325 protein-coding genes, 7 tRNA genes, 1 pseudogene and 1 riboswitch (1 of these 334 cut by a window edge) are annotated in these 329,315 nt (G+C 69.0%); of the genes and pseudogenes, 152 read left to right on the plus strand and 181 right to left on the minus strand.

The features are described from left to right. A protein-coding gene (locus tag FB475_RS31215) for a phosphoketolase family protein (RefSeq protein ID WP_141861035.1) crosses the window boundary here: on the minus strand, positions 1-1,583 show its 5' portion. The gene continues 760 nt to the left of window position 1, outside the view; 1,583 of the gene's 2,343 nt are visible here — the first part of the coding sequence; it begins with the start codon at positions 1,581-1,583; its stop codon lies off the left edge, out of view. Between the two features lies 1 nt (position 1,584). After that, positions 1,585-1,908, minus strand: a complete 324-nt coding sequence (locus FB475_RS31220) for a plasmid stabilization protein (RefSeq protein ID WP_141861037.1) — start codon at positions 1,906-1,908, stop codon at positions 1,585-1,587. Between the two features lie 225 nt (positions 1,909-2,133). Here FB475_RS31220 and FB475_RS31225 point away from each other — a divergent pair, with 225 nt between their 5' ends. Further along, complete coding sequence (locus FB475_RS31225; RefSeq protein WP_238332549.1) at positions 2,134-4,302, plus strand: DEAD/DEAH box helicase; 2,169 nt, start codon at positions 2,134-2,136, stop codon at positions 4,300-4,302. On the opposite strand, the gene FB475_RS31230 is transcribed toward FB475_RS31225, so the two are convergent. After that, positions 4,294-4,992 (minus strand): helix-turn-helix transcriptional regulator, encoded by a 699-nt coding sequence (locus tag FB475_RS31230; RefSeq protein WP_141861039.1) that lies wholly within the window; start codon positions 4,990-4,992, stop codon positions 4,294-4,296. The two genes, FB475_RS31225 and FB475_RS31230, sit on opposite strands and share 9 nt — an antisense overlap. Before the next feature lie 107 nt (positions 4,993-5,099). Between FB475_RS31230 and FB475_RS31235 the strand changes: the two genes are divergently transcribed. Both FB475_RS31235 and FB475_RS31240 read left to right on the plus strand, forming a co-directional pair. Then, positions 5,100-5,609, plus strand: a complete 510-nt coding sequence (locus FB475_RS31235) for a DUF2231 domain-containing protein (protein ID WP_141861041.1) — start codon at positions 5,100-5,102, stop codon at positions 5,607-5,609. 33 nt (positions 5,610-5,642) lie between these two features. Continuing rightward, positions 5,643-6,059 carry a hypothetical protein gene (locus FB475_RS31240; RefSeq protein WP_141861042.1) on the plus strand — a complete coding sequence of 139 codons (417 nt, stop codon included), beginning with the start codon at positions 5,643-5,645 and terminating at the stop codon, positions 6,057-6,059. On the opposite strand, the gene FB475_RS31245 is transcribed toward FB475_RS31240, so the two are convergent. Together FB475_RS31245 and FB475_RS31250 are read right to left on the minus strand one after the other, a co-directional pair. Continuing rightward, positions 6,039-6,659: a DUF1684 domain-containing protein gene (locus FB475_RS31245; RefSeq protein ID WP_202878617.1), complete on the minus strand. Its 621-nt coding sequence runs from the start codon at positions 6,657-6,659 to the stop codon at positions 6,039-6,041. The two genes, FB475_RS31240 and FB475_RS31245, sit on opposite strands and share 21 nt — an antisense overlap. A 20-nt stretch (positions 6,660-6,679) precedes the next feature. Beyond that, positions 6,680-7,324 carry a transglycosylase SLT domain-containing protein gene (locus FB475_RS31250; protein ID WP_202878618.1) on the minus strand — a complete coding sequence of 215 codons (645 nt, stop codon included), beginning with the start codon at positions 7,322-7,324 and terminating at the stop codon, positions 6,680-6,682. Between the two features lie 170 nt (positions 7,325-7,494). On the opposite strand from FB475_RS31250, the gene FB475_RS31255 reads away from it, so the two are divergent. Further along, positions 7,495-8,196: a GAF and ANTAR domain-containing protein gene (locus FB475_RS31255; protein ID WP_141861044.1), complete on the plus strand. Its 702-nt coding sequence runs from the start codon at positions 7,495-7,497 to the stop codon at positions 8,194-8,196. On the opposite strand, the gene FB475_RS31260 is transcribed toward FB475_RS31255, so the two are convergent. Further along, on the minus strand, positions 8,193-9,131 hold the full coding sequence (locus tag FB475_RS31260) for an AraC family transcriptional regulator (protein ID WP_141861046.1): 939 nt from the start codon (positions 9,129-9,131) through the stop codon (positions 8,193-8,195). The two genes, FB475_RS31255 and FB475_RS31260, sit on opposite strands and share 4 nt — an antisense overlap. Positions 9,132-9,215: 84 nt before the next feature. On the opposite strand from FB475_RS31260, the gene FB475_RS31265 reads away from it, so the two are divergent. Further along, entirely contained in the window at positions 9,216-9,845 is a 630-nt protein-coding gene (locus tag FB475_RS31265) for a VOC family protein (protein WP_141861047.1), read from the plus strand. On the opposite strand, the gene FB475_RS31270 is transcribed toward FB475_RS31265, so the two are convergent. Continuing rightward, positions 9,846-10,211, minus strand: coding sequence for a DUF2255 family protein (locus tag FB475_RS31270; protein WP_141861049.1), 366 nt, complete (start codon positions 10,209-10,211; stop codon positions 9,846-9,848). Between the two features lie 48 nt (positions 10,212-10,259). On the opposite strand from FB475_RS31270, the gene FB475_RS31275 reads away from it, so the two are divergent. The 3 genes from FB475_RS31275 to FB475_RS31285 all read left to right on the plus strand — a co-directional run bounded on the left by FB475_RS31275 (position 10,260) and on the right by FB475_RS31285 (position 12,218). Continuing rightward, on the plus strand, positions 10,260-10,970 hold the full coding sequence (locus FB475_RS31275) for a class I SAM-dependent methyltransferase (RefSeq protein ID WP_141861051.1): 711 nt from the start codon (positions 10,260-10,262) through the stop codon (positions 10,968-10,970). A gap of 85 nt (positions 10,971-11,055) precedes the next feature. Further along, positions 11,056-11,628 carry a dihydrofolate reductase family protein gene (locus FB475_RS31280; RefSeq protein ID WP_141861053.1) on the plus strand — a complete coding sequence of 191 codons (573 nt, stop codon included), beginning with the start codon at positions 11,056-11,058 and terminating at the stop codon, positions 11,626-11,628. A 20-nt stretch (positions 11,629-11,648) separates the two neighbouring features. Next, a complete protein-coding gene (locus tag FB475_RS31285) occupies positions 11,649-12,218 on the plus strand; it encodes a GNAT family N-acetyltransferase (protein ID WP_141861055.1) in 570 nt (189 codons plus the stop codon). On the opposite strand, the gene FB475_RS37010 is transcribed toward FB475_RS31285, so the two are convergent. Continuing rightward, positions 12,196-12,366 (minus strand): hypothetical protein, encoded by a 171-nt coding sequence (locus tag FB475_RS37010; protein ID WP_185759511.1) that lies wholly within the window; start codon positions 12,364-12,366, stop codon positions 12,196-12,198. The two genes, FB475_RS31285 and FB475_RS37010, sit on opposite strands and share 23 nt — an antisense overlap. Before the next feature lie 63 nt (positions 12,367-12,429). Then, the gene (locus tag FB475_RS31290) at positions 12,430-14,145 is read right to left on the minus strand and encodes a cation:proton antiporter (protein WP_141861057.1); all 1,716 of its coding nucleotides are present in this window, start codon (positions 14,143-14,145) and stop codon (positions 12,430-12,432) included. Positions 14,146-14,259: 114 nt separating this feature from the next. Between FB475_RS31290 and FB475_RS31295 the strand changes: the two genes are divergently transcribed. The 4 genes from FB475_RS31295 (at position 14,260) to FB475_RS31310 (ending at position 16,603) form a co-directional block, all read left to right on the plus strand. Beyond that, a complete protein-coding gene (locus FB475_RS31295; protein ID WP_141861059.1) occupies positions 14,260-14,883 on the plus strand; it encodes a VOC family protein in 624 nt (207 codons plus the stop codon). Between the two features lie 69 nt (positions 14,884-14,952). Next, complete coding sequence (locus tag FB475_RS31300; RefSeq protein WP_141861061.1) at positions 14,953-15,384, plus strand: VOC family protein; 432 nt, start codon at positions 14,953-14,955, stop codon at positions 15,382-15,384. Between the two features lie 30 nt (positions 15,385-15,414). Beyond that, positions 15,415-16,149 carry a helix-turn-helix transcriptional regulator gene (locus tag FB475_RS31305; protein WP_141861063.1) on the plus strand — a complete coding sequence of 245 codons (735 nt, stop codon included), beginning with the start codon at positions 15,415-15,417 and terminating at the stop codon, positions 16,147-16,149. Between the two features lie 64 nt (positions 16,150-16,213). Further along, positions 16,214-16,603: a VOC family protein gene (locus FB475_RS31310; protein WP_141861064.1), complete on the plus strand. Its 390-nt coding sequence runs from the start codon at positions 16,214-16,216 to the stop codon at positions 16,601-16,603. A gap of 95 nt (positions 16,604-16,698) precedes the next feature. On the opposite strand, the gene FB475_RS31315 is transcribed toward FB475_RS31310, so the two are convergent. Continuing rightward, complete coding sequence (locus FB475_RS31315) at positions 16,699-17,448, minus strand: SDR family NAD(P)-dependent oxidoreductase (RefSeq protein ID WP_141861066.1); 750 nt, start codon at positions 17,446-17,448, stop codon at positions 16,699-16,701. An 89-nt stretch (positions 17,449-17,537) separates the two neighbouring features. On the opposite strand from FB475_RS31315, the gene FB475_RS31320 reads away from it, so the two are divergent. The 6 genes from FB475_RS31320 to FB475_RS38225 all read left to right on the plus strand — a co-directional run bounded on the left by FB475_RS31320 (position 17,538) and on the right by FB475_RS38225 (position 29,276). Further along, positions 17,538-18,152, plus strand: coding sequence for a TetR/AcrR family transcriptional regulator (locus FB475_RS31320; protein WP_141861068.1), 615 nt, complete (start codon positions 17,538-17,540; stop codon positions 18,150-18,152). A gap of 10 nt (positions 18,153-18,162) precedes the next feature. Then, entirely contained in the window at positions 18,163-20,286 is a 2,124-nt protein-coding gene (pta, locus tag FB475_RS31325) for a phosphate acetyltransferase (protein ID WP_141861070.1), read from the plus strand. Then, positions 20,283-21,461 (plus strand): acetate/propionate family kinase, encoded by a 1,179-nt coding sequence (locus FB475_RS31330; RefSeq protein WP_141861072.1) that lies wholly within the window; start codon positions 20,283-20,285, stop codon positions 21,459-21,461. The genes pta and FB475_RS31330 overlap by 4 nt, the downstream gene beginning before the upstream one ends. Before the next feature lie 46 nt (positions 21,462-21,507). Further along, on the plus strand, positions 21,508-21,966 hold the full coding sequence (locus tag FB475_RS31335; RefSeq protein WP_141861074.1) for a GyrI-like domain-containing protein: 459 nt from the start codon (positions 21,508-21,510) through the stop codon (positions 21,964-21,966). Positions 21,967-22,047: 81 nt separating this feature from the next. After that, positions 22,048-23,613, plus strand: a complete 1,566-nt coding sequence (locus tag FB475_RS31340; RefSeq protein WP_141861076.1) for a N,N-dimethylformamidase beta subunit family domain-containing protein — start codon at positions 22,048-22,050, stop codon at positions 23,611-23,613. Between the two features lie 122 nt (positions 23,614-23,735). Further along, the gene (locus FB475_RS38225) at positions 23,736-29,276 is read left to right on the plus strand and encodes a PKD domain-containing protein (protein WP_141861077.1); all 5,541 of its coding nucleotides are present in this window, start codon (positions 23,736-23,738) and stop codon (positions 29,274-29,276) included. Between the two features lies 1 nt (position 29,277). Here FB475_RS38225 and FB475_RS31350 read toward each other — a convergent pair whose 3' ends face one another. The 8 genes from FB475_RS31350 to lhgO form a co-directional block, all read right to left on the minus strand. Continuing rightward, the gene (locus tag FB475_RS31350; protein WP_141861079.1) at positions 29,278-30,012 is read right to left on the minus strand and encodes a dienelactone hydrolase family protein; all 735 of its coding nucleotides are present in this window, start codon (positions 30,010-30,012) and stop codon (positions 29,278-29,280) included. 49 nt (positions 30,013-30,061) lie between these two features. Then, positions 30,062-30,586, minus strand: a complete 525-nt coding sequence (locus FB475_RS31355; RefSeq protein ID WP_141861081.1) for a dihydrofolate reductase family protein — start codon at positions 30,584-30,586, stop codon at positions 30,062-30,064. A 7-nt stretch (positions 30,587-30,593) separates the two neighbouring features. Continuing rightward, positions 30,594-30,980, minus strand: a complete 387-nt coding sequence (locus FB475_RS31360) for a hypothetical protein (RefSeq protein WP_238332550.1) — start codon at positions 30,978-30,980, stop codon at positions 30,594-30,596. Beyond that, the gene (locus tag FB475_RS31365) at positions 30,964-32,340 is read right to left on the minus strand and encodes a DUF4331 domain-containing protein (protein WP_141861083.1); all 1,377 of its coding nucleotides are present in this window, start codon (positions 32,338-32,340) and stop codon (positions 30,964-30,966) included. Before FB475_RS31365 ends, FB475_RS31360 begins: the two co-directional genes overlap by 17 nt. 2 nt (positions 32,341-32,342) lie before the next feature. Beyond that, the gene (locus FB475_RS31370) at positions 32,343-32,597 is read right to left on the minus strand and encodes a hypothetical protein (RefSeq protein WP_141861085.1); all 255 of its coding nucleotides are present in this window, start codon (positions 32,595-32,597) and stop codon (positions 32,343-32,345) included. Positions 32,598-32,757: 160 nt separating this feature from the next. Next, on the minus strand, positions 32,758-33,552 hold the full coding sequence (locus tag FB475_RS31375; RefSeq protein ID WP_141861087.1) for a MarR family transcriptional regulator: 795 nt from the start codon (positions 33,550-33,552) through the stop codon (positions 32,758-32,760). Between the two features lie 129 nt (positions 33,553-33,681). Continuing rightward, positions 33,682-34,491, minus strand: a complete 810-nt coding sequence (locus FB475_RS31380; RefSeq protein WP_185759513.1) for an ACT domain-containing protein — start codon at positions 34,489-34,491, stop codon at positions 33,682-33,684. 57 nt (positions 34,492-34,548) lie between these two features. After that, entirely contained in the window at positions 34,549-35,745 is a 1,197-nt protein-coding gene (lhgO, locus tag FB475_RS31385; protein WP_141861089.1) for an L-2-hydroxyglutarate oxidase, read from the minus strand. 193 nt (positions 35,746-35,938) lie between these two features. On the opposite strand from lhgO, the gene FB475_RS31390 reads away from it, so the two are divergent. The 4 genes from FB475_RS31390 to FB475_RS31405 all read left to right on the plus strand — a co-directional run bounded on the left by FB475_RS31390 (position 35,939) and on the right by FB475_RS31405 (position 40,243). Then, on the plus strand, positions 35,939-37,567 hold the full coding sequence (locus FB475_RS31390) for a purine-cytosine permease family protein (RefSeq protein ID WP_141861091.1): 1,629 nt from the start codon (positions 35,939-35,941) through the stop codon (positions 37,565-37,567). Further along, a complete protein-coding gene (locus FB475_RS31395; protein WP_141861093.1) occupies positions 37,564-37,866 on the plus strand; it encodes an urease subunit gamma in 303 nt (100 codons plus the stop codon). The genes FB475_RS31390 and FB475_RS31395 overlap by 4 nt, the downstream gene beginning before the upstream one ends. Before the next feature lie 81 nt (positions 37,867-37,947). After that, positions 37,948-38,547, plus strand: a complete 600-nt coding sequence (gene ureB, locus FB475_RS38530; protein ID WP_141861096.1) for an urease subunit beta — start codon at positions 37,948-37,950, stop codon at positions 38,545-38,547. Beyond that, positions 38,540-40,243 carry an urease subunit alpha gene (locus FB475_RS31405; RefSeq protein WP_141861097.1) on the plus strand — a complete coding sequence of 568 codons (1,704 nt, stop codon included), beginning with the start codon at positions 38,540-38,542 and terminating at the stop codon, positions 40,241-40,243. Before ureB ends, FB475_RS31405 begins: the two co-directional genes overlap by 8 nt. Here FB475_RS31405 and FB475_RS37925 read toward each other — a convergent pair. Continuing rightward, complete coding sequence (locus tag FB475_RS37925; RefSeq protein WP_238332588.1) at positions 40,228-40,449, minus strand: hypothetical protein; 222 nt, start codon at positions 40,447-40,449, stop codon at positions 40,228-40,230. The two genes, FB475_RS31405 and FB475_RS37925, sit on opposite strands and share 16 nt — an antisense overlap. On the opposite strand from FB475_RS37925, the gene FB475_RS31410 reads away from it, so the two are divergent. Genes FB475_RS31410 through FB475_RS31420 form a run of 3 tightly spaced genes read left to right on the plus strand, consistent with a single transcriptional unit; the run spans position 40,366 to position 42,302 of the window. Further along, positions 40,366-40,932 carry an urease accessory UreF family protein gene (locus FB475_RS31410; protein WP_238332583.1) on the plus strand — a complete coding sequence of 189 codons (567 nt, stop codon included), beginning with the start codon at positions 40,366-40,368 and terminating at the stop codon, positions 40,930-40,932. The two genes, FB475_RS37925 and FB475_RS31410, sit on opposite strands and share 84 nt — an antisense overlap. Continuing rightward, positions 40,925-41,626, plus strand: a complete 702-nt coding sequence (gene ureG / locus FB475_RS31415) for an urease accessory protein UreG (RefSeq protein WP_141861101.1) — start codon at positions 40,925-40,927, stop codon at positions 41,624-41,626. The genes FB475_RS31410 and ureG overlap by 8 nt, the downstream gene beginning before the upstream one ends. Continuing rightward, entirely contained in the window at positions 41,610-42,302 is a 693-nt protein-coding gene (locus FB475_RS31420; protein WP_185759514.1) for an urease accessory protein UreD, read from the plus strand. The genes ureG and FB475_RS31420 overlap by 17 nt, the downstream gene beginning before the upstream one ends. Here the strand turns inward: FB475_RS31420 and FB475_RS31425 are convergent. The 6 genes from FB475_RS31425 to FB475_RS31455 all read right to left on the minus strand — a co-directional run bounded on the left by FB475_RS31425 (position 42,250) and on the right by FB475_RS31455 (position 51,002). After that, the gene (locus tag FB475_RS31425) at positions 42,250-43,719 is read right to left on the minus strand and encodes a GntT/GntP/DsdX family permease (protein WP_141861739.1); all 1,470 of its coding nucleotides are present in this window, start codon (positions 43,717-43,719) and stop codon (positions 42,250-42,252) included. The two genes, FB475_RS31420 and FB475_RS31425, sit on opposite strands and share 53 nt — an antisense overlap. A 600-nt stretch (positions 43,720-44,319) precedes the next feature. Further along, on the minus strand, positions 44,320-46,278 hold the full coding sequence (locus FB475_RS31435; protein WP_337678228.1) for an amino acid permease: 1,959 nt from the start codon (positions 46,276-46,278) through the stop codon (positions 44,320-44,322). 72 nt (positions 46,279-46,350) lie between these two features. Further along, entirely contained in the window at positions 46,351-47,025 is a 675-nt protein-coding gene (locus FB475_RS31440) for a response regulator (protein WP_141861104.1), read from the minus strand. Then, complete coding sequence (locus FB475_RS31445) at positions 47,022-48,434, minus strand: sensor histidine kinase (RefSeq protein ID WP_185759515.1); 1,413 nt, start codon at positions 48,432-48,434, stop codon at positions 47,022-47,024. Before FB475_RS31445 ends, FB475_RS31440 begins: the two co-directional genes overlap by 4 nt. Before the next feature lie 25 nt (positions 48,435-48,459). After that, on the minus strand, positions 48,460-50,448 hold the full coding sequence (locus FB475_RS31450) for an APC family permease (RefSeq protein WP_141861107.1): 1,989 nt from the start codon (positions 50,446-50,448) through the stop codon (positions 48,460-48,462). 101 nt (positions 50,449-50,549) lie between these two features. Continuing rightward, positions 50,550-51,002: a DUF1990 family protein gene (locus FB475_RS31455; protein WP_141861109.1), complete on the minus strand. Its 453-nt coding sequence runs from the start codon at positions 51,000-51,002 to the stop codon at positions 50,550-50,552. A gap of 62 nt (positions 51,003-51,064) precedes the next feature. Here FB475_RS31455 and FB475_RS31460 point away from each other — a divergent pair, with 62 nt between their 5' ends. Next, positions 51,065-53,119, plus strand: coding sequence for a hypothetical protein (locus tag FB475_RS31460; protein ID WP_141861111.1), 2,055 nt, complete (start codon positions 51,065-51,067; stop codon positions 53,117-53,119). A 13-nt stretch (positions 53,120-53,132) separates the two neighbouring features. Beyond that, positions 53,133-53,867: a VOC family protein gene (locus FB475_RS37930; RefSeq protein ID WP_141861112.1), complete on the plus strand. Its 735-nt coding sequence runs from the start codon at positions 53,133-53,135 to the stop codon at positions 53,865-53,867. Positions 53,868-54,538: 671 nt separating this feature from the next. Here the strand turns inward: FB475_RS37930 and FB475_RS31470 are convergent. Both FB475_RS31470 and FB475_RS31475 read right to left on the minus strand, forming a co-directional pair. Next, positions 54,539-55,615, minus strand: a complete 1,077-nt coding sequence (locus tag FB475_RS31470) for a sensor histidine kinase (protein ID WP_141861114.1) — start codon at positions 55,613-55,615, stop codon at positions 54,539-54,541. Then, the gene (locus tag FB475_RS31475; protein WP_141861116.1) at positions 55,608-56,273 is read right to left on the minus strand and encodes a response regulator transcription factor; all 666 of its coding nucleotides are present in this window, start codon (positions 56,271-56,273) and stop codon (positions 55,608-55,610) included. The genes FB475_RS31470 and FB475_RS31475 overlap by 8 nt, the downstream gene beginning before the upstream one ends. Before the next feature lie 88 nt (positions 56,274-56,361). On the opposite strand from FB475_RS31475, the gene FB475_RS31480 reads away from it, so the two are divergent. The 7 genes from FB475_RS31480 (at position 56,362) to FB475_RS31510 (ending at position 61,849) form a co-directional block, all read left to right on the plus strand. After that, positions 56,362-56,952 carry a M15 family metallopeptidase gene (locus FB475_RS31480; protein ID WP_141861118.1) on the plus strand — a complete coding sequence of 197 codons (591 nt, stop codon included), beginning with the start codon at positions 56,362-56,364 and terminating at the stop codon, positions 56,950-56,952. Further along, the gene (locus FB475_RS31485; RefSeq protein WP_141861120.1) at positions 56,949-58,064 is read left to right on the plus strand and encodes a lipid II:glycine glycyltransferase FemX; all 1,116 of its coding nucleotides are present in this window, start codon (positions 56,949-56,951) and stop codon (positions 58,062-58,064) included. The genes FB475_RS31480 and FB475_RS31485 overlap by 4 nt, the downstream gene beginning before the upstream one ends. A gap of 90 nt (positions 58,065-58,154) precedes the next feature. Then, positions 58,155-58,712 carry a VanZ family protein gene (locus FB475_RS31490; protein WP_202878620.1) on the plus strand — a complete coding sequence of 186 codons (558 nt, stop codon included), beginning with the start codon at positions 58,155-58,157 and terminating at the stop codon, positions 58,710-58,712. Positions 58,713-58,721: 9 nt separating this feature from the next. Continuing rightward, positions 58,722-59,732 carry a D-isomer specific 2-hydroxyacid dehydrogenase family protein gene (locus tag FB475_RS31495; RefSeq protein ID WP_141861122.1) on the plus strand — a complete coding sequence of 337 codons (1,011 nt, stop codon included), beginning with the start codon at positions 58,722-58,724 and terminating at the stop codon, positions 59,730-59,732. After that, the gene (gene vanA / locus FB475_RS31500) at positions 59,725-60,786 is read left to right on the plus strand and encodes a D-alanine--(R)-lactate ligase (protein WP_141861124.1); all 1,062 of its coding nucleotides are present in this window, start codon (positions 59,725-59,727) and stop codon (positions 60,784-60,786) included. Before FB475_RS31495 ends, vanA begins: the two co-directional genes overlap by 8 nt. Beyond that, a complete protein-coding gene (gene vanX / locus FB475_RS31505) occupies positions 60,783-61,391 on the plus strand; it encodes a D-Ala-D-Ala dipeptidase VanX (RefSeq protein ID WP_141861126.1) in 609 nt (202 codons plus the stop codon). Before vanA ends, vanX begins: the two co-directional genes overlap by 4 nt. Continuing rightward, the gene (locus tag FB475_RS31510) at positions 61,388-61,849 is read left to right on the plus strand and encodes a GNAT family N-acetyltransferase (RefSeq protein ID WP_141861127.1); all 462 of its coding nucleotides are present in this window, start codon (positions 61,388-61,390) and stop codon (positions 61,847-61,849) included. The genes vanX and FB475_RS31510 overlap by 4 nt, the downstream gene beginning before the upstream one ends. Here FB475_RS31510 and FB475_RS37310 read toward each other — a convergent pair. Then, positions 61,822-62,919, minus strand: a complete 1,098-nt coding sequence (locus tag FB475_RS37310; protein ID WP_202878621.1) for a heavy-metal-associated domain-containing protein — start codon at positions 62,917-62,919, stop codon at positions 61,822-61,824. The genes FB475_RS31510 and FB475_RS37310 overlap by 28 nt on opposite strands. A gap of 66 nt (positions 62,920-62,985) precedes the next feature. Next, on the minus strand, positions 62,986-64,401 hold the full coding sequence (locus FB475_RS31520; protein ID WP_141861129.1) for a PepSY-associated TM helix domain-containing protein: 1,416 nt from the start codon (positions 64,399-64,401) through the stop codon (positions 62,986-62,988). Between the two features lie 135 nt (positions 64,402-64,536). On the opposite strand from FB475_RS31520, the gene FB475_RS31525 reads away from it, so the two are divergent. Both FB475_RS31525 and FB475_RS31530 read left to right on the plus strand, forming a co-directional pair. After that, on the plus strand, positions 64,537-65,085 hold the full coding sequence (locus FB475_RS31525) for a hypothetical protein (RefSeq protein WP_202878623.1): 549 nt from the start codon (positions 64,537-64,539) through the stop codon (positions 65,083-65,085). Positions 65,086-65,210: 125 nt separating this feature from the next. Beyond that, on the plus strand, positions 65,211-65,765 hold the full coding sequence (locus FB475_RS31530) for a sigma-70 family RNA polymerase sigma factor (RefSeq protein ID WP_141861131.1): 555 nt from the start codon (positions 65,211-65,213) through the stop codon (positions 65,763-65,765). Between the two features lie 29 nt (positions 65,766-65,794). Here the strand turns inward: FB475_RS31530 and nicT are convergent, their stop codons facing one another. After that, positions 65,795-66,853 carry a Nickel transporter NicT gene (gene nicT / locus FB475_RS31535; RefSeq protein WP_202878624.1) on the minus strand — a complete coding sequence of 353 codons (1,059 nt, stop codon included), beginning with the start codon at positions 66,851-66,853 and terminating at the stop codon, positions 65,795-65,797. Positions 66,854-66,961: 108 nt separating this feature from the next. Between nicT and FB475_RS31540 the strand changes: the two genes are divergently transcribed. Next, a complete protein-coding gene (locus FB475_RS31540) occupies positions 66,962-67,645 on the plus strand; it encodes a Type 1 glutamine amidotransferase-like domain-containing protein (protein WP_238332551.1) in 684 nt (227 codons plus the stop codon). A gap of 1 nt (position 67,646) precedes the next feature. Here FB475_RS31540 and FB475_RS31545 read toward each other — a convergent pair whose 3' ends face one another. Both FB475_RS31545 and FB475_RS31550 read right to left on the minus strand, forming a co-directional pair. Next, positions 67,647-68,831 (minus strand): MalY/PatB family protein, encoded by a 1,185-nt coding sequence (locus FB475_RS31545; protein WP_141861137.1) that lies wholly within the window; start codon positions 68,829-68,831, stop codon positions 67,647-67,649. A gap of 5 nt (positions 68,832-68,836) precedes the next feature. Next, positions 68,837-69,298: an RNHCP domain-containing protein gene (locus tag FB475_RS31550; RefSeq protein ID WP_141861139.1), complete on the minus strand. Its 462-nt coding sequence runs from the start codon at positions 69,296-69,298 to the stop codon at positions 68,837-68,839. Between the two features lie 12 nt (positions 69,299-69,310). Here FB475_RS31550 and FB475_RS31555 point away from each other — a divergent pair, with 12 nt between their 5' ends. Continuing rightward, the gene (locus FB475_RS31555; protein ID WP_141861141.1) at positions 69,311-69,541 is read left to right on the plus strand and encodes a hypothetical protein; all 231 of its coding nucleotides are present in this window, start codon (positions 69,311-69,313) and stop codon (positions 69,539-69,541) included. A 62-nt stretch (positions 69,542-69,603) separates the two neighbouring features. On the opposite strand, the gene FB475_RS31560 is transcribed toward FB475_RS31555, so the two are convergent. Genes FB475_RS31560 through FB475_RS31580 form a run of 5 tightly spaced genes read right to left on the minus strand, consistent with a single transcriptional unit; the run spans position 69,604 to position 74,090 of the window. Then, entirely contained in the window at positions 69,604-70,371 is a 768-nt protein-coding gene (locus tag FB475_RS31560; protein WP_141861143.1) for an ABC transporter ATP-binding protein, read from the minus strand. Beyond that, the gene (locus FB475_RS31565) at positions 70,368-71,375 is read right to left on the minus strand and encodes a FecCD family ABC transporter permease (RefSeq protein WP_238332552.1); all 1,008 of its coding nucleotides are present in this window, start codon (positions 71,373-71,375) and stop codon (positions 70,368-70,370) included. Before FB475_RS31565 ends, FB475_RS31560 begins: the two co-directional genes overlap by 4 nt. 1 nt (position 71,376) lies before the next feature. Further along, positions 71,377-72,438 carry an ABC transporter substrate-binding protein gene (locus FB475_RS31570; RefSeq protein ID WP_141861145.1) on the minus strand — a complete coding sequence of 354 codons (1,062 nt, stop codon included), beginning with the start codon at positions 72,436-72,438 and terminating at the stop codon, positions 71,377-71,379. Positions 72,439-72,495: 57 nt separating this feature from the next. Continuing rightward, complete coding sequence (locus FB475_RS31575) at positions 72,496-73,233, minus strand: polysaccharide deacetylase family protein (RefSeq protein WP_202878626.1); 738 nt, start codon at positions 73,231-73,233, stop codon at positions 72,496-72,498. After that, a complete protein-coding gene (locus FB475_RS31580; protein WP_141861147.1) occupies positions 73,230-74,090 on the minus strand; it encodes a glycosyltransferase family 2 protein in 861 nt (286 codons plus the stop codon). Before FB475_RS31580 ends, FB475_RS31575 begins: the two co-directional genes overlap by 4 nt. 151 nt (positions 74,091-74,241) lie before the next feature. Here FB475_RS31580 and FB475_RS31585 point away from each other — a divergent pair, with 151 nt between their 5' ends. After that, positions 74,242-77,493, plus strand: coding sequence for a hypothetical protein (locus FB475_RS31585; RefSeq protein ID WP_141861149.1), 3,252 nt, complete (start codon positions 74,242-74,244; stop codon positions 77,491-77,493). Here FB475_RS31585 and FB475_RS31590 read toward each other — a convergent pair. Continuing rightward, positions 77,465-78,097 carry a DUF2461 family protein gene (locus FB475_RS31590; RefSeq protein WP_238332553.1) on the minus strand — a complete coding sequence of 211 codons (633 nt, stop codon included), beginning with the start codon at positions 78,095-78,097 and terminating at the stop codon, positions 77,465-77,467. The genes FB475_RS31585 and FB475_RS31590 overlap by 29 nt on opposite strands. Positions 78,098-78,181: 84 nt before the next feature. Between FB475_RS31590 and FB475_RS31595 the strand changes: the two genes are divergently transcribed. Then, the gene (locus FB475_RS31595) at positions 78,182-79,912 is read left to right on the plus strand and encodes a SpoIIE family protein phosphatase (RefSeq protein ID WP_141861151.1); all 1,731 of its coding nucleotides are present in this window, start codon (positions 78,182-78,184) and stop codon (positions 79,910-79,912) included. On the opposite strand, the gene FB475_RS31600 is transcribed toward FB475_RS31595, so the two are convergent. Then, positions 79,868-80,572: an NUDIX hydrolase gene (locus FB475_RS31600; RefSeq protein WP_141861153.1), complete on the minus strand. Its 705-nt coding sequence runs from the start codon at positions 80,570-80,572 to the stop codon at positions 79,868-79,870. The two genes, FB475_RS31595 and FB475_RS31600, sit on opposite strands and share 45 nt — an antisense overlap. 68 nt (positions 80,573-80,640) lie before the next feature. Between FB475_RS31600 and nadC the strand changes: the two genes are divergently transcribed. Genes nadC through nadB form a run of 3 tightly spaced genes read left to right on the plus strand, consistent with a single transcriptional unit; the run spans position 80,641 to position 84,050 of the window. Then, positions 80,641-81,531, plus strand: a complete 891-nt coding sequence (nadC, locus tag FB475_RS31605; RefSeq protein ID WP_185759517.1) for a carboxylating nicotinate-nucleotide diphosphorylase — start codon at positions 80,641-80,643, stop codon at positions 81,529-81,531. A gap of 30 nt (positions 81,532-81,561) precedes the next feature. Continuing rightward, positions 81,562-82,542, plus strand: coding sequence for a quinolinate synthase NadA (gene nadA / locus FB475_RS31610; RefSeq protein ID WP_141861155.1), 981 nt, complete (start codon positions 81,562-81,564; stop codon positions 82,540-82,542). Then, entirely contained in the window at positions 82,539-84,050 is a 1,512-nt protein-coding gene (nadB, locus tag FB475_RS31615) for an L-aspartate oxidase (protein ID WP_141861157.1), read from the plus strand. The genes nadA and nadB overlap by 4 nt, the downstream gene beginning before the upstream one ends. A 20-nt stretch (positions 84,051-84,070) precedes the next feature. Here the strand turns inward: nadB and FB475_RS31620 are convergent, their stop codons facing one another. The 3 genes from FB475_RS31620 to FB475_RS31630 all read right to left on the minus strand — a co-directional run bounded on the left by FB475_RS31620 (position 84,071) and on the right by FB475_RS31630 (position 86,575). Beyond that, positions 84,071-84,493, minus strand: coding sequence for a dihydrofolate reductase family protein (locus tag FB475_RS31620; RefSeq protein WP_141861159.1), 423 nt, complete (start codon positions 84,491-84,493; stop codon positions 84,071-84,073). Between the two features lie 13 nt (positions 84,494-84,506). After that, the gene (locus FB475_RS31625) at positions 84,507-85,505 is read right to left on the minus strand and encodes a zinc-dependent alcohol dehydrogenase family protein (RefSeq protein WP_141861161.1); all 999 of its coding nucleotides are present in this window, start codon (positions 85,503-85,505) and stop codon (positions 84,507-84,509) included. A gap of 92 nt (positions 85,506-85,597) precedes the next feature. After that, a complete protein-coding gene (locus FB475_RS31630; protein ID WP_141861163.1) occupies positions 85,598-86,575 on the minus strand; it encodes an AraC family transcriptional regulator in 978 nt (325 codons plus the stop codon). A 145-nt stretch (positions 86,576-86,720) separates the two neighbouring features. On the opposite strand from FB475_RS31630, the gene FB475_RS31635 reads away from it, so the two are divergent. The 4 genes from FB475_RS31635 (at position 86,721) to FB475_RS31650 (ending at position 89,851) form a co-directional block, all read left to right on the plus strand. After that, positions 86,721-87,581, plus strand: a complete 861-nt coding sequence (locus FB475_RS31635; RefSeq protein WP_141861165.1) for a PhzF family phenazine biosynthesis protein — start codon at positions 86,721-86,723, stop codon at positions 87,579-87,581. A gap of 36 nt (positions 87,582-87,617) precedes the next feature. After that, a complete protein-coding gene (locus tag FB475_RS31640; protein ID WP_141861167.1) occupies positions 87,618-88,493 on the plus strand; it encodes a LysR family transcriptional regulator in 876 nt (291 codons plus the stop codon). An 83-nt stretch (positions 88,494-88,576) separates the two neighbouring features. Beyond that, positions 88,577-89,482 carry a zinc-binding dehydrogenase gene (locus FB475_RS31645; protein WP_141861168.1) on the plus strand — a complete coding sequence of 302 codons (906 nt, stop codon included), beginning with the start codon at positions 88,577-88,579 and terminating at the stop codon, positions 89,480-89,482. A 39-nt stretch (positions 89,483-89,521) separates the two neighbouring features. Beyond that, positions 89,522-89,851 (plus strand): DUF6401 family natural product biosynthesis protein, encoded by a 330-nt coding sequence (locus FB475_RS31650; protein WP_202878628.1) that lies wholly within the window; start codon positions 89,522-89,524, stop codon positions 89,849-89,851. Between the two features lie 119 nt (positions 89,852-89,970). Here FB475_RS31650 and FB475_RS31655 read toward each other — a convergent pair whose 3' ends face one another. Beyond that, positions 89,971-90,831, minus strand: coding sequence for a mechanosensitive ion channel family protein (locus FB475_RS31655; protein ID WP_141861170.1), 861 nt, complete (start codon positions 90,829-90,831; stop codon positions 89,971-89,973). Between the two features lie 159 nt (positions 90,832-90,990). Between FB475_RS31655 and FB475_RS31660 the strand changes: the two genes are divergently transcribed. Then, on the plus strand, positions 90,991-91,590 hold the full coding sequence (locus tag FB475_RS31660) for an acyltransferase (protein WP_141861172.1): 600 nt from the start codon (positions 90,991-90,993) through the stop codon (positions 91,588-91,590). Here the strand turns inward: FB475_RS31660 and FB475_RS31665 are convergent. Beyond that, positions 91,565-92,047: a MarR family winged helix-turn-helix transcriptional regulator gene (locus FB475_RS31665; protein WP_238332554.1), complete on the minus strand. Its 483-nt coding sequence runs from the start codon at positions 92,045-92,047 to the stop codon at positions 91,565-91,567. The two genes, FB475_RS31660 and FB475_RS31665, sit on opposite strands and share 26 nt — an antisense overlap. 159 nt (positions 92,048-92,206) lie before the next feature. Between FB475_RS31665 and FB475_RS31670 the strand changes: the two genes are divergently transcribed. Beyond that, positions 92,207-92,470: a hypothetical protein gene (locus FB475_RS31670; protein ID WP_141861174.1), complete on the plus strand. Its 264-nt coding sequence runs from the start codon at positions 92,207-92,209 to the stop codon at positions 92,468-92,470. A gap of 7 nt (positions 92,471-92,477) precedes the next feature. Here FB475_RS31670 and FB475_RS31675 read toward each other — a convergent pair whose 3' ends face one another. Further along, positions 92,478-93,110: a TetR/AcrR family transcriptional regulator gene (locus tag FB475_RS31675; protein WP_141861176.1), complete on the minus strand. Its 633-nt coding sequence runs from the start codon at positions 93,108-93,110 to the stop codon at positions 92,478-92,480. A gap of 135 nt (positions 93,111-93,245) precedes the next feature. Between FB475_RS31675 and FB475_RS31680 the strand changes: the two genes are divergently transcribed. Further along, entirely contained in the window at positions 93,246-94,112 is an 867-nt protein-coding gene (locus tag FB475_RS31680; protein ID WP_141861178.1) for an alpha/beta fold hydrolase, read from the plus strand. Positions 94,113-94,181: 69 nt separating this feature from the next. Here the strand turns inward: FB475_RS31680 and FB475_RS31685 are convergent, their stop codons facing one another. Beyond that, a complete protein-coding gene (locus FB475_RS31685) occupies positions 94,182-94,742 on the minus strand; it encodes a DJ-1/PfpI family protein (RefSeq protein ID WP_141861180.1) in 561 nt (186 codons plus the stop codon). 757 nt (positions 94,743-95,499) lie between these two features. Next, entirely contained in the window at positions 95,500-95,847 is a 348-nt protein-coding gene (locus FB475_RS31690; RefSeq protein WP_141861182.1) for a TraR/DksA family transcriptional regulator, read from the minus strand. 1,673 nt (positions 95,848-97,520) lie between these two features. Here FB475_RS31690 and FB475_RS31700 point away from each other — a divergent pair. From FB475_RS31700 to FB475_RS31710, 3 genes are all read left to right on the plus strand, one after another. Next, positions 97,521-98,261 carry a hypothetical protein gene (locus FB475_RS31700; protein ID WP_141861186.1) on the plus strand — a complete coding sequence of 247 codons (741 nt, stop codon included), beginning with the start codon at positions 97,521-97,523 and terminating at the stop codon, positions 98,259-98,261. Between the two features lie 9 nt (positions 98,262-98,270). Then, positions 98,271-98,906 (plus strand): hypothetical protein, encoded by a 636-nt coding sequence (locus tag FB475_RS31705; protein WP_141861188.1) that lies wholly within the window; start codon positions 98,271-98,273, stop codon positions 98,904-98,906. Positions 98,907-98,970: 64 nt separating this feature from the next. Continuing rightward, positions 98,971-100,362 (plus strand): FAD-binding oxidoreductase, encoded by a 1,392-nt coding sequence (locus tag FB475_RS31710; protein ID WP_141861190.1) that lies wholly within the window; start codon positions 98,971-98,973, stop codon positions 100,360-100,362. Positions 100,363-101,451: 1,089 nt separating this feature from the next. Here FB475_RS31710 and FB475_RS37015 read toward each other — a convergent pair. From FB475_RS37015 to FB475_RS31730, 6 genes and pseudogenes are all read right to left on the minus strand, one after another. Further along, positions 101,452-101,673, minus strand: a complete 222-nt coding sequence (locus FB475_RS37015) for a hypothetical protein (protein ID WP_238332555.1) — start codon at positions 101,671-101,673, stop codon at positions 101,452-101,454. 118 nt (positions 101,674-101,791) lie between these two features. Then, a complete protein-coding gene (locus FB475_RS31715; protein WP_238332556.1) occupies positions 101,792-102,469 on the minus strand; it encodes a DUF5753 domain-containing protein in 678 nt (225 codons plus the stop codon). Between the two features lie 9 nt (positions 102,470-102,478). Continuing rightward, positions 102,479-102,670, minus strand: a pseudogene (locus FB475_RS38485) (helix-turn-helix domain-containing protein); the annotation flags it as partial. Next, on the minus strand, positions 102,642-103,142 hold the full coding sequence (locus FB475_RS31720; protein WP_202878629.1) for a DUF6879 family protein: 501 nt from the start codon (positions 103,140-103,142) through the stop codon (positions 102,642-102,644). The gene FB475_RS31720 and the pseudogene FB475_RS38485, both read right to left, overlap by 29 nt. 23 nt (positions 103,143-103,165) lie before the next feature. After that, positions 103,166-103,408, minus strand: coding sequence for a hypothetical protein (locus FB475_RS31725; protein ID WP_141861196.1), 243 nt, complete (start codon positions 103,406-103,408; stop codon positions 103,166-103,168). A gap of 475 nt (positions 103,409-103,883) precedes the next feature. Further along, on the minus strand, positions 103,884-105,221 hold the full coding sequence (locus tag FB475_RS31730; protein WP_238332557.1) for an acyl-CoA dehydrogenase family protein: 1,338 nt from the start codon (positions 105,219-105,221) through the stop codon (positions 103,884-103,886). A gap of 84 nt (positions 105,222-105,305) precedes the next feature. On the opposite strand from FB475_RS31730, the gene FB475_RS31735 reads away from it, so the two are divergent. The 4 genes from FB475_RS31735 to FB475_RS31750 are packed head-to-tail and all read left to right on the plus strand — an operon-like array spanning position 105,306 to position 109,585. Then, positions 105,306-106,097 (plus strand): TetR/AcrR family transcriptional regulator, encoded by a 792-nt coding sequence (locus FB475_RS31735; protein WP_141861198.1) that lies wholly within the window; start codon positions 105,306-105,308, stop codon positions 106,095-106,097. Further along, positions 106,094-107,371: an acetyl-CoA C-acetyltransferase gene (locus FB475_RS31740; protein WP_141861200.1), complete on the plus strand. Its 1,278-nt coding sequence runs from the start codon at positions 106,094-106,096 to the stop codon at positions 107,369-107,371. Before FB475_RS31735 ends, FB475_RS31740 begins: the two co-directional genes overlap by 4 nt. An 8-nt stretch (positions 107,372-107,379) precedes the next feature. Next, the gene (locus FB475_RS31745) at positions 107,380-108,726 is read left to right on the plus strand and encodes a 3-oxoacyl-ACP reductase (RefSeq protein ID WP_141861202.1); all 1,347 of its coding nucleotides are present in this window, start codon (positions 107,380-107,382) and stop codon (positions 108,724-108,726) included. Between the two features lies 1 nt (position 108,727). Continuing rightward, positions 108,728-109,585, plus strand: a complete 858-nt coding sequence (locus tag FB475_RS31750) for a MaoC family dehydratase (protein WP_141861204.1) — start codon at positions 108,728-108,730, stop codon at positions 109,583-109,585. Here the strand turns inward: FB475_RS31750 and thrS (FB475_RS31755) are convergent. The 3 genes from thrS (FB475_RS31755) to FB475_RS31765 form a co-directional block, all read right to left on the minus strand. After that, on the minus strand, positions 109,551-110,828 hold the full coding sequence (gene thrS, locus FB475_RS31755) for a threonine--tRNA ligase (RefSeq protein ID WP_272952116.1): 1,278 nt from the start codon (positions 110,826-110,828) through the stop codon (positions 109,551-109,553). The two genes, FB475_RS31750 and thrS (FB475_RS31755), sit on opposite strands and share 35 nt — an antisense overlap. Positions 110,829-110,937: 109 nt before the next feature. Then, positions 110,938-111,783, minus strand: a complete 846-nt coding sequence (locus FB475_RS31760; protein ID WP_141861208.1) for an acyl-CoA thioesterase — start codon at positions 111,781-111,783, stop codon at positions 110,938-110,940. 65 nt (positions 111,784-111,848) lie between these two features. Next, entirely contained in the window at positions 111,849-112,763 is a 915-nt protein-coding gene (locus FB475_RS31765; RefSeq protein ID WP_141861210.1) for a proteasome assembly chaperone family protein, read from the minus strand. A gap of 147 nt (positions 112,764-112,910) precedes the next feature. Between FB475_RS31765 and FB475_RS31770 the strand changes: the two genes are divergently transcribed. From FB475_RS31770 to FB475_RS31780, 3 genes are read left to right on the plus strand one after another with little or no spacing between them, the layout of a single operon-like run. Beyond that, on the plus strand, positions 112,911-113,927 hold the full coding sequence (locus FB475_RS31770) for a hydroxyacid dehydrogenase (RefSeq protein ID WP_238332558.1): 1,017 nt from the start codon (positions 112,911-112,913) through the stop codon (positions 113,925-113,927). Continuing rightward, positions 113,924-115,825 (plus strand): DUF2264 domain-containing protein, encoded by a 1,902-nt coding sequence (locus tag FB475_RS31775; RefSeq protein ID WP_141861211.1) that lies wholly within the window; start codon positions 113,924-113,926, stop codon positions 115,823-115,825. Before FB475_RS31770 ends, FB475_RS31775 begins: the two co-directional genes overlap by 4 nt. A gap of 4 nt (positions 115,826-115,829) precedes the next feature. Further along, positions 115,830-116,357: a ferritin gene (locus FB475_RS31780; protein WP_141861213.1), complete on the plus strand. Its 528-nt coding sequence runs from the start codon at positions 115,830-115,832 to the stop codon at positions 116,355-116,357. A 54-nt stretch (positions 116,358-116,411) separates the two neighbouring features. Here FB475_RS31780 and FB475_RS31785 read toward each other — a convergent pair whose 3' ends face one another. Beyond that, on the minus strand, positions 116,412-118,292 hold the full coding sequence (locus tag FB475_RS31785; protein WP_141861215.1) for a DUF2207 domain-containing protein: 1,881 nt from the start codon (positions 118,290-118,292) through the stop codon (positions 116,412-116,414). Positions 118,293-118,412: 120 nt separating this feature from the next. Between FB475_RS31785 and FB475_RS31790 the strand changes: the two genes are divergently transcribed. Further along, the gene (locus FB475_RS31790; RefSeq protein ID WP_141861216.1) at positions 118,413-120,551 is read left to right on the plus strand and encodes an elongation factor G-like protein EF-G2; all 2,139 of its coding nucleotides are present in this window, start codon (positions 118,413-118,415) and stop codon (positions 120,549-120,551) included. Positions 120,552-120,554: 3 nt separating this feature from the next. On the opposite strand, the gene FB475_RS31795 is transcribed toward FB475_RS31790, so the two are convergent. The 3 genes from FB475_RS31795 to FB475_RS31805 are packed head-to-tail and all read right to left on the minus strand — an operon-like array spanning position 120,555 to position 123,123. After that, positions 120,555-121,805, minus strand: a complete 1,251-nt coding sequence (locus FB475_RS31795; RefSeq protein WP_141861218.1) for a tetratricopeptide repeat protein — start codon at positions 121,803-121,805, stop codon at positions 120,555-120,557. Beyond that, on the minus strand, positions 121,802-122,677 hold the full coding sequence (locus tag FB475_RS31800) for a tetratricopeptide repeat protein (RefSeq protein WP_141861220.1): 876 nt from the start codon (positions 122,675-122,677) through the stop codon (positions 121,802-121,804). The genes FB475_RS31795 and FB475_RS31800 overlap by 4 nt, the downstream gene beginning before the upstream one ends. Then, the gene (locus tag FB475_RS31805) at positions 122,674-123,123 is read right to left on the minus strand and encodes a hypothetical protein (protein ID WP_141861221.1); all 450 of its coding nucleotides are present in this window, start codon (positions 123,121-123,123) and stop codon (positions 122,674-122,676) included. The genes FB475_RS31800 and FB475_RS31805 overlap by 4 nt, the downstream gene beginning before the upstream one ends. Positions 123,124-123,176: 53 nt before the next feature. On the opposite strand from FB475_RS31805, the gene FB475_RS31810 reads away from it, so the two are divergent. Then, the gene (locus FB475_RS31810; RefSeq protein ID WP_141861223.1) at positions 123,177-123,584 is read left to right on the plus strand and encodes an HIT family protein; all 408 of its coding nucleotides are present in this window, start codon (positions 123,177-123,179) and stop codon (positions 123,582-123,584) included. On the opposite strand, the gene FB475_RS31815 is transcribed toward FB475_RS31810, so the two are convergent. The 3 genes from FB475_RS31815 to pgsA are packed head-to-tail and all read right to left on the minus strand — an operon-like array spanning position 123,577 to position 126,207. Then, positions 123,577-124,674, minus strand: a complete 1,098-nt coding sequence (locus FB475_RS31815; RefSeq protein ID WP_141861225.1) for a glycosyltransferase family 4 protein — start codon at positions 124,672-124,674, stop codon at positions 123,577-123,579. The two genes, FB475_RS31810 and FB475_RS31815, sit on opposite strands and share 8 nt — an antisense overlap. Before the next feature lie 10 nt (positions 124,675-124,684). Further along, entirely contained in the window at positions 124,685-125,551 is an 867-nt protein-coding gene (locus FB475_RS31820) for a phosphatidylinositol mannoside acyltransferase (protein ID WP_141861227.1), read from the minus strand. After that, positions 125,551-126,207 (minus strand): phosphatidylinositol phosphate synthase, encoded by a 657-nt coding sequence (gene pgsA, locus FB475_RS31825; RefSeq protein ID WP_337678229.1) that lies wholly within the window; start codon positions 126,205-126,207, stop codon positions 125,551-125,553. The genes FB475_RS31820 and pgsA overlap by 1 nt, the downstream gene beginning before the upstream one ends. Before the next feature lie 101 nt (positions 126,208-126,308). Here pgsA and FB475_RS31830 point away from each other — a divergent pair, with 101 nt between their 5' ends. Beyond that, positions 126,309-127,259 (plus strand): hypothetical protein, encoded by a 951-nt coding sequence (locus FB475_RS31830; protein WP_238332559.1) that lies wholly within the window; start codon positions 126,309-126,311, stop codon positions 127,257-127,259. A 1-nt stretch (position 127,260) separates the two neighbouring features. On the opposite strand, the gene FB475_RS31835 is transcribed toward FB475_RS31830, so the two are convergent. After that, positions 127,261-127,830 carry an HIT family protein gene (locus tag FB475_RS31835; RefSeq protein ID WP_141861229.1) on the minus strand — a complete coding sequence of 190 codons (570 nt, stop codon included), beginning with the start codon at positions 127,828-127,830 and terminating at the stop codon, positions 127,261-127,263. Next, positions 127,827-129,848, minus strand: coding sequence for a threonine--tRNA ligase (gene thrS, locus FB475_RS31840; protein ID WP_141861231.1), 2,022 nt, complete (start codon positions 129,846-129,848; stop codon positions 127,827-127,829). Before thrS (FB475_RS31840) ends, FB475_RS31835 begins: the two co-directional genes overlap by 4 nt. A 186-nt stretch (positions 129,849-130,034) precedes the next feature. Here thrS (FB475_RS31840) and FB475_RS31845 point away from each other — a divergent pair, with 186 nt between their 5' ends. Then, positions 130,035-130,709 (plus strand): DedA family protein, encoded by a 675-nt coding sequence (locus FB475_RS31845; protein WP_141861233.1) that lies wholly within the window; start codon positions 130,035-130,037, stop codon positions 130,707-130,709. On the opposite strand, the gene FB475_RS31850 is transcribed toward FB475_RS31845, so the two are convergent. From FB475_RS31850 to FB475_RS31865, 5 genes are all read right to left on the minus strand, one after another. Then, positions 130,681-132,180, minus strand: a complete 1,500-nt coding sequence (locus FB475_RS31850) for a MinD/ParA family ATP-binding protein (protein ID WP_141861235.1) — start codon at positions 132,178-132,180, stop codon at positions 130,681-130,683. The two genes, FB475_RS31845 and FB475_RS31850, sit on opposite strands and share 29 nt — an antisense overlap. A 132-nt stretch (positions 132,181-132,312) precedes the next feature. Further along, positions 132,313-132,975 carry a response regulator gene (locus FB475_RS31855; RefSeq protein ID WP_141861236.1) on the minus strand — a complete coding sequence of 221 codons (663 nt, stop codon included), beginning with the start codon at positions 132,973-132,975 and terminating at the stop codon, positions 132,313-132,315. Further along, entirely contained in the window at positions 132,972-134,258 is a 1,287-nt protein-coding gene (locus FB475_RS31860) for a sensor histidine kinase (RefSeq protein WP_238332560.1), read from the minus strand. The genes FB475_RS31855 and FB475_RS31860 overlap by 4 nt, the downstream gene beginning before the upstream one ends. Positions 134,259-134,288: 30 nt before the next feature. Continuing rightward, complete coding sequence (locus FB475_RS37935; RefSeq protein ID WP_238332561.1) at positions 134,289-134,507, minus strand: hypothetical protein; 219 nt, start codon at positions 134,505-134,507, stop codon at positions 134,289-134,291. Between the two features lie 47 nt (positions 134,508-134,554). Further along, positions 134,555-135,640, minus strand: coding sequence for a LacI family DNA-binding transcriptional regulator (locus tag FB475_RS31865; protein WP_141861238.1), 1,086 nt, complete (start codon positions 135,638-135,640; stop codon positions 134,555-134,557). Between the two features lie 118 nt (positions 135,641-135,758). Between FB475_RS31865 and FB475_RS31870 the strand changes: the two genes are divergently transcribed. Next, positions 135,759-136,475, plus strand: coding sequence for an SDR family NAD(P)-dependent oxidoreductase (locus tag FB475_RS31870; protein ID WP_141861240.1), 717 nt, complete (start codon positions 135,759-135,761; stop codon positions 136,473-136,475). A 32-nt stretch (positions 136,476-136,507) separates the two neighbouring features. Next, complete coding sequence (locus FB475_RS31875) at positions 136,508-137,965, plus strand: ArnT family glycosyltransferase (RefSeq protein WP_141861242.1); 1,458 nt, start codon at positions 136,508-136,510, stop codon at positions 137,963-137,965. Positions 137,966-138,438: 473 nt separating this feature from the next. Here the strand turns inward: FB475_RS31875 and FB475_RS31880 are convergent, their stop codons facing one another. The 4 genes from FB475_RS31880 to FB475_RS31895 form a co-directional block, all read right to left on the minus strand. Further along, complete coding sequence (locus FB475_RS31880) at positions 138,439-139,470, minus strand: zinc-binding dehydrogenase (RefSeq protein ID WP_420359239.1); 1,032 nt, start codon at positions 139,468-139,470, stop codon at positions 138,439-138,441. Positions 139,471-140,563: 1,093 nt separating this feature from the next. Next, positions 140,564-140,635, minus strand: a tRNA-Val gene (locus FB475_RS31885). A gap of 31 nt (positions 140,636-140,666) precedes the next feature. After that, positions 140,667-140,737, minus strand: a tRNA-Cys gene (locus FB475_RS31890). A 49-nt stretch (positions 140,738-140,786) separates the two neighbouring features. Continuing rightward, positions 140,787-140,859: transfer RNA gene (locus FB475_RS31895), tRNA-Gly, on the minus strand. A gap of 175 nt (positions 140,860-141,034) precedes the next feature. Here FB475_RS31895 and FB475_RS31900 point away from each other — a divergent pair. Beyond that, positions 141,035-141,853, plus strand: a complete 819-nt coding sequence (locus FB475_RS31900; protein WP_141861244.1) for an aminotransferase class IV — start codon at positions 141,035-141,037, stop codon at positions 141,851-141,853. A gap of 653 nt (positions 141,854-142,506) precedes the next feature. On the opposite strand, the gene FB475_RS31905 is transcribed toward FB475_RS31900, so the two are convergent. Beyond that, on the minus strand, positions 142,507-143,073 hold the full coding sequence (locus FB475_RS31905) for a CGNR zinc finger domain-containing protein (RefSeq protein WP_238332562.1): 567 nt from the start codon (positions 143,071-143,073) through the stop codon (positions 142,507-142,509). A gap of 121 nt (positions 143,074-143,194) precedes the next feature. Here FB475_RS31905 and FB475_RS31910 point away from each other — a divergent pair. After that, positions 143,195-143,266 (plus strand) — tRNA-Val (locus FB475_RS31910). Between the two features lie 376 nt (positions 143,267-143,642). After that, positions 143,643-145,016 carry a M20/M25/M40 family metallo-hydrolase gene (locus tag FB475_RS31915; RefSeq protein ID WP_202878630.1) on the plus strand — a complete coding sequence of 458 codons (1,374 nt, stop codon included), beginning with the start codon at positions 143,643-143,645 and terminating at the stop codon, positions 145,014-145,016. Here FB475_RS31915 and FB475_RS31920 read toward each other — a convergent pair. Together FB475_RS31920 and FB475_RS31925 are read right to left on the minus strand one after the other, a co-directional pair. Further along, complete coding sequence (locus FB475_RS31920) at positions 145,013-145,693, minus strand: response regulator (protein ID WP_141861248.1); 681 nt, start codon at positions 145,691-145,693, stop codon at positions 145,013-145,015. The genes FB475_RS31915 and FB475_RS31920 overlap by 4 nt on opposite strands. Further along, positions 145,693-146,886, minus strand: coding sequence for a sensor histidine kinase (locus FB475_RS31925; protein WP_141861250.1), 1,194 nt, complete (start codon positions 146,884-146,886; stop codon positions 145,693-145,695). Before FB475_RS31925 ends, FB475_RS31920 begins: the two co-directional genes overlap by 1 nt. Positions 146,887-146,936: 50 nt before the next feature. Here FB475_RS31925 and FB475_RS31930 point away from each other — a divergent pair, with 50 nt between their 5' ends. After that, positions 146,937-147,560, plus strand: coding sequence for a hypothetical protein (locus FB475_RS31930; protein WP_141861252.1), 624 nt, complete (start codon positions 146,937-146,939; stop codon positions 147,558-147,560). On the opposite strand, the gene FB475_RS31935 is transcribed toward FB475_RS31930, so the two are convergent. Both FB475_RS31935 and FB475_RS31940 read right to left on the minus strand, forming a co-directional pair. Further along, a complete protein-coding gene (locus FB475_RS31935) occupies positions 147,542-148,456 on the minus strand; it encodes an aldo/keto reductase (protein ID WP_238332563.1) in 915 nt (304 codons plus the stop codon). The genes FB475_RS31930 and FB475_RS31935 overlap by 19 nt on opposite strands. A gap of 94 nt (positions 148,457-148,550) precedes the next feature. After that, positions 148,551-148,991: a pyridoxamine 5'-phosphate oxidase family protein gene (locus FB475_RS31940; protein ID WP_141861256.1), complete on the minus strand. Its 441-nt coding sequence runs from the start codon at positions 148,989-148,991 to the stop codon at positions 148,551-148,553. Between the two features lie 73 nt (positions 148,992-149,064). Here FB475_RS31940 and FB475_RS31945 point away from each other — a divergent pair, with 73 nt between their 5' ends. The 4 genes from FB475_RS31945 to FB475_RS31960 all read left to right on the plus strand — a co-directional run bounded on the left by FB475_RS31945 (position 149,065) and on the right by FB475_RS31960 (position 150,368). Further along, positions 149,065-149,949: a sigma-70 family RNA polymerase sigma factor gene (locus FB475_RS31945; protein WP_337678230.1), complete on the plus strand. Its 885-nt coding sequence runs from the start codon at positions 149,065-149,067 to the stop codon at positions 149,947-149,949. Between the two features lie 147 nt (positions 149,950-150,096). Continuing rightward, a tRNA-Gly gene (locus FB475_RS31950) sits at positions 150,097-150,169 on the plus strand. A gap of 24 nt (positions 150,170-150,193) precedes the next feature. Next, a tRNA-Cys gene (locus tag FB475_RS31955) sits at positions 150,194-150,264 on the plus strand. A 32-nt stretch (positions 150,265-150,296) separates the two neighbouring features. After that, a tRNA-Val gene (locus FB475_RS31960) sits at positions 150,297-150,368 on the plus strand. Between the two features lie 187 nt (positions 150,369-150,555). On the opposite strand, the gene FB475_RS31965 is transcribed toward FB475_RS31960, so the two are convergent. The 4 genes from FB475_RS31965 to FB475_RS31980 form a co-directional block, all read right to left on the minus strand. Continuing rightward, positions 150,556-151,368, minus strand: a complete 813-nt coding sequence (locus tag FB475_RS31965) for an EamA family transporter (protein ID WP_141861258.1) — start codon at positions 151,366-151,368, stop codon at positions 150,556-150,558. Positions 151,369-151,543: 175 nt separating this feature from the next. Then, complete coding sequence (locus tag FB475_RS31970) at positions 151,544-152,287, minus strand: SDR family NAD(P)-dependent oxidoreductase (protein ID WP_141861260.1); 744 nt, start codon at positions 152,285-152,287, stop codon at positions 151,544-151,546. A gap of 39 nt (positions 152,288-152,326) precedes the next feature. Continuing rightward, positions 152,327-153,394 (minus strand): ribosome small subunit-dependent GTPase A, encoded by a 1,068-nt coding sequence (gene rsgA / locus FB475_RS31975; RefSeq protein WP_141861262.1) that lies wholly within the window; start codon positions 153,392-153,394, stop codon positions 152,327-152,329. A gap of 154 nt (positions 153,395-153,548) precedes the next feature. Beyond that, positions 153,549-154,793, minus strand: coding sequence for a YihY/virulence factor BrkB family protein (locus FB475_RS31980; RefSeq protein WP_141861264.1), 1,245 nt, complete (start codon positions 154,791-154,793; stop codon positions 153,549-153,551). Positions 154,794-154,811: 18 nt separating this feature from the next. Between FB475_RS31980 and FB475_RS31985 the strand changes: the two genes are divergently transcribed. Both FB475_RS31985 and FB475_RS31990 read left to right on the plus strand, forming a co-directional pair. Continuing rightward, entirely contained in the window at positions 154,812-156,446 is a 1,635-nt protein-coding gene (locus tag FB475_RS31985; protein ID WP_141861266.1) for an acyl-CoA dehydrogenase family protein, read from the plus strand. Beyond that, positions 156,445-156,527, plus strand: a riboswitch (ZMP/ZTP riboswitch). It overlaps the preceding gene by 2 nt. A gap of 28 nt (positions 156,528-156,555) precedes the next feature. Further along, entirely contained in the window at positions 156,556-158,004 is a 1,449-nt protein-coding gene (locus FB475_RS31990) for a glycine hydroxymethyltransferase (RefSeq protein WP_141861268.1), read from the plus strand. Between the two features lie 64 nt (positions 158,005-158,068). Here the strand turns inward: FB475_RS31990 and FB475_RS31995 are convergent, their stop codons facing one another. After that, on the minus strand, positions 158,069-159,616 hold the full coding sequence (locus tag FB475_RS31995) for a DHA2 family efflux MFS transporter permease subunit (protein WP_141861270.1): 1,548 nt from the start codon (positions 159,614-159,616) through the stop codon (positions 158,069-158,071). Positions 159,617-159,679: 63 nt separating this feature from the next. Between FB475_RS31995 and FB475_RS32000 the strand changes: the two genes are divergently transcribed. Beyond that, a complete protein-coding gene (locus FB475_RS32000; protein WP_141861272.1) occupies positions 159,680-160,150 on the plus strand; it encodes a GbsR/MarR family transcriptional regulator in 471 nt (156 codons plus the stop codon). Continuing rightward, a complete protein-coding gene (locus FB475_RS37020; protein ID WP_185759520.1) occupies positions 160,147-161,280 on the plus strand; it encodes a hypothetical protein in 1,134 nt (377 codons plus the stop codon). The genes FB475_RS32000 and FB475_RS37020 overlap by 4 nt, the downstream gene beginning before the upstream one ends. 14 nt (positions 161,281-161,294) lie before the next feature. Here FB475_RS37020 and FB475_RS32010 read toward each other — a convergent pair whose 3' ends face one another. Genes FB475_RS32010 through FB475_RS32020 form a run of 3 tightly spaced genes read right to left on the minus strand, consistent with a single transcriptional unit; the run spans position 161,295 to position 163,709 of the window. Beyond that, the gene (locus FB475_RS32010) at positions 161,295-161,897 is read right to left on the minus strand and encodes a hypothetical protein (RefSeq protein ID WP_141861274.1); all 603 of its coding nucleotides are present in this window, start codon (positions 161,895-161,897) and stop codon (positions 161,295-161,297) included. A gap of 37 nt (positions 161,898-161,934) precedes the next feature. Beyond that, positions 161,935-163,146: an MFS transporter gene (locus FB475_RS32015; RefSeq protein ID WP_141861276.1), complete on the minus strand. Its 1,212-nt coding sequence runs from the start codon at positions 163,144-163,146 to the stop codon at positions 161,935-161,937. Further along, positions 163,143-163,709, minus strand: coding sequence for a winged helix-turn-helix domain-containing protein (locus FB475_RS32020; RefSeq protein ID WP_141861277.1), 567 nt, complete (start codon positions 163,707-163,709; stop codon positions 163,143-163,145). The genes FB475_RS32015 and FB475_RS32020 overlap by 4 nt, the downstream gene beginning before the upstream one ends. Before the next feature lie 411 nt (positions 163,710-164,120). On the opposite strand from FB475_RS32020, the gene FB475_RS32025 reads away from it, so the two are divergent. The 6 genes from FB475_RS32025 to FB475_RS32045 are packed head-to-tail and all read left to right on the plus strand — an operon-like array spanning position 164,121 to position 169,614. Beyond that, entirely contained in the window at positions 164,121-165,812 is a 1,692-nt protein-coding gene (locus FB475_RS32025; protein WP_141861279.1) for a nitrite/sulfite reductase, read from the plus strand. Then, complete coding sequence (locus FB475_RS37025; RefSeq protein WP_185759521.1) at positions 165,809-165,958, plus strand: PDDEXK family nuclease; 150 nt, start codon at positions 165,809-165,811, stop codon at positions 165,956-165,958. The genes FB475_RS32025 and FB475_RS37025 overlap by 4 nt, the downstream gene beginning before the upstream one ends. Then, positions 165,955-166,641, plus strand: a complete 687-nt coding sequence (locus FB475_RS32030) for a phosphoadenylyl-sulfate reductase (RefSeq protein ID WP_141861281.1) — start codon at positions 165,955-165,957, stop codon at positions 166,639-166,641. The genes FB475_RS37025 and FB475_RS32030 overlap by 4 nt, the downstream gene beginning before the upstream one ends. After that, positions 166,638-167,537 carry a sulfate adenylyltransferase subunit CysD gene (gene cysD, locus FB475_RS32035; RefSeq protein ID WP_202878631.1) on the plus strand — a complete coding sequence of 300 codons (900 nt, stop codon included), beginning with the start codon at positions 166,638-166,640 and terminating at the stop codon, positions 167,535-167,537. The genes FB475_RS32030 and cysD overlap by 4 nt, the downstream gene beginning before the upstream one ends. After that, positions 167,537-168,823 carry a sulfate adenylyltransferase subunit 1 gene (locus FB475_RS32040; RefSeq protein ID WP_141861285.1) on the plus strand — a complete coding sequence of 429 codons (1,287 nt, stop codon included), beginning with the start codon at positions 167,537-167,539 and terminating at the stop codon, positions 168,821-168,823. Before cysD ends, FB475_RS32040 begins: the two co-directional genes overlap by 1 nt. After that, positions 168,820-169,614 (plus strand): sirohydrochlorin chelatase, encoded by a 795-nt coding sequence (locus FB475_RS32045; protein WP_141861287.1) that lies wholly within the window; start codon positions 168,820-168,822, stop codon positions 169,612-169,614. The genes FB475_RS32040 and FB475_RS32045 overlap by 4 nt, the downstream gene beginning before the upstream one ends. Before the next feature lie 107 nt (positions 169,615-169,721). Here the strand turns inward: FB475_RS32045 and solA are convergent, their stop codons facing one another. Together solA and FB475_RS32055 are read right to left on the minus strand one after the other, a co-directional pair. Next, positions 169,722-170,849, minus strand: a complete 1,128-nt coding sequence (gene solA / locus FB475_RS32050) for an N-methyl-L-tryptophan oxidase (RefSeq protein ID WP_141861289.1) — start codon at positions 170,847-170,849, stop codon at positions 169,722-169,724. A gap of 40 nt (positions 170,850-170,889) precedes the next feature. Next, entirely contained in the window at positions 170,890-171,876 is a 987-nt protein-coding gene (locus FB475_RS32055; RefSeq protein WP_141861291.1) for an aldo/keto reductase, read from the minus strand. 81 nt (positions 171,877-171,957) lie between these two features. Here FB475_RS32055 and FB475_RS32060 point away from each other — a divergent pair, with 81 nt between their 5' ends. Beyond that, complete coding sequence (locus tag FB475_RS32060) at positions 171,958-172,185, plus strand: ribbon-helix-helix protein, CopG family (RefSeq protein ID WP_141861293.1); 228 nt, start codon at positions 171,958-171,960, stop codon at positions 172,183-172,185. Continuing rightward, complete coding sequence (locus FB475_RS32065; RefSeq protein ID WP_141861295.1) at positions 172,185-173,249, plus strand: Clp protease N-terminal domain-containing protein; 1,065 nt, start codon at positions 172,185-172,187, stop codon at positions 173,247-173,249. The genes FB475_RS32060 and FB475_RS32065 overlap by 1 nt, the downstream gene beginning before the upstream one ends. Positions 173,250-173,264: 15 nt before the next feature. Here FB475_RS32065 and FB475_RS32070 read toward each other — a convergent pair whose 3' ends face one another. Next, the gene (locus FB475_RS32070; RefSeq protein WP_141861297.1) at positions 173,265-174,134 is read right to left on the minus strand and encodes a polyphosphate kinase 2 family protein; all 870 of its coding nucleotides are present in this window, start codon (positions 174,132-174,134) and stop codon (positions 173,265-173,267) included. A gap of 35 nt (positions 174,135-174,169) precedes the next feature. After that, positions 174,170-175,180 carry a cell division protein ZapE gene (zapE, locus tag FB475_RS32075; RefSeq protein WP_141861299.1) on the minus strand — a complete coding sequence of 337 codons (1,011 nt, stop codon included), beginning with the start codon at positions 175,178-175,180 and terminating at the stop codon, positions 174,170-174,172. 106 nt (positions 175,181-175,286) lie between these two features. Between zapE and FB475_RS32080 the strand changes: the two genes are divergently transcribed. The 6 genes from FB475_RS32080 to FB475_RS32105 are packed head-to-tail and all read left to right on the plus strand — an operon-like array spanning position 175,287 to position 181,442. Further along, positions 175,287-176,588, plus strand: coding sequence for an ABC transporter substrate-binding protein (locus FB475_RS32080; RefSeq protein ID WP_141861301.1), 1,302 nt, complete (start codon positions 175,287-175,289; stop codon positions 176,586-176,588). Between the two features lie 4 nt (positions 176,589-176,592). Next, entirely contained in the window at positions 176,593-177,552 is a 960-nt protein-coding gene (locus FB475_RS32085) for a carbohydrate ABC transporter permease (RefSeq protein WP_141861303.1), read from the plus strand. Next, positions 177,549-178,358, plus strand: a complete 810-nt coding sequence (locus FB475_RS32090; protein ID WP_141861305.1) for a carbohydrate ABC transporter permease — start codon at positions 177,549-177,551, stop codon at positions 178,356-178,358. Before FB475_RS32085 ends, FB475_RS32090 begins: the two co-directional genes overlap by 4 nt. 14 nt (positions 178,359-178,372) lie before the next feature. Beyond that, positions 178,373-179,149 carry a VOC family protein gene (locus FB475_RS32095; protein ID WP_141861307.1) on the plus strand — a complete coding sequence of 259 codons (777 nt, stop codon included), beginning with the start codon at positions 178,373-178,375 and terminating at the stop codon, positions 179,147-179,149. Continuing rightward, a complete protein-coding gene (locus FB475_RS32100) occupies positions 179,146-180,087 on the plus strand; it encodes an aldo/keto reductase (RefSeq protein WP_238332564.1) in 942 nt (313 codons plus the stop codon). The genes FB475_RS32095 and FB475_RS32100 overlap by 4 nt, the downstream gene beginning before the upstream one ends. Continuing rightward, positions 180,084-181,442 carry a GH1 family beta-glucosidase gene (locus FB475_RS32105; protein WP_141861309.1) on the plus strand — a complete coding sequence of 453 codons (1,359 nt, stop codon included), beginning with the start codon at positions 180,084-180,086 and terminating at the stop codon, positions 181,440-181,442. The genes FB475_RS32100 and FB475_RS32105 overlap by 4 nt, the downstream gene beginning before the upstream one ends. Here the strand turns inward: FB475_RS32105 and FB475_RS32110 are convergent. Then, on the minus strand, positions 181,439-182,653 hold the full coding sequence (locus FB475_RS32110; RefSeq protein ID WP_141861778.1) for an ROK family transcriptional regulator: 1,215 nt from the start codon (positions 182,651-182,653) through the stop codon (positions 181,439-181,441). The genes FB475_RS32105 and FB475_RS32110 overlap by 4 nt on opposite strands. 100 nt (positions 182,654-182,753) lie before the next feature. Here FB475_RS32110 and FB475_RS32115 point away from each other — a divergent pair, with 100 nt between their 5' ends. Further along, positions 182,754-183,728 carry a zinc-binding dehydrogenase gene (locus FB475_RS32115; RefSeq protein WP_141861311.1) on the plus strand — a complete coding sequence of 325 codons (975 nt, stop codon included), beginning with the start codon at positions 182,754-182,756 and terminating at the stop codon, positions 183,726-183,728. Positions 183,729-183,812: 84 nt separating this feature from the next. Here the strand turns inward: FB475_RS32115 and FB475_RS32120 are convergent, their stop codons facing one another. From FB475_RS32120 to FB475_RS32140, 5 genes are all read right to left on the minus strand, one after another. Then, the gene (locus FB475_RS32120; protein WP_141861313.1) at positions 183,813-184,013 is read right to left on the minus strand and encodes a hypothetical protein; all 201 of its coding nucleotides are present in this window, start codon (positions 184,011-184,013) and stop codon (positions 183,813-183,815) included. 139 nt (positions 184,014-184,152) lie between these two features. Next, positions 184,153-184,488 (minus strand): YnfA family protein, encoded by a 336-nt coding sequence (locus FB475_RS32125; protein ID WP_141861315.1) that lies wholly within the window; start codon positions 184,486-184,488, stop codon positions 184,153-184,155. Beyond that, positions 184,485-184,946, minus strand: a complete 462-nt coding sequence (locus tag FB475_RS32130; protein WP_141861317.1) for a MerR family transcriptional regulator — start codon at positions 184,944-184,946, stop codon at positions 184,485-184,487. The genes FB475_RS32125 and FB475_RS32130 overlap by 4 nt, the downstream gene beginning before the upstream one ends. Then, positions 184,943-185,239: a hypothetical protein gene (locus tag FB475_RS32135; protein WP_141861318.1), complete on the minus strand. Its 297-nt coding sequence runs from the start codon at positions 185,237-185,239 to the stop codon at positions 184,943-184,945. The genes FB475_RS32130 and FB475_RS32135 overlap by 4 nt, the downstream gene beginning before the upstream one ends. A gap of 41 nt (positions 185,240-185,280) precedes the next feature. After that, entirely contained in the window at positions 185,281-185,847 is a 567-nt protein-coding gene (locus FB475_RS32140; RefSeq protein WP_141861320.1) for a DUF1707 and FHA domain-containing protein, read from the minus strand. Between the two features lie 84 nt (positions 185,848-185,931). Between FB475_RS32140 and FB475_RS32145 the strand changes: the two genes are divergently transcribed. The 3 genes from FB475_RS32145 (at position 185,932) to FB475_RS32155 (ending at position 188,341) form a co-directional block, all read left to right on the plus strand. Further along, the gene (locus FB475_RS32145; RefSeq protein ID WP_141861322.1) at positions 185,932-187,008 is read left to right on the plus strand and encodes an ATP-dependent DNA ligase; all 1,077 of its coding nucleotides are present in this window, start codon (positions 185,932-185,934) and stop codon (positions 187,006-187,008) included. Beyond that, entirely contained in the window at positions 187,008-187,763 is a 756-nt protein-coding gene (uppS, locus tag FB475_RS32150) for a polyprenyl diphosphate synthase (RefSeq protein ID WP_141861324.1), read from the plus strand. The genes FB475_RS32145 and uppS overlap by 1 nt, the downstream gene beginning before the upstream one ends. Positions 187,764-187,825: 62 nt before the next feature. Further along, on the plus strand, positions 187,826-188,341 hold the full coding sequence (locus FB475_RS32155) for a hypothetical protein (RefSeq protein WP_141861325.1): 516 nt from the start codon (positions 187,826-187,828) through the stop codon (positions 188,339-188,341). Here the strand turns inward: FB475_RS32155 and FB475_RS37030 are convergent. Continuing rightward, complete coding sequence (locus tag FB475_RS37030) at positions 188,313-188,489, minus strand: hypothetical protein (protein ID WP_185759522.1); 177 nt, start codon at positions 188,487-188,489, stop codon at positions 188,313-188,315. The two genes, FB475_RS32155 and FB475_RS37030, sit on opposite strands and share 29 nt — an antisense overlap. Beyond that, a complete protein-coding gene (locus FB475_RS32160) occupies positions 188,489-190,363 on the minus strand; it encodes an ABC transporter ATP-binding protein (RefSeq protein WP_141861780.1) in 1,875 nt (624 codons plus the stop codon). The genes FB475_RS37030 and FB475_RS32160 overlap by 1 nt, the downstream gene beginning before the upstream one ends. Before the next feature lie 140 nt (positions 190,364-190,503). Between FB475_RS32160 and FB475_RS32165 the strand changes: the two genes are divergently transcribed. The 3 genes from FB475_RS32165 to FB475_RS32175 are packed head-to-tail and all read left to right on the plus strand — an operon-like array spanning position 190,504 to position 191,713. After that, the gene (locus tag FB475_RS32165) at positions 190,504-190,944 is read left to right on the plus strand and encodes an SRPBCC domain-containing protein (RefSeq protein ID WP_141861327.1); all 441 of its coding nucleotides are present in this window, start codon (positions 190,504-190,506) and stop codon (positions 190,942-190,944) included. After that, complete coding sequence (locus FB475_RS32170; RefSeq protein WP_238332565.1) at positions 190,941-191,276, plus strand: ArsR/SmtB family transcription factor; 336 nt, start codon at positions 190,941-190,943, stop codon at positions 191,274-191,276. The genes FB475_RS32165 and FB475_RS32170 overlap by 4 nt, the downstream gene beginning before the upstream one ends. Further along, a complete protein-coding gene (locus FB475_RS32175; protein ID WP_141861329.1) occupies positions 191,273-191,713 on the plus strand; it encodes an SRPBCC family protein in 441 nt (146 codons plus the stop codon). The genes FB475_RS32170 and FB475_RS32175 overlap by 4 nt, the downstream gene beginning before the upstream one ends. On the opposite strand, the gene FB475_RS32180 is transcribed toward FB475_RS32175, so the two are convergent. Next, entirely contained in the window at positions 191,714-192,478 is a 765-nt protein-coding gene (locus tag FB475_RS32180) for an enoyl-CoA hydratase/isomerase family protein (RefSeq protein ID WP_141861331.1), read from the minus strand. Between the two features lie 24 nt (positions 192,479-192,502). After that, positions 192,503-194,101, minus strand: coding sequence for an ABC-F family ATP-binding cassette domain-containing protein (locus FB475_RS32185; RefSeq protein ID WP_141861333.1), 1,599 nt, complete (start codon positions 194,099-194,101; stop codon positions 192,503-192,505). 64 nt (positions 194,102-194,165) lie between these two features. Between FB475_RS32185 and ypfJ the strand changes: the two genes are divergently transcribed. Beyond that, positions 194,166-195,068 (plus strand): KPN_02809 family neutral zinc metallopeptidase, encoded by a 903-nt coding sequence (ypfJ, locus tag FB475_RS32190; RefSeq protein ID WP_141861335.1) that lies wholly within the window; start codon positions 194,166-194,168, stop codon positions 195,066-195,068. 48 nt (positions 195,069-195,116) lie between these two features. On the opposite strand, the gene FB475_RS32195 is transcribed toward ypfJ, so the two are convergent. From FB475_RS32195 to FB475_RS32255, 13 genes are all read right to left on the minus strand, one after another. After that, positions 195,117-198,140: a hypothetical protein gene (locus FB475_RS32195; protein ID WP_141861337.1), complete on the minus strand. Its 3,024-nt coding sequence runs from the start codon at positions 198,138-198,140 to the stop codon at positions 195,117-195,119. A gap of 27 nt (positions 198,141-198,167) precedes the next feature. After that, positions 198,168-199,100 (minus strand): hypothetical protein, encoded by a 933-nt coding sequence (locus FB475_RS32200; protein WP_141861339.1) that lies wholly within the window; start codon positions 199,098-199,100, stop codon positions 198,168-198,170. A 108-nt stretch (positions 199,101-199,208) separates the two neighbouring features. Continuing rightward, complete coding sequence (locus tag FB475_RS32205; RefSeq protein ID WP_238332566.1) at positions 199,209-199,853, minus strand: hypothetical protein; 645 nt, start codon at positions 199,851-199,853, stop codon at positions 199,209-199,211. A 19-nt stretch (positions 199,854-199,872) separates the two neighbouring features. Continuing rightward, positions 199,873-200,607 (minus strand): TadE/TadG family type IV pilus assembly protein, encoded by a 735-nt coding sequence (locus FB475_RS32210; protein ID WP_185759523.1) that lies wholly within the window; start codon positions 200,605-200,607, stop codon positions 199,873-199,875. Beyond that, the gene (locus FB475_RS32215) at positions 200,597-201,043 is read right to left on the minus strand and encodes a TadE/TadG family type IV pilus assembly protein (protein WP_141861341.1); all 447 of its coding nucleotides are present in this window, start codon (positions 201,041-201,043) and stop codon (positions 200,597-200,599) included. The genes FB475_RS32210 and FB475_RS32215 overlap by 11 nt, the downstream gene beginning before the upstream one ends. A gap of 2 nt (positions 201,044-201,045) precedes the next feature. After that, complete coding sequence (locus FB475_RS32220; protein ID WP_141861343.1) at positions 201,046-201,477, minus strand: TadE family protein; 432 nt, start codon at positions 201,475-201,477, stop codon at positions 201,046-201,048. Positions 201,478-201,488: 11 nt separating this feature from the next. Continuing rightward, entirely contained in the window at positions 201,489-201,707 is a 219-nt protein-coding gene (locus FB475_RS32225; protein ID WP_141861345.1) for a hypothetical protein, read from the minus strand. A gap of 101 nt (positions 201,708-201,808) precedes the next feature. After that, positions 201,809-202,726: a type II secretion system F family protein gene (locus FB475_RS32230; RefSeq protein ID WP_141861347.1), complete on the minus strand. Its 918-nt coding sequence runs from the start codon at positions 202,724-202,726 to the stop codon at positions 201,809-201,811. Further along, entirely contained in the window at positions 202,723-203,628 is a 906-nt protein-coding gene (locus FB475_RS32235; protein WP_141861349.1) for a type II secretion system F family protein, read from the minus strand. The genes FB475_RS32230 and FB475_RS32235 overlap by 4 nt, the downstream gene beginning before the upstream one ends. Positions 203,629-203,632: 4 nt before the next feature. Then, on the minus strand, positions 203,633-204,943 hold the full coding sequence (locus FB475_RS32240) for a TadA family conjugal transfer-associated ATPase (protein WP_141861351.1): 1,311 nt from the start codon (positions 204,941-204,943) through the stop codon (positions 203,633-203,635). Continuing rightward, entirely contained in the window at positions 204,940-205,740 is an 801-nt protein-coding gene (locus FB475_RS32245) for a CpaE/TadZ family protein (RefSeq protein ID WP_141861353.1), read from the minus strand. The genes FB475_RS32240 and FB475_RS32245 overlap by 4 nt, the downstream gene beginning before the upstream one ends. Beyond that, complete coding sequence (locus FB475_RS32250) at positions 205,740-206,477, minus strand: hypothetical protein (protein ID WP_141861355.1); 738 nt, start codon at positions 206,475-206,477, stop codon at positions 205,740-205,742. The genes FB475_RS32245 and FB475_RS32250 overlap by 1 nt, the downstream gene beginning before the upstream one ends. Positions 206,478-206,540: 63 nt before the next feature. Next, a complete protein-coding gene (locus FB475_RS32255) occupies positions 206,541-207,038 on the minus strand; it encodes a hypothetical protein (protein ID WP_141861357.1) in 498 nt (165 codons plus the stop codon). Positions 207,039-207,186: 148 nt separating this feature from the next. Here FB475_RS32255 and FB475_RS32260 point away from each other — a divergent pair, with 148 nt between their 5' ends. From FB475_RS32260 to FB475_RS32280, 5 genes are all read left to right on the plus strand, one after another. Next, positions 207,187-214,278 carry a hypothetical protein gene (locus tag FB475_RS32260; protein WP_141861359.1) on the plus strand — a complete coding sequence of 2,364 codons (7,092 nt, stop codon included), beginning with the start codon at positions 207,187-207,189 and terminating at the stop codon, positions 214,276-214,278. Between the two features lie 32 nt (positions 214,279-214,310). Next, positions 214,311-214,853, plus strand: coding sequence for a hypothetical protein (locus FB475_RS32265; RefSeq protein WP_141861361.1), 543 nt, complete (start codon positions 214,311-214,313; stop codon positions 214,851-214,853). A 3-nt stretch (positions 214,854-214,856) separates the two neighbouring features. Further along, positions 214,857-215,447, plus strand: coding sequence for a hypothetical protein (locus FB475_RS32270; RefSeq protein ID WP_141861363.1), 591 nt, complete (start codon positions 214,857-214,859; stop codon positions 215,445-215,447). A 135-nt stretch (positions 215,448-215,582) separates the two neighbouring features. Next, the gene (locus FB475_RS32275) at positions 215,583-222,071 is read left to right on the plus strand and encodes a hypothetical protein (protein ID WP_141861365.1); all 6,489 of its coding nucleotides are present in this window, start codon (positions 215,583-215,585) and stop codon (positions 222,069-222,071) included. A 101-nt stretch (positions 222,072-222,172) separates the two neighbouring features. Beyond that, on the plus strand, positions 222,173-222,544 hold the full coding sequence (locus FB475_RS32280; RefSeq protein WP_238332567.1) for a hypothetical protein: 372 nt from the start codon (positions 222,173-222,175) through the stop codon (positions 222,542-222,544). On the opposite strand, the gene FB475_RS32285 is transcribed toward FB475_RS32280, so the two are convergent. From FB475_RS32285 to FB475_RS32335, 11 genes are read right to left on the minus strand one after another with little or no spacing between them, the layout of a single operon-like run. Next, the gene (locus FB475_RS32285; protein WP_238332568.1) at positions 222,532-223,149 is read right to left on the minus strand and encodes an acVLRF1 family peptidyl-tRNA hydrolase; all 618 of its coding nucleotides are present in this window, start codon (positions 223,147-223,149) and stop codon (positions 222,532-222,534) included. The two genes, FB475_RS32280 and FB475_RS32285, sit on opposite strands and share 13 nt — an antisense overlap. After that, positions 223,146-223,559 carry a type II toxin-antitoxin system VapC family toxin gene (locus tag FB475_RS32290; RefSeq protein WP_141861368.1) on the minus strand — a complete coding sequence of 138 codons (414 nt, stop codon included), beginning with the start codon at positions 223,557-223,559 and terminating at the stop codon, positions 223,146-223,148. The genes FB475_RS32285 and FB475_RS32290 overlap by 4 nt, the downstream gene beginning before the upstream one ends. Beyond that, entirely contained in the window at positions 223,556-223,783 is a 228-nt protein-coding gene (locus tag FB475_RS38490) for a FitA-like ribbon-helix-helix domain-containing protein (protein ID WP_420359234.1), read from the minus strand. Before FB475_RS38490 ends, FB475_RS32290 begins: the two co-directional genes overlap by 4 nt. A 53-nt stretch (positions 223,784-223,836) precedes the next feature. Beyond that, the gene (locus FB475_RS32300; protein WP_141861372.1) at positions 223,837-224,223 is read right to left on the minus strand and encodes a metal-sulfur cluster assembly factor; all 387 of its coding nucleotides are present in this window, start codon (positions 224,221-224,223) and stop codon (positions 223,837-223,839) included. Next, complete coding sequence (gene sufU / locus FB475_RS32305) at positions 224,216-224,674, minus strand: Fe-S cluster assembly sulfur transfer protein SufU (RefSeq protein ID WP_141861375.1); 459 nt, start codon at positions 224,672-224,674, stop codon at positions 224,216-224,218. The genes FB475_RS32300 and sufU overlap by 8 nt, the downstream gene beginning before the upstream one ends. 1 nt (position 224,675) lies before the next feature. Beyond that, positions 224,676-225,932, minus strand: a complete 1,257-nt coding sequence (locus FB475_RS32310) for a cysteine desulfurase (protein ID WP_141861378.1) — start codon at positions 225,930-225,932, stop codon at positions 224,676-224,678. Then, positions 225,929-226,693 (minus strand): Fe-S cluster assembly ATPase SufC, encoded by a 765-nt coding sequence (sufC, locus tag FB475_RS32315; protein WP_141861389.1) that lies wholly within the window; start codon positions 226,691-226,693, stop codon positions 225,929-225,931. Before sufC ends, FB475_RS32310 begins: the two co-directional genes overlap by 4 nt. A gap of 26 nt (positions 226,694-226,719) precedes the next feature. Further along, positions 226,720-227,058 carry a non-heme iron oxygenase ferredoxin subunit gene (locus FB475_RS32320; RefSeq protein WP_141861391.1) on the minus strand — a complete coding sequence of 113 codons (339 nt, stop codon included), beginning with the start codon at positions 227,056-227,058 and terminating at the stop codon, positions 226,720-226,722. Next, on the minus strand, positions 227,055-228,257 hold the full coding sequence (gene sufD / locus FB475_RS32325) for a Fe-S cluster assembly protein SufD (RefSeq protein WP_141861393.1): 1,203 nt from the start codon (positions 228,255-228,257) through the stop codon (positions 227,055-227,057). The genes FB475_RS32320 and sufD overlap by 4 nt, the downstream gene beginning before the upstream one ends. Beyond that, positions 228,257-229,669: a Fe-S cluster assembly protein SufB gene (gene sufB / locus FB475_RS32330; RefSeq protein WP_141861395.1), complete on the minus strand. Its 1,413-nt coding sequence runs from the start codon at positions 229,667-229,669 to the stop codon at positions 228,257-228,259. Before sufB ends, sufD begins: the two co-directional genes overlap by 1 nt. Then, a complete protein-coding gene (locus FB475_RS32335) occupies positions 229,666-230,391 on the minus strand; it encodes a helix-turn-helix transcriptional regulator (RefSeq protein ID WP_420359235.1) in 726 nt (241 codons plus the stop codon). The genes sufB and FB475_RS32335 overlap by 4 nt, the downstream gene beginning before the upstream one ends. A 116-nt stretch (positions 230,392-230,507) precedes the next feature. On the opposite strand from FB475_RS32335, the gene FB475_RS32340 reads away from it, so the two are divergent. The 3 genes from FB475_RS32340 to FB475_RS32350 are packed head-to-tail and all read left to right on the plus strand — an operon-like array spanning position 230,508 to position 232,946. Continuing rightward, on the plus strand, positions 230,508-231,227 hold the full coding sequence (locus FB475_RS32340) for an ABC transporter ATP-binding protein (RefSeq protein ID WP_238332569.1): 720 nt from the start codon (positions 230,508-230,510) through the stop codon (positions 231,225-231,227). Beyond that, a complete protein-coding gene (locus FB475_RS32345) occupies positions 231,224-232,000 on the plus strand; it encodes an ABC transporter permease (RefSeq protein WP_141861396.1) in 777 nt (258 codons plus the stop codon). Before FB475_RS32340 ends, FB475_RS32345 begins: the two co-directional genes overlap by 4 nt. A 19-nt stretch (positions 232,001-232,019) precedes the next feature. After that, positions 232,020-232,946 (plus strand): COX15/CtaA family protein, encoded by a 927-nt coding sequence (locus FB475_RS32350; RefSeq protein WP_141861792.1) that lies wholly within the window; start codon positions 232,020-232,022, stop codon positions 232,944-232,946. Positions 232,947-232,973: 27 nt separating this feature from the next. On the opposite strand, the gene FB475_RS32355 is transcribed toward FB475_RS32350, so the two are convergent. The 6 genes from FB475_RS32355 to FB475_RS32375 form a co-directional block, all read right to left on the minus strand. Beyond that, entirely contained in the window at positions 232,974-233,414 is a 441-nt protein-coding gene (locus tag FB475_RS32355; RefSeq protein WP_141861397.1) for an ester cyclase, read from the minus strand. Between the two features lie 123 nt (positions 233,415-233,537). Further along, entirely contained in the window at positions 233,538-237,413 is a 3,876-nt protein-coding gene (locus FB475_RS32360) for a carboxypeptidase regulatory-like domain-containing protein (RefSeq protein WP_141861398.1), read from the minus strand. Between the two features lie 176 nt (positions 237,414-237,589). Beyond that, entirely contained in the window at positions 237,590-238,186 is a 597-nt protein-coding gene (locus FB475_RS32365) for a helix-turn-helix transcriptional regulator (RefSeq protein WP_141861399.1), read from the minus strand. Positions 238,187-238,294: 108 nt separating this feature from the next. Continuing rightward, positions 238,295-238,459 carry a hypothetical protein gene (locus FB475_RS37035; RefSeq protein WP_185759525.1) on the minus strand — a complete coding sequence of 55 codons (165 nt, stop codon included), beginning with the start codon at positions 238,457-238,459 and terminating at the stop codon, positions 238,295-238,297. Between the two features lie 187 nt (positions 238,460-238,646). After that, positions 238,647-239,762 (minus strand): ScyD/ScyE family protein, encoded by a 1,116-nt coding sequence (locus FB475_RS32370; protein ID WP_141861400.1) that lies wholly within the window; start codon positions 239,760-239,762, stop codon positions 238,647-238,649. A 141-nt stretch (positions 239,763-239,903) separates the two neighbouring features. Beyond that, positions 239,904-240,878: a heme o synthase gene (locus tag FB475_RS32375; protein ID WP_420359236.1), complete on the minus strand. Its 975-nt coding sequence runs from the start codon at positions 240,876-240,878 to the stop codon at positions 239,904-239,906. A 253-nt stretch (positions 240,879-241,131) separates the two neighbouring features. Here FB475_RS32375 and tkt point away from each other — a divergent pair, with 253 nt between their 5' ends. The 8 genes from tkt (at position 241,132) to FB475_RS32415 (ending at position 250,978) form a co-directional block, all read left to right on the plus strand. Continuing rightward, positions 241,132-243,327 (plus strand): transketolase, encoded by a 2,196-nt coding sequence (tkt, locus tag FB475_RS32380; protein ID WP_141861402.1) that lies wholly within the window; start codon positions 241,132-241,134, stop codon positions 243,325-243,327. 44 nt (positions 243,328-243,371) lie between these two features. Next, positions 243,372-244,481 carry a transaldolase gene (gene tal / locus FB475_RS32385; protein ID WP_141861403.1) on the plus strand — a complete coding sequence of 370 codons (1,110 nt, stop codon included), beginning with the start codon at positions 243,372-243,374 and terminating at the stop codon, positions 244,479-244,481. Next, positions 244,478-246,058 (plus strand): glucose-6-phosphate isomerase, encoded by a 1,581-nt coding sequence (locus FB475_RS32390; RefSeq protein ID WP_141861404.1) that lies wholly within the window; start codon positions 244,478-244,480, stop codon positions 246,056-246,058. Before tal ends, FB475_RS32390 begins: the two co-directional genes overlap by 4 nt. 25 nt (positions 246,059-246,083) lie before the next feature. Beyond that, a complete protein-coding gene (gene zwf / locus FB475_RS32395) occupies positions 246,084-247,643 on the plus strand; it encodes a glucose-6-phosphate dehydrogenase (RefSeq protein ID WP_141861406.1) in 1,560 nt (519 codons plus the stop codon). Next, the gene (locus tag FB475_RS32400; protein WP_141861408.1) at positions 247,640-248,797 is read left to right on the plus strand and encodes a glucose-6-phosphate dehydrogenase assembly protein OpcA; all 1,158 of its coding nucleotides are present in this window, start codon (positions 247,640-247,642) and stop codon (positions 248,795-248,797) included. Before zwf ends, FB475_RS32400 begins: the two co-directional genes overlap by 4 nt. Continuing rightward, entirely contained in the window at positions 248,794-249,513 is a 720-nt protein-coding gene (gene pgl / locus FB475_RS32405) for a 6-phosphogluconolactonase (RefSeq protein ID WP_141861410.1), read from the plus strand. Before FB475_RS32400 ends, pgl begins: the two co-directional genes overlap by 4 nt. Before the next feature lie 69 nt (positions 249,514-249,582). Continuing rightward, a complete protein-coding gene (locus tag FB475_RS32410; protein WP_141861412.1) occupies positions 249,583-250,398 on the plus strand; it encodes an isocitrate lyase/PEP mutase family protein in 816 nt (271 codons plus the stop codon). Further along, the gene (locus tag FB475_RS32415) at positions 250,388-250,978 is read left to right on the plus strand and encodes a hypothetical protein (protein WP_141861414.1); all 591 of its coding nucleotides are present in this window, start codon (positions 250,388-250,390) and stop codon (positions 250,976-250,978) included. The genes FB475_RS32410 and FB475_RS32415 overlap by 11 nt, the downstream gene beginning before the upstream one ends. On the opposite strand, the gene FB475_RS32420 is transcribed toward FB475_RS32415, so the two are convergent. Further along, positions 250,943-251,587, minus strand: a complete 645-nt coding sequence (locus tag FB475_RS32420; protein WP_141861416.1) for an NADPH-dependent F420 reductase — start codon at positions 251,585-251,587, stop codon at positions 250,943-250,945. The genes FB475_RS32415 and FB475_RS32420 overlap by 36 nt on opposite strands. 66 nt (positions 251,588-251,653) lie before the next feature. Between FB475_RS32420 and FB475_RS32425 the strand changes: the two genes are divergently transcribed. Together FB475_RS32425 and FB475_RS32430 are read left to right on the plus strand one after the other, a co-directional pair. Beyond that, entirely contained in the window at positions 251,654-251,992 is a 339-nt protein-coding gene (locus FB475_RS32425; protein ID WP_141861418.1) for a winged helix-turn-helix transcriptional regulator, read from the plus strand. A 64-nt stretch (positions 251,993-252,056) separates the two neighbouring features. Beyond that, a complete protein-coding gene (locus FB475_RS32430) occupies positions 252,057-252,458 on the plus strand; it encodes an SRPBCC family protein (protein WP_141861420.1) in 402 nt (133 codons plus the stop codon). 138 nt (positions 252,459-252,596) lie between these two features. Here the strand turns inward: FB475_RS32430 and FB475_RS32435 are convergent, their stop codons facing one another. Then, positions 252,597-254,129, minus strand: a complete 1,533-nt coding sequence (locus tag FB475_RS32435; protein ID WP_185759526.1) for an AAA family ATPase — start codon at positions 254,127-254,129, stop codon at positions 252,597-252,599. Positions 254,130-254,201: 72 nt separating this feature from the next. Here FB475_RS32435 and FB475_RS32440 point away from each other — a divergent pair, with 72 nt between their 5' ends. Then, positions 254,202-255,017 (plus strand): LLM class F420-dependent oxidoreductase, encoded by an 816-nt coding sequence (locus FB475_RS32440; RefSeq protein WP_141861422.1) that lies wholly within the window; start codon positions 254,202-254,204, stop codon positions 255,015-255,017. 52 nt (positions 255,018-255,069) lie between these two features. Continuing rightward, a complete protein-coding gene (def, locus tag FB475_RS32445; protein WP_141861423.1) occupies positions 255,070-255,669 on the plus strand; it encodes a peptide deformylase in 600 nt (199 codons plus the stop codon). 4 nt (positions 255,670-255,673) lie between these two features. On the opposite strand, the gene FB475_RS32450 is transcribed toward def (FB475_RS32445), so the two are convergent. The 6 genes from FB475_RS32450 to cobT all read right to left on the minus strand — a co-directional run bounded on the left by FB475_RS32450 (position 255,674) and on the right by cobT (position 261,059). Further along, the gene (locus tag FB475_RS32450; RefSeq protein ID WP_141861425.1) at positions 255,674-256,219 is read right to left on the minus strand and encodes a phosphotransferase-like protein; all 546 of its coding nucleotides are present in this window, start codon (positions 256,217-256,219) and stop codon (positions 255,674-255,676) included. Between the two features lie 22 nt (positions 256,220-256,241). Next, positions 256,242-257,081, minus strand: coding sequence for an MBL fold metallo-hydrolase (locus tag FB475_RS32455; protein ID WP_202878634.1), 840 nt, complete (start codon positions 257,079-257,081; stop codon positions 256,242-256,244). 97 nt (positions 257,082-257,178) lie between these two features. Next, entirely contained in the window at positions 257,179-257,982 is an 804-nt protein-coding gene (locus tag FB475_RS32460) for a helix-turn-helix transcriptional regulator (protein ID WP_141861427.1), read from the minus strand. A 10-nt stretch (positions 257,983-257,992) separates the two neighbouring features. Beyond that, positions 257,993-258,799 carry a TrmH family RNA methyltransferase gene (locus FB475_RS32465; protein ID WP_141861429.1) on the minus strand — a complete coding sequence of 269 codons (807 nt, stop codon included), beginning with the start codon at positions 258,797-258,799 and terminating at the stop codon, positions 257,993-257,995. Continuing rightward, complete coding sequence (cobA, locus tag FB475_RS32470; RefSeq protein WP_141861431.1) at positions 258,796-260,001, minus strand: uroporphyrinogen-III C-methyltransferase; 1,206 nt, start codon at positions 259,999-260,001, stop codon at positions 258,796-258,798. Before cobA ends, FB475_RS32465 begins: the two co-directional genes overlap by 4 nt. Beyond that, on the minus strand, positions 259,998-261,059 hold the full coding sequence (gene cobT, locus FB475_RS32475) for a nicotinate-nucleotide--dimethylbenzimidazole phosphoribosyltransferase (RefSeq protein ID WP_238332570.1): 1,062 nt from the start codon (positions 261,057-261,059) through the stop codon (positions 259,998-260,000). Before cobT ends, cobA begins: the two co-directional genes overlap by 4 nt. Before the next feature lie 101 nt (positions 261,060-261,160). Between cobT and FB475_RS32480 the strand changes: the two genes are divergently transcribed. Beyond that, the gene (locus FB475_RS32480) at positions 261,161-261,691 is read left to right on the plus strand and encodes a YbhB/YbcL family Raf kinase inhibitor-like protein (protein ID WP_141861435.1); all 531 of its coding nucleotides are present in this window, start codon (positions 261,161-261,163) and stop codon (positions 261,689-261,691) included. 39 nt (positions 261,692-261,730) lie between these two features. On the opposite strand, the gene FB475_RS32485 is transcribed toward FB475_RS32480, so the two are convergent. Further along, positions 261,731-262,207, minus strand: coding sequence for a DUF7144 family membrane protein (locus FB475_RS32485; protein ID WP_141861437.1), 477 nt, complete (start codon positions 262,205-262,207; stop codon positions 261,731-261,733). A gap of 87 nt (positions 262,208-262,294) precedes the next feature. After that, positions 262,295-262,657 carry a YchJ family protein gene (locus FB475_RS37320; RefSeq protein WP_141861439.1) on the minus strand — a complete coding sequence of 121 codons (363 nt, stop codon included), beginning with the start codon at positions 262,655-262,657 and terminating at the stop codon, positions 262,295-262,297. A 100-nt stretch (positions 262,658-262,757) separates the two neighbouring features. Here FB475_RS37320 and FB475_RS32495 point away from each other — a divergent pair, with 100 nt between their 5' ends. Beyond that, entirely contained in the window at positions 262,758-263,627 is an 870-nt protein-coding gene (locus FB475_RS32495) for a GNAT family N-acetyltransferase (protein WP_141861441.1), read from the plus strand. On the opposite strand, the gene FB475_RS32500 is transcribed toward FB475_RS32495, so the two are convergent. Then, on the minus strand, positions 263,617-263,871 hold the full coding sequence (locus FB475_RS32500; protein WP_141861446.1) for a hypothetical protein: 255 nt from the start codon (positions 263,869-263,871) through the stop codon (positions 263,617-263,619). The genes FB475_RS32495 and FB475_RS32500 overlap by 11 nt on opposite strands. Before the next feature lie 472 nt (positions 263,872-264,343). Continuing rightward, positions 264,344-264,823, minus strand: coding sequence for a winged helix-turn-helix domain-containing protein (locus FB475_RS32505; protein WP_141861449.1), 480 nt, complete (start codon positions 264,821-264,823; stop codon positions 264,344-264,346). A gap of 55 nt (positions 264,824-264,878) precedes the next feature. Here FB475_RS32505 and def (FB475_RS32510) point away from each other — a divergent pair, with 55 nt between their 5' ends. Continuing rightward, the gene (gene def, locus FB475_RS32510) at positions 264,879-265,544 is read left to right on the plus strand and encodes a peptide deformylase (RefSeq protein ID WP_141861451.1); all 666 of its coding nucleotides are present in this window, start codon (positions 264,879-264,881) and stop codon (positions 265,542-265,544) included. Here def (FB475_RS32510) and FB475_RS32515 read toward each other — a convergent pair. Further along, entirely contained in the window at positions 265,503-265,856 is a 354-nt protein-coding gene (locus FB475_RS32515; protein WP_141861454.1) for a MerR family transcriptional regulator, read from the minus strand. The genes def (FB475_RS32510) and FB475_RS32515 overlap by 42 nt on opposite strands. A gap of 73 nt (positions 265,857-265,929) precedes the next feature. Between FB475_RS32515 and FB475_RS32520 the strand changes: the two genes are divergently transcribed. Further along, positions 265,930-266,244 carry a DMT family transporter gene (locus FB475_RS32520; protein ID WP_141861456.1) on the plus strand — a complete coding sequence of 105 codons (315 nt, stop codon included), beginning with the start codon at positions 265,930-265,932 and terminating at the stop codon, positions 266,242-266,244. Between the two features lie 12 nt (positions 266,245-266,256). Then, on the plus strand, positions 266,257-266,601 hold the full coding sequence (locus FB475_RS32525; protein WP_141861458.1) for a DMT family transporter: 345 nt from the start codon (positions 266,257-266,259) through the stop codon (positions 266,599-266,601). Between the two features lie 79 nt (positions 266,602-266,680). On the opposite strand, the gene FB475_RS32530 is transcribed toward FB475_RS32525, so the two are convergent. From FB475_RS32530 to FB475_RS32550, 5 genes are all read right to left on the minus strand, one after another. Next, the gene (locus FB475_RS32530) at positions 266,681-267,565 is read right to left on the minus strand and encodes a carbohydrate ABC transporter permease (protein ID WP_141861461.1); all 885 of its coding nucleotides are present in this window, start codon (positions 267,563-267,565) and stop codon (positions 266,681-266,683) included. Beyond that, the gene (locus FB475_RS32535) at positions 267,565-268,527 is read right to left on the minus strand and encodes a carbohydrate ABC transporter permease (protein ID WP_141861463.1); all 963 of its coding nucleotides are present in this window, start codon (positions 268,525-268,527) and stop codon (positions 267,565-267,567) included. The genes FB475_RS32530 and FB475_RS32535 overlap by 1 nt, the downstream gene beginning before the upstream one ends. Further along, on the minus strand, positions 268,524-269,807 hold the full coding sequence (locus tag FB475_RS32540; RefSeq protein ID WP_141861464.1) for an ABC transporter substrate-binding protein: 1,284 nt from the start codon (positions 269,805-269,807) through the stop codon (positions 268,524-268,526). Before FB475_RS32540 ends, FB475_RS32535 begins: the two co-directional genes overlap by 4 nt. Positions 269,808-269,998: 191 nt before the next feature. Further along, positions 269,999-272,161: a 3-hydroxyacyl-CoA dehydrogenase NAD-binding domain-containing protein gene (locus FB475_RS32545; RefSeq protein WP_238332571.1), complete on the minus strand. Its 2,163-nt coding sequence runs from the start codon at positions 272,159-272,161 to the stop codon at positions 269,999-270,001. After that, the gene (locus FB475_RS32550; RefSeq protein WP_141861466.1) at positions 272,158-273,375 is read right to left on the minus strand and encodes an acetyl-CoA C-acetyltransferase; all 1,218 of its coding nucleotides are present in this window, start codon (positions 273,373-273,375) and stop codon (positions 272,158-272,160) included. Before FB475_RS32550 ends, FB475_RS32545 begins: the two co-directional genes overlap by 4 nt. 61 nt (positions 273,376-273,436) lie before the next feature. On the opposite strand from FB475_RS32550, the gene FB475_RS32555 reads away from it, so the two are divergent. Continuing rightward, a complete protein-coding gene (locus tag FB475_RS32555) occupies positions 273,437-274,183 on the plus strand; it encodes a MerR family transcriptional regulator (RefSeq protein ID WP_238332572.1) in 747 nt (248 codons plus the stop codon). On the opposite strand, the gene FB475_RS32560 is transcribed toward FB475_RS32555, so the two are convergent. From FB475_RS32560 to FB475_RS32615, 12 genes are read right to left on the minus strand one after another with little or no spacing between them, the layout of a single operon-like run. Continuing rightward, positions 274,180-274,449 carry an acylphosphatase gene (locus FB475_RS32560; protein WP_141861470.1) on the minus strand — a complete coding sequence of 90 codons (270 nt, stop codon included), beginning with the start codon at positions 274,447-274,449 and terminating at the stop codon, positions 274,180-274,182. The genes FB475_RS32555 and FB475_RS32560 overlap by 4 nt on opposite strands. Next, a complete protein-coding gene (locus FB475_RS32565) occupies positions 274,446-274,703 on the minus strand; it encodes a DUF6510 family protein (RefSeq protein WP_141861472.1) in 258 nt (85 codons plus the stop codon). The genes FB475_RS32560 and FB475_RS32565 overlap by 4 nt, the downstream gene beginning before the upstream one ends. Beyond that, positions 274,700-275,398, minus strand: coding sequence for a ferredoxin reductase (locus tag FB475_RS32570; protein WP_238332573.1), 699 nt, complete (start codon positions 275,396-275,398; stop codon positions 274,700-274,702). The genes FB475_RS32565 and FB475_RS32570 overlap by 4 nt, the downstream gene beginning before the upstream one ends. Continuing rightward, positions 275,398-275,994 (minus strand): sulfite oxidase-like oxidoreductase, encoded by a 597-nt coding sequence (locus FB475_RS32575; protein ID WP_141861475.1) that lies wholly within the window; start codon positions 275,992-275,994, stop codon positions 275,398-275,400. The genes FB475_RS32570 and FB475_RS32575 overlap by 1 nt, the downstream gene beginning before the upstream one ends. 59 nt (positions 275,995-276,053) lie before the next feature. After that, positions 276,054-277,196 carry an acyl-CoA dehydrogenase family protein gene (locus FB475_RS32580; protein WP_141861477.1) on the minus strand — a complete coding sequence of 381 codons (1,143 nt, stop codon included), beginning with the start codon at positions 277,194-277,196 and terminating at the stop codon, positions 276,054-276,056. A gap of 18 nt (positions 277,197-277,214) precedes the next feature. Further along, positions 277,215-278,336, minus strand: a complete 1,122-nt coding sequence (locus tag FB475_RS32585; RefSeq protein WP_141861479.1) for a CaiB/BaiF CoA transferase family protein — start codon at positions 278,334-278,336, stop codon at positions 277,215-277,217. A gap of 34 nt (positions 278,337-278,370) precedes the next feature. After that, positions 278,371-278,760 carry a hypothetical protein gene (locus tag FB475_RS32590; RefSeq protein ID WP_141861481.1) on the minus strand — a complete coding sequence of 130 codons (390 nt, stop codon included), beginning with the start codon at positions 278,758-278,760 and terminating at the stop codon, positions 278,371-278,373. Next, positions 278,757-279,470, minus strand: a complete 714-nt coding sequence (locus FB475_RS32595; RefSeq protein ID WP_141861483.1) for an SDR family oxidoreductase — start codon at positions 279,468-279,470, stop codon at positions 278,757-278,759. The genes FB475_RS32590 and FB475_RS32595 overlap by 4 nt, the downstream gene beginning before the upstream one ends. 20 nt (positions 279,471-279,490) lie before the next feature. Further along, on the minus strand, positions 279,491-280,408 hold the full coding sequence (sigJ, locus tag FB475_RS32600; protein WP_141861485.1) for an RNA polymerase sigma factor SigJ: 918 nt from the start codon (positions 280,406-280,408) through the stop codon (positions 279,491-279,493). Continuing rightward, a complete protein-coding gene (locus tag FB475_RS32605) occupies positions 280,401-280,964 on the minus strand; it encodes a DinB family protein (protein WP_238332574.1) in 564 nt (187 codons plus the stop codon). The genes sigJ and FB475_RS32605 overlap by 8 nt, the downstream gene beginning before the upstream one ends. Further along, positions 280,961-282,412 (minus strand): cobyric acid synthase, encoded by a 1,452-nt coding sequence (locus FB475_RS32610; protein WP_141861488.1) that lies wholly within the window; start codon positions 282,410-282,412, stop codon positions 280,961-280,963. Before FB475_RS32610 ends, FB475_RS32605 begins: the two co-directional genes overlap by 4 nt. 16 nt (positions 282,413-282,428) lie before the next feature. Next, positions 282,429-283,925: an MFS transporter gene (locus FB475_RS32615; protein WP_141861490.1), complete on the minus strand. Its 1,497-nt coding sequence runs from the start codon at positions 283,923-283,925 to the stop codon at positions 282,429-282,431. Positions 283,926-284,013: 88 nt separating this feature from the next. Between FB475_RS32615 and FB475_RS32620 the strand changes: the two genes are divergently transcribed. The 4 genes from FB475_RS32620 to FB475_RS32635 all read left to right on the plus strand — a co-directional run bounded on the left by FB475_RS32620 (position 284,014) and on the right by FB475_RS32635 (position 286,840). Further along, entirely contained in the window at positions 284,014-284,313 is a 300-nt protein-coding gene (locus tag FB475_RS32620) for a GNAT family N-acetyltransferase (RefSeq protein WP_141861492.1), read from the plus strand. Then, on the plus strand, positions 284,310-284,840 hold the full coding sequence (locus FB475_RS32625; protein ID WP_141861494.1) for a YbaK/EbsC family protein: 531 nt from the start codon (positions 284,310-284,312) through the stop codon (positions 284,838-284,840). The genes FB475_RS32620 and FB475_RS32625 overlap by 4 nt, the downstream gene beginning before the upstream one ends. Positions 284,841-284,851: 11 nt before the next feature. Beyond that, positions 284,852-285,931, plus strand: coding sequence for a flavin-containing monooxygenase (locus FB475_RS32630; RefSeq protein WP_141861496.1), 1,080 nt, complete (start codon positions 284,852-284,854; stop codon positions 285,929-285,931). A gap of 87 nt (positions 285,932-286,018) precedes the next feature. Then, entirely contained in the window at positions 286,019-286,840 is an 822-nt protein-coding gene (locus FB475_RS32635) for a helix-turn-helix domain-containing protein (protein ID WP_141861800.1), read from the plus strand. Between the two features lies 1 nt (position 286,841). Here the strand turns inward: FB475_RS32635 and FB475_RS32640 are convergent, their stop codons facing one another. Together FB475_RS32640 and FB475_RS32645 are read right to left on the minus strand one after the other, a co-directional pair. Beyond that, the gene (locus FB475_RS32640; RefSeq protein WP_141861498.1) at positions 286,842-287,276 is read right to left on the minus strand and encodes an organic hydroperoxide resistance protein; all 435 of its coding nucleotides are present in this window, start codon (positions 287,274-287,276) and stop codon (positions 286,842-286,844) included. 25 nt (positions 287,277-287,301) lie between these two features. Further along, a complete protein-coding gene (locus FB475_RS32645; protein WP_141861500.1) occupies positions 287,302-288,255 on the minus strand; it encodes a quinone oxidoreductase family protein in 954 nt (317 codons plus the stop codon). Between the two features lie 52 nt (positions 288,256-288,307). Here FB475_RS32645 and FB475_RS32650 point away from each other — a divergent pair, with 52 nt between their 5' ends. After that, a complete protein-coding gene (locus FB475_RS32650; protein ID WP_141861502.1) occupies positions 288,308-288,952 on the plus strand; it encodes a TetR/AcrR family transcriptional regulator in 645 nt (214 codons plus the stop codon). Here FB475_RS32650 and FB475_RS32655 read toward each other — a convergent pair. The 4 genes from FB475_RS32655 to FB475_RS32670 all read right to left on the minus strand — a co-directional run bounded on the left by FB475_RS32655 (position 288,936) and on the right by FB475_RS32670 (position 292,426). Then, the gene (locus tag FB475_RS32655; protein WP_141861504.1) at positions 288,936-289,682 is read right to left on the minus strand and encodes a sulfite exporter TauE/SafE family protein; all 747 of its coding nucleotides are present in this window, start codon (positions 289,680-289,682) and stop codon (positions 288,936-288,938) included. The genes FB475_RS32650 and FB475_RS32655 overlap by 17 nt on opposite strands. A gap of 112 nt (positions 289,683-289,794) precedes the next feature. Further along, positions 289,795-290,985: an SPFH domain-containing protein gene (locus FB475_RS32660; protein WP_141861506.1), complete on the minus strand. Its 1,191-nt coding sequence runs from the start codon at positions 290,983-290,985 to the stop codon at positions 289,795-289,797. 81 nt (positions 290,986-291,066) lie between these two features. Then, on the minus strand, positions 291,067-291,573 hold the full coding sequence (locus FB475_RS32665; RefSeq protein WP_141861508.1) for an NfeD family protein: 507 nt from the start codon (positions 291,571-291,573) through the stop codon (positions 291,067-291,069). A 70-nt stretch (positions 291,574-291,643) separates the two neighbouring features. After that, positions 291,644-292,426: an ABC transporter ATP-binding protein gene (locus FB475_RS32670; protein WP_141861510.1), complete on the minus strand. Its 783-nt coding sequence runs from the start codon at positions 292,424-292,426 to the stop codon at positions 291,644-291,646. A 62-nt stretch (positions 292,427-292,488) separates the two neighbouring features. Here FB475_RS32670 and FB475_RS32675 point away from each other — a divergent pair, with 62 nt between their 5' ends. The 6 genes from FB475_RS32675 to cphA all read left to right on the plus strand — a co-directional run bounded on the left by FB475_RS32675 (position 292,489) and on the right by cphA (position 300,752). Then, positions 292,489-293,223: a hypothetical protein gene (locus FB475_RS32675; protein WP_238332575.1), complete on the plus strand. Its 735-nt coding sequence runs from the start codon at positions 292,489-292,491 to the stop codon at positions 293,221-293,223. A gap of 89 nt (positions 293,224-293,312) precedes the next feature. After that, positions 293,313-294,530 carry a phosphoserine phosphatase SerB gene (serB, locus tag FB475_RS32680; RefSeq protein ID WP_141861512.1) on the plus strand — a complete coding sequence of 406 codons (1,218 nt, stop codon included), beginning with the start codon at positions 293,313-293,315 and terminating at the stop codon, positions 294,528-294,530. A gap of 25 nt (positions 294,531-294,555) precedes the next feature. Continuing rightward, positions 294,556-295,434 carry a GNAT family N-acetyltransferase gene (locus tag FB475_RS32685; protein ID WP_238332576.1) on the plus strand — a complete coding sequence of 293 codons (879 nt, stop codon included), beginning with the start codon at positions 294,556-294,558 and terminating at the stop codon, positions 295,432-295,434. 66 nt (positions 295,435-295,500) lie between these two features. Continuing rightward, on the plus strand, positions 295,501-296,859 hold the full coding sequence (locus FB475_RS32690) for a glycoside hydrolase family 16 protein (protein WP_141861517.1): 1,359 nt from the start codon (positions 295,501-295,503) through the stop codon (positions 296,857-296,859). A gap of 26 nt (positions 296,860-296,885) precedes the next feature. Continuing rightward, the gene (locus FB475_RS32695) at positions 296,886-297,944 is read left to right on the plus strand and encodes a cyanophycinase (RefSeq protein ID WP_141861519.1); all 1,059 of its coding nucleotides are present in this window, start codon (positions 296,886-296,888) and stop codon (positions 297,942-297,944) included. 9 nt (positions 297,945-297,953) lie between these two features. Continuing rightward, positions 297,954-300,752 (plus strand): cyanophycin synthetase, encoded by a 2,799-nt coding sequence (gene cphA / locus FB475_RS32700; RefSeq protein WP_141861521.1) that lies wholly within the window; start codon positions 297,954-297,956, stop codon positions 300,750-300,752. A 51-nt stretch (positions 300,753-300,803) separates the two neighbouring features. On the opposite strand, the gene FB475_RS32705 is transcribed toward cphA, so the two are convergent. From FB475_RS32705 to FB475_RS32725, 5 genes are read right to left on the minus strand one after another with little or no spacing between them, the layout of a single operon-like run. Further along, positions 300,804-301,664 carry a hypothetical protein gene (locus FB475_RS32705; protein ID WP_141861523.1) on the minus strand — a complete coding sequence of 287 codons (861 nt, stop codon included), beginning with the start codon at positions 301,662-301,664 and terminating at the stop codon, positions 300,804-300,806. Positions 301,665-301,704: 40 nt separating this feature from the next. Continuing rightward, positions 301,705-303,390, minus strand: coding sequence for a Mur ligase family protein (locus FB475_RS32710; protein ID WP_141861525.1), 1,686 nt, complete (start codon positions 303,388-303,390; stop codon positions 301,705-301,707). 3 nt (positions 303,391-303,393) lie between these two features. Beyond that, positions 303,394-304,164 (minus strand): enoyl-ACP reductase FabI, encoded by a 771-nt coding sequence (gene fabI / locus FB475_RS32715; protein ID WP_185759530.1) that lies wholly within the window; start codon positions 304,162-304,164, stop codon positions 303,394-303,396. Further along, the gene (fabG, locus tag FB475_RS32720; protein WP_141861527.1) at positions 304,164-304,868 is read right to left on the minus strand and encodes a 3-oxoacyl-[acyl-carrier-protein] reductase; all 705 of its coding nucleotides are present in this window, start codon (positions 304,866-304,868) and stop codon (positions 304,164-304,166) included. Before fabG ends, fabI begins: the two co-directional genes overlap by 1 nt. Before the next feature lie 60 nt (positions 304,869-304,928). Further along, the gene (locus tag FB475_RS32725; RefSeq protein ID WP_141861529.1) at positions 304,929-305,141 is read right to left on the minus strand and encodes a dodecin; all 213 of its coding nucleotides are present in this window, start codon (positions 305,139-305,141) and stop codon (positions 304,929-304,931) included. A 73-nt stretch (positions 305,142-305,214) separates the two neighbouring features. On the opposite strand from FB475_RS32725, the gene FB475_RS32730 reads away from it, so the two are divergent. Next, the gene (locus tag FB475_RS32730; protein ID WP_141861531.1) at positions 305,215-305,598 is read left to right on the plus strand and encodes a DUF3099 domain-containing protein; all 384 of its coding nucleotides are present in this window, start codon (positions 305,215-305,217) and stop codon (positions 305,596-305,598) included. A gap of 178 nt (positions 305,599-305,776) precedes the next feature. Beyond that, positions 305,777-305,977, plus strand: a complete 201-nt coding sequence (locus FB475_RS32735) for a hypothetical protein (protein ID WP_141861533.1) — start codon at positions 305,777-305,779, stop codon at positions 305,975-305,977. 100 nt (positions 305,978-306,077) lie between these two features. Here FB475_RS32735 and moaA read toward each other — a convergent pair whose 3' ends face one another. Continuing rightward, a complete protein-coding gene (gene moaA, locus FB475_RS32740) occupies positions 306,078-307,097 on the minus strand; it encodes a GTP 3',8-cyclase MoaA (protein WP_141861535.1) in 1,020 nt (339 codons plus the stop codon). 68 nt (positions 307,098-307,165) lie between these two features. On the opposite strand from moaA, the gene FB475_RS32745 reads away from it, so the two are divergent. The 3 genes from FB475_RS32745 to FB475_RS32755 are packed head-to-tail and all read left to right on the plus strand — an operon-like array spanning position 307,166 to position 310,549. Continuing rightward, the gene (locus tag FB475_RS32745) at positions 307,166-307,957 is read left to right on the plus strand and encodes an SURF1 family cytochrome oxidase biogenesis protein (RefSeq protein ID WP_238332577.1); all 792 of its coding nucleotides are present in this window, start codon (positions 307,166-307,168) and stop codon (positions 307,955-307,957) included. Continuing rightward, positions 307,884-309,728 carry a glycoside hydrolase family 15 protein gene (locus FB475_RS32750; RefSeq protein WP_141861537.1) on the plus strand — a complete coding sequence of 615 codons (1,845 nt, stop codon included), beginning with the start codon at positions 307,884-307,886 and terminating at the stop codon, positions 309,726-309,728. Before FB475_RS32745 ends, FB475_RS32750 begins: the two co-directional genes overlap by 74 nt. A 47-nt stretch (positions 309,729-309,775) precedes the next feature. Then, the gene (locus FB475_RS32755; RefSeq protein WP_238332587.1) at positions 309,776-310,549 is read left to right on the plus strand and encodes an SDR family oxidoreductase; all 774 of its coding nucleotides are present in this window, start codon (positions 309,776-309,778) and stop codon (positions 310,547-310,549) included. Between the two features lie 164 nt (positions 310,550-310,713). Here the strand turns inward: FB475_RS32755 and FB475_RS32760 are convergent, their stop codons facing one another. Together FB475_RS32760 and FB475_RS32765 are read right to left on the minus strand one after the other, a co-directional pair. Beyond that, positions 310,714-311,187, minus strand: coding sequence for a carboxymuconolactone decarboxylase family protein (locus FB475_RS32760; protein WP_141861541.1), 474 nt, complete (start codon positions 311,185-311,187; stop codon positions 310,714-310,716). Positions 311,188-311,240: 53 nt separating this feature from the next. Then, positions 311,241-312,335, minus strand: a complete 1,095-nt coding sequence (locus FB475_RS32765) for a DNA polymerase domain-containing protein (protein ID WP_141861543.1) — start codon at positions 312,333-312,335, stop codon at positions 311,241-311,243. 170 nt (positions 312,336-312,505) lie between these two features. Here FB475_RS32765 and FB475_RS32770 point away from each other — a divergent pair, with 170 nt between their 5' ends. The 8 genes from FB475_RS32770 to FB475_RS32805 all read left to right on the plus strand — a co-directional run bounded on the left by FB475_RS32770 (position 312,506) and on the right by FB475_RS32805 (position 323,065). Beyond that, entirely contained in the window at positions 312,506-314,101 is a 1,596-nt protein-coding gene (locus FB475_RS32770; protein WP_141861545.1) for a M4 family metallopeptidase, read from the plus strand. A 111-nt stretch (positions 314,102-314,212) separates the two neighbouring features. After that, positions 314,213-315,937 carry an NAD(P)/FAD-dependent oxidoreductase gene (locus FB475_RS32775; RefSeq protein WP_141861547.1) on the plus strand — a complete coding sequence of 575 codons (1,725 nt, stop codon included), beginning with the start codon at positions 314,213-314,215 and terminating at the stop codon, positions 315,935-315,937. Further along, positions 315,930-317,288, plus strand: a complete 1,359-nt coding sequence (locus FB475_RS32780) for an adenylate/guanylate cyclase domain-containing protein (protein WP_141861549.1) — start codon at positions 315,930-315,932, stop codon at positions 317,286-317,288. The genes FB475_RS32775 and FB475_RS32780 overlap by 8 nt, the downstream gene beginning before the upstream one ends. Positions 317,289-317,409: 121 nt before the next feature. Beyond that, on the plus strand, positions 317,410-319,794 hold the full coding sequence (locus FB475_RS32785) for a lamin tail domain-containing protein (protein ID WP_141861551.1): 2,385 nt from the start codon (positions 317,410-317,412) through the stop codon (positions 319,792-319,794). A 73-nt stretch (positions 319,795-319,867) separates the two neighbouring features. Then, positions 319,868-320,284 (plus strand): peptide-methionine (R)-S-oxide reductase MsrB, encoded by a 417-nt coding sequence (gene msrB, locus FB475_RS32790; protein ID WP_141861554.1) that lies wholly within the window; start codon positions 319,868-319,870, stop codon positions 320,282-320,284. A 36-nt stretch (positions 320,285-320,320) separates the two neighbouring features. Next, on the plus strand, positions 320,321-322,366 hold the full coding sequence (locus FB475_RS32795; protein WP_141861556.1) for an AAA family ATPase: 2,046 nt from the start codon (positions 320,321-320,323) through the stop codon (positions 322,364-322,366). 46 nt (positions 322,367-322,412) lie between these two features. Continuing rightward, positions 322,413-322,745 carry an AbrB/MazE/SpoVT family DNA-binding domain-containing protein gene (locus FB475_RS32800; protein ID WP_141861558.1) on the plus strand — a complete coding sequence of 111 codons (333 nt, stop codon included), beginning with the start codon at positions 322,413-322,415 and terminating at the stop codon, positions 322,743-322,745. 11 nt (positions 322,746-322,756) lie between these two features. Beyond that, positions 322,757-323,065 carry a hypothetical protein gene (locus tag FB475_RS32805; protein ID WP_141861560.1) on the plus strand — a complete coding sequence of 103 codons (309 nt, stop codon included), beginning with the start codon at positions 322,757-322,759 and terminating at the stop codon, positions 323,063-323,065. Here the strand turns inward: FB475_RS32805 and FB475_RS32810 are convergent. The 5 genes from FB475_RS32810 to hemE are packed head-to-tail and all read right to left on the minus strand — an operon-like array spanning position 323,062 to position 327,069. Further along, entirely contained in the window at positions 323,062-323,436 is a 375-nt protein-coding gene (locus FB475_RS32810; protein WP_141861562.1) for a VOC family protein, read from the minus strand. The genes FB475_RS32805 and FB475_RS32810 overlap by 4 nt on opposite strands. Continuing rightward, a complete protein-coding gene (gene hemQ, locus FB475_RS32815) occupies positions 323,429-324,124 on the minus strand; it encodes a hydrogen peroxide-dependent heme synthase (protein WP_238332578.1) in 696 nt (231 codons plus the stop codon). Before hemQ ends, FB475_RS32810 begins: the two co-directional genes overlap by 8 nt. Further along, positions 324,121-325,536, minus strand: a complete 1,416-nt coding sequence (hemG, locus tag FB475_RS32820; protein ID WP_141861564.1) for a protoporphyrinogen oxidase — start codon at positions 325,534-325,536, stop codon at positions 324,121-324,123. Before hemG ends, hemQ begins: the two co-directional genes overlap by 4 nt. Then, the gene (locus tag FB475_RS32825) at positions 325,533-326,030 is read right to left on the minus strand and encodes a GNAT family N-acetyltransferase (RefSeq protein ID WP_141861566.1); all 498 of its coding nucleotides are present in this window, start codon (positions 326,028-326,030) and stop codon (positions 325,533-325,535) included. The genes hemG and FB475_RS32825 overlap by 4 nt, the downstream gene beginning before the upstream one ends. Next, positions 326,017-327,069 carry a uroporphyrinogen decarboxylase gene (gene hemE, locus FB475_RS32830; protein WP_141861568.1) on the minus strand — a complete coding sequence of 351 codons (1,053 nt, stop codon included), beginning with the start codon at positions 327,067-327,069 and terminating at the stop codon, positions 326,017-326,019. Before hemE ends, FB475_RS32825 begins: the two co-directional genes overlap by 14 nt. A 140-nt stretch (positions 327,070-327,209) precedes the next feature. Here hemE and FB475_RS32835 point away from each other — a divergent pair, with 140 nt between their 5' ends. Beyond that, positions 327,210-327,812 (plus strand): DUF3000 domain-containing protein, encoded by a 603-nt coding sequence (locus FB475_RS32835; protein ID WP_141861570.1) that lies wholly within the window; start codon positions 327,210-327,212, stop codon positions 327,810-327,812. Further along, on the plus strand, positions 327,809-329,083 hold the full coding sequence (locus tag FB475_RS32840) for a ribonuclease D (protein ID WP_141861572.1): 1,275 nt from the start codon (positions 327,809-327,811) through the stop codon (positions 329,081-329,083). The genes FB475_RS32835 and FB475_RS32840 overlap by 4 nt, the downstream gene beginning before the upstream one ends. 22 nt (positions 329,084-329,105) lie before the next feature. On the opposite strand, the gene FB475_RS37045 is transcribed toward FB475_RS32840, so the two are convergent. Next, positions 329,106-329,315 (minus strand): hypothetical protein (locus tag FB475_RS37045; RefSeq protein ID WP_202878635.1); only part of this gene is annotated, 210 nt, incomplete at its 5' end.

Raw genomic sequence — 329,315 nt, forward strand, 5'->3', positions numbered from 1 at the left:
TGCGAGAAGCCGTTGTGGTCCTGCCGCCAGACGTGCGAGGTGAGCAGGTAGTTCAGCGACGGGATCCGGCGCCGCCACTCCAGCCGGTTGATCGTCTTCAGCCATTTCGCGTGCTGGTTGACCATCGAGTCGACGATGTGCACGAACGCCTCGTACGACGAGAACAACCCGTGCCGTCCGGTGAGCAGGTACCCCTCCAACCAGCCCTGACAGGTGTGCTCGCTGAGAATCTCCAGCACCCGCCCGTCCGGCGACAGATTGCGATCGGTGTCGCGGCTTTCGGCGAACCACGCCTTGCCGGTCGCCTCGTAGACGGCGCCGAGCCGGTTCGACTCGGTCTCGTCAGGCCCGAACAGCCGCAGATTGTCCGGGTTCAGCCGGAACGCGTCCCGGAGGAACTCCCCGAACACCCTCGTCGGCTCCCCGTCCTCCGCACCCGGCGTCTTCACCGGGACGGCGTACTCCGCGACGTCAGGCAGCTCCAGGTCGCGGCTCAGGACACCACCGTTCGCGTGCGGGATCGACCCCATCCGACGCTCGGGAACCAGGTCGAGCAGGTCCGGGACCGGCCGGCCGTCGTCGTCGAACAGCTCCTCGGGGTGATAGCTGCGGAGCCAGTACTCCAGTTGGCGCAGGTGATCCTCGTTCGTCCGTACGCCGGACAGCGGGACCTGATGTGAGCGCCAGGTGCCCTCGACCAGCTCGCCGTCGACCGTGTGCGGCCCGGTCCAGCCCTTCGGCGTCCGGAACACGATCATCGGCCAGGCCGGGCGGACCGTCTCCTGCTTGATCTCGTCGATCCGGTCCAGGCATGCGTCGAGCGTCGCCGCCAGCGCCTGGTGGACCTCGGCCGGTTCGGACCCTTCGACGAGGTACGGCTCGTACCCGTAGCCGCGCATCAAGGCGGTCAGCTCCTCGTCGCCGATCCGGGCAAGCACCGCCGGGTTCGCGATCTTGTACCCGTTCAGGTGCAAGATCGGGAGCACCGCGCCGTCGCGGGCCGGGTTCACGAACTTGTTCGAGTGCCATGACGCCGCTAGTGGCCCCGTCTCCGCCTCGCCGTCGCCCACGACACACGTGACGAGCAGGTCGGGGTTGTCCGCCGCCGCGCCGTACGCGTGGCTGAGCGAGTACCCCAGTTCGCCGCCCTCGTTGATCGAGCCCGGGACGTCCGCTGCCACGTGGCTCGGGACTCCGCCCGGAAACGAGAACTGTTTGAACAGTCGTCCCATCCCGGCTTCGTCCTGGGTGGTGTTCGGGTACGCCGCGGTCCAGCTGCCCTCCAGCCAGGTGTGCGCGACCAGGGCCGGACCGCCGTGCCCGGGCCCGGTCACGAACAGTACGTCCCGGTCGCGCTGCCTGATCACCCGGTTCAGGTGGGCGTAGATCATGTTCAGCCCGGGCGTCGTGCCCCAGTGCCCGAGCAGCCGCGGCTTGATGTGCTCGACCCGGAGGGGTTCGCGGAGCAGCGGATTGGCGAGCAGGTAGATCTGCCCGACGGACAGATAGTTCGCCGCCCGCCAGTACGCGTCGATCCCGCGCAGCTCGTCGTCGGTCAGCGGCCTTCCGTCGATCCGCTGCACGCTAGCGCCCGACGGCCTTCGCGAGCTGGTCCTTGGTCATCTTCGAGCGGCCCTTGATGTTCTTCTCCTTGGCCTCGTTGTACAGCTGGTCCCGGGTACGCCCCTTGGACCCGCTGTGCGAGCGGAGCCCGCCACGCCGGCTCGACGAGATGTCGTCCGTCGACGTCCGGCTCTTCTGCTTCGACTCGCCGGCGCGGGCGCGTTCCTTGTTCACGGTGCGGGCCGCGATCTCCTCGGCCTTGTCTTCGCTACGACCGCGTTTCTTCAGCCCGGCCTTGATGTGCTCGTACTGGCGTTCACGCTTCGGGCTCGATCCTGCGGGCATGTCGGAGACCTCCTTCTCGTGGGACCACCCGGTACCCGGTGCCGGTCTCCAACAATCGGGCCGGGGCAGGTAGCATGGTTTCTCGATCGCGCACACAGGAGCGGTGATTCTGAGCCGTGTTCCTGGGGACCCTTTCCGGACGGCCCTCTGCACGACACCGGGTGGCGTCTCGTCGGCGGGTCGGTTCGCGCGCGGTCGGGCGTTCCGCCACGGCCTGGTCGTGGCATGACACAGGAGGAAATGTTGGCCCGACGAGGTCAGCGCCAGCCCGGCGCTACCCGTTCTGCTCCCCGTCGCCGGCGTCGTGTCCGCGAGGGCGAGTCCGACGGTCTGATCCAGGTCCTCGCACAGGCCGTGCGCGAGGTCGAGAACGCCGTCACTCGCGGTGCGATCAAGCCGTCGACGCGGACGAAGTTCCAGGTCGTCGCCCTGCTGGTCCGCGAGGAGCGGGCCCGGGTGAACGGCGACCCGGCCGCCACCGACGCGTACCGGACCGAGCAGCTGCGCCGGCTGGACGGGATCGCGACGATCCTGGCGAAGACCGCCGCGATGGAGCCGTCGCTGCTCGTCCTGCTGGCCGAGGACGCGGTGATCTCCGAGGCGGCCGCCGCGCTCAAGCGGCAGATGCTCGACGAGGCCGGCCTGGAGGTCCCGGAGGAGCCGGAACCGGCCGAACCGGTCACCGCGCCCGAGACTCCGACCCGGCGGGTGGTCCCGCAGGCCGTGGTGGCCCGGCAGCTGGCCAACCCGTTCCTCGCTCCGGACTTCTCCGCGGCCCCGTCCCGCCCGGCGGGTCCGAGCCGGCTCGGTGGCTGGGAGCTGATCGGGCCGCTGCTGCGTTCCTTCGAGCACGCCTCCGCCTCCGCGACCATGACGCTGCCGGACCCGACCTCGCTGCGGCTGGCCGGCGGCATCGAGGCGCTCCGGCTCCGCGGCCTGGAGCTGATGCCGCACCAGGCCCGGCTGATCGCGGCCGCCGCGGAGGGCCATCGGACGTTCCTGCTCGCCGACGAGCCCGGCCTCGGCAAGACCGCCCAGGCGCTGCTCGCCGCCCAAGCCGCCGAGGCGTACCCGCTGCTCGCCGTCGTACCGAACGTGGTCAAGACCAACTGGGCCCGTGAGGCCGCGCTCTGGACCCCGCGCAAGACGCCGACCGTGATCCACGGCGACGGCGACACCATCGACGGCTTCGCCGACATCGTCGTGGTCAACTACGAGGTGCTCGACCGGCACGTCGGCTGGCTCGGCGACCTCGGCTTCCGCGGCATGGTCGTGGACGAGGCGCACTTCATCAAGAACAAGAAGTCGCAGCGGTCCCGCAACGTGCTCGAGCTGTCCGAACGGATCCGGGCCCGGACCGCGCGGCCGCTGCTGATGGCCCTCACCGGTACGCCGCTGATCAACTCGATCGAGGACTTCACCGCGATCTGGGAGTTCCTCGGCTGGATCGACGAGAAGGCGCCCCGGGCCGAGCTGATGAGCAAGCTCGACGCCACCGACCTGACCCCCGCCGACCCCGGCTTCGCCGCCGCTGCCCGGGCCAGCGTGATCGACATGGGCATCGTCCGGCGCCGCAAGGTCGACGTGGCCGCGGACATCCCGGCCCGCCGGATCGCCGACCTGCCGGTCGAGCTGGACGGTGCCGTCGGGCGCTCGATCCGGGCCGCCGAGCGGGAACTCGCCGACCGGCTGGTCGAGCGGTACCGGACCGCGCTCGAGACCCGGCGTTCGGGTGTCGTGGTGGACGGGATCGACCACGAACTGGTCCGCCAGGTGGCCGGCTGGGAGCGGACCGAGATGGCCGCCAAGAAGACCGGCGACAACGTGTTCAGCCTGTTCCGCCAGATCGGACAGGCGAAGGCCGGGCTGGCCGCGGACTACGCCGCCCAGCTCGCGCAGAACGTCGGCAAGGTGGTGTTCTTCGCCCGGCACATCGAGGTGATGGACACCGCCGAGGAGCTGTTCGCCGAGCGCGGCATCCGGTACTCCTCGATCCGCGGCGACCAGACGTCGCGGACCCGGCAGAAGAACATCGATGCCTTCGTCAACGATCCCGAGGTCTCGATCGCGGTCTGCTCACTGCTCACCGCGGGCGTCGGCATCAACCTGCAGGTCTCGTCGAACGTCGTCCTCGCCGAGCTGTCCTGGACGAACGCCGAGCAGACCCAGGCGATCGACCGCGTGCACCGGATCGGCCAGGACGAGCCGGTCACGGCGTGGCGGATCATCGCCGCGCAGACCATCGACACTCGGGTCGCGGACCTGATCGACGCCAAGGCCGGCCTGGCCGCGATGGCCCTGGACGGCTCCGACGAAGAGGTCGGATCGTCCGCCGACTTCCAGCTCGAGGCACTGTCCGCGCTGCTGACCCGCGCCCTGGAGGCCTCAGCCTGACCGGTCCCCGGCGGCGGTGATCTCCACGCAGCACTCACCGCCGTCGGGATCGAGCACCGCCTCGACCGTGGTCGCTTCGAGGCCGGACAACAACCCACTCACGAAGGCGTGGTTGAGACCGCACACCGCCTCCGGCTGCGTCGCGGCGAGCGGATGGAACGGGCAGCTGTGCAACCGCACACACCCCGGCCGTGGCCGCACCGGTTCGAAGCCGGCCTCCGACAAAGTTGCCTCCGACAACGTCAGCGCGCGCTCCGCGCTGAGCCGCCCGGGCCGGGTCCGGACCCGGACCTCCTCCCCCGCCCGCTCGCCACGCCGGAACGCCGCCCGCCGCGAAGACTCCAGCGGGCTCTCCTGCTCGTCGCCGAGCACTCCGTCGAGCAGGATCGCGGCGAGCAGATCCGGCTGCCGCGGCGGGATCGACACCCGCACGTCGGCGTCGGTCGGCTCGTACAGCTTCGGTGCCCGGCCGACCTTGCGCAGCCGGCCGGCCTGCTCGAAGTGCGAGCGCAGCAAGCCGGCTTCGACGAGCCGCTCGAGATGGAACGCCGCCAGCTTCCGGGAGATCCCCACCTCGGCCGCCGCGTCGTCCCGGCTGATCGGCCGCCCGGCCCGCCGGGCGAACGCGAACATCCGCCGCCGCGACTCGTCCCCGAGCGCCGCCAGCGCCTGGATCGCGGCGTCGTCCATCCCCTCACGATAACGGACACGCCGATGGCCAAAAAGCCACCGCGGTCAAGGTCTTGACCGTGGTCGGCGAATAAGACCAAACTCAATTGGTGAAATAAGGAGGCCCGATGTCCGAACGGCAGACGGCAGCGAAGCACCCGGTGAGCGCGATGCTGACCGGACCGTACGGTCACCCGTTCCACCCGGTCCTGGTCACGATCCCGATCGGCGCCTGGGTGGCGAGCTTCGTCTTCGACATCGGGTCCCGGGCGGCGCCGGACGCGTCGTACCTGGTCCGGTCCTCGACCTGGCTGATCGTGATCGGCATCGCCGGCGCGTTGGTGGCCGCGAGCGTCGGACTGCTCGACTTCTTCACGCTGCCGAGCGGTACGCCGGCCTTCCGCACCGGCCTGATCCACCTGAGCCTGAACGTCGCGATCACCGTGGCGTACGCCGGGAACGTGCTGTGGCGCGGCGGCGAGGCCGACCAGGTCGGGATCGGGCCGATCCTCCTGTCGGGCGTCAGCTTGGTAGCCCTGCTCGTCTCGGGCTACCTCGGGGGCAAGCTGGCGTTCCGGTACGGCGTCCGGGTCGCCGAAGAGCACGACCAGGCCGAGGGTTTCGAACCGAGTAGCTGACATGAACCGACCTGGAGCTGACAGGGAGCTGACATGGACATCGCCGCACTGATCACCTGGGTGATCACCGCGCTCGGGGGCTTCTATCTGCTCTACACCTGGATCAGCCGCGGCGGGCCGCGCAAACCCAGCACGAGCCGCTTTCCGCCGGGGCTGATCTTCGGGCACTTCGCGCTCGCCGCGATCGGGCTGGTGCTCTGGATCATCTACGTGATCACCGACAGCGAGACGCTGGCCTGGATCGCCTTCGTGCTGCTCGTACCGGTGGCGTTGCTCGGGTTCACCATGCTCGCGCGCTGGCTGCCGACGTACCGCAATCGGGCCACGGCCGCTGCGGATCCCCCGGCCGAGCGGCACTTCCCGATCGCGGTCGTCGGCGGCCACGGCCTGTTCGCGGTGGTGACCGTCGTCCTGGTGCTGCTGACCGCGCTAGGCGTCGGCGGAAGCTGACGTCAGTTCGCCGACCGGCAGCTCGACGCCGAGGCTGTTGGTCGCCGGGGCGAGCGGGCAGGTCCACTCGGGGCTGTAGGCGCAGGACGGGTTGTAGGCGAAGTTCAGGTCGACGACGAACCAGCCGCCGGCCAGGTCGCTGCCCAGGTCGGCGCCTTTGACGGTGTCGATCAGGTAGCGGCCGCCGCCGTACGTCTGCCTGCTGGTGTCCTTGACGGGCACGAACAGGCCGCCGCCGTACGACTCGAGCCACCAGACGTCGAGGTCGCCGATCGGCAGGTGCAAGGTGCCTACGCGAGAGAAGGGAATCGTGCCGTCCGTCGCCGACTCGAACTCCCAGTTGTCCGGTTTCACGTCGGTATCGATGGTGGTTTCGAAGCGGTACTGCGGGTCGTAGGGGGCGACCGGCGCTCCAGGGTAGGTCTCGCGCTGCTCGTCCGGGACCGGAGAAGCTGGGTGGTTCATCAGCAAGTTGTTGCGGGCGGCTTGCCAATAGGCGTGGGCTTGCGCCGGGTCGGGCTCGGTGCGGATGGCGCGGTACAGCTCGAAGACCTGGCGGCGCCAGTCGGCCACGGCCAGGGCGGGGGCTGGAAAGGTCACGGTTCTCCTCGTCGGCTTGGTCAGTTCTGCAGGGCTTCGGCCGAGTCGGCCCAGTACTTGTGGATGCGGTCCAGGTAGGACTGCGCCTGCGGGCCGGCTTTGCGGCCGCGGGCGAAGATCCGCATGTTGCCGCCGCCCGCGTTGTAGCCGAGGGCAAGCAATTCGTCCTTGGTGTAGAGCCCGGCGCGCTTCGCGGGCAGCCGCTTCGCGAGGTCGTGCAGGTGCCAGGCGGCGGCCTCGATGGCGAGTGCCGGGTTGTCCGGCAGCTCCTCCCACTTCCGCTTCGCGAAGTCCCGGCCGCGTTTGGTGTCGTCGAACGCGGCCTTGTGCATGTTCGCGATCCCGAACGCCGGATCCGAGTCCACCTCGGCCCACTGCCGCTCGAACTTCGGGTCGTGCGGCTTGTACGACTCGGCGTACAAGATTGCCATCAGCAACTGTGGGTTGATCCCTGCCTGCTTGGCGTAGCGCCGTACGTCGGTCGCGAAGTGCGCCGGGTCGTAGTCGTCGTACCAGGGCTTCACGGCCGTCGTGGTGGCGCTGGGCTTCGTCACTGTGGGCGTTGAGCTGGTTACTGGTTTCCCGGCGGTGTTCTTGTCCGAACAGGCAGCCCAGAAACCGACGCACAGTACGCCGACCGCGACCCAACCCCAATGCTTCGCCACCTGCACTCCTCCAACTTAGCCGTACGACGAACCACGCCTGTCCGAAGAGCGAAAATTCTGCCGCCGACCCGGCCAATTGGAGCGGAACCGGGCCGCCACACCGCATGATGTATCCACGGCGGCCGGGGAGTCCGGAGGGGGCGCCGACGCCGGCACGCCAGGAGACCTGCATGTCGTTCATCGACCCGACCACCGATGGCACCGCGGACACGTTCGCGCGGCTCGCCATCGAGCTGCACGACGCCCCGGGCGTCGAGGAGACCGTCGACGCGGTGGTCGAGTTCGCGCTGCAGGCCCTCAACTGCACGTACGCCGGGGTCGCGTTCGCCGCGCGGGGCGCCCGCCTGGAGGTCGCCGCGGTCACCGATCCGGTGGTCGCGGACATCTACGAGCTGCAGATCAGCAACGAGGACGGTCCGCTGGTCACGGCGATGCGCGAGCAGACGCCGGTGCTGATCCGGGACACCGCCGCCGAGACCCGGTGGCCGGTGTGGGCCGGGAAGGTCGCGGCTCTCGGGGTCCGCAGCGTCCTCGACGTACCGCTCACCGCCGGGCCGGTCCCCCGGCGTACGGTCGGCGTGCTCGGTCTGTACAGCCCCGACGCCGACGCGTTCGGCCCCGACGACGAGGCGGTCGCGCACATTCTGGCCAGGCATGCGTCGGTCGCCCTCGCGTCGGCGCGGCACGAGGCCTCGCTGGCCCAGGCGGTCGACGCCCGGAAGCTGGTCGGTCAGGCGATGGGCATCCTGATGGAACGCTTCGGCATCGACGCCGACCGGGCGTTCGCCGTCCTGCGGAGGTACTCGCAGGACACCAACACCAAACTGCGGGACGTCGCGCAGCAGCTCATCGACACCCGGAAGCTGCCCTAGCTGTTCAGCGTCGTACTCGGTAGCTCGCCGTACAGATCTCGGTACGCGGCGGTCATCCGGCCGTGGTGGTGGAAGCCCCACCGGGCCGCGATCGCCGCGACGGTCGTCTCGGTCGGGTCGGCGGCCAGCAGCTCCGCACGTACCTCGGCCAGCCGGAGGCGGCGGAGGTGGTCCAACGGCGTGGAGTCGAGGTGCCGCCGGAACGCCGCCTGCAGCGCGCGTACGGTGACACCCGCCGCGGCCGCGATGTCGGCGACGCCGATCGGCTGGTCGAGGTGGGACTCCATGTACGCGAGGGCGCGCTGGACCGTTCCGGGATGCGCCGCACGACCCTCGGGCTCGGTCATCGTGGTGTTCGGGAAGGTCGCCAGCACACTCGCGGCGAGCAGGTGCGAGGCGGAGGCGAGCACCAGCGGCGACTCCTTCACCAACGGGTTGCGCAGCACCTGGTCGCCGAGATAGGCGATCGTCCGTGACAGGTGCTGGGCGGCGTGCCGCGACTGCGGCCGGTGCCCGAGCAGCCGGACCGGTGCATCCTGCTTCCGGCTGACGCCGGCGACCTTGGTCAGCAGCGCGGGGTCGAACATCGTGATCGTGTACGACGAGCGGCAGACCTTCCCGGAGTACGGCCGGTCCGGAGGCGCGAACGAGACCAGGTCGCCCGGCCGGAACGCGTCCTCCCAGCCGTCCGTGGCGTGGTCCTCGACGCTGCCGGTGTACACCTCACAGAGACAGAGCTTGCCGAGCGGATCGGCGTCGTAGCTCATCTCGAACCCGATCTCGAGCCGGTCCACACTGATCGAGCCGGCCGCAGCACGCGCGATCCGGGTCCGCACCGTCGAAGACCCGCCACCGATCTGCATCTTCGTATAGGCCCGGTTCAGGAACTCCTCGGTCTCCCCCAGGTCCCGGCTCTCGAACAGCATCGACTCCATGCGCCCAATAGTGCCCGGCAATCCCGCGACCGGAACATCAACGGCGCCCCGCGCACTCGGGAAAGCGCTTGCTAGGGTTGGCCCATGATCTACGAGCTGAACCACGTCGGCGGCCGGGTGCGCGATCTCGAGGCGAGCCTGGCGTTCTACAGTGCGCTCGGCGCGGAGGTCGTCGACCGGTTGTTCATGCCGGGCGCGCGGGTCAGCCGGGTGCACCTCCAGCTCGCGACCGGTCTCATCGAGTTGCTCCACCACGAAGACCCGCAGGCGACGTACGGGCTGAACCATGTCGGGTTCATGACCGACGACCTGGACGGTGACTGGGCACGGCTGATGGCGCTCGGGTACGGCGAGCTGTCGTCACCACGCGTGGCCGGCAGCGGGCAGGGGCGGCTCGCGTTCCTGTCCGACCCGAACGGCGTCCGCGTCGAGCTCCTGCAGCGGTCCGAAGAGTTCCGGGTCGCGCCGATCACGACCGGCCCGGTGCAGGCGCTCTCGTACGTCGGAGTCGCAGCAGCGAACCTCGACGCCGCGACCCAGTTCTACGGCACCCACCTCGGCATGGAACAGGTCGCCGACGACACGTTCCGACTGGGCGCGGACGCGGTCAAACTGTTGCCCGCAGCAGCTGACCCGATCGACCACCTCGGTCTCGCCGTCGCCCGCACCGGCACGGAGCAGGACCCGGACGGCAACCGGCTCAGGTTTGGCTGACTAGCGGGGCTCGACCCGGAGGGTGGTGGGCTTCGCCGTGGCGTTGGTGATCGCGCGGGTGGACGAGCCGTTGCCGTACTTGGTGAAGTACGCGGCGTCGATCTCGTCGTCGGCGGTGTCGTCCGGGACGAACGTCACGTCGCGGGTCTCGCCGTCCCACGAGATCGCGCCCTCATGGTGGCGCACGACTCCCTTGTACCAGCCGCCTTCCGCGCCGCGGACCGACCGCACGTACAGCCGTCCGTCGACAACGACGTGCCACACGATGGTCAAGGTCCGCAACGATCCGTCCTGCCGGCGCCCGGCAACCCGAATCTCGTCGATCCGGTCCAGCGTGCGGAGTTCGTCAGGTGTCCAGGTGGTCATACCTTCACGCTACGTGGCTGTGGCACGCGAAGGCCCTAGGCTGAGCCGATGTTCGACTACGAGGCCGAAATGCGGTTCTATCAGCCGCGGTTTCGTGCTGCCTGTGGGGTGCGGGCGGGCGATCGGGTGCTCGACATCGGGTGTGGGAGTGGGCAAACGACCCGGGATGCGGCGCTGGACGCGGCGCCCGGGGTTGTCCTGGGTGTGGACATCTCGGAGAACAGGCTCGCGCAGGCGCCGCGTCTCGCCAATGTCAGCTACCTGCTCGCCGACGCCGCGACGTACGAGTTCGAGCGGTTCGACGTAGGCATCAGCCGCTTCGGGGTGATGTTCTTCGCGGATCCGGTGGCGGCTTTCTCGAACCTGCGGCGGGCTTGCGGACGGATCGTGCTGATGGTGTGGCAGCCGCGGGTCGAGAACGAGTGGGCGCGGGTGATCCCGGCGGCACTCGGCGGGGCGTTCCGCGACGACTCGCCGTTCTCGCTGGGTGATCGCAGCCGGGCGCGAGGCATTCTCACGGCCGCGGGGTTCGCCGAGCCGACGTTCACGGAACTGCGGGAGCCGGTGTATTACGGCCCCGACGTACAGACGGCGTACGACAACGTCCTTCAGCTTCATGAGCCGCAGAAGCTCCTGGCCGAGCTCGACCCGGCGGCTGCCGACCGCGGGCAGGAGGCGTTGCGGGAGACCCTCGCAGCCCATGACACCGGCGATGGGATCCTGTTCGACTCCGCCGTCTGGATCATCGAGGCGATGTGACTGGGGTCACATTCTCGGGTTGTCTATTCCGCGACGGCCTGGTCGACGCACGGGCAAGAGCACACCTACGAAGGAGCAGCACGACATGCGTAAGTTGATCACCACCGCGTTCATCTCGCTCGACGGCGTCGTGGAGGGGCCGGGCGGCGAGCAGGAGTACCGGAACGCCGGCTGGACCTTCAAGGACATCCCGTTCGAGCCGGCGGCGTACGCGATGAAGGGCGAGGAGCAGGAGGAGGCCACCGCGCTACTGCTCGGCCGGGTCAGCTACGAGGCGTTCGCGCCGGTGTGGCCGACGATGCCTGAGTTCCCGGGCTACCTGGCGATGCCGAAGTACGTCGTCTCGACCACGCTCCAGGAGAGCGACCTGGTGACGAACTGGAACGAGATCCACATCCTCCGCTCCCTCGACGACGTCGCCGCCCTGAAGGAGACCGAAGGCGGCCCGATCATCGTCAACGGCAGCGCCACGCTGAACCGCAACCTGTCCGACGCCGGCCTGATCGACCAGTACAACCTCCTGGTCTTCCCGGTCCTCCTCGGCGCCGGCAAACGCCTCTTCAGCGAAGCCGACCGCGACAAGCAGCAACTCACCCTCACCTCCAGCGAGACCTACCCCAACGGCATCCAAAAACTCCAGTACAACGTCCAACACTGACCCTGTACTACGGTTCCGGCATGATCGAGGTGCGGGCGGCGGAGGTGTTCGAGGATGTTCGGCTCGTGATCGGGCCGAAATCGCCGACCTCGACGGTGTGTTTTTGTTTGAGTTATCGCGTTCCGTCGAAGGTGAACAATTCGTTGCGGGGGGCTGCTCGGGCGGAGTATGTGGCTGGGTTGTGTGCGGCGAAGCCGGCGCCTGGGGTGTTGGCGTACGACGGGGAGACGCCGGTGGGATGGGCGGCGGTGGCGCCGCGGGCCTCGACGACGTTTGCCCGGAACCGGAAGATTCCGCACCTCGACGAGCTGCCGGTGTGGTCGCTGTGGTGCATCCGGGTGCGGCCGGGGCATCGTGGGCAGGGGATCTCGCACGCGTTGATCGCGGGCGCCGTCGAGTTCGCGCGGGCGAACGGGGCGCCCGTGGTCGAGGCCTATCCGTTGGACAACGGTGACAGCAAGGTCGATCTGACGATGGCGTACGCCGGGATCCGGAAGAACTTCGAGAGCGCGGGTTTCCGTAAGGCGGCCGACACCACGTCGACGCTGGCCGGGCACCCGCGCATTCTCATGCGCCTGGACCTTCGCTGAGCCAGCGCGCCGCCGCGTTGTAGGTGTCGTCCGGCGTCCGGTTGAACGCGATCGCGGCGCCCGGCGCGTACCGGCGGATCAGGTTGATGATCATCTCGAACAACCCGGACTGCTCCTCGGACCGCCGGATCCCGCCACCGACGACCACAACCTCCGACGACCAGCACCCGCGGCTCGCTCACCATTTCAGGACAGTAGGCCCTCGAGCAGGTCAGGCGGTCATGAACCGTTGTTCGAGGGTGTCGAGGAAGGACTGGACCTGGCGGTAGGTGTCCGAGCTGTAGGCGCCCACGCTGCGTTCGGTGTTGAGGGCTTCGCGCATGGCCTCGAGGTAGCGGCGTTGGATGGTGGCCATCTGGTCTCGGGTGTCCGGCTTGGCGGGGCGGAGTTGCTGGCTGCCGGAGATCAGGCGCGGGACGATGCGGTCCTTCAACGAGTGCACCACCTCGGGGTCCAGGGGTTCGCCGTCGATCGTCTGGTCCTCGAGCGGCCCTAGCGCGTCGATCGCGGCGGAGCCGATCTGACGCATCAACTCCTGGACGGAGTCGCGTCTGTCCTCGGCGGTTTCCGCGGCGAAGTTCATCTTCGCGATCACCGCGGGCAACGAGATCCCGAACGCCACCAGCGTGAACAGCGCGACGACGAAGGCCGCGAGTACGACGGTTGCGCGGTGCGGCGTACCGGCTGGGATGGTCTGAGCCGCGGCGACCGTGACGACGCCGCGCATGCCGGCCCACGCGAGGACGAGCAGACCGCGGCCCGTGATCGGCTCCCGTTCCTCGAAGTCCGCGTCGGCACGGCTGCGGGCCAGCCGTTTGCGCGCCCACGCGACCCGGTTCTCCTCGCGTTGGCTCGACGGCTCCATCGCCTCCAGGCGCTCTTCGAACTCGTCCAGCTGGGCCTGTACCTGCTCGAGCCGATCAGCCGGACCGAAGTGACTCTGCAGCGCCGGCCACGCCAACCCGAGGAACCGCAGCCCGATCAGCAGCCCGACCACGAGCAGTACCAGTCCCGCCAGCTCGCCGAACGAGGTCTCCGTACGAGCGTCGTTCACGAGCTCGGGCAGCTCGTACCCCATCGCCAGGAAGACGCCGCTCTCGAGGATGAAGCTGATCGTCGTCCACGTGGTCGACTGCGTCTGCCGATCACGCGCGCTGAACCGCCGATTCCCGAGCGCCCCGGTCAGCAACCCGGCGATCACGACCGCGAGTACGCCGCACGCGTGCGCCTCCTCCGCCGGGAAGTACGCGAGGAACGGCACCGCGAACGAGATCGTCGTGTTCAGCACCGGGTCGTCGAGCCGCTGCCGCAGCAGTACGGTCAGGTACCCGACCACGCCACCGATGAGGATCGCGCCGACGACCGCCCAGACGAAGTCGAGCACGGTGTGCCCGAGGCTGAAGTGGGTGGTCACGGCCAGCGCAGCCAACGCGGTACGCAGTACGACGAGCGCCGACGCGTCGTTGACGAGACTTTCACCTTCGAGCACCGTCATCAGCCGCGGCGGTAACCCGACCCGATGCCCGATCGCCGTCGCCGCGACCGCGTCCGTCGGACTGACCACGGCGCCGAGTGCGACCGCCAGCGCGAACGAGATGCTCGGGAACACCGCGTGTACCAGCGCCCCGATCACCAGCGCGGACACGATCACCATCACCACGGACAGCCACGAGATCAGCCCGAAGTTCCGCCGTACGTCGATCACCGGCAACTTCACCGCGGACGTGTAGAGCAGCGGCGGCAGCACGCCCGCGAGGATGATGTCGGGCTCGATGTGGATGGCCGGCGTACTCGGCAGGTAACTGGCCCCGATCCCGAGCGCGACCAGCAGCAGCGGTGCGGCCACGCCGGTACGCCGGGCGAACACCGACGCCGCGATCATGATCGCAAGCCCGGCACCGGCTATCAGCACGAACTCGTGGTCCACGCGACCGCAGTCTACGGCTGGCCAGGGTGGGAACCAGGGATTCCCACTGGTGTCACGGGCGTGCATCAGCGGCAGATTGGGAGCAGCGAAACACACAGCTCCCTGGAGGAAGTCATGAGCACCGACCTGAAGTTCGAAGCCGTTGTCATCCCGGTGGCCGACGCCGACCGGTCGAAGGAGTTCTACACCGGCCTCGGCTGGCGCCTGGACGCGGACTTCGCGTTCGACAACGGTTTCCGGGTCGTCCAGTTCACCCCGCCGGGCTCCCCCGCTTCGGTCCAGTTCGGTACCAGCATCACCACCGCGGAGCCGGGTACGGCGCAGGGCCTCTACCTGGTCGTCGACGACGTCGAGGCCGCCCGTTCCGAGCTGCTCGAAGCCGGTGCGAAGGTCACCGACGTGTTCCACCCGAGCGCGCCGGGCGCCCAGTTCGAGGCCGGCGACACGAGCAGCCGGATCGCAGGGCCCGCGGACGACCGCTCCAGCTACGGCTCGTTCGCGACGTTCAGCGACCCCGACGGCAACACCTGGCTGCTGCAGGAGGTCACCAAGCGCCTCCCGGGCCGCGTCGACGACGCGACGTACGCCTCGGTCGACGACCTGGAAGCCGCCCTCCGCCGCGCCGCCACCGCCCACGGCGAACACGAGGCCCGCACCGGCCAGGCCGACGAGAACTGGCCGGCCTGGTACGCCGCCTACATGCTCGCCGAACGCACGGGTTCCGAACTACCGCAATAAGCGATGTAGAGAACGCCGTCGCGGCTCCGTCCTCCGGGCAACGAACCACTACCGGAGGAGAATCACACAATGGCGATCAAGCGGCTGGATCACATCGGCGTCGTGGTCGAGGACCTCGCGGCGGCGAAGGCGTTCTTCCTCGAGCTCGGGATGGAGCTCGTCGGTGAGACCACGGTCTCCGGGCCGTGGGTCGAGGGCGTGTCCGGGCTGCCCGGGGTGGTTGCGGACATCTCGTTCCTGCGCACCCCGGACGGACACGGGCAGCTCGAGCTCACGACGTACCGCAAGCCGCTCGCGACCACCGCCGAGCCGTCGGCGCCGCCGAACACGCTGGGGATCCGGAACCTGATGTTCGCCGTCGACGACGTCCGCGACACCGCCGAGCGGCTGAAGGCGCACGGCGGCGAACTGGTCGGGACGATCGAGGAGTACACGCCCTCGAAGTACTTCTGCTACCTGCGCGGCCCGCAGGGCATCATCATCGCGCTCGCCGAGGACTAATTGTCGGTGCCGGTGGCTAGCGTGCGAGGCATGAACCGGATCGATCGGTTGTATGCGCTCGCGGAGGAGTTGCGGGCGGCCGGACCCCGTGGGCGTACGGCGCGGCAGTTGGCGGCGCGTTTCGAGGTGAGCGTGCGGACCATCGAGCGGGACCTGAGCGCGCTCGGACAGGCCGGCGTACCGCTGGCGACCAAGCAGGGGCGCACCGGTGGTTACTCCGTGGACCGCGCGATGAGCCTCCCGCCGTTGAACTTCACGCCGCGGGAGGCGATGGCGGTCGCGGTGGCCCTCAGCCGCAGCGACCATGTGCTGTTCGCACGGGACTCGCGGACCGCGCTGCAGAAGATCGTCGCCGCGATGCCGCAACGGGACCTCGACGAGGCGCGGACCGCGGCCGCCAAGGTCCGGCTGCTCGTCCGGCCGGTGCCCGACCCGGACGGCGAGGTCGCCGAGCGGATCTGGCGTGCGGTCCGCGACAACCAGGTGCTGCGGATCCAGTACACCGATGTCGGCGGGATCGAGACGCTCCGCGAGATCGAGCCGCAGCACGTCGTCGTCGGCCCCAACGGCTCGTACCTGACCGCCTGGTGTCACCTCCGCGAGGAGGACCGGGTGTTCCGGATGGACCGGATCAGCAAGGCCGAGCCGACCGCGACGCTGCCGCAGCGCCCGCAGGCCACCGGCGACCTGAAGGTCGACGGGTACGAGACCAAGCTGCCGGCCGCGGCGCTGCGTCCCGAGGATCTTTTTCCAACTCCGACATAGGGCTGTCGCGAACCGCTGACAGCGTGGTTCGCACAAGCCCCGTTCGAGTTGAAGGAGAAGTTCCATGAGTACTCCCGCACCCGGCACGCTCGCCTGGTTCGAGGTCGCGACCGACAACCCCGACGCCGCCGAGAAGTTCTACGGCAGCCTGTTCGACTGGTCGTTCGAGTCGTCCGGAAGCCTGACGTCCGGCGGCCTCGACTACCGCAACATCACCGCGTCCGGCGCACCGCAGCCGATGGGCGGCCTGTTCGCCACTCACGGCGAGCTGCCGAACCACGCCGTCTTCTACATCCTGGTCGCCGACGTCGAGGCGACCTGCGCGGACGCCGAGCAGCTCGGCGGGACAGTGGTGAACAAGCGCATCGGCAACGGCGGCGGTACGCCGGACTTCGCCTACCTGCGCGACCCGTCCGGCAACCAGTTCGCCGTCTTCACGCCGCGCCCGGAGTGAAGTCACCCGTCCCCGCCGGTTTTCCGGCGGGGACGCCGCCCGGAGTGAGCTTGCCCGTCCCCGCCGGTTTCCGGCGGGGACGCGCCCGTGATCGTTCAGACCGCCAGCCGGCCGCCGTCGACCGGGAGGGTGGCGCCGTGCACCATCGACGCCGCGTCGGAGGCCAGGAAGACGATGCCGGCGGCAACTTCTTCCGGGGTGCTGACGCGCTGGAGTGGCGTCGTACCGGCGAGATTGTCCAGGTTGTCCCCCATCACCGCCGTACCCTCGGTCCGGGTCGGGCCGGGGCTGACCGCGTTCACCCGGACCCCGGACGGCCCGAACTCGGCGGCCCAGGCGCGGGTCAGCAGCTCCACGGCCGCCTTGCTCGAGCCGTACGCCGCCATGCCCGCCATCCCGAAGTACGCGACCATCGTCGTCACGTTCACGATCGCCCCCGCTCCCCGCGCCGCCATCAGCGGAGCGAGCTCGGCGACCAGGTAGAACGGTGCCCGCACGTTCACGGCGTACACGGCGTCGAAGTCGGTGTCGGCGAAGTCCGCCGTCGGCCCGAACGGGAAGATCCCGGCGTTGTTGACCAGTACGTCGACATGGCCGCCGCCCAGGTCGATTGCCTGCTTGGCCAGCGCGCGCACGCTCGTCAGGTCGGCCAGCTCGGCGGCCACGAAGTCCGCCGTACCGCCCGCTGATCGGATGCCCTCGACCACCTGCTTGCCGCGGTCGGCGTCCCGGCCGCTGATCACCACGTGCGCGCCGCGGGCCGCGAGCTGCTCGGCGACCGCGCGACCAATGCCGCTGTTGCCGCCGGTCACGAGTGCGGTCCGGCCGGCGAAGTCCTGCGTCATATCGGTTTCCATCCTCTGGTCGGAGTCAGTACTCCGATAGTTCGCCGACGAAATTGGAGTATCAACTCCAAAATCAGTACGGTGGCGGTATGACGAAGGCGCTGACGAAAAAGGGGCAGGCGACCCGGGACCGGATCGTGGCGGCCGCGGCACAGCTGATGCTCGAGCAGGGCGTCACGCGGACCACGATCGAGGACATCCAGGCCGCCGCCGGGGTCAGCCCGTCGCAGCTGTACCACTACTTCCCCGGCAAGGACGCGCTGGTGTCGGCCGTCATCGACCACCAGACGACGCGGACGCTCGACATCCATCAGGGGCCGCTGGATCGGCTCGACTCGATCGACGCGCTCGGCAACTGGCGCGATCTGATGATCGGGACGCTGACCGAGATGCGGTGCATCGGCGGGTGTCCGCTCGGATCGCTGGCGAGTGACCTGTCCGAGAGCGATCCGGTCGCGCGTGTTCAGCTCGCGGGGGCGTTCGCGCAGTGGCAGGAGCTGATCCGTGCCGGGCTGGCGGACATGCAGGCGCGCGGCGAGTTGGCTGCTGACGCCGATCCGGGCGAGCTCGCGGTCGCGATGCTGGCCGCCGTACAAGGTGGGCTGTTGCTGAGTCAGGTGAACCGTGATCCGGCCCCGCTGCGGATCGCCGTGGACACGATGATCGCGCACCTGCACGCTCTGACCCGGCCCGCGGTTCCGTAGGGTTCGGGGTATGGGTAGCAGTGTCTACGTTGCTTCTGTCGAGGGGACTACCGGGAAGTCGACGGTGGCTCTGGGGGTGCTCCAACAGCTGTCGCGGCGGGTCGGGCGGGTCGCGGTCTTCCGGCCGATCGTCCGGGCCGATACCGCCACGCACGGCGGGCGGGACTACGTCCTCGATCTGCTGATCTCGCAGGACGCCGTCGAGCAGTCGTACGCCGACGGGGTGGGCGTAACGTACGACGCCGTCCACGAGGACCCGGATGCGGCGCTGGACACGATCGTGCAGCGCTACCACGCGGTGGCGGAGAAGGCCGACGCGGTGGTGATCGTCGGGAGCGACTACACCGATGTCGGTACGCCGACCGAGTTCTCGTTCAACGCGAAGATCGCGGCGAATCTCGGCGCGCCGGTGCTGCTGGTGCTGAACGGGTTCAACAGGACTCCGCACGACGTCCGGGCGATCGCCGACATGGCGGCCGCCGAACTGGCCGCCAACCACGGTTCGTTGTTCGCGGTGATCGTGAACCGCGTCGGCTCCGACCCGACCGAGACCGGCGCGGTAGGCGGTGGCGGGGATCGGGCCGCGGGGGCGGCGCTGGTTGCGGCGCTCGAGGGGATCGGGGCGCCGGCGTTCGCGATTCCTGAGGAGCCGGTGCTGAATCAGCCGCTGGTCGCGGACCTCCTCGCGCCGATCGGCGGGCGTCTGCTGAGCGGTGATCCGCAGTTGCTGAACCGCGAGGTCACCGGCCTGATGATCGCCGGCATGACGATGCCGAACGTCCTCGACCGGCTCTTCGACGGCGCCGCGGTCGTCACCGCCGGCGACCGCCCCGAGGTCGTGCTGGGCGTCGTGATGGCCCACGCCTCCCGCACCTTCCCGCAGATCGCCGCGATCATCCTCAACGGCGGTTTCGAGCTCCCGAACCAGGTCCAGCGCCTGATCGAGGGCCTCGGTGTCACCCTCCCGCTGATCGAGACCGGCCTCGGCACCCAGGCCACCTCCACCAAACTCACAGCGGTCCGCGGCCGCCTCACCAAGGACGCTCCGCGCAAGATCGACACCGCGCTCGCGCTCTTCGACCAGTACGTCGACGGCCCGGCGCTCCTCGACCAGCTCGCGCTGGCGCGGAGCAGCGCGGTCACCCCGCTCATGTTCGAGCACCGGCTCGTCGACCGCGCCGTCTCGGACCGCCGCCACATCGTTCTGCCCGAAGGCGAGGAGGAGCGCATCCTCCGCGCCGCCGACGTCCTCCTGCGGCGCGGCGTCGCCGACCTGACCCTGCTCGGCGACCCGACCACGATCAGCCAGAAGGCCGCGACGCTCGGCGTCGACGTGAGCGCGGCAACCGTCGTAGATCCCGAGCACAGCGAGCTGGCCGAGCGGTTCGCCGCCGAGTACCACCGGCTGCGGCAGCACCGCGGCGTCGACCTCGACCGCGCCCGCGAGCTGGTCCGGGACGTCTCGTACTTCGGCACGATGATGGTCCAGCTCGGGCTCGCGGACGGGATGGTCTCCGGCTCCGTGCACACCACCGCGCACACGATCCGCCCGGCGCTCGAGGTGGTGAAGACCGTACCGGACGTGTCCGTGGTCTCGTCGGTGTTCTTCATGTGCCTGGAGAACCAGGTCCTGGTGTACGGCGACTGCGCGGTGAACCCCGACCCGAACGCGGAACAGCTCGCGGACATCGCGATCTCGTCCGCCGCGACCGCCGCCGCGTTCGGGGTCGAGCCACGGGTCGCGATGCTGTCGTACTCGACCGGCTCGTCCGGTACCGGTACCGACGTCGAAAAGGTGTCCAAGGCAACGACCATCGTCCGGGAACGCGCGCCGGAACTGCCGGTCGAAGGGCCGATCCAGTACGACGCCGCGATCGACGCGGCCGTGGCGCGGACGAAGCTGCCGGACTCCCCCGTGGCCGGAAAGGCGACGGTCTTCGTATTTCCGGACCTGAACACCGGCAACAACACCTACAAAGCCGTACAGCGCTCGGCGAACGCGGTCGCGGTCGGGCCGGTGCTGCAGGGCCTGCGGAAACCGGTGAACGACCTGTCCCGCGGAGCGACGGTCCGCGACATCATCAATACGGTCGCGATCACCGCGATCCAGGCACAGCAGGGTGAAACGCGATGACCGAACACGTGCTGGTGATCAACGCCGGGTCTTCATCGCTGAAGTACAGCCTGGTCGACGCGGCGACAGGCGAGGCGGCGGCGACCGGGCTGGTCGAGCGGATCGGCGAGGACCGGAGTCACCACGTGCACAACGGGCACGAGGACGATCAGCGCGTTCCCGATCACGAGGCGGCGCTCGAGGCCGCGGTCCAAGTCTTCGACAAGTACGGTCCTTCGCTGTCCGAGATCGAGATCGTGGCAGTCGGGCATCGCGTCGTCCATGGTGGTGACCGGTTCGCGGCGCCGGCGCTCGTGGACGACGACCTGATCGCCGCAGTGAAGGACCTGATCCCGCTCGCGCCGTTGCACAATCCGGCGAACCTCGAGGGGATCGAGGTGGCGCGCCGGCTGTTCCCGGACCTCCCGCACGTCGCGGTCTTCGACACCGCGTTCCACCAGACGCTGCCGCCGTACGCCTACACCTACGCCGTACCGTCGTCCTGGCTCGACGACTACGGCATCCGGCGCTACGGGTTCCACGGAACGTCGCACGCGTTCGTGTCGGAGCAGGCGGCGCGCGTACTCGGCCGCGATCCCGGCGACGTCAACATGATCGTGCTGCACCTCGGGAACGGTTGCTCCGCGGCCGCGGTGCGCGGCGGGCAGTCGGTCGACACGTCGATGGGGTTCACGCCGTTGGAGGGTCTCGTGATGGGGACCCGCTCGGGTGATGTCGATCCGGCGATCCACGGCCATCTCGCCCGGGTCGCGGGCCGGACCGCCGAGGAGACGGACCGCTCGCTGAACTCGGAGTCCGGGCTCAAGGGCCTGACCGGCGCGAACGACTTCCGTGAGGTACTGCGGTTGCGCGCGAACGGCGACGAGCGCGCGAAGCTGGCGTTCGACCTCTACTGCTACCGGCTGAAGAAGTACATCGGCGCGTACTACGCCGTCCTCGGGACCGTCGACGCGGTCGTGTTCACCGCGGGTGTCGGGCAGCACTCGGCCGAGGCGCGCGCCGCCGCGGTCGCCGGACTCGAGGGACTCGGCATCCACCTGGACCCGATCCGCAACGCCGACCCGTCCGGCCCGGTCGTCTCCACCGACGAGAGCCCGGTGAAGGTGTTGGTCATTCCCACGAACGAGGAATGGGAGATCGCCCGCCAGTCGGTGGCGGTGCTGGCCGCCCGCTGAAACAACGGCCCGGTTGGGCGTACATTGAATGCTGGTGACCCCAACCATGCCCCAGGTCAGATTCCACAGCGAAGAACCGACCGCCGTCCGCCGAACAGTGCTCGACCCTGAGCAGCTGGCGGACTGGGTCCCTTCGGCCTGTGCGACGGTCGCCGAGCACCTGCGGCTGCACGGCATCGCCCCCGCCGGGTACCCGTTCGCCCGCTACCACGCGCTACCGGACGGCGAGATCGAGGCCGAGGCCGGGTTCCCCGTCGCGGCGCCCGTCACCGACAGCGACCAGATCGAGCCGTCCAAACTCCCTGCCGGGCCGGTCCTCGCTGTCTGGCACACCGACCCGGACCAGCAGCTCGCCGAGACCTACCACACCGTCGACGACTGGCTGGACACCACGCACGCTGCGCCGACCGGCGACCGCTGGGAGGTCTACCACGATCTCCCGACCTGCGACCGCGTCGGCACCCGCATCGAGATCATCCAGCCGATCACCTTCGCCACGACCTGACCGCGACGCCCGTCGGGTGTCCCTCTCCGGGTACTCTCAGCCGCCGCTGCTAGCATGGGTCCGACCTGGGGAGGATGGTGCATGGGGGCTCTGAGGGCACTGGCAGCCGGTGTGCTGGTGCTGGCCTTGGCGAGTGGTTGCCACGACGCATCGAATTCGGCGAACAAGACCGCCGGCGACGGCAGCTCCACCTCGGCACCGCCCGGCGGAACGGCGAGCCGCCCGGGCGATGACGCCTGGCGGATTCCGGACCGGCTGGTCGCCCGTCCGAACGAGCTGGCCGGGTACGCGGACCACGTCAGCGTCCGCAGCGGCGAGCCGTTCCGGCTGTTCGTCACCTCGCCCGAACACGCCTTCACCGTCCGCGCCTTCCGGATCGGCTGGTACGGCGGCGCCGGCGCGAAGCTGATCTGGACCTCGCCGGAGATCCCCGGCCCGACCCAACCGCAGCCGATCCTGACCAAGGACCGGATGGTCACCGCGATCAACTGGTCGCCGACGACGACCGTCCAGACCAGGGACTGGCCGGCCGGCAGCTACCTGTTGTTGCTCCGGGCATCGAACGGCAAGGAGACCTACGTCCCGATCGTGATCCGCTCGGGCAGCGCCCGTGGCGCGGTGCTGATCGTCAGCGGCGTCAACACCGACCAGGCCTACAACGGATGGGGCGGATACGACCTGTACGTCGGCGCGCACAAGCACTCGCACGACCAGCGGTCGCTGATGGTCACGTTCGACCGCCCGTACGGCTACAACCCGGCTCGCGGCGTCCTGCACGACAATCTTCCGCTGGTCCAGCTGGCCGAACGCAGCGGCGTACCGCTCGCCTACGCGACCAGCGTCGACCTGCAGGCCGACCCCGGCCTGCTCAACGGCGCCCGTGCGATCGTCTTCGGCGGGCATGACGAGTACTGGTCGCTGCCCATGCGCCAAGCCGTCACCAGGGCGCGGGACGCCGGCACGAACCTCGCCTTCCTCGGCGCCAACTCGATCTACCGGCGAATCCGCTACGCCGCCGACCCGCACGGCCCGAACCGGATCATCGTCGACTACAAGGACGCCGGGCTGGACCCGATCCACAACGCGCCCGACACGACGGTGAACTGGCGGCAGAACCCGTACCCGAACCCGGAGAACAGCCTGGTCGGCATGCTCTACGAGTGCCACCCGGCCAAGGGTGCGTTCACCGTCCGCGACCCGAACTTCTTCCTCTTCGCGGGCACCGGCGCGAAGGCGGGGTCGGCGTACCCGGGGCTGGTAGGCAACGAGGCGGACCGGGCCTACCCGATCGCGGGCACACCGGCCGACCTGCAGGTGGTGGCGCACTCCCCCACAACCTGCGACAAGCGGCACACGTTCTCGGACGCGACGTACTACACGGCGAAGTCCGGCGCCGGGGTGTTCGCCACCGGGACGATCGAGTGGGTCCGCGCGCTGCAAGGGCCAGATCCGGAGTACGGCGTCGGCCCGGCGTCGGTGGCCTTCGCCCAGAAGGTCACCCTCAATCTGTTCACCGCGCTGGCCGCCGGGCCGATGGGCCGCACCCATCCCGCGATCGGCAACCTGGCCGCCGTGCACGACCTCGCCACCACCGCGACGGGCACCGGAGGCCCGATCGGACAGTCCCCCGGTCCCAGTAGCGACTGAGCGCACTCGGGTGGAAGAGGACTGTGAGTTCTCGTCCGTTCGGTGTGCTGCGGCTACGCGTTCTGGGTGATTCGCCGAGCCTGCCGGCAACTTACCGTGAGTCCATCGTGAGGGGGCTCACCATGGCCGGACGCTTGGAGCGGGGCCGGCGGCGCGTCGTGTCGCTGGTAATGGCTACGGTGCTGGGGGTATCCGTACTGTTGGGAGTTGCGGGGCGGAGTTTCGCCGCGCAGGCGGTCGACGAGGTGCATTACACGTTCACCTCGCCGACGTCGGTCGCGATCGACTGGCGTGGTGACGCCAACGACGTCCGGTGGGGCCCGACGTCGGCGTACGGCAACACCGCCCAGGGGGTCGCGTCGGCGTGGACGCCGTGGTCGTCACCCGGGCCGTTCTGGCAGTTGCAGCTGGACGGGCTCACCCGCGGTGCGACGTACCATTACTCGATCGGCGGCGGTCCGGACTACACGTTCCACACGCCACCGACCGGCAGCTTCCGGTTCGATGCGATCGGTGACGTCGGCGACACGGTCAGCTTCTCGAAGCTCGGCGCGACCCTGTCGGCGATCGCCAACGACGAGCCGTCGTTCGTGCTGATGGTGGGCGACCTGACCTATGCGAACGCGACCGGCGCGAGCATCAGCGTGGTCGACCAGCACTTCAACGACGCGATGAACTCGTTCGCGACGTCCGCGGCGTACATGCCTGCCTGGGGCAACCACGAGTACGACGTACCCGGATCGGACGACCTGCGCAACTACAAGGGCCGGCTGCTGATGCCGAACGCGCAGGCCTCTCCGGGATCGCCCGCGATCTCGTGCTGCGGCGACGACTGGGGCTGGTTCGATGCCGGCCCGGTGCGGTTCATCGAATACCCCGAGCCGTGGACCGGCGCGTGGGCGGACTGGCAGACCAAGGCCAACGTGCTGATGAGCCAGGCGCAGAACGACCCGTCGATCAAGTACATCATCACCGACGGGCACCGGCCCGCGTACTCCACCGGCTACCACCCGGGCGAGGCCCAGCTGGCGAGCATCCTGGACGGCTTCGGCAGCTCGTACAGCAAGTACGTGCTCAACATCAACGGTCACTCGCACGACTACGAGCGGTTCCAGCCGATCCAGGGCGTCACCCACATCACCGTCGGTGCTCCGAGCTCGCTCGAGCAACCGTGGTCCGGTACGGACCCGCGGACCGCGTTCCGCGCCATGCACCTGTCGCACCTGCGCGTCGACGTGTCCGACACCGGTCTGCGGATCCAGTCCGTGTGCGACCTGGCCACCAGCAAGGACGACATGACGTGCGCGCAGGGCAGTGTTCTCGACGAGTACACGATCGGCACGCCACCGTCGACTCCGCCGAAGACGCAGTACTACGTCGACAAGACGGTCCTCTGCTCCGACACCGGCCCCGGCACCGCGGACATGCCGTACTGCACGATCACCAAGGGCGTGGCACGGCTCCAGGCCGGTTACATCCTCTACATCGGCAACGGCACGTACGCCGAGAGCATCAAGCCGTCGGTGTCCGGGACTGCCGCGGCACCGATCACCATCACCGCCTGGCCTGGGCGAAGTCCTGTGGTCACTGGTGTGACCAACGGTGTGTACCTGTCACAGAAGAGCTATGTCACGGTGTCGAACCTGACCGTCACGGCAACTGTTGCCGACGGCATCTACGTCACGAAGAGCGACCACATCGTTGTCAGTGGCAACCGTGTGTCCGGCTCCGGGCACCCGGTCCAGGGGCAGACCGCACCCGGGATCAGCATCCGGACGACGAACTCGTCGCAGGTGCTGAGCAACACGGCCGACCACAACAACGGCACCGGCATCTACATCACCAGTACGAGCACCGGCACCTTGGTGGCCGACAACGAGGCGAGCTTCAACGCCGAGGGCTGGCAGCGCAACGCCAACGGGATCAACGTGACCAGCCCGGGAAACACCGTCCTGCGCAACGTCACCCACGACAACGAGGACTCCGGCATCCAGTTCTACACCGGCGCAGACAACAGCGTGGCCGCGTTGAACGTGACCTACAACAACGGCGACCACGGCATCGACGACCTGAACGTGACCGGCGGCCGGATCATCTCCAACACCGTCTACCGCAACTGCACCAGCGGGATCAACGTCGAGGGCACATCCACCAACTACGTCATCGAGAACAACGTTGCCGTCGACAACGCGGTGTACCCGGCGTACAACGGGATCGCCTGCTCCCGCCGGGCCGGCAACATCGGGATCTGGGACTCCGCGCCGCCGACCACGACGGTCGACCACAACCTGGTGTGGCTGACGAAGTCCGGAACGCTCTACGTGTTCAAGACGCCGTACACGTCGCTCGCAGCCATGCAGGCCGCCACCGGACAGGAAGCCGCCGGCGTGCAGAGCGACCCGCTGTTCTTCGACGCACCGACCTGGAACCTGCAACTGAAGGAAGGCTCCGCGGCCATCGACCGCGGCGACTCCGCCGTGTCCGGTGCGCAACCGGCCGACGTTCTGGGAAACGGCCGGATCCGCGACCCGAACGTGGACAACTCCAAGGCCTCGGGTCCGCGGCTGTACGACGACCTCGGCGCGTACGAGTTCCAGCCGGACGTCGCCCCGGCGCCGACACCGCCGACGGCACGGCTGAGCGTCTCCCCGACCAGTGGTACCGCACCGTTGGCTGTCACCGCGAACGCCGGTGGATCGACCGACCCGCAAGGCCAGGCGCTGACCTACGCGTTCGACTTCGGCGACGGCAGCACCAGCGGTCAGCAGTCGGCGAGCACCGCCACGCACACCTACACGACTGCGGGCACCTACACCGTGTCAGTACGAGCCACGGACACCAGCGGCCTGTACGACACCGCTACGCAGGTCGTGACCGTGAGCCCAGCGGCACCGACCGCGCCGACCGCTCACGTGGTGCTGACACCGGCGTCCGGACTGACGCCGTTGCACGTCACCGCCGACGCCAGCGGCTCGACTGATCCGCAGGGACAGGCCCTGAGCTACGCGTTCGACTTCGGTGACGGTACGACGACCGGCCCGCAGCCGAACGCTTCCGTGGCCCACACGTACACGACGGCCGGCAGCTACACGGTCTCGGTCACCGTCACCAACACCAGTGGCCTGTCCGACACCGCGACCGCGGGCGTCACGGCGACCGCGCCGGCCGCGCCGACCGCCGTACTGAACGTGACGCCGGCATCAGGGCTGCCGCCGATGCAGATCACTGCTGACGGCACCGCCTCGAGTGATCCGCAGGGCCAGCCGCTCAGCTACGCCTTCGACTTCGGTGACGGCATGACGTCCGGCCCGCAGGCCGCCCCGACCGCCACCCATGTCTACAACACGTCCGGGACGTACACCGTCAAGCTGACCGTGACGGATACGAGCGGCCTCAGTAACAGTACGACGCAACTCGTCACGGTCGCCGTACCGGCGTCGGCACCGACTGCGGCGCTGACCGTCTCGCCGAGATCCGGCGGCGTGCCGTTGCCGGTCACCGCGGATGCGAGCGGTTCGAGTGACCCGCAGAACCAGACGTTGAGCTACAGCTTCGACTTCGGTGACGGAAGCCCGATCACCGGACCGCAAGCCACGGCCACCGCCACGCACACGTACGCCGCGGCCGGGACGTACACCGTCCGGGTGACTGTGACGAACACCAGCGGCCTGTCCGACACGACCACCGCGACCGTTACTGCGGTAGCAGCACCGACCGCGCAGTTGACCGTCACTCCGGCCTCCGGCCTTGCCCCACTGCAAGTCGCGGCCAATGCCGGCGGCTCCAGCGACCCGCAGAACCAGACGCTGAGCTACGCCTTTGACTTCGGCGACGGTGTCAGCACCGGCTCGCAGGCCGCGGCGACTGCAAACCACACCTACACGACAACAGGCACCTACACCGTCGCGGTAACGGTCACCAACACCACCGGCCTGTCCGACACCAAGACCGCCACAGTCACCGTCAACCAGCCCGCCCCGCCGAGCGCCGCGCTCACGGTGACACCGAGCTCTGGCCTGACGCCGCTGCAGGTCACCGCTGATGCCGGCGGTTCCACCGATCCACAAGGCCAGGCCCTGACCTACGCCTTCGACTTCGGCGACGGCGCCACCACCGGCACACAGCCGACGTCGACCGCAACGCACACCTACACCACAGCCGGGACGTATACGGCGAAGGTGACCGTCACCAACACCAGCGGACTGTCGAACACCACAACCGCGACCGTCACGGTCAACCAGCCGGCCGCACCCACCGCCGCGCTCACGGTGACACCGAACTCCGGCCTGACGCCGCTGCAGGTCACCGCTGATGCCGGCGGCTCGACTGATCCACAAGGCCAGACCCTGAGCTACGCCTTCGACTTCGGCGACGGCGCGACCACCGGCCCGCAGGCCGCGTCCACGGCGACCCACACCTACACGACGGCCGGCGCCTACACGGTCAAGGTGACTGTCACCGACACCAGCGGATTGTCCGCGACGAAGACTGCCACCGTCACGACCACACAACCCGTCCCGCCGACTGCCGCGCTCACCGTGACGCCGAGCTCCGGCCTGACACCTCTGCAGGTCACCGCTGATGCCGGCGGCTCGACCGACCCACAAAACCAGACCCTGAGCTACACGTTCGACTTCGGCGACGGCGCGACCACCGGCCCGCAGGCCGCGTCCACGGCGACCCACACCTACACGACGGCCGGCGCCTACACGGTCAAGGTGACTGTCACCGACACCAGCGGACTGTCCGCGACGAAGACCGCGACCGTCACCACCACACAACCCGTCCCGCCGACCGCCGCGCTCACCGTGACACCGAGCACTGGGCTCATACCTCTGCAGGTCACCGCCGACGCCAGCGGTTCCACGGACCCGCAGGGCCAAACCCTCACCTACGCCTTCGACTTCGGCGACGGCGCTACCACCGGCCCACAGGCCGCAGCCACTGCAACCCACACCTACACGGTGGCGGGGAGCTACACGGTCAAGGTGACTGTGACCGATGCCAGCGGCCTCACGGCGACAAGTACGAAGGTGGTCACCGTGGCCACGGGTCCGACGTACGTCGGGCAGGTCGGCACGGGTTCGTCGAACAAGAACCAGACCTCCGCGACGATCACCACCTCGCGCGCGGTCAAGGCCGGCGATCTGGTCGTACTCGCGGTCCAGAGCACTGTCGGAACGGCGACCGTCACCGCGACCGACGACGTCGGCAACACCTACGCCTCGCTCACGACGAAGACCGATTCGACCGGGACCAAGCAGACGGTCCTGTTCGCGACAGCCACTCGGGCCCTGGCGCTCGGAGCGCACGTCACCGTGAAGTTCTCGGCAGCCACCGCGTCGCTGGTCGCCGCCGATGAACTGACCGGCGTCACGACCGCCGACCGCACCGCGGGAGCGACCGGCGCGACGGCGACGTTCTCCGCCGGACCGACCGCGACCCTGTCGAATGCGCATGAGCTCGTGATCAGCGTCGTCGGCCTCACCAGCGGCAAGAAGGCGCCGGTGTGGGCAACCGGTTGGACGACGGCCGGGAGCGCGAACACGGGCCTCAACTACCTGGCCCGTGCCTACCTCACCACCACGACAACAGCCGCCGTGACCGCCACAGGCACCGCAACCGGCACTTGGACGGCCCTGACGACAACCTTCAGCCCATGATTCATTGTCGAGCGAGCTTCTCATCGAAGAAGCTGAGGACGCGGTCGACGCCTTCCTGCTGGCGGTGCTCGGTCAAGGTGGCGTGTTTGCGGCCGGGGAATTCGACCGCGATGAAGTTCTCGCCGAGCTCGCGGCGGAGGGTGTCGAACCGGGTGCCGACCGCGGGATCGTCCTCGTACCGCAGGCCGAGTACCTGGCATCCCGCGGCGACCTTCGCCTTCACGGACTGAAGGTCGCTCGGGCTGAGGCCGAGATCGGCGCCGCGGGCCTTGCCCAGCGGCGCCGGTGAGGCCGGCTGGGCGAGGACGGGCGCAGCGACCGGCGCGTCGGCCAGCATCGCGAGCGCGAACCCTCCGGTCATGCACATGCCGACGGCACCGACGCCAGGTCCTCCGAGCTCCTGGTGCAGCGCACGCGCCAACGACTGCAGCCAACCGGCGACGGGTGTCGTTCGCCCCATGGCAAACATCGTGAACTCGCGGCTGACACAGATCCCGGCAATGCTCCGGACCGACTCCCGCACCGTGGCCGGCGCACCCGGACGGCCGAACAGCGACGGCATCACGACAGTGAAGCCACGCGCCACGACCTCTTCGGCGAAGTCGAGCACGCCCGGCGTGATCCCCGGGATCTCGTGGATCACGATCACCCCAGGCCCGCTGCCTTTGCGGTACGTCGGGTGCGTGACGCCGCCGGCCGCGTGGGCGCCGAGGACCCAGGAATCGAGCGAACTCATGACACCGGACACTAAGCCGCCGCTGTCGGCAGATCAATGACCACGTCGGTCAGCGTCGGACCGTGTAGTCCGACTGGACGAAGCCCGCCTTCAGCGTGCGAGTCGCGTTGTGGCTCAACGAGACCTCCGCGTCCAGCGCGCCGAACAGCGAGATACCGCCGCCGAGCAGGACCGGCGCCGTGGTGATGGTCAGCTCGTTGAGCAGACCCGCGCGCAGGAACGTCTGGATAGTGGTCGCGCCGTCGGCGTAGACACGCTTGGCACCACGGTCGTCGAGGGTCTCGACGAGGGCGTCGAGCGTGCGGTGGACGAGGACGCGCTCGTCGGCGCCGGGGTCGAGCGTGGTGCTCAGGACCTCGACCTGCTTACCTTCGTACGGCCAGTCATCGAAGGTGAGCGCCAGCTCGTACGTCTTCCGGCCGACTGCGACGGTGTCCACCGACGCCATGAACTGGTCGTACCCGGTGTCCCCGGCCTGTTCGGCGCGGCGGGTGAGCCAGTCGATGGACCCGTCCTTCCTCGCGATGTAGCCGTCGAGACTCGTGGCGATGAACGCAGCGACATGAAAACTCACACCACCATTATTCGGTCCGCCCAAAGCTCGAGTGCGCGGGGGGATCGGTGGAGTCGACGGCTCCCGGCCAAGCGGAGTAGCACACTTGGCCGCCGGTCACCGATGCCCGTAGGCGTTCCTCGCCGTCTGGTCGTAGGGAGAGCGCGTATCGGCCCGCGGGGAGGTCCGGGAACACCGCGGAGTGCAGCGTCCGGCCGGTGAATGTCCGGCCGAGTACAGCCACGTGGCGCAGGGGGCCGTCGTCCGGCCGGTGGTCGACCGGCCGGATCTCGACTTCCTTGCCCTCGAGCTCGGCGGGCATCGCCACCACGAGTGCGCCGATGTCCCCGCCGATGTCGAGCAGTACTGGTCCCTGTCCGGCGTACGGATTCTCCATCTCAGACGCCAGGGACACCGGGCGACGTCTGGTACCCGCCGGCCGGCGTACCCAGGTACGGGAACGACGGCAGGTACGGCGAGTTCGTGTTCGACGTACCGTCCTCGATCACCGACGTCGCCGCGTCCGGCTTGAACGACGGGTCCACCAGCGGAATCGTCAACCCGGCGATTGCCCGGAGTTCGATCGTCACGACGTCGTCGAAGACCCGGCGGCCGTTCGGGAAGCCCGCCGCGTCACCGGCGACCAGGCCGAGCGGCTTCGGTGCCGCTGACGGCGGTACGGCTACGTTCAGCCGCAGCAGGTCCGCGAGCGTCGGGCCGGTGAAGTTCTGGAACCCGGGCACGATGCCTTTCGGGATCCCGGTCAGGAGGATCGCGACCAGGTCCCGCCGCGGTTTGGCGTACGCCGCAAGGTGCGGGAACACCCCCGGGTAGAGCACCGGAAGGAGCCCGGCCAACTCGGGCTTCTCGACGTACTTCGCGAACTCGTCGTCCTCAGTCGGCGGCAGCGCGTTCCAGCGGTCCTTGTCGGCCATCGGCACGATCACCTCGTTGAACAAGGGATTCCCGAGCCGGGACACCTGCCGGAACCCGCCGTGGCCCTCGATCTCGCCGTCGTCGGTGAGGACGCGGACCCGCTGCCGGCTCGCGGTGGCCCAGACGCCGATCACCGCCCGTGGATCGAGCACGTCCGTCGGCCTGGTGCCGTTCCGGGTGAGGTCCCGGATCGGCACCTGGAGTGCGATCGTGTGGACGTTCAGGCCCTGCAAGCCGTTCACGCCGGCCGCGGCCGCCGACGGGATCAGATGCAGATTCTCGAACGGCCGCAGGGTGCCGAGGTCGAAGATGCTGCCGAGGTCGACGAAGAACCCGTCGGCCCGTTGACCTGCGAACACCCGTCGTCCGGCGCCGAGGTTGTGGACTGCCTGCGCAGTGAAGTGCGCATAGTTGGGCGTACTGCGCGGCCCGATGTTCACCGGCGGCACCGCCAGCCGCTCGGCCAGCAGTTGCCGTGCGTGGCCTCGGACGACCTTGGTCACAGAGTAGAACTGCGGCCGGTTCCAGTTCTTGTCCGTGATCGAGGAGATCGGACCGGTGTTGTAGAGGAACGTGTCCGGGTTGCGGATCTCGGTCCGGAAGCGGAACTGGTAGCTGATGTCGGCGTGCGCCGTACCGGAGTTCGAGATCTTGATCTCGTAGAGCACGTCATCGCCGAACTCGTAGAAGTTCGGTCCGCCGTCAGGTTTCTGCAGCGGGATGAAGTTGGCGATCAGCGTCACGGTGTCCGGGCGGTCCGGGCTCACGAACGCGTAGACGTCGGTGTTGTCGGCCACCGGATCCTTGGAGATCTCCGGCGCCTCGCGATGCGACGACATGACTACGACCTGCTGGCCTGCACGAGCCGGTTCACGAGGTCGCGATCGTGGACGACGACCTCGTGCTCACCTACCATCACCGCGATCTCGTGCCGCCGTACGTCGCGCACGTACGCGACCAACGGCCCAGCGGACCGCGCTCCCGATAGCTCACCGGACTGTTCGCCGGCAGCCGCCGGCGCGGCAGCGCCCACTCCTACTGCGGCCGCCCCCATTCCCGCCATTGCCAGGAATCCGCGACGAGTCGAGTCACCCATGGTCCCTCCCCGGACTGATTGTGACCGAACCCCCAGGCCATTCCCCAAGTCCTCAACCCACCATCTCTCCAAATGTCCCGCCAGTGAAGTAATCAGCCCCACTCAGTCTCGCCTCAGCATCCGCTTACCCCGTCGCCGTCATTCCGGCCGCCAGGCTTGATCAGAGATCGGATGCTGCCAGCATGGTCGAATACGGCTCGAGTCGCGTGATCAGCTCGTCGAGCTCGTCCGTGGTGAGGGCGTCGTACGCCGGTGCTGCCAGGTCGTCGGTCAGGGTTTCGATTCGGGTCTTGAGGTCGCGGCCGGCGTCGGTGAACCCACCTGTGGCGGTGACCAGGCCGCGGTCACGCAGTCCGTCGACGACGGCGGACAGCTGTGCCTTCGGCAGGTGATGGACCCGGCCGAACTCCTCCGCCCGCTGGCCGATGGCGAGCGCCGTCAGCACGTGCGCCTCGGTGCCACCGATGCCGTGGGCAACCAGTACGGCGTTGTGCCCGTCGCCGCGGTGCTCCCGCAGCATCGTTGTCGAGTGCCACAGCCGGGCCAACGGCTCCTCCGGTACGGCGAGCGCCCGCAGTCCGGCGTACAACGCCCGTCCTTCGGTCGGCGCGCTCACCGCGGCCTTCGTGGCGAGATCAGCGACCCGCGCCAGGCCGGGCGCATCGGCGAGCTCGCCGAGGACCTTCCGGAGCGCGGCCGTGCTGCCTTGCTCGCGGACGGCGAGCGCCTCCTCCGGGGTCGTCTTGCCCCATACCCACGGAATGTGCCGCGCCACCTCGCCGTCGGCGAAGTTGTAGAACACCGCGTGCACGACCTCGGCCGGCGCCTGTCCGAGCGGCGCCGCGCGGCCGGCGAAGTACCCGTCCCAGTAGTTGCGCATACCGATCGCCAGGAACGCCTCGGTCGGTATGTCGGAGAACGTCACGGTCGCGATCGGCTCGATCAGCTCGTGCATGCGGTGAACCTTGGCCTGGGGGTGGCGCATCGTCGTCAGCTCCTCGGTGGTGACACCGCCCTTCCTGGACGGCCTCTCACCAACGCGACGAACCAGCCCACCCGCATTCGACACCCCAGGCCGATTCGGTCAGCGGCTGAGGGTCTGGGCGGCCTCGGCCAGCTCGGCCAGACGGTGTGCCCGGGCCGACTCGGCCGGGGTGAACGGCTCCCCCGGCCTGGTGAACACGAACAGCCCGGTCCAGGGCGACGGCACCTTCAGCACATCGCCCGGAAGCTGACCCGCCAACGCCGCGCGATCCGTCACCAACTGCGCACCGAGCAACTCGGCGACCGCGTGCGGCAGCTCGGCCGGATCCGCGACCACCCGCGCCGACAAGCTCAACGCCTTGGTCTGACCGTCCACCAGCGCCAGCGCCGTGGTGGGCCAGACGTGTGCGTCGCGCCCACCACCCGCCTCGAGCGCATCCTCCAGGTCCGCTGCCGTCAGATCATCCGGCGTCGACACCACCAGCTCGTCCCGTACGCCGTCGTCGATCGGGTGCACGTGCAGCCCGAGGATGTTCGCGTCGAGGCCGGCGAGCCGCCGGGTCACGTTCTCCAGCGCACCGGCTCGGTCGTCCAGGGTGACGCGAATCCGCCACAGCGTGCCGATCCCCTGCCGCGGCCGCACCTTCGGGGCGTGCAGCCAGGTGGTCAACAAGCGCATCGTCGACGGTTCGACGATCCAGATCACGAGAATGGTCGCCGCGCTCGCGAGCAAGGCAACCGAGACCAGGTACGGCGGATGGGCGGCCAGCACGACCGCATGTAGGGCGAGCTCGACCGGGGCGATCGCCACCAGCTTCGCCAGCGTCAGGCGGAGGCGCCGTGGGTGCGGCAGCCGTCCACACACGTCACAGGCCGTCCCGCCGGTGAGCGTCGTACGCAACGAATCCATGCCACCAACGATCCCCGGCCCGGATTGCCCAGGTATTGCACGGCTGTGAAGTTCGAGTCAGCGCTGAACGTCCAGGCAGAGCTCCTCGGCGATGCGGTCGCCGATCACCAGGCAGGCGGTCGCGGCGGGCGACGGCGCGTTCAGGACGTGGAGCGCGCGGCCGTCGCGGAGGAACAGGAAGTCGTCGACAAGTTTGCCGTCGCGCGTCACGGCCTGGGCGCGGACACCGGCGCCTGATCGTCGTACGTCGGCCACTCGCAGCTCCGGCAGCATCCGGCGGGCCTCCTTCACCAGCGCGCGACCGGTGAGCGACCTCGCGATCTCCTTCGCCCCGGTGCGGGCGTAGCGGCGGGCGAGGCGCCACGAGCCGCGGTACGTCGCCGACTCCCACACGTCTCGCGGCACGATCTTGCCCCACGAGTACCCCTCGCGAGCCAGGGCCGGTACGGCGTTGGGCCCGATGTGGACGACGCCGTCGATACCGCGCGTGAGGTGTACGCCGAGGAACGGCAGATCCGGGTCGGGCACCGGGTAGACGAGCCCGTTCACCAGGTGCGCGCGCTCCGGGACCAGCTCGCTGAACTCGCCGCGGAACGGGAGGATGCGGACGCCCGGTTCGAGCCCGGACGCACGCGCGATCCGGTCGCTGTGCAGGCCCGCGCAGACCGCGACCCGGTCGGCCTCGATCACGTCGTCCGTCGTCCGGACGCGGACAGTGCTCGCGTTCTCGACCGCGGTGACGGCGACGCCGGTGCGGATCTCACCGCCCGCGGCGCGGACGTCGTCGGCGAGCGCGGCGGCGACGAGCTTGTAGTCGACCCGGCCGGTGGAGTCGACCGCGAGGGCGCCCCGCACGCGGAGGTGCGGTTCGCGTTCGGCGATCTCCGCGAGCGTCAGGTGCCGGACCGGTACGCCGTTCTGCCGGCCGATCCCGTACAGGCGGTCCAACTGCGCCATCTCCGCGTCGGTGGTCGCCACGACGAGCTTGCCCGGTACGTCGAGCGGGATGCCCTTCTCGGCGCAGTACTCACGCAGCGCGTTCCCGCCGGAGACCGCGAACTGAGCCTTGAGCGAGCCGGGGCGGTAGTACAGACCGGAGTGGACGACACCCGAGTTGTGGCCGGTCTGGTGGGCGCCCGCGGCCGGTTCCTTCTCGAGTACGACCACCGGCGTACCGGGGTCGCGCCACTGGAGGCTCCGCGCCACCGCGAGCCCCACGATCCCGCCGCCCACCACCACTGCAGTCCTCGTCACGTGTCAAAAGAGTGTCGAGGCGGGCCCAGAAATACAAGCGTCACGCAGTAAGGAAGCCGCGGAACGTAGCAGCTCGGCAACACAGCGGTAACACCGCGTTCCTAAGTTCCTTTCATTCGGGTGCATCCCCCGCCGGCAGCGTGGCCGGTCAGCCGGAGCACCGCTCGCCCGAAGGTGCCGCAGGAGTTCGCCCATGACTGCTTCACTTGATCAGCCGACAACGACAAGCACACCGACGACGGCGACCCGGGAGACGCTGGAGGACTACACCCTCCGGTTCGCGCCGCGCAGCTACCGGAAGTGGTCGACCGGCGTCGTCGCCGTCTCGGCCCTCGGCGGGATCGCGTACCTCGCCGACTTCGCGATCGGCGCGAACATCGGAATCTCGTACGGGACCACGAATGCGCTCTGGGGGATCGCGATCTTCGCCGTGGTGATCTTCGCGACCGGTCTGCCGCTCGCGTACTACGCGGCGCGGTACAACATCGACCTCGACCTGATCACCCGCGGCAGCGGCTTCGGGTACTACGGATCGGTCGTCACGAACGTGATCTTCGCGTCGTTCACGTTCATCTTCTTCGCGCTCGAAGGCTCGATCATGGCGCAGGGCCTGCGCCTCGGGCTGCACGTACCTGTCTGGCTCGGGTACGCCGTCTCTACGCTGGTGATCTTCCCGCTGGTGATCTACGGGATGAAAGTACTGTCCACCTTGCAGGTGTGGACGACGCCGCTCTGGCTGATCCTGATGGTGCTGCCGTTCGGCTACCTGCTGATCTCGCACCCGTCGTCGGTGTCGACGTTCTTCTCCTACGGTCCGGACGCCGACTTCGGCTCGATGCTGCTCGCCGCCGGGGTCTGCCTGTCGCTGATCGCGCAGATCGCCGAGCAGATCGACTACCTGCGGTTCATGCCGCCGAAGACGCCATCGAACTCCCGACGGTGGTGGACCGCGGTGCTCCTCGCCGGTCCGGGATGGGTGATCTTCGGCGCTGTCAAGCAGGTGATCGGGCTCTTCCTCGCGGTCTACATCATCGCTCAGGTCGACGGTGGTACGGCGATCGCGAACCAGCCCGTGCACCAGTTCCTGGAGATCTACCGGGGCTTCCTGCCCGGATGGCTGGCGATGACGCTGGCCGTCGTACTCGTCGTCATCTCGCAGGTGAAGATCAACGTCACCAACGCGTACTCCGGTTCGCTGGCCTGGACGAACTCGTACACCCGGCTCACCCGGCACTACCCCGGCCGGCTGGTGTTCCTCGGGTTCAACCTGGTGATCGCGCTGGTGCTGATGGAGGCGAACATGTTCGACTTCCTGAACACGATCCTCGGGTTCTACGCGAACTGCGGGATGGCGTGGATCGTGGTGGTCGCGTCGGACATCGTGTTCAACAAGTACCTGCTGCGGTTGTCGCCCATGGCTCCCGAGTTCCGGCGCGGGATGCTGTACGCGGTGAATCCGGTCGGGTTCGTGTCGATGGCGGTCGCGGCCGGGGTGTCGATCGTGGTCTTCTTCGGCGGGCTCGGGTCCGGGATCAAGCCGTACTCCCCACTCGTCGCGATCGGGCTGGCGCTCGTACTGCCGCCGGTGCTCGCGATCCTTACCCGCGGGAAGTACTACCTGCGGCGGTCGGACGACGGGTTGGAGCTGCCGATGTACGACTCGGATGGCAACCCGTCCGGGGAGGTGCTGACGTGTCACGTGTGCCGGCAGGAGTACGAACGCCCCGACATGGCCGCCTGCCAGACCCACAACGCCGCCATCTGTTCGCTCTGCCTCAGCACCGACAAACTCGCCGACCACGTTCTACCGTTGCAGTCATGAACTTCACCCCCGGCGACGTGGAGAAGTTGCTGCTGTCCGTGGCCGGCATGGTCGCCCGCGACCGGCTGGCCCGAGGCGTCCTGCTCAACCACCCCGAGGCGGTCGCCCTGCTCAGCACCTGGGTGATCGAACGCGCCCGCGAAGGCGCCCGAGTCGCCGACCTGATGGAGTCCGGCCGTACGGTCCTCACCCGCGACCAGGTGATGCCGGGCGTCGCCGAGCTCCTCCACGACGTCCAGGTAGAAGCAACCTTCCCGGACGGCCGCAAGCTCGTGACTATCCACAACCCGATCATTTGAGGAGTCCCATGCCCGCTCAGAACAGCAGCGCCGGTGCGGGCCACAGCGCTGTAAAGCCTCCACCCGCAGAGGTGAGGCGCCATGGTTGATGTCGCACGGACGCCGTCCGACGGTCTCGGGGACTCGGTCGGGCCCGGCGCCGTTCGGGTGCGGCCGGGGACGATTGTGTTGAACGCCGATCGGGCGGACGAGGAGCGGTTGCGGTTGGTGGTGGTGAATGCGGGTGACCGGCCGATCCAGATCGGGTCGCATCTGCATCTGCCGGACGCGAACTCGGCTCTGGAGTTCGACCGGGAAGCGGCGCGCGGGTTCCGGCTGGACATCCCGTCGGGTACGTCGCAGCGGTTCGAGCCGGGCGCCTCGCGGGAGGTCGCGCTGGTCGCGTTGCGCGGGAACCGGCGGGTGCCGGGCATCCAGGTGAAGACGACCGCCGACGCGGAACTCGGTCAGGTGCCGGGGATCCAGGTGCAGACGACGGCGGAGGGCCCGGGGATCCAGGTGGAGACGACGGCGGAAGGCCCGGGGATCCAGGTGGAGACGACGGCGGAAGGCCCGGGGATCCAGGTGGGGACGACGGCGGACGACCCGCGGATCCCGGTGCAGACGACGGCGGACGACCCGGGGATCTCGGTGAGGACGACGGCGGAGGGCGAACTCGGTCGGGTGCGGCGCGATGGTTGAGATCTCGCGGGACGCGTACGCCGCGCTGTACGGGCCGACGGTTGGCGATCAGGTACGGCTGGGCGACACCGACCTGTGGATCGAGGTGGAGCAGGACCTCACCGTGGGTGGTGAGGAGGTGGTGTTCGGCGGCGGGAAATCGATCCGCGAGTCAATGGCGCAGGGTACGGCGACCCGCGCGGAGGGCGCGCCCGACACCGTGATCACGAACGTGCTGGTGGTGGACTGGTGGGGCATCGTCCGGGCGGACGTCGGCATCCGCGACGGGCGGATCGTCGCGCTCGGGCGGGCCGGAAACCCCGACATCGCGGACGGCGTACACCCAGACCTCCGGATCGGCCCGTCCACCGACGTGATCGCGGGCGAAGGGCGGATCCTCACCGCCGGCGCGATCGACTCACACGTTCACCTACTCTCGCCGTCGCAGCTGCACGAGGCGCTCGCGACCGGGATCACCACGATCGTCGGCGGCGGTACCGGGCCGAGCGAGGGATCGAAGGCGACCACGGTTACCCCCGGCGCATGGCACCTGCAGCAGATGCATCGCGCGCTGGACGCCGTACCGCTCAACATCCTTCTGCTCGGCAAGGGCAACACCGTCAGCGCGGAGGCGCTCGCCGAGCAGGCGCTCGCGGGTGCGGCCGGGTACAAGGTCCACGAGGACTGGGGTTCGACACCGGCGGCGATCGACTCCGCGCTGCGGGCCGCCGACGAGTGGGGGCTGCAGGTCGCGTTGCACGCGGACAGCCTGAACGAGGCCGGGTACGTCGAATCGACACTGAACGCGATCGCCGGTCGGGGCATCCACGCGTTCCACGTCGAGGGCGCGGGCGGAGGGCATGCGCCGGATATCCTGTCGATCGCGTCGTACCCGAACGTCATCCCCGGCTCGACGAACCCGACGCTGCCGCACACCGTCAACACGGTCGCCGAGCACCTCGACATGCTGATGGTCTGCCACCACCTCAGCCCGGACGTACCCGAGGATCTCGCGTTCGCGGAGTCGCGCATCCGGGCGACCACAATCGCCGCCGAGGACATCCTGCACGACCTCGGCGCGCTGTCGATCACCTCGTCGGACGCGCAGGCGATGGGCCGGATCGGCGAGGTGATCACCCGGACGTGGCAGGTCGCGCACGTGATGAAGCACCGGCGGGGGTCCCTCGGGGCAGGCCTGCCGGCGGACAACGAGCGGGTAAGGCGGTACGTCGCGAAGTACACGATCAACCCGGCGATTGCCCACGGCATCGATCACGTCGTCGGGTCGGTCGAGACCGGGAAGCTCGCGGATCTGACGCTGTGGGATCCGCGGTACTTCGGGGTCCGCCCGAGCCTGGTGATCAAGGGCGGCACGATCGCGTGGGCCGCGCTCGGGGATCCGAACGCGTCGATCCCGACGCCACAGCCAGTGCTGATGCGGCCCGCGTTCGGGGATGCGATCGGGGCGGACGTGTCGTACACGTTCGTGTCGCCGGCGGCGCTGGACGACGGGTTGGCGGAGCGGCTGGGGTTGCGGCGGCAGCTGCTCGGCGTACGGCCGACGCGCGGGATCACGAAGGCGGATCTGAAGAACAACGACGCGTTGCCGGCGATCGACATCGATCCGGAGACATTCGCGATCACGGTCGACGGCGACCTGGTCGAGCCCGCGCCCGCCGAGGTCCTTCCGCTCGCGCAGCTCTATGCGATGTTCTGATGAACGCTGCTGAGCTGGTCGCGCTGATGCTCGCCGACGGCCGCCTGCCGACCGGCGGCCACACACAGTCCGCGGGCCTCGAGGCCGCCGTCCGAGCCGGACTGGGCGCCAACGGCAACCACTTGGAGCACGTCGCCGAGTACGCCCGAGACCGCCTCCACACCGTCACCCGAGTCGAAGCAGCAGTCGCCGTTGTAACTCGCCACCTCATCCTCCACCCAGACGCAGGGGTGCAGGTGGGGTTGTGGGGGGTTGAGGGGGCTTGGGCGGCTCGGACTCCTAGTGAGGTGTTGCGGGGGGTTTCGCGGCGGCAGGGGCGGTTGTTGCTGCGGTTGGCGGGGCGGGTTTGGCCTGAGGTTGTGGAGTACTTGCCGGTGGATGGGGAGGTGCCGCGGGCGATCGTGGTGGGGGTGGTTGCCGCGGTCAACGGGTTGTCGGCGGAGCAGGTGGCGCGGGTGGTGGCGTACGAGGATGCGCAGACCGTCGTCTCCGCCTCGCTCAAACTGCTTCCGGTCGACCCGGCCGACGCCGCGGGCTGGCTCGCCGGACTGCACGACGACATCGAGCGGCTCGTCAAGGACGTCGCGCCGCTCACCGAACCGAGCGCGATCCCCGCCGACGGGGCCCCGCTGATCGACGTCTTCGCCCACCAGCACGCAACCGAGAGAATGAGGCTCTTCAATGCCTGATACGCGTTCGTTCCGCCTGGGTGTCGCCGGACCGGTCGGCACCGGGAAGAGTTCGCTGATCGCGACCGTCTGCCGCGAACTGTCGGCGGAGCTCCGGCTCGGCGTGATCACCAACGACATCTACACCGACGAGGACGCCCGCCTGCTGAAGGCGGCCGGTGTCCTCGACCCGGCGCGGATCCGCGCGGTCGAGACCGGCGCCTGCCCGCACACCGCGATCCGCGACGACGTCACCCCGAACCTGATCGCGGTCGAGGATCTCGAACGCGACTTCGCCCCGCTCGACGTGGTCCTGGTCGAGTCCGGCGGCGACAACCTGACCGCCACCTTCTCCCCCGCGCTCGTCGACGCGCAGATCTTCGTCCTCGACGTGGCCGGCGGTGGCGACGTCGCGCGCAAGGGCGGCCCCGGCATCGCGCGGGCGGATCTCCTGATCGTCAACAAAACCGATCTCGCACCGTACGTCGAGGTCGACGTCGAGCAGATGGTGAAGGACGCCGAGACAGCCCGCGACGGCAAACCGGTGATCGCGCTGTCCCGGAAGGATCCGGCCTCGATCGCCCGCCTCACGGACTGGGTCCGCTCGATGCGGTACGCCGTACACGCCGGCCATCACACGCCCGTCGATCCCGGGCCGATGGCGCCGCATTCGCATACCGGCGAGGACGGCGAGGTCATTGTCCACACGCATTGAGGTCGTCGCCGACCCGGTGCGCAACCGGTGCCTGCTGAGGACCGGTCACCTCTCACCCCGCCAACTCCCGGGCAGCCCCGGCGTCGCCCGGGTCGCGCTGGTCCAGGCCGGGGCGCTGCTGCTCGCCGGTGACGAAGTACGTATCGAGGTCGCGGTCTCCGGCCCGGTCCGCCTGGAGATCGTCGAGACCGCCGGAACCGTTGCCTACGGCATGCGTGGCGGCTCCGCGCGCTGGGACGTCGACATCGACCTCACCGATGGCGCGAGCCTGCACTGGTACGCCGAACCGTTCGTCGTCTCCGCCGGCGCCGACGTCACCCGTACGACGACCACCCGGCTCACGACCGGCTGCACCGCGAACCTCCGCGAGTCGATCGTCCTCGGCCGCCAGAACGAGACCGGCGGCCGCCTGCACACGAGCACCCGCGCCTGGCTCGATGACGAACCGCTGCTCGCCGAGGACCTCGACTACCGCAACAGCTGGGCGATCCTCGGTACGGCGCGCTGCCTCGACACCGTCACCACCCTTGGTTTCCGCCTACCCGACGACCCGCAAACGCTCCAGCTGGAAGGCCCCGGGTCGATCGCCCGCCAGCTGGTCCACCAACAACACGAGGCCGAGGTCACAAGAAGGTTGACAACAGCAACGTCATCCCCAGACCCATCACCGAGATGACGGTCTCCATCACCGACCAGGTCTTGATGGTCTCGCCAACGGTCATCCCGAAGTACTCCTTGACCAGCCAGAACCCGGCGTCGTTGACGTGCGAGAAGAACAGCGACCCGGCACCGATCGCGAGCACCACCAGCGCGATGTGAGTCGTACTCAGGCCGCCGGCGAGCGGAGCGACGATCCCCGCGGCCGTGACCGTGGCCACCGTCGCGGAACCCGTTGCGAGGCGGATCAGTACGGCGACGATCCAGCCGAGCAGCAGTGCCGACAGGTTCGCGGCGATCGCGATCTTGGCGATGGCCGTACCGGTACCGCCGTCGACCAGGACCTGCTTGAAGCCGCCGCCGGCGCCGACGATCAACATCACGCCGGAGATCGGCAGCAGGCTCTCGCCGACCTTGCGGCTCAGTTCCGGTACGCCGAAACCGACCGCGGTGCCGAACGTGTACATCGCGACCAGGACGGCGATCAGCAGCGCGACGACCGGGTCGCCGATGAACTGCAGCACCGGGTAGATCGCGTTGTCCTTGCTCATCCAGACGTCGGACGCGGCCTTGATCAGCATCAGGACCACCGGTAGCAGCACCGTGGTGATCGTGGCAGCGAAGCTAGGAGTACGCGTCCGCACCGTGCCTGGCGCGGTGTCTGTCGTCTGGACGGTCCCTTGCGGAGCCGCGTGCTGCGGACTGTGCGGTGCGACCGGGGTTGCACCGTGCGCCCCGTCCGCGCGACCCACACCGCCCACGTCATCCGCGCCGTCCCGAAGCTGGACCGGCTCGGAGTCGTGGTGGCCGGAGCCGACCTCGAGTGCGGCGCCCGCGGCACCGATCGGGACCCACCGCGCGGCCAGCCGCCCGAACAGCGGACCGGCGACGATCACGGTCGGGATCGCGACCAGCAGGCCGAGGGCGAGCGTGATGCCGACGTTGCCCTTCAGTACGCCGATCGCGGCCAGCGGGCCCGGGTGCGGCGGGACGAACCCGTGCAGTACGGACAGGCCGGCCAGCGCCGGGATCCCGAGGAGCATCGCGCGCGCACCGGTACGCCGTACCGCCAGAACGACCACCGGGATCAGCAGGACGAGGCCGATCTCGAAGAACATCGGGATGCCGATGATGAACGCGATCAGCGCCATCTTCCACGGCAGTCCGCCCTGTCTGCCGCGCAGCAGGGTGTCGACGACCTGGTCGGCGCCGCCGGAGTCCGCCAGTAGCTTCCCGACCATCGCACCGAGCGCGATCAGGACGCCGACGTACCCGAGTACGCTGCCGACGCCGTTCTCGTACGACTTCGTGACAGCGCCGGCGCCGATCCCGCTGGCCACGCCGACGAACAGCGCGCCGATCGTCAGCGACAGGAACGCATGCACCTTGAGGGCGACGATCAGCACCACGATGATCGCGATACCGAGCACCGCCATGATCAGCACACGGGTGTCGTGCCCGTTCCAGGGCGCATGCACATCCGCGTCCGCCACCAACGGAAGACCGACTTCGTAAGCGAGACTCATAGCACTCCCACCGTTCTCCGGTCGCTACCAGTACCCCCTTTCGCAGTTTCCCACCAACCAACCCTTTTGGCTGTCCGACGCGGCGGCGCATCATGACGACGTGAGCACATGCTGGTGTTGCGGAACCGAGCGTGACGACAGCGAGTTGATCGGGCTGGGTTCGCACCCGGAGGTTCAGGTCTGCCTGCGATGCACAGTCGCCCTACGACAGCGAGGGCGCCAGCGCGAGGACGAGCTGCGCCCCGGTCCGTTGACCCAGGTACGAACCGGCGTACGACGTACACGCGAGCTGGCCATCGAGCGCGGCTGGCACCGACTGCCTGTGATCGGATCCCTGCTGCAACGCCTCAATCGCCACCTACCGTAGCCGGTTCGACAGGTAGTGCACCGCCGAGCCGGTGTACACATGCCCGTCCCCACGCTCAGGTGCACTACCCGGCAGGCAACACCTCCTGTCGAACTGCACCGTCCGAGCCTGGGAGCGGCTCGACCGGCTGATCCGTCGTGGGCTCAGCCGACGTGTACCCAAGGGCGGTTGGAGCGGGTCGGTTCGGCTCGACGTAATACCTCACGGGTGACCGGCGGTACGTCGCCCTCGCCGGAGATCACGTACCGGAACAAGAAGTAGAACGGATTGCCCTCGGCCCAGGCGAAGTAGATGTGCGGCATCACATGCCAGTCGTCGCGGATCTTCAGCAGCAGCGCTGCGATAGCGTTCGGGACACTCGGGCTGTCTACGCGGAGGATCTTGTACCCGAAGCGCTCCTCGCCACGGACGTCGAGCTCGGTCTCGAACTGGGACGCGTCGGTCAGCGTCACCTCGAGGAACAGGATCGGCGGCCCTTCGGGCAGGTTCCGCACCTCGCGCTGCTCGGCTTCCTTCTCCTGGTACTCCGCCTCGTCGCGGTCGTCCGGCTCGTTCGCGATGATCCGCAGGTCGCCGTGCTCGGCGGCCGCGGAGATCAGCCGGCACGCCTCCTCGTCGAACCGGACCTCGGTCGCGCGCAGTTCCAGCGATCGGGTGGCGCGTGAGATCAGCGAGGTCAGAATGATCGCGACGATGAAGAACGACGCGATCTGTACGCCGTCCGGCCGCTCGATGATGTTCGCGATCGTCGTGTACAGCAGCACCAGGCTGATCACGCCGAACCCGACGGTCCTGAACCGCTCGTGCTTGCGTCGCGCCGACAACGTCACCGCGATCGACGCGGACATGATCAGGACCAGCACGCCGGTCGCGTACGCACCACCCTGGGCGTCGACATCTGCCTTGAACAACAGCGTGATCACGAAGGCGATCAGCCCGAACACGATCACCAGCGGCCGGGTCGCGCGCGCCCAGTCCGGGACCATGCCGTAGCGCGGCAGGTACCGCGGCACGATGTTCAGCAGGCCGGCCATCGCGGACGCACCCGCGAACCACAGGATCAGGATGGTGCTGATGTCGTAAACGGTCCCGAAGACGTTGCCGAGGTGCTCGTGGGCCAGGTACGCGAGGGCCCGGCCGGACGCGGCGCCGCCGTCCTTGAACTCGTTCTCGGGGATCAGCACGATCGTCGTGAAGCTGCTCGTGATCAGGAAGCCGCTCATGATCAGCGCGGCGGTGGTGAGCAGCTTGCGCGTGTTCCGGATCCGGGTCTCGGGATGGGCCGGCTCGTCGTCGGGCGCACCGTCGACCTGTGGCATCACCGCGACACCGGTCTCGAAGCCGGACAGGCCGAGGGCGAGCTTCGGGAACACGACCAGCGAGATGCCGATCATCACCCAGATGTTCGAGTGCTCGGTGGTCAGCATGCCGCGCCAGTTCGTCACCAGCTCGGGCGCGGTGATCACGTTCCACAGTGCGTTGCCGACGACAACCAGGTTGAGCCCGAGGTACACGACGACGAGCGCGACCGCGATCCCGATCGCCTCGCCGAAGCCTCGCAGGAACACGCCCGCGAGCAGGGCCAGCAGCACCAGCGTGATGATGACCTCTTTGCCGTGGAACCACTCCGGCACGTACGGGTTCTCGACGACGTGAGCGGTGGCGTCCGCGGCCGACAGCGTCATCGTGATGATGAAGTCGGTGGCCATGAAGCCGAGCAGCACCAGGATCGTGAACTTGCCCTTCCAGCGCCCGAGCAGCCGGTCGAGCATCGCGATCGAGCCTTCGCCGTGCGGGCTCTCCGCAGCCACCCGCCGGTACACCGGCAACGCGCCGAGCAAGGTCAGCAGCACGAGGATCAATGTCGCGACCGGCGACAACAGCCCGACGGCAGCCGCGGCGATCGCCGGCTGGTAACCCAGCGTGGAGAAGTAGTCGACGCCGGTGAGGCACATGACCTTCCACCACCGGTGCGTGGGATGCGGCGCCGGCCGATGCGGACCTTGATGGCCGACGGGCCGGTCGTGCAGCAACCAGGCCAACATCTTGCCGTGGGTAACCGGCGGCACACGGACCGTCTCGTGCTCACGCGTTTCTGTCACTGCCCGGGAGCCTAACCAGCAGCGCAGACTCGATCTGTGGTTTCTAACGCCTCTCTAACACCACTGTGACGACTATGGCTCGAAGCGGTACCCCATGCCGGGCTCGGTGATCAGGTGATCGGGACGCGACGGATCCGGCTCGAGCTTGCGCCGGAGTTGTGCCATGTACACCCGCAGGTAGTTGGTCTCCGCCTCGTAGCCCGGACCCCAGACGTCGCGCAGCAGCTGCTTCTGGCTGATCAGCCTGCCGGGGTTCCGGACCAGGATCTCGAGCAGGCTCCACTCGGTGGGAGTGAGCCGGATGTCGCCCACCGCGGTCGTCACCCGCCTGGCGGCGAGGTCGATCGTGAAGGCCGCCGTACGGACGACGGCCGTGCCGGTCCCGGGCGTCGTCCGCCGGAGTGCGGCCCGGATCCTGGCCAGCAGCTCGTCCATGCCGAAGGGCTTCGTCACGTAGTCGTCCGCGCCCGCGTCGAGGGCCGCTACCTTGTCGGCCTGGGCGTCCCGGGCCGACAGCACGATGATCGACGCCGTGCTCCAGCCTCGCAGACCGTGCACGACTTCCACTCCGTTGAGATCCGGCAGGCCGAGGTCGAGGATGACCAGGTCCGGCGGATGCTTGCCGGCGGACGCGAGCGCCGAGGCACCGTCGGCGGCGGTGTCGACGTCGTACTGCCGGGCGCGCAGGTTGATGGCCAGCGCGCGCAGCAACTGACGGTCGTCGTCGACGATGAGCACGCGGGTCATGTCGCCACCGGCAACGTCACAGTCATGGTCAGCCCTCCGCCGGGAGTCGGTGCCGGGGTAAGTAGCCCGCCCATCGCCTCGGTGAATCCGCGCGCGATCGCGAGGCCCAGTCCGACCCCGCCGTCCGCGGGGTTGTCACCGAGCCGTTGGAACGGGGTGAACATCCGGTCGAAGTCCTCGGCGGGTACGCCGGGACCGGTGTCGACCACCATGACCCGAACGACGTCACCGTCGCTTGCCGCATCGACCCGGACAGCCGTCGTACTGTAGCGGCGGCCGTTGTCCAACAGGTTCGCGATCACCCGCTCGAGCAGACCGGCGTCCGCGAGCACGAGCGGCAGGTCATCGGGTACGGCGGCCACGACGGCGTCGTGCGGCATGCCGGCGAGGGCCTTGCCGACGACCTCGTCGAGCACCAGCGGCCGTACGTCGACGCTCAGTGCCCCGGCCTGCAGGCGGCTCATCGCGAGCAGGTTCGCGATCAGGTCGTCGAGGCGGTCCGCGGACTCCTCGATCGTCTCCAGCAGTTCACCCTGTTCCTCAGGGCTCCAGGCGATATCGCTCTGCCGGAGGCTCGAAACGGCGGCCTTGATCCCGGACAACGGCGTCCGGAGATCATGGCCGACGGCGGCGAGCAGAGCAGCGCGGAGTCGGTCGACCTCGGCGAGCTGGCGCGCCTGGGCGGCCTGGTCTGCCAGCTGCCGGTCCTCCCAGGCCCGTGCCGCCGCGCCGGCCAGCCGGGTCAGCAGCTTGCGGTCCTCGGCGAACAGTTCGGGGCCTTCGGCAACCAGCTGAAGCCCTTCCCGGGCCGGGATCGAGATCGCCGGGCTGCCACGCAGCTGCGGCCCGGCGAGCGCGACCACCTTGCCGGACTGCTCGACCAGCGCGACCGAGTCCATGCCGAAGGTCTCCCGGACCTCCTCGAGAACGGTGACCAGCGAGTCGCCGGTGACCGGTTCGCTGGTGACCCTGGACAGCACCTCGGCCTCACTGCGGCTGCGAGCGGCCGCGATCCGGCGGCTCGTCGCGAGGTCGACCGTCACGCTGACGGTCACCGCGACGATCACGAACACGACGAGCGCGATGATGCTGTCGCGTTGCTCGACCGCGAACGTGTGGTACGGCGTGGTGAAGAAGAAGTTTGCCAGCAGCACCGATCCGAGTGCGGCGACGACACCGGGCAGGATGCCGCCGGTGACCGCGATCAGCACGACGAGCAGCAAATACAGCAACAGGATGCTCTCCAGCGCGAGACTGTCGCGGACCGGCACCAGAACGATCGTCAGCGCCGGCAGGCATCCGACCACCAGGCCGAGTCCCGTCCACAACCGGGTCAGGCGGCCGTGCCTTGACGACTGGATCCGGCCGAGTGGGCGTCCGGCAGCATCCGGCCTGCGGTTCTGCTCCACGAAATCACTGTGGCACGTCATGCCGTCACACGGGAGATCCGCGCCGGATCCGCTCGCCTGGGTGGGCGACCGGCGCAGCCGCCGCCGGCGGCTCGACCCGCCGGGCTTCGAGAACCTCCGCCGAGCCCAGCTGCCACGGCACATTGATCACCATCACGCCCGGCTGGAACAGGAGCCTGGCCTTCAACCTCAGCGCACTCTGGTTGTGCAGCAGAGCCTCCCACCAATGCCCCACGACGTACTCCGGAATGAACACCGCGACCAGGTCCCGTGGGCTGGTGCGTCGGATGTCGCGCACGTACTCGAGCACCGGACCGGTGACGTCGCGGTACGGCGAGTGCAGGACCTTCAACGGCACCGGAATGTCCCGCGCACTCCAGTCCAGCAGCAGCGCGTCGGACGCGCCGTGGTCGGTCGCGACCGTCACCGCGGTCAGCGTGGTCGGGCGGGTCGCCCGCGCGTACGCGAGCGCCCGAAGGGTCGGAGTGTGCAGCTTGGAGACCAGGACGACCGCGAACACCCGCGGCGGCAGCATGACGCCGCCGGGTCCCGGCGTCAGCTCGACCTCTACGCGGTCGTAGTACCGCCGGATGCCGCGCATCAGGGCGAACACGGCCGGCATCGCGATCACAACGATCCACGCGCCGTGCATGAACTTCGTGATCAGCACGATCACCAGTACGACCGCGGTGAAGATCGCTCCGAAACCGTTGATCGCCCGGGACCGGTGCATCGACGCCGTGGCCGACGGCTCCCGGAGCAGCCGCGTCCAGTGCACCACCATGCCGGCCTGGCTGAGCGTGAACGACACGAAGACACCGATGATGTACAGCTGGATCAGCCGCGTCGTACTCGCGTGGAAGACCCAGATCAGCAAGCCGGCCAGTGCGGACAGGATCACGATGCCGTTGCTGTACACCAGCCGGTCCCCGCGCCGGGAGAACTGCCGCGGCAAGAACCCGTCGTGCCCGAGCAGGGAGGCCAGGATCGGGAACCCGTTGAACGCTGTGTTCGCGGCCAGGACCAGGATCGCCGCCGTGAACGCCTGGACCGCGAAGAATCCGATCGAGTGGTACCCGCCGAACACCGCGCCGGCGACCTGTGCGATCACCGTGCGCTGCTCGTAGCCGGCCGGGGCACCGGTCAGCCGCGCCGGGTTGTCGGTGACGTGAACGTGCGAGGTGAGCGCCAGCACTGTGATGCCGGCGAACATCGCGACCGTCAGCCCGCCCATGATCGCCAGCGTCGCGGCTGCGTTCTGGCTCTTGGGTGGCCTGAAGTTCGGAACCCCGTTGCTGACGGCCTCGACCCCGGTCAGCGCCGTACAACCGGAAGCGAAGGCGCGCATCGCGAGCAGCAGAACGGCCAGGCCGGTGACGTGGCTCACCGGGACGACGCCGTACGACGCGGACTCGGCGCGCGGTGCGTCGCCGGCGAGGATGCGGACGAAGCCGGCCGCGATCATCACCAGCACCACGGCGATGAACCCGTACGTCGGGATCGCGAACGCCGTACCGGACTCCTTCACGCCGCGCAGGTTCATCAGGGCCAGTACGGCGATCATCGCGGTCGACAACGCCACCGCGTGCGGAGCCAGTGCGGGAATCGCGGAGACGATGTTCTGCACACCGGCGGCGACAGACACCGCGACGGTCAGCACGTAGTCGACGAGCAGCGCGCTGGCCGCGACGAGCGAGGCGTTCCGGCCGAGGTTCGCGCGGCTCACCGCATACGCGCCGCCTCCGCTCGGGTAGGCGTGGCAGGTCTGCCGGTACGACGCGACAACCACGAGCAGCAGGGCGATCACGACGGCTGCCACCCATGGTGCGAGCTGCAGCAACGCCAGCCCGCCCAGGCTGAGCATCAGCAGGATCTCCTCGGTCGCATACGCGTTCGAGGACAACGGGTCGCTGCAGAACACAGGCAGGGCGAGCTTCTTCGGCAGCAGCGTGTCGCCCAGCCGCTCACTCCGCAACGGCCGCCCGACCAGCAACCGCTTGGGTATCTCCAGCATCTTCACATCACCAGACAACCGGCGAGACGGCGTCCGGTCCTCGATCTTCACGCCGTCTTGACGCCGTCCGCGACGATCTTGACGCCGCCTTGACACCTGTTTCAGGTGGCGAGGAGTGCGGCGAAGTATCTGCGGCGATAGAAGCGCTGAGCCACCAGGGCGGCCGGGTAGATGAGTCTGCGAAGGCCTGGCGCGGCGCGGGTCCGAGAGCGGATCGTCAGGGTGATGCTGTCATCGGCGTGGCGTTCGGCTTCGAACACTTCGGTGCCGCGGATCGGATGGCCGGGGAGCGTCGTGTAGGTGAAAGCCGCCCGGTTCGGTTCGTCGATGACGGCCGTCACCTCGACTGGTTCATGGATTGTGAAGGGGCCTATGTGGGCGAGCAGCCAGTAGCGGTGGTCTGGTTCGGCTCTGGGGTTGCCTTTGATGGTGAAGCCGCTGCGGGTTTTGATGCCCCAGTGGAGGAGCTCGCTGGAGACGTAGTTCCAGTGGGCGTCGCCCGAGCCCAGGTGTGCGGTTCGTTCGTACGACCAGGTGCGGGTTGGCTTCGGCATGGGTTCAGGATGCGGGATGGGTGGTTGCTCCGAGGGTGGGTGGCGGTCAAGGGTTGACGGGTATGACGTCCAAGGACCGTGAGGCGACCGGGTTTCAGGAGCAGGCGGCGTACGACGAATCCATCGATCTGCGGACGGATTTCGTCATGGTGTACGGGCTGAACGACACGACGGCGGAGCGGATCGCGCGGTGGCGTGCGGCCGGGTACCGAGTGCATCTGATGACCGGGATCTCCTGGGGCACGTACCAGGACTATCTCGATGGACGGTGGGACGGCGAGCTGCACTGGGACGACGCGCAGACGACCGCCGACGGTACGCCGATCCTGCACGGTGAGAGCGCCGACATTCCGTACATGGTGCCGACGTTCGGCTTCACGGAGTACCTGGTGCAGAAGTTGCGGCCGGTCATCGAGCTCGGCGTCGAAGGTATCCACCTGGAGGAGCCCGAGTTCTGGGCCCGGGCCGGCTACTCGGAGTCGTTCAAGCGCGAGTGGCAGGCGTACTTCAAGGAGCCGTGGCAGCCGCCGCACAGCACGCCCGAGGCGCACTTCCGCTCGGGTCAGCTCAAGCAGCACCTGCTGTCGCGCAGCCTCGACCGCGTCACCTCGGTACTGCGGGACGCGGCGCTTGCGCGCGGCCGGGAGGTGCGGTTCTACGTACCGACACACAGCCTGCTCAACTACACGCAGTGGCAGATCATCAGCCCGGAATCCCGGCTGCGGACGCTGCCCGCGATCGACGGCGCGATCGCGCAGGTGTGGACCGGTACGTCGCGGACGCCGAACGTCTACAACGGCGTGGTCGCCGAGCGGACGTTCGAGACGGCGTACCTCGAGTACGGCATCGCCCAGGACCTGACGCGGGGCACGGACCGGCGGCTGTGGTTCCTGCACGACCCGATCGAGGACCACCCGGACCGCACCTGGGAGGACTACCTCGCGAACTACCAGCGCACGCTCATCGCATCGCTCCTGCACCCGGGCGTCTCCCGGTACGAGGTCGCGCCGTGGCCGCACCGGATCTTCAACCGCCCGTACCCGCGCGAAGGCTCCACCGAACGCGAACTCATCCCGTCGGAGACCGCGACCAGCTACCTGATCGCGATGAACAGCCTCCGCGACCTCGACCAGCCGGACGTACGGTGGGCGCACGACGGACCGCGGATCGGCATCGCGCTCTCGGACACGGCGATGTTCCAGCGCTGGTCCCCCGGTGGTGCGAGCGGGCATTACGACGGTCTCCAGGACGCGCTCGCACTTGAGGGCCGTGAGCAACTACATTTCTCGGACTTCTACGGGCTCGCGCTGCCGCCGCTGTACGAGGGGCAACGGGTCACGCCGGTACAGCTCGAAAGCGTCATCGACTCGCCCGACGCGCTCGACGACCTCGACGTACTCGTCCTGAGCTACGAGTCCCAGAAGCCGATCGCGCCGAGCATCCACTACGCGCTGGCCGGCTGGGTGAACCGCGGCGGCAGCCTGCTGTACGTCGGGGATGACACGGACCCGTACCACGAGATCCGCTCCTGGTGGACCGGCCGGTACGACACGTGCGCCGACCATCTGGCCGAGGCGCTCGGCGCCGACCGCAGCCGCGACGAGGCCCAGCCGGTCGGTCGAGGTCGTGTCCGCTTCCTCGCGCATCGGCCGGCCGATTTCACGAAGGATCACACCCGCCTGATCGCGGCGCTCCGCGAGCTGGCCGACTGGGAGCCGACCAACTGGCTCGCCGTCCAACGCGGCCCGTACCTCATCGGCGCCGTACTCGACGGCACACACGTTGTCGAAGGCACCTATCTCGACCTCCTCGACGCGCAGCTCGGGGTCGTCCGGCGCCGCGAATTAGGCCCCGGCAGTCTGGTCTGGCTGCGAGACCTCACGTACGACGACGTACCGGTACTCGCCTCCGCCGGGCGGATCGTCGACTGGAACGCAGGCGACACCATCACCTTCAGCTGCGAAGCACCGCGCGGCGTCCAGGTCACGACCGCCCTCCGCCTCGACACCGAGCCCGCGACCGTCAACGTCGACTCCCGCTACGACCCCGACCTCAAAATCCTCTGGCTCACGCACCCGGGTACCCCCGCCGGTACCCGCATCACCATCGTCCGCTGATTAGGCTGGGCGGATGGCAACCCGGTTGGTGCAGGTGTCGATCAAGGCGTACGACAAGTCGGCGGTCGGCCGGTTCTGGGCGGACGCGCTCGGCTGGGAAGTCACGAACGACGATGCGGCCGAGACCAACGTCGAGCCACCCGGCCTCACGTACCCAGACCCGCGCGCCGTCTACATCGACGTACTCACCGTCCCCGAGCCAAAGACCGTGAAGAACCGGGTCCACCTCGACCTCGCGACCACCTCCGCACAGCACCAGTCGGAACTGGTCGCACGCCTCCAGACCTTGGGCGCGACGCCGGTCGACCTCGGCCAGCGCGAGGTCCCGTGGACGGTACTCGCCGACCCCGAAGGCAACGAGTTCTGCGTACTCGAACCGCGCGACGTCTACCGCGACACAGGCCCGGTCGCCGCGGTAGTCGTCGACTGCACCGACCCGGCGGAAATGGCCCGCTTCTGGGGCGAGGCAATGGACTGGACGGTGCAGAGCGTCACCGACACCCAAGCAGCCCTACGATCCCCCGCCGGCGGCCCGTACCTGGAGTTCATCCGTACCCCAGACGCCAAGTCCGGCCTGAACCGCATCCACCTAGACCTCCGCCCCTACCCCGGCGACAATCACGCCGCCGAAGCAAACCGCCTACGCACCCTAGGCGCCACCGACCTGGACATCGGCCAAGGCAACGTCCCCTGGACAGTCTTCTCAGACCCCGAGGGCAACGAATTCTGCCTACTCACCCCACTCTGACCGAGGCACCCGCAGACGACCGAACGCGCAACGGCCGTCGTGCCGACCGGTCAATCAGATCGTCACTGCGCCAGCGGCCGCTGACTGTGGTCCCCCACCCCGGGGCACTCACCTACTCGCCGCACACCCCCCACCGGCTGCTCTCCTCGCGCCAACCCGTCTGCCCGTCACCACCGAACGCGCACCCGCCGAAGGCGGCAACAAGACAGCCGCCGCGAAGCGGTGTCCTTTACACCCCGTCCACGTGAACGCAGACCCCCGCGCCAGCACCTCCACTCCCCACCACCAGACGCGCACGCGCCGAAGGCGGCAACAAAACGGTCGCCGGCTGGGGTCGCGGAACAAGCAATGGTCTCTGCGGACCTGGTATTGCGTGTCCCCAGACACCAGGAGTTGTCTCCACCTCCAGCCGCCGCGCAGCGGCGTCCTCTACACCTCGCACCACACGAGACGCCGACTCGGCGCCGGCACCTCGACTCGTCACCGCCCCACGCGCACCCGCCGAAGGCGGCAACAAAACAGCCGCCGCGCAGCGGTGACCTTTACACCTGGAGCAGACGAAACGCCGACCCGGCGCCAATACCCCGCTCGCCACCACCCGACGCGCACCCGCCGAAGGCGGCAACAAAACAGCCGCCGCGCGGCGGTGTCCTTTGGGTGGCGCGAGGTGGTTAGTCGGCGGGTAGTTCGACTGTTACGCGGAGGCCGCCTTCGGGGCGGGGGGTTACGGTTAGGGTGCCGTCGTGGGCTCGGGTGATGCTTTTGACGATGGCCAGGCCGAGGCCCACACCCGAGTGGTTGTCTGTGCGCACCCGTTCGCTGCCGCGCTGGAACGGTTCGACCAGTGTGGAGATCACATGGGGTGCGAGCCGCTCCCCCGTGTTCTCCACCGTCAGCACCACGGTCGGCGTGTCGACGCTCGTCGTCACCCACACCTGCCCGGCGTCCGGCAGGTTGTGGACAATCGCGTTGTGGACAAGGTTCGTCGTCAACTGCAGCAGTAGCGCGGGCGAGCCGACGGTCGGCGCCTCCTCCCCGCTGGTCTCGATGGTGATGCCGTTCTTCTCGGCGAGCGGCAGCAGCGTCTCGGTCGCCTCTTCCGCGATCAGCGACAGGTCGACCCGTTCGCGGCTGAACGACCGCTGGTTCGCGCGGCTCAGCACCAGCAGCGCCTCGGTCAGGTCGATCGCCCGCGTGTTGACGGCACGCAGCCGATCGACCAGTACGTCGTTGTCGTGCGTCATGTCGTTCCGCGCGACGTCGAGCAGTGTCTGCGTGATCGCCAGCGGCGTACGCAGCTCGTGGGAGGCGTTCGCGGCGAACCGCTGCTGTTCGGCCACGTGCGTCTCGAGCTGCGCGAGCATCGCGTCGAACGCGTCGGCGAGCTCCCGGAACTCGTCCTTCGGCCCCGGCATCCGGATCCGGTGCGACAACGACCCGCTCGCGGCGACCCGCGTGGCCTCGGTGATCCGGCGCAGCGGGTCGAGCATCCGCCCGGCGAGGATCCACCCGCCGACCAGGCCGAACACCAGCAGGAACGCCATCACCGCCGCCGCCACCGGCGCGAACGACCGCCAGAGCAGGTGCGGGAAGGTGTACGTCGTGGTCATGATGACCACCCCGCCGGAACGGAACTGCATCAGCCCGATCCAGGCCGCCACCAGCAGGAACACACCGGCGACCATCAGGAAGCCCGCGTAGCTGATCGCGAGCTTCAACCGGACGCTGAGTCCGGGCTCCCTATCCATCGGCGTCGATCCGGTACCCGGCGCCGGCGACGGTCGCGATGATCCACGGCTCCCCAAGCCGTTTCCGCAGCGCCGACACCGTGATCCGGACAGCATTCGTGAACGGATCGGCGTTCTCGTCCCAGGCCTTCGCGAGCAGGTCCTCCGCGCTGACGATGCCACCCTCGGCCGCCACCAGTACCTCGAGTACGGCGAACTGCTTCCGCGTCAGCGCGACGTACTTCCCGTCCCGGTACACCTCGCGCCGGAACGGGTCCAGCCGCAGCCCGGCGATCTCCCGGACCGGCGGACGGTTGTACGCGCGCCGTCGGTCCAATGCGCGCAACCGCAGGACCAGCTCCTGGAACTCGAACGGCTTGGTGAGATAGTCGTCGGCGCCGAGCTCGAACCCGGACGCCTTGTCGTCCAGCCGGGACGCGGCGGTCAGCATCAAGATCGGCATACCGCTGCCGGAGGCAACTATCCCGGCGGCGATCTCGTCGCCGGACGGGCCGGGGATGTCCCGGTCCAGGACGGCGATGTCGTAGGTGTTGAGGTCGAGCAACTCCAGTGCCGCGTGGCCGTCGGCGGCGATGTCGGCCGCGATCGCTTCCAGCCGCAGGCCGTCGCGGATCGCGTTCGCCATCTCCGGCTCGTCCTCCACGATCAACACCCGCATATCACCGATGCTACGGGGCGATTCATATCGTCGGTGTATCCAAAACTCGATACCGGCCGGCAACAGCACATTCTTTTCACTGGTTGATATGACCGTCAGCCAACCAGCCCGCCGTACCAGATCGACCTTGAGGGCGGCCTTTCTGCTCGCCAACGTGGCGATCATCGGCGTGTTCGTCCACCAGACCATGGCGACGTCCATCCCGACCGCGCACCGCGGCGGGCTCGGCGTGGCCGACGGCGCCGTACCCGACGGTGTCACGGTGTTCGACGACAAAGTCCCTGGCGTCGTCAATCTCAATCCGGAGCTGCTCGGCGCGCTCCGCCGGGCGGCGACGGCCGCGGCGCAGGACGGGGTCGTCTTCTACGTCAACAGTGGCTGGCGCTCCCCGGCGTACCAGGCCCAGCTGCTCAGTCAGGCAGTACAGAAGTACGGCTCCTCCGAGGAGGCCGCGCGCTGGGTCGCCACGCCCCAGAACTCCCCGCACGTACAGGGCCAGGCGATCGACATCGGGCGCTCCGACGCGACCGCGTGGCTCGCCGAACACGGCGCCGTGTACGGGCTGTGCCAGATCTACGACAACGAGCCGTGGCACTACGAGCTCCGTCCGGAAGCCGTCCAGCAAGGCTGCCCACCCCGGTACGCCGATCCGACGCACGACCCGAGGATGCAGCGGTGACCCTGACGGTCCGCCCGATCTCCGCGGCCGTCCACCTGGACTTCGTGCAGGCGCAGCGATCGGTCAGCTTCCTCCAGACGCCGTCGTGGGCCCATGTGAAGACCGAATGGCGCAGCGAGTCGCTCGGCTGGTACGACGACCAGTGGCTCGTCGGCGCCGGGCTCGTCCTGCATCGCCCGGTCCCGCGGCTGGAGCGCTTCACGCTCGCGTACCTTCCCGAGGGGCCGGTCATCGACTGGACCGGGAAGCTGGACGAGTGGCTCCGGCCGCTGGCGATGTACCTGAAGGCGAACGGCGCCTTCGCGATCCGCCTCGGACCGCCGGTCATCACCGACACCTGGACCGCCGCGCAGGTCAAGGAAGGAATCGCCGACCCAAACGTCACCCGGTTGCCGCAAATGCCGAGCGTGCCCGATCCAGTAGGGACACGGGTGACCGAGCAGTTGCGCGCCGCCGGCTGGCTGCCGCAGAACCCGGAGGACGGTTTCGGGACCGGCCATCCGCAGTACAACTTCGAACTCCCGCTGAACGGCTCCGAGGACGACGTACTCCGTGGGATGAACCAACAGTGGCGGCGCAACATCAAGAAGGCGGCCAAGGAAGGCGTCGAGCTCGTCGTCGGTGACGACCTGAAGGCGTTCCACGACCTGTACGTCCACACCGCGGAGCGCGACCATTTCACGCCGCGCCCGCTGCGGTACTTCGAGACGATGTTCGCGGCGCTCCGCACCGAGGACAGGATCCGCCTGTATCTCGCCTACCACCAGGGCGAGCTGGTCGCCGGCGCGATCATGGTGCGCGTCGGCACGCAGGCGTGGTACGCGTACGGCGCGTCCGCGACCGCGAAACGTGAGGTCCGCGGGTCGAACGCGTGCCAGTGGGCGATGATCCGGGACGCGATCGCGGCGGGCTGTGACGTGTACAGCCTGCGCGGCATCACCCCGACGCTGCACGCGGACGATCCGCACGTCGGGCTGATCCAGTTCAAGGTCGGCACCGGTGGCCAGGCGGTGCGGTACGTCGGCGAGTGGGACCTGCCGCTGCGGCCGCTCGTCTACCGCGCGTTCGACGCCTACATGACGCAGCGCGAACGCCGCCGACATTCGTCCTGACATATCGTCCGCATATCGAAAATTCGATACACCCCGGCAACATCGGGCCCGGTTCACTAGCGGGATGCGTTCGATCTGCCACGGTACGGCGTGACCCTGACCGGCCCGCAGTTCTGGTTCACCACGTTCACCGGGCTCGCACTACTGACCATTCTGTTGTTTCCGGTCGCCGCGCTGGCGGCCTGGCTGCTGGGCCGGCGGCGCGGTACGCGGCGTGCGCTGGCTGAGGTCGCCATCGTCTACTGGACGACGCCGCTGCTGTGGATGACGATGCTGCCGAACAGCGGGGCCGGCATCGTGCCCGGCAAGGTCAGCCTGATCCCGTTCCGCGACCTGGTCACGATGTCGGTCCCGCAGATCGTCGGAAATCTGCTGCTCTTCGCCGCGCTGGGGTTCTTCGCGCCGATGCGCTTCGCGACGCTCGCGTCGGTGCGGCGGATCCTGCTGCTCGCCGCGGCCTGCTCGACCACGGTCGAGGTGCTCCAGTACGTCCTGGAACTGGACCGCGTGTCGTCGGTGGACGACGTACTGCTGAACACCGTCGGTGCCGGACTGGCCGCGTTGGCGTCGTACCGGTGGTGGCTGCGGCCGACATTTCGTGCGGATATGAAAAACCGGATACGCGAGGGCAACGCCGCTCGTTCTTGACTGGGAGGTATGAACTACGGCGAACCAGCGGAACTGCTGGCCTCCGCACCCCTCCTGACCACCGGCATCACGGTTTTCGGCTGCGAACCGGACGAGGAACTCCTCTTCCACGAACTCGCCCCACGCCTCGGCGTACTGCCGAACATCACAAAAGCACCACTCACCGAGGCAAATGCCGATCTCGCATTCGGGAATCGTTGCGTCAGCATCGGCCACAAGCACCCCGTCACGAACGATGCATTGCGGGCGTTGAGCCAAGCCGGCGTCGAGTATGTGTCGACGCGCAGCATCGGCTTCAATCACCTCGATGTCGATTACGCGGCGAGCGTCGGGATCGAGGTCGGGAATGTCGCGTACTCCCCCGACAGCGTCGCCGACTACACGTTGATGCTGATCCTGATGGCGATCCGGAACGCGAAATCCGTCATCCGCCGCGCCGATATCCACGACTACCGGCTCAGCGACGTCCGCGGCCGTGAGCTGCGCGACCTGACCGTCGGCGTCGTCGGCACCGGCCGGATCGGTGCCGCCGTACTGGACCGCCTGCGCGGCTTCGGCTGCCGGGTGGTTGCCTTCGACAACCGCCCGAAGACGTCCGCCGACTACGTCGCCTTCGACGACCTTCTCGAACTGAGCGACATCGTCACGCTGCACACTCCGCTCACCGCGGAAACGCATCATCTGCTGAGTCGTCGCCGGATCGCGCAATTGAGGCGTGGCGCGTTCGTGGTGAACACCGGCCGCGGCGCATTGATCGACACCGAGGCGCTGGCCGACGCTCTCGAGGAAAGCCGCCTGGGCGGCGCCGCACTCGACGTACTCGAAGGCGAAGAAGGAATCTTCTACGCCGACCACAGCAACCGGCCGATCGAAAGCACGTTGCTGCTCAGACTGCAGGCCCTGCCCAACGTGCTGATCAGCCCGCACACCGCGTACTACACCGACCGCGCGCTCCGCGACATGGTCGAGAACTCCCTTGCCAATTGCCTGAACTTCGAAAGCAGGAAGCACCATGAGTAAGTTGAAGGTCGGAATCCTGTTCGGCGGCGTGTCCGAGGAGCACGGCGTATCGGTCAAGTCCGCGCAGCAGGTCGCGCAGCACCTGGACACCGAGAAGTACGAGCCGTACTACATCGGCATCGCGCAGAGCGGCGCCTGGAAGCTGTGCGACGGCCCGGACACCGACTGGCAGAACGGCACCCCTGTCGTGCTGTCACCAGACAGCAGCGTGCGTGGCCTGCTCGTCCTGGAGTCGGACCGGCTCGGCTCCCGGATCAGGCAAGGGCAGTACCGGACGATCAACCTCGACGTGATCCTGCCGGTCCTGCACGGCAAGCGTGGCGAGGACGGCGCGATGCAGGGCCTGCTCGAGCTGTCCGGCATCCCGTACGCCGGCTGCGACATCCAGAGCTCCGTGCTCTGCATGGACAAGACGCTGACGTATCTCGTCGTGCAGAGCGCGGGTATCGCGACACCGAACTTCTGGATCGTCGGCGCGAAGGAGACGATTGACCCAGAGCAGTTCAGCTACCCGGTGTTCGTGAAGCCGGCCCGCTCGGGCTCGTCGTTCGGCGTCAGCAAGGTGACGAACGCCGACGAGCTGGCGAATGCCGTCGAGACCGCCGCGCAGTACGACTCGAAGATCCTGATCGAGGAGGCCGTCGTCGCCAGCGAAGTCGGCTGCGCGATTCTGGGGAACGAGCCGGAGCTGATCGTCGGCGAGGTCGACCACATCGCGCTCTCACACGGCTTCTTCAAGATCCACCAGGAGAGCTCGCCGGAGACCGGTTCGGAGAACTCGACGCCGATCGTTCCCGCCGACATCCCGGCCGAGACGCGCTCACTCGTCCAGCAGACCGCGAAGGCCGTGTACCGGGCGCTCGGGTGCACCGGTCTGGCGCGCGTCGACCTGTTCCTCAAGGAGGACGGCTCCGTCGTGCTGAACGAGGTCAACACCTTCCCGGGCCTCACGTCGTACAGCCGGTATCCGCGGATGATGGCCGCGGCCGGCTTGCCGCTCGGCAAGGTGATCGACGAGCTGGTGTCGGTCACGCTGTCCGGGAGCCCGCGGTGACGTCAGACCTGGTGTACGTCGACGAGTTCGCGACCGGGATCCGCTGGGACGCGAAGTACGCGACCTGGGACAACTTCATCGGCAGGCCGGTCGACGGGTACCTCGCGAACCGGATCGTCGGCACTCGCTCGCTGTGCGCAGCGCTCGAGCGTGCGCAGGAGAAAGCGGCGCCCCGAGGGTTCGGCCTGCTGCTATGGGACGGGTACCGCCCACAGCGGGCCGTCGACAACTTCGTCCGCTGGTCCGAACTGCCCGAGGACGGCCGGACGAAACCGCGCTACTACCCGAACCTTGAGCGCACCGACATGTTCACCCAGGGGTACGTCGCGACGCGGTCCGGACACACCCGCGGCAGCGCGGTCGACCTGACGCTGTACCACCTGGACACCGGCGAACTCGCCGACATGGGCGGCGACCACGACCTGATGGACCCGATCTCCCGTCACGGCGCGCCCGGCGTCACCGCGAAGCAGGCGCAGAACCGCGAGACGCTGGCATCGGTGATGGAGGCGGCCGGATTCGAGCGGTACGAGTGCGAGTGGTGGCACTACAAGCTCCGCGACGAGCCGTACCCGAACACCTACTTCGACATCCCGATCGCATGATCCGCCCGGCCGAGCCCACCGACACCGCAGCCGTGAACGAGCTGCTCCACGAACTCGGTTATCCGCAGGACGATCCCGATGCGACGACGGCCCGGCTCAAGTCCTGGGCCGACGATCCGGCCGGCGCCGTCTTCGTGGCCGATGCCGGCGGCAACCTTCTCGGGCTGGTCGCGGTCTACGTCGAACCGTTCATCCAGCTCCCCGGGTCCTCCGCCCGAATCGTCGCGCTGGTCGTCTCCGACCGAGCCCGCCGCCAAGGCGTCGCCACCGAGCTGATGGGCGCCGCGGAGTCGTTCGCCGTGCAGCAGGGCTGCGTCCGCTTCGAGGTCACCAGCTCGAACTACCGCACCGAGGCACACAAGTTCTACGAAAGCCGCGGCTACGTCAACCAGGCGGAGCGCTCGTCCCGGTTCCTGCGTGTCGCTCCGCCTCAGTCCGCCAGTGGTACGACGGTGTAGCCGTGGGTTCGGATTGCTTCGAAGCTCTGGTCGCGGATCGCCGGCGAGGCGAAGTCGGCGACCACCCGCTTCGTTTCCAGGTCGAAGGTCGGTGGCTCGACGCCGAACTCGGCGACCGCGTTGGTGATGGTTCCGATGCAGTGCTGACAGGTCATGTCTGGTACTTCGAACGTCGTGGCCGACACCGCTGACTCCGATCTGGTCGGGCCGCCGTCCGCCGTCAGCTCCACGACGTCCAGCAGCCGGATGAAGGTGTCCACGAACCGGTCGGCGACCTGCGTGACGAGATTGACCCGCCGGCCGTCGACGGTCTGTGGCGAATGGGCGAGACAGCGCGGTCGCTCGCCGTCCGCCAGCGTTCGGTACTGCTCGAGGTCGGCGATCCGCAACTCCTTCATCGCCCGCAGCGCAGCGACGGTGTCGGCCGAGTAGCTGACGCGGCCGCCGAAGCAGATCAGCTGCACCGGGATCAGCCCACGCCGGTACGTGGCCGCCTGCAGCCCCCAGTACCACGTGCCCGCGACGGTCGCGAACAGCCCGCTGTCCCGGAGTACGGCGGCGAACGCGGCGGGATCGTCGTACGGGGTCCGTGCCGCCAAGTAGGCGTGCTGGACAAGGACCCGGGCGGCGGCGTCGACGCCGGTCCGCAGGATCGCCAGCGGCTCCTTGTCGGTGGTGACCTCGGCCAGCAGAGCCGTATGAGCAGAACTCAACGATCCGGAGCGCTCGACCAGGCAGCTGTCGTCCAACTGGCGCCACAGGACGAGCGTGGCCTCGCGGGCGACGATCGGTACGACGGCTCCGAGCGCGCCCGCGTGGGCAACGTTCGAGATACCCGCGCTGTCGGTCCAGATCACCCGGTGCGTCGCCGCCGTCACCAGCCCCGGCGGACAGCCCTCGAGCTTCGTCCGCAGGAACTCCTCGGTCAGCAGCCCACCGACCGGCTCGAGCTGATACCGGAGACTGACCGGCGTCACAGCCCCAGCGGTGTCGAACACATCGAACGCAAGCTCCGACAGCAAACGGGCCACCGACGAACGGGCTGTGCCAGCACTCACGTCAGCACTCACACCGGGCTCCTCAGCTCGACGGTTCCGCACCACCGATCGTAGGTACGACGCCCCGGCTGCGCGCGGTCACACAGCGTGTCGGCGTGCGACGTTGAACCATGCTCCGAGCCGCGGGATGCGCCGAAGGACGAGCTGGTCGAGGAGCAGTACGGCGACCAGGGTCGCGCCGAAGAGCGGGAGGAACAGCGCGAGCGCGACCACCAGGACCGCGAGACCGGGAGTCGTCCGGAGCGGGAGACGCCCGCGCGGCGCGCCGAGCGCCTTGCCCTTCGGTCGCCGGCGCCACCACATCATCGGACCGGTCACGCACATGAAGACCACGCCGAGGCAGAACACCGTCGTCAGCCAGAAGTTGAACAGACCAAGCCGCCGGCCCTCGTGCAGTGCGATCCCTTGGGACACGACCTTCGCCAGCGCTGGATAGTCCTTGTAGCCGTACGTCGACACGACGCGACCGCCGTAGTGGTCGACATGCAGCGTGCGCTCCTGAGCCGGGTTGTTGAAGGCGTACCCGATCGCCGAGAAGACGCCCTTGGTGTCCGACGGCAGCGCGACCGTCATCGGGCTGCGCAGGCCGTTCCGCCGACCGACCTCGATCGCGGTGTCCACAGTAGCGACGGACTCGGTCCGGTTCGCTGGATCAGACCGCGGTACTTCGGTCTTGCCGAGCGCCCAGGGGACCGCGTGGCTGTGCGGCAGCGACTCGTCGAGCGTGGAAGTCGGGTTCGACAGCGCACCGGGATCTTCGCCCCAGAACGACGTACCGTGGCTGGTCGCCAACTCCTGGGTCTTGGCGCCCCAGAACCCGGTCCACGGGAGGCCCGAGACGACGAGGAAGAGCAGCCCGAGGCCGAGTACGGCGCCGGTGCGGCCGTGCCGGGAACGCAGTACGGCCCCTGCTGCCCCGGCCGCGCGCCGACGGGCTCGCGCGACACGGCCCCGGATGAACAAGTAGTAGCCGGTCAGCGCCATCACGATCGCCCAGCAGGCGGCGATCTCGATCACCGCGTCGCCGAACCGGCCGGCCATCAGCTCGCCGTGCAGGAGAATCGCGACGCCGGACACGGTCCGGTCCGGGTTCAGCGAGCCGAGGACCTTGCCTTCGTACGGGTCGACGAACACATCGCGGTTGCCGCTCTTGGTCTCGACGGAGAAGACGGTCGATCGGTTCGGCGCGGACGGTTCGGTCATCGACACCACGGTGGCGTCCGGGAATGCCGCGCGTACCTCCTGCAGCTGGGTGTCGTACGGCTGCGCGACCAGACCTGGTGGCTGCTGCACCTTCATCAGGTCGGCGTGCAGCAACGGCTCGAGCTGGAACCGGAACAGGTAGATCAACCCGGTCGTCGCCAGGACGAACAGGATCGGGATGACGAGGAAGCTCGCGTAGAAGTGCCACCGCCAGAACGCGCGGAACAGCCCGGTGCCGCGGCCGCGAGTCCGCTGCTCGACCTCAGGTGGTGCATCCAGTACTGCGCTCACATCCACTCCTTTGTTGCCCGATCCGAGACAGGAGTCGGTTCGCGGCGGGTTCTGGTTCCCGAACAGGTTTGTGGTGTGGGCCACACGTGCGCCGGTGCGTGCCCGTTCGGAGCGGGATGCGACGATTGGTCGACCATGCACCAGAGCCGTGGATTCCGAGCCGCACGGGCCGCGATGTTCGCGGTCACCTGCGTGCTGCTCGCCGCCCTCGGCCACGTGCTGATGTCCGGCGCGATGCTGCCGTGGTGGGCGCTGCCGATGGCGTTCGGCTGGATCGGCGTGACCGCGTGGATCGTCGCCGACCGGGAGCGCGGCGTACCGTTCGTTGTCCTGAGCACCTTGTTCGCGCAGGGCGCGCTGCACGTCGTGTTCACGCTCGCGCAGACGATGAGCCCGCACGAGATGCACGGCGATCACATGGGCGGCGGCGGGATGCTCGGCGCACACCTCGTCGCCGCGTTGCTGACCGGGTTATGGCTTGCGTACGGCGAGCGGGCAGCGTTTTCCGTACTGCGCTCGCTCGCGGTCCGCGTACTCCTGCCGCTGCGACTGATCAGCTGTCCGCAAGTCACACCGCATCAGCCGCGCATCGCGCCGGCCCGGTCCCCCGCACCACTGCGGGACCTGCTGCTCGTCCACGCCATCACGTCCCGAGGTCCACCCGGCGGAGTCCTGTTCTCCTGACCTGACACTCGGGCGCCTTACGGTGCGCCCGGGATGCGGCCTGCCCTTTCCGGGCACGGCCTCCGCTCACCAGCATCGCGCCTTGTCGCGATGCTGGATCTGGACTTTCCGAAGGACTCGATGTCATGGCTTCTGCCTTGCTCCACGACCCGGACGAAACGTCGACCCGGCTCGCACTGGCCGCCCGCTCGGGCGACCTCGATGCCCTCGACGACTTCGTTCGCGCGTTGCACCGCGACGTACGCCGGTACGTCGTCCATCTGTCGGCCGATCCGCATGCGGCCGAGGACCTGACGCAGGAGACGTTCCTGCGTGCGCTCAAGAGCCTGCACAGGTTCGAAGGGAGGTCGTCGGCGCGGACGTGGCTGCTGTCGATCGCCCGCCGTACCGTGGCCGACGACCTGCGCCGGAAGGCCTCCCGCCCGCGGATCTCCCAGCAGGACTGGCAGTTCGCGGCCGAGCAGGCCCAACCGCGGGACCTGCCCGGATTCGAGGACCGGATCGCGCTGGCCGAACTGCTCGACACGCTCCCCGGCGACCGCCGCGAGGTCTTCGTACTGACGCAACTCGCCGGCGTCCCGTACGCGCAGACCGCCGCGCGGCTCGGCTGCCCGATCGGCACCGTCCGCTCCCGGGTCGCCCGCGCCCGAACGGCGTTGGCGGAACTACTGGCCGCCTGACAGAGGGCCTGACAGGGTGGTCCGCCGACCTAACGGGAGGCGGACCACTTCTCCTCGATGCGACCCAACTTCCACACCGCGTGCGCACCCAGCCAGGTGATCACGAACAGCCCGACGATCGCGTATCCGACGTAGTTCAGGTCGATGCCCGCGATCGCCGCCAGCGGACCGTGCTCGATGTGCAGCTTGTCGGTCAGGATCGAGATCAGCTCGATGGTGCCGATCACCAGCGCGACCGCGACCGACAAGCCCGTGATCGTGATGTTGTAGTACACCTTCCGGACCGGCTTCGCGAACGCCCAGCCGTAGGCGAAGTTCATCAGGCAGCCGTCGATGGTGTCGAGCAGGCTCATCCCGGCGGCGAAGAGGATCGGCAGCGTGAGTACGGCGTACCACGGGAGGGTGAACGCGGCCGCGCCGCCGGCCAGCACGAGCAGGCTCACTTCGGTCGCGGTGTCGAAGCCGAGACCGAACAGGAAGCCGATCGGGTACATCTGCCACGGCCGGGTGACCGCCTTCGTCACGCCGGACAGGATGCGGTTCATGAAACCGCGGTTGTTCAGCTGCTGCTCGAGCGTCGCCTCGTCGTACGCCCCGGTCCGCATCCGGCGGAACACCTTGACCACGGCAACGAGTACGACCAGGTTGAGCGCGGCGATCAGGTACAGGAAGACGCCGGACACCGCTGTACCGAGCACGCCGGTGATCTGCTGCAGGCGGGACGAGCCGTCGGCGACCTGGCCGGCCAGCGCACGAACGCCGATGCCGAGCAGGAAGCACAGCACGAACACGACGGTCGAGTGCCCCAGCGAGAACCAGAACCCCACCGACAGCGGGCGCCGCCCGTCCGCCATCAGCTTCCGGGTGGTGTTGTCGATCGCGGCGATGTGATCCGCGTCGAAGGCGTGCCGCATACCGAGCGTGTACGCCGTGACACCCAGCCCGACTCCGAACACCCCGGCCGAACCGAGCAGGTAGTGCCGCGGGGCCACGATCAGCGCGAGCACGCCCCAGCCGATCAGATGCAGCAGCAGTACGAAGGCCGCCATCCCCCCGACCGACGTCCACTCGCGCCGCGTCACGTCCATCCGCCTCACGAATCGCCAGTAAACGCCTGTTGCCGATCAGATGCAACCGAGTCGCATCAACGGCACGGGCCTTCACAGAGCGTACGGCGGCGCGGCATCATCGAGCCCGTGCGGAAACTACTGCTCACGTCGTCGGGGATCAGCAATCCGAGCATCAACGACGCGCTGCTCGAGTTGCTCGGGAAGCCGGTGTCCGAGGCCACTGCGTTGATCGTGCCGACGGCGATCTACCCGTTTCCCGGTGGGGGTGGGCAGGCGTGGCGGGCGATCGCGGGTCAGAACAAGCGGCCGTTGACCGATCTCGGGTGGAAGTCGGTCGGGGTGCTCGAGTTGACGGCGCTGCCGTCGATCCAGGAGAAGAGCTGGGTGCCGACGCTGCAGGAGACCGATGCGTTGCTGGTGTGGGGCGGCGACGTGCTGTATCTGAGTTACTGGCTGCGACGGTCCGGGGTTGCCGACCTGTTGCCGTCGTTGGACCTGGTGTACGTCGGAGTCAGCGCGGGGAGCATCGCGGTGACGCCGTACAACTGTGACTGGGACTTCGACCAGGAGTTCATCCCCGAAGGCAGCGACATGGCGTCGCACGCGGAGCCCCTCGGGCTCGTCGACGTCACGCTGTACCCGCACCTGGGACACCCGGACATGGAGGACACCACTCCGGAGAACATCGAGCGCTGGGCGTCCGGTATCCCGGTGCCGACGTACGCCATCGACGACGAGACGGCCATCAAGGTCGTGGACGGCGAGGTCACCGTCGTGTCCGAGGGCGATTGGAAGCTCTTCAACCCCTGAGTCAGACCGCGGCGGTCAGGCGGGTGATCGCCTCGTCGACCGTGGAGCGGGGGCAGCCGAGGTTCACGCGCATGTACCCGTGGCCTTCGCGACCGAACTTCTGGCCCTTGTCGAGCCACAACCGCGCTCGGGTGAGCATGAACTTGTCCAGCGCCTCCGCGTCCAGGCCGAGGCCCCGGCAGTCCATCCACGACAGGTAGAGCGAGTCCGCCGGCAGGACGCGGAGCTTGTCGGTCGCGGCGTGTACGGCGTCCGCGAAACGGCGGTGGTTGTCGCGGACGTACGGGAGGAGGTCCTCGAGCCAGGGTTCGCCGTACCGGTAGGCGGCCTCGCCCGCGACCATGCCGAGCAGGTTGACGACCGGGAAGAGGTTCCGTTCGTACTGCCGGGCCAGCTCGGCGCGGAGGCGCCGATCGGGGACGAACACGTTGGCGCACTGCAGTCCGGGCAGGTTGAACGTCTTGCTCGGCGCCGTACACGTGATGCTGTTGCGCGCGAACTCCGGCCCGAGCGACGCGAACGGGACGTGCCGCTTGTCCGGGTTCATCATCAGGTCCTGGTGGATCTCGTCCGCGACGACCAGGACGCCGTGCCGTGCACAGATCTCCCCCATCGTCCGCAACTCGTCCTCCGACCAGACGTTGCCGGTCGGATTGTGCGGATGGCTGAGGATGAACAGCTTCGTGTCGTCGCGAATCGCCGCCTCGAACGTCCGCGGGTCGAACCGGTATCCGTCGTCGGTGCGCTGCAACGGCGCGTACGCGAGCCGCCTGCCGTTCAGCAGGACGTCCTCATGGAAGTGCACATAGACCGGCGGCTGGATCAGCACCGAATCGCCCGGCGCGGAAAACGCCTGAACCACTGTCTTCAACGTGGTGATGATGCCCGCGGTCACCACCACCCACTCCGGCGGTACCTCCCACCCGAACCGCCGGCGCTGCCACCCCGTCACCGCATCCAGGTAGTCCCCGGTCGCCCCGGCCGCGTACCCGAACACGCCGTACTCGACCGCCTCGTGCAGCGCATCGATCACCGGCCGGGGCGACCGGAAATCCATGTCCGCCACCCACATCGGCAGCGGATCGGCAGCCACCTCGTCCGGCGTCAACCACTGCGCCTGCCCCGCCCACTTCGCCGAGTTCGCAGCCCGCCGATCCACCACCTCGTCGAAGACGGATGTCCGCATATCACTCACGGTACGTCGGTCTTCGCCTTCCGCGCCCTGGGCTTGCGGGCCGGTTGAGGTTCGGCGGCGAACGGGATGAAGGGCATGGTCAGTGGCAGTGCCGCCAGGCGCATGAGCAGGAAGGCGTTGTCGTCGCCGGCGGTTTTGTTCAGCCGGAGGCGGCCGCAGTTGGTGCAACGATGGATGAGGACCCAGCGGCCCTCACCTCGGACGGTGACCGCGATCGGTTCCATACCGCCGGAGCAGTCGGCCTTGCGGTCGCCGGGGACATTGCGGTCCAGGTGCCGCGACCACAGACAGCTCGGGCAGTGATTGCGATGGCTGGTGCCAGGGGCGTCGAGCGAGACCTCTACGCCGCAGTGTTCACGACTGAACGAACGTGCGAAAGCCAAAAGGCACGTCGCAGAACGCTCACGATTCACAGCGAGCCGATACCTGCTGTCGCAACTGTGGCGGAACCGGCGCATACTTGTTGTCTCATGCCTGCCTACCGCGCGACGACGCGTCGTCACCTGTCCACCAGTCCGTTCGCCGCCCAGACCGCCGACGCCATCAAAACCTTCGACGTCGGCGAAAGGGTGTCCCACGACCGAGAAGGCCTGGGCCGGGTCCACTCGATCGAACACGACGGCGCCGCCGTGATCGTCGACTTCGGTGGCGGCCGCCTGGTGCGCCAGGTAGCCCCCTTCGCCAAACTCCACACCCTCTGACCCCACCCGCGTCCCCACCTTGGCCCACCTCCGCGTCGCCGAGGCGGTGGCGGCGCGCCTCATCAGGGCAGCGGAGCGAGGGCTATGTGGGGGCGGCCGTGGAGAGGGTGGGGAGAGATGTGGGCGCGGACGCCGAAGACTGATTCGATCAGGGGGACGGTGAGGACCACCAGGGGTGGACCTTCTGCTATCAGGTGGCCCGACTGGAGGACGGCGAGCCGGTCGGCGTGGGCCGCGGCCTGGTCGAGGTCGTGGAGGGCGGCGATGGTCGTGATGCCGAGGCTGCGGACCAACTGCAGGAGCTCGAGTTGGGCCCGTACGTCGAGATGGTTGGTCGGCTCGTCCAGCACGATCAGCGGTGCCTGCTGCGCGAGCGCTCTCGCCAGCAGGACCCGTTGACGTTCCCCGCCCGACAGTGTGGAGAACAGCCGTCCACCGGCCGCCGCCAGATCGACTGCCGATAGGGCGTCCGTGATCACCGCGCGGTCCGTGCGGTTGTCGCGGTCGAGGAGGCCCTTGTGCGGCGTACGGCCCATCGACACCATCTCCTCGACGGTGAAGTCGGTGGCCATCGTCTGGTGCTGCGTCACCACGGCCCGGCGTTTGGCGATCGTCTTGGCCGGCGTGCGCCAGACGTCGTCGTCGCCGAGCAGGACGGTGCCGGTCGTCGGCCGGAGTGCGCGGTAGACGGCGCGCAACAGGGTCGACTTGCCGGCTCCGTTCGGGCCGATGATGCCGACGAACTGCCCGGGTTCGACAGTCAGGTCTATCCCGGACAGGATCGGCAACCGATCCACGACCACGCCGACATCTCGTACGACCAGTCTCATGACGTACCTCGCCTCAGCAGCCAGAGGAAGAACGGTGCGCCCAGCGCCGCCGTGAACACCGTGATCGGGTACTCGTTCGGTCGATCGACCGTCCGCGTCGCCAGGTCGACCAGTACCAGGAAGACCGCACCGCTCAAGGTTGCGACGGGCAACAACTTGCGATGATCCGCACCGATCACGAGACGCGCCGCGTGCGGGACCATCAGCCCGACGAATCCCACTCCCCCGGCGACAGCCACAGCTGTTGCGGTGAGCAACGATGACACGAGCAACAACACGATCCGCAAGCGGTGGATGTCCACACCGAGTGCGGCCGCATCGTCGTCACCGACCGCGAGCGCGTTGAGACCGCGGCCCTGCAGCAAGAGGTACGCCGCTGCCGCCGTCATCACCAGCGCGGGCAGGCCCAGCTTCGACCAGTCCGCACCGGCGACGCTGCCCATCAACCAGAACAGAATTCCCCGGACCTGCGTCGGCTCCGCCCGCAACTGCACCAGGCTGGTACCGGCCATCGCCAGATAGCTGACGGCCACCCCGGCGAGGATCAGCCGGGTGTCGGCCAGCCGCCCGGACCGTTGCGCGAGCAGAAACACCGCGAGCAACGAGACCGTCGCTCCGATGAAGGCGCCCGCCGAGGTCGTGATACCGGCTAGACCGGCGCCCATGACAAGGACCGCTCCGAGCGACGCGCCGGACGAGACACCGAGGACGTACGGATCGGCCAGCGGATTCCGGATGAGCGCCTGCAGGGCGACTCCCGCCACGCTCAGCGCCGCGCCGACGATCGCCGCCAGCAGGACGCGCGGTACCCGAATCGACCAGATGATCTGCTCGGTCAACGGCTCCGGCCGCGGGCCACTGCCGATCAGGTGGTACCGGATCACCGACCAGACATGGCCGACGGGTACCGTGACCGTTCCCAGCGAAATCGACCCGACCACCGCGACGACAAGTACGGCAAACAGCACGCCGCACGAAACGAAGAGGCCTGGACGTGCGCGCACGTCAGAACCGGTCCGGGTGTGCGGCCTTCGCGATCTTCTCGATCACGTAGACGTTGAGCGGACCGAGATAGGCGCCGTCAGCAACAGTCGTGAACGTGTTCGACTGCGCTGCCGGCCATTGCGGGAACTGCTTCAACAGCTTGGCCGCTTCGTCCGTCGGCCTCTCGTTCGGCGTGAATGCCCCGACCACCAGTACGTCGACCCGCGCCGCCGCGAGCTGCTCCGCGTTGATCGTCCGGGTCGCGTCCGCCGACTCACCCGCGAACGCGTTCACCCCGCCGGCCGCCTTGATCACGTCGTCGTAGATCCCACCGGTCATCACCGCGGGCAAGCCGTTCTCGTTCATCATCGACATCCCCGGATACACGATCGCGACCCGTTTCAGTTCGGCGCCCTGGACCTTCGCGCGGACGGCGTCGATCCGGGATCGCAGTACCGCGATCGTGTCCGCGGCCTTCTGCTGGACGTCGAAGATCTGGCCGAGTAGCGCCAGGAACGCGTACGACGACTCGATCCCCTGTGCCTCGTAGGTCGCCTTCTCCGCCGCGCTCGCCCGCGGATTCCCGAACGCGCAGTTGACCGGGTTCACGATCGTCGCCGCTCCGACGGCCGCGAGCTGCTCGCGGGTCGCGAAGCCGCTCGACGCGTCGAACCCACCCGACCAGGTCGAGATCACCAGATCCGGCTTCAGCGCCAGTACCTGCTCGGCCGGTACGTCGAAGTTCTTGTTCATCGACAGCCCGGTCTTTGGCAGCGCGTTGACCTTGGCAACCATCCCGGGATCGTCGGAAACACCGTACGACTGTCCGTTGGCCAGCACATGCTGCTGCAGGCCGAGCATCACGAAGCTCTCCGCCTCGCCGACCGACGTACCGTTCAGGATCACCACCCGCGAGGGCGGCTTGCTGAAGGTCTGCTTCAGTCCGCAGTTCTCGACTGTCAACGGGTACGACGTCCGCCCCGGCCCGGCCGTGGCCGCAATCTCCGTGCTCGTCCCTGGTGAACCACCACAGCCAGCGACGCCGAGAACGAGTACATAGGCCAACAGCCGTACAGGTCTCATGATGGAAGGTCCCTCCCGAATGCTCGATCCAGAACAGGAGTCGAGCAGGACCCGCGATCAGTTCCCGGGGACGGGTGTGGTCTGAGCCACAACGTTGAGGCCGAGGAGGTTGTCGGCGGTGGTGAAGGTGTAGCCCGCGGCGCGGAGCCTGGGGACGAGGAGGCGGACGGACTCGACGGTGGCGGAGCGGTCGGCCTGGTTTCCGTCCCAGCCGTCGTGGAAGATGATGATCGAGCCGGGCCGGGTGGCGCGGAGGGCCTGCGCGGCGATTCGGTGCGGGCTGGGCTGGGCCACTTCCAGGAGGTGGCAGAACTCCCCGGAGACCACGTCGAGCCCGTGCTTCTCGAGCAGGCCGGGCAGCGCGGGGATCCGGAGCAGCCACGGCGGGCGGTACAGCGTCGGGCGGATGCCGAGCTCGGCGAACGCACCCATTCCTCGTTGCAGTTCGTCGGCGAGGGTACGGCGGCGGAGGTACTGCGTGAACTTGTGCGTGTATCCGTGCAACCCCACCACGTGCCCCGTCGACACGAGCCGTTTCGTCACGTCGGGGTGACGCTGAACGGCCTTGCCCACTTGGAAGAACGTCGCCCGGATGCCCTGCTCGTCGAGGTAGTCCGCGAGCTGCGAGGTGTACGGCTCGTTCGGTCCGTCGTCGAAGGTGAGCGCGACGGTACGTTCGTCACCCGGTCCGCGGTACGGGAACGGCCCGAGCGTCTGCGAGTACGGCGACATCATGAACCAGTACGCCGTACCGACCGCCGCCGCGGCCGACCCGACGATCGCCGCCGTCTTCATGGTTTGGCCAGCAACGTGTTCTCGACCAGCCCGGCCGCCATGACCGCGCCGGCGACGATCCCCGTCAACCAGGCCACCCCGGCCGCTCGCGCCCTGACCTGCTGCCACCGCAGACTTGGCACAGCACTCCTGAACGCCGGTGCGGTACCGATCACCGGGCGACCGGCCAGGCGGTTCACCATGACCGCGAGCGCGTAGTAGAACAGGAACGACACCGCCACGTTGTACACCAACCCGCGCGTCAGCCGCCGCGCCGACGTGAAGGTCGGGTTGCCCCGGTCGAAGGCGACCCGCCCGCGCGCCCGCAGTTGCCGCAGCAGCCCGAGCTCGTCCGCGCCCTGGGTGCCGGTCAGGTCGTACCCGGACCAGGCCGCCTTCCGGAACGCGATGTTCGTCGCCGTCACGTACAGGACCCTCCCGGTGACCCGGTACACGACGTGCACCAGGGCGAACAGAATCGCCGCGTACACCCGTCCCCACCACGGCCCACCGACATACCGGCATGGACCGGCCACCGCCACCCGCTCCGGATCCGCCCGGAAGGTGCGGTCGATCCGCGACAACCAGCCCGCGTCGAACACGGTGTCCGCGTCGCTGGAGACCACGATCTCCCCCCGCGCCACCGCGCTCCCCCGATGCCGGGCCGCGCACACACCCGGTATCTCCTCGCGCACCACGACCGCGCCGTACGACCGGGCGATCTCCGCGGTTCGGTCCGTGCAGTTGTTGTCAACCACAACTACTTCGACTCCGCCCGCGAAGTCCTGCCCGGCGAGCGACCGTAAGCACTCCCCGATGAACCGCTCCTCGTTGTACGCAGGAATCACCACGCTGAATCTGACGTCCCCAATCGGCATGGCGGCAACCCTAGACGCGGGCCGACCCGTTCAACGATGGTGCTAGCCCCCGTATCGTCGGACGGGTTAACCCCCTGCGGCCGACGTATCAACCACCCGTGTTCGAGCCTCCTTTGGGTAAGAACCGATCTCGTGAGCGGGGGCGTAGCAGATGGCGAACCTCGTCGATCCGCCGACCGGCGGTCTGACTCCGGACACGGACGTCTCCTTCCACTACTGGCGCCGGGTGCTGTGGCTCGTCGTGGGCACCGCCGCCTTCGCGGTTGCCGCCGGGTTGCTCGGCGACCGCCTCGGCCGGGGTCCGCAGGCGGCCTGGGTCACGCTCCTGGTGATCGCCGTCGTACTGGGCCTGGTGCTGGTCTTCCGGACGGAGCTCGTCGCCAGGGTCCTGCCCACCCCTGAATCCGAGCAGCAGCCCCAGAACCAGCTCGCCGTACTGCGCTGGGGCACGCTGATCCTCGCCGTTCTGGTGACCGCGCACTTCGGCAGCACCGCGAGCCTGAAGGGCCGGCCGCGCTCGATCGTCGCGATCGAGCTCTCCGGCAACAGCAAGGCGTGGACGGCCTGCGCGTGTGACGACGCCTTGACGAGGGCCTTGCGGCAGGACTTCTGGTTCATTGCCTCGTACGTTCTTCTGCTCGGAGTACTGGTCCTCTGGGCGGGCGTGTACTTCCGGCTGCCGATGCTCCGGCGGGCCCGCAACGCGGTCGCGATCTCGGTGGTCGTGGCTGGCGTACTGGACGTGGCCGAGAACATCTTCATGCTCGCGGGAGGGTCCGCGGACGGTCCCTGGGAGCTCGCCGCGGTCTGCGCGTGGGCGAAGTTCGCGCTGCTGCTCGGCGCCGTCGTCTACACCGCAGCCGGCGCGTTCGCATGGTGGTCGACGCCGCGCTGGGTGCGGCTCGCCTCGCTGGCGTTACCGGAGTACGCCCGGAAACCGGCCGACAAGGACGGACCGGCCGCCGCCGGCACCGCGGTGGATCGTGGCGCCGCGCCCCGAGGGGTCGCCGAGCACGGGATCGCGCTGTCCGGCGGCGGGATCCGGGCGGCATCGATCAGCCTCGGCGCACTCCAGGTACTCGACGGCGGCGTTCTGGGCTGGTCCACGGCGCGCGCGGTCACCGCGGTGTCGGGCGGGTCGAACATGGCGGCCGGTTGGAGCATCGCGCGGTCGAGCTACCGGACCGACGACGGAGGGGATCCCGGCCGGGTGCAGCCCGCCGACCTCGCGCCGCCTCCGTGGGTGATGCAGCCCAACGGCTGGCTCACCCCCGAGGAGCGGCACCTGGTCGACAATCTCGGGTACCTCGCGTCGAACGAGCCGCGCGGGTCCGACACCGACCCGGCCGCCACCAACTCCACGAAGCAGGACGCGCTCGCGGGCAACCAGCCGTCCGGCACAGCGTCGTACCGGCCGACTGTGTGGGCAACGGTCGTCGCCGGGCTCAGCGTCAACGCGCTCGTACTGACGAGCATCCTGTGGGCGATCACGCGTCCGGTGGGCTGGATGCTGCGCAAATTCGTAGGCCAGCACGGCACGCTGCCGGCGGGCGCGATGCACGGGCTCGTCAAGGAGCACGGACTCGCTCGGCCGGGCCTCGTCTTCCTGGTCGTCGGATTCGCGATCGTCCTGCTCTGGACGCTGGCCGGTCAGTTCCTCGTCGGTCCGGCCCAGAACCAGCCGTGGGCGCGCCTCACGATGGTCGCGCTCAAGTGGGCGTCGTACGCCGCGCTCGGCATCGGGGTGGCCCTCGCCCTCACGGTGTGGGCGTTCGTCGAGCTGGTCGGGGGCGTCGCGCACCTGTCGTTGGCGACCACGATCGCCGGTGCGACCGCCGGTGCCGGGGTGGTCGGGTCGGCGGTCCGGATTCTGCGGAAGCCGGCGGCTCGCTTCGCGCCGATGCTCGGCGGTGTCGCGTTCATCGTCGTCGCGCTGTGCGTGGCCGCGCTGTCGACCTGGTCGGCGGCCGAGCACGGGGTGCGGTGGTCCGGCAACGATCTGCTCAGCTGGCAGTCCGGCTGGAACTGGGTGCTCGCGCTGGCGATCGTGGCGTACGTGATTCTCGGGCCGAGCCCGGAGGAATGGTCGCTGGCGCCCTTCTACCGGGGCAAGCTGCGGCTGGCGTACGCGACGTACCGGACGGCGAACGACGCGCGCGTCGAGGCGTACCAGAACGACAACGTTGCCGGTGACGACAAGACCAAGCGTGAACCGGGGTTGTTCTCGTTCAACGAGGACGGTGGGGTGCGGACTCCGCTGGTGGTGTGCACAACGAGCACGGTGACGTCGCGCGCTGTTCGCAGCCACTACGGCACGCCGGCTCTGAGCGTGACATTCGACCCTGCTCGGACAACGTTGCATCTGCCGCAGGACGGGCGCGGTCACACGCTCGAGTTCGCGGCGTCGACGCGCGTGCTCGATCGGCTCGGTCAGGGGCTGCACAAGCGGATCACCACGATGATGGCGGTCGCGATCTCCAGCGCCGCGGTCTCACCCGCGATGGGCCGCATCGGCATCGGACCGACGAGCATGTTGCTGACGTTCTTCAACATCCGGCTCGGAGTCTGGATCGCCAACCCGCGGTTCATCACTCAACTCGAGGCCAACGGTCTGCAGGGCAAGGACGAGTTGCGGTACGCGCGGACCGGGCTGGGTTATCTGTTCAAGGAGTTCTTCGGGATCCACGACCTCGACGACCCGTACCTGTACCTCACCGACGGCGGGCACTGGGAGAACACCGGCTTGGTCGAGCTGCTCCGGATCCCCGAGGTGACCGAGATCGTCTGCGTCGACGCCGACTCCGGCCCGGGGGACGCGACCACTTCCCTCGGCAAGGCGATCGCGATCGCGCCGAGCGAGTGCGACATCCGGATCGACATCAGCCTGGACCCGCTGCGGGCGGCGCCGAGCGCGTCGCGGGTACCGGCGTACTCGCCGCGGACCGTCAACATCGGGTTCTTCACCAAGGGCGCCGGGTTCTTCACCGACCAGACGCAGGTCGGAGTGCTCTGGTACGCCAAGCCCGGGCTGGCGAAGGAGATGCCGGCGGGGCTCCTCGCGTTCCACGAGCGGTATCCGAGCTATCCGCGGGAGTCGACGTTGAACCAGTTCTTCGACACCGCCAGCTTCGTTGCCTATCGCAACTTCGGCCGGTACAACGCCGGCCAAATCCTGCTCGCCCGGTCGAAGCTCGGGGAGGCCCTCACAGAGCTGCTGACCTTGAGCGACGCCGACCTCCACCAGCAACTGTCGGAGCAGGCCGCCGATCCGAGCGCTCACTGGGTCCTGGTCGAACTCTTCCGCGCCGCCCGAAGCGTCCCGCACGCCGACTCCGTCGACACACCGACCTGCGTCGCTGCGTACTGCCGCGCGGTCAGGAACTCCCTGGTGACACCTTTGTAACCAGCCACCGCGACAGCGGGCGCAGCTGGTCGAGGGCGGCGAGTACGCGGTCCGCTGCGGCCGGGGTGTGAACCCATTCGTCGCAGCCGAGGGACCGCGAGGCGATCAGCGAACGATGCCGGAGCAGGTCGGCCCGTGGGTGGTCGGCTGCGTACCCCCGCGGCGGCCGCTTCATCAGGTCACCGGTGATCTGGTACCCCTCGAGTTTGTTGAGTATTGCAACCAACCGCGGCCCGGAACCCTGGTCGGCGACCGCAGCCCGGTACCGCTCGATCTGCTCGGACGGCGCGTACCACCACGCCAGGCTGATGTGCAGGCCGTCCAGGTCGAACCCCACGCCGTACTCGATGTTCCTCGACACCCTGACGATCGCGCCTTGCCGCTGCCACGCCCGCAGCAGAACCTTGCCGTATCCCCACACCGCGAAGTCCTCGTACGCCGGATCCGCGTCCGCGACCGTGTTGAGCAGCTCGATCATCGGCTGCCGGACGAGGTCCTCCCGTTCCCTCTTGAACCGCTGCCGGACGTCGGCCGACGGCTCGCCCTCGAGCTGCAGCAGTACGTCGAACGCCGACCTCGGCCACCCTGCGAACGCCCCAGTCACAACGCGCAGCCTAGCGCGACGCACTGCTGCTTGACGTGACGTGGATTCGAGCGTCCCATGAGCTAACAGGGGTGGGGGGTAAGGGTGTTCGTAGCGCATCGACGTACCGTCATCGGCGTTTCGGCCACGGTCGAGCGGTCCGTCAGCTCGGGCCGCCGGGAGCACCTTGCCCGTACCGCGGCAGCCCTCGTTCTGGTCAGCGCGGCCTATTACCTCGGTGCACGGCTGGGCCTGAGTCTGTCGCTGGTCGAACGGAACGTCACGCCGCTCTGGCCGCCGACCGGGATCGCACTGGCAGCGTTCCTCGTGCTGGGCAGGTCGACGTGGCCGGCTGTCGCGGTCGCGGCGCTGGCCGTCAACCTGCCGATCAGCAGTGGCCCGTTGCCGGCGGCTCTGACCGCCGCGGGCAACACGCTCGCTCCGCTCGCGGCCACGATCGTCCTCGAACGGGTCGGGTTCCGGCGTGAGCTCGACCGCCAACGCGACGCGCTCGCGATCGTCTTCCTCGGCGCGCTCGCGAGCATGACGATCAGCGCCACGATCGGCGCCGTCACGTTGACAGCCTCCGACGGCACCCACGATCTGGCCGGCGCATGGGTGGTCTGGTGGACCGGCGACGCGATGGGCGTTCTCGCCGTCACGCCCTTCCTCTTGTGCATCCCGTTGTTCCGAGAGCTGGAGCCGTGGCCGGTACGGCGCTGGCTCGAGGCCGGGCTGATCCTCCTCTTGACCACGGTCGTCGCATCGTGGACGACGTACACGGACCTGCCGCTCCTGTTCGTCGTACTACCTCTGCTGGGCTGGGCCTCGTGGCGCCTGCAGCTCCGCGGCGCCGCACCGGCCGCCCTGACCGCGTCGCTCATCGCGACCTGGTCCGCGACCCATGGCCTCGGCCCGTTCGCGGGCATGTCGCTGTTGGAACGGATGCTGACTCTCCAGGCGTTCAACGCGACCGTCGCGCTGATGTCGTTCTTCCTCGCCGCGCTGGTCACCGAGCGCACGAGACTGGCCGGCGCACTCATGTCGGCGGCGCGTCAACAACTGAGCCTCGAAGAGGCACGAGCCCGCCGCGAACACACCATCGCCGAAACCCTGCAACGCAGTCTGCTCCCCGACCGAATGCCCACTATCCCCGGCGTCGCCCTCGCCGCCCGGTACGTCCCGGCGACGGCAGACCTGCACGTCGGCGGCGACTGGTACGACGTCATCCAGCTCCCCAACGGCCAAATAGCCCTGGTCATCGGCGACGTAGCCGGCCACGGCCTGCAGGCCGCCGCGGCCATGGCCCAACTACGAATGGCGGTCCGCGCGTACGCCGTACAAAACCCGTCCCCCACCGCAGTAATGGCCGGCCTCCACACCTTGGTCAACGCGCTCCCCATGGCAGACCTGGTAACGCTCCTCTACGTCCTCTACAACCCGTCCACCAACACAATCCACTTCTCGAACGCCGGCCATCCTCCCGCGCTCCTGCTCAACACCGGCTACTTGGAAGGCGCGCTGTCCCCACCCCTGGGCGTACTGACCGACTGGACCTACACCGAAACCAGCCACCAACTCCCCCGAGGAGCCACCCTCCTGCTCTACACCGACGGCCTGATAGAACGCCGAACCCGCCCGATCCAAGAAGGCCTCGACCACCTGCAAAAGGAAGCCACCCCGCACCCCAGCCTGGAGGCGCTCTGCGACCACCTCCTGAGAACCCTCCTGGAACCCAACATGGTCGCCGACGACATAGCCCTGATCGCCCTGCAACCCCGGACCTCTGAGTCAGCGGGGTGGGCGGAGGACTGCGAAGGGGTCGGTGACGGTTAGTTCGCGGGCGGCGAACTTGTAGACGGTGGCGGGGCGGCCGCCGCTCTGGCCGGGGGCGGCTCGGCGTTCAGTGGGGTCGATGACGTGTCTGCGGGTCAGGACGCGGGTGAGGTTGGTGGCGCCCAGCTCGTAGCCGAGGGCGGCACCGAACAGGTCGCGGAGCTCGGCAATGGTGAACTCGAGCGGCGCCAGCGCGAAACCGATGTTCGTGTACGACAGTTTCGCGCGCAGCCGGCTGACCGCGGCCTCGATGAAGAAGTGATGATCGAACGCGGTCCGCGGCAGCTCGTCGACCGGGTGCCACTGCGTGTCGGCCGGGAGCATCGGCCGTACGTCGGACGGCACCAGACCGAGATAACCCGTCGCCAGCACTCGCTCCCGTGGATCACGGTCGATCGCACTGTGCGTGGCCAGCTGTTCGAGGTGCGCGACGTCGCGTACGTCGACCTTCGCCGCCAGGTGCCCGGTGATCGCCTCCCGGAGCCGCTCGGTGGGCTCCACCCCGCCGCCGGGAAGCGCCCAGCGGCCGCGGTACGGACTCAGGGCGCGTTTCCACAGCAGCACGCACAGCCTGCCGTCGCGGACCGACAGGACCACGGCGAGCACCTCGTGCGGGTAACTGCGGAAGTTAACCGGATCACCTTTCTTGGCTGCGGGCACGTGGCCGATGGTAGCGTGTCCCTAGTTATCGCCTCGGAGGCGAAAACATCACAGAGAGCAGGACACCGATGCAGCTGACGACGGAGACGGTCCGGACCGCGGTGGCGGCCGCACTGGACGAGGACCAGGCGGCAGACGACGTCACCACCCGCTGGAGCGTCCCGGAGGCGCTGGAGGTCGAGGCGACGATGATCGCCAAGCAGGCGGGCCGGGTGGCCGGGCTGACCGCCGTACAGGAGGTGTACGCCGCCGTCGACCCCACCGTCACGGTACGACCGGCGGTCGCCGACGGCGATCCGGTTGTCCCGGGACAGCCGCTGGCGTGGATCAGCGGCTCGGCGCGCTCCATCATCACCGGCGAGCGAGTCGCACTGAACTTCGCCCAGCGAATGTCGGGCATCGCGACGCTCACGTCGGCCTTCGTCGCCGCGATCGGAACGCACCCGGTCGCACTCCTCGACACCCGGAAGACCGCGCCCGGCCTCCGCGCCATGGACAAGTACGCGGTGAGCTGCGGTGGCGGGACCAACCACCGCCTCGACCTGTCCGCGATGGTGCTGCTCAAGGAGAACCATCTGGCCGCGGCCGGCGGCGTACTGCCCGCCGTTCGGCGGGTCCGGGACGGTATGGCCGCCGAAGGCAACGACATCGCGATCGAGGTCGAAGTCACCACGGCCGAAGAGGCCCGCGACGCGCTGGACTGCCGGGTCGAGTGGATCCTGCTCGACAACATGCCGGTGGACCTGATGGCCCGGATCGTCGAGTGGCGCAACACCTCCGGATCCGCCACCCGGCTCGAGGCCTCGGGCAACATCTCTGTCGACACCATCGCCGATGTCGCCGCCACCGGTGTCGACGCCATCTCGGTCGGCGCCCTGACCCACTCCCCTACCGCCCTCGACATCAGCCTGCTGGTGACCCGCAACCACGCATCGTCATCTCCAGTTATCGCTTCCTGAGCGATAACCTCCCCGAAAGAAGAACCCGTCATGACCGTTGGTCAACACACGGCAATCACCTGGCAAGAAGAGGTACGACGTCTCGCCGAGGAACGGGACGCCGTGATTCTCGCCCACAACTACCAGGAACCGGCGATCCAGGACGTGGCGGACCACGTCGGCGACTCACTCGCACTGTCGCGCATCGCGGCCAGTACCGATGCCTCCACGATCGTGTTCTGCGGCGTGCACTTCATGGCCGAGACCGCCAAACTTCTCAGCCCCGACAAGACCGTGCTGATCCCGACGGCCCAGGCGGGCTGCTCGCTGGCCGACACGATCGACGCCGACCAGTTGCGCGCCTGGAAGGCGGAGCATCCGGGCGCCGTTGTCGTTGCCTACGTCAACACCAGTGCGGCGGTGAAGGCCGAGGCCGACATCTGCTGCACCTCGTCCAACGCGGTCGAGGTGGTCAACTCGATCCCGGCGGACCAGCCGATCCTGTTCCTGCCCGACCAGTTCCTCGGAGCGCACGTCCGGCGGCAGACCGGCCGGGACAACATCGAGGTCTGGATGGGCGAGTGCCATGTCCACGCCGGCATCAGCGCGGCCGACCTGCGGGCTCAGGTCGCCGCCGACCCGGCGGCCGAGGTCCTCGTCCACCCCGAGTGCGGCTGCGCTTCATCGGCGGTCTGGCTGGCCGGCGTGGGCGACCTGCCCGCCGAGCGGACCCACATCCTCTCCACCGCCGGCATGCTGGACACCGCTCGCGGCCTGACCGCCAAGACGGCTCTGGTCGCCACGGAGATCGGCATGCTGCATCAGCTTCGCCAGGTCAACAAGCGGACGAACTTCCTGCCGGTGAACCCGAAGGCCTCGTGCCGGTTCATGAAGATGATCACCCCGGAACTGCTGGTGCGGTGCCTGCGCGAGGGACGCGACGAGATCCAGCTTCCGCCCGAGGTTGTCGAGCGGGCCCGTCGTTCGGTCGAGCGGATGGTTGCCATCGGCAAGCCTGCGGGTGCTCGATGACGCGCGTCGTCGACGTCGTCGTCATCGGCTCCGGCGTCGCGGGCCTGTCAACCGCACTCGGTCTCGCGGCGACCCGCGACGTACTCCTGCTCAGCGCCGGCGACGGCAGCACGCCCTGGGCGCAGGGCGGCATCTCGGCCGCGTACGGCGAGGACGATCCGCTCGACCACCTGCACGACACGGAGGTGGCGGGCGCGGGATTCTGCGATCCCCGGAACGTCCGCGCGCTGGTCGAGGAGGGACCACAACGCCTCGCCGAGCTGATCGCTCACGGGGCACGCTTCGATCGCAACGGTGACGGATCCCTGTCGAGGACCTTGGAGGGCGGCCACAGTCGTCCCCGGATCGTGCACGCCGGCGGTGATGCCACCGGTGCGGAGGTACATCGCGCGCTGCTCGCAGCCCTGGACCGAAGCAGCGTGCAGACGATGACCGGGCGCACCGTCGGTCTGCTGCAGTCGGAGTACGGAAGTGTCGTCGGGGTGCTCGTCGAGACCGGCAGCGAGGTCACGCAGATCGAGGCGCGCGCCGTGGTACTGGCCACTGGCGGTATCGGCAACGCGTACCTGGCGAGCACCAACCCCTCGACGGTACGCGGCGACGGTATCGCCTTGGCGCTGCGAGCCGGCGCATCGCTGGTGGACATGGAGTTCGTGCAGTTCCACCCGACCGCGCTCCACACCGGTGAGACCAGCGGTCAGTTGCCTCTGGTCACCGAGGCGGTCCGCGGTGAAGGCGCCGTACTCCGCGACATCCACGGCCGCCGGATCATGGCCGGACGGCATCCGCGAGCCGATCTGGCGCCGCGGGACGTCGTCGCCCGGGCGATCGAGGCGACGATGCGCCGCGACGGATCCGACCACGTCTGGCTGGACGCGACGGCTGTGGATCCCGACGTACTCCGGAAGCGGTTCCCGACCGTACTGGCGTCGTGCGCGCGGATCGGCGTCGACCTGCTGACGGAGCAGATCCCGGTCGCGCCGGCCGAACACTTCCTCTGCGGCGGCGTACGCACCGACCGCAACGGCGCAACCGACGTACCTGGTCTGTATGCCGTTGGCGAGGTCGCGGCGACCGGTGTCCACGGAGCCAATCGGCTCGCCTCGAACAGCCTGCTCGAGGGACTGGTCTTCGGGCGTCGGGTCGCGACCGCGCTGACCCTCGACCTCCCCGCGAAGGACCACGGCCGCGCCCGTGAACTCCCGCTCGGCGATGACCGCGATCCGGAGCGGATCCGCACGATCCTGACCAGGTACGCCGGCATCCGTCGTGACGGCGCCGGCCTGAACGCGGCCGCCGACGAGCTCGAGAGCCTGGGCGGCGGCCCGCTCGCGACGGTGGCGCGAGCCGTCATCGTCGCGGCCACCGCACGCCAGGACAGCCGCGGCTGCCACTGGCGCTCCGACTACCCCCACTCCGACGCCCGCTGGGACGAGCACATCGCCGTACACCTCGACCAAGAAGGCCGCCCGACCACCCGACAACTCCTGTCCTCAGCCACCGCTTGAAGCCACCTCAAGTGCGGGTGCTAGCGCACGACCTCGTAGTTCAGGAAAGTCAGACCTACTCCGAGCGTGCGCGCACCCGCGAGGCGAAGTGGAAGCCTGTCGTCGATGCCGTCGAAGAGGCGCTCCCCTCCCCCGAGCACGACCGGGAACACGAACAGGCGCAGCTCGTCGACCAGGCCGTGCTCGATCAGACTCCGCACCAACTGATAGCTCGCATAGACGACGATCTCCCCCGCGACGTCGCGCTTCACCTCGGCGACCTGCGCGACGACGTCGCCGTTCAGTACGACGCCCGCACCCCAGCGAGGATGTTCGACCGTCGACGACACCACATACTTCGGCATGCTGTTCAGCTTGTCTGCCCACGCACCGGTGCGGTCCAACCAGCGCGAAGCGCCCTGCGGCCCATCGTCGTACAGACACCGTCGGCGACGAGAACTGATCGGCTGTCCGCGGCTAGTGGTCGACGGTCAGGACGATCTTGCCGAACTGCGCGTTGGACTCCAGGTACCGGTGCGCCGCGACCACGTCCGCGAGGTCGAAGGTCTCGTCGATGACCGGAGCCAGCGAGCCGGAGCGCAGTCCGGCGTTGATGAAGTGCTTGGCCCGGCGGAGGCGCGGTTTGCTGTCGATGGTCAGTTCGCTGAACGCGTACGTCCGGATCGTCCGCCCGCGGAAGTCCGCCGCGATCGGCATCGGCGCGGGCGTCGTGTCCAGCCAGCCGTAGAACAGAAGCGAACCGTCAGGCACAACGGCCTGTACGAGCGTGTTGACGGCCGGACCCATGATCGCGTCGAGGGCCAACTCGACACCCCGTCCGTCCGTCACGCTCAGGACCTCCTTGACGAGATCCTGTTCTTCTGTCGCGATGACATGGGCCGCGCCCGCATCGAGCAAGCGCTGCGCTTTCGCGCTGGTGCGGGTCGTTGCCACCGGCACCGCGCCCAGATGATTCGCGACCTGGATGGCGGCCAGACCGACACCGCTCGACGCCGCGTTGATGAGTACGGTGTCGCCCGGCTTGATGTTGCCGTACTCAACCATCAGACCGTACGCGGTGGTGTACGCCATCCACGTCGCCGCGCCGGACACGGCATCGACACCAGCTGGCCGATGCACCAGCGCGTGTGCCGGCAGGACGACGGACTCGGCGTACGTGCCGTACTCCGTCATGAGGAACGTCGGTACGGCGCTGACGGCGTCACCGACCGAGAAGCCCTCGACCTCGTCACCGACCGCCTCAATCACCCCGGCAGCCTCGTAACCGAGGCGCGATCCCGGAAGGTTCGCCGGGTACACATAGGTGCCCGACCGGAAGAGCGCCTCGGCCCGGTTGAGACCGATCGCCTCGACCCGAATCCGGACCTCCTCCGGTCCGGGTTCCCCCGGCTCGAGCTCCGCCAGCCGGAGAACCTCCGGCCCACCGAGCTCGTCGAACAGTACTGTCATCGTCATCGTGGGGACTCCTGGGCTGTGAGCTGTTTGGCTCGGTCAGCCTAGAAGTCCCGTAATGGACGCTCAATAATTTCTCGTCCGGTCTGTTCCACTCATCGTCCATCTCCCTGGAGCTCGGATCGCAGCTCCTCGGATGACAGCCAGGCCGGGGAGTCGTCCGGACCGTTGCGGCGATAGCGGCCGGGCGGCACCCGATAGTGACGCTTGAACGCGTTGGCGAACGCGAACTCCGACGAGTAGCCGATCTCGCGCGCGATCGACGCGAGCGACACCTCGCTCTCCCGTAGGCGTCGCGCCGCGATCACCAGTCGCCACCACGTCAGGTACGCCATCGGCGTCTGCCCGGTCAGGGCCGTGAACCGCTGCGCGAACGCAGCTCGGGAGAGGCCGGCTGCCTTGCCGAGCGATTCGACGGTCCAAGGATGTGCCGGATCGCCGTGGATCTGGTCGAGCGCGGTTCGAACCGAGGCGTCAGCCAGGGCTCTGCTCCATCCCTGACCGGTTGCCGCCGCGTTCTGGTCGTACCAATCTCTCAGCGCGTAGAGCAGCACGGTGTCCAGCAGCGCAGGCACGACAGCAGCGGTACCGGCGCGCTCGTCCCGCAACTCGTCCGCCAACAGACCGACCGCGGTACTCAGCGCCGACCTGCTGCCCGGCATGCTCGGAAGGTGAATCGAGGCGGGAAGTTCCGCCAGCAGCGGATGGGCCCTGGCGCGGTCGGTCAGGTACGCACCGCACAGCAAGACGCTCTTGCCCGGACCGCCGTCGGAGGCGGTATCCGCGACCTGTTCCGGGTGGTCGAGCGGAATCACCGAACCGGACAGTTCGACGTCCGGCCCGCTGGCCAGTCCGTGTCCATGGCCGTGCGGCAGGACGACGACATCGCCGGGAGCCAGCAGCACCGGGTCGCCGGCCGGCGGCACGAACCAGCACCGGCCCTCGAGTACGACGTGAAACCCGATGCCCTCGCCCGACTGGAACCGCAGACCCCAGCGGCCAAGATACTCGTTCCGGCGCGACACCGGCCGCCCGGTGCGTACCGCCAGCAGCGCGTCGCTCAACACGTCCACGCCATCACTCTACCGACCGTACTTCGGCGGAGACGCTGACGTATCCCTGCTGGACTCATGAGCATGGACCGTCCGCAAAGACACGGATTACGGTGGTCGACGTGCGATGGACGATCCTGGGCGCGAACGGAGGGAGAAGCAGCGCATGAGCCTCGAGGTGACCGTCGTGCAGGCGTGCCGGCGTTCCGGCCGCGGTGGCAGTCGGACTGCGGTGGTCACGGATACCGAACTGCGCGACAGCACGCGGCGCGCGATACCTGCAGCGGTGGGAGCCTCGCACGCGGTCTTCATCTCCACCCAGGATCCAGCGGCGGTCAGGCTGCGGTTCTTCACCTCGACCGGCGAGCTCCCGGCCTGCGGTCACGGCACCGTCGCAGCGCTCGCCGTACTGGCCCAGGACGCGGGTGAGTACGAGGGCATGCTGCAGACCGCGGCGGGATTGTTGCCGGGTCACGCGATCGGAAGAGAGGGCGAATACAGCGCAGCGTTCACGCCCGGCCCGATCGAACTGCACGCCGCGGCCGCAGAGGTCGCCGACCCGATCCTGTCCGCGTTGGGGGTCGGAACCGAGACCGTGGCGTGCCACGTCGCTTCCGTCGGACGACCGCGGCTGCTGGTCGAACTCGCCGACCAGCAGACGCTCACGAACCTCGCACCCGACATGCCCCGGCTACGAGCGGCCACCGACCGACTCGGTCTGCTCGGCTGCTACGCATACGTGTCACCGTCTGCGGACGGCCGGACCGTGGCCCGGATGTTCGCGCCGTCCATCGGCGTACCGGAGGACATCGCCAACGCCAACAGCACCGCCTGTCTGGCCGCGTACCTGTCAACTCGAGGGCATTCGCGACTACAGGTGGACATGGGCGACTCGTTGGGCCACCCCGCGACCATGATCACCACCGTCACCGCGACCTCCGGCCCACCGATCGTCGAAGTCGGCGGACAAGTCGCGATCTGCGTGTCGGCGGAACGTGTGGAAGAACCCATCGACTCCGGGCGTTGATGCGATCAGGACGGACGTACGACGGGAGCCGGGTCCATGGAAGTTCGCCAGCTCGAATTCTTCGTCGCGGTCGCGGAGGAGTTGCACTTCGGGCGCGCCGCGGAACGCCTGCACATCGGGCAACCGGCCGTCAGCCAACACGTCGCGCGACTGGAGCGCGAGCTCGGCGTCCAGCTCTTCGATCGCACGACCCGACGGGTGCGACTGACCGGTGCCGGCCGCCGATTGTTGCCTGAGGCACACGCCACGCTGACCGCCTTCGGCCGGCTGCGGGCCGCAGTCGCTGAGCCCGCCGGCGACATCACTGGACGACTGCGCATCGGGACGAGCGAGGGATTGGGTGATCGGCTTGACCAAGTCCTCGACCAGATCGCGACGCTGGCGCCCGCGGTCGACGTACGACTCGTCAGTCTGCCATCGGTCGAGCGTCTCGACGCGCTCCGTCGCGGTGAGCTCGACGCCGCGTTCGTCCGGCCCGCCGTACCCGTCGCCGCACTCGACACCACCGCCGTGTGGAACGAGACCCTCGTGGCGGCTGTGCCGGCCACGCACGTGGCCGCGGCGCGCTCATCGGTCACCTTGGCCGACCTGGCCGGCACGCCTTTGCGACTCAGCCCACGGCAGGCAAATCCTGGTCTGTACGACTTCCTGACGGGTCTCCTGCAGCAGGCCGACGTCGAACCACAGCGAGGTCCGGACATCGGATCGGTGTACGACGCCCTCGCCGAGATCGGCGCGGGACCGCCTGCGTGGACGGTGCTGTACGCCTCCGCCACGGAACGGTTGCGAGTCAACCGGATCGCCTTCCGGCGCCTGGACGTACCGGCGTTGCAGACCCTGATTGCGACTGCTCCCGGACCGAAGTCCCCAGCCGTCCAGCTCTTGGTGGACAGTTGCGTTGCCGCTGGCTGACGGCTTGATTCATGCGGATCCGTGATGACTGAAGGTCGCGGATTCGCCTTGTTGGCGAGGAATCCACGGCCTGAGATGGACGTATGAAAGCACTCGTGAACACCCCGGCAGGCCTTGCCGTCCACACTGTCGCCGACCCCTTCCCCGCACCCGACCAGGCGTTGATCGCCGTACGGTCGTTCTCCCTCAACCGCGGCGAACTCGATCTGCTCGCCGCCCGTACCGAAGACTGGCGGCCCGGGCAGGACATCGCCGGCGTTATGGTCGAGCCGGCCGCGGACGGATCGGGGCCGGCGGCAGGAGCGAGGGTGGTGGCGCTCGCCGAGGACAGCGGCTGGGCCGAACTCGCGGCGGTGTCCACGGCCCGGCTGGCCGAACTGCCCGATTCCGTCGACGTCGAGCAGGCCGCCGCGCTGCCGTTGGCCGGTCGAGCCGCGTTGAACACCCTGCGGATCGGCGGCAACTTGTTGGGCAAGAGGGTTCTCGTCACCGGCGCCACCGGGGGCGTCGGGCAACTCCAGGTGCAGCTCGCCGTACTGGCTGGTGCCGAGGTCACTGCGGTCGGCCGCGACGAAGCGGCCGACCTTCTGCTCAAGCGCGGCGCGCGATCGGTCGTACCGGCCGTCACGGAAGCGGAGGGTCTCTTCGACCTGATCACGGAGTCGGTCGGCGGGGAGACGCTCGAGGCTGCCGTCACCCGAGTCGCACCTGGCGGCACGGTGGTCGTCTTCGGCGCGAGCAGTCGCCGTAAGGCAGCCGTCAATCTCTACGACTTCATCGGCCACGAGGGTGCCCGCCTCGTCAGCTACCTCTCGTACGCGGACCCGACGCCCGTCAGCGCCGACCTGCGAACACTCGTCGACCTCGTCGCCACGGGATCCCTGCAACCACCAGTCGGCTTCCAGGCCGATTGGAACCAGGTGCACAACGCACTCGAAGGCCTCCGCAACCGCACGTTCCATGGCAAGGCAGTACTGACCATCCCCTGACCGATCACTGCTGACGGCCTGGCCCTACGCTAGTGAGCCATGGCCTGGATGAGAATCGTGCGGGACGCGTCTGCCCGACTCGAGCTGGCGATGTTACGCGGCGATCTTCTGTCGAGAATGAAGAGCTATGAGCCGGGCCTGCAGGCGGCCGTCGATCAGCATGCGGCGGCGGTACGCGACATCCTTGGCCTGACCATCGGATCAGCCGGCCCGGTCGAGTTGGCGGCGTACGCACAAGGTGTCCGGGACGCCGCGGCCGAGCACGGCTGGAGCCTCGAGCACAGCTCCGAGAGCGACTGGGTGACGCTTCGCCTGTTGGCCACCGTCAGCCTGACGTCAGCCGACACTCTAGAGCTGCCCCAGCTCTGAATCAGCCGTACAGAAACACAGGTGACCCCGGACGCGGTGCGAGCTCGCGCCCGGGGACACCTCCCTCGGATCCAACCTGTCCCCTGGTGTCAGGCGGAGCCGTCCTGGCCGTCCGCTGCTCAGACGGAACCGTCGCTTCGCGGTGGGGGCGGCGGAGTCGACCGGCGCGTGCCACCCTGCAGGTCGCCGCTCAGACCGCCGACAGGCGACTCACCCGGTTCCGGCTGCCACTGGCTGGTCTCCGGGTTGCGTTCCGGGCTGAACTCCCGGATCCGCTCGGCGTCCTCACGTCCTCGCTGGTACGCCTGCTCGCGCGCCCGCGCGTTTGGGAAGTCCTGCTCGGCGCGATCCAGCCACCGGTCCCAGCGTCGCTGCATCGGGCGGACCATGCCGCCGCCCATCCCGACGACGATCACGCCACCCACCGTCGCGAGTACCGCAATGAGCACCGGCGTGGTCACCGCCGTCGCCACGCCGATCTGGTTCAGCGCCGCGATGACACCGAGCGCGATGACGAAGATCTGTACCACCTTCGCGATCAGCTGGCCGTAGCTCAGCGCCGACAACGCGCTGCCGACCAGATCACGCAACGCGTTCGCGATCGCGGCCGCCACCACCACGATGACGATCGCCACCACCGCCCGCGGCAACCAGCGCACGATCGAGGCCAGCAAGTCGCTCACCGGGTTCTGACCGAACACACCGAACGCGAACTGCAGCGCGATCAGGAGGACCGCGTAGTAGATCAGCGCCGCGATCAGACCACTGGCGTCGTACTTCGACTGCGCGAGCGCCCGGCCGACACCACCGCGCTCGACAGCACGGTCGAACCCCACCCGCCCGAGCGCGACGTTCACCAGTTTGCGCAGCGCGGTCGCGACCAGCCACCCGATGAACAAGATCACGAGGAACAGCACGAACTTCGGCAGGAACGTGATCACGGCATGCACCGCGTCGTTCCAGGATTGGGCCAGATTCATCTGTCCACTGCCTTTCGATCAGCTCGACAGATCTCCCCAGCCGACAGCGAGCAAAGACGGACCCTAACGGCCCCCAGCCGTTCCGAAATGGAATAGACCTGCGGTACCCCAGTCCGATGCACACAAACAGAACCCGCGCGGCCGCGTAGCCTGGCGCGGGTGGAGGAGCTTCGTGGGCAACTCAGGGTCTGGCTGCAGAAATGGCGTTGGTACCAGCGGAACTCGTTGCCGTGGAACCGCGGCCGGATCCACTGGGAGCTGATGCGGCGCGGGGCGTTCGCGCGCTGGCCGTTGCACGGGAACGTACTGGAGGCGTTGCGGGACGGGAGACTCGAGCTCGGGCCCAACACGATGTTCGAGCCCGACGTGTGGATCACTGTCGGCGACGAGGGGCGGGTCAGGATCGGGGACGGTACGTTCCTGAACATCGCGGTGATGGTCGCGGCTCTCGACCTGGTGGAGATCGGGTCGCACTGCATGCTGGCGAACGGATGCTTCGTGACGGACGCCGATCACCGGGTCGACGACCCGGAACGGCCGGTGCCGTGGCAGGGGTTCCGCTCCAAGGGGCCGACGCGGATCGGCGACAACGTCTGGCTGGGCGCGAACGTGGTCGTCACCAGCGGGGTGACGATCGGCGAACGGTGCGTCATCGGCGCCAACAGCGTCGTCACGCGAGACATCCCGCCGTACTCCGTCGCCGCCGGCGCACCGGCGAAGGTCCTGCACACCGTCACGTACCCGAAGGCACACCCCTGACTCGGCCGTCCGTGGCTGCTGCGATGACTCTGGTGAGGCGGCTGTGCAGATCCATCAGTTCGTCGACGTCCATCCCCAGGCTCTCGACGATCGCGGGCGGCACCTTCAAAGCCTGGTCACGAAGCGCGCGTCCTTCGTCGGTCAGCACGACGGCCAGGGCGCGTTCATCGGCGGCCGAGCGGTCGCGGCGCACCAGTCCGGCGGCTTCGAGGCGCTTGAGCAGCGGTGAGAGCGTCGCCGGCTCGAGCTGGAGCATTCCGGACAGATCCTTCACCGACACCGGCTCGAACTCCCACAGAGCCAGCATCACCAGGTACTGCGGATGCGTCAGGCCCATCGGCTCGAGCACCGGACGGTACAGCGCGATCACCGTCCGCGCGGCCACCGCCAACGCGAAGCAGACTTGGTGCTCAAGGGCCAGCGGGTTGTCCGGCGGGGTGATCTTCATCGCTGCCATGCCGTCAGCGTACCAACGATGTGTAGACTAACAATTAGTACGCTAACTATCGGAGCAATCATGTCGCAGACGCAGCACACCGGCCCGCGGGAACCGGCTTCGGGACAGTCACGAGCCGCGGTGCAGCGCACAATACGACGGCGCCGCACACCGCGGCCGATGAACATCGAGACCGTTCAGCGCTGGGTCGTCTCCGCGGTCCTGTTCCACGTCGGCACCGTTCCTGCCGTCACGCTGGCCGTGTACAGCATCGGGGTCGCAGCCGGCGACTTCGGCCGCGGTGTCGGACTGTGGTTCATGTCCGGCGTCATCGGCGCCCTTACGGCCGCCGGCATCCTCGCCATCCACCGCCGGACACCCCTCTCCCCGTGGCTGCTCGTAGGCATCCTCCCCACCGCAGTCACCGGCTTCTACATCTTCTGATCAGTCCTCAGCTTCCCAGGCCGCGGCGGACGGTGATGTAGAAGCCGGTCAGGTCGTCGATCAGCGCCTCGATCTGCTGCTGGTCCGTGAGGTCGGCGTCGAGGAGCCAGTCCGATATCAGGTCGAACAAGCCGCCGACGAGACCGATCGCGACACTGTGCCGTACGGCGTGCTGCTCCTCGTGCTGCGCTCCGTCGTACCGATCCCAGAGCTGCACAAGGAAGCCGGCGGCCCAGCGCCGATTGGCACGGCGTTGGCGCTCGACCGCCGCCGAGATGCCGGACGCCATGCCGAAGGTGACCCGGGTGATCCGCGGGTCGTCGACCAGCGCGTGCACGAACGCCGCGAGCAGCCGTGGCGCCTCCTGCCGCTCGTTCCCGGTCGCTTCCGCGGCGATCCCGGCCATCCGCTGCTCGAGACGTTCGGAAGTCCGCTGCAGCAGCGCGAGGTAGCAGTCCTCGCGACTGGCGAACAGCTCGTAGAAGCTCTTCGTCCCGATGAACGCGGTACTGCAGATCTGCTCGATCGACGTACCGAGGTAACCGTTGGCGGCGAACAATCTGAGTGCCGCGTCCAGCAATTGCTCGCGCCGTTCCGCCCGGCGCTGCTCCGCATCGAGTCCCCGTATGGTCCGGCTCATGCGCTGCACGTTACCCAGAGTCCCGGGTCCGTAACCAGCGCGACGGTTATGAACACGACGTCTTGTTTATAACCCGGAATCATGCTCGACTGTGCGTGACGCAGTCGTCACAAGATATGACCACGGGGAGTCGTCATGCCAATCCGCCTTCGCCGAGTCGCCGCGGCTGTCGTTGCCGCGCTTCTCCTCGCAGCCTCGGTCACCACAACCACCACCGCGAGCGCCGCGACCACGTCGGGTTTCGACGACTGGACCTGCAAACCGTCGACTGCCCATCCGGACCCGCTCGTCCTCTTGCACGGTCTGGGCGGCAACGGCCCGGGCAACTACTCCTACCTCGGCCCGTTCCTGGCCGCGAAGGGGTACTGCGCCTTCACCCTGACCTATGGGCAGGCGAACCCGGCCCTCCCCGTCGGCGGCACCATCTCGATCGCCCGGTCTGCTGCCGAGATCGAGGCCTTCGTCCAGCGAGTGCGCGCGGCGACCGGAGCCGCGAAGGTCGACATCGTCGGCCATTCCGAGGGCGGTTTCCAGAGCCTGCACGGGCCGAAGGTTCGTGGGTACGCCGCCGCGGTCGGCAAGGTTGTCGCCCTTGCGCCACCGACGCACGGTACGACGTTCGGCGGTCTCGTCAGCGTTGGCGACTACCTGGGCCTCGGCCCGCTCGTCGACCAGGTACTTCGTCAGTACGGCTGCCCCGCGTGTGACGAACTCATCGTCGGTGGCTCCGCCGTGCGGCAACTGACGGCGGGTCCGATCGCCCAGGCCGGAGTGCGGTACACGGTGATCGCCTCGCGCTTCGACACCCTGGTGACACCGCACGAGACATCATTCATCCGCGAACCTGGCGTAACGAACGAGTACGTCCAGGACACCTGCCCCCTCGACCCGGTCGGCCACGTCGGCCTGGCGTTCGATCCGACGGTCGCCCAACTGGTCGCAAACGCCCTCGACCCGACCCACGCCACCCCTGTCGTCTGCGCCTTCGGCCCACCGCTGTAATCGACCTCGACAAGGGCAGCACCGTCACCGCCCTCATCAAGGCCTCGTCGCCGGCAGCTGAGATTTGTCCTACGCCGGGGCGTGTTCCTTCAGGATCGCCATGAAGGCGCGCATCCAGGCCGGGTGATCCGGCCAGGCGCGCCCTGATACGACGTTCCCGTCGACCACCGCGTCGCCGTCCACCCACTCAGCCCCGCCGGCACGGATGTCGAGCGCGAGCGCCGGGTACGCCGACGTCTTGCGCCCTTCCAGCACACCGGCCGCCGCCGGGACCAGCGGCCCGTGACACAGTTGCGCGACCGGCTTCGACTCACCGTAGAAATGCTTCACGATCCGCTGGCAGTCCGCGTCGTTCCTGATGTACTCCGGCGCCCGCCCACCCGGGATCACCACCGCGACGTAATCCGCCGGATCCACGTCGGCGAACGCCACATCCGCCTGCCAGGTATGCCCTGGCTTCTCGGTGTAGGTGTCGAACCCGTCCACGAAATCGTGCACCACGAACTGCAACTTCTTCACCGCGGGCGCCGCGATGTCGACCTCGTACCCTTCCTCGAGCAGCCGCTGGTACGGGTAGAACACCTCCAGGTCCTCCGCCGCGTCACCGGTGAGAATCAGCACCTTCGCCATCACACCATCTCCTTCGCCTGCGCCTCCCCCGCCAGCGTCCTCCGCGAGCCGAATCGAGGTCAACCCCAGCCGACGGCCATTCCCGAGTCTCGCCGCTCAGCGTCATCGACCGGCCCACCCACGCGTGACCGGACCACTGCGCAGACGCGAGAGGTGCGGACCTCTCCTGGCATTCCGGCCGGCCGCGGGAGGAAGGGAGCAGACGAAGACGGGACGCACGAGGAACGACATCGCCCGCTGGGACACGGCGAGCGACCAACTGTCGCAGCTCTTCCAGGGGCAGTGGCCGGATCTGCCGTCGCTGCTCCGTTCGGACGGCTTCCCCGCTGGCCGACTTGGAGGAGACCGACGACGCCTATCTCCTGGAGCTCGAACTGCCGGGCGTGCCGCTCACCGGGGACTGGAGTTTTAGACTGTCCCCGACCGTGGCGTCGCCCGTTCGACGTCGTCAAGCAGACGGACGTCAACTCGACATCGAGGACCGGGAGGGCGGTTCGGGGGGGCGTACTGGGGGTGGCGGCGGCCCCCGGCGGGCCGCGGGTGTCGCGACCCGCCCACCGGCCGGCTCGCTTCCGTTCTGCGTGAGGCCGGACCACCGGGCGCCCATGCGCGGGCGGCAGTCCGCAGATCGCCGGCAAGAGCCGGCATGTACGGCGCTGCGCCGGGGGCGGATGGGTAGCGCGCCCAGCAGCTGCGGGGGAACCCAGGCCGGCTTCGAGTCCGAAATCCACATCTCCCTGGGGGGACACGGTTCACTTCACGTGGTCCTGAGCTCGGCACAGGTGATGCAGGTACGGGCCGCGGGTCTGGCTTGTAGGCGGGCTGAAGAGATGGGTTGGGCACAGTGTTCGCAAACGCCGTAGCTACCGACTGACAACCGTTCGAATGCTGCCTCGATCTCCGCCAACTGCTCCTGCACCTGCTGCACAAGCGCCATGACCTGCGACCGCTCGAACGCGATCGTCGCCCCTTCGGGGTCGTGTTCGTCATCGGCATTGGAGTCCCGCGAGGCGGCAACCACCCCGTCAAAGTCGCCCGTCAAACTCCCCAGCCGCCGAAGCGCCCGCCGCCGCTGCGCCTCCAACAGATCCCGAGCTCCCTCCATCCCCCCATCGTGACACCGCGCATGAACAGCGGCCGCGCACATCACCCCGCCACGCGGAGCCCTCGCACGCAAGCGCAACAAGCAAATCCCATCCACCAGCCCACACCTCGCACGCACCAGCCACACCCCGCAGGCACCACCCCACAGTTCGCCAGCCCGAGCCCGCACCTCGCAGGCACCACCCCGCACCCCACCGACACCACCCCGCACCTCATCGACACCAACCCAAACCCCACCGGCACCCGCCCACACCCCGCGGACACCCGCCCGCACCTCACCGGCACCAGCCCGTCCCTCTCCGACACCCGCCCACACCCGGCGGGCACCAGCCACACCCCCGCAGGCGCCAGCCCACAATTCGCCGGACCGAGCCCGCACCTCGCAGGCACCAGCCCGTCCCTCACCGACACCACCCCACACCTCATCGACACCAACCCACACCCCACCGGCACCCGCCCACACCCCGCGGGCACCCGCCCGCGCATCACCGCCCCCCGCCCGCACCTCACCGACACCCGCCCGCACCCCGCGGGCACCAACCACACCCCCGCAGGCGGCAGCCCACAGTTCGCCGGACCGAGCCCGCACCTCGCAGGCACCAGCCCGTCACTCACCGACACCACCCCACACCCCACCGACACCACCCCACACCCCACCGGCACCCGCCCACACCCCACCGGCACCCGCCCGCACATCACGGGCACCAGCCCACACCTCACCGACCCCCGCCCGCACCCGCGGGCGCCAACCCACAGCTCGCCGGCCCGAGCCCACACCCCGCAGGCACCAGCCCGCACCCCGCGGGCAGGAGCCGGCAGGTACGGCGGTCAGCTGGGGGTGGGTGGGTAGCGCGCGGAGTAGGTGCGGGCGGGAAGTGGAGCGACCGGCGGGCCTGCGTAGCACGCGGGGGGTTCTACCTGCATGCCGGAGATGGCTCTCGCGATTATCAGGCGCTGGATTTCGTAGGTGCCTTCGAAGATGGTAGATCTGTGCCCGCGTCGCGCGGGGCCGCGGCGCAAAGACGTGAGTCTGGCTGTTGACCTGCGGTTTGTCTCGCATTGGTGGTCAAGGATGTTTCAGCTTCCCACGTAGCAGTCGCGTAGCAAGAACTTGCCTCCAGCAACCTTTGTACGCTCGATTGCGATCCATCCTGCCGCAGGTCTTCCCCAGCGCGCGTGGGGTCGTCGTTGACCACGTCAGGCTGTTGCGTACGGCAACGAACCGTCGCCCGGGCGCTCTGCGATCAGATTGGCGGGCAGGCATCCCCGGAGTCGTCAGCAACTCCCTGATCCGACGCTCCACTGCATCAAACCTCGAACCCCTCCATGCCCGGACATGCACTTCGGCGCTGTCTCCCCCGCTGGGCAAGACGTACAGCATTCGCGAGATCCCCAGCTGAGCGCGAGCACCTTGATCGCAGTAGAAGATCTTCCCGTGCCGGCGGCGGAGCCGGAGCCGGCGGCATGGGCTGCGCCTGGCCATCCTGTCCGACCTGTCCAGCCGGCGGATCTCGGCCCAATCCTCCGTCGTCATCACCGTTCATTTTCGGCCGTCGCCGAAGACTCAGTCTTCACCCGTCGTCTCTGGACTGATGGACTACCCAGTGTCACTATCTGCTCTAAGGATCAGGCGGGGGAATGCCTGGTGGCGGTACCTGGGTGGGGGGATCGAGTATGGGCCCGTTCGACGACGATGCGAGCGATGACGAGTCCCGGGAGCGGGCCGAGCAGGTTGTCGACGAGCTCCTCGGGAGGCAGCAAAGCGACGCGGTAGGCAGCCTCAGTGTCGCCGACATCGAGAACGACGTCGAGACGTTCGGGCAGCAACTCGACCTGCTCGGCGCACTCGGCCTCGGCTTCCCGGCGCTCGCCGTCGGCGACGAATACATCCCCATGTCCCTGCAACTCGTCAGCCAACCCCGCAGACCGATCGATCTCGACGACATCCAATTTCTCCGGCTCCCCGGTGAGTGGTACTACGACCGGATCCGGCGCGACTTCGAGCTCGCCGAGCTCGAAAACGACCGGTTCAGGACGATCCCCGCCGAGGCGGCCCAAGAGACGTTCCGGAGTCGGCTCGTCGGCTTCCTGACGACCCGGATCGCGGCGACCGCCGGCCGCATCGGATGGCCGGCGCAGGCGATCCAGTTGCCGCTTCGCCGCGGCGGACGCCGTACGGCGGTCCCCGGCTGTACGTTCACCGTGACCGCCAACACCAGCGGGCTGCGGGTCCACTGGTCCGGCGCGTACTTCGCCTCCGGGAAGTACTTCGGCCATCCGACGAACCCGGCTGTCTCAACCCTGCAGTCGGGCGACTACATCTTCGGCGTCGACGGCGGCTCCTACACCAGCATCGTGTGGGACCACACCGTGGTCAAACTGCCCGGCACTCCGAGCATCCATCTCCTCTACTAGGCGGCCACGATGGACAAGTACGGCCCGTTCGCGAACATTGCCGCCATCGCCCTCGCCCTGGTCGCACTGTTCAGCATGCTGCTGGTGAAAATGCTGGGGTCGGTGAAGAAATGGACCTGGCTCACCGACAGCCCTCCCCCGTTCCTGGTCAAAGCAGGGCCGCAAGCGCTCGCGATCGCCTTAATGGTCGCGGCGTACCTGACCGCAGCGAGGTCCAACCAGGGCTGGTTCATCGCGGCCGCGATCGTCTGCGGGCTCCTCTGCCTGATCTCCATCATCCGCTTCGACCGGGACCGCCGTACGCATGTCGTCGGGGTCCCGCTGGTCGGCTCCAACGGTCAGCCGTTGGTCGACGGCAAGGGCCGTCCCCTCGTCAAGAACGTTGTCATCGGCACCGAAAGCAACCTCAGCGAGCCGGCCAAGACCCACCTCAGCGAGGCACGCAAGGAGAAGGGTGGCGTGTCCCTCGTCCGCTTCATGAGCGGGTACGGCGACATCAACAACCCCGAAGACCTGTGGGAGCGCAACCTCCTCGCCCGCATCGGCACCCGCCTCACCACCACCCTGATGGCCATCATCCTGTTCGCCGTCTTGACCCTCTTCCTGGCAGCCCTGCTCGTAGACATCACCCAACGCGCGACTTAGACATGCCATTCAGAGGCTTCACCCTCTGACGACGTGGGCGCATACTGGCGCTGGGGGGCGGGCGATGAGCGCAACTGCAGTGGACGTACGGGCACTCACCGAGCTGGCGCGGGACTTCCGCGGCGATCTGGTCCAGCCGGGCGATCCGGCGTACGACGATCTCCGCAGGGTCTGGAACGGGTCGATCGACCGACGACCCGGACTGATCGCGCGCTGCACAGGGGTCGCGGACGTCCGATCCGCGCTCACCTATGCCAGGCGAACCGGCGGCCCGGTCGCGGCCCGCGGCGGCGGGCACAGCTTCCCGGGCCATTCGACCTGCGACCACGGTCTCCTGCTGGACCTCGCGCTGCTCAAGGGCATCCGGGTCGATCCAGTACGGCGTACCGCCCGCGCACAGGCCGGGGTTCTGCTCGGGGAACTCGATCGCGAGACCCAGGCATTCGGCTTGGCCACGCCCGCGGGCATCGTCACGCACACCGGCCTCGCCGGGCTGACGCTGGGAGGCGGGATCGGCTGGCTGATGCGCAAGTACGGGCTGACCATCGACAATCTGCTCTCGGTCGACGTGCTCACCGCCGAGGGAGAGTTCCTGACCGCCAGCGAGGACGCCAACGCCGAGCTGTTCTGGGGCATTCGGGGTGGCGGCGGGAACTTCGGGGTTGTCACCGAGTTCGAGTTCCGCCTTCATCCGGTCGGACCGATCGTCTATGCCGGGCCGATCGTCTGGCCGATGGAGCAGTCCCCGGACCTGCTGCGTTTCTATCGCGATTGGATAGCAGACATTCCCGACGAACTGACCACCGCGGTGATCCACCGCCGGCTGCCGGCCGCACCCGGCATCCCGGCCGAGCTCCAGGGCCGGCCGGTCGTCATGGTGATGGCGATCTACTGCGGAGCGATCGAGGACGGTGAGCGGGTACTCGCGCCGCTCAAGGCGTTCGCGCCGTCGCTGCTTGACCTGTGCATCGCGAGACCGTTCGTCGAGCAGCAGGCAATTCTCGACCCCAGCTTCCTGCGAGGCCGCTGGTACTACATGCAGTCCTGTGACGTCGCCGAACTGTCCGACGAGGTGATCGATATAGCCGTCGAGCGCGCGCTGGCGATCGACTCGCCCTATACGACGAACCCGATCTTCCAACTCGGAGGCGCGATCTCGCGCGTCCCTTCGGCCAACACGGCGTTCGGCAGTCGAAACAGCGGGCACACGTTCAACTTCGTCGGCGTGACCGAGGGCCCCGAGGGCTTCGACGCCCAGCGGCAGTGGGCGCAGGCCTCGCGACAGGCACTGGAGCCTCATCAGTCCGGCGTCTACGTCAACTTCCTCAACGACGACGGCCAACAACGAATCCGATCCGCCTACGGCGCAACGACGTACGACCGGCTACAGGCACTCAAGCGCCAGTACGACCCAGCAAACCTCTTCCACCTGAACCAGAACATCCCGCCCAACTGACGCAGGAGAGAACCGCGGACGAGTTGCCCTCGCGGGTTGGCGCCTGCAGCTGAGCCCCCTCCGGGTGGCCGCCTGCGTGCCTTGGCGTTCGGTGGCGCCTCGGCCCGGTTGGGCGGGGTGGTCGCAAGCGAGCGCAACGAGCACATCGCGGGCGGCAGCCCGCACGTCGCCGGGCCAGCCCGCAGGTCGGCGGCGGGCGTCGGCAGCTACGGCGCTGAGCCGGGAGTGCGTGAGTAGCGCGCAACAGGTGCGGAAGGGGGCGGAGCGACCGGAGCACCTGCGGAACACGCCGGCGACTTTTCTACCTGATGCGCATGCCTGAGATGGCTCGGGCGATCACTAGGCGCTGGAGTTCGGAGGTGCCTTCGAAGACGGTGTAGATCACTTCCAGCCTGACGGCAACCTCGACTGGGAGAGGCGTATCTCCCTCCTGACCTGCGGTTTCGCCATTCGTCAATGATCATCGGTGCCCAGCGTTAGTCAGCGTCTCACGGAGCAGTGACGGAGCAGGAACTTGCCCGCGGCAACGTTTGAGCCTACCCGAGGCTGGCTCCACGGGTCCTCGCGGAAGTGGATCGTCTGCAGCGTCACGTCACCGAACTTCGGCACGCGAACGCAGTCCTCCGAGAGGCCTTGAGCCGCGCGCAGACGCGCCTGTTGTCCGCTCAGAGGCCGTTCCGCAGGTAATGCTGAGTCGTGATCGGCTGGTCCCGCGGATGCCCGGTCCGGTTCACGCTGAGAGGTGTCAGCGCGAACCGAACCGGGCTCAGAACCTCGACCTCGATCCGTCAGGAGATGCGAAGTGAGGCTTTGGTGGAGGGGCGGGACGGGCGCGGAGTGCTGGGGTCAGTGAGGAGGTAACCCCTCTCGGCACACCCGCCCCGCCTGCTTGGGAATCTCCGACAGCAGGACTCCGGCGTGACTGGGTCGGAGGTCGGTGACGTTCGATCGGGTCCGCTCGACGCAAGACGGAGAGGGCTGGGCAAAATCAGGACGCCGTCGTTGAGGCCCAGGACTGCGGGATCGGACCCTTTACCTCCGCCTACGCCGCGATGCTCGGCGATCGGTTGCAGCTCACATGAGCTCGGTTCAGTCGTCGAGCCACTCGGCTCCGGTGGCGTCGCGGTGGTAGCCCTTGTGGTGGCCGTGGATGCAGACGCGTCCGGTCATTGGGTTCTCGCCGTCGCAGCGTTCGGCGGAGCGTAGTTCCGGCCAGCCGGTATCACGTCCACAGTCGTTGCTCGTACTCATTACCCGCTCGACGCCAAAGCGAGAGACATTGTCTGCTGGCGTCACGTACGACTCGTTCATGTCGCCCCCGTCGTTCGGATCTGTTGGGCGCAACAAAGTTAGGTCGCGAGAACATCGTCGCGGGTGCGGATTTCTTCGGATTTCTCGGCGAATTCCAGATGACCAGGCCGAGGCGAAATCACGTGCTCGCAGTGTCTGTCTCGGCAGCAAGGTCGGACATCACGCGACCAATGACTTGGCGAGCGGCGTGGCCGTAGCTCGCCACTGCGGCAAGCTGCTCGAACGCGTCGCCGTACAGTTCGAGCTCCTGCGGCTGGCGGAGGTCGAGAGCGGCGCTGAAGGTCTCGACCACGACCCGGCGGTCGTCGTACATCCAGAACCCATGCCACGGTGAGATCGTGTACTCGGTCGTCGCCGCGATGATGCCGAGCCGGACGTTCGGTAGATGAGAGGCTGACGCTAACCGGTCGAGCTGGCCGAGGAGAACGTCGACGGGGCAGAGACGCAGTCGGAGCGCGGCCTCGGGCATGACGATGTGGAACTGCTTGCCCGGCCGGTAGAGGATCTCCTGCCGGCGCAGACGGGCAGCGACTGCCTCGTCCGCGTCGTTGGGTCCCTTGAGCCGGCGGACGGATTCAACGAACCGCGCACGGGCGTACTCCGCGGTCTGCAGCAGTCCCGGTACGACCGTTGCCTCGAAGATCCGGAACAGCCGAGTTCGCTGCTCCCACTCGAGAAGCCGCTCCTGCGCAGGCCGGTGACCGGCGCGCACGACCTGGCGCCATTCGGCGTACTGCAACTCCAGCGTATGCAGCGAGGCGAGCAGCGCATCAAGCTCGGCCTCGTGATCACTCACACGCACCCACGCGCGGAGATCATCATCCGTGGGCGTTTGACGGCCGTTCTCGATCTTGGACACCTTCGACGGCGGCCAGCCCAGCGACTCCGCGAACTGCCGCCCGGTCGTACCCGCTGACTGGCGGAGCTGGCGGAGTCGCCTGCCGAGGGCTGTACGAGCCTCGTGGACGCTAACTGCGTCCGATGTATTGGCTGGCAAAGTCGTCCCGTCGTACTGCTCGGTGCCAGGCGGTGTCCCGCCAGTAATTGTGCTGCACGATCTGCGCCGGGTCGCTGATCAGCTCGGTGCCGAGGAACGTGTCGTTGTCGTCGAAGTTCATCCGTACGACGGTTCTCGAATCGAACAACCAATAGTCGTGCTTGGGTACGCCGTCGTTGTCGGCCTGCTCGCGCGGCAGGTAACGGATGTCTTCTCCGGCGGCGGTGGTGAACTGCGAGCACCACACACCGAAGCGGGTGTAGTCGGTCAAGGGAACGGTCACGACACGAACCCGCGCAAACCGGCGTCCGCTCGCAGTCGCGCCCCGAACCAGGTCGAGCCACTCGCCCAGCCAGGCCGGTTCATCCCGGTTGCCGGCCAGGTACTGCGCGAGCGGTTCGGCCTCATCGGGCTCGTTGTAGCGGTCACGGACCTCGAGCCGGAACGCGGTGTGCTCGAAGCTGTTGAGCAACTCCCAGAGCGAGGGCTCGCTGCTCAGCGGTCCTGCTCCTCGAGGTAGCGGAGCGCGTACATCTTCAGTACGTCCTCCGGGATCTCGATCAGGGTCTCGTGGTCTGGGACCGGGGCGACAGCGTTCACATCCGCCAGCACCTCCGGGTCCGTGACCTTCCAGCCCTGCGCGATGTAGGTCACCCGATCGGTGCGGTCGGTCGCGAACAACGTCGGCGAGCTGCTGGTCTGGGAGTTCGGGTCCTTGCCGAGGAAACGAGCGCGCATGAAGGGCCTCCTTGCTCGAAATCTGGAGAAATCCGGCTCATCATGATGATGTCGCCGCTCGTCCCCCGGCGCAACATTTGTCGGCGAGTGCGGGTGTGGAGGGCGTCAGACCTACCGGCTTTGGTGAGTTTGAGCCCGATCCGTAGCGGACGCATGCGGGTGGGCAAGGCATCGGTCATCGCTGCGTTGAGTCCGCTCTCGGACGGCCGCGCCCCGGCGACCGCCTGCGGACCTCGGCGTTTGGTGATCACGTCGGCCCGGTCGTACGGGGCGGTCGCACGCGAGCGCAGCGAGCAAATCGCGGGCGCTAGCCCGCAGTCGACGGCGGGAGCCGGCAGGTCGCGGGCGGCAGCCCGCTGTTGGGCGGCGGGAGCCGGCAGGGACGGCGTCAGCCGGGGGAGGGTGGGGTGCGCGCGGAGCGGGTGCGGGAGGGAGCGGAGCGACCGGAGCATCTGCGGAGCGCGCGGGGGGCTTACTACCTGATGCGCATGCCGGAGATTGCGCGGGCGATCACCAAGCGTTGGATTTCGGAGGTGCCTTCGAAGATGGTGTAGATCTTGGCGTCTCGGTGCATGCGTTCGACCGGGTATTCGCGGGTGTAGCCGTTGCCGCCGAGGATTTGGATGGCTTCTTCGGTGACTTTTACGGCTACTTCGCCGGCCTTCAGTTTGGCCATGGAGCCTTCGCCGTGGCGGTAGTCGGGGGTTTCGCCGCGCATGAGGGCGGCGGACATGTTGGCGGCTCGCCAGACCAGCAGCCTTGCGGCGTCGATTTCCAGGGCCATGTCGGCGAGTTTGAAGGCGATGCCCTGGTTGTCGATGATCGGGCGGCCGAACTGTTCGCGGGTTTTGGCGTAGTCGAGGGCTACTTCGTAGGCGGCGCGGGCGATGCCGACGGCTTGGGCGCCGACGATGTGGCGGGTCATTTCGAAGGTGGCCATCGAGGCGTTGCGGCCGGTCGAGCCGGCAGCGTTGGGACCGGCAGTACGCGCGGCGGCTTCGCGGGCTCGGGCGAGGCGTTCGTCGAGTTTTTCCTTGCCGCCGAGGACGTTGGCGGCCGGGATACGGACGTTGTCGAAGAAGACGTCGGCGGTGTGCGATGCGCGCAGGCCGTGCTTCTTCAACTTCGTACCCTGCTCGAGACCGCGAACCTCCGACTTGGGTACGACGAACGCCGCCTGGCCCTTCGTACCGAGCGACGGGTCGACTGTGGCGACGACCACGTGGATGTCCGCGATGCCGCCGTTCGTGGCCCAGGCCTTCTGACCGTTGATGACCCACTCACCAGAAGCCTCATCAAAAACAGCACGAGTACGAATGGCCGAGACGTCCGAGCCGGCGCCGGGTTCGGACGAGCAGAAGGCGGCGACGCGTACGTCGTCAGGGGTGCCGTAGCACCGCGGCATCCACTGGCTCCACTGTTCCGGCGTACCGTTCGAGAAGATGGCCGATGATGCCAGACCGGTGCCCTTCAACGACATACCGATGCCGGCGTCGCCCCAGAACAGTTCCTCGTGGACGAGCGGCATCAGCAGGCCGGACGGGTCGACGAACAGGTTGATGTTGGCGTCGAGACCGTACAGACCGATCTTCGCGGCCTCCTGGATCACCGGCCACGGGGTCTCCTCGCGCTCGTCCCACTCCGCGGCGGCCGGCCGGATCACATCGGCGGCGAAGGAGTGCGCCCAGTCGCGGATCTCCTTCTGCTCCTCGTTCAGCGCCAGCGAGAAGGGGCTCCAGCCCGGCTTGGAACGCTCGGAGCCGAGTTCACCGGCCAGTGCCATCACGTCGGCGGAGACAACAGGGTCGCTCATCAGGTCCTCACAGCTGCGGGGATGTTACCGATGAGTGTAACTGTCGTTTGCACCAAGGGGTACCACTGTGGCTAAGATCGATCCATGAGCTCCGCGCTGCTCGCGATCGGACGCCGCCGGACCACGGCGGAGCGCCGTCGCGACCGGGAGCGGGACATCATCCGCGCCACCCGGGAGCTGTTCGACGAGCGCGGCACGATCGACGCCCAGATCGACGATATCGCCAAGCGGGTCGGGATCAACAAGGCGCTGATCTACCGGCACTTCGCCGGCAAGGAGGAGCTGTTCGCGCTCACCCTCGTCGACTACCTCCAGGAGCTCGACGAACGCCTGGAAGAAAATGACGGCCCGCGAAGGGCGCCGCTGAACAGGCTCAAGGCGCTCAGCGAGACGTTCGTCGACTTCTGCCTCGGCTACCCGGCCTTCACCGATTGCGCGATGAGCCTGTTGAGAAGGACCGGCGAGGAGCTGTTCGGCGAGATCACCGAGCCGGTGATGGTCAAACTCGGTACGGCGATGGCGGCGCCGCTGGACCGGATCGCCGCCGTCCTCAAGGCCGGCCAGCGCACCGGGGTGTTCGACGAGGTGGACACGGCGTACCTGGCGAACCATCTGTACACCCAGACCCTGGGGTCGTTGCACATGGCAAGGGTCGGGCTGATCGTGTCGGGCAGCCAACCGGGACACCCGGTGGTGCATCATGCCGATGTCGGCACCGTCCGGTCGACGGCGATCACCGCCACGCTCGCCACCGCGGTCGGCCGCAAGGCCCTGAATCACAAGGCCGCAGTGGGCCAGAAGGCCGCGGTAGGCCAGAAAGCTCTGCCAACCAAGAAGACCCGCTCCGCAAGCACTAGAGCAGGAGAGACATCGTGACCGAACCGCGCAAGGTGGCCGTGGTCGCCGGTAACCGGATCCCGTTCGCCCGGCAGGACAAGACCTACCGGCACGCCTCGAACTCCGACATGCTCACCGCCGCGCTGAACGGTCTCGTCGACCGGACCGGCCTCGGCGGGCAGGAGGTCGGCGAGGTGGTGGCCGGCGCGGTCCTCAAGCACGCCCGCGACTGGAACATGGTGCGCGAGGTGGTGCTCGGGTCGAAGCTGGCCCCGACCACCCCGGCGTACGACATCCAGCAGGCGTGTGGCACCGGGCTGGAGGCCGCGATCCTGGTCGGCAACAAGATCGCGCTCGGCCAGATCGACGCGGGTATCGCCGGCGGCGTCGACACCGCGTCCGACGCCCCACTGAGCGTCAACGACCACCTGCGCAACATCCTCCTGGACCTGAACCGGGCGAAGACGTACCCGGACCGCCTCAAGGTGCTGGCCCGCGTCCGCCCGAAGGACGTCGTACCGGAGATCCCGCGCAACGCCGAGCCGCGGACCCGGAAGTCGATGGGTGAGCACGCCGCGCTGACCGCGCTGGAGTGGGGTATCACCCGCGAGGCGCAGGACGAGCTCGCCTACCGGTCCCACATGAACCTGGCCGCCGCGTACGACCGGGGCTTCCAGCAGGACCTGATCACGCCGTACCTGGGTCTCGAGAAGGACCAGAACCTCAGGCCCGACACGACACTCGAGAAGCTGGCGAAGCTGAAGCCCGTCTTCGGCCAGGGCGAGACCGCGACGATGACGGCCGGCAACTCCACGCCGCTGACCGACGGCGCCTCGACAGTGCTGCTGTCGACCGACGAATGGGCCGAGCAGCACGGGCTGCGGCCGCTGGCGTACCTCACGCACTCCCAGACCGCCGCGGTCGACTACGTGAAGGGCGCCGAAGGTCTCCTGATGGCTCCTGCCTACGCGGTGCCGAGGATGCTCCAACGGGCAGGCCTGACGCTGCAGGACTTCGACTACTACGAGATCCATGAGGCGTTCGCGTCCCAGGTGCTGGCCACCCTGAAGGCGTGGGAGGATCCGATCTTCTGCAAGGAACGGCTCGGCCTGGACGCTCCGCTCGGCGAGGTCGACCGGGACAAGCTGAACGTGAACGGCAGCTCGCTGGCCGCGGGCCATCCGTTCGCCGCGACCGGCGGGCGGATCGTCGCCGCGCTGGCCAAGCAACTGGACGAGAACGGTGGCGGCCGCGGTCTGATCTCGATCTGCGCCGCGGGTGGCCAGGGTGTCGTCGCCATCCTCGAGAAGTAGGAGTTGAGATGACGGATCGCTACCAGACCTTCACCCGGACACCGCTCGGCAAGACCCTGGTGAAGAACCTCGGCCTGCCCGACCCGATGCCGCTGCCCCGCTGGTACGAGGGCGCCCCGGTGATCGACGGTACGGTCGTCTTCGGCGCGATCGGCGAGACCGACGCCGGCAAGGCGATCCAGGCCCTGCTGCGCGACATCGGCGCCTCGTTCAGTACGGCGACCGAAGGCGTCGCGTCCAGCGAGATCCGCCCAAAGGCGCTGGTCTTCGACGCGACCGGCGCGACCTCGACCGCGGACCTGAGCAGCCTGCAGCGGTTCTTCTCCCCCGTGATCCGTCAGCTCGCCCCGGCGGGCCGCGTGATCGTCATCGGCCGTACGCCGGAACTCGCCGGCTCCACCGACCAGCACGTCGCGCAGCGCGCGCTGGAGGGCTTCACCCGCAGCCTCGGCAAGGAGGTGAAGCGCGGCGCGACGGTCAACCTGGTGTACGTCGCTCCCGACGCGCACGAGCAGCTCGACTCCACGCTGCGCTTCTTCCTCTCCCCCAAGTCGGCGTACGTCGACGGTCAGGTCGCCCGGATCGGCACCGGCCCGCTGGTCAGCAACGATCCGCATCGGCCGCTGGCCGGTCGTACGGCGCTCGTCACCGGCGCGGCCCGCGGGATCGGCGCCGCCATCGCGGACACCCTCGCCCGCGACGGCGCGACCGTGATCGGTGTCGACGTACCGCAGAACGCGGACCCGCTGCGCAAGGTGATCTCGAAGATCGGCGGTACCGAACTCCTCCTCGACGTGACCGCCGTCGACGCCGCGCAGCGGATCGCGGCGCACGCGCACGACCAGCACGGCGGCCTCGACATCGTCGTCCACAACGCCGGCATCACCCGCGACCGGCGGCTGGTGAACATGCGGACCGACGCCTGGGATGCTGTCCTCGACGTCAACCTGCGCGCTCCCGAGCGGATCACCAAGCATCTGGTCGAATCCGGCACGCTCCGCGACGGCGGCTCGATCGTCGGCGTCTCGTCGATGGCCGGGATCGCGGGCAACAACGGCCAGACGAACTACGCGACCTCGAAGGCCGGCGTGATCGGCCTGGTGCAGGCGCTCGCGCCGGTGCTGGCCGAGAAGCAGATCCGGATCAACGCGGTCGCGCCCGGGTTCATCGAGACCGAGATGACCGCGAAGATCCCGTTCGCGATCCGCGAGGTCGGCCGCCGGCTGAACTCGCTGCAACAGGGCGGCCTGCCGATCGACGTCGCGGAGACGATCGCCTGGTTCGCGGATCCGGCGTCCGCGGGCGTGACCGGCAACGTGGTCCGCGTCTGCGGCCAGAGCCTGCTGGGTGCCTGAGATGCCCACCCGGCGGTACGACGACTCCCCCGGCCTCGGTTCGCTGTACGCGCGGACCGTCAAAGCCACCCTCCGCCGCGCCGACTACGAGCCGACCGAGGACGGCCTCACGCTCGAACTGCCGCGGTCCGCGATCGACCAGGACCACCTGCAGGCGTATCGAGAAGTCACCGGGTTCGCGGCGGGGCCCGCGCTCCCACCGACGTACCCGCACGTCCTGGCCTTCCCGCTGCACTTGGACCTGATGTCCGACCCGTCGTTCCCGTACAAGCCGATGGGGATCGTGCACCTGTCCAACACGATCACGCAAGCGCAGCCGATCCCGTTGCACGCCGAGCCGTCGATCCGCGTGCACAGTACGCCGGAACGCCCGCATCAGAAGGGCACCGTGTTCGACGTGGTCAGCGAGGTCTTCGTCGACCAGGAACTGGTGTGGAGCGACCTGACCACGCTGCTCAGCCGCTCGGCCGGTACGCCGGACGCGCACGCCGACCTGCTCACCGACCCGGTGCTCAGCGCGAACGCGTGGTGGGACCTGCGCGGCAACCTCGGCCGCCGGTACGCCGCCGCGTCCGGCGACCGGAACCCGATCCACCTGTTCAAGCTCACCGCGCAGGCGTTCGGGTTCCCGCGCCAGATCGCGCACGGTATGTGGGCCAAGGCCGCCGCGCTCGCGTCCGTCCAGCGGGCCCGCGCGCTGCCGGACGCGTTCACGGTCCGCGTGGACTTCCGCAAGCCGTTGCTGCTCCCGTCCCGGGTCCAGTTCGGCTACCAGCAGACCGGCAAGACGACCGACTTCGCGCTGTACGACGAGTCACACGACCTCACCCACCTGATCGGACAGCTGCAGGAACGCTGAGGTCCGCGATCCGGTCGAGCACCTCACCGATCGGCGAGGCCTCCCACTTGCTGCCGTCCCGTTCGCGAACCGCGAGCTCGCCGCCGGCGGCTTCGCGGGCGCCGATGACCGCTTGGTACGGCGCCAACCGGTTCTCGCGGATCCGCGCGCCGAGGCTGCCCTCGTCCGCATGCGCGATCTCCACCCGCAGGCCCCGGTCCGAGGCGCGGCGGGCCACCTCGGCCGCGACCTTCTCCTCGTCGTCCGAGATCGGCAGTACGACGACCTGCACCGGCGCGAGCCACGCCGGGAACGCGCCGCCGTGCACCTCGATCAGCTGCGCCATCGCGCGTTCGATGCTGCCGACGATCGCCCGGTGCACCATCACCGGCCGGTGTTTGTTGCCGTCGGCACCGATGTACTCGAGCCCGAACGCGGCCGGCTGGTGGAAGTCGATCTGGACGGTCGACAGGCTGAACTCGCGGCCGGCCGAATCCATCATCTGGATGTCGATCTTCGGCCCGTAGAACGCCGCGTCGCCCGGCGCGTCCTCGTAGTCGACGCCCGCGTCCTCCAGCACCTCGCGGAGCAGCGCGGCCGCCTGCGCCCAGCTCGCCGCGTCACCGACGTACTTGCTCGACGGACTGTTGAACTCGGCATCGACCGACGGCAGCGCAAGGACGTACCGGGACGCCTCGATGCCCATGTCCGCGTACGCCTGGTTGATCAGCCGCAACGCGGACGCTGCTTCCGCGGCGACCTGGTCGAGGCGGCAGAAGATGTGCGCGTCGTTGAGCTGCATCGCACGCACCCGGCTCAGGCCGCCGATCGCTCCGGACAGCTCGGCGCGGTACTGGCCGCCGAGTTCGGAGATGCGCAGCGGGAGTTCGCGGTAGCTGTGCGACCGGGAGCGGTACATCAGCGCGTGGTGCGGGCAGATGCTCGGCCGCAGTACGAGCTCCTCGCCGCCGATGTCCATCGGCGGATACATGTCGTCGTGGTACTTCGCCCAGTGGCCGGAGATCTCGTACAGCTCCTTCTTGGCCATCACCGGCGAGTACACCTGCTGATAGCCGGCTCTTCGCTCGACCTCGGCGATGTAGCTCTCGAGCGCTCGCCGTACGGCGGCACCAGCCGGCAACCAGTAGGGCAGGCCCGCGCCGATGAGCGGGTCGGAGTCGAACAGGCCGAGCTCGCGGCCGATCTTGCGGTGGTCGTACATCGTGGTCTCCTCGTTCAGATGGGGGCGAGGGACCGCGGGCAAACGAGGAAGCCCCGGGGCACTCGCCCCGGGGCTTCGTTCGACAGTCAGCTGTCAGCGCGCCGGGACATACTCCGGCGTCGTCGTGACTACAGCGCGCTGCGACATGCTCCTAAGTTAGCAGATCCGAGTCCAGCCCGACCGGACGGATGAGCCCCTCCTGCGCGACGGACGCGATCAGCCGGCCGTCGACGGTGTAGAGCCGGCCGGTCGCGAAGCCGCGCGCTCCGGATGCCGACGGCGAGGCCTGGTCGTAGAGCAGCCACTCGTCGGCGCGGAACGGACGATGGAACCACAACGCGTGGTCGAGCGACGCGGGCTGGATCCGTCGGTCGCCGATCACGATGCCGTGCGGGAGCAGGCTCGCGCCGAGCAGAGTCAGGTCACTCGCATACGCAAGCACACACGCGTGCATCGCCGGCTCGTCAGGCAGCTTCCCTGCCGCGCGGATCCAGAACTGCCGCCCGGTCACACCTGCGAGCCGTACGTCGAGCGCCGCCCACTCGCGGTCCCAGTCCGCCGCGGACCGCCCGCTCTGCGCTTCCAGCACGGTCGCGAGCCGCGGCGCCTCTTCCGGCGGTACGGCGTCGTCCGGCATCGGGTCCTGGTGGTCGAGACCGGGCTCCGGTCGCTGGAACGACGCCGACATGTAGAAGATCGGCTTCCCGTGCTGGGACGCGACCACCCGGCGGCTGCTGAACGAGCCGCCGTCGCGTGTCGGCTCCGCGCGGTACACGATCGGTACCGAGGTGTCGCCGGCGCGCAGGAAGTACCCGTGCAGCGAGTGCACGACTCGTTCGGCGTCGACGGTCCGGCTGGCCGCGGCGAGCGCCTGGCCGAGGACCTGTCCGCCGAACACCCGCTGCATCGAGGTCTGCGGCTGACGACCGCGGAACAGGTCGACGTCGATCTTCTCCAGGTCGAGCAGCTCGACCAGATCCTCCAGCGACTCAGGCATGCCTCATCCTGACAGGCGCGAGCGCCGTACTAGCCCGTACGCACTGTGGAAACGATCACGTCGGGCTAGTTGTCGTCCTCGCGGTTCAGCTCGGCCAAAAACTGTTCCACCTCGGCACCGAGCTCGTCCGCGGACGGGGTGGAGTCGGCGAGCAGGCTCTTGCGGCTGAGTGAACCGGCCGCGGCGTCGTACTGGGTTTCGAGGGCCTTGACGACCGCGCTCGCGTCCTCGGAGGCGTCGACCTGCTCGTCGACCAGCCGGCCGGTGACGGCGGCCTCGTCGAGCAGGGCCTTGCTAGGGAGCAGCAGGCCGGTCGCGGCCGAGATCGCGTGCACGAGCGCGAGCGCGGCGCCCGGGAAGCGGTTCTCGGCCAAGTAGTGGGGCACGTGGACGGCGAAGCCCATCGCGTCCTTGCCGGCCTCGCCCAGGCGCACCTGCAGCATGGTGCCGGCGCTCGCGGGCAGCACCATCTCGCCGTCCCAGATGTTCGACCGGGTGACCAGCTCGGGCCGGGTCGCGTGCGCGGTCAGGCCGAGCGGCCGGGTGTGCGGCACGCCCATCGGGATGCCGTGCACGCCGACGGTCAGCGTCACGTTGTAGAGCTCGATGAGCTGTCGGACCGCACCGGCGAACCGGTCCCAGTGGTTGTCCGGCTCGGCGCCCTCGAGCAGCAGGAACTCGACGCCCGCGTCGTCGGTCAGCAGGTGCAGCGACAGGTGCGGCGGCGTGTAGTCGGTGAACCGGTCCTCGGCGAACGTCACCTCGGGCCGGCGGGCCCGGTAGTCGTGCAGCAGGTCGACGTCGAACCGCGCCAGCAACCGGTGGTCGAGCACCTCGAGCAGGTGGTCGGCGGTCACGCGCCCGGCCAGGCCGGCGTCCATGAAGCCGTCCAGCGAGTGCACCATGACCTTCGGCGTCGCCGCCGGGCCGGTCGCCACCGACTCGTCGACGATCTCGTAGAGGTCGTCCGGTCGCAGCATCGTCGTCTCCTTCGCAGTTGCCAGGCGCTTGCATTGTTTCCAACGCCGGGGCCTGACGGACAAATTCCGGGTGCCGGGAAGATTCCGGCGGTTCCACGACCCGGCACCGGCGCGACAAGGTTGGAAAGCGCTTGCTAGCTTTGTCCCGTGAGCCACGAACCCGCTTCCGCCCCGACCGTCATGCTGGCGATGAACGAGAGCAGCCGCGAGCGCGTGCTGGTCCCGTCCGTCGGGAAGCGCCTGGAGGCGGTCGCGACCGTCCTGCCGGTCGGTCCCGGTGCCAGTTTTTTGGCCGACCCCGCCGTACGCGCGGCGCTCCCGGACGTCGACGTACTGCTCACCGGCTGGGGCTGCCCGCGGATCGGCGCGGAGGTGCTGGACGCCGCCCCGAAGCTGCGGGCGATCCTGCACGCGGCCGGCTCGGTGAAGGCGATCGTGGACCCGATCGCGTTCGACCGGGGCATCCAGGTGTCGTCGGCGGCGACCGCGAACGCGCAGCCGGTCGCCGAGTTCACGGTGGCGGCGATCGTACTGGCCGGGAAGCGGGCGTTCCGGCTCGCGGCGCAGTACCGCCTGGAGCGGCGTAAGGCCGACCCGCACGCCATGCCGGGCAGCTACGGTACGACGGTCGGCCTGCTCGGAGCGTCCCGGATCGGGAAGATGGTCGCCGAGCGGTTGCGCGGGTTCGACCTCGACGTACTGATCAGCGATCCGTACCTGACCGCGGACGAGGCGGCCGCGCTGGGCGCGGAACTGGTCGACAACGACACGCTGTTCCGCCGCAGTGACATCCTCAGCGTGCACGCGCCGCTGCTGCCGGAGACCGTCGGGCTGGTCGACGCACGCCTGCTCGGTCTGCTGAAGGACGGCGCGTCGCTGATCAACACCGCGCGCGGCAAGATCATCGACGCCGACGCGCTGCTCCGCGAGTGCGCGTCCGGCCGGATCGACGCCGTCCTGGACGTCACCGACCCGGAGCCGCTGCCGCCGGACTCGCCGCTGCTCGACCTGCCGAACGTGTTCGTCACCCCCCACGTCGCCGGTGCCGTCGGCAACGAGATCGCCCGCCTCGGCGAACTCGCCGTCAGCGAACTCGAACGCCTCGTCTCCGGACAACCCCTGCTGCACGCCATCAGCCCCACCGAACTCGGAAGGCTCGCATGACCCACCTGATCCTCCCCGACACCGACCGGGTGCTGTCTCGTCAGACCGGGTGGACGCGCAGGCATTGGGAAGCGCTGGCCGATCATCTGCTCGACTCGCTCGTGCCGTACTTCTCCCCCGGTGCCTCGCTGGTCGAACTGCCCGGCCGCCCGAGCCGGTCCGGTACGGCGTCCGACGCGCTGGAAGGCTTCGCGCGATCGTTCATGCTCGCCGCGTTCCGGATCGCCGGCGTGCAGGGCAAGGGCTGCGAGCAGTTGACCGAGCGGTACGCGCGCGGCGTCGCGAACGGTGCGAACCCGGACCACCCCGAGGCGTGGCTGCGGCTCACCCCGCGCTCGCAGCAGATGGTCGAAGCAGCGGCGATCGCGGTGTCGCTGCACGAGACCCGCGAGTGGATCTGGGACCGGCTCGACACCCGCGCCCAGGAGCACGTCGCCGAGTGGCTCGGCGGTTTCAACGGCTCGACGACGCATGACAACAACTGGCGGTTGTTCCAGGTGGTCAGCGAGCAGTTCCTCGCGTCGGTCGGAGCGCCGTACCGGCAGGAGGACATCGACGGCGGCCTCGACCGGATCGAGGACTGGTACGTCGGCAACGGCTGGTACTCCGACGGCGACGGGCAGAACTTCGACAACTACATCGGCTGGGCGATGCACCTGTATCCGGGCCTGTGGGCGCGGATGGCCGCGGCGACGCCGGGAGCGCAGTACGAGGACCGGTTGAAGCTGTACAAGGAGCGGATCCGGCTGTTCCTGGAAGACGCCGTTCATTTCGTCGGGAACGACGGGGCGCCGATCTACCAGGGGCGGTCGCTGACGTACCGGATGGCCGCCGCGGCGCCGTACTGGATGGGCGCACTCCTCGACTCGACGCCGCTGACGCCCGGTGAGACGCGGCGGCTGTGCTCCGGGATCGCGCGGCACTTCGTCCAGCACGGGGTGCCGGACGAGCGCGGGGTGCTGACGCTCGGGTGGTACGACACGTTCCTGCCGACGACACAGCAGTACTCCGGGCCCGGGTCACCGTACTGGGCTTCGAAGGGGTTCGTCGGGTTGATCCTGCCGCCGGAGCATCCGGTGTGGTCGGATCCGGAGGACTCGATTCCGCTCGACGACGCCGATCAGCAGAGGGCGATGCCGGAGCCGGGGTGGATCCTGCACGGGAGCCGGCACGACCAGGTGGTGCAACTGGTGAACCACGGCGCCGACCACGCGCCGGTTGCGGAGCCTGACGGTGTCGAGCCGGCGGGCGATCCGCACTACAACCGGTTGGCGTACGCGAACCACGCCGGGCCGGATCTGTCGGACCGCGAGCCCGGCATCGACAACCTGATCTCGCTGGTCACTCCGGACGGAACTGCGAGCGGACGCGGGCGAATCCGGCGACTCGGGGTCGAGGGGCGTACGGCGTCCTCCTGGCACAAGGCATGGCTGGGATCCGACGGCCCGTGGAAGATCGAGATCACCTCACTCGTGCGGAACGGCTGGGAGATCCGCTGCGCTTTGGTCGAAGGACCAGCTGGCGCCACCGTCCGCACCGCCGGCTTCGCCGTAGCCGGCAACTCGTTGCCCGAAGCAACCTCCACCGAAGCGGCCGCCGCTGCACGGAACGCGGACGGGTTGTTGTCTGCTGTTGTTGGTTTGTACGGGTATGAGGCGGCTGGGGTGCACCGCGCGGTGGGAGTGAACCCGTTCGGAGTGCACTCGGCCACGCCGTACCTGACTGCACCGCATCACGGTGAGCCGCTGATGCTGGTGAACGCCGTGCTGCTGACCCGCGACGCGCTCCGGCCAGAGGCGCTTGCTGAGGGCATCCAGGTGCGGGTGGACGGGACGACCGTCCGGATCGGCCTGCCCGGCGGCGATACCGAGGTGGTGGAGTTGGGCAGAGTAGATTGACGGGATGAGCACGTACGAGAAACTCCTGCAGGAACAGATCGGGAACGAATTCACGGCGTCGCAGCAGTACGTGGCAGTCGCTGTCTGGTACGACGAGCAGGATCTCCCACGGCTGGCTGCGCACTTCTACAAGCAGTCCCTGGAAGAGCGCAACCACGCGATGATGATGGTTCAGTACCTGCTCGACAAGGACATCCGGCCGCACATCCCGCCGGTCGGTGAGGTGGAGTCGGACTTCAGGACCGCGATCGACCCGCTGGAGCTCGCGCTGGCACAGGAGATCACCGTCACCAAGCAGATCGAGACGCTGGCGCGGACGGCGCGCGACGAGAGCGACTACGTCGGTGAGCAGTTCATGCAGTGGTTCCTCAAGGAGCAGGTCGAGGAGGTCGCCGCGATGAAGACGCTGGTCAACGTCGCGAAGCGAGCCGGTGACAACCTGTTCCACCTCGAGGACTTCCTGGCCCGCGAGGTCGTCGGCGACACCGGCGCCGACCCGACCGCCCCCGCCGCTGCCGGCGGCGCGGTCTGACCGGTTCGCGCCGAAGTACCACGAGCTGCCCCAGTACTACCAGCTGCCGCAGTACTACCAGCTTCCGCCGCCTCCGCCGCCACCACCGCCGCCGGAGAAACCGCCGCTGAAGCCGGACGAGCTACCTCCGCCGCTGCCCGAGCCCGACGGGGTCGGCGGCGGGTCGAAGCTGTGCGCGAGGGTCGAGCCGACGGCACCGGCGGTCCAGCCGGAGGTGTAGTACGACGGGCCTGAGTACCAGTACGGGTCCGGCGGGATCCGGCCGGCGGCGACGAGCTGTTCGCAGACCTTCTGCCAGCGATCCGCCAGCCCGAACGCGATCGCCCAGGGCAGGTACTTCGAGAAGATGTCCTCACCCTCCTCGAAGCGCAGCTGGTCCGCCTCGGCGGTGGCCAGGTACTTCCGGAAGCCGATCAGCTGGTCGGCGACCGCCCGGCCCGCCGGATTCCGTTGCCCACGGCCACGGATTCCCACCCAGATGCCGATGGCAACGACCACGGCGATCACCGGGATCGCGACCACGATGCCACGGCCCGCACCACCGGTCGCGGCACTACCGATCACCCCGAACAGGCCGGCGCCCACGACCCAGATCCCGATCATCGCCATACAGGCACAACCGAAACCGTTCTTGAACACCGAACCGCCACCGGCGCGCGGCATCCGCAGGTACCACTGACGGGCCTTCACCTGCTCGCGGAGCGCAGCGATCATCGCGTCGTGCGCCCGGCGCATCGTGTGGTCTCCCACGGCGCCGCGCTCCAGGACAACTTCCGAGCCCGGTTGCAGGGTCGGGAAGAGGCCCGACATCAGCGCCTGCTCGTGCGGCGCGGTCGCGGCCGCCGGGTTCAGCAGGACGGCCTTCTGGGTCGAGCCGTCGTTGTCGATCCGGACCCCGCCGCGGACCGCCATGTCGATCAGCGTCGCGGCCGTCTCCACGGTGGTCGCCTTCGCGTCGATCAGCAGGCCGCCCTCGGCGACCGGGATCCGCGGCGGTGCGAACGCGACCGGGATCTGGTCGGTGCTCAGGTCGTCCTTCACCGGCTGGCTGCTGACGCCGTCCGGCGGGAACGTGCCCGGCGGCATTCCGGCGTACCGCTGGTCCTTGTTGCCGAGCTTCGCGTACAGCGCGGCGACCGCGGCCGCGAGCGCGGTGACCACGGCCGACGCGATCACCTGCAGCCAGGACAGCCCGTTGCGCTCCATCCAACTCGGCGGGTCGACCAGGATCGGGGTGTCGTTCCGGACGGCGCCGGCGGTGATGCCGGCCACGATCGTCAGCTGGTTGCCGCTCTCCAGCTGGGTCGCGCCCAGGACACCCTTGCCGCCGGTGATCGTGCTGGACGGGCAGTTCTGGTTCGAGCCGACGGTGCCGATGAAGCACTCGACCTTGGTCACGCCCTGCGGGACGCTGACCTCGACCCGGACGTTCTGGATGGTCGCATCCCAGCTGCGGCCGGTCGCGTCCCAGTACAGCTCGCTGTGGTCGGCGAAGTGCCGCAGCGCGCCGCGCACGTCGTACGTGATCACGTACGTCGCGTCGGTGCCCGGGACCGTGTCGTTCGCGGAACCGATCTTGATCCGCTGCACCGAATACCTGCCCTTGTTCGACTCCGTGGTCGTGTCGGTGAACTTGGCCGAGGCGTTCGGAGAGGACACGTGGATGTTCGAGACCTGGTACTCCTGGTCCTTGGAGTCGTCGTCGACGTAGGGCTCGCGGGTCACCAGGTCCCGGTAGATCCCGTGCCGGCCGGTGGTCCCGAAGTGGTAGTCGATCGTCTCCTTCACCTGCAGCACGCCGTCGGGTGTGACGGTGTACTCGATGGTGAAGTTCCTGATCTCGTCGCCGGGGTCGGCCGCGGCCGGCAGCGCGAATCCGGCCAGTGCCAGTACGGCGACCAGCATGGTGACGACGACCCCGAGTGCCCTACGCATGCCTCGGAGACTACCTATCGTGAGGGTCCGGGCGAGGGAGGCCTGACACGAATCCGCGCGCTGAAGACTCTTGTGCGAAAACTCCGATAGGGGAATCGTGGGTGGACCAGGAGGAACGTCATGGCAGACAAGACGAACACTTCCCAAGGCACCGGAGCCGCGCCCGCTGTGGACAGCCCGGCCGCCATCCGCAACGTGGTGCTGGTCGGCCCGTCGGGCGCCGGCAAGACCACCCTCGTCGAGGCCCTGCTGGTGGCCTCCGGAGTCCTGAACAGACCCGGCACCGTCGTCGACGGAACCACGGTGTGCGACTTCGACGACGCCGAGATCCGGCAGCAGCGCTCGGTCGGCCTGTCGCTCGCCTCGCTCCCCCACGACGGCGTCAAGGTCAATCTGATCGACACGCCCGGGTACGCCGATTTCGTCGGCGAGCTGCGGGCCGGGCTGCGCGCCGCGGACTGTGCGCTGTTCGTGATCTCGGCGAGCGAGGGCGTCGACGAGCCGACCCGCACCGTCTGGCAGGAGTGCCAGGAGGTCGGGATGCCGCGCGCGGTCGTGATCACCAAACTCGACCACGCCCGGGCGAACTACCAGAACGCCCTGGCCACCGCGCAGGCCGCGTTCGGCGACAAGGTGCTGCCGCTCTACCTGCCCGCTGGTGACGGGCTGATCGGGCTGCTGTCCCAGTCGTACTACGAGTACTCCGGCGGCAAGCGCACCGTCGCCGCGGCCGACGCGTCGTACACGGACCAGATCGAGGAACTCCGGGGCACCCTGATCGAGGGCATCATCGAGGAGTCCGAGGACGAGTCGCTGATGGACCGCTACCTCGGCGGCGAGGAGATCGACCGGAAGGTGCTGATCGAGGACCTCGAGCGGGCGGTCGCGCGCGGCTCGTTCTTCCCGGTCGTCCCGGTCTGCAGCGCCTCCGGCGTCGGCACGTACGAGCTGCTCGAGGTGATCACCAGCGGGTTCCCGTCGCCGCCCGAGCACACCATCCCGGACGTGTTCAACCCGCACGGGGTCGCCCGCAAGGGGCTGACCTGCGATCCGGACGGCCCGCTGCTGGCAGAGGTGGTGAAGACGACGTCGGACCCCTACGTCGGCAGGGTCAGCCTGGTCCGGGTGTTCTCCGGCACCATCAGGCCCGACGCGACGGTTCACGTGTCGGGCCATTTCACGTCGTTCTTCGGTGACCACAACGGCACCGCGCACGGGCACGAGGACCACGACGAGGACGAACGGATCGGCACGCTGTCGTTCCCGCTCGGCAAGACCCAACGGCCGGCCGGTGCCGTCGTCGCCGGTGACATCTGCGCGATCGGCCGGCTGACCCGGGCCGAGACCGGCGACACGCTGTCCGACAAGGCGGATCCGCTGCTGCTGAAGCCGTGGAACATGCCCGAACCGCTGCTGCCGATCGCCGTCCAGGCGCACGCGAAGACCGACGAGGACAAGCTCGGCGTGGGGCTGCAACGACTGGCCGCGGAGGATCCGACCCTCCGGATCGAGCAGAACCCGGAGACCCACCAGATCGTGCTGTGGTGCATGGGCGAGGCTCACTCCGACGTCGTACTGGACGCACTCTCGAACCGGTACGGCGTGACCGTGGACACCGTGGAGCTCCGGGTGCCGTTGCGGGAGACGTTCGGAGGGCCGGCGAAGGGTCACGGGCGGCACGTGAAACAGTCCGGCGGCCACGGGCAGTACGCCGTCTGCGACATCGAGGTCGAGCCGCTGCCGGAGGGCACCGGGTTCGAGTTCGTCGACAAGGTCGTCGGCGGCGCGGTGCCCCGGCAGTTCATCCCGAGCGTGGAGAAGGGCGTCCGGGCGCAGATGGAGAAGGGCGTCGCGGCCGGGTACCCGATGGTCGACATCCGGGTCACGCTCACCGACGGCAAGGCGCACAGCGTCGACTCGTCGGACATGGCGTTCCAGATGGCCGGCGGGCTGGCATTGCGCGAGGCGGCGGCCGCCACCCGGGTCGCGATGCTCGAGCCGGTCGACCTGGTGTCGGTGCTGGTACCGGACGACCTGGTCGGTGCGGTGATGAGCGACCTGTCCGGCCGCCGCGGGCGGCTGCTCGGGACGGACAAGGTCGGCGACAACAGGACGCTGGTGAAGGCCGAAGTACCGCAGGTGGAGATCACCCGCTACACCATCGACCTCCGCTCGCTGTCACACGGCGCGGCGTCGTTCAGCCGCGAGTTCGCCCGCTACGAGCCGATGCCGGACTCGGTTGCGGCGAAGCTTAAATGATCATCAGTTCTTGTTGAGGCGGCGGCGTACGTCGCGGGAGGCGAGGTACGCCGCCACATCGTCGTAGCGCTCGCTCTGGTTGGCGAACTCGATGTACGAGCGGACGCGGTGCAGCCAGTCGAGTGTGGACGGCTTCACCGCGGCCAGCGCTTCGGTCAGGTGCTGCATCGCCAGCGGCGGTTCGCCACCGGTCGACAGCGCCTCGTCGATCACCTTGTCCACGCCGCGCTCGATCAACGCCCGCAGGTCCGCGCCGCTGAACATCGCGGTCTGGGCGGCGAGCGCCTTCAGGTCGAGGCCGTCGGCCGGTACGCCCTTCGTCAGCACCGCGAGGATGTCGGCGCGGGCCGGCTCGTCCGGCGGCGGTACGAAGATCACCCGGTCGAACCGCCCGGGCCGGAGCATTGCCTCGTCGACGTCCCACGGCGCGTTGGTGGCCGCGAGGACCAGGAGGCCGTCGTTCTCGGAGCCGATCGCGTCGAGCTCCTGGAGCAGTACGTCGACCAGCCTGCGCGACTCGGACCCGCCGTGCTTGTGCCTGGCGAAGGCCAGTGCGTCCAGCTCGTCGAGGAACAGCACGCACGGGCCGTTGGCGCGGGCATGTTCGAACGCCTCGTGCAGGTTCCGCTCGGAGACGCCGAGGTACGGGTCCATCACGTCCTCGATCCGGACGTTGACGAACGGCAGCCCGCACTCCCCCGCGGTCGCCCGCGCGAGCAGCGTCTTCCCGCACCCGGGCGGGCCGTACAGCATCACGCCGCCGCCGGCCTTCCGCCCGTACTTCTCGTACAACTCCGGGCGGCTCTGCGGGAGGATCACCATCCGGTGGATCACGCGCTTGATCTCGTCCATGCCGCCGACCTGGTCGAAGGTGGTCGCCTCCTTCACCAGGTCCTGCTCGTACGGCGTCTCGGCCTCGGGACCGACCTTGATCCGTACGCCGCTGCGCTCGGCGATCATGCCGTCGACGAGTTGCTGCAGGCGTCCCGTGCCCTCGACGACGCCTCGTTGACGGGCCGCCTCGAGCAGGTTCCGGAGCAGCGCGAGCCGCCCGTTGGCCGCGGCCAGCTCCCCCACGGGGACGAACTGGTCGTCGGGCAGGCCGTGGTGGTCCAGGAGTACGACGTACTGATCGAGCGCTTCCTCGGTCTCCCCGGCGACATTCAGCGACTCGGCGAGCACAAGCCGCAGCAGCACGTCGTCCGGGTTCGCCTCGACGGCTTTCCTGAGCGCATCGATCCGGTCGTTGCTCATGATCCCCACTTCCGGTTGATCCAGCGGCGGACGATGGGTGGGACGACCCACGAATAGACGCAGAACACGAGCCAGATCATCGCGAACGCGAACGACAGTGGGCCGAGGCCGGCGGCGCGCAGGCCGTAGATGACGACGACCGCGCCGATCCAGACGACCAGTGGGTTCACCCGCGCGAACGGCCGCAGCGGCAGCATCAACGGATGGTTGTACAGCTTGGCCTCCCGCGCGGCCGCGCGCAGGTCGGCGTCGCCCGGCTGCGCGGCGGCGGCCGAGCGGAGCGAGTCGTACCCGGCGCGGGCGTCGCCGGTGAGCATCGACGCCGTGCCGTGCAGGGCTCGAGCGTTCGGGTCCTCGGGGTCGTACGACAGCGCCTCGGCGCTGTGGCGGTGCATCTCGCGGTCGTTGCCGAGCGCGAACGCGACCTGGGCGCGGGCCGCCGACACCGCCACGCTCTCCGGCGCGTGGGACGCGGCTCGCTCGACGAGTGCGCCCGCCTTCTCGGCCTGTCCGGCGGCGAGGCAGACGTGGGCGTACCCGAGCAGCAGGTCCGGGTCGTTCGGGTCGAGGCTCAGGCCCTGCAGGAACGCGGCCTCCGCTTCGGGCAGCCGGCCCTCGGAGCGCAGCGACGACCCGAGCACGTGCAGCATCGCCGGGAACGGACCGTGCTGCGCCAAGCCGTCCCGCAGTACGTCGATCGCCTCGCTGTTGCGGTCGAGCGAGTGCAGTGCCGCACCGCGGAACAGGTACGCGCGGTAGTCGACGCCGGCGTCACCGGACAGGCCCTGGAGCTCGTCGAGAACCCGTTCCGGACGGCCGATCCGCAGCCAGTGCGCGGCCATCTGCAGGCGGGACTCGCTCGGGTCGTTCACAGCACCACCGTCACCAAGTAGAGAAGCAGGCCTTCGACGACGGCACCGCCGAGCGTCACCGCGATCCCCATGCCCCACAGGGACTTGTAGTCCTGGCCGCGCAACTGGAACGCCCGGTCCATGGGACGCTGCAGCCGCAGCTGCACCATGCAGCAGAGCACCGCGACCACGCGGATCCCGGCCCGGAGCCCCGACGTGACGCCTGAGTCGCCGTACAGCAGGAGGAACACGGCGATCACCACGACGAAGCCGGCGAGCCCGGTCAACAGGATCAGCCGGCGCTTGGCCGCGTCGACGCCGAGCCGGCCCGCGTTCAGGTACGCGATCACGGTGCACGCGAGCACGCCACCGAAGAACGCAACGTACGTCTGCGACATCAGCCGCCACGGCCGCGCCGACATGTCCACACCGGCACCGACCGTCGGGCGCAACAACTCGTCCGGCATCAGGCTCCTCGTGCATGGTCGGACTCGGCTCGCGCAGTGTATAGCCTGTCGGGATGAGCGAGAACTGCATCTTCTGCGGGATCGTGGCCGGAACCATCCCGTCCACCCGGGTTGCCGAGACCGATCGGGCGATCGCGTTCATGGATATCGCCCCGGCGACGCCCGGTCATCTGCTGGTGATCCCGCGCGAGCACTCCACCGATCTGCGCGAGGCGGCGCCCGAGGACCTGATCGCCGCGATGTCCCTCGCCCAGTCGATGGTCAGCCGGGTGATCGACCGCCTCGACGGCGCGACCGGCGCGAACCTGCTGAGCTGCATCGGCGCGGACGCCTGGCAGAGCGTCTTCCACACCCACCTGCACGTGATCCCGCGCTACCCCGACGACCCGATGGTGCTGCCGTGGAAGCCCGAGTCGGGCGACCTCGACGAGATCAAGGCCGTGCACGCGAAGCTCATCTAGCGACGAGCTCGTACACCGACAGCAGCTCCGGCAGCAAGACAGACCAGTCGTACTTCGGTACGGCGGCCAACCCGGCCGACCGTAGCCGCTCACGTTCGACGGGACGGCGTAGCAAGCAGAGGGCCCTGGCAGCCAGGTCTCCCGCGTCTCCCGGCGCGAACAGCTCCCCCGTCCGCCCGCCGTCCAGCACCTGCCGGAACGCGGGCAGATCGCTCGCGAGCACGGGCGCACCCGCCGCCATCGCCTCCAGCAGCACGATCCCGAAGCTCTCACCGCCGAGGTGCGGGGCGACGTACACGTCCGACCCGGCGAGCATGTCCGCGCGGGCCTCGTCGTCGATCGCCCCGAGGAACAGCACGTTCTCGCGGTAGCGCGACGGCAGCGACCGACGGGCCTCGTCGGCCTGGCCGGACCCGGCGACAAGGATCTTCAGCCGCGGGCATTCGGCGAGCAGGGCCGGTACGGCGTCCAGCAGTACGCCGAGGCCCTTGCGTGGCTCGTCCAACCGGCCGAGGAAGCTGATCGTGCCGTCCTCGCCCATCCACTCCGCGCGCGGGCTGCCCTTGAAACGGGTGGTGTAGAGGCCGTTCGGGATCACCACCGCCTCGCCGCCGATGTGCTGCACCATCATCGAGCGGGCGTTCTCGGACACCGCGATCCGCGCGTCGATCTTCTCCAGCGCCGGCCGGAGCAGGCTCGAGGCGACACTCATCGCCCGGGATCGCACCTGCCACGTGTGGAACGTCGCCACGAACGGCCCGTCCGCGGACCACAGCGCGATGATCGACGCGCTCGGCGTGGTCGGCTCGTGGACGTGGACGACGTCGAAATCCCCTTCGGCGAGCCAGCTCTTCACCCGGGCCGCCGTCCGCGGACCGAACGTCACGCGGGCGATCGACCCGTTGTACGGGACACCAACCGCGCGGCCCGAGGAGACCACGTACGACGGGATGTTGCCGGAGTCGTCGACGGGCGCCAGGACCGATACCTCATGACCGACGGCGAGCAGGGCCTCGGCGAGGTCGCGGACGTGGTTCTGTACCCCGCCGGGAGTGCCCAGCGAGTACGGGCACACCACGCCGATCCTCACGGGAAGATTGTTACTCCTCGAGAAAGATCCGCTGCAACATATGCCAATCCTGCGGGTGCTCGGCGATCCCTTGAGCGAAGGCGTCAGCGCACCGCTGAGTCATCTCGGCCGCAGTGGCCGGCTCGACGGTGTCGTGGAACGTGATCACCAGGTCGGGGCCGTCGTAGTGCAGGGTCGCGGGGATCAGCGGCGCGCCGGTCTTCAGGCTCAGCGCGGCCGGCCCGACCGGCATCCGCGACGGGCGGCCGAAGAACGTCACCGGTACGCCACGTTCGGACAGGTCGCGGTCGGCGACCAGGCAGACGAATCCACCGGCGCGCAGACGCTCCGTGAGTACGCCGGTGACGTCATGCTCGCCGCCCGTGAGCGGGAGGACCTCCATGCCGAGCTTCTTGCGGTACGCGATGAACCGGTCGAACAGCGACTCCGGCTGCAGCCGCTCGGCGACCGTCGACACCGGCATCCCGGTCAGCCCGGCCCAGGCGCCCGCGTGGTCGTAGTTCGCGAGGTGCGGCAGCGCACAGACCACACCCTGGCCGGCGGCGTACGCGTCCCGCAGCAGCTTCTCGTTGACCGTTCGGACCCGGCCGACGATCTCCTCGTCGGACCACTCCGGCAGGCGGAACGCCTCCTGCCAGTAGCGCAGGTACGACCGCAGCCCCGCGTGGGTCAGGTCGTCGAGTTCCGCGGCGGTGGCGTCCGGGCGGACGGCGGCGAGGTTGCCGCGCAGGCGCCGTACGCCTCGACCGTTGCGGGCGTAGGTTCGATCGGCCGCCTTCGTGAACAGCCACGTCACGGTCCGCTCGGGCAGCCGCCGTACCAGCATCCAGGCCAGTGCGAACGCCAGGTCGACGGCGCGCTGCCGGACACCTTCCATCAGGAGTCGAGGTCGTTCTTCGCGGGGTCGGACAGGACCTGCTTGCGGACCGAGAGCGAGCGCTGGACGACCGTGATCGTGCTCGCGGCGGCGACGTACCAGATCACCAGCTCGAGCAGGATCGGCAGGTTGAAGACGTCCGAGAAGAACGCCAGGATCAGCGTGAACACCAGCCGGTCGGCGCGCTCGGCGAGCCCGCCGCTGGCCTTCAGACCGAGGCTTTCCGCCTTGGCTCGCGCGTACGACGTGACCGCGCCCATCACCAGCGCCCACAGCGTCACCGCGGCCATCAGCGTGGAGTCGCCGGCCTGCGAGTTCGCGTAGTACATCACCAGGCCGCCGTAGATCGCGCCGTCGGCGATCCGGTCCAGTGTCGAGTCCAGGAACGAGCCCCACTTCGACGACGTCCCCGAGGTCCGGGCCATGTAGCCGTCGATCAGGTCCGAGAACACGAAGCAGGTGATCACCACGACGCCGAGCCACAGGTGACCGCCCGGGAAGAAGATCAGCGCCCCGGCGGACACCCCGATGGTGCCGACCAGCGTGACCATGTCGGCGCTCACGCCGAGCTTGAGCAGGAGAGTGGCGATCGGCGTGATCACCTTGGTCCAGAACTGCCGGAATCTGTTAAGCATGGCGACGCGATCGTAGTTCACCCGGATCACCGTTCGGTGACCGGACACCGTCTCAGCACTGAATTCACACTGCGCGCGAGCTTCTTCCGCGCGATGCTGGATCCAGTGAGGAGGTGGTGCGGATGCGTCGCAGCCTGCTGGTCGGCGCCGTCGCGACGTTGCTGGCCGCCTCCGGCTGTTCGGTCGCCCAGCGCGCCAACGGCACCGCACCGGCCCCGGTTGCTCCCGCGGCTGTCGTCCCCACCGTGATCGCTCCCCCACAGGCCGAAGGGCTCGACGGTACTTCCGGAGCACCCGGGCCACAGGTCTGTACGGCGATCACCCGCACGCTCACCGCCCGGTTCCGCGGACCGGTGACCGCGAAGCCGTACGCCTGGAACGACGGCGGACTACCCGCGATGGACCTCTGCACGCTACTGCTCGGGGACCGGCCGGTCACGATCGGCGTGAGCGCCCTGCCGGTCCAGCCCGACACGCTCAGCCGGCTGGTCGAGAATCCCGGCAGCGTCGATTCGCTCCCGGAGCTGGGGCCGGACGCGACGATCAGCGAGTCGCGGATCGTCTTCCAGGTGGCGGACCGCGCGGTACGGATCATGCCGGCCGGTGGCATCGACCGTGATCCCGCCGACGGGATCGAGCGCGCCCGGGCCGTCGCGATCGCGCTCGCCGTGCGGGCCGCCGTACCGAAGCAACTGCGACCCGCCCGGCAGGCCGACCCGACCTGCCAGCTGTCGACGGCGGCGGCAGAGCGGTTCGTCCAACTGCAGGTCCAGCTGCGGCGGGACTACCGGGTGCGCGGCGCGCTGACCTGCATCTGGGGGACGTTCGACGCAACGGTGTCGATCGTGGAGGCGTTCAACCAGTCGACGATCCCGGAGGCGGACCGGGTACCGGCACCGGTGTTCGCGCCGCTCGGACAGCCCGGGTACTACCTCCCGGACGCGGGTGAACTGGTGTTCCGCCAGGGCAAACGGGTGGTCCGGGTGACCGCGCTGACGAACCCGCCGCGGGAGGTCACGCTCGACGCCCTGACGACCATCGTCGACCCGCTGCTCCCGCTGTTCATCCGCTGAGCTACGGCCAGTTCTTCGCCAGCAGTGCGCGGGTGTCCGGCAGCAGTTGCGGAAGAACCTTGGTGTTGGCGATCACCGGCATGAAGTTCATGTCACCGGCCCAGCGCGGGACCACGTGCTGGTGCAGGTGGGCGGCAATCCCGGCGCCGGCGATCTCGCCCTGATTCATGCCGATGTTGAACCCGTGCGCCGCGGAGACGGTACGGATCGCCTGCATCGCCTGCCGGGTCAGGTCCGCGACGTCGCGGACCTCCGCGTCGGTCAGCTCGGTGTAGTCGGCCACGTGCCGGTACGGCACGACCATCAGGTGCCCGGGGTTGTACGGGTACAGGTTCAGGACGGCGTACGCCGCGTCGCCGCGGTGCACGATCAAAGCGTCGGCGTCGGGCAAGCTCGGGATCCGGCAGAACGGGCAGCCCGAGCCGGCCTCCGCACTCGTGGGCTTGTTCTCGCCCTCGATGTAGGCCATCCGGTGCGGCGTCCACAGCCGCAGGAACGGGTCCGGCACCCCGACACCGTCCTGCGGCGCCAGCTCCTGCGGCGTGTAGGGCGAGTCGGGGTGATCCGTCATACCTGCACGCGCTTCTTGACCGCGTCGACGATCTCCGCGACCGCGTCGGCGATCGGTACGCCGTTCTTCTGGGTGCCGTCGCGGTACCGGAAGGAGACCGAGCCGGCTGTCATGTCGTCGTCGCCGGCGATCAGCATGTACGGCGTCTTGGCCTTCTGGGCGTTCCGGATCTTCTTCTGCATCCGGTCGTCGGACGCGTCGACCTCGACCCGGATCCCCTGCGCCTTGAGCTGCTTGGCGACCTCGAACAGGTAGTCGACGTGCCCGTCGGTGATCGGGATGCCGATCACCTGGACCGGGGCCAGCCACGGAGGGAACGCGCCCGCGTAGTGCTCGGTGAGTACGGCGACGAACCGCTCGATCGAGCCGAACAGCGCGCGGTGGATCATCACCGGCCGCTGCCGGGAGCCGTCCGGCGCGGTGTACTCCAGCTCGAACCGCTCCGGCAGGTTGAAGTCCAGCTGGATCGTCGACATCTGCCAGGTCCGGCCGATCGCGTCCCGGGCCTGGACCGAGATCTTCGGGCCGTAGAAGGCCGCGCCGCCCGGGTCCGGGACCAGCTCGAGACCGGAGCCCTCGGCAACTTCCCGGAGCGTCTCGGTGGCCTCCTCCCAGACCTCGTCGGAGCCGACGAACTTGTCCGGGTTCTTGGTGGAGAGCTCGAGGTAGAAGTCGTCGAGACCGTAATCCGCGAGCAGGCCGAGCACGAACGTCAGGAGGTTCCGCAGCTCGTCGCGCATCTGCTCACGGGTGCAGTAGATGTGCGCGTCGTCCTGGGTGAAGCCACGCGCGCGGGTCATGCCGTGCACGACGCCGGACTTCTCCAGCCGGTACACGGTGCCGAACTCGAACAGCCGCAGCGGCAGCTCGCGGTACGACCGGCCGCGGGCCGCGAAGATCAGGTTGTGCATCGGGCAGTTCATCGGCTTCAGGTAGTAGTCCTGGCCCTGCTTGCGGATCTGCCCGTCCGCGCCGCGCTCCTCGTCGAGGTGCATGGGCGGGTACATGCCGTCGGCGTACCAGTCCAGGTGGCCCGAGGTCTCGAACAGCTGGCCCTTGGTGATGTGCGGCGAGTAGACGAACTCGTAGTCGTCCTCGATGTGCCGCTGACGGGAGTAGTCCTCCATCACCTTGCGCAGCACGCCGCCCTTGGGGTGGAAGACCGCGAGGCCGGAGCCGATCTCGTCCGGGAAGCTGAACAGGTCGAGCTCGGTGCCGAGCTTGCGGTGGTCGCGCTTGGCGGCCTCCTCCAGGCGGGTCAGGTACGCCTTCAGCTCGTCCCTGGACTCCCACGCGGTGCCGTAGATGCGCTGGAGCTGCGGGTTCTTCTCGCTGCCGCGCCAGTACGCCGCCGCCGTCCGCATCAGCTTGAAGTTGCCGAGGTACCCCGTGGCTGGCACGTGCGGGCCGCGGCACAGGTCCTTCCAGGCGACCGAGTCGTCACGCCGTACGTTGTCGTAGATGGTCAGCTCGCCGCCGCCGACCTCGACGCTCGCACCCTCGGCCGCGTCCGCCGCGGAGCCCTTGATGCCGATCAGCTCGAGCTTGTACGGCTCGTCCTTGAGCTCTTCGCGCGCGTCCTCGTCGGTGACCACCCGGCGGCTGAACCGCTGCCGCTCCTTGATGATCTGCTGCATCTTCTTCTCGAGCTTGGTCAGGTCCTCCGGCGTGAACGGCGTCTCGACGTCGAAGTCGTAGTAGAACCCGTTCTCCACCGGCGGGCCGATGCCGAGCTTCGCCTCCGGGAACAGCTCCTGCACGGCCTGGGCGAGGACGTGCGCGGTCGAGTGCCGGATGATCGCGCGGCCGTCCTCGGACGCCGCCTTGACCGGCTCGATCTGGTCGCCGTCCTGGACCACGCGGGACAGGTCCCGCAGTTCACCGTTGACGCGGGCGGCGATGGCGGAGCGGTCCTGGCCGAAGATCCCGGCGAACAGCTCCCCGATCGTCGTCGTCTCGCTGACGCTGCGCTCGGCCTCGCCTTCGACGCCGATCAGGTGGATCTTGACTTCGGGCACGTTCGCTCCTTCGTTCACGAGCAGATGGTATCGACAACGAAAGTAGGGGGTCGGACCAGCCGGTGGTCAGATGTGCCGGACCGCCGCGATTTCTAGGTTCGTGGGTATGAGCGAGCGAAGCGAGGTCATCATCCAACACAGCGTGACTTGTGCCTCATCCGCGCCCGGAGCGAAGCGAGGACGTGGATGAGTTCCGCGATCCTGCACTTCGCCGGTGAACTGATGTCTTCGTGGTGGATCTACCTCGCGCTGTGGGGTTTCGCCGCGCTGGACGGGTTCTTCCCCGCGATCCCGAGCGAGACCCTGGTGGTGACAGCCGGCGTCTTCGCCGCCTCCACGGGCGAACCGAACCTGTACCTGATCATCGCGGTGGCGGCGCTGGGTGCATTCCTGGGCGACCACGTGTCCTACTTGCTGGGCCGTGGCGCCGGCGGCCGGCTGCTGGACCGAGTGAAACCGGGCACTCGCCGGGCTGCTGCGGTGCTCTGGGCTCGCAATGCGTTGGAGGAACGCGGAGAACTTGTCCTCGTCGTGGCCCGCTACATCCCGGGGGGCCGCACAGCGATCACCCTGACGATGGGTTCGGTCCGCTACCCACTGCGCCGCTTCACACCGTTCGCCGGGTTGGCCGCGATCAGCTGGGGTCTGTACTGCACGCTGGTCGGCTACATCGGCGGCAAGGCCTTCGAGGACAACCCGCTCAAGGGGGTTGTCCTCGGGATCGGCCTCGCGCTGGCGGTCACGCTGATCGTCGAGCTGGTCCGCCACCGCCTGCGGCGCAGGTCTCAACCTCAGGTCAAGCCTCAGGTCAACCCTCAGCTCGAGCCGGAGGTCAGCGTGGAGTATTCAGAGCGATCGTGATCTGCTCGGAGACCTTCGCGGCCAACTCCAGGGCGGCGCGGCGGGTGGCCGGCTGCAGGGCGGAGTGGTCGAGCGGCCCCTCGGCGGCGATGTGCATGTCGGTCGGGATGTCGATGACCGCGGCCGCCCGCGACTCGAAGTACGGCCGGAGCTGCTTCTCGACGTCCTTGTTCACGTCGCCGGGACCGTTCGAGACCGCGATCACCGCGCGGCGGATCAGCCGCTGCGCCTCGGGGCCCTGGTTGTCGAGCTCCTCCAGCATCTGTACGGCGGCCGCGCAGGACAGGCTCTTCCACTTGATCGGGATGACGAGGGCGTCGGCCGCCTTCATCGCCTCGCGCCAGTTGCTGGAGCCCTCGTTGTTCCCGGTGTCGATAACGAGCACCTTGTAGAACCTGCTCAGCAGGCGGTGGATCTGGTCGAAGTCCTTCGCCTCGATCTGCGCGTACGTCGTGGTCGCGGATGTCAGTACGTCGTACTGCCCGGCGACCTGGTGCCGCAGGTAGGCCGCGACGTCACCGAGCCGGGCGTCCGGCTGGGTCAGCATCGGCATCGCCTGCAGCATGTCCGTGACCGTGGACCGGCTGTTGGTGTCGTGCGTACGCAGGTGCATGTTGCCGCGTAGCTCGTTGTTGTCCCACGCGACCACACCGCCACCCCGGGCCTGGCCGAGCGCGCCGGACAGCAGCAGGGTGGTCGGCGTCTTGCCGGAGCCGCCCTTCGGGTTCGCGACGACGATCGTCACCGGACGGCGGAAGGCCGTCGCCGCGGTCGCGCGGGCGAGCCGCTCGGAGCGTTCTTGCGTACCGGGGCGGAGCCTCAGCACACTCCGGACACCGCGCTCGGCGGGGGCTTCGCGCGGCAGCGGCAGGGCCTGGATCAGATCGTCGGTGCGGAAGGACAGGTTCTGCTGCGGAGCCTGCTGGCCGGGGATGCCCTGCGGGAAGAAGTGCTGCGCGGCCGGGGAAAGGGGCTGACCCTGTGGCAGTTGCCCCGGGGCCTGGCTCGGCTGGCCGTGCTGGAACTGTCCCGGCTGTCCGGGCTGACCCGCCTGCGGCTGGGCAGGCGGCGTGGGGGGCTCTTGGCTCTGGAAGGAGGAGCCACCGAAGACCGGGGTGTCCTCTGACTTCTGGGGCTCGTCCTCGTCGTCCTCTGCCTCTGGCTGGCTCCAGGAGGAGGCCGCGGAATCAGGCACCGGCTGCGTCCAGGACGGCGTGGGCTGGCCGGCCTGCGGCTGCGTCCACGGCGCAGGCTGGTCGACCGGCTTGGCGGCCCACGAGTCGGCCGGGAAGTCCTGGGACAGCGCGCCCACCGGCTGGTCGACCGGCTGGTCAGCGTCCTCGGTCTTCTCCTCGACGGCCTCGTTGTCGTCCGGCTGGGTCCAGGAGGGGGTCGGCTGCCACATTCTCCGGACCTCGGCCGCCGCCGCTTCCCGGTCCTTGTGCTGTCCGGAGTTGTGCGAGTCGGTCACGACCTGGATCCCCGATTCTGTCAGAGGGGGCGGGTGGGCCCCTGGAGCTTGCTGGGTGTCCCGGAGGTGAGGTCTCCGGGAGGCTCCACTATCCCATGACCGGGTGTCCTCACAACGTCACCACCCGGAGCGTCAGCTGACGAGACCCGCCTCGTAGGCCACGATCGCGGCCTGGACCCGATTCTTCACGCCGAGACGTTGCAGGATCGCGCTCACATACGCCTTGACAGTGCCCTCGACCAGGTAGAGCCGCGCAGCGATCTCTGCGTTCGACAGGCCGGCGCCGACCAGACCGAGGACGTCCAGCTCGCGCGGAGTCAGTACGGCGACCTGCTCCTTGGCGGCCGCCGTACGCGCCATCGCTCCGCCGCCCGCGCCGGCGCTCAGCTCCGCGATCACGCGCTGCGCGACCTTCGGGGACAGGTACGCGGCTCCGTCGGCGACCGCCTTCAGCCCCGCGATCAGCTCACGCGGATCGCCCGACTTCAGCAGGAACCCGCTGGCGCCGTCGCCGAGCGCGCGGGCGATGTACGCGTCCTCGGAGAACGTCGTGAGTACGACGACCGCCGTCTCCGGCACGGTCCGCCGGATCTCCACACCTGCCGCGAGCCCGTCCATCCGGGGCATTCGGATGTCGAGGACGGCGACGTCCGGGCGGTGCCGGCGTACCGCTTCCACCGCCTCGACGCCGTCGGCCGCCTCGGCCACGACCTCGATCTCGTCGTCGGTGCCGAGGATCGCGCGGACACCGGCCCGCACCATCGCCTCGTCGTCGGCGAGCATCACCCTGATCATCGATTGCCTTCCGGGGTCGGTGGGACAGAGCCGCTCTGTACGACGGTCTTGGCGACCAGTGCGCCGTTCGCGAAACACAGGCGGTACACGTAGTTGCTGGTGAACGGAGGCGCCGGCCGGTAGTAGTGGCAGGACCAGCCGGCGGGCGGGGTGTAGCCCTCTGCGGGCGCGTCGATCATCTGCATCCGTGGGAGCACCTTGGCCACCTCCTCCTCCGGCTGGCCGATGCTGATCCGGTCGTACTCCGCGGGTCTCAAGATCGCGCTGTAGCCGGCCAGGAGGTAGTAGCCGAGGGCAACCGCGCCGATGAGGCCACCTAGTAGTACCGGGGCGGCGATCGCGGTGATCAGCCCGCGCCGAGCGCTGCGCCGTACGGTTGCTCGCTCCGCTGCGGCGGTGAGTGGCTCAGGGCGGCCGCCGGCACAGGGCATCGTCGCAGTGACCTGGAAACCACCGTCTGGTCGTGGCGCAGCTGACAGCGATCCGCCCGCCAGACGGACTCGTTCCCTGAGCCCGTCGAGTCCACGGCCTCCTGACGGGGCAAGGACTGGCTTGGTGGCTCCTGTGTCGTTGATGTCCACGTAGACGTGGTTGTTGCGCTTCGTGATGCTGACGGTGACGGTCGCGCCTGGCGCATGTTTGCTGGCGTTGGTCAGGGACTCCTGGACCACGCGGTGTACCGCCCGGTCCACCATGGGCGCCAGTGCGTCGTCTACGCGCTCTGTCAGCTGCACGGACAGGCCGGAGGCTGCGGCTCGGTCCACCAGCGCTCGCACTGTTTCGTCATGCGGTCTCGTGGATGCCTCTTGGTCACGCAGTACGCCGACGATCTCGCCGAGTCGCTCCGTGGCCGTGGCTGCTGACTCTCTCAGCTCCCCTGCCGCCCGACGATGCTGCTCGGGCAAGGACGGGTCCAGCTCGAGGGCTGCCGCTCGTAGTGCGATGAGACTGAGCTCGTGGCCCACGGAGTCGTGCATGTCCTCGGCGATCCGGGAGCGCTCGCGGAGACGTTCCTGGTCGATCTCCAGTTGCAAGCGCTCTGCCCGGTCCCAGCCTGCAGTTGCCAGGAGCACCTGCTGTGCACGGTATCGACCGATGAGCCAGGGCAGCACGACGACCAGTAGTGACGAGAGAAGCGTTATGAGCCACGTCAGGATCGCTTCGGATGCCAGGAGCTGTGTCAGGGCGAGTACGAACATGCCTAGCAAGGACAGGGTGCACAGGAGAACGAAGTGCTTGAGCTGGGTCTCTCTGCGGCCGGCCAGGTAACTCAGCAAGCTCACGGCTGGTATCAGTGCGATCTGCACGCCGTTCTACGTACCGAGCGCGAAGGCGAGGACCAGGATCTCTGTCCACGAGATCAGGGCGAGCGCGGCCAACGGCCACTTGCGACGGCTGGCGATGGCCAGGGCGAGTACGGCGATGCAGAGGGCGCGGTACCAGTACGGGTCGTTGCGGGCGCCGCTCTCACCGAGCACGAGGAAGCTCAGCGCGGCCCACAGACCTACATCCCCCAGGAGCCGCCACTTCATGGCGTAGACGCTACACAGTCGCGGCGCCGCCGCCGTACTGCCGAAAGTCAGGTCTGCTCGGCGTCGATCAGCTCGAACGGTACGTAGGTCAGGTTCGGCACCTGCTCACCGCGCAGCTGGGCGAGCAGCAGGTCGACAGCTTGGTGGCCCATCTCCAGCTCGTTCTGCCGGACGTGCAGGTACGGCGGTCCGCCGATCGAGTCGCCCGGGGAGTCGAAGCACGCCACCACGCGGTCACCGCCCAGCGCTCTGTCGACCATCCGGGCCAGGTTGTATTCGCAGGCGACGTACGCCGTCACCTCAGGCGTCCGGTCGCGGAAAGCGCGGATCACGTCCATCTCCGCGTGCACGCTCTCCGGCGTCGTCGAACCGGGAATGGTGCTGCGCAGATCGATCAGCTCGTGCGGCCGGCCACGATGTCCCTGGCCGACGAAGGCGGAACGGAAACCTTCCAGGCGGTCCTCGATCGAGGACGTGTTCACGGGTGGGGGCGACACGAACGCGATGTGTTCGTGGCCCTGGTCGAGCAGCCGCGCGGTGAGCGCCCGCGCGGCAGCCACGTTGTCGGTGAGTACCGCGGCCACCGGGATGCCGGACAGGTGGCGGTCGACCAGTACGACGGGGAATCCGTCGAGCACCTGCCGCAGCAGGCTGGCGTTGTAGAAGTCGCCGTACACCGGGAAGACGATCAGGCCGTCCATCGTCGCCACCAGCGAGTCGACGGCCTTCTCCTCGTCGGTCTGGCGGCCGTGCGTACGCCGTACCACCAGCTGGACGCCATACTCCGTGCAACGTTCCTCGATGGCGTTCAGCAGGTCGAGCCCGAACGCCTCGGACATGCTCGGAACGATCAGCGCGATCGAGCGCGCCTCCCGGCGCGGCGTGTGGCGGAGCGGGACGGTGAGGTCGGCCAGATCAGGCAGCCGCCGTACGACGAAGGTGCCCTTGCCGCGGACACGCTCCACCAGGCCGGCTTCCCGCAGTACCTCGAGGGCGCGCTTGGACGTGATCCGGCTGACCCCGAACTCGGCCGCCAGCTCCATCTCGGACGGCACCCGGTCCCCCGGCCGCAACGCACCCCGCCGGAGCTGCTCCAGCACGTGAGCACAAATCCGCTCGTACAGCAGCGCCACAGCCCGTCCTCTCCACAACTCCCCGCTTGTCATATCAAATCATCCCCGGACACGTGCCGGACCGGCTGGTAGGCCCGATATCCGGGAACTGTCGGCGGCGGGTGGCAGGGTGACGGGCATGGACATCAGCGGAAGGACAGCAGTCGTCACCGGTGCCGCCGTGGGCATCGGGCGCGCCATCGCCGTCCGCCTCGCGGAGGCGGGTGCCTCGGTGGTGGTCGCGGACCTCGATGCCGCCGGCGGTAAGGAAACCTGCCGGCTGATCGGGCCGACCGCCCGGTTCGTCGAGGTGGACATGCGCGACGACGACGCCGTCCGCGACCTGATGGCATGTCAACCGCAGATCCTGGTCAACAACGCGGGCGGCGGCGCGGTCCTCAAGCCGTGCTTCCCGGACGCTCCAGTTGCTCGCTGGACGGCCTCGCTGGAGGTGAACCTCAGGGCGCCGATGCTGACGACCCAACTCGCGCTGCCCGGTATGCAGGCGGCGGGTGGCGGTGCGGTGATCAACGTCGGATCGACCGCGGGGCTGGGGTTCGAGCCACATGTGTCGCCGGAGTACAGCGCGGCCAAGGCAGCGCTGATCCGGTTGACCGCGACGCTGGCGCCGCTGCACGCGAGTCACGGGGTGCGGGTGAACTGTGTCGTCCCGGACTGGGTCGCGACACCTCGCGGACTGCGCGAACGCGACGCACTGCCGGCCGCCGAGCGTGGTCCTGAGTTGGTGCCGCTTTCGGCAGTGACAGATGCCGTCGTCGACTTCGTTTCGGACGAGACAGCCGCCGGTCGCGTGCTGCTCCTGGACCGCGGGCAGCAACCCCGCTTCCTGGACTAGTTGTGGGCCCCTCCGACTGGCACGATTCCGGCATGACCCGCCCTCCGGTGCCCGCCTTCGCGGCGCGGCCAGTGTTGATGGTTGCGTTGAGCGTCGGCGTGGTGCTGACCGCGCTGTCCGGGCGGTACGGGTACCACCGCGACGAGCTGTACTTCATGGTCGCGGGGCGGCACCTGAGTTGGGGGTACGTCGACCAGCCGCCGCTGACGCCGTTCATCGCGCGGGTGTCGACCGCGGTGTTCGGTGACACCGTGATGGGGCTGCGGGTGCTGTCGACGGTGAGCACTGTCGTGACGATCGTGGTGATCGCCCTGCTGGCCCGCGAATTCGGCAGCGCGCGGCGCGGGCAGGTCCTCGCGGCGATCTGCGCGGCGGTGTCAGGGTTCGTTCTCGGGGTCGGGCACATGGTGTCGACAGCGACGTACGACCTGCTGGCCTGGATGTTGATCGGGCTGTTCGCGGTGAAGCTGCTGCGGACCCGCGACGGACGTTGGTGGCTGGCGCTCGGGCTGACGGCCGGGATCGCGTTGGAGAACAAGTACCTCGTGGTGCTGCCGATCGGCGCGCTGCTGGTCTCGTTGCTGATCGTCGGGCCGCGGAGCGTGCTGCGGTCGTGGTGGGTGCTCGCGGGTATTGCCGTGGCAGGTCTGATCGCCTTGCCGAACGTCGTGTGGCAGTTCCAGCACGACTGGCCGCAACTCAAGGTCGCGGGCGGGATCAGTTCGGACGACGGCACCGAGAACCGGATCATGTTCGTACCGCTGCAGATCCTGCAGTTGTCGCCGTTCCTGGTTCCGTTCTGGATCGCGGGGTTCCGCCGGATGTGGCGGTCGTGGGCGCGGCCCGTTGCGCTGGCGTACCCGGTGCTGTGCATCGTCGTACTCGCGGTCGGCGGGAAGTCGTACTACGCGCTGCCGCTGCTGCTCGTCCTGGTCGCGGCCGGAGGCGAGCCGATGCTCAACTGGGTCGACCGGCGCCGTGGGTCCGCGATCGTCGTACTGGTTCTGACCGCGCTGACGTCGGCCGTCTTCACGTTGCCGGTGCTGCCGGCGTCCGCGGTCGACCTGGTCATCCCGGTGAACAAGGAGCAGGGCGAGCAGATCGGCTGGCCCGCCTTCACCGACGCGGTGGCGGCCGCGTGGCAACACGTTCCCGCGGATCAGCGCTCGACGGCGACGATCTTCGCCGGCAACTACGGGGAAGCCGGTGCGCTCCTCCGGTACGGGCCTGCGCGCGGGCTGCCGTCGCCGTACTCGCCGCACATGAGCTTCTACGAGTGGGCACGACCGCCGGACACGAACACCGGCCCGGTCCTGCTCATCGAACTGGAGCGGACCCCGATCTACGAGTCACACTTCCGCGACTGCAACCAGGTCGGCACGATCAACAGCATCGTCTCGAACGACGAAGACGGCACCGCCCTAGTCCTGTGCGCAGCCCCCGCCGAACCCTGGTCCACCCTCTGGCCAAAGGTCCGCCAGTACTACTGACGCGCCCGACCCACCGGATCTCCCGTCCGTCCCGCAGCCCCTCCGCAACGACCGGACCGCCCGCCGCCGGCCCGCCGCCGTAGGCCGCCGTGGCGCTCGGTGTTACCGGCCATCCGCCCGGCGCGTTACGCGATCAAACGGTCTCCCGCCGACCGACGCCAACTGATAGGACCCGTTGCCTTGTGCAACCAGTTGACCCTGGACGCCACGCTGCCGACCGCCTACACGACCGACGGCCCGGAGTTCGGCTGGCACCGCTCCTCCCCCGCCCGGCAAAGCCGAGTGGCACTACGCCTGGACTGCAGGGACACCTGGCACCGCTCCTCCCCCGGCCACCGCCTACCCACCCAGGCCGCACCTGCACCGCAGCGACACCTGCCTACCGATACGGCCCGCTGGACGAGATCGCGTAGTACGCCGGTCGCACCCGACCTTCGCGATCGAGGAGCTGAACTTCCGGATGGCACAATCCATCACGGTCTGAGCGCAAGCTTCCCGACTGTTACGCCCGCCTCGAGCTCAGCGAGCACCTTCGGACCGTCGGCCAGGTCGTACACGGTCGGCGTCCCAGGCGGGTACACACCGACCTCGATCAGCCGCCGCAGCTCACCCATCGTCTCGGCGAACAACGCCGGCGCCTCGCGCATCGTCGTCGGCAGGTGCTGACCGATCACCTGCACCGGATGCTTGAAGTTCAACTCGAGGTTGCTGACCACGGCCTCCCCACCAGCGGCCCCGATGACGATCACCTTTCCGGTCACCCGCCGCGCCAGCTCGACACTCCGGCGGAACATCTCGCCACCCACAGACTCGAGTACGACATCCACACCCCGCCCACCCGTCAGCCGCAGCACCTGCTGCGTGAAGTCGGCGTCGCGGTAGTGGATCACATGATCCGCCCCAAGCCGCCGTACCACCTCATGCTTGCCTACGGACGCCGTACCAATGACCGTCGCCCCGTAGTACTTGGCAATCCGCACCGCGGCCTGCCCCACCCCACCGGCCGCCGCATGCACCAACACAAAGTCCCGCGCCTTGACCCGCCCCAACCCCCACAACGAAACCAGCGCAGTAGCCCAGTTCAGAACCAGCCCCAACGCCTCCTCGTCCCTCCACCCGTCCGGCACCCGCACAACCTCATCCGCGCGCATCACCACAAACTCAGCAAACGCACCGGCCCCCGTCCCCACCACCCGCTCCCCAACCCAGCCCGCATCCACCCCATCCCCCACAGCAACCACTTCCCCCACAGCCTCAAACCCAGCCAAATAAGGCACCCGAGGCCCACCCTCATACGTTCCCCGCGCCTGCATCACATCCGCAAAATTCACCCCCGCCACCCCAACCCGCACCAACACTTCCCCCACCCCCACAGACGGCACCCCAACCTCAACCACCCGCAACCCGGCAGCCCCCGTCAACTCCACCTGCTCCAACCCCCGCACAACCCACCCCTTCCCCACACCAACAGTTCGACCCCAACCATACATCTGTTCGCCCTCCATCAAACACAACCTCGGACCACCGCCACCCGACCACCGACACCGCACCCTCGACGCCGCACCCTCGACGCCGCACCCTCGACGCCGCACCCTCGACGCCGCACCCCTACCCCGACCCAGCGAACGCGATCCGCGCGTGCCACCCGACCAATCGCCCACCTAGCCACTCCCCGACCAACCCACGCACGGCCAACAACCGCACGCCCGGCCACAACCCGAGCCCACCCGGTGACGCGAGGATCAATTGCCCCCGGCGAGTGAGCCGACCAGAATCAGCCGGCAACTGATCCCTGCGGCCAGACGCCTGTCGCAATCGGCGGCGATCACCCGTCAGCCCCAGTCGAGCACCGCCCGAAGCGACATGTTCCCGGGCAGAACACCAGCCCGGACGGTGCACCAGTCGACCACCACCACGGCGCTGGCAGGTGAGCCGTCCGCCCAACCGAAGCCCGGCCGGTAAGCCGAGCGGTCAACCGGCACCCGGCAGATCAACCGACCGGCCAACCTGCGCCAGGAGCCGAGCGGCCAACCCGGGCCCGGCAGATGAGTCGACGGGCCTCCCGGGCCTGGCGCGTGTGTTGACCAATCGGCCCAGGCCTCACAGGTGAGCCGCAGGCCAACCCGAGCCCGGTGAGCTGACTGGCCAACCGCGGCGGGCCGACCGCCCGACCCGAGCCCGGCCGGGTGAGCCGACCGGCCAACCCGGGCAAGGCCGATGAGCAAAGGCCCGACTCAACCCCGGCAGATGGCTGACCCATGCCTGGGTGAGCTGACCGGCCGACCCACGGCTGGTGGGCCGATCGGCCCGAGCCCGGCAGCTGAGCCGACCCGAGCCCGGTGGCTGACCGCCGAACCCGCGCGTGCCGGGTGAGCCGACCGGGCAACCCAAGCCCGGCAGGCGAGCTAATTGCCCAACCCCACGCCCGGCAAGTGAGTAGACCGCCCAACCCGCGCAACGAGCCGAGCGAAGCGACGGCGCAAGGGGGTGCGGGTGGCGAAGCTCCCCGCGACGCGGCAAGCGAAGCGTAGCTGCAGAAATGGCGAGGGCGACGTGGTCGGCGCACTTGGTGCGCGACGCACGTCGCCCTCGTTCGGGTGGACGATACTGGGATCGAACCAGTGACCTCTTCCGTGTCAGGGAAGCGCGCTACCGCTGCGCCAATCGTCCGTCCGGAACACTCAACCACGTGAGGTTCCCGAGGTGGAGACGGGATTCGAACCCGTGTACACGGCTTTGCAGGCCGTTGCCTCGCCTCTCGGCCACTCCACCACTGAGGCTGTTCGACATCTGAGGACGGTGGCCTGCCGAACCCTCTCCGAGCGGACGACCGGGTTCGAACCGGCGACCTCAACCTTGGCAAGGTTGCGCTCTACCAACTGAGCTACGTCCGCATTGCGCCCGGGTTTTCATGTCCCCCGGCGCGAGAAGAACATTAGCCCATCTCCGCCCGAGTTCAAAAACGGGGGTCCCCGGTACGTCGACGTACCGTCATCAACCGGTCACCTCGGACGGCCCGCGCGAGGCCGGATCGCCTGCGCACTAAGGTGTTCCCGGAAGGAGCACCACATGCGTATCTGGCTCAACGGCGCCCTGCTGGACGGCGCGGCGACGGTCTCGCCGCTGGACCATGGGCTGACCACGGGTGACGGCGTCTTCGAGACGATCAAGATCGAGAACGGTCAGCCGTTCGCGGTACGCCGGCACCTTGACCGGCTGGTCCGTTCGGCGGTCGGGCTCGGCCTGCCGGCGCCGGACGTCGCCGCGATCGAGGACGGCATCGCGACGATCGTCGCGGCGGATCCGGCGATCCCGTTCGGCCGGCTGCGGATCACGTACACCGGCGGCGTGTCGCCCCTCTCCTCCGACCGCGGCACGGACGGCCCGACGATCGTCGTCGCGACGCAGGAGATCAAGCGACCGTCCCCGACGTCCGCGATCGTCACGGTCCCGTGGGTCCGCAACGAACGCAGCGCGGTCGCCGGCCTGAAGACGACGTCGTACGCCGAGAACGTCCGCGCGCTCGCCTACGCCAAGGAGCGTGGCGGCAGCGAAGCGATCTTCGCCAACACCGTCGGCCAACTGTGCGAGGGCACGGGCTCGAACATCTTCTGCGTGTACGACGGTGAACTGGTCACGCCAACACTCGAGTCAGGCGCACTGGCCGGGGTAACGCGCGCGCTGGTACTGGAATGGTTCGGCGGCAGCGAACGCGACGTACCGCTGGAGCACCTCTACGAAGCCGAGGAGATCTTCCTCACATCCACCACCCGCGACATCCAAGCCATCCACCGCGTAGACACCCGCACCCTCCCAGCCCCCGGCACGATCACCACCCAGGTAACCAAAATCTTCACCGAACACTCCGCCCAGAACCCCAACCCCTAAGACCCGGACCCCACCCCATTTCGGGAGCCGCCCGGACCTCAGCCACTCACCAACGAACCCGGAGGCGAGCAGCCCACCCGCCCCACACGCGGACGACAGCCCTCCACTCCCCGCGCCCGACACCTCCACACAACCTTGATGAGTGCCCCACGTCCGCCCGACCTCGGAAGCCCACCCGCCCGGGCCGCGCCCCACACCACCCACACCACCCACACCACCCGGCACAACCATCACCCCAGGCCCGCCTGGCACGCCCATACGCCACCTACGGGTGAACCGGCGACTCTTCGCGGGCAGATGCTCATCTGCCCGGATCGCCACGCCACCACAATCGCGTTCTCCGGGCAGCCATCCGTGACGCATCGCCGGACCGCACCGGTTGTGATGGCGTGGAGAACCGCACCGACCCTCGCCGGGCGTCGCCCGAGGAGCAACTCCCACGCAGCTCCCACCGCCCCGGCCCGGCGCGCGAAGGTCGCGCCGACGGCGCGGCACGCTTGCCATCGGCGGATGCGGAGCGCCAGGCCACCACGATCGCGCCTCGCGGACACGCGCACGCGGGGCGCAGGCAGGCGCACGCGGGGCGCGGGCGGGCTGGGGCGAGTGTGGTGGCCTGCGGGTTCGCGCCGGCTGGTGGCCGAGAGTTCGGGTGGTTACTCGCCGGAGGCTTTGCGGCGTTCTCGGTAGGCGGCTACGTGGAGGCGGTTGCCGCAGGTGCGGGCGTCGCAGTAGCGCTTGGAGCGGTTGCGGGACAGGTCGATCAGGGCGTCGTCGCAGTCCGGCGCCTCGCAGCGGCGGAGGCGTTCGCGCTCGCCCGCCGAGATGACCTGGGCCAGCGCGATCCCGCACTCCACCGTGATCCGGCAGGCCAGCGACGCGCCCGCCCTCGAATAGTGGATGTGCCACGGATGCCCGTCGTGGTTGGTCAGCCGCGGAGTCGACGTACCGCGGGCGATGATCGCGTTGATCATCGTCGCCGCCTCCGCGTCGGAGTCGGTCGTGAACACGGGCGCGAACAGCGGCCGCAGGTCGCGGACCTCGGCCAGGTCCTTGTCCGACAGCGAGTCGACCGCGCTGAACTCCCGTTCCTGGACGAACTTCTCCAGTTCCTCGAGGGTCTCGAGCGAATCGACCTGGCTGTTCGGTCCGGGCATGGTGTTGACGAGCCGGACCAGCGTCCCGAGCGCCTGCTCGGTGTCGTGCGAGAAAGTCACAATCACGTCTCCAACGCGACGGGGTCTCCGTCCTGCAGCAAGAGTAGCCCGGCCCGATTAGATCGTCGCTTCATCATGCGCTATGGTTTCACCCGCAACACCCCAACAGAAACACCAGCACCACGCTGGGCGATTGGCGCAGTGGTAGCGCGCTTCGTTCACACCGAAGAGGTCACTGGTTCGAACCCAGTATCGCCCACGACTGTTTACAGGCGACGTGTGTCGCGCACTTAGGTGCGCTGACCGCGTCGCCCTTGTCATTTCTGCGGCCCGCCCGCTCGCGGGTGTTGGGTTGGGCGGTTGGTTTCGGGGGCGGGGTGCGGCGCCGCGCGCTCGCGGGTGTGGGGTTCGGGGGCAGGGTGCGGGGCTGGGTGGAGGTGGCGGGTGTGGGGGGTGGGGCGAGCGGGAAAATGCGGGGGCTGAGGGGCTGACGGGGCGGGGGGTGGGTGCCAGAGTGGGGCGAGGTGTTGTTCGTGGACTCTGGAGGCGCCATGTCCGGCTCTCGTTCGTCTTCGTCTTCTTCGGGGTTTTCGGCTCGGTCCAGTCGGCGGGTGTTCTTGGCCGGGTCGGGAGCTGTGGCTGCTGGTGCGGTTGGGGCGGCGTTGGTCGGGGGGCCGGTCGAAGCGGCCGGCGGGGCCCAGACGCTGGAGGCGGTGACGTTCGACCAGGACTTGCGGCGGTTACTGCGGCAGGTTGATCCGCAGCGGATCGGGGCGACCATTCAACGGTTGACCGAGTTCGGCACCAGGCACACCTTGTCCAGTCAGACCGACCCGGTGCGGGGTATCGGGGCGGCCACGGACTGGGTCGCGGCGCAGATGAATGCGATTGCCGCGACCTCGGGCGGCAGAATGACGGTGCAGCGGCAGTCGTTCGTTCAGCCGGTGTCGAGTCGGATCCCGATCCCGACCCAGATCACCAACGTCATCGCCACGTTGCGCGGGACCGCGTCGCCCGAGCGGTTTTATGTCGTCACCGGGCACCTCGACTCACGAGTGACCGACGTCATGGACTTCACCAGCGATGCGCCGGGGGCCGACGACGACGCGTCCGGTGTTGCGTGTGTGCTCGAGCTCGCCCGGGTGTTCGCGGCCCATCAGTTCCCCGGCACGATCGTCTTCGCCGCGGTCTCCGGCGAGGAGCAGGGGCTGTACGGGTCCAGCTTCATGGCGCAGCAGATGGCGGCCGCCGGCAACGACGTACAGGGCATGTTCAGCAACGACATCGTCGGGGCCAGCCACTCCTTCGACGGGCACAAACCCGACCCGTTCACGGTGCGGATGTTCCTCGAAGGCGTCCCGACCAACGTCACGGCGGCCCAGATCTCGCTGCTGCAGTCGACCGGCGGCGAGAACGACAGCCAGTCGCGTCAGCTCGGCCGTTTCGTTCGCTCGGTGGCGCCGTACAGCCTGACCGGCATGAACGTGAGGCTGATCTGGCGGCGGGACCGGTACCTGCGTGGCAGCGACCACCTGTCCTTCCAGGGCCAGGGATACCCGGCCGCCCGATTCACCGAGCCGCGGGAGAACTTCAACCACGAGCACCAGGACGTCCGGGTGCAGGACGGCGTACAGCTCGGCGACCTGATCGAGTTCGTGGACTTCGACTACATCGCCCGGGTGACCAGAGTGAACGCGGCTGCACTCTGGGCCCTGGCCACGAATCCCGGTACGCCGAAGAACGCCCAGATCCACACGACTCCGCCCGGCACATTCTCCGGTACCAACCTCACAACGCTGTCGTGGAACGCCAACCCCGAACCGGACCTGGCGGGGTACGAGGTGGTGTTGCGGGAGACCACGGAGCCCGATTGGACCAGTGCGATTCCGGTCGGAAACGTCACCACGGCGACGCTCGACATCTCCAAGGACAACGTGCAGATGGGCATCCGCGCGGTCGATCAGAACGGCAATCGGAGCCCGGCCGCATACCCACGCCCGGTGGCCTAACCGCCACCATCCAAGACCCGCCCGCCAGAACCAGCGAGCCCCCATTCGTAGGCCTGGATCACCACCTGGACCCGGTCGCGTACGCCGATCTTCTGCAGGATGCGCGCTACGTGGGTCTTGGTGGTGGCCTCGCTGATCACGAGGTGCGCGCAGATCTCGGTGTTGGACCGGCCCTTCACCAGGAGGTCGAAGACCTCGCGTTCGCGGGCGGTCAGGGACCGCAGCCGCAGGCTGCCCTCGCGGGAGGCTGAGCGCGGCGCGCGGACGAACTCCTCCACGACGGACCGCGTGACCGCGGGCGCGAGGATCGAATCGCCGGCCGCGATGATCCGAACCGCAGCCAGGAGTTCGGCGGCCGGCGCGTCCTTGAGCATGAAACCGCTGGCACCGGAGCGCAGCGCCTCGAACACGTAGTCGTCGAGGCCGAACGTGGTCAGGATCAGCACCCGGGTCGCCGTACCGGACGACGTGATCAGCCGGGTCGCCGAGATGCCGTCGAGGATCGGCATCCGGATGTCCATCAGTACGACGTCCGGCCGCAACCGCGCCGCCAGCGCCGCCGCCTCGGAACCGTTGCCTGCTTCACCGACGACGTCGAACCCCTCCTCGTCCGCGATGAGTTTGTGCAGTCCGGCGCGCAGCAGCACCTGGTCGTCGGCGATCAGTACGCGGATCATCAGCCGTCCCCGACCGGGATCTCGGCCGAGACCGCGAACCCGCGCCGCGGTGGCGGTACCGGTCCGTGCGTCAGGCGTCCTCCACAGCTCTCGATCCGCTCGGCGAGCCCTTTGAGTCCGTGACCGCCGGGCAGCGACGCGTCACCGTCGCCGAGCCCGTCGTCCGCCACGGACACCGCCAGCGTGCGCTCGCCGTAGTGGACCGAAACCGTGGCTTGCGCGGGCCCCGCGTGTTTCAGCGCGTTCGTCAAAGCCTCCTGAACGGTGCGGTAGGCGGCGAGCTGCACCATCAGCGGCAGCGGCCGAACCCGCCCGGTGACGCCGTACCCGACGGAAAGACCCGCGGACGTGACCTGCTGGACGAGCAACGGGATGTCCTCGATCCCCGGCTGCGGTTCGAGCGATCCGGTCCCGTCCGAGCGCAGGACGGCCACCATCCGCCGCATGTCGTCGAGGGCCGACCGGCCGACCTGTTCGATCAGTTCGAGGACGTCGCGGGTCTCCCCTGGTTCGAGCCGGCGGCCTTCGCTCGCGGCCTGGACAACGATCGCCGAGACATGGTGCGCGACGACGTCGTGCAGATCCCGGGCGATCTGGATCCGTTCGTCCAGCCGAGCCTCGCGGGCGGCCAGTTCGTACTCGCGCTGGGCCACGTCGAGCCGCAGGTCGCGGGACCGGATCGTCAGCCGGAGCAGCCACATGACCAGGGCACCCCCGACCGCGAAAGGCACCGCCTGGTCCGGATCGTGCCAAGGGACGAGGTCCGTGATCACGAAGTACGCCGTACCGATCGCGAACTGCTTGTCCGATGTCCACACCGCGAGCCCGTAGAGCGCGCAGAACCAGGCGACGGTCAGCGGACCGGCGTACCGCGTGATCCCCAGCCAGCCTCCCGCCGCCATCAGCGTTTGCGCGCCGACACCGACCCAGAACGGCCGGCTGCGCCGCAGCCCGACGCCCGCGCACACCGCAAGCGCGAGCGGTACGGCGAAACCGGCGTCGGCCGGCGCCAGCGCGACCAGCTGGACGACCGCGACCACCGCCAGCGCAGCGGCCACGACCACGTCGACCCGCCGGCCGTTCGCACGCAGTCGGGAGAAGTCCATGACACGAAAGTAGGTCCGTTCGCGCCGAGCGTCATCGGCCAACCGGCTGATGCCGGAGATCGGGATCTCGGTCGATGTGCGGGCCATCCGGCGTCCCTAGCGTCGACGGTGTCGGAATCTCACGATCAGGAGGGGCCATGGCACTTCGAACTCAATCCGCCGTCCAGCACTCGATCGCACTCCGGGTGCTGCCGATCGCCGGGCTCGCGTACGCCGTACTCACCGTCGGCGGGGACCTGGTGATCGGCCAGTTCCCGGACGAGCACACGCCGGTCGCGGAGCTCAGCAATTACTACGCCACGCATCACTCGCAGGTACGGTTCGGCGGGCTGCTGATGGTGCTCGGCGGTATGGCGCTCGCGGTGTTCGCCGCGGTCGTCGTGGTGCAGAGCCGACACCGGCCCGTTGTCGCGGCGCTGGTTGGGGTCGCCGGTGCGATGGCCGCGGTCGAGGCGGTGATTTCGGGCGATCAGTACAGCTTGCTCGGGGCAACCGCGAACTTGTCGAACGTCAGCCCGGACGCCATGCAGGCGTGGCACCTCATCGGTTCAGCTGGTACGCCGCCCGGCGGTCTCGCGTTGCTGTTCCTCACGCTGGCTGCTGTCGACGTCCTCCCGAGGTGGTTGACGATCCCCGCCGCACTGATCGGCATCGCCCTACTGACACCAGTCGGCTTCCTGGCGTCGCTCGTCGGCTTGCTGTGGTTCGCAATCGGCGGCGTTCTCCTCAGCCGGAAGCCCGCTCAGGCCTTGTCGAGCTGAGCTACCAGGTTGGCGTCCAGCTCCAACTCCACCGCGGCGAGCGCCTCCTCCAGCTGAGCGATCGACGACACTCCCACGAGCGGTACGACGCTGTGGTGCATCAGCCAGGCGAGTACTACCTGGTTCGTGGTGACACCTAGGTCTGCCGCGGTCTGGCGGAGGACCTCGTTGCGCACGTACGCCGTCGGGTGGGCGTAGCCCCGCTGGGCTGAGAAGGGGCGGTCGGAGCGCGCGTACGAGCCGGTGAGGAGGGGCTGGTACGCGACGAGCGTGACGTCCGGGTTCTCCGCCAGGTAGTCGAAATGCTCGATACCCGCGTGCTGGAAGTGCGGTGTGCTGCGTCGCAGGACCCCTTGCAGCGCAGGCGGGTTGGGCCACAGGTAGGTCGCGTGCTGCTGGATCACGCAGTACTGCGCGAGGCCCTGGGCGGCTGCTGTCTGCCGTGCACGGTCCAGGCGCCACGTGGCCGTGTTGCTGCAGCCGATGAGATCTACGACGCCCTCCGCCGCCAGCTCGCCGAAGACGCCCACGGTCTCTTCCAGCGGATTACTGCGGTCGTCGATGTGCGCGTAGTACAAGTCAATCCGCTCCACACCGAGCCGCGACAGACTTCCCCTCACAGCCTTACGTACAGCCGCTGCGCTCAGTCCCTCCCAGTGCGCGTCCCCCGGGTCGCCGGGGACCGTCGTACGTGCACCACACTTCGTCGCAATCACCAGGCCGTCCCGGTTACCCCGAGACCGCATCCACGCCGCCAGCAGCTCCTCACTCTCGCCGCCGTGCCCAACCCACTGGTTGTAGTTGTTCGACGTGTCGATGAACGTGCCACCCGCGTCCACAAACCGATCGAGAATCGCCACCGCCGTCTCGGCCGGTGTCGACGTACCAAAGTTCATCGCTCCCAGACAGAGCGCACTGACAGGCCTGCGGTTCCCCAGAGACACCATGTCCCTACCCTGTATTCTCGACCGCGCTCTAGGTCAAGAGGATTCAGACCAGCCAGTTGCCGTTGTTCATCAGGACGCGGTCTTTGAGTTCGTTGACCTCGCGCCAAGCCTGGATCTTCTGCGGCGTCACTCGGAAGAACGGGTAGTTCGGGAGGGGGCGGGGGTCGAAGCCGGACTTTTCCGCGAACTGGTCGGCCTCGGTGGGGGTTGGGTCGGTGGGCTCGGCGGTGGCGGTGATGTGGATGACGTCGCGGACCTCGCCCAAGGTCAGCTGCAGGACCGGGTTGGCGAGTAGGTTGCGTGCGGTCGGGTTGGTGCGGGCGGTCGACAGGAGCAGCGTGCCGTCGGTCCACAGGAACGAGAGCGGCATCAGGTACGGCGTACCGTCCGGGGAGGCTGTCGCCACCCACGCGTCGACGTCCTGGGCCAGGCGGGTCAGGGTGTCCTGTTTGCGGACGTCCAGTGGGCGGGGTGCTGCCGTCATCGTCGGCTCCTGTCACATGTGTCGGTCGGGTTCCGTCAAACGGGTGACGGCGCTGGGCCGCACAGTGTGACAGGTGAGGGGTGTGGTGCGGATGACCGGGGACGACTGGCTGGCAACACGGTTCGAGGAGAACCGGGACCGGCTGCGCGCCGTGGCGTACCGGATCCTGGGTTCCGAGCCCGAGGCGGAGGACGCGGTCCAGGAGACGTGGATCCGGCTCAGCCGCAGTGACACCGGAAGCATCGACAACCTCGGCGGCTGGCTCACCACGGTCGTCGGCCGGATCTGCCTCGACATGCTGCGGACCCGCCGCGGCCGGCCCGAACTACCCGTCGGCGAGCACTCCCCCGGGCTCGCCGACGACGTACCCGATCCCGAGCTCGAAGCCGTCCAGGCCGACTCGGTCGGGCTCGCGCTGCTCGTCGTACTCCAGACGCTGTCGCCGGCCGAGCGGCTCGCGTTCGTACTGCACGATCTGTTCGCCGTACCGTTCGAGGACATCGCGCCGATCATCCGGAAGTCGCCGGCCGCCGCGCGGCAGATCGCGAGCCGCGCACGCCGCCGGGTTCGCGGTACGCCGGAACCGACCGGCGTCGACGTCGTACGCCAGAAGGAAGTCGTGAACGCCTTCCTGATGGCGGCCCGTGGCGCGGACTTCTCGGCACTGCTCGAGGTACTCGACCCGGATGTCGTCGTTCGCGCGGACGCCGGCGCCGGCGCGTACGGGTCGGAGGCAGTACTGACCGGAGCGGCCAGCGTCGCGCGGGAGTTCACCGGACGGGCTGCGGCCGCGAAACTCGTCCTCGTCGACGGAATGCCTGGCCTGGTGTGGATGCAGCGCGGAGAACCGCTGATTGTGTTCTCTTTCACGGTCACCGACGGGCGTGTCGCCGCGATCGACCTGCGCGGCGACAAGGAGTACCTGGAAAGCGTCGATCTCGTGACCTTGAAAGCCTGAACCGGCGGCGTGGCGAGTGGACAAACTCCGGTCGGATTCCTGCGACCGATGAGGCCCCTTCAGGAGCAGGGAAACCGGGTTTTTACCGGCGCCGAAAGTGCGCTACTGTTCTGCTCTCGCACCGAGCGGAGACGCTCCGGATGCGGCGCGGACGTAGCTCAGTTGGTAGAGCGCAACCTTGCCAAGGTTGAGGTCGCCGGTTCGAACCCGGTCGTCCGCTCGGAGAAGGTTTTCGGCTTTCTACGGTGGAGTGGCCGAGAGGCGAGGCAACGGCCTGCAAAGCCGTGTACACGGGTTCGAATCCCGTCTCCACCTCGGGAACCTCAGCTGGGCTGGGTGTTCCGGACGGACGATTGGCGCAGCGGTAGCGCGCTTCCCTGACACGGAAGAGGTCACTGGTTCGATCCCAGTATCGTCCACGAAGGCGATGGGCGAGGTGTGCCGCGCAGCCTGACGGCTGCGGCTGGCCACCTCGCCTTCGTCATTTGTGCGGCTGCGCTTCGCTTGCCGCGTTGCGGGGGCTCCGCCACCCGCACCCCCTGCGCCTTCGCTTCGCTCGGCGGCGCGTGGCTGGGTTGGGCGGGTGGCTCGGCGTCAAACAGCTGGTTAGCGGTGGCGGGACTGGGCTGCTACGGCTGACAGGAGTACTGCTGCTCCTGCTAGGGCTACGACGGTCAGGTGTTCTTTGAAGAAGAGGACGCCTATGGCTGTGGCTACTACTGGTTCCAGTAGGGCTATTACAGAGGCTGTGGAGGGCTTCAGGGTTCTCAGGCCTTCGTAGAAGAGGGTGTAGGCGAGGGCTGTGGGGACCAGGCCGAAGTAGGCGATCAGGAGCCAGCCGGTCCAGGTTGTCGGGAGGGCAGCGAACGGGGCTAGTAGTAGAGCTCCCGTCACGAAGCCCAGGAGGGCTGTGGTCAGGGGGTCTGGGGTGTTGCGGTTGAGCAGGGTGGTCAGGGAGTAGCCGGCTGCCGAGGCCAGGGCTGCTGCTATGCCTGTGAGGCTGGCCTTTCCCGCGGTTGTTGTCAGGAGGGCCAGACCTGCTAGGGCGGCGAGTATCGCTGGTGTCAGGCGTTCTCGGGCACCTAGGGTGATCATGATGGGGGCTGCGCCTAGGGCTATGACCGTGGCTATTCCGATGCCCACTCGTGGGATTGCGGTGAAGTAGCCGAGTTGGCAGATGGCCAGGCCTAGGCCGGTGAGAGCATGGCTTGGCCTGAGGTTGAGGGGCTTGCGGCGGCGTGAAAGTAGGCGCAGCGCCAGCAGCCAGACAGCGGCCGCGGCCAGGCGCCAGAAGGAGGTGGCGAGGGGCGTCAGGCCTGCCTTGGACAGGAAGGCGCCGGTTGGGCCGCCTGTGCCCCAGGCGATGGCGGCCAGGAGTACTAGTACTAGGGCACGTCGTGACGAGACGCGTTGGTGCATCGGGTGCTCCGGAGTGTTCGCATCGAGTAGGAGGCTTCTGCGAACAGCCCGAAGAAGCTCAGGTCACCAAAGGACCTGAGCGTGAAAGTGGCCGTCCGCTAAGCGGCGGCCGGCGGGGTGATGATTCGATGCATGCCGGAGACCCTAGCCAGTCCGGGAGGCGGTGACCAACGGATTACATCCGCAGGTACGAGCCGCCGTTGAAGTCGAGGACCGTGCCGGTGGCGAACTCGGCTTCTGCTGATGCGAGGTAGAGGATCGCGGCCGCGACCTCGGACGGGTCTGCTACTCGCTCCAGCGGGCTTTCCAGTCGGCGGCGGTCGTAGCCTTCGCCCGCGAGGTTGACGGCTGCCATGTCCGTGACGGTCCATCCTGGAGCGATCGCGGTGACCGCGATTCCCTCGGGGCCGAGCGCGCGGGCCAAGGATTGCGTGAACGAGACGATCGCCGCCTTCGAAGCGCCGTACGCGGGCTGGTTCGGTTCGCCGCGGAAGGCGCCGCGGGACGAGACGTTGACGATCCGTCCGCCGCGGGTCATATGCCGTACGGCGCACCACGTGACGTTGGCCGGACCAATGAGATTGACGGCGAGCGTGTCCGCCCACGCCTGCTGCCATTCGGCGTACGTCGTCTCGCGGATGCGGTGCGGGTGATAGACGCCGGCGTTGTTCACCAGTACGTCGATACTGCCGAGCGCGGCCGCGGCGTCCGAAACCATCGTCTCGATCGCGGCCGGATCCGCCAGGTCCGCATGTACTGCGAGATGGCCGGAGCCAGGCAGTTCCTTCACCACCTGGGCGGCAGCGTCGGCCGACGAGCTGTAGTGCACCGCCACCCTGTCCCCCGCGGCGGCGAAGGCTCGAGCCGTCGCCGCTCCGATCCCCCGCGAAGCCCCAGTCACCAGCACAGATCGGTTCATGAGAACCGATCCTTTCAAAGCAACAAAAGCTGCTGAGTGTCAGGGCCGCGGCTTCCAGTCGCGCCGGTACGACTTCGCCGCGCGCACCCACTCCTTCTTCGCCTCGTTGCGGAGACGTACGTCGGCACGTCGCGCCATGTACGCCGCCTCCCGCTGCAGCTTCAGCCAGCTCTCGTAGCGCCGGTACGGCAGCGTCCCGTCCTCCAGACCCGCGCGTACGGCGCAGCCCGGCTCGGACTCGTGCGAGCAGTCCTTGAACTTGCACCGCTCCGCCAGCGACGTCACGTCCGGGAACGCCGCGGCCAGCCCCTCCCCGCTCTCCTGCAGACCGATCCCCCGCAGCCCAGGCGTGTCGATGACGACCCCACCGTGCGGCAGCACGATCAGCTCACGCCGTACCGAGGTGTGCCGCCCCTTGCCGTCCTCCCGGATCTCCTGCACGTCCAACAGCTCCACGCCGGCCAGTGCGTTCACGAGCGACGACTTGCCCGCACCACTCGATCCCAGCAACGCCAGGGTCGCGTCTCCTGCCAGCAACGCACGTACGTCGTCCATGCCGGCGCCCGTGGTCGCACTGCACACCAGTACGTCGGCACCGGGCGCAGCGGCGGCCACGTCCTCCGCCAGCAGCTCGGCGTCGCTCACGAGGTCGGACTTGGTCAGTACGACGACCGGACGCGCCCCGCTCTCCCAGGCCAGCGCCATGAAGCGCTCGATCCGGACGATGTTCGGCTCCGGTACCAGGCCGACCACGATCGCGATCACGTCGACGTTCGAGGCAAGCACCTGGCCTCGGGACGAGCCGCCGACCTCGGCCCGGACGATCGCCGTACGACGAGGAAGCACGGACTCCACCGTGATCCGGTCGTCCGGCCAGACCCGCAGCACCACCCAGTCGCCGGTACACGGGCCGGCCTGCGCGTCCGATGCGATCTCGGCGAGCAACGCCCCGGACCAGCTGGCCCGGACCGGCCCGTCCGCGGTGAAAACCGTCGCCAGACCCTTGTCGACCCGGGCGACGCGCCCCGGGACCAGGTCCTCGGGGACGGACTTCAGACATTCGGCCATGGAGCTGTCGAGCCCCAGGGCCTGGAGTTTCGCTGACATGCGACGAACCTTTCGAACGGTCCGGCCGCGAGATTCAGCTCCGCGGACAGACGGTAGTGGAGACAACGGGCCGATAGGCCGCTTCCGAGTTCATGGCGGGTTGCCTCCCTTCCGGGGTCCTTGCGGTCCAGCCAGGACCGTGTTCGCGATGCCGTCAGCCTAGGTCGTCGGTCTCCCCCGGCGCACCGGATTTTCCGACCGACGCCGTCCGCCGCTCACCCGCGTCGTCGCCACCGCGCGCATCGCGCGCATCGCCCGCTTCGCCCGCGTCGTTCGCGTCGGTCGCATCGTTCGCGTCGGCAGGGGCCTTCTGGCGCGGCTCGGTGGCCAGGTTCTCCACCTTCCGGGCCACCTGCAGTTCAGGGCGCTCGTCCGTGCCGACCGGCGTCAGCGTTGCCACGCCATGCTCGTGATGCGGGTCCGGCTCCGCCTTCATCACGGGCTCGACCTCGTCCTCCTGCTCAGCGGCAGCCTCGGCCTTGACCTCGGTCACGTGCGCCTTGTGCGGCCACAACCGGTCCACCACGGCGTTGAGGGCAGCACCGATCAATACGGCGATTGCGGTCATGTAGAGCCACATCAGTACGGCGATCGGCGCCGCGAGCGGCCCGTAGATCGACGTCCCGCCCACTGTGCTCTGCAGGATCCACCGGAGCACGAAGCTGCCCAGGATCCAGATCGACAGCGCCAGGAACGACCCCGGCAGGTCGGAGACCCACGGCGTCCGGATCGGCACGGACAGGTGGTACAGGGTGTTCAGGAAGCCCGCGGACAGGATCGTGACGACCGGCCAGTACAGCTGGTTGAGGAAGTCGAGGTTGTGCGGCAGCAGGGCGTTGACCGCATCCGGTCCGGCCAGCACCAGCGGCAGCACGATGACGCCGATCACCAGCGCCGCGCAGTACAGGCTGAACGACAGCGCGCGGGTCTTGACGATGCCGCGCTTGCCGCCCATCCCGTACATGATCGTGATCGTGTCGACGAACACGTTCAGCGCCCGGCTGCCGGACCACAGCGCCAGCACGAAACCGATCGAGATGACATCCGGGCGGCCGCCGTTGAGCACCTGGTCCAAGGTCGGGGCGATCACGTTCTTGATCGAGTCGTCGGTCAGCGCCCGGGCGGCGAGGTCGACGATCTGCTGCTTGATGTCGTTGATGGTCTCGACCCTGAACCACTTGCTCGCGATGTAACCGAGCGAGCCCGCCAGCCCGAAGATCAGCGGCGGCAGCGAGAGGATCGCGAAGAACGCCCCCTCCGCGGCCAGACCGGTGACCCGGTAGCGCAGACACACCCCGACAGTCTGGGTGAGCAGCTTCCAGGTCGTCGCCGGGATCTTCCGGACCCATGCCAATGAGAGGGAGCTCCCACCAGTGGGTCCTGCCCCGATACGTGCCATACCGCTTACCGTACTGACATGGCGGACCCATTCGCGGTAACGAATCAGGCTCCCCCACTGCGGGGCGTGAACTTCTTCACCCGCGACGCGGCGCTCGGTGACGCTCTGCGTCCGTACGCCGCCCTCGCCGGGGACCTCACAGCCGATCCCGGGCTGACCCGGATCGGCGAGTTGGCCGGCTCCGAGGAGGCCCGCGCGTACGCGCTGCCCGCGAACCAGAACCCGCCGGTCCTGCGGACCCACGACCGGTACGGGAACCGGGTCGACGAGGTCGACTTCCACCCGTCCTGGCACTGGCTGATGCAGCATGCCGTCGGCTTCGGGCTGCAGGCGGCGCCGTGGACGAGTGACGCGCCCGCGCCGCACCTGACCCGCGCGGCCGGCTTCTACCTGTGGTCGCAGGTCGAACCGGGTCACGGTTGCCCGATCTCGATGACGTACGCCGCCGTACCGGCGCTGCGGGCCGACGAGGCGCTCGCGAAGGAGTGGATCCCGCAGCTCGCCTCGACCGAGTACGACGTACGCCGGCTGCCGGCCGCGGCGAAGAACGGCGTACTGGCCGGGATGGGGATGACCGAGAAGCAGGGCGGGTCCGACGTGCGGGCCAACGTGACGACCGCGACGCCGGCCGGGGACGTGTACCAACTGCACGGACACAAGTGGTTCTGCTCGGCGCCGCAGGTGGACGTGTTCCTGGTACTGGCGCAGGCGCCGGACGGACTGAGCTGCTTCGTGGTCCCGCGGGTTCTTGCCGACGGCAACCGGAACCCGTTCGCGCTGCAGCGGCTGAAGGACAAGCTCGGGAACCGGTCGAACGCGTCGTCCGAGGTCGAGTTCCACGGAACCATCGGATACCGCCTGGGCGAGGAGGGCGCCGGCGTCCGGACGATCATCGAGATGGTCGCGGCAACCCGGCTGGACTGCGTTCTCGGCTCGTCGGCCCTCCAGCGGCGAGCGCTGGTCGAAGCAGTTTGGCACACGCGGCACCGAAGCGCATTCGGTGGGCTACTGGCGGACAAGCCGGCGATGCAGAACGTGCTGGCGGATCTGGCGCTCGAGTCCGAGGCGTCGACGGCGCTGGGGATGCGGTTGGCAGCGGCGGTGGACGCATCCGTCGGAGGTGATCAGCAGGCGGCGGCGTTCCGGCGGATCGGGTTGCCGTTGGCCAAGTTCTGGGTGTGCAAGCGGACGCCGTTCATGGTCGCGGAGGCGCTGGAGTGTCTCGGCGGGAACGGGTACGTCGAGGAGTCCGGGCTGCCGCTGCTCTACCGGGAGTCGCCGCTGAACTCGGTCTGGGAAGGGTCCGGGAACGTGAACGCGCTCGACGTACTGCGGGCGCTGCGGAAGCCGGAGTCGCTCGAGGCGTGGCTGCTCGAGGTCGGCTCGGTCCAAGGTGCCGACACCCGGCTGGATGCGGCCGTGGAGGATGTCCTGCAAGCGCTTGCTGATCACCAGAACGCCGAAGCCGGCGCGCGAAGGCTGGCTGCGCTGATGGCCCTGTGCCTGCAGGCTTCGTTGTTGATCAGGAACTCGACGCCGGAGGTCGCCGATGCGTTCGTCGCGTCGCGGCTGGCCGGCGATTGGGGCGGTGTGTTCGGGACGTTGCCGCGGACGACTCCGTTCGATCGGATCCTCGAGCGCACGATAGGGTGAGCGACGTCGCGACTGGCGCGCTGAAGGTGGAGAACCACCGGGGAGCGAAACCCGTCGGCACCGTGCGCCTGGGTGCCTTCGACCCACTGCAACCGCAGGAGAGACAACGATGACTCAGTCCTTTGACGCTGCCGCCGCGTCGGCCGCGTACAACAACGCGCTGCAGGTGATCGCCGCGGTCGAGCCGACCATCGCCGGCGCGATCAAGGCCGAGCTGGCCGACCAGCGGTCCTCGCTGAAGCTGATCGCCAGCGAGAACTACGCCTCCCCCGCCACCCTGCTCACGATGGGCAACTGGCTGTCGGACAAGTACGCCGAGGGCACGATCGGGCACCGCTTCTACGCCGGCTGCCAGAACGTCGACACCGTCGAGCAGGCCGCCGCCGACCACGCGCAGGCATTGTTCGACGCCCCGCACGCGTACGTCCAGCCGCACTCCGGCATCGACGCGAACCTGGTCGCGTTCTGGGCGATCCTGGCGCAGCGGATCGAGTCGCCGGCGCTCGCCGAGGCCGGTGCGAAGCACGTCAACGACCTGACCGAGGAGGACTGGACCAAGCTCCGCAAGGCGCTCGGCGACCAGAAGATGCTCGGCATGTCGCTGGACGCCGGCGGTCACCTGACCCACGGTTTCCGGCCGAACATCTCCGGCAAGATGTTCAACCAGCACTCCTACGGGACCGACCCGGAGACCGGGCTGCTCGACTACGACGAGGTCGCCCGCAAGGCTCGTGAGTTCAAGCCGCTGATCCTGATCGCCGGCTACTCGGCGTACCCGCGCAAGGTGAACTTCGCCAAGATGCGGGAGATCGCCGACGAGGTCGGCGCGACGCTGATGGTCGACATGGCGCACTTCGCCGGCCTGGTCGCGGGCAAGGTGTTCACCGGCGACTTCGACCCGGTGCCGCACGCACACGTCACGACGACCACCACGCACAAGTCGCTGCGCGGCCCGCGCGGCGGCATGGTGCTCTGCCAGCCGGAGTACGCCGAGTCCGTCGACCGCGGCTGCCCGATGGTGCTCGGCGGTCCGCTCAGCCAGACGATGGCCGCGAAGGCGGTCGCGCTGGCCGAGGCGCGGCAGCCGTCGTTCCGCGAGTACGCGCAGGCCGTCGCAGACAACGCGGTCACCCTCGCCGAGGGCCTGATGAAGCGCGGCGTCAAGCTCGTCACGGACGGTACCGAGAACCACCTCGTGCTGCTCGACGTCTCGTCGTACGGCATCACCGGGCGGCAGGCGGAGTCCGCCCTGCTCGATGCCGGAATCGTCACCAACCGCAACGCTGTACCTCGCGACCCGAACGGCGCCTGGTACACCTCCGGCGTCCGGATCGGTACGCCGGCCCTCACCACGCGCGGGTTCGGCGCCGACGAGTTCGACCGCGTCGCCGAACTGATCGTCGACGTGCTGTCCGCCACGACCCCGACCACCACCTCGGCCGGCGCCCCGTCGAAGGCGAAGTACGTGCTGGCCGACGGCGTGGCCGACAAGACGCGCGCCGCCTCCGCCGAGATCCTCGACAAGCATCCGCTGTACCCGGGTCTCGAGCTCAACTGACACGTTTTACGGCGCCCGCTCCTGCTTGCGTGAAGCGGCTTGGAGCGGGCGCTGTCGTTTGTCGTCAGGCGTCCCGCTCGACGCCGGTCAGCGCGTCCGGCGAAGCCTTCGCGGCCCGCTTCGGCATCAGCGTCGCCGCGAGCACAGCTCCGGCAACCGCGATGCCGCCGGACACCCACATCGTGGTGTTGAGGCTGGTGAGGAAGGCGTCTCGTACGTCGGCCGCCAGGGCCGGCGCGTTGGTCTTGGCGGCGACGGCCAGTCCGCCTGCGAGGCTTCGCTCGGCCGCGTCGGCCACCTGCGCCGGCAGACCGGTCGTGTCCACGTGGTGGCGGTAGACCGAGTTGAGCACGGTTCCCAGTACGGCGACCCCGACCGTGCCGCCGACCTGCCGGAACGCCTGCAAGAGCCCCGAGCCGGTCCCCGCCCGCTCCGGGTCGAGGACCCCGAGCGCCGCGTTCATTGCCTGCGGCATCGAACAGCCGAGGCCGAAACCGACCACCACGAACCAGATCGCGGTGTACCCGTACCCGGTGCCGAGGTCGGTGAACGCGCCGAGTACGAAGCCGGCCGCCATCACGACGAAGCCGGTCATCACAACCAGGCGGGTGCCGATCTTCGACTCCACCGGCTCGGCCAGCTTGGCGCCGACGGTCATCCCGCCGATGAACGGCAGCAGCTTCAGGCCGGTGTGCAGGGCGTCCGATCCGTTGATGCCCTGGAAGTACTGCGGCATCGTGAACAGCAACCCGAAGATCGCGAACACCGAGACTGTCAGCAGTACGGCACCGCCGGTGAACACTCGTTCGCGGAACAGCCGCAGCTCGATCAGCGGTTCACTGTTCCGGCGCTGCCACAGCAGGAAGCACGTGATCAGTACGACGGCCAGCGCGAGGAACGTGATCGTGACACCGTCCGTCCACGAAGACTCGCCCGCCTTCGTAACGCCGTACACCAAGGCTGCGAGGCCCGCGCTGGACAGGACGATGCCCAGGCAGTCGATCGCCGGGCGGTTCGCGCTCCGGCTCTCCGGGACGAGCAGCGTCACCGCGAGCGCGGCCAGGAACGCGATCGGGATGTTGATCACGAAGATCCACTGCCAGCCGGCGTGGTCGAGCAGCAGGCCGCCGACGATCGGGCCGAGCGGCATACCGATGCTGTTGGCAACGACGAAGAAGCCGATCGCCTTCTTCCGCTCCTCCTCGGTGCGGAACAGCACGGTGATCAGCGACAGCGCGACCGGCACGATCATTGCCGCGCCGATGCCGAGGAACGCCCGAGCCGCGATCAGCTGACCGGCCGAGTTCGACAGCGCGCAAGCCAGCGACGCCAAACCGAACAAGGTCAGGGCGATCGCGATGATCTTGCGCCGTCCGAACCGGTCGCCGAGCAGCCCGGCCGGCAGCAGCAGCGCGGCGAGCACCAGGTTGTAGCTGTTCGCCATCCACTGCAATTGGCTGGTGGACGCGTCGAGATCCTTGGCGAGCGTCGGCAGCGCGACGTTCAGCACGGTGGTGTCGAGGCCGAGGACGAGTACGGCGAGACACAGCGCGATGAGCACACCGAACCGGCGAGCGCCGGTCAGTGTCGACTCCGAGGTGGTCGTGGTCATGTGATTCAAATTATCAGAAGCTTGTGATAGTTGCGATAAATCAAATTACTGTAAGCTTCAACCATGGTCGAGGAACCGAGCCAGGAAGCCGTCAGCCAGTTCGTCGAGCGGTTCGCGGGCGTGCTGGCGAACAGCGGCGTACCGACGATGTCGGCTCGGGTGATGGGCGCGATGCTGGTCAGCCCGAACGGGACGATGACCGCGGCCGAGCTCGCCGAGATGCTGAAGATCAGCCAGCCCGCGGTGTCCGGCGCGGTCCGGCAACTGCTGCAGGTCTCGTTCATCTCCCGCGAGCGGCTCCCCGGGTCGCGCAAGGACCACTACCGGATCCGTGAGGACGTCTTCGCCGCGATCCTCGAACGCCGCAACCTCGCGTTGAGCGAGTGGGAGGCGACCAGCCGCGCCGGCGCCGCGCTCTTCGCCGAGGACTCCCCCGTCTGCCGGCGGCTGACCGAGGCGGCCGACTTCTTCGCGTTCATCCACGCGGACATGGAACAGATGATCAAGAACTGGCGAGCGGAACACCCGCGGTGAACCGCCGCAAGGCGAAGCGTCTCGTCGGTACGGCGTGGCTCGACAGCGAGTACCGGATTGCCTGGGAGACGCGGATCATGCGGCGGCGGGTGCCGCTGTACCGGGCCGGGATCGCCGTACTGCGCGCGCTGAACGCCGGTGAGCCGTCGTTGGACGTCACCCGCTGGAACCGCGTCGGTCCGCACGGCGGAACGTTCGTGATGGACAAGCTCGAGACAATGACCGGGCGGACGGATCGCCCGGTGACGTCACGGGCCGAGCTGCGCGCGCGGACGTCGTTCGCGTCCCGGCTGGCACGGTCGATCTCGGCGGACGAGTGGCCGCAGATCATCGCCGAGTACGACCGGCGCCGGCGTGGTGAGCGGCCGCAGTACCACTATGTCGGGCACCGTCCGCTGAACGCCGCGTCGCACGCGCTGATGGACGAGGCGTGGGTGCGGGGCGAGCTGCCGACGGACAAGTACCGTGCGTGGAACGTGCTCAAGAACGAGGACGACGGCGCGTTCTACAGCGAGTTCTTCACCCACGGGAACGCCCGCGGCTTCCCCGGCGGCGAAACGAACCCGGGCTTCCGGCTCGGCCGGATCATGTTCGACGTCAGCTGGCGCGACAAGGCAACCCTCCCCCTCGAACGCCAAATCCTCCGCCGGAGCCGGGTGCTGCGCACGAAGGAGCTGATCAAGTTCTTCCGAATCGAACTGCGGGAGCTGTTCCGGCCCCCGGACCCGACGTCCACACCGCCGGCGCAGAACCGCCGGGACCCCTTCACCCCCGAGGTCGTCGCCGCCGTCGCCGACTTCACCAAACCCGAGGAACTCCGCTCCCCCACCGCCCGCGGCGAAACCACACCCGACCGGCAACGCGCATCAGCAATCGACATCGCCAACACCGTCCAAAAGGCCCTACCACCAGCCGCCACCGGCCAGTCGGCCGCGCGACGATCGATCACCGTGGCGCAGCCGCTGCCACCGGCCGTCAGCGGACAGGCGGCTTCAGGCCGACCATCAGTTCCCGCGCAACCCCCACCGCAGTCGCATCCATCCCATGCGCCGCAACCACCTGAGCCCCCACCGGCAGCCCGCCCAACAACCCGACCGGCACACTCACCCCGGGATGCCCAGTCACGTTGACGGACCGCGTTGGTTCATTTGGCGAGTAGGCAGTAGGCGAAGGCGAGGCGGCGGTCTAGCCAGTCGGCGTGCACCGTGATCGAGGTCGTGCCCTCGGAGTACATTGCGACCCTGTCGGCTGAGCGCCACTCCAACGTGCGGGTTTTTGTGGGTTGGTCGCCGCCTTCGTCGCCGATGCCGGTGAGGCCGTCGAGGACGCCTATCAGGAGGCGGCCGGCGGCTTTGGCGGCGAGGCGGGTGGGTGGGCCGCTCAGCCATTCGGTGCGGCCTATCAGTTCGGGGTGGCCGGGTTGGGTGATGCGCCAGTTGGGGCGGAGGAGCGGGCGACCGGACGGGATTCGGGTGATGGTGCCGACCTCGTGGTCCTCGGCGTCGCGGACCGACCAGGCGTGGTCGGACGATTGCGAGACCCGGCAGAGGAGTTGCGTCAGGTCGGCGTCGAGGTACAGGGAGCGGTCGGGGCCGACATAGGCGTACGGCGTGAGCACTCGGTCGTCCTTCGAGCCGGAGGCCACCCGGATCGCGTTCGGGCCCCACTCGATGTGGTTCCGGGTGCGGGTGGCCGGGCGTTCGACGTTTCCCAGCGTGAACTCACGGACGTTCTGCCAGCCGGACACTCGCGTGAGTTTACGTGGCCGGCCACGTCGTACAGGTTCAGCGTGTCCGCAATCGTGAGGCTGACCAGACCATGAGGGCCGCGAAGGTGGCTCCGAGGAGGGCGCAGGCCGCGGCCACGCCGATCAGCGAGATGAGGGCGCCGAAACCCGCCATCGCGGCCGGCATCAGCCCGTCGTCGGAGAGGCTGACGATGCTCGACGTGCGGCCGAGGAAGGCCGGGGCGATGGTCTGCTGGAAGGCACCCGAGAGCAGGGCGGAGGCCAGGCCGGCGGTGAAACCGATCATCGCCATCGCGGCGAAGACGGCCACGCGCGGGACCAAGCCGACCATCACGCAGCCGGCCGCCTGGGCGATCAGCACGAGCAGGCCGGCGCGGGCCGGCGCCGGCGGCTTCCACCGCATCGCGACCACGGCCCCGACCGCCGCCGCGATCCCCGAGCAGGCTTGGAACCAGCCGAGCGCACCCGAGCCCCACCCACTGCCGTGCACCCGCTGAACCAGTCCGACCGCCAGGACCGGACCGACACACAGGTTGAGCCCGAAGAAGGCGATCACCAAGGTCCGGGCCACCTGATCCCGGCGCAGATAGCCGAAGCCGGCCGCCAGGTCCCGCCGGATCGAATGCCCGCTCGCCACCGGCTGCGGAAACCTCGGCCGGACCACCAACGCCAGCACGACCGCGATCACCCCGAACGACACCGCGTCGACGAGCATCACGGTCATCAACCCGCCGTGAGCCACCAGCAGACCGCCGAGGGGCGCACCGACGAACACCGCCAGCCGATTGGCCAACTGCCGCCCGGCCGCCAGTGGCACCAAGTCATCAGGCTGGACCATCCGTCGCGGCAAGGTCCCGGCGGCCGGGTTGTACAGGGCGTCGACCGCCCCGAAGACGATCGCCACCGTCAGCAGCAGCGGCAGCGTCACCCCGTCCGCGACCGCCACGATCGCAGCGGCGACGAGCACCGCGATCCGCCCGAGGTTGGCGACGATCATCGTCCGGCGACCGTCCCAGCGGTCCGCCAGCGCGCCGCCGAAGAGCAGGAACAGCGCCCGCGGCAGCGCCCCGATCCCCATCACCAGGCCGGCGCCCGCGGGCGACGTCACCTGCGCCGCACTCCACGCGAGCCCGACGTACCAGGCGACGTCGCCGGCCTCGGACACCGCACCGGACAGGATCCAGGCCTGCACCCGCCGATCCCGCCGGAGTGCAGGCACAACGACGGCCCCGACCGAGGGCGAGCTCACGGCTTGGCCGGTACGGCGTGGGCGAAGACGTAGACCGGCTGCGCCGACTCGTCGGTCGACGGTGCCTCGTAGTACTCCTGGATCAGCTCGCCGATCCGTTGACCCAGTTCCTCGAGCCGCTCGGGCGTCAGCCGCAGCCAACTGTCGGTCGAAAATGCCGCCCGCACCCACTCCTCGTCGTACGACGAACGCATCTCGAACCACTGCCGGACCTTGTCCGTGTGGTGTGTGACGTTCCTCTCCTCGGACACTGTTGCGATCAGCTCGCCGGCAGGCTCACCCTCCGCGTCGGCAACCGACCAGCTGTACGACTGGTGAGCGCTGCGCCACCAGCGCTCCCGCCGGTTCTTCGCCAGCTCGGGCGCCTCCAGGATGACCTCGGCCGCGGCCAGCACCTTGAGGTGGTGGCTGATGTTGCCGACCAGTTCGCCGGTCCGCTCGGCCAGTTGCGACGCGGTGGCCGGGCCCTCGACGCCGAGCAGGTCGAGCAGTCGCCGGCGGAGCGGGTGGTGGATCGCGGCGACCACCGAGGAGGTCGCGGCGCGTCGGTTCGCAGGTGCCATAGGCAGCACCGTAGCTTCCACAAGAGCTCTTGCACAAGAGCTCTTGTGAATAACGCAAGGAGCACGGAACAATGAACAGCAGACTGGTAGACATAACCACATGGTGAGATCGAGTCTCAGGATGTAGGAATGGGAGTTGCTTTACCGGCCGGTCGCGCTGACGCTTGTGGACATGCTCGCTGCCCTGTCCACCCACCTCGTAGGTCGCATCCATGTCGACCTCGGGCGGATGCGCAGCGCCATCTGTTGTCCTTCGATGTTCTGACAGCCACCCTGCCTGGGCCAATGACGGCCCCCTGATCATCCCCGATCACCGCTGGGTGCGCACCGCGCGGAACGCATCGAACCGACGACGCTTCGATCTCCCCGCCGCTGGTGAGCACCTGTCACGAGGACAAGGACGCGCCCCCGATGACTGCCGGCGTCACCACTCCTGCTGCCCGCAAGCCCGCCCGCCCCCGCAAGGGCAAGGGCGAAGGCCAGTGGGCGCTCGGATACCGCGAGCCGCTGAACAAGAACGAAGAGAACAAGAAGAACGACGACGGCCTGAACGTCCGGGCCCGGATCGAGAACGTCTATGCGCACCGCGGGTTCGACTCGATCGACCCGGCCGACCTGCGCGGCCGGTTCCGCTGGTGGGGCCTGTACACCCAGCGCAAGCCCGGGATCGACGGCGGCAAGACCGCGACGCTCGAGCCGGAGGAGCTGGACGACCGCTACTTCATGATGCGGGTCCGGGTCGAGGGCGGGCAGCTGACCACCGAGCAGCTCAAGGTGATCGCGGACGTCTCGACGAAGTACGCGCGGAACACAGCCGACATCACCGACCGGCAGAACATCCAGCTGCACTGGATCGCGATCGAAGACGTGCCGGCGATCTGGCAGCGGCTCGAGGCCGTCGGCCTGTACACGACCGAGGCGTGTGGCGACGTACCGCGGGTGGTGATCGCCAGCCCGGTCGCCGGGATCGCCGCGGACGAGATCATCGACCCGACGCCGGCGATCAACGAGATCGTCGAGAAGTACATCGGCTCCAGCGAGTTCTCCAACCTGCCCAGGAAGTTCAAGACCGCGCTGACCGGGCACCCGTCGCACGATGTGGTCCCCGAGGTCAACGACATCGCGTTCGTCGGCGTCGTGCACCCGGAGTACGGCCCGGGCTTCGACCTCTGGGTCGGCGGCGGCCTGTCGACCAACCCAATGCTCGCGCAGCGGCTCGGTACCTGGATCCCCCGCGACGAGGTGGCCCAAGCCTGGTGGGGCGTGACCAGCATCTTCCGCGACTACGGCTACCGGCGGCTGCGGAACCGGGCGCGACTGAAGTTCCTCGTCCAGGACTGGGGTGTGGAGAAGTTCCGTGAGGTGCTCGAGGACAAGTACCTCAAGCGGAAGCTGATCGACGGCCCGGCGCCCGAGGTTCCGGCCGTCCAGGGCGACCACGTCGGCGTACACAAGCAGAAGGACGGCAAGTACTACGTCGGCGTCGCGCCGGTCGTCGGCCGGGTCTCCGGTACGTCGCTCGCGCGGGTCGCCGAAGTGGTCGCGGCGCACGGGTCGAACCGGATCCGGACCACCGCGCAGCAGAAGCTGCTCGTGCTGGACGTCGAGGAGTCGCAGGTCGACTCGCTGGTCGCGGAGCTGGACAAGCTCGGGTTCCAGGCGAACCCGTCGGCCTGGCGGCGGAACACGATGGCCTGCACAGGCATCGAGTTCTGCAAGCTGGCGATCGTCGAGACCAAGGCGAAGGCGGCGCGGCTGATCGAGGAGCTCGAGGAGCGGATCCCCGAACTGGACGTACCGATCACCGTGAACCTGAACGGCTGCCCGAACTCCTGCGCGCGGATCCAGACCGCCGACATCGGCCTCAAGGGCCAGTTGGTGATGGATGCCGACGGCAAGCAGGTACCGGGCTACCAGGTGCACCTGGGTGGCGGCCTCGGGCTGGACGCCGGCTTCGGCCGGAAGCTCCGCGGTCACAAGGTGACCGCGGACGACCTGACCGACTACGTCGAGCGCGTCACCCAGAACTACCTGAAGGAACGCAACGAGGGCGAGCGGTTCGCCCAGTGGGTCACCCGAGCAGATGAGGAGGCACTGACATGACCGAGCGCGCGGCACCTCTCTACTGCCCGTACTGCGGCGACGAGGACCTCAGGCCCTCCGAAGAAGGACACGGCGCGTGGGAGTGCCGGCCGTGTGCACGGGTGTTCCAGCTGAAGATGATCGGGTTGCGGGTGACGGTGGAATGAGCACGGATCTGAAGACGATCGCCGAAGAGGCGAACGAACGACTGGCGGACGCATCGGCGGTCGAGGTGCTCGCGTGGGCACGGGAGACCTTCGGCGACGAGCTGGTCGTGACCGCTTCGATGGCCGACGGCGCACTCCCCCACCTCGCGGCGCAGGCCGCGCCGGGGGTCGACGTACTGTTCCTCGACACCGGCTACCACTTCGCCGAGACGATCGGGACCCGGGACGCGGTGGCCGCGACGCTGCCGATCAACCTGATCAACGCCACCCCCAAGCAGACCGTGGCCGAGCAGGACGCGGAGTACGGCGAGAAGCTGCACGACCGCGACCCGAACAAGTGCTGCGCACTGCGCAAGGTCGAGCCGCTCAACCGGTACCTGTCCGGCTACAAGGCCTGGGTGACCGGCATCCGCCGCGAGGAGGCGCCGACCCGCGCGAACACGCCCGTCGTCGAGTACGACGCGAAGCGCGACATGGTGAAGCTGAACCCGATCGCGCCGTGGACGCAGGAGGATCTGGACAACTACATCCAGGACAACGGCGTACTGGTGAACCTCCTGCAGTACGACGGCTACCCGTCGATCGGCTGCGAGCCGTGCACGCAGCGCGTCGCGCCGGGCGAGGACCCGCGCAGCGGCCGCTGGGCCGGGACGGGCAAGGTCGAATGCGGGTTGCACACATGAGTACAACCGTCACAGAGCTTGACGCTCTGGAGAGCGAATCGATCTTCGTGTTCCGCGAGGTGGCGGCGGAGTTCGAGCGGCCGGTGATCCTGTTCTCCGGTGGCAAGGACTCGATCGTGATGCTGCACCTGGCCCGGAAGGCGTTCGCGCCGGCCGGGGTGCCGTTCACGTTGCTGCACGTCGACACCGGCCACAACTTCCCCGAAGTACTGGCGTACCGCGACGCGGTGGTGAAGGAGCTCGGGCTGCGGCTCGAGGTCGCCAGCGTCGAGGAGTACATCGCCGATGGCCGGCTGCGCGAGCGGACCGACGGGACACGGAACCAGCTGCAGACGATTCCGTTGCTCGACGCAATCAACAGCCACCGGTTCGACGCGGTGTTCGGCGGCGGCCGTCGGGACGAGGAGCGGGCCCGGGCGAAGGAGCGGATCTTCAGCCTGCGCGACGAGTTCGGCCAGTGGGACCCGCGCAACCAGCGGCCCGAGCTGTGGTCGCTGTACAACGGCAAGCACCGGCCGGGCGAGCACGTCCGGGTGTTCCCGCTGTCCAACTGGACCGAGCTGGACATCTGGAACTACATCGAGCGCGAGCAGATCCCGCTGCCGTCGATCTACTACGCCCACGAACGGGACGTGTTCGAGCGCGACGGCATGTTGCTTGCCGTCGGCCCCTACTCCCAGCCGCGCGAGGGTGAGACCGTCACGCAGCGCCTGGTCCGGTACCGCACGGTCGGCGACATGTCCTGCACCGGAGCCGTCGCGTCCACCGCGACGACCGCGGCGGACGTCGTCGTCGAGGTCGCGGCCAGCGAGATCACCGAACGCGGCGCCACCCGCGCCGACGACCGGGCCAGCGAGGCCGCGATGGAAGACCGTAAACGAGAGGGGTACTTCTGATGAGCACCCTGTTGCGGCTGGCAACGGCCGGCTCGGTGGACGACGGCAAGTCGACGCTGGTCGGGCGGCTGCTGCACGACTGCAAGGCGATCCTCGCCGACCAGATCGCGCACGTGAAGACGGTCTCCGAGGCACGCGGCGGCGACTTCGACTTCGCACTGCTGACCGACGGTCTACGGGCCGAACGGGAGCAGGGCATCACGATCGACGTCGCCTACCGGTACTTCGCCACCGACAAGCGCTCGTTCATCCTGGCCGACTGCCCCGGGCACGTGCAGTACACCCGGAACACCGTCACCGGGGCCTCCACCGCCGATGTGGTGATCATCCTGGTCGACGCCCGGCACGGCGTCCTCGAGCAGACCCGCCGGCACCTCGCGGTGGCCGGGCTGCTCCGGGTGCCGCACGTCGTCCTCGCGGTGAACAAGATCGACCTGGTCGGCTACGACGAGGCCGTGTTCACCAAGATCGCCAAGGAGGTCAACGAGGTCGCCGACCACCTCGGCATCGCCGACCTGCAGGCCATCCCGGTGTCCGCGCTGGTCGGCGACAACGTCGTCGAACGCTCCGAGCAGACCCCCTGGTACGACGGTCCGACGCTGCTCGCGCTGCTGGAGAACGCGAACGGCCGCACCGACACGTCGCAGCAGCCGCTGCGGTTCCCGGTGCAGTACGTCATCCGCCCGCAGACCGACGACGAGTACCGCGACTACCGCGGCTACACCGGAACCGTTGCCTCCGGCACCGTCAAGGTCGGCGACCCGGTGATCGTGCTGCCCGCGGGCCGCCGTACCTCGATCGCCGGCATCGACCGGCCGGTCGTCACCCCGACCAGCACCGCAGTGGTCGAGCGGCCGTCGGCGATCGCCGGCGAGGCGGTCACGGTCCGGCTCGCCGACGACATCGACGTCGCCCGCGGCTCGGTGATCGTCGCCGCCGAGGCCTCTCCCGGTACCCGCCGGGAACTGGCCGCCACCGTGAGCTGGCTGTCCGACCGGCCACTGACCGTCGGGGCCCGGGTGCTGATCAAGCACACCACCACCACCGCGCAGGCGATCGTCACCAAGATCACCGGCGCGCTGGACCTCGACACGCTCGGAGTCATCGACGCCGCCGAGCTCGCGCTCAACGACATCGGCAAGGTGCAACTCAAGATCGCCGCGCCGCTGGCCGCCGACCCGTACTCGGCCAACACCATCACCGGATCGTTCCTGCTGATCGACGCCCACGACGGGTGGACGCTGGCGGCCGGCATGATCGACGACGAAGAAGGGGAACTGCTGTGACTGCTCCAGCGCTCGTGATCCTCGCCCACGGCAGCCGCGACCCGCGGTCGGCCGCCACCGTGCACGCTCTCGTCAAGTGCCTGCGCGGGATGCGCGACGACCTGCGGATCGAAGCCTCCTTCCTCGACCACTGCCCGCCGACGCCGTACCAGGTCCTCGGCAAGCTCGCCGCCGAGGGTGTCGAGGAGGTCGTCGTCCTGCCGCTGCTGCTGTCGGCCGCGTACCACGCGCGGATCGACGTACCGGCCGTCGTCGACGAGGCGCGCAGCCGGTTCCCCGGCCTGCGGATCATCGCCTCCGACGTGCTCGGGTACGACGACACGCTGCTCGACGTACTGGACCGTCGGATGCGCGCCGAACTGAAGGACGGCCGGGTGCGTGAGCTGGACGCGCTGGTGCTGGCCTGCGCCGGCTCGAGCGACTCGCACGCGAACGCGAGCGTCACGCGGCTCGCCCGGCTGTGGGGTCAGCGGCACAAGCTGCCGGTGACCGCGGCGTTCGTGTGCGCTGCCTCGCCGTCGCCCGCTGAGGCCGTGCTGCAGTGGCGGCTCGAGGGTCGCCGGCACGTGGCGGTCGGATCGCTGTTCCTGGCGCCCGGCGTACTGCCCGACCAGGCCGAGTCGACGTCGCGGCGCGCGGGTGCGGTCGCGGTGTCGCAGCCGCTCGGTGTCAGCGCCGAGGTGGCGCGGCTGGTTCTGCTGCGGTACGGCGTGGCGGGTCTCGACCTGCTGACGCTGGAGCCGGCGCCGCGCCCGGTCATCGCCCGGCCCGAGCTGGTCCGGACCGCCTGAGCGTCGGACTTCCCGCACTCACCAACCCCGGTTCGCGCGATCCGGCCGAGCGTGCTCGGCCGGATCAGCCGGCGCGGATCGCACGTTGGTGAGTGGCGCGGGTCCGCTCAGCGCTGGAAGCGATGTGGATCGAGGAAGGAGACGTCCGTGTAGGGCGTCTCCTTCGTCGTTTGCTGGGCCAGCAGTTCGCCGATTCCGGCGCAGTGCTTGAAGCCGTGGCCGCTGTCGCCGCCGGCGATCAGCACGCGGTCGCCGTACCGCCCGACCAGGAACTGGCCGTCGAGCGAGTCCGTCACCATGCACGGCATCAGCTTCACCGGTTCGGGATCGAGGTCCGGGAAGTGGTCGGCGATCGCGGCGGAGAGCTCGGCGATGTCCTTGCGCGGGTGGATGTAGCGGTCGAGTTCGTCCGGGTCGATATCGCGGTCGCGCTCGGCCCCGTCGAGGCCGACCTTCACTCCGAAGTCCTCGTCGGAGCCGTGTCCCCACAGGCCCCGGCCGTCCGCGAACTCCCAGATGAACGACGGGAAGTTCCGCAGGCGGAACGCGTCCGACGCCGGGTCCTTCGGCTGGAACCAGAACAGCGGTGTCCGTCGCGGGGAGAGAGCTGGGCCCGGCACGAGCTTGCTCAACCAGGCGCCGGTCGCGATCACGACCTGGTCCGCGGTGATCGTGGTGGTCGGCGTCCGTACCCTCACGCCGTCCGGCCGTACCTCGATGCCGGTGACCATCGTGTGCGGGTAGACGGTCGCCCCGAGCCGTACCGCCGCGGCGACGTGCGCTCGGACGGTCGGCTCGGCGTAGCAGATCCCCGCGTCCGGATCCCAGATCGCCACGTCCTCGGGCGCCAAGTTGTACTGCGGGAACTGCTCGTGCAGCTCGTCGTGCGTCAGTTCAGTCGTCACCGCACCAGCAGCTGCCGCCGCCGCCCGCACGCCCTTCACGGGCCGGCTTTCCGGTGCCCCGACGTTGAGCGACCCGGTCTGGCGAACGTACGTCTCGCCTGTCCACTCCCCCAGCTCGGTCCACAACGCCAGCGACTTCCGGGCGATGGCAGTCAGCCCCGGGTGCTCCATACAAGCCACCCGAAACAACCGGGTAGCCCCATGCGAAGACCCGAACGCATGCCCAATCCCTTGCCGCTCGATCCCCACCGCATCCAACCCACGAGCGGCCAGCCGCCACAGGGCTGCCGACCCGAACGCCCCCAACCCGACCACGACAACATCCGCCATGCCCGCCACCCTACGTGCAGGCGCGGCGGAGGTCTGGGTCTCAGAGGCCGACCATTGACATGCCGGCGGGGTTGTAGCGATCGCCTTGGACGCCGATGCGGGCGGCGAGGGCGTTGAGCCCGGCGATCTCGTCGGCCGAGAGCGCCACCTGCGTGGCAGCGTTGTTCTCGTCGATTCGGGTGCGGCGGCGGGTGCCTGGGATCGGTACGATCCACGGCTGCTGAGCGAGCAGCCAGGCGAGTGCCACCTGACCGGGAGTGCACCCCTTCGGCTCGGCGAGGGACCGCACGTAGTTCACCAGTGCCTCGTTGGCGGTCAGGTTGTCCGCCTCGAACCGCGGGACCCTGGCGCGGATGTCGCCGGCCGTGAACTCGGTGGATGTGGTGACCGTGCCCGTCAGGAAACCCTTGCCGAGTGGGCTGAACGGCACGAACCCGATGCCGAGCTCCGCGCAGGTGGGCAGCACCTCCGGCTCAGGGTCGCGCGTCCACAGCGAGTACTCGCTCTGCACAGCCGTCACCGGATGGACGGCATGCGCCCGCCGAATCGTCGCCGCGCCGGCTTCGGACAGCCCGAAGTGGCGGACCTTCCCGGCCTGCACGAGTTCACCCACTGCCCCGGCGACGTCCTCGATCGGGACGTCGGGATCGACCCGGTGCTGGTAGAACAGGTCGATCACGTCGATCCCGAGCCGGCCCAGCGACTCGTCCGCGACCCGCCGGATCTGCTCCGGCCGCGAGTTCGTCCCGAGCATCTTGCCGTCCTGGATGTTCCAGCCGAACTTCGTCGCGATCACCACCTGGTCGCGCACCGGCGCCAGCGCCTCGCCGACGAGCTCCTCGTTGACGTACGGCCCGTACACCTCGGCGGTATCGAAGAACGTGACGCCCTGCTCCACGGCGTACCGGATCACCCCGATCATGTCGTCGCGGTCACCGGGGTTGGGCCCGTAGCTCTGCGACATGCCCATACATCCCAGACCCACCGCCGACACCTGCAGACCTTGACCGAGCGTTCGTGTGTGCATGACCCGACGGTAGAGCCGGTGCGGCGTGCGCAGGGAGGCTCTACTAGTACACGTCAGAGATAGCGTGATATCTTGCTATCTATGGCGAAGGACGGGACCAAGAACATCCTGTTGCGGCTGGATCCGGAGTTGGCGGACCGCTTGCAGACGGTGGCGTCGGTGGAGGGGCGATCGGTGTCGGACGTGGCCCGGGAGGCGATCGCGGCGCTGGTGGACCAGCGCCGGCAGGACGCCCAGTTCAGCCGGTTGCTCGAGGAGAACCTGAGCCGGCACGAGGAATCGCTGCGCCGGCTGCGTGGAGACGACTGATGCGATACCTCGGCCGGTACGACGTGCTCGCCGTCGCCGCGCGGGTGCTGCGCTGCGCGTCCGACGACGTCGTCCGCCGGTCGAACCTCGACGCGATCGATCGCGTACTGACCGACGTACGCCGGACCGGCGGGCTGGCCGAGGCGGCCGGGGCGCTGCTCGCGGGACTGGTGCGGGAGCGCCCGTTCGACGGGGCGAACCGGGTGGTAGCGGTCGCGGTCGTGCTGCAGTTCGTCTCGCTGAACCGGGCCGACCTGCAACTCGAGCCGGTGAGTGAGGTCGACGAGCTACTCGACCGGATCACGGCCGGTGCGGCCGGCGACGCCGAGGCCGCGGCGTTCGTCCGGAGCCGGCTGGAACATCACCCGGTGACCGCGGAGGACCTGCAGGAGCACCTGAAGATCGAGCTGTCGCTCGAGGACGTCGTTCAGGACGTGTGGAGGGGAGATCCGATGTACGAGCATTTCAGCGAGGAAGCCCGGCGAGTGATCGTGCTCGCGCAGGAGGAGGCGCGCGGCCTCGACCACGTGTACGTCGGCACCGAACACCTGCTGCTGGGGGTGATCACGCTGCGGACGAGCGTCGCGTCGCGGGTGCTCGCCTCGATGGGCATCACCGCCCCGGTGGTGCGGGAGCTGGTCGTCGAGATCGTCGGGCGCGGGAAGAGCGACGCGGGCGCCGGCGCGATCCCGTTCACGCCGCGGGCGAAGAGCGTGTTCGAGTTCGCGTGGAGTGAGGTTCGAGCGCGTGGGGCGGATCGGGTCGGGCCGGAGCACCTTCTGCTCGGCGTACTCCACGACGGTGACGGGGTTGGTGGCCAGATCGTCACGAAGCTCGCCGAGAACGTCGACGAGGTACGGCGCAAGCTGGAACAGCGGATCGATTGGCGCCGCCGGTCCGAGTCCGTCGTCGCCGAGGAGGCCGCGACGTGGACGACGTACGGGCGGCGGCACCACCTGCTCGCCGAGCTGAACGCGGTCCTCGACGAGAACGAGCGGCTGCACGAGCAGGTCGCGAAGCTCCGCGACCTGCTGCGCCGGCACGGCATCGACCCGGACAGCTGACCGGTCCAGAAACCGTCAGGTCGCCGCGAGGCGCTTCTTCTCCGTTTCGACGTCGAAGTCCGCGGCCGGCCACTGCGGGTTCAGCTCCTTGAGCGTCTCCAGCAGAATCGTGGTGACGGCCCAGTTGCGGTACCACTTGCGGTCGCTCGGGATCACATACCAAGGCGCGTCCGGGGTGTTACAGCGCTCGATCGCCGCGTGGTACGCGTCCATGTAGTCCGGCCACAGCTTCCGTTCGTCGACGTCGCCCGGGTTGTACTTCCAGTACTTGCTCGGGTCGTCGAGGCGTGCCTCGAGCCGGGCCTTCTGCTCCTCGGGCGAGATGTGCAGGTAGCACTTCACGATCGTCGCGCCGCTCGCGGTCAGCTCGGCCTCGAACTCGTTGATCTGGTCGTAGCGCCGGGTCCACACGTTCGGCGTGACCAGCTCGCGGACGCGGGCGATCAGTACGTCCTCGTAGTGCGACCGGTCGAAGATGCCGATCATCCCGCCGCCCGGGACCGCCTGCCGGATCCGCCACAGGAACCCGCGGCGCTTCTCGGCCGGCGTCGGCGCCTTGAACGACGTGATCTTCAGGCCCTGCGGGTCCATCAGCCCGGCACCGTGCCGGATCACGCCGCCCTTGCCGGACGTGTCCATCCCCTGCAGCACCAGCAGGACCCGGCGCTCCCCGCCGGTACGCCCCTCGGCGAACAACCGCTCCTGCCAGTCCGACACCTCGGCACCGAGCTGCTCCAGCGCGACCTTGCCGTCGTCCTTGGTACCGGAGAACCCGGCCGTCGACCGCGTGTCGAACTTCGTCAGGTCCACCTCGCCGGCCGGCACCCGCAGCAGCTCCCGCAGTCCCCCGCCAGCAGCCTTCTCAGCCTTCTTCTGCTTCGCCATCCACTCATCCTGCCTCATCCCTCCGGGAATGGCCGTCAGGCGGCGCGGGCGAGCGCGATCAGGCGGGACAGCGCGCGCAGGTACTTCTTGCGAAAGCCACCCTTGAGCATGTCCTTCGAGAACAGCTGGTCGAGTGGTACGCCGCCCGCCAGCAGCGGGAGGTTCCGGTCGTACATGCGGTCGGCGAGGACGACCAGCCGGAGCGCGATGTTCTCGTCGGTCAGCGGGCGAAGATCGGTGATCGCGACGGTCTCGATGCCGTCCAGGAGAGCGCCGTACTTGCTCGGGTGCAGTTCGGCGAGGTGGCGGTGGAGGTCGACGAAGTGGTCGCAGGACGCGTTGGGGCGTACCGCGGCTTCTTGCTCGACCTTCTCGTCGGGCCAGGGGTCGGGGGCCGTCGGGAGGCCGCGGTGGCGGTAGTCCGGGCCGTCGATCCGGCGGACGTCGAAGCGGGCGGCGAGGGCCTGGATCTCGCGGAGGAAGTCGATCGCCTGGAATCGTCCCTCGCCGAGCTTGTCCGGCAAGGTGTTCGAGGTTGCTGCGATCTCTACTCCCGCGTTGAACAGTTGGCCGAGGAGGCGGGAGATCAGCATGGTGTCGCCCGGGTCGTCGAGCTCGAACTCGTCGATACAGATGAGGCGGTAGGACGAGAGTTTTTCCACTGCTGTGCGGAGGCCTAAGGCGCCGACCAGGTTCGTCAGCTCCACGAACGTGCAGTACATCTTCGGGGCGGCTGCTTCGTGCCAGAGCGATGCCAGCAGGTGCGTCTTGCCTACGCCGAATCCCCCGTCGAGATAGATGCCCGGTTTCCCGGCGACTGGGGAGGAAGCGCGGAAGCGGGACCAGAAACTGGGGCTCCGCCTGGGTGCGGCCAGGTGGGTTGCGCGGTCCTGGAGGACGGTGAGGGCCTCCGATTGGGTCGGTTCGCCGGGGTTCGGGCGGTACGTCGCGAAGCGGACGTCGGCGAAGCGCGGTGGCGGGACGCATTCGGACAGCAGCCGGTCCGGGCTCACCTCGGGCCACTGTTCGCTCAACCGCACCACCATGCGCCCAACCCTAAGGCAGGGAAAAGTATGGAAAGCCCGCTGTGGCCTTGACCACTTTCTTACTTTCAGTTAGGAAGTTGGAGTAGCGATCGATGAGGAGTCTCCGATGGGCGAACGGCACGTGCGGCGGCGGACAGTTCTCAAGACAGCGGCGGGTGCGCTCGGCCTCGGGTCCGCGCTCGCCGCCTGCGGTGGCAGTGACAGCGGTGGCGGTACGACCAGCGGCGGCAAGGCCGTCGTCCGGATGTGGTCCTGGTACAACGACCAGCAGGACCAGTTCCCCAAGCTGATCAGCGCGTTCGAGGCCGCGCACAGCAACATCAAGGTCGAGAACCGGATCTTCGGTACGCCGGACCAGTACCTGCCGGCGCTGCAGGCCGCGGTCGCGGGTGGCGACGTACCGGAGATCTTCGCGCCCCACACGCGGGCGCTGACGTACGGTACCGGCGGCGTGTCCGCCGACCTGAAGCAGGAGCTCGGCGACGATTTCCTGAAGGACTTCTTCGACTCGGCCAACCAGGAATACACCCTGGACGGCAAGCAGTACGCGGTCGGCTGGATGGCGCAGACGTTCGGCCTGTTCTACAACCCGGACCTGCTGAAGGCGGCCGGGGTCGGCGAGGACGAGATCGAGACCTGGGACGACCTGATCGCGGCCGCCGCGAAGATCCGGAAGACCGGCAAGTACCCGGTCGCGCTGAGCTGCAACCCGACGACCAGTTCGCTGGACTTCTTCCTGCCGCTGATCACCCAGGTCGCCGACGATCCGACGTACTACCTGAAGCTCGACCAGCTCAAGGACGGAGCGACGTACGAGGATCCGAAGGTGGTCAAGGCGATCGAGCTGCAGCAGAAGATCGTCAAGGCGGGCGTCTTCCAGCCCGGTACGACCGGAACCAGCGGTGATCAGGCGCCGCAGATCTTCTACACCGGCAAGTCCGCGATGCTGTTCAACGGCAGTTGGACGCCGCAGGGCCTGACGAAGGACGCGTCGCCGGCGTTCAACAAGTTGTACAAGGTGATGAAGACTCCGGCCATCGCGCCGGGCAAGCGGCACTGGACGGCGAACCAGGCCGGCGCCGGCTGGGCGGTCTCCGCGACCAGCAAGAACAAGGACGCCGCGCTGGAGTTCCTCAAATTCATGTACTCCGCAGAGCAGTACTCCCCCACGATGAACGAGTCGAACTCGATGCCGGCCACCAAGAGCGCGGCCGCCCGGATCGAGCTGCCGATCATGAAGCAGATGACGTCCTGGTTGCTCGAGGGCGACGGTTGCCCGCACATCCCGTTCGGTCCCGGCTCGGTGGCGGCCGGAGATCCGCTGGCGAAGATCTTCGACGGCAGCGGTGAGCCGGCCGCCGTCGCGAAGGCGATGCAGCAGGCGGTCCAGAACGCCAAGGGCGGGTGACCGGATGGCGACAGCTCTTACCAGAGACGTCGTCCGGCGGTCCGCGGCGCGCTCGGCGTACCGCTTCGGTTCACCGCTGCGGCGCTCGCAGCGGATCGCCGGCTACGTCTTCGTCGCGCCGACATTTGTGCTGTTCCTGGCGTTCGTCCTGTGGCCGATCCTCTACACGGCGTACCTGAGCCTGACGTCGTGGGGCGGGTTCGGGGCGCCGCGGTTCGTGAACTTCGACAACTACAGCCGGATGCTGCACGATCCCGTGGCGCGCCGCGCACTGGTCGTCACGCTGGTGCTGACCGCGGTGACGACCGCGATCCTGACGTTCCTCGGCCTGGTCACCGCAGTCCTTGTGAACCTGATCTGGCGCAGGGTCGGCGTCGTCGTCCGGACCATCCTGTTCATCCCAGGGATCGTGTCGTTCGTCGTCTCGGCCGTGCTCTGGAAGCTGATCTACGACCCGAACATCGGCACGCTCAACCGGTTGCTGGGGGCAATCGGTTTGGGCAGTCTGCAGCACCCGTGGCTCGCCGACCACAAGACCGTACTGCCGGCGATCGTCGTCGTCACGGTCTGGGGTGGCCTCGGGTTCACCATGCTGATCTACTTCGCCGGTCTGCAGAGCATCGATCCGAACCTGTACGAGGCGGCGGCGATGGACGGCGCGAACGCGGTACAGCAGTTCCGGCACATCACCGTGCCGAGCCTGCGGGTCGTGACGGGGCTGATCGTGAGTCTCGGGCTGCTCAACGGGTTCAAGGCGTTCGACGTGATCTTCGTGATGACCGGCGGCGGTCCGAACCACGGCAGTGAGGTACTCGGCACGTACCTGTACTCGCTGGCGTTCGGTACGACGTCCGGATCGCTCCCCCAGCTCGGATACGCCAGCGCGTTCAGCGTCGTGACGATGGTGCTCTGCACGCTCGCGGTACTCGCGCAGCTCTGGCTGACCCGGAGGGCGGACCGATGAAGAAGGCGTTCGCGACCTTCGTGCTCGCGCCGTTCTGCTTACTGATGGCGTTCCCGCTCGTGTGGATGCTGCTGACCTCGTTGCGCGAGCAGAACACGATCTTCAACGGCCCGGTCATCCCACGGAAGATCACCGGTGCGGCGTACCGGGAGGCGTGGACGTCGATCCAGTTCCCGCTGCATTTCTGGAACAGCGTGTGGATCACCTCCGTCACCGTGATCGGTGTCCTGGTGTTCGCCACGCTCAGTGGGTACGCGTTCGCGAAACTCGATTTCCCGTTCCGGAACACGCTTTTCGTGCTGCTGCTGACCACGCTGATGATGCCGTCGACGGCGCTGATCATCCCGCTGTATCTCGAGCTCAAGTCGTTCGGGCTGCTCGACACCCAGGCCGGCCTGCTGGTGCTGTACATCTCCGGGTCGGCACCGTTCGCGATGTTCCTGATGCGGGCGTTCTTCCAGACCCTGCCGGACGAGCTGATCGAGGCCGCGCGAGTCGACGGCGGCAGCGAGCTGACGATCTTCCGGCGGGTGATCCTGCCGCTCACCCGGCCCGGGATCGCGACCGTGGTGATCTTCCAGTTCCTGTCCACCTGGAACGAGTTCCTGATCGCCAACACGGTCCTGCGGAACACCGACTCGCTCCCGCTGCAGCCGGTGCTGTTCACGCTGATGGGTCAGTACTCCACGAACTGGCCGGCGTTGACGGCCGGCCTCACGTTGTCCGTCGTACCGGTGGTGATCGTCTACGTCCGGATGCAGCGGCAGTTCGTCGCCGGGATGATGCTCGGCGCCGTCAAGAACTAGTCGAAAGAGAGCAGATGCCGATCAAGAACGTCGTGGTCAACTGCACAGATGTCGAACGTTCCGTTGCCTTCTACACCGAGTTCCTCGAGCTCACGCCGTTGGGTGAACCAACGTCCGCGCGGGCGGTTCTCGACGCGGTGACCGCGACCGTCGAACTACGGGCCGTCGGCAACGGGCGGGAGCGGAGCACGTGGTCGCCGGACGATCTGCAGAAGGGCTTCCGCCACCTCGGTTTCAAGGTCGACCGCATCGACACGCGTGCCGCCGTACTGAAAGCCGCCGGGGTCGAGTTCAAGCTCGATCCGCTGGACGCCGAGGGCAACGTGCGGATCTGCTTCTTCTACGACCCGGACGGAACACTGCTCGAGCTGATCCAGGGCGACCTGGAGTACGCCGAGGTGCTCGACGCCGACGGGGTCGCGCGGGAGCGAGCGCTCGGCGTACCGTCCCGTCCGCGCTTCGACCACGTCGCGGTGACGATCGCGGACCGGGACGCGACCGCCGCGCACTACCGGGACCACCACGGATTCTCGTTCATCGGCACCATCGAGCAACCGCACGATCACCGCGGGTTCCACATCGGCTACCTCAAGGGTGGCGACACCGTGATCGAGGTCTTCACCTACGACGTGGACACGACCGGTCGCGCTCCGCAGTTGGACGTCGCGGGTTTCGCGTACGCCGAGCTGACCGGTGACGTGCCGGCGCTGCCGGCCGTCGAATCACCTGATGGGACGAAGGTCTACGTCGACCCCGACGGGTTCACGTACGCCGTAGGCTCGGGCGCGTGATCAACAACTGGCTCCGTCCGCTCGGCAACACCGGCCTGACCGTCTCGGCCGTCTGCGCCGGCGGCAGCGGTATCGCGGGGATGCCCGCCGTCTTCGGGTACGACGTGACCGCGCAGCAGGCGGTCGACCTGGTACTGCGGGTCTTCGACAGCCCGCTGACCTGGATCGACACCTCCAACGGGTACGGCGACGGCACCAGCGAGACCCGGATCGGCCAGGCGATCCGCGAGTACGGCGGGCTGCCCGGCGGGTTCATGGTCGCGACCAAGGTCGACGCCCGCGACGGCGACTACTCCGGCGCCCGGGTCCGCGCGAGTGTTGCCGAGAGCAAGGAACGGCTCGGGCTGGACGACCTTCCGTTGGTGTACCTGCACGATCCGGAGTTCCACGACTTCGACTCGATGCGGGACGCCGTCGACACCTTGATGCAGCTGCGCGCCGACGGCGAGATCGGCCACGTCGGCCTCGCGGGTGGTGACACCGGTGAGCTGTCGCGGTACCTCGACCTCGGCGGGTTCGAAGTACTGCTCGTCCACAACCGGTGGAGCCTGGTCGACCACTCCGCCGGCCCGATCTTCGAGCGCGCCCGCGCCGAGGGCATCGGGGTGGTGAACGCGGCCGTCTACGGCGGCGGGATCCTGGCGAACCCGCGCGGCGCGACGAAGTACGCCTACCGCGAGGCGCCGGCGGCGCTGCTGGACGCCGTGGCGGAGATGGACAAGGCGTGCGAGGAGTACGGCGTCGACCTCGCGACCGCGGCGCTGCGGCACTCGACGAACGACCCGGGGATCGCCGGAACGGTCGTCGGGATCACCAAGCCGGCCCGCGTCGACGCGCTGCTGGCCGCCCGCGATGCGGACCTCCCGAGCGAACTGCTTAACCGGTTAGGTAGCCTGCTCCCGGACAGGCAGTACTGGGTCGAGAAGGAGACGACGTGACGAACGGCTTCCCGAGCGGGTTCACCTGGGGCGCGGCGACCGCGTCGTACCAGGTCGAGGGCGCGGTGTCGGCGGACGGCCGCGGGCCGAGCATCTGGGACACGTTCGCGCACACCCCGGGCCGGATCTCCGACGGTACGAACGGCGACGTCGCCGTGGAGCACTACCACCGGTTCGCCGACGACATCCGGCTGCTCGCGGACCTCGGGCTGACCGCGTACCGGTTCTCGATCGCCTGGCCGCGGATCATGCCGGACGGCCTTGCCGGATCTGCGAACCCGGCCGGCCTGGACTTCTACCGGCGGCTGGCGGAGGCCTGTCTGGCGAACGGCGTCACGCCGTACGCGACGCTCTACCACTGGGATCTGCCGCAGCCGCTCGAGGACGCGGGCGGCTGGCTCGTCCGCGACACCGCGTACCGGTTCCGCGACTACGCCGTTGCCGTGCATGACGGACTGTCGGACGTCATCAAGCACTGGATGACGCTGAACGAGCCGTGGTGTTCGGCCTTCCTCGGCTACGGGAACGGCGAGCACGCGCCGGGGCGGACCGTCGGCGTGGATGCGCTGAAGGCGGCTCATCACCTGCTGCTCGGACACGGTCTCGCGTTGGACGCGATCCGTACGGAGGGGTCAGGGGGTTCGGCGTACGGGATAGCGCTCAACCCGGCACCGATCCACCCTGCGTCCGACTCCCCCGCCGACCGGGACGCCGCGCGGCGGATCGACGGCCTGCGCAACCGGCTGTTCCTGGAGCCCTTGCTGTCGGGGCAGTACCCGGCCGACGTACTGGAGGACACCGGGACGACGGAGTGGTTCGCGGCGCAGGAGGCGGACCTGCCGCTGATCGCGGCGCCGCTCGACTTCCTCGGCGTGAACTACTACTGCCCGACCACGGTCGCCGCGCCGGACGGGCCGATCTCCACGCCTGGTCCGTCGACGCAGCCGGGCAGCGAGAATGTCGTTGCCGTCGACACCGGTCTGCCGACGACCCAGATGGGCTGGCCGATCCAGGCGTCCGGGCTGCGCGACATCCTGGTGGCGATCAACAAGCTGGCGCCGGAGTTGCCGTTGTACGTGACCGAGAACGGGTCGGCGTACCCTGATGTGGTGACCGCTGACGGCCAGGTCGAGGACGACGAGCGGCTCGACTACCTGCGGCAACACGTTGCCGTGTGCAAGGACCTGGTGAGCGAAGGATTCCCGTTGAAGGGGTACTTCGCGTGGTCGCTGCTCGACAACTTCGAGTGGGCCTGGGGCTACAGCAGGCGGTTCGGGATCGTGTACGTCGACTACGCGACCCAGCAGCGCATCGTGAAGAAGAGCGGCCGCTGGCTGCAGGACTTCCTTCGCTAGGAGCGTGCTGCGTTCTGGTGTGGGGTGAGTTGGCTGTGCAGGACGAGTGAGGCGGCTCCCAGGGCCGCCGCGCTCGGGCCGAGTTTGGACAGCTCGACGCGGGTCGGGTGCATCGCGCGGACGAACGACAGCCGGTTGAGCTCCTGCGCGGCGATCCGGACATAGATGTCGCCGGCCTCGCTGAAGCCCGGCCCGGCCAGGATGATCTGGTCCAGGTCGAGCAGGTTGGTGATCGAGAGCAGCGCCTTCGCGAGGTACGTCGCGGACTCCTCGATCAGCTGCAGGCACCGGTCGTCGCCACCGGCCGCGAGGCGCGCGATCCTGGCGAAGTCCGAGCGGACCGAGGACTGGCGGCCGCGCAGCCCGAGCTCGACGGCGAGCGACTCGTGCTGTTCCGCGCGGGCGACGACGGCGGCCGGCGCCGCGAGACTCTCCAGGCAGCCCTGACCGCCGCACCAGCACTGCGGACCGTTGACGTCGAGGACCATGTGGCCGATCTCGCCGACGTTCGACGACGAACCGCGGTACACGTCGCCGTTCGTCACCAGGCCGAGGCCGAAGCCGGCCGCCATGTAGACCGTCGCGAAGTCGTTCGCGGACGGGATCTTGCCGGCCCAGAACTCCCCGATCGCCGCGCAGGTCGAATCGTTCTCCACCACGATGGGATGGTCGATCGCCGCCTTCAACGTGTCCCGTACGGCGAAGGGCTCCCAGGCGTACTTCTCCGCGTCCCTGCGCAGCATCCGGGTCCCGCCGCGACCCTGACGGCCGGCCAGCGCGACCCCGACCCCGACGAGCGTCGACGGCTCGATCTCGGCCTTCACGATCAGGTCCTCGAGCTCCGCGGTGATCCGCTGCACAGCGGTCGCGGGCGCTTCCTTGCCGATGCCGCGCGTGGACAGTTGCTCGATGACCCGACCGCTCATGTCGGTGACGACGTACGTCGTACTCGGCGTGTCGACGGCGATCCCGACCGCGTGCCGCGCGCGCGGGTTGAACTGCAGCAGGGTGGCGCGTTTGCCGCCGGTCGGGTCGCCGTACCCGGTCTCGATGATCAGGCCGTCGGCAAGCAGCCGCTTGACCACCCGGGAGATCGACGCGCCGGTCAGCCCGGACTGCTCGGCGAGGTCGACCCGGGTCACCGTCCCGCTGGACCGGATCAGGTCGAGGATCGCGCTGTGCGTCTCCTGTGCGGTCGCGCCTCTGAGCATCTTGGCCACGTCACCCTCCCTCGGGACGCACTTTAGTACACAACGTAAGGAAGTGGCAGTAGTTGACCTCAACTAACGTTGAGGTTCTAGCGTCCTCGGTGTGAAAGCGATCAGACTGCACGCGTTCGGCCCGGCGGAGAACCTCGTCTACGAGGACGTCCCGGACCCTACCCCTGGCCCCGGCACGGTGCTCGTCGACGTCGAGGCCGCGGGCGTCCATCTCGTCGACACGATGATCCGCGCGGGGACGACCGGCGACAGCCCGATTCCGGTGCCTGAATTGCCGACGATCCCGGGGCGCGAGGTCGCGGGCCGGGTGCTCGGGGCCGGACCGGACGTGAACCCGTCCTGGATCGGGAAGCGGGTCGTCGTCCATCTCGGCATGGTTCCCGGCGGGTACGCCGAACGGGCGGTCGCGAAGGTCGAGTCGCTGTACGAGCTCGCGGACCACGTCGACGCTGCCCAGGCCGTCGCCGCGATCGGTACCGGCCGCACCACCGCAGGCATCCTCCAGCAGGCGCAGCTCACGATGGAGGACGTCGTACTCGTCACGTCAGCCGCCGGCGGAATCGGCAGCTATCTGATCCAGGCCGCCCGCAACGTCGGCGCGATCGCCATCGGCCTGGCCGGCGGTCCGGCGAAGGTGGAGTTGGTCCGTTCGCTGGGCGCCAACCACGCGCTCGACTACCGCGACCCGGCCTGGGCGGACCAGCTCAGAACCATCCTGGCCGACACCCCAGCGACGGTCCTGCTCGACGGCGTCGGCGGCCCCACCGGCCAACAAGCCTTCGACCTGCTGGCCCCCGGTGCCCGAGCCCTCCTGTTCGGCTGGTCCGGCGGCGGCCCGATCGAATTCACCCACACCGACCTGATGACCCGAAGCCTGACCGTCGGCTGGGCCCTCGGCGCGCGCATGGCCGCCCAACTCCGCACCCTGGAAGCCGCCGCTCTCACCGAAACCACGACCGGCCGCTGGAAGGCCCTGACCACCACCTTCCCCTTGTCCGAAGCAGCCGCCGCCCACCACGCCCTGGAAACCCGAGCCACCACCGGCAAGGTCGTCCTCATCCCCTGATCGAGCACCGATTCCACATGAACACGTCGTACCGTCGCAGTACGACGTGTTCACCTCAACCTCCGCGCCGGCGACATGCCGACTTCACTCCTCATCGAACGAGATCGGCACCCCCGTCACGCCGCTGTACCCAACCAGCCCATGCGCCTTGGCCAGATCCAGGATGTCGCCGAAGTCAACGCCTCGCCCGTAGGACAGTGTGAGCAGGACATACTTCTCTGCGCCTTTGGGATACTCCTCCAGCTCGTAGTCCGGCGGTTCGATCTCATCCTTCAGGTCTGGCATCCTAAGGAAATTCGGGCTACAGATCGGGCACATGGCGTTCCGGCGAAGACAGAACGAGGTGAACGACAATGCGGAAGCGGGGCACGAGAGTCCCCCAGCTAACCGGTCAACTCCCCCGAGCGGACCCAGACTGAATCGGTCAGGTACCTCGGGGGGCGTACATGATGATGGCTACGCCGAGGAGGCAGATGGTGGCGCCGGCCAGGTCGTAGCGGTCGGGTTTGAAGTTGTCCAGGAGGACGGCCCAGGCCAGGGAGCCGGCGACGAAGATGCCGCCGTAGGCGGCGAGGATGCGGCCGAAGTTGGGGTCGGGCTGGAAGGTGGCGACGAAGCCGTAGGCGCCCAGGGCAACTATTCCGGCCGCGATCCAGAGGACGCCGCGGTGTTCGCGCCAGCCCTGCCAGATCAGCCAGGCGCCGCCGATCTCCGCGACGGCGGCGAGGACGAAGAGGAGGATCGACCGCAGCACGGTCACGGGCGACCGCCCGCGGGTGGGGGTACGGATCCCGTGTGCTCGCCGGGAGTTGCGCCGATGCTCGCGAACGGGAGCGGGCAGTCGGGATCACCCGCGCAGGTCTCCAGGTCCTCGCAGCCGGCGGCGATGCCGGCGCGGAGCGTTTCGGCGATGACGGTGAGGTCGGCGATCTTGGCTTCCACGTCGTGCAGTTTCTCCTGGGCGCGGGCCTGGAGGCCGGCTCCCTCACCGCGGGCGTGCCGGTGGGTCGCGGTGGCGAGGAGGTCGGAGATCTCGGCGAGCGTGAAGCCGAGGCGCTGGGCGGCCTTGATCACGCGGAGCGTCGTGATCGCCTCGGCGGGGTACTGGCGGTGGCCGCCGAGAGTCCGGGCCGGTTCGGCCAGGAGTCCGCGGCGTTCGTAGTACCTGAGGGTCTGCAGGTTCACCCCGGCAGCGGCTGCTACCTCGCTGGGTTTCACAGCCGGGCGACCAGACCGTCGAGTACGTCGGTGCGCGCGGGCGGGACGGTGATACGGAGATTGACTGCGCCGCTCAGCGTGAACGTGAAGAACGAGCAGCACTCGGACTCGCGGGCGATCAGGTCCGCGGCGGTCGCCTCGGCGGCCGGCTCGAGCAACAGATCAACGGTTTGCGGATCGACGCGGTTCACGTTCCGAAGGTACGTCGCGAAGAGTTGATCGAACTCCGCGACGCGGAACGGTCGCTCCGCGGTCGGCAGGGTGCAGGCGTCCGGTGCCCAGGATTCGTTCATGCCACGACGGTAAACCTGTACCGAAGTACCGGATGCAAGTCCTATGACTCGTACGTCAGCGTGAACGTGACCGCGCCGAAGCTGACGCGGTCTCCTGGGCGGACCTGGACCGTGGTGGTGATGCGCTGATCGTTCACGCAGGTGCCGTTCATCGAGCCGAGGTCGCGGAGCATCCAGCCGTCGTCGACGTACCGGAGCTCGGCGTGGCACCGCGACACGGTCTCGTCTCCGAGCCGCAGCGTCGCACCGGGCCCACGCCCGATCCGAACCGTCGGCGACCCGGGCGCAGGCAGCGCAAGGGCAGTCGGCGGCACCACCGGCACTCGCCGAACCAGCGTCAGCCGAGGCAGCGCCGGGCGGGTGACGGCGAGGCGCGGGAGCTTGGCGCGGATGGTTCGGGTCCAGGTGGTGAATCGGGATTCGCGGCGTGGCAGGTCGCGGAGGACGTCCGCCAGTTCGCCGGTGGTGCGGGCTCGGAGTACGACGTTCATCCGGCGGACGAAGGTGTCGTGGGACAGGCGGCCCGAGCCGGCGCCGTCGCGGAGTACGGCCAGGGCGCGGTCACGCTCCGCGTCCGACGGACGCGTACCGACCCCGATCGTGCTCATACAGGCATTGTCCGAGGCGAGTCGGGCGCCTGTCCACCTGGGAGGTGCCTAGGAAGTGTCCGTGGTGTGGGACAGAATGACGGGATGCGACTGCCTGTGATGCCGCCGGTCAAGCCGATGCTCGCCAAGCCGGTGAAGGAGATCCCGCGCGGGGCGATGTCCTACGAGCCGAAGTGGGACGGGTTCCGCTCGATCATCTTCCGCGACGGCGACGAGGTGGAGATCGGCAGCCGGAACGAGAAGCCGATGACGCGGTACTTCCCCGAGCTGGTCGAGGCGGTGAAGGCGAACCTCCCGGAACGCTGCGCGATCGACGGCGAGATCATCGTGATCGGCGAGTCCGGCGACCGGCTCGACTTCGAGGTACTGCAGCAGCGCATCCACCCGGCGGCGAGCCGGGTGAACATGCTGTCGGAGAAGACGCCGGCCCGGTTCGTCGCGTTCGACCTGCTCGCGCTCGGCGACGACGACTACATGGAGCGCCCGTTCAGCGAACGTCGTACGGCGCTGCTCGACGCGCTCGCGAACGTCAAGGAGCCGATCCACGTCACCCCGGCGACCGCCGACCACGAGACCGCGGCGCAGTGGTTCGAGCAGTTCGAGGGCGCCGGCCTGGACGGGCTGATCGCGAAGCCGCTCGACGGCCTGTACGTTCCGGACAAGCGGACGATGTTCAAGATCAAGCCGGAGCGTACGGCGGATTGCGTCGTCGCGGGGTACCGCCTGCACAAGAGCGGCCCGGACCGGATCGGCTCGCTGCTCCTCGGGCTGTACAACGACGACGGCACGCTCGCCAGCGTCGGCGTGATCGGCGCGTTCCCGCTGGAGCGCCGCAAGGAGCTGTTCGAGGAGATGCAGCCGCTCGTCACCACGTTCGACGAGCACCCGTGGGCGTGGGCGAAACAGGAGGAAGGTGTCCGTACGCCGCGCAACGCCGAAGGCAGCCGCTGGCAGGCAGGCAAGGACCTGTCATTCGTCCCGCTCCGCCCCGAGCTGGTCGTCGAGGTCCGGTACGACCACATGGAAGGCGTCCGCTTCCGCCACACGGCCCAGTTCGTCCGCTGGCGCCCCGACCGAACCCCAGAGTCCTGCACCTACGAACAACTCGAAGAACCGGTCAAGTTCGACCTCGCCGACGTCCTCTCCAGCGCCCAACGCTGATGCTCTACGGCCTCTACACGCGCCGGCTAAGACGCGAGCTGCGGCGCCTCCCCAAGCCGCGGCACGTCGCGATTGTGATGGACGGCAACCGGCGCTGGGCGCGCGGCGCCGGGTACGACGACGTACGCGTCGGTCACCGTTTCGGTGCGAAACACCTGGAGCAGTTCCTGCAGTGGAGTGCGGACGCCGGGATCACCTGTGTCACCGCGTGGGTCGCGTCGGCCGACAATATGCGCAAGCGCGACTCGGCTGAGGTCGACTACCTGATGGAGCTGACCGAGAGCGTGCTGGCAGAGCACGTTCGGCGCGACCACCGGTGGCGGCTGCATGTGGCGGGGCAGCTGGATTTGTTGCCCGACTCAACGGCCCGGGCGCTGAAGGAAGCCGTCGAGCTCAGCCGGGATCGCGACGCCGGTGATCTGACACTCGCGATCGGGTACTCCGGGCGACTCGAGGTCGTGGACGCCGTACGGGCGATGCTCGAAGACGCCGCGGCGGACGGACGGTCGCTCGAGGCGGTCGCCGACACGCTCAGCGAGGAGGAGATCGGGCGGCACCTGTACGTGCCCGGCCTGCCCGATCCCGAGCTCGTGATCCGGACCAGCGGCGAGCTGCGGATGTCGGACTTCCTGCTCTGGCAGGCAACCGGTTCGGAGATCGAGTTCTGCGACCTGTACTGGCCGGCGTTCCGCGAGGTGGATCTGCTCCGCGCGCTCCGGACGTACGGACGGCGAAGACTGCAACGATTCAGTTGAGTACTTTCGGGGTGGACCAGGGCACTATGGGGGTATACCGACTGGTAAGCGGAGGTGGCGCGATGTATGACGTCGTACTGCTTGTCGAGCAGGAGTTGTCCGAGCCGGATGCGAAGCGGGTCGTCGAGCTCCATCAGGACATGCCCGAGCCGGTGAAGTACCACGTGCTCGTGCCGTGCCACAACGCGGAAGCCGGCGTCGAGGCGTCGATCAGTGCGCTCGGTACGGCGGACCTCTACGGGCCGGGCCTCGCGGGCCAGCGGGAGGACCTGGCGGAGGCGCAGAAGGCGATCGACTCCGAGGCCAAGGGATGCACCGGGCGCAGTGTGCAACGGCTCCGCGACCTCGGGTACGAGGCCGAGGGCGGTATCTCGCACGACCGGCCGATCGACGCGCTGGTCGCGACGGTGAACCACGTGCAGGGTCAGGAGGTCATCATCCTGACCAGGCCACACATCGTCGCCGAGTTCTTCCATCTGGACTGGACGAACTCGGCCCGCCGGCACCTCGGCGTACCCGTGCTGCACCTGCTGGAGCAGGAGTCGAAGGCTAGTACTGGAGCAGAACCGCGTAAGTGAGACCGGCGGCGAGGCTCGCGATCAGCAGCGACAGCGTGGTCCTGATCGCGCGCTCGCCGGTCCGGCCGTAATGGCGGCCGTCCTCGGAGTGGTACGCGACCTTGTAGCCGGCGTACCCGGCCGCGAGCACCAGCCCTAGTTTGATCATCAGACACCCGCCGCCGTACCGGATTCCTTGAACTGCGTGTGGTACAGATCAGCGTACTCGCCACCGGCCGCGAGCAGTTGGTCGTGCGTGCCGCGCTCGACGATGTTGCCGTGGTCAACGACCAGGATCTGGTCCGCGTTCCGAACGGTGGAGAGCCGGTGGGCGATCACCAGCGAGGTCCGGCCTTCGAGTGCGCTGTCCAGGGCCTGCTGGACGGCGACCTCGGACTCGGAGTCCAGGTGTGCGGTCGCCTCGTCGAGGACGACGATCTTCGGTGCCTTGAGCAACAACCGGGCGATCGCCAGCCGTTGCCGTTCGCCACCGGACAGCCGGTGCCCGCGGTCGCCGACAACTGTGTCCAGCCCGTCCGGCAACTCCGACACGAGGTCCCAGATCTGGGCGGCACGCAACGCCTGCACCATCTCGTCCTCGGTAGCGTCCGGCTTGGCATACACCAGGTTCGCGCGGATCGTGTCGTGGAACATGTGCGCGTCCTGCGTGACGTACCCGATCGTGTCGTGCAACGACTGCAGCGTGACGTCACGGACGTCGTGGCCGCCGATCCGCACCGCTCCCCCGGTCACGTCGTACAGCCGGGCGACGAGGTTGGTGATGGTGGTCTTGCCCGCACCGGACGGCCCGACCAGGGCGATCATCTGGCCGGGCTGGACCACGAAGCTCACGTCCTCGAGGACCTGCGCGGAGACGCGCTTGTCGAGGACCGCGACGGACTCCAGGCTGGCCAGTGAGACCTGCTCGGCGGTCGGGTACGCGAACGCCACATGGTCGAATTCCACGCTCGCCGCGTCGGCAGGCAACGGCTGCGCGTCCGGGGCGTTCTTGATCATCGGCTCCAGGTCGAGCACCTCGAAGACCCGCTCGAACGACACCAGCGCGGTCATCACGTCGACCCGGACGTTCGACAGCGCGGTCAGCGGACCGTACAGCCGGCCGAGCAACGCGACCAGGGCGAGCAGTGTCCCGACGGTCAGTGTCTGCCGAACGGCCAGGTTGCCGCCCACGCCGTACACCAGGGCCGTGGCGAGCGCCGCCACCAGCGTCAGCGCGGTGAAGAACACCCGGCCGAGCATCGCGATCCGGATTCCCAGGTCGCGGACCCGCCCGGCGCGCTCGCCGAAGTCACGCTCCTCCAGGGCCGGGTGCCCGAACAGCGTGACGAGCAGCGCGCCGCCGACGCTGAACCGCTCGGTCATCGCGGTCGACATCTCGGCGTTCAGGTTCATCTGCTCACGCGTCATCGCGGCCAGCCGGCGGCCGAGGATGCGGGCCGGGATCAGGAAGACCGGCAGCAGCAGGATCGCCACCACGGTCAACTGCCAGCTCAGCGCGAGCATCGCCGCGACCACCAGGATCAGGCTGATGATGTTCGAGACCACGCCGGACAGCGTGGTGGTGAAGGCCTGTTGGGCACCGATCACGTCGTTGTTGAGCCGCGAGACCAGCGCACCGGTCTGTGTCCGGGTGAAGAACGCGACCGGCATCCGTTGGACGTGCGCGAACACCTTCGTCCGCAGGTCGTAGATCAGGCCCTCACCGATCCGCGCCGAGAACGACCGCTGCACGAGACCGAGCACGGCCTCCACGACCGCGAGCCCCGCGACGACCAGCGCCAGCGCCGTCACCAGACCGGCGTTTCCCTTGGTGATGCCGTCGTCGACGATCTTCTTGAACAGCAACGGCGACGCGATCACCAGGAACGCCGACAGGACCACCAGGATCAGGAACACCGTGATCTGCCACCGGAACGGCCGCGCGAACCTCAGGATCCGCCGCACCGTGCCCTTGGCCAGCTTCCGCCCGACGATCGACGCGTCCTGGCGCCGCCAGCCGGCCGCGGCCATCCCACCCATCATCGACATACTGCCGCCTCTCTTTGCACTGATCATCTCAACAGCCGGGGACAGAACACACTTCCCGCAACTTTTGGTTGCGCATCAGCCCGGACCTGGTCTACAGTCATGAGCAACCAAAGGTTGCGAAAGGATGAGAGGCCATGAGCAGGAGCATCGAGCGGGAGATTCGGGTCGAGGCGGCACCGGAGGTCGTCTACGAGGTGGTCAGCTCGCCCGAGCACCTGCGTGAGTGGTGGCCGGACGAGGTCGACCTGAAGCCGATCCCCGGCAGCACCGGGACGGTCGGGTTCAAGCAGGCCGAGGGCACCCTGGTCGTACCGGTGACCGTGGTCGAGGCCGAGCCGCCGCGCCGGTTCTCGTTCCGCTGGGACTACGAGGGCGACACCGCGACCCCGGAGAACTCGCTGCTGGTGACCTTCGACCTGATCCCGGCCGACGGCGGCACGCTGCTCCGGATGGCCGAGACCGGGTGGGACGAGGCCGCGAAGTCCGACGAGGCGCTCGCCGACCACACCAGCGGCTGGGACTACTTCATCGGCCGGATCCCGCCGTACGTCGACCGGCTGGTCGCCAGGCCGTGATCGACGACGAGCTCTGGTCGGCGATCGGGGACCCGACCAGGCGGCGGATGCTCGACCTGCTGCTCGCGGACGGCGGCGGTACGGCGACCAGTCTCAGCGAGCGGCTGCCGGTCACCCGGCAGGCGGTCGCCAAGCACCTCGGCGTTCTCGAACGCGCCGGGCTCGCGCACTCCGCGCCGTCCGGCCGGGAACGCCGCTACACCGTGGACGAGGTGCGCCTCGCCCACGCCATCGACCAGCTGTTCGACGTCACCCAGACCTGGGACCGGCGGCTGCAGCGCATCAAGCGGATCGCCGAGGCGATCGAGAAGACCGAGAGGCAAGAACCATGAGCGATATTCTGCACCGGGTCGGCATCATCGCACCGACCAAGGACGTGTACGACGCCCTCACCACGATCGACGGCCTGGCCGGCTGGTGGACCGAGGACACCACCGGCGACGTGGACGGCGTGATCCAGTTCCGGTTCGCCAGTGCGGGCGGCGACGGGTTCGATATGAAGGTCCTGGAGAAGTCTCCGGAGCTGATCCGCTGGGAGGTCGTTGGCGGACCCGACGAATGGATCGGTACCGAGGTCAGCTTCACGCTGTCCCGCGCCGACCAGTTCACGATCGTCCTGTTCAAGCAGGCGGGCTGGCGCGAGCAGGTCGAGTTCATGTACCACTGCAGCACCAAGTGGGCGACGTTCCTGATGAGCCTCAAGCAGTACGTCGAAACCGGCAAGGGCGAGCCCGCGCCGAACGACGTACTCGTGAGCAACTGGCACTAGCTAGCCCAGGGCGGCGATCAGTTCCTTGAGGCGGCGGGCCTGCGCCGCTCGTTCGGCTCGGAGTTGATCGTCGTACGAGCGGTCCGCGGCACCGAGGAGCAATGCCTTGGTCTCGCGGATCGCTCCGGGCAGCGGGGCCAGCACGGCGTCGGTGAGGTCCTTCACCGTCGCGGCCAGCTCATCGGCCGGTACGACGATGTTCGCCAGGCCGAGCTCCTTCGCCTCGTCCGCCTCGACCCAGCGCGTGGTGGCGCAGATCTCCAGCGCCCGCGCGTATCCGATGAGCTCGACCAACGGCTTCGTACCACCCAGGTCCGGGACCAGGCCGAGCGCGGGCTCGCGCATGCTGAACTTGGCGTCCGGTGTGACGACGCGCAGGTCGCAGGCCAGCGCGAGCTGGAAGCCGGCGCCGACCGCGTGCCCCTGGACGGCCGCGATGCTGACGATCTCCGGATTCCGCAACCAGGAGAATCCTGCCTGGAAGTGCGCGATCAGCGCGTCGAGCTCGTCGGCCGGCTTCGCGCCGAGGCTGAGCAGCGGCTCCTCGCCCAGGTCGTTGTCGCCCATGATCAGGCGGCGGTCGAGCCCGGCCGAGAACGAGGGCCCCTCCCCCGACACGACAACCACGCGGACCTCCGACGGCAGCGCTGTACCGAAGTCGGCCAACTCGGCCCACATCGCCGGCGTCTGGGCGTTCCGCACCTCAGGACGATCCAGCACCACCCGGGCCACCGGCCCGTCCACCGTCAGTCGCAGACCTGTCATGAGGTGAACATTACTGGGAAGTAATCAGGCGAGCGAGACCAGGTCGGCGTAGTCGCTGGTCCAGAGGTCTTCGACGCCGTCCGGCAGCAGGACGACTCGCTCCGGTTCGAGTGCCTCGACCGCACCCTCGTCGTGGGTGACCAGGACGATCGCGCCGGTGTACGAGCGGATCGCGTTCAGCACCTCGGCGCGGGAGGCCGGGTCAAGGTTGTTGGTCGGCTCGTCGAGCAGCAGTACGTTCGCCGCCGAGACGACCAGTGTGGCGAGCGCGAGCCGGGTCTTCTCGCCACCGGAGAGCACCCGGGCCGGCTTGTCGGCGTCGTCGCCGGTGAACAGGAACGAGCCGAGTACGCTGCGCGCCTGGGTCTCGTTCAGGTCCGGGGCGGCGGACTTCATGTTCTCCAAGACGGTCCGGTTGACGTCGAGCGTCTCGTGCTCCTGGGCGTAGTACCCGAGCTTGAGGCCGTGGCCGTCGATGATCTCGCCGGTGTCGGGCTTCTCGATCCCGCCGAGGATCCGCAGCAGCGTGGTCTTACCGGCGCCGTTCAGCCCGAGTACGACGACGCGCGAGCCCTTGTCGATCGCCAGGTCGACGTCGGTGAAGATCTCCAGCGAGCCGTACGACTTCGAGAGCTCCCGCGCCATCAGCGGCGTCTTGCCGCACGGGGCCGGCGTCGGGAACGCGATCTTCGCGACCCGATCCTGGGCACGCACGTCCTCGAGCGACGACATCAGCTGCTCGGCGCGCCGGAGCATCTGCTGGGCGGCGGTCGCCTTGGTCGCCTTCGCGCGCATCTTGTTCGCCTGGTCGACGAGCTGGGAGGCCTTCTTCTCCGCGTTCGCCCGCTCGCGCTTGCGGCGCCGCTCGTCGGTCTCGCGCTGGCTCAGGTACGCCTTCCAGCCGACGTTGTAGATGTCGATCTCGGCCCGGTTCGCGTCCAGGTGGAAGACCCGGGTGACGGTCTGCTCGAGCAGGTTGACGTCGTGGCTGATCATGATCACGCCACCGGCGTACGACTTCAGGAAGTCCCGCAGCCAGATGATCGAGTCCGCGTCCAGGTGGTTGGTCGGCTCGTCCAGCAGCAGCGTCTCGGCCTGCGCGAACAGGATCCGGGCCAGCTCGACGCGGCGGCGCTGACCGCCCGACAGCGTCGACAGCGGCTGCCCGAGGACACGGTCCGGGAGGCCGAGGTTCGCGGCGATCCGGGCCGCTTCGGACTCGGCGGCGTACCCACCCGCGGCGTGCAGGTCGGCCTCGGCGCGCTCGTACCGCCGCATGCCCTTGGCGCGGGTCTTCTCGTCGGCGCTGCCCATCGACTTCTCGGCCGAGCGCAGCCGGCGTACGACGTCGTCCAGACCGCGGGCGGACAGGATCCGGTCCCGGGCGAGTACGTCGAGGTCGCCGGTGCGCGGGTCCTGCGGCAGGTAGCCGATCTCGCCCGAGGACGTCACCGACCCGCTGGCCGGCAGGCCCTCACCGGCGAGGATCTTGGTCAGCGTGGTCTTGCCGGCTCCGTTCCGCCCGACCAGCCCGACCTTGTCGCCGGGACCGACCCGGAACGACGCGGGCGCGAGCAACTGACGGGCACCGACGCGAACCTCGAGATTGGAAACAGTGATCATCGGGGTTCGCAGGGGTCCTTTTCGCTAGAGCAACGGCAGAGTTTGCTGCTCTAGTGTATGTGTCGTGAAATTCAATCCGGACGCGGATCTCGACACCAGCGGCGTCGAGGACACCCGCGGTAGTGGTGGCGGTGGCCGCAGCGGGCTGCCGACCGGGATGATCCCGGTCGGTGGCGGCATCGGCGGCATCATCCTGCTGGTCGTGATCCTGCTGCTGTCCGGTGGCCTGCCAGGCGGAGGTGGCAGCGACCAACCGGCGACGCAGAACACGTCGAGCGGCAGCCTGAGCAACTGCAAGAAGGGCTCCGACCTGCAGTCGAACTCGGACTGCCGGTTCGTCTTCTACCAGAACTCGATCCAGAGCTTCTGGGCCACCGAGCTCCCCCGGCGCGGCAAGAAGTACACGCCGGCCGCGATGCGGGTCTTCGACGGCTCGGTGAACACCGGCTGCGGCCCGGCGACCAGCGCGGTCGGCCCGTTCTACTGCCCACCCGACAAGCGGGTGTACCTGGACATCGGGTTCTTCCAGACCCTGCAGACCGATCTCGGCGCCCGCGGCGGCGAGTTCGCCGAGGCGTACGTCGTCGCGCACGAGTACGGCCACCACATCCAGAACCTGTACGGCATCCTCGACCGGATCAAGACCCGCAACGGCCCGACGTCGGACTCGGTCCGCTCCGAACTGCAGGCCGACTGCCTCGCCGGTGTCTGGACCAACCACGCGACCACGGTCCCGAACAAGAGCGGCCAGCCGCTCATCACCGACCTCACCCAGGACGACATCGCCCGCGGCCTCGACGCGGCCGCCTCCGTCGGCGACGACCGCATCCAGCAGAAGACCCAGGGCCAGGTAACCCCCGAGTCCTTCAGCCACGGCACCGCCGCCCAACGCATGAAGTGGTTCCAGGCCGGCATGGACTCCGGCGACATGACCGCCTGCGACACCTGGTCCGCGCGCACCCTCTGAGCACAGCGAAGAACCGCCCTGCACTCGCAGGGCGGTTCTGTTTGGTGGTCAGGCGACCTGGGCGGGGCGGTGGTAGCCGGGGAGGAGTTCGTCGACGAGGGCGTCGGTTTCGGCTTCGGGGCCGCGGGGGCCGCCGTGTTTGGTGAGGGCGGCGTACATCTGGCCGGCGACGTTGGTGACGTCGGCCGTCGTACCGAAGTGGGCGGCGAGGCGGAGGGTGGCGCGCCACAGTTCCTCCGAGGCCGGTGCGAAGCTCAGGCCGGTCTGCAGCGCCGTCCGTGCCAGGTTGCCGTCGTTGTGGCTGAGGGACGCCTCGGCGAGCCGCAGGGCGGCGTCGACGACGGCCTCCGCCATCCGGCGTTCGATCCCGGACGCGGCGAGCCACGAGTAGCGGCCGCCGGGCAGGTTCGACCAGGCGGGACCGTGCACCAGGCTGAGCGCCGTCGACAGCGGGCCGCGCGGGTCGTCCATCATCGACGCCTGCTTGGCGAGCGTACGGAACACGTCCCAGTCGACCCGGACCACGCTGCGGTTCAGCATCCAGCGCCCGGACTCGTCGGCGTACATCGCGTCCACCCCGACCCAGCGGCGGGTGTGCTCGAGCGCCGCGTCGCGCAGTTCCTGGCTGATACCGCGCGGCCAGATCGCACCGGCGAGCACGTTCGGGTGTACGCCGTAGTCCTGGCTGGCCAGGAACGCGACGATCTCCGTCGACAGCGCGATCCGGCCTTCTTCGATCGTGCCGCGAGCGTCCACCTCGACCGGGCCGAGCAGGTCGACCTCGACCGGCGCCGCCTGGCTCAGGTCCATGGCCGAGTACTCGTACGCCGGCATGTCCTGCTCCGAACGGCGCTTGTCCCGGGCGTCCGCCTCGGCCGCGTCGAACAACTGGACCAGGTCCGCGAACTGCGCGGGGTTCACGCTGTGCGCGTCGACCTCGAGACCGAGCAGCCGGCAGACCGCCTGGTTCTTCTCGTCCACGACGAACCGCCACGGCGAGTTCAGTACGTCGCCGACCACGACCACGGAGATGCTCCGTTTGGCATCCGCGGCCAGCCGGTTCAGCTGCTCCTGCTCCTCCGGCGACGGCGGTGCGGACAGGAAGATGATCTCCGCGCCCCACAAGGCCGCGTCCGGATGCGTCATCCGGGCCTCCGCGACCGAGCCGGTGTCGCGCCGCCGGCAGGCCTCGACCTGCGCCTCGGTACGGCGGACGACCTCGGCCATGGCGTCGTCGAGCCGGATCCAGTAGCTCAGCCGGGCCGGAGCCAGCGACGACAGGTCGTCACCGAACCCGACCATGCTGATGTGCGCGCCCTCCGACCACAGGTTGGTCGCCAGCTCGACGGCCAGCGAACCCACCACGTCGCGGGAGGCATCGGTGACGCCGCCGAACGCGACGATCCCGTTCGCGGTGTCGAGGTCGATCAGTACGGTCGCACCGTCCGCGTTCTGGCCGACGGTGACGAGCGTCGGGTACGGCGCGGGCGCGTTGACGTCGGCGTTCGGCGCGTAGGCACGGCGCAGCGTCCAGCGGGTGCCGTCGGCCAGCGCCTGCCACGGACCGGGCGGGGCAGGCTGCGCCTCGTACGGGTCCAGGACCAGCGTCAGCGCGCGGTCGGTCACCAGCGCGGCGACGACCTTCGGCATCGGCCGGCTCAGCTGGGTCATGTCCGCGCCGAGCTTGCGCAGCGCATTGTCCACGAACTGCGCCGTCGGCACGTCCGCCGCCAGCCGCAGGTCGATCTCGGTCTGCCGCTGGCCGGCCGCCTTCGGGCCCGGGCCCTGCGCCCAGCCGCGGCGCCGCTTCAGCGCCAGCGCCAGGCCGGCCGCGAGCAGCGTCGCGCCGAAGCCGAAGATGCCGGCCTCCTGCAGGTTGATTCCGCTGTGCGCCTCGACCGGAACGGCCACGGGGACCTGCGTACCGCCACCGGCCGGTTCGCCCTGCTCGTCCGTCCCGGCACCCGGGACGTGCGGCTCGGCGATCACGTTCGGCCCGGTCGGCTTGGCGTTCTTCGCACCCGGGTCGGTCGTCGAGCTGACGATGCCGAGCGAGGAACCCTGCTCCGTGCCCTGCTCGGAGAACCGGCCCGGCCCGGTGGTCGTCTTCGCACCGGTCTTGTGGTCGACCGTGACGTGCGGCTTCGTGACCGTCTTCGTCTCGGTCGGCCTCGTTGTCCGGGTCGTTGTGCGCGTCTCGGTGGTAGTTGGCCTGGTCGTGTGGTCGCCGACGCTCACCCGGACCGTGTGCACGCCCGGACCCTTGGCGTCGGCCGGGAGCCGCACCTGCCAGCCCGGCATGATCAGATCCGGGTTGGTCAGCCGGCGGCCGTCGGGCTGCAGCTTGTTCTTGTTGAGGTCGTAGATCTCCTTGTACCGGCGGCCGTCGCCGAGGTGCCGCTCCGCGATGTCCCACAGGCAGTCGTAGTTCCGGCCGTGCGGCGGGCGGACCTCGGTGTACTTGATCACCTGGCCGGTGTGGTCGTGGTTCGTCCGGACGCCGGTGGTGGTCTTCTTCGTCTGCTGGTTGTTGCCGCTGAGGATCGTGCTGGACGCCTCGGTCTGGCGGAACTGCGACGCGGCGGACTCGCCGCCGCCGTGCCGCGCGGTCACCGCGGTGGGAGCGGCCGGGCCGCTCGTCGTCACCGCGCTCGCCACCGGCAGGCTGACACCCGCACCGGCCGCGATCAGTACGACGGTGCCGACCAGGCGGCGGGCCAACGCCTGCGAGCCGCCGCCGAGCGGTACCCGTGGGGACAGGCCGTGACCGCGGATCTCGGCGACCGCCTCCGCGATCAGGCAGATCACAAAGTGCAGCCAGGCGACCCAGATGAAGAACGCGATGATGCCCAGCACGGTCTCGATGCTCAGCTCGCTGAACAGCATGCTCTTGCTGGGCATCTTGTCCGGCCACGGCGTACCGAAGAACCGCAGCAGCACGTACGGCACCCCGCCGACGATCGCGAGGATCGCGAGCAACGCGACAAAACCCTTCAGCCGGTCAGCGCCCGGACTCCCCGCCCGCCCCTGCGGCAACCGCGCCGCCCGCACCGGATCATTGGTCCTCACCATCGCTCCTCCACACCATCAGCCACCACGTCAGCCACCGATCGCCTCAACTTCCTGCACAGGCAGCCGCTGTACGGCGTGTACGTCCGCCTTACCGATCGAATGCCAGCCGCCTTGGTCCTTGCCGACCCAATACGACACTTCCCAGGTGATGGTCAGCTTGACCGTGTACATGCCTTCGGGCTGACTCGCACTCGACTTCTGGTACACGTGCTTGCACGGGTTGATCTGGTTGTACGGATCCTTCGTCTGGTCGTATCCGGTCGGGTCGTCCAGCGGCGTCACACCGGTCTTGCATTTGAACGGCGCGGTCCCGTCTCCGGGGTCGATGGTCAACTGCACAACCATCCCGCGCATCGTCAGGTTGTGCCCCGGACTGAAGTAGCTGCTGGTTGTGCCGTCGGTCTCGTAGATCTCCGAGCTGTACGGCGTCAACGTGAAGTACGCAGGGACGTTGACCCGCGGGGTGTAGGTGGGCATGATCTGCAGTTCCGGGTCTCGGTAGTCCGTCTGGAACCGATACCAGAAAGCCTTCATGTAGTCCGGGAACGGACACTGCGCTTCCTCAGCGGCGTCGACCGGCATGTAAGCGCGCTCGAGATGGGCCTTGTCGCCGCCGTTGTAGGTGTCCAGGTTGTAGTCGGTGATCGTGACCCGGAGTACCCACTTCTTGCCGTCCGGCGCCTTGGGCAGGTGGATGCCCGGCGGGATCTCGAAGTCACGGCACGGCACGAACGGCCTACCCGCGAGACGCGTCCTCCAGGTCGGGGGCGGTGATCCGTCACCGACGTACGCCTTGCCGGAGCTGCAGTACGAGCCGAAGCCGACCGAGTTCATGTACATGGTGCAGACCGAGTTGCCGGTGACGATGGTCTCTGCGGCGGCTGTGGTGGCGGGTGTGAACAGGAGTAACGCGAGTACGGCGCTCAGGGCGAGCAGTGTGCGGGCTACTCGGTTGTGCATCCTCACTCCCCAGACTCGTCTTCCCGCAGATTATCTTCGACCAGGGGCATCATGCCCGTTGCCCAGTACCCCGTCACCTCTTCGCAACCTGATTTCGCCTGTTCCCAGCTAGGCCGGATAGTGCACGCCCGCACAGTTCACGCCCTTGCTGGTCGCCAGGCGGTACGGCAGCCAGCCCATACCGGTCTGTACCATTTCGATGACCTCCGGTGAACCCTTCGGCGTCACCACGGTCCAGTTCCGCGCCTTCGGGTCCCAGTACTGCGTGGTCTGCGAACGGCAGGTCTGTACGGCGACGGTGCCGTCGTTCGTGCTGTGCGCGCCGACGACGACCACGCTGCCCGGTGGCTTCATCACCCAGCCGTTCCGCTTCGCGTCGGCGATGCCCTGCGCGACGTCGGCGTAGAAGAACGACGGGAACCGCTGCTTCAGGATGGTGTCGTCGCGGTCGACGAGCGCCTTGAAGTAGAGCGGGTAGCTGGTCACGAGGCCTTGGACGGCGGGGTTCGACGCGAAGTTCCCGGCCTTGACGATCACCTGTTGTACGGCGGGCGCGGTCGGCTTCGCGGTGGTGGCGGGCGCCGTCGGTGCGCTGGTGGTCTCGGTCGGTTGCGTGGACGGCGTACTCGACGAGGCCGTCGTACCGGAGTCGCCGCCCGCGGGAACCGGGAGGCCGCCGTCCTTCGAATCCTTGCCGCAGGCACTCATCAGCAGAACGCCGACCACAGCGGCAGGGATGGCAAACCTACGCACGAACAAATTCCTCCGGTCTCTAGCGCGCCGGCGGCGACGAACTCGTCGGGCCGGTCGGCGGGGTGTCGGGCGAGGTGGGGCTGTCGGTAGGTGTCGGGGTGACGTTCGGCGAGCAGGTCGCGGGGAACGGGAACGGCGACAGGGTCCAGGGCGGGGTCGGCGAGCCGACCGTCCAGGTCGGGCACGGCAGGTCGATCGTCGGCGGCTGGGCCGTCGTGATCGGGATGTTGCCCGGGCCGTCGGTCGTCCTGTTCACGACGATCGGGGGGACGCTGGGGCTGTCGTCGGCTTTTTCTACGCCTTGTTCGGCGTGGGCTTGGCCGGTGCCGACGGCCTTCAGGGACTGTTTGCCGATCAGGCCGAGGAAGGTGGTGCGGTTCTGGATGGCGACCTGGATGTCGACTTCCTTCTCGGTCAGGGTGGTCGGGCCGCAGGCGGTGACGGTCGGGTCGTTGGACTGGACCTGGGCGCAGAAGCCGGCGATCGCGGTCGCGGCCTTGGTCGTGTCGATCTTCGCGGCGGCCGAGTTCAGCTGGATCGCCGCGGCGCCGACGCGGGCGGCTTCCTGCGCGTACCCGACCGCGCGCGACCGGGCGCCCAGCTGCCGGCCGCCGTCGATGACGAGACCGGCCAGCGTGAAGATCATCACCGCGAGGATCGCGACCGCGGGGCTCAGCGCGCCCCGGGAGAACAGCCGATGGTTGCGCGGAGCATCGATCCGGAAGAACTCGACCAGCCGGGACCTACGAGCCATCACCGCGCACCCCCCGGTACGGGTCGAGCGACGACGTGAACCGCTTGGTGATCGTGGTGTCGCCACCGAGTCCCAGCAGGCCCAGGTCGCGGTAGTTGATCGTGCAGGTGACCTCGACCGACAACGGCTGCCCGGCAACGAAGCCGGTGGTCAGTGAGCCGGACGCGCTTTCCTTGCAGGACTTCACCGACTGACTCAGCGCGGCGGTCACGGCCTGGTCCACGCGTCCCTGTGCTTCCTGCGCCGAGCGTGACTGACTCGCGCCGCGGGCGCCGTCGCGGGCCGCGCTCTCGAGCTGCGACGAGGTCTGGAAGTACCGGCCGCAGGCGAGCAGGAACATGAACAACGCCAGCAGCACCGGCGCCAGGATCACCATCTCCAGCGCCATCGTCCCGCGTTCGCGCCGGCCCGGCAGCCTCAGCAGTATTGAAAGCATCCTCACTTGTCCGCCTGGAACTGCTCGATCGGTCCGGTCGCGGTCTGGGTCACGGTCAGGTTCAGACCTGGTACCAGCGAGACGGTGTCGCCCTTGACGGTGAACGACACCATGCCTTGCGGATCGTTGTACTTCGGGAACTCGACACTGGCGTGCTGCAACGTCGTACCGCCCAACTGCTGGGCGTAGGACTCGATGTCCGCGCGCACCTTCTCCGCCACGGCCGGCGTGTAGACCGGCGGCTGGACGAGCCGCAACCGCGAGACACCCTCCTGCGCCGCGTTCAGTGCGACCGACCGCCCGTACAGCCAGAGAGCGGTCTGGATGGAGACGAAGATCAGCACGAGGATCATCGGCGCCAGGATCGCCAGCTCCAGCGTGCTGACCCCCCGCTCCGAGCGTCTCCGCCGTACCCGCTGCCTCCCCAGCCGCATCGGTGTGTCCGTCAGCCCTGGTTGATGTCCGCGGTGTGCTTGCTGATCACGGCCTTCACCACGGCGCCGATCGCCAGCGCGGCGACGACCAGGATGCCCGAGATGATCGCCCACTCCAGCGCGGAGGCACCGAGCTCGGTGGGGCCCTGCTTCGCGCGGGCGCGCTGGGCCTGCGCACGTGCCATGGCATAGCGGGCCATGGCCCGCCAGAAGGTCAACTCCGGAGTCATCGTGATTGCCTTTCAGGTCGTGAGGTCGAGGCAGGCCTCAGTATGACGCGTTGGACGGACCATCCGGCCCGACGGATCCCGTGCCCTGATCACTGTTCGGCCTAACTTCCGAGGATGGCCACCCCGGCCGGGAAGGCCAGGAACAGGAAGAACGCCGCGATCATGACGAGCTGGGCGACCAGCATGGACTGCGACCGCTCCCCCGCCTTGCCTTCCACGTCGGCGAGCTCCTTGCGGCGCAGCGACGCGGCCCGGGCCAGCAGCGACGAGCGGATCTTCGCGCCCTCGTCGCCGGCCAGCGCGAGCGCGGACGCCAGGTCGCGGAGTTCCTCGACGCCGAGGTCCTCGCCGAGCCGGGCCATCGCGTCCCACGGCGTGATGCCGATCAGCCGGGCGTTCGCGAGCGCCTGCCGGATCCGGGCCATCGCCCAGTGCTCGCCGATCGTGGACGCGGTCATCAGCGCCTCGGGCAGCCCCCGGCCGCCGGCCAGGTTCATCGCGACCAGGTCCAGGAAGCTGCCGACCACGTGCCGGAAGTCCCGCCGCCGTTTGTCCGCCTGCTGGCGCAGCGCCAGATCGGGCAGGAAGAACGCCAGCGCCATGAACGCCAGCGTCACGATCGCGGGCGAGAAGCCGGGCGCCGTCAGGCCGATCGCCGAGAACAGCAGCAGCACGATCGGGATGAATACCAGCGCGCCGAGCGCGAACAGCACCTTGGTGGCGAGCATCGCGGCGAACGGCTGGTTCATCACCGCGAGGTCCCGGCGGAGCTTGCCGAACGCCCAGCCGCGCGCGTTCGCCTCCAGCTCCAGCCGGCGGCCGAGCGACTCGCGGGCCCGGTCCACGCCGCCGAGCACCCGCTCCCCCGCCGCGCTCGTGGTCGCGCTGGTGTAGCCACCGCGACCGGCGTCGATCCGCGCGATCGTGGACAGCACGTTGGCCCGCGGCTTGATGAACATCCGGACCAGCACGTACACGCCGAGCCCGGCGATACCGCCGGTGATGAAGGCCCACGTCATCCGCTCACCACCTCCATCCGCTCGTCACCCGGCCGGTGCTGGCCGTGGTCCCTCGCCGTGCCGATCAGGAACCGCTCCGGTACCTCGATCTTCGCCAGCCGCCGCAGCCAGAGCAGGCCGATCGCGTACAGCCCGATCACGATCGCCAGCACGATCTGCCCGATGAAGCCGCGGTACGGCGCCATGTACGTCGGGTTGAACAGCACCAGGCCCGCCGCCATGATCAGCGTGATCGCGACGACCACCTGCACGCTGCGCCGGGTGGAGCGGCGTTCGGCGGCGACCTTGCGGCGTACGTCGAGCTCCTCGCGGGCCGAGTCGGCCAGGGCGCTGAGCACCTCGCGCAGCCCGGGGCCGCGCAGCCGGGCGTTCAGCACCAGGGCGGCGACGATCAGGTCGGCGGACGGGTCGTCCAGGTCGTCGGCGAACCGCATCAGGGCCGAGGGCAACGGTTCGCGGATCCGCAGCCGGTCGACGAGCAGGTTCAGGCTGGGCTTGATCGCCGGTGCCGCGTTCACCGCGGTGGCCGGGATGGCCTGTTCCAGGCCGACCGCGCCGGCGATCGTGTCGCGCAGCGCTTCGGTCCAGGTGGCGAGTGCGTCCAGGCGCTCGATCGCGCGGCGTTCCTCACCGGTACCGCCGAAGAACCGGTCCGCCATCACGGCCAACAGGCCGAGCGCGACCGCGAGGACGAGCCAGCGGGTGACCACGAGCACGAGCAGGCCGACCGCGAGCCCGGCACCGAGGCGGATCAGGTTCTTCCGGTTCTCGGCGCTCCGGTCCCGGAACAGCGACGGCGTCGCGTCCTTCGGCTCGGTACCGCGGATCGCGACGATCAGCAGCAGTACCGCGCCACCGACCACCGCACCACAGATCAGCGCCCCCAGCGTTTGCAAACTCACGAGATCACGCCCAGGTTCCGTGGACGAGGGGCTGGTAGCCGTAGTGCTCGAGTTCGTCCATACAGGCGATCGGCGCGTGGGCCGCGGCGCGGCCGTCCGGACCCGGCGCGAACACCTCGCCGGACAGTACCCGGCCGTCCCAGCCGGTCACCTCGCGGATGCTCTCGATGTACCGGCTGACGCCGCCGCCGCGCTGGTAGTCGTTGTGCCGCCGGACGAACACGACGAAGTCGAGCGCGCCGGCGATCAGCATCTGGGTGGCTTCCATCGGCAGCCGTTCGGTGGCCTGGATGGCGTACGTGCTGATCCGGTTGAACACTTCCATCGAGCTGTTCGAGTGGATCGTCGACAGCGAGCCGTCGTTGCCCTGGCTCATCGCGTTCAGCATCGTGACGATCTCGTCGCCGAGCACCTCACCGACGATGACCCGGGACGGGTTCATCCGCAGCGATCGCCGGACCAGGTCGGCCATCGTGACCTCGCCGACGCCCTCGGAGTTCGGCAGCCGCTCCTCGAACGCCACCACGTTCGGGTGCAGGTCCTTGAACTCGCCGAGGCCGAGCTCGAGCGACCGCTCGACGGTGATGAGCCGCTCGTGCGGCTGGATCTCGTTGGCCAGCGCGCGCAGCAGTGTCGTCTTCCCGGAGTTCGTGGCGCCGGCGATCATGATGTTCTTCCGGGCCGCGACCGCCGCCCGCAGGAACGAGCCGACGTCGTCGGACATGGTGCCGTTGGCAACCAGGTCGCGGAGGAACACCTTGCCCAGCCGGGCGCGCCGGATCGAGACCACCGGACGGGCGGTGACACCCATCACCGCGGACAACCGGGAACCGTCCGGCAGCCGCAGGTCCAGCTGCGGGTTCGCGGAGTCGAACGGACGGCTGGTGAGGCCGGCGTGCGAGGCCAGCACCTGGATCAGCTCGATCAGTTCGTCGTCGCTCTCGGCCACCGGGCCGGGCGTCTCCTCGCGGCCGTCGCCGTACTGCACGAAGACCTGGTCGCAGCCGTTGATGTCGATGTTCTCGACGTCCGGGTCGTCGATCAGTGGCTGCAGCCGGCCGACGCCGAACAGCGCGGAGTGGATCGCGCCGGCGATCTGCGCGTCGTCGTCCGGCGTCGGCGGCGTCCGTCCTTCGGCCAGCTCGTAGCGCGCGTGGTCCTCGAGCACCTGCACGATCAGCGACCGGGCGTACTCCCGTTCGTCCTCCGCGCTCATCGGAGGTACGCCGTTCACCTGGTCACGCCGGCGTTGCTCGTTCAGCCGCTCGGCGACCTGCACCCGCAGCCGGCGGACCAGTTCCTGGTCCGCGCTCATCGGTACTCCCCAGGCGGAAACGCCGCGTTCGCCATATCGAAGTCGTGCGGCGGCGGAGCGGAGACGAGCGCCGCCATCTCCGCGGTGATCACGGTAGCGGACCGGATCAGCTGGGTCTTGTCGAGGCGGCCGTGGCCGCGCCCGTCGAAGAACGCCGCACCGGCCGGGTCGTACGCCAGGTGCCAGCGGTGCCGTACCGGCAGCGACATCGCGTCGAGCACGCTCCATACCTGCTTCACGCCGTCGCGCTGCTTCGGATCTGCCACCACGACCACACCGAGCTGCGCGTCGACGTGGTGCACCAGCGACGACAGGCGCTCGCGCAGATGCGCCACGGACGAGCCGGTCGCCGTACACACCAGTACGACGAGACGGGCGGACTGGATCACCGGGAGCTGCGGTGAGGACGCACCGATCCGGCCGCAGTCCGCGAGTACGTCGCCGTGCTGCATCTGGTTGAACGAGATGCCGAGCGGATGCCACAGCCCGCCCATACCGCCCACCTGCTCGGGCGAACGCACGCCGAGCAGTACGTCGAGACCGCCGTCCAGCTGCTGGCTGTGCGCGAGGATGACCTCGTCACCCAACCCTTTACGGCTCGCCGCGGCGAGGCTGACCAGGCCGCGGTCGGAGTTCAGCGTCGCGCCTGCCGGTCCGGTCATCCGGATCGCGACGTCGCTGCCGGCCGGGTCGCACTCGGCCAGCAGCACCTGCCGCGGCCAGAGCGCACCGAAGACCAGGCTGGCCGTCGTCACTCCGGGAGAACCCTTCGCGCTCGCCAGTGCCACCAATGCCATCAGTTGGACCCATCGTTGCGGGAGACCTCGGGCTTGGTGCCCGGCGCCAGCTTCCCGACCACGAGCGTCTTGGCTGCCGCGGCAGCGGCGACTGTGTTGAACTTCGCGGACGGCACCAGCACCGTGATGTTCAGCGAGCTGTTCGCGTTCGTCTTGCTGTCGGTGATCGCACCGGCGGTCGAGGTCACCTCGGCGGCGCTGACCAGCGGGACCGGGGCGCCACCCTCGTTGGCCGCGGGGACCCGGACGATCGAGACCATGTCGCCGACCTGCAGGCCGTCCGACGGGGCGTGCCCGGCGTCCAGGCTGATACCGACCAGGGCGCCGTCGGCCGGGATCGGCTGCTCGCCTTCCTTGGTGAAGTTGTCCGGCGTGACGAACTGGTCCTTGTACAGCCAGCTGGTGGTGTAGCGGCCGAGGTACTTGTTCGCCTGCGACCACGGGATCAGGCCACCGGTGGCGCCGGCGAGGTCGCCACGGGAGAAGTCCTTGGCCTCGATCTTGTGCCCTGGCGGGAGCGCGGTGGCGGAGATCGCCACGAAGTCGGAGCGGTTGCCGCTGTTCAGCGCGATCAGCGCCGATCCGGCGGCGCCGAGCAGGATCAGGATCACCGCCAGGGCGGCCAGTGCGGGACGGCGTTCCCGGCCGCTGGGGAGCCGGTTCGGGCCACCACCCGACGGCCGGCCCGCAGCCCGGGACCCTGGGGACGAGGTACGCGTGGAGGACGAGAGACTCACGCGCCTACCGTAATGGCACCGAGGTACCAATCAGGGCGGCAGGCCGGTCCTTTTCCACCCCTGTTATCCCGCCGCGACCCGCTCGCGCTCCCGCCTGGTCAGCAGCTGGTTGAACAGGCCCGGACCGCCGTACAACTGGTCTAGATAGGCGTACAGCGCGCGCAGGCTCAGCCCGAGCTGCCGCTCCCACTCCTCGCGGCTTTCCAGCAGGCCGATCAGCTCGCGTCCCTCGGCGAGCGTCACGGCCGCGTTCACCGGCTGCACCAGCCGGTTCGAGTCCTCGTCCCAGCCGGTCTCCGGTCCGCGTACGGCCTGTACGGCAGCCGCTAGCTCGTCGAGCTCGGCGCCCTCGGAGAAGCTGCCGAACCCGTACCGGCCGCGGGCCGCGTCCGTGCCATGCAGGTCGTCCAGGTACTCGCACAGGGACAGGAACAGCTCGATGCCGTCGTACTCCGGGCCGCCGAGCACCACGCGCCGCAGCTCGTGGACCAGTTCGCGGGCCTGGCTCACCGTCCACTCTGAGTCACCGAGCTGTTCACGCCGGTCGGACCGTTCAGGCATGACCCGGATCTTAGGTGGACACAGGGCGTAAATTGTTAACAGCTCGTGTGCTCCATGTTGCTGGCAAGTAACCGATTCTTTGCTACATTCCGGAACCTGAGAGTCCCGCTGACAACTGGTGAGCACCGGGGCTCCCTAGGGGGAGGCGGTGATTCGGCTGACCACACCCACGGTGTCCGCCCTGCACGCCACGGACCGGGCCCGCTTTGCGGTCGCACGTGCTCTCGGCATCTTGTATCCGTCGGCGGTCCCGCTGCGTGACGGAAGTGTCCGGCTGACCTCCCGCCAGGACACGCTCGCGGCACCCGACGTCCGGTCGCTGGAGGAACAGCTCGTACTCCGTGCCGAACAGGAGGTGGCCGATGACCGCCTGATGGCGGAGGCGGTCGCCATGCTCGGGGTCCGCGTGGCCCGTGTGCGCGGGCAGCACATCGGCCGGGGCGCGACCGAAGCCCTCGACCGATACCTGAGCGGTCCGGGTCTGACCGACTCGGACCGGGCCGAGGCCGAGGCCATGCTGAGGGTCGCGCTGACCAGCGCGGCACGCAACGATCCGGAAGCCGCCGAGCGCCTCGCCCGGATGTCGGCCCCGATGGCCGCTCCCAAGCCGTCGACGATCACCACCGCCTCGGCCGCGATCTCCCGCGAAGCCGAGTACCTCGACTCCCGGACACCGACCACCGGCGCGACAGCCGGCCCGACAGCAGGCCCGACAGCAGGGACGGGATCAGGTGGGCGGCGCGGCGGTAGGACGGTCGGTGGGCGGCACCAGCGGGTGGACGGGCGGCGGTTGCGGACCCGGGCGGCTCGTGACGCCGGGTTGACGGCCGGCAGCCGCCAGGGTCCAGAGCTGACCGCTACGCAGGCACTCGGTGTGCTGCAGTCCATCGATCAGCTGCACCTGGCGGCGTCGGTGACCGAACGCCCTCACGTGCAGGGCGGGTTGACCGTCCTACAGCTGAGAGGTACGGAGGACCCACAGTACGTCCAGGTCCAGATCGGGAACGTGCCGCGGGGCGCTGTGGCGAGCACGACGATGAGCAACGGTACGCCGGGCAACCCGCACGTACTGCACCTCGCGGACGGCCTCACCGACACGCAGCTCCGCGCGGTCTGGGCCCAGCAGCTCTCCCAGCTGTCTCAGGCGGTCGCCGCGGGCGACGTCGAACGGCCCCGCGGCGTCCTCGGCAGGCTTCGGTCGATCTTCGGCCACGAGCGCCGCGACCGACGGCTGCAGGCCGACGAGGCCATGTTCCGGGTCATGGCCGGCGACTGGCGCGCCGCCCGTGCGGAGTTCCTCAGGTACGGGCAACTCAGCGGCGACCGCAGCCTCCCGGAACTCGAGCGCGATCTCGAAGGACTCGCCCGGACGATCCGCCGCCACGGAGGCGCGGAGCCTGCTCTCCCCTGGGAAGGTGGCCCGCTGGTCGACGAGCAGGCAGCCGAGTTCGGCCGGGCGGCCGAGCAGGCCCAGGCCGCGACCGCGGTCCCGAACACCCAGGACCATCTGCGGGCCCAGGTGGTCACGCAGATCGAGACCCTCCAGGCCGCGGTCACGGACCTCGGCGAGAAGGCCGAGACCAAGCGGAAGAGCTCGCGGGGTGCGACGCGCGAGGCCAAGAAGTCCGAGGCCGACGCAGCCGAGGAGGACCTGCAACGCGACCTCGGCGCGCCCGAACGCGCCCGCAAGCTGCGGCTCGCGGCCACCAGCTCGCAGGCCAAGGCCGCTCGGCACACCGAGATCGCCGAGGGCTACGCCCAGGCAGCAGGCACCGCCCAGCAGGCCCTGGACCAGTACCGGCAACTGCTGAGCGAGATCGACGACGGCGCCCCGGCGGCCCGGATCGCCGAGCTCGCCGGTGCGGCGAACCAGCAGGTCCGGGCCTACCAGCGCGGCGTCGACCGCGCGCTGCCGGTCAAGGACTTCCTGGTGTCCGGCGTACCCGGCGGTGAGCTCCGGCTGCCCCTCGACGAGATCAACAAGATCCTCGCGGCGAGGGACCTCGGCGCGCTGTCTCCCCGCGGTCCGGCGCCGAACCCCGCCGCGGAGTACCGCCGGGTGCTGTCCGAGGACGGCATGGTGTTTGCCGTCGGCCACGATCCGGACGGCGGCGTCGGGCAGCTCGCCCAGGTGCGGCTGCGGCAGAAGCCGCGGGACGTCACCGAGGTGACCGACCGCGACTACGAGCTGGCCGAGCAGATGTCCGGCACGCTCGGCGAGGGCGGGATCAGCGTCGGCACCACCGACACCCACTCGACCAGCGTGAACGCCGGCCTGAACCTGCAGCCGTTCCTGGCGCTGGCCTCGGCCGGTACGCCGCTGTCCGCCGCCGCTCAGCTCGTCTCGCCGCGGGTCGACGTGAGCCGCGGGCGCACGCTGGCCAACAGCAGCGGAGCCACCGCGCACTACCAGTCCGGCTGGGTCGACGCGAACACCGGCGAATCGCTGCTGTACCAGTGGTCCGGCGAGTGGGAGATCGAAGTACGCAACTCCCCCACCGAGCCGTGGTCCCCGCTCACGACCCTGGACGCCGGCGAGCAGCAGACCTGGGTCTCCAGCGCCTACGCGGTGCGGGCGGCGAAGGAGACGGTCTCGCTCGACGAGATCGGCTTCGGCCATCAGGTCACCGACGAGTGCCCGCGGCACACGGTCAGCAGCATCACCGGCCTGCAGGACGTCACCGACAGCCTGGTCCGCAAGGCCCAGAAGGAGTACGGCGACCTGGACCGGGTCGCGTACGACCAGATCGCCGGTCTGATGGTCAACGACACGCACCGGCTGCTCCGCGAGATGAGCCAACCCGGCGGCATCACCCGGCGGATCCAGACCGGCGGCGAGACGGAGTACGAACTCGTCTGGGAGGTCGAACCGGTCTGGAGCCGCGCCGAGCTGGTCGGCGAATCCACCATGGACATCTCGCAGGAGGAGGTGCTGGTCGACTTCGCCGGCGTCAACGCGAGCCAGACCTTCGGCACGTCGGCGACCGCGAGCGCGTCCGTGGCCTTCCCGGGCAAGCCGGCCGCGCTGAACCCGCTGGGCGCCGCGACCGTGCTCAACGACATCGGCGGCAGCGGCGTGGACCTCTCGCCGAGCGTGTCCGGGGGACGCAACGTGTCCCGCTCCGGCGGCCAGAACGTCAGCATGACCGCGATCACGCCGGCCGTGCACCGCAACCACGGACCGACCCAGGGCGTCCTGGTCGGGATGAACGTTCGCGCCACGCTGCGCAAGGTCGGCGACCCGAACGCGCAGCCGATCGTCCAGACCGGCAAGTGCAACGGCCTGCTCCGGGTCGCGGAGAACGACCTGCTCCGGGCCGGCGGCCGCGCGGACAAGGACGCGGTACTGCGCGACGACCAGGGCAACATCCGGACCGATGCCAAGGGCAACATCCTGCTCCGCGGCGACGCGCTGCCGGCGACGCAGCCGCAGCACATGCCACCGTGGATGGGCTACGGGCCGAACCAGCTGCGCGGTATCGGCAAGGCGCTGCCGCGGAAGCTGCAGGGTGCCGAGGCGATGCAGCGCCGGGCACTGGCCCAGTTGAGCATCATGGGCCTGGTCCCGCCGCTCGACCGCGACTTCAAGCCGCTCCCGGGCACGGGCACCGACCTGCAGCTCAAGAACTACGACCGGATCTTCACCCAGATCAACGCGCCGCGGATCGAGGCCGGCATCAACCAGGCCTGCCAGGGCGGCCTGATCGTGACGCTCGAGGACGACAGCCGGCTCGGTACGCCGCGCTGGCGGAACTTCCGGTTGTCGCTGACGCAGGAGCACGACGAGGCGACCGGGCAGTTCACCGCCGAGGGCGCCGGTGTCACCGAGACCGAGACCGACGTACTGCTGAACATCAGCTCCCGGGCGACCGGCCGGACCACCGGGCGGTCCACCTCGCTGCCGCTGTCGGCCGGCATCGGCGGCACGCACACGCCGGCGAGCGGGGTGGCCGGGGTGATGGGCCGGCTGGGCGTGACCGGCAACCGCACCGCGCGTGGCCGGAACATCAGCCAGACGTCCGGACGGCGCGCCCAGCGGGTGACGCTGAACCAGTCCACCCAGCCGCTGGACCTGCTCGACCAGAAGTTCGTGATGACGTTCGCGGAGATCACCGACCGCGGCGACGTCGAGCTCGCCCTGGTCGACGGCCGGATGGAGATCGCGTACGACAGCGCGATGACCCGGGCCGCCACCCCGGTGTACGAGCAGAACCCGAAGCCGCCGCACGACGCGGCCGTGCAGGCAGCGATCCCGGTCGCGGTCGACGCCGGTAACGCGGCGGACGCGATCATCGCCGCGATCCCGGCGATCCGGGCCGACTCGACCGCGCTGCCGGCGTTGCACGCGGCACTGTCGCCGGTCAGCCTGTGCGCGAACCGGGAATGGCTGAACGGCGAGTACCGGCTGCCGTTCACGGTGGTCAAGGCACCGGACACCCCGGCGCACATGCTGCAGGACCGCACGATCCTGCCGCAGGAGTACCAGATCGTCGTCCGCGGCAAGGCGGTCAGCCTGACGCATGTCGCGATGAGCCAGCAGAACACGCTCGACATCAACTTCACGATGACCGACGTCGGCTCCACCACCGGCACGTCCTCGTCCGGCGGCTTCGGCGGCAGCGCCGGTGCGGGCGGGGTGAACCCCGACGGGACCGGGCGCAGCGGCGGGATCTCGGCCGGCCGGACCGGTGGCCGGGCACAGTCCACGACGATCAGCGAGACGTCCGGTGACGAGCGGCTGCTGATCAACCCCGGCACGCACCACGAGTTCATCGAGCGGTTCGAGATGACCGCGGACATCGTGCACGACGGCAAGGTGGTCGGGTCGATCCCGCTGCCGGACGCCCTTGCGCAGAAGGCGATGGCCGAGCGGCGGGCGCTGGAGCTGTACGCCGAGAAGAAACTCGACCTGCCGCTCTGGGTGGTGACGGATGCCACCGAGCGATACCTGAACGACCGGTTGCCGATCAGCCACCGGACCGCGGCCGCGATGCTGATGCGGTACCAGCAGGAGAAGGCCGGTGTGACCACCGGCCTCGCCGCCGAGCACACCACCGCACGGCTGACCGCGAAGCTGGTCGCCCAGAGCCGGATCCCGGCGTCGCAGGCGGCCGGTGACGCGGAGCAGTTCGAGGACGCCACCCGGCGGGTGGTGGAGCGCGCCGACGAGCGGCGCGAGGTGCACGCCTCGGAGGCGTACGAAGAAAGCCTCGGGGCCTCCCAGATCGAGTCGATCACGGTCGGCGACCGGATGCTCGACCTGCGCGAGCTGGTCGAGTCGCAGATCGACGAGCTGGCTCCCGGCCTGCGGGCCGCCGGCCTGCAGTTGCAGGACGACCTCGACGTGGACCTGGACCCGCGGGGCTACCAGGGTCATCTCGAGGACATGCTCGGCCCCGGCGGGTTCGACGTCGAGATCGAGGTGCCGGTCCAGGGCCAGGCCCGGCCGGACGTGTTGCAGGTCAAGGTCTGGGCGCAGTGCGTCGGGCCGCGCACCATCGACAAGGGACCGAGCAAATCCGACGGCAGTCCGGACATCCCGAAGGAGGATGCCGGCGGCATCGTCCAGGGCTACGACTACGAGCAGATCGACCGGCAGACCGGGCACACGGTGTCGATCACCGGCGGCATCGACGGCAGGACCAGCACGCCGCTCGACGCGGACGGGACCGGCGGGCTGTCGACAGACCGGACCAGGACCCACACGGCAGGCAGCGGCGAGCAGAACACCAGGCTCGACCGGATCGGCCATTTCGACATGGTCAAGACACACCAGCAGATCGTCTTCACCACCGAGGTCGTCCGGATCCGGAACGCCGGTGCGGCCGCCCAGGGCAGCGCTCGCCGGAAACTCCGCCAGATCGACCCGGCCGACATCAGCACGGTGTCCGCACCGCGCCAGGTCACCGCGGACATGATCCAGTGGATCCCCCGCGGCGACCTGCTGGACGGGCCGCCACCGGTCCGGACGCCGGAGACCGAGCAGGAACAGGCGTACGATCACCGCCCGATCGAGCTACCGGAGGGTGCAGTCCCGCTCCGCTTCGCCATGCACGGGCGTGGCGAGGCGCGTGGCCACCAACTGCTGACCAAGCTGACGCGGTTCCTGAACCGGGGCGACGTCCTCGGTCCGCAGGGTGTCGAGGCGAACGAGTACCTGCTGAAGGCGAACCTGAAGCCGTCCGCGCTCAAGGCAAAGACAGCCCGGCTGCTCCGCGGCGGGATCGACCTGCAGCCGATGCCGAAACCGGGCAACGGCCAGTCGATGGTGAACGTCTCGCTGCGCGCCAGGGCTCTCGGCATCGAACTGCACGGTCCGGAGCTGGAAGGCCAGTCGGGCACGGTCTGGCGCCGCCAGTGGAAGTACTGGGCGTCGGTGGTCAGGAACCGGCTGGCCCCGGCGACCGCGACCGGCGGCATGGTCCCCGGCATGGCCTCGCTGGGCGGCTCGATCGGCGAGCAGGTCAAGGAGAACTCGACGGACGGCAGGGGCGGCCGGCTGGAGGCCCACCGGTTCCTCGAGGGCCGCCTCGTCACGGTGCGGCTGCCGCTCGCGTTCGATGCCACGGTGCGAACCACGAGGGACAACGGCCGCGACGAGCCGGTCACCCGCAAGTCCACCGAGCTGCCGAACTTCGCAGCGGGCCAGGTGTACGTCCGGATGCCCGGGCACAAGTTCCTGGAGATGCTCGAGGGCATGGAGCGCGCCACGCAGCTCGACGCCACGCTGGCCGACTGGCGGCTGCAGGCGGTGCCCGAGGACTTCGGACCGGCCGACCTCTTCGCGACCGAGCAGGACGGTCCGTACACGCCGTTGCTGAACCTCATCGCCCAGGCCAAAGCCAACCAGCGGACGATGGTGTTGCAGGTCGACCTGCCGGGGGGCCGGCAACAGAAGTACCAGGCCTCGGCCGACGGCGTCCTGCGCGGCCAGAGCGACGGCGGCTTCGGCACCGCGTTCTGGCAGCTGGACCGGCGGATCGTATTGATGGCCGAGGATCGCGACGTCGACCTGCAGAAACTGTTCAACACCTCGCCGCCCGGCAGCTTCAACTCCCGGGTGGCCCAGGCGCTGATGGACAAGGGCGTACCGCGGGACGTGCTCAAGGGGCTCGACTTCGGTACGACCGCGCAGAGCACGGCGCACCCGCCGAGCCACGGCGCGCGGACGCATCCCGGTGCGGCCGCCGGCCGGATGATCGCACCCACCGGGCACGGGCCGACGCTGACCGGGCCGTGAGCCGATGATGGACACGTCGAGAGAGGGGCTTCATGGCATTCGCGGTGGCGCGGACCCGGGACGAGGCGCAGCTGTACCTGGAGCTGCATCCCTGCCCGGACTGCGGGTCGGACGAGGCGCCGTGGCAGCAGGCGCTGGTCGACGTCGACGGTGAGCTCGCGTCCCGCTACGCGGCGACCTGCCCAGGCTGTTCGGCCGAACGCGAGTGCCTGTTCGGGCTGCCGGAGCGGGAGACGCCGGTGGCCGGCTGGCCGACGTTCGGCGGACCGGAGCCGTCCGAGATCATCGACGCCGGTCAATGGCTGGACATCGCCGAACGCGCGGTGGCGGCAGTACCACCCGAAGGAGCCGAAGCCGGTAGGGTGCTCGCCATCGCGCAGGCCGCCGTCGCCGAGGTGATCAAGTTCGTCCCGGCCGGCGCCGACGCCGTACCCGAGGACGAGTTCTGGACACCGGACGGGCAGGCGGTACGGGCCGCCGAGCCGTCCCGCTTCCGGCTGGACCGGTTGCTGCTGACCCGGGACACCTACGCCGAGCTGGCTCGTGACAACGGCCGAGAAATGGGAGCGAGATAACCGATGCTGATGGCGCGGAGCCTCTGGGAGGCCGAGATCTACGTGTCGCTGCGGATCGCGGAGAACGCGCCGGCGGGTGAGCAGGTGACCCCGGCGCCGCCGCTGCAGGTGGGCACGAACATGATCGAGGGCCCGGACGCGTGGACGTACCGGTCACCGGTCGGCGAGATCACCATCCCGTACGTGTCGGAGAAGACGACCGTGCAGACCGGCGCGCACTTCGGGCTCGGCCGGTCCCGGCTGATCGACGCGGCGGAGTGGCTGCGGGTCGCCGACCTGTACGGGCGCCGCGCGCTCGAGGACCAGATGATGTACGCCGGGGAGCCGCAGCCGGACGGCCAGGACCAGGCCGCGCGCGAGCGGCGGTATTACATCGAGCTCGGGTGGGAGCTCGCGGCGGACGCGATCCAGCAGGCGATGGCGTTCCTGCCCGATGGTGCGGACGACGTACCGGACTCGGAGCTGTGGTCGCGGTTCGGTGCCGGGGTCAAGGCGCAGGACCCGCACGCGCTGACCCGGGCGCGGCTGGAGGAGCACCTGGAGTACTACCGCGGTGTGCTCGAGGACTTTCGCGCGTACCACAACCCGTCGTGATGTGAGAATCGACACCAGCAATTCGTCGCTCTCTTGATGAGAAACATGGCGAAAAATTGAACATTTGGTTGCTAATCTCCCGCCTCACTACCCGGTGCACGCCTCGGCGCCGGGTCCTGAACGGGGAGAGCTGGATTGACCACTGCGGCCATCGGCGGGGAGGCCATCGACGGGGAGGGCCCACCGGCACTCGCGCGGGCCAGGGCGCGCCGGGTGCTCGGGCTGGCGTTCGGCATCGTCGCGCCCGAAGCAGTTGCCCTGCGCAACGGAAAGCTCCGGGTCGCTGACCGGCAGCTGCCTGCCCGGGCGCTACGCCAACTGGAACGCCGGCTCGCCCGGCGCGCGGGCACCGACGTCACCGACGACCGGCTGCTGGCGGAGGCGGTCGCTTTCGCCGGGGCCGAACTGGGCCGGGTCCGCGACGGCTCCCCCGCCGACGGCGCCACCGCCGCACTCGACGCGTTGCTGGACCTGCCCGCCCTCCCCGACACCCAGCAGGCCGAAACCCAGGCCCTCCTCCAGGACCTCCTCGACGGCAACCCCCTCACCACGGACGCCGACCTACGCCGCCTGACCAAAGCACGAGCCCGCCGCCCCACCGAACGCCCGCCGGCCGCGGACCTCGTCGCCACAGCCCAAACCCTCACCCGAAACACCGAACAGCTCACCAGCCGCACCCCAACCCTCCACCCACCCGCCGCAGGTGGTGCCGGCGGCGCGGTCGCAGGTGGGCTTGGGGTGGTTCGGCGGGTTCGGCGGGTTCGGGAGTATTTTCGGGCGGTTCGGGCGGGGGTGCGGGCTGATCGGGAGGCGCTGAACCGGGCCGGGGCGGCGCGGTATGCGGAGTATCGGGAGCTCAGTCGGGAGTGGCTGGAGACGCGGGACGGTCTCGGAGTACGCGAACTCGAGGAGATCGAGGTCGACCTGAAGAACGTGACCCGGGCGCTCGCGCGCGGGGCGCATCCACTCCCCGCGCATCCGAGCGCCGGGTTCCAGGTGGTTGCCCCGGAGCGTCCTGCGCTGGTGACGCCGCAGCAGCGGTTCGACGCGCGGGTACGGCGACAGGTCGCGGAGCTGGAGACCGCCGCCACCCAGCACGAGGAACGCGCCGCAACCCGCACCCGGAGCGCGCAGGACGCGAGCGAGCGCGCCGCCGACCTCTTCGAACAGGCCGAGCAACAGGCCGCCGCGGCCGACGCCTCAGCGGGCGAGCGCGCCCGCCGGCTACGCACCCGAGCTGTGGCCACCCTGCGCATCGCCGACCGTCACACCGCCATCGCGGCCGCCTGCACCAGAGCAGCCACCCAAGCGCGGAATGCCGCCACCGCCTACGAAACGCTCCTCACGGACACCTCCGTGGACGCGGCGCGCGCGGCGGCTCAGCACGTACGGGCGTACGACCGGGCCACCGCGGCAACCCTGCCGTCGATCGAGGTGCAGCACAACGGGCTGCCGTCAGGGCGGTTGCCACATCTCACCACGCTGTGCCAGGAGCTCAACCAGGCGCTCGAGGACAGCGGATCCTCGTACCGGTTCACACCCGACGTACTGCATCGGACGTTGCGGGCCGAGAGCCGGCGGATCCTGTCGCCGGAGGGCTTCGTCCTGACGGTCGGCAACGACCCACGCGCGAACGTCGACGAGCTCGTGCAGCTGCACCTGAAGCTCGACCCCGGCGAACTGCAGGAGGTGCTCGACAGCCCGATCGGCATCGACGAGGCGCAGGTCGGGCAAGTGGTGCAGGCGGGCTTCGGGGTCACGACAGCGGCGACCCACGACTCCGGAAGAACCATCGGCGCAAGCCTGCAGTCGCTGACCGCGGCGCTGCCGCCCACGAGCAAGCTCAAGGCGATCGCCCAGCTCGTCTCCCCCGGCGTCGAATTCGACTCCGGCCGGACGTACGCCGTCAGCGGCGGCGCGACCGAGTTCGCCCAGACCGGTGCGGTGGAAGCGCTGCGCGGCGAGTTCCTCCGCTACCGCGCCACCCGCCCGCAATGGAACTGGCGGATCCGTACGTCGGCCACCGGCGACTGGTCACCGCCCCGGACCGTACGCACCGGAGCCGACCACGACTCCCCCACGCTCGACCTCGGCTTCATCCACACCTACACCGTCCCGCCCCCGACCGAGCAGGTCGACCTCTCCACGCTCGGCCTGGACGCGGAACGCAACACGGCGATGCCCGAGCACATGGCCACCCGGGTCGACGGCCTCAACGACCTGTGCGACCGGACCGTCGCCGAGCTCACCCGGCGCCTCGGCACCCTGGACCGCGTCGGCCACGACCGGGTCCGCAGCCTGGTCGCCGAGGACGCCGTCACCCGCCTGGACGAGACCACCCGCCCCGGCGGCCTGTGGCGCCTGATCACGAGCGGCGGGCGCCCGGTCGCCTGGGCGCAGCTGGAAACCATCGCGGACCTCGACTCCGCCGAGCTGGTCAGCGACAGCTCGCCCGACCACAAGCTCGAGTTCTGGCGGGTCGGCAACTCCGGTGCCTCCGGCGGCCAGAGCTTCGGCACCTCCAGAACGGTCGGCGTCTCGGCGACGTACGGCGGGTCCGCACTCGCGGACGTCGGCGCGACCGGCGTCGGCGTAGCACCGGGGCTCCGGGCAGGTCGCAGTACCGGCCGTGACGACGCCGCGTCCACGGCCGATCTCGGCAGTCGTTGGAGCACCCAACGAGTAGCGCCGACCGTCGGTGTGAAGCTCCGGTTGCGCCACAAGGTCACCGTGCACCGCCTCGACCGCGAGGAGTCCTTCACCACCACGAGCGAGGGCGACGCACACCTGCGGATGGCCGAGCGGGACGCCTTCCGCTACGGCCTTCCGGTACCGGCCGCGGGCATCCTCCGCGACGCCGAAGGAAAGCCGCGCTACGGCACCGACGGCCGGCTCCTGCTCCGCGGCGATGCGGAACCTACCGAGAGCACACTCCAGCTGCCAGGCTGGCTCGGCAACGGCCCCGGCAAGCTGCGCGGTGCCGGACCGGCGATGATCCGGAACCTCACCGGCGCCGACGAGGTCCGCGAAGGCTTCCTCGAACACCTGGCTCAGCAGTCGATGATCCCGCCGCTCGGCCCCGACGGCGTCCCGCGGCCGGCCGGCCTCACCGGGCTGGACCCGGCCGTCCAGCTCAGCCGGTCCGAGAACTGGGAACACGCGATCCAGCAGCTCGGCCGCCGCCGGCTCGAGACCGGCTACGACCATGCGGCCCAGGACGGCCTCACGTTCCGGCTGACCGAGCACCGGACCGGCCACCAGCCACGCGTGCGCTCGTACCGGATCTCGATCGAGCAGCACTTCGACCGGGCTCGCCCGATCGGTCTGGCCGGCGACGACATGGTCGTCAACGTGGACATCGGCGTCAGTACGTCGGGTCGCAGCGGCGGCCGGTCGCGCAGCCTGCCGTGGTCGGCCCGGCTCGGCCTCACCCGTCCGCCCGCCGACGGCCAGGCCGGGATCGCTCCGCAGGCGGGTGCGTTCTTCGGCCGCACCTCCCTCGGCCGGTACGCCGGTTGGCTGTCGAGCCGCAGCGCGTACCGGATGACCGTGTCCGAGTCGAGCGCCCAGGTCGCGGTGTTCGACGTACCCCACACGATCACGATCAGCGAGATCACCGACGACGGGACCGAGGTCCCCGTGGTCTCGTCCGAGGGCGCTGCCCAGATCTGGATGGACAGCGAGTTCTGCAACAGCTCCGCCGCGTCCTCGCTCTCGGTCTCCGGGCAGGTCGATCCCACGCTGTTGCACACGGCAACCATCCAGCACGTCGACGCGCGCGACCCGATGCGCCGGCTGATCGCCGCGGTGCCCGAGCTCGGGCACGGCGACAGCTCCGCGCTGCACCACCTCAGCGCCTTCCTCGCACCGCGGAACCTGATCAGCCGGCCGGAGCTGCTGACCACCGAGTACAGCACCGGCCTAGCCATCGGCCGCGGACCGTCCGACCCGCTCGACGCGATGCGGCACCTCACGCTCGCCCCGCGACGGACCACGCTCGACGTCAGAACGCGCGTGGAGAACCTGAAGTACGTCGGCACCGGCCGGCCGATCTTGGCCGAGCTCAACCTCACGCTGGCCGGCGTCAGCAGTACGTCGACCGTCTCGACCGGCAAGTCGGCAGGCGCGAGCGCCGGCGCCGGATCGGTGTCGGCCGACGGCTCGTCGATCGGCGGTACCGCGGGCGGCACGAGATCGACCTCGATGTCCGCGTCCGGATCACAATCGGCGTCCAGCGCGGTCGAGCGGACGCTGATGCGGGACGGCCAGCACTACCAGTTCCTCGGCGATCTCGTCCTCGCCGCACAGCTGCGGTCCGAGGGCGCGGACCCGCAGGCGATACCGCTGGAGACGGGTGCCGTCGTACTGACACTCCCTGAGCACGAGGCGCTACGGATGTACGGGCGGCGTCAGCTCGACCTGCCGCTCCACCAGGTCTCCGACGCGGTCGAGCGTCTCCTGAACGGGAACCTTGACCTCTCCCGGCGTACGGCGGTCTCCTTGCTCCGGCGGTACCGGGACGAGAAGACCGGCTCGGCCGACGGGCTGGCCGCCGGACACGACGACGAGCGGCTGGCCGATCTCCTCCGGGACCTCACCGGCGTACGAAGGACCGAGGACGACCAGCTCGACGCCGTGCTGGCCTCGGCCGAGGAGCTCGCCCGGCAGCGGGTCGACGTACGGCTGCCGCGGCACTACCAGCACCTGATGGGTGCCGCGCAGGTCGACCGGTCCTCGCTGCAGGACCAGGCCGGCAACGACACGGACATGTTCGGCGAAGTGTGTGCCGCGGTCGGTGCGTACGATCCGCAGGCGCTGGCCGACCCGGTACTGATCAGCGCACTCCGCGGCGACCTGTCCGGTACCCGGTGGCGCAACCAGCTCGACGACATGCTCGACCCGCGCGGTTTCGTCCGCGAGCTCCCGGTAGGTGACCGGACCGGTTCCCGCGACCTGCGCGTCCGGATCCGGGTCCGGTTCGTCGGTCCGGCGACTGCCGAGGCGGGCGGTACGACCGGACACAGCGGGAACGGTTTCGGCCTCGTCCAGCTGTGGAGCATGCGGGAGCGGAGTCGCAGCGTCACCCGCGGTACGACGTACGGCGGCACGCTCGGCCTCGCCGGTCAATCCCAGGCCGCCGACGGGGCATCCGCGACCGCGGGCGTCGGCGCGGAGGTCGGCGCGTCGACGACCGCCTCGAGCAGCGAGCTCAACACCCGGATCAGCACCGGGCTGTCGCTGAGCACCGCACGGGTCGAACGCGACTACGAGGTGACGGTCGAGGTCGAGGACCGGGCCGGTCGGACGACGACCCGCCGGGTGTCGAACGGCCGGATGAGTCTGTCGGTACCGGCCTCGGTCATCGACTCGGAGCCTTCGATCGACGGCGGACACCGCACCGACCATCGCCCGGTCCGGTTGCCCGACAACTATCTGGTCGAAGGGACCACCGCGCACGCCGACGGTGCCGATCCGGAGAACACCCTGTTCGACGCCGCCTGCAAGCGGCTGGGCCGGGTGGACATGCTCGGTGCCGATGGTGTCCGGACGCATGAGGCCGCTCTCGATGCCCTGCTCGGCGGCGGGAACCGGATGGTCGCGTTCCAGGAGATGGCCGCACCGGCCGGCTACGAGCTCCCCCGGCTCCCGGTCCCCGACGACCCGTCCCGCGGCGTCGTGGTGCGGGTCCGCGCGGAGCCGTCCGGTCTGGAACTGATCTCGAACCCCGAGGCGCACGCGACCACCCAGCTCGGCGAGAACTCGCGCGAGTTGCGGGTCAGTCAGTTGACGGCGAAGAGCAACCACCTGCTGCCCGGATCCGGCAGTGCCGGCGGAAGTACGCCGGGTGGCGATGTGACCGCCGGCGTGACGCAGGGCCGGCAGGTGGCCGAGCAGGACACCGGTACGGTCGGCGTCCGGCACGAGACCGGTGCGTACGAGTCCGGAGAGGTCGTGACGGTGAAGGTGACCGTCGCGTACCACCTCGACTTCGAGCGGCACCGCCTCGACCGGCACCAGCGCCCCAGGGTGGACCGGACCGCGTCGGTGCCGAACGCCGCGTCCGGCGAGGCGTTCCTGACGATGTTCCGGCACGAGTACGAGGCGATGCAGGCCCGGATGGAGGCCGGTCAGCCCGCGCTCACCGGCTGGGACCTGGACCGGCAGCCGCGTCCGGCGCGGGTACGGACCGTCAGGCTCGACGTCACCGCCGACCCGGAACACCCGTACCGGCCGCTGGTCGAGGCACTCGACCAGGCGCACCGGAACCGGACCAACGTCCGGCTGCGGCTCCGCCAGGCCGACGGCACGCGGCGGGTGTACGTCGCCGGTCCGGACGGCACGTTGACCTGCCGCGGCGACAACCTGTTCGCGAAGGCGTTCGCGACGCTGCATCCGCGACTGGCCTTGCTGGCCGAGGGCCGGGTGAATCTCCGCGACCTGCTGACCGAGCAGGACGAGTCGGGCCGCTTCACCGCAACCGTCGTCGACGCGCTGCAGCAACGTGGGATTCCCGCGTCGGCGTTGACCGGTACCGACTCGCGGATGCGTCAGGTGAGCGCGGACGGTGCCCCGATGTACCGCCCGACCGCGTCCGGCGCCGGCCAGGGGCTGGCGGTCGAGTGATCGCCCGGACTCGCGCCGAAGCGGCGCTGTATCTCGAACTCACCCCGTGTCCGACCTGCGGTTCGACCGAAACTGATTGGGACGACCAACAGAGGGACGAGGTGCTCCGCTGTGCCGGCGTCTGCGCGAACTGCGGCGCGGTCCGTGAGTACCTGTTCTCGTCGCCGCCCCAGCTGTACGACGACTTCGGCGGCCCCGAGCCGTCCGAGCTGATCGACGCCGGTCAGTGGCTCGCGTTCGCCGATCAGGTTGCCGGTCTGGTTGCAGTCGATGATCGGAGCGAGGAGGCGCGCGCCGCCATGACGCTTGCCCGGCAGGCGGTGGAGGAAGTCGTGAAGTTCGTGCCGGCGGCGGCAGACGCCGTACCCGAGGACGCGTTCTGGACCGAAGCGGGCCGGGCCGTGCGGGCGCTCGATCCCGGGCGGTTCCGGCTGGAGCGGCTACTGGTGATCCGGGACAGCTACTCGGGCTGATCCACGTCGATCCGGATCGCCAGCGCGTCGGCGCCGGCCTGTTCGAGGACCTTCTGCTTCGGGTCCGGTACGCCGAGGAACGGCGGCTGGACCAGCGCGGCCACGTCGCGGAGCCGTGGGTCCTCGAGGACCGTGTCGACGGCCCGCCGGTCTCCCCCGCACACCAGCACGTCCAGCTTCGCCGGCGCCAGGATCCGCACCGCCACCTCGGTGGCGGCCGCGAAGGCCTCCCGCGCCTGGTTGTCCCGGCGACGCGCGTACCGCTGCTGGGACCAGCCGCCGGCCTTCGTCGTTCCCTGCACGTGCCGCGACCCGACCTTCGAGTCGAGGAGCTTGCCCCCGGCAAACACCCCGGCCGCGTACCCGCCACGGCGTACCAGCAGCACACCGAGCCGCCGCTCCCGCAGCACATGTGCGACGAGCCCCTCGCGGGAAAGTTCCGCAAGCGGCTCGAAGGGCACGGCGACAACGGCGGTGGAGCCGTCCTCCGCGGTCAACGTGACGCTCGCCGGCGTCACGTCGTACCGCACCGCACCATGGCGCTCACCGAACCCGTCCAGCCACCTACCCAGCCGCCCCGGCGCCACCGAAACAGTTCTTGTCATTCGTCCCATGGGTTGACGACTTCGACGCCGAAACCCTCGAAATGCGCAACATTCCGGGTTGCAACCGTCGCTCCGCGGGAGAGCGCGATGGCGGCGATCATGCCGTCCTCGACCGAGGTCGACTTTCCGGTCGTTGCCCGCGCGACGCGAAGCTGAGCGTGCGCTTTGGCAGCTTCTTCGTCGTAGCTCAGTACTCGGTCCTGCGCAGAAGTCACCAAGCGGTCGACGGCTGCACCCAGAGCCGTCCTGCGGCGCCCTTCCGGGAGACGAAGGACGCCGTACAGCAGTTCATGCACCGTGATCGAGGTGATGGCAAGATCTGCTCCGTTGTTCGCCAGCCAACTGAGCACGGCCTTGTTCGGCTCCTTGCTGAGCGGCTCGGACAGAACGTTGGTGTCCGCGACGATCACGACAGCTCGGGCTCACGAGGAACAGACCGCTCCGGCAGTTCCAGTTCGTCGCCGCGAAGCTCCTCCGCCGTGTCCAACCAGTCCTCGATGAAGTTCCCCGGAACCACGGCCGCGGCCAGAATGGCCCGGGCCTCCGCCTCCATCGAACGATTGTGCTGAGCTGCCCGTCGTTTCAGCGCGCGCCTGGTCTCCTCAGGCACGTTGCGTAACGTGAGTGTGGCCATCCGCTGCGCCTCCCGACCTTTGATCTGCTGTCAATGCTAGCAGATTAACGAGGTCACACGTTGAAGCCGAGGGCGCGGAGTTGGTCGCGGCCGTCGTCGGTGATCTTTTCCGGGCCCCACGGGGGCATCCAGACCCAGTTGATCCGGAAGTCGTTGACCAGGCCGTCGAGTGCCATCCGGGTCTGGTCCTCGATCACGTCGGTCAGCGGGCAGGCCGCGGACGTCAGCGTCATGTCGATGATGGCCGTACTGGTGTCGTCGACGGTGATGCCGTAGATCAGGCCCAGGTCGACCACGTTGATGCCGAGCTCGGGGTCGACCACGTCCTTCAGGGCCTCGGTGACGTCCTCGACCTTGGCCGGCGAGGTGCCGACCGGCGCGGCGGCCGCCTCGAGGTCGACCTCGGGCAGCTCGATCTTCTCGTCGGTCTGGTCAGGCATTCTTCACTCCTTCGTCGGCTGCGAGGGCCCGGGCCGTGGCGTCCCGCCACGCGGACCAGCCCAGCAGTGCACACTTCACCCGGGCCGGGAACTGCGCGACGCCTGCGAACGCGACGCCGTCCTCCAGAACTTCTTCGTCCGGTTCGACATTCCCCCGGCCCTGCATCAGCTCGAGGAACTTCTCGTACGTCGCCATCCCCTCGGACACCGGCTTGCCGATCACCAGGTCCGACATCACCGACGTCGCCGCCTGGCTGATCGAGCAGCCGACGCTGTCGTGGGTGACGGCCTTCACGGTGTCACCGTCGAGCTCGACCCGGAGCGTGACCTCGTCCCCGCAGGACGGGTTCACGTGGTGCACCTCCACGTCGTACGGCTCCGCCAGACCCGCGTGGTGCGGGCTGCGGTAGTGGTCCAGGATGATCTCCTGGTACAGGCTGTCGAGCTGCATATCAATCCACCTTGAAGAATGATCGGACGAAGCCCAGGCCGTCGACGAGCGCGTCGATCTCCTCGGGAGTCGTGTACAGGTAGAAAGACGCTCTGGTCGACGATTGCATTCCGAACCGCTCGTGCACCGGCCGCGCGCAGTGGTGCCCGGCACGGACGGCGATCCCGCGGGTGTCGAGTACGGTCGACACGTCGTGCGGGTGTACGCCGTCGAGTTCGAAGCTGATCGCACCGCCGTGGTCGGTGGCGTCCTGCGGACCGAGCAGCCTCAGGCCGGGGACCGTCTTCAGGCCTTCGAGCGCGTACTCCACGATCGCGTGCTCGTGCGCGGCGATCTTGTCCATCCCGATCCCGGACAGGTAGTCGACGGCCGCACCGAGCCCGACCGCCTGTGCGATCGGCGGCGTACCGGCCTCGAACCGGGCCGGCGGCGGCGCGTACGTCGAACCGGTCATCCGGACCACCTCGATCATCTCGCCACCGCCGAGGAACGGCGGCAACTCCGCGAGCAGCTCGTAGCGGCCCCACAGGACACCGACGCCGGTCGGGCCGACGACCTTGTGCCCGGTGAAGGCCAGCATGTCAGCGCCGAGGGTGGAGACGTCGACCGGGAACTGCGGCACCGCCTGCGAGGCGTCCACAACGACCGTCGCACCGACCGCGTGCGCCTTGGTGGCGATCTCGGTGATCGGGTTGATGGTGCCCAGTGCGTTCGAGACCCAGGCCAGCGAGACGATCTTGGTCTGCTCGGTGAGCAGCTCCTCGATGTTCGACAGGTCCAGCCGGCCGTCCTCGGTGACGCCGAACCACTTCAGCGTCGCGCCGGTCCGCTCACACGCCAGCTGCCACGGGACGATGTTGCTGTGGTGCTCCATCTCGGAGATCACCACGACATCGCCCGGCTTGAGTGCCGCGCCGAGCGTGTGCGCGGCCAGGTTGAGCGCCTCGGAGGCGTTCTTGGTGAAGACGATCTCGTCGCGGTTCGGAGCGCCGATGAACGTCGCCACCTTGTCCCGGCCGCCCTCGTACGCCGCAGTGGCCTCGGCACCGAGCTGGTGCATGGCACGCGCGACGTTCGCGTTGTGCTTGAGGTAGTGGTCCTCGAGGGCCTGCACCACCTGGCGCGGCTTCTGCGAGGAGTTGGCCGAGTCCAGGTAGACCAGCGGGAACCCACCCGCGAGTTCGCGGGAGAGGATAGGGAAGTCCGCCCGGACCGACTGCAGGTCCAGGGGACTGCTGAAGGTCCGGGCGCTGGTCACTTGGCTGCTCCGGCCTTAACGAACCGCTCGTAGCCGGTGGCCTCGAGCTCCTCGGCGAGCTCCGGGCCGCCCTCCTCGGCGACGCGGCCGTCGACGAAGACGTGGACGAAGTCCGGCTTGATGTAGCGCAGGATCCGCGTGTAGTGGGTGATCAGCAGGACACCCTTGTCGCCCTGGGAGGCGAACCGGTTGACACCCTCGGAGACGATCTTCAGCGCGTCGATGTCGAGGCCGGAGTCGGTCTCGTCGAGGATCGCGATCTTCGGGTTCAGCAGCTCCAGCTGGACGATCTCGTGGCGCTTCTTCTCACCGCCGGAGAAGCCCTCGTTGACGTTGCGCTGACCGAAGTCGGCGTCCATGTCGAGGTCGGCGAGCGCCTTGTTGACGTCCTTGACCCAGGTCCGCAGCTTCGGCGCCTCGCCGTCGACCGCGGTCTTCGCGGTCCGCAGGAAGTTCGCCACCGATACGCCCGGCACCTCGACCGGGTACTGCATCGCCAGGAACAGCCCGGCCCGGGCGCGCTCGTCGACCTTCATGTCGAGGACGTCCTCGCCGTCGAGCGTCACCGTGCCGCCGGTGATGTTGTACTTCGGGTGCCCGGCGATCGAGTACGCCAGCGTCGACTTGCCGGAACCGTTCGGGCCCATGATCGCGTGCGTCTGGCCACCGCTGATGGTCAGGTTCACACCGCGCAGGATCTGCTTCGGGCCGGCATCGGTGTCGACCGACACGTGCAGGTCGCGAATCTCGAGTGTCGCCATGAGGGTTTCTCTATCTCCGTCGGTATTTACAGGGAAGCCTGGTTGATGGGGTTCTTCACGTCGACGAGTAGGTCGTCGCCGTCGAGGCGCACCGGGTAGATCGGCACCGGGTCGTAGGCCGGCAGGCTGGTCGGCTCGCCGGTGCGCAGGTCGAAGCGGGATCCGTGCAGCCAGCACTCGATCTCGCACTCGCCGACGTCGCCCTCGGACAGCTGGATCTGCGCGTGCGAGCACTCGTCCCGCACCGCGAAGTACTGTCCCTCGCTCTTCACGACCGCGACCTCGACACCGCCGACCTCGACCGGGATCACTCCCTCGTCGGGGACGTCGGCGGCGGCGCAGGCGCGCTCGAACGTGTCGCTCACTTGCCGACGACCGCCTTCGCCCCGGCGCTCAGTTCGGCGGCGCGGGCGAGCTTCTGCTCGATCACGTCGTGCAGGTGCTCGGTGACCTCGGGGACGCCGATCTTGCCGATGATGTCGTTGAAGAAGCCGGACACCACCAGCCGCCGGGCCGCGTCCTCGGGGATGCCGCGAGCCTGCAGGTAGAACAGTTGCTCGTCGTCGAACCGGCCGGTCGCGGACGCGTGCCCGGCGCCCTCGATCTCGCCGGTCTCGATCTCCAGGTTCGGCACCGAGTCGGCGCGGGCGCCGTCGGTGAGCACCAGGTTCCGGTTCAGCTCGAAGGTGTCGGTACCCTCGGCCGCGGCCCGGATCAGCACGTCGCCGATCCACACCGAGCGGGCGTCGTCGCCGGCCAACGCGCCCTTGTAGAGGACGTTGCTCTTGCAGTGCGTGGCCTCGTGGTCGACGAACAGCCGGTGCTCGTGGTGCTGGCCGGACTCGGCGAAGTACACGCCGACGAGTTCGGCGTCGCCACCCGGTCCGGCGTACCGGACGTTGGTGCCGATCCGGACGACCTTGCCACCGAGGGTGACCGCGACGTGGTGCAGCCGGGCGTCCCGGCCGACCAGCGCGTCGTGCTGCGCCAGGTGGATCGACTCGTGGTCGGCCTGCTGGATCGCGACCACCCGCAGGTCGGCACCGTCGCCGACCTTGATCTCGACGTTGCCGCTCAGTTCACCGGCACCCGTGTGGTCGATGATCACGATCGACTTGCTGTGCCGGCCGGCGTCCACGATCACGTGGCTGAAGCCACGGCCGCCGAGGCTCGCGACGTTCACGTGCACCGGCTCGGTCAGCTCGGCCTCGACCGGGATCCGCACCGCCAGTGCCTCGGGCGCGTGGTTCCACGCGACCGCGGCGGACCGGTCCTGCGGGGTGAGGACCTTGACCGCGTCGACCGCGACCGTCTCGATCACCACACCATCAGGGCCGGACGCGTCGATCTTCGGGGTCTCGGTGCCGGCCGCGTCCTCGAACAGTGTCTTGAGCTGCTTGACCGGGGTGAAGCGCCACTCCTCCTCGCGCCCGTTCGGCACGGCGAAGTCGGCGACGTCGTACGACGTCGGCCGCTCGCTGCGCGCCTGGAGCGGGACCGGGGACCCCGGCCCGTGGGAGTGCGCCTTGTTGCCGGTAGCAACAAGGGTTTCTGCTGACGACATCAGCCGACGGCCCCTTCCATCTGCAGCTCGATCAAACGGTTCAGTTCCAGCGCGTACTCCATCGGGAGCTCGCGGGCGATCGGCTCGATGAAGCCGCGGACGATCATCGCCATCGCCTCGTCCTCGGCCATCCCCCGGCTCATCAGGTAGAAGAGCTGGTCGTCGCTGACCTTGGACACGGTCGCCTCGTGCCCCATCGCCACGTCGTCCTCGCGGACGTCGACGTACGGGTAGGTGTCCGAACGGCTGATGGTGTCGACCAGCAGCGCGTCACAGCGCACCGTGGACTTGCTGTGGTGCGAGCCCGGCGCCACCTCGACCAGACCGCGGTACGACGTCCGGCCGCCGCCGCGGGCCACCGACTTCGAGACGATCGAGCTCGACGTGTACGGCGCGTTGTGCACCATCTTCGAACCGGCGTCCTGGTGCTGGCCCTCGCCCGCGAACGCCACCGACAGCGTCTCGCCCTTGGCGTGCTCACCCATCAGGTACACGGCCGGGTACTTCATCGTCACCTTGGAGCCGATGTTGCCGTCGATCCACTCCATCGTCGCGCCCTCTTCGCAGGTGGCGCGCTTGGTGACCAGGTTGTAGACGTTGTTCGACCAGTTCTGGATCGTCGTGTAGCGGCAGCGGGCGCCCTTCTTCACGATGATCTCGACGACCGCGGAGTGCAGCGAGTCGGACTTGTAGATCGGCGCCGTGCAGCCCTCGACGTAGTGCACGTAGGCACCCTCGTCGACGATGATCAGGGTCCGCTCGAACTGGCCCATGTTCTCGGTGTTGATCCGGAAGTACGCCTGCAGCGGGATGTCCACCTTGACGCCCTTCGGGACGTAGATGAACGAGCCGCCGGACCAGACCGCGGTGTTCAGCGCGGCGAACTTGTTGTCGCCGACCGGGATGACGGAGCCGAAGTACTCCTTGAAGAGCTCGGGGTGCTCCTTCAGGCCGGTGTCGGTGTCCAGGAAGATGACGCCCTGGGCCTCCAGGTCCTCCCGGATCTGGTGGTAGACGACCTCGGACTCGTACTGCGCGGCGACGCCGGCGACCAGGCGTTGCTTCTCCGCCTCCGGGATGCCGAGCTTGTCGTAGGTGTTCTTGATGTCCGGCGGCAGCTCCTCCCAGGAGGTGGCCTGCTTCTCGGTCGACCGGACGAAGTACTTGATGTTGTCGAAGTCGATCCCGGACAGGTCGGCGCCCCAGGACGGCATCGGCTTGCGGTCGAAGAGCTTCAGGCCCTTCAGTCGCAGGTCGAGCATCCACTCCGGCTCGTTCTTGAGGGTGGAGATGCCCCGCACCACGTCGGCGGACAGGCCGCGCTTGGCCACCGCGCCGGCAGCGTCGGAGTCGGCCCAGCCGTACTGGTAGTTGCCGAGGCCTTCCAGTTCGGGGTGAGCGGTTTGCGTCATCGCGTAGTCCTCGCAGATTCGCCGTCGATTACAGGGGTAGCGGGGGTCGCACCCGGGATATGCGTCGTACAGACACCGTCGCCGTGGGCGATGGTGGCCAGTCGCTGTACGTGCTTGCCGAGGAGTCTCGAGAACACCTCGGTCTCGGCCTCGCACAGCTGGGGGAACTGCTCGGCCACGTGCGCGACCGGGCAGTGGTGCTGGCAGAGCTGGGCGCCGTGGCCCGCCTCCGCCGTGGAGGCGGCGTACCCGTCGGCCGTCAGGGCCTGGGCGAGCACCTCCGTCTTCTTGCCCTCCGGAGCCTGCGCCAGCAGGTCCCGGTACCTCTCCTCCACCTCGGCGACGCGACGGCGGGCGAACTCCGTCACCGCGTCGTCACCGCCGGCCTCGGCGATGAACCGCATCGCGGTCGCCGCGAGGTCGTCGTACGCCGTGTGGAAGGCGTGCCGGCCGGAGTCGGTCAGCACGAACACCTTCGCGGGCCGGCCACGGCCACGGGGGCCGTAAACCCGCTCCTCGCGGGATTCCACCAGGCCCTCGTCGAGCAGGTGGTCCAGGTGCCGGCGGACCGCCGCCGGGGTCAGTTCGAGCCGCTCGGCCAGCACCGCGGCGCTGGACGGGCCGTTGGTCAGGATCGAGCGGGCGACCCGGTCCCGGGTGGACTCGTCCCGCGCGCCGGCAGTGCCCTGGGGCACGGTTCGGTCGGTCGCAGGAGTTTTCACAACATCAGTGTCGCGTAATTCCCCGGGCCCTTCAAATAAGGCTCGCCTAACCGGTCGGCGCGCTCAGGCGGGAGGCGTGAGCGAGGTCACTCCGGGCCGTTCTCTATGCTGCGTTTGTGCCAGTCGCGGTGGAGATCGACAACCTCGTCGTGCGGTACGGCGAGAAGTCCGCGGTCGACGGTCTCAGTCTCACCGTAGCCGCCGGCACGGTGACGGCTGTGCTCGGCCCGAACGGTGCCGGCAAGACCACGACCGTGGAGACCTGTGAGGGCTTCCGGCGCCCGGACTCGGGCAGTGTCCGGGTGCTCGGCCTGGATCCGCTCGCCGACCACGACGAGCTGATGCCGAAGATCGGCGTGATGCTCCAGGAGGGCGGCGCCTGGTCCGGCGTCCGGGCCGTGGAGATGCTGCGGTACGTCGCCACGCTGCACACTCACCCGCTCGATGTCCCGGCGCTGGTGGAGCGGCTGGATCTGGGCAGTTGCGGGCGGACGCCGTACCGGAGGCTGTCCGGCGGGCAGAAGCAGCGGCTGTCGTTCGCGCTGGCGATCGTCGGCCGCCCGGAGATCGCGTTCCTGGACGAGCCGACCACCGGGCTCGACCCGCACGGGCGGCGGGAGATCTGGCAACTGATCCGCGACCTGCGCGACGACGGCGTCACGGTCGTACTGACGACCCATGCGATGGACGAGGCCGAGCAGCTGTCCGACCAGGTGCACGTCGTCTCGGCCGGCAAGGTGATCGCCTCCGGCTCACCGGACACGCTGACCGAACACCACACCAAGTCCCTCGAGGACGTCTTCCTCGAACTCACGTCACCGAGGCACGAGAAGTGACCACCTACGCACCGCAGCCGGGAAGTGCGCCCTGGTCGCGCAAGGTGCTGGCGCACACCCGGATGGAGTTCAAGCTCCTGCTCCGCAACGGCGAACAGTTGCTGCTGGCGCTCGTCATCCCGTTGGGCGTACTCGTCCTGCTCGGCGCGACCGGCCTCGGCGATCGTCTCCCGCTCGGCAGCGGCCGCCCGATCGACGAGGCGGTCCCCCGCGTCCTGGCGCTGGCGGTGCTGTCCTCGTCCTTCACCTCACTGGCGATCGCCACCGGCTTCGAACGCCGCTACGGCGTGATCAAACGACTGGGCGCCTCCCCCTTGTCCCGCACCGGCCTGCTGGCCGGGAAAATCGGCGCCGTCCTCCTGATCCAGGGCATCCAGCTCGTTGTTCTCATCGGGACCGGGTTCGCACTCGGCTGGAAACCCGTCGGAGGAGTCACCGCCGTCATCGGCGTCATCCTCACCGTGTTGTGCGGTACGGCGGCCTTCGCGTCACTGGGCCTGCTGATGGCCGGCGTACTACGCGCGGAGGCAACCCTGGCGGCAGCCAACCTCCTGTACCTGCTGCTGTTGGTAGGCGGCGCGATCATGACCCCGGTCGACGAGTACCCGGCCGGCATGCAAGGCGTCGTACGCCTGCTCCCGAGCGCCGCCCTGGCCAGCGGGATCTCCAATTCGACCGTCCAGGGAGTGATCCCCTGGGCCGCCGCCCTGTCGCTCGCGCTGTGGGCCGCGGTACTCGGATACCTGGTCTCCCGAACCTTCCGATGGGACTGAGCTTTAGAGTGTGCCGGTGATGAGCACGGATACGCCGCCCCAGGAGAGCGCGCCGGTGAGCCGGTTCTGGCGCCTGATCCCCGAACCGAGCCTGGACGTGGTCCGGCGCTGGGGCTGGGCCTCGGTGGTGGTGAACATCGGCATCGTGGTGACCGGCGGGCTGGTCCGGCTGACCGGCTCCGGTCTCGGCTGCCCGACCTGGCCGTCCTGCACCGACGACTCGTACGTGCCGCACGCCGCGCTCGGCTACCACGGCGCGATCGAGTTCACCAACCGGATGCTCGGTTTCGTGGTGGCCATCGTGGCGATCCTCACCTGGCTGGTCGTGATGCGCTACCGCCCGGTCCGGCACGACCTGCGCCGGCTGGCGACGGCCGCCGCGCTGGGCGTCCCGCTGCAGGGCATCATCGGCGGCATCAGCGTGCTCACCGGCCTGAACCCGTGGATCGTGTCGGCACACTTCCTGGTCTCACCGGTGATCATCACGCTGACCGTGTCGATGATGCGCCGGTCCCGCACCAGTCCGTACCCGCACACTCCCCCAGTGGTTCGTGCGCTCGCCACCGCCGCGGTGGTGGCCGTCTGGCTGACCGTTGCCCTGGGCACCATTGTGACCGGTGCCGGGCCGCACTCCGGCGATCCGGAGACCGGCCGGAACGGATTCGACCCTGAGCTGGTCAGTCAGCTGCACGCGGACGTCGTCTTCGGCCTGCTCGGCATCACGGTCGCGCTGGTGATCGCGACCCGCGTGACCGCCACGTCGCGGACGTTGCGCAAGCTCGCCGCCTGGCTGCTGGCGATCGAGCTGCTCCAGGGCGCCGTGGGCTTTACGCAGTACTTCACGGGCCTGCCTTGGGGCGTCGTCCTCGTGCACATGTTCCTGGCCGGGCTGCTGATCGCCCTCGTCACCGCCGTGTACGGCGAACGCGGGACGCCCGCGACCTGAGCGGTTCCAACGGATCAGCTGGTCCGGTCAGACGCTGGACGGGGCCGGCAGGACACCCAACTGGGTCAGCCAGCTGAACTGGTCGACGACGTTCCAGTGCTCGACGATCCGGCCGTCGCGGACCCGCATGATGTCGACGTACTCGAAGGTCACCCGCCTGCCCGTGGCGGGAACGCCGGCGAAGTCCCCGGTGTTGGTACCCGACATTGTCTTCTTGGTCACCACCTGATCGCCCTCGGCGATCATGTCCTCGATGGTGAAGGTCGCGTCGGGATAGGCGTTGGCGAACGCCTGAAGGAACAGCTTGCCGCCTTCCCGGTCCGGCGGGACGCCCGGAGGGCTGCTGAGGTTGACGAAGTCGGGATCGTTCAGCTCGTCGTAGGCGTCGAAGTCCTTACCGTTCTGGACCTCCTCGACGAACCGCCTGATCACGGCCTTGTTCCGCTCGGTCTGGCTGCGGTCTTCCATGTCTGCCACCACCTTGGACTCGTGGCGCCGACCACCGACGCTCACAGCACCCAGCCTCAGGTCAGGCGTTCCCGGCCGACAGAGAATCTCTTCCCGACCGGCCGGGAAACCTTCGGGCAGACGTCAGTTGCGGGTCAGTGTGACGTCCACCGGTGTGATGACGTACGGCGTGTCCGAGGTGAAGGCGAGCCGAGCGTGGTACTGGCCCGCTGTGGACGTCGCCGCGGCATCGAACCGCAGTCGTACCGTCACCGAACGGCCAGGTGCAACGGTGAGCTGCGTACGGTCGGCCGACAACCAGCTCACGTCGGCGCCGAGGACACACGCGTCCTGACCGGACAGGTACTCGGCGAACGGTGTCGCGGTGAACGATCCGATCGAGCCGCCGATCCTGCTCAGCCCGCACGCCGCACCTCCGCGGAACATGCTGTACGTGGCGTTCGGCAGGGCCGACCACTCGCCGGTCGCCGGATCGAACTGGACGGCCTGGTTGGTGATGTAGCCGCCTGTGATGCCGCCGACCAGTTGGAGCTTGCCGCCGCTGCCCGAGTAGGCCATACCCCAGGCGGGATACGGCATGTCGGCGATCCGGGTCCAGCTGTCCGAATCGGGCGCGTACCGGTAGGCGCTCGCGACCGGGAACTCGTGCCACGGGTCGTCGAGCAGCGGCACGAGACCACCGGCGCAGATCAGTCCGTCACCCGAGCCCGTGCACCCCGGCATCACCACGTGTTCCGGGTACGCCGCGATCCGCGTCCAGGTGTTGTCACCCACGTCGTACCGGTACGTGGGAGTCGTTTCCGTACAAGCCTGCGACTCACAACCGGCAACCACGTACAGGGCGCCGCCGACGACCGCGCCCGCCGCGGCGGTGCTGGGCATGGGCAGGTCTGCCACGCGTGACCACTTGTTCTTCACCTGGTCGTACACGTACGTCGCCGAGCTCAGGTTGCCCTGGGCGTCCCAGCCGCCGGTGACATACAGCTTGCCGCCCACGAAGCCGCCGACCGCGCGCTCCAGCGGCTCGGGCAGGTCCGCGATCCTCCGCCACGAGCCGGCCTCCCGGTTGTAGGCGTAACCGGCGGCGGTCAGACCGTCGTCGGTCGCTCCGCCGACCGAATAGACGACCCCGTCGTCCGCGGCGACGACGTTGTCCATGATCGGCGTCGGGTAGTCCGGCAGGTGCGACCACGCCGGGTTCGCCGATACGTCCCGGGACGGCAGCGGGTCGTGCCCGCCGTGCTGCTTCGCGAACGACAGCGGCGAGGCGTCCACCTTCTCCCGCCGCAGCGGTGCACCGGGCGACGTCGTCCGGTGATGACCGTCGGTCCCCGTGAAACCACGGTCCTGCTCGACCAGCGACACGTGAGCGGTCTTCGTGCCGTGGTTGGTCAACGTGAGCGTCCGGGGACCGATCGGCCCCTTGCCGGCGCGGACCGAGACGCCGGACGGGGTCGAGGCCACCCGGCCCGCCTCCAGCGACCAGTCGGCCCGGGTCGTCCTGTGCGCGACAACCCGCGTCGTCTGCTTCGCGTCGGCGTACTGACGCCCAGTGGCGCTGAGCGCGAGATTGCCGGTGTGGCCGAACAGCCAGTAGTAGCCGTCGTCGAGCTGCGAGTCGTCGGTGGTCGCGTGGCTCACCGCAGGCGTGACCCCACCGTCGAGCTGTACGCCGGTCAGCCCGGCGCCGGTGTTGTGATCCCGGACGAACCCTGCGACGAGCCCACCCGGTGCTGCCGCGCACGATCGGTTGCCGACGTACACGTCGTCCAGCTCCCAGAAGTTGTCGGCCTGCCCGCTGAAGCGGAACCGCACCCGGACATCGGACTTGTGCGCAGCCTGCGGGATCGGCACCTCGACGTGTCCCGTGACGAAGGCGTCCGGCGCACGCCAGACGTTCTGCCAGGTCGTGCCGCCGTCGAGGCTCAGGTCGACGACGCCGTCCTGCTCACCGAACCCGTAGTCGTAGTAGTACGTGTCGAAACCGACGGTCGGCTGGGAGAGGTCGGACAGGTCGGCGACCGGACTGACCAGGCTCGTGTCGTTACGGTCGACCGGCGACGACCAGTTGTCGACGACGGCGAACTGCCCACCGGCGCCGGTGAGGTTGCCTTTGGCACCGGGGTCGTCGAACGTCCAGGTCTTGCCGCTGCCCGCGTCGTCGGTGACCGTCCAGCCGTCCTGCGCGCCCGACCATCCCTCGAAGCCGGTGCCGGCACCGTGGAACACGTGCCCGTAGCCGGCGGACGTGCACGCCGTCTCGTCGACGCGGAGGGCGACGTCCCGCAGCACCGCGTTCTTCCCGTTGCCGACGGCAACACTAGTGTCCGCGGGCAGGTAGCCGGGCATGTCGGCTGCCTCGATGTGCAACCGGTATGTCGAACCCACCGGGAGGTCCACGCTGTAGCGACCGGTGAACGGATCGGTGTGGACGGCGCCGTCCGGGTACCCGTCGATCGAGATCTTGGCGTACACCGGCCAGCCCTGACCGGATCCGTCGGTCACGGTACCGCTGACCGTACGTCGGGGTACGGCCGTCAGGGTGAAGTTCCTGGACAGCTCGGCCCCCGCGGACATCGTGACCCGGTCGAGCGTCACGTCGGCGTACCCGAATTTCGACGCCGTGATCCGGTAGGTCCCCGCGGCCACCGCGACGCGGTAGTGGCCGGACTTGTCGACGACCGCGCGGGTGCGGTAGCCGTTCTGGTCGGTGAACGTGACCGCAGCACCGTCGAGCCCTTGGTTCCGGGTCCGCACCGAACCCGAGGCCCAGCCGTAGGAACCGAGGGTCAAGGCCGACACACCGTTGGGCGTACCAACGCCGGTCGGACCGTCCCAGCCGGCGCCTGCCGTGCAGCGGACATCCCCGCACGAGCCGTCGGCGCCCTCGGTGACGTCGTGCAGGGAGCTGTTCTGGCGATACAGATAGGTGACCGGATTGCTCCCGGGTACGGGTGTGCCGGCCAAGGCGTACATCGCGGCAACCAGTGGCGCGGACAGGGAGGTACCGCCGTACTGCGCCCAGCCGTCCTGCCCGAGGGTGTTGTAGACCGCGAGCCCTGTCTCCGGGTCGGCGACGGCGGCCACGTCGGCGGTGGCGCGCGTGTCCGGGCAGCCGGTGTCGAGGCCGTGCTGGTAATCGGGGCGCGGCTCGTAGAGCGAGCACCCGCTGCCGCCGTCGGTCCAGGCCTCCTCGTGCCATCCGCGCGGAGTCGAGTCGTCCTGGCTCAGCCTCGTACCGCCGACCGAGATCACGTTCGGCGAGGTGGCCGGGTAGCTCTGGACGTTGCCGTTGTCGCCGGACGACACGGTGACGGCGACACCGGGGTGATCGTAGTAGTGGTCGTAGTACGTCTCGAACGGGAGTTCACCGTCGATGCCGTACGAGTTGGAGATCGCCACAGCTCCCAGCGACGCGGCTGTGTCGACCGCCTGACCCAGACTCGGTGAGCTGTTGCTGTCGGCCTGGACGAGCAGGATGTGGCAGTCCGGACAGGCCGAGGAGACCGCGTCCAGGTCAAGGGCCGTCTCGATGGACCAGCCGGGATCTTCTTGCGGGTAGTCCGTCCCGCCGCGCTGGTCGACCTTGCGGAAGCAGCCGTTGTCCGTCGTACACGGCGCCAGGCCGTAGTGCGCGCGGAACACGGCCAGATCGGATTCGGCGTTCTCGTAGCCGAACGCGTCCACGATCGCCACGGTCCGCCCGTTGCCGCCGTCCGGCAGGGCGTACGCCGCCCTGATGTCGGCCGGCCCCAGCGAGCCGGGCAGGGGCCCGGCCGTTCGCTGCGCCAGCGCGCCGCGATCTCCGGCCCACCCGACCGCGTAGCAGCGGGCCAGCGGCGTGGACCCGTCGGCGGCCGTGCCGGCGACATTGCAGCCCGCCGGGACGGTACGGCTGCCGTGCGGCCCACCCGCCGTCGGACTACCTGCCGTCGGACTACCTGCCGTCGGACTACCCGCCGCGACCGGCTCCGGGGCCGCCGAGGCCGGTACTGTCACCGCGGACGCCACCAAGGCGGCGATCGTGGCCAGAACGGTGGTCAGAACAACAGTCGAGGTCCGGACAGCTCGACCATCAGGTCGGCTCGTCAGGCCGTTACGTCTTCTGCTCGTGCGTTGCACGCCTCACCCCTCGCTCACTCGTCCGGCGGGACAATCCCGTCGGATTGCCCGGCTCACAACCAGCCCGCCCGGGCGGCGAGCAGACCGGCCTGGAACCGCGTCTCGGCCCCCAGGCCCGCCATCAGAGTCGCGATCCGCCGCCGGGTGGTCCGATAGCTCCAGCCCAGATGCCGCGCGATCGCCTCGTCCTTCATCCCGCTGGCGAGCAGCACCAGGACGCGCCGGTCGTGCTCAGTCGGCTCGAACGCGCCGTCCTCCTCGGCCGCCCGCAGCGAGCCGTCAGCGGTCAGCGGCGTCGCCTGCCGCCACAGCTGGTCGAAAACCAGCAGAAGTACGTCCAGCAGGCTGCACGGGTGGACGACGATCGCGCTCGCGATGTCGCCCTGGTCGATCGACTGCGGGATGAACGCCGTCCGGCGATCGAAGGTCGCCAGCTTCAACGGCAGCGCGGACGTGACCCGGGCCTGCTCGCCGGCGGCGACGTACCGCAGGATCGCGGTCACCGCGTTCGGCGCCTGCTCCAGTGCGGCCCGGTCGTAGATCGCCTTGCAGGTCACGCCCCTGGCCAGCACCTCGAACTCGACGGCGTTGGTGTCCGGGCCCGAGGCACCCGCGTACGGCGGGGTGTCCAGGACCTGCACCTCCGCCACGGCGTCGCGCTGGAGCTGATCGAAGCGGCTCAGTACCGCGTCGGCACCGGTGACGACCTCGATCAGTTCGGTCGGCCCCGTACCGCGGCCCGAGCGGAAGTCGGCGACTCAGGCGGTCGCCAGTGCCCGGATCCGCTCGAGTTCGGACTCCTGCCGGCGCACCAGTGCCTCGATGGCAGCATCCGGTGCCACCGGCAACGCCCGTTCCTCGAACTTGCCGGCCCCGAGGATCGACAGGCTCGCGTCCGAGACGCCGTACTCGACAGCTCGCATGCCGAACCCTCCCTGATGGTGCGCGCGGATCTGATCGCATGGCACAACGCGCAAGCAGTTTCGCCAGCGCTACATCAGGGTGTCCAGCAACATCTCTGGCCCACATAGGCCACGGCCAGAACTGGCCATCCGGGTGTCACAGACGTCGGGGCGCCACGACATGGCGCCCCGACGCTGACAACCGCTACTACCTGTAGTGCACCTTGTAGACGGCGCCCGGGCCGAAGACCGGGCCGGCGACGTACAAGCCGCCCCAGCGGTCGAAGGCCGTGCCGCCGGGCAGGTGCAGCTGGCCACGGACCAGCTCCCGCTTGTACCCGGCCTGGTGGTGCCTGCCCGGGTACTGCAGGAACAGGCCGCCGACGGTCGATCCGCCGAGTTCGAACTGCAGCCAGCTCGCGTTGTCCAGCTGGACGACAGCGAGCGTGCGGTGCGGTCCGCCTGCCAGGTCGACGATCGACGTGTAGCCGTCGGCGTACCTCGTGCAGCTGCCCTTCGACGGCTTCACCGGGTCACACACCGCGCCCACCGAGCCCGGCCTGATCCGCCAGATCTCCGACGTGCCCGGGGTGGCCGGGAAGCCGCGCAGCTCACCGACGTACCAGGAGCCGTCCGACCCGACCGTCACGGAGGTGGCGACCGCCTCGGCGAGGATCGGCGTACCGGCCGGTGGCAACGGGTTGCCTTCCGGGTCCTTGGCCGGCAGACCGGACGGGACCTTCACCAGCCGTGGCTTGAGCCGGGCGACGGTCTTGATGTGGCCGTTCGGCCAGACCCGGAGCAGGTCGTTGCCGGCGGCGTCCGAGACCAGGACCGTGCCGTCACCGAGGGTGGCCACCCCGAACGGGTTGGAGTCCGTCGGGTTGTTCTCCTGGTCGTACGGGTCCGGGTCCTTCTGCTGGTACGCGGCGATATCGGCGACCTTGACGGCCTTCCCGCGCCACAGCTTGTACAACGTCGAACTGCCCGGCACCGGCGGCTGCCCCGGCTCACCGCCTGCCCCGGTCAGGGCGTAGGTGACGCCCCACTTGTTCGTGTCGATGGCCGGCGGGAACCCGTTCGCCCCCGGCACCGTGCCGAGCTTCCAGGTCTTGTGGCCGTCGGTCGCGTACACGGACCCGTCCGTGACGCTGTAGATGACCTGGTTCTTGTACGTCGAGACTCCCCGCGGACCGTTCAGTCCGGTAGCGATCGGCCGCAGACTCGAGTGATGGTTGCCACCGGCGTCTGCCTGTCCTGCGACCAGGACCGAACCGGCCAGTGCGAGCGCCGCGAGTGCGGCAATGCGTGTTCGTACCCCCATGTATCCCCCTGATGCTGTGTCTCCCCAGGCGTGGAACCCCCTCCACAGACCCGACCATGGCACCAAAAGATCACGGCGAGGTCAACGGGAGGACTCCCGGCAGGCGTCCGGCGACGCTGAGTAGACGCTGAGTAGACGAACTCAGTGCAACAGTGGGTCGATCGCGGCCGCGATGAACAGCAGCGCCAGGTAGATGTTGGAGAAGTGGAACAGCCGCATCGGCCGCAGGGCGGCGCCTTCGGCGCCGGTGTGGGCCCGGAGCAACAACCTTCGGGCCTCGCGGAGGAAGGCGAAGCCGAGCACCATCGCGGCCGGTCCGTACACATAGCCGGTGCCGGCGATCGGCCAGAGCGCGAGTGAGGTGACCACCATGACCACCGAGTACGCCATGATCTGCCGGGAGGTGGCGACCGGGGTGGCGACCACGGGCAGCATCGGCACGTCGACCGAGGCGTAGTCCTCGCGGTACCGCATCGCCAGCGACCAGGTGTGCGGCGGCGTCCAGAAGAACACCACCAGGAACAGCACGACCGGAGTCCAGGCCAGCTTGCCGGTGACCGCGGTCCAGCCGATCAGGGTCGGGAAGCAGCCGGCGATGCCGCCCCAGACGATGTTCTGCACGGTCCGGCGCTTGAGCACCATCGTGTAGCCGAAGACGTAGAACAGGTTCGCCGCCAGCGCCAGGCCGGAGGACAGCCAGTTGACGAAGAAGCCGAGCTCGAGGGTGGCGAGCACGCCGAGCACGACGCCGAAGACGGTCGCCGACCGCGGGCTGACCGCGTGCCGCGGCAGCGGGCGGCGCCGGGTCCGGCGCATCTGCTCGTCGATGTCGCGGTCGAACACGCAGTTGATCGTGTTCGCGCTGCCGGAGGCGAGGATGCCGCCGATCAGGGTGGCGACCACCACCCGCAGCCCGGGCACCCCACCGGCGGCCAGGAACATCACCGGCACGGTGGTGATCAGCAGCAGCTCGATGATGCGCGGCTTGGTCAGACCGACGTACGCCTTCACCACGTCGCGCACCGACGGACTCACTGTTGCAACTGGCACAGCAGCATCCGGCAGCGGCGTCGGGTACGACGTCGTCGCGGCGGGACGCGGGTCGACGGCCGTCACGAACACCTCGAACAGATCTGGGTTGACGCCGGCGAACCGGCGCTGACGATTCAGCAGTCTACGACGGCCCGTAGGAGGGTTCGCACACCCCCCTGCGGGGAGCCTCGTGTGACCTCTCGGACGTCCGGGAACAGGGTGAGTTGCTGAACGGTTGACAAACAGTCGAGCGGTGCGCAACGACGAGAGCCGGCCACAGTAGGCTCGTCCTGAGCAGACACCCCGAAGAAGTCCCATCGAGAGGAGCGCCGCCGGCGTGACGGAGAAGACCAAGCTTGAATGGACCGAGCTCGACCAGCGCGCGGTCGACACCGTACGGGTGCTCGCGATGGACGCGGTCGAGAAGGTCGGAAACGGACACCCCGGTACGGCGATGAGCCTCGCGCCGGCGGCGTACCTGCTGTTCCAGAAGGTGATGCGGCACAACCCGGCGGACTCGCACTGGCCGGGCCGCGACCGGTTCGTGCTGTCGGCGGGCCACTCCAGCCTCACCCTGTACATCCAGCTGTACCTGGCCGGTTTCGGCCTCGAACTGGACGACCTGAAGTCGCTGCGGACCTGGGGCAGCAAGACCCCGGGCCACCCGGAGTACCGGCACACCGACGGCGTCGAGACCACCACCGGCCCGCTCGGCCAGGGTGTCGGCAACGCGGTCGGCATGGCGATGGCGGCCCGCCGCGAGCGCGGCCTGCTGGAGCCGGACGCGCCGCGGGGTGAGGGCGTGTTCGACCACCAGGTCTACGTGATCGCGTCCGACGGCGACCTCGAGGAAGGCGTCTCGGCCGAGGCCTCGTCGCTGGCCGGGCACCAGAAGCTGGGCAACCTGACGGTCATCTACGACGCGAACAAGATCTCGATCGAGGACGACACCAACATCGCGTTCTCCGAGGATGTCGCGGCCCGCTACGCGGCGTACGGCTGGCACGTCCAGGACGTCGACTGGACCAACGGCGGCAAGGGCTACGAGGAGGACGTCCAGGCGCTGTACGACGCGCTGGAGGCGGCCAAGGCGGTCACGGACAAGCCGAGCTTCATCCGGCTGCACACGATCATCGGCTGGCCCTCGCCGGGCAAGCAGAACACCGGCAAGATCCACGGCTCCGCGCTCGGCGCCGACGAGGTGGCCGCGACCAAGAAGGTGCTCGGCTGGGACCCCGAGAAGTCGTTCCAGGTCGCCGACGACGTGATCGCGCACACCCGCAAGGCGCTCGAGCGGGGCAAGGCCCTGCAGGAGGAATGGGACGGCCGGTTCGAAGCCTGGAAGTCGGCGAACCCGGAGCGTGCCGCGCTGCTCGACCGACTGTCGAAGCGCGAGCTGCCGGCCGGCTGGAAGGACGCGCTGCCGAGCTGGGAGGCCGACGCCAAGGGTGTGGCCACCCGCGCCGCCTCCGGTGACGTGCTGACCAAGCTGGCGCCGGAGCTGCCCGAGCTGTGGGGCGGTTCGGCCGACCTGGCCGGCTCGAACAACACCACCCCGAAGGGTCAGCCCTCGTTCATTCCGCCGGAGTACGCCACCAAGGAGTTCCAGGGCGACGAGTACGGCCGGGTCCTGCACTTCGGCATCCGCGAGCACGCGATGGGCTCGGTTCTGAACGGCATCGCGCTGCACGGCCTGACCCGTCCGTACGGCGGTACCTTCCTGGTCTTCTCCGACTACATGCGCCCGTCGGTGCGGCTGGCCGCGCTGATGAAGCTGCCGGTGACCTACGTCTGGACGCACGACTCGATCGGCCTCGGCGAGGACGGCCCGACGCACCAGCCGGTCGAGCACCTGTCCGCGCTGCGGGCGATCCCGGGCCTGGACGTCGTCCGTCCCGGTGACGCCAACGAGACCGCGGCCGCGTGGGCCACGATCCTCGAGCACACCGACCGTCCGGCCGGCCTGGCGCTGACCCGGCAGAACGTGCCGACCTTCCCGCGCGGCACCGACGGCTTCGCCACCACCGAGAACGTGCACAAGGGCGGCTACGTGCTGCTCGACAGCGAGGGCACCCCGGACGTGGTGCTGATCGGCACCGGCTCGGAGCTGCAGCTCGCGGTCGAGGCCCGCACCAAGCTGGCCGAGGAGGGCGTGCAGGCCCGGGTCGTGTCGATGGTCTCCCGGGAGTGGTTCGACGAGCAGGACGACGCCTACCGCGAGTCGGTGATCCCGGCCGCGGTCCGCGCCCGGGTCTCGGTCGAGGCCGGGATCGCGCAGAGCTGGCACGACATCGTCGGCGACGCCGGCCGCTGCGTCAGCCTCGAGCACTACGGCGCGTCCGCGGCGTACCAGACGCTGTACGACGAGTTCGGCATCACCACCGACGCCGTCGTGCAGGCCGCGAAGGACAGCATCGCCGCCGCGGCCGAGATCAGCGGCCCGGGCGTACCGCCCAAGCGGGCCGCCGCCGGACCGGTCGGGCCGGCCGACGCGGGCCAGGCCGGTGGCGGCCAGGTCGCCTCGGCGCACTGAGAGACACCCCAACAACAGAAGAGTTTCGGAAGAAGGCATCGGACATGAACGATCGCTTGAAAGCACTCGCCGACGCGGGTGTCTCCATCTGGCTCGACGACCTGTCCCGGGTACGGCTGACCAGCGGCAGCCTGCAGGCGATGATCGAGGACAAGCACGTCACCGGCGTGACCACGAACCCGACGATCTTCGCCAAGGCGATCTCGGACGCCGACGCGTACGCCCCGATCATCAACCGGCTGGCGGCGCAGGGTGTGTCGACCGACGAGGCGATCCGGGTGATCACCACCGACGACGTCCGCGACGGCGCCGACGTGTTCAAGCCGACGTACGACGACACCGAGGGCCAGGACGGCCGGGTGTCGATCGAGGTCGAGCCGAGCCTCGCGCACGACACCGAGGGCACGATCCGGCAGGCCAAGCAGCTGTGGGACATCGTCGGCCGGGAGAACATCTTCGTGAAGATCCCGGCGACCAAGGCCGGGCTGCCCGCGATCACCGCGACGCTCGCGGCCGGGGTCAGCGTGAACGTGACGCTGATCTTCTCCCTCGACCGCTACAAGGCCGTCGTGGACGCGTTCCTGTCCGGGATGGAGCAGGCCGTCGACAACGGCCACGACGTCAGCAAGATGGCCAGCGTCGCGTCGTTCTTCGTCAGCCGGGTGGACACCGAGGTGGACAAGCGGCTGGATGCGATCGGCACCGACGAGGCCAAGGCGCTGAAGGGCAAGGCCGCGATCGCCAACGCCCGGCTCGCGTTCGAGGCGTACGAGGAGATCTTCGACACCGACCGCTGGCGCGAGCTCGAGACCGCGGGCGCCAAGCCGCAGCGGCCGCTGTGGGCATCGACCGGTACCAAGGACCCGTCGTACTCCCCCACGCTGTACGTCGACAACCTGGTCACCCGCGGTGTGGTGAACACGATGCCCGAGGCAACGATCAAGGCGGTCGAGGAGCACAGCGAGATCACCGGTGACACGGTCCGCGGCACCTACGCCGAGGCCCGCAAGGTGATCGACGACCTGGAGCGGCTGGGCATCTCCTACGACGAGGTCGTCCAGGTGCTCGAGGACGAGGGCGTCGCGAAGTTCGACGCCTCCTGGTCGGAGCTGCAGGACACCGTCACCGCCGCGCTGAAGGGTGCCGCGAAGTGACCATTCCGAAGGTGACCACCCACAACGGCGACTGGTCCGAGGTCGTCGACAAGCTGGTGGCCGAGAAGATCGCCTCCCGGATCGCCGCGAAGGACGCGACGATCTGGGGGCCGGAGGCCGAACACGAGGCGTCCATCCGGCTCGGCTGGGTCGATCTGCACGAGACCTCGCGGCCGCTGCTGGCCGAGATCGAGGCACTGCAGGCCGACCTGCGGGCCGAGGGCCTGGACCGGATCGTGCTGTCCGGGATGGGCGGCTCGTCGCTGGCGCCGGAGGTCATCACCCGGACTGCGGGCGTCGAGCTGATCGTCCTCGACTCGACCGACCCGAGTGTCGTGAAGCGCGCGCTGGACGGTGACCTGTCGAAGACCGTGATCGTGGTGTCCAGCAAGTCCGGCGGCACGGTCGAGACCGACAGCCACCGGCGGACGTTCGCGAAGGCGTTCACCGACGCCGGCATCGACGCCGCGTCGCGGATCGTCGTCGTGACCGACCCGGGTTCGCCGTTCGAGAAGCTGTCGAAGGACGAGGGGTACCGCAAGACGTTCCTCGCCGACCCGAACATCGGCGGCCGGTACAGCGCGCTGACCGCGTTCGGCCTGGTGCCGTCCGGTCTGGCCGGTGCGGACATCGCCGAGCTGCTCGACCAGGCGGCCGAGGCCGCTCCGGCGCTGCAGGCGGACTCGGCCGACAACCCGGCGCTGTGGCTGGGCGCCGTGCTCGCGGCCAGCGCGGGCCGGGACAAGGCGATCATCACGGCCGACGGCTCCGACATCGTCGGCTTCCCGGACTGGGCCGAGCAGCTGATCGCGGAGAGCACCGGCAAGAACGGCACGGGCGTACTCCCGGTCGCGGTCGAGGTGACCGCGCCGGAGCTGAGCAGCGACGCGGCCGACCTGACCAACGCGCTGCTCGCGGACAAGGCGACGAGCGGTGTGCCGACGGCGCTGACCTCAGGCTCGCTCGGCGGGCAGATGCTGCTGTGGGAGACGGCGACCGCGGTCGCCGGGTACCTGCTCGGCATCAACCCGTTCGACCAGCCGGATGTGGAGAGCGCGAAGAAGGCCGCGCGTGGTCTGCTCGACGCGCAGCCGGAGCCGGAGGCGGCCGCCTTCACCGAGGGCGCTGTCGAGGTTCGCGGTTCCGAGGGGCTGCTGGACGGCGTGGACTCGCTCCAGGGTGCGGTGGACGCGCTGCTCGGCAAGCTCGAGGACAAGGGCTACGTCGCGGTGATGGCGTACCTGGACTCCGAGCGGGACGCCGACCTGGTTGCGATCCGGCCGGCTCTGGCCACGAAGACGGGCCGTCCGACGACCTTCGGCTGGGGTCCGCGGTTCCTGCACTCGACCGGCCAGTACCACAAGGGCGGCCACCCGGAGGGCGTGTACCTGCAGATCACGGGCGCGCACCCGGTGGACGTTGAGATCCCCGACCGGCCGTTCACCTTCGGCACGCTGATCTCGGCGCAGGCCGCCGGGGACGCGAACGTGCTGGCCGAACGCGGCCGTCCGGTGCTGCGGTTGCACCTGACCGACGTGGCTTCCGGCGTACAGCAGCTCCTGTCTCTGTTCAAGTAGGAACAACACTCGGGAGGAAGCGGCCATGACCGCTGAGCTCGACGAAGAGCCGACGGGTACCGGGGGTCACCGCAACCCCCTGCGGGACGCGCAGGATCGGCGGCTGCCGAGGATCGCCGGGCCGTGCGGCCTGGTGATCTTCGGGGTCACCGGCGACCTGGCCCGGAAGAAGCTGATGCCGGCGGTCTACGACCTCGCGAACCGGGGGCTGCTGCCCCCGGGTTTCGCCCTGGTCGGGTTCGCCCGCCGGGACTACACCAACCAGGACTTCGCCCAGATCGTGCACGACTCGGTGAAGGAGCACGCCCGAACGCCGTTCCGGGAGGAGGTCTGGCAGCAGCTGGCCGAGGGCTTCCGGTTCGTCCCGGGTGACCTCACCGACGACGAGGCGTTCAAGCGGCTGCGGGAGACCGTCGACGAGCTCGACGTGACCCGCGGTACCGGTGGCAACCACGCGTTCTACCTGTCGATCCCGCCGGGGCTGTTCCCGGAGGTGGTCCGGCAGCTGTCCGAGCACGGGCTGACCGACGAGAAGCCCGGCTCCTGGCGGCGGGTCGTGATCGAGAAGCCGTTCGGCCACGACCTGAAGAGCGCCCGCGAGCTGAACCATGTGGTCGAGTCGGTGTTCCCGCCCGAGGCGGTCTTCCGGATCGACCACTACCTGGGCAAGGAGACGGTGCAGAACATCCTCGCGCTGCGGTTCGCGAACGCGATGTTCGAGCCGATCTGGAACAGCAACTACGTCGACCACGTCCAGATCACGATGGCCGAGGACATCGGCATCGGCGGCCGCGCCGGGTACTACGACGGCATCGGCGCCGCCCGGGACGTGATCCAGAACCACCTGCTCCAGCTGCTCGCGCTGGTCGCGATGGAAGAGCCGGTCAGCTTCGACGCCTGGTCACTGCGCCAGGAGAAGAAGAAGGTGCTGAACGCCGTCCAGCTACCCGACCGGCTGGACCTGCACAGCGCCCGCGGACAGTACGCGGCCGGCTGGGCCGGTGGCGTGAAGGTCAAGGGATACCTGCAGGAAGACGGCATCCCGGCGACCTCGACGACCGAGACGTTCGCCGCGCTGCGGGTCGACGTCGACACCCGGCGCTGGGCCGGCGTCCCGTTCTACCTGCGGACCGGCAAGCGGCTGGGTCGCCGCGTCACCGAGGTCGCGGTGATGTTCAAGCGCGCGCCGCACCTGCCGTTCACCAAGACCGAGACCGAGGAGCTCGGGCAGAACGCCCTGGTCCTGCGGATCCAGCCGGATGAGGGCATCACGCTCCGGTTCGGCGCCAAGGTCCCGGGCACGGCGATGGAGATCCGCGACGTCAACATGGACTTCCAGTACGGCGGTTCGTTCACCGAGTCCTCCCCCGAGGCGTACGAGCGGCTCATCCTCGACGTACTGCTCGGTGATCCGCCGCTGTTCCCGCAGCACACCGAGGTCGAGCTCGGCTGGAAGATCCTCGACCCGGTGCTCGACTACTGGGCCCGGCACGGTCAGCCGGAGCAGTACGCGTCCGGCGACTGGGGCCCGGCCTCGGCGCACGACATGCTCGCCCGCGACGGACGTGCCTGGAGGCGGCCATGATCATCGACCTGACCGACACCACCTCGAGTGAGATCGCCTCGGCGCTGCTGAAGGCCCGGCGGAACGCCGGCTCCCCGGCGATGGGAATGGTCGGCACGATCGTGGTGGTCGTCGACGAGGCGTCGCACCACGACGCGATGAAGGCCGCCAACGAGGCCGGGCGCGAGCACCCGTCGCGGGTGCTGGTGGCGATCCTGCGGCCAGGTAAGGGTGCGGCCGGGCTCGACGCCGAAGTCCGTGTGGGTGAAGGGATTCCGGGCGAGGCGGTGCTGCTGCGGCTGCACGGTGAGCTCGCGAAGGTTCCGGAGTCCGTGATCACGCCGCTGCTGCTGCCGGACTCCCCCGTGATCGTGTGGTGGCCGGGCGGCGGGCCTCGGGTACCGGCGGAAGACCCGCTGGGCAAGCTCGGGCGGCGCCGCGTGACCGATGCTGCGGCAACGCGGCGGGCGTCGGTGGACTACACGGCTCGGGCCGAGGGATATGCGCCTGGCGACACGGACTTCGCGTGGACGCGGTTGACGCCGTGGCGGGCGTTGATGGCGGCCGCGCTCGACCAGTACCCGACGAAGGTGACCGGAGCCGAGGTGACGGCCGCGCGCGGGAATCCCAGCGCCGATCTGATGGCTGCTTGGTTGCAGTCGCGGTTGAAGGTGCCGGTGGAGCAGCGGACCTCGCGTGGTCCGGGGGTGACGGCCGTGCGGCTGTTCACGCCTTCGGGGGTGATCGCGTTGACGCGGCCGGATGGCGCGGTGGCGACGTTCAGCGTGCCAGGACAGCCGGATCGGCCGGTGGCGTTGAAGCGGCGTACAACGTCCGAGCTGTTGAGCGAGGAGCTGCGGCGACTCGATCCGGACGACGTGTACGCGCAGACGCTCGCCTGCATGGTCGAGCGGGACTCGATGCCGGACGACGAGAAGAAGGTCGCGGCGACGCAGCGCAAGTCCACGGCGGCGAAGGTGTCGGCCGCCGGGAAGAAGGTAGCTGCTCAGAACGCTGCTTCTGCGGCTCCGGTGAAGTCGGCGCCCGTGAAGACAGCGCCGGTCAAGAAGGCTGCAGCGAAGAAGAGTGCGGCGACGAAGGGTGCGGCCAAGAAGGTCGCGACCAAGAAGAGCGCGACCAAGAAGAGTGCGGCGAAGAAGGCGGTGAAGCGGTGACTGTTGATCCGGAGCTGCTGGTTCATTCCGACGCCGAGGACCTGGCGTTCTCGGTGGCGGGGCGGCTGATCACGGCGATCGTCGACGCGCAGAGCACCGGCGGAGTCGCGCAGGTCGTCCTGACCGGCGGGCGGGTGGCCGCGAAGGTGTACCAGGCGGTCGCGGAGTCGCCCGCGCGGGTCGAGGTCGACTGGCAACGGGTCGAGTTCTGGTGGGGCGACGAGCGGTTCCTGCCGTCCGGTGACCCCGAACGGAACGAGACCCAGGCGCGGGACGCGTTCCTGTCCGCGTTGGACATCGACCCGGTGCGGGTACACCCGATGGCGGCCGACACCGGCCAGGGCGCCGAGGCCGCGGCTTCGGCGTACGCCGCTGAGCTCGAGGCGGCCGGTTCGCCGACGTTCGACGTACTGCTGCTCGGGGTCGGGCCGGACGGGCATGTGGCCTCGCTCTTCCCGGGGTATCCGCAGGTCGCGGTCACCGATGTCGCCGCGGTTGCCGTACACGACTCGCCGAAGCCGCCGCCGACGCGGGTGTCGCTCACGCTGCCGGTGCTCAACCGGAGCCGCGAGGTGTGGTTCGTGGTATCCGGCGATGACAAGGCCGACGCGGTCGCGACCGCCTTGGCCGAGGGCGACATCCCGGCCGCCCAGCCCAAGGGCCAGAACCGCACCCTGTGGTTGCTGGACGAGGCTGCCGCGTCCAAGATCTCCTGAGCACGCTCGCGTAGTGCGGCCATCGATCGTTCGGCGGTGGCCGCACTGTTCGGGTGGAAGACTGCGGGCATGACCTTCCGTGAGTTGCATGCCGGGCAGTTCGTGATGCCGAACGCGTGGGATGCCGGGAGCGCGGTGCTGCTCGCGGCGGCCGGGTTTCCTGCGATCGCGACGACGAGCGCGGGGATCGCGTTCTCGATGGCGAAGGGCGACCACACGCTCCCGGACGGCGCGCCGGCGGTGTCGCGGGACGAGATGTTCGAGCGGATCGGGGAGATCACGGCGGCGGTCGACGTACCGGTGAACGGGGACCTCGAGGACGGGTACGGCGCTGAGCCTTCGCGGGTGGCCGAGACGATCCGGCTGGCGGTCGAGGCCGGGCTGGCCGGCGGGAACATCGAGGACTACGACGGGCGGGAGCTGTACGACGTCTCGCTCGCGGTGGAGCGGATCGTCGCTGCGCGGGAGGCGGCCGGACCTGGGTTCGTGCTGACCGCGCGGACGGACGGCCAGTTGTTGGGTACGCCGGTCGCGCTGGCGGAGTCGATCGAACGGGCGAACCGGTACCGGACCGCCGGCGCGGACTGCCTTTACGTACCGGGGGTCAACTCGCTCGACACGATCCGGACGCTGGTCGAGGAGATCGACGGGCCGCTGAACGTGGTGATGGGCCTGGGTACGTCGACGTTGACCGTCGCCGACCTGCAATCCGTCGGCGTGACGCGGATCAGCCTCGGCGGCTCGATCGCCCGCGCCGCCCTCGGGTTCATCCGCCGCGGCGCCGAGGAACTCGCCACCCACGGCACCATCACCTTCGCCGCCGACCAGATCCCACAGGCTGACCTGAACCACCTTTTTGCGCGATCATCCAAGGGTGAGCACTGACCGGAGCCTGCGGCAGGTGGCGCTGACGCACGGGATCGTCGGATTCGCCACCTGCCTGTGCCTGATCATCTTCTACGCCGGAGCGGCCGCCTTCGGCCCGATCAACGACGTCGGCAATGCTGTGCTGGGCCTCCTCACGATCCCGCTTGCGCGTCTGCTCGCTGCCAACCCCGGCGCCTCTTCGGGTGCTCGCGAGCGGGGCGGGTCCCGTCTGGCGTTCGCGGTAGCTGTGGTCGGGGCAGGAGTGGCTGTCGCCGGGACAGTGCTCGTACTCACCGGGATCACCGGGTTCTACTTGGCGGGCTTGTGGTCCAGCTTCGGTTTCAGCTTGATCGGCGCCTGGCTGGTGGCAACCCACTGGCACAGATCGTCCGCTCACCGCCGCGCAGCTCTGGCGGCCGGCGCGGTCATGATGCTCGGGCTGATCGGCGTACCAGGCATCCTGATGGGTCTCGACGACATGGACAGCGCACCCGACTGGACGTTCGTAGCCGGCATCAGCTGGGCCGGAACCTACTTGCTGTTCCCCTCCTGGAGCCTGCGACTAGCCCGGCAAGACCGTCCCGAACGCGTTTTCTGATCGCGGAAACATCCCCCGCACGTCTCCCCCGTTCATCCAGATCCCGATCGCCAGCACAGCCGTTGCCTCCAGCAACCGAGCCCGCCGCAACCCACCTGCCGGAACCGGCACACAACCCAGATCCCGCACCAGCTCCGCCACCACCTCCACACCGCCGGCCCTCGCCGAGGTGGTTGCCGGTGCGGGGTCGCCGCAGAGGGGGACGCCCAGGGCTGGTGGTGGGTTTCGCCAGACGGTGTCTGCTGCCAGGTTGAACGCCTTGACCACGCTCACCCCCGGCCCGACCGCAGCGCTCACCGCTTCAGCTACCGCGTCCTGGGACAGCGTGAAGTCTCGCGGATCCACGGCATTGGTGCAGTCGATCAAAGTCGCACCGTCCGGTGTCATGCGCGCGACGTCCGCCGCCACTTCGGCCGGTACGGCAAGCAGTACGACGTCACCGTACGACGCCGCCTCGTCCAGCGTGCCCGCGACGGCGCCGACGCGTTCGGCGACCTCGGTGGCGCGTTCGGCGGAGCGTCCGCCGATCATCACGTCGTGCCCCGCGCGCACCCATCCGCCGGCGAGCGCCTCGGCCATCAGTCCGTTGCCCAGTGTTCCTATTCGCATGGTCGAAGACGTTAGACAGTTCGATGCGCACCTCCCGGTGTGCATCGGACCGCGCACAATGGACGGGTGGAGCCGAGATTCTTCGCCGATTGTCAGGCACGGGTCGCCGCCGATCTGATCAGCGGGCGCTGGCCGATGGTCGTGCTGTACTCGCTCGCCCACGGCCCGGCCCGTCCCGGCGAACTCCGCCGGCAGATCGGCGGGATCAGCCAGAAGGTCCTCACCGAGACGCTGCGCCGCCTCGAACACAACGGTCTGGTCGAACGGCAGCGGTACGCCGAAGCGCCGCCGCGCGTCGAGTACTCGCTGACCACGGCCGGCCAGGACCTGCTCGTACCGATCCGCGCGCTCGGCGACTGGGCCACCGTTTACGCCGACCGGCTGCCGACCGAAAACAAACCGTAAGTCCCGCGCGGCACGCTGCTGGAGTCAGCCTGATTCGCTTCCGGTCCAGTGGAGGTTACGAGCCATGTTCACCCTGCAGCAGATCGTCGACGCCCCACCCGCCGAGGTGGTCCGCGCCTTCACCGAACCCGAACCGTTCGCCGCCTGGTTCGTCGCCGACGGCTTCCGGACCCCGTCCGACCGGGTCACCATCCACGCCCGCCCCGGCGGCGAGATCTCGGCGGTCTTCGTCAACGACGACACCGAGGTCCCCTTCACCCTCCACTTCGGCGCCCTGGACCTCCCCCACCACGTAGAACTCCACTTCACCGACCCCGCCGAAGACATCACCATCACCCTCACCCCACTCCCCGGCGCCCGCACCCAACTCAACTACCAAAGCACCGGCCTCACGGACGAACAGGCGGCGCCCATCAAGCCCGGCGTCGCCACCATGCTCGGTCACCTCGCGGCCTACTTCAGCTGACGCCCCATCCCGGAGGTCCGAACCGCCACGCCATCACAATCCGCCGGCACAGGCGGCGCTGAGCGGGAGACAGCCGTGATCGGCTCATTGTGATGGCCTAGGGATCCGCGCGGTTGGTGCGTACCCTCCGTCGGCAACCTAGCTAATGGGCCCCTTGTAGACCCCCGGCATCGGCCCACGCCCGCGCATCCCACCAGGCCCCACGCCAGGCCCCGCGAGACCGGGCCCTGCGCCACCCGGTCCCGCTTCGCCCGGTCCCGCTTCGCCCGGTCCGGCGCCGAGCGGTGGGGCGGCAGTTTGGGGCGGGTTGTCGGTGGCGCCTAGGAGGCGGCGGGTGAGGGTGTCGCGGGAGGAGAGGAGTTCGGCTACTGCGGTGCGGAGGTGGTTTGGGGCGGGTGGCTGGGATACCTCGGCTGCTAGGAGGATGGTTCGGCGTACCAGTTCCTTCATGAAGGATGCTGTTGTGCCTGCTGTCTGGGCGACGATCTCGGACACCAACTCAGGCGGAAGATCCAGCCCAGGGCCGTAAAGGCGTAGAAGACGGGCTCGGCCCTCGGCGTCCGGTAGCGGGACCTCTACTGCCATGTCGACCCGCCCAGGGCGCTGCATCAGAGCCGGCTCCAGCAGGTCCGCCCGGTTCGTCGTCAGCAGGAACGCGACGTCCGCGTCCTGCGCCAACCCGTCCATCTCGTTCAGCACCTGGAACAGCAGCGGATTCTCCGCGCCGAGTGAATAGTCCCGCGCCTCGGCCACCAGATCGCAGTCCTCGAGTACGACGAGCGCCGGCTGCAGCATCCGCGCCAACGCGCACGCCTGCGTGATGAAGTGAATACTCGTCCCCGCCAGCAGCACCACCGTGAACTCCGGCAACTGCGACAGGACATACCGTATGGTATGGGTCTTCCCAGTGCCGGGCGGCCCGTACAGCAGGACTCCGCGCCGCAGGTGCTGCCCCGCCGCCAGCAACGTCTCACGGTGCTCGGCGATCCCGACGACCTCCCGCTCGATCCGCTCCAGCACGCCGTCGGGCAGTACGACGTCCGCCCGCGTCAGCCCCGGCCGCGGATGCAACCGGAACGGCCCCACACCCTGCCCGAACTCGTGCCCCTCGAACGACACCACCTTCCCGCGGAACACGTTGTGCTCCCGAATCAACTGGGGCAGCGCCCCGAGGAACCGATCACCCGCTTCCTTGGCGCCCGCGAGGATCTCCAGATCGACCCCGGCCCGCCCGTACTGCGGATTCGCCGCCCGGAGCAGCGCGACGTACCGATCCGGGCCCCGCACCCCGAGGTAGAACCCGAACGCGACGCAGTCCATCTCCTCGTCCACGTCGATCGGCAGCCGCACGTAGTCGACCGCCCCGATCCCGAACCGGTCGTAGTCCGCCAACTCCAGCAACTCACCCAGCGAGTGGTGGCTCCGGTTCGACCCGGCCAGCCCGATCACCTCGAACGAGTCGAACCACGCCTCGATCGCGCGCTGCACGTTCGGCAGGTCGTACGACGGGTACGTCGACGCGACCACCGGCACCTGTTCCGGGTCGACGCCGAGATGGTCGCGCAGCCGCTCGCGCAGGCTCTCCCGCTGCATCCGCGCGCCACCGGCCGCCTGCATCCGCTCCAGGAACCGCGTGAACAACCGCGCGAACTCGTCGACGTCGTCCGCCATCGCGCCGTACCCCCTTCGAAGGATTCCGGTCTATCCGGAGGCTCCTCCGCAACGCCGGATAGGATCTCCACCATGACAGCTTCCGAGTCCACCGACCGGCCGTACGGCGCCTTTCCCGTCCGGATCGGTCTGCAGGTCCAGCCCCAGCACGCCCAGTACGCCGACATCCGGCGGACGGCCGCCGCGGCCGAGGAGATCGGCGTCGACGTCCTGTTCAACTGGGACCACTTCTACCCGCTGAGCGGTGAGCCCGAGGGCCTGCACTTCGAGTGCTGGACCATGCTGGCCGCCTGGGCCGAGGCGACCGAGCGGGTCGAGATCGGCGCCCTGGTCACCTGCAACTCCTACCGCAACCCCGACCTGCTCGCCGACATGGCGCGCACCGTCGACCACATCAGCGACGGCCGGCTGATCTTCGGTATCGGCTCCGGCTGGTTCGAGAAGGACTACGACGAGTACGGCTACGAGTTCGGTACGGCGGGCGGCCGGCTGGACGCGCTCGGCGAGGCGCTGCCGCGGATCGAGCAGCGCTGGACCAAGCTGAACCCGAAGCCGACCCGGGACATCCCGGTGCTGATCGGTGGCGGCGGCGAGAAGAAGACGCTGAAGCTGGTCGCGCAGCACGCGAACATCTGGCACGGCTTCGGCGACGCCGAGACGATCGCGCACAAGCACGCCGTGCTGGACGAGCACTGCAAGACGATCGGCCGCGACCCGGGCGAGATCGAGCGTTCGGTCGCCGTCGGTGACAAGAAGCCGGAGGAGATCGGCAAGCAGCTGCTCGACGTCGGCACCCGGCTGTTCACGGTGCACGCGTCCGGCCCGGACTACGACCTCGGTCTGCTCCGCGAGTGGATCTCCTGGCGCGACGAGGTCAACTCCAAGTAGTACCACTGGCCGGGTGACCGCCGTACCAGTCACCCGGCCTACACTTTCGGGCATGTCTACGTTGCCTCAGGACGGTTCGGTGCGGCCTATTACCCGTTGGGGTGAGGACGTCATGCACCGGGTCAATCAGCCTGTCACCGACTTCGGGGACGACCTGCAGACGCTGGTCGCGGACATGGTCGCGACGATGCGCGCGGCCGAGGGTGTCGGCCTGGCCGCGAACCAGGTCGGGGTGGATCTGCAGCTGTTTGTGTTCGACTGCCCCGACAAGGACGGCAACCACGTCCAGGGTGTGGTCTGCAACCCGAAGCTGGAGCTCCCCGAGGGCAAGGACCGCAACCTCGACGAGGGCGACGAGGGCTGCCTGTCGCTGCCCGGCGCGTTCACCAAGTGCGCCCGCCCGGACTACGCCAAGGTCACCGGCGTCGACCAGCACAACCAGCCGGTCACGTACGAGGGCAACGGCCTGCTGGCACGCTGCCTGCAGCACGAGACCGACCACACGCAGGGCATGGTCTTCGGCGACCGGCTCTCCCGGAAGTACCGCAAACGCCTGTTCGCGGAGGCCGAGGAGTTCGCCCCTGACTACCCGAGCGACTGGCCGGTCACGCCGATGGTCGACCACGACCACGAGGAGACCCCCGCGACCTGAGCGGTCACCAGCGGGCCTCGTCCAGGTCGATCGCGTCGACGGTCTGCTCCGGGGTCTGACCGGTGGTGTCCAGCCACAGCCCCCGGCGCGGGATCTCGTCGAGCCCGGCCTGGAGCGCCCGTACGGCGTCCTCGAGCGACCCGCCCGGCTCCTGCCAGCCGCGGTACGACTTCCCGCCGCGGCCGAGCTCGCGCGCCACGATCGACTCGACCGACGGGACGAGTACGACGAGGTACGGGTCGACGTTCCGCAACCGGGAGAACCAGCGTTCGACGTGCTCCCCCAGCACGATGTCGCTGCAGACGAAGTCGAACCCGTTGTCCGCGTAGTGCTGCGCGACCAGGGCGCTCGCGTCGTACCGCAGCTCCAACTGCCGCACTGCTTCGGGCGATGCTTCGGGCGTCATGACCTCGGCGCCGGCGACGACACCGTGGTAGAAGACGTCCCCGTCGAGCGTCGCCGCCGGCGGGCCCATCCGAGCAGCCAGCAACGGTGCCACCGTCGACTTCCCGGCTGCCTGCATCCCGGTGATCAGCACGACCTTCGACATGACATCTATGCCATCACGAGGGTCAATCGCTTTTGATGCTGCGCGTGGAGTTCCAGAGCACGCCGCGGTTCAGCCGGTCCGGGTACGCCTCGATCATCGCGTTGTAGAGGTCGAGCGCGGTACTGGTCCGAGCCTCGGCGGTGGCGAAGGTCTCGAGGTACCGGCGGGTCTCGTCGATGTACCGCGGGTCGTCGGAGGCGTCGGCCTGGCGGTGCCCGGAGACGACGGCGGTCGGGTGCAGCGCGTCGAGGACCTCGAGCGCGGACAGCCAATGATCGATGCCATCAGCAACGGCTTCGGACAGGTAGAGGTGGACCTCGTCGTACACGGCGTCGCCCGCGACCACCAGCCCGATCGACGGCACGTACAATGCCGAGCTGCCGTCGGTGTCCGTGTGACCCAGGTCGATCGCGACCAGCTCTTCGCCTTCCAGCGTGAACGTGTCGCTCTCCAGCGGTTCGGCGACGACCAGACGCTCGGGCAGCTGTCCCGGGAACCGTACGCGCCAGAAGCCGTCCAGCCAGGGCGCAGTGAGTTGCTTCCGCATGCCCTCGACAACTGCGGGCAGAGCGACCACCCGGGCCGCCGGGAAGCGGTCAAGTACCGGAGCGGCGCCGAAGAAGTGGTCGCCGTGGCTGTGCGTGACGAAGATCGTCGTGAGGTTCTTCCCGGTGGCAGCGATCCAGCCGGCCAGGTCCTCGCCTTCCGCCTGCGTCATCAGCGGGTCGACAAGGACGGCGTCGTGGTCGCCGTGGATCAGCGTGGCCGCGGTGGGCGACCACATCCGCCGTACCTCACCCGGCGGTAGGTCGTCGGAGACGGCCGGCTTGGACGGGGCGACGTACGTCGAGAAACTCAACATGTTCTGCTCCTGTGCTGTTCGGCTACCTGAACAGCGTCGGGCCACGGACGTGGTCGCAGAAGGTCGGCTCTTCCTGGGTGCGGCGCACCCAGGAAGTTCAGTGCGCGGCCAGCCGGGCCAACGCGTCCGCGCTCGGGCTGCCCGGCTCCGCCGTACCGACGAGCACCTGTTGTCCCAGGGCGGCGCGCACGTCGAAGGTCTGGTACGTCAGCTCGATGCGGCCGACCTCGGGGTGGTTGAAGATCTTGTACGCCCGGCTGAACCCGCGGGCCGTCCGGTCCTCCCACAGCGCACGGAACTCCGGCGACCGCGGCAGCAGGTCGGCGACGAGCGCCTTGATCTCGGGATCGTCAGGATAGGTCACCGCGTTGAAGCGGACGGCGTACACAGCCCGCCGGACCACGACCTCCCAGTCACCGAACAGCTCGCGCGCCTTGGGGTGGTCGAACATCATCCGCAGCATGTTCGTCATCCCGAACGGCGCCAGCAGGCCCTGGGCGACCCGGTTGGTCGCGAGGATCTCGTACGCCGGGTTCAGCACGTACGCCGCCGCGGCCGGGAAGGCGTCGAGCAGCTGCAGCAGCGCCGGATGGACCTGGTCCCGCGCCGCCCCGAGTGCCGGGGCGGGAGCGAGGCCGGCGAGCCGGAACAGGTGGGCCCGGGCGTCCGGGTCGAGCCTCAGCGCGTGCGCGATCCCATTGAGCACCTGGGCGGACGGGTTCCGCTCGCGCCCCTGCTCGAGCCGGGTGTAGTAGTCGGCGCTCACCACGGCCAGTACTGCTACCTCCTCGCGCCGCAGACCCGCCACCCGCCGGTCGCCACCGACCGGCAGCCCGACGGCGCCCGGGTCGACCCGGGCTCGTTCGGCCCGCAGGAACGCCCCGAGTTCACCGACGGTCATGGCGGTCAGACTAGGCGCGGGTGGCGTAGAACGCTAATGCTGCTGAGGACGCTACGTTGAGGGAGTCGACTCCGCCTGCCATCGGGATCTTGACCGTGAGGTCGGCCTGGCGGAGGACGTTCGGTTTGAGCCCGTGGCCTTCGGTGCCGAAGATCAGCGCGAGCTTCTCGTCGTGGCGGGCGGCGAGATCGTCGAGCGTGATCGCGTCCTCGGTGAGCGCCATCGCTGCGGCGACGTACCCGTGGTCCTGCAGCAGTTTCAGGTCGCCCGGCCAACTCTGCAGCCGGGTCCACGGCACCTGGAAGACCGTGCCCATCGACACCTTGATCGAGCGGCGGTAGAACGGGTCCGCGCAGGTGGGTGTGACCAGGACGAGCCCGACGCCGAGCGCGGCCGCAGCCCGGAAGCCGGCACCGACGTTGGTGTGGTCAACGATCTCGTCGAAGATCGCGATTCTGCGGACGCCGGGTGTCAGCAGATCGTTCAGCGGTACGGCGGCCCGGCGCTTGTACGACGCGAGCGCGCCGCGGTGCACGTGGAACCCGGTCACCTGCTCGGCCAGCTCCTCCGAGACGACGTACACGGGCTTGTCCGGCCATTTCTCCAGTACATCCTGCAACGAGTCGAGCCAGCGCGGCGCGAGCAGGAACGAGCGCGGCTCGTACCCGGCGTCGGCGGCGCGGCGGATCACTTTTTCGCCCTCGGCAATGAACAGCCCGTGCTCCTCCTCGAGCAGCCGCCGCAGACTCACTTCCCGCAGCCGCACGTAATCAGCAAGCCGCGCGTCCCCCGCGTCCTCGACCGGAACCAGCGTCACGCCCGGCCTGCCACGTCCACAACGTTGCCGATAACAACAATCGCGGGAGCACCGACGCCGTTGTCCTTCATCGCTTGGGCAATGCCTGCGAGGTCTGACGTCACCATGTGCTGGCCAGGAAGGGTGCCGTCGGCAATCGCCGCCGCCGGGGTGTCAGCCGGACGGCCCGCCTCGATCAACCGGTCGGTGATCGCCGGCAGGTTCTCTACAGCCATCAGCAGCACCAGCGTGCCGTGCAGCTGTGCCAGCGCGTCCCAGTTGACCAGCGAGTCCGGGTGCGACGGCGGGATGTGCCCAGAAACCACCGTGAACTCGTGCGTCACGCCGCGATGCGTGACCGGGATCCCCGCCACCGCCGGTACCGAGATCGAGCTCGTGATCCCCGGCACCACGGTCCACGGTACGCCGGCCGCCGCGCACGCCAGCGCCTCCTCGAACCCGCGGCCGAACACGTACGGATCGCCGCCCTTGAGCCGGACGACGACCTTGCCCTGCTGCCCGCGATCGACCAGGATCCGGTTGATCTCCTCCTGCTGCGCGGCCCGCCCGCGGGGCAGCTTCGCCGCGTCGAACAGCTCGACGTCCGGGTGCAGCTCGTCCAGCAACTGTTGCGGCGCGAGCCGGTCCGCGACCACGACGTCCGCCTCGGCCAGCAGCCGCCGCCCGCGCACGGTGATCAGGTCCGGGTCGCCCGGCCCGCCGCCGACCAGGTATACCCCGGGCCGCCGGTCGACGTCCCGCGCGGCCAGCTCACCGGTCCGCAGCCCCTCGAGAATGGAGTCCCGTACGGCGGCCGACCGGCGGTGATCGCCACCGCCGAGGACGCCGATCGTCACGTTGTCGTGCTGCCCGGACGCGGGCGTCCACGCGGTCGCGCGGGACCGGTCGTCGGAGCGTACGCAGAAGATCCGCCGCGCTTCCGCCTCGGCCGACACCTGATCGTTGACCAGGGCATCGTCCGTCGCGACCACGACGTACCAGGCTCCGTCCAGGTCGCCGTCGGCGTACCCGCGCTCGATCCAGGTCAGTGACGGGTTGCCGAGCAGACCCTCGATCGTCGGCGTGATCGACGGCGAGATGACGTCGATCCGGGCGCCCGCCTCGAGCAGCCGCGGCAGCCGCCGCTGGGCGACACTGCCGCCACCGACGACGACCACGCGCCGCCCGTCGAGGACGAGACCGGACAGGTACTGGTGGGTCACGAAGAGATCCCCGCGTCCTCGAACGTGGCCATCTCGGCGAGCGCGCGGGCCGCGCAGGTCAGGATCGGATACGCGAGCACCGCGCCGGTCCCCTCGCCGAGCCGCAGGTCCAGGTCGACGAGCGGCTGCAGACCGAGCTGCTTGAGCGCGACCGCGTGGCCCGGCTCGGCGGACCGGTGGCCGGCGACGCAGTAGTCGATGACGGCCGGGTGGAACGCCTGCGCGACCAGCGCGGCCGCACCGGCGATCACGCCGTCGAGGATGACCGGAACCTTGTTGGCGGCGGCACCGAGGATGTACCCGGCGAGTGCGGCGTGTTCGAGGCCGCCGTACGCCTGGAGCGCCTTGAGCGGCTCGGTCGGCGGTACGGCGTGCAGCGCGAGAGCGTCCCGGACGACGGCGGTCTTGTGTGCGAGCGCCGCGTCGTCGATGCCGGTACCGCGGCCGGTGACCGCGTCGGCGGTGGCGCCGATGAACGTGGCGATCAGGGCCGCGGAGGCAGTCGTGTTGGCGATGCCCATGTCGCCGGTGAGGAGGCAGCGGTAGCCGTCCTGGACGAGCCGCTCGGCGAGGTCGAAGCCGACCGCGATCGCCCGCCGGGCCTCGTCCTCGGTAAGGGCGTCGGTCTGGGACAGGTCCCGGGTGCCGGGGCGGACGTTCGCGTGGATGATGTCGAGCTGCTCGACCGGGGTCGCGACGCCGACGTCGACGACCCGTACGTCGACGCCATTGTTCTTGGCGAAGGCGTTCACCGCGGCGCCACCGGCGGCGAAGTTCGCCAGCATGGCGGCGGTCACCTCCTGCGGCCACGGGGAGACGTTCTGGGCGTGGACGCCGTGATCCGCCGCGAAGACGGTGACGACGGCAGGCGCGGGTACGGCGGGGGCGCCGGTCATGCCGGCGAGCTTCACCGACAGCTCCTCGAGTACGCCGAGCGAACCGGCCGGCTTGGTCAGCCGCGCCTGCCGCTCCTCGGCTGCCCGCATCGCCGCCTGATCAGCGGGCGTGATCCGCTCCAGGTAGGTGTCCACCAGGTCCTCCACTCGTAGCTTCCGCACCGATCTTCGCATCCCTTCACGGCTGCCCCGGGACGGACCAGCGATCCGTGGACAGTAATGTCGGATTCACCACACGTCGCACGATGCCGGAGGGCTGCTTGATGTCGCTCGATCGTCCTGTCGCACCCGACCCGTACGAACTCCTCCCCGAGGCCGGTTCGTTCACCGTCACCAGCACCGATGTCGCCGACGGCGAGCCGCTGGACGACGCGCACGCGTTCGCGGGCGGGAACACCTCACCGCAGCTGAGCTGGTCCGGGTTCCCGGCGGAGACCAAGGCGTTCGTCGTCACCTGCTTCGACCCCGACGCGCCGATCGTGTCCGGCTTCTGGCACTGGGTGCTGGTCAACCTGCCCGCGACCGTGACCGAGCTCCCCACCGGCGCCGGCGCGACCGAACGCCTCGACAACGGCGCGTTCCACGTCCGCAACGACTTCGGCAGCAAGGCGTTCGGCGGCGCCGCTCCGCCTGCCGGCGACCAGGTCCACCGCTACTACTTCGTGGTCCACGCCATCGACGTGGAGGCCCTGGACGTCGACGCGGACGCCAGCCCGGCGGTCGTCGGGTTCAATCTGGCCTTCCACACGCTCGCCCGAGCCATCATCACCCCGACGTACCAGATCGCGGAGTGAGGCTGGCGGGAGCCGTCTCGTTCGGGACGGCTCCCGTGATCAGCTGAGTGGCGGACGGCGGCGCTCGGCGGCCGCGAGGTCGGCTACCTCTTGGCCACTCCATTGCATCCCGTCCGCGGCCAGCTCCGCGCGTACGCCGGACCAGCGCGCGGTGAGCGCGAACAGTACGACGGTGTCCAGCGCGATCATCAGCAACGACCACACCGGGTACGCGCCGAGCCAGGCGATCTGCGTGACGGCGTGCAGGCAGACCAGCACGATGGCCGTGATCCGGGCCCACGTCTGCGCGGTCAGCAGGCCGATGCCGACGGCCATCAGCAGTAGGCCGAAGATCAGGATCGTCCATCCCCAGCCGGTCACGCCGACGATGACCAGGTGCTCGCGCGTGATCACCAGTCGCTGGTCGGCGAACAGCGCGATGAATCCCTCGAAGACGTTGACCAGCCCGGTCATCATGAGCAGCGCCCCGGCGAACACCACGAAGCCGGTCATCGCGCCGCCCTGTTTCGCAGCCATCCCGCATCTCCTCTCGTTGATCCTGGAGATGCTTCCGCACCGGCTGACCGTGCGCCTCCCCCGATGCGGATGAGGGCACTGCTTGTTTCAGAGGGCCGAGACGTACACCCACTCGCCGGCTTCGCGGGTGAAGGCGCTGTTCTCGTGCTGTACGCCGGTGTTGTGGTGAGCGTTGAACTCGACCGTGCCGTCCGTGTGGAAGGCGGTGCCGCCGGTGGTCCCGAGGATCTCCAGCCCGGTCCACCGGCGGCTGGGGTCGAACTCGATTGCCGCGGGGCGGGTGGTGAGCGACCACGTCCGCCGCAGGTACGCCGCGTCGTGCATCACGAAGGCCGTGTACCGCGAGCGCATCAACTGCTCCGCGGTCGCCGCGGTGGCTTTGCCTTGGTGCAGCGGACCGCAGCAGACGTCGTACGGCTGCTTCTGACCGCAGGGGCAGGTGAGTGGCATGCCCCCGATTCTCGCCGATCGTCCGAGCGATGAGGCAACAGCTGGCCTCCTAGCGCGTGACAATCCGCAGTGACCGACGTGACTTAGATTGAGGTGCTGGATGCTGACCACTGCCCGAGTCGACCTGGTTCCGTTCGAGGTGGAGCGGGATCTGGGCGCGCTGCATGCGATGTTCTCGGATCCGGAGTGGGCGCGGGGCGGGTACATGACTCCGGCGGCGACCGAGGAGGAGTCGCGGGAGTGGCTGGAGCGGGAGTTCGGCGACAACGGTGGCTGGACGTGGGTACTGCGGGTCCGGCCGGAGCAGGAGGCGGCGGGGGTGATCGGGGTGTTCTCGGATCAGGGGACGTCGGTTCGGGGCATCAGCTGGTACCTCCGGCGTACGTCGTGGGGCGCGGGGCTGATGAGTGAAGTGGCGCGGGTGGTCGTCGACCACCTGCTGCGGCAGCCGTCGATCAGTGCGATCGAGGCGTGGATCGACTCGCGCAACGTACGGTCGATCGCCGTCGCGCGGCACGCCGGACTCGACCTGGTCGGTCGGCTGCCTCGGACGAACCCGGGCGAGATCGCCCAGTCGGTCGTGATGGGCCGCGCGGCACGTCCCGCCGATCCGACGACCTTCGGCTTTTCGCCGGTGCTGTCGGTGCGGGATCTGGACGAAACGGTCCGGTTGTTGTGCTCACTGCTCGGTCTGCATGTTCGCTTCCAGCTGGGCGACCTCGCGTATCTCGGTTGCACGACCTGGAACGGCCAGAGCGGTCTCGAGGTGCGGCGCGTCTCGGGGCCTGTCGCTCCGACGACGATGACCGTCGATGTCGGCGTACTCGTCGATGCCGTATACGACGCCGCGGTCGCCGCCGGCCTTGGCGAGTCGACCGCGCCGGAGGACATGCCGTGGTCGCGCCGTACGTTCACACTCGTCCTGCCGGAGGGACACCGGCTGACCGTGTCGGGACCGCTCAGGGCCTGAGGTCGTAGTTGTAGACCATGATCGCGCCGACGATCAGGGCGAGGAACGCGATCATCATGCCGATCGCGGCCGCTGGCTTGCCGCGTCGGTTGCCGGCGAGGGTGGCGATCGCGAGGGCGAGCGCTGGTACGGCAAACGGAAACGCAAGATACTGCCGGACCGGAAACCGGTCGATCAGATTGGAGAACGGCAGAAACGGCACGACCAGCCCGGCGATGGCAAGCAGCAACGCAAGCACACCCATCACAACCGATCCCTCCGCACGCCGAGCCGCCCCGACCTGAACGGGCCCCTGCACCCGCGCATACTCCGGCCAAAGGTGCTGCGGGTAGCCGGAAGCAGCCTGCGGGTAGCCGGAAGCAGCCTCCTGCGGGTAGCCGACACCAGGCTGCTGCGGGAAACCGACAGCGCCCGGCTGGGGATGGTCGGCTGTGGCCGCCTGCGGGTGACCGGCGGGCTGCGGGTGACCGGCGCCGGTTGCAGACGGGTAGCCGTAGCCGCTCGTTGGCTGGCGATGGTCGGGGGCTGGTTGCGGTGGATAGCCGGCTGGCCCATGGGGGTTGTTCGGGGCTGGGGATTCTGGCGGTTGCGGGGTGGTGGGGTCGGGCGGGGGGTTGGTCATGTGGACTCCACGCGTGGGGGCAGGTGGGGACGCGGGGTGGCGTCTTCTGCGCTGACGCGGAGGGGCCGGTGGTGGTTCCCGGGGGTGGGTCGGGTCAGTCCTCGTGGAGGGGGAAGGCGCGGATGATGACCGCGGTCGGTGTGGTCGTGTCGGAGCGGGGCTCGGAGCCGATGAAGTCGTGCAGTACGCGGTGGAGCCGGGCGCGGAGTTCTGCCAGTTCACCCTCGGCGAGCGGTACGACGGCGCTGAACGCGAAGTCCTCGTCGTCCGACGTCTTCGCGGCCAGCCAGCTCGCGTACGCGGTGTCCTCCAGTTCGCGGTTCAGGCTCGCCTGCTCCGCGCGTACCCGTCGCCACGGCTTCACCCGCCCCGCCCCCGGTACCGCCTCGATCACGCCCAGCGCCTCCAGCCGCCGCAGGTGGAACGAGCACGACCCGGTGCTCTCCCCCAGCTCCCCGGCCGCGATCGTCGACGTCGTCGTACCGTCCCGATCGATCAACGACAGCAACGCCTCCCGCAACGGATGCGCGCGAACGACGTCACGGCGATTCGGCGTACTCCGCTCGGCATCCATGCGCAACATCCTAACCGCTTTGCAAAGCCATAACTTTGCCGAGTACGGTCTTTGCATGCCGACGTACATCCAAGGCCGCCCGAGCCGTCGTCTCCCCGAGCTTCTGGACGAGGTACGGCGCGGCACGCCGCTGCGCGTCACGGAGTACGGCGAGGAGATCCTGCACCGCCTGTGCCGACCGGTCACCGAGTTCGGGGCGGCGCGCTGGGGCCGGCTGATCGACGACATGTTCGCGACGATGTGGATCGCCGAGGGCTGCGGCCTCGCCGCGAACCAGGTCGACGTCGACGCGCAACTGTTCGTGTACGACCTCACCGACGAGTACGGCGACCGCCACATCGGCCACGCCTTCAACCCACGCGTCGAGGCCAGCGCCGCCCTGGTCGGCACGCAACAGGGCACCGAAGGCTGCCTGTCCGTCCCCGGCGCGAACGCCCCACTCTCACGCCCGGCGCGCGCCACCCTGCACGCCTACGACGCAGAAGGCCGCCCCTTCACCCTCGATGCGAGCGGCTACCTGGCTCGCTGCCTCATCCACGAAACCCAACACCTGGCCGGCACGCTGTACGTCGACCACCTGTCACCCGTCGCCCGCACCCAAGCCCTCGCCGACTCCACCACCAACCGCGCAACCGTCTTCACCCGCCGCGCCTCACGCCAGGACCAACTGACCGCGGCGTCAACCCGTCGGGATGGTGACGTCTTGGCGGAGGGCCTGTAGTACGTCGAGTTCGCGGTCGAGTTCGCGGCGCTTGGCTTCGAGGCGCAGGACCTCCTGCGCGAGCAGCACCTCGAGTACGCCGGTACGTTCCTCGGGCGGCGCCTCGAGACACGGCAGGAGTTCGCCGATCGTGCTGCTCGACAGCCCCGCGGCGAGCAGGTGCTGGATCATCACGACCCGCTCGACCATCGACCCATCGAAGTCCCGCCACCCGCCGGGCGTCCGGCTCGAGCGGATCAGGCCCTGCTCCTCGTAGTACCGCAAGGAGCGCGTACTCACGCCGGTGGCGCGCGCGAGCTCTCCGATTCGCATGCGCCCAGTGTTGCATCTGACACCAGTGTGAAGTTCCACGATGTGCCGGACGTACTACCCCGGAAGGAACCTCATGCACTGGCTCTACCTCGCGATCGCCGTCGTCTTCGAGATCGCCGTGGCGGTGTCGGCGGGCAAAGCGCAAGGCTTCAAACACCGAGGCTGGACCGCCGCGACCCTGATCACCGGCGCGCTCGGCACGTACTTCCTCAGCCGCGCCCTCCTCACGTTCGACGTCGGCATCGGCTACGCCCTGTGGACGTCGCTCGCCGGCGTCGGCATCACGCTGCTGGGCGCCCTCGTCTTCGGCCAGCAACTCACCTTGCGGAAGGCAGTCGGCATAGCCCTGGTCATCGGCGGTGTCGTCGGCCTTCAACTCACGTCCTGAGGAGTACTTCGAATGAGAACTTCCCGCCGTACTGCGTGGCTGACGCTCCTCCTGGCCGGCGTCTTCGAAATCGGCTACGCCCTGTCTGTCGGCGGCAGCCACGCCTTCACCGTCTGGACCTGGTCCGTCGCAGCCGCCGTCTTCTTCGTACTGACGCTCTGGGCCCTGAGCCTCGCCCTCCGCACCATCGAGGTCAGCATCGGCTACGCCACCTGGTCCGGCCTGGGCGCCGCCGGAACCGCCCTACTAGGCCCGGTCTTCTTCCACGAAACCCTGACCGTGGCGAAGGCCGCCTGGCTGGCGGTCATCATCGCCGGCGTCGTCTACCTGAAACTCGCCGACCGCCCGCGCCCATGATGCGCGGCAACTGGAGATACCCAATGGGGTCTGGGAACAAGCAATAGCTTGTGCCCAGACCCCATTTGGGGGAACGAAGTCAGTCCTTGATGCCGGATTGGGTGACGCCTTGGATCAGGTAGCGCTGGAGGAAGGCGAAGATGAGGACCAGCGGGAGGATCGAGACTGCGACCGCCATGAAGAGTTCATGGATGTTGATGGTTTGCGCGGTGATGAAGGTCGACATCGCGACCTGGATGGTCCAGGAGGAGGAGTCCTGCCCGATGACCAGTGGCCAGAGGAACGAGTTCCAGTTGCCGATGAACGTGATCGCCGCGATCGCCGCGAAGAACGGCAGGGAGTTCGGTACGACGATCCGCCAGAAGACCCCGAAGTACCCGGCGCCGTCGACCCGGGCCGCCTCCTCGAGCTCCCGTGGGAAACCGAGGAAGTACTGCCGGAACAGGAACGCCGCGAAGCCACTGAACAGCGTAGGAATGATCAGACCCCGCAGCGACGAGACCCACCCCAGCGACGACACCACGATGAACGACGGGATGAACGTCACCGCACCCGGGATCATCAGCGTCGCCACGATCGCGTAGAAGATCTTGTCGGCGTGCCGGTACGGGATCCGCGCCAACCCGTACCCGGCCATCGATGCCAACAGCAACTGTCCCGCGGTACCCAGGATCCCGACGACAGCAGAGTTGTACAGCGCACGTGCCATCGGCACCGTGCTGTCGTTGAAGAGTTCCTTGATGTTCCCCCACTGCAGATGCGACGGGAACAACGTCCACGAAGGCGCCGTGATGTCGGACTCGGTCGCCAGCGCATTGCGGAGAATCAAGTAGAACGGCACCAGGAACAGCACGACCGCGATGCACAACGCGATCCAGCGCAACACCGTCCCAATCCGCCCTGCCGTGCTCTGGCTGAAGCCGATCGGTTGCGGCGTGCCCGTCGTACGTTCGGAGACAGCCATCAGTCGCCCGCCTTTCCGAAGCCCAGGATCCGGCTCTGCAGCAGCGTCACGATCATGATGATGACCGCCAGGATCAGCGCGCCGGCCGAACCGTGCCCGAGGTCCTGGATGGAGCCGAGCGAGATGCCGTACAGGTAGACCAGCGGCGGGCGCGCGTAGTTCACGTTGCCGACCAGGTTGTAGAACTCGTCGAACGCCTGGTACGCCGCGATCAGGTTCAGGATCAGTACGGCGACCGACGTCGACCGCAGCTGCGGCAGCGTGATGTACCGGAACACCTGCCACCCGGGCTTGGCCCCGTCGACGTACGCCGCCTCGTACAGCGACGGGGAGATCCGTTGCAGGCCGGCGATGAACAGGATCATGTAGAACCCGAGCTGCAGCCACAACCGGACCGTGACGAGCGGAACCCAGTACCACGGCGGGCTGACCGTCGACAGCCAGGCGATGTTGTCGATCCCGAACCAGCCGAGGATCGTGTTCGCCAGCCCGAACCGGACGCCGTTGAAGATCGACAGCTTCCAGATCAGCGACGCGACGACGTACGAGCACGCGGTCGGCAGGAAGAACACCGACCGGAAGAACGCCCGCGCGATCTTCACCTGGTTGACCAGCAGCGCCAGCGCGAGCGACAGCACGAACGTCAGCGGCACGATGAACACCGCGAAGATCGTGAACGTGCCCAGGCTGGACAGGAAGTTGTGGTCGGTCAGCATGTCGACGTAGTTGCGCAGCCCGACGAACTTCGACGGGGTCGCGGTGTTGTACGCCTCGAAGAAGCTGAGGACCAGACTCCACAGGATCGGCAGGTACGAGAAGATCAGCAGCCCGAGCACGAACGGCCCGACGAACACCCAGAACCACAGGGTGTTGCCCTTGATGCCTTTGTTCCGGCGGGCGGCCCGCCGCGCACCAGGCGCGGCGGGCTCCACCGGGGTCGACGTCTTGGCCGGTGCGCTCATCCGAACAGCCGCGACAACTCGTCGTTGACGGTCTTCTCCGCCTTGGTGATCTCGGCGGCCGGGTCGGCTCCCTTCTTGATGACGTTGGTCAACAGGTCGGTGAAGGCCGTACCCATCTTCGGCGTCCAGGCCGGGTTGTCCGTGTAGGAGTAGTCCTGGGTCAGCTTGACCGTGTCGGCGGCGACGCCGCTCTGCAGCTTGGACGCCTTGGCCGCGAGGCTCTTGCGCGGCGGGATGTGGAAGCCGTAGCTCAGCGACCAGTCCTCCTGGTAGTCCTGCTTGTCGATCCACAGCCACTTCACGTACTTCTTGGCCGCGTCGACGTTCGCGCTCTTGGCGGACACGAACTGCGTCCAGCCGCCCGAGTACACCGAGGGCTTGCCCTGGGCATCGAGCTTCGGGAACGGGATCACGCCGATGTCGTCACCGAGCGCCTTCTGCATGCCCGGCACCGCCCACATGCCGATCCACTGCATGGCCACCAGGCCCTGGTTGATCGCGGTCGGGTCCCACCAGTCCGTGGGCGCGCCGAGCAGGACGCTCTTGCTGGCGTACAACTCGTGCAGTTTGTCGAACGCCTGAGCGGCGCGAGCACCGCCGAAGCCGGGCTTGTTGTCCTTGGTCAGGAACTCACCGCCGGACGAGTACAGCGCCGGGCCACCCAGGACGTTGCCGCCGTCGTTGCCGACGAAGATGCCCTTCACCTTGTTCGTGGTGAGTTCCTTGGCGGCCGAGATCAGGTCGTCGACGGTCTCCGGCGGCTTGATACCGGCCTTGTCCAGCAGGCTCTTGCGGTAGTAGATGACCTGTGGGTCGATGATCATCCGGATCCCGTAGATCTTGCCGTCGAGGGTGTTGGTGGCCAGGTCGCCCGGCTGGAAGTCGTCCTTGACGTCGGCCATGATGTCGTCCAGCGGCACGACCTGGTTGCTCTTCACCATGCTGATGTTGAAGTGCCCCTCGAAGACGTCGGGGCCCTTGCTCGAGAGCAGACCGGAGGCGAGCTTCGCATCGTAGTCGCCCGGCGTCCACTGGATGGAGACGTTCGCGTCGGGGTAGGCCTTGGCGTACCGCATGGCCGCCTGCTGGGTGCCGGCCTCACCGTACTGGTGATACCACTGCGAGAGGTTCGGCTTGGACCCGCCTCCGCCGCCACCGGACGACGGTCGGCCGGTATTGCCGCCGCAGGCCGCGGTGAACGCCGCCAGCGCGGCCAGTCCACCGGTCTGCTTGAGCAGATCGCGCCGGGACAGACCGGCGTTCGGAACATGAGCAGGCATGAATTCCACCTTCCCGGAAAAGGGAACGTCGCAGGGGTACGACGCGTTCGCACGCTCCAACTCAGGTTCCCAGCCGAGGTCGGGGTGAATCGTTGGAGAAGTGCCTAGCACAATGACTCAAAACAGAGCCGTGCGCAAGACCGGGCTGCGATCTTCTGTGTTGGAATGTGTGGAATGTTGTCAGGCCGTGATCACGTAAACATCTCACCGGCCGCTGCCCGCCGGATCAGCTGCTCCGAAGGCTGGAAACGGTCGCCGTACGCTGCTGCCAGGTCACGCGACCGGGCAACGAACGCGGTCAGCCCATAGGCGTTCACGTACTGCAACGCGCCGCCGTGGAGCGGCGGGAACCCGATGCCGAAGATCGACCCGATGTTGGCGTCCGGCACCGATCGCAGCACGCCCTCGTCCAGACACTTGACCGTCTCGAGCGCCATCGCGAACAGCATTCGTTCCTGCAGGTCGATCAGCGGTACGCCGGCCCGCTGCGGGAAGTGCTCCCACAAGCCCGGCCACAACCGCTTCGACCCGTCCGCCGGGTAGTCGTAGAACCCTGCCCCGGCCGCCTTGCCGCGGCGGCCGAACTCGTTCACCAACCGATCGGCAACCGCCATCCCAGGGTGCTCGTCGAACGCCCCAGCGCTGTCTCCGGCCGCGCGGGCCGCGTCCCGGATCTTCTGCGGCAGTGTCAGCGTGACCTCGTCGAGCATCGCCAGCGGCGGTGCCGGGAACCCGGCCAAGGTCGCCGCCCGCTCGATCATCACCGGGTCGATGCCCTCGGCGACCATCGCGGCGCCTTCCATCACCAGCGTGCCGAACACCCGGGAGGTGAAGAACCCGCGGCTGTCGTTGACCACGATCGGCGTCTTCTTGAGCTGCCGGACGACGTCGTACGCCTGCGCGATCGCCCGGTCCGACGTCTTCGCGCCGACGATCAGCTCGACCAGCGGCATCCGGTCCACCGGCGAGAAGAAGTGCATGCCGACGAAGTCGTCCGGCCGGTCGATCCCGTCCGCGAGCGAGGTGATCGGCAGCGTCGAGGTGTTCGAGCAGAGCAGCGCGTCCGGCTCGACCACGCCGGCGATCTCCGCGAACACCTTCTGCTTCAGCTCACCGTCCTCGAAGACCGCCTCGATCACCAGATCGCACCCGGCGAGGTCATTCGGATCGCCGGTCGGAGTGATCCGGCTGAGAAACTTCTCAACCTCCGCAGGGGTGGTCCGGCCTTTAGCGACCTGCTTCGCGAGCAATTTTTCGGAATATTCTTTTCCGCGCGCAGCCGCATCCAAAGAAACATCTTTGAGCACAACCTCAATACCGGCCTTCGCGCACACATACGCGATTCCGGCGCCCATCATCCCGGCACCCAGGACGCCGACCTTCCGCGCCCGGTACGCCGGTACGTCGGCCGGCCGCGACCCGCCGACGTTGATCGACTGCAGGTCGAAGAAGAACGCCTGGATCATGTTCTTCGCGATCTGTCCGGTCGCGAGCGAGACGAAGTACCGCGACTCGATCCGGGAGGCGGTCTCGAAGTCGACCTGACTGCCCTCGACCGCCGCGCTCATGATCGCTCGTGGCGCCGGGTACGGCGCGCCCTTGAGCTGCTTGCGCAGGTTCGCCGGGAAGGCCGGCAGGAACGCGGCCAGCTTCGGCGAGGCCGGCGTACCGCCCGGGATCTTGTAGCCGTCCCGGTCCCAGGGCTGCTTCGCATCACCGTCGTACGCCGTGATCCACCGGCGGGCCGCGTCCAGCAGCTCGCCCGCCGGCACGACCTCGTCGACGATACCGACCGACAACGCGTGCGAAGGCTTCATCCGCTGACCCTGCAGGAGCACCTTCATCAGCGCGTCCTGCAGGCCGAGCATCCGGACCGTCCGGGTCACTCCCCCGCCGCCGGGCAGCAGGCCGAGCGTCACCTCCGGCACGCCGAGCTCGATGCGGTTGTCATCGGCAACGATCCGGTGATGGCAGGCGAGCGCGATCTCCAGCCCACCGCCGAGCGCCGAGCCGTTCATCGCGGCAACGACCGGGACGCCGAGCGTCTCCAGCGTCCGCAGCTGCTTCTTGACCAGCTCGATCGTCTCGAACACCTGAGCGGCGTCCGACGGCTGGATCCGCGACAGCATCCGCAGATCCCCACCGGCGAAGAAGGTGGACTTCGCCGAGGTCACGATCACGCCCTTGAGCAGCGCCTTCTCGGCGACCAGGCGGTCGACGGTCCGGCCCATCGCCTCGACGTACGCGTCGTTCATCGTGTTCGCCGACGCGGACGGATCGTTCAGGGTCAGCGTCACAACCCCTGCGTCGTTCTTCCACTCGACCATGCTGTTCATGCCGTTCACCCCGTTCATGCAGCGAGCCTCTCGATGATCGTCGCGACGCCCATCCCGCCGCCGACGCACAGGGTGGCCAGTCCGTAGCGGAGCTCGCGGCGCTCCAGCTCGTCCAGCAGGGTTCCGATCAGCATCGCGCCGGTCGCGCCGAGCGGATGCCCGAGCGCGATCGCGCCGCCGTTCACGTTCAACTTCTCGTGCGGTACGCCGAGATCCTTCATGAAGTGCAGTACCGCCGCCGCGAACGCCTCGTTCATCTCGAACAGGTCGATGTCGCCGACGTCGAGCCCCGCGCGCGCCAGCGCCTTCCGGGCGGCCGGTGCCGGACCGGTCAGCATGATGGTCGGATCGGCACCGCTGACGCCGACCGAGACGACCCGTCCGCGCGGCGCCTGCCCGAGCGCCTCGCCGGCCTTCTCGTTGCCGACCGCAACCAGCGCGGCGCCGTCCACGATCCCGGACGAGTTGCCCGCGTGGTGGACGTGGTCGATCCGCTCGACCGTCAGGTACTTCTCCAGTGCGACCGAGTCGAACCCGCCGTGCTCGCCGATCGCCGCGAACGACAACGGCAGCCCGGCCAGCGTCTCCACCGACGTCCCCGGCCGGACCAGCTCGTCGTGGTCCAGGATCCGCAATCCGTTCCGATCCACCACCGGCACGACCGAACGCCCGAAGTACCCGTTCGCCCACGCCTTCGCGGCGCGCGCGTGCGACTCGGCGGCGTACGCGTCGACGTCGGTCCGGGAGAAGCCGTCGATGGTCGCGATCAGGTCCGCGCTGATGCCCTGCGGGATGAAGCCGGTCGCCAGCGCGGTCTCCGGGTCCATCGCCCAGGCGCCGCCGTCGGAGCCCATCTTGACCCGCGACATCGACTCGGCACCGCCGGCCAGGATGAAGTCCTCCCAGCCGGAACGGACCCGCTGGGCGGCCTGGTTCACCGCCTCCAGCCCCGACGCGCAGAACCGGTTCAACTGCACGCCGCCGGTGGTCTCGGGGTAGCCGGCCATCAGTACGGCGGTCCGCGCGATGTCCATGCCCTGGTCACCAATGGGCGTCACGACGCCGAGTACGACGTCGTCGATCGCGGCCGGGTCCAGCTCGGGATGCCGGGTCCGGAGCTCGTCCAGCAGACCGGTGATCAGCTGGATCGGCTTGACCTCGTGCAGTGCCCCGGTCGGTTTCCCTTTGCCGCGCGGGGTCCGGATCGCGTCGTACAGGAAGGCTTCGGTCATACGGCCGATTGTGACAGTACTACTGTCACGATAGTAAGACCGACTCGTTATGATCTCCGCCATGTCCGAGGTGGCGGGGGCGGGATCACATGAAGGCGTGACGTTGACGGTGGACGAACTGTCGGCGCGGGTCGGTATGACAGTGCGCACGTTGCGGTTCTACGCGGGCCGGGGCCTGATCCCGCCGCCGATCCGGCGCGGACGCGTCGGGTACTACGGACCCGAGCACATCGCCCGGCTCGACCTGGTCCGCGAGCTGCAGGCGCACGGGTTCACGCTGCAGGCGATCGAGGGGTACCTGGACCGGATCCCCTCCGACGCGACGCCGCAGGACATCGCGCTGCACCGCACTCTGCTGACGCCGTGGATGCGCGACCTTCCGGAAACGCTCGATCGGGCGGCGCTGGTCCGGCGTACCGGCCGGGAGTTGAGCGACGACGACATCGAGATGCTGGTCGCGCTCGGCGTGGTCGAGCCGACGCCGGACGAGGACGTGTTCCAGGTCGCGACCGCGCATCTGTCGCTCGGCGTGGAGCTGCTCGACCTGGACCTGCCGGTCGAGGCAGTGCTCGCCGCCGGCCGGATCTTCACCGAGCACGGCCGCGCGATCGCGGAGGAGCTGACCGAGGTGTTCCGTACCAAGGTCTGGCCGCACTACCGCGATTCCGGCGGACCGCCCGAGCACATCCAGCAGCTCGTCGAGCGCTTCAAGCCGGTCACGATCCAGGGCCTCGTGCTGGCCTACGAGCGCGCCGTCGGCGAGACCCAACGCGACACGATCCGCCGCACCCAGAACAAGCGCCGCTAGCCGGTGACGGCGAACCCGGACGTGCCGGTCGGTGGCTCGTCCGTCACGTCGACCCGGTCGACGCAGGCGTGCGGTGGGCCGTGGTGCGCCCACTCCACCATCTGCCGGACGCCGTCGTGAGGCCCCTCGAACAGCGCCTCGACAGTGCCGTCGGGCCGATTGCGGACCCACCCGGCGACACCCGCCTCCTGCGCCGCGCGGCGGCACGACGCGCGGAAGAAGACGCCCTGGACCTGTCCGTGGACGACGACCCGGCGGGCGATCACGTGCTCGGAACGCGGAGGTACGTCAGGCCCCGAAGGTCCAGGTAGGTGTCGTTCGGAGTGCTGACCACGCGAAGCAGGACCGCGTCGCAGCCGGAGCAGCGGGCGACTGTGCCCGGTGCGTTGACGTAGACGTGGGACTCGGCGAAGACGTTGGTCTGGCCGCAGCTGTTGCACTGGGCGATCGCCGCGGTCAGGTCGACGGCGAACAACTCACTCAGAGCTCCGGCGGCGGCGTTCCCATCAAGGTGATTCATCCGAATCGCTCCGTTCTGATTCTCGCCGGGTCGTGACCGGCCGCGACCAGCAGGTCGGCGACCGCTTCCACGAACGCCGTCGGACCGCAGACGTACGTCGTCGCGCCGTCCGTGGGCTTGTACACGTACTGCTCGAGAAGCTCCGCGTCGATCCGCCCGACGCGGGGCTCCCCCGCCGGCGCCTCCCGCGTGTACACCAGATGGACGTCGACGTCGTCGGACGCCGCGAGCTCCTTCAGGTCGTGGACGTAGATCACCGACTCCGGGCGGCGTACGGAATACAGCAGCCTCATCGGTGTCGACGTACCCGAGGCGGCTTGCAGCATCGACCGCAGCGGCACGACACCCGACCCGCCGCCGATCAGCTGGACCGGACCTTCCTGGCCGGGCTTCCACACGAACCACCCACCGACCGGGCCGCGAATCTCCAGCGGATCGCCCGCCTTCAGGACGTCGACCAGGTACGGCGACACCTCACCGTCGGGCACCTTCTCAACGGTCAGCTCGATCGTGTCCGCGCTCCATGCCGAGGCGATCGAGTACGACCGGGAAGCGCGGTAGCCGTCCGGCGCGGTCAGCCGTACGTCGAGGTGCTGCCCGGCCAGATGCCCCGGCCAGTCCGGTACTTCGAGCACGATCGTGCTCGCGGTCGCGGTCTCACGCCGTACGTCGGCGACCGTGGCGACCTGCCACATCAGTCGCCGGCGTATCGCTGTTCTTTCCATGGGTCTCCGTACTCGTGGTAGCCCGCGGTCTCCCAGAAGCCGAGGTCCTCGGTGTCGGACAGCACCAGGCCGCGGACCCACTTGGCGCTCTTCCAGAAGTACAGATGCGGGACGAGCAGCCGGGCCGGTCCGCCGTGCTCCGGGTCGAGCGGCTCGCCGTCGAACTCGTAGGCGATCCAGGACTGCCCGTCGAGCAGGTCCTCGAGCGGCACGTTGGTCGTGTAGCCGCCGTAGCTGTGCGCCATCACGAAGTCCGCGCCGGTCTCCACGTCGGCGAGCAGCGTGTCCAGCGAGACGCCCTTCCAGGTCGTCTGCAGCTTGGACCACCGCGTCACGCAGTGAATGTCCTTCGTGATCTCCTCGGCGGGCAGAGCCATCAGCGCGGCCCAGTCCCACTTGTACTGCTCACCGGTCTCCGTGGTGACCGTGAACTCCCAGTGCTCGGTACGGATGTGCGGCGTCGGACCGGCCGACAACACCGGAAACTCGTGCGTCAGATACTGCCCCGGCGGCAGCTCCGTCCCGTCGCGGCGCCGACCCGTGAACCCCGGCGAAACTGTGCTCATGCCGTCCCTCCCTCGGTCCGGGGCCGAAGCCCTGATGAGGCATCGTACGTCCCGCGTCCCTAGACGCCCATCGTCCGGCCGATGATCTCCTTCATGATCTCGGTGGTGCCGCCGTAGATAGTCTGGATCCGGGTGTCGAGGTAGGCCTTGGCGATCGGGTACTCGGTCATGAAGCCGTAGCCGCCGTGCAGCTGGAGGCAGCGGTCGACGACCTTCTTCTGGAGTTCGGTGGTCCACCACTTGGCCATCGCGGCCTCGGCCACCGTGAGCGTACCGGCGTTCAGTTCCTGGATGCAGCGGTCGACGAAGACCCGGGCGATCTGGGTCTCGGTGGCAATCTCGGCGAGCACGAAGCGGCTGTTCTGGAACGAGCCGATCGGGCGGCCGAAGGCCTTGCGGTCCTTCACGTAGCCGAGGGTGTCCGCCAGCATGTTCTCGCAGGCGGCGGCTGCGACGACCGCGATCGTCAGACGCTCCTGGGGCAGCTTCTCCATCAGGTAGGCGAAGCCCTTGCCCTCCTCGCCCAGCAGGTTGTCCACCGGGACCCGGACGTTGTCGAAGAACAGTTCGGCGGTGTCCTGGGCCTTGAGGCCGATCTTGTCGAGGTTGCGGCCGCGTTCGAAGCCGGGCATTCCGCGTTCGGCGACGAGCAGCGAGATTCCTTGAGCACCGGCCGACGGGTCGGTTTTGGCGACCACGATCACCAGGTCGGCAAGGATCCCGTTCGAGATGAACGTCTTCTGGCCGTTCAGCACATAGTGGTCGCCGTCGCGGCGTGCGGTGGTCTGGATTCCCTGGAGGTCACTGCCCGCGCCCGGCTCGGTCATCGCGATCGCGGTGATGGTCTCTCCCGAGCAGAACGCCGGCAGCCAGCGCTTCTTCTGCTCGTCGGTCGCGTAGTCGAGCAGATACGCCGAATTGATGTCGGTGTGAATGGTGAACCCGACGCCACTCGCCCGGACCCGGGTCAGTTCCTCGATCAGCACCGTGTTGAACCGGAAGTCCCGCGCGCCGCCACCGCCGTACTCCTCCGGCATCATGAAGCCGAGCAGACCCGCCGCTCCGGCGGCCTCCCACAACGAACGCGGGACGATGCCGGCCTGCTCCCACGAGTCGTGGTGCGGGACGATCTCCCTCTCACAGAAGGCCCGGACGGTCTCCCGGAAGGCGTCGTGATCGGCATCGAAGAGCTGACGTTCCACGGGGCGGTTCCTCTCAGATCAAGCTTGGGTGGCGGCGCCGGAGGTCAGCAGTGCCTCGACGTCGGTGATCCCCCAGTCGGCGAGCGCCTCCCGGGTGTGCTCCCCCGGCCGCGCGGGCGGCCGGTCCAGGCGGGTCGGCGTCCGGTCGAAGCGTGGCGCCGGGGCCGCCTGCCGGACCCCGTCCACCTCCACAAAGGTGCCGCGGGCAACGAGATGGGGATGGTCGCCGGCCATCGGCAGGACCGGCGCGACACACGCGTCCGACCCGTCGAAGAGCGTCGTCCACTCCGCCTGGGTCCGTTGCCGGAACGCCTCGGTGAGTACCTTTCGCAGCTCCGGCCACTGCGCCTGATCGTTCCGGTCGGGTACGTCCACGCCGAGCTTGTCGATCAGCTCGGCGTAGAACTGCGGCTCGATCGCCCCGACCGCGACATGCTTCCCGTCCGCGGTCTCGTACACGTCGTAGAACGGCGCACCCGTGTCGAGCAGATTCGTCCCGCGCTCCTGGCGCCACGTCCCGGCCGCGAGCGCACCGAGCAGCATCGTGGTCAGGTGCGCCGACCCGTCCACGATCGCCGCGTCCACGACCTGCCCCAGTCCGCTGCGGCCGGCCTCGTGCAGCGCCGCGAGTATGCCGATCACCAGGTACAGGGACCCACCCGCGAAGTCGCCGAGCAGGTTCGCCGGCACCTGCGGCGGGCCGCCGGCGCGGCCGATCAGGTGCAGCGCGCCCGACAACCCCAGGTAGTCGATGTCGTGCCCGGCCGTCTGCGCGAGCGGACCGTCCTGCCCCCACCCGGTCATCCGCCCGTACACGAGTCGTGGGTTCACCGCATGACAGTCCGCAGGCCCCAGCCCGAGCCGCTCGGCGACCCCGGGCCGGAAACCTTCGACCAGTACGTCGGCCTGTGCGACCAGCCGCCGTACGACGTCCACGGCCGCAGGCTGTTTCAGATCGAGCGCCGCGCTCCGCCGCCCACGGTTGACCAGGTCGAGCTCGGGCGGCCCCATCGACAGGCCGCCACCGGGGCGATCGATCCGGAGTACGTCGGCACCGAGCTCCGCGAGCAGCATGCACGCGAACGGCGCCGGCCCGATCCCGGCCAGCTCGACCACCTTGACGCCCTCGAGTGGACCCATGCGCGCCATTTTGACAGTCCCACTGTCACAATCGTCAAGCGAGCCGCCGCGCCCCGGCAAGCGCGCTCAGCGGGATCAGCACCATCAGCGCCAGGATCACGGCCAGCCCGGTCGACAGCACCACCGAGCCCCCGTCCAGATGACCCAGGTGGAAGAACAGGTGCGGGCCGGCATACGCGAGGTAGGCGATCAACGCGACGACGGTCAGGAAGCGGTCGAGCCGGATCGCGGCCGCCGCCAGCACGATCCCCAGGCCGAGACTCGCGCCCCCGAAGTCGTGAAAGAGGTGGTCGCTGTACGGCGGCGTCCAGTTGACCGTCGGCACGTGGTCGTAGAACGTTTTCGGCACGATCGACAACCACAGCCCGAGGAGCAGCTCGAAGACAGCGAAGACGACCAGCACTGTGCGGACGTAGGTCCTCATCGCAGGTAGTCCGTGAAGGTGAGCTTTCCGTATTCCGGGCCGTCGACCGTTGCGTCGCCGGCGGCGAAGGCGCGGAACGTCCGTCCTGGCAAGCGCAGCGGTACGACTGGGCGCCGGATCGCGCGAGCCTGTTTCCACATGTGCGCGAGGTCGACCACGGATCGTCGCTCCGGGCCGCCGATGTCGGTGGCCCGACCGTTCAGCGGCGGTTGCTCGACCAGCTCGGCGAGCCGGTCCGCGACCTCCTCGACCGCGATCGGCTGCAGCGGCACCGCCGGCGCGAACACCGCCGGAAGGAAGCGCTGGGCGCTGAGAACCATGTCGACCAGGTTGTGGAACTGAGTCGCGCGCAGGATCGTGTACGGGACGCCGGACGCGGCGACCAGGCGCTCGGCCTCGAGTTTGTAGCGGTAGTACGGCAACGGAATCCGGTCGATGCCCGCGATCGACATCACGATCAGGTGCTGTACGCCGGCGGCCGCGGCGAGCAACTTCCGCGCCTGCTCGACGTCCCGCTTGCCCTGGCTGGTGGCGAGGTGCACGACGATGTCGAACCCGTCGAGGGCCAGCCCTTGACCCGTCGTGAGGTCGCCGACGACGTGATCAGCCCCGGATTTGCGGCTCAGGACCCGTACCCGGTGTCCTTGGAGCCGGGCGACGGTCGGCCGGCCGAGGGTGCCGGTGCCGCCGGTGACGAGGATGGAGCTCATATCGGTTGGTGTCCTTTCAGTCACCAGCTCAGATCCGACAGCCCTCCGATCTGTGACAGCTGCCCGGTCGCGAACGCCAGCTTCTCCGGATTCATCACGAACTCGATGCGCGTCACGCCGTCCGGGCCTAGCGCGATGAACGCGATCGCCACCACTCCCTCGGGAGCGGCGGCCACCAGCGCCGGTTCGCCGTTCGCCTCGGTGAGGTAGGCCTCGACGGCGCCGCCGAAGCGCTGCATCGCGCCGGCCAGGTAGCGCGCGACCTTGTTCCGGCCGGTCACCACGTTGCGGGCCGCGGACACCCTGCCACCGCTGTCGGCCCGCGTCTGCACGTCCGCCGCCAGCAGCTCCTCCAACTCCTCGATCTTCCCGAGCCGCGCCGCCGCGACGAAGCGCTCCACGAGCTTGCGCCAGCCCTCGCGATCGACCGGCTGCTCGCGCCGCGGTTCTGCCGCCGGCTTGTCCCCGGCCAGCTTCTTCCCGGCGCGCGACGCCAGCTGCCGCGCGTTCGCCTCCGACGTACCGATCAGCTCGGCGACCTCGCGGTACCCGTACGCGAACGCCTCGTGCAGGACGTACGCCGCCCGCTCGGCCGGGCTGAGCCGCTCGAGCATGAGCAGCAGCGCGAACGACACCGACTCACGCTCCGCGACGACCTCCAGCGGTCCGAGCGCGTCGAACTGGCCGGTCAGTACGGGTTCGGGCAGCCACTGCCCGACGTACGTCTCCCGGCGCGCCCGCGCCGAGGTGAGCTGCTTGATCGCGAGGTTCGTGACGATCCTCGCGAGGTAGGCGTCCGGATCGCGCACGGTCGCACGATCGACGTCCTGCCAGCGCAGCCACGCGTCCTGGAGGATCTCCTCCGCGTCGGTCGCCGTCCCGGTCATCCGGTACGCGATGCCGAACAGCCGCCCCCGCAGCCGCTCGAAATCATCCATCCCGGAAGGTCTCCGCGGCGCGCTGGATCGTCGTGTAGAACTCCGACCAACCGGCCTCGTCGAGCATGGACGCGTCCTTACCGCCCTGGCCGTCGATCAGCTCGCGGACGATGTCGGCGTGCCCGGCGTGGTGCGCGGTCTCGTCGACGACCCGGACGAGCAGCGCGCCGAACGTCGTACCGCGCTGTCCCTCGGCCCAATGCGGTACCTCTGCCGGGTGGTCCAGGTCGAGCTCGGCGATCGAGCGGTCGCTGTGCGCGCAGGCCTCGCGGTAGAGCCCGGTGATGTACTCCGTCGACTCGTCCGGCTTCGCCCACATATCGGCGCCCTCCCAGACCGAGCCGTCCGCCTCCCACGGCAGTACGTCGGCCGGTGGGCGGCCCACGCTCGTCCCGAGGTACACGTACTCGATGCCGGTCAGGTGCTTCACGAGGCCGAGCAGGTTCGTACCGGACGGGACCAGTGGGCGACGGCGATCGTACTCACTGAGCCCGTCGAGCTTGGCAAGCATCAAGGCGCGGGTTTCTTGCAGGTACTGGTGGAGATGAGACTTCACGGGGCTCCTGGGGGAACGAAGGGAACTTGCGGTGCGCCGTGCTCGATCAGGTGGAGGAGCGCGGCGGTATCGGCGTACTCGTCGATCATGTCGGCCAGCCGGTCCAGCCTGTCCTCGCGGAGGGCCGCGAACGACACGGTCCCGTCGGGCGCGGGTTTGCCGATCAGCTCGGCGACCTCGGTGAGGAACGCGTGCCGCGCCGCGTCGTCGTCCAGCAACCCGTGCCAGATCGTCCCCCACACGTTCCCCACCCGGCACCCACCCGGAAAAGCCTCGACGTCCCCGGTCACCTCGACAACCCCATGGTGGATCTCGTACGCCGTCCGTGTCGGCCGAGCAAGCACCTTCTCCCGGCCAAAGACCGTTGCGACGGGCAACAACCCCAGTCCTGGGTGCTCACCACCTGTCTCCACACCATCCGGATCGGAGAGGGAGGATCCGAGCATTTGGTACCCGCCACATATTCCTAGTACTGGAAGGCGGTTGGCGATCCTGGCCTGGAGTGCGTCGGCCAGGCCGTGCTCGCGGAGCCAACGTAGGTCGGCGACCGTGGCGCGGGAGCCGGGGAGGACTACCAGGTCGGCGTCGCGGACTTCGGCCGGGCTGGTCGTGAAGAAGACGCTGTTGGTCGGCTCCGCGGCCAGCGCGTCGAGGTCGGTGAAGTTGCTGATCCGCGGAAACCGCACCACCGCGATCGTCAACAGCTCCCCCGACGACGTACGCCGTACCGGAATGTCGAGCGCGTCCTCGGAGTCCAGCCACAGCTCCGGCAGCCACGGCAGGACGCCGTACGTCGGCCGCCCGGTCACCGAGGTCAGCATCTCGATCCCCGGCTCCAATAACGACGCGTCGCCGCGGAACTTGTTCACCAGGAACCCGCTGATCAGCTCCTGATCGGCCGCGTCCAGCAGCGCGACCGTCCCGAACATCGACGCGAACACTCCCCCGCGGTCGATGTCGCCCACGACGACCACCGGCGCCCGGGTGTGCTGCGCGAGCCCCATGTTCACGTAGTCGGACTGCCGCAGATTGATCTCCGTCGGACTGCCCGCGCCCTCGCTGATCACCACGTCGTAGCGCGACGCGAGATCGTCGTACGCCGCGAACGCCGCCTTCGCCAGCTCCGCCCGCTCGGTGAGGAAGCCGCGGGCGGTCAACTCGCCCCACGGCTCCCCCATCAGTACGACGTGGCTGCGCCGGTCGCTGCCCGGCTTGAGCAGCACCGGATTCATCGCGGCCTCGGGCTCGGCGCCCGCGGCGACAGCCTGGATCCACTGGGCCCGGCCGATCTCGGTGCCGTCCGCGCAGACCATCGAGTTGTTCGACATGTTCTGCGCCTTGTACGGCGCGACCCGTACGCCTTGCCGCGCCAGCCATCGGCACAACCCGGTGACAACGGTCGTCTTCCCGGCGTCGGACGTCGTACCGGCGATCAGCAGCGAACCCACCGGCTCATCCTAGAGGTCACCGCAGCGGGGTCGGCCCCTGGAAGCGGGTAGCGCCTCCCCTCGACGACAGCGGCTTGGCGATGTTCTCCAGCGACTTCTGCTCCGCGTCGACTCCGAAGAACCACGCGATCAACCCGCCGGCGAGCATCACGGCCGCACCGACGATGTAACCGACCGTCAGCGGTCCGCGCGCCGGGTGGTCACCCGAGCCGATCAGCGACGCGAACAGGAACGGCGCGATCACACCACCGGTCAGCTGCGAGATCGCGAAGAAGAACGAGATCGCCTGGCCGCGCAGCTCGATCGGGAAGATCTCGCTCACGGTCAGGTACGCCGACGACGCGCCCGCCGAGGCGAAGAAGAACACCACGCACCACAACCCGGTCAGCGACGCCGCGTTCAGGACACCGGCGTTGAACAACAGCGCCGTGACGAACAGGATCACCGCCGACAGCGAGTACGTACCGAGGATCATCTTGCGCCGGCCGATCGTGTCGAACAGGTGCCCGAGCAGCAGCGGCCCGGCCAGGTTGCCGATCGCGAACGGGAAGAAGTACAGCGCGACGCTGGAGTCGCTCAGGCCGAAGTACGACTTCAGCACGAGCGCGTAGGTGAAGAAGATCGCGTTGTAGAGGAACGCCTGGGTGACCATCATCGAGAAGCCGAGGAACGAGCGGCTGCGGTAGTCGCGCAGCATCACCCGGGCGATCTCACGATACGTCACCGGCGGGTAGTCGATCAGCTCGATCGCCTCGTCGTCGCGGACCTCGCGCAGCTCGCCGCCCTGCCGGCGGACCGTCGCCTCGATGTCGTCGACGGTGCGCTCGGCCTCCTCGATCCGCCCGTGCGTCATCAGCCAGCGCGGGCTCTCCGGGATGTGCCGGCGCAGGTAGATGATCACCAGCCCCATCACCGGGCCGATCAGGAAGCACAGCCGCCAGCCCCACTCGATCGGGATGATGTCCTTGTTCAGGAACACCAGGCCGACCGCGGAACCGATCAGCGCGCCACCCCAGTACGTGCCGTTCACGCCGATGTCGACGCGGCCGCGGTACCGGGACGGGATCAGCTCGTCGATCGCGGAGTTGATCGCGGCGTACTCGCCGCCGATGCCCATCCCGGCGATGAACCGGAAGACGAGCAACGACCAGAGGTTCCAGGACAACCCGGCGGCGCCGGAGAAGATCAGGTAGACGAGCAGTGTCACGATGAACAGGCTGCGCCGCCCGAGCCGGTCGGTCAGCCGGCCGAACAGCAACGCTCCGACCACCTCACCGCCCAGATAGACCGACGCCATCAGCCCCACCTCGGAGGTGGTCAGATGCAAGGTTTGTGGTTCCTTCAGCACGTTCCCGACCAGCGACACCAACTGGATCTCGAGACCGTCGAGGATCCAGGAGACGCCCAGCCCCACGACGATCATCCAGTGGAATCTCGTCCACGGCAGCCGATCCATCCGGGCCGGCACCAGACTCGGTATCGCCTTGCCCTGCTCCAACGCATGCTCGCTCATCTGCACTCCTCCCGCTGGAAAGCCCAAGAGCATGTGCCCACCAGCAACAGTGCCGAAACCGTAGGTCACGGTGGCTACAGTTGCGGGCATGGAGAACGAGATCACCGTGGTGGACGCCAAGGAGCGCAGCCGCTACGAAGCCCACGACGCGGACGGGACCCTGATGGGCTTCGTCGACTACCACCTGTATCCGGGCCGGATCACCTTCCTGCACGCCGAGACCCTGCCGGAGTTCCGCGGCCGCGGCATCGCCGGGACGATCGCCACCAAGTCCCTCGACGACGCCCGCGCGCTCGGACTCCAGGTCAGCCCGGCGTGCCCGTTCTACCAGGACTTCCTCGAGGAGCACACCGAGTACGCCGACCTCGTGAAGGGCGCGGCCGAATGAGCGCGCCGGTGCTGGGCAAGCTCGAGTGGAAGCCGGCCGCCGACGTACCGGAGCTGCTGGCCGCGCCGGTGCGGGAGGCGCTGGGTGACCTGCCGGCGTACGCGGCGCCGATCGACGCCGAGCTCGCCGACACCGCCGCGTTCTGCGCGGAGTACGACGTACCCATGGCCGCCTCGGCGAACTGCGTGATCGTGCTCGGCAAGCGGGCCGGCGAGGAGTCGTACGCCGCCGTGCTCGTGCTGGCCACCGATCGCGCCGACGTCAACGGCGTGGTCCGCAAGCACCTCGGCGTCCGGAAGATCTCGTTCACCGCGCAGGACGACGCGGTCGGCCGGACCGGCATGGAGTACGGCGGGATCACCCCGATCGGGCTGCCCGCGGACTGGCCGGTGCTGATCGACGAAGCCGTCGTCGCGGCCGGTGAGGTCGTGATCGGCAGCGGGATCCGCGGCTCGAAGCTCGTCGTCGACGCGGCCGCACTGACGAAGTTGCCGACCGCAACCGTCCTGGACCTCGCCCAGCACTGAGCGGTCCGCTGATGGACAAGGTCGGGACGGTAGTGGTCGGGGCGGGGCAGGCCGGGCTGGCCGCCGGCTACTACCTGCAGGACGACTTCGTCATTCTCGAAGCGTATGAGCGGGTCGGCGACTGCTGGCGGAAGCGGTACGACTCGCTCCGGCTGTTCAGCCTGCCGCGGTACGCGAGTCTGCCGGGGCTGCCGATCGGGACGCGTGATTGCCCGACGCGGGCCGAGATGGGCGACTACCTCGAGCGGTACGCCGAACACCACAGGCTGCCGGTGCGAACCGGCGTCCGGGTGACGCGGCTGTCGCGGGACGGCGACGGGTTCCTGGTCGAGACGACGTGCGGCGACTGGCGGGCCGACCAGGTCGTGGTCGCGGCCGGGATGCATAGCAGACCGCGCCGTCCGGCGTTCGCGGACCAGCTCGATCCGGCGATCAAGCAGGTCCATTCACTCGACTACCGCCATCCGTCCGAGCTGAACGACGGAACGGTCCTGGTCGTTGGCGCCGCCAACTCCGGCACCGACATCGCGCTCGAAGCGGTCAAGAACCACCGGACGATCCTGGCCGGTCGCCACCCGGGCCAGGTACCGGTCGACATCGACTCCCCCGCCGGCCACTTCTTCACCCCGGTGGTGATGTTCCTCTTCAAGTACGTCCTGACCCGCAGTACGCCGCTGGGCCGCATGGCGATCGCCAGGGCCCTCCGCAACGGTCTCCCGCTGACCCGCAACAAGCTCACGCAGCTCGATGCCGCAGGCATCGAACGGATCGGCCGGATCATCGGTGTCCGCGACGGCAGGCCGGTGACCGCGGACGGCGAGGTACTCGACGACGTCCGGACCGTCGTGTGGTGTACAGGCTCGGACCCGGATCACAGCTGGATCGATCTGCCGGTCTTCGACGCCGACGCCCGGCCACGGCACGTGCGAGGCGTGGCGAGCGACGTACCAGGGCTGTACTTCGTTGGCCTGGACTTCCAGTACGCGATCGCGTCGGCGAGCATCCAGGGCGTGGGCCGGGACGCTCGTTTCCTGGTCAGGCAGCTCACCCGCCGGAGCGGCGATCGGGCGGCTGCTGTGGACAGGCGGTAGCATCACCCGCTGAAATGGGTGTCGTGGGTCAGGGTGAGTGAGCAGCCGGCGGTGAGCGGCGAGGGTGGACCAACCGCGCTCCGCATCATGCTCGGAGGTCAGTTACGGCGGATGCGTGAAGCCGCCGGGTTCACGCGTGCCGACGCGGGCTGGGCGATCCGCGCCTCGGAGTCCAAGGTGAGCCGGATGGAGCTCGGCCGGGTCGGCTTCAAGGAGCGCGACGTCAGCGACCTGCTCGAGCTCTACGGGATGGGCGACGAGGACGAGCGGGTCCGGCTGATGGAGCTCGCCCGAGCGGCGAACAACCCGGGCTGGTGGTCCCGGTACGGCGACGTACTGCCGTCCTGGTTCGCGAACTACGTCGGCCTCGAGCTGGCCGCGACGATGATCCGGACGTACGAGGTGATGTTCGTCCCGGGGCTGCTGCAGACCGAGGCGTACGCGCGGGGCGTGATCCAGCTCGGCCAGAAGTTCCTGCCGATCGACGACGTGGAGCAGCGGGTCGCGCTCCGGGTGCAACGCCAGCAGATCATCAACCGGCCGAACCCGGTCAAGCTCTGGGTGGTCATCGACGAGTCGGTGCTGCACCGGCCGGTCGGCGGCGAGGCGGTAATGCGGGCGCAGATCGAGCACCTGCTGGAGTGCTCGCAGCGGCCGAACGTCACGCTGCAGGTGATGCCGTTCGACCAGATCGGCTACCCCGGTGCGGGCGGCTCGTTCAGCGTGATGCGGTTCGCGGACAGCGACCTGCCGGACGTCGTGTACATCGAGCACGCGTCCAGCGCGCTGTACCTGGACAAGATCGAAGAGGTCGACGAGTACGTCGCGATCATGGAGGGCCTGACCATCGCGGCCGACCCGGTCTCCGCGACCGAGGGCGTCCTCAAGGACGCCCTCGCCCGGATGTAGGTCAGGCCAGCTTCAGGTCGACGGCGATGTTGCCGCGGGTGGCGTTGGAGTACGGGCAGACCTGGTGGGCCTTCGCGACCAGGTCCTCGGCGACCGCGCGGTCCGCGATCCCCGGCAGGCTGACCACCAGCGCGACCTCGAGGCCGTACCCGGCGCCGCCGTTGATCGCGCCGATGCCGACCTCCGCGGTGACGGTCGAGCCCGTGACGTCCTGACGCTCCCGGCGAGCCACCACCATCAGGGCGCTCTGGAAGCAGGCCGCGTACCCGGCCGCGAACAGCTGCTCGGGGTTGGTGCCGTTGCCGGTACCACCCATCTCGGCCGGCGGCGCGACCACGACGTCGAGCTTGCCGTCGTCGGACGCGACCTTTCCGTCGCGGCCGCCGTGCGCGGTCGCCTTGGCGGTGTACAGAACCTTCTCGACAGCGATCGTCATAACTGGTTGTCTCCCTGGGAATCGTTCAGCGGGTGGGGTCGAGAACGAGCTTGCCGACGGTCCGGCGGGCTCGCAGGTCTTCGTGGGCTCCTGCGACCTCGGACAGCGCGTACTCGCCGCCGACGACCGGGGTCAGCTTGCCCGCGGCGGTCAGCTCGAACAGCTCGGTCAGCGGGCCGCCGAGCAGCTGCGGGTTCGCGAAGCAGTCGGCCAGCCAGAAGCCGGCGATCGTCTTCGAGCCCTTCATCAACCGGCTCGGGTCGATCGGTGCGGCCGACTGCCGGGACGCGGCGCCGAACGTCACCAGCCGGCCGAACCGGGCCAGCGCGGCGAACGACTCGTCGAACGTCGGCCCGCCGACCATCTCCAGCACGATGTCGACCGGCTTGCCGCCGTTCGCCTCGAGGATGCGGTCCTTCAGGCCTTCCGGCGTACCGTCGATCGCGGCGTCGGCGCCGAGCTCCAGGACCTGCTTGCGCTTGTCCTCGGTGGACGCGGTCGCGATCACCCGGCCGGCACCCCAGAGCTTCGCGAGCTGGACGGCGAGCGAGCCGACACCGCCGGCGCCGGCGTGCACGAGGACGGACTCCCCCGGCTGCAGGTGCGTGGACGTCTTCAGCAGGTGCCACGCGGTGGTGCCTTGCAGCACGAGCGCGAGAGCCTGGCCGTCAGTGACACCTTCCGGCACGTCCCACGCGTACGGCGCGTGGGCCACGGCCTGCTCGGCGTATCCACCCGAACCGACGAGCGCGACCACGCGGCGGCCGTCGGCGGTGCGGCCGACGACCTCTCCGCCGGGGATCAGGGGCAGCTCGGTCTTGGAGAGGTAGCTGTTCTCGACCTGGTGGGTATCGGCGTAGTTGATGCCCGCACGGTCGACCGTGATCAGGACCTGCCCGTCGCCGGCGACCGGCTCCGGGACGTCGCTGATCTTCAGGACCTCGGGTCCGCCGAACTCGGTGATCTGAATGGCTCGCATACACCGTACTATACACTGTACGTTAGCGAGGTCGAAGGGAGTTGGGTCACACATGGCGCGGACACCGCGGAACACGCTGAACGCCGAGCTGATCGTGCGGACGGCGCTCAGGCTGATGGAGAGCAAGGGCACCGACGCGTTCAGCCTGCGCGGGGTCGCCGCCGAGCTGGGCGTCGGCCCGATGGCGCTCTACACCTACTTCCGGAACAAGGACGAGCTGTACGACGCCGTCCGCGATCACCTGATGTCGTTGCTGCCCGGCGTACCGGCGGACGTGCCGTGGCCGGACCAGGTGCGGTCGGTCTGCCGTTCGCTGCGGCTGCTGATGCTGCAGCATCCTTGCCTTGCGCAACTACTGTCCGGGCGGCCGCTGAGCGGTCACGAGACGGCGCGGGTCGCCGAGGGCCTGCTCGGCGTACTGCGGTCTGCCGGGTTCGGACCGGAGCAGGCCGCACGGACGCACACGACGCTGTTCACCTACGTGCTCGGGTCGACGTCGTGGGAGATCCAGATGGCGGCCGAACGCCGCGATCCCGAAGCGTGGCGACGGCTGCGGGCGACGATGGAGTCGCTGTCGGCGCGCGAGTTCCCGTCGGTGGTGGAACTGGCGCCGGAGCTGGCGCGGACGACCGGCGGCGACGAGCAGTTCGACTACGGCCTCGACCTGCTGCTGGCCGGACTCAGAACACCATCGTGACGATGGCCACCACGCCGATGCAGACGATGAGTGCGCGCAGTGCGATCGGCGGGAGCCGGCGGCCGTAGCGGGCGCCGAGGAAACCGCCGATGGTCGAGCCGACCGCGATCAGGGCGGCGGCCAGCCAGTCGATGTCGTGCACGATCACGAACAGGATCGCCGCGACCGAGTTCACGACCGTGGCGAGCACGTTCTTCAGGCCGTTCATCCGCTGCAGGTTCGAGTCCAGGCCGAGGCCGAGGATCGCCATCAGCAGCACGCCCTGCGCGGCACCGAAGTACCCGCCGTACACACCGGTCGCGAACACGGCCGGGATCACCCACCAGGCACCGCGGTGCTGATGCGCACCGACGCTGACCCACCGCGACAGCCACGGCTGGAACGCGACGAGCAGGCAACCGAGCAGGATCAGCACCGGTACGACGGCGTGGAACGCGGAGTCCGGCAGCGTGAGCAGCAGGACTCCCCCGACGATGCCACCGGCCAGGGACGCCGGGACCAGGCGGATCATCCGGCCGCGCTGTCCCTCGAGTTCGCGGCGGTAGCCGATCGCGCCGGCCGCCGTACCGGGTGCCAGACCGACCGTGTTGGTGACGTTCGCGAGCACCGGCGGGATGCCGACGGCCAGCAGGGCGGGGAACGTGAGCAGCGTGCCCGACCCCACCACCGCGTTGATCGTTCCCGCGCCCATCCCCGCCAGCAGGACGAACACCGCCTCGAACCATGTCATCGCCAAGAGACTTTACGCAGCCGTCCTGGGCGGCGCAGATCTGTCCGGAGGTTGAACACGAAAGAACCCTCCTGAGAGCTGCGTCAGGAGGGTTCCTCGGGGGTGTTGTGTGTCAGCGCTGCGGTGGCTCGGCAGCCGGGGGTTCGGCGGCCGGCGCCTCTTGGGTCGGCAGGGCCGATTGGGCTGCCGACTGGTCCGGCGGTACGGCGGACATCGTCGGCGCGGCACTGCGGGTGCTGACCGCGGCGGACTCGGCGGCCGCGATCGCCTCGCGGACGGCGTTGTCGGCCTCGGCGACTGCGGACGGCGCGGCGCCCGCGCCGGCGGTGTCGAGCTCCGGGACCTGGCCGTTGTCGAGCTCCGGCGCCTCCCAGTTGCCCTCGGCCTGCTTCGCGATCCCGGCCACCTGGCCGACCGCGGAGCCGAGACCCTTGAGCGCGTCGCCGATCTCGCTCGGCACGATCCACAGCTTGTTCGCGTCGCCTTGGGCGATCGACGGCAGCATCTGCAGGTACTGGTACGCGAGCAGACCCTGGTCGGGCTTGCCGGCATGGATCGCATTGAAGACCGTGGTGATGGCCTGCGCCTCACCCTGTGCCTTCAGGATCCGGGCCTGCCGCTCGGCCTCGGCGCGGAGGATGCGGGACTGCTTGTCGCCCTCGGCGGTGAGGATCGCGGACTGCTTCTGGCCCTCGGCCGACAGGACGGCGGACTGCCGCATACCTTCGGCGGTGAGGATCGCGGCCCGCTTGTCCCGGTCCGCGCGCATCTGCTTCTCCATCGAGTCCTGGATCGAGGGCGGCGGGTCGATCGAGCGCAGCTCGACCCGGTTCACCCGGATGCCCCACTTGCCGGTCGCCTCGTCCAGCACGTACCGGAGCTTCTCGTTGATCTCCTCGCGGGAGGTCAGCGTCTGCTCCAGATCCATCCCACCGATGATGTTTCGCAGCGTGGTCATGGTCAGCTGCTCGATGGCCTGGATGTAGTTGGAGATCTCGTACGTCGCCCGGACCGGGTCGTTGACCTGGAAGTAGATGACGGAGTCGATCGACACCATCAGGTTGTCCTCGGTGATGACACCCTGCGGCGGGAACGCGACCACCTGCTCGCGCATGTCGATGGTGTAGCGGACCTTGTCGACGAACGGGGTCAGCAGGTTCAGGCCCGGCTGCAGGCCGGTCTTGAACTTACCGAACCGCTCGACGATGCCGACGGTCTGCTGCTGCACCACCCGGACGGACTTCACCAAGGTCACGATCACCACCAGGGCGACCAGTGCCAGGACTATGAGGAACGCGGTCACTCGACCCTCCACTCGAACGCTCGGACGGACAATCTGCCGCCCTACCACCGACACTACTGCGCGTAGGGGACCACTCAACGCTCAGGACTGCGGCGGGTCCTGGGGTTTCGGGCTCTCGACCTGGGGCAGCGGATCGGAGACCGGGTAGACGACCGCGGTGGCGCCGTCGATCGACATCACTTCGACGCGGGTGCCGGGGGCGATCGTCGAGATCTCGTCGTACGGGCGGGCGGTCCAGAGCTCACCGCCGAGCCGGATCGAGCCACCGCCGTCGGGGTGGATCTCCTTCACCACTGTGCCGGTCCGGCCGATGACGTGCGCCGAACCGGTCTTGAGTTCCTGCCCGTGATGGATCTTCCGGACGATCATCGGCCGGATCGCGCCGAGCATCGCGGCCGCGGTGATCAACCCGATCACGAGCTGCAGCCACAGCAGACCCGGGAAGAAGGCGGCCACCCCCGCGGCAGTGAGCGCGCCGGCGGCCAGCATCAGCAAGGTGAAATCGAGCGACGCCAGCTCGGCCAGACCGAGGACGGCGGCGATCGTCAACCACGCCGCCCACATGTTGTCCCGCAGCCAATCCATCATCTACCAAGCCTATCCGGGTCAGGGACTTCCGGCAGGTGTATGACGCATCACCGGGGGGCGGAGGATCCGCTCAGAGGGCGCGGGCGGTGTAGCGGCCGTCCTCCTGCTTCAGCGTCAGGGCCAGGTCGAAGGTGTCGCTGAGGTTCTCGGCGGTCAGGGCTTCGTCCATCGGTCCGGCGGCGACGATCCGGCCCTGCTTGAGCAGCAACGCGTGGGTGAAGCCGGGCGGGATCTCCTCGACGTGGTGGGTGACCAGCACCATCGCGGGCGCTCCGACGGCGGTCGCGATCGAGCTGAGCGAGCGGACCAGCTGTTCGCGACCCGTAAGGTCGAGCCCCGCCGCCGGTTCGTCCATCAGCATCAGTTCGGGGTCGGTCATCAGCGCGCGGGCGATCTGCACCCGCTTCCGCTCCCCCTCCGACAGCGTCCCGAACGTCCGGTCGGCAAGGTGTCCGATCCCGAGCTCGGACAGCAACGCCGCGGCGCGATCGTGGTCGAGCTCGTCGTACTCCTCGATCCAGCGGCCGAGGACCGCGTACGACGCGGAGACGACCACGTCGGAGACCCGCTCGCTCTTCGGCAGCCGGTCCGCGAGGGCGGCGCTGGTCAGCCCGATCCGCGGCCGCAGCTCGAACACGTCGACCGCGCCGAGCACCTCGCCGAGCAGCCCGGCGACGCCGGACGTCGGGTGCACCTGCGCGGCCAGGATCTGCAGCAGCGTGGTCTTGCCGGCGCCGTTCGGACCGATCACCACCCACCGATCGGCCTCGTCGATCGTCCAGTCGATGCCGTCGAGCAGACGTGCGTCCCCACGAACGACCGACACCCCGGCCAGCTCCACCACTGCAGTCATGCAACAAAACCTAAGGGGTCGGCGTTGGCGACCGGTGGTCGGGTGGTGCGAGACTTGCGGGCGTGTTGACGACCTCCGCCTCGGTCCGGTTCACGGTCTGGACGAACGCGATGCTGACCGGCGCCTGCGATCCCGACACGGCCGCGCAGAAGATCCTCGGTGACGACGTCGGTCACCACATCTCCGGACTGGCTGGGCATCCGGAGCCGGCCACACTGCCGGTCGCGCTGAATCTGCTGCGTGCGGCGGGTACGACGCAGGCGCATCTCGCGCTGCCGGTACCGGGCGATCCGATCGGACTGGCCGGTCCGCCGGCGTTCAACGAGGCGGCGCTGGAGACCGGCGAGGCCGTCGTACTGACGGGGCCGGAGATCGGGCTCGTTCCGTCGTACGTCGGTCCGGCGGTGCAGTGGGCGGTGCTGCCGGCGGCTTCGCCGATCGCGGCTGACTTCGGTGAGGCGGATCGTGGGTTGCGGATGGCGCTGATCGAGGCGGCCGAGTCGCTGGCGGCGCTGGACGTGGCGCGGTGGAAACCCGAGGTGGCCGACGCGCTGATCGACATCCGCAAGATTGGGCGTGGCAGCGGTGACGATCTGGCGCCCGGCTACGAACCCCGCGCGGTCAAGACCGCGGCGACAGCGCGCAGGTGCTTGGCGATCGCCGATGCCGCCCTCGAGGACGACGGCGCCGCGGTCACCGGCGCCGAAGCCGACGCCCGCCGCCGAGCCCTCCTAGCCCTGGCCGCCGCCGCCCGCCGCGCCCTAGTCGCAGCCTGCGCCCCACCCGTCCGCGCCTGACCGCACCTCCCGTTCCAGGTCCCGGTTCATGCTTGGGATTTGGACCGGTAACTGGACAGTCATCTCATGTGGGTAGCGTTCGGTACGAGATGACTGGACTGGGTGAGGTGGAGAAGGCGGCGGCTGAGCGGCCGACGTTGCTGGTGACGTTGACGGGGACCGACCGGCCGGGGCTGACGTCCGCGGTGCTGTCGACGCTCGCCACCCGCGGGCTCGAGGTGATCGACGCCGAGCAGGTCGTACTGCGGGGCCGCCTGGTGCTCGGCGTACTGCTGACCGCGCCGCGCGACCACAAGGACCTGAAGGAAGAACTGAAGGCGCTCGCGAACGTCCTCGACGTCGAGATCTCGGTGAAGAAGGGCGTCGGCGACAACGAACCCCGGCGCAAGGGCCGCAGCCAGGTGACGATCATCGGCCACCCGCTGTCCGCGAGCGGCCTGGCCGCGGTGGCCGGCCGGATCGCCGACACCGGCGCGAACATCGACCGGATCAGCCGGATGGCCCGCTACCCGGTGACCGCGATGGAGATCGCCGTCTCCGGTGTCGAACCCGAGGCGCTGCGGACCGTGCTCGCCCAGGAAGGCGTCCGTCAGGGCCTCGACATCGCGGTCCAGGACGGCGGGTTGTACCGGCGGGCCAAGCGGCTGATCGTGATGGACGTCGACTCGACCCTGATCCAGGGCGAGGTGATCGAGATGCTCGCCGCGCACGCCGGCCGGCTCGAGGAAGTCGCCGCCGTGACCGAGAAGGCGATGCGCGGCGAACTGGACTTCGCCGAGTCTTTAAAGCACCGGGTCGCGGCACTGGAAGGACTGCCCGTCTCGGCGCTGGACGAGGTGTACGAGGCGATCGAGCTCGCGCCCGGTGCGCGCACCTTGGTACGGACGCTGAAGCGGCTCGGATACCAGTTCGCGATCGTCAGCGGCGGGTTCAGCCAGATCACCGACCAACTGGCCGCCGAACTCGGCATCGACTACGCGAAGGCGAACGAGCTCGAGATCGTCGACGGCAAGCTCACCGGCCGGGTCGTCGGCGAGATCGTCGACCGCGCCGGCAAGGCGACCGCGCTGCGTCAGTTCGCCGAACGCTCCGGCACGCCGCTGACCCAGACCGTCGCGATCGGCGACGGCGCCAACGACCTGGACATGCTCGCCGCCGCCGGTCTCGGCGTCGCGTTCAACGCCAAGCCGGTGGTCCGCGCGGCCGCGGACACCCACCTGAGCGTGCCGTACCTGGACACGATCCTGTACCTGCTCGGCATCACCCGCGAGGAAGTCGAAACGGCGGACGACGAGTTCCCGGCCTGACCGGGCGATGCGGCAGGATCGGGGGATGGAGTTCCGCACCCGCCCCGCCGCCCTTGACGACGCCCCGGCGATTCACGCGATCATCGCCGCCAACGAGCAACTCTGGCACGGCCTGGTCCAGGCGGTACCCGATGCGGTGGCTGCCGATCTGCAGCGGCCGTTGATCAATCTCGACCTCGACACCCGGGTGGTCGAGGCGGCAGGCCAGGTGGTCGCCTGGGCGTGGGTGCACGGCGGGCGGCGCGCCCAGCTCGACGTCCATCCGTCGGACGTCGGCCGCGGTCTAGGCACCGACCTGCTCGACTGGGCCGAAGCACGCGCACGCGAACACGGCAGCGACTGGCTGGCGCAAACGGTGGACGACGCGGACCTCGCCGGGACGAAGATCCTTCGCGACCGTGGGTACGAAGTACTCGCGACCAACTGGTTGCTCGAGCGCCCGGTCGACGGCGACGAGCCGATGCTGCCCGACGGGGTCACGCTGCGCCCCTTCGAGACAGCTGACGCGCACACCGTGCACCAGGTGATCCAGGACGCGTTCGACGAATGGCAGCCGCGGCGGCACGAGTACGACGAATGGGCCGGCACCAGCATCGAGCGCGACAGCTTCGACGCCGAGCTCTCGCCGGTCGCCGTCGCCGATGACCAGATCGTCGGCGCCGCGATCAGTCTCGAGCTTCCCGGCTCCCCCAACGGCTACGTCGAGCAGCTCGCCGTACGCCGTGACTTCCGCGGCCACGGCGTCGCTCGCGCCCTGCTGACGTACGCCGCGCTCGAAGCCGGCCGCCGCGGCAAGAAGACGCTGACGCTCTGGACGCACTCCGGCACCGGCGCCCTCGCGATGTACGAACGCCTCGGCATGCGGGTGCGGCGCAGTACGACGGTCTACCGCACGCAACTGTGACGAACTGTTGACACCGGGCAGTGAGAGCGCTCCCATGGACTCAATCCACCGCCCCTGGAGGTCGACATGCGTTTCCGCCCCATCGCCATTGCTCTGGTCGTCCCACTCCTCGCCGCCGCGTCGATCGGCGTCGCCGCGGAGGCCAGCGTGCCACCGCCGCCCGCCGGTTGGACGACCGTCTGGAGCGACGACTTCAACGGGCCGAGCGGCAGCCTGCCGTCGAGCTCGAACTGGATCATCGACACCGGCCACGGCTACCCGGGCGGCCCCGGGAACTGGGGCACCGGCGAGATCCAGAACTACACGAACAGCCCGAGCAACCTGTCGCTGGACGGCGGCGGGAACCTGAACATCACGCCGCGCCGGGACGCGGCCGGCAACTGGACGTCGGCCCGGATCGAGTCGCAGCGGGCCGATTTCAAACCGCCCGCCGGCGGCGTGCTGGCGATCGAGAGCCGGATCCAGATGCCGAACGTCACCGGCGACGCCGCGCTCGGCTACTGGCCGGCGTTCTGGGCGCTCGGCTCGCCGTACCGCGGGAACTACTGGAACTGGCCGGGCATCGGCGAGTTCGACATCATGGAGAACGTCAACGGGATCAACTCGGTCTGGGGCGTGCTGCACTGTGGCGTGAACCCCGGCGGCCCGTGCAACGAGACCACCGGTCTCGGCGCGAACCGCGCCTGTCCCGGTGCCAGCTGCCAGTCCGCGTTCCACACCTACCGCTTCGAGTGGGACACCTCCGTCTCACCGAACCAGCTCAGGTGGTACGTCGACGGCCAGCAGTTCCACTCGCTCAGCCAGAGCCAGTTCCCGGCCGACACCTGGTCGAACATGACGTCGCACGCCGGGTACTTCGTGCTGCTCAACCTGGCGATCGGCGGCGCGTTCCCGGACGCGCTGAACGGCCCGACGCCGCGCGCCTCGACGGTCCCGGACAAGCCGATGGTGGTCGACTACGTCGCGGTCTCCACCAAGGGCGGCGGCGGTACGACGACTCCTCCGCCCGGCGGCTCCTCGGCGTACGGCACCTTGCAGGCCGAGGCGTACAACCAGCAGTCGGGGATGGGCCTCGAGACCACGACCGACACCGGCGGCGGCCAGAACCTGATGCAGATCGGCAACGGCGACTGGGCGCAGTACCGCGGTATCGACTTCGGGAGTACGCCGGCCACCCAATTCGTGGCGCGGGTCGCGTCGGGTGCGGCCGGCGGGGTCAGCGGGCTGGTCGAAGTACGGCTGGACAGCAGGTCCAACGCCCCGATCGGCAGTTTCGCGATCGCCAACACCGGCGGCTGGCAGTCCTGGCGAACCGTCCCCGCGAACGTGTCCGCGGTGACCGGGGTGCACGACGTCTACCTCACGTTCACGAGCGGTCAGCCGGCCGACTACGTCAACCTGAACTGGTTCACGTTCGGTCACTGAGGGGTCTACCACCTACCATTCGGCTTATGTCTGAACTGCAGGGTGGGCCGGGTGCCCTGTTCGCCATCGGTGGTGCCGAGGACAAGCTGAAGAAGCGGACGGTGCTGCAGGAGTTCGTCGAGGCGGCGGGTGGGCCCAAGGCGCGGATCGTCGTGGTGCCCACGGCGTCCGCGCTCGGGCCCGACGTGATCGACGTGTACCGCGCGCTGTTCGCCGCCCTCGGTGCCGAGAGCGTGGTCGGCATCCGCCCGGAGAACCGGGAGGACGCCGACGACCCGGCCTTCGTCGCCCCGCTGAACGACGCCACCGGGATCTTCATGACCGGCGGCAACCAGCTCAAGCTCGCGGGCGTCGTCACCGGTACGGCGTTCGGCCGCGCGGTGACCGCCGCACACGCCCGCGGCGCGGCCGTCGGTGGTACGTCGGCCGGCGCGAGCATTCTGGCCGAGCACATGATCGCGTTCGGCCGCTCCGGTGCGACCCCGCGGCAGCGGATGAGTCAGCTGTCCAACGGTCTCGGCCTGGTGCAGGGCGCGATCGTCGACCAGCACTTCGCCCAGCGGAACCGGTACGGCCGGCTGCTGTCGCTGGTCGCGCAGTCCCCCGGCCTGCTCGGGATCGGCGTCGACGAGGACACCGCAGCGGTCGTCCGCGGCAGCCACCTCGAGGTCGTCGGGCGTGGTGCCGTGACGATCTTCGACGGCAGCCGGATCACGTCGAACGCGTACAACGCGAAGCGCTCCGAGCCGATCCTCGCTTCCGGAGTCGTCCTGCACGTCCTGCCGGCCACCGCCACGTTCGACCTGCAGGACCGCGTGCTGCTGTCGTACGGTCCGCAGCCGCCGGCGACCGAGATCGCGGAGATGGCAGCGGCCGAGGCGGACCTGCGCCGGCTCGCGAAGGAGATCGCGGCCGAAGGAGTGTCACCGAGGTACTACGAGGAACGCAAGCGGCGGGCGGGACGACGCACCAAGGCCGCTGCCGCCGGGGAGTCCAGACCGGAGGCGACCGAGCCCGTTGTCAGACAGACACTGCCGGCCGGCGCCGAAGCCGATCTCCCCGACCGCATGCAACCAGAAACGTGAAGCCCCCGGATGACCACTGGCACCCCCTCCCCTGACCTGAAGATCATCGAGACCCGCGTCTACCGCGGCCCGAACGTCTGGAGCTACGACCCCGCGATCCACCTGGTCGTCGACCTCGGCTCGCTCGAGCAGTTCCCGTCGAACACCATCCCCGGCTTCACCGAGCGACTGCTCGCCGACCTCCCCCGGCTCGACCAGCACCACTGCTCGCGGGGCCGCAAGGGCGGCTTCATCGAGCGGCTGAACGAGGGCACTTGGCTCGGTCACATCGCCGAGCACGTGTCGCTGCAGCTGCAGCAGGAGGCCGGCCACGACATGCGCCGCGGCAAGACCCGGCAGGTCAAGGGCTCGCCGGGCATCTACAACATCATTTACGCGTACGCCGACGAGGCAGTCGGGCTGGCCGCGGGCGAGCTCGCGGTCCGGTTCGTGAACAACCTGGTCGAACCGGACCCGGCGTTCGACTTCACCACCGAGCTGGAGAAGTTCATCAAGCAGGCCGAGCGGACCGCTTTCGGCCCGTCGACGCAGGCGATCGTGGACGAGGCGGTGTCCCGGGACATCCCGTGGATCCGGCTCAACAAGGCCAGCCTGGTGCAGCTCGGCCAGGGCGTGCACGCCAAGCGGATCCGGGCCACGATGACGTCCGAGACCGGTTCGATCGCGGTCGACGTTGCCGGCGACAAGGACCTGACCACGCGGCTGCTCGCGTCGGCCGGTCTGCCGGTGCCGCGCTCGGAGTCGGTCCGGACCGTCGAGGAGGCGGTCGGCGTCGCGAACAAGATCGGGTACCCGGTCGTCTGCAAGCCGCTCGACGGGAACCACGGGCGCGGCGTCTGCCTGAACCTGCTCGACGCCGACGCGGTCCGGGAGGCGTTCCCGATCGCCGCCGAGCAGTCCCGGCGCGGGTCCGTGATCGTGGAGAACTTCGTCACCGGCAAGGACTACCGGTGCCTGATCATCAACGGCCGGATGGAGGCGATCGCCGAACGGGTGCCCGCGCACGTGGTCGGTGACGGCGTCCACACGGTCGCCGAACTCGTTGACATCACCAACGCCGACCCGCGCCGCGGTGTCGGCCACGAGAAGATCCTGACCCGGATCACGATCAACAACGCGGCCCGGCAGCTGGTCCGCGACCAGGGCTTCGAGCTGGACGACGTACCGCCCGAGGACGTGATGGTGAAGCTGACGCTCACCGGCAACATGTCCACCGGTGGGATCTCGATCGACCGGACCTGGGAGGCGCACCCGGAGAACGTCGAGATCGCCGAGGAGGCGGCCCGGATGATCGGGCTGGACATCGCCGGCATCGACTTCATCTGCCCGGACATCACCCAGCCGGTGCGCGAGACCGGCGGCGCGATCTGCGAGGTGAACGCCGCGCCCGGGTTCCGGATGCACACCAACCCGACGATCGGCGAGCCGCAGTACATCGCGAAACCGGTGGTGGACATGCTGTTCCCGCCCGGCGCGACCAGCAGGATCCCGATCGTCGCGGTCACCGGGACGAACGGGAAGACCACGACGTCGCGGATGATCAGCCACATCTTCAAGGGCATGGGCCGCAAGGTCGGGATGACGTCCACCGACGGCATCGTGATCGACGAGCGGCTGGTGATCCGGCAGGACGCGTCCGGGCCGAAGTCCGCGCGGATGGTGCTGCAGAACCCGCGCGTCGACTTCGCGGTGTTCGAGGTGGCGCGCGGCGGGATCCTGCGCGAGGGGCTCGGGTACGAGCGGAACGACGTGGCCGTCGTGCTGAACATCCAGCCCGACCACCTGGGGCTGCGCGGGATCGAGACGCTCGAGCAGCTGGCCGACGTGAAGGCGGTGCTGGTCGAGGCGGTGCCGCGGACCGGGTACGCCGTGCTCAACGCCGACGACCCGCTGGTGCGGAAGATGCGCCGGAAATGCTCAGGGCAGGTCGTCTGGTTCAGCATGGCCGAGCCGGGGTCGGAGGTCCGCGACTACATCGAGGGGCACTGCCGGCGCGGGGGTCGCGCGGTCGTGCTGGAGCGGTCGGACCTCGGCGACATGATCGTCGTGAAGCACGGGCGACGGTCGATGCAGCTGGCCTGGACCCACCTGCTGCCGGCGACGTTCGGCGGGCGGGCGATGATGAACGTGCAGAACGCGATGGCGGCGGCCGCGGCGGCGTTCGCGGCCGGTGCGCCGCTGCACGACATCCGGCAGGGCCTGCGGACGTTCAGTACGTCGTACTACCTGTCGCCGGGCCGGTTGAACGAGATCGATGTCGACGGGCGCAGCGTGATCGTCGACTACTGCCACAACGCGCCGGCGATGCGGATGCTCGGCGACTTCGTGGACCGGATCGGCGAGAGCCTGAGCGCGTCGTCGGAGGTCGGGCGGCCGTCGCGGATCGGCGTGATCGCGACCGCGGGCGACCGGCGCGACGACGACCTGCGCGAACTGGGTGAGGTCGCGGCGCAGCACTTCGACGTGATCGTGGTCCGTGAGGACGCGCGGTTGCGCGGCCGGAAGCGCGGCGAGTCCGCGGACCTGGTCGCGGCCGGGGTACGTGCCGCGATGGAGGCCGGGGCGCGGTGCCGGCGCGTGGACATCGTCCTCGACGAACTCGAGGCCGTCCGGTTCGCGCTCGGCCGGTCGAACCCCGGCGACCTGGTGGTGCTCTGCGTCGACCAGCACCAGTCGGTGCTCGCCGAACTCGAGTCGGTCTCGCACCTGGCCCAAGCCGGCGCCCGCTCCGGCGACGAAGGCGGCGACCCCGACTTCGTCCAACCCGACGAGGAGCCCACCGAAGACCCCGCCCGAGAGCTCGCCTGACCCTTCACCTGACCCTGCGCCCGCCGGCCCGGCTTCCGGCCGGGCGGCCGGTCAGGTCAGATGCTCCTCGGCCGAGCGGCGCGGCAGCAGCCGGCGGCGCGGCTCGATCTGGTCGATCCAGTCGAGGTCGTCGGACAGTACGGCGTCGTTGGACCGCTCGGCGTACGGGTCCGGGGGCGGCGGTGGCGGCGGGAGGGCGCGCAGCTTCAGCGCGGTCATCGGGATCGCCAGCAGGACGCCGACCACCATCCACGGCCAGTACTCACGCAGCATCGGTTCGAACGACTGGAAGAACGCCTCGGTCGACGCGTCGCCGACCGCGTCCATCGGCTTGCCGGACGACTGACCGACCAGCCGGATCGACGCGACCGCCGCGAAGCAGACCAGGTAGAACCCGGTCAGCGGAAGCCACGAACTCACCGACCGCCAGCCGCGCTTCCAGCAGGCGATGTACAGCAACAGGGCGAGTCCGGCGCCGACGAGCAGACCGTTCAGCTGCCAGATCCAGCGCCAGTCGCCCAACTGCTCGGCCGGCCGCATCGCGTACCAGGCGACCGGCAGTGCCAGCGCGAACGCCGCCACCACCGAGCTCCGATTGCCGACAGCACCGAAGAACGCGCCGACAGCGCTTGCCACCAGCAACGTGATCAGCAGGTCCCGGACCCCGAACGAGGTGCCGGTCGCCCACCACATGCCCGCGGCAACCATCAGCACCACCGGTACGGCGATCCGGATCCGCCCGATCAGCAGCCCGGCGAGCACGCCGCCGGTGAAGCCGCCGAGCACCAGCAGGTCGATCCGCGGCGGCACGAAGAACGTCGTACCGTCCGGGAGTCCCTTCAGGTACGTCGCGGAGAAGCCGCCCACGAACCAGGCGACCACCGCGGCCGGGATCGACCACAGGTAGCGCATCACACAACCCCGTTCCACCCCCACCTCGGGCGGAAGGGGCTCAGTGCTGGGCTCTCTCGACCTTGCTCTTCAAGATCTCCGGTGTGTCGACAGTAGCTCCCTCGGACCGCAACCAGCGGTCAAGACTCGCCCGATCCTGCAGAGACATGACCGCGACCACATCCCCGGCCCGGGCCTGCGCGACCAGCGCCTGGGCCGCCTCGAGCTCGGTCGGGAACGCCGGTACGTCCTCGACGCCGACCGACGCGGCGCCTTCGCGGAACACCGCCTCGAGCTCGGCCGGCGGCCGGCCGCGCAGGTACTCGCTCTTGTGCCCGATCGCGACCTTGTCCGTCGCCCGCGCGCCCATCGCGCCGAGCGCCGCGACCATCTCGTCGGCCCGGTCGCCCGGCGAACCGAGCGCGAGCATCAACCGGCCGCCCTCGGGCCGGACGCCGTTCATGATCTCGATCAGCGCCTCCAGGCCGGCCTCGTTGTGGGCGAGGTCGATCACCACGGTGAAGTCGCGCAGCGAGTACATGTTCATCCGGCCGGGGTTGTTCTCGTTCGGCGCGAAGCTGCTCAGCCCCTCGATCACCGCCGCCCGCGGCAGCCCGAGGCCGAGCGCGGCCGACGCCGCGGCCAGCGTGTTCTCCACGTTGTAGTGCGACAGCCCGGACAGCGTCATCGGTACGTCGACCACCTTGAGCAACGGTTCCGGGTCGCGTGAGCTGTCCAGTACCGTCACGAAGCCGTCGAGCACGGTCGTCGCACGGCCGCCCTCGTCCAGCACGGTCCGGATCGACGGCGAGTCGGGGTCCCGGGAGAACACCCAGCACTTGGCCGGTGAGCCGAGCCGCATCGCGAACGTCCGCGGGTCGTCGCCGTTCACCACGCACCAACCACGCGGCCGGGTGATCTGCGTGATCACGGCCTTCACCTCGGCGAGCTGGTCGATCGTGTCGATGCCACCGAGGCCGAGATGATCGGCGGTGACGTTGGTGACCACCGACACGTCGTTGTACGCGATGCCGACGCCGCGGCGCAGGATCCCACCGCGCGCGGTCTCGACCACGGCGAGCTGGATACCCGGCTGGGACAGCACCTGCGCGGCGCCGCTCGGTCCGGAGAAGTCGCCGTACTTGATCAGTTCGCCGTCGAAGTACACGCCGTCGGTGCTGCTCCAGCCGACATGCAGGTCGGCGGCGCGGCCGATGTGCGCGATCATCCGGGAGGTCGTGGTCTTGCCGTTCGTCCCGGTCACCGCGACCACCGGTACCTTCGGCCGCAGCGTCGGCGGCGGGTTGCCCGGCGGTTCGTCCCGGACACGTTCACCGACGGATGTGATCAGCTCGTTCAGGTCCTCGGCACCGAAGGCGTCCAGTACTTCGACGATCGCCGCACCGAGCGCGCGGGCGCGTCCTTCGTGCGCCCACGGGAACGCGACCACGAGCCGCCGTACGTCGGACTCAGGACGGACCCGGACACCGATCCGGCCGATGCCGGCCTCACGGGCGATCCGCCGGACCACGTGACCGACCACGCGGATCGCGAACCGCTGCCGGAACCCGGACCCGATCCGGCCCGGCCGGGTGGTGCCGAGGCCGATCGCCTGCGCGTACGTCTTCGCGGCCGGTGCGGGCGCGTCCGCGAGCGCCGACACGTCGAGCGTCAGCTTGATCGCGGCACGGCTGAAGTAGAGGTTGGCGCCGTCCAGAACGCGCAGCTCCACCAGGGAAGTAGCCACCTATCACGCTCCCATCGCGTGGTAGCCGCCGTCGACGTGGATGATCTCGCCGGTGGTCGAGGGGAAGAAGTCGGACAGCAGCGCGACGATCGTGCGGCCGGTCGGCTCCAGGTCGGACGGGTCCCAGCCCAGCGGGGCGCGGTCGAGCCACGGCTCCTCGAACTTCTCGAAGCCCGGGATCGCCTTCGCGGCCAGCGTCTTCAGCGGACCCGCCGACACCAGGTTGCAGCGGATGCCCTGCGCGCCGAGATCGCGCGCCAGGTACCGGTTGGTGGATTCGAGCGCCGCCTTCGCCACGCCCATCCAGTCGTAACCCGGCCAGGCGACGGTCGCGTCGAACGTCATCCCGACCACGCTGCCGCCGCGGCTCATCAGCGGCGCACACGTCACCGCGAGCGCCTTCAGGCTGTACGCCGACACGTGCACGGCCTGCGCCACGTCGTCCCACGGCCCGTCGAGGAACTTGCCGCCGAGGATCGTCTCCGGGTTCCCGTACGCGATCGAGTGCACGACCCCGTCCAGCCCGTCGACGTGTTCGCGGACCGCGTCCGGCAACGCGGCCAGGTGCTCGGCGTTCGTGACGTCGAGCTCCAGTACCGGCGGCTCGACCGGGAGCCGCTTGGCGATCCGCTTGGTGATGCTGAGTGCACGGCCGAAGTTGGAGATCAGTACCGTCGCGCCCTGCTCCTGCGCGACCTTGGCGGTGGCGAAGCCGATGGACGAGTCGAGGGTGACCCCCGCGACCAGGATGCGCTTGCCGTCGAGGATGCCCATCAGTTGCCCATCCCGATTCCGCCGTCGACCGGGATCACTGCGCCGGTGATGTAGCCGGCCTCCTCGGACGAGAGCCAACGGACCGCGTTCGCGATCTCCGAGGTCAGGCCGAACCGCCCGAGCGGGATCTGGCTCAGGTACTGCTTCTGGGTGTCCTCGGGCAGTACGGCGGTCATGTCGGTCTCGACGAACCCGGGCGCGACCACGTTCGCGGTGATGCCCCGGCTGCCCAGCTCGCGGGCGATCGACCGGGCCATCCCGATCAGGCCGGACTTGCTGGCCGCGTAGTTCACCTGGCCGGGCGAGCCGAGCAGGCCGACCACCGAGGAGATGAACACGATCCGGCCCTTGCGCAGCCGCAGCATGCCCTTCGCGGCCCGGCGGGCGACCCGGAACGAACCGGTCAGGTTGGTCTGCAGGACCTGGTCCCAGTCCTCGTCGGACATCCGCAGCAGCAGGGTGTCGCGGGTGATCCCGGCGTTCGCCACCAGCACCTCGACCGGGCCGTGCTCGGCCGCGATCGTGTCGAACGCGGCGTCCACCTGCTCCTGGTCGGTGATGTCGCACTTCACGCCGAGGAAACCCTCCGGCGGCGGGCTGGAGTTGTAGGTCACGGCGACCTGGTCACCCGCTTCCTTGAACGCGGTCGCGATCGCCAGCCCGATGCCCCGGTTGCCTCCGGTCACCAGTACAGACCTGCTCACTAGCCCTCCTCACGTCGTCGGTCGGAGGAACGCTATCCCAACTGCGCCGGTGGGTCCGACTCAGGAGTCTTCGAGCCGGAAACCGACCTTCATCGTCACCTGGTAGTGGTCGATCTGGTTGTCGGCGAGGTGGCCGCGGATGTCGGTGACCTCGAACCAGTCCAGGTGCCGAAGCGTCTCCCCGGCGCGCGCGATCCCATTGGTGATCGCCTGGTTCAGCCCCTCCTTGGACGTGCCCACGATCTCGGTGACCCGGTACGTGCGATCGGTCATGACATACCTCTCCCTGCCTGGCTGCGCTGGGGCGGGTAGCGCGGCGTACCGTTGTTCTTGGTGAGGAGGATAGATGTCGAGACGCCATCAGCGGAGCAGCACGGCGGTCATCTCGGTGACCAGTGCGCAACCCGGCCGGTCCGAGGACCTGGACAGCCGGATCGTGCGGTACGCCTGGATGATGTCGATCCGGGTGGTGTGCTTCGTGCTCGCGGTGATCACGCCGTCGCCGTGGCGATGGATGTTCGTCGTCGGCGCGATCGTGCTGCCGTACTTCGCGGTGGTGCTGGCCAACGCCCATCGCTCCGTCACCCAGGACGGCGGGAACGCGTTCATCGCACCCGCCCGGCCGGCGATCACCGAGCGCCCGGCGGTCGTCGTACCGGCCGACCCCGAGCCGGCCCAGGACCCGAATCAGCAGCCGAATCAGGACCGCCGGACCGACACCGAAAAGTGATCTTGGCCGGGACTGGAAAACTTGGACTGATCCGTGTCAGAATCTCCCGCGTGCTCTGAAGTTCATGAGTGAAATTCAGGGACTTGATGCGGCGTCGGACGGCTCCCCCCGTGGCTGTCCGACGTCGCTTCATTTTTGCCCAGGCTATTGATTATTGAGACATCAGGAATGCAGGAATGTGACCGAAGAAGCCGTATCGACCGTCTGCTCCGCCAGGGGTTGCAGCAACCAGGCCACCTGGGCGTTGCGCTGGAACAACCCGAAGATCCACACGCCGGACCGGCGCAAGACCTGGCTGGCCTGTGACGAACACAAGGACAGCTTGTCCGACTTCCTGGACCGCCGGTCATTCCTGCGCGAGGTCGAACCATTCACGTAAGTGAATGTCGAGCAGCCACGCCCGGGAGATACCGAAAAAGAGTATTTCCGGATTAGGCCGGAGTCGCGCGGCTTAGCTTGCGGCTTAGCCCGGGCTTGGCTCAACCGCCGATCGCGGACATCGGCCGGGACGGTTGCAGAAAGCTCGGGTCGTTGATGCCGTGGCCCGGCAGTTTGCCGATCATCGCGCGCCGCCAACGGTCCGCGAGTTCCTCGTCGTCGGCGCCGGCCCGCAGTGCCGTCCGCAGGTCGGATTCGGTGCGCGCGAACAGGCAGTCCCGGACCTGGCCGTCGGCGGTCAACCGGACCCGGTCACAGTCGCCGCAGAACGGCCGGGTGACCGAGGCGATGATGCCGACCGTCTGCGGCCCGCCGCCGACCAGGAACGACTCGGCCGGCGCGCTGCCGCGCTTCGACGCGTCGTCCGGCGTCAGGTGGAACCGCTCGGTCAGCATGCCGAGGATCTCCTCGGCGGTGATCATCGTCGACCGGTCCCAGCCGTGCTGCGCGTCCAGCGGCATCTGCTCGATGAACCGCAGTTCATAGCCGTGCTCGAGGCAGAACTCCAGCAATTGCGGCGCTTCGGTGTCATTCACGCCGCGCATGAGGACCGCATTCACCTTCACCGGCGTCAGATCCGCGTCGTTGGCGGCCGCCAGTCCGGCGATCACGTCCTTCATCCGGTCCCGGCGGGTCAATTTCTTGAACGTCTCCGCGTCGACCGTGTCGAGGCTCACGTTCACCCGGTCCAGACCGGCTTCCTTCAGCGCTTCCGCCTGCCGGGCAAGGCCGATCCCGTTGGTGGTCACCGACACCTCGGGGCGTGGCGTGAGTTGCGTCGTACGAGCGACGATGTCGACCAGGCCGCGGCGCAGCAGCGGTTCGCCGCCGGTGAAACGGATCTCCTGCACGCCCAGGTGCGTGACGGCGATCGAGACCAGCCGCACAACCTCGTCGTCGGTGAGCAGCTCGGGCTTCGCCAGCCAGTCCAGCCCCTCCTCCGGCATGCAGTACGTACAGCGGAGGTTGCAGCGGTCCGTGAGCGAGACGCGGAGGTCCGTCGCGACCCGGCCGTACCGGTCCGCCAGGCCCGTTCGCGTCGCGTGCTGGATCACCGTCATCCCCCCACAATACGTGCCCCGTCCGTGCCGGGCGTCGGCCGTTTCAGGCGATGGCTTAAGTTCGACACGTGGGCCGTATCGTGAACATCCGCTGGATCGCCGCCGCACTGGGGGTCCTGCTGCTGGCAACCGTGTGCGTCGAGCTCGGTCGCTGGCAGCTGCACCGGCTCGACGAACGCAAGGCGCGCAACGCGGTGACCAGGGCCAACCTGGCCGCCCAGCCCGCGCCCATCGACCAGATCCTCGGCCCGCAGGGCGTGGTCGGAGACCAGCACGCCTGGCGGACCGTGGTCGTCACGGGGACGTACGACGCCTCGAAGCAGATCGTGCTGAAGTACCGCAACGTCGACGACCGGCCCGGCTTCGAGATCGTCACGCCGCTGATGCTCTCCGACGGCAAGGCGCTGCTGGTGGATCGTGGGTTCCTCCCCCGCCAGAGCTCCGAGCTGATGCCGCTGCACGTCCCCGCCGTACCGACCGGGCAGGTGACGGTGACCGGGAGGCTGCAGCGCAGCGAACGCGGCGGTCACACCACCGGCGGCACGCCGGACGACGGGACGGCGCGGCTGATCAACGGCCCCGATTTCGCGAAGGTCCTCGGCCTGAACCTGTACGACGGGTATGTGCAGATCACCAAGCAGGATCCTCCGAACGATCCGTCGTTCAACGGGTTCCCGGGGCCGGAGATCGACGACGGTCCACACTTCTTCTACGCGTTGCAGTGGTTCTTCTTCGCGCTGCTGGCGATCGGTGGACTGGTCTACTTCACGAAAACGGGAGGCCGTGGTGGCAAGGACGAGCCCGGAGACAAACCCGAGAACGTCGAGCAACCCGCGGCCCACGCCGGCGCGGCGGATTGAGGACTACGCGCTGATCGGCGACCTGCAGACCGCCGCGCTGGTGTCCAAGCAGGGCTCGATCGATTGGTTGTGCTTTCCACGGTTCGACTCCCCCGCGTGCTTCGCGGCGCTGCTCGGCACCGACGACAACGGCCACTGGCGGATCGCCCCGCAGGACGCCGACGCGATCAGCAGCCGGCACTACCGCGGCGACACGCTGGTGCTGGAGACCGAGTGGTCGACGCCGGGCGGGTCCGTCCGGGTGATCGACTTCATGCCGCCGCGCGACGCGGCGCCGGACGTGGTCCGCATCGTCGAGGGCATCAGCGGTTCCGTCGAGATGCGATCGGAGCTCAAGCTGCGGTTCGACTACGGTCACGTGGTGCCGTGGGTCCGGCGCTCCGACGGGCAGATCGATGCGATCGCCGGGCCCGACGCGGTCTCGCTGCGCTCCGACGTCCACCAGTACGGCCGCGACCTGACGACGTACGGCGACTTCCGGATCGGCAAGGGCGACCGGGCCTGGTTCGTGCTGACCTGGCACCCGTCGCACCACCCGGTCCCGAAGGCGACCGACGCGATCGGTTCGCTCAAGCCGACCGAGGATTTCTGGACCGACTGGATCGGCCGCGGTACGAGCGCGACCGACCTCAGCGAGGAGGTGACCCGGTCGATCCTCACGTTGAAGGCGCTGACGTACGCGCCGTCCGGTGGCATCGTCGCCGCGCCGACCACCTCGCTGCCCGAATCGATCGGCGGCGCGCGGAACTGGGACTACCGGTACTGCTGGTTGCGCGACGCAACGATGACGCTGTCCGCGATGCTCCGCGCCGGGTACACCGACGAGGCCGAGGCCTGGCGGAACTGGCTGCTCCGCGCGATCGCCGGCTCGCCGCAGGACGTGCAGATCATGTACGGCGTGACCGGCGAACGCCGGCTGACCGAGTTCGAGGCCGGCTGGCTGCCCGGGTTCGCCGGCTCGGCACCGGTACGGATCGGGAACGCGGCCGCGGAACAGCTGCAGATCGACGTGTTCGGCGAGGTGATGGACGTGCTCGCGCTGTCCCGGGAGCACCAGATCGGCGCCACCGACGAGGCGTGGCAGGTGCAGCGCGGGCTGATGCGGCACCTGGACGAGGTGTGGAACCAGCCGGACGAAGGGATCTGGGAGGTTCGCGGCGGGCGGCAGCACTTCACGTACTCCAAGGTGATGGCGTGGGGCGCGTTCGACCGGGCCGCGCGGGCGGTCGAGCGGTTCGGGCTGAGCGGGCCGGCCAAGGAGTGGCGGGCGCGCGCGGACGAGATTCACCAGGCGGTGTGCGATCAGGCGTACGACCCGGACCGCAACACCTTCACCCAGGCGTACGGCAGCAAGGCGCTCGACGCCGCCGTGCTGCTGATCCCGCAGGTCGGGTTCCTGCCGCCGGACGATCCGCGGGTCGTCGGCACGGTCGACGCCGTCCAACGGGAGCTGACCGCGGACGGCTTCGTCAAGCGGTACCTGACCGAGCACACCGACGACGGGCTCAGCGACGACGAGGGGACCTTCCTGATCTGCTCGTTCTGGCTTGCCGACGCGCTCGCGATGGTCGGCCGGGTCGGCGAGGCCCGCGACCTGTACGAGAAGCTCGTTGCCCTACGCAACGACGTCGGCCTGCTCGCCGAGGAGTACGACGTGAGCTCCGGGCGGATGCTCGGCAACTTCCCGCAGGCGTTCTCCCATCTCGGTCTGGTGAACACGGCTTGGCACCTGACGACGGCGGAATCCCCGGTGCGTAAGTCGGCGTACTAGTACTTGCCGTGGGCTACGAGATGCGCGGTGTGGTGGCTTACGGCAGGATGGTGGGTGTGGACCTCGGACTGCGCGATCGCACCTATATCGTCACCGGCGCCAGCGCCGGACTCGGCTTCGCCACCGCGAAGGCACTGGCCGCCGAAGGCGCGCGGCTGGTGATCTCCAGCCGCAACGAGGAGTCGATCGCGCGGGCCGCCGCCGAACTGTCAGGGCTCGGCGGGAGCGTCGTCGGGATCCCGGTCGACAACGCCGACCCGGAGAGCGCCGAGCGGCTGGCGGCGACCGCGATCGCCAAGTGGGGCGACCTGCACGGCGCACTGATCAGCGTCGGCGGACCCCGCGCCGGGACCGCGCTGGACTCCGAGGAGGACGACTGGCGAGCGGCCTTCGAGAGCGTGTTCCTCGGCGGGTTGCGGATCGCTCGAGCGGTCGCCCGGGCCGGTGCGGAGGGTACGTCGATCGCCTTCGTGCTGTCGTCGTCGGTGAAGTCCCCGATCAACGGGCTGGCGATCTCGAACGGTCTGCGGCCCGGGCTGGCGATGGTCGCCAAGACGCTCGCCGACGAGCTCGGCCCGAACGGCATCCGGGTCAACGGCCTGATGCCGGGCCGGATCTCCACCGACCGGCTGAAGGAGCTCGACGGCAAGTCGGGCGACCCGGAGGCGGCCCGCCGCGCCTCGGAGAAGACCATCCCGCTGCGCCGCTACGGCACTCCGGACGAGTTCGGCCGGGTCGCCGCCTTCGTCCTGTCCCCCGCCGCCTCCTACCTGACGGGCGCCATCATCCCGATCGACGGCGGCGCCCTCCGCACGATCTGAACCGCCCACCCCCGCACCCCCCGGTCCGTCCCGGTCCCGGCCCGGGTCTGCCATTCCGGTGGTTCACCTCCGAAACGGTCCCTTCACCCCTCCCATGCGGGTTGCGGAGGGGCGGCGCGGGTGGTTAACCGCTCAAATGGCGGGGGGTGCGAGGGGATTGGATCTCAGCCCCACTGGCCCGGGACGTAGTCGCCGGCGGGCTGTTGGGTGATGACGTTGAGGCGGTTCCAGGTGTTGATGCCGGCGATCGCGGCGACCAGGGCGGCCAACTGGTTCTCGTCGTAGTACTTGGTCGCGTTCAGCCAGACGTCGTCGGGGACCCCGCCGGCGGCGTCGGCGATCCGGGTGCCGGCCTCGGCCAGCGCCAGCGCGGCCCGTTCGGCGTCGGTGTAGACGGTGGCCTCCCGCCAGACCGCGACGAGGTTGATCCGGACGGCCGTTTCGCCATGATGCGCGAGGTCCTTCGAGTGCATGTCGACGCAGTACGCGCAGCCGTTGATCTGGCTGGCCCGCAGCTCGACCAGTTCGAGCGTCGACAGCGGTACGCCGGCGTCGAGCGCGGAACGGGCCGCGGAGTTGAGGTGCTTGACGAACTTGCCGAGCACCGGGTTGGTGAACAGATCCAGACGTGCATCCATAACTGCTGTCTCCTAGCGAATGAGCGTGTCGATACCCATCCGACGAGACAGCGCTACGGAATGTCAGGGATCCGGTTGCCGTGCTCGTCCCAGTGTTCGGCGACCTTCTTGCTGGGCTGCACCCGCGGCGGTTCGCCCGGCATCTTCGGGTAGTCGGGCGGGAAGTTCAGCTCGCCGCCGGGCAGTTCCTCCCACAGGCGCAGCAGCGGGTCGAGCGGGTACGCCGTACTGTCCATCTCGGCCCACGGGTCGCCGTCGGCGAGGTAGTCCGGGACGGTGTGCAGGTTGAACGCCCGCGGGTCGTCGACCTCGGCGAGCCGCTCCCAGGTCATCGGCGTACTCACCGGGGCGCCCGGGCGCGGCCGGAGCGACCAGGCGCCGGCGACGGTCCGGTCGCGGAGGTTCTGGTTGAAGTCGAGGAAGATCGACGCCTCGCCACGCTGCTCCTTCCACCAGGCCGTGGTCACGCCGTCGTCGCGGCGTTCGAGCTCGCGGCCCAGACCGATCGCCGCATGCCGGACCTCGTCGAACGACCACTCGGGCCGGATCCGCACGTAGATGTGGATCCCCCGGTTCCCACTGGTCTTCGGGTACCCGCGGAGGCCGAGCTCCTCGAGCAGTTCGCGCGCGACGGCGGCCACCCGCCGGGCGTCGGCGAAGGTGGCGCCCGGCTGCGGGTCGAGGTCGATGCGCAGCTCGTCAGGTTGGTCGAGATCGGTTTTCCGGACCGCCCACGGGTGGAAGGTCAGCGTGCCCATCTGGGCCGCCCAGACGGCCGCGGCGGGCTCGGACAGGCACAGCTCGTCGATCGGGCGGCCGTTCGGGGTCAGCACGCGGCAGGTCTCGAGCCAGTCCGGTGCGCCCTTCGGCAGGCGCTTGGAGTAGAACCCGTCGCCGGTCTGCCGGCCGATCGAGTCCACCGACAGCGTCATCCCCTCGCGCCAGCCGCCGGGCCAGCGCTCGAGCGCCACCGGCCGGTCCCCCGAGGCGCGCATGAACGCCGGCGCCACGGCGACGAAGTACTCGCAGACCTGCAGCTTGGTGACCTCCGGAGCCCAGTCGGTCGCCTCGTAGACGACCCGCTCGGGACTCGAGACCCGGACCTCGCGCTCCCCCACGGTGAGCATCACCGCCGTGCTCTTCGCCATGCGGTGACGGTATCGCCCCCGACCGACCAAATCCGGCGGGCAGCACAGGAGACAGCGCGGAAAGACAACTTTTCTCGACCTCTGGCCACAGTAGGTGACCGGGCGGTAACGTTCCTGCACCTCGTTCCTGGGGCGTGAGGCCTCCGGGACACCTGACAAGGAGCGCGAGGATGAACAGATCCGCCCTGTTCGCCGCTGCGACTGCAGTGGTGACCACCACCGCCCTCGGACTGACCAGCGCATCGACCGCCACCGGTGCACCGACGGCGTCTCCTGTTCCCACACCCGCCGCGGCCGTCGCCAAGGCCAGGGAAGCGATCAGCAGCAACCTGACCGCGCTGCGGGCCACAACCGCCGACGCGTTCGTGGTCAAGGACGTGATCGTCGACAAGGACGGAAGCAGCCACGTCCGGATGGACCGCACCATCGGCGGGCTGCCGGTCCTCGGCGGCGACGTCGTCGTCCACGAGACCAAGGACGGCGCCTTCAAGGGCGCCAGCCTGACGCTCACCAGGAGCGCGAACATCAGCCGTACGCCGAAACTCACGGCCGCCACCGCGACCACGAAGGCACTCACCAACGGTCTGAAGGCCGAAGGCAGGCCCAGCCTGGTGATCGAGGCCCGCAAGGGCGCGCCACGGCTGGCCTACCTGGTCACCACGGCCGGCACTCAGAAGGACGGTACGCCGAGCCGCATCACGACCACGATCGACGCCCTGACCGGCGCGAAGCTGATCAGCGAGCAGCACATCGAGACGGTCACCGGTGACGGCAAGAGCCTGTACTCCGGCACCGTCCCGCTGGAGACCAGCACGGCGACCGGCGGGTACACGCTGACCGACGCGACCCGCGGCGGCGGCTGGACCGGCGACGCGAACAACAAGACCGACTCGGTGCTGTGCCAGCTCTTCCAGCTCGGCTGCCCGGCGCCGACGAAGTTCACCGACGCCGACAACCACTGGGGCACCGGCACGACCGCCGACCGGGCAAGTGCGGCCGTCGACGCGCACTACGGCGCCGCGACGACGTACGACTACTACAAGTTCGTCCACGGCCGGAACGGGATCTTCGGCGACGGCAAGGGCGTCCCGAGCCGGGTGCACTACGGCTCCAACTACGTGAACGCGTTCTGGGACGGTAAGCAGATGACGTACGGCGACGGTGACAACGTCGCGGCCGGTCCGCTCGTCTCGCTGGACGTGGCCGGACACGAGATGTCCCACGGCGTCACCGAGCACACGGCGAACCTCACGTACTCCGGTGAGTCCGGCGGCCTGAACGAGGCCACCAGCGACATCCTCGGCACGATGGTCGAGTTCTACGCGAACAACACCTCGGACCCGGGTGACTACTACATCGGCGAGAAGATCATGAAGGACCGCCCGGCGCTGCGCTACATGGACAAGCCGAGCAGGGACGGCACCTCGCCCGACTGCTACTCGTCCGGCGTCGGGAACCTCGACGTGCACTACTCCTCCGGGATCGCCAACCACTTCGCGTACCTGCTCGCCGAGGGCACCGGCGCGAAGAACATCGGCGGTCTGCCGCACAACTCGCCGACCTGCAACGGCTCGACGCTCACCGGCATCGGGCACGACAAGCTCGGCAAGATCTGGTTCCGCGCGCTGACGACGTACATGACCAGCGGTACGACGTACGCCCAGGCCCGGACCGCGACGCTGAACGCGGCCACCGACCTCTACGGCGCGAACAGCGCGGAGAAGGCCGCCGTCGCGGCCGCCTGGTCCGCGGTAGCCGTCAACTAGCGGTCAACTGGCTGGACTTCGCCGGGTCCTGTCCCACTGGGGCGGGCAGGACCCGGCGAACAAGCGCTTTGTCCATTGCCAGCCGCAGGGTCCGGACCTACCGTCTCAGCTATGGGTGGGGACCCCGGGGGCGGGCCGCGGCTGCGTGCCGCACGGCCACTGCTGCTCGTCGTGGACGCTGACCCGGAGCGTCTGGAGCGGTGCGAGACGGAGCTGGATCGTGGCTTCGGCGCGGACTTCCGCGTTCGTGGCGAGCTGACGGCGGCGGCCGCGCTCGACTGCCTGCAGCGGGCACACGACTGGGAGCAGCGGGTGGCCGTCGTACTCGTCGACCACGCACTGCCCGCCGACCAACGGGCCGCCGTACTCGCGGCGTCGCGGACGCTGCACCCGGACGCGCGACGCGCGCTGCTGATCGAGTGGGGCGCCTGGGCCGACCGTACGACCGCCTCGGCCATCCTGTCGGCGATGTCGGTCGGCGACATCAACTACTACGTGCTGAAGCCGTGGATCGCGCATGACGAGTTGTTCCACCGGACCGTGGCCGAGTTCGTCCAGGAGTGGTCGCGGTACGAGGTCGCGAACCTGCGTGAGGTGGTCGTGATCGCGGCCGGCAACTCGGTGCGTGGTCAGGCGGTGCGCAGCCTGCTGGCCCGTAACGGGATCCCGAGCGCGTTCCGGGAGAGCGGCTCGGCGCTCGCGAACGACGTACTGGAGTTCATCGGCGAGCCGGATCCCGGGACCGGGGTGCTGGTCTGGATGCCGGCCGTCGGCGGCGCCGTCCTGCACGATCCGACCGACGCGGAGATCGCGGAGGCGTGGGGTGTGCCGACGACGCTGGAGTCCGACGACACGGCGTTCGACGTGCTCGTGATCGGTGCCGGGCCGGGTGGGCTCGCGGCGGCGGTGTACGGGTCGTCGGAGGGCCTGCGGACGCTCGTCGTGGAGCGGGAGTCGATCGGTGGGCAGGCGGGGACGAGCTCGCTGATCCGGAACTATCTGGGGTTCTCCCGTGGCATCCGCGGGTCGGAGCTGGCCCAGCGCGGGTACCAGCAGGCCTGGGTGTTCGGCGCGCACTTCGTGTTGATGCGGACCGTCGGCCAGTTGGAGTGGCGCGACGGCCGGTTCCACGCCGTCATCGAGGACGTGGGTGAGGTGACGGCGCGGGCCGTCGTGCTCGCGACCGGCGTCTCGTACCGGCGGCTCGACGTGCCGGCGCTCGAGCGGCTCGTCGGGAACGGCGTGTACTACGGCGCGAGCGTGTCGGAGGCGCACGGCCTGAAGGACCGGGACGCGTGCGTGGTCGGCGGCGGCAACTCGGCCGGCCAGGCGGTGCTGCACCTGGCCCGGTACTGCCGGCACGTGTTGCTGGTGATCCGCGGCGAGGACCTGTCGGCGAGCATGTCGCAGTACCTGATCGACGCGATCGATGCCGCGGGCAACGTCACCGTGCGGGCGTCCAGCGAGGTGGTCGACGGCGGCGGTGACGGCCGGCTGCAGCGGTTGACGCTGCGGGACCGCAAGACCGGCACCGAGGAGGACCTGCCCATCGACGGGCTGTTCGTGATGATCGGTGCCGTACCAGGGACCAGGTGGCTGCCCGCCGAGGTCGCGCGGGACAAGCTCGGCTTCGTCCTCACCGGCTCCGATGCCGGCGCCGATCCGCTCTGGCGGGAAGGCCGCCCGCCACAGCCGTACGAGACGACGCTGCCCGGCCTGTTCTCGGTCGGTGACGTCCGCTCCGGCTCCGTCAAACGGGTCGCGTCCGCGGTCGGCGAAGGGTCGGTGGTGGTGTCCCAGATCCACACCCACCTCAAGGTCGCACCGGATGCCTGAGCGGCGCTTCGTCTACACGCCCGCCATGGTCGGGCTGACCGCGCTGGTCCTGCTCGTCCCGATCGCGGGTCTGGTGTTGTTGCGGCAGGCGCCGGCTCTCGACGTGCACTGGGAACATCACCCGACACATTTCTGGCTGGTACTGCTCACGGCAGCGTTGGGCGCGGTACTGGCCTATCTCACCGGTGCCGCCGCGCTGCGGCGAGGTGACGCACGGGTGCTGTTCGTCTCGCTGGCCTTCCTTTCCGCGGCCGGATTCCTCGGACTGCACGCACTGGCAACCCCGAAGGTCCTCCTCGACACCCCGAACGCCGGCTTCACCCTCGCGACGCCGGTGGGCGTGGCGCTGGCGTCGGTGTTCGCCTTCCTGTCCAGCCTGACCGTCTCCGGCACCACCTGGGGGCGGCGAGCTCGTGACGGGCTGATCGTCGTGATGGCCTTGTGGGCGGTGGCTTCGGTACTGCGGCTGCCGCCGCTGCACGCGACGTCCGTCCCGGAAGTCGCCGAGGGCATCCTGCGAGGGCTCGCCGTACCCGCGGTAGTGCTGTACGGCGTCGCGGCGGCTCGCTACCTGCGGATCTGGTGGGAGCGCCCGTCGCTGATGGTGCTGTCGATGATCTCCGCGTTCGTGCTGCTCGGCGAGGCGATGGTCGCGCTGGTGTTCGCGCGGAACTGGGCGCTGTCGTGGTGGGAGTGGCACGTGCTGCTGCTGGCGGCGTTCGTCCTGGTCGTGGCCGGCGTACGGATCCAGTGGTACGAGGAACGGTTCGCGGATCTGTACCAGGCGGACACCGTCTCGGGGCGCCGGGAGCTGACGGTGCTGTTCGCCGATCTCCAAGGGTTCACCGCGTTCTCCGAGCAGCACGATCCGGCCGAGGTCACGGCGATGCTCAACACGTACTTCGAGGTCGTTGTCCCGCCCGTCGTCCGGCGGCACGGCGGCGAGGTCGACCGGATCATCGGGGACGCGCTGATGGTCACGTTCAACAAGCGCGGGGACCAGCCGGATCATGCGGCCCGGGCCGCCGCGGCCGGGCTCGCCCTGCAGGACGCCGCGACCGCCGTCCGGGACGCGCATCCCAACTGGCCGCAGTTCCGGGTCGGGATCAACAGCGGGATCGCATCGGTCAGCCTGCTCGGGACCGAAGGCGGGCGGACCCACACCGTCATCGGCGACACGGTGAACGTCGCCTCCCGGATCGAGGGAAAGGCGCCCGCTGGAGGGGTCGCCATCGGGACGGCCACGAAAGCGCTGCTGCCGCGGGCACGCACCGAGTCCCTCGGACTGGTGAGTCTGAAGGGGAAATCCGAGCCTGTCGAGGTGTACCGGTTGCTGGCGCTCGACGAGTGATCGCCCTCGCGCCCGGCCCGGACAGCGCCGCGTGCATGATCACCCGTGCCTTTGCGGTCCGTACCGGGTGTTCACGTGTTGGCCCTTGGAACGATCACGTGCCGGTGTGAGAATCCGGGCCATGTCTGCCCTGATCCGACCACCCCGCCGCCTGGGCGTCCTCGTGGTCACCTCGAGTCTCGTCCTCGCCGGCGCCGCCGCCTTGGTCGCCCGGCCTGCCGACGCCGCCTCCACCGACGTCCTCATCACCGAGGTGTACGGCGGTGGCGGCAACAGCGGAGCGCCGTACACCAACGACTTCATCGAGCTGACCAACAACAGCTCCGCCCCGGTCGACGTGAGCGGCTGGTCGGTCCAGTACGCATCCGCTGCCGGTACGTCGTGGCAGGTCACCAAGCTGACCGGCAGCATCGCGCCCGGCGCCGCGTACCTGATCCAGGAGAGCGGCGGCGCGAACGGGCAGCCGATGCCGGCGCCGAACGTGACCGGAACGATCCCGATGTCGGCCACCGCCGGCAAGGTCGCACTCGTCACCAACCAGACCGCGCTCGCCTGCGGCTCGGCCTGCCACGCCGACCCGGCGGTCCGCGACTACGTCGGCTTCGGTACGGCGAACGACTCCGAGACCGCGCCGGCACCGGGCCTGTCGAACACGACCTCGGCCGCCAGGTCGAACCCGAAGCAGGACACCGACAACAACAGCGCTGACTTCGCCGCGGGCAACCCGTCGCCTGGCACGCTGACCGGTGGACCCGCTGAGCCGCCGCTGGACGCGAAGATCCACGACATCCAGGGCGCCGCGCACCGCTCACCGCTGGAGGGCAAGCGGGTCACCGACGTCACCGGTGTGGTGACCGCGAAGAGCAGCAGCGGATTCTGGTTCCAGGACACCCAGCCGGACGCCGACCCGGCCACCAGCGAAGGCATCTTCGTCTTCACCAGCTCCGCGCCGACGGTTTCGGTCGGCGACGCGCTGAGCGTCGAAGGCACGGTCGCCGAGTTCCGCCCGGGCGGCTCCGGCGGTACGACGAACCTGACAACCACCGAGCTCACCAACGCGAAGATCACCGTGACCGGGACGGCCGCCGTACCGGCTCCGACGATCGTCGGCCCGGGCGGGCGAGTCCCGCCGTCGACCGTGATCGAGGACGACGCGAACGGTGACGTCGAGAAGACCAGCACCGCGTTCGACCCCGCCACCGACGGCATGGACTTCTGGGAGTCGCTCGAGGGCATGTGGATCGGCATCAACCAGCCCGAGGTCACCGGCCCGACCAGTTCGTTCCGCGAGCTGTCCGTCGTACCGGCCGGCTCCGGCGTACGCACGGTGCGCGGCGGGATCCTGCTGCAGAAGACCGACTCCAACCCCGAGCGGATCCTGCTGGACGACGTGCTGACGCCGGTCCCGGACGCGAAGACCGGCGACAAGCTGGCCGGGACCGTGACGGGTGTCGTCGACTACTCGTTCGGGAACTTCAAGTTCCTGCCGACCACCACGCCGACCGTGATCGACGGCGGCGTGCAGCGCGAGGTGACGAAGGCCTCGCTGCCCACGCAGCTGTCGGTGGCGACGTTCAACGTGGAGAACCTGGACCCGTCCGACGGCGACGCCAAGTTCGACGGGCTCGCGCAGGCCGTCGTGCACAATCTCGCGGCGCCGGACATCCTCGGGCTCGAGGAGGTCCAGGACAACGACGGCGCGATCAACTCCGGTACGACGGCCGCCGACAAGACGCTGAACATGCTTGTCGCGGCGATCGTGAAGGCGGGCGGACCGACGTACGCCTGGCGCGAGATCGACCCGGTGGACAACGCCGAGGGTGGTGAGCCGGGCGGCAACATCAGGGTCGCGTTCATGTACCGCACCGACAAGCCGCTGAAGTTCGTCGACACCCCGGGCGGCGGCTCGACGACCGCCACGACGATCGTCACCGACCCCGCGGGACGTCCGCACCTGAGCTCCTCGCCGGGGCGGGTCGACCCGGCCAACCCGGCCTGGGCCGCGACCCGGGTGCCGCTCGCCGGCGAGTTCAAGTGGCACGGGCAGACCGTGTTCGTGGTCGTGAACCACTTCAGCTCCAAGGGCGGCGACGACCCGCTGTGGGGCCGGTTCCAGCCGCCGGTGCAGTCCAGCGCCCCGAAGCGGCACGAGCAGGCCGCCGCGGTCCGTGGCTTCGTCGACCAGATCCTGGCCAAGGACAAGGGCGCGAACGTCGTCGTACTGGGTGACCTGAACGACTTCGACTGGTCGCAGACCGCGGACATCCTGGTCGGATCCGGCAACACCGCGCTGGTCGACCTGCCCCGGACGCTGCCGCTGCCGGAGCGGTACAGCTACGTGTTCGAGGGCAACAGCCAGATCCTGGACCAGATCCTGATCTCGCAGAACCTCCGCCCGACCGCGTCGTACGACGTCGTGCACATGAACGCGGAGTTCCCGGACCAGATCTCCGACCACGACCCACAGGTGGTGAAACTCACGCCGCTGCCGTCCTGGGTGCGCTAACCCCTGGCTAACCGCAGTGTTACGTCGGTCGCCCGGGCGGGGTTTTCGCGTCCGGGCGACCGATACTGGTGTGGTGACAGACGACACGAAGCAGTACGCCGTACAGAAGTCCGAGGCGGAGTGGAAGGCGCAGCTCTCCCCCGCCGAGTTCCACGTCCTGCGCCAGGCCGGTACCGAGCGGCCGTTCGTCGGCGAGTACACCGACACCAAGACGGTCGGCGTCTACAAGTGCCGCGCCTGCGACGCCGAACTCTTCCGCAGCGAGACCAAGTTCGACTCGCACTGCGGCTGGCCGTCGTTCTTCGCGCCGCTGGCCGAGGACCGCGTGGAGTACATCGAGGACTCGACCCTCGGCATGAAGCGCGTCGAGGTCCGCTGCGCCAACTGCGGTTCCCACCTCGGCCACGTCTTCGAAGGCGAGGGCTACGGCACCCCCACCGACCTCCGCTACTGCATCAACAGCATCAGCCTCACCCTCGCCCCGTTGTAGATTGGGTCGGCTGGTCGACTCTGGGGAAGGAAATCGGTGGCTGACGAGGTCCGTACACCGCGGGTTCTGGATGTCCTTTCGGCGGCGGAGCCGTGGGAGGTGCCCGCGGCCTGGGTGGAGCGGATTCGCGCGCAGCTGAAGGTCTGGGCGGCCGATCCCGACGCGTTGCGCCCGCTGCGCTCCGACGCCTTCCCGGACTTCGTCAAGGGCACACCGGCCGCCGTCTGGTTCACCCACCAGGTGGCGCCGCTGCTGACCGGCTGGATTCCGGTCCTGCACGGTGAGTACGCCGACCTGTCCGCCGAGCTGACCCACGACTTCTACCGGCCCTCCTCGCGCCTGGGTGGAAACGGGCACGTGATCTACGTGGCGCCGACCGACTGGCACCTGCAGGCGATCGCCGGAGCGCGCGGCTTCCGCGAGCTCGGGCGCAAGCACGCGCTGCTGGTGTCCCGCGACGTGGTCCGGCTGTTCGTCGACGCGCCACCGATGGCGGCCCGCGCCGAGGCGCTCGCGGCCGCGTTCGACCGGGTCGTCGCCGACCGCGAGGCGACCCATCTGCACATCACCGGCGAGTACGACGAGATCGCGAAGTACTGGCGGACCGACGCGCTCCGGCCCGGTGAGCGCGCCGTACTGCCCGAGCTGGCCGGCCCGACCGCCGCTCTGCGGTACTCGATCAACTCGATCCGCGACACGCACGCCCGGCTGCTGATGACGAGCCCGGACGAGTACGCCGGTGACTTCGCCCAGGTGCTGGCCGAGCTGATCCTGGCGTCGGGCCTGCGCGGCATCCCGCAGGCCGTGGCAAACATCCTCGGCGACGCGACCATCGACGTACACCACGCGCTCGAGGAGATCGCGCCGCGGTTCAACCTGCACACCTGGCACGGGCACGTCAACCAGTGGATGTCGCGTGCGATCCGGAGTGGGCAGTCACCACTCGCGCGGGCCTGGGGCGCCGCGGCCGCGCGGGTCGGCGTGCACCTGTCCGGCGTACTCAGTAAGCAGCCGTGGCCGGAGCCGGAGATCCCCGACCTGACCACGCTGTTCCGGATGCTCGACCGGGAGCGGTGGAGCGCCCTGGAGACGGCCGCCGCGGCCGAGCAGGACCACTCGCTCTCGGCCGCGTGGAGCAGCGTCAAGAAGGACGCCGAGGACGGGCAGACTCCGGCCAAGAGCAGCGGCGTGGACGTGAACGAGCCGCTGCCACCGAAGCCGGTCGACCTGACCGACAACCCGCTCGCCGAGCTCGACTCGCTGATCGGCCTGGAGTCGGTCAAGGACGCCGTCCGCAAGATGGTCGCCGAGGTGAAGACGAACCTGCGCCGCGCCGAGCTCGGTCTGCCCAGCCACGAGCGGGCCCGGCACATGGTGTTCGTCGGCAAGCCCGGTACGGCGAAGACCACGATCGCGCGGCTGCTCAGCCGGATCTACCACCAGCTGGGCGTGCTGGAGAAGGGCCATGTGGTCGAGGTCGACCGGTCCGACCTGGTCGGTGCCGCGGTCGGTTCGACCGCGCCGATGACCGCGGCCAAGTTCCGCGAGGCGCTCGGCGGTGTGCTGTTCATCGACGAGGCGTACAGCCTGACGCCGGAGAACACGCCCGGCGACTACGGCTTGGAAGCGGTCGCGACGATCCTGAAGATGATGGAGGACCACCGCAACGACTGCATCGTGATCGTCGCCGGGTACCACCGCGAGATGCAGCGCTTCATGGAGTCGAACACCGGTCTGCAGTCCCGGTTCCCGAAGCTGCTGTCGTTCAGCGAGTACGACACCGACCAGCTGGTCCAGATCTTCGAGCTGCAGGCCAGGCAGAAGGGCATGATCTACGGCGAGGAAGTGCTCGACAAGGTCCGGAGCGTGATCCCGCCCGCACCGCGTGGCCACAGCTTCGGCAACGGCCGCTTCATCCGCAACGTCCTCGAAGAGGCCGTCTCCAACCAGGCCACCCGCCTGTCCGCCCTCGACCCCCACAAACTCACCGAACGCGACCTCCGCGAACTCATCCCCGCCGACGTCCGCCCCCCAACCTCCATGCGCGCCGAGGACTACCTCCTGCAGAAGCCCGGCACCTGAGTCACCCAGGATTCCTGGATTACAGGATTCCTGGTATTGTGGAAGCATGGACACTCACATCGGTTTCGCGGCAGTGCAGCCGAAGAACGGGACGATCACAATCCCGGCACAGCTTCGGCGCCGGTTCGGGCTCGACAAGCCTGGTGCCCAGGTGGAGATCATCGTCCGCGACGGTGAGATCGTCCTGCTGCCCCACGTTGCGGTACCAGCCGAGCAGGCGTGGTTCTGGTCCGAACGGTGGCAGGCCAAGGAGCGAGAGGCCGACACGGACCTGGCCGCCGGTCGCGCGACCACGTTCGACACGGCCGAGGACTTCTTGGCACACCTGGAGCAGATCAACGCCGAGGCCGACGACGCCGACCGCACCTCAGGCGAGTAGACCGCCGGTCGATGAAGTACCGCACCGCGGGCACGTTCGATCGTGACCTTGCCCGCCTCCCCGGCGATCACCGGCAGATGTTCCTGAAGATTCTGAGCGAACACTTTCTGCCCGCCATCGCCGCCGGCAGTTTCACCGGTACGCCGCCGTGGCCCAAACGTCTCCGGATACATCAACTCGCAGGCGGCATCTACTCCATCACGTGGAGCTTCACCGGTCCTGACGGTCGGGCGACGTTTCATCTCGAGCGCACCGACGACGGCGAGACGATCCTCGTCTGGCGCCGTATCGGCACTCACGACATCTACGACCGGCCCTAGACGGGGGTCGCGAGGGCTACTGGGTTGCCGTCGGGGTCGGCGAGGTAGGCCTGGCGTTCGCCCCAGGGCATGGTGGCTGGTTCCTGGAGGATGGGGTGGCCGGCGGCGCGGAAGCGTTCGATTTCGGTCTCGACGTTGTCGACGTACACGAACAGTTCGAAGCGAGGCGCCGTGCCGACGGTGATGCCTAGCTGGGCCTCCGGCCAGTTGGCGTCGGACAGGCCCAGGGAGGACTCACCGCGCTCGAGGCCGACGTAGTGCGGCTCGCCCTCGAGCGGGAACTGGTACGTCGGCCGGTACCCGAGCAGGGTGTAGAACTCCACGGCCCGGCGTACGTCGGAGACGTACAGGACCGGGAACGCCTTAGACAAGGTTCGCGATCAGGTCGGCGACGTCGGTCCGCTTGCCCGTGTAGAACGGGATCTCCTCGCGGGTGTGCCGCCGCGCCGACGCCGCCCGCAGCTCACGCATCAGGTCGACGATCCGGTGCAGCTCGTCCGCCTCGAAGGCCAGCATCCACTCGTAGTCGCCGAGCGCGAACGCCGCGACCGTGTTCGCCCGTACGTCGGGGAAGGTGCGCGCCATCTGACCGTGCTCGGCGAGCATCGCGCGGCGCTCCTCGTCCGGCAGCAGGTACCACTCGTAGGACCGGACGAACGGGTACACGCAGACGTACGCGCGCGGCTCCTCGTCGGCCAGGAAAGCCGGGATGTGGCTCTTGTTGAACTCGGCCGGCCGGTGCAGCGCGAACTGCGACCAGACCGGGACCAGGTGCCGGCCCAGCCGCGACCGGCGGAGCGCGTGGTACGCCTGCTGCAGCGCGTCCGAGCTCGGCGCGTGCCACCAGATCATGAAGTCGGCGTCGGCCCGGAACCCCTCGACGTCGTAGATCCCGCGGATCACCACGTCGTCGGCCGCCAGCTTCCCGACCAGGTCGGTCAGCTCCGCGGTCAGCTCGTCCCTGTCCGCGTCCCCGAGGGGCGTCTCGACCTTGAACACCGACCACAAGGTGTAGCGGATGACGTTGTTCAGCTCACGGGCCTTCGGCTTACCAGTCACGACTTCATTGTCTCCAATGCGTCCAGGTGCTCCCGCACCCGGGTGGCCGCCTTGCCACCCGATGCCACGCACGCGGCGATCCCGACCCCCCGGTACGCCGCCCCGCAAACGGCCAGCCCCGGTACGCCGGCCACCGCCGCCTCGACCCGGTCCACCCGGTCCAGGTGGCCCACCGCGTACTGCGGGAGGCCGCCGCCCCACCGAGTCACCAGCGATCCGACGACACCGTCCAGCCCGATGGCCTTCCGCAGATCGGCGACCGCCAGCTGGACCAGCTCTTCGTCGGAGCGCTGCAGCACGTACTCCTCACCGAGCCGGCCGACCGAGGTCCGCAGGACCGCGAGGTCTCCCCCGGCTTCGGCGGACCAGGCCCATTTGGCATGCGAGTACGTCGCCGCCTTGATGGTCCTGTCCTCCACCGACGGCACGAGGAAGCCCGAGCCGGTCGCGCCCGCCGGCCAGTCGGCCTTGCGGACCGCGAGCGTGACGATCGCCATACTCGCGTACTCGATCGCGGCGAGTTCGGTCGTTGCCGCGGGCACCAGTTCGGCGAGCATCCGGGCGGCCGGCGCCGCGGGTACGGCGACCACGATCGCGTCGGCGGTCAGGTACGTCGGCGCGGGCACCGGCCCGGCCTCGAGCTCGAACCCCTCCGCGGTCCGCGCGATCCGCCGTACCGCGAGCTTGGTCCGGATCTTGACGCCGCGGGCGGTCAGGTCTTGTTCGAGGGCTGTGACGAGGCGGTTGATGCCGCCGACGACGCCAGCGAACACGGGCTGGCCGGCGCGCTTCTGGCCGAGTTCGCGGAGCTCGGCGGTGGCGGCGAGCAGGCTTGGCGCGGTGCGGAGCCTCGCGTACAGGTCGGGGACGGCGGCGGCGAGCGAGATCTCCTCGGCCTTCCCGGCGTACACCCCGCCGAGCAGGGGGTCGACCAGCTTGTCGGTGACCGCGGGCCCCATCCGTTCGGCGACGAAGCGGCCGATCGCTACGTCCTCGGTCAGCGCGGGCGCGGGCAGGTCCGACTCGTGGGCGACTTGTTCGGCGGCAGCCTCCCCGAGTACGTCGGTGGTCGCGGACGGATCGACCGGTACGCCCATCACGGTCGGGGGGATCGCCCGGATCCGGTCGCCGATCCACAGCCCGGCCGAGGTGGTTGCCGGATGCACCAGATCGTCGGCGAGGCCGACCGCCTTGATCAGCTCCACCGCCTCCGGGCGACGGGCCAGGACCGACTCGGCGCCGAGGTCGACCGGTACGCCTTCGAGGTCGGCTCCGGCCAGCTTCCCGCCGAGCCGCGGCGAACCCTCGAGGATCGTCACCTCCGGCGGGTTCGGACCGGTCACCAGCGCGTGCGCCGCCGCCAGCCCGCTGATCCCGCCACCGACCACCACGACCCGGCTCACCCGGCTCATAAGTCCTCCAGTACGTACTTCTTGCCCGGCCCGAGATCGGTGCTCGAGACGCCGACCTGCCGGAAACCCACCCGGGTGAGGACCGCCTGCGACGCCGGGTTCCGGTCCGAGGCGCCCGCCCGGAGTGAGGTCAGTCCGTAGCTGGGCGCCAGCTGGATGATCGCGCGCACCGCCGCCGTCGCGAGACCGCGGCCGGCCCACTTCTCGGCGATCCGGTAGCCCAATTCGGCCTGTCCGTCGACGAGGTCGATCAGATTCACCCGGCCGACGACCGCGCCGTCACCGTCGACCAGCACGTGGAACCGGCAGATGTCCGCCTCCTGCTCGGCGAGCTGCGCCGCGTGCCGGGTCGGGAAGTCCGCGAAGTACTCGTCGCCGCGGTCCCAGATCCACTTGGCGAAGTACTCCCGGTTCTCCAGTTCGAAGGCGAGTACGGCGTCCGCGTGGTCCGGGCGCAGCGGCTCCAGCGTCACGCCGTGATCAGGCAGGTACATGAGCGGAGTGCACATACTGGGTGATTCGGCGCAGCACGTCGGGGTCGGCGTCCGGCGGCACGCCGTGGCCGAGGTTGAAGATGTGGCCGGGTGCGGCCTTCCCCTCCGCGAGGATCCGGTCGATCTCGGGCTCGATCGCGTCCCACCCGGCGAACAGCAGCGCCGGGTCGAGGTTGCCCTGCACCGGCTTCGGCGTACCGATCCGGCGTACTGCCTCGTCCAGCGGGACGCGCCAGTCGACGCCGACCACGTCCGCGCCGGCCGCGCTCATCAGTCCCAGTAGCTCGCCCGTGTTCACGCCGAAATGCACCCGGGGTACGTCGTACTGCTTGATCGCCTCGAACACCCGCGCGGTGTGCGGCAGCACGAACCGCTCGTAGTCCCGCGGCGACAGCCCGCCCGCCCACGAGTCGAACAGCTGGATCGCCGACGCGCCGGCCTCCACCTGGACCGCCAGGTACGCGATCGCGACGTCGGCGAGCCGGTCCGCGAGCGCGTGCCACAGCTCCGGGTTGCCGTGCATCATCGCCTTGGTCTTCGCGAAGTCCTTGCTCGGACCGCCCTCGACCAGGTACGACGCGACCGTGAACGGGGCGCCCGCGAAGCCGATCAGCGGCGTACCGCCGAGCTCGGAGACGAGCTGCTGCACGGCCTCGGTCGTGTACGGGACGTCCGCCGGGGTGACCGGCCGGACTCGTCCGACCCCTTCCGCGTCCCGGATCGGGTCCGCCACCACCGGGCCGACGCCCGGCTTGATATCGATGTCGAAACCGGCCGACTTCAGCGGGGCCACGATGTCGGAGTAGAAGATCGCCGCGTCGACGCCGTAACGACGGACCGGCTGCAGCGTTATCTCGACGACGAGGTCCGGCCGGGTCAGGGACTCCAGCATCGAGACCCCCTCGCGGACCTTCCGGTATTCGGGCAGCGCCCGCCCGGCCTGCCGCATGAACCACACCGGCGTGTGCGGCGGACGCTCACCCCGAGCAGCAAGAAGATAGGCGGAACGGTCGAGCGAGGAGGGTAACGTCGGGGCCACGGACCGATGATCCCACCCGGTCCACTCCGGATCCGGCGCGGGGCCCTCCCGTACCGTGTCCTGCCGCAGGCGCCGCCATACACAGAGCTACCGGCGCGTCTAAGCAAGCGGCGGTGAGTAATCAGTCGTAGGCTGCCGACATGGGTGCCCGCAAGCAGGTCGACGCGCCACCCGCGGAGTTCGCCGAGGCAGTCTCGCAGTTACGGGGTGCCCGGTTCCGGCCCGAGGTTTTCGTCGAGGAGATGCCCGCACCGCAGCGGATCGCACCGCATGCGGCGGCGGTCAGCGCGGACGTGACGGTCGACGGTGACGATGTCGCCACCGGCCGCCTGGTCGTCCTCTACGATCCCGCGGGGAACGACGCCTGGCAGTCGACCTTCCGCTGTGTCGCGTACGTGCGTGCCGCCGTCGAACCGGAGATGGTGACCGACGCGCTGCTCGGCGGCGTGGGCTGGACCTGGCTGATGGAGGCGCTGGCCGACCGCGGCGCCGACTTCCTGGCGCCGAGCGGTACCGTGACCCGCGTGGTATCGGAGAGCTTCGGCGGCATGGCCGACGACGACGCGACCGCGGAGATCGAGATCCGCGCGTCGTGGAGTCCTGTGCCGGGACCCGGTGGCGTCGTGGACGTGACGCAGCACGCCGAGGCCTGGGGCGAGGTGCTGTGTACGGCGGCCGGCCTGCCGCCCGTTCCGCCGGGAGTGGTCGCGATGCCGACCCGTCGCGGTCAGCGGGGCCGATGAGCCCAGCCGACACCCAGCCGCCGGTACCAGTCGACCCGACGGCGCCGAACCAGGAAGGAAACCTCCCCCTGCTCGAGCTCCGGGACGGGCTCTCGGAGGTCGTCGACACCGATGCCGCGCTCGCGGACACGGTCGAGGCGTTCCGCTCCGGAACCGGCCCGGTGGCCGTCGACGCCGAGCGGGCGTCCGGTTACCGGTACTCGCACCGCGCGTACCTGGTCCAGTTGCGCCGCGAGGGTACCGGGTCCGCGCTCGTCGACCCGATCCCGTTCGGCGACCTGTCCGCGCTCGGTGACGCGATCGTCGACGCCGAGTGGATCATCCACGCCGCGAACCAGGACCTGGCCTGTCTGGCCGAGGTCGGGATGGTGCCGCGGCGGGTGTTCGACACCGAACTGGCCGGCCGCCTGCTCGGCTACCCGAAGGTCGGGCTCGCCTCGCTTGTCAGCGAAGTACTCGGCTACCGGATGCGCAAGGAGCACTCGGCGGCCGACTGGTCGACCCGGCCGCTGCCGGCGCCCTGGCTGGTGTACGCCGCGCTCGACGTCGAGATGCTGATCGAACTGCGGAACGCGATCGAGCAGGAGCTCCGCCAGGCCGGCAAGTGGGAGTGGGCCGAGCAGGAGTTCGCCGCGATCCTCGACGCCCCGCCGCGGGAGCCGAAGCCGGACCCGTGGCGCCGTACGTCGGGCATGCACCGGGTCCGGAACCGCCGCAGCCTGGCCGTGGTCCGCGCGCTGTGGGAGGCCCGCGACCAGATCGCGGCCGCAGCGGACATCTCCCCCGGCCGGATCCTGCCCGACGCCGCGATCGTCGAGGCCGCGTCGGCGATGCCGGCCGACCGCGACGCGCTGCAGAAACTGACCGCGTTCAAGGGTCGCGGCGCGCATCGGCACATGCGGACGTGGTGGGAGGCGGTCGACCACGCCCGCAAACTGCCCGAGTCCGAGCTCCCCAAGCAAGGACCGCGGTACGACGGCCCGCCGCCGGCCCGCGCCTGGGCCGACCGGGACCCGGACGCCGCCGCCCGGCTGTCGACCGCCCGGACCGCGGTCGCCGAGATCGCCGAGGCACACCGCCTGCCGACCGAGAACCTGCTCGCCCCCGACACCATCCGCCGGCTGGCCTGGTCCCCGCCACGCGAGGTGACCGTCGAGGTGATCACCAGGTTCCTCCGCGACCACCACGCCCGCCCCTGGCAGATAGCCCTCACCGCCGAGGTCCTCACCGACGCCATGACATCAGAGGCCCCGGCCAACCCCCTCGACTAACCCTTGTTCGGCCAGGAAGCCCTCACCTAGGGAGCGAAGCGGACAGATCTTGTCCGCTACTCGTCAGATCCTCGCGGATCTCACGGCGCAAGGTGAGCAGCGTCTGGAGGGCGCCGATCAGGATGACGGTGGCGATGACGGCGAAGATCTGGCGGTAGCTGAGCAGGCTGACGAGCAGGCTGCCGAGTGCGAGCGAGATGGCCTGGGGCGTCGAGATCAGCACCTCGACCGC

The sequence above is a fragment of the Kribbella jejuensis genome, assembly GCF_006715085.1.
GTDB lineage: Bacteria > Actinomycetota > Actinomycetes > Propionibacteriales > Kribbellaceae > Kribbella > Kribbella jejuensis.

Bases quoted from the DNA above. Each gene is read 5' to 3' on its own strand.
- FB475_RS32805 (WP_141861560.1), top strand. From the start codon at position 322,757: ATGAAGTACCGCACCGCGGGCACGTTCGATCGTGACCTTGCCCGCCTC.
- FB475_RS31700 (WP_141861186.1), top strand. From the start codon at position 97,521: ATGGGCCCGTTCGACGACGATGCGAGCGATGACGAGTCCCGGGAGCGG.
- FB475_RS31745 (WP_141861202.1), top strand. From the start codon at position 107,380: ATGACGGATCGCTACCAGACCTTCACCCGGACACCGCTCGGCAAGACC.
- FB475_RS31985 (WP_141861266.1), top strand. From the start codon at position 154,812: ATGGCGGACCCATTCGCGGTAACGAATCAGGCTCCCCCACTGCGGGGC.
- FB475_RS32410 (WP_141861412.1), top strand. From the start codon at position 249,583: ATGACCTTCCGTGAGTTGCATGCCGGGCAGTTCGTGATGCCGAACGCG.
- FB475_RS31550 (WP_141861139.1), bottom strand. From the start codon at position 69,298: ATGCGCCGGTTCCGCCACAGTTGCGACAGCAGGTATCGGCTCGCTGTG.
- FB475_RS32435 (WP_185759526.1), bottom strand. From the start codon at position 254,129: ATGGCGGACGACGTCGACGAGTTCGCGCGGTTGTTCACGCGGTTCCTG.
- rsgA (WP_141861262.1), bottom strand. From the start codon at position 153,394: ATGTCAGCGAAACTCCAGGCCCTGGGGCTCGACAGCTCCATGGCCGAA.
- FB475_RS32070 (WP_141861297.1), bottom strand. From the start codon at position 174,134: ATGGCGAAGCAGAAGAAGGCTGAGAAGGCTGCTGGCGGGGGACTGCGG.
- FB475_RS32210 (WP_185759523.1), bottom strand. From the start codon at position 200,607: ATGGCTCGTAGGTCCCGGCTGGTCGAGTTCTTCCGGATCGATGCTCCG.
- FB475_RS32430 (WP_141861420.1), top strand. From the start codon at position 252,057: ATGTTCACCCTGCAGCAGATCGTCGACGCCCCACCCGCCGAGGTGGTC.
- FB475_RS31380 (WP_185759513.1), bottom strand. From the start codon at position 34,491: ATGGATTCGTTGCGTACGACGCTCACCGGCGGGACGGCCTGTGACGTG.
- FB475_RS32460 (WP_141861427.1), bottom strand. From the start codon at position 257,982: ATGACCGTCGGTGAACTCGGGGCGTTCCTGCGGGCCGAACGAGCCCGG.
- FB475_RS31285 (WP_141861055.1), top strand. From the start codon at position 11,649: ATGATCGAGGTGCGGGCGGCGGAGGTGTTCGAGGATGTTCGGCTCGTG.
- FB475_RS31260 (WP_141861046.1), bottom strand. From the start codon at position 9,131: ATGGAGTCGATGCTGTTCGAGAGCCGGGACCTGGGGGAGACCGAGGAG.
- FB475_RS31730 (WP_238332557.1), bottom strand. From the start codon at position 105,221: ATGAGCGACCCTGTTGTCTCCGCCGACGTGATGGCACTGGCCGGTGAA.
- FB475_RS32455 (WP_202878634.1), bottom strand. From the start codon at position 257,081: ATGTTGAGTTTCTCGACGTACGTCGCCCCGTCCAAGCCGGCCGTCTCC.
- FB475_RS31475 (WP_141861116.1), bottom strand. From the start codon at position 56,273: ATGCGGGTGTTGATCGTGGAGGACGAGCCGGAGATGGCGAACGCGATC.
- FB475_RS32840 (WP_141861572.1), top strand. From the start codon at position 327,809: ATGAGCCCAGCCGACACCCAGCCGCCGGTACCAGTCGACCCGACGGCG.
- FB475_RS31370 (WP_141861085.1), bottom strand. From the start codon at position 32,597: ATGGGTGACTCGACTCGTCGCGGATTCCTGGCAATGGCGGGAATGGGG.
- FB475_RS32185 (WP_141861333.1), bottom strand. From the start codon at position 194,101: ATGATCACTGTTTCCAATCTCGAGGTTCGCGTCGGTGCCCGTCAGTTG.
- FB475_RS31270 (WP_141861049.1), bottom strand. From the start codon at position 10,211: ATGACCACCTGGACACCTGACGAACTCCGCACGCTGGACCGGATCGAC.
- FB475_RS31625 (WP_141861161.1), bottom strand. From the start codon at position 85,505: ATGACGATGACAGTACTGTTCGACGAGCTCGGTGGGCCGGAGGTTCTC.
- FB475_RS32480 (WP_141861435.1), top strand. From the start codon at position 261,161: ATGTCGCTCGATCGTCCTGTCGCACCCGACCCGTACGAACTCCTCCCC.
- FB475_RS32775 (WP_141861547.1), top strand. From the start codon at position 314,213: ATGGGTGGGGACCCCGGGGGCGGGCCGCGGCTGCGTGCCGCACGGCCA.
- FB475_RS31990 (WP_141861268.1), top strand. From the start codon at position 156,556: ATGACTCAGTCCTTTGACGCTGCCGCCGCGTCGGCCGCGTACAACAAC.
- FB475_RS37320 (WP_141861439.1), bottom strand. From the start codon at position 262,657: ATGCCACTCACCTGCCCCTGCGGTCAGAAGCAGCCGTACGACGTCTGC.
- FB475_RS31705 (WP_141861188.1), top strand. From the start codon at position 98,271: ATGGACAAGTACGGCCCGTTCGCGAACATTGCCGCCATCGCCCTCGCC.
- FB475_RS32545 (WP_238332571.1), bottom strand. From the start codon at position 272,161: ATGAACGGGGTGAACGGCATGAACAGCATGGTCGAGTGGAAGAACGAC.
- FB475_RS32000 (WP_141861272.1), top strand. From the start codon at position 159,680: ATGGTCGAGGAACCGAGCCAGGAAGCCGTCAGCCAGTTCGTCGAGCGG.
- FB475_RS32635 (WP_141861800.1), top strand. From the start codon at position 286,019: ATGCTCGGAGGTCAGTTACGGCGGATGCGTGAAGCCGCCGGGTTCACG.
- FB475_RS31240 (WP_141861042.1), top strand. From the start codon at position 5,643: ATGGACATCGCCGCACTGATCACCTGGGTGATCACCGCGCTCGGGGGC.
- FB475_RS31480 (WP_141861118.1), top strand. From the start codon at position 56,362: ATGACCGTCAGCCAACCAGCCCGCCGTACCAGATCGACCTTGAGGGCG.
- nadB (WP_141861157.1), top strand. From the start codon at position 82,539: ATGACGCGCGTCGTCGACGTCGTCGTCATCGGCTCCGGCGTCGCGGGC.
- FB475_RS32040 (WP_141861285.1), top strand. From the start codon at position 167,537: ATGAGCACCCTGTTGCGGCTGGCAACGGCCGGCTCGGTGGACGACGGC.
- sigJ (WP_141861485.1), bottom strand. From the start codon at position 280,408: ATGGATGATTTCGAGCGGCTGCGGGGGCGGCTGTTCGGCATCGCGTAC.
- FB475_RS32770 (WP_141861545.1), top strand. From the start codon at position 312,506: ATGAACAGATCCGCCCTGTTCGCCGCTGCGACTGCAGTGGTGACCACC.
- FB475_RS38225 (WP_141861077.1), top strand. From the start codon at position 23,736: ATGGCCGGACGCTTGGAGCGGGGCCGGCGGCGCGTCGTGTCGCTGGTA.
- FB475_RS32670 (WP_141861510.1), bottom strand. From the start codon at position 292,426: ATGACTGCAGTGGTGGAGCTGGCCGGGGTGTCGGTCGTTCGTGGGGAC.
- FB475_RS31680 (WP_141861178.1), top strand. From the start codon at position 93,246: ATGCCAATCCGCCTTCGCCGAGTCGCCGCGGCTGTCGTTGCCGCGCTT.
- FB475_RS31315 (WP_141861066.1), bottom strand. From the start codon at position 17,448: ATGACGCAGGACTTCGCCGGCCGGACCGCACTCGTGACCGGCGGCAAC.
- FB475_RS31310 (WP_141861064.1), top strand. From the start codon at position 16,214: ATGAGTACTCCCGCACCCGGCACGCTCGCCTGGTTCGAGGTCGCGACC.
- FB475_RS31790 (WP_141861216.1), top strand. From the start codon at position 118,413: ATGGCAGACAAGACGAACACTTCCCAAGGCACCGGAGCCGCGCCCGCT.
- FB475_RS32565 (WP_141861472.1), bottom strand. From the start codon at position 274,703: ATGAATCACCTTGATGGGAACGCCGCCGCCGGAGCTCTGAGTGAGTTG.
- nadA (WP_141861155.1), top strand. From the start codon at position 81,562: ATGACCGTTGGTCAACACACGGCAATCACCTGGCAAGAAGAGGTACGA.
- FB475_RS31795 (WP_141861218.1), bottom strand. From the start codon at position 121,805: ATGAGCAACGACCGGATCGATGCGCTCAGGAAAGCCGTCGAGGCGAAC.
- FB475_RS32495 (WP_141861441.1), top strand. From the start codon at position 262,758: ATGCTGACCACTGCCCGAGTCGACCTGGTTCCGTTCGAGGTGGAGCGG.
- FB475_RS32450 (WP_141861425.1), bottom strand. From the start codon at position 256,219: ATGTCGAAGGTCGTGCTGATCACCGGGATGCAGGCAGCCGGGAAGTCG.
- FB475_RS32725 (WP_141861529.1), bottom strand. From the start codon at position 305,141: ATGACCGATCGCACGTACCGGGTCACCGAGATCGTGGGCACGTCCAAG.
- FB475_RS32655 (WP_141861504.1), bottom strand. From the start codon at position 289,682: ATGACATGGTTCGAGGCGGTGTTCGTCCTGCTGGCGGGGATGGGCGCG.
- FB475_RS32785 (WP_141861551.1), top strand. From the start codon at position 317,410: ATGTCTGCCCTGATCCGACCACCCCGCCGCCTGGGCGTCCTCGTGGTC.
- zwf (WP_141861406.1), top strand. From the start codon at position 246,084: ATGACCGCTGAGCTCGACGAAGAGCCGACGGGTACCGGGGGTCACCGC.
- nicT (WP_202878624.1), bottom strand. From the start codon at position 66,853: ATGGACGTGACGCGGCGCGAGTGGACGTCGGTCGGGGGGATGGCGGCC.
- FB475_RS32265 (WP_141861361.1), top strand. From the start codon at position 214,311: ATGGCATTCGCGGTGGCGCGGACCCGGGACGAGGCGCAGCTGTACCTG.
- FB475_RS32685 (WP_238332576.1), top strand. From the start codon at position 294,556: ATGGAGTTCCGCACCCGCCCCGCCGCCCTTGACGACGCCCCGGCGATT.
- FB475_RS32370 (WP_141861400.1), bottom strand. From the start codon at position 239,762: ATGGGGGTACGAACACGCATTGCCGCACTCGCGGCGCTCGCACTGGCC.
- cysD (WP_202878631.1), top strand. From the start codon at position 166,638: ATGAGTACAACCGTCACAGAGCTTGACGCTCTGGAGAGCGAATCGATC.
- def (WP_141861423.1), top strand. From the start codon at position 255,070: ATGTCTACGTTGCCTCAGGACGGTTCGGTGCGGCCTATTACCCGTTGG.
- FB475_RS32690 (WP_141861517.1), top strand. From the start codon at position 295,501: ATGCGTTTCCGCCCCATCGCCATTGCTCTGGTCGTCCCACTCCTCGCC.
- FB475_RS31880 (WP_420359239.1), bottom strand. From the start codon at position 139,470: ATGGAGGGCGAACAGATGTATGGTTGGGGTCGAACTGTTGGTGTGGGG.
- FB475_RS31390 (WP_141861091.1), top strand. From the start codon at position 35,939: ATGACTGCTTCACTTGATCAGCCGACAACGACAAGCACACCGACGACG.
- FB475_RS31440 (WP_141861104.1), bottom strand. From the start codon at position 47,025: ATGACCCGCGTGCTCATCGTCGACGACGACCGTCAGTTGCTGCGCGCG.
- FB475_RS31980 (WP_141861264.1), bottom strand. From the start codon at position 154,793: ATGGCACGTATCGGGGCAGGACCCACTGGTGGGAGCTCCCTCTCATTG.
- FB475_RS32245 (WP_141861353.1), bottom strand. From the start codon at position 205,740: ATGGCATTGGTGGCACTGGCGAGCGCGAAGGGTTCTCCCGGAGTGACG.
- FB475_RS32695 (WP_141861519.1), top strand. From the start codon at position 296,886: ATGTCTGAACTGCAGGGTGGGCCGGGTGCCCTGTTCGCCATCGGTGGT.
- FB475_RS31460 (WP_141861111.1), top strand. From the start codon at position 51,065: ATGACGTCCAAGGACCGTGAGGCGACCGGGTTTCAGGAGCAGGCGGCG.
- FB475_RS31300 (WP_141861061.1), top strand. From the start codon at position 14,953: ATGGCGATCAAGCGGCTGGATCACATCGGCGTCGTGGTCGAGGACCTC.
- FB475_RS31280 (WP_141861053.1), top strand. From the start codon at position 11,056: ATGCGTAAGTTGATCACCACCGCGTTCATCTCGCTCGACGGCGTCGTG.
- FB475_RS37035 (WP_185759525.1), bottom strand. From the start codon at position 238,459: ATGCGAGCTGTCGAGTACGGCGTCTCGGACGCGAGCCTGTCGATCCTC.
- FB475_RS31765 (WP_141861210.1), bottom strand. From the start codon at position 112,763: ATGCTGCGACCGGACGACCTCTACGAGATCGTCGACGAGTCGGTGGCG.
- FB475_RS31530 (WP_141861131.1), top strand. From the start codon at position 65,211: ATGGCTTCTGCCTTGCTCCACGACCCGGACGAAACGTCGACCCGGCTC.
- FB475_RS32155 (WP_141861325.1), top strand. From the start codon at position 187,826: ATGTATGACGTCGTACTGCTTGTCGAGCAGGAGTTGTCCGAGCCGGAT.
- FB475_RS32515 (WP_141861454.1), bottom strand. From the start codon at position 265,856: ATGCGAATCGGAGAGCTCGCGCGCGCCACCGGCGTGAGTACGCGCTCC.
- FB475_RS31805 (WP_141861221.1), bottom strand. From the start codon at position 123,123: ATGCCGGACGAGTTGTTGCGCCCGACGGTCGGTGCCGGTGTGGACATG.
- FB475_RS32540 (WP_141861464.1), bottom strand. From the start codon at position 269,807: ATGCCTGCTCATGTTCCGAACGCCGGTCTGTCCCGGCGCGATCTGCTC.
- FB475_RS32060 (WP_141861293.1), top strand. From the start codon at position 171,958: ATGGCGAAGGACGGGACCAAGAACATCCTGTTGCGGCTGGATCCGGAG.
- FB475_RS31735 (WP_141861198.1), top strand. From the start codon at position 105,306: ATGAGCTCCGCGCTGCTCGCGATCGGACGCCGCCGGACCACGGCGGAG.
- FB475_RS31545 (WP_141861137.1), bottom strand. From the start codon at position 68,831: ATGCGGACATCCGTCTTCGACGAGGTGGTGGATCGGCGGGCTGCGAAC.
- FB475_RS31935 (WP_238332563.1), bottom strand. From the start codon at position 148,456: ATGAACTTTGGTACGTCGACACCGGCCGAGACGGCGGTGGCGATTCTC.
- FB475_RS31900 (WP_141861244.1), top strand. From the start codon at position 141,035: ATGCGTATCTGGCTCAACGGCGCCCTGCTGGACGGCGCGGCGACGGTC.
- FB475_RS31235 (WP_141861041.1), top strand. From the start codon at position 5,100: ATGTCCGAACGGCAGACGGCAGCGAAGCACCCGGTGAGCGCGATGCTG.
- FB475_RS31555 (WP_141861141.1), top strand. From the start codon at position 69,311: ATGCCTGCCTACCGCGCGACGACGCGTCGTCACCTGTCCACCAGTCCG.
- FB475_RS31650 (WP_202878628.1), top strand. From the start codon at position 89,522: ATGGCCTGGATGAGAATCGTGCGGGACGCGTCTGCCCGACTCGAGCTG.
- FB475_RS32145 (WP_141861322.1), top strand. From the start codon at position 185,932: ATGCGACTGCCTGTGATGCCGCCGGTCAAGCCGATGCTCGCCAAGCCG.
- hemG (WP_141861564.1), bottom strand. From the start codon at position 325,536: ATGAGCCGGGTGAGCCGGGTCGTGGTGGTCGGTGGCGGGATCAGCGGG.
- FB475_RS32705 (WP_141861523.1), bottom strand. From the start codon at position 301,664: ATGCGCTACCTGTGGTCGATCCCGGCCGCGGTGGTCGCCTGGTTCGTG.
- FB475_RS32755 (WP_238332587.1), top strand. From the start codon at position 309,776: ATGGTGGGTGTGGACCTCGGACTGCGCGATCGCACCTATATCGTCACC.
- FB475_RS32645 (WP_141861500.1), bottom strand. From the start codon at position 288,255: ATGCGAGCCATTCAGATCACCGAGTTCGGCGGACCCGAGGTCCTGAAG.
- FB475_RS32095 (WP_141861307.1), top strand. From the start codon at position 178,373: ATGCCGATCAAGAACGTCGTGGTCAACTGCACAGATGTCGAACGTTCC.
- FB475_RS32500 (WP_141861446.1), bottom strand. From the start codon at position 263,871: ATGGGTGTGCTTGCGTTGCTGCTTGCCATCGCCGGGCTGGTCGTGCCG.
- FB475_RS32595 (WP_141861483.1), bottom strand. From the start codon at position 279,470: ATGAGCTCCATCCTCGTCACCGGCGGCACCGGCACCCTCGGCCGGCCG.
- FB475_RS32025 (WP_141861279.1), top strand. From the start codon at position 164,121: ATGACTGCCGGCGTCACCACTCCTGCTGCCCGCAAGCCCGCCCGCCCC.
- FB475_RS32400 (WP_141861408.1), top strand. From the start codon at position 247,640: ATGATCATCGACCTGACCGACACCACCTCGAGTGAGATCGCCTCGGCG.
- FB475_RS32225 (WP_141861345.1), bottom strand. From the start codon at position 201,707: ATGACTCCGGAGTTGACCTTCTGGCGGGCCATGGCCCGCTATGCCATG.
- FB475_RS31495 (WP_141861122.1), top strand. From the start codon at position 58,722: ATGAACTACGGCGAACCAGCGGAACTGCTGGCCTCCGCACCCCTCCTG.
- FB475_RS32020 (WP_141861277.1), bottom strand. From the start codon at position 163,709: ATGGCACCTGCGAACCGACGCGCCGCGACCTCCTCGGTGGTCGCCGCG.
- nadC (WP_185759517.1), top strand. From the start codon at position 80,641: ATGCAGCTGACGACGGAGACGGTCCGGACCGCGGTGGCGGCCGCACTG.
- FB475_RS31570 (WP_141861145.1), bottom strand. From the start codon at position 72,438: ATGAGACCTGTACGGCTGTTGGCCTATGTACTCGTTCTCGGCGTCGCT.
- FB475_RS32440 (WP_141861422.1), top strand. From the start codon at position 254,202: ATGACAGCTTCCGAGTCCACCGACCGGCCGTACGGCGCCTTTCCCGTC.
- FB475_RS32135 (WP_141861318.1), bottom strand. From the start codon at position 185,239: ATGAACGAATCCTGGGCACCGGACGCCTGCACCCTGCCGACCGCGGAG.
- FB475_RS31970 (WP_141861260.1), bottom strand. From the start codon at position 152,287: ATGAACCGATCTGTGCTGGTGACTGGGGCTTCGCGGGGGATCGGAGCG.
- FB475_RS31635 (WP_141861165.1), top strand. From the start codon at position 86,721: ATGAGCCTCGAGGTGACCGTCGTGCAGGCGTGCCGGCGTTCCGGCCGC.
- FB475_RS32835 (WP_141861570.1), top strand. From the start codon at position 327,210: ATGGGTGCCCGCAAGCAGGTCGACGCGCCACCCGCGGAGTTCGCCGAG.
- FB475_RS31220 (WP_141861037.1), bottom strand. From the start codon at position 1,908: ATGCCCGCAGGATCGAGCCCGAAGCGTGAACGCCAGTACGAGCACATC.
- FB475_RS31835 (WP_141861229.1), bottom strand. From the start codon at position 127,830: ATGACGGATCACCCCGACTCGCCCTACACGCCGCAGGAGCTGGCGCCG.
- FB475_RS31830 (WP_238332559.1), top strand. From the start codon at position 126,309: ATGCGTCGCAGCCTGCTGGTCGGCGCCGTCGCGACGTTGCTGGCCGCC.
- FB475_RS32630 (WP_141861496.1), top strand. From the start codon at position 284,852: ATGGACAAGGTCGGGACGGTAGTGGTCGGGGCGGGGCAGGCCGGGCTG.
- FB475_RS32615 (WP_141861490.1), bottom strand. From the start codon at position 283,925: ATGAGCGAGCATGCGTTGGAGCAGGGCAAGGCGATACCGAGTCTGGTG.
- cphA (WP_141861521.1), top strand. From the start codon at position 297,954: ATGACCACTGGCACCCCCTCCCCTGACCTGAAGATCATCGAGACCCGC.
- FB475_RS32120 (WP_141861313.1), bottom strand. From the start codon at position 184,013: ATGCCAGACCTGAAGGATGAGATCGAACCGCCGGACTACGAGCTGGAG.
- FB475_RS31340 (WP_141861076.1), top strand. From the start codon at position 22,048: ATGGGGGCTCTGAGGGCACTGGCAGCCGGTGTGCTGGTGCTGGCCTTG.
- FB475_RS31750 (WP_141861204.1), top strand. From the start codon at position 108,728: ATGCCCACCCGGCGGTACGACGACTCCCCCGGCCTCGGTTCGCTGTAC.
- FB475_RS32285 (WP_238332568.1), bottom strand. From the start codon at position 223,149: ATGACAAGAACTGTTTCGGTGGCGCCGGGGCGGCTGGGTAGGTGGCTG.
- FB475_RS37030 (WP_185759522.1), bottom strand. From the start codon at position 188,489: ATGATCAAACTAGGGCTGGTGCTCGCGGCCGGGTACGCCGGCTACAAG.
- fabI (WP_185759530.1), bottom strand. From the start codon at position 304,164: ATGGGCATCCTCGACGGCAAGCGCATCCTGGTCGCGGGGGTCACCCTC.
- FB475_RS31330 (WP_141861072.1), top strand. From the start codon at position 20,283: ATGACCGAACACGTGCTGGTGATCAACGCCGGGTCTTCATCGCTGAAG.
- FB475_RS32140 (WP_141861320.1), bottom strand. From the start codon at position 185,847: ATGAGCACGATCGGGGTCGGTACGCGTCCGTCGGACGCGGAGCGTGAC.
- FB475_RS31470 (WP_141861114.1), bottom strand. From the start codon at position 55,615: ATGGATAGGGAGCCCGGACTCAGCGTCCGGTTGAAGCTCGCGATCAGC.
- FB475_RS32350 (WP_141861792.1), top strand. From the start codon at position 232,020: ATGAGCACGGATACGCCGCCCCAGGAGAGCGCGCCGGTGAGCCGGTTC.
- FB475_RS31820 (WP_141861227.1), bottom strand. From the start codon at position 125,551: ATGGAAGGTGTCCGGCAGCGCGCCGTCGACCTGGCGTTCGCACTGGCC.
- FB475_RS32525 (WP_141861458.1), top strand. From the start codon at position 266,257: ATGAGAACTTCCCGCCGTACTGCGTGGCTGACGCTCCTCCTGGCCGGC.
- FB475_RS31940 (WP_141861256.1), bottom strand. From the start codon at position 148,991: ATGACGGCAGCACCCCGCCCACTGGACGTCCGCAAACAGGACACCCTG.
- FB475_RS32160 (WP_141861780.1), bottom strand. From the start codon at position 190,363: ATGATGGGTGGGATGGCCGCGGCCGGCTGGCGGCGCCAGGACGCGTCG.
- solA (WP_141861289.1), bottom strand. From the start codon at position 170,849: ATGGCGGATGTTGTCGTGGTCGGGTTGGGGGCGTTCGGGTCGGCAGCC.
- FB475_RS31930 (WP_141861252.1), top strand. From the start codon at position 146,937: ATGGCACTTCGAACTCAATCCGCCGTCCAGCACTCGATCGCACTCCGG.
- FB475_RS31510 (WP_141861127.1), top strand. From the start codon at position 61,388: ATGATCCGCCCGGCCGAGCCCACCGACACCGCAGCCGTGAACGAGCTG.
- FB475_RS32765 (WP_141861543.1), bottom strand. From the start codon at position 312,335: ATGGCGAAGAGCACGGCGGTGATGCTCACCGTGGGGGAGCGCGAGGTC.
- FB475_RS32240 (WP_141861351.1), bottom strand. From the start codon at position 204,943: ATGAGCGCGGACCAGGAACTGGTCCGCCGGCTGCGGGTGCAGGTCGCC.
- FB475_RS31455 (WP_141861109.1), bottom strand. From the start codon at position 51,002: ATGCCGAAGCCAACCCGCACCTGGTCGTACGAACGAACCGCACACCTG.
- FB475_RS32640 (WP_141861498.1), bottom strand. From the start codon at position 287,276: ATGACGATCGCTGTCGAGAAGGTTCTGTACACCGCCAAGGCGACCGCG.
- FB475_RS31785 (WP_141861215.1), bottom strand. From the start codon at position 118,292: ATGCGTAGGGCACTCGGGGTCGTCGTCACCATGCTGGTCGCCGTACTG.
- FB475_RS32780 (WP_141861549.1), top strand. From the start codon at position 315,930: ATGCCTGAGCGGCGCTTCGTCTACACGCCCGCCATGGTCGGGCTGACC.
- FB475_RS31710 (WP_141861190.1), top strand. From the start codon at position 98,971: ATGAGCGCAACTGCAGTGGACGTACGGGCACTCACCGAGCTGGCGCGG.
- FB475_RS37015 (WP_238332555.1), bottom strand. From the start codon at position 101,673: ATGAACGAGTCGTACGTGACGCCAGCAGACAATGTCTCTCGCTTTGGC.
- FB475_RS32165 (WP_141861327.1), top strand. From the start codon at position 190,504: ATGAGCAGGAGCATCGAGCGGGAGATTCGGGTCGAGGCGGCACCGGAG.
- FB475_RS32255 (WP_141861357.1), bottom strand. From the start codon at position 207,038: ATGCCTGAACGGTCCGACCGGCGTGAACAGCTCGGTGACTCAGAGTGG.
- FB475_RS31255 (WP_141861044.1), top strand. From the start codon at position 7,495: ATGTCGTTCATCGACCCGACCACCGATGGCACCGCGGACACGTTCGCG.
- pta (WP_141861070.1), top strand. From the start codon at position 18,163: ATGGGTAGCAGTGTCTACGTTGCTTCTGTCGAGGGGACTACCGGGAAG.
- FB475_RS32085 (WP_141861303.1), top strand. From the start codon at position 176,593: ATGGCGACAGCTCTTACCAGAGACGTCGTCCGGCGGTCCGCGGCGCGC.
- FB475_RS31405 (WP_141861097.1), top strand. From the start codon at position 38,540: ATGGTTGAGATCTCGCGGGACGCGTACGCCGCGCTGTACGGGCCGACG.
- sufB (WP_141861395.1), bottom strand. From the start codon at position 229,669: ATGACGCAAACCGCTCACCCCGAACTGGAAGGCCTCGGCAACTACCAG.
- FB475_RS32030 (WP_141861281.1), top strand. From the start codon at position 165,955: ATGAGCACGGATCTGAAGACGATCGCCGAAGAGGCGAACGAACGACTG.
- FB475_RS31305 (WP_141861063.1), top strand. From the start codon at position 15,415: ATGAACCGGATCGATCGGTTGTATGCGCTCGCGGAGGAGTTGCGGGCG.
- sufD (WP_141861393.1), bottom strand. From the start codon at position 228,257: ATGTCGTCAGCAGAAACCCTTGTTGCTACCGGCAACAAGGCGCACTCC.
- FB475_RS31525 (WP_202878623.1), top strand. From the start codon at position 64,537: ATGCACCAGAGCCGTGGATTCCGAGCCGCACGGGCCGCGATGTTCGCG.
- FB475_RS31265 (WP_141861047.1), top strand. From the start codon at position 9,216: ATGATCTACGAGCTGAACCACGTCGGCGGCCGGGTGCGCGATCTCGAG.
- FB475_RS32620 (WP_141861492.1), top strand. From the start codon at position 284,014: ATGGAGAACGAGATCACCGTGGTGGACGCCAAGGAGCGCAGCCGCTAC.
- FB475_RS31855 (WP_141861236.1), bottom strand. From the start codon at position 132,975: ATGATCAGGGTGATGCTCGCCGACGACGAGGCGATGGTGCGGGCCGGT.
- FB475_RS32550 (WP_141861466.1), bottom strand. From the start codon at position 273,375: ATGACCGAAGCCTTCCTGTACGACGCGATCCGGACCCCGCGCGGCAAA.
- FB475_RS32355 (WP_141861397.1), bottom strand. From the start codon at position 233,414: ATGGAAGACCGCAGCCAGACCGAGCGGAACAAGGCCGTGATCAGGCGG.
- FB475_RS31225 (WP_238332549.1), top strand. From the start codon at position 2,134: ATGACACAGGAGGAAATGTTGGCCCGACGAGGTCAGCGCCAGCCCGGC.
- ureG (WP_141861101.1), top strand. From the start codon at position 40,925: ATGCCTGATACGCGTTCGTTCCGCCTGGGTGTCGCCGGACCGGTCGGC.
- FB475_RS38490 (WP_420359234.1), bottom strand. From the start codon at position 223,783: ATGGCCACACTCACGTTACGCAACGTGCCTGAGGAGACCAGGCGCGCG.
- FB475_RS31230 (WP_141861039.1), bottom strand. From the start codon at position 4,992: ATGGACGACGCCGCGATCCAGGCGCTGGCGGCGCTCGGGGACGAGTCG.
- FB475_RS31670 (WP_141861174.1), top strand. From the start codon at position 92,207: ATGAACATCGAGACCGTTCAGCGCTGGGTCGTCTCCGCGGTCCTGTTC.
- FB475_RS37935 (WP_238332561.1), bottom strand. From the start codon at position 134,507: ATGAAGTGGCGGCTCCTGGGGGATGTAGGTCTGTGGGCCGCGCTGAGC.
- FB475_RS32555 (WP_238332572.1), top strand. From the start codon at position 273,437: ATGTCCGAGGTGGCGGGGGCGGGATCACATGAAGGCGTGACGTTGACG.
- FB475_RS32055 (WP_141861291.1), bottom strand. From the start codon at position 171,876: ATGCACACACGAACGCTCGGTCAAGGTCTGCAGGTGTCGGCGGTGGGT.
- sufU (WP_141861375.1), bottom strand. From the start codon at position 224,674: ATGCAGCTCGACAGCCTGTACCAGGAGATCATCCTGGACCACTACCGC.
- FB475_RS32065 (WP_141861295.1), top strand. From the start codon at position 172,185: ATGCGATACCTCGGCCGGTACGACGTGCTCGCCGTCGCCGCGCGGGTG.
- FB475_RS32825 (WP_141861566.1), bottom strand. From the start codon at position 326,030: ATGTACCTGCCTGATCACGGCGTGACGCTGGAGCCGCTGCGCCCGGAC.
- FB475_RS31585 (WP_141861149.1), top strand. From the start codon at position 74,242: ATGGCGAACCTCGTCGATCCGCCGACCGGCGGTCTGACTCCGGACACG.
- FB475_RS32570 (WP_238332573.1), bottom strand. From the start codon at position 275,398: ATGTGGCAGGTCGCCACGGTCGCCGACGTACGGCGTGAGACCGCGACC.
- FB475_RS32420 (WP_141861416.1), bottom strand. From the start codon at position 251,587: ATGCGAATAGGAACACTGGGCAACGGACTGATGGCCGAGGCGCTCGCC.
- vanA (WP_141861124.1), top strand. From the start codon at position 59,725: ATGAGTAAGTTGAAGGTCGGAATCCTGTTCGGCGGCGTGTCCGAGGAG.
- FB475_RS31365 (WP_141861083.1), bottom strand. From the start codon at position 32,340: ATGTCGTCGCATCGCGAGGCGCCGGAGATCTCCAAGGATCCGGTGGCC.
- FB475_RS32760 (WP_141861541.1), bottom strand. From the start codon at position 311,187: ATGGATGCACGTCTGGATCTGTTCACCAACCCGGTGCTCGGCAAGTTC.
- FB475_RS32585 (WP_141861479.1), bottom strand. From the start codon at position 278,336: ATGGGTCCACTCGAGGGCGTCAAGGTGGTCGAGCTGGCCGGGATCGGG.
- tal (WP_141861403.1), top strand. From the start codon at position 243,372: ATGAACGATCGCTTGAAAGCACTCGCCGACGCGGGTGTCTCCATCTGG.
- FB475_RS31725 (WP_141861196.1), bottom strand. From the start codon at position 103,408: ATGCGCGCTCGTTTCCTCGGCAAGGACCCGAACTCCCAGACCAGCAGC.
- FB475_RS31920 (WP_141861248.1), bottom strand. From the start codon at position 145,693: ATGATCCGCGTACTGATCGCCGACGACCAGGTGCTGCTGCGCGCCGGA.
- FB475_RS31875 (WP_141861242.1), top strand. From the start codon at position 136,508: ATGACCCGCCCTCCGGTGCCCGCCTTCGCGGCGCGGCCAGTGTTGATG.
- serB (WP_141861512.1), top strand. From the start codon at position 293,313: ATGACTGGACTGGGTGAGGTGGAGAAGGCGGCGGCTGAGCGGCCGACG.
- FB475_RS32090 (WP_141861305.1), top strand. From the start codon at position 177,549: ATGAAGAAGGCGTTCGCGACCTTCGTGCTCGCGCCGTTCTGCTTACTG.
- FB475_RS31425 (WP_141861739.1), bottom strand. From the start codon at position 43,719: ATGGCGGTGCTCGGTATCGCGATCATCGTGGTGCTGATCGTCGCCCTC.
- FB475_RS31395 (WP_141861093.1), top strand. From the start codon at position 37,564: ATGAACTTCACCCCCGGCGACGTGGAGAAGTTGCTGCTGTCCGTGGCC.
- FB475_RS31685 (WP_141861180.1), bottom strand. From the start codon at position 94,742: ATGGCGAAGGTGCTGATTCTCACCGGTGACGCGGCGGAGGACCTGGAG.
- FB475_RS32520 (WP_141861456.1), top strand. From the start codon at position 265,930: ATGCACTGGCTCTACCTCGCGATCGCCGTCGTCTTCGAGATCGCCGTG.
- FB475_RS31760 (WP_141861208.1), bottom strand. From the start codon at position 111,783: ATGCCTGAGTCGCTGGAGGATCTGGTCGAGCTGCTCGACCTGGAGAAG.
- FB475_RS31645 (WP_141861168.1), top strand. From the start codon at position 88,577: ATGAAAGCACTCGTGAACACCCCGGCAGGCCTTGCCGTCCACACTGTC.
- FB475_RS32730 (WP_141861531.1), top strand. From the start codon at position 305,215: ATGTCGAGACGCCATCAGCGGAGCAGCACGGCGGTCATCTCGGTGACC.
- uppS (WP_141861324.1), top strand. From the start codon at position 187,008: ATGCTCTACGGCCTCTACACGCGCCGGCTAAGACGCGAGCTGCGGCGC.
- FB475_RS32485 (WP_141861437.1), bottom strand. From the start codon at position 262,207: ATGGCTGCGAAACAGGGCGGCGCGATGACCGGCTTCGTGGTGTTCGCC.
- FB475_RS31275 (WP_141861051.1), top strand. From the start codon at position 10,260: ATGTTCGACTACGAGGCCGAAATGCGGTTCTATCAGCCGCGGTTTCGT.
- ureB (WP_141861096.1), top strand. From the start codon at position 37,948: ATGGTTGATGTCGCACGGACGCCGTCCGACGGTCTCGGGGACTCGGTC.
- FB475_RS32180 (WP_141861331.1), bottom strand. From the start codon at position 192,478: ATGACAGGTCTGCGACTGACGGTGGACGGGCCGGTGGCCCGGGTGGTG.
- FB475_RS31350 (WP_141861079.1), bottom strand. From the start codon at position 30,012: ATGAGTTCGCTCGATTCCTGGGTCCTCGGCGCCCACGCGGCCGGCGGC.
- FB475_RS32200 (WP_141861339.1), bottom strand. From the start codon at position 199,100: ATGCACAACCGAGTAGCCCGCACACTGCTCGCCCTGAGCGCCGTACTC.
- FB475_RS31560 (WP_141861143.1), bottom strand. From the start codon at position 70,371: ATGAGACTGGTCGTACGAGATGTCGGCGTGGTCGTGGATCGGTTGCCG.
- FB475_RS31775 (WP_141861211.1), top strand. From the start codon at position 113,924: ATGACCCACCTGATCCTCCCCGACACCGACCGGGTGCTGTCTCGTCAG.
- FB475_RS32535 (WP_141861463.1), bottom strand. From the start codon at position 268,527: ATGAGCGCACCGGCCAAGACGTCGACCCCGGTGGAGCCCGCCGCGCCT.
- FB475_RS31575 (WP_202878626.1), bottom strand. From the start codon at position 73,233: ATGAAGACGGCGGCGATCGTCGGGTCGGCCGCGGCGGCGGTCGGTACG.
- FB475_RS32650 (WP_141861502.1), top strand. From the start codon at position 288,308: ATGGCGCGGACACCGCGGAACACGCTGAACGCCGAGCTGATCGTGCGG.
- FB475_RS32530 (WP_141861461.1), bottom strand. From the start codon at position 267,565: ATGGCTGTCTCCGAACGTACGACGGGCACGCCGCAACCGATCGGCTTC.
- FB475_RS31450 (WP_141861107.1), bottom strand. From the start codon at position 50,448: ATGCTGGAGATACCCAAGCGGTTGCTGGTCGGGCGGCCGTTGCGGAGT.
- FB475_RS31845 (WP_141861233.1), top strand. From the start codon at position 130,035: ATGAGTTCCGCGATCCTGCACTTCGCCGGTGAACTGATGTCTTCGTGG.
- FB475_RS32215 (WP_141861341.1), bottom strand. From the start codon at position 201,043: ATGCTTTCAATACTGCTGAGGCTGCCGGGCCGGCGCGAACGCGGGACG.
- FB475_RS32800 (WP_141861558.1), top strand. From the start codon at position 322,413: ATGGACACTCACATCGGTTTCGCGGCAGTGCAGCCGAAGAACGGGACG.
- FB475_RS31375 (WP_141861087.1), bottom strand. From the start codon at position 33,552: ATGCACGAGCTGATCGAGCCGATCGCGACCGTGACGTTCTCCGACATA.
- FB475_RS31810 (WP_141861223.1), top strand. From the start codon at position 123,177: ATGAGCGAGAACTGCATCTTCTGCGGGATCGTGGCCGGAACCATCCCG.
- def (WP_141861451.1), top strand. From the start codon at position 264,879: ATGCCGACGTACATCCAAGGCCGCCCGAGCCGTCGTCTCCCCGAGCTT.
- FB475_RS31295 (WP_141861059.1), top strand. From the start codon at position 14,260: ATGAGCACCGACCTGAAGTTCGAAGCCGTTGTCATCCCGGTGGCCGAC.
- FB475_RS32080 (WP_141861301.1), top strand. From the start codon at position 175,287: ATGGGCGAACGGCACGTGCGGCGGCGGACAGTTCTCAAGACAGCGGCG.
- FB475_RS37025 (WP_185759521.1), top strand. From the start codon at position 165,809: ATGACCGAGCGCGCGGCACCTCTCTACTGCCCGTACTGCGGCGACGAG.
- FB475_RS32625 (WP_141861494.1), top strand. From the start codon at position 284,310: ATGAGCGCGCCGGTGCTGGGCAAGCTCGAGTGGAAGCCGGCCGCCGAC.
- FB475_RS31640 (WP_141861167.1), top strand. From the start codon at position 87,618: ATGGAAGTTCGCCAGCTCGAATTCTTCGTCGCGGTCGCGGAGGAGTTG.
- FB475_RS31780 (WP_141861213.1), top strand. From the start codon at position 115,830: ATGAGCACGTACGAGAAACTCCTGCAGGAACAGATCGGGAACGAATTC.
- FB475_RS31665 (WP_238332554.1), bottom strand. From the start codon at position 92,047: ATGGCAGCGATGAAGATCACCCCGCCGGACAACCCGCTGGCCCTTGAG.
- FB475_RS32110 (WP_141861778.1), bottom strand. From the start codon at position 182,653: ATGCTCAGAGGCGCGACCGCACAGGAGACGCACAGCGCGATCCTCGAC.
- FB475_RS32505 (WP_141861449.1), bottom strand. From the start codon at position 264,823: ATGGATGCCGAGCGGAGTACGCCGAATCGCCGTGACGTCGTTCGCGCG.
- FB475_RS32575 (WP_141861475.1), bottom strand. From the start codon at position 275,994: ATGAGCACAGTTTCGCCGGGGTTCACGGGTCGGCGCCGCGACGGGACG.
- FB475_RS31995 (WP_141861270.1), bottom strand. From the start codon at position 159,616: ATGACCACGACCACCTCGGAGTCGACACTGACCGGCGCTCGCCGGTTC.
- FB475_RS31675 (WP_141861176.1), bottom strand. From the start codon at position 93,110: ATGAGCCGGACCATACGGGGACTCGATGCGGAGCAGCGCCGGGCGGAA.
- FB475_RS32665 (WP_141861508.1), bottom strand. From the start codon at position 291,573: ATGATGGATTGGCTGCGGGACAACATGTGGGCGGCGTGGTTGACGATC.
- FB475_RS31335 (WP_141861074.1), top strand. From the start codon at position 21,508: ATGCCCCAGGTCAGATTCCACAGCGAAGAACCGACCGCCGTCCGCCGA.
- FB475_RS31655 (WP_141861170.1), bottom strand. From the start codon at position 90,831: ATGAATCTGGCCCAATCCTGGAACGACGCGGTGCATGCCGTGATCACG.
- zapE (WP_141861299.1), bottom strand. From the start codon at position 175,180: ATGGTGGTGCGGTTGAGCGAACAGTGGCCCGAGGTGAGCCCGGACCGG.
- moaA (WP_141861535.1), bottom strand. From the start codon at position 307,097: ATGACGGTGATCCAGCACGCGACGCGAACGGGCCTGGCGGACCGGTAC.
- FB475_RS31925 (WP_141861250.1), bottom strand. From the start codon at position 146,886: ATGGCCCGCACATCGACCGAGATCCCGATCTCCGGCATCAGCCGGTTG.
- FB475_RS31870 (WP_141861240.1), top strand. From the start codon at position 135,759: ATGGACATCAGCGGAAGGACAGCAGTCGTCACCGGTGCCGCCGTGGGC.
- FB475_RS37930 (WP_141861112.1), top strand. From the start codon at position 53,133: ATGGCAACCCGGTTGGTGCAGGTGTCGATCAAGGCGTACGACAAGTCG.
- FB475_RS32195 (WP_141861337.1), bottom strand. From the start codon at position 198,140: ATGGTGAGGACCAATGATCCGGTGCGGGCGGCGCGGTTGCCGCAGGGG.
- FB475_RS31320 (WP_141861068.1), top strand. From the start codon at position 17,538: ATGACGAAGGCGCTGACGAAAAAGGGGCAGGCGACCCGGGACCGGATC.
- FB475_RS32230 (WP_141861347.1), bottom strand. From the start codon at position 202,726: ATGACGTGGGCCTTCATCACCGGCGGTATCGCCGGGCTCGGCGTGTAC.
- FB475_RS31690 (WP_141861182.1), bottom strand. From the start codon at position 95,847: ATGGAGGGAGCTCGGGATCTGTTGGAGGCGCAGCGGCGGCGGGCGCTT.
- FB475_RS32220 (WP_141861343.1), bottom strand. From the start codon at position 201,477: ATGCGGCTGGGGAGGCAGCGGGTACGGCGGAGACGCTCGGAGCGGGGG.
- sufC (WP_141861389.1), bottom strand. From the start codon at position 226,693: ATGGCGACACTCGAGATTCGCGACCTGCACGTGTCGGTCGACACCGAT.
- FB475_RS32590 (WP_141861481.1), bottom strand. From the start codon at position 278,760: ATGAGGACCTACGTCCGCACAGTGCTGGTCGTCTTCGCTGTCTTCGAG.
- FB475_RS32300 (WP_141861372.1), bottom strand. From the start codon at position 224,223: ATGCCTGACCAGACCGACGAGAAGATCGAGCTGCCCGAGGTCGACCTC.
- FB475_RS31965 (WP_141861258.1), bottom strand. From the start codon at position 151,368: ATGCACCAACGCGTCTCGTCACGACGTGCCCTAGTACTAGTACTCCTG.
- FB475_RS32270 (WP_141861363.1), top strand. From the start codon at position 214,857: ATGCTGATGGCGCGGAGCCTCTGGGAGGCCGAGATCTACGTGTCGCTG.
- FB475_RS32175 (WP_141861329.1), top strand. From the start codon at position 191,273: ATGAGCGATATTCTGCACCGGGTCGGCATCATCGCACCGACCAAGGAC.
- FB475_RS31580 (WP_141861147.1), bottom strand. From the start codon at position 74,090: ATGCCGATTGGGGACGTCAGATTCAGCGTGGTGATTCCTGCGTACAAC.